The organism is Amycolatopsis thermalba (assembly GCF_023376025.1).
Classification (GTDB): domain Bacteria; phylum Actinomycetota; class Actinomycetes; order Mycobacteriales; family Pseudonocardiaceae; genus Amycolatopsis_E; species Amycolatopsis_E thermalba.
Map to the genome: position 1 here is coordinate 3,914,173 of NZ_CP091196.1, position 451,467 is coordinate 4,365,639.

Annotated in this window: 435 protein-coding genes, 1 tRNA gene and 17 pseudogenes (2 of these 453 cut by a window edge); 227 read left to right on the forward strand and 226 right to left on the reverse strand. The window is 72.4% G+C overall.

Going from position 1 to position 451,467, the window contains the following annotated elements; translation table 11 throughout:
* Window positions 1-728: the 3' portion of an oxygenase MpaB family protein gene (locus L1857_RS18840; protein ID WP_116114457.1), read on the forward strand. Its footprint begins 481 nt before the window's first position; only the last 728 of its 1,209 coding nucleotides appear in the window; the start codon falls outside the window, past its left edge; the stop codon is at window positions 726-728.
* Window positions 729-769: 41 nt separating this feature from the next.
* On the opposite strand, the gene L1857_RS18845 is transcribed toward L1857_RS18840, so the two are convergent.
* From L1857_RS18845 to L1857_RS18855, 3 genes are read right to left on the reverse strand one after another with little or no spacing between them, the layout of a single operon-like run.
* Entirely contained in the window at window positions 770-2,941 is a 2,172-nt protein-coding gene (locus L1857_RS18845) for a xanthine dehydrogenase family protein molybdopterin-binding subunit (RefSeq protein WP_249465779.1), read from the reverse strand.
* Window positions 2,941-3,900 (reverse strand): FAD binding domain-containing protein, encoded by a 960-nt coding sequence (locus L1857_RS18850; protein WP_094005458.1) that lies wholly within the window; start codon window positions 3,898-3,900, stop codon window positions 2,941-2,943. The genes L1857_RS18845 and L1857_RS18850 overlap by 1 nt, the downstream gene beginning before the upstream one ends.
* Entirely contained in the window at window positions 3,887-4,339 is a 453-nt protein-coding gene (locus L1857_RS18855; RefSeq protein ID WP_116114461.1) for a (2Fe-2S)-binding protein, read from the reverse strand. Before L1857_RS18855 ends, L1857_RS18850 begins: the two co-directional genes overlap by 14 nt.
* Before the next feature lie 163 nt (window positions 4,340-4,502).
* Here L1857_RS18855 and L1857_RS18860 point away from each other — a divergent pair, with 163 nt between their 5' ends.
* Both L1857_RS18860 and L1857_RS18865 read left to right on the forward strand, forming a co-directional pair.
* The gene (locus tag L1857_RS18860) at window positions 4,503-5,072 is read left to right on the forward strand and encodes a TetR/AcrR family transcriptional regulator (RefSeq protein WP_116114463.1); all 570 of its coding nucleotides are present in this window, start codon (window positions 4,503-4,505) and stop codon (window positions 5,070-5,072) included.
* A gap of 98 nt (window positions 5,073-5,170) precedes the next feature.
* Window positions 5,171-6,490, forward strand: a complete 1,320-nt coding sequence (locus L1857_RS18865; protein WP_116114465.1) for an outer membrane protein assembly factor BamB family protein — start codon at window positions 5,171-5,173, stop codon at window positions 6,488-6,490.
* Window positions 6,491-6,601: 111 nt separating this feature from the next.
* On the opposite strand, the gene L1857_RS18870 is transcribed toward L1857_RS18865, so the two are convergent.
* The 3 genes from L1857_RS18870 to L1857_RS35580 are packed head-to-tail and all read right to left on the reverse strand — an operon-like array spanning window position 6,602 to window position 8,548.
* On the reverse strand, window positions 6,602-6,991 hold the full coding sequence (locus L1857_RS18870; RefSeq protein ID WP_094005462.1) for a hypothetical protein: 390 nt from the start codon (window positions 6,989-6,991) through the stop codon (window positions 6,602-6,604).
* Window positions 6,992-6,998: 7 nt separating this feature from the next.
* Window positions 6,999-8,213, reverse strand: a complete 1,215-nt coding sequence (locus L1857_RS18875) for an MFS transporter (protein WP_346731897.1) — start codon at window positions 8,211-8,213, stop codon at window positions 6,999-7,001.
* Complete coding sequence (locus tag L1857_RS35580; protein WP_346731876.1) at window positions 8,189-8,548, reverse strand: MFS transporter; 360 nt, start codon at window positions 8,546-8,548, stop codon at window positions 8,189-8,191. Before L1857_RS35580 ends, L1857_RS18875 begins: the two co-directional genes overlap by 25 nt.
* Before the next feature lie 45 nt (window positions 8,549-8,593).
* Here L1857_RS35580 and L1857_RS18880 point away from each other — a divergent pair, with 45 nt between their 5' ends.
* Window positions 8,594-9,199, forward strand: a complete 606-nt coding sequence (locus L1857_RS18880) for a TetR/AcrR family transcriptional regulator (RefSeq protein WP_094005464.1) — start codon at window positions 8,594-8,596, stop codon at window positions 9,197-9,199.
* A 169-nt stretch (window positions 9,200-9,368) separates the two neighbouring features.
* On the opposite strand, the gene L1857_RS18885 is transcribed toward L1857_RS18880, so the two are convergent.
* The 3 genes from L1857_RS18885 to L1857_RS18895 form a co-directional block, all read right to left on the reverse strand.
* A complete protein-coding gene (locus tag L1857_RS18885; RefSeq protein ID WP_116114471.1) occupies window positions 9,369-10,865 on the reverse strand; it encodes a SulP family inorganic anion transporter in 1,497 nt (498 codons plus the stop codon).
* Between the two features lie 262 nt (window positions 10,866-11,127).
* Window positions 11,128-11,529 (reverse strand): MerR family transcriptional regulator, encoded by a 402-nt coding sequence (locus L1857_RS18890; RefSeq protein WP_205413399.1) that lies wholly within the window; start codon window positions 11,527-11,529, stop codon window positions 11,128-11,130.
* A gap of 310 nt (window positions 11,530-11,839) precedes the next feature.
* Window positions 11,840-12,604, reverse strand: coding sequence for a bestrophin-like domain (locus L1857_RS18895; protein ID WP_233157258.1), 765 nt, complete (start codon window positions 12,602-12,604; stop codon window positions 11,840-11,842).
* A 98-nt stretch (window positions 12,605-12,702) separates the two neighbouring features.
* Here L1857_RS18895 and L1857_RS18900 point away from each other — a divergent pair, with 98 nt between their 5' ends.
* From L1857_RS18900 to L1857_RS18915, 4 genes are all read left to right on the forward strand, one after another.
* Complete coding sequence (locus tag L1857_RS18900; RefSeq protein WP_249465782.1) at window positions 12,703-14,061, forward strand: hypothetical protein; 1,359 nt, start codon at window positions 12,703-12,705, stop codon at window positions 14,059-14,061.
* A 223-nt stretch (window positions 14,062-14,284) separates the two neighbouring features.
* The gene (locus tag L1857_RS18905) at window positions 14,285-14,593 is read left to right on the forward strand and encodes a hypothetical protein (RefSeq protein ID WP_233157259.1); all 309 of its coding nucleotides are present in this window, start codon (window positions 14,285-14,287) and stop codon (window positions 14,591-14,593) included.
* The gene (locus L1857_RS18910) at window positions 14,590-15,855 is read left to right on the forward strand and encodes a nucleotide sugar dehydrogenase (protein WP_249465784.1); all 1,266 of its coding nucleotides are present in this window, start codon (window positions 14,590-14,592) and stop codon (window positions 15,853-15,855) included. The genes L1857_RS18905 and L1857_RS18910 overlap by 4 nt, the downstream gene beginning before the upstream one ends.
* Window positions 15,856-15,959: 104 nt before the next feature.
* A complete protein-coding gene (locus L1857_RS18915) occupies window positions 15,960-16,484 on the forward strand; it encodes an EF-hand domain-containing protein (protein WP_094005489.1) in 525 nt (174 codons plus the stop codon).
* 42 nt (window positions 16,485-16,526) lie between these two features.
* Here the strand turns inward: L1857_RS18915 and L1857_RS18920 are convergent, their stop codons facing one another.
* The 6 genes from L1857_RS18920 to L1857_RS18945 are packed head-to-tail and all read right to left on the reverse strand — an operon-like array spanning window position 16,527 to window position 22,139.
* Entirely contained in the window at window positions 16,527-16,949 is a 423-nt protein-coding gene (locus L1857_RS18920) for a DUF6917 domain-containing protein (RefSeq protein ID WP_094005490.1), read from the reverse strand.
* Window positions 16,946-17,857 (reverse strand): Gfo/Idh/MocA family protein, encoded by a 912-nt coding sequence (locus L1857_RS18925; protein WP_116111688.1) that lies wholly within the window; start codon window positions 17,855-17,857, stop codon window positions 16,946-16,948. The genes L1857_RS18920 and L1857_RS18925 overlap by 4 nt, the downstream gene beginning before the upstream one ends.
* Complete coding sequence (locus L1857_RS18930) at window positions 17,857-18,930, reverse strand: Ldh family oxidoreductase (RefSeq protein WP_205413317.1); 1,074 nt, start codon at window positions 18,928-18,930, stop codon at window positions 17,857-17,859. The genes L1857_RS18925 and L1857_RS18930 overlap by 1 nt, the downstream gene beginning before the upstream one ends.
* Window positions 18,927-20,210, reverse strand: coding sequence for a M20/M25/M40 family metallo-hydrolase (locus L1857_RS18935; protein WP_249465789.1), 1,284 nt, complete (start codon window positions 20,208-20,210; stop codon window positions 18,927-18,929). The genes L1857_RS18930 and L1857_RS18935 overlap by 4 nt, the downstream gene beginning before the upstream one ends.
* The gene (locus L1857_RS18940) at window positions 20,207-21,097 is read right to left on the reverse strand and encodes a sugar phosphate isomerase/epimerase family protein (protein WP_249465792.1); all 891 of its coding nucleotides are present in this window, start codon (window positions 21,095-21,097) and stop codon (window positions 20,207-20,209) included. Before L1857_RS18940 ends, L1857_RS18935 begins: the two co-directional genes overlap by 4 nt.
* Entirely contained in the window at window positions 21,060-22,139 is a 1,080-nt protein-coding gene (locus L1857_RS18945) for a Gfo/Idh/MocA family oxidoreductase (RefSeq protein ID WP_162831135.1), read from the reverse strand. The genes L1857_RS18940 and L1857_RS18945 overlap by 38 nt, the downstream gene beginning before the upstream one ends.
* 244 nt (window positions 22,140-22,383) lie before the next feature.
* Here L1857_RS18945 and L1857_RS18950 point away from each other — a divergent pair, with 244 nt between their 5' ends.
* From L1857_RS18950 to L1857_RS19000, 11 genes are all read left to right on the forward strand, one after another.
* Entirely contained in the window at window positions 22,384-23,577 is a 1,194-nt protein-coding gene (locus tag L1857_RS18950) for a DegT/DnrJ/EryC1/StrS family aminotransferase (RefSeq protein WP_116111690.1), read from the forward strand.
* Complete coding sequence (locus L1857_RS18955; protein ID WP_116111711.1) at window positions 23,574-24,719, forward strand: DegT/DnrJ/EryC1/StrS family aminotransferase; 1,146 nt, start codon at window positions 23,574-23,576, stop codon at window positions 24,717-24,719. Before L1857_RS18950 ends, L1857_RS18955 begins: the two co-directional genes overlap by 4 nt.
* A gap of 26 nt (window positions 24,720-24,745) precedes the next feature.
* Window positions 24,746-25,417: a class I SAM-dependent methyltransferase gene (locus L1857_RS18960; RefSeq protein WP_233157261.1), complete on the forward strand. Its 672-nt coding sequence runs from the start codon at window positions 24,746-24,748 to the stop codon at window positions 25,415-25,417.
* A complete protein-coding gene (locus L1857_RS18965) occupies window positions 25,414-26,367 on the forward strand; it encodes a UbiA family prenyltransferase (protein ID WP_116111691.1) in 954 nt (317 codons plus the stop codon). The genes L1857_RS18960 and L1857_RS18965 overlap by 4 nt, the downstream gene beginning before the upstream one ends.
* Window positions 26,364-27,701 (forward strand): protoporphyrinogen/coproporphyrinogen oxidase, encoded by a 1,338-nt coding sequence (locus L1857_RS18970; RefSeq protein WP_094005496.1) that lies wholly within the window; start codon window positions 26,364-26,366, stop codon window positions 27,699-27,701. The genes L1857_RS18965 and L1857_RS18970 overlap by 4 nt, the downstream gene beginning before the upstream one ends.
* On the forward strand, window positions 27,698-29,293 hold the full coding sequence (locus tag L1857_RS18975; protein ID WP_249465794.1) for a class I adenylate-forming enzyme family protein: 1,596 nt from the start codon (window positions 27,698-27,700) through the stop codon (window positions 29,291-29,293). Before L1857_RS18970 ends, L1857_RS18975 begins: the two co-directional genes overlap by 4 nt.
* A gap of 34 nt (window positions 29,294-29,327) precedes the next feature.
* Window positions 29,328-30,146, forward strand: coding sequence for a class I SAM-dependent methyltransferase (locus L1857_RS18980; protein ID WP_116111693.1), 819 nt, complete (start codon window positions 29,328-29,330; stop codon window positions 30,144-30,146).
* The gene (locus L1857_RS18985) at window positions 30,143-31,819 is read left to right on the forward strand and encodes a CoA transferase (protein WP_240323285.1); all 1,677 of its coding nucleotides are present in this window, start codon (window positions 30,143-30,145) and stop codon (window positions 31,817-31,819) included. Before L1857_RS18980 ends, L1857_RS18985 begins: the two co-directional genes overlap by 4 nt.
* Window positions 31,816-33,381: a class I adenylate-forming enzyme family protein gene (locus tag L1857_RS18990; protein ID WP_205413319.1), complete on the forward strand. Its 1,566-nt coding sequence runs from the start codon at window positions 31,816-31,818 to the stop codon at window positions 33,379-33,381. Before L1857_RS18985 ends, L1857_RS18990 begins: the two co-directional genes overlap by 4 nt.
* Before the next feature lie 35 nt (window positions 33,382-33,416).
* Complete coding sequence (locus tag L1857_RS18995; protein ID WP_205413320.1) at window positions 33,417-34,985, forward strand: HD domain-containing phosphohydrolase; 1,569 nt, start codon at window positions 33,417-33,419, stop codon at window positions 34,983-34,985.
* A gap of 68 nt (window positions 34,986-35,053) precedes the next feature.
* The gene (locus L1857_RS19000; RefSeq protein ID WP_094005498.1) at window positions 35,054-35,419 is read left to right on the forward strand and encodes a DsrE family protein; all 366 of its coding nucleotides are present in this window, start codon (window positions 35,054-35,056) and stop codon (window positions 35,417-35,419) included.
* A 554-nt stretch (window positions 35,420-35,973) separates the two neighbouring features.
* Here the strand turns inward: L1857_RS19000 and L1857_RS19005 are convergent.
* The 3 genes and pseudogenes from L1857_RS19005 to L1857_RS19015 all read right to left on the reverse strand — a co-directional run bounded on the left by L1857_RS19005 (window position 35,974) and on the right by L1857_RS19015 (window position 38,589).
* On the reverse strand, window positions 35,974-36,111 hold the full coding sequence (locus tag L1857_RS19005; RefSeq protein ID WP_158224426.1) for a hypothetical protein: 138 nt from the start codon (window positions 36,109-36,111) through the stop codon (window positions 35,974-35,976).
* Window positions 36,112-36,251: 140 nt separating this feature from the next.
* On the reverse strand, window positions 36,252-37,304 hold the full coding sequence (locus L1857_RS19010) for a GIY-YIG nuclease family protein (protein WP_162831136.1): 1,053 nt from the start codon (window positions 37,302-37,304) through the stop codon (window positions 36,252-36,254).
* A gap of 124 nt (window positions 37,305-37,428) precedes the next feature.
* Window positions 37,429-38,589, reverse strand: a pseudogene (locus L1857_RS19015) (IS3 family transposase).
* Window positions 38,590-38,869: 280 nt separating this feature from the next.
* Here L1857_RS19015 and L1857_RS35585 point away from each other — a divergent pair.
* Window positions 38,870-39,475 carry a GntR family transcriptional regulator gene (locus L1857_RS35585; protein ID WP_116111695.1) on the forward strand — a complete coding sequence of 202 codons (606 nt, stop codon included), beginning with the start codon at window positions 38,870-38,872 and terminating at the stop codon, window positions 39,473-39,475.
* A gap of 68 nt (window positions 39,476-39,543) precedes the next feature.
* Here the strand turns inward: L1857_RS35585 and L1857_RS19025 are convergent, their stop codons facing one another.
* The 3 genes from L1857_RS19025 to L1857_RS19035 form a co-directional block, all read right to left on the reverse strand.
* Window positions 39,544-42,360 (reverse strand): alpha-L-rhamnosidase, encoded by a 2,817-nt coding sequence (locus L1857_RS19025; protein ID WP_116111696.1) that lies wholly within the window; start codon window positions 42,358-42,360, stop codon window positions 39,544-39,546.
* Window positions 42,357-43,640: an MFS transporter gene (locus L1857_RS19030; protein ID WP_094005512.1), complete on the reverse strand. Its 1,284-nt coding sequence runs from the start codon at window positions 43,638-43,640 to the stop codon at window positions 42,357-42,359. The genes L1857_RS19025 and L1857_RS19030 overlap by 4 nt, the downstream gene beginning before the upstream one ends.
* A 156-nt stretch (window positions 43,641-43,796) precedes the next feature.
* Entirely contained in the window at window positions 43,797-44,897 is a 1,101-nt protein-coding gene (locus tag L1857_RS19035; protein WP_198958228.1) for a LacI family DNA-binding transcriptional regulator, read from the reverse strand.
* A 305-nt stretch (window positions 44,898-45,202) separates the two neighbouring features.
* Between L1857_RS19035 and L1857_RS19040 the strand changes: the two genes are divergently transcribed.
* A complete protein-coding gene (locus L1857_RS19040) occupies window positions 45,203-47,254 on the forward strand; it encodes an alpha-L-rhamnosidase C-terminal domain-containing protein (protein WP_249465799.1) in 2,052 nt (683 codons plus the stop codon).
* Window positions 47,255-47,321: 67 nt separating this feature from the next.
* On the opposite strand, the gene eno is transcribed toward L1857_RS19040, so the two are convergent.
* The 4 genes from eno to L1857_RS19060 are packed head-to-tail and all read right to left on the reverse strand — an operon-like array spanning window position 47,322 to window position 51,494.
* Window positions 47,322-48,641, reverse strand: a complete 1,320-nt coding sequence (gene eno, locus L1857_RS19045; protein ID WP_094005513.1) for a phosphopyruvate hydratase — start codon at window positions 48,639-48,641, stop codon at window positions 47,322-47,324.
* On the reverse strand, window positions 48,638-49,582 hold the full coding sequence (locus L1857_RS19050; protein ID WP_094005514.1) for a phosphotransferase family protein: 945 nt from the start codon (window positions 49,580-49,582) through the stop codon (window positions 48,638-48,640). Before L1857_RS19050 ends, eno begins: the two co-directional genes overlap by 4 nt.
* Window positions 49,579-50,553 (reverse strand): C-terminal binding protein, encoded by a 975-nt coding sequence (locus L1857_RS19055; RefSeq protein WP_158224428.1) that lies wholly within the window; start codon window positions 50,551-50,553, stop codon window positions 49,579-49,581. The genes L1857_RS19050 and L1857_RS19055 overlap by 4 nt, the downstream gene beginning before the upstream one ends.
* The gene (locus L1857_RS19060; protein ID WP_094005516.1) at window positions 50,550-51,494 is read right to left on the reverse strand and encodes a fumarylacetoacetate hydrolase family protein; all 945 of its coding nucleotides are present in this window, start codon (window positions 51,492-51,494) and stop codon (window positions 50,550-50,552) included. The genes L1857_RS19055 and L1857_RS19060 overlap by 4 nt, the downstream gene beginning before the upstream one ends.
* Window positions 51,495-51,639: 145 nt before the next feature.
* Between L1857_RS19060 and L1857_RS19065 the strand changes: the two genes are divergently transcribed.
* The 7 genes from L1857_RS19065 to L1857_RS19095 all read left to right on the forward strand — a co-directional run bounded on the left by L1857_RS19065 (window position 51,640) and on the right by L1857_RS19095 (window position 58,933).
* Window positions 51,640-52,545 carry a LysR family transcriptional regulator gene (locus L1857_RS19065; protein WP_094005517.1) on the forward strand — a complete coding sequence of 302 codons (906 nt, stop codon included), beginning with the start codon at window positions 51,640-51,642 and terminating at the stop codon, window positions 52,543-52,545.
* Window positions 52,546-52,617: 72 nt separating this feature from the next.
* Window positions 52,618-53,583, forward strand: a complete 966-nt coding sequence (locus L1857_RS19070) for a fumarylacetoacetate hydrolase family protein (RefSeq protein ID WP_116111698.1) — start codon at window positions 52,618-52,620, stop codon at window positions 53,581-53,583.
* Entirely contained in the window at window positions 53,580-54,593 is a 1,014-nt protein-coding gene (locus tag L1857_RS19075) for an amidohydrolase family protein (RefSeq protein WP_249465802.1), read from the forward strand. Before L1857_RS19070 ends, L1857_RS19075 begins: the two co-directional genes overlap by 4 nt.
* Before the next feature lie 11 nt (window positions 54,594-54,604).
* Complete coding sequence (locus tag L1857_RS19080) at window positions 54,605-55,489, forward strand: MBL fold metallo-hydrolase (protein ID WP_094005520.1); 885 nt, start codon at window positions 54,605-54,607, stop codon at window positions 55,487-55,489.
* A gap of 31 nt (window positions 55,490-55,520) precedes the next feature.
* A complete protein-coding gene (locus L1857_RS19085) occupies window positions 55,521-56,552 on the forward strand; it encodes a VOC family protein (RefSeq protein WP_158224429.1) in 1,032 nt (343 codons plus the stop codon).
* Window positions 56,549-57,679: an FAD-dependent monooxygenase gene (locus L1857_RS19090; RefSeq protein ID WP_094005522.1), complete on the forward strand. Its 1,131-nt coding sequence runs from the start codon at window positions 56,549-56,551 to the stop codon at window positions 57,677-57,679. Before L1857_RS19085 ends, L1857_RS19090 begins: the two co-directional genes overlap by 4 nt.
* A 48-nt stretch (window positions 57,680-57,727) precedes the next feature.
* Window positions 57,728-58,933 carry an FAD-dependent oxidoreductase gene (locus tag L1857_RS19095; protein WP_094005523.1) on the forward strand — a complete coding sequence of 402 codons (1,206 nt, stop codon included), beginning with the start codon at window positions 57,728-57,730 and terminating at the stop codon, window positions 58,931-58,933.
* 27 nt (window positions 58,934-58,960) lie between these two features.
* On the opposite strand, the gene L1857_RS19100 is transcribed toward L1857_RS19095, so the two are convergent.
* Window positions 58,961-59,911, reverse strand: coding sequence for an MFS transporter (locus L1857_RS19100; protein WP_233157265.1), 951 nt, complete (start codon window positions 59,909-59,911; stop codon window positions 58,961-58,963).
* 47 nt (window positions 59,912-59,958) lie between these two features.
* Window positions 59,959-60,273, reverse strand: coding sequence for an MFS transporter (locus L1857_RS19105; protein WP_233157266.1), 315 nt, complete (start codon window positions 60,271-60,273; stop codon window positions 59,959-59,961).
* Between the two features lie 196 nt (window positions 60,274-60,469).
* On the opposite strand from L1857_RS19105, the pseudogene L1857_RS19110 reads away from it, so the two are divergent.
* From L1857_RS19110 to L1857_RS19155, 10 genes and pseudogenes are all read left to right on the forward strand, one after another.
* Window positions 60,470-61,643, forward strand: a pseudogene (locus tag L1857_RS19110) (thiolase family protein).
* A pseudogene (locus tag L1857_RS19115) lies at window positions 61,643-62,388 on the forward strand (SDR family oxidoreductase). Before L1857_RS19110 ends, L1857_RS19115 begins: the two co-directional pseudogenes overlap by 1 nt.
* 68 nt (window positions 62,389-62,456) lie before the next feature.
* On the forward strand, window positions 62,457-63,512 hold the full coding sequence (locus L1857_RS19120) for a beta-ketoacyl-[acyl-carrier-protein] synthase family protein (RefSeq protein WP_240323287.1): 1,056 nt from the start codon (window positions 62,457-62,459) through the stop codon (window positions 63,510-63,512).
* Entirely contained in the window at window positions 63,512-64,690 is a 1,179-nt protein-coding gene (locus tag L1857_RS19125) for a thiolase family protein (protein WP_116111701.1), read from the forward strand. The genes L1857_RS19120 and L1857_RS19125 overlap by 1 nt, the downstream gene beginning before the upstream one ends.
* Window positions 64,687-65,139: a Zn-ribbon domain-containing OB-fold protein gene (locus tag L1857_RS19130; protein ID WP_116111702.1), complete on the forward strand. Its 453-nt coding sequence runs from the start codon at window positions 64,687-64,689 to the stop codon at window positions 65,137-65,139. The genes L1857_RS19125 and L1857_RS19130 overlap by 4 nt, the downstream gene beginning before the upstream one ends.
* A 295-nt stretch (window positions 65,140-65,434) precedes the next feature.
* Window positions 65,435-65,827: pseudogene (locus L1857_RS35590) on the forward strand (LLM class flavin-dependent oxidoreductase); the annotation flags it as partial.
* Window positions 65,828-65,891: 64 nt separating this feature from the next.
* The gene (locus L1857_RS19140) at window positions 65,892-66,329 is read left to right on the forward strand and encodes an LLM class flavin-dependent oxidoreductase (RefSeq protein WP_162831138.1); all 438 of its coding nucleotides are present in this window, start codon (window positions 65,892-65,894) and stop codon (window positions 66,327-66,329) included.
* Window positions 66,330-66,471: 142 nt separating this feature from the next.
* Entirely contained in the window at window positions 66,472-67,365 is an 894-nt protein-coding gene (locus tag L1857_RS19145; protein ID WP_116111704.1) for an alpha/beta hydrolase, read from the forward strand.
* A gap of 133 nt (window positions 67,366-67,498) precedes the next feature.
* A pseudogene (locus L1857_RS19150) lies at window positions 67,499-68,706 on the forward strand (acyl-CoA dehydrogenase family protein).
* Window positions 68,703-68,927, forward strand: a pseudogene (locus L1857_RS19155) (acyl-CoA dehydrogenase family protein); the annotation flags it as partial. The pseudogenes L1857_RS19150 and L1857_RS19155, both read left to right, overlap by 4 nt.
* Before the next feature lie 63 nt (window positions 68,928-68,990).
* Here L1857_RS19155 and L1857_RS35595 read toward each other — a convergent pair.
* Window positions 68,991-69,179: pseudogene (locus L1857_RS35595) on the reverse strand (phosphotransferase); the annotation flags it as partial.
* A 67-nt stretch (window positions 69,180-69,246) separates the two neighbouring features.
* Window positions 69,247-70,446, reverse strand: coding sequence for an acyl-CoA dehydrogenase family protein (locus L1857_RS19165; RefSeq protein ID WP_116111705.1), 1,200 nt, complete (start codon window positions 70,444-70,446; stop codon window positions 69,247-69,249).
* Between the two features lie 115 nt (window positions 70,447-70,561).
* Between L1857_RS19165 and L1857_RS19170 the strand changes: the two genes are divergently transcribed.
* The 4 genes from L1857_RS19170 (at window position 70,562) to L1857_RS19185 (ending at window position 74,144) form a co-directional block, all read left to right on the forward strand.
* Complete coding sequence (locus tag L1857_RS19170; RefSeq protein WP_233157268.1) at window positions 70,562-71,134, forward strand: TetR/AcrR family transcriptional regulator; 573 nt, start codon at window positions 70,562-70,564, stop codon at window positions 71,132-71,134.
* Window positions 71,135-71,193: 59 nt separating this feature from the next.
* A complete protein-coding gene (locus tag L1857_RS19175) occupies window positions 71,194-71,610 on the forward strand; it encodes an ATP-binding protein (protein WP_162831139.1) in 417 nt (138 codons plus the stop codon).
* 316 nt (window positions 71,611-71,926) lie between these two features.
* On the forward strand, window positions 71,927-72,130 hold the full coding sequence (locus L1857_RS19180; protein ID WP_094005526.1) for a cold-shock protein: 204 nt from the start codon (window positions 71,927-71,929) through the stop codon (window positions 72,128-72,130).
* 802 nt (window positions 72,131-72,932) lie between these two features.
* Window positions 72,933-74,144: an IS256 family transposase gene (locus L1857_RS19185; protein ID WP_429728364.1), complete on the forward strand. Its 1,212-nt coding sequence runs from the start codon at window positions 72,933-72,935 to the stop codon at window positions 74,142-74,144.
* A 165-nt stretch (window positions 74,145-74,309) separates the two neighbouring features.
* Here L1857_RS19185 and L1857_RS19190 read toward each other — a convergent pair whose 3' ends face one another.
* Entirely contained in the window at window positions 74,310-74,639 is a 330-nt protein-coding gene (locus tag L1857_RS19190; protein WP_094005528.1) for a helix-turn-helix domain-containing protein, read from the reverse strand.
* A gap of 751 nt (window positions 74,640-75,390) precedes the next feature.
* Here L1857_RS19190 and L1857_RS19195 point away from each other — a divergent pair.
* On the forward strand, window positions 75,391-75,651 hold the full coding sequence (locus tag L1857_RS19195) for a hypothetical protein (RefSeq protein WP_094005529.1): 261 nt from the start codon (window positions 75,391-75,393) through the stop codon (window positions 75,649-75,651).
* Window positions 75,652-76,438: 787 nt separating this feature from the next.
* On the opposite strand, the gene L1857_RS19200 is transcribed toward L1857_RS19195, so the two are convergent.
* Complete coding sequence (locus L1857_RS19200) at window positions 76,439-76,714, reverse strand: hypothetical protein (protein ID WP_116114773.1); 276 nt, start codon at window positions 76,712-76,714, stop codon at window positions 76,439-76,441.
* 158 nt (window positions 76,715-76,872) lie between these two features.
* Entirely contained in the window at window positions 76,873-78,477 is a 1,605-nt protein-coding gene (locus L1857_RS19205) for an MFS transporter (protein ID WP_249465805.1), read from the reverse strand.
* A gap of 122 nt (window positions 78,478-78,599) precedes the next feature.
* On the opposite strand from L1857_RS19205, the gene L1857_RS19210 reads away from it, so the two are divergent.
* A complete protein-coding gene (locus L1857_RS19210) occupies window positions 78,600-79,262 on the forward strand; it encodes a TetR/AcrR family transcriptional regulator (RefSeq protein ID WP_094005531.1) in 663 nt (220 codons plus the stop codon).
* Window positions 79,263-79,321: 59 nt separating this feature from the next.
* Here the strand turns inward: L1857_RS19210 and L1857_RS19215 are convergent, their stop codons facing one another.
* Both L1857_RS19215 and L1857_RS19220 read right to left on the reverse strand, forming a co-directional pair.
* A complete protein-coding gene (locus L1857_RS19215; protein ID WP_116114771.1) occupies window positions 79,322-79,717 on the reverse strand; it encodes a VOC family protein in 396 nt (131 codons plus the stop codon).
* 177 nt (window positions 79,718-79,894) lie between these two features.
* Window positions 79,895-81,364, reverse strand: coding sequence for a SulP family inorganic anion transporter (locus tag L1857_RS19220; protein WP_240323436.1), 1,470 nt, complete (start codon window positions 81,362-81,364; stop codon window positions 79,895-79,897).
* Window positions 81,365-81,781: 417 nt separating this feature from the next.
* Here L1857_RS19220 and L1857_RS19225 point away from each other — a divergent pair, with 417 nt between their 5' ends.
* Together L1857_RS19225 and L1857_RS19230 are read left to right on the forward strand one after the other, a co-directional pair.
* Window positions 81,782-83,950 (forward strand): HelD family protein, encoded by a 2,169-nt coding sequence (locus L1857_RS19225; protein WP_240323435.1) that lies wholly within the window; start codon window positions 81,782-81,784, stop codon window positions 83,948-83,950.
* Window positions 83,951-84,139: 189 nt separating this feature from the next.
* Window positions 84,140-84,277: a hypothetical protein gene (locus tag L1857_RS19230; protein ID WP_162831254.1), complete on the forward strand. Its 138-nt coding sequence runs from the start codon at window positions 84,140-84,142 to the stop codon at window positions 84,275-84,277.
* A gap of 245 nt (window positions 84,278-84,522) precedes the next feature.
* Here L1857_RS19230 and L1857_RS35730 read toward each other — a convergent pair.
* Window positions 84,523-84,762 (reverse strand): annotated as a pseudogene (locus tag L1857_RS35730) (ADP-ribosylglycohydrolase family protein); the annotation flags it as partial.
* Between the two features lie 143 nt (window positions 84,763-84,905).
* The gene (locus tag L1857_RS19235) at window positions 84,906-85,526 is read right to left on the reverse strand and encodes a hypothetical protein (RefSeq protein ID WP_162831253.1); all 621 of its coding nucleotides are present in this window, start codon (window positions 85,524-85,526) and stop codon (window positions 84,906-84,908) included.
* Window positions 85,527-85,806: 280 nt separating this feature from the next.
* On the opposite strand from L1857_RS19235, the gene L1857_RS19240 reads away from it, so the two are divergent.
* A complete protein-coding gene (locus L1857_RS19240; RefSeq protein WP_116114766.1) occupies window positions 85,807-86,532 on the forward strand; it encodes a spermidine synthase family protein in 726 nt (241 codons plus the stop codon).
* 75 nt (window positions 86,533-86,607) lie between these two features.
* Here L1857_RS19240 and L1857_RS19245 read toward each other — a convergent pair whose 3' ends face one another.
* On the reverse strand, window positions 86,608-88,296 hold the full coding sequence (locus L1857_RS19245) for a ribonuclease J (RefSeq protein WP_205413414.1): 1,689 nt from the start codon (window positions 88,294-88,296) through the stop codon (window positions 86,608-86,610).
* A 393-nt stretch (window positions 88,297-88,689) separates the two neighbouring features.
* Between L1857_RS19245 and L1857_RS19250 the strand changes: the two genes are divergently transcribed.
* From L1857_RS19250 to L1857_RS19265, 4 genes are all read left to right on the forward strand, one after another.
* On the forward strand, window positions 88,690-89,097 hold the full coding sequence (locus L1857_RS19250; RefSeq protein ID WP_094005539.1) for a MerR family transcriptional regulator: 408 nt from the start codon (window positions 88,690-88,692) through the stop codon (window positions 89,095-89,097).
* The gene (locus L1857_RS19255; RefSeq protein WP_205413413.1) at window positions 89,052-89,777 is read left to right on the forward strand and encodes a phosphatase PAP2 family protein; all 726 of its coding nucleotides are present in this window, start codon (window positions 89,052-89,054) and stop codon (window positions 89,775-89,777) included. Before L1857_RS19250 ends, L1857_RS19255 begins: the two co-directional genes overlap by 46 nt.
* Window positions 89,774-90,520 (forward strand): hypothetical protein, encoded by a 747-nt coding sequence (locus tag L1857_RS19260; protein WP_094005540.1) that lies wholly within the window; start codon window positions 89,774-89,776, stop codon window positions 90,518-90,520. Before L1857_RS19255 ends, L1857_RS19260 begins: the two co-directional genes overlap by 4 nt.
* Window positions 90,521-90,677: 157 nt before the next feature.
* Window positions 90,678-92,291, forward strand: coding sequence for a peptide chain release factor 3 (locus tag L1857_RS19265; RefSeq protein WP_240323434.1), 1,614 nt, complete (start codon window positions 90,678-90,680; stop codon window positions 92,289-92,291).
* A gap of 24 nt (window positions 92,292-92,315) precedes the next feature.
* Here L1857_RS19265 and L1857_RS19270 read toward each other — a convergent pair whose 3' ends face one another.
* Window positions 92,316-92,717, reverse strand: a complete 402-nt coding sequence (locus tag L1857_RS19270) for a MerR family transcriptional regulator (RefSeq protein WP_167481601.1) — start codon at window positions 92,715-92,717, stop codon at window positions 92,316-92,318.
* Between the two features lie 257 nt (window positions 92,718-92,974).
* On the opposite strand from L1857_RS19270, the gene L1857_RS19275 reads away from it, so the two are divergent.
* Both L1857_RS19275 and L1857_RS19280 read left to right on the forward strand, forming a co-directional pair.
* The gene (locus L1857_RS19275) at window positions 92,975-94,408 is read left to right on the forward strand and encodes an MFS transporter (RefSeq protein WP_198958233.1); all 1,434 of its coding nucleotides are present in this window, start codon (window positions 92,975-92,977) and stop codon (window positions 94,406-94,408) included.
* Window positions 94,409-94,452: 44 nt separating this feature from the next.
* Complete coding sequence (locus L1857_RS19280) at window positions 94,453-94,647, forward strand: hypothetical protein (RefSeq protein ID WP_162831252.1); 195 nt, start codon at window positions 94,453-94,455, stop codon at window positions 94,645-94,647.
* Window positions 94,648-94,885: 238 nt separating this feature from the next.
* Here the strand turns inward: L1857_RS19280 and L1857_RS19285 are convergent, their stop codons facing one another.
* Window positions 94,886-96,076 carry an MFS transporter gene (locus tag L1857_RS19285; RefSeq protein ID WP_116114760.1) on the reverse strand — a complete coding sequence of 397 codons (1,191 nt, stop codon included), beginning with the start codon at window positions 96,074-96,076 and terminating at the stop codon, window positions 94,886-94,888.
* Window positions 96,077-96,182: 106 nt separating this feature from the next.
* Here L1857_RS19285 and L1857_RS19290 point away from each other — a divergent pair, with 106 nt between their 5' ends.
* Window positions 96,183-96,830, forward strand: a complete 648-nt coding sequence (locus tag L1857_RS19290) for a TetR/AcrR family transcriptional regulator (protein WP_094005545.1) — start codon at window positions 96,183-96,185, stop codon at window positions 96,828-96,830.
* A 178-nt stretch (window positions 96,831-97,008) separates the two neighbouring features.
* Here L1857_RS19290 and L1857_RS19295 read toward each other — a convergent pair whose 3' ends face one another.
* Together L1857_RS19295 and L1857_RS19300 are read right to left on the reverse strand one after the other, a co-directional pair.
* On the reverse strand, window positions 97,009-98,220 hold the full coding sequence (locus L1857_RS19295; protein ID WP_249467448.1) for an IS256 family transposase: 1,212 nt from the start codon (window positions 98,218-98,220) through the stop codon (window positions 97,009-97,011).
* Window positions 98,221-98,869: 649 nt separating this feature from the next.
* Entirely contained in the window at window positions 98,870-99,712 is an 843-nt protein-coding gene (locus L1857_RS19300; RefSeq protein ID WP_116115409.1) for a helix-turn-helix domain-containing GNAT family N-acetyltransferase, read from the reverse strand.
* A 102-nt stretch (window positions 99,713-99,814) separates the two neighbouring features.
* On the opposite strand from L1857_RS19300, the gene L1857_RS19305 reads away from it, so the two are divergent.
* From L1857_RS19305 to L1857_RS19315, 3 genes and pseudogenes are all read left to right on the forward strand, one after another.
* Window positions 99,815-101,146: an NAD(P)-binding domain-containing protein gene (locus L1857_RS19305; RefSeq protein ID WP_249465808.1), complete on the forward strand. Its 1,332-nt coding sequence runs from the start codon at window positions 99,815-99,817 to the stop codon at window positions 101,144-101,146.
* Window positions 101,143-102,342: an MFS transporter gene (locus L1857_RS19310; RefSeq protein WP_429727770.1), complete on the forward strand. Its 1,200-nt coding sequence runs from the start codon at window positions 101,143-101,145 to the stop codon at window positions 102,340-102,342. The genes L1857_RS19305 and L1857_RS19310 overlap by 4 nt, the downstream gene beginning before the upstream one ends.
* A 41-nt stretch (window positions 102,343-102,383) precedes the next feature.
* Window positions 102,384-103,427 (forward strand): annotated as a pseudogene (locus L1857_RS19315) (flavin-containing monooxygenase).
* 10 nt (window positions 103,428-103,437) lie between these two features.
* Here the strand turns inward: L1857_RS19315 and L1857_RS19320 are convergent.
* On the reverse strand, window positions 103,438-103,815 hold the full coding sequence (locus L1857_RS19320; RefSeq protein WP_094003122.1) for an STAS domain-containing protein: 378 nt from the start codon (window positions 103,813-103,815) through the stop codon (window positions 103,438-103,440).
* A 177-nt stretch (window positions 103,816-103,992) separates the two neighbouring features.
* Between L1857_RS19320 and L1857_RS19325 the strand changes: the two genes are divergently transcribed.
* On the forward strand, window positions 103,993-104,295 hold the full coding sequence (locus L1857_RS19325; protein ID WP_094003147.1) for an ArsR/SmtB family transcription factor: 303 nt from the start codon (window positions 103,993-103,995) through the stop codon (window positions 104,293-104,295).
* Window positions 104,296-104,302: 7 nt separating this feature from the next.
* Here the strand turns inward: L1857_RS19325 and L1857_RS19330 are convergent, their stop codons facing one another.
* From L1857_RS19330 to L1857_RS19340, 3 genes are all read right to left on the reverse strand, one after another.
* Complete coding sequence (locus L1857_RS19330) at window positions 104,303-104,707, reverse strand: arsenate reductase ArsC (protein ID WP_094003121.1); 405 nt, start codon at window positions 104,705-104,707, stop codon at window positions 104,303-104,305.
* A gap of 79 nt (window positions 104,708-104,786) precedes the next feature.
* Complete coding sequence (locus tag L1857_RS19335; RefSeq protein WP_094003120.1) at window positions 104,787-104,987, reverse strand: hypothetical protein; 201 nt, start codon at window positions 104,985-104,987, stop codon at window positions 104,787-104,789.
* 10 nt (window positions 104,988-104,997) lie between these two features.
* A complete protein-coding gene (locus L1857_RS19340; RefSeq protein WP_116115405.1) occupies window positions 104,998-105,642 on the reverse strand; it encodes an arsenate reductase ArsC in 645 nt (214 codons plus the stop codon).
* Window positions 105,643-105,767: 125 nt separating this feature from the next.
* Between L1857_RS19340 and L1857_RS19345 the strand changes: the two genes are divergently transcribed.
* A complete protein-coding gene (locus L1857_RS19345; RefSeq protein WP_094003118.1) occupies window positions 105,768-106,145 on the forward strand; it encodes an ArsR/SmtB family transcription factor in 378 nt (125 codons plus the stop codon).
* A gap of 13 nt (window positions 106,146-106,158) precedes the next feature.
* On the opposite strand, the gene L1857_RS19350 is transcribed toward L1857_RS19345, so the two are convergent.
* Window positions 106,159-107,115: an IS481 family transposase gene (locus tag L1857_RS19350; protein WP_249467451.1), complete on the reverse strand. Its 957-nt coding sequence runs from the start codon at window positions 107,113-107,115 to the stop codon at window positions 106,159-106,161.
* Between the two features lie 271 nt (window positions 107,116-107,386).
* Between L1857_RS19350 and L1857_RS19355 the strand changes: the two genes are divergently transcribed.
* From L1857_RS19355 to L1857_RS19415, 13 genes are all read left to right on the forward strand, one after another.
* Entirely contained in the window at window positions 107,387-108,355 is a 969-nt protein-coding gene (locus tag L1857_RS19355) for a PstS family phosphate ABC transporter substrate-binding protein (RefSeq protein ID WP_198958102.1), read from the forward strand.
* Window positions 108,355-109,329, forward strand: a complete 975-nt coding sequence (gene pstC / locus L1857_RS19360; protein ID WP_094003117.1) for a phosphate ABC transporter permease subunit PstC — start codon at window positions 108,355-108,357, stop codon at window positions 109,327-109,329. Before L1857_RS19355 ends, pstC begins: the two co-directional genes overlap by 1 nt.
* A complete protein-coding gene (gene pstA / locus L1857_RS19365) occupies window positions 109,329-110,222 on the forward strand; it encodes a phosphate ABC transporter permease PstA (RefSeq protein WP_116113417.1) in 894 nt (297 codons plus the stop codon). Before pstC ends, pstA begins: the two co-directional genes overlap by 1 nt.
* 28 nt (window positions 110,223-110,250) lie before the next feature.
* Entirely contained in the window at window positions 110,251-111,138 is an 888-nt protein-coding gene (gene pstB, locus L1857_RS19370; protein WP_094003115.1) for a phosphate ABC transporter ATP-binding protein PstB, read from the forward strand.
* Between the two features lie 9 nt (window positions 111,139-111,147).
* Complete coding sequence (locus L1857_RS19375) at window positions 111,148-111,966, forward strand: winged helix-turn-helix transcriptional regulator (RefSeq protein WP_094003114.1); 819 nt, start codon at window positions 111,148-111,150, stop codon at window positions 111,964-111,966.
* A gap of 13 nt (window positions 111,967-111,979) precedes the next feature.
* Window positions 111,980-112,402 carry an ArsR/SmtB family transcription factor gene (locus tag L1857_RS19380; protein WP_094003113.1) on the forward strand — a complete coding sequence of 141 codons (423 nt, stop codon included), beginning with the start codon at window positions 111,980-111,982 and terminating at the stop codon, window positions 112,400-112,402.
* Window positions 112,403-112,459: 57 nt separating this feature from the next.
* The gene (locus L1857_RS19385; protein WP_094003112.1) at window positions 112,460-112,759 is read left to right on the forward strand and encodes an ArsR/SmtB family transcription factor; all 300 of its coding nucleotides are present in this window, start codon (window positions 112,460-112,462) and stop codon (window positions 112,757-112,759) included.
* Window positions 112,756-113,841, forward strand: a complete 1,086-nt coding sequence (arsB, locus tag L1857_RS19390) for an ACR3 family arsenite efflux transporter (protein WP_094003111.1) — start codon at window positions 112,756-112,758, stop codon at window positions 113,839-113,841. The genes L1857_RS19385 and arsB overlap by 4 nt, the downstream gene beginning before the upstream one ends.
* Complete coding sequence (locus L1857_RS19395) at window positions 113,838-114,899, forward strand: ArsO family NAD(P)H-dependent flavin-containing monooxygenase (RefSeq protein ID WP_116113423.1); 1,062 nt, start codon at window positions 113,838-113,840, stop codon at window positions 114,897-114,899. The genes arsB and L1857_RS19395 overlap by 4 nt, the downstream gene beginning before the upstream one ends.
* Complete coding sequence (locus L1857_RS19400) at window positions 114,896-116,281, forward strand: FAD-dependent oxidoreductase (RefSeq protein WP_094003109.1); 1,386 nt, start codon at window positions 114,896-114,898, stop codon at window positions 116,279-116,281. The genes L1857_RS19395 and L1857_RS19400 overlap by 4 nt, the downstream gene beginning before the upstream one ends.
* A 223-nt stretch (window positions 116,282-116,504) precedes the next feature.
* Entirely contained in the window at window positions 116,505-118,517 is a 2,013-nt protein-coding gene (locus L1857_RS19405; RefSeq protein WP_198958101.1) for a PhoX family protein, read from the forward strand.
* Window positions 118,518-118,867: 350 nt separating this feature from the next.
* A complete protein-coding gene (locus L1857_RS19410) occupies window positions 118,868-119,530 on the forward strand; it encodes a hypothetical protein (RefSeq protein WP_116113426.1) in 663 nt (220 codons plus the stop codon).
* 22 nt (window positions 119,531-119,552) lie between these two features.
* Complete coding sequence (locus L1857_RS19415) at window positions 119,553-120,680, forward strand: helix-turn-helix domain-containing protein (RefSeq protein WP_205413366.1); 1,128 nt, start codon at window positions 119,553-119,555, stop codon at window positions 120,678-120,680.
* 313 nt (window positions 120,681-120,993) lie between these two features.
* Here the strand turns inward: L1857_RS19415 and L1857_RS19420 are convergent, their stop codons facing one another.
* The 3 genes from L1857_RS19420 to L1857_RS19430 form a co-directional block, all read right to left on the reverse strand.
* Window positions 120,994-121,998 (reverse strand): tyrosine-type recombinase/integrase, encoded by a 1,005-nt coding sequence (locus L1857_RS19420; protein WP_116113430.1) that lies wholly within the window; start codon window positions 121,996-121,998, stop codon window positions 120,994-120,996.
* The gene (locus tag L1857_RS19425) at window positions 121,995-122,465 is read right to left on the reverse strand and encodes an AbrB/MazE/SpoVT family DNA-binding domain-containing protein (RefSeq protein ID WP_240323365.1); all 471 of its coding nucleotides are present in this window, start codon (window positions 122,463-122,465) and stop codon (window positions 121,995-121,997) included. The genes L1857_RS19420 and L1857_RS19425 overlap by 4 nt, the downstream gene beginning before the upstream one ends.
* A gap of 108 nt (window positions 122,466-122,573) precedes the next feature.
* Window positions 122,574-122,657: transfer RNA gene (locus tag L1857_RS19430), tRNA-Leu, on the reverse strand.
* 179 nt (window positions 122,658-122,836) lie between these two features.
* Between L1857_RS19430 and L1857_RS19435 the strand changes: the two genes are divergently transcribed.
* The 4 genes from L1857_RS19435 to L1857_RS19450 are packed head-to-tail and all read left to right on the forward strand — an operon-like array spanning window position 122,837 to window position 125,110.
* Window positions 122,837-123,241: a YkvA family protein gene (locus L1857_RS19435; RefSeq protein ID WP_240323366.1), complete on the forward strand. Its 405-nt coding sequence runs from the start codon at window positions 122,837-122,839 to the stop codon at window positions 123,239-123,241.
* Between the two features lie 22 nt (window positions 123,242-123,263).
* Complete coding sequence (locus L1857_RS19440) at window positions 123,264-124,142, forward strand: DMT family transporter (protein ID WP_249467454.1); 879 nt, start codon at window positions 123,264-123,266, stop codon at window positions 124,140-124,142.
* 40 nt (window positions 124,143-124,182) lie between these two features.
* The gene (locus L1857_RS19445) at window positions 124,183-124,626 is read left to right on the forward strand and encodes a hypothetical protein (RefSeq protein ID WP_094003101.1); all 444 of its coding nucleotides are present in this window, start codon (window positions 124,183-124,185) and stop codon (window positions 124,624-124,626) included.
* Between the two features lies 1 nt (window position 124,627).
* A complete protein-coding gene (locus L1857_RS19450; protein WP_094003100.1) occupies window positions 124,628-125,110 on the forward strand; it encodes an MSMEG_6728 family protein in 483 nt (160 codons plus the stop codon).
* Here L1857_RS19450 and L1857_RS19455 read toward each other — a convergent pair.
* The 7 genes from L1857_RS19455 to crtI are packed head-to-tail and all read right to left on the reverse strand — an operon-like array spanning window position 125,062 to window position 131,428.
* The gene (locus tag L1857_RS19455; RefSeq protein ID WP_249465809.1) at window positions 125,062-126,075 is read right to left on the reverse strand and encodes a Rieske (2Fe-2S) protein; all 1,014 of its coding nucleotides are present in this window, start codon (window positions 126,073-126,075) and stop codon (window positions 125,062-125,064) included. The two genes, L1857_RS19450 and L1857_RS19455, sit on opposite strands and share 49 nt — an antisense overlap.
* 2 nt (window positions 126,076-126,077) lie before the next feature.
* Window positions 126,078-127,580 carry an FAD-dependent oxidoreductase gene (locus L1857_RS19460; RefSeq protein WP_249465811.1) on the reverse strand — a complete coding sequence of 501 codons (1,503 nt, stop codon included), beginning with the start codon at window positions 127,578-127,580 and terminating at the stop codon, window positions 126,078-126,080.
* Window positions 127,577-128,311: a class I SAM-dependent methyltransferase gene (locus L1857_RS19465; protein WP_094003097.1), complete on the reverse strand. Its 735-nt coding sequence runs from the start codon at window positions 128,309-128,311 to the stop codon at window positions 127,577-127,579. Before L1857_RS19465 ends, L1857_RS19460 begins: the two co-directional genes overlap by 4 nt.
* Window positions 128,308-128,628 (reverse strand): lycopene cyclase domain-containing protein, encoded by a 321-nt coding sequence (locus L1857_RS19470; protein WP_094003096.1) that lies wholly within the window; start codon window positions 128,626-128,628, stop codon window positions 128,308-128,310. Before L1857_RS19470 ends, L1857_RS19465 begins: the two co-directional genes overlap by 4 nt.
* Window positions 128,625-128,960, reverse strand: coding sequence for a lycopene cyclase domain-containing protein (locus tag L1857_RS19475; RefSeq protein WP_094003095.1), 336 nt, complete (start codon window positions 128,958-128,960; stop codon window positions 128,625-128,627). Before L1857_RS19475 ends, L1857_RS19470 begins: the two co-directional genes overlap by 4 nt.
* Window positions 128,961-129,923: a phytoene/squalene synthase family protein gene (locus L1857_RS19480; protein ID WP_249465813.1), complete on the reverse strand. Its 963-nt coding sequence runs from the start codon at window positions 129,921-129,923 to the stop codon at window positions 128,961-128,963. It abuts the gene before it with no gap.
* Window positions 129,920-131,428 carry a phytoene desaturase family protein gene (gene crtI, locus L1857_RS19485; protein ID WP_094003093.1) on the reverse strand — a complete coding sequence of 503 codons (1,509 nt, stop codon included), beginning with the start codon at window positions 131,426-131,428 and terminating at the stop codon, window positions 129,920-129,922. The genes L1857_RS19480 and crtI overlap by 4 nt, the downstream gene beginning before the upstream one ends.
* Before the next feature lie 137 nt (window positions 131,429-131,565).
* Between crtI and L1857_RS19490 the strand changes: the two genes are divergently transcribed.
* A complete protein-coding gene (locus L1857_RS19490) occupies window positions 131,566-132,345 on the forward strand; it encodes an isocitrate lyase/PEP mutase family protein (RefSeq protein WP_240323367.1) in 780 nt (259 codons plus the stop codon).
* Here the strand turns inward: L1857_RS19490 and L1857_RS19495 are convergent.
* Window positions 132,342-133,346: a glycoside hydrolase family 43 protein gene (locus tag L1857_RS19495; RefSeq protein ID WP_249465816.1), complete on the reverse strand. Its 1,005-nt coding sequence runs from the start codon at window positions 133,344-133,346 to the stop codon at window positions 132,342-132,344. The genes L1857_RS19490 and L1857_RS19495 overlap by 4 nt on opposite strands.
* A 73-nt stretch (window positions 133,347-133,419) precedes the next feature.
* On the opposite strand from L1857_RS19495, the gene L1857_RS19500 reads away from it, so the two are divergent.
* Complete coding sequence (locus L1857_RS19500) at window positions 133,420-134,331, forward strand: NAD(+)/NADH kinase (RefSeq protein ID WP_116113469.1); 912 nt, start codon at window positions 133,420-133,422, stop codon at window positions 134,329-134,331.
* A 7-nt stretch (window positions 134,332-134,338) separates the two neighbouring features.
* Here the strand turns inward: L1857_RS19500 and L1857_RS19505 are convergent, their stop codons facing one another.
* Together L1857_RS19505 and L1857_RS19510 are read right to left on the reverse strand one after the other, a co-directional pair.
* On the reverse strand, window positions 134,339-134,878 hold the full coding sequence (locus tag L1857_RS19505) for an Imm5 family immunity protein (protein ID WP_162831202.1): 540 nt from the start codon (window positions 134,876-134,878) through the stop codon (window positions 134,339-134,341).
* Window positions 134,859-139,289, reverse strand: a complete 4,431-nt coding sequence (locus L1857_RS19510) for a DUF6531 domain-containing protein (RefSeq protein WP_116113459.1) — start codon at window positions 139,287-139,289, stop codon at window positions 134,859-134,861. Before L1857_RS19510 ends, L1857_RS19505 begins: the two co-directional genes overlap by 20 nt.
* 181 nt (window positions 139,290-139,470) lie before the next feature.
* Here L1857_RS19510 and L1857_RS19515 point away from each other — a divergent pair, with 181 nt between their 5' ends.
* Together L1857_RS19515 and L1857_RS19520 are read left to right on the forward strand one after the other, a co-directional pair.
* Window positions 139,471-139,749: a hypothetical protein gene (locus L1857_RS19515; protein WP_240323368.1), complete on the forward strand. Its 279-nt coding sequence runs from the start codon at window positions 139,471-139,473 to the stop codon at window positions 139,747-139,749.
* The gene (locus L1857_RS19520; RefSeq protein WP_240323369.1) at window positions 139,746-140,054 is read left to right on the forward strand and encodes an HdeD family acid-resistance protein; all 309 of its coding nucleotides are present in this window, start codon (window positions 139,746-139,748) and stop codon (window positions 140,052-140,054) included. The genes L1857_RS19515 and L1857_RS19520 overlap by 4 nt, the downstream gene beginning before the upstream one ends.
* Before the next feature lie 50 nt (window positions 140,055-140,104).
* Here the strand turns inward: L1857_RS19520 and L1857_RS19525 are convergent, their stop codons facing one another.
* Entirely contained in the window at window positions 140,105-140,500 is a 396-nt protein-coding gene (locus L1857_RS19525) for a DUF5313 family protein (RefSeq protein ID WP_094003087.1), read from the reverse strand.
* 70 nt (window positions 140,501-140,570) lie between these two features.
* Between L1857_RS19525 and L1857_RS19530 the strand changes: the two genes are divergently transcribed.
* Window positions 140,571-141,023 carry a MarR family winged helix-turn-helix transcriptional regulator gene (locus tag L1857_RS19530; protein WP_094003086.1) on the forward strand — a complete coding sequence of 151 codons (453 nt, stop codon included), beginning with the start codon at window positions 140,571-140,573 and terminating at the stop codon, window positions 141,021-141,023.
* Between the two features lie 65 nt (window positions 141,024-141,088).
* Here L1857_RS19530 and L1857_RS19535 read toward each other — a convergent pair.
* Window positions 141,089-141,759, reverse strand: a pseudogene (locus L1857_RS19535) (alpha/beta hydrolase); the annotation flags it as partial.
* 198 nt (window positions 141,760-141,957) lie between these two features.
* On the opposite strand from L1857_RS19535, the gene L1857_RS19540 reads away from it, so the two are divergent.
* Window positions 141,958-143,610, forward strand: coding sequence for an amidohydrolase (locus L1857_RS19540; RefSeq protein ID WP_249465818.1), 1,653 nt, complete (start codon window positions 141,958-141,960; stop codon window positions 143,608-143,610).
* Window position 143,611: 1 nt separating this feature from the next.
* Here L1857_RS19540 and L1857_RS19545 read toward each other — a convergent pair.
* From L1857_RS19545 to L1857_RS19555, 3 genes and pseudogenes are all read right to left on the reverse strand, one after another.
* Window positions 143,612-144,710, reverse strand: a pseudogene (locus L1857_RS19545) (DUF1015 family protein).
* 22 nt (window positions 144,711-144,732) lie between these two features.
* Window positions 144,733-145,530, reverse strand: coding sequence for an alpha/beta fold hydrolase (locus L1857_RS19550; RefSeq protein ID WP_094003082.1), 798 nt, complete (start codon window positions 145,528-145,530; stop codon window positions 144,733-144,735).
* A 98-nt stretch (window positions 145,531-145,628) separates the two neighbouring features.
* Window positions 145,629-146,669 (reverse strand): AraC family transcriptional regulator, encoded by a 1,041-nt coding sequence (locus L1857_RS19555; RefSeq protein ID WP_249465821.1) that lies wholly within the window; start codon window positions 146,667-146,669, stop codon window positions 145,629-145,631.
* Between the two features lie 141 nt (window positions 146,670-146,810).
* Here L1857_RS19555 and L1857_RS19560 point away from each other — a divergent pair, with 141 nt between their 5' ends.
* The 6 genes and pseudogenes from L1857_RS19560 to L1857_RS19585 all read left to right on the forward strand — a co-directional run bounded on the left by L1857_RS19560 (window position 146,811) and on the right by L1857_RS19585 (window position 152,787).
* A complete protein-coding gene (locus tag L1857_RS19560; protein WP_094003080.1) occupies window positions 146,811-148,298 on the forward strand; it encodes a flavin-containing monooxygenase in 1,488 nt (495 codons plus the stop codon).
* Window positions 148,295-149,992: an FAD-dependent oxidoreductase gene (locus L1857_RS19565; protein WP_167481488.1), complete on the forward strand. Its 1,698-nt coding sequence runs from the start codon at window positions 148,295-148,297 to the stop codon at window positions 149,990-149,992. Before L1857_RS19560 ends, L1857_RS19565 begins: the two co-directional genes overlap by 4 nt.
* A gap of 291 nt (window positions 149,993-150,283) precedes the next feature.
* A pseudogene (locus L1857_RS19570) lies at window positions 150,284-150,598 on the forward strand (acetoacetate decarboxylase family protein); the annotation flags it as partial.
* Between the two features lie 92 nt (window positions 150,599-150,690).
* Window positions 150,691-151,131: a hypothetical protein gene (locus tag L1857_RS19575; RefSeq protein WP_249467551.1), complete on the forward strand. Its 441-nt coding sequence runs from the start codon at window positions 150,691-150,693 to the stop codon at window positions 151,129-151,131.
* Window positions 151,132-151,482: 351 nt separating this feature from the next.
* Window positions 151,483-151,791, forward strand: coding sequence for a hypothetical protein (locus tag L1857_RS19580; protein WP_167481490.1), 309 nt, complete (start codon window positions 151,483-151,485; stop codon window positions 151,789-151,791).
* 687 nt (window positions 151,792-152,478) lie between these two features.
* The gene (locus L1857_RS19585) at window positions 152,479-152,787 is read left to right on the forward strand and encodes a hypothetical protein (protein ID WP_167481489.1); all 309 of its coding nucleotides are present in this window, start codon (window positions 152,479-152,481) and stop codon (window positions 152,785-152,787) included.
* A 231-nt stretch (window positions 152,788-153,018) separates the two neighbouring features.
* Here L1857_RS19585 and L1857_RS19590 read toward each other — a convergent pair whose 3' ends face one another.
* The gene (locus L1857_RS19590) at window positions 153,019-155,793 is read right to left on the reverse strand and encodes a hypothetical protein (protein ID WP_249465823.1); all 2,775 of its coding nucleotides are present in this window, start codon (window positions 155,791-155,793) and stop codon (window positions 153,019-153,021) included.
* A 170-nt stretch (window positions 155,794-155,963) separates the two neighbouring features.
* On the opposite strand from L1857_RS19590, the gene L1857_RS19595 reads away from it, so the two are divergent.
* Window positions 155,964-159,107, forward strand: a complete 3,144-nt coding sequence (locus tag L1857_RS19595; protein WP_249465826.1) for an ATP-binding protein — start codon at window positions 155,964-155,966, stop codon at window positions 159,105-159,107.
* Between the two features lie 6 nt (window positions 159,108-159,113).
* On the opposite strand, the gene L1857_RS19600 is transcribed toward L1857_RS19595, so the two are convergent.
* From L1857_RS19600 to L1857_RS19610, 3 genes are read right to left on the reverse strand one after another with little or no spacing between them, the layout of a single operon-like run.
* Complete coding sequence (locus L1857_RS19600; protein ID WP_094003075.1) at window positions 159,114-159,959, reverse strand: ABC transporter permease; 846 nt, start codon at window positions 159,957-159,959, stop codon at window positions 159,114-159,116.
* The gene (locus tag L1857_RS19605; protein WP_094003074.1) at window positions 159,956-160,933 is read right to left on the reverse strand and encodes an ATP-binding cassette domain-containing protein; all 978 of its coding nucleotides are present in this window, start codon (window positions 160,931-160,933) and stop codon (window positions 159,956-159,958) included. The genes L1857_RS19600 and L1857_RS19605 overlap by 4 nt, the downstream gene beginning before the upstream one ends.
* 16 nt (window positions 160,934-160,949) lie before the next feature.
* Complete coding sequence (locus tag L1857_RS19610) at window positions 160,950-161,510, reverse strand: NADPH-dependent FMN reductase (RefSeq protein ID WP_094003073.1); 561 nt, start codon at window positions 161,508-161,510, stop codon at window positions 160,950-160,952.
* Window positions 161,511-161,748: 238 nt separating this feature from the next.
* On the opposite strand from L1857_RS19610, the gene L1857_RS19615 reads away from it, so the two are divergent.
* Both L1857_RS19615 and L1857_RS19620 read left to right on the forward strand, forming a co-directional pair.
* Window positions 161,749-163,302: an AMP-binding protein gene (locus L1857_RS19615; protein ID WP_116109322.1), complete on the forward strand. Its 1,554-nt coding sequence runs from the start codon at window positions 161,749-161,751 to the stop codon at window positions 163,300-163,302.
* 207 nt (window positions 163,303-163,509) lie between these two features.
* Window positions 163,510-164,157, forward strand: a complete 648-nt coding sequence (locus tag L1857_RS19620) for a response regulator (RefSeq protein WP_116109320.1) — start codon at window positions 163,510-163,512, stop codon at window positions 164,155-164,157.
* Window positions 164,158-164,176: 19 nt separating this feature from the next.
* On the opposite strand, the gene L1857_RS19625 is transcribed toward L1857_RS19620, so the two are convergent.
* Both L1857_RS19625 and L1857_RS19630 read right to left on the reverse strand, forming a co-directional pair.
* Complete coding sequence (locus tag L1857_RS19625; RefSeq protein WP_094003070.1) at window positions 164,177-165,010, reverse strand: aldo/keto reductase; 834 nt, start codon at window positions 165,008-165,010, stop codon at window positions 164,177-164,179.
* Between the two features lie 20 nt (window positions 165,011-165,030).
* Window positions 165,031-166,214: pseudogene (locus tag L1857_RS19630) on the reverse strand (MFS transporter).
* A gap of 158 nt (window positions 166,215-166,372) precedes the next feature.
* On the opposite strand from L1857_RS19630, the gene L1857_RS19635 reads away from it, so the two are divergent.
* The 3 genes from L1857_RS19635 to L1857_RS19645 all read left to right on the forward strand — a co-directional run bounded on the left by L1857_RS19635 (window position 166,373) and on the right by L1857_RS19645 (window position 168,043).
* A complete protein-coding gene (locus L1857_RS19635) occupies window positions 166,373-166,834 on the forward strand; it encodes a MarR family winged helix-turn-helix transcriptional regulator (RefSeq protein ID WP_094003068.1) in 462 nt (153 codons plus the stop codon).
* Window positions 166,835-167,369: 535 nt separating this feature from the next.
* Complete coding sequence (locus tag L1857_RS35735; RefSeq protein ID WP_429727771.1) at window positions 167,370-167,585, forward strand: hypothetical protein; 216 nt, start codon at window positions 167,370-167,372, stop codon at window positions 167,583-167,585.
* A 50-nt stretch (window positions 167,586-167,635) separates the two neighbouring features.
* A complete protein-coding gene (locus tag L1857_RS19645; protein WP_116109315.1) occupies window positions 167,636-168,043 on the forward strand; it encodes a VOC family protein in 408 nt (135 codons plus the stop codon).
* Window positions 168,044-168,263: 220 nt separating this feature from the next.
* Here L1857_RS19645 and L1857_RS19650 read toward each other — a convergent pair whose 3' ends face one another.
* Entirely contained in the window at window positions 168,264-168,845 is a 582-nt protein-coding gene (locus L1857_RS19650) for a helix-turn-helix domain-containing protein (RefSeq protein ID WP_116109312.1), read from the reverse strand.
* Window positions 168,846-168,970: 125 nt separating this feature from the next.
* Between L1857_RS19650 and glmS the strand changes: the two genes are divergently transcribed.
* From glmS to L1857_RS19665, 3 genes are read left to right on the forward strand one after another with little or no spacing between them, the layout of a single operon-like run.
* Entirely contained in the window at window positions 168,971-170,782 is a 1,812-nt protein-coding gene (glmS, locus tag L1857_RS19655) for a glutamine--fructose-6-phosphate transaminase (isomerizing) (RefSeq protein WP_249465830.1), read from the forward strand.
* 24 nt (window positions 170,783-170,806) lie between these two features.
* Entirely contained in the window at window positions 170,807-171,349 is a 543-nt protein-coding gene (locus L1857_RS19660) for a PadR family transcriptional regulator (RefSeq protein WP_240323031.1), read from the forward strand.
* Between the two features lie 2 nt (window positions 171,350-171,351).
* Window positions 171,352-171,969 carry a GyrI-like domain-containing protein gene (locus L1857_RS19665; RefSeq protein WP_116109308.1) on the forward strand — a complete coding sequence of 206 codons (618 nt, stop codon included), beginning with the start codon at window positions 171,352-171,354 and terminating at the stop codon, window positions 171,967-171,969.
* Window positions 171,970-172,135: 166 nt separating this feature from the next.
* Here L1857_RS19665 and L1857_RS19670 read toward each other — a convergent pair whose 3' ends face one another.
* Window positions 172,136-173,791, reverse strand: a complete 1,656-nt coding sequence (locus L1857_RS19670; RefSeq protein WP_249465832.1) for a DUF885 domain-containing protein — start codon at window positions 173,789-173,791, stop codon at window positions 172,136-172,138.
* Between the two features lie 59 nt (window positions 173,792-173,850).
* Here L1857_RS19670 and L1857_RS19675 point away from each other — a divergent pair, with 59 nt between their 5' ends.
* Entirely contained in the window at window positions 173,851-175,914 is a 2,064-nt protein-coding gene (locus L1857_RS19675; RefSeq protein ID WP_094003063.1) for an NAD(+) synthase, read from the forward strand.
* Here L1857_RS19675 and L1857_RS19680 read toward each other — a convergent pair.
* On the reverse strand, window positions 175,911-176,627 hold the full coding sequence (locus L1857_RS19680) for a CPBP family intramembrane glutamic endopeptidase (RefSeq protein WP_249465835.1): 717 nt from the start codon (window positions 176,625-176,627) through the stop codon (window positions 175,911-175,913). The two genes, L1857_RS19675 and L1857_RS19680, sit on opposite strands and share 4 nt — an antisense overlap.
* Window positions 176,628-176,895: 268 nt before the next feature.
* Here L1857_RS19680 and L1857_RS19685 point away from each other — a divergent pair, with 268 nt between their 5' ends.
* Together L1857_RS19685 and L1857_RS19690 are read left to right on the forward strand one after the other, a co-directional pair.
* Window positions 176,896-177,486 carry an Rv1733c family protein gene (locus tag L1857_RS19685; RefSeq protein ID WP_094003061.1) on the forward strand — a complete coding sequence of 197 codons (591 nt, stop codon included), beginning with the start codon at window positions 176,896-176,898 and terminating at the stop codon, window positions 177,484-177,486.
* Window positions 177,483-177,659 (forward strand): hypothetical protein, encoded by a 177-nt coding sequence (locus L1857_RS19690; protein WP_167481486.1) that lies wholly within the window; start codon window positions 177,483-177,485, stop codon window positions 177,657-177,659. Before L1857_RS19685 ends, L1857_RS19690 begins: the two co-directional genes overlap by 4 nt.
* Before the next feature lie 86 nt (window positions 177,660-177,745).
* On the opposite strand, the gene L1857_RS19695 is transcribed toward L1857_RS19690, so the two are convergent.
* Together L1857_RS19695 and L1857_RS19700 are read right to left on the reverse strand one after the other, a co-directional pair.
* Window positions 177,746-178,744: a zinc-binding alcohol dehydrogenase family protein gene (locus L1857_RS19695; protein ID WP_249465838.1), complete on the reverse strand. Its 999-nt coding sequence runs from the start codon at window positions 178,742-178,744 to the stop codon at window positions 177,746-177,748.
* A gap of 59 nt (window positions 178,745-178,803) precedes the next feature.
* Window positions 178,804-180,528, reverse strand: coding sequence for a GAF domain-containing sensor histidine kinase (locus tag L1857_RS19700; protein WP_198958098.1), 1,725 nt, complete (start codon window positions 180,526-180,528; stop codon window positions 178,804-178,806).
* Between the two features lie 134 nt (window positions 180,529-180,662).
* Here L1857_RS19700 and L1857_RS19705 point away from each other — a divergent pair, with 134 nt between their 5' ends.
* The 4 genes from L1857_RS19705 (at window position 180,663) to nrfD (ending at window position 186,240) form a co-directional block, all read left to right on the forward strand.
* Complete coding sequence (locus L1857_RS19705) at window positions 180,663-181,091, forward strand: DUF6098 family protein (protein ID WP_094003059.1); 429 nt, start codon at window positions 180,663-180,665, stop codon at window positions 181,089-181,091.
* Between the two features lie 66 nt (window positions 181,092-181,157).
* Window positions 181,158-184,412, forward strand: coding sequence for a formate dehydrogenase (fdh, locus tag L1857_RS19710; protein WP_094003058.1), 3,255 nt, complete (start codon window positions 181,158-181,160; stop codon window positions 184,410-184,412).
* Window positions 184,412-185,302, forward strand: a complete 891-nt coding sequence (locus L1857_RS19715) for a 4Fe-4S dicluster domain-containing protein (protein ID WP_094003057.1) — start codon at window positions 184,412-184,414, stop codon at window positions 185,300-185,302. Before fdh ends, L1857_RS19715 begins: the two co-directional genes overlap by 1 nt.
* Window positions 185,299-186,240 carry an NrfD/PsrC family molybdoenzyme membrane anchor subunit gene (nrfD, locus tag L1857_RS19720; protein ID WP_094003056.1) on the forward strand — a complete coding sequence of 314 codons (942 nt, stop codon included), beginning with the start codon at window positions 185,299-185,301 and terminating at the stop codon, window positions 186,238-186,240. Before L1857_RS19715 ends, nrfD begins: the two co-directional genes overlap by 4 nt.
* Here nrfD and L1857_RS19725 read toward each other — a convergent pair.
* A complete protein-coding gene (locus tag L1857_RS19725; RefSeq protein ID WP_249465840.1) occupies window positions 186,218-187,039 on the reverse strand; it encodes an MBL fold metallo-hydrolase in 822 nt (273 codons plus the stop codon). The two genes, nrfD and L1857_RS19725, sit on opposite strands and share 23 nt — an antisense overlap.
* 85 nt (window positions 187,040-187,124) lie before the next feature.
* Between L1857_RS19725 and L1857_RS19730 the strand changes: the two genes are divergently transcribed.
* Entirely contained in the window at window positions 187,125-187,742 is a 618-nt protein-coding gene (locus L1857_RS19730; protein WP_249465843.1) for a hypothetical protein, read from the forward strand.
* 51 nt (window positions 187,743-187,793) lie between these two features.
* Here L1857_RS19730 and L1857_RS19735 read toward each other — a convergent pair whose 3' ends face one another.
* A complete protein-coding gene (locus L1857_RS19735) occupies window positions 187,794-189,647 on the reverse strand; it encodes a glycoside hydrolase family 3 protein (RefSeq protein WP_116109287.1) in 1,854 nt (617 codons plus the stop codon).
* A 131-nt stretch (window positions 189,648-189,778) separates the two neighbouring features.
* Here L1857_RS19735 and L1857_RS19740 point away from each other — a divergent pair, with 131 nt between their 5' ends.
* Window positions 189,779-190,327 carry a hypothetical protein gene (locus L1857_RS19740; RefSeq protein WP_240323030.1) on the forward strand — a complete coding sequence of 183 codons (549 nt, stop codon included), beginning with the start codon at window positions 189,779-189,781 and terminating at the stop codon, window positions 190,325-190,327.
* On the opposite strand, the gene L1857_RS19745 is transcribed toward L1857_RS19740, so the two are convergent.
* Window positions 190,299-191,399, reverse strand: coding sequence for a CaiB/BaiF CoA transferase family protein (locus L1857_RS19745; RefSeq protein ID WP_249467456.1), 1,101 nt, complete (start codon window positions 191,397-191,399; stop codon window positions 190,299-190,301). The two genes, L1857_RS19740 and L1857_RS19745, sit on opposite strands and share 29 nt — an antisense overlap.
* A 153-nt stretch (window positions 191,400-191,552) precedes the next feature.
* Between L1857_RS19745 and L1857_RS19750 the strand changes: the two genes are divergently transcribed.
* Entirely contained in the window at window positions 191,553-192,230 is a 678-nt protein-coding gene (locus L1857_RS19750; RefSeq protein ID WP_094003050.1) for a hypothetical protein, read from the forward strand.
* A 68-nt stretch (window positions 192,231-192,298) separates the two neighbouring features.
* Here L1857_RS19750 and L1857_RS19755 read toward each other — a convergent pair whose 3' ends face one another.
* From L1857_RS19755 to L1857_RS19765, 3 genes are read right to left on the reverse strand one after another with little or no spacing between them, the layout of a single operon-like run.
* Complete coding sequence (locus tag L1857_RS19755; protein WP_094003049.1) at window positions 192,299-192,697, reverse strand: ChaB family protein; 399 nt, start codon at window positions 192,695-192,697, stop codon at window positions 192,299-192,301.
* Window positions 192,698-192,755: 58 nt separating this feature from the next.
* On the reverse strand, window positions 192,756-193,028 hold the full coding sequence (locus L1857_RS19760; RefSeq protein WP_094003048.1) for a hypothetical protein: 273 nt from the start codon (window positions 193,026-193,028) through the stop codon (window positions 192,756-192,758).
* 9 nt (window positions 193,029-193,037) lie between these two features.
* On the reverse strand, window positions 193,038-193,883 hold the full coding sequence (locus L1857_RS19765; RefSeq protein WP_094003047.1) for an SDR family oxidoreductase: 846 nt from the start codon (window positions 193,881-193,883) through the stop codon (window positions 193,038-193,040).
* Between the two features lie 95 nt (window positions 193,884-193,978).
* Here L1857_RS19765 and L1857_RS19770 point away from each other — a divergent pair, with 95 nt between their 5' ends.
* On the forward strand, window positions 193,979-195,049 hold the full coding sequence (locus L1857_RS19770; RefSeq protein WP_205413155.1) for an NAD-dependent epimerase/dehydratase family protein: 1,071 nt from the start codon (window positions 193,979-193,981) through the stop codon (window positions 195,047-195,049).
* Window positions 195,050-195,265: 216 nt separating this feature from the next.
* On the opposite strand, the pseudogene L1857_RS19775 reads toward L1857_RS19770, so the two are convergent.
* Window positions 195,266-195,403 (reverse strand): annotated as a pseudogene (locus L1857_RS19775) (aminoglycoside adenylyltransferase domain-containing protein); the annotation flags it as partial.
* 324 nt (window positions 195,404-195,727) lie between these two features.
* Between L1857_RS19775 and L1857_RS19780 the strand changes: the two are divergent.
* Window positions 195,728-197,038, forward strand: coding sequence for a M20/M25/M40 family metallo-hydrolase (locus L1857_RS19780; protein ID WP_094003046.1), 1,311 nt, complete (start codon window positions 195,728-195,730; stop codon window positions 197,036-197,038).
* Window positions 197,035-197,541 (forward strand): helix-hairpin-helix domain-containing protein, encoded by a 507-nt coding sequence (locus tag L1857_RS19785; protein WP_094003045.1) that lies wholly within the window; start codon window positions 197,035-197,037, stop codon window positions 197,539-197,541. Before L1857_RS19780 ends, L1857_RS19785 begins: the two co-directional genes overlap by 4 nt.
* Window positions 197,542-197,601: 60 nt before the next feature.
* Here L1857_RS19785 and L1857_RS19790 read toward each other — a convergent pair whose 3' ends face one another.
* The 3 genes from L1857_RS19790 to L1857_RS19800 all read right to left on the reverse strand — a co-directional run bounded on the left by L1857_RS19790 (window position 197,602) and on the right by L1857_RS19800 (window position 199,870).
* Window positions 197,602-197,823 (reverse strand): DUF5703 family protein, encoded by a 222-nt coding sequence (locus tag L1857_RS19790; RefSeq protein WP_094003044.1) that lies wholly within the window; start codon window positions 197,821-197,823, stop codon window positions 197,602-197,604.
* A complete protein-coding gene (locus tag L1857_RS19795) occupies window positions 197,820-198,827 on the reverse strand; it encodes a YncE family protein (RefSeq protein WP_116109279.1) in 1,008 nt (335 codons plus the stop codon). The genes L1857_RS19790 and L1857_RS19795 overlap by 4 nt, the downstream gene beginning before the upstream one ends.
* A gap of 80 nt (window positions 198,828-198,907) precedes the next feature.
* On the reverse strand, window positions 198,908-199,870 hold the full coding sequence (locus L1857_RS19800) for an aldo/keto reductase (protein ID WP_116109277.1): 963 nt from the start codon (window positions 199,868-199,870) through the stop codon (window positions 198,908-198,910).
* Between the two features lie 176 nt (window positions 199,871-200,046).
* On the opposite strand from L1857_RS19800, the gene L1857_RS19805 reads away from it, so the two are divergent.
* Genes L1857_RS19805 through L1857_RS19820 form a run of 4 tightly spaced genes read left to right on the forward strand, consistent with a single transcriptional unit; the run spans window position 200,047 to window position 204,355 of the window.
* Window positions 200,047-200,883: an undecaprenyl-diphosphate phosphatase gene (locus L1857_RS19805; protein ID WP_094003041.1), complete on the forward strand. Its 837-nt coding sequence runs from the start codon at window positions 200,047-200,049 to the stop codon at window positions 200,881-200,883.
* Between the two features lie 9 nt (window positions 200,884-200,892).
* Window positions 200,893-201,609: a histidine phosphatase family protein gene (locus L1857_RS19810; RefSeq protein WP_094003040.1), complete on the forward strand. Its 717-nt coding sequence runs from the start codon at window positions 200,893-200,895 to the stop codon at window positions 201,607-201,609.
* Window positions 201,606-203,654 (forward strand): M3 family metallopeptidase, encoded by a 2,049-nt coding sequence (locus L1857_RS19815; protein ID WP_249465846.1) that lies wholly within the window; start codon window positions 201,606-201,608, stop codon window positions 203,652-203,654. The genes L1857_RS19810 and L1857_RS19815 overlap by 4 nt, the downstream gene beginning before the upstream one ends.
* Window positions 203,651-204,355, forward strand: a complete 705-nt coding sequence (locus L1857_RS19820) for a class I SAM-dependent methyltransferase (protein WP_094003038.1) — start codon at window positions 203,651-203,653, stop codon at window positions 204,353-204,355. The genes L1857_RS19815 and L1857_RS19820 overlap by 4 nt, the downstream gene beginning before the upstream one ends.
* Window positions 204,356-204,410: 55 nt before the next feature.
* On the opposite strand, the gene L1857_RS19825 is transcribed toward L1857_RS19820, so the two are convergent.
* Window positions 204,411-205,529 (reverse strand): YbfB/YjiJ family MFS transporter, encoded by a 1,119-nt coding sequence (locus tag L1857_RS19825; RefSeq protein ID WP_116109271.1) that lies wholly within the window; start codon window positions 205,527-205,529, stop codon window positions 204,411-204,413.
* A 104-nt stretch (window positions 205,530-205,633) separates the two neighbouring features.
* On the opposite strand from L1857_RS19825, the gene L1857_RS19830 reads away from it, so the two are divergent.
* Window positions 205,634-207,067 carry an amidase gene (locus L1857_RS19830; protein ID WP_094003036.1) on the forward strand — a complete coding sequence of 478 codons (1,434 nt, stop codon included), beginning with the start codon at window positions 205,634-205,636 and terminating at the stop codon, window positions 207,065-207,067.
* A 4-nt stretch (window positions 207,068-207,071) separates the two neighbouring features.
* Here L1857_RS19830 and L1857_RS19835 read toward each other — a convergent pair whose 3' ends face one another.
* A complete protein-coding gene (locus tag L1857_RS19835; protein WP_094003035.1) occupies window positions 207,072-207,398 on the reverse strand; it encodes a YciI family protein in 327 nt (108 codons plus the stop codon).
* 30 nt (window positions 207,399-207,428) lie between these two features.
* Window positions 207,429-207,644, reverse strand: coding sequence for a hypothetical protein (locus L1857_RS19840; protein WP_205413154.1), 216 nt, complete (start codon window positions 207,642-207,644; stop codon window positions 207,429-207,431).
* A 59-nt stretch (window positions 207,645-207,703) separates the two neighbouring features.
* Here L1857_RS19840 and L1857_RS19845 point away from each other — a divergent pair, with 59 nt between their 5' ends.
* The 4 genes from L1857_RS19845 to L1857_RS19860 all read left to right on the forward strand — a co-directional run bounded on the left by L1857_RS19845 (window position 207,704) and on the right by L1857_RS19860 (window position 210,770).
* Window positions 207,704-208,114 (forward strand): MFS transporter, encoded by a 411-nt coding sequence (locus tag L1857_RS19845; protein ID WP_162830948.1) that lies wholly within the window; start codon window positions 207,704-207,706, stop codon window positions 208,112-208,114.
* A gap of 245 nt (window positions 208,115-208,359) precedes the next feature.
* Entirely contained in the window at window positions 208,360-208,839 is a 480-nt protein-coding gene (locus L1857_RS19850; protein WP_162830947.1) for a MarR family winged helix-turn-helix transcriptional regulator, read from the forward strand.
* A gap of 39 nt (window positions 208,840-208,878) precedes the next feature.
* A complete protein-coding gene (locus L1857_RS19855; protein WP_116109261.1) occupies window positions 208,879-209,835 on the forward strand; it encodes a zinc-binding dehydrogenase in 957 nt (318 codons plus the stop codon).
* Window positions 209,836-209,864: 29 nt separating this feature from the next.
* Window positions 209,865-210,770, forward strand: coding sequence for an NmrA family NAD(P)-binding protein (locus tag L1857_RS19860; protein ID WP_116109259.1), 906 nt, complete (start codon window positions 209,865-209,867; stop codon window positions 210,768-210,770).
* Between the two features lie 12 nt (window positions 210,771-210,782).
* Here L1857_RS19860 and L1857_RS19865 read toward each other — a convergent pair whose 3' ends face one another.
* Complete coding sequence (locus tag L1857_RS19865; RefSeq protein WP_116109256.1) at window positions 210,783-211,361, reverse strand: TetR/AcrR family transcriptional regulator; 579 nt, start codon at window positions 211,359-211,361, stop codon at window positions 210,783-210,785.
* A gap of 99 nt (window positions 211,362-211,460) precedes the next feature.
* Between L1857_RS19865 and L1857_RS19870 the strand changes: the two genes are divergently transcribed.
* On the forward strand, window positions 211,461-212,639 hold the full coding sequence (locus L1857_RS19870) for an MFS transporter (protein WP_198958096.1): 1,179 nt from the start codon (window positions 211,461-211,463) through the stop codon (window positions 212,637-212,639).
* A 55-nt stretch (window positions 212,640-212,694) separates the two neighbouring features.
* Here L1857_RS19870 and L1857_RS19875 read toward each other — a convergent pair whose 3' ends face one another.
* From L1857_RS19875 to L1857_RS19905, 7 genes are all read right to left on the reverse strand, one after another.
* Entirely contained in the window at window positions 212,695-213,684 is a 990-nt protein-coding gene (locus tag L1857_RS19875; RefSeq protein WP_094003029.1) for a malate dehydrogenase, read from the reverse strand.
* Complete coding sequence (locus tag L1857_RS19880) at window positions 213,681-215,843, reverse strand: FUSC family protein (protein WP_094003028.1); 2,163 nt, start codon at window positions 215,841-215,843, stop codon at window positions 213,681-213,683. Before L1857_RS19880 ends, L1857_RS19875 begins: the two co-directional genes overlap by 4 nt.
* On the reverse strand, window positions 215,840-218,932 hold the full coding sequence (locus L1857_RS19885) for a GH92 family glycosyl hydrolase (RefSeq protein ID WP_116109251.1): 3,093 nt from the start codon (window positions 218,930-218,932) through the stop codon (window positions 215,840-215,842). The genes L1857_RS19880 and L1857_RS19885 overlap by 4 nt, the downstream gene beginning before the upstream one ends.
* A gap of 131 nt (window positions 218,933-219,063) precedes the next feature.
* A complete protein-coding gene (locus L1857_RS19890) occupies window positions 219,064-222,879 on the reverse strand; it encodes a GH92 family glycosyl hydrolase (protein ID WP_116109249.1) in 3,816 nt (1,271 codons plus the stop codon).
* A gap of 117 nt (window positions 222,880-222,996) precedes the next feature.
* Window positions 222,997-223,560, reverse strand: a complete 564-nt coding sequence (locus L1857_RS19895; protein ID WP_094003025.1) for a DUF3558 family protein — start codon at window positions 223,558-223,560, stop codon at window positions 222,997-222,999.
* A 54-nt stretch (window positions 223,561-223,614) separates the two neighbouring features.
* Entirely contained in the window at window positions 223,615-224,904 is a 1,290-nt protein-coding gene (locus tag L1857_RS19900; protein ID WP_094003024.1) for a M20/M25/M40 family metallo-hydrolase, read from the reverse strand.
* Window positions 224,897-225,724, reverse strand: a complete 828-nt coding sequence (locus L1857_RS19905) for a M55 family metallopeptidase (protein ID WP_094003023.1) — start codon at window positions 225,722-225,724, stop codon at window positions 224,897-224,899. The genes L1857_RS19900 and L1857_RS19905 overlap by 8 nt, the downstream gene beginning before the upstream one ends.
* Before the next feature lie 140 nt (window positions 225,725-225,864).
* Between L1857_RS19905 and L1857_RS19910 the strand changes: the two genes are divergently transcribed.
* The 5 genes from L1857_RS19910 to mptB all read left to right on the forward strand — a co-directional run bounded on the left by L1857_RS19910 (window position 225,865) and on the right by mptB (window position 232,799).
* Entirely contained in the window at window positions 225,865-227,646 is a 1,782-nt protein-coding gene (locus L1857_RS19910; protein WP_094003022.1) for an ABC transporter substrate-binding protein, read from the forward strand.
* A gap of 2 nt (window positions 227,647-227,648) precedes the next feature.
* Window positions 227,649-228,665: an ABC transporter permease gene (locus L1857_RS19915; RefSeq protein ID WP_249465848.1), complete on the forward strand. Its 1,017-nt coding sequence runs from the start codon at window positions 227,649-227,651 to the stop codon at window positions 228,663-228,665.
* A complete protein-coding gene (locus L1857_RS19920; protein ID WP_094003020.1) occupies window positions 228,662-229,558 on the forward strand; it encodes an ABC transporter permease in 897 nt (298 codons plus the stop codon). The genes L1857_RS19915 and L1857_RS19920 overlap by 4 nt, the downstream gene beginning before the upstream one ends.
* The gene (nikE, locus tag L1857_RS19925; protein WP_249465850.1) at window positions 229,555-231,171 is read left to right on the forward strand and encodes a nickel ABC transporter ATP-binding protein NikE; all 1,617 of its coding nucleotides are present in this window, start codon (window positions 229,555-229,557) and stop codon (window positions 231,169-231,171) included. Before L1857_RS19920 ends, nikE begins: the two co-directional genes overlap by 4 nt.
* A gap of 74 nt (window positions 231,172-231,245) precedes the next feature.
* Entirely contained in the window at window positions 231,246-232,799 is a 1,554-nt protein-coding gene (gene mptB, locus L1857_RS19930) for a polyprenol phosphomannose-dependent alpha 1,6 mannosyltransferase MptB (RefSeq protein WP_249465853.1), read from the forward strand.
* 590 nt (window positions 232,800-233,389) lie between these two features.
* Here mptB and L1857_RS19935 read toward each other — a convergent pair.
* From L1857_RS19935 to L1857_RS19950, 4 genes are read right to left on the reverse strand one after another with little or no spacing between them, the layout of a single operon-like run.
* Window positions 233,390-233,752 carry a hypothetical protein gene (locus L1857_RS19935; RefSeq protein ID WP_143266126.1) on the reverse strand — a complete coding sequence of 121 codons (363 nt, stop codon included), beginning with the start codon at window positions 233,750-233,752 and terminating at the stop codon, window positions 233,390-233,392.
* A 16-nt stretch (window positions 233,753-233,768) separates the two neighbouring features.
* Window positions 233,769-234,197: a TIGR03668 family PPOX class F420-dependent oxidoreductase gene (locus L1857_RS19940; RefSeq protein WP_094003017.1), complete on the reverse strand. Its 429-nt coding sequence runs from the start codon at window positions 234,195-234,197 to the stop codon at window positions 233,769-233,771.
* Entirely contained in the window at window positions 234,187-235,044 is an 858-nt protein-coding gene (locus L1857_RS19945; protein WP_116109237.1) for a S66 peptidase family protein, read from the reverse strand. The genes L1857_RS19940 and L1857_RS19945 overlap by 11 nt, the downstream gene beginning before the upstream one ends.
* Window positions 235,041-236,963, reverse strand: a complete 1,923-nt coding sequence (locus tag L1857_RS19950) for a prolyl oligopeptidase family serine peptidase (protein ID WP_249465856.1) — start codon at window positions 236,961-236,963, stop codon at window positions 235,041-235,043. Before L1857_RS19950 ends, L1857_RS19945 begins: the two co-directional genes overlap by 4 nt.
* A gap of 76 nt (window positions 236,964-237,039) precedes the next feature.
* On the opposite strand from L1857_RS19950, the gene L1857_RS19955 reads away from it, so the two are divergent.
* From L1857_RS19955 to L1857_RS20005, 11 genes are all read left to right on the forward strand, one after another.
* On the forward strand, window positions 237,040-237,618 hold the full coding sequence (locus tag L1857_RS19955; protein WP_020417938.1) for a DUF3090 domain-containing protein: 579 nt from the start codon (window positions 237,040-237,042) through the stop codon (window positions 237,616-237,618).
* Window positions 237,619-237,620: 2 nt separating this feature from the next.
* Window positions 237,621-238,424, forward strand: coding sequence for an SCO1664 family protein (locus tag L1857_RS19960; protein ID WP_338024585.1), 804 nt, complete (start codon window positions 237,621-237,623; stop codon window positions 238,422-238,424).
* A 132-nt stretch (window positions 238,425-238,556) separates the two neighbouring features.
* Window positions 238,557-239,120 (forward strand): RNA polymerase sigma factor, encoded by a 564-nt coding sequence (locus tag L1857_RS19965; RefSeq protein WP_094003013.1) that lies wholly within the window; start codon window positions 238,557-238,559, stop codon window positions 239,118-239,120.
* Window positions 239,111-239,665 carry an Asp23/Gls24 family envelope stress response protein gene (locus L1857_RS19970; RefSeq protein WP_116109230.1) on the forward strand — a complete coding sequence of 185 codons (555 nt, stop codon included), beginning with the start codon at window positions 239,111-239,113 and terminating at the stop codon, window positions 239,663-239,665. The genes L1857_RS19965 and L1857_RS19970 overlap by 10 nt, the downstream gene beginning before the upstream one ends.
* A gap of 12 nt (window positions 239,666-239,677) precedes the next feature.
* Window positions 239,678-240,031, forward strand: coding sequence for an Asp23/Gls24 family envelope stress response protein (locus L1857_RS19975; protein WP_094003011.1), 354 nt, complete (start codon window positions 239,678-239,680; stop codon window positions 240,029-240,031).
* Entirely contained in the window at window positions 240,028-240,324 is a 297-nt protein-coding gene (locus tag L1857_RS19980; protein ID WP_094003010.1) for a hypothetical protein, read from the forward strand. The genes L1857_RS19975 and L1857_RS19980 overlap by 4 nt, the downstream gene beginning before the upstream one ends.
* 58 nt (window positions 240,325-240,382) lie before the next feature.
* A complete protein-coding gene (locus L1857_RS19985; RefSeq protein ID WP_116109228.1) occupies window positions 240,383-240,835 on the forward strand; it encodes an Asp23/Gls24 family envelope stress response protein in 453 nt (150 codons plus the stop codon).
* Window position 240,836: 1 nt separating this feature from the next.
* Window positions 240,837-241,013: a hypothetical protein gene (locus L1857_RS19990; protein WP_094003008.1), complete on the forward strand. Its 177-nt coding sequence runs from the start codon at window positions 240,837-240,839 to the stop codon at window positions 241,011-241,013.
* A gap of 4 nt (window positions 241,014-241,017) precedes the next feature.
* Complete coding sequence (locus L1857_RS19995; RefSeq protein ID WP_116109225.1) at window positions 241,018-241,389, forward strand: Asp23/Gls24 family envelope stress response protein; 372 nt, start codon at window positions 241,018-241,020, stop codon at window positions 241,387-241,389.
* Entirely contained in the window at window positions 241,386-241,916 is a 531-nt protein-coding gene (locus L1857_RS20000) for a DUF6286 domain-containing protein (protein WP_094003006.1), read from the forward strand. Before L1857_RS19995 ends, L1857_RS20000 begins: the two co-directional genes overlap by 4 nt.
* Window positions 241,913-242,485 (forward strand): alkaline shock response membrane anchor protein AmaP, encoded by a 573-nt coding sequence (locus tag L1857_RS20005; RefSeq protein ID WP_116109220.1) that lies wholly within the window; start codon window positions 241,913-241,915, stop codon window positions 242,483-242,485. The genes L1857_RS20000 and L1857_RS20005 overlap by 4 nt, the downstream gene beginning before the upstream one ends.
* On the opposite strand, the gene L1857_RS20010 is transcribed toward L1857_RS20005, so the two are convergent.
* On the reverse strand, window positions 242,482-242,862 hold the full coding sequence (locus L1857_RS20010; RefSeq protein WP_116109217.1) for a winged helix-turn-helix transcriptional regulator: 381 nt from the start codon (window positions 242,860-242,862) through the stop codon (window positions 242,482-242,484). The two genes, L1857_RS20005 and L1857_RS20010, sit on opposite strands and share 4 nt — an antisense overlap.
* Window positions 242,863-243,061: 199 nt before the next feature.
* Here L1857_RS20010 and L1857_RS20015 point away from each other — a divergent pair, with 199 nt between their 5' ends.
* The 4 genes from L1857_RS20015 to L1857_RS20030 all read left to right on the forward strand — a co-directional run bounded on the left by L1857_RS20015 (window position 243,062) and on the right by L1857_RS20030 (window position 247,224).
* On the forward strand, window positions 243,062-244,525 hold the full coding sequence (locus L1857_RS20015) for a DHA2 family efflux MFS transporter permease subunit (RefSeq protein WP_094003138.1): 1,464 nt from the start codon (window positions 243,062-243,064) through the stop codon (window positions 244,523-244,525).
* Window positions 244,506-245,315: a DUF3097 domain-containing protein gene (locus tag L1857_RS20020; RefSeq protein ID WP_094003003.1), complete on the forward strand. Its 810-nt coding sequence runs from the start codon at window positions 244,506-244,508 to the stop codon at window positions 245,313-245,315. Before L1857_RS20015 ends, L1857_RS20020 begins: the two co-directional genes overlap by 20 nt.
* A 75-nt stretch (window positions 245,316-245,390) precedes the next feature.
* A complete protein-coding gene (locus L1857_RS20025; RefSeq protein ID WP_094003002.1) occupies window positions 245,391-245,822 on the forward strand; it encodes an NfeD family protein in 432 nt (143 codons plus the stop codon).
* Window positions 245,823-245,850: 28 nt separating this feature from the next.
* Window positions 245,851-247,224 carry an SPFH domain-containing protein gene (locus L1857_RS20030; RefSeq protein WP_116109214.1) on the forward strand — a complete coding sequence of 458 codons (1,374 nt, stop codon included), beginning with the start codon at window positions 245,851-245,853 and terminating at the stop codon, window positions 247,222-247,224.
* On the opposite strand, the gene L1857_RS20035 is transcribed toward L1857_RS20030, so the two are convergent.
* Window positions 247,158-247,652 (reverse strand): helix-turn-helix domain-containing protein, encoded by a 495-nt coding sequence (locus tag L1857_RS20035; protein ID WP_205413153.1) that lies wholly within the window; start codon window positions 247,650-247,652, stop codon window positions 247,158-247,160. The two genes, L1857_RS20030 and L1857_RS20035, sit on opposite strands and share 67 nt — an antisense overlap.
* 109 nt (window positions 247,653-247,761) lie before the next feature.
* Between L1857_RS20035 and L1857_RS20040 the strand changes: the two genes are divergently transcribed.
* Window positions 247,762-248,019, forward strand: a complete 258-nt coding sequence (locus L1857_RS20040) for a hypothetical protein (protein ID WP_158224378.1) — start codon at window positions 247,762-247,764, stop codon at window positions 248,017-248,019.
* A 97-nt stretch (window positions 248,020-248,116) separates the two neighbouring features.
* On the opposite strand, the gene L1857_RS20045 is transcribed toward L1857_RS20040, so the two are convergent.
* Window positions 248,117-249,082, reverse strand: coding sequence for a helix-turn-helix domain-containing protein (locus L1857_RS20045; protein ID WP_094002999.1), 966 nt, complete (start codon window positions 249,080-249,082; stop codon window positions 248,117-248,119).
* Window positions 249,083-249,334: 252 nt separating this feature from the next.
* On the opposite strand from L1857_RS20045, the gene L1857_RS20050 reads away from it, so the two are divergent.
* The 3 genes from L1857_RS20050 to L1857_RS20060 are packed head-to-tail and all read left to right on the forward strand — an operon-like array spanning window position 249,335 to window position 250,768.
* Complete coding sequence (locus L1857_RS20050; RefSeq protein ID WP_249465859.1) at window positions 249,335-250,366, forward strand: MFS transporter; 1,032 nt, start codon at window positions 249,335-249,337, stop codon at window positions 250,364-250,366.
* The gene (locus L1857_RS20055) at window positions 250,363-250,518 is read left to right on the forward strand and encodes a hypothetical protein (protein ID WP_158224377.1); all 156 of its coding nucleotides are present in this window, start codon (window positions 250,363-250,365) and stop codon (window positions 250,516-250,518) included. The genes L1857_RS20050 and L1857_RS20055 overlap by 4 nt, the downstream gene beginning before the upstream one ends.
* Before the next feature lie 37 nt (window positions 250,519-250,555).
* On the forward strand, window positions 250,556-250,768 hold the full coding sequence (locus L1857_RS20060; protein ID WP_094002997.1) for a hypothetical protein: 213 nt from the start codon (window positions 250,556-250,558) through the stop codon (window positions 250,766-250,768).
* On the opposite strand, the gene L1857_RS20065 is transcribed toward L1857_RS20060, so the two are convergent.
* The 5 genes from L1857_RS20065 to L1857_RS20085 form a co-directional block, all read right to left on the reverse strand.
* Window positions 250,740-252,083 carry an MFS transporter gene (locus tag L1857_RS20065; protein WP_205413152.1) on the reverse strand — a complete coding sequence of 448 codons (1,344 nt, stop codon included), beginning with the start codon at window positions 252,081-252,083 and terminating at the stop codon, window positions 250,740-250,742. The genes L1857_RS20060 and L1857_RS20065 overlap by 29 nt on opposite strands.
* A gap of 123 nt (window positions 252,084-252,206) precedes the next feature.
* A complete protein-coding gene (locus L1857_RS20070) occupies window positions 252,207-252,965 on the reverse strand; it encodes an SGNH/GDSL hydrolase family protein (protein ID WP_249465861.1) in 759 nt (252 codons plus the stop codon).
* A gap of 10 nt (window positions 252,966-252,975) precedes the next feature.
* Window positions 252,976-253,878, reverse strand: a complete 903-nt coding sequence (locus L1857_RS20075; RefSeq protein WP_205413151.1) for an RNA polymerase sigma-70 factor — start codon at window positions 253,876-253,878, stop codon at window positions 252,976-252,978.
* Window positions 253,875-255,047, reverse strand: a complete 1,173-nt coding sequence (locus tag L1857_RS20080) for an NAD(P)/FAD-dependent oxidoreductase (protein ID WP_249465864.1) — start codon at window positions 255,045-255,047, stop codon at window positions 253,875-253,877. The genes L1857_RS20075 and L1857_RS20080 overlap by 4 nt, the downstream gene beginning before the upstream one ends.
* Before the next feature lie 87 nt (window positions 255,048-255,134).
* Window positions 255,135-255,647, reverse strand: coding sequence for a CGNR zinc finger domain-containing protein (locus tag L1857_RS20085; RefSeq protein WP_249465866.1), 513 nt, complete (start codon window positions 255,645-255,647; stop codon window positions 255,135-255,137).
* 25 nt (window positions 255,648-255,672) lie between these two features.
* Between L1857_RS20085 and L1857_RS20090 the strand changes: the two genes are divergently transcribed.
* Window positions 255,673-255,852: a hypothetical protein gene (locus tag L1857_RS20090; RefSeq protein ID WP_094002993.1), complete on the forward strand. Its 180-nt coding sequence runs from the start codon at window positions 255,673-255,675 to the stop codon at window positions 255,850-255,852.
* Window positions 255,849-256,685 carry a patatin-like phospholipase family protein gene (locus L1857_RS20095; protein WP_116109205.1) on the forward strand — a complete coding sequence of 279 codons (837 nt, stop codon included), beginning with the start codon at window positions 255,849-255,851 and terminating at the stop codon, window positions 256,683-256,685. Before L1857_RS20090 ends, L1857_RS20095 begins: the two co-directional genes overlap by 4 nt.
* A gap of 28 nt (window positions 256,686-256,713) precedes the next feature.
* Here the strand turns inward: L1857_RS20095 and L1857_RS20100 are convergent, their stop codons facing one another.
* The 5 genes from L1857_RS20100 to L1857_RS20120 all read right to left on the reverse strand — a co-directional run bounded on the left by L1857_RS20100 (window position 256,714) and on the right by L1857_RS20120 (window position 262,043).
* Window positions 256,714-257,598: an SMP-30/gluconolactonase/LRE family protein gene (locus L1857_RS20100; RefSeq protein ID WP_116109202.1), complete on the reverse strand. Its 885-nt coding sequence runs from the start codon at window positions 257,596-257,598 to the stop codon at window positions 256,714-256,716.
* Window positions 257,599-257,645: 47 nt separating this feature from the next.
* Entirely contained in the window at window positions 257,646-258,500 is an 855-nt protein-coding gene (locus L1857_RS20105) for an oxidoreductase (protein WP_249465869.1), read from the reverse strand.
* Window positions 258,501-258,577: 77 nt separating this feature from the next.
* Window positions 258,578-259,447 carry a helix-turn-helix transcriptional regulator gene (locus tag L1857_RS20110; RefSeq protein WP_116109197.1) on the reverse strand — a complete coding sequence of 290 codons (870 nt, stop codon included), beginning with the start codon at window positions 259,445-259,447 and terminating at the stop codon, window positions 258,578-258,580.
* Window positions 259,448-259,518: 71 nt separating this feature from the next.
* Complete coding sequence (locus L1857_RS20115; RefSeq protein WP_249465872.1) at window positions 259,519-260,619, reverse strand: tyrosine-type recombinase/integrase; 1,101 nt, start codon at window positions 260,617-260,619, stop codon at window positions 259,519-259,521.
* A gap of 14 nt (window positions 260,620-260,633) precedes the next feature.
* On the reverse strand, window positions 260,634-262,043 hold the full coding sequence (locus L1857_RS20120; protein ID WP_116109347.1) for an FAD-binding oxidoreductase: 1,410 nt from the start codon (window positions 262,041-262,043) through the stop codon (window positions 260,634-260,636).
* 338 nt (window positions 262,044-262,381) lie between these two features.
* Here L1857_RS20120 and L1857_RS20125 point away from each other — a divergent pair, with 338 nt between their 5' ends.
* Window positions 262,382-263,458 carry a coiled-coil domain-containing protein gene (locus L1857_RS20125; RefSeq protein WP_116109192.1) on the forward strand — a complete coding sequence of 359 codons (1,077 nt, stop codon included), beginning with the start codon at window positions 262,382-262,384 and terminating at the stop codon, window positions 263,456-263,458.
* Between the two features lie 339 nt (window positions 263,459-263,797).
* On the opposite strand, the gene L1857_RS20130 is transcribed toward L1857_RS20125, so the two are convergent.
* The 5 genes from L1857_RS20130 to L1857_RS20150 form a co-directional block, all read right to left on the reverse strand.
* The gene (locus L1857_RS20130) at window positions 263,798-264,715 is read right to left on the reverse strand and encodes an MBL fold metallo-hydrolase (protein ID WP_249465875.1); all 918 of its coding nucleotides are present in this window, start codon (window positions 264,713-264,715) and stop codon (window positions 263,798-263,800) included.
* Between the two features lie 20 nt (window positions 264,716-264,735).
* A complete protein-coding gene (locus tag L1857_RS20135; protein ID WP_116109189.1) occupies window positions 264,736-265,884 on the reverse strand; it encodes a pyridoxal phosphate-dependent aminotransferase in 1,149 nt (382 codons plus the stop codon).
* The gene (locus L1857_RS20140) at window positions 265,881-267,176 is read right to left on the reverse strand and encodes an MFS transporter (protein ID WP_116109187.1); all 1,296 of its coding nucleotides are present in this window, start codon (window positions 267,174-267,176) and stop codon (window positions 265,881-265,883) included. The genes L1857_RS20135 and L1857_RS20140 overlap by 4 nt, the downstream gene beginning before the upstream one ends.
* Window positions 267,177-267,195: 19 nt before the next feature.
* Window positions 267,196-267,585: an FAD-binding protein gene (locus tag L1857_RS20145; protein ID WP_116109184.1), complete on the reverse strand. Its 390-nt coding sequence runs from the start codon at window positions 267,583-267,585 to the stop codon at window positions 267,196-267,198.
* 81 nt (window positions 267,586-267,666) lie between these two features.
* Complete coding sequence (locus L1857_RS20150) at window positions 267,667-269,184, reverse strand: aldehyde dehydrogenase (protein ID WP_116109182.1); 1,518 nt, start codon at window positions 269,182-269,184, stop codon at window positions 267,667-267,669.
* A gap of 148 nt (window positions 269,185-269,332) precedes the next feature.
* On the opposite strand from L1857_RS20150, the gene L1857_RS20155 reads away from it, so the two are divergent.
* Complete coding sequence (locus L1857_RS20155) at window positions 269,333-269,974, forward strand: GntR family transcriptional regulator (RefSeq protein WP_158224376.1); 642 nt, start codon at window positions 269,333-269,335, stop codon at window positions 269,972-269,974.
* A 19-nt stretch (window positions 269,975-269,993) separates the two neighbouring features.
* On the opposite strand, the gene L1857_RS20160 is transcribed toward L1857_RS20155, so the two are convergent.
* The gene (locus L1857_RS20160) at window positions 269,994-270,479 is read right to left on the reverse strand and encodes a winged helix-turn-helix transcriptional regulator (RefSeq protein WP_116109176.1); all 486 of its coding nucleotides are present in this window, start codon (window positions 270,477-270,479) and stop codon (window positions 269,994-269,996) included.
* Window positions 270,480-270,511: 32 nt separating this feature from the next.
* Between L1857_RS20160 and L1857_RS35740 the strand changes: the two are divergent.
* The 4 genes and pseudogenes from L1857_RS35740 to L1857_RS20175 form a co-directional block, all read left to right on the forward strand.
* A pseudogene (locus tag L1857_RS35740) lies at window positions 270,512-270,652 on the forward strand (MFS transporter); the annotation flags it as partial.
* Window positions 270,653-270,755: 103 nt separating this feature from the next.
* Window positions 270,756-271,796, forward strand: a complete 1,041-nt coding sequence (locus tag L1857_RS20165) for an MFS transporter (protein WP_283258018.1) — start codon at window positions 270,756-270,758, stop codon at window positions 271,794-271,796.
* A gap of 74 nt (window positions 271,797-271,870) precedes the next feature.
* Window positions 271,871-272,101, forward strand: coding sequence for a hypothetical protein (locus tag L1857_RS20170; RefSeq protein WP_094002980.1), 231 nt, complete (start codon window positions 271,871-271,873; stop codon window positions 272,099-272,101).
* Window positions 272,102-272,133: 32 nt separating this feature from the next.
* Complete coding sequence (locus L1857_RS20175) at window positions 272,134-272,850, forward strand: trimeric intracellular cation channel family protein (RefSeq protein WP_094002979.1); 717 nt, start codon at window positions 272,134-272,136, stop codon at window positions 272,848-272,850.
* Here L1857_RS20175 and L1857_RS20180 read toward each other — a convergent pair.
* Window positions 272,835-273,419: an XRE family transcriptional regulator gene (locus L1857_RS20180; RefSeq protein ID WP_094002978.1), complete on the reverse strand. Its 585-nt coding sequence runs from the start codon at window positions 273,417-273,419 to the stop codon at window positions 272,835-272,837. The two genes, L1857_RS20175 and L1857_RS20180, sit on opposite strands and share 16 nt — an antisense overlap.
* Window positions 273,420-273,498: 79 nt before the next feature.
* Here L1857_RS20180 and L1857_RS20185 point away from each other — a divergent pair, with 79 nt between their 5' ends.
* Window positions 273,499-274,068 (forward strand): class I SAM-dependent methyltransferase, encoded by a 570-nt coding sequence (locus tag L1857_RS20185; RefSeq protein WP_094003132.1) that lies wholly within the window; start codon window positions 273,499-273,501, stop codon window positions 274,066-274,068.
* Here the strand turns inward: L1857_RS20185 and L1857_RS20190 are convergent.
* From L1857_RS20190 to L1857_RS20200, 3 genes are read right to left on the reverse strand one after another with little or no spacing between them, the layout of a single operon-like run.
* A complete protein-coding gene (locus tag L1857_RS20190; protein ID WP_094002977.1) occupies window positions 274,058-274,909 on the reverse strand; it encodes a dihydrodipicolinate synthase family protein in 852 nt (283 codons plus the stop codon). The genes L1857_RS20185 and L1857_RS20190 overlap by 11 nt on opposite strands.
* 11 nt (window positions 274,910-274,920) lie before the next feature.
* Window positions 274,921-275,631: a class I SAM-dependent methyltransferase gene (locus L1857_RS20195; RefSeq protein ID WP_116109173.1), complete on the reverse strand. Its 711-nt coding sequence runs from the start codon at window positions 275,629-275,631 to the stop codon at window positions 274,921-274,923.
* 53 nt (window positions 275,632-275,684) lie between these two features.
* Window positions 275,685-276,563 (reverse strand): LysR family transcriptional regulator, encoded by an 879-nt coding sequence (locus L1857_RS20200; protein ID WP_249465877.1) that lies wholly within the window; start codon window positions 276,561-276,563, stop codon window positions 275,685-275,687.
* Window positions 276,564-276,651: 88 nt separating this feature from the next.
* On the opposite strand from L1857_RS20200, the gene L1857_RS20205 reads away from it, so the two are divergent.
* The gene (locus L1857_RS20205; RefSeq protein ID WP_094002974.1) at window positions 276,652-277,008 is read left to right on the forward strand and encodes a YybH family protein; all 357 of its coding nucleotides are present in this window, start codon (window positions 276,652-276,654) and stop codon (window positions 277,006-277,008) included.
* 48 nt (window positions 277,009-277,056) lie between these two features.
* Here L1857_RS20205 and L1857_RS20210 read toward each other — a convergent pair whose 3' ends face one another.
* Window positions 277,057-277,983, reverse strand: a complete 927-nt coding sequence (locus L1857_RS20210) for a hypothetical protein (protein WP_116109168.1) — start codon at window positions 277,981-277,983, stop codon at window positions 277,057-277,059.
* 203 nt (window positions 277,984-278,186) lie between these two features.
* On the opposite strand from L1857_RS20210, the gene L1857_RS20215 reads away from it, so the two are divergent.
* Window positions 278,187-278,972, forward strand: a complete 786-nt coding sequence (locus L1857_RS20215) for a putative protein N(5)-glutamine methyltransferase (protein ID WP_249465879.1) — start codon at window positions 278,187-278,189, stop codon at window positions 278,970-278,972.
* Here the strand turns inward: L1857_RS20215 and L1857_RS20220 are convergent.
* Complete coding sequence (locus tag L1857_RS20220; protein WP_249465882.1) at window positions 278,958-279,638, reverse strand: FadR/GntR family transcriptional regulator; 681 nt, start codon at window positions 279,636-279,638, stop codon at window positions 278,958-278,960. The genes L1857_RS20215 and L1857_RS20220 overlap by 15 nt on opposite strands.
* An 86-nt stretch (window positions 279,639-279,724) precedes the next feature.
* Window positions 279,725-280,057: a hypothetical protein gene (locus L1857_RS20225; protein ID WP_094002970.1), complete on the reverse strand. Its 333-nt coding sequence runs from the start codon at window positions 280,055-280,057 to the stop codon at window positions 279,725-279,727.
* Between the two features lie 183 nt (window positions 280,058-280,240).
* Between L1857_RS20225 and L1857_RS20230 the strand changes: the two genes are divergently transcribed.
* On the forward strand, window positions 280,241-280,630 hold the full coding sequence (locus tag L1857_RS20230; protein WP_094002969.1) for a VOC family protein: 390 nt from the start codon (window positions 280,241-280,243) through the stop codon (window positions 280,628-280,630).
* On the opposite strand, the gene L1857_RS20235 is transcribed toward L1857_RS20230, so the two are convergent.
* A complete protein-coding gene (locus L1857_RS20235; protein WP_167481491.1) occupies window positions 280,596-281,171 on the reverse strand; it encodes an AAA family ATPase in 576 nt (191 codons plus the stop codon). The genes L1857_RS20230 and L1857_RS20235 overlap by 35 nt on opposite strands.
* A 23-nt stretch (window positions 281,172-281,194) precedes the next feature.
* Window positions 281,195-281,707, reverse strand: coding sequence for a CGNR zinc finger domain-containing protein (locus L1857_RS20240; RefSeq protein ID WP_116109160.1), 513 nt, complete (start codon window positions 281,705-281,707; stop codon window positions 281,195-281,197).
* Between the two features lie 62 nt (window positions 281,708-281,769).
* Between L1857_RS20240 and L1857_RS20245 the strand changes: the two genes are divergently transcribed.
* On the forward strand, window positions 281,770-282,510 hold the full coding sequence (locus L1857_RS20245) for a DUF6196 family protein (RefSeq protein WP_249465885.1): 741 nt from the start codon (window positions 281,770-281,772) through the stop codon (window positions 282,508-282,510).
* A 170-nt stretch (window positions 282,511-282,680) separates the two neighbouring features.
* On the opposite strand, the gene L1857_RS20250 is transcribed toward L1857_RS20245, so the two are convergent.
* Both L1857_RS20250 and L1857_RS20255 read right to left on the reverse strand, forming a co-directional pair.
* The gene (locus L1857_RS20250; protein WP_162830944.1) at window positions 282,681-282,860 is read right to left on the reverse strand and encodes a hypothetical protein; all 180 of its coding nucleotides are present in this window, start codon (window positions 282,858-282,860) and stop codon (window positions 282,681-282,683) included.
* Window positions 282,861-283,157: 297 nt separating this feature from the next.
* A complete protein-coding gene (locus L1857_RS20255) occupies window positions 283,158-283,721 on the reverse strand; it encodes a CGNR zinc finger domain-containing protein (RefSeq protein WP_116109154.1) in 564 nt (187 codons plus the stop codon).
* 81 nt (window positions 283,722-283,802) lie between these two features.
* Here L1857_RS20255 and L1857_RS20260 point away from each other — a divergent pair.
* Together L1857_RS20260 and L1857_RS20265 are read left to right on the forward strand one after the other, a co-directional pair.
* Window positions 283,803-284,962 (forward strand): annotated as a pseudogene (locus tag L1857_RS20260) (epoxide hydrolase family protein).
* A gap of 377 nt (window positions 284,963-285,339) precedes the next feature.
* Window positions 285,340-286,116, forward strand: a complete 777-nt coding sequence (locus L1857_RS20265) for a GNAT family N-acetyltransferase (RefSeq protein ID WP_249465888.1) — start codon at window positions 285,340-285,342, stop codon at window positions 286,114-286,116.
* A 21-nt stretch (window positions 286,117-286,137) separates the two neighbouring features.
* Here the strand turns inward: L1857_RS20265 and L1857_RS20270 are convergent, their stop codons facing one another.
* From L1857_RS20270 to L1857_RS20290, 5 genes are all read right to left on the reverse strand, one after another.
* Window positions 286,138-288,528: an ATP-binding cassette domain-containing protein gene (locus L1857_RS20270; RefSeq protein WP_116109152.1), complete on the reverse strand. Its 2,391-nt coding sequence runs from the start codon at window positions 288,526-288,528 to the stop codon at window positions 286,138-286,140.
* Window positions 288,529-288,582: 54 nt separating this feature from the next.
* Entirely contained in the window at window positions 288,583-288,990 is a 408-nt protein-coding gene (locus tag L1857_RS20275; RefSeq protein ID WP_116109342.1) for a VOC family protein, read from the reverse strand.
* 10 nt (window positions 288,991-289,000) lie between these two features.
* A complete protein-coding gene (locus L1857_RS20280; RefSeq protein ID WP_205413157.1) occupies window positions 289,001-289,399 on the reverse strand; it encodes a helix-turn-helix transcriptional regulator in 399 nt (132 codons plus the stop codon).
* A 109-nt stretch (window positions 289,400-289,508) separates the two neighbouring features.
* Window positions 289,509-289,718 (reverse strand): DUF4177 domain-containing protein, encoded by a 210-nt coding sequence (locus tag L1857_RS20285; protein WP_116109339.1) that lies wholly within the window; start codon window positions 289,716-289,718, stop codon window positions 289,509-289,511.
* Window positions 289,719-289,763: 45 nt separating this feature from the next.
* A complete protein-coding gene (locus L1857_RS20290) occupies window positions 289,764-290,135 on the reverse strand; it encodes a hypothetical protein (protein WP_198958094.1) in 372 nt (123 codons plus the stop codon).
* 48 nt (window positions 290,136-290,183) lie between these two features.
* Between L1857_RS20290 and L1857_RS20295 the strand changes: the two genes are divergently transcribed.
* Window positions 290,184-290,987, forward strand: coding sequence for a glycerophosphodiester phosphodiesterase family protein (locus tag L1857_RS20295; protein WP_429727773.1), 804 nt, complete (start codon window positions 290,184-290,186; stop codon window positions 290,985-290,987).
* Here L1857_RS20295 and L1857_RS20300 read toward each other — a convergent pair.
* The gene (locus L1857_RS20300) at window positions 290,984-291,655 is read right to left on the reverse strand and encodes a transglycosylase family protein (RefSeq protein ID WP_116109141.1); all 672 of its coding nucleotides are present in this window, start codon (window positions 291,653-291,655) and stop codon (window positions 290,984-290,986) included. The two genes, L1857_RS20295 and L1857_RS20300, sit on opposite strands and share 4 nt — an antisense overlap.
* A gap of 238 nt (window positions 291,656-291,893) precedes the next feature.
* Between L1857_RS20300 and L1857_RS20305 the strand changes: the two genes are divergently transcribed.
* Both L1857_RS20305 and L1857_RS20310 read left to right on the forward strand, forming a co-directional pair.
* A complete protein-coding gene (locus L1857_RS20305) occupies window positions 291,894-292,649 on the forward strand; it encodes a thymidine kinase (protein ID WP_094002958.1) in 756 nt (251 codons plus the stop codon).
* Window positions 292,650-292,877: 228 nt separating this feature from the next.
* Window positions 292,878-293,225, forward strand: a complete 348-nt coding sequence (locus tag L1857_RS20310) for an RNA polymerase-binding protein RbpA (RefSeq protein ID WP_017982421.1) — start codon at window positions 292,878-292,880, stop codon at window positions 293,223-293,225.
* Between the two features lie 333 nt (window positions 293,226-293,558).
* Here L1857_RS20310 and L1857_RS20315 read toward each other — a convergent pair whose 3' ends face one another.
* The 3 genes from L1857_RS20315 to L1857_RS20325 are packed head-to-tail and all read right to left on the reverse strand — an operon-like array spanning window position 293,559 to window position 297,564.
* The gene (locus tag L1857_RS20315; protein WP_116109136.1) at window positions 293,559-294,329 is read right to left on the reverse strand and encodes a polyprenol monophosphomannose synthase; all 771 of its coding nucleotides are present in this window, start codon (window positions 294,327-294,329) and stop codon (window positions 293,559-293,561) included.
* 27 nt (window positions 294,330-294,356) lie between these two features.
* The gene (gene lnt, locus L1857_RS20320; protein WP_116109134.1) at window positions 294,357-295,931 is read right to left on the reverse strand and encodes an apolipoprotein N-acyltransferase; all 1,575 of its coding nucleotides are present in this window, start codon (window positions 295,929-295,931) and stop codon (window positions 294,357-294,359) included.
* 22 nt (window positions 295,932-295,953) lie between these two features.
* The gene (locus L1857_RS20325; RefSeq protein ID WP_249465891.1) at window positions 295,954-297,564 is read right to left on the reverse strand and encodes an amidohydrolase; all 1,611 of its coding nucleotides are present in this window, start codon (window positions 297,562-297,564) and stop codon (window positions 295,954-295,956) included.
* 98 nt (window positions 297,565-297,662) lie between these two features.
* Here L1857_RS20325 and L1857_RS20330 point away from each other — a divergent pair, with 98 nt between their 5' ends.
* Window positions 297,663-299,033 carry a KamA family radical SAM protein gene (locus tag L1857_RS20330; protein ID WP_116109128.1) on the forward strand — a complete coding sequence of 457 codons (1,371 nt, stop codon included), beginning with the start codon at window positions 297,663-297,665 and terminating at the stop codon, window positions 299,031-299,033.
* Window positions 299,034-299,650: 617 nt separating this feature from the next.
* On the opposite strand, the gene L1857_RS20335 is transcribed toward L1857_RS20330, so the two are convergent.
* Together L1857_RS20335 and L1857_RS20340 are read right to left on the reverse strand one after the other, a co-directional pair.
* Window positions 299,651-299,980 carry a hypothetical protein gene (locus L1857_RS20335; protein ID WP_094002953.1) on the reverse strand — a complete coding sequence of 110 codons (330 nt, stop codon included), beginning with the start codon at window positions 299,978-299,980 and terminating at the stop codon, window positions 299,651-299,653.
* 39 nt (window positions 299,981-300,019) lie between these two features.
* Window positions 300,020-300,253: a biotin/lipoyl-containing protein gene (locus L1857_RS20340; protein WP_094002952.1), complete on the reverse strand. Its 234-nt coding sequence runs from the start codon at window positions 300,251-300,253 to the stop codon at window positions 300,020-300,022.
* 156 nt (window positions 300,254-300,409) lie between these two features.
* Here L1857_RS20340 and L1857_RS20345 point away from each other — a divergent pair, with 156 nt between their 5' ends.
* On the forward strand, window positions 300,410-301,486 hold the full coding sequence (locus L1857_RS20345) for a GDSL-type esterase/lipase family protein (RefSeq protein WP_205413149.1): 1,077 nt from the start codon (window positions 300,410-300,412) through the stop codon (window positions 301,484-301,486).
* On the opposite strand, the gene L1857_RS20350 is transcribed toward L1857_RS20345, so the two are convergent.
* Genes L1857_RS20350 through L1857_RS20365 form a run of 4 tightly spaced genes read right to left on the reverse strand, consistent with a single transcriptional unit; the run spans window position 301,483 to window position 303,622 of the window.
* A complete protein-coding gene (locus L1857_RS20350; protein ID WP_020417852.1) occupies window positions 301,483-301,782 on the reverse strand; it encodes a hypothetical protein in 300 nt (99 codons plus the stop codon). The genes L1857_RS20345 and L1857_RS20350 overlap by 4 nt on opposite strands.
* Complete coding sequence (locus tag L1857_RS20355; protein WP_094002951.1) at window positions 301,775-301,999, reverse strand: hypothetical protein; 225 nt, start codon at window positions 301,997-301,999, stop codon at window positions 301,775-301,777. Before L1857_RS20355 ends, L1857_RS20350 begins: the two co-directional genes overlap by 8 nt.
* A 31-nt stretch (window positions 302,000-302,030) precedes the next feature.
* Window positions 302,031-302,483 (reverse strand): Lrp/AsnC family transcriptional regulator, encoded by a 453-nt coding sequence (locus tag L1857_RS20360; RefSeq protein ID WP_017982434.1) that lies wholly within the window; start codon window positions 302,481-302,483, stop codon window positions 302,031-302,033.
* Entirely contained in the window at window positions 302,480-303,622 is a 1,143-nt protein-coding gene (locus tag L1857_RS20365; protein WP_094002950.1) for a M24 family metallopeptidase, read from the reverse strand. Before L1857_RS20365 ends, L1857_RS20360 begins: the two co-directional genes overlap by 4 nt.
* On the opposite strand from L1857_RS20365, the gene L1857_RS20370 reads away from it, so the two are divergent.
* On the forward strand, window positions 303,621-304,610 hold the full coding sequence (locus L1857_RS20370) for a 5'-3' exonuclease (protein ID WP_249465893.1): 990 nt from the start codon (window positions 303,621-303,623) through the stop codon (window positions 304,608-304,610). The genes L1857_RS20365 and L1857_RS20370 overlap by 2 nt on opposite strands.
* Window positions 304,611-304,941: 331 nt before the next feature.
* Here L1857_RS20370 and L1857_RS20375 read toward each other — a convergent pair whose 3' ends face one another.
* From L1857_RS20375 to L1857_RS20385, 3 genes are read right to left on the reverse strand one after another with little or no spacing between them, the layout of a single operon-like run.
* On the reverse strand, window positions 304,942-305,580 hold the full coding sequence (locus L1857_RS20375; protein ID WP_094002948.1) for a GOLPH3/VPS74 family protein: 639 nt from the start codon (window positions 305,578-305,580) through the stop codon (window positions 304,942-304,944).
* A complete protein-coding gene (locus L1857_RS20380) occupies window positions 305,567-305,782 on the reverse strand; it encodes a type II toxin-antitoxin system antitoxin (protein WP_094002947.1) in 216 nt (71 codons plus the stop codon). The genes L1857_RS20375 and L1857_RS20380 overlap by 14 nt, the downstream gene beginning before the upstream one ends.
* The gene (locus L1857_RS20385; protein WP_249465895.1) at window positions 305,783-306,676 is read right to left on the reverse strand and encodes an SPFH domain-containing protein; all 894 of its coding nucleotides are present in this window, start codon (window positions 306,674-306,676) and stop codon (window positions 305,783-305,785) included.
* A gap of 84 nt (window positions 306,677-306,760) precedes the next feature.
* Here L1857_RS20385 and L1857_RS20390 point away from each other — a divergent pair, with 84 nt between their 5' ends.
* Both L1857_RS20390 and L1857_RS20395 read left to right on the forward strand, forming a co-directional pair.
* Window positions 306,761-307,675 carry an ABC transporter ATP-binding protein gene (locus tag L1857_RS20390; RefSeq protein ID WP_162830942.1) on the forward strand — a complete coding sequence of 305 codons (915 nt, stop codon included), beginning with the start codon at window positions 306,761-306,763 and terminating at the stop codon, window positions 307,673-307,675.
* Window positions 307,672-308,865, forward strand: a complete 1,194-nt coding sequence (locus tag L1857_RS20395) for an ABC transporter permease (protein ID WP_249465898.1) — start codon at window positions 307,672-307,674, stop codon at window positions 308,863-308,865. Before L1857_RS20390 ends, L1857_RS20395 begins: the two co-directional genes overlap by 4 nt.
* A gap of 212 nt (window positions 308,866-309,077) precedes the next feature.
* Here the strand turns inward: L1857_RS20395 and L1857_RS20400 are convergent, their stop codons facing one another.
* Both L1857_RS20400 and L1857_RS20405 read right to left on the reverse strand, forming a co-directional pair.
* Window positions 309,078-309,863, reverse strand: coding sequence for an ABC transporter permease (locus tag L1857_RS20400; protein WP_116109119.1), 786 nt, complete (start codon window positions 309,861-309,863; stop codon window positions 309,078-309,080).
* Window positions 309,860-310,807, reverse strand: coding sequence for an ATP-binding cassette domain-containing protein (locus L1857_RS20405; RefSeq protein WP_275895875.1), 948 nt, complete (start codon window positions 310,805-310,807; stop codon window positions 309,860-309,862). The genes L1857_RS20400 and L1857_RS20405 overlap by 4 nt, the downstream gene beginning before the upstream one ends.
* Before the next feature lie 85 nt (window positions 310,808-310,892).
* Between L1857_RS20405 and L1857_RS20410 the strand changes: the two genes are divergently transcribed.
* The gene (locus tag L1857_RS20410) at window positions 310,893-311,648 is read left to right on the forward strand and encodes a TetR/AcrR family transcriptional regulator (protein ID WP_116109114.1); all 756 of its coding nucleotides are present in this window, start codon (window positions 310,893-310,895) and stop codon (window positions 311,646-311,648) included.
* Window positions 311,649-312,064: 416 nt separating this feature from the next.
* Here L1857_RS20410 and L1857_RS20415 read toward each other — a convergent pair whose 3' ends face one another.
* The 12 genes and pseudogenes from L1857_RS20415 to pafA all read right to left on the reverse strand — a co-directional run bounded on the left by L1857_RS20415 (window position 312,065) and on the right by pafA (window position 324,609).
* Window positions 312,065-313,267: a GNAT family N-acetyltransferase gene (locus tag L1857_RS20415; protein WP_249465901.1), complete on the reverse strand. Its 1,203-nt coding sequence runs from the start codon at window positions 313,265-313,267 to the stop codon at window positions 312,065-312,067.
* A 40-nt stretch (window positions 313,268-313,307) separates the two neighbouring features.
* Window positions 313,308-313,856 carry a DUF4333 domain-containing protein gene (locus L1857_RS20420; RefSeq protein WP_116109106.1) on the reverse strand — a complete coding sequence of 183 codons (549 nt, stop codon included), beginning with the start codon at window positions 313,854-313,856 and terminating at the stop codon, window positions 313,308-313,310.
* Between the two features lie 65 nt (window positions 313,857-313,921).
* Window positions 313,922-316,672 carry a DEAD/DEAH box helicase gene (locus tag L1857_RS20425; protein ID WP_116109104.1) on the reverse strand — a complete coding sequence of 917 codons (2,751 nt, stop codon included), beginning with the start codon at window positions 316,670-316,672 and terminating at the stop codon, window positions 313,922-313,924.
* Between the two features lie 46 nt (window positions 316,673-316,718).
* Window positions 316,719-317,576 (reverse strand): diacylglycerol/lipid kinase family protein, encoded by an 858-nt coding sequence (locus L1857_RS20430; protein WP_116109101.1) that lies wholly within the window; start codon window positions 317,574-317,576, stop codon window positions 316,719-316,721.
* 15 nt (window positions 317,577-317,591) lie between these two features.
* Window positions 317,592-318,533, reverse strand: a complete 942-nt coding sequence (gene tatC, locus L1857_RS20435; RefSeq protein WP_094002935.1) for a twin-arginine translocase subunit TatC — start codon at window positions 318,531-318,533, stop codon at window positions 317,592-317,594.
* Window positions 318,534-318,552: 19 nt separating this feature from the next.
* Window positions 318,553-318,879: a Sec-independent protein translocase subunit TatA gene (gene tatA, locus L1857_RS20440; protein WP_116109098.1), complete on the reverse strand. Its 327-nt coding sequence runs from the start codon at window positions 318,877-318,879 to the stop codon at window positions 318,553-318,555.
* A complete protein-coding gene (locus tag L1857_RS20445; protein ID WP_094002933.1) occupies window positions 318,879-319,124 on the reverse strand; it encodes a bacteriophage holin in 246 nt (81 codons plus the stop codon). Before L1857_RS20445 ends, tatA begins: the two co-directional genes overlap by 1 nt.
* A 9-nt stretch (window positions 319,125-319,133) precedes the next feature.
* On the reverse strand, window positions 319,134-320,114 hold the full coding sequence (locus L1857_RS20450) for a helix-turn-helix transcriptional regulator (protein WP_094002932.1): 981 nt from the start codon (window positions 320,112-320,114) through the stop codon (window positions 319,134-319,136).
* Window positions 320,111-321,115, reverse strand: coding sequence for a helix-turn-helix transcriptional regulator (locus L1857_RS20455; protein ID WP_249465904.1), 1,005 nt, complete (start codon window positions 321,113-321,115; stop codon window positions 320,111-320,113). Before L1857_RS20455 ends, L1857_RS20450 begins: the two co-directional genes overlap by 4 nt.
* Before the next feature lie 365 nt (window positions 321,116-321,480).
* Complete coding sequence (locus L1857_RS20460) at window positions 321,481-322,152, reverse strand: TetR/AcrR family transcriptional regulator (RefSeq protein ID WP_116109096.1); 672 nt, start codon at window positions 322,150-322,152, stop codon at window positions 321,481-321,483.
* Window positions 322,153-322,481: 329 nt separating this feature from the next.
* Window positions 322,482-323,254 (reverse strand): annotated as a pseudogene (locus L1857_RS20465) (DUF1684 domain-containing protein).
* Window positions 323,251-324,609 (reverse strand): Pup--protein ligase, encoded by a 1,359-nt coding sequence (gene pafA, locus L1857_RS20470; RefSeq protein WP_094002928.1) that lies wholly within the window; start codon window positions 324,607-324,609, stop codon window positions 323,251-323,253. The pseudogene L1857_RS20465 and the gene pafA overlap by 4 nt, the downstream one beginning before the upstream one ends.
* A gap of 181 nt (window positions 324,610-324,790) precedes the next feature.
* On the opposite strand from pafA, the gene L1857_RS20475 reads away from it, so the two are divergent.
* Window positions 324,791-325,585 carry a pentapeptide repeat-containing protein gene (locus L1857_RS20475; RefSeq protein WP_116109092.1) on the forward strand — a complete coding sequence of 265 codons (795 nt, stop codon included), beginning with the start codon at window positions 324,791-324,793 and terminating at the stop codon, window positions 325,583-325,585.
* 158 nt (window positions 325,586-325,743) lie between these two features.
* Here the strand turns inward: L1857_RS20475 and prcA are convergent, their stop codons facing one another.
* The 4 genes from prcA to dop form a co-directional block, all read right to left on the reverse strand.
* Entirely contained in the window at window positions 325,744-326,505 is a 762-nt protein-coding gene (gene prcA, locus L1857_RS20480) for a proteasome subunit alpha (RefSeq protein ID WP_116109091.1), read from the reverse strand.
* Window positions 326,506-326,560: 55 nt separating this feature from the next.
* A complete protein-coding gene (prcB, locus tag L1857_RS20485; protein ID WP_094002925.1) occupies window positions 326,561-327,415 on the reverse strand; it encodes a proteasome subunit beta in 855 nt (284 codons plus the stop codon).
* 121 nt (window positions 327,416-327,536) lie between these two features.
* Window positions 327,537-327,731 (reverse strand): ubiquitin-like protein Pup, encoded by a 195-nt coding sequence (locus L1857_RS20490; protein WP_017982463.1) that lies wholly within the window; start codon window positions 327,729-327,731, stop codon window positions 327,537-327,539.
* Between the two features lie 70 nt (window positions 327,732-327,801).
* Entirely contained in the window at window positions 327,802-329,304 is a 1,503-nt protein-coding gene (gene dop / locus L1857_RS20495) for a depupylase/deamidase Dop (RefSeq protein WP_094002924.1), read from the reverse strand.
* A gap of 90 nt (window positions 329,305-329,394) precedes the next feature.
* On the opposite strand from dop, the gene L1857_RS20500 reads away from it, so the two are divergent.
* Window positions 329,395-329,910 carry an NUDIX hydrolase gene (locus tag L1857_RS20500; protein WP_162830941.1) on the forward strand — a complete coding sequence of 172 codons (516 nt, stop codon included), beginning with the start codon at window positions 329,395-329,397 and terminating at the stop codon, window positions 329,908-329,910.
* 8 nt (window positions 329,911-329,918) lie between these two features.
* On the opposite strand, the gene L1857_RS20505 is transcribed toward L1857_RS20500, so the two are convergent.
* The 3 genes from L1857_RS20505 to L1857_RS20515 form a co-directional block, all read right to left on the reverse strand.
* Window positions 329,919-330,521 carry a hypothetical protein gene (locus L1857_RS20505; RefSeq protein ID WP_094002922.1) on the reverse strand — a complete coding sequence of 201 codons (603 nt, stop codon included), beginning with the start codon at window positions 330,519-330,521 and terminating at the stop codon, window positions 329,919-329,921.
* A gap of 66 nt (window positions 330,522-330,587) precedes the next feature.
* Window positions 330,588-331,418, reverse strand: coding sequence for an aldo/keto reductase (locus L1857_RS20510; RefSeq protein ID WP_116109084.1), 831 nt, complete (start codon window positions 331,416-331,418; stop codon window positions 330,588-330,590).
* Between the two features lie 184 nt (window positions 331,419-331,602).
* On the reverse strand, window positions 331,603-331,944 hold the full coding sequence (locus L1857_RS20515; protein WP_094002920.1) for a hypothetical protein: 342 nt from the start codon (window positions 331,942-331,944) through the stop codon (window positions 331,603-331,605).
* A gap of 81 nt (window positions 331,945-332,025) precedes the next feature.
* Between L1857_RS20515 and L1857_RS20520 the strand changes: the two genes are divergently transcribed.
* On the forward strand, window positions 332,026-332,355 hold the full coding sequence (locus L1857_RS20520; protein WP_116109081.1) for a hypothetical protein: 330 nt from the start codon (window positions 332,026-332,028) through the stop codon (window positions 332,353-332,355).
* Between the two features lie 11 nt (window positions 332,356-332,366).
* Here the strand turns inward: L1857_RS20520 and arc are convergent, their stop codons facing one another.
* Window positions 332,367-334,175, reverse strand: a complete 1,809-nt coding sequence (arc, locus tag L1857_RS20525) for a proteasome ATPase (RefSeq protein WP_094002919.1) — start codon at window positions 334,173-334,175, stop codon at window positions 332,367-332,369.
* Window positions 334,176-334,651: 476 nt separating this feature from the next.
* Here arc and L1857_RS20530 point away from each other — a divergent pair, with 476 nt between their 5' ends.
* A complete protein-coding gene (locus L1857_RS20530; protein WP_094002918.1) occupies window positions 334,652-335,401 on the forward strand; it encodes a hypothetical protein in 750 nt (249 codons plus the stop codon).
* 31 nt (window positions 335,402-335,432) lie between these two features.
* Entirely contained in the window at window positions 335,433-336,218 is a 786-nt protein-coding gene (locus L1857_RS20535) for a hypothetical protein (RefSeq protein ID WP_094002917.1), read from the forward strand.
* Window positions 336,219-336,228: 10 nt separating this feature from the next.
* On the opposite strand, the gene L1857_RS20540 is transcribed toward L1857_RS20535, so the two are convergent.
* Together L1857_RS20540 and L1857_RS20545 are read right to left on the reverse strand one after the other, a co-directional pair.
* A complete protein-coding gene (locus L1857_RS20540) occupies window positions 336,229-337,053 on the reverse strand; it encodes a tRNA (adenine-N1)-methyltransferase (RefSeq protein WP_094002916.1) in 825 nt (274 codons plus the stop codon).
* Between the two features lie 55 nt (window positions 337,054-337,108).
* Complete coding sequence (locus tag L1857_RS20545; protein ID WP_094002915.1) at window positions 337,109-338,266, reverse strand: M50 family metallopeptidase; 1,158 nt, start codon at window positions 338,264-338,266, stop codon at window positions 337,109-337,111.
* Window positions 338,267-338,362: 96 nt separating this feature from the next.
* Here L1857_RS20545 and L1857_RS20550 point away from each other — a divergent pair, with 96 nt between their 5' ends.
* The 5 genes from L1857_RS20550 to L1857_RS20570 all read left to right on the forward strand — a co-directional run bounded on the left by L1857_RS20550 (window position 338,363) and on the right by L1857_RS20570 (window position 343,179).
* Window positions 338,363-339,229: a RecB family exonuclease gene (locus tag L1857_RS20550; RefSeq protein WP_094002914.1), complete on the forward strand. Its 867-nt coding sequence runs from the start codon at window positions 338,363-338,365 to the stop codon at window positions 339,227-339,229.
* Window positions 339,230-339,246: 17 nt separating this feature from the next.
* Window positions 339,247-340,026, forward strand: a complete 780-nt coding sequence (locus L1857_RS20555) for a thioesterase family protein (protein WP_094002913.1) — start codon at window positions 339,247-339,249, stop codon at window positions 340,024-340,026.
* Between the two features lie 78 nt (window positions 340,027-340,104).
* Window positions 340,105-341,034, forward strand: coding sequence for a ParA family protein (locus tag L1857_RS20560; protein WP_094002912.1), 930 nt, complete (start codon window positions 340,105-340,107; stop codon window positions 341,032-341,034).
* A 352-nt stretch (window positions 341,035-341,386) separates the two neighbouring features.
* Window positions 341,387-342,577, forward strand: coding sequence for an MFS transporter (locus tag L1857_RS20565; protein ID WP_205413148.1), 1,191 nt, complete (start codon window positions 341,387-341,389; stop codon window positions 342,575-342,577).
* A 23-nt stretch (window positions 342,578-342,600) separates the two neighbouring features.
* Window positions 342,601-343,179 carry a TetR/AcrR family transcriptional regulator gene (locus L1857_RS20570; RefSeq protein ID WP_116109079.1) on the forward strand — a complete coding sequence of 193 codons (579 nt, stop codon included), beginning with the start codon at window positions 342,601-342,603 and terminating at the stop codon, window positions 343,177-343,179.
* A gap of 20 nt (window positions 343,180-343,199) precedes the next feature.
* Here the strand turns inward: L1857_RS20570 and L1857_RS20575 are convergent, their stop codons facing one another.
* On the reverse strand, window positions 343,200-344,411 hold the full coding sequence (locus tag L1857_RS20575) for an RNA polymerase sigma factor (protein WP_116109076.1): 1,212 nt from the start codon (window positions 344,409-344,411) through the stop codon (window positions 343,200-343,202).
* Window positions 344,408-344,779, reverse strand: a complete 372-nt coding sequence (locus tag L1857_RS20580; RefSeq protein WP_116109074.1) for a YciI family protein — start codon at window positions 344,777-344,779, stop codon at window positions 344,408-344,410. The genes L1857_RS20575 and L1857_RS20580 overlap by 4 nt, the downstream gene beginning before the upstream one ends.
* A gap of 102 nt (window positions 344,780-344,881) precedes the next feature.
* On the opposite strand from L1857_RS20580, the gene L1857_RS20585 reads away from it, so the two are divergent.
* Window positions 344,882-345,328 (forward strand): YybH family protein, encoded by a 447-nt coding sequence (locus tag L1857_RS20585; RefSeq protein ID WP_094002908.1) that lies wholly within the window; start codon window positions 344,882-344,884, stop codon window positions 345,326-345,328.
* Here the strand turns inward: L1857_RS20585 and L1857_RS20590 are convergent.
* From L1857_RS20590 to metH, 5 genes are all read right to left on the reverse strand, one after another.
* Window positions 345,325-346,263: an AEC family transporter gene (locus L1857_RS20590; RefSeq protein ID WP_094002907.1), complete on the reverse strand. Its 939-nt coding sequence runs from the start codon at window positions 346,261-346,263 to the stop codon at window positions 345,325-345,327. The genes L1857_RS20585 and L1857_RS20590 overlap by 4 nt on opposite strands.
* Window positions 346,260-347,105 carry an ATP phosphoribosyltransferase gene (gene hisG, locus L1857_RS20595; protein WP_094002906.1) on the reverse strand — a complete coding sequence of 282 codons (846 nt, stop codon included), beginning with the start codon at window positions 347,103-347,105 and terminating at the stop codon, window positions 346,260-346,262. Before hisG ends, L1857_RS20590 begins: the two co-directional genes overlap by 4 nt.
* Before the next feature lie 31 nt (window positions 347,106-347,136).
* The gene (locus L1857_RS20600; RefSeq protein ID WP_094002905.1) at window positions 347,137-347,400 is read right to left on the reverse strand and encodes a phosphoribosyl-ATP diphosphatase; all 264 of its coding nucleotides are present in this window, start codon (window positions 347,398-347,400) and stop codon (window positions 347,137-347,139) included.
* Between the two features lie 66 nt (window positions 347,401-347,466).
* The gene (locus tag L1857_RS20605) at window positions 347,467-348,129 is read right to left on the reverse strand and encodes an HAD family hydrolase (protein WP_283258019.1); all 663 of its coding nucleotides are present in this window, start codon (window positions 348,127-348,129) and stop codon (window positions 347,467-347,469) included.
* A gap of 16 nt (window positions 348,130-348,145) precedes the next feature.
* Entirely contained in the window at window positions 348,146-351,688 is a 3,543-nt protein-coding gene (gene metH / locus L1857_RS20610) for a methionine synthase (RefSeq protein ID WP_116109068.1), read from the reverse strand.
* Between the two features lie 50 nt (window positions 351,689-351,738).
* Between metH and L1857_RS20615 the strand changes: the two genes are divergently transcribed.
* The gene (locus tag L1857_RS20615; protein ID WP_094002902.1) at window positions 351,739-352,653 is read left to right on the forward strand and encodes a PAC2 family protein; all 915 of its coding nucleotides are present in this window, start codon (window positions 351,739-351,741) and stop codon (window positions 352,651-352,653) included.
* Entirely contained in the window at window positions 352,650-353,777 is a 1,128-nt protein-coding gene (locus tag L1857_RS20620; protein WP_249465907.1) for an MFS transporter, read from the forward strand. The genes L1857_RS20615 and L1857_RS20620 overlap by 4 nt, the downstream gene beginning before the upstream one ends.
* Here the strand turns inward: L1857_RS20620 and L1857_RS20625 are convergent.
* A complete protein-coding gene (locus L1857_RS20625) occupies window positions 353,760-354,584 on the reverse strand; it encodes a metallophosphoesterase family protein (RefSeq protein WP_094002900.1) in 825 nt (274 codons plus the stop codon). The genes L1857_RS20620 and L1857_RS20625 overlap by 18 nt on opposite strands.
* A 182-nt stretch (window positions 354,585-354,766) precedes the next feature.
* Between L1857_RS20625 and L1857_RS20630 the strand changes: the two genes are divergently transcribed.
* Entirely contained in the window at window positions 354,767-356,350 is a 1,584-nt protein-coding gene (locus L1857_RS20630; RefSeq protein WP_116109062.1) for an ABC-F family ATP-binding cassette domain-containing protein, read from the forward strand.
* Between the two features lie 15 nt (window positions 356,351-356,365).
* Here L1857_RS20630 and mshC read toward each other — a convergent pair whose 3' ends face one another.
* Genes mshC through L1857_RS20645 form a run of 3 tightly spaced genes read right to left on the reverse strand, consistent with a single transcriptional unit; the run spans window position 356,366 to window position 359,021 of the window.
* Window positions 356,366-357,604, reverse strand: coding sequence for a cysteine--1-D-myo-inosityl 2-amino-2-deoxy-alpha-D-glucopyranoside ligase (mshC, locus tag L1857_RS20635; RefSeq protein ID WP_116109060.1), 1,239 nt, complete (start codon window positions 357,602-357,604; stop codon window positions 356,366-356,368).
* A gap of 57 nt (window positions 357,605-357,661) precedes the next feature.
* Window positions 357,662-358,375, reverse strand: coding sequence for a GH25 family lysozyme (locus L1857_RS20640; RefSeq protein WP_249465914.1), 714 nt, complete (start codon window positions 358,373-358,375; stop codon window positions 357,662-357,664).
* A gap of 58 nt (window positions 358,376-358,433) precedes the next feature.
* Entirely contained in the window at window positions 358,434-359,021 is a 588-nt protein-coding gene (locus L1857_RS20645) for a TetR/AcrR family transcriptional regulator (RefSeq protein WP_094002897.1), read from the reverse strand.
* 74 nt (window positions 359,022-359,095) lie between these two features.
* Between L1857_RS20645 and L1857_RS20650 the strand changes: the two genes are divergently transcribed.
* Together L1857_RS20650 and L1857_RS20655 are read left to right on the forward strand one after the other, a co-directional pair.
* On the forward strand, window positions 359,096-360,418 hold the full coding sequence (locus tag L1857_RS20650; RefSeq protein WP_116109057.1) for a cytochrome P450: 1,323 nt from the start codon (window positions 359,096-359,098) through the stop codon (window positions 360,416-360,418).
* 48 nt (window positions 360,419-360,466) lie between these two features.
* A complete protein-coding gene (locus L1857_RS20655; RefSeq protein ID WP_116109054.1) occupies window positions 360,467-360,832 on the forward strand; it encodes a hypothetical protein in 366 nt (121 codons plus the stop codon).
* Between the two features lie 135 nt (window positions 360,833-360,967).
* Here the strand turns inward: L1857_RS20655 and L1857_RS20660 are convergent, their stop codons facing one another.
* Window positions 360,968-362,926, reverse strand: a complete 1,959-nt coding sequence (locus L1857_RS20660) for a VWA domain-containing protein (RefSeq protein ID WP_116109052.1) — start codon at window positions 362,924-362,926, stop codon at window positions 360,968-360,970.
* Window positions 362,923-364,320: an ATP-binding protein gene (locus L1857_RS20665; RefSeq protein ID WP_094002893.1), complete on the reverse strand. Its 1,398-nt coding sequence runs from the start codon at window positions 364,318-364,320 to the stop codon at window positions 362,923-362,925. The genes L1857_RS20660 and L1857_RS20665 overlap by 4 nt, the downstream gene beginning before the upstream one ends.
* Window positions 364,321-364,399: 79 nt before the next feature.
* Here L1857_RS20665 and L1857_RS20670 point away from each other — a divergent pair, with 79 nt between their 5' ends.
* From L1857_RS20670 to L1857_RS20680, 3 genes are all read left to right on the forward strand, one after another.
* Window positions 364,400-365,197: a hypothetical protein gene (locus L1857_RS20670; RefSeq protein ID WP_162830940.1), complete on the forward strand. Its 798-nt coding sequence runs from the start codon at window positions 364,400-364,402 to the stop codon at window positions 365,195-365,197.
* Window positions 365,198-365,263: 66 nt separating this feature from the next.
* Window positions 365,264-366,184: a hypothetical protein gene (locus L1857_RS20675; RefSeq protein ID WP_094002891.1), complete on the forward strand. Its 921-nt coding sequence runs from the start codon at window positions 365,264-365,266 to the stop codon at window positions 366,182-366,184.
* 65 nt (window positions 366,185-366,249) lie between these two features.
* Entirely contained in the window at window positions 366,250-366,573 is a 324-nt protein-coding gene (locus L1857_RS20680; RefSeq protein ID WP_094002890.1) for a hypothetical protein, read from the forward strand.
* A 3-nt stretch (window positions 366,574-366,576) separates the two neighbouring features.
* Here L1857_RS20680 and L1857_RS20685 read toward each other — a convergent pair whose 3' ends face one another.
* From L1857_RS20685 to fabG, 3 genes are read right to left on the reverse strand one after another with little or no spacing between them, the layout of a single operon-like run.
* A complete protein-coding gene (locus tag L1857_RS20685; RefSeq protein WP_116109047.1) occupies window positions 366,577-367,614 on the reverse strand; it encodes a ferrochelatase in 1,038 nt (345 codons plus the stop codon).
* Between the two features lie 45 nt (window positions 367,615-367,659).
* Window positions 367,660-368,427 (reverse strand): enoyl-ACP reductase FabI, encoded by a 768-nt coding sequence (gene fabI, locus L1857_RS20690; RefSeq protein WP_094002888.1) that lies wholly within the window; start codon window positions 368,425-368,427, stop codon window positions 367,660-367,662.
* Between the two features lie 36 nt (window positions 368,428-368,463).
* The gene (gene fabG / locus L1857_RS20695) at window positions 368,464-369,168 is read right to left on the reverse strand and encodes a beta-ketoacyl-ACP reductase (RefSeq protein WP_116109042.1); all 705 of its coding nucleotides are present in this window, start codon (window positions 369,166-369,168) and stop codon (window positions 368,464-368,466) included.
* A 218-nt stretch (window positions 369,169-369,386) separates the two neighbouring features.
* Here fabG and L1857_RS20700 point away from each other — a divergent pair, with 218 nt between their 5' ends.
* The 6 genes from L1857_RS20700 to L1857_RS20725 all read left to right on the forward strand — a co-directional run bounded on the left by L1857_RS20700 (window position 369,387) and on the right by L1857_RS20725 (window position 375,423).
* Complete coding sequence (locus L1857_RS20700) at window positions 369,387-370,697, forward strand: MFS transporter (protein WP_116109039.1); 1,311 nt, start codon at window positions 369,387-369,389, stop codon at window positions 370,695-370,697.
* Between the two features lie 10 nt (window positions 370,698-370,707).
* Window positions 370,708-371,364, forward strand: a complete 657-nt coding sequence (locus tag L1857_RS20705) for a response regulator transcription factor (protein ID WP_094003123.1) — start codon at window positions 370,708-370,710, stop codon at window positions 371,362-371,364.
* The gene (locus L1857_RS20710) at window positions 371,365-372,855 is read left to right on the forward strand and encodes a sensor histidine kinase (protein WP_116109037.1); all 1,491 of its coding nucleotides are present in this window, start codon (window positions 371,365-371,367) and stop codon (window positions 372,853-372,855) included.
* Window positions 372,856-373,393: 538 nt separating this feature from the next.
* Complete coding sequence (locus L1857_RS20715) at window positions 373,394-374,338, forward strand: TAXI family TRAP transporter solute-binding subunit (RefSeq protein WP_249465918.1); 945 nt, start codon at window positions 373,394-373,396, stop codon at window positions 374,336-374,338.
* Window positions 374,339-374,356: 18 nt separating this feature from the next.
* Window positions 374,357-374,773 (forward strand): acyl-CoA thioesterase, encoded by a 417-nt coding sequence (locus L1857_RS20720; RefSeq protein ID WP_094002883.1) that lies wholly within the window; start codon window positions 374,357-374,359, stop codon window positions 374,771-374,773.
* Window positions 374,770-375,423 carry a class I SAM-dependent DNA methyltransferase gene (locus tag L1857_RS20725; protein WP_116115392.1) on the forward strand — a complete coding sequence of 218 codons (654 nt, stop codon included), beginning with the start codon at window positions 374,770-374,772 and terminating at the stop codon, window positions 375,421-375,423. The genes L1857_RS20720 and L1857_RS20725 overlap by 4 nt, the downstream gene beginning before the upstream one ends.
* Here L1857_RS20725 and L1857_RS20730 read toward each other — a convergent pair.
* On the reverse strand, window positions 375,411-377,006 hold the full coding sequence (locus tag L1857_RS20730; protein ID WP_094002881.1) for an alkaline phosphatase D family protein: 1,596 nt from the start codon (window positions 377,004-377,006) through the stop codon (window positions 375,411-375,413). The genes L1857_RS20725 and L1857_RS20730 overlap by 13 nt on opposite strands.
* A gap of 109 nt (window positions 377,007-377,115) precedes the next feature.
* Here L1857_RS20730 and L1857_RS20735 point away from each other — a divergent pair, with 109 nt between their 5' ends.
* Window positions 377,116-377,580, forward strand: coding sequence for a tRNA (cytidine(34)-2'-O)-methyltransferase (locus L1857_RS20735; RefSeq protein ID WP_116115390.1), 465 nt, complete (start codon window positions 377,116-377,118; stop codon window positions 377,578-377,580).
* Here L1857_RS20735 and L1857_RS20740 read toward each other — a convergent pair.
* The 6 genes from L1857_RS20740 to mobA form a co-directional block, all read right to left on the reverse strand.
* A complete protein-coding gene (locus L1857_RS20740; protein ID WP_094002879.1) occupies window positions 377,577-377,978 on the reverse strand; it encodes a DUF2267 domain-containing protein in 402 nt (133 codons plus the stop codon). The two genes, L1857_RS20735 and L1857_RS20740, sit on opposite strands and share 4 nt — an antisense overlap.
* A 182-nt stretch (window positions 377,979-378,160) precedes the next feature.
* Complete coding sequence (locus tag L1857_RS20745; RefSeq protein ID WP_094002878.1) at window positions 378,161-379,141, reverse strand: VWA domain-containing protein; 981 nt, start codon at window positions 379,139-379,141, stop codon at window positions 378,161-378,163.
* Window positions 379,138-380,091: a DUF58 domain-containing protein gene (locus L1857_RS20750; protein WP_094002877.1), complete on the reverse strand. Its 954-nt coding sequence runs from the start codon at window positions 380,089-380,091 to the stop codon at window positions 379,138-379,140. The genes L1857_RS20745 and L1857_RS20750 overlap by 4 nt, the downstream gene beginning before the upstream one ends.
* On the reverse strand, window positions 380,091-381,161 hold the full coding sequence (locus tag L1857_RS20755) for an AAA family ATPase (RefSeq protein ID WP_094002876.1): 1,071 nt from the start codon (window positions 381,159-381,161) through the stop codon (window positions 380,091-380,093). The genes L1857_RS20750 and L1857_RS20755 overlap by 1 nt, the downstream gene beginning before the upstream one ends.
* A 507-nt stretch (window positions 381,162-381,668) precedes the next feature.
* Complete coding sequence (locus tag L1857_RS20765; protein ID WP_249467462.1) at window positions 381,669-382,448, reverse strand: transposase family protein; 780 nt, start codon at window positions 382,446-382,448, stop codon at window positions 381,669-381,671.
* A gap of 59 nt (window positions 382,449-382,507) precedes the next feature.
* Complete coding sequence (mobA, locus tag L1857_RS20770) at window positions 382,508-383,056, reverse strand: molybdenum cofactor guanylyltransferase (protein WP_249465926.1); 549 nt, start codon at window positions 383,054-383,056, stop codon at window positions 382,508-382,510.
* A gap of 78 nt (window positions 383,057-383,134) precedes the next feature.
* Here mobA and L1857_RS20775 point away from each other — a divergent pair, with 78 nt between their 5' ends.
* Complete coding sequence (locus L1857_RS20775) at window positions 383,135-383,998, forward strand: alpha/beta fold hydrolase (protein WP_094002873.1); 864 nt, start codon at window positions 383,135-383,137, stop codon at window positions 383,996-383,998.
* Here L1857_RS20775 and L1857_RS20780 read toward each other — a convergent pair.
* Window positions 383,967-385,292: an NlpC/P60 family protein gene (locus tag L1857_RS20780; RefSeq protein ID WP_162831561.1), complete on the reverse strand. Its 1,326-nt coding sequence runs from the start codon at window positions 385,290-385,292 to the stop codon at window positions 383,967-383,969. The two genes, L1857_RS20775 and L1857_RS20780, sit on opposite strands and share 32 nt — an antisense overlap.
* A 179-nt stretch (window positions 385,293-385,471) precedes the next feature.
* Between L1857_RS20780 and L1857_RS20785 the strand changes: the two genes are divergently transcribed.
* From L1857_RS20785 to L1857_RS20800, 4 genes are all read left to right on the forward strand, one after another.
* Entirely contained in the window at window positions 385,472-385,912 is a 441-nt protein-coding gene (locus L1857_RS20785; RefSeq protein WP_094002871.1) for a hypothetical protein, read from the forward strand.
* A gap of 2 nt (window positions 385,913-385,914) precedes the next feature.
* On the forward strand, window positions 385,915-387,288 hold the full coding sequence (locus L1857_RS20790; protein WP_249467465.1) for a flagellar basal body protein FliL: 1,374 nt from the start codon (window positions 385,915-385,917) through the stop codon (window positions 387,286-387,288).
* Between the two features lie 184 nt (window positions 387,289-387,472).
* Entirely contained in the window at window positions 387,473-390,286 is a 2,814-nt protein-coding gene (locus tag L1857_RS20795) for an aconitate hydratase (RefSeq protein WP_116114228.1), read from the forward strand.
* A gap of 232 nt (window positions 390,287-390,518) precedes the next feature.
* Complete coding sequence (locus L1857_RS20800) at window positions 390,519-391,955, forward strand: DHA2 family efflux MFS transporter permease subunit (RefSeq protein ID WP_249465932.1); 1,437 nt, start codon at window positions 390,519-390,521, stop codon at window positions 391,953-391,955.
* Here the strand turns inward: L1857_RS20800 and L1857_RS20805 are convergent.
* Both L1857_RS20805 and L1857_RS20810 read right to left on the reverse strand, forming a co-directional pair.
* Window positions 391,949-392,575, reverse strand: coding sequence for an MBL fold metallo-hydrolase (locus tag L1857_RS20805; RefSeq protein ID WP_094002867.1), 627 nt, complete (start codon window positions 392,573-392,575; stop codon window positions 391,949-391,951). The two genes, L1857_RS20800 and L1857_RS20805, sit on opposite strands and share 7 nt — an antisense overlap.
* The gene (locus L1857_RS20810; protein WP_094002866.1) at window positions 392,572-393,657 is read right to left on the reverse strand and encodes an S-(hydroxymethyl)mycothiol dehydrogenase; all 1,086 of its coding nucleotides are present in this window, start codon (window positions 393,655-393,657) and stop codon (window positions 392,572-392,574) included. The genes L1857_RS20805 and L1857_RS20810 overlap by 4 nt, the downstream gene beginning before the upstream one ends.
* A 127-nt stretch (window positions 393,658-393,784) precedes the next feature.
* On the opposite strand from L1857_RS20810, the gene L1857_RS20815 reads away from it, so the two are divergent.
* A complete protein-coding gene (locus L1857_RS20815; RefSeq protein ID WP_094002865.1) occupies window positions 393,785-395,023 on the forward strand; it encodes a helix-turn-helix transcriptional regulator in 1,239 nt (412 codons plus the stop codon).
* A 30-nt stretch (window positions 395,024-395,053) separates the two neighbouring features.
* Here L1857_RS20815 and L1857_RS20820 read toward each other — a convergent pair whose 3' ends face one another.
* Entirely contained in the window at window positions 395,054-395,701 is a 648-nt protein-coding gene (locus L1857_RS20820) for a GntR family transcriptional regulator (RefSeq protein WP_162830479.1), read from the reverse strand.
* 74 nt (window positions 395,702-395,775) lie between these two features.
* Between L1857_RS20820 and L1857_RS20825 the strand changes: the two genes are divergently transcribed.
* The 3 genes from L1857_RS20825 to L1857_RS20840 all read left to right on the forward strand — a co-directional run bounded on the left by L1857_RS20825 (window position 395,776) and on the right by L1857_RS20840 (window position 399,531).
* Window positions 395,776-396,810, forward strand: a complete 1,035-nt coding sequence (locus L1857_RS20825) for a YbhB/YbcL family Raf kinase inhibitor-like protein (RefSeq protein WP_094002826.1) — start codon at window positions 395,776-395,778, stop codon at window positions 396,808-396,810.
* Between the two features lie 100 nt (window positions 396,811-396,910).
* Window positions 396,911-398,569, forward strand: a complete 1,659-nt coding sequence (locus L1857_RS20830) for a hypothetical protein (protein WP_143266124.1) — start codon at window positions 396,911-396,913, stop codon at window positions 398,567-398,569.
* A 344-nt stretch (window positions 398,570-398,913) separates the two neighbouring features.
* Window positions 398,914-399,531 (forward strand): antibiotic biosynthesis monooxygenase, encoded by a 618-nt coding sequence (locus tag L1857_RS20840; RefSeq protein WP_198958082.1) that lies wholly within the window; start codon window positions 398,914-398,916, stop codon window positions 399,529-399,531.
* 43 nt (window positions 399,532-399,574) lie between these two features.
* Here L1857_RS20840 and L1857_RS20845 read toward each other — a convergent pair whose 3' ends face one another.
* The 10 genes from L1857_RS20845 to iolC are packed head-to-tail and all read right to left on the reverse strand — an operon-like array spanning window position 399,575 to window position 410,192.
* Entirely contained in the window at window positions 399,575-399,931 is a 357-nt protein-coding gene (locus L1857_RS20845; protein ID WP_094002823.1) for a universal stress protein, read from the reverse strand.
* Window positions 399,931-401,367 (reverse strand): sugar porter family MFS transporter, encoded by a 1,437-nt coding sequence (locus L1857_RS20850; protein WP_249465935.1) that lies wholly within the window; start codon window positions 401,365-401,367, stop codon window positions 399,931-399,933. The genes L1857_RS20845 and L1857_RS20850 overlap by 1 nt, the downstream gene beginning before the upstream one ends.
* A gap of 15 nt (window positions 401,368-401,382) precedes the next feature.
* Window positions 401,383-402,243, reverse strand: a complete 861-nt coding sequence (locus tag L1857_RS20855; protein WP_094002821.1) for a sugar phosphate isomerase/epimerase family protein — start codon at window positions 402,241-402,243, stop codon at window positions 401,383-401,385.
* Between the two features lies 1 nt (window position 402,244).
* Window positions 402,245-403,252, reverse strand: coding sequence for a Gfo/Idh/MocA family protein (locus L1857_RS20860; RefSeq protein WP_249465945.1), 1,008 nt, complete (start codon window positions 403,250-403,252; stop codon window positions 402,245-402,247).
* Complete coding sequence (locus L1857_RS20865) at window positions 403,249-404,196, reverse strand: TIM barrel protein (RefSeq protein WP_094002819.1); 948 nt, start codon at window positions 404,194-404,196, stop codon at window positions 403,249-403,251. Before L1857_RS20865 ends, L1857_RS20860 begins: the two co-directional genes overlap by 4 nt.
* A 7-nt stretch (window positions 404,197-404,203) precedes the next feature.
* Entirely contained in the window at window positions 404,204-405,697 is a 1,494-nt protein-coding gene (locus L1857_RS20870; RefSeq protein WP_116114241.1) for a CoA-acylating methylmalonate-semialdehyde dehydrogenase, read from the reverse strand.
* 8 nt (window positions 405,698-405,705) lie between these two features.
* Entirely contained in the window at window positions 405,706-407,562 is a 1,857-nt protein-coding gene (gene iolD, locus L1857_RS20875) for a 3D-(3,5/4)-trihydroxycyclohexane-1,2-dione acylhydrolase (decyclizing) (protein WP_249465951.1), read from the reverse strand.
* Window positions 407,559-408,386 carry a 5-deoxy-glucuronate isomerase gene (gene iolB / locus L1857_RS20880; RefSeq protein ID WP_094002816.1) on the reverse strand — a complete coding sequence of 276 codons (828 nt, stop codon included), beginning with the start codon at window positions 408,384-408,386 and terminating at the stop codon, window positions 407,559-407,561. Before iolB ends, iolD begins: the two co-directional genes overlap by 4 nt.
* On the reverse strand, window positions 408,383-409,252 hold the full coding sequence (locus L1857_RS20885; protein WP_094002815.1) for a Cgl0159 family (beta/alpha)8-fold protein: 870 nt from the start codon (window positions 409,250-409,252) through the stop codon (window positions 408,383-408,385). The genes iolB and L1857_RS20885 overlap by 4 nt, the downstream gene beginning before the upstream one ends.
* A complete protein-coding gene (iolC, locus tag L1857_RS20890; RefSeq protein WP_255407817.1) occupies window positions 409,245-410,192 on the reverse strand; it encodes a 5-dehydro-2-deoxygluconokinase in 948 nt (315 codons plus the stop codon). The genes L1857_RS20885 and iolC overlap by 8 nt, the downstream gene beginning before the upstream one ends.
* 118 nt (window positions 410,193-410,310) lie before the next feature.
* Here iolC and L1857_RS20895 point away from each other — a divergent pair, with 118 nt between their 5' ends.
* The 8 genes from L1857_RS20895 (at window position 410,311) to argG (ending at window position 420,283) form a co-directional block, all read left to right on the forward strand.
* Entirely contained in the window at window positions 410,311-411,351 is a 1,041-nt protein-coding gene (locus tag L1857_RS20895) for a LacI family DNA-binding transcriptional regulator (protein ID WP_240323405.1), read from the forward strand.
* Window positions 411,352-411,526: 175 nt separating this feature from the next.
* A complete protein-coding gene (locus L1857_RS20900; RefSeq protein WP_240323406.1) occupies window positions 411,527-412,798 on the forward strand; it encodes an SWIM zinc finger family protein in 1,272 nt (423 codons plus the stop codon).
* Window positions 412,795-414,204 (forward strand): DUF5691 domain-containing protein, encoded by a 1,410-nt coding sequence (locus tag L1857_RS20905; RefSeq protein ID WP_249465958.1) that lies wholly within the window; start codon window positions 412,795-412,797, stop codon window positions 414,202-414,204. Before L1857_RS20900 ends, L1857_RS20905 begins: the two co-directional genes overlap by 4 nt.
* A complete protein-coding gene (locus tag L1857_RS20910) occupies window positions 414,201-415,280 on the forward strand; it encodes an ATP-binding protein (protein WP_249465961.1) in 1,080 nt (359 codons plus the stop codon). Before L1857_RS20905 ends, L1857_RS20910 begins: the two co-directional genes overlap by 4 nt.
* On the forward strand, window positions 415,277-417,463 hold the full coding sequence (locus L1857_RS20915; RefSeq protein WP_249465969.1) for a DUF5682 family protein: 2,187 nt from the start codon (window positions 415,277-415,279) through the stop codon (window positions 417,461-417,463). The genes L1857_RS20910 and L1857_RS20915 overlap by 4 nt, the downstream gene beginning before the upstream one ends.
* Window positions 417,460-418,611, forward strand: a complete 1,152-nt coding sequence (locus tag L1857_RS20920) for a VWA domain-containing protein (RefSeq protein ID WP_249465978.1) — start codon at window positions 417,460-417,462, stop codon at window positions 418,609-418,611. Before L1857_RS20915 ends, L1857_RS20920 begins: the two co-directional genes overlap by 4 nt.
* Window positions 418,612-418,670: 59 nt before the next feature.
* A complete protein-coding gene (locus tag L1857_RS35420; RefSeq protein WP_275895884.1) occupies window positions 418,671-418,796 on the forward strand; it encodes a hypothetical protein in 126 nt (41 codons plus the stop codon).
* 29 nt (window positions 418,797-418,825) lie between these two features.
* Window positions 418,826-420,283 carry an argininosuccinate synthase gene (gene argG, locus L1857_RS20925; RefSeq protein ID WP_094002808.1) on the forward strand — a complete coding sequence of 486 codons (1,458 nt, stop codon included), beginning with the start codon at window positions 418,826-418,828 and terminating at the stop codon, window positions 420,281-420,283.
* Between the two features lie 42 nt (window positions 420,284-420,325).
* On the opposite strand, the gene L1857_RS20930 is transcribed toward argG, so the two are convergent.
* Window positions 420,326-421,543 (reverse strand): cytochrome P450 family protein, encoded by a 1,218-nt coding sequence (locus tag L1857_RS20930; RefSeq protein WP_162830963.1) that lies wholly within the window; start codon window positions 421,541-421,543, stop codon window positions 420,326-420,328.
* A 133-nt stretch (window positions 421,544-421,676) separates the two neighbouring features.
* On the opposite strand from L1857_RS20930, the gene L1857_RS20935 reads away from it, so the two are divergent.
* The 4 genes from L1857_RS20935 (at window position 421,677) to L1857_RS20950 (ending at window position 425,407) form a co-directional block, all read left to right on the forward strand.
* Window positions 421,677-422,285: a TetR/AcrR family transcriptional regulator gene (locus L1857_RS20935; RefSeq protein ID WP_233156992.1), complete on the forward strand. Its 609-nt coding sequence runs from the start codon at window positions 421,677-421,679 to the stop codon at window positions 422,283-422,285.
* Window positions 422,282-423,877, forward strand: a complete 1,596-nt coding sequence (locus L1857_RS20940; protein WP_116109627.1) for an MDR family MFS transporter — start codon at window positions 422,282-422,284, stop codon at window positions 423,875-423,877. Before L1857_RS20935 ends, L1857_RS20940 begins: the two co-directional genes overlap by 4 nt.
* Before the next feature lie 81 nt (window positions 423,878-423,958).
* On the forward strand, window positions 423,959-424,693 hold the full coding sequence (locus L1857_RS20945; RefSeq protein ID WP_116109628.1) for a GH12 family glycosyl hydrolase domain-containing protein: 735 nt from the start codon (window positions 423,959-423,961) through the stop codon (window positions 424,691-424,693).
* Between the two features lie 75 nt (window positions 424,694-424,768).
* Entirely contained in the window at window positions 424,769-425,407 is a 639-nt protein-coding gene (locus L1857_RS20950) for a class I SAM-dependent methyltransferase (RefSeq protein ID WP_275895885.1), read from the forward strand.
* Here the strand turns inward: L1857_RS20950 and L1857_RS20955 are convergent.
* Window positions 425,400-426,098 (reverse strand): GntR family transcriptional regulator, encoded by a 699-nt coding sequence (locus tag L1857_RS20955; protein ID WP_116109630.1) that lies wholly within the window; start codon window positions 426,096-426,098, stop codon window positions 425,400-425,402. The genes L1857_RS20950 and L1857_RS20955 overlap by 8 nt on opposite strands.
* Before the next feature lie 121 nt (window positions 426,099-426,219).
* Here L1857_RS20955 and L1857_RS20960 point away from each other — a divergent pair, with 121 nt between their 5' ends.
* The 3 genes from L1857_RS20960 to L1857_RS20970 are packed head-to-tail and all read left to right on the forward strand — an operon-like array spanning window position 426,220 to window position 429,004.
* A complete protein-coding gene (locus L1857_RS20960; RefSeq protein WP_116109631.1) occupies window positions 426,220-427,371 on the forward strand; it encodes an acyl-CoA dehydrogenase family protein in 1,152 nt (383 codons plus the stop codon).
* An 11-nt stretch (window positions 427,372-427,382) separates the two neighbouring features.
* Complete coding sequence (locus L1857_RS20965; protein ID WP_094002800.1) at window positions 427,383-428,201, forward strand: HTD2 family dehydratase; 819 nt, start codon at window positions 427,383-427,385, stop codon at window positions 428,199-428,201.
* Window positions 428,198-429,004: an HpcH/HpaI aldolase/citrate lyase family protein gene (locus L1857_RS20970; RefSeq protein ID WP_094002799.1), complete on the forward strand. Its 807-nt coding sequence runs from the start codon at window positions 428,198-428,200 to the stop codon at window positions 429,002-429,004. Before L1857_RS20965 ends, L1857_RS20970 begins: the two co-directional genes overlap by 4 nt.
* Before the next feature lie 30 nt (window positions 429,005-429,034).
* Here the strand turns inward: L1857_RS20970 and L1857_RS20975 are convergent, their stop codons facing one another.
* Window positions 429,035-431,248, reverse strand: a complete 2,214-nt coding sequence (locus tag L1857_RS20975) for a serine/threonine-protein kinase (RefSeq protein ID WP_249465984.1) — start codon at window positions 431,246-431,248, stop codon at window positions 429,035-429,037.
* Between the two features lie 174 nt (window positions 431,249-431,422).
* Between L1857_RS20975 and L1857_RS20980 the strand changes: the two genes are divergently transcribed.
* Both L1857_RS20980 and L1857_RS20985 read left to right on the forward strand, forming a co-directional pair.
* Entirely contained in the window at window positions 431,423-432,544 is a 1,122-nt protein-coding gene (locus L1857_RS20980) for an extracellular catalytic domain type 1 short-chain-length polyhydroxyalkanoate depolymerase (RefSeq protein WP_116109633.1), read from the forward strand.
* Window positions 432,545-432,567: 23 nt separating this feature from the next.
* Entirely contained in the window at window positions 432,568-433,362 is a 795-nt protein-coding gene (locus L1857_RS20985) for an IclR family transcriptional regulator (protein ID WP_094002796.1), read from the forward strand.
* Here the strand turns inward: L1857_RS20985 and L1857_RS20990 are convergent.
* Genes L1857_RS20990 through L1857_RS21000 form a run of 3 tightly spaced genes read right to left on the reverse strand, consistent with a single transcriptional unit; the run spans window position 433,328 to window position 436,848 of the window.
* Window positions 433,328-434,275 (reverse strand): beta/alpha barrel domain-containing protein, encoded by a 948-nt coding sequence (locus L1857_RS20990; RefSeq protein WP_116109634.1) that lies wholly within the window; start codon window positions 434,273-434,275, stop codon window positions 433,328-433,330. The genes L1857_RS20985 and L1857_RS20990 overlap by 35 nt on opposite strands.
* Window positions 434,268-435,473 (reverse strand): CaiB/BaiF CoA transferase family protein, encoded by a 1,206-nt coding sequence (locus L1857_RS20995; protein WP_094002794.1) that lies wholly within the window; start codon window positions 435,471-435,473, stop codon window positions 434,268-434,270. Before L1857_RS20995 ends, L1857_RS20990 begins: the two co-directional genes overlap by 8 nt.
* Before the next feature lie 16 nt (window positions 435,474-435,489).
* Entirely contained in the window at window positions 435,490-436,848 is a 1,359-nt protein-coding gene (locus L1857_RS21000; RefSeq protein ID WP_116109635.1) for a GntP family permease, read from the reverse strand.
* Window positions 436,849-437,003: 155 nt separating this feature from the next.
* Between L1857_RS21000 and L1857_RS21005 the strand changes: the two genes are divergently transcribed.
* Both L1857_RS21005 and L1857_RS21010 read left to right on the forward strand, forming a co-directional pair.
* Window positions 437,004-437,483 (forward strand): DUF2975 domain-containing protein, encoded by a 480-nt coding sequence (locus L1857_RS21005; RefSeq protein ID WP_116109636.1) that lies wholly within the window; start codon window positions 437,004-437,006, stop codon window positions 437,481-437,483.
* Complete coding sequence (locus L1857_RS21010; RefSeq protein ID WP_094002791.1) at window positions 437,483-437,737, forward strand: helix-turn-helix domain-containing protein; 255 nt, start codon at window positions 437,483-437,485, stop codon at window positions 437,735-437,737. The genes L1857_RS21005 and L1857_RS21010 overlap by 1 nt, the downstream gene beginning before the upstream one ends.
* A gap of 12 nt (window positions 437,738-437,749) precedes the next feature.
* Here the strand turns inward: L1857_RS21010 and L1857_RS21015 are convergent, their stop codons facing one another.
* The 5 genes from L1857_RS21015 to L1857_RS21035 form a co-directional block, all read right to left on the reverse strand.
* Window positions 437,750-438,967: an MFS transporter gene (locus tag L1857_RS21015; protein ID WP_116109637.1), complete on the reverse strand. Its 1,218-nt coding sequence runs from the start codon at window positions 438,965-438,967 to the stop codon at window positions 437,750-437,752.
* Window positions 438,968-439,090: 123 nt separating this feature from the next.
* Complete coding sequence (locus L1857_RS21020; protein WP_094002863.1) at window positions 439,091-439,756, reverse strand: DUF899 domain-containing protein; 666 nt, start codon at window positions 439,754-439,756, stop codon at window positions 439,091-439,093.
* A 28-nt stretch (window positions 439,757-439,784) separates the two neighbouring features.
* A complete protein-coding gene (locus tag L1857_RS21025; protein WP_094002789.1) occupies window positions 439,785-440,120 on the reverse strand; it encodes an ArsR/SmtB family transcription factor in 336 nt (111 codons plus the stop codon).
* Entirely contained in the window at window positions 440,110-440,541 is a 432-nt protein-coding gene (locus L1857_RS21030; protein ID WP_116109638.1) for an SRPBCC domain-containing protein, read from the reverse strand. The genes L1857_RS21025 and L1857_RS21030 overlap by 11 nt, the downstream gene beginning before the upstream one ends.
* Before the next feature lie 109 nt (window positions 440,542-440,650).
* Window positions 440,651-441,019 (reverse strand): DUF5997 family protein, encoded by a 369-nt coding sequence (locus tag L1857_RS21035; protein WP_094002862.1) that lies wholly within the window; start codon window positions 441,017-441,019, stop codon window positions 440,651-440,653.
* A 45-nt stretch (window positions 441,020-441,064) separates the two neighbouring features.
* On the opposite strand from L1857_RS21035, the gene L1857_RS21040 reads away from it, so the two are divergent.
* The 3 genes from L1857_RS21040 to L1857_RS21050 all read left to right on the forward strand — a co-directional run bounded on the left by L1857_RS21040 (window position 441,065) and on the right by L1857_RS21050 (window position 442,630).
* The gene (locus L1857_RS21040) at window positions 441,065-441,787 is read left to right on the forward strand and encodes a LysR substrate-binding domain-containing protein (protein ID WP_233156991.1); all 723 of its coding nucleotides are present in this window, start codon (window positions 441,065-441,067) and stop codon (window positions 441,785-441,787) included.
* Window positions 441,788-441,930: 143 nt separating this feature from the next.
* The gene (locus L1857_RS21045; RefSeq protein WP_094002861.1) at window positions 441,931-442,263 is read left to right on the forward strand and encodes a TfoX/Sxy family protein; all 333 of its coding nucleotides are present in this window, start codon (window positions 441,931-441,933) and stop codon (window positions 442,261-442,263) included.
* A 58-nt stretch (window positions 442,264-442,321) separates the two neighbouring features.
* Window positions 442,322-442,630, forward strand: coding sequence for a DUF1905 domain-containing protein (locus tag L1857_RS21050; RefSeq protein WP_116109640.1), 309 nt, complete (start codon window positions 442,322-442,324; stop codon window positions 442,628-442,630).
* On the opposite strand, the gene L1857_RS21055 is transcribed toward L1857_RS21050, so the two are convergent.
* On the reverse strand, window positions 442,614-443,618 hold the full coding sequence (locus L1857_RS21055) for a 2Fe-2S iron-sulfur cluster-binding protein (RefSeq protein WP_116109641.1): 1,005 nt from the start codon (window positions 443,616-443,618) through the stop codon (window positions 442,614-442,616). The two genes, L1857_RS21050 and L1857_RS21055, sit on opposite strands and share 17 nt — an antisense overlap.
* A gap of 1 nt (window position 443,619) precedes the next feature.
* The gene (locus tag L1857_RS21060; RefSeq protein ID WP_094002860.1) at window positions 443,620-444,843 is read right to left on the reverse strand and encodes a cytochrome P450; all 1,224 of its coding nucleotides are present in this window, start codon (window positions 444,841-444,843) and stop codon (window positions 443,620-443,622) included.
* 139 nt (window positions 444,844-444,982) lie between these two features.
* Between L1857_RS21060 and L1857_RS21065 the strand changes: the two genes are divergently transcribed.
* The gene (locus L1857_RS21065; RefSeq protein ID WP_094002784.1) at window positions 444,983-445,912 is read left to right on the forward strand and encodes an AraC family transcriptional regulator; all 930 of its coding nucleotides are present in this window, start codon (window positions 444,983-444,985) and stop codon (window positions 445,910-445,912) included.
* Between the two features lie 103 nt (window positions 445,913-446,015).
* On the opposite strand, the gene L1857_RS21070 is transcribed toward L1857_RS21065, so the two are convergent.
* A complete protein-coding gene (locus tag L1857_RS21070; RefSeq protein ID WP_116109642.1) occupies window positions 446,016-446,624 on the reverse strand; it encodes a class I SAM-dependent methyltransferase in 609 nt (202 codons plus the stop codon).
* Window positions 446,625-446,916: 292 nt separating this feature from the next.
* The gene (locus tag L1857_RS21075; protein WP_249465988.1) at window positions 446,917-447,834 is read right to left on the reverse strand and encodes a LysR family transcriptional regulator; all 918 of its coding nucleotides are present in this window, start codon (window positions 447,832-447,834) and stop codon (window positions 446,917-446,919) included.
* 71 nt (window positions 447,835-447,905) lie between these two features.
* Here L1857_RS21075 and L1857_RS21080 point away from each other — a divergent pair, with 71 nt between their 5' ends.
* Window positions 447,906-448,754, forward strand: a complete 849-nt coding sequence (locus L1857_RS21080; RefSeq protein WP_094002781.1) for an SDR family NAD(P)-dependent oxidoreductase — start codon at window positions 447,906-447,908, stop codon at window positions 448,752-448,754.
* On the opposite strand, the gene L1857_RS21085 is transcribed toward L1857_RS21080, so the two are convergent.
* Both L1857_RS21085 and L1857_RS21090 read right to left on the reverse strand, forming a co-directional pair.
* The gene (locus L1857_RS21085; RefSeq protein WP_094002859.1) at window positions 448,726-449,097 is read right to left on the reverse strand and encodes a DUF4267 domain-containing protein; all 372 of its coding nucleotides are present in this window, start codon (window positions 449,095-449,097) and stop codon (window positions 448,726-448,728) included. The two genes, L1857_RS21080 and L1857_RS21085, sit on opposite strands and share 29 nt — an antisense overlap.
* A 324-nt stretch (window positions 449,098-449,421) precedes the next feature.
* On the reverse strand, window positions 449,422-451,467 hold the 3' portion of the coding sequence (locus tag L1857_RS21090; protein ID WP_233156990.1) for an N-acetylmuramoyl-L-alanine amidase. Its footprint extends 27 nt past the window's final position; 2,046 of the gene's 2,073 nt are visible here — the last part of the coding sequence; the start codon falls outside the window, past its right edge; it ends in the stop codon at window positions 449,422-449,424.

Consider the following 451,467-nt stretch of genomic DNA (forward strand, 5'->3'; position numbering starts at 1 on the left):
AGACGTTCACCTTCGGCTACGACCTGAGCGATCTGAACGCGTTCGAGCCGTCCGGCCAGTTCGTGGTCACCGCCAACAAGACGCGCCTGGTGCACGCCGCGGTGCGGCACCTGCTGCCGCAGTCGCCGCACTGGACGGCGGTCGCCGACGAGCGGATCCCGATCAGCAACGGGGACATCCTGATCACCTTCCACAGCCTGGGCACCTTCGTGCACCGGAAGCTGATCGAGTGGAAGGTCCCGATGTCGGCCGCCGACGAGGAGGCGTTCCTGCACTCCTGGCAGGTCGCCATCCACCTGCTCGGCGTGCGCGCGGAGTTCATCCCGAAGACCTGGGCGGACGCCGACGCGCAGTCGGCGCAGGTGCTCACCCCGCTGCTCGCGCCGACGTTCGAGGGCCACGAGCTGGCCGAGGACCTGCTCGGCCTGACCGCGCAGGTCGACCTGGGCGTCACGCGCGGCTTCCTCAACGAGTTCGTGCGGTACGTGCTCAGCGACGAGATCGGCGACTGGCTCGGCCTGCGCCGCGACTACGCCGCCGCCGGCCTGATCCGCGCCGGGTGGCCGGCCTACATCGCGTTCCGGGAGGGGCTGCTGCCGGTCGCCCCGGCCGGGTTCTACATGTTCGACCAGTTCGTCCGCGCCCTGGCGATGCTGTTCCTCAACAACGGCAAGTCGCCGACGACCACCCCGATCACCATCCCCACCGGGAACCGGCCGGGTACCTGACACCGTCCCGCGGGGCGGTCCGGCCGCCCCGCGGGTGCCGGTCAGTCCAGCAGGTCCTCGATCCGGATCGGGATGTGGCGGACCCGGATGCCGGTGGCGTTGTGGATCGCGTTGGCGACCGCCGCCGCCACGCCGACGGTGCCGATCTCGCCGAGGCCCCGGGCGCCGAGGTCGTTGTGCAGCGTGTCCGGGTACTCGACGAAGTGCACGTCGATGCCGGGGATGTCGGCGTTGACGGGGATCAGGTAGCCCGCGAGATCGGCGTTGGCGAACCGGCCGCCGGTCTCCACCTCGAAGCCCTCGTGCAGCGCCGCCGACACGCCCCAGATCATGCCGCCCTGGAGCTGGCTGCGCGCCGCCCGCTCGTTGATGATCCGGCCGCCGTCGAAGACCCCGAGCATCCGCGACACCCGGGCCTCGCGCGTGAGGCGGTGCACCCGGGCCTCCACGAACTGCGCGCCGAACGAGCTGAACGAGTGCTTGGTCAGCTCCTCGCCGGGCGCCGACGAGCCGACCGCCGTCAGGCTCGGGCGGCCCGTCGCGCGCAGCACCTCGCCGAAGGTCATCGACCGGCCCGCGCCGTGGACGCGGCCGTCGGCGTAGGTGACCTCCTCACCCGCGAACGGGGCTCCCGGGGCCGAGGCCACCGCGAGCAGCTCGTCGATCACCTGGGCCGCGCCCGCCATGATCGCGGTGCCCGCGCTGGCGGTGGCGGTCGAGCCGCCGGACATGCCGCCGGGCGGCAGCGCCGAATCGCCGAGGCGGGGCGTGATCCGCCCGGGTGCGATGTCCAGCGATTCGGCGCCCACCAGCGACAGCACGGTCAGCAGCCCGGTTCCCGGGTCCGCCCCGCTGGTCTGGATGTCCGCGGTGTCGTCCGCGTTGAGGGTGACCCCGACCGACGCCGGGAACCGGAGCGCGGGGAACATCGCCACGGCCATCCCCATGCCGACGAGCCAGTCGCCGTCGGCGCGTCCCCGCGGCGCGCGCTCGGCCCAGCCGAACCGCTCCGCGCCGATGCGGAAGCACTCGTCCAGGTGCTTGCTCGACCACTGCAGGTCCCGGCCGGGCGGCGCGAGCGAGTTGTTCCGCAGCCGCAGCTCGATCGGGTCCATGCCGAGCGCGTCGGCCAGCTCGTCCATCGCGCTCTCCAGCGCGAACGACCCGGGCGCCTCGCCGGGCGCGCGCATGAACGTGGTCGGCGGGAGGTGCAGCGGCACGATCCGCTGGCTGATCGCCAGGTTCCGCGTCGCGTACCACTCGCGGGACGTGCCGTGCGAGGTCGGCTCGATGAACGACCGGGCGGAGTCCGTGCTGCACCACGAGTCGTGCCGCAGCGCGACGAGCGTGCCGTCCCGTTCGGCGCCCAGCGTGATCCGCTGCACCGTCGCCGCCCGGCCCGCCGTCGCCGTGAACACCTGCTCCCGCGTGAGCGCCGCCTTCACCGGCCTGCCGAGCGCGCGGGAGGCGGCGGCCGCCAGGAACGCCGGCGCCGAGGTGCGGCCCTTCCCGCCGAACGCGCCGCCCACGAAGGGGTTCACCGCCCGCACCGCCGACGGCTCCAGCCCCAGCGCCATGGCCAGTTCCACGGCCTGCAGATTGGCCGCCTGGTTTCCACTGTAGACGGTGAGCGTGCCGTCGGCCCACGCCGCGACGGCCGAGTGCGGCTCCATCGGGGTGTGGTGCTGGGCCGCCGTGCGGTAGGTCGCGTCGACGACCACCGGGCTGGCGGCGAGCGCCTCCTCGATCGAGGAGACGCCGTCCTCCAGCACGCTGAGCGTCGGTGGCGCGTCCACGTGCCCGGGCGCGGCCTCGACGGCCGTGTCCAGCCCGTCCTCCAGCGACGTCAGCGCGGGCAGCTCGCGGTAGCTGACCTCGACCAGCGCGGCGGCGTCCCGCGCCTGCTCGAACGTCTCCGCCACGACGAAGCCGATCGGCTGGCCGACGTAGGTGACTTCCTTGTCCTGCAGGGGAACCCACGTGTCCCCGAACATCGGTGTGGTCACGGGGTTCAGCGTCAGCGGGTCGAACGGCGAATACACCCCGAGCACGCCCGGGGCGCTCTTCGCCGCGGTGACGTCCATGCTCTCGATCTCGCCGTGCGCGATCGTGCTGACCACGACGTAGCCGTGGACCATGCCGGGGAGGTGGCGGTCCAGCGCGTACTCGGCGCCGCCGGTGACCTTCAGCGGCGCGTCCAGCCGTGCGGGCATCAGCGGCTCCCCTCGGTGACTTCGAGCAGGGCGCGGACGATCGTCCGCGGCAGCAACGTCAGCTTGAAAGCGTTCTCCGCCAGCGGTTTCGCGCCCTCGATGGCGAGTGCGGCCGCCGCCGTGAAGGACTCCTCGGTGGCGGGTTTCCCGCGCAGCGCCGCTTCGACGGCGGTGAGGCGCCACGGCACGGTGGCCACCCCGCCGGCCGCCACCCGGGCGTCGGCGACGAGCCCGTCCCGCACGTCCACGGCGACCGCGGCCGAGCACAGCGCGAACTCGTAGGACTGCCGGTCGCGCACCTTGACGTAGGCCGAGTGCGCGGCCCAGTCCAGCCGCGGCACGACGACCTCGGTGATCAGCTCACCGGGGCGCAGATCGTGCTCGTGCTGCGGGGTGTCGCCGGGGGTGCGGTAGAAGTCGGCGAGCGCGACGACGCGCTCGCCGCCGGGCCCGGCGAGCCGGATCCGGGCGTCGAGCGCGACGAGGGCGACCGCCACGTCGCTGGCGTGCGTGGCGACGCACGCCTCGCTCGTGCCGAGCACCGCGTGCATCCGGTTCGCGCCGGTGATCGCGGGGCAGCCGCTGCCCGGGTCGCGCCGGTTGCACGGGGTGGTCACGTCCCGGAAGTACGTGCACCGCGTGCGCTGCATCAGGTTGCCGCCGATGCTCGCCATGTTGCGCAGCTGCTGCGACGCGCTGAGCAGCAGGGCGCGCGAGATCACCGGATACACGCCGGGGTGCGCGGCGATGTCGGCCATCCGCTCCAGCGCGCCGATCCGCAGCCCGTCGCCGGTGTCGATGCCGCGCAGCGGGAGCCCGTTGATGTCCAGCACGTGCCGCGGGGTCAGGACGTCGAGCTTCATCAGGTCGACCAGCGTGGTGCCGCCGGCCAGGAACGTGCCGGACGAGCCCAGCGCGTCGGCGACGGTCGCCGGGGCGGTCAGCTCAAAGGGACGCATCGGCCCTCCTCGCCCGCTCCACGGCCGCGACGATGTTCGGGTAGGCCGAGCAGCGGCAGAGGTTGCCCGACATGAACTCGCGGACGTCCTCGACGTCCTGCTCGACGGCGGCCACCGCGGACATGATCTGCCCCGGCGTGCAGAACCCGCACTGCAGCGCGTCCTGCTCGGCGAAGGCCCGCTGCACGGGGTGCAGTTCGTCCCCTGTGCACAGTCCCTCCACCGTGGTGACCGGCTCGGTCACGGTGGCGGCGAGGGTGAGGCAGGACAGCACGGGCCGGCCGCCGACGTGCACCGTGCAGGCGCCGCACTGGCCGCGGTCACAGCCCTTCTTGGGGCCGGTGACGCCGAGCCGTTCGCGCAGCGCGTCCAGGAGCGTCACGCCGGGGCCGACGCTCAGGTGTGCGGGGTGGCCGTTCACTTCGAGTGAGATGTCCACTGATCTCTTCCCTGACAGCGTGGGGGAAATGGAACCGGATAAATATCCGCTAGCGCTGGAATCGACGGTATCGGATTACAATCCGCTTCGCAACGCACAGTACCCCCGGAGCTGCTCCAGGTGGCCGGGTTACGGTGGTCCGGCACCGGGCGAGGGAGGGACTATGACGACGGGTTCGGTCAGCCCGCGGCGTGCCGACACCCGGCGCAACCACGAGCGCATCCTCGCCGTCGCGGCGGAGACCCTCGCCGGGACGGGCGAGGTGTCGTTCAACGCGATCGCGAAACGGGCCGGGGTCGGCGTGGGCACCGTCTACCGGCATTTCCCCACGCCCGCGGACCTCATCCTGGCCGTGTACGAGCGCGAGGTGCGGCACCTGGTCGAGGTCGTGCCGGAGCTGCTGGAGCAGGCCGGCCCGGCCGGGGCGTTCCGCACCTGGACGACGGACCACCTGGCGCCCTACATGATGACCAAGCGCGGCCTGGCGAAGGCGCTGGCCGCGGCGACGGCGCAGCGCGGGACGCTGCCGGCCGGCGCCGTGCAGTCCATCCGCGACGCGATGGGCACCCTGCTCCGGGCCAACGTCGAGGCCGGCTCGGTGCGGCCGGACGTCGACACCGAAACCGTGATGCGCGGCCTGCTGGGCCTGCTCCACCTCGACCCGGACGGCGACTGGCAGCGCGAGAGCGCGGATCTGGTCGACCTCGTGTGGCGCGGAATCCGCGCGGACTGACGCGATTGTGTGAAACGTGACCCGCGTCGCGGCTCCGTTCGCTAAGGTTCACCGGCGGCTCGTGCCGAGCGGCGTCCTTGGGGGAGAGGTGCACACGAATGCGGCGAACACTGGTGGCGGTGACGTGCCTGGCGGCCGTGATCACGGTGAGCGGGTGCGGAGGGTCGGGCGACGATCCGGTGACGGGGCCGGCCACCTCGGCGTCGGCCGGGCGGGCGTCCACGTCCACGGCGCCCGAGGCCAAGACCGCTGACCCGCCCACGGCGTTCGACGCCGCCGCCGCGGTCGCCCTGCCCACCACCGCGCTGCGCGCCAACGCGGCCGGCTCGGTGGTGTCGACGTTCGCCGCTCTGCGCGACCGGACCGCCTACATCATCACCCCCACGGCCCTCACCGCGGTGGACGTGCTGACCGGGCAGCAGAAGTGGACCGTCCCGGTCGACGGCGAGCCCGGCGACCCGAACGGCCAGAGCGGGCCGTTCGTCAACCCCACCGGCCCGCGTCCCCCGGCGGTCACCGACGAGCTCGCCGTGGCCGCCGTGCCGGTCGTCATCCCGGAACGGGGCACCACTCCGGCCTCGATCGCGTTGTCGGTCGTCGCGGCGGAGGCGGAGTCGGGCACCAAGCGGTGGCAGGTGGACATCCCGGTGTCGAACAGCCCCTACGCCGACGCGCAGAACGCCGTCACGCAGGTCGTCGCCGTCACCCGCACCGCCGTGATCGCCAGTTACGGCAAGCAGGACGAGGACCACCTCACCGTCGCGCTCGACCCCGCCAGCGGGCGGATCCTGTGGGACCGCAAGGACTACCACGCCGGCAGCGTCCACGGCGACGTCCTCGTCGGCACCGACTACAACGTGCCGGAGAACTCCTCGATGACCCAGGCCACCGCGGTCGACGTGACCACCGGTCAGCAGAAGTGGGTGGGCGCCCGCGAGTCGAGCCAGCTCACGATGATCCCCGCCGATCCGTCGCTGGTCGTGGTCAACCGCACCGACTACGGGACCGGTCACCCGTTCCTGCTGTTCCTCGACCCCGCCACGGGCGCGGAGAAGGTCAAGCTGGAGGGCGAGCGCGGGTTCGGTTCCCGCGCCTACGGTGAGTGCCTCTACGACGAGCGCTCGGTTCTGCTGTGCCAGCAGGACGGCGTGCTCACCGGCTACGACGCGAAGACCGCGGCGAAGCTGTGGAGCCTGCCCGACCGGGCCGCCAACCGCGTCGCGCCGGGCAGCGTCACCACCGCCTGGCACGGCGCGGTCTACGGCACCACCGAGGGCGGGCAGCCCATCGTGCTGGACGCCGCGACGGGCCGGGACCGCTCCACCGAGCCCGGCGCCGTCCCGGTCCTGGTCAGCAAGTACGCCGGCATCGGCGTGGATGACAACGGCACCCCCGTGGCGTATCCGGTCAAGGGGTGAGCGCTCCGCCGGAAACGTTGTGACGGACAACGCCACCCGGGGATCGCGGCGCATGTCGGGGCCGAGCTTCCGAGGTCCATTCCGCGGGGTGGCCGGCGCACGCCCCCGGGATCAGTGGTCGTTGTACCACTGCGCGGTGCGCTGGTAGGCGTAGGGCGTTCCGGACTTGTGCAGGTAGACGCGGAAGTTGATGTAAGCCTTCTCCGGCAGGTTGTGCCCGGGCTCGCTGGCGTCCGCGAGGTCGCAGTTTCCGCTTCCGCCCGCGCTGAGGGTGTAGGAGCCGCCGTTCCAGTACACCTCGAGGCCCGCAGCCCAGCCGTCCGCCTCCTGGTCGCAGACGTAGACGTAGTCGCCGTGCTCGGTGAACCAGGCGACGCCACCGGGGTCGGCGTCGGCGGTCGTCACTTCGTGGTCGATGGCGGCGGCCTCCGGGGCGCCCACGAGCGCGCCGGTGAGGAGGCCGGCGGTGATGACCCCGGCGAGTTTGTGTGAGCGTTTCATCGCACCTTCATGGTTTCGCGTCCGTGCTGTCGGAGGAATGCTCGCAGGCACGGCCCGCAGGGGAGGGACGTTCCGCTGATGCCCGGGCCGCGGATGCGCCGCCGGCCGGGATACGCGGTGTGCGGTTCCGGTGCGGTTCCGGTACGGACTGCCCTCGCCGGGGGAGGGCGAGTGCGAGCGCGGCCACCACGACCAGGATCGCGGCGATGGCGAGGAACGCGCGCCCGTAGCCCGTGTCCGGGGTTCCGGTCAGGGTGACCAGCACCGCGAGTCCGAGCGCGCCCCCGAACTGCTTGGTGGTGTTCATCAGGCCGGACGCGGCTCCGGCGTGCGCCGGGTCGACGCCGGAGGTGACCGTGGTCGTGAGCGGCGTGTTGAGCAGCCCGCTGCCGACCGAGAACACGATGGCCGGCCCGAGGACACCGGCGGCGTAACCGCTTTCGGCGGTCATCCGGCTCTGCCACCAGAACCCCGCCGCGGCGATCAACGCCCCGGCGAAGACCAGCACCCGGGCGTCGACGTGACGCATCAGCCACGGCGTGACCCGCATCCCGACCGCGATCGTCACCAGCGTGTGGGGGAGGAAGCCCAGGCCGGTCTGCAGCGGGCTGTAGTGCAGGGACTCCTGCATGGACAACGTCAGGAAGTACCACATCGGGTTCAGGCAGGCACCCGCCAGCAGCATCGCCACGTTGCCCACCGGGATCGCCCGCGACCGGAACAACGACAGCGGGATCAGCGGCACCCGCGCGAACCGCGCTTCGACGACGACGAACACCAGGATCGCCACCGCCCCGGCGGCCAGGGCCGTGCTGGGCACCGGCGCACCCCACCCGTGGGTGCGGGCTTCCCCGATGCCGTAGGTCAGCGCCCCGAGCCCGGCCGTGGCGAGCACCGCGCCCGTGACGTCGAGGCGCTGCCCGGGCCCGCGGTCGCCGGCCGGCAGGAACCGGGCGGCCAGGAGGATCGCGACGGCGCCGAGCGGCACGTTGATCAGCAGAACCCACCGCCACGACAGGTATTCGGTCAGGACCCCGCCGACGAGGTTGCCCGCGGTGCCGCCCGCGAGCCCGACGGCCGTCCACGCGGCCAGGGCTCGTGTCCGCGCGGCGCCTTCGGGGAAAGTGGTGGTGAGAACGGTCAGCGTGGCCGGGGCGAGCACGGCCGCTCCCAGGCCCTGCGCCGCACGCGCGGCGATCAGCAGGGACGCGGAGTTCGCCAGACCGCCGGCGAGGCTGGCCCGGCGAACAGGGCGAGCCCGGCGACGAAGACCCGCCTGCGGCCGAAGACGTCCGCGAGCCGTCCGCCCAGCAGCAGGAACCCGGCGAACGTCAGCGTGTAGGCGTTGACCACCCACGGCAGGCCGGCCTCGCCGAAGCCGAGCGCCCGCTGCACCGAGGGCAGCGCGACGTTGATCACCGAAACGTCGAGCACCACCATGAACTGCGCCGCGCACACCAGCGCGAGCACGACCGCGCCCCCGGGCCGCATCGCCGTCCCGCCGCATGTTCCCGAACTCCGCACGCTCCGCTCGCCCCCGATCTGTCTGTGGTACATCCGTATCATATACGCTTGTACCACAACCGGGGAAGGGACGGTGGCATGCCGAAGACCGTGGACCACGCGCAGCGGCGGGCCCAGATCGCCGAGGCGCTGGTGCGGGTCGCGGCGCGGGAGGGCCTGCACGCGGTGACGATGCGGGCCGTGGCCGCCGAGGCCGGGATCTCGCTGCGCCTGGTGCAGTACTACTTCGCCACCAAGGCCCAGCTCATGCTCGGGGCGCTACGGCATCTGGAGCGGGAGAGCCACCAGCGGTGGGCGCACCGGCTGGCCGGGCTGCCCGAGCCGGTCCCGCCGCGGGAGTTCATCGAGGCGTTCCTCGTCGAGGCGCTGCCCACCGACGAGCGGAGCCGGGTGTTCCACCTGGTCGGCACCTCGTACGCGGTGCTGGCGATGACCGACCCCGAGCTCGCGCACGAACCGTTCATCGCCGGGGTGGACGAGCTGGACCGCCTGCTCACCGGCGCGCTGACGCGAGCCCAGGCGGACGGGCAGGTGCCCCCGGACGTCGACGTGGCCGCCGAAGTGGCCCGGCTGCTCGCGCTCAACCACGGGCTGGGCACCAGCGTGCTGATCGGCCAGCGCACCACGGAGGACGCTCGCTCCGTGCTGCGTTATCACCTGGACCAGCTGTTCGGCCGGTCCTAGGCCGTGTCCGAGGAAACCTTCGCCCGGGTGCGGACGTCGTGGATGAGGATGGCGGCGCGGTAGCCACCAGCTGCCGGAGCGCCACACCTCAGGCGCCCTCCGGGCGGGCGGTGGCCGGGCACGAACCGCAGCGGGTCGGCCCGCGACCGCGCGCCCGGCGACACCTGCTCTAGTGGCTGCCGGCGAGTTCGCCGGTCAGCTTGCCGTGCATGCGGGCGCTGTGCTCGTTCAGGCCGACGATCTCGACGGTCTTGCCGCGGGAGGCGTACTTGGTGGTGACGGCGTCGAGGGCGGCCACCGTGGAGGCGTCCCAGATGTGGGCGTCCGTGAGGTCGATGATCACGGTGTCCGGGTCGCCCGTGTAGTCGAACTGGTAGACGAGGTCGTTGCTGGAGGCGAAGAACAGTTCCCCGGTCACGGCGTAGACGACCTGGGTGCCGTCGGGATCGGTGGCCGCGGTGACCTCGACGAGGTGGGCGACCCGCCGGGCGAAGATGACCATCGCGGTGATCGAGCCGACGACCACGCCGATGGCGAGGTTGTCGGTGGCCACGACGACGGCGACGGTGACGACCATGACGGCGATCTCGCCGATGGGCATGCGTTTGAGGGTGGCCGGGGCGATCGAGTGCCAGTCGAAGGTGCCGACGGCGACCAGGACCATCACCGCGACCAGCGCCGCCATCGGGATCTCGGAGACCACCGGGCCGAACACCAGGCACAGGACCATCAGGAAGACCCCGGCCAGGAACGTGGACAGCCGGGTGCGGGCGCCGGCGGTCCTGACGTTGATCATGGTCTGGCCGATCATCGCGCAGCCGCCCATGCCGCCGAAGAAACCGGTCACGACGTTGGCGACGCCCTGCCCGATCGCCTCGCGGGTCTTGTTGGAGTGGGTGTCGGTGATGTCGTCGACCAGCTTCGCGGTCATCAGCGACTCCATCAGCCCGACCAGCGCGAACGCCAATGCGTACGGGGCGATGGTGCTGAGCGTGCCGAAACTGAACGGCACGTCAGGCAGGCCAGGGACCGGCAGCGACGACGGCAGCGCGCCCTTGTCGCCGACCGTGGGGACCGCGATCCCGGCGGCCACCGTCAGCACGGTGAGGGCCACAATGGACACCAGCGGCGCGGGGATCACCTTGGTGACCTTGGGGAACAGGATCATCAGCACGAGCCCGCCGGCGAACAACGGGTACACCGGCCACGGCACGTCGATCAGCTCCGGCACCTGGGCCAGGAAGATCAGGATCGCCAGCGCGTTGACGAAGCCGACCATGACGCTGCGCGGGACGAACCGCATCAGCCGGGCCACGCCGAGCGAGCCGAGCACGATCTGGAACAGCCCGCCGAGGATGACCGTGGCGATCAGGTAACCCAGCCCGTGCTCGCGGGCCAGTGGCGCGACCACGAGCGCGATCGCGCCGGTGGCCGCGGAGATCATCGCCGCGCGCCCGCCGACGACCGAGATGACCACGGCCATCGTGAACGAGGCGAACAGGCCGATGCTGGGATCGACCCCGGCGATGATGGAGAACGAGATCGCCTCCGGGATCAACGCCAGCGCCACCACCAGGCCGGCGAGGATCTCGGTGCGGGCGACCCGGGGCGACAGCCACGACGGGCGGGCGCCGCGCAGGCGCGCGAAGGACAACGCATTCGACACGTACGGACAACCAATGCTCGGGCGCGCACCGGGCGCGGCGACACGGACAGGACGACGGCGAGCGGGCACCCGGGCGGATGACTCGGACCGCGCCGGCCGCGGGCGTCGGTGACCCGGCCGGACCGCCGGCACACGCGCGGCGGCCGTCGGCAACTCTACCCTCACGTTAGACGACAGATGGGGCCGAGTGCGGGCGGGATCACGCCAGGCGGCGCTCGTCCCGCACGGAACCCGCCCGTACTCGACGGTGAGGGGTGCGCGGTCAGCGCGACCGGACCGGGGCGGAGCTCCGCCGTGCCGGCGCCTGGTCGAGGTGCGCCCGCAACAGCGCGGCGAACTCCTCGGCGACGCGGAGTTTCGCGCGCAGGTCCGCACACGCCTGCTCGGCGGTCCGGCTGAACTCGGCCAGCCGGGCGGCCGGGTCGGCGAGGTCCGGGCTGCCGGGAACGGGATCGAGGATGGCCAGCAGGTCGCGCATCTCCTCCAGCTGGAACCCCAGCGGTTTCATCCGCTTGATCAGCTGGAGCCGGTCCACATCCGGCTCGGTGTAGAGCCGGAACCCGCCCTGGCTGCGCGCGCTCGGCACGACCAGCCCGACTTCCTCGTAGTAGCGGATCGTGCGCAGGGACAGCCCGGTGCGCTCGGCCACCTCGCCGATCTGCATCTGCTCCCGCACGCCGGATCCCTCCTGGCCGTCCCGCCACACCGTCCGCCCACGATACCGGCACCTGACCGGAGCGCCGCCGGACGTGATCCGCCCGGCGAAGCCGGCGCCCATCGCGGGTCGCCGGTGAACCCGGCGGTGGCGTCGTGGGCGCCGAGGACCCACCTCCAGGAACTCCCGGCCCCGGGACCGCGATCCGGCTCGTCCGCACCACGCGTTCTCGACACTCGTGCTGCGCCTACGGCCCGGCCGTCACGTCCGGGCCCGCCGGGCGACGAAATGTTCCGGCCCGGGTCCACTGTGGACCGGATCAGCGCGGGTCCGGCAGCGTGGTCTGCACGGTGCGGAAGGAATCCGGCTCGCTGGCGAAGATGCCGTTCAGCGGGTCCTGCAGCTCGATCGACGCGATCACCGTGGCGACCAGCACCGCGGCGGTGACGGCCATGAGCGCGACGTGGTTCCGCCGCGCCCGCAACCCGATCAGCAACGGGAACGCGATCATGAGCACCGCGCCGACGATCGTCGCCGCCAGGAGGGTTTCGGTGAACGGGTCCTGGTCCGTCGCGGCGTCGACGCGTGCGCGGTGGTTGTCGTCGAGGACGCGGACGTCCTGGAGCGCGTTCTCGCGGGCGGTGCTCAGCTGGTCGGTGTCGGCGGGGAGCGCGGACACGCGCTGGCGCATCGTGCTGATCAGGTCCGCCACGGCACCGTCGTCGTGGCCGTCCGCCAGCCGCGCCCATTCGCCGTCGACGACCTCGTCGGCGTACCCGCGGACCAGGTCCTGCACGGCGATGCGCGCCGGGTCGGGCACCCCGTCCACCTGCCAGTAGAGATCGATCAGCGCGTCGGCCTCCGTCGCGGCCCGGTTGTCCAGGTCGTCGCCGTTCTCCCAGGCGAAGACCACGTAGAACGCGAGCACGACCAGGAAGAGCGCGTTGAAAAGGCCGCCGAGAAATGAAAGACCATCGGAATCGAATTCACCCGATGCGGCTGTCCTGGTGCGCCCGAGAACAATCGTCACCGCGACGATGAGCAGGGTGATGAGTACGATGATCAGTACCAAGTTGGTGATCACGCCTGGCGACTGTACGGGCGTCCATCCGGAACTTCCAGTTGACTCGTCGAAGGTTCCCCGAAAGAGCCGGTCGGACGGCTTCGCGGAGGGTGTGGAATATGAAATGTCGTTTCCTCGGGGTCGTGGCGCTCCTGCTGTGGGTCACGCTGCCGCCGGTGGCCCACGCCGCGCCGGCGGCCCCCTGGGCCGTGGTGTTCGACCAGCAGGTGGCCGGTGATTTCGTCACGGTGGGTAACACCGTCACCGTCTGCCCGCCGGATGCCGGCGCCGTCCTGTGCCGGGTCGCCGAAGGCGGGGCCGCCGTGGGGCCGCCCGGTCAGAACGACCGGTACCGGATGGTCTGGGCCGACGTCGACGGGCGGCCCGAGACGTACAACTCGTCGACCGCGCGGGTGCCGCTCCCGGCCGGGGCGCGGGTGCGCCACGCGGAGCTGACCTGGGCCGGCGTCCTGGGCGACGGCGCCGGGCCGTGCGCCCGCGGCACCCGCCCGCCGGGCAGCCCGCAGACCCAGCCGGTGACGCTGGCCGCCGCGGGCGCGGTGACGGTGCTGCGGCCCGGCCGGTTCACGATCCGCCGGGACGGGCCCCGGCCCGGCCTGGACCGCTGGTACAGCGCGCACGCCGACGTCACCGGCGCGCTGCGCGACCGGCCCGGCCCGCTCGACGTCACGCTCGGCAACATCTGGACCCCGCAGGGCGCCGGGTGCTTCGGCGGCTGGTCGCTGGTCGTGGTGTGGGAGGCGCCATCGGCGCCCCCGCGGCACGTCACGGTCTACCACGGCCATGACCGCATCCGGCCGCACCGCGGCGACTGCGTGCGGCTGCGGGAGGCCGATCCCGGCGCGCCGGTCATGCTCGGGATCACCGCCTTCGAAGGCGATCTCGGCCTCACCGGCGACGCGATCCTGTCCGGTGGCCGGGTGCTGCGGCCCCGGCCACCGGCCACGACGGCCAACGCGTTCGTCTCCGCCGCCGCGGGCGCCGTGAACCCGCGGCACCGCTCCAACATGGCGGTGGACGCCCAGGACCTGCCGGCCCATCCCGGCCCGGACGGCGAACCGCTGCGGCTCGGCCTGGTCACCCGGCACGACGACTTCCTGGTGGCGACCCTGGCGTTGTCCAGCGCAGGCGTGGCGACCGGCACGTCGGCGGCCGTGGCGCCGGCGCCCGCCCCGCTGGTCACCCCGGCCCCGCCGCCACCACCCCCGCCCGCGCCGCCGGAGGTGGCACCGGCAGCACCACCGGCACCACCGGCACCACCGCCGAGCGTGCCCGGCCCCCAGGCGGCGCCCGCCCCGCCGCCGCCCCGTCAGCCCGCGGTGGTGGCCACGCGGCGGGACAACACCGGTCCCCTCGCGGCACCGGCCCGCACCGCGGCGGTGATCGCGGTGCTGGGGGTGCTGGTCATGACCGTCACCGTCGGGGCGCTCTCCGGCGCGGTGCGGCCCCGGGGTTAGTCACACAGCGTGATCGACGGTGCGGGGTGGCGTGCCGCCCGGACCGCGCGCTCCCACCACCGGGAAAAGGCGATGGCGGTCGGTGAGTGACCGCGAGTGCCGCGGACCCGGTCGAACTGATCTGCTCACTCGTCCAGTGCCGACCCCCGGTCCGCGTCTTACGCCGCAGAAATTCGCTGGATACGCTCCACGGCGAAGGTTCCGCAATGGGAAAGGACAATTCATGCGTCGCATTGTCATGGCTGCCGCGGCAGTGGCGCTGGCTATTCCGGCGGTCATTTCCGGGGCCGGGACCGCGGCCGCGGCGACCGGCCGGGTCGTCGTTTTCGAAACCGAATTCCAGCAGCTCACCGTTTACGAGGACCCGAGCGGCTGTCACAAGCTGCCAGTGGCCTCGCACGTGCTGGTCAACCTGACCGACGCGACGGTGCGGACCTACGGTGATCCGCTGTGCCTGACGCCGAGCCTGATCGTGCAACCCGGATTCGGCACCCACGTGGCCCCGTTGACCGGTAGCTTCTCGGTCGAATGAGCCGGCGCGTGGACCTCGCCGTCGTCGGCGTCGGGTACACCGGCCTGCCGTTGCTGTGGCAGGCGCACACCGCGGGCCTGTCCACGGCCGGGTTCGACACCGACCCCGCCGTGGTGGCCCGGCTCAACGCGGGCCGTTCGCACGTGCCCGACGTATCGGACGCCGCCGTGCGCGCCCTGCGCGCCGCGGGCTTCCGGGCCTCGGCCGACCCGCGGATCCTCGCCGACGCGGACGTGGTGGTGATCTGCGTGCCCACCGGGCTGGACGGCGACGGCGGCCCCGACCTCGGCGCCGTCCGGGCGGCGGCCGGGACCGTCGCCGCCCGGCTGCGCCCCGGGATGCTCGTGGTGCTCGAATCGACCACCCGCCCCGGGACCACCGAGGAACTCGTCCGGCCGGTGCTCGAGCAGCGGAGCGGGCTCGTCGCCGGCGAGGACTTCCACCTCGGGTACTCCCCGGAGCGGGTGGATCCGGGCAACCCGCGCTTCGGCATCGGCAACACCCCGAAGATCGTCAGCGGCTGCACCCCGTTGTGCGCCAAGCACTGCGCCACGTTCTACGGCCGGTTCGTCGACGAGGTGGTGGTGGCGAAGGGCACGCGCGAGGCGGAACTGGCCAAGCTGCTGGAGAACACCTACCGCTACGTCAACATCGCGCTCGTCAACGAGTTCGCGCGGTACTGCGCGGGCATCGGGGTCGACGTGTGGGACGTGATCCACTGCGCCGGCACCAAACCGTTCGGGTTCGCGTCCTTCACGCCGGGGCCGGGCGTCGGCGGTCACTGCATCCCGGTCGACCCGGTCTACCTGGCCGAGCGGGCGGCGGCCGACGGGTTCACCTTCGGCGTGCTGGCGGCGGCGCAGCGGGCCAACCGCATGATGCCCGGCTACGTCGCGGACCGCGCGCGGGCCATGCTCGCCGAGCGCGGGGTGCCGGTGCGCGGGGCGCGCGTGCTGCTGCTGGGCGTCGCCTACAAACCGGACGTGCCCGACACCCGGGAGTCACCCGCGGCGCCGCTGGTGCGGCGGTTGCGGGACCACGGTGCCGTCGTGAGCTACCACGACCCGCTGGTGCCCGCCTACGCGGTGGACGGCGTAGGCGTGCCGCGCGCCCGGGACCTGCCCGGGGCGCTCGCGGCCGCGGACCTCGCGGTGCTCCTGCAGGACCACCGCGCCTACCGGCCCGCCATGCTCGCCCGGCACGCCCGGCTGTTGCTGGACACCAGGGGAAAGGTGGCCGGCGAGCGGGTCCGGCGGCTCTGAGCCGCCCGGGCCGACCCACACTCCGTCCGGTGTGGACCGGACGAGCGGTCACCGGCGCCCCGCCGGTGGCTGTCGCGAAAAACCGAGGAAGGAAGTGCATCGACATGGGCGCACCCGTGGTGGACAACAGGCTCAAACAACGATTCGACAAGTGGGACGCCAACTCCGACGGCGTGCTCGACCGCTCCGACTTCGAGCAGGAGGCCGAGCGCATCGCCCGCGCGTTCGGTTCCTCGACCGGCACCGGCGCGGGAAAGGCGCTGGCGGAGTCGTTCCGGGGGCTGCACGACTACCTGGTGCAGCAGTCGGGCTCGCAGCAGATCACCGAGCAGCAGTTCATGCAGGCGACCGAGAAGCTGATCTTCCAGGAGGGCGAGTCCGGGTTCAACCGGTTGATGCGTCCGGTCGTGCAGGCGATCGTCGGCCTGTGCGACAAGAACGCCGACGGCAAGATCAGCCGCGAGGAGTTCGCGGTGTGGCTCACCGCCGTGGGAGTGCCGGATTCCCAGGCCAAATCGGCGTTCGACCGGATCGACGCCGACCACAGCGGCGAGCTGTCCGCCGACGAACTGCTCGGCGCCGTGCGCAAGTTCCACTTCGGTGAGCTGGACGTCGCTCTGCTGGGCTGAGCGGCCGCGGACGGTCCGGCCGGGACCCGCGTCCCGGCCGGATCACGTGCCCGCCTCGCCGGAGCCGAAGCGCACCGGCAGCTCCGGGCGCAGTCCCAGCTCGGTCCCGGTCAGCGGGCTGGGCACGTGGATGAGGATGTTGTAGTGGTTGGGGAAGTGGCAGGAGTCGAAGCCGAGCACCCGGCCCACCAGCCGCTCGCCGATCCACACCGGGTCGTCCCGGTCGATCACGCCGCCGCAGGTGAGTTCGGCGAAGCCGAGGAAACCGACGCGGTCGATCCGGCTGCCGGGGGCCGTTTCCGTGTGGTCGGTCGTCACCAGCTCGTGCACCTCACCCTCGCGGACGCACCGCGCGGTGTGGGGTTCCAGCGACATGCCACGCTCGTCCCGGCGGTGGCGCAGCACCTTCACCAGCCTGCCCTGCACTGTCCTCTTCGGACCGTTCTCGTCCCGTGGATCGGTCATGGTGCCTCCTGGTACCGGTTCGCGCGGTGGTAGGTCTGCTCGACGAGCTCGAGCGCGGCCAGCCCGCCGTCGTCGCGGGAGCCGCCCGCCACCGCCGCGGTGAACGCGCCGAGGACCCCGGCGTACTCGTGCCACAGCGACTCCTTGAACCCCGGGTGCCCGGCCAGCATGTCGGCGCGCCGCACCGTGCCGTCGCGCAGCCGGACTTCGACGTCCTTCACCTCGCCGGGGTAGGACCAGTCCAGCTCGACCACGGCGGGAACACCGTCCCGGCTGCGCAGCTCGACGCGCGCCGCGCGGTCGATCCCGCGCGCGTCCCGCCGGATGCCGGCGCCGGTGACGGTGACCTCGCCGAGCAGGAGCCGGACCAGGTCGAAGGCGTTGGGCCCGTTGTCGGCGACGCAGCCCCCGCCGCAGCGGCGCGGATCGAGGTACCAGCGGTCCGCGCCGACGTGGTCCTCGATCCGCTCCCAGTAGCGGACTGTCAGCCCCGCCGCGGCCGGGCCGCCGGACAGCCCGGCCCGCAGCGCCGTCACCGCCGAGTTGTAGCGCCGGTGGAACGCGGTGAACAGGGGGACCCCGGTGGCGCGCGCCGCCCGGTGCAGGTCGCGGCCGTCGGCGAGCCGGTGGGCGAGCGGTTTCTCCACGCACACCGCGACACCGGCGGCCAGCGCGTCCCGGCACACCGGCGCGTGGGTGTCGTTCGGCGTGGTCACGACGACACCGTCCAGCCCGGCCTCGCGCAGCATCGCCCGGTGGTCCCGGTAGGTGCCCACCACACCCGCGTGCGGTTCGAGCGCGGCGGCGCGCAGGTCGCACACCGCGGCGAGGGTCACGTCGGGCCGCCGGCGCGCCGCGGCGAGGTAGAACTTGGAGATCACGCCGAGGCCGACCACGCCCAGCCGCATCAGCCGGTCACCGCCACCCGGCCGAACCCGAGCGCGGCGAGCTCGTCGTACACGGGACCGGGCAGGGGGACCCCCTCGCGGCGGCGGCGCCGCGCCCGCTCCGCCTCCGGCCAGCCGGGGTAGCGCACCGGCGCCGACGGGTCGGCGGGCGGACAGGCCAGCAGGGCGCCGAACAGCGACCGCGCCGTCTCGCCGAACCCGGTGTGCAGGGGAGCGACCGCCATCAGCAGGAAGCCGATGTCGTCGTCGCGTCCGGAGGGCCGGCCATCGCCCCGCAGCGCGGCGGGACCGGGGCCGAGCCCGGCCCCGGACACCGCGGCGGCCAGCAGCTCGACCACCAGGCCCAGGCCGAATCCCTTGTAGACACCCAGCTCGGGGGTGCCGCCGAGCCAGCGCAGGTGCGCCTCGCCACGGTCGAAGGCGGCCGGGTCGGTGACCTCGCGCCCGGAGTCGTCGGCGAGCCAGCCGGCCGGGACGGGCTCACCGGCGGCCGCCGCGAGCCGCACCCGGCCGGTCGGCACCACCGTCGTGCTCATGTCGAGCAGGAACGGGTGGTCCTCGACCGCGGGCGCGGCCACGGCGAGCGGGTTGGTGCCGAGCATCGCCACCGCGCCGCCCGGTGGCCGGGCGATGCGCTGCCCGCCGCAGTTGCTCGCCACGACGCCGACCATGCCGCGCGAAGCGGCGCGCAACGCGGCGAAACCGGCGCAGCCGAGGTGCGTGCCGCCCCGGACCGACACCAGGCCGACGCCGTACCGCCGTGCCCGCACGACCGCGAGGTCCATCGCTTCCGCGGCCGACCACAGGCCCAGCGCGCGGCAGGCGTCCAGCAGGACGCACGGGCCGGTGTCCCGCACCGCGCGCGGCTCCGCGGCCGGGTCGGCCCGCCCGTCGCGCAGCAGGGGCAGGTACAGCCGGGCGAGGTTGAACACGCCGTGCGAGCCGGCCCCGGTCAGGTCGCCGTGGCACAGGGCGTCGGCGGCGAGCGCGGCTCGCCGAGGCGGCACGCCGTGCGCGGTGAACTGCCCGGTGACGAAGGTGCGCAGGGCGGGGTAGGGGACGGTCACGGTCACGGGGTGGTCTCCTCGTCGGCGAAGCAGGTCAGCAGGCGGGCGACGGCACCGGCGAACCCGGCCAGATCGGCCAGCTCGGCGTATTCGCCGTCGGCGTGGGCGTGGTTGGCGTCCAGCGAGCCGGCGCCGAGCACGACGGTCGCGGCGCCGGGAACCCCGTCCATCCAGATGGCGTCGCAGGTGAACGCCGGATCCGCGGCGGGCCAGGGGGCCAGCCCGGCGGCCCGGCACAGGGCGGCGACCGCGGTCTCGTCCTGCGCCAGGCAGGGCAGCCGGCGCTTGTGCCAGACCAGGGTCGTGATCGCGGCGGCGTCCACGGCGGTCCGGGCCAGCGCGGGCAGCGCGGCGAACCGCGACCGGAACTCCGCCAGCCCGCCACGCACGGCCCGCTCCACGGCGCCCTCCAGCCGCCGTCCCGTGTGGACGGACGGATAACCGATGTTGAGCAGCAGCCGGCCCGTCCCGTAGACCCGGTTGTGCTGGTCACCGGTGTGCAACCCGGCCACGCACACCGCCGCCCCTGGCTCGCCCGCGACCGCACCCGCCAGGTGCTGGGCGAGGAAACCCAGCAGGACGGTGGCGTTGTGCCCGGCACCCGGCCGGTCGTCGATCGCGTCCAGGCCGGCGACGCGCAGCTCCGCGGTCATCGACGCCGTCGCGCGGCACAGGTAACGGGACCCGGTCGGCTCGCAGAAGACGTTGAGCCGCCCCACGTACCCCGCCTCCACCAGCGGGCGCGTACCGAAACAGCCCAGGGCGCCGCCCTCTTCGCCGGACACGGCCTGGACGAGCACCGCGACGTCGCGGCCGATGCGCGGGTCGGCGGCGCGCGCCGCCCGGATCCCGGCCAGCACGGCCACGGCCTGTCCCTTGGCGTCCACCGCGCCGCGGCCGGTGACCCGGTGGCCGTCGAAGGTCACCGGCGGTGCGCCGGCGACGGTGTCGAAGTGCACGTTGAACATGACGGTCGCGGACCGGGGCAGCGCGGGACCGAGCCGCAGGACCAGGTTCGGCTGGGTGGCCAGGAACTCCGCCGGACGACCGCGGACGGCCCGCGGCACGTCGTCGCGCCGCAGCACGGCCGGATCGGCGCTGCCGTGGTGCAGCACCCGGAACCCGGACTCCCGTGCGACGGCCGCGTAGACCCGCTGCGCCTCCCACAGCATCGGCTGCTCACCGGGCGCCTCCAGCGGGCTCACCGTGGGCAGCCGCAGCAGGGTCAGCAGCAGTTCGGTGTCCCGCGCGGTGAGCGGCGGCGCGGTGCTCGGCGCCGCCGTCACCCCGCCACCGCCCGCCGGGCCGGCTCGTGGACCAGCGCGTCGAGGCGGCGTCCCGCCTCGACGAAGCGGGCCACGCCGTCCGCGCCGGCGACGACCCGCCCCGCGTGCGGGGCCACCGCCAGGTGCGGTTCCAGCGACACCGCGCCGCGGTAGCCGTGGTCCAGCAGCAGGCGCAGGCAGTCGGCGACCCGCGCGTCGCCGTCGCCGGGCAGCGTGAACCGCGGCCCCTCCGGGGTGGCGACGCCGTCCTTGACGTGCACGTGGGCGACGTGGGGCACCAGCTCGGCGAGCATCGACAGCCCGTCGTAGCCGTGGGCGACGCCGTTGCCCGTGTCGAACAGCAGCCGCAGCGCGGGGTTGCCGACCGCGGCCAGCAGGTCGAGCGCGCGCTCGGCCGACTGCCCGGCCCAGCCGGAACAGTTCTCGTGCAGCAGCACGAAGCCGGCCCCGGCCGCGCGGTCGGTGAGCTGGCGGACGCGGTCGACGACGGTGGCGCGCCAGCGGGTTTCCGGCAGCCCGTCGTTGGGGTAGGACATGATCCGGATGGCGCGCACGGCGAGGATCGCACCGTGCCCGATCAGGGTGTCGAGTTCGGCCAGGTCGGTGGCGAACCCGGTGCTGACCGGGCGGGCCCAGCCGCCGATACGCGAATCGAGGCACACGACGTGGATCCCGGCGCGGTCCAGCTCGTCCCGGATCGAGCGCACCCGGTGGGCGTCCAGGGCGGCGACCGGGATGCCGTCGACGGTGCGCAGCTCCAGCGCCGTCCAGCCGAGGCGGCGCACGGCCGCCACCTGCCCGGCGATGTCCGGGGCGGCCTCGTCGCCGATGCCCGCCAGGCGCACCGGTTCAGACGGCGGTGTCGTGGCCTGCTGCCGAAGTGGCACAGTGTGTCTCCGTTCTGGGCATCTCGATCCGGGGATCCGGCGGGGGACCGGGCACGCCGCAGCGTTCCTTGGCTTCGGTGAGGATCCGGACGATCTCCGCGTGACGGCCGAGGTCCGCGCCCTTGGGAGGGGCGCCCAGCCCGGCGAAGTACCGGTAGGCCGCGCCGAGAAAGGCGGTCAGCGCGTCGTCGCGGAACACCTCCTGGGAGCGCCCGGCGCGCCCGCGCACGGTCAGCCGCGCGTGGGAGTCCTCGGCGCTGACCGGGTAGTGGCCGGTGACCGTCGCGTCGTCGAACCGCAGCGTGATGCTGCGCTGGCGGATCGGCGCGGTGAGATCGGAGGCCAGGTGGGTGCGCACCCCGCTGTCGTGGCGCAGCACCAGCTCCGCCGAGCCGAGCCAGGGCAGGCGCCTGCCGTCGCAGCGCGCCGCGGTGCAGGAGGCGCCGGTGAGCGAGGCCGGGCCGGCCAGGGACAGGGCCAGGCCGAGCCCGTGGGGCACCTCGACGTCGAAGGCGGTGTCGCCCGCCCCGGCGCGCAGTGACCGCTCGAGCCGGGGTTTGTGCTGGCGCAGGGTGATGGCGCGCAGCGGGCCGTGGTCGCCGGAGCGGATCAGGCGAGCCAACCGCGCGGTGAGGCGGGCGCTGTGCCAGTGCGCGACGACGACGGCGTCCATCCCGTGCCGGAGCACCGTGCCGGCGATGTCGTCGGCGTGCGCGCGGTGGCAGGCGAGTGGTTTTTCCAGCACCACCTTGGTGAAACCGGCCCGGGCCAGCCGCCGCACGACCGCCGGCCGTTCCCGCGGGGGCACGCAGACGTGGACGACGGTCCGCCGCGGGTCCAGGAGTTCCCCCGCGGCGGCGATGGACGGCACGGCGAGCACATCGTCCGTGTGCCGCGGAGGCGTGGCGGGGTCGAACACCACGATCGGTGCCGTGCCCAGCACTTCCGCGGCCCGCGCGTCCGCGCGGAGTTTGCGGACCACCGGCAGGTGCAGACCGCCGCCCGCGCGGCCGAAACCGACCACGAACGTGTGCAGTGCCATGGTTTTCCTCGTCTCGGAGGGACTTTCGCCGACCGTGGGTCTCCCGGCTCGGGCCGTCCACTGTGGCCGGAAGCCGATGCTGCTGCACGACCGGAATCCCGTCAACCGCGCGCCGGTCCTGTGGCTACATAGGGTGAAATGAACGCGGCCTTCGGGTTCAGGTCCTTCCGGTGCCCCACCCGCTCGGCTACGGTCGCCTTCGTTGGCAGCAAACGTGATCCGCCTGCCCGAGGGGACTGGCCGAATGCCGCATTCCAGATACGCTGAGTTATCGAAGACCGCTGGTACTCGAATTCCGTTCTTCTCCCAGGCCGGCACTTTCGACCGGCTGTGGCCCCGGATCAACCACAACATCGAGGCGGTCTTCGACAACGGCAAGTTCTCCCACGGCGCGAGCGTGGCAGCGCTCGAACGCGAGCTCGCCGGCTACACCGGCGCGCCGCACGTGATCGGCGTCAACAGCGGGACCGACGCGCTGGTGCTGCTGCTGCGGGCGGCCGGGCTGCGCCCCGGCGACCGGGTCGCCGTGCCCGCGATGTCGTTCGTCGCGACCGCGTCGGCCGTCGTGCTGGCCGGCGGGCGGCTGGTGTTCACCGACGTCGACCCGCGGACCTACGCGATGACCGGCGAATCCCTGGCCGCCGTGGCGGACCGGGACGTGCGGTTCGCGATGCCGGTGCACCTGTTCTGCCAGATGGCCGACATGGCCGCGATCACCGCCGTCGCCGCCCGCCACGGGCTCACCGTCGTCGAGGACAGCGCCGAAGCCATCGGCATGCGGCAGGGCGGGGTGCACGCGGGACTGCACGGCGCGGGCGGTGTGCTGTCCTTCTTCCCGAGCAAGACGCTGGGAGCGCTGGGGGACGCCGGCGCGGTGCTCACCGCCGACCCGGAGATCGCGCGGCGGACCGCGGCGCTGCGGCACCACGGCCGCGGCGGGCAGACTCTCGGCCACTTCCCGGGCATCGCCAACACCACCGAACTCAGCGGCGTCAACAGCAAGATGGACGACATCCAGGCGGCGGTGCTGCTGGCGAAGCTCACCCGGCTGGAGGCCGACATCGACCGGCGCGCGGAACTCGCCGCGGCCTACGCCGAACGCCTGGCGCACGTGCCCGGAATCCGCTGTCCCGAGGTGGTCCGGGACGGGCCCGGCGACGAGTCCGTGTACTACGTCTACCTCGTCGAGGCGCAACGGCGCGACGAACTGGCCGCCTTCCTCGCCGCGCGGGGCATCGGCACCGAGACCTACTACCCGCGTCCGCTGCACCTGCAGCCGTGCTTCGCCGAGCTCGGGCACCGGGAAGGCGACTTCCCGCACGCGGAGGCGGCCTGCCGCCGGGCCCTGGCCCTGCCCCTGTACCCGGACCTGCGCGTGGAGCAGGTCGAGCAGGTGTGCGCGGCGATCGGCGAGTTCTACGAGGGGCGGTGCGCATGACCGGCTACCGGGTGCCGTTCTTCGCCCCCGACCTGTTCGAGGCCGATCGCGCCGTGCTGCTGCGGCTGGTGCGCGAGATCGGGATCGCGCCGGAGCAGCGGTTCATCCTCGGCGAGCACACCGCCCGGCTGGAACGGCTGCTGCGCGCGGAACTCGGCTGCGCCGACGTGATCGCGTGCGGCAGCGGCACCTCGGCCCTGACGCTGATCCTGCACGCGATGGACATCGGGCCCGGCGACGAGGTCGTGGTGCCCGCCTTCGGCTGCGCCCCGCTGGCCGAGACCGTGGTCAACCTCGGCGCGACACCGGTGTTCGCCGACATCCGGCCGCACACCATGGTCGTCGACCCGGACGAGGCCGGCCGGCTCGTCACGCACCGGACGAAGGCGATCGTGCCCGCGCACATGTTCTCCGTCATGGCCGACATGCCGCGCCTGCGGGAGGTCGCCCGGGCGCACGGTGTCCGGCTGATCGAGGACTCGGCGGTGGCCCAGGGCGGGGTGCTGGCCGGCCGGCCCGCGGGCACCTGGGGTGACGCCGGCCTGTTCTCGTTCGTCCAGGTGAAGACGTTCGGGATGCCGGGGGAGGGCGGCGTCGTCGTCACCGGTGATCCCGGGCTCGGCCGGACGGTGCGGATGCTGCGCAACCACGGCCAGGACGGCACGAACCGCTTCCTGCACCACCGCATCGGGTACAACAGCCGCTTCGACGAGATCCAGGCCGCGTTCCAGCTGCACCGCTTCCCGGGACTGGCCGCCCGCCTCGACCGGCGGGCCGAGATCGCCGCGTACTACACCGGACGCTTCACCCCACTGGCTGAGCGCGGTGTCGTGCCCCCGCCGCCCGGCCGCGAGGGGCGCTGCTACTACGTCTACTGCCTGCTCGCCGAACGGCGCGACGAGCTCGCCGCCCACCTCGGCGAGCAGGGCATCCAGACCCACGTCTACTACCGGCGGCCCCTGCCGCACCAGCCGCCGTTCGCGCCGTTCGCCCCGCCCGGGGCGCGCTGGCCGCACGCCGAGCACGCGTGCGACCGCATCCTCGCGCTGCCGATCCACCCGAACCTCACCGACGAGCAGGTCACCGGCGTCGCCGACGCCGTGTGCGAGTTCGCGATGCCCCGCGCGGCCGCCGCCCGCTGAGCCCGACCCCGAAAGCGAGAACCCCGATGAGCGTTGTGCCCGCCCGCCCCCAGGACGGCACGTCCCTGACCGACGACGAGATCGGCGAGGAATGGCGCCGCCGCGCCGGCCGCGACGGGCTCGCCCGCGTCATGCGCGCCTCGCAGCCCGGCCACCTCAACGCCGAGGTCACCGCCGCCACGCGCGCGCTCGTCGGCGCCCTGCTCGACCGGGCGGCCGCCGAGCTCGGCCGCCCGCTGCGGCGCGGCCTGGAGGTCGGGTGCGGGGTCGGCAGGCTCACCCCGCACATCGCGGCGCGCACCGAGCACCTCACGGCGATCGACATGACCGCCGAAATGCTCGACGCGGCGCGGCGGAACTGCGCGGGACAGGACACAGTGGACTTCCGCAGGCAGCGGATCGAGGAGTTCCAGGCCCGTCCCGGCGAATTCGACGCGGCGGTGTGCGTGTGGGTACTCATGCACGTGCTGGATCCGGCGCGGCTCGCGGCCGCCTGCCAGGCCCTGGGCACGGCCGCCCGGTACGTCGTGCTGGTCGAGTACGAGCACGCCCGCGTCCCGGTGAGCCGGTGGTCCCGGCTGCGGCCGATGGAGGAGTACGTCGCGCTCATCCCCGGCGGGCGGCTGCGGTGCCGCGAGGAGCTGGACTACGGCGGCGACCTGTCCGCGGCCGCGCTGATCCGGACCGGTGCGCGATGACGGCCGACGCGGTGGTGCTCCGGCCGGAACCGAAGCTGCGCAGCTACGCCCGGCTGGCCAAGCTGGACGTCTTCGACTACTACCTGAGCGTGCCGCTGGTGCTGGCCGCGGTGTCGGCGCAGGCCGGGCGGCTGGACCTGGGCGTGCTGCCGATGCTGCTGGCCTTCGGCCTCGGCGAGGTCTGCGTGCTGGCCGCGCTGGTCGCGCTCGACGACCTCACCGGGTACCGCGACGGCAGCGACATCGCCAACTACGCACCCGACGCGCCGCTGCGGCGCAAGCTCCGCAAGCCCCTGGTGGCCGGCACCCTCACCGAACGGGAGGTCGCCGGATTCGCCACCGCCGCCGCGGCCGCGGGCGGTCTCTTGTGGACGGTGGCCGTCGCGCTGGCCCCGCACCGCCCGGTGTGGCTGGTCGTCGCGATCGCCGTGCTGTTCGTGATCTCGCTGCAGTACTCCTACGGGATCAAGCTCAGCTACCACGGGTTCCAGGAACTGTTCATCGCGGCGCTGGGCTGGGCGCTGGTGCTCGCCCCCTACGCGCTGGTCACCGGGGGAGCCTCCGCGTTCGTGGTGACGCAGGCGCTGCTGTTCGGCCTCGGCCCGCTGCTGTTCGGGGTGTACTCCAACACCAACGACATCGAGGGCGACCGGGGCATCGGCCGGCCCACCGTGGCGGCGCTGGTCTCGCCGACGGCCAACGCGGTGTTCATCGGCGCGCTGTCCGCCGCCGAGTTCGCCATCGTGCTGACCGCCACCGTCGCCGGGTTCGCCCCGTGGTGGTTCGTGCCGTTGATGCTGCCCGTGACCGTGCTGCGCGCCGCCCAGTGGTACACGGGCTTCCGCCGCGGCGACATCATGCGCGCCCGCCGGATGGGCTTCACCATCCACCGGGTGAGCACCGTGCTGCTGATCGCCGCCTCCGTGCTGCTCGTGGGGACCGCGGCGTGAGCGCCGACGTCGTGGTGGTGGGCGCCGGAATCGCCGGGCTCACCGTGGCGCACGAGCTCGCCACCACCGGAGCGGACGTGCGGGTCCTGGAGGCCGGGCACCGGGTGGGCGGCCGCATGGCCACCACCCGGCACGCCGGGTTCGTCATCGACGAAGGCGCGGAACAGATCTCCGCGCGCGGCTACCGGGCCACCTGGGAACTGCTGCGGCGCACCGGGTTCACCCCGGCGGAGGTGCCGGAGATCGGCCACGCGATCGGCGTGTGGCGCGACGGCCGCGCGCACCCCGGCGTGGCCGACCCGCGGGCCGTCGTGACCGGAGCCGGACTGTCCCGGCGCGCGCGGCTGGACCTGGCGCGCTTCCAGCTGGGCCTGGCCCGCGGGCGGGCGGCGTTCGATCCCGACCAGCCCGAGCGGACCCCGCTGGGCACCGCCACCGTGGCCGAGATGGCCGCCCGGTACCACCCGGATCTGCACGACCACCTGCTGGCGCCCGTCGCGTCCGCCTTCTTCGGCTGGGACACGCGCCGGTCGTGCGCCGCGCCGATGGTGGCGCTGATGAACGAGGTCGGGAGCGTCTCGTGCTGGCGCACCTACCGGGACGGCATGGACTCGCTGGCCCGTCGCCTCGCGGGAGGCGTGCCGGTCGAGACCGGGTGCGCCGTGCGCGAGGTGGCCGCCGACGGGCACCGCGCGCGCATCGTGACCGATCGCGGAGACCTGAGCGCGGCGTCCGTCGTCCTGTGCGTGCCCGCACCGGTCGCCGCGCCGCTGTATCCCACCGCCCCCGAGCCGGAGCGCGCGTTCCTGCGCGCCTGCACGTTCGCCCCGGTCCTGAAGGTCGCCTGCCTCCTCGACCGGCCGCTCGCACCCCGGTCACCGGTGCCGCTGTACGCGCTGCTCGCCGCGGCCGGCGAGGACGCCCTGCTCGCCGGGCTCGTCGTCGATCACGCGAAGCACCCCGGCCGCGTTCCGGCGGGACGCGGGCTGATCAGCCTGATCGCCGCCCCCGCCGCGGTCCCCGGTCTGCTGTCCGAACCGGACGCCGCGGTCGCCGGACGGCTCGTCGCGGCCGCCGAGCGCTACCTGCCCGGCATCACGGCGGCCACCACGACCACGCTCGTGCACCGCTTCCGGCACGGCCTGCCGGAAGCGCCCCCGGCGGCGCTGCGGCTGCGCGCGGCGTTCGCGGACCGGCCGGTCGGCCCGGTCGACTACGCCGGTGACTGGGTCCTGCTGCGGCCCAGCAGCGAGGGCGCCGTCCGGGCGGCCGCGCTCGCCTCCGCCCGGGTCCGGTCCCTGCTCGCCCGGAACCGGCGGGAGGCCCGGGTATGAAGCCCTACGACATGGGCGTGCTGTTCGACGAGTGCGCGGAGCACGCCATCCCCACCACCGTCCGGCTGGACCGCCCGTTCGACATCGCGCCGGAGGGCGGCACCAGCTACGACGTCCCCGCGCTCGCCGGACTGGTGCGCGAGGTGTCCGCCTGGTGGCACGCCGCCGGGGCGCGGCCGGGCGATCCGGTCGCGATCGTCAAGGACAACCACTGGGACTACGTCCTGCTGGCCTGCGGGGCGATCCGGCTCGGCGCGGTGCCCGCGCAGATCGCCGGCAACCTCGACGCCCCGTCGCTGGCGACCCTGCTGCACCGCCTGCGGCCGTCCGTGCTGCTCGCCGGTTCCGCCGTCCTGCAGCGCTGCGCCGAAGCCGGCGTCGACCTCCGCGGCCTGGCCCGGACGGTGCTCGCGCTCGGCGAACCGGTGCCCGGCGCCCGGTCCGCCGACGACGTGCGCGGCACGCCGCCCCCGCCGCCCCGGCGGCCCGAACCGGACGCCCCGCTGGTCGTCGTGCACACCTCCGGCACCACCGGGGTGCCCAAGCTGGTGGTGCACTCGACCCGGACCGTCATCGGCACCCTCGCCCGGTTCGAGGCCGTGCGGGTACCGGTGCTGGCGGCCCGCCGCGACGACGTGCTGGCCAACGCCGGCGCCTGGGCACACGGCCGGGCGTTCTGCTGGACGGCGAGCGTGTTCTGCCTCGGCCCCCGCTCGATCAGCATCCTCACCGGCGCCGACCCGGACACCGCCGACCCGGTGCTGCGGGCCGCGCCGCCGACGATCGTCGAGGCCACCCCGGCGAACTACCTGCGGCTGCGGCCGCTGCTGTCCCGGCTGGACAACGCGTTCCGGAACGTGCGGCTCTACCTGTCCACGTTCGACGCGATCCACCCGCCGACGGTCCGGGACTACCTGGCCGCGTCCGGACGGCGGACTCCACTGTGGATGCAGGGCTGGGGCCAGAGCGAGACCGGCCCGCTCACGTTCCGCTTCTTCACCCGCGGGTCGGTGCGGCAGCGCGGCGAGCGGCACCCGGGCACCCGCAACCTCGGCCACCCGGTGCCCGGGCGCACCCGGCTGCGGGTCGTCGATCCCGCGACCCTGCGCCCGGTACCGGCCGGCCGGCCCGGCCTGGTGCTGGCCGCCACGGCCGCCACCTGCCTCGGCTACGTCGGCGAGGACGACCGCTGGGCCGCCAAGCGCGACGGGCGGTGGTTCAACACCGGCGACATCGGGGTCCGGCGCCGGGACGGCAGCCTGCTCCTGCTGGACCGCGAGGTCGACCACGCCGGCGCGCTGAGCTGCCTGGAGATCGAGGACGTGGTGGCGGACCGGCTGCCGGAGGTCATCGAGTGCGTCGTCCTCACCACCCGCGGCCGGCCCCCGTTGCCGGTGGCCGTCACCGAGGACGGCGCGCTCGACCGCGCCGCGTGGGCCACCGCCGTGCGCGACCTGCCGCCGCTGCGCGAGCCGGTCGCGCTGCGCTGGGACGAGGTTCCCCGCACCGCCACCGGGAAGGTGCGCCGGTCCGCGCTCCTCGCCGAGCTGCAGGACGGCGCCACGCTGCCCGGCTCCGGCCGCTGGACCTGATCCGAACCGTGCACGTCTTCGTGAAGGGAGTGGGATGAGCACGCGCGCCGACACCCCGGCCGGCTACGTCTTCGCCGGCGCCGGGGCCACCGGGACCGACGATCCGCGCGCCCGGCAGCACCAGTGGCTGGCCGCCGCCTACGACCCGCTGACCACCCGGCGGCTCGCGGCCACCGGTGCCGGCCCCGGCTGGCGGTGCCTCGACGTGGGCGCGGGCGGCGGCAGCGTCTCCCGCTGGCTGGCCGCGCGGGTCGCCCCGTCCGGTGGCGTCGTCGCCACCGACCTCGACCCGGGGCACGTCGGCACCGCCGCGAACCTGGTCGTCCAGCGGCACGACGTCGTCACCGACCCGCTGCCGGAGGCCGCGTTCGACCTCGTGCACGCGCGGCTCGTCCTGCGGCACCTGCCACGGCGCGCCGCGGTGCTGGGCAAGCTGGCCCGGGCGCTGCGGCCGGGCGGGTGGCTGCAGATCGACGAGTTCGACACCGGCTACGGGCCCTGCCTGCTCGCGCCCGGCCCGGCGGCCCGGCGACGCTACGAGGAGTTCCGCGCCGCAGTCGCCACCGTGATGCGCGCGGCCGGCGCCGAGCCCGGCTACGGCGCCCAGGTCGCCGAGGAGATGCGCGCGGCCGGGCTCACCGGGATCGACGTGCACGCCGAGGTGACGGTGTGGCACGCCGGATCGCCGGGCCTGCGGCTGCTCCTGCACACCAGCCACCACCTCCACGAGCGGCTGGCCGCCGCCGGGCTGACCGGGGAACACCTCGCGGACGTGCGGCGGGTGATGACCGATCCCGGGTTCCGCGCGGTGTCGCCGGTGATGTACTCGGTCCACGGCAGGCGGGCGTCGTGACCGTCACGCGTGCCACGTCGCCCGCTCCGCCCGCCGCCACGGCCGTCCTGCTGCGGCTGCTGCGGCAGCTCGGCTGCGCCCCCACCGGGGTGACCGCGGACGTCACGTGGGCCGGGCCGGTCCGCCTGCCCCTCGTGGACGAGGCCGGGGTCCAGGCGGCGTGCGGGCTGATGCACATCCACGGCAGGCGCGACGGGCACCCGGTTCCGCTGGCGATGGACGTCGCCGCGTCGGTCGCCGGGATCCTCGCCGCGCACGGCGTGGTCGCCGCGCTCATCGCGCGGGCACGCGGGCTCCCGCTCACCGCGGTGCGCACCTCGGCGAGCCAGGCGGCCCTGCTGCTCGCCGCCCAGTACCTGGCCGCCGACAACGCCGCGGACGCCGTCCCCGTCCCCGGACCGGGCCTGCCCCCGCCGTTCGTGTCCGCCGACGGGGTGCGGTTCGAGATCGAAACCCTCGACGCCGAGCCGTGGCAGCGCTTCTGGCACCTCCTCGGCGCCGGACCGGAGGCGATCCGGCACGGCTGGCCGCCGTTCCAGCTGCGCTTCGGCACCGCGACCTGCCCGCTGCCCCCGGAGCTGCACGAGATCGCCACCGGCCGGCCGTTCGCCCGGGTGCTCGCCGCGGGCACCGCCAGCGGTGTGGTCGTGATGCGGGTCCGGGAAACGCCCGGCCTGGCGCCGGAGTCCGCGCCGTGGCGCTTCGAGCCGCTGGCCGGAACCTCCCGCCAGAGCTACCACCGGCCCCGGGAGCTGCCCCTGGAGGGCATCGTGGTCGTGGAGTCGGCCCGCCGCGTGCAGGGGCCGCTGGCCGGGCACCTGCTGCGGATGCTCGGCGCGGACGTGGTGCGCGTGGAACCCCCGGGCGGTGACCCGTTGCGCTGGCCGCCACCGCTCGCCGGCGACTGCTCCGCCCGCTTCCGCGCGATCAACGACGGCAAGCGGGTGGCCGAGGCGGACTTCACGACCGCGGCGGGCCGCGCGCGGCTGTGCGAACTCGTCGCGGGCGCCGACGTGTTCCTGCACAACTGGGCGCCGGGCAAGGCCCAGGCGCTCGGCCTCGACGCCGCGGACCTGAACCGCGTGCGCCCGGGGCTGGTGTACGCCGCGGCCGGCGGGTGGGGACCGGAGCCCGGCGCGGGCCCGAAGATCGCCACCGACTACGTGGTGCAGGCCCAGTCCGGGCTGGCGGCCGCGATCCGCCCCCAGGGCGAGCCACCGGCGCCCACGTTGCTCACCCTCGCCGACCTCCTCGGCGGGCTGGTGTGCGCGCTGGGCGTGCTCGGCGCGCTGCACACCCGGATCCGGACCGGGATCGGCAGCCGGACGGACAGCTCGCTGCTGTCGGCCACGGCCGCCCTGCCCCGGTCCCCGGTCCGTCCGGTGTGGACCGACCTGGACCGTCCACTGCGGACGGCCGACGGGTACCTGATGCTGTCCCGCGTCGCGCGGCCCGCGCTGGGTGCGGGGCAGGCGGTGCTCCGTGGGGCGCGGCAGCGCTCCACCGCGGAGGTCCTGCGGCAGCTCGCCGAGGCCGGGCTGCCCGCGGTGCCGGTGTGCACCGACCTGCGGCAGCTCGCGGCCGACTGGCGGTTCGAGCAGGCGCTGGAGATCACCGGGGACGCGGCGGGCGGGCGGATGGTGTCGGTGCGCCCGCCGTGGGAGTTCTGGTGAGGTGGGTCTCGCGGTCCGGTCTCGTCCTGACCGACCACGTGCCGGCGGCGCTGCGGCGGGAGTGGCGTGATCGCGGCTGGTGCCCCGGCCGCGACCTCGCCACCCTGTTCCGGGAACGGGCGCAGGCCCACCCGGACCAGGCCGCGGTGATCGACCCCGCGGGGACGGTGACGTACGCGGAGCTGGCCGCTGACGTGCGCGTCGTGTCGGCCGGCCTGCGGGCCGCGGGGCTCGGCGAGCGGGACGTGGTGGGGATCGCGCTGCCGGGCGGGGTGGACGCCGTGGTGGCCGAGCTGGCCGTGCTGACGATCGGCGCGGTCGCCCTGCCCGTCCCGGACCGGTCGGCCCGGACGCTGCGCAGCCTGCTCGGCCGCAGCCGTGCCGCGGGCCTGATCGGTGACGCCGCGGTCGCCGGGCCGGCGGGGCCGGTGCTGCTGACCATGACCGAGCTGCGCGCGGCCACGCCGGGGCGGGGCGAACCCGCCGCCGTGGATGCCGCGTGGCCGGCGCGGATCATGGTCTCGTCGGGGTCGGAGGCCGAGCCCAAGATGGTCGCCTACTCGCACGACGCGATCGCCGGCGGCCGGGCCCGGTACGTGCGCGCGCTGGCCGCCGGGCCGGAACCGGTGCGCAACTTCGTGCTCGCGCCGCTGGCGTCGTCGTTCGGCTCGGCCGGCGTTCCGGTGACGGTGGCCGCCCTGGGCGGCACCCTGCTGGTGCAGCCGCGGTTCGACGCGGGCCAGGCGCTGCGGATGATGGCCGAGCACCGGCCGACGCACGTGTTCGGCGTGCCCACCATGCTGCGGCGTCTGGCGGCGCACCCGGCCGCCACCGCGATGAGTGGGCTGCGTGCGCTGGTCGCCAGTGGTGACGTGCTGCCGGAGCCGGTCGCCCGCGCCTGCCGGGACCGGTTCGGGTGCCCGGTGATCACCGTCTACGGGTCCTCCGACGGGGTGAACTGCCATTCGGCCGCCGGCAACCGGCCCGATCCGGCGGTGTGCGCCATCCGGATCGCCGGGCCGGACGGGACCACGCGGCCGGCCGGTGAGGCGGGGGAGATCTGGGCGCTCGGGCCGATGACCCCGCTGTGCTACGTGGCCGCTCCGGACCTCGACGCCCGGTACCGCCGCCCCGGCGGCTGGGTACGCACCGGCGACCGCGGGGTGCTCGACGAGCAGGGCAGGCTCACGGTGCTCGGCCGCCTGCGGCGGGTGGTCAACCGGGGCGGGTACAAGATCAGCCCGGTGGAGGTCGAAGAGCTGGTGGCCGCGCACCCGGCCGTCGCCGAGGCGGCATGCGTCCCCATCCCGGACGACGACCTCGGCGAGCGCCTGTGCGCGTGCATCACCCCGAGGCCCGGCGCGCGGGCGCCGGACCTGGCCGAGCTGAGCGGCTACCTGCGGCAACGGCACGGCCTGGAGAGCCGCAAACTACCCGAAGCGCTGCTGGTGCTCCCGGAACTGCCGATGACCCCCACGGGCAAGGTGTGCCGCCGAACGCTGACCACCCACGCGGCGGCGCAGGCCGCGCCCTCGCAGCCGAGCACCGTGCGACGGAGCTGAGCCCGAACCGGCGGGCAGCGCTCTATCCTGCATACATGGAGGAGCGTGATCGCGATTCGGGGATCACGCTGGCCGAGTTGCTGGCGGCGTTCTCGCTCGCGACCGACCTGGGCCTGGGGCAGCCCATGGAGCACCTGCTGCGCGCGTGGCGCCTCGCCACGGGGCTGGCCGACCGCCTCGGCGTCGCGGGGGAGCGGCGCGACGAGCTGTTCTACGTCGCCATGCTGTCGTGGGTGGGCTGCGTCGCCGACGCACCGGAGGTCGCGGCGTCCTTCGGTGACGACATCGCTTTCCGGGCCGGGAGTTACGACGCCGACCTCGCCGGGCTGTCCGGGGCCGCGTTCTTCGCCCGCCACGCCGCCGCCGGCCAGGCCACGCCACGCCGGATCCGGGCCGTCGCCACGCTGATGCTCACCAACGGCAACCGGGTGGCGCGGGGGATCCAGTCGCACTGTCTGACCACGGCGGTGCTCGCGGAACGGCTCGGCCTCGGTCACGAGGTGGGCACCGCCCTGCGCCAGTTCTTCACCCGGTGGGACGGTCGCGGCGTCCCGGCTGGTGTGGGTGCCACCGACGTGTCCCCGCTGGTGCAGCTGTTCCAGTTGGCCGACGTGGCCGAGGTGCACCACCGGCATGGCGGCGTGGACGCCGCGGTCGGCGTGGCCCGGGCGCGCCGGGGTGGTCAGTTCGCGCCGGCCGTCGTCGACGCGTTCTGCGCGCACGCCGGCGAACTGCTGGACGGGCTCGGCGACACCGTGGACGTGCCGCGGGTGCTCGCGGCGGAGCCGGCGCTGTGCCGCCGGTTGTCCGAACGGGAACTCGACGCCGCGCTGGAGGGGCTGGCCGACTTCACCGATCTGCGCAGCGGCTGGCGAGCCGGCCATTCCCGCGGGGTCGGCGAACTGGCCGGCCGGGTGGCCGGCGTGATGGGGCTGCCGCCGCGGGACCTGACGGTCCTGCACCGGGCCGGTCTCGTCCACGACATCGGTCTGCACGGCGTGCCGGTGACCGTTCTCGGCAAGCCGGGGCCGCTGTCGGTCACCGAGTGGGAACGGATCCGGCTCAGCGCGTACTACACCGAACGCGTGCTGGCCCGGCCCGCGAAGCTGGGCAGGATCGGCGCGGTCGCGGCGCTCGCGCACGAGCGCCACGACGGCAGCGGGTACCACCGCGGAATCGGCGGTGCCGCGGTGCCGATGACCGGGCGGATCCTGGCCGCGGCCTGCGCGTACCGGGCCATGCTCGAGCCGCGCGCGCACCGTCCGGCCCTCCCGGCGAAGGCGGCTGCCGGCGTGCTCCGCAGCGAGGTCCGGGCCGGACGTCTCGACACCGACGCCGCCCACGCCGTGCTGACCGCGGCGGGTGTCGAAGGGCGTCAGGCCCGCCGCCCCGGGCCCGCGGGCCTGACACCGCGCGAGGTGGAGGTGCTCGTCCTGATCGCGCGGGGTGCCGCCACCGGCGACGTGGCCGCGCGCCTGGGGATCTCCCGCAAGACGGCGGGCACCCACATCGAGCGGATCTACGCCAAGACCGGGGCGTCCTCGCGGGCGACGGCGACCCTGTTCGCGCTGCGCAACGGCTTGCTCGACCCGCTCGATTTGTAGGGAGAACACCCGACGACACGGCGCCGGCCCCCTCCTACCGTGCCCTCATCCGACTCCGAGGAGGGGCCATGCCCAGCAAAGCCGTCATCAGCCTGAGCACCGGACTGGAAGATCCGGAAAAGGTCACCGTCGCGTTCCTGGTCGCCGTCGGCGCTGCCGAGACCGGCCGCGAGACGCTCATGTTCCTGGCGAAGGAGGCGGTCCGGCTCGCCGTGCCGAAAACCGCGACCGGCGTGGCCTGCGACGGCTGCCCACCGCTGGCCGACCTGGTCAAGCGGTACGAGACCGCGGGCGGGCGGTACTTCGTCTGCCCGATCTGCTTCAACGCCAAGCAGCTGGACCCCGACACGTTGATCGGCGGCGCCGAGCTCAACGGCACGGTCCCGATGTGGAACTGGATCGGTGACGAGCCGGCCACCACGTTCAGCTACTGAGCCACGGGCTCGTCCGCGTCCCCGGCGGGACCGGGCCGGCGTTCGGCTTGGCGCGGCGGTCAGCCGGGGGAATCAGCGCAGAAACCCGCCGGCGCTCGCGCCGTCGACTTGAGAGTGCTGACCACGATCAAGGCGGCACCCAACCCGTCGGAGAAGTACGGGAAACCGTCTGAGGCCGGCCTCCCTCACCTGGGAGCAACCGTCTCACCGCGCCGGCTGGGCCAGGTCGGGACGGCAGAACGGCGTGGGATCGGCGGTGCGCAGGGGACGAGCGAGGTGGCCGCGTGTGGTGCCGGCGGGTCTGCCACACGTGCCGCACGGCGACGGCGAGCAGCCGGACGATCACCGCGACGGACGCGAGCAGTGCGAGCGCGGCGGGCACGTCGGCGAGGCCGTGCACCCCGATAGTCGTCAGCAGTGCACGAAGGCAGGCGTGGCCCGCCAGCAAGTGTAGGCGAACAAGAGGTTCTGCGCCGGACCGGTGCGCAGATTCAGGAGAACCTGCTGAATGTGTGTCGCTGCCATCCATTCTGGGCTGGCTATGCTCCTGCCCTCTACCTCGCCGAGATCTGCAGCTCGAGCAGGGCGGCGCCGAGCATGACGTAGTAGGCGTCGACGATGGCATCGTCGCGTAGGGAAGCCGCTTGACCAGCTGGGGGCAGGAAGCGCGGCTCCACGTGGCCGACCGGCATGCGGTGCACGGGAGGTCAGGTCGCAGGGCAGCCTTGGCAATGCGCACGCGCCTGTGCGCGTGGGTGACGTCGGGTGTGGAGCCCGTTCGGCGCCCGCTCAGTGGATCGGCGTTGGTAGCGCGGGCGTGAGAGTTCCGCTTTCACGCGCCGTGTCGTGTGTTGCGGGTCGAACGATGCTGAGACTTCTTCTTCCGTTGAGCGCGTGGGCGTAATTGGGGCAACCAGCGCTCGGGCGTGATTGGGTCCATCGGAGCTGATTGGGCTGTCGGCCGTGGGGCCCATGCCCGTGGGGCTGGAAGCGCGATCGCGTGTTGTGATGCGGCGACCATCGCCGGGCTCGGTTCTCGCGTGAGGATGTTGAGAAGCAGAGGGTGCCCGTCCGTCGTCAGCTGAGGGGTCCAGCTCCGGTAAACGACCTGACAATAGGCCAATGCCTCAAACAGGACGCTCTTGCACTTCTCGACCACATTGCCGGAATCCGACAGCCATAGCACCCGGTCGCCTGGAGTGAGCCGCTCTCTGCCGAGCAGTAGCCCGTTGCTGACCTTCCGCTCGCGGTCCAGATGGGGGACGGGGTCCTGAGCGCCAAGCTCGTCTCCGATGCTGAACCCGGCGGTCTCGCCCTCGCGCGCGGCAGGAATGATCTCCAATTGGTCTCCGTTCGCGTGCGCTTGCCACACATCGACTGGCTGCCACCCGAAGCCGTGCGACGACGATAGGCCCGAGTGAGACAACAAGACGAAGATGTCTCCAGCTTCCAAGGCAAGGCTGATGCGCTGGGGGTCGCCGATCAGGTGCGGGCGGCTTGAGGCGCCCGTGCCCCATGCATCGATGCCGTCGATGTCGAGGACGCATTCCCGGACAGTCTCGATCGCCCGGTCGACGGGGACACGGAAGAATTCTCGCTTCGGGTTGACGCGTGCGTCAGCAAGGTATCTGTGGACGAGCTTTTCGAGAGCCCGCCATCGTGTGGTGAGCGCTCGGAACTCGACGGTGAAGGACAGCGGCACGCCAGGATGGCGTGACAAAGCCGCGGCGCGGTCCTCTGGCAGATCAGTGGTGAAACCGATCTTGACCAACCCAGGCATCGCGGGATTGGTCAAGACATACACGAACCCGACGTCGCTTCCTTCCATGCGCGTAGTCTGCCCGAAGGGGCTGACATTTTCTGACGGTTGCACGAGCAGTTCCACCGGATGCCTCATGCAGTAGGTTCCAGTTCGCACTTGGTCAACAGCGCACGCCGTGCCCAGGTTGAAGCGGCGATGCGGAGCCCGGGTCTGCCCAGACTTCGGTTGACACCGGGGCTGACTGTTTTCAGGCCGCTGTTGCGGGCGTGTAGATGGTCTCAAACTCGACTGGGGTGAGCTTGCCCAGGGCGCGTTGGCGGCGTTTGCGGTGGTACTTCGTCTCGATCCAGGACACGATCGCCAGCCGCAGTTCGTCGCGGGTGCGCCACCGGCAAGTGTCGAGGACATTCTTCTGCAGCAACGAAAAGAATGATTCCATCGCGGCGTTGTCACCACAGGCGCCGACACGGCCCATCGATCCGGCCAGCCCGTGACTGCGGAGCATTCGCCGGTAGGCGGCGGAGCGGAACTGGGCCCCTCGGTCGGAGTGGACCACGGTGCCGGCCGGGTAGCGTAGCGCGATCGCGTTGCGCAGCGCGCTGACGGCGAGTGAGGCCCGCATGTGCGTGTCTATGGAGTATCCGACGATTTTGTTGGAGTAGCAGTCCTTGATCGCACACAGATACAGTTTTCCCTCCCTGGTGGCATGTTCGGTGATGTCGGTCAGCCACAGCACATTCGGCGCGTCGGCGGTGAAGCTGCGGCGCACCAGGTCGTCGTGCACCGGCGGCCCGGCCTTGCGGCAGAGGGCCCTTCTTCCTGGCGTGCAGCGAGAAGATCTGTTGCATCGAGCAGATCCGCCACACCCGGTTCTCCGAGGCGGTGAACCCGCGCTGGGCGAGTTCGTCGGCGATGAACCGGTACCCGTCGGCCGGGTCATCGGCATGAATGTCGAGGGCGGCATTGATCAAATGGGCGTCATCCCAGTCCCGCTGCGAGACCGGATCGCGAAGCCACTGGTAGTAGGCCTGCCGGGAGATACCCAGCACCCTGCACGTCACCGCGACCGGCACTCGCACAGGGGCGCCGGCCGCGGCCAGTTCACGGACGAGCGGGAAGGCTATTTTCCCGGCAGATTGCCCTGCGCCAGATAGGCAGCCGCCTTGCGCAGCACCTCGTTCTCCTGCTCCAGCAGCCGGTTGCGTTTACGCAGTTCGCGCAGCTCAGCGGACTCCTCGCGGGTTACGCCGGGCCGGGTGCCGTCCTCGACGTCGGCGGCGCGCAGCCAGTTGGCCAGGCAGGACTCGGAGATCCCGAAATCCTTCGCGACCTGCTTCAACGGGGTCTCGCCGCGACGGGCCACGGCGACCACGTCGTCACGGAACTCGCGGGGATAGGGCTTGGGCACGATGACATCCTTCCAGGCGAGGCCGGAACCTCACAGGTGAGGTGTCAACCAGACCCTGAACAGACCCTGTTCGCGCATTGCACCGTCGTTTGGTGTGTAGCACCGCACCAAACCTGGAGGGAAGAATGATGTGGCGGTGGATTTCTCGTATTTGCCGTGGCGTGCCTTCCTCGGCGAGAAGCGTTCGGCCGCAGCATCGCCCTCGCCACGCGATGCCCGAGCGCGTGAAGGTTGCGCTCAACGAAGAAAACGGCTGGGTACGCGTGCACCGGAGTCGGCGATGACGGAAGATCGTCGAACTCCGCAATATCTCTATCGGACGGTTTTCGAGCAGTTCAAGGCCCGCATCGAATCCGGTGAACTCCCGCCGAACACACCGCTACCGGCCGAACGGCGCTTGGCGGCAGAACTTGGCGTCGCGCTCGGCACCCTTCGCCACGCGACTCAGCTCCTACGAGACGAGGGACTCGTCGTCACAGTGCCGTCGAAGGGGACCTTCATTCGTGACCCGGTGCAAGGGCTACCGGTGGTGCGGGGCCGTGAGAATGATCAGGTGAGAGGTCTTTGCCGCAGCGTTCGTAAGGCACCTGATCCTGGCGGAAACCTCGGTCCCTACGTCGGCGGGTTGGACCGGCACAGGTGCGCCTGGATTTCCCAGTTCCGCCCGGGGCTTCAACGCAATGGAACTGCCGACCGCGGTCTGGCGCTTGCGAAATACATGGCCGAGATCGCGCTCGCCAGTGCCCGCCGGTGGTACGAACGGGCGGCCGCGTCGTCGCCGCGATCTACCCGGGCGGCTGGAAGGCGCTTGGAGCGGCAGGGCGGAAGCAGGTACCACCTGCAGACACGCGTCCGCACCTCGCGAATCACGGGGGCGCCGGGTTGACACGCCGGCGTACTCGGCTTCTTCGTCCAGTTCGGTCGCTTGCGGAGGACTGGGGACGCTGGGAAGGGTCACGTGCGGGCGTCGTCCTCATCGGGCGGCGCCAGATCTTCTGCACGCTCCGGGACCGCTGAGGTGGTGGGCAGGCCGCGGAGCGCCTTGTCGACCGCGTCGAGGATATCCAGCGGGGCTTTGTTGAGCGGGTCGCGCAGGGAGCGGCCGGGCGTCCACCTCGTGGTGCGGCGGAAGGTGGCCGCGCGGTCGGGATCGAGGTCGCGGATCGCGCCGAGGACGGCCTGGTAGGCGCTGGGATCGTCGATCACCGTGGTCAGATCGCTGTCCAGGCTCAGGTCGTCACGTGCCGATGTCGCGCGAAGGTGGGGTTCAGCCCACTCGTGGATCCCACTGCCCACCTCATACTTCACCCCGGAGGGCAGGAGCACCTCGGCGCGGGTGTTGGGCGGTGCCTCGACGTGGAACCGCACCAGGTCTCCCTCTCGCCGCCAGCCGGCGGACGCCCGGCCGTACGGCGTGTCGTGCCAGGCGGCGGCGTCGTCGAGGGTGTCCAGCAGCACCGGTGCCACTCGGATGCGCCGGTAGGCGGGCTCGGCCGGGGCGAGGCCGGCGACGTGCTGGTGCAGCCAGTCCGCCACCGCGCCGAGGGCGTAGTGGTTGAACGAGGTCATCTGGCCGGGATTGATGGAGCCGTCTTCGAGCATCGAGTCCCAGCGTTCCCAGATCGTGGTGGCGCCCATGGTCACCGGGTAGAGCCACGACGGGCATTCGGTCGTGGTGAGCAGGCGCGAGGCCGCGTCGGCGTGCCCGGTGGCGGTGAGCGCGTCGCAGATGATCGGGGTGCCCACGAAGCCTGTCGAGATGTGGTAGCCGAACGCGCGGACCAGTTCGCGCAGCCGCCTGCCCAGTGCTGCCCGGCGCTCGTCGGTGACTAGGCCGAACACGATCGTCAGGGCGTAGGCGGTCGGCGCGTCGGACATCATTCGGCCGCTGGGCGTGACGTAGGCGTCGCGGAAGGCGGCGGCGATTCGCCGCGCCAGGTCGCCGTAGCGGTGGGCGTCGTCGTCGCGGCCCAGGAGCACGGCGGCGCGTGCCGTCAGGTCGGCGGAGCGGAAGTAGTAGGCGGTGGCGACGATCCCGGCGTCGGTCTTCGCCTGCCCGGGTAGGTCGGGCGGAGCATCGGGGTCGAGCCAGTCCCCGAACTGGATACCGCGCTCCCACAGCAGCGCACCGGCGCAGCGGTCGCTCACCGTGTCGACCCAGGCGGCCATGGCGGTGAAGCACGACTCCAGTGGCTCCCGGTCGCCGAAGCGTTCGTGCAGCACCGTCGGTACCACGGTGATCGCGTCGCCCCACGCGGCGACCGGTTCGGACAGGCCGGGGACCTGGGGGATCACCGCCGGCACGACCATGGGCACGACACCGTCCGCGGCGCGCTGCTCGGCGACGACATCCCGTAGCCACGATCGGAGGAAGGCGTCGCAGTCGTAGAGGAATGACGCGGTGGGAGCGAAGACCTGGATGTCGCCGGTCCAGCCGAGGCGTTCGTCGCGCTGGGGGCAGTCGGTGGGGATGGACACGAAGTTGCCCCGCATGCCCCAGACGACGTTGTCGTGGAACCGCTGCACCAGCGGGTGGTTCGTGGTGAACCAGCCGGTACGCCGCATGTCGGTGTGCATTACCGACGCCGTGACCGCGGACGGGTCGAACTCGCCCGGCCAGTTGCCGATTTCGACGTACCGGAACCCGTGGAACGTCCACTTCGGTTCCCAGGTCTCCACCTCGTCGCCGCGCAGCGTGTAGTGGTCGGTCGCGGCGGCGTTGCGCAGCGGGCGGGTGCCCAGTTCGCCGTGTTCGAGCACTTCGGCGTGCCGGAGCGTGACGGTGTGTCCGGCCGGCCCCGACACGGTGATCCGCACCCGGCCGACCAGGTTCTGTCCGAAGTCGACGATCGTCTTGCCGGACGGTGTGGTGCGGACCTGCTCGACGGCGCGGTGCTCGATCACCCGGACCGGCGGTGCGCACCGGGGTTCGGGTGTCACGTCCGGGACGTCGATCAGCGCGACCGGGCGCCACGAATCCGGTTTCCGTCGTGCGTCGTAGGTTTCGCCCTGGTACAGGCTCGCGGAGACGACCGGGCCACGCGCCCAGCGCCAGTGCTCGCCGGTGGTCACCGTGTCCGTCGTGCCGTCGGTGTACTCGATCACCAGCTGCGCTGCGGCGGCGGGCGGTCCTTGGTAGAACCGGCTCGCGGCGTCGCGGAAGCCGAACCGCTCGGTGTACCAGCCGCCGGCCAGCTCGATGCCGAGCTCGTTCACACCAGGCCGCAGGTGGGCGGTCACGTCGCTGACGTCGTAGGTGAGGCGCCACTGGTAGCTGGTCCAGCCCGGTTTCAGTTCCGCGTCGTCCACCCGTTGGCCGTTGAGCCGCGCGTCGTAGACGCCGAACGCCGTGGCGTACAACAGCGCCCGCCGCACGCCTTCCCGAAGGCGGAACGTTCCGCGCAGCAGGTGCGGATGTTCCGCACCAGAGCCGATGAACCTCGCTTCCCATTCGCCAGGAGCGAGGAATCCGGCGGTCACCGTGGTCGGCTCGCTCCATTTCGAGCGCGAGCCGTCCGTGCCGTGGACCCGGACCCGGAGGTGGGCCGTCTGCCGGGGGACCAGCGGCGCGAACGGCCACGGCACGAGCACGGACGCGTCGCCTTCCACGTACGCGGTGTGCCGGGTGCCGTCCGTGGTGAGTTCGAGGTCCGCCCCGGCCTGGACCCAGTCGCCGGCCGTGGTGGTCGTCGTCCACGACAGCGGGGGACAGGGGTCCGGGGCGAAGGGCTCACTGGTCAGGCCTATGCGGGGCGGGTTCGCGACCGTCATGAGCGGACCTCGTCGGCGAGCGGCGCCGGTTCGATCACGCCTGAGCCGCGAACCCGCCGGATGATCACTGCCCCGATGAAGCCGGACACCAGCGCGAAGAACGTCAGCAGGTAATACAAACCCGAGGGGCTCCAGGCGATCAGCGCCGGCGTGACCAGGGCGAAGGCCGCGGCGACGAACCGGGCCACCGCCATGGTCGCGCCCTGCACCGTGGCGCGGGCGTTGACCGGGAACGATTCCTGGGTCCAGATCTTGTACAGCGCCTCGCCGACGAACGGGAACCCGATGTTGTAGAGCACCAGGGCCGCGATCATCGCGGGCAGCACGACACCGCCGGTGACGGCGATGAGCAGCTGGCAGGACGCGAAGATGACCACGCCCGCGGCGAAGAACCTGCTGCGCCAGCGGGTGTCCGCGATCCGGGTGAACACCACGGTGCCGACGAGGCCGATGAGCGTGGTGCCGAAGGAGACGGCGGTGGCGACGGCCTGGGTGGTGCCGCCGACGGTGACCAGGAAGTAGGTCTTGAACGAGCCGAACGTGTTGGCCACCAGCGTGAAGAACAGGTAGAACAGCGCGGTGAGCGCGATCATGCCGAGGTAGGAGCGCTCTCGGACGAGTTCCTTGAGGGGCAACGCTTTCGCGGCATCGACGCCGGCCGCGGCGTGCCGGGCTTCGGCGTCGGCCTCCAGGTCGCGGAAGGGCGGGTAGAACGCGCGGAACGCGAACGTCGCGACCGCGAGCACGGCCAGCAGTCCGAAGATCAAGCGGATGCCGGTCAGCCCGAGCCCGGACACCGCGAAGCCCAGCGCGGTCGCGAGCACGACGCCGACCGTCCACATGACGTGGGTGAACGCGACAAGACGGCCCTGAGCGCCCTGCGGCGCCCGCTCGGACAGCACCGCGATCGAGGTCGGCAGGTCCGCCCCCGCCGCCACACCGATGACGATCACGCCGGCGACGAGCACGGTGGCGTTGGGCGCGACGGCCACCGCGACCGCGGCCGCGGCGTAGAGCAGGATCGTCATCGAGAACATCCGGCCGCGGCCGACCAGATCCGCCAGGCGGCCGCCAGTGAGCGCGCCGACGGCGATGAACAGCGTGAGCGCGGACCCGAGCACGCCCACGGTCCACACGTCCAGGTCGAACGCCTTCTTCCAGAGCGCCAGCCCGAGGCCGACAGAGATGATCGCGCCGGAGTCGAGCAGGGACGCCATTCCGGCGGCCACCGCGAGCAGCCAGTGCCTGCGGTCCAGGCGCGCCGATGTCGGGTCGGGCATGGGGTTCTCCTTCATCGTCGAAGAGAGGTAAAACGATTTACCTATGGTTATTGCGAGTCTTGCTAGAGGAGGTAACGAGGTTGGTGCCGGTGAGAGTAAAACGATTCAACACTCGGCGCAACCGCCGCCCGGCGGCGTGGCCGCTGAGCGGGAGGGTCAGTCGCCGCCCGTGGAGGCGCGGACCACCAGCTTGGGGGAGAAGTCGATCTGCCGCCGGTGCTCCGGGTCGGTGCCGGCTTCGAGGACCGTCATTTCCTCGAACAGCAGGTCCGCGACCGCGCGGCCGAGCTCGACGTGCGGCGTGCGGATCGTGCTCAGCGGAACGATCGTCGACTTCGCGAACTCGATGTCGTCGTAGCCCATGACCGCGATGTCGCCCGGCACGCTCACCCGCCGGCCGGCAACGAAGGCCTGGACGACCCCGATCGCCAGCAGGTCGTTGACGCAGAACAACGCGTCCGGCCGGTGCTCCGGTGAGCGGTCGGCGATGTCGTTCGCGCACGCGATTCCGGCGTCCACCGAGCGTTCGGGCACCGGGATGATCTCCAGCGTCGCGCCGGGGACGGACCCGACCACCGACAGGGCGCCGTTGAGCCGGTCGGCCACCTGGCGCAGTTCGAGCGACGAGGCGACGAAGCCGATCCGCCGGTGCCCCCGGTCGAGGAGGTGGCGCATGGCGAGGCGGCCGCCCTCCACGTGGTCGATCGACACCGACGCCTGTTCCGGCGACACCGCACGGCGGGCGCTGAGCACGCTGGCGATTCCGTGCGCGCGCATCTGCGCGAGTTCGTCCTCCACGTCGCCGACCGGAGCGATGATCACGCCGCTGACCTGCTGTTTGGCGAACAGCTGCAGGTAGGCGCGTTCGCGCTGCTGGGAGCCGGTGTCGTTGGCCATCAACAGGTACATTCCCCGCGCCGAGACCCGCTGCTCGATCGCCGCGGCGATCTCCGGGGTGGTCGCTCCCGCCAGTTCGAAGGCGATGTACCCGATCACCGGGCTGACGCCCATCCGCAGTGTGCGGGCCACGTCGTTGGGCACGAACCCGAGCCTGTCGACGGCCTGCTGGATGCGCTCGCGGGTGGCTTCGGAGAGCTTGCGTGGCTTGTGGAAGAAGTTCGACACGGACGCGGGGGACACGCCGGCCAGTTCGGCGACCTCGCGGATGGTCACCCTGTTCAGCCTGTCCTCCTCGGTCGATGTCGGCACGGTGTCGATCAGCCCATGGTAGTGCTGCGCCATCCAGGCGTTCCGCATGTCCGGTTCCGGACAAATCCTTGCACCGTGGCGGGGGCGGCCCCGTACCTTCCCGGTACTCCGAAACGAACATCCGCTCGAGGGAGAGAGGTAGGTCGGAGTTGAAACGATTTACTCCTAGATCCGCGCGAAGTGTGGCCGTTGGCGTGCTGACGGTCGCGACCATGGTCACCGCCACCGTGCCCGCTGCCGGTGCTCCGGTGCCGGACACAGTCTTCCAGTCGGCGTCCGCCAAGTGGCAGCAATACGTCCTGGGGCCGTCGTCCCCGCAGGTGCGTCCGGTCGCCGCCCAAGAGCGTGGGGACGTGCGCCACCCCCGGACCCTGGTCTCGGGGCACGGGCCCGCGACGACCCTGACCACCGCGGCCGGCGGCACCCCGGCGTCGGTCCTGCTCGACTTCGGTCGCGAGGTCGGCGGCGTGCCCAATCTCGACATCACCGCTGTCACCGGCAGCCCCACGATCACGATCGTGACGTCCGAGGCGCGCCAGTACATCCGGACACCCGCGTCGACCACGGTCGCGGCGGCCGTCCCGGCGGGAACGACCCGGGTGCCGCTGGCCTCGGCCGCCAACCTGGAGGCCGGGAACACCATCACCTTCGGCACCGGCGCGGACGCCGTCACGCGGACGATCACCGGTTTCGACCCCGCCGCCAAGACCGTCGACCTGGATTCCGGCCTGCCCCGCGACCTGGCGGCGGGCACCCCGGTGACGACTTCGCCCGGGGCGCCGAGCTCGGACGAGTCGCGGGGCCTGGCCGGTGTCGGTGGTCCGGACACCCTGCAGCCGACCGGGCCAGGCCGTCTCAACGGCGGCTTCCACGGCGGGTTCCGGTTCGCGCTGGTCACCGTGAGCTCGCCGGGCAGCGTGTCGTTGTCCTCGGCCGGGGTCGACTTCCAGGCCTACCGCGCCACCCCCGCCGACTACCGGGGCTGGTTCCTCTCCAGCGACGACCAGCTCAACCGGATGTGGTACTCCGGCGCGTACACGCTGCAGATGAACCTCAAGGCGCCCGGGCTCAACGGGCTGGCCGACGCCCGGATCTACGACGGCGCCAAGCGCGACCGCAGCATCTGGACCGGTGACCTGCTGGTGCAGGGGCCGACGGCGATCAGCACCCTCGGCGACGTCGGGGCGGACTACCTGCGCTCGTCGCTGGACGTGCTGCTGGCCAAGCAGCGCGCGGACGGGGCGTTCCCCGGCTCGCCGGACTTCGCCAAGCGCACCTCGCCCGAGGGCTCGCCGCTGTTCTACTCCAACAACTACTCGGGCTACGGTGCGCGGGCGTTCATCGACTACTACCGCTACACCGGCGACAAGGCCTACATCACCAGCGTCCTGCCGGCGCTGCGGCGGGAACTGGCTTACAACGACAGCTTCCGCACCGCCGACAACCTCGTGGTGTCCAACGACCGCGATTACTGGCAGGCCACCCAGACCGGCGAAGTGACCAAGTACAGCATCGACTACTACATCCTGCTGCGGGAGATGGCGTGGCTGGAGCGTGCCGTGGGGTCGGCCTCGGCCGCCGAGGGCTACGACGCCACGGCGGACGCCATCAAGACCGCCGTGATGACGAAGCTGTGGAACCCGCAGCTCGGCGCGTACCCGCAGAGCAGCACCAACCCCGGCGTGCTCGTCGGCGACGCCAACGCGCTGGCGCTGCAGTACGGGTTCGTGCCGGCCGGTCAGGAAGGGCGGGTGCTGGCCGCGATCAGGACACTGTGGACTCCCTACGGCGCGATCATGGGGCCGGGCCTGAAGGACCCGACCGGGCACACGATCGAACCGTTCGCCAACGGCATGGAGACCGCGGGCCGCTTCGCGGTCGGTGACACCGGGGGAGCGCTGGAGTTGATGCGCCGCACCTGGGGGCCGATGGTCGATCCGGCGAACCTGCTCTACACCGGGGCGTTCTGGGAGTTCAAGAACAGCGACGGCGGGGTCAACCGCGCCACAGCCAGCCTCGCCCACGGCTGGGCCGCCTCGCCGACCGTGCAGCTGACCGAGCAGGTCCTCGGCGTGGCACCGGTCGGGCCCGGCTACCAGAGCTGGCGGATCCAGCCGCGTCCGGCCGAGCTGAAGTGGAGCGCCGGCAGCGTGCCGACCGCGTTCGGTGACATCGAGGTCAGCTGGAGCTCCGAGCAGAAGGCGGGCCGGTTCGCCTTGACCGCGCGCACGCCGGCGGGCACCAGCGGCGTGATCGCGGTGCCGGTGACCCGCGGGGCGGACGTGTCGGTCAACGGCCGCACGGTATGGCGGGACGGCCGCGGCACGGCCTTGGGCGCGACCGAGTCCGGCGGGTACGTGCTGCTGACCGTGCCCGGCGGCGAGTACCGCGTCGCGGTGCGGTAACCCTTGCCTGGTGGCACCCCGGTCTGGCCGGGGTGCCACCAGCGCTGTGCGAACTCAACGACGCTCGTCAGGTGCGTCGTGCACCGTCAAGTGTGGTACGGGCGCTCGCGCGAAGCGCGGTGGCGCCGGCGTAGTCGGCGTCCTCGCCCAGTTCGGTTTCCAGGCGTAACAGGCGGTTCCACTTGGCGGTGCGTTCGGATCGGGTGATGGAGCCGACCTTGATCTGGCCGGTGCGCCAGCCCACGGCGAGGTCGGCCAGCCAGTTGTCCTCGGTTTCGCCGGAGCGTGCGGACAGCACGGTGGTGTAGCCGTTGTCCTGGGCGTGGCGGACGACGGCGCGGGCGGCGGTGAGTGTGCCGGTCTGGTTGGGCTTCACCAGCACGGCGTTGGCGACCTGGCCACGCACGCCGCGGTCGAGGCGGGCGAGATCGGTGACGAACAGGTCGTCGCCGAGGAGTTGGCGGCCGGCCAGGCGCTGGGTGGCGTCGCGCCAGCCCGTCCAGTCGTCCTCCGCGAGAGCGTCCTCGATGGACACGATGGGATAGTGGTCGCACCAGCCGGCCAGCTCATCGATCAACTCGTGGGCGGTGAGGTCGCGGTCCTCGGCGGCGAGCCGGTAGCGGTCGCCGGTGAAGAACTGGGTGGCGGCGACATCGATGGCGATCCCGATGTCGTCGCCGGGGCGCAGCCGGGCGCGTTCGATCCCGGCGGTCAGCAGGTCCAGCGCGGCCCGGTTGGTCGGCAGGACCGGACCGAGCCCGCCTTCGTCGGCCACGAGCGCGGGTGACGTGCCGCGAGCGGTGAGGACGTCGGCGGTGGCGGCCCGCACCCGCGAGCACCATTCGAGGGCTTCGGCGAACGAGCGCGCGCCGACGGGCACGGCGAGGAAGTCCTGGACGTCGATCGCGCGGCCGGCGTGGGCGCCGCCGGAGATGATGTTAACCATGGGCAGCGGCAGCAGGGGAGTGGCGTCGTCGTCGGCGACGGCGCGGTAGAGGGGCAGGCCGCGCGCGTCGGCCGCGGCGAGTGCGGTGGCGACCGAGACGGCGAGGATGGCGTTCGCGCCGAGCCGGCCGAGGTCGGTGGTGCCGTCCGCGCTGCGCAGCGCCTGGTCCACGCTGCTCTGGGCGGTGGCGTCCAGACCGCGTACGGCGCCGAAGAGCTCCCCGGACACGGCGCTGACCGCTCCGCGAACGCCCTGACCGCCGTACCGGATTCCGCCGTCGCGCAGCTCGCGGGCCTCGTGGCGACCGGTGGACGCACCGGAGGGGACGGTGGTCTCCCCACGTGCCCCGCCTTCCAGGCGCACCTCGCAGCCGACCGTCGGCTTGCCGCGGGAGTCGAGGGCCTCCCACGCCCGCACGGCGCTGATGGCGGTGTCACTCACGTCAGGTCCTTCCAGATGTCGGTCACCACGTCGGGCGGGTCGAGCAGGAGACGGCGGCCGAGCGCCCGCGCGCGATCCCGGGCTGTGGGCGCCAGGTAGTCCACGGGACTGGTGCCGTCGACCCGGCTGAGCACGAGGCAGCCGGTCTGGCGGATCAGCTGGTTCTCGTCGAGGGGCACTTCGAGCGCGTCCAGGAACTCGTGCGCGGCCGCGGCGCAGGCGGGGGCGGCCGTGGGCCGGTGCAGTGATTTGAGCAGCAGGTGGCCGACCGTCCAGGCGGGATCGAAGGTGGGGTCGCCGGCGTGGGCGACCTCCCAGTCGATGACCCACAGCTGGTGGCCATCGGGATCGACGAGCACGTTCTTCGGTGTGTAATCGCCGTGCACCAGGCAGGTCGTGGTCTCGGCCATCACCGACAGGGTGGTGTCGATCGGCCCGGCGAGGTCGGGGTGGCGGCGCCGGATGGCGCGGTGGAACGGGTCGACCCGCAGCTGGGTGAAGACGGTCCGGTCGGCGAAGTCGTGCAGCACGCCCGGCATCGCGGCTGTCTCCCGTTGCCAGCGGCCGAGCAGGTGCCCCAGCTCTCCGGCGACGGACGGTCGGACGGTGCCGGCGAGCAGTTCATCCTTCCAGGTGTGCCAGGTGCGGGGAGCGCGGCTGATGACCAGGTAGCCGTCGTCGAGGTCGAGCACGCGGGGGACCGCGCCGGGGGTGATGCGCCCGGCCAGCCGCAGGGCGCGGCCTTCGGTGGTGATGCGCGCGGGGTCGGCGGTCCAGGTCTGTGCGACCCGCAGCCGTCGCAGCGCGCGTTTGACGACGACGTCGACGCCGGGGCCGGTGGCGGCGAAGACGTCGTTGGACACCCCGCCGGTCAGGGGCCGCACGTCGAGGGTTTCGGTGCGGGTGGCGAGGCCGCGCCGCACCAGGTGTTCGGCGATCATCGCATCCTCAGGGCCGTGCTGGACAGGACTTCGGGGTTGACCACCGTGGCTGGGACGAGTCCGGTCAGGACGTCGGCGACGTTGGTGGCGGCGGTTCGGGCCAGGTCGGCCAGTGAGCCGTCGGAGTTGAACGCGACGTGCGGGGTGAGGACCACGTCGTCGCGGGTCCGGAGTGGATGGTGGGGCGGGAGGGGCTCGGGGTCGGTGACGTCCAGCGCGGCGGCGGCGATGACCCGGTCGCGCAACGCGGACACCAGGGCGTCGGTGTCGACGAGCGAGCCGCGTGCGGTGTTGACCAGCCACGCGGTGGGTTTCATCTTCGCCAGTTCGGCGGCGCCGATCATGCCTCGCGTCTGTGGGGTGGCCGGTACGTGCAGCGACACGATGTCGCTGGCGGCCAGCAGTTCCTCCAGCGACGCGGCCGGTTCGGTTCCCGGCACTGCTCGGTCGGTCCGGCTCCAGGTCAGGACCTGCAGGCCGACGGCCAGTGCCCGGGGGACGAGTGCGCGTCCGATGGTGCCGAGCCCAACGAGGCCGAGAACCTTGCCGCGCAGCCGGCTCGGCGTGCCGGTGCCGGTGACGTCCCAGCCGCCGTGGCCCAGCAGCCGGGTGTGCGGCACGAGCCGCCGCGCGAGGGCGAGGATGAGCAGCAGTGTGTGGTCGGCGACTTCGTCGGAGCAGTAGTCGGGCACGTTGCTGACCACCATGCCCAGCTCGGTGGCACGGGCGACGTCGATGTTGTCCACGCCGACGCCGTAACGGGCCACGGTGAGACAGCGCCGGGCCGCGTCGAGCACGTCGGCGGGGATCTTCGCGAAGCAGGTCAGGATCGCGTCCGCGCCGGTGGCCAGGCGGGCGATCTCCGCGGGATCGCCGCTTGCGTCGACGACCTCGGCGCCGGTCGCGGCGACGATCTGCGACTCGAGGTCGAGGGACGGCCACGGGTGGTCGGTGACGAGGACGCGCTTCACGGGCGCCGCCAGGGCAGGATCTCGTGGCGCGGCGGTCCCGGCACCACCCGGTTCCGCGTCCCGCCCAGCAGTTCCACGCTGGTCGTCACGACATCGCCGGGGCGCAGTGGTGGGAGGTGGTCGCGCCCGTGCCGGCCCCACAGCTCGGCCAGGCACCCGCCCTGGCAGGTTCCCGAGCCGAGCAGGTCGCCGGGGCGGATCCAGGTGCCCCGCGAGGCGTAGGTAGCCAGCGCGGCGAAGCTCCAGGCCATGTTGTCCAGCCGGTCCTGCCCGATCAGCTCGCCGTTGACCCGGACCTCCATCGCCAGGTCGTAGGAGGGTCCGGACCGCCGGTCCGCCAGCTCGTCGGCCGTCACGAACACGGCGCCGAGCGCGGTCGCGGTGTCCTTGCCCTTGGCCGGTCCCAGCCGCATCCGCATCTCGTGGAACTGCACGTCGCGGGCGGAGAAGTCGTTGAGGACGACGAACCCGGCGAGATGGTCCGCGGCGTCCTCGACGCCGAGGTCCCGGCCGGCAGCGCCGACCACCGCCGCGACTTCCAGTTCGAAGTCGAACAGCGCGCATCCGGGTGGGATTTCCACGTCGTCGTGCGGGCCGACGGTGGCGTAGGGGTTGGAGAAGTAGAACGCCGGGATTTCCCAGAACTCCGCCGGAATTTCGGCATCGGGGTCGAGCATCTTGACCACCCCCGCGGTGTGCTCGGGGAAGGTGGAGAAGTCGCGAACGGTCGGTGGGTCCAGCGGCGCCATCAGGTCCGCGCCAGCCCAGGGGGTGACACGCCTCCGGGTGCGCAGCGCGACCTCGCCCGCGGACCGCAGCCTGCCGTCGTGGGCCAGGAGTGCGGGCAGGTCGGGTTCGGTGTCCAGATCGATCAGGGCGTCCTCATCGTCGAGCACGGCGAGTCTGGGGCCCTGATCCGTCCGGTGCCGGGCGAATCTCATCACGCCTCCTTCGCGGATCTGCCGCGATGCTAGGGACGCCACCGGATCCGGCGGAAATGCAGAGCGTGGTTGGCAGGTATCGGCCCGGTGAATGGATCGTCGTTAGGATCGGTCGCGTGGCGACGGCGCAGGGAGGGTGACGCGAGTGAACCTGGGACAGGTGGACCTCAACCTCCTGGTGGTCCTCGACGCGCTGTTGCGCGAGCAGAACGTCACCCGTGCCGCCGAGCGTTTGCACATGTCGCAGCCGGCCACCAGTACCGCGCTGGCGCGGTTGCGCAAGGTGCTGGGGGACCCGTTGCTCGTCAAGCACGGGCGGTACCTGCAGCTGACCCCGCGGGCCGAGGCGCTGGTCGACCCGGTTCGCGACGTGCTGGCCACCATCGAGCAGAGCATCGTGAAGCCACCGGGGTTCGATCCGGCGCACGACCGCCGGACCTTCGGCGTGATCGCCAGCGACTACGTCGGCATGATGCTGATCCGGCCGCTGCTGGGCCGCATCGGCGGCCTCGCGCCGAACCTGAGCCTGGAACTGGCGCAGATCTCAGGTCACTTCCTGCGGCTGCTCGAACGCGACGAGATCGACCTGGCGATCCTGCCGGAGTCGCTGGCCGAGGGGGAGCGCCTCGGCGACTGCGCGAGCGTGCCGGTCCTGGCCGACCGGTTCGTGGGCGCGGTCTGGCGGGGACATCCCCTGGCGGGAGGGTCGCTGCCGGCGGCGGCGCTGGCCGAACACCCCTACCTCGCCTTCGCGCCACCTGACGGGTTCAGCCTGATCGAGGAGGATCTCGACAAGGCCGGGATCTCCCGCCGGGTGGAGGCCACGGCGATCAGCTTCGTCACGATGCCGTTCCTGCTCGCCGGCACCGGTCTGGTGACGATCATCCCGGAACGGCTCGGGCGCCAGGTCGCCGATGCCGCCGGGATCGTCCTGCTCGAGCCGGAGTTCGAGATCCGTGCGGTGCGGGAGTCGGCGTACTGGCACTCCCGCCGCAACAGCGACCCCGGGCACCGGTGGCTGCGGGAGCAACTGGTCGCCGTCGTCGGATAGCTGGTATCCACGCAAGGTATTTCCGCCCGGCCGCTCCTCGTCGTTAGCGTCGCTGTCCATGAGGCAGACGCGATGAAGCGATGGGTCAACGGGTACGCGCTCGGCACCTTCTCCGATGGCGTGGACACCTTCGCCGGGCTCGTGTCCGGGGACCGGGTGCGGCGCCTGGACACCGAGGAGTGGGCCAAGGAGAACGCCACCGTCCGGGGACTGCTGGAGGACTGGGCGCGCGTACGTCCCCGGCTGGCGGAACTCGCCCGGCCGCCGGGCGGGGTCCCCCTCGACGCGCTGACGGTGCTGGCGCCGGTGGAGCCGTGGCAGATCATCCAGGCAGGCGCCAACTACCGCGCCCACGTGGCCGAGATCGTCGTGTCCGGCCGCGACCCGGGCGACACCCGGAGCGAGGAGGAGCTGCGCCGGGACGCCGAGGAGATGATGGACGCCAAGGTGCGTACCGGCAGCCCGTTCTTCTTCACCGGCCTGCCGGCCGCGATCTGCGGGCCGGACGACGACGTGCTCCTGCCCGCCGAGTCCCGGCAGGTCGACTGGGAGGTCGAGCTCGCGGTCGTCATCGGCGCCACCGCGCGCCGCGTGCCGCGCGAGCGGGCGATGGACCACGTGGCCGGGTACACCGTCGTCAACGACATCAGCGCGCGGGACCTGCAGTTCCCGGCGGAGCACCGGCCACTGGGCGGGGACTGGCTACGCGCCAAGAACCGCCCCACGTTCCTGCCGCTGGGGCCGTTCATCGTGCCGGCCGATCTCGTGCCGGACTACCGTCGCCTGGAGCTGACGCTGGACCTCAACGGCGAGCGCAAGCAGGCCGACGTCGCCGCGAACCTGCTGTTCGACGTGGCGGCGTTGATCGTGGCCGCCTCGGCGGCGACGACGTTGTACCCCGGCGATCTGCTGCTCACCGGAAGCCCGGCGGGCAACGGTGGCGCGTGGCAGCGCTGGCTGCGGCCGGGTGATGTCCTGGAGGCGGCCATCTCGGGCATCGGAGCCCAGCACAATCGCTGCGTTGAGGAGCCACGATGAGCCGCGTCGTGGATGTGCACGCCCACGTCCTCGTCAGTGCGGCGGAAGCGCTGCTCGCGAATGAACCCGGACTGGCAGCCGAACGGGCCGCCGACGCCCGCGGCGCGGGTGCCGCGTCGGCCGCCGTCAACCGCGATCAGATGACGCGGCTGTTGCCCGCCCTGACCGATCCGGCCGCGCGCCTCGCCGCCATGGACGACGCCGGCGTCGACGTGCAGTTGGTGAGCCCGATGCCGCTGCACCACTACTGGGCCGGCCGCGACCTGGCAGTGAAGTTCAGCGCGCTCACCAACGAGGGGGTGCTCGAGCACTGCGCCGCCGCGCCCGACCGGCTGGTCGGGCTGGGCACGGTGCCGTTGCAGCATCCGGACCTCGCAGTGGAGGTGCTGGACCGGGCCGTGGCCGACGGCCTGCGCGGGGTGGAGGTCTCGACGCACGTGGCCGGCCGGGAACTGTCCGATGAGTCGCTGGCGGCCTTCTGGGCACGCGCGGAAGCGCTGGGAGCGGTCGTGTTCGTACACCCTTGGGGATGCACCCTCGGCGAGCGCCTGGCCACCGCGTACCTGTCCAACATCGTCGGGCAACCGGCCGAAACCACGATCGCGTTGTCCCGCATCGTCTTCTCGGGACTGCTGGACCGCCATCCCCGGTTGAAGATCCTCGCCGCCCACGGCGGCGGCTACCTGCCGGGCTACCTGGGCCGCGGCGACCACGCTTGGCGAGTCCGCCCGGAGTCGCGCACCTGCGCGCACCAGCCGAGCAGCTACCTGCGCCGCATGTGGTTCGACGCGCTCGTCTACACCCCGGACACGCTGCGCGCGCTGGTCACCGCCGTCGGGCCGGACCGCGTCCTGCTCGGCACCGACTACCCGTTCGACATGGGGATCACCGACCCGCTGGACCGGCTCACGCACGCCTGCCTGCCGCCCAAGGCCGCCGAGGCGATCCGGTCCGGCAACGCTCGCGCTCTCCTGGGGTCGCTCCCGGGGACCCAGGAGGTGCCGACGTGAGCGGCGGTCACATGGAGGAGATCTCGGACGGGATCTACGCCTTCGTCCAGCCCGATGGCAGCTGGATGATCAACAACACCGGATTTGTGGTCGGCCGCTCCGGAGTGGTCGCCATCGACGCCTGCGCGACCGAGCGCCGCACCCGCGCCGCGCTCGCCGCCATCGCCGGGCTGACCGACGCTCCGGTCCGGACACTGGTCAACACCCACCACCATCCCGATCACACGGCGGGCAACGGCCTGTTCCCCACCGCCACGATCGTCGCCCACGAGCAGGCCCGGCCCGAGATGCGGGTGCTGGGCCTGCCCGCGAACGACGGAATCTGGTCCGATGTGGACTACGGCGACCTGGAACTCGCGCTGCCGCAGCTGACCTTCACCGACCGGATCACGCTGTGGGCCGACGAGTTGCGGTGCGAGGTGATACATCCGGGCCGGACCGCGCACACCACCAACGACGTGGTCGTGTGGATCCCGGACCGGTCGGTGCTGTTCGCCGGCGACCTGCTGTTCAACGGCGGCACCCCGTTCGCGCTGTCCGGGTCGGTGCGCGGCACCATCGCCGTGCTCGAGGAGTTCGTGGCCCCGCTCGGCGCGCGCAGGATCGTGCCCGGCCACGGACCGGTCTGCGGTCCCGAGGTGATCGCCGAAGTCGTGGCCTACCTGCGTTTCGTGCTCGACGTCGCCGCGGAGGGACAGGCAGCCGGCCTGTCCCCGCTGGACCTGGCCCGGCAGACGGATCTGGGGCGCTTCGCGTCCTGGACCGACGCCGAACGCATCGTCGGCAACCTGCACCGCGCCTACGCCGAGGACACCGGCGGCGCGGTCGACTTCCACGCCGCGCTGCGGGCCATGGTCGCCTACAACGGCGGCCGGCCGCTGCGCTGCCGCGCTTGACCCCACCCCATCCATGAGCCGAGGAGGGCCCATGTCCGAAATCCTGTTGTCCCAGCTCGCGCACGTCGAGCTGATCAGTCCCAAGCCCGACGAGACGGTCCAGTGGATGAAGGAGGTCTTCGGCCTGGAGGAGACCACCCGCGAGGGCCAGTCGGTGTACCTGCGCGGCTGGGCGGAGTGGCTGCACTCCAGCCTCATCGTCACCGAGGGCCGCGAACCGGGCGTCGGCCGCATAGGGTGGCGCACCTACGGACCGGGTGACCCGGAGATCGTCGCCCAGCGCCTGGGCGGTACCGAGGAGGCCGTCGGCTGGGTCGACGACTGGACCGGTCACGGTGCCACCTACCAGTACCGCGCCCCGCACGGCCGGCAGTTGCACGAGGTGTTCTGGGAGGTCGACCGCTACCAGGCCCCGCCCGAGGAGCGCGACCCGGCCATCCCCAACCGGCCGCAGCGCTACTCCGGCCGTGGCATCGGCGCCCGCTACCTCGACCACGTCACCATGCCGACGGCGAACATGCGCGGGGACATCGAGTTCTACAAGCAGCTCGGCGCGCGCCACACCGCGCAGACCGAGGCCGAACCCGGGTTCTCCGTGTTCTCCACGCTGACCTGCAACGGCATCCGCTCGACCCACGACATGGCGCTCGTGCCCGATTTCAGCGGGGTGACCGGTCGCGCCCACCACATCGCCTTCCGCGTCGACCAGCGGCTCGACGTCGAACGCGCCGCGGAGGTCTTCCTGGCCAACGGCACCCCGATCGAGTTCGGCCCCGGCATCCACGGCATCGACGAGATCACCTACCTCTACGTGCGGGAGCCCGGCGGGTTCCGGATGGAGATCAACTCCGGTGGTTGGGTGAACACGATGCCCGACTGGGAGGCCACCACCTACCAGGCCGCGCGCGGTAACCCTGGGGCGAGCATCTACCGCAACGTCACGCCCCCGCCCGGCTTCCACGAGGCCTGGCCCGCCGCGGACGAAACGGCCGCCGCGCAGGAGAAGGAGGCCATGGCGCAGCGCCGCGAGTTCTTCGGTGCGGTGGAGACGAGCCGGCGATGAGCGCGATCGGCCGGGTCTTGGTGGTGGGGGCCGGTATCGGCGGGCTGTCGGCGTCGATCGCGCTGCGCCGCCACGGGGTCGAGGTCGACCTCATCGAGCGCAACCCGGCGTGGGACGTCTACGGCGTCGGGATCATCCAGCCGGGCAACGCGCTGCGGGCACTGGCCGAACTCGGCGTGGCCGAGGAGTGCGTCGCCCTGGGGCACCCCATCCTCGGTCAGCGCAGCTGGCTCGCCGACGGCGTGACCCCGTTGCACGACGACGCGTTCCCGGCGCTGCTGCCTGGGCTTCCCCCGGCGAACGGCATCACCCGGACCCGGTTCCACTCGATCCTCGTGCACGCGGTGCGCGAGTCGGGGGCGGAGGTCCGGACCGGTGTCGTCGTGACCGCTCTGCGGCAGCGGGAATCCGGCGTCGACGTGGAGTTCAGCGACGGGCACGAACGGTCCTACGACCTCCTCGTCGGCGCCGACGGGCTCTACTCGCAGATCCGCGACATGGTGTTCGGCACGCAATACCAGGCGAAGTTCACCGGCGAGGTGGGCTGGCGGATCAACCTGCCGCGCATCCCGGAACTCGACCGGCTGTCGATCTATCGCGGGTCGGCGGGATCGGCCGGGTTCTGCCCCCTAGGGCCGGACCTGATGTACATGCTGACCATCGAGAAGGCGCCCGCCGGGCGACCGGTCCGGCTGCCGCGGGAGGGGCTTGCCAGGGTGTACCGGGAGCGCCTGGCCGAGTACGGCGGCCCGATCGCCGAGCACCGCGAGCTGGTGACCAACGACGCGGACGTGGTGTACCGGCCGATCGACACGGTCCTGGTGCCGCCGCCCTGGTACCGCGGGCGGGTCCTGTTGATCGGCGACGCCGCGCACGGCACGTCCCCGCAGTGCGGGCAGGGTGGCGCGCAAGCCATCGAAGACGGCGTGGTCCTGGCCGAGGAAGTGGCCAGGGACATCCCCGCCGAGCAGGTTCTCGCCAACTTCATGGCCCGGCGGTTCGAGCGGTGCCGGACCATCGTGCAGGGCTCGGAGCAGATCGGCCGATGGGAGCAGGACCACTCGCTGGACATCGATCCCGACGCCGTTGCCTTCGAGGTGACGATGGCGGCGATGGCACCGCTGTAGCTGCGCCCACCGTCGTGGGTGGCGAGGAAACTCAACGAGGAGAAACACATGCCAAACCCGGTTGTCATCGTTGGCTGCGGACCCGCCGGCATGGCGAGCGCGCTCGCACTGAGCAAGGTCGGCATCGACGTCCGGCTGTACGAGCGCTACCCCGAGGCGCGTCCCGCGGGCAACATCCTGAACCTGTGGCCCCCGCCCATTCGCGCGCTGGCCGAGATGGGCGTGGACGTGGAAGACCTCGGCGCACCGTGCCGCAGCTCGTTCCGCAACGCCTACACCGGGCACGTGCGAGCCGAGGTGCGGCTGCCGCAGGACGTGCTCGCCGAGTACCACGGCGGGTTCATCGGCCTGCTCAGGCCCGTTCTCTTCGAACGGATGCTGGCCGCCATGCCGGACGGCGTCGTCCAGCCGAACCGGACGGTGACAGCGCTGCGCGACCACGGCGACGGCGTCGCGGTGACCTTCGCCGACGGCGAGGTGATCGAGACGCCCGTGTTGATCGGCGCCGACGGCATCGACTCGGTTGTCCGCAAGGCCTTGTGGGGCGACTCGCCCAAACGGCAACACCGGCTGCATGCGATCGGTGGCTTCACCTACGAGCTCCCGCCGACCGCCACCCCCGGCGAGAACCCGATCATGCACGGCAACTGGGTCCAGGGCAGCTACTCCTCGATCCGCGACTGCGGCCGCGATGGATACCAGTGGTGGATCGTCGAAGCCGCCGACCCCGACGCTCCGGCGCCCACCGACCTGCTCGCCCACGCGAAAACCATCACGGCCGAATTCCCCGCGTCCCTGCGCGACATCATCGCCGCGACGCCGCCCGGCAACCTGCAGCGCTGGATCATCCGCGACCGCAAGCCGCTCAAGCAGTGGTCGAAGGGCCGCATCACCCTCGCCGGCGACGCGGCACACCCGACCTCGCCCTACGCCGCCTACGGCGCCGGCATGGCCATCACCGACGCCTACGTCCTCGCCAAGAAGCTCAAGCACGTGGATCTCGGCGACACCGCGGCCGTCCGCGCTGCGCTCCTCGCCTACGAGCGGGGGCGCATCCGGCACACGACAGCCCAGGTCCAGCAGGCCTACGTGCTCGGGCAGGTGTTCCACCACATCCCCAGGGCACTCCGCCCCGTCCGCGATTTCGTGCTCGACCGGACACCGCTGCTGCAGAAGCAGGTGGGTGAACGCAGCCCGCGGGAGATCGTTCACCAGCTCACCGAGATGGGGTCCGAGTCGCTCGCGGAGGTGTGAGGAAGCCGGCGAGGAGCGTCCAAGCGTTCAGCGGGCGGGGCGGTAGCGGTCCTTCGTGGTCGCCACGGCGACGAGGCTGAGCACTCCGGCCGCGATGATGTACCCGCCGACCGCCCACAGTGAGCCGGTGCCTTCGAGCAGCGCGGAGGCGATCAGCGGGGCGAACCCGCCACCGACGACGGCGCCGAGCTGGTAGCCCGTCCAGGCGCCGGAGTAGCGGACACCGGTGCTGAACATCTCGCTGTAGAACGCCGCCATCGGACCGTACATGGCGCCCAGCGCCAGACCGGGGATCAGGAGCCCGATCAGGGTCGGCACGGTCTGCAGCGTCTCCAGCAGTGTCACGAACGGGATCACGGAGGCGATGCTCAGGACCGTCGCGGCGATGATGACCTTTTTCCGGCCGATCCGGTCAGACAGTGCGGCGAACAGGGGAATGCTGACGACGGTCACCGCGCTGGAGAGCAGGACGAGGATGAGGATCTCCGACTTGCTCATACCCCGGCCGGTCGTGTACGAGATCGAAAAGACGATCAGGATGTAGTAGTAGACCTGGATGAGCAGGATCATCCCGCCGGCCTGCAGGATTTCCTTGGGGTGCGTGCGCAGCGCGACGAGGAGCGGCGAGCGTCGCTTCTCCGGCGCACTCGTTTTCGCCGTCTGTTCCTCCTGGAGGCGCTGGAAATCGGCGGTCTCGGTGACTCGCAGCTGGATGATCAGGCCCGCGGCGATGACCACGGCGCTCAACAGGAACGGGATCCGCCAGCCCCACGAGGCGAACGCGGCCGGCGAGACCAGGTTGGCGACCACGAGGAACACCACATTGGACACGATCACCGCGAGCGAGGGACCGATGTGGGCGAAGCTGCCGTAGAAACCCCGGCGGTGGGCGGGCGCGCTCTCGGTCACCAGCAGGATGGCACCGCCGTACTGGCCACCGACCGCGACGCCCTGCAGCACCCGCAGGAGCACCAGCAACAGCGGTGAGGCGATCCCTATCGTCGCGTAGCCCGGCAGGAGCCCGATCAGGAACGTCGAGATCCCATCAGCATCATGGCGATCACCAGGAGGCGCTTCCGTCCGAGCCGGTCTCCGAAGTGGCCGAAGAGCAGACCGCCGACGGGCCGGAAGATGAACCCGACTCCGAAGGTCGCCATGGCGGCAAGGGTGCCGGCCGCGGCCCCGATGCCGGAGAAGAAGTGCGGCCCGAAGACCAGTGCGGCGGCGGTGCCGTAGATGTAGAAGTCGTACCACTCGAGAGTGCTGGCGGTGAGTGCCGCCGCGGCTACCTTGCGTACTTGCCGTCTCTCGACTCCGGTGCTGGTCGCTGCTGTGGACATGTCCGCCCTTTCGGTCCCGTGGTCTCGGTGGGGTGGGTAGACCATGCATCGGGGACGGACCGGGGGAATGTCGCATTTCGGGACAGTGCACTCGGTCTTGTAGCACCTTGCGACAACTCACGGGCTTCGTCTTCTCCTACGGTCAGGGCCACGGGAGAGCCCCTCACCGACCCTGACGAACGGGAGCAGTCGCCATATGAGGTCAGCAGTGATCGTCGACGTCGTGCGTACGGCGTCGGGCAAAGGCAAGCCCGGGGGCGCGTTGTCGAGCGCACCCCGTCAGCCTCCTCGCCGACACCCTGCGCGCGTTGCTCGCGCGCACGGACGTGGACCCGGCGAGCATCGACGACGTGATCGCGGGCTGCGTGTCCCAGGCGGGGGACCAGGCGCTGAACATCGCGCGAAACGCCGTCCTCGCGGCGGGGATTCCGGAGTCGGTCCCCGGCACGACCGTGGACCGGCAGTGTGGATCGAGCCAGCAGGCCGTGCACTTCGCGGCGCAGGGCGTGATGGCCGGGGCGTACGACATCGTCCTGGCGTGCGGTGTCGAGTCGATGAGCCGGGTGCCGATGGGGTACAGCTCGGTGGACCAGCACCCGACCGCGCCGCTCGCCGCCCGCTACCCCGAGGGCCTGATCGGGCAGGGCGTCTCGGCCGAGCTGATCTCGGCGAAGTGGAAGTTCGACCGGGAGACGCTCGACGCCTACTCGGCGCGGTCCCACCAGCGCGCGGCGCAGGTCACCGCTGAGGGCGGGTTCGCCCAGGAGATCGTGCCGATCGAGGTTGACGGCGGTGTGCACGACACCGACCAGACCCTGCGGGCGTCGACCACGGTGGAGAGCCTGGCCGGGCTGAAGCCGTCCTTCGTCGACGAGGAGCTGGGGCGGCGGTTCCCGGAGATCGAATGGCGCATCACGCCGGGCAACTCCTCCCCGCTGACCGACGCGGCCTCGGCCGTGCTGATCATGAGCGAGGAGCGCGCCGACCAGCTCGGGCTGCGGCCGCGTGCGCGGTTCCACGAATTCGCCGTGGCGGGAAGCGACCCGCTGTTCATGCTCACCGGGGTCATCCCCGCCACGCACAAGGTGCTGGCGCGGGCGGGGATGTCGATCGAGGACATCGATGCCTACGAGGTCAACGAAGCTTTTGCGCCGGTGCCGCTGGCCTGGCAGCACGAGCTGCAGGCGGATCCGGAGAAGCTCAACCCGCGCGGCGGGGCCATCGCACTCGGGCACGCGCTCGGCGCCTCGGGTGTCCGCCTGCTGGCCACGCTGGTCAACCACCTCGAGGCGACCGGTGGCCGCTACGGGTTGCAGACGATGTGCGAGGGCGGCGGGATGGCCAACGCGACGATCATCGAGAGGCTCTGATGGGTACGGGGAAGATCAACGCGGACTTCACCGGGGCCAGCGTCCTGGTGACCGGCGGCGCCCAGGGGATCGGCTTCGAGATCGCTCGTTACTTCGCCACCGCCGGTGCGAAGGTCTCGGTCCTCGACCGCGATTCGGCGCAGCTGAAGGCGGCCTGGGACGGCGTGGACAACGTGCGGCAGGCCGCCGTGGACGTCGCCGATGCCGACGCGGTCGTCGACGCCGTCGCCGGGATCGTGGACTGGGCGGGCGGGGTCGATGTCGCCGTGAACAACGCGGGCATCACGCGGGACGCCGCGTCTGGAAGCTGTCCGCCGAGCAGTGGCAGGCGGTGCTCGACGTGCACCTGGGCGGCACCTTCGCGGTCACTCGGGCGGTGATCCCGCACATGCGTGCCGCCGGTGCCGGCCGGATCATCAACGTGACCTCCTACACCGGCATGCACGGCAACGTCGGGCAGGCCAACTACGCGGCCGCCAAGGGCGGGATCATCGCCTTCACCAAGACGGTCGCCAAGGAGGTCGCGCGCTTCGGCATCACCGTCAACGCGATCTCGCCGAACGCGTCCACGTCGATGGTCGCGGCGATCCCGCCCGAGCGCCTCGCCGAGATGACGGCGTCGGTGCCGCTCGGCCGGTTCGCCGAACCGGCCGAGATGGCTCCGGCCGTGGCGTTCCTGGCTTCGGAGCAGGCTTCCTACGTGACAGGCGTCGTCCTGCCGGTCGATGGAGGGGTGGCGATGTGACACGGCTGAACCCCTCCGCAGCCGCCCAGGACCCGATCCCGGTCCTGGGGCTGGCCGCAACCCCCCTGGTGCCCGAATCTGACGCCGGCCTCGACGAGCTCGTCTTCGACGCCGTCTTCCAGGCGTTGCGGGAAGCCGGGATCCGCAAGCACGAACTCGGTTTGTCGGTCACCGCGTCACTGGACATCTACGACGGGCACAGCATCTCCAGCGGGCTGACCAACGCCGCCTCGGGTGGGTACCTCGCCCAGTCCTACCGCATCGAGGGCGACGCGGGGCAGGCGATCATCGCGGCGGCGCAGACGATCGCGGCGGGTGACGCCGATCTGGCGCTGGCCGTCGGGGTGCACAACCCGGAGGTGTCGGCGCCGGACCGGCGCGCGTTCCTGCAGCAGATCTCCAACCACGGGTTCGAGCCGCACTTCGACCGTCCGGTGGGGCTGTCGGCGGAAACGGTGCTGGGCCTGCACGCCGGCCGTGTGGTGGATTCGGGGGAGCTGACCGAGGAGCAGCTCGCCGAGATCGCCGCCGCCGCCATCACCCGCGGTTCGGCACGTGCTCATGCGGCTCGCCGATCCGCGGTGACCGCCAGCGAGGTCCTCGCATCCGCGCCGGTGAACGGCGTGTTGCGCGAACTGATGCTGCCTGCGGAGTCCACCGGGGCGGTCGCCGTGGTCCTCGGCTCGCTCGCGCGGGCGCGCCGGGCGCTACGCCCACGCGCTGTGCTGACCGGCTGGGGCCAGTCCACCCGCGACACCACGGCGAGCGGGCAGTGGTTGCACGATCCCGCGGTCGCCGCCCGGCGGGCGGCGCAGGAGGCCTACCAGCGCGCCGGGGTGACCGAGCCGGGCGAACAGGTGGGTGCGGTGGAGCTGACCGCCGCGACGCCGGCGTTGCTGGCCCCCACCCTGGACGCCCTCGGGCCGGCCAAGGGCGACGTCGAGGTGGCGCCCTCGGGCGGGGCCCTGAGCTCGTTCCCCGGCGTGGCCAACGGGGCGCTGCGGTTGCTCGAAGCGGTGTCCTGGGTGGAAGAGCGCGGCGGGCAGGCGGTCTCGCACTCGACCGACCTGCTCACCGGCACCGTCGCGGACACTGCGACCGTTCTCGTCGTGGAGGGAGTCTGATGGCCACACGGGCCCTGATCGCGGGCGCCGGGATCACCCCGGCGACTTCGCCGCGCAAACAGCGATCGTCATCCCTCGAGCTGGTCCAGGAAGCCGTCTGGGCCGCGCTAGAACACTCGGGCGCCGCCCCGTCCTCGCTCGACGGCATCGTGATCGGCAACATCGACGGGTTCGAGGGCACCGTCCTCGGGGCCAAGCACGTCGTCCGGCGGCTGGGGCTCGGAACCGAACTGCCGGTGTCGATCGTCAACACCGGCGGCACAACGGGCGGCAACCTCATGCAGATCGCCGCCCGGCAGGTGCGCTCGGGAGACCGGCAACGGGTGCTCTGCGTCGGCGGACCGACGTTCTTCGGCGCCGAGGACCTGCAGTCGGCGATCAACACGAACTCGCCCATGGTTGTCGAGCAGCCGCTGGGGATGGGTGCCTACCACATGGGGGCGTTCTACCCGAGCGCCTACGCCGAGCGGTTCGGCGCCACCGTCGAGGATTTCGCGGTTAGCGCCGTGCAGGACCACGAGCACGCCTCACGCAACCCCTACGCCCACCTGCGCAACACCCTGACCGTCGAGGACGTGGTCTCGGCGAAGCCGCTGTCGAGTCCGATGACGATGGCGATGGTGTGCCCGGTCTCGACCTCGGCCAACGCGCTGCTCGTCACGTCGGAGTCGGGGGCCGCGGGCCTGCGGCCGGTGCCCGTGCTCATCCGGGCGATGGCGACCAGCAGCGACCCCTACCTCGGTGGCGGCAAGAACGACTTCGCCGCGATGGAGAACCTCGCGATCCTCGCGCAGAAGGTCTACCAGCTGGCCGATGTGCGCAACCCGCGGGAGGAGATCGACGTCGTCGAGGTGTTCTCCCCGTACGCGCCGATGCAGCCGATGCAACTGGAGGCGCTCGGGTTCGCGCCGCCCGGCGGCGGGATCGATCTGATCCGCTCCGGTGCGACGCGGATCGACGGCGACCTTCCGGTCAACCTGTCTGGCGGGCCGCTGTGCACCAACGCCGGCGTTGCCGGCGAACTCGCCCCGTACGTCTACGTCGCCTTGCAGTTGATGGGCGACGCCCCGGAGGCGATGCAGGTACCCGGGGCCCGGAGGGGGCTCGCACACGGCACCGGCGGAACGTTCTTCCAGTTCGAGAACCTGGCCATCCTGGAGAGGCAGGAACGCGCATGACCATCACCACCCAGCGGGTCCACTGGGACCCCAACTACGACGTCCACCTCGGCGCCACCTGGGGCCGGTTCATGACCGGGCTGACCGAACGCAAGATCCTGGCCAACCGCTGCCCGGATTGCTCCCGGGTGTTCGTGCCCCCGCAGGCCTACTGCGAGTCGTTTTTCGTGCGCACCGGAGATTGGCTGGAACTGCCCCCGGAAGGGGTGGTGGAGGCGTTCCCGGTTGCCTGGCAGAGCTTCCGCGGCGGCCCGACGCCGCCGTACGCCATCGCCGGTATCCGGCTGGAGGGCGCGAGCACACTGCTGATGCACTACGTCCAGGGGCTCGATCTGTCCGACTCGAGTGGTGTGCGAGAGCAGCTGCCTCCGGGGACGCGCGTGCGAGCCGTGTGGGCCGAGGAGCGCACCGGCCAGATCCTCGACATCGCCCACTTCGAAAAGGCCTGACTCACCGCAGCTCCACGAAACCGGCCCGAGACGAACGTCTCGGGCCGGTTTCGCTGCGCTCTGAAGATAAAAGTTCGTCCCACCGGGACTGTAGCGGTTTGCGACAACTGCGCACCCGTCGCACTGCGACTCTGTTCCTGTGCACCGCTGCCGTGTCACAACGATCACACGGCCGGGTCGCCGGTGGAGCTCCCACCGCGACCGCACCCGCCGTGGCGGACCACGGTCGTATTTCTACCGGAGAAGCCGGCGAGCGTCGTCGGAAACGTGACGAGGAGGACACCTGAAGGTTCATATGACCAACCTGATCCAGAACTACAACAACGCGCGGTCGGACTACGACGTCTTCAAGGACCAGATCGAGCTGTCCGTGCGTGCCGACCAGGACGGCTACTACAGCATCGGGTGCGTCGAGCACCACTTCGACCCCGGTTGCTCGATGTGCCCGGACAACACCCAGTTCCTCTCCTACCTCGCCGGCCGCACCAAGAACGCGAAACTGCACACCACCGCGGTGATCCTGCCGTGGAACGATCCGCTTCGCGTCGTGGAGAAGATCGCGCTGCTGGACAACCTGTCCGACGGACGCGCGCTCTTCGGCATGGGACGCGGTCTCGCCCGGCGTGAGTACGAGGGCTTCGGCCTCGAGATGGGCGAGTCGCGCGAGCGGTTCGACGAGGCTGCCGAGATGGTCATGCGGTCTCGAGGACGGCTTCGTCGAAAACGACGGCAAGTACTACCCGCAGGCCAAGGTGCCGATCCACCCGCGTCCATTGGGGAGCTTCAAGGGCCGCACGACCATGGTCGCGATGAGCCCCGACTCGGCGGTGGTCGCCGGCAAGCTGGGGCTGCCCATGATGGCGTTCATCCAGGGGCCGCTGGAGACCATGCACATGCCGATGATCGAGGAGTACCGCAAGACCTACCGCGACACCCACGGTGGTGAGGCCCCGCCGCCGCTGATGATCGACCTGACCTACTGCCACCGCGACTCCGCCGAGGCCCTGCGCGTCGCCTACCAGGCCTGCGTGAGCTACTACCTGGCCTGCCTGGAGCACTACGAGTTCGGCGGGCGGCACTTCGAGCACACCAAGGGCTACCGTCTGCGGCGCCGACGTCAACGCGCGGATCTGGGGCACTCCCGACGAGCAGATCGCCAAGCACGAGGAGCGCAAGGCCGTCGTCGGTGAGTACGAGGTCATTTCGGTGTTCCAGTACGGCGGGCTGTGCGGCGAGACCGCCGCGGAGGGTTGCGAGCTGGTCACCCGCGAGGTCAAGCCGGCGCTCGAAAAAGATGTGACCGATCAACGACGATCGAACAGGAGAGATTTCATGGCGAGTTCCGAGGTGGGTCGCGCCCGCACGTTGCTGGCGCACCTGGTCTCGGAGCCAGAGGCCACAATGGACGACTACCGCAGGCTCTACGACGAGGTTTTGGCCAACTTCGAACTGCCAGGGGATGCCGAGGTCGAGGAGGTCGACGCCGGCGGCGCGGCCGCCATCTGGGTGAGCGCGCCGGGCACGGCCCGCGACCAGGTGGTCGTCCTGGTGCACGGCGGTGGCTGGTGCATGGGCAACGCCAAGGGCTACCGGGAGTTCGGGTACCGGATCTCCGCGTCGGCCGACGCCCGCGTGCTGGTCGTCGACTACCGCCTGGCGCCGGAGAACCCGTTCCCGGCGCCGGTGGATGACGTCGTCGCCGCTTACCGGTGGGCGCGCGAGCAGGAGGGCGTGCGGCGGGTGGCTCTCGTGGGCGACTCGGCCGGTGGCGGACTCGTGGTCTCGGCCCTGGTCAAGCTGCGCGACGATGGCGGCCCGCTGCCGAATGCGGCGGTCGTGTGCTCGCCGCTGGTGGACCTGGCGGGCGAGGGAGCCTCGCTCACCGACCGGGCCCACCTCGACCCGTTGCCGGCCAAGACACTGGTCGAAGCCATGGGCGGCGCGTACCGGGGCGGGGTGGACCCCAAGAACCCGCTCGCCTCACCGCTGTACGCCGACCTGAGCGGGCTCCCCCCGCTCCGGGTGCTCGTCGGCACCGACGAGGGTCTGCACGACGATTCGGTGCGGTTGGTGGACAAGGTCCGCGCGGCCGGCGGGGAAGCGGAGCTGGAGATCGGCGAAGGCCTGGTGCACATCTGGCCGATCTTCAACTTCCTGCCCGAGGCGCAGGCGTCCACCGAACGGATCGGCGAGTTCCTGCGCAAGCGGTTCGCCAACCCGGCTTGATCGGTTCGTTTCCGGCGTCCGCCACGTTGTCGCGCATTGCGACATCCGGGGCGGACGCCGTTTCCGTAGCGTCATACCGGACGCGGTGCCCGACGCACCGCGGGTACGGCACCTCACACGAGAAGGGCGACCGGTGAGAACCACAACCGCGACGACCCCCGGCCTGGACGCGAACGGTGTCGCGTCCCGGGTACGCGAGTTCCTGTCCGGCCACGATCCGGCGATCACGGACCGGCTGGAGTTCCTCCGCGCCCGGTTCGACGCCGGCCTGGCATGGGTGCACTACCCGGAAGGCCTCGGCGGTCTCGGCGCCGATCCGGCTCTCCAGCAGGACGTGGACACGATCTTCGCGGAGGCCGGTGCGCCTGGCAACCGGCCACACCTCAACATCATCGGTCTCGGCATGGCCGCTCCGACGATCCTGCGGTTCGGGACACCCGAACAGCAGCGACGGTGGCTGCGCCCGTTGTGGACGGGCGAGGAGATCTGGCGTCAGCTCTTCAGCGAGCCCGGCGCCGGATCGGACCTGGCGAACGTCGCCACCAGCGCCAAGCGGGACGGGGACGACTGGGTGGTGAACGGGCAGAAGGTGTGGACCTCGCTGGCCCACGAAGCAGCCTGGGCGATCCTGGTCGCCCGCACTGATCCCGGTCAGCCGAAGCACCGTGGACTGACGTTTTTCGTGTGCGACATGCACGCGCCGGGCGTCGATGTGCGGCCCTTGCGGCGGATCACGGGGGAGAGCGAGTTCAACGAGGTCTACCTCGACGGCGTCCGGATCCCGGACGAGCAACGGCTGGGCGAGGTCGGCCAGGGCTGGGCGGTCACCCAGAACACGTTGATGAACAGCGGGTCACGATCGGGGCGGGCACCATCCCGCGGGAGAGCGGCGCGATCGGTGAACTGCTGCGCGTCTGGCGGGAGCGCCCGGACGTGCGCACGCCGGGTGCGTTCGACCAGGTGACCCGGTTCTGGGTGGAGGCCGAGGTGGCCCGTCTGACCGCCGAACGGTTGCGGCAGCAACAGGCTGCGGGAATGCCGGGCCCGGAGGGGTCCGGCGCGAAGCTCACCTACGCCCGTCTCAACCAGCAGATCTCGTCGCTGGAGCTGGATCTGCTCGGCGCGGAGGGATCGCGCTACACCGATTACACGACGCGGCGGCCGGTGCTCGTCTCACCTGCCGAGAGTCCCGCCGGGTGGCGGTTCCTCCGGGCGAAGGGCAACTCGATCGAGGGTGGCACCTCGGAGATCATGCGCAACATCATCGCCGAACGTGTGCTCGGACTGCCTGCCGAACCGAGAGTGGACAAGGACACCGCGTGGAAGGACCTGCCGCGATGACCGATGCGACACCGCGTACCGGTAACCTGCTGTACTCCGAGATCGAGGAGGACCTGCGGGCGAGCGTGCGTGCTCTGCTGGAGAAACGCAGTCCGTGGGACGCGGTGCTGGCGAGGACCGAATCCGCCGAGACCACGGACCGTGAGCTGTGGACCCTGCTCGCCGGCGAGATCGGGTGCGCCGCGCTCGCCGTGCCCGAGGCGGCCGGCGGTGCCGGCGCGAGCTGGCGCGAGACCGACGCCGTCGACGTGCTCCACCACCGAGAACGGCACTCCGAGCACGTCGGCATCGGCGAGTGCGACGGCGCGCGCCACCGGCACGCCGGAGTCCCGCAGCGCGGCCACCACCCGGTACTCGCGGCCCATGTCGTGCGCCGAGGGCGTGAGCCCGCCCAGCGGCGGACGGCGCAGCACCCAGCGCGTGCGCCCGTCGGTGAGCAGGTAGGTCAGGTTCGACCGGCCGCCCTGCAGCATCTCGGCGGACAGGCTCCCGGCGAAGCCCGGCACGTTGCGGGCGAAGAACTCGTCGAGCGCGGGGAGGTCAAGACCGTCCACTCTGGATCCTCTCGTGCCTGCGCAGCACCCGGCGCGCGATGGCCCAGCGGTGGGTCTCCGACGGCCCGTCGTAGATGCGGAACGGCCGGACCTCGCGCAGGAACCGGCCGAGCAGCAGGTCGCCGGAGACGCCGAGGGAACCGCAGATCTGGATGGACCGGTCGACGACGCGCCAGATCGCCTCGGCGCAGAAGGTCTTGGCGATCGAGGTGGACTGCGACGCGTGCTCGCCCTGGTCCAGCTCCCAGCAGGCACGCAGCAGCAGCCCACGCGAGGCCGCGATGTCGATCTCGTTGTCGGCGATCATCTGCTGCACCATGCCCAGGTCGCCGAGGCGGGAGCCGAACAGCCGCCGCTCCGCCGCGCGTGCCACCGCGATGTCCTGGGCGCGCCGGGCGATGCCCAGCCAGCGCATGCAGTGCGTCATCCGCGCCGGGCCGAGCCGGACCTGCGCGTAGCGGAAGCCCTGGTCGACCTCGCCGAGCACCGCCTCGTCGGGCACCACGCAGTCGTCGAACTCCAGCTCGATGTGCCCGCCGTAGAGGCTCTCGTCCAGGGTCTCGATGTGCCTGGCCACCCGCAGTCCCGGGTTGTCCTCGTCGACCAGGAACATCGTCGCGCCGCCCGCGTCGCCAGGCTCGCCGGAGGTGCGGGCCATGCAGATCGTGAACCCGGCCCCCTCGGCCCCGGTGATGAACCACTTGCGGCCGTTGATGCGCCAGCCGCCGTCCACCCGCTCCGCCCGGGTCGTCAGCGCCGCCGGATCGGACCCCGCGCCGGGCGCCGGCTCGGTCATCGCGAAGCAGGACCGGACCTCCCCGCTCGCGAGGGGGCGCAGGTAGCGCTCCTTCTGCTCGGAGGTCGCGATGGCCTCCAGCATGTGCATGTTGCCCTCGTCGGGCGCGGCGATGTTCAACGCGAGCGGGCCCAGCAGCGAGTATCCGGCCTCCTCGAACACCGCGGCCCGCCCGCGCATGTCCAGCCCGTGCCCGCCGAACTCGGCGCCCACGTGCGGGGTGAACACCCCCGCCTCCTTCGCCGCACGCTGCAGCCGCACGCGCACGTCGTCGGAGGGCACGACGCCGTCGTGCTCCTCCTCGACCGGAATCACGTGCTCGCGCACGAACTCCGCGGTGCGCCGCGCCAGTTCGGCGACGTCCGGCCCCTGTGCGAGGTCGACAGCCATGGCACCTCCACTCGGCTAATGACCATTAGCCGAAACTATAGGCCCTGCCCGGTTGGCAGGAAGGTGCGTCGGCTCACTCGGCTATGATTTGTTAGCCCGGCGGAGGGAGGTGCCCGTGGACCGGCTCGGTGACATCCGAGACGCCGCACTCGAGCTGTTCACCCGCAAGGGCTTCGAGGCCACGACGATGAGCGACATCGGCGCGGCGGTCGGCATGCGCGCCCCCAGCCTGTACAAGCACGTCGCCTCCAAACAAGACCTGCTTGCGCGGATCATGGTCGCGACGATGGAGAACCTGCTCGCCGCGCACCGGACGGCCGTGGCGAACGTGACCGACCCGGTCGAGCGGCTGCGGCGGGCGACCGAGGCCCACGTCCGCTACCACGCGCGGCACCGGCTCGAAGCGTTCGTGGGCACCCGGGAGATCCGCGGCCTGACCGAACCGCACCGCAGCCGCGTCCTCGACCTGCGCGCCGAGTACGAGGCGTGCTTCCGGGCGGTCGTGCAGGCCGGGGTCGACGCCGGGGTCTTCCGGGTCGACTCGGTGCGCCTGGCCTCCTACGCGATCCTCGACCTCGGCATGGGCGTCGCGGTCTGGTACCGCGCCGACGGCGAGCACCCGGAGGACGCCGTGGTGTGGCAGTACAGCGAATTCGCACTCCGCCTGGTCGGAGCCCATCGGCCCTGACCCGCCTCGCCGAAGACCTTGTGGGTGAATACCTCGCCTCCTTCGGGGGTATAGCGTGCATGCCCCAGGACGTCGGAGAAGACCGGTCCCGGGACCTGCGTGCGCGCCGACCGGCCCGGGCGGCTGAGGTGCCCGGCCTGCGCCACGCCGTGCGCCGCTGGGCCGACGTCCACGGGGTGCCACCGCAGCTCACCGCCGATGTCGAGCTCGCTGTCCATGAGGCACTGGCCAACGCCATCGAGCACGCCTACCCCGAAGGCGCTACCGGCATCGTCGCGCTGCACGCCCGCCAGGACGATGGCGCCCTGCAGATCACGGTCACCGACCATGGCCAGTGGCAACCGCCGGCTGCCGGGCCTGGCCCCGACGGGGGCCGCGGCCTGGCCCTCATCGATGCGCTCGCCGACCACGCCAGCATCACCGGCACCGAGCACGGCACCACCGTCACCCTCGCCTGCGGGCTCACCGCACGCTAGTTGCGCAGACCTTCCGTGCCTGCTCGCCGTGTCGCCCCGCGCCGTTGGCAGGGAGATTGGCGCCGCCGGGCACCAGCCGCCGGTCGTCCACCAGATCTCTTGCGTGACCCTGCGGGATGGTGCCCACTCCAGGCGTGTAAGGTCATTGGTGGTCGTTGTAATTCTTGGGTTCGTGTTTGTGCACGCTCGCAGGATGTTGATGCGGGCGAGCTTCTTTCTTCGGTTGTAGCTGGAGTAAGCCGCCGTCTGAGATCCCCCGGCCCGGGTCTTCGCAGAGTGCGGTGGCCCGTCATCCCAGCTCCCAGAAGGAGAAGACATGACCAACGGAACCGTGAAGTGGTTCAACTCGGAAAAGGGCTTCGGCTTCATTGCCCCCGCCGATGGCAGCCCGGACGTGTTTGTGCACTACTCGGCGATCGAAGGCGGCGGCTTCCGCTCCCTCGAGGAGGCCCAGGCGGTGTCCTACGAGGTCAGCCAGGGCGCCAAGGGCCCGCAGGCCGACCTGGTGCGCCTGGTCTGAGCACCTGCTGTTCTTCTTTCCAGTGGCTCCCCCACCCGCTCCGGGTGGGGGAGCCACTGGCTTGTGATCGCACGTCACCGACTTGATGGTCCGGCCTCGCGTTATCCGGCGCCTCCAGCCCCCGTCAAGCCGAGGCGCCATCAGCTCGACCGGCGGAACCAGCACCGCCTTGTCTGTCATGCTCAGCGCCGCGGCCCAGGCTCACCAGCCCGAAGCCCCCAGATGAGTGGTGGTAGCTGCTCGTCCCGAACGTGACCAGCTACCGCTTCCGCACGGTGGCACCCGTGGCCGTCGCAATCGCCGCTGTGGCCGTCGTGTCGGGCTGCAAGCCCCTGGCTCAGCCCGCCGCCACCGGCCAAGACGACGGCGCCGGAGGCGGCGGGTGGGCTCCCGGCCGGTGATCCGAACGCGGCAATGCCCGCGTCGGGCAGCTGCACCGTCGGCTCCCGTGACGGCCAGCCGCTGCCCGACCCGCCCTGCGCACCGGGCGCCATCAACTCCGACGTCACCCAGGATTGCATCGACGACACGATCTGCAAGTCCGGCTGGACCAAGACAGTGCGACCCTCACCGTCGAAAACCAACCGGATGAAAGCCGTCTCCGCCCGCACCTCACGACCCGCCGCCCGCGAGATCTGGATCGAGGTCGACGACGGGGGGACTGTTTCAAGATCGGTGTTTCTGGCCCGACACGCCGGGCTGAGGTCCGGCGGGATGGGCACTGTGAGTGATGACATCTGGGGCTGTGACTCCACGTAAGAGTGAGAAGCGGTTGTCACCGGAGCAGGCCGCTGCGGTGGCGATGGTGGCCGAGGCCCGGCAGCGGGGGCTGGAGCTGACCGGCCCGAACGGGCTGTTGAAGCTGTTCACCAAGAACGTGTTGGAAACCGCGCTGAATGAGGAGATGACCGAGCACCTCGGACATGAGAAGCATCGTGCCGAGCCGGGGCGTGATTCGGCGAATGTGCGTAACGGGACCCGGAAGAAGACGGTGCTCTCGGACGCGGCCGGCGAGGTGGAGATCGAGGTTCCGCGGGATCGGGAATCCACGTTCGAGCCGCAGATTGTGAAGAAGCGGCAACGTCGGCTCACCGATGTGGACGAGATCGTGCTGTCCCTGTATGCGAAGGGGATGACCACCGGTGAAATCTCGGCGCATTTCGCCGAGATCTACGGCGCCTCGGTGAGCAAGGAAACGATCTCCCGCATCACCGACAAGGTCGTGGCGGAGATGCAGGACTGGGCCAGCCGTCCGCTCGACGTCGTCTACGCCGCGGTGTTCATCGACGCGATCGTGGTCAAGGTCCGCGACAGCCAGGTGGCCAACCGGCCTTTCTACGCCGCCATCGGTGTCACCGTGGACGGCCGTAAGGACGTGCTCGGCCTGTGGGCGGGCAGCGGCGGCGAGGGCGCCAAGTTCTGGATGAGCGTCCTGGTCGATCTGAAAAACCGCGGCGTGAAGGACGTGTTCTTCCTCGTCTGCGACGGTTTGAAAGGCTTGCCCGAGGTGGTGGAACAAGTCTGGCCGGCCGCGATCGTGCAAACCTGCATCATCCACCTCATCCGCAATTCGTTCCGGCTCACCTCCCGGAAATACACCGACGCGCTCAAACGGGACCTCAAAGCCATGTACGAGGCCCCCAACGCGACAGCGGCGGAAGTGGCGTTGCAGGAACTGGACGACAAATGGTCTGCGCAGTATCCGGCGCTGGTCCGACTGTGGCGCAACGCCTGGACCGAGTTCGTGCCGTTCCTCGATTACGACGTCGAGATCCGAAAAATGATCTGCTCGACCAACGCGATCGAATCGCTCAATGCCCGCTACCGGCGGGCGGTGCGAGCCCGCGGCCACTTCCCAACCGAGCAGGCCGCCCTGAAGTGCCTGTACCTTGTGACCCGCAGCCTGGACCCCACCGGCACAGGCCGCGCCCGATGGACGATGCGCTGGAAACCCGTACTCAACGCCTTCGCCATCACCTTCGGTGACCGCTGGCCGGCCGCCGAAACCTACTAACCGAACCGCCAGAAACACCGATCACGGGATAGACCCACGACGGGGCCTCGCAGCCCCCCGGTGACGTGGAACCTGCACCTCCGTCGCGATTGCGAGGACGGGGGTTCGCGCTCTCGCCCACATCTTCAAGGAAGGGCGCTACCAGGGGGGCTGTCCAACCGCGGGTCAGTCGAGGGTCTGGGGTTGGTTGAGGCGCTGGGCCTCGTGGAGCTGGTCTTCGAGGGCGATGATGCGGCATGCGGCTTCGATGGGGATGCCCTGGTCGACCAGTTCCCGGGCACGCGCGGCCAGGCGTAGCTGGTGCCGGGAGTAGCGGCGGTGTCCGCCGGCGGAGCGTTGCGGGGTGATCAGGCCGGCCTCGTCGAGGCTGCGCAAGAAGCCTTGGGTGGTGCCGAGCATCTCGGCGGCGCGGCCCATCGTGTAGCCGGGGTAGTGCTCGTCGTCGAGCTTGTCGGCCCCGCCGGGCGTGGCCGAGTCTGGTTGGTCAGGAATCATTCGACCTCCACGTCACAAAGGACCCCGGGCGCCGTGCACGGCACCCGGGGTACTTCAGGGGTTCGGTTTCACCATTGTCGACCGGCGTGACCGCCGGCGTCCTGCACCCGCGTCCGGCGGAAAGCCGAACCTCGCGGGGATCGCTCATTCGTGACCGAGCACCACCTCCGAACTCGATGGGACTGCGGTACCCGCGCGGCACTACCCAGCCGCTGCGGGCGATCCAATGATGTTCCCGTTCCCTTCCTTCCGGTGTTGCCCACTTACTGAGTACTGCGACTGCTACTTCACTTGCTGCGAACGTCACGGCTGGGACCCCTTCCACTGATCGGTCCCAGCACGCTGACGCCGCTGGTCACTGCCCGGAGCACCGTTCACTGATCGGCTCCGGCCACCTGACCGGTCCCGCAACTGCATGTGCAAAGCAACTGCTGCTCACCACGGGGCGCACAGACGCTGCCTGCGCCTTGTCGCGATCACCCCGGGACCGGTACTACCTGATCAAACCTCTTCACAACCCGGCCCCGGGGCACTGCTCCTGACCACCAGCCGGAACCCTGTTCCTTGATCGGCTCCGTGCTGCCTGGCCCTCGTGTCTCACTTCGCGGGTAGTTACGTTCTCTCCCACGCTTGCTTGACGTTGTCTCTCTCGGTGCGAGGAGAACATTACACACGCCTGCGGTTGAATGTCTACTCCGGTCAGCATAGATTTTCAGACGCGAGTCAGATGCAAGGAAGAGGGCACCCGACCATGAGCGACGAGGTCACACAGGAGCCGCTCGAGGAGCGATACGGCCTGGTCGGGCTACACGACGTGGACGAGTACGCCGAAGCCCTGACACGACTGCTCGAGCAGGGGCGGCGGGAGCGGTGCGTAGCGTTGCTGTCGGAGGCCGAGGCCTATGCCGCGGCGGAACTGCTCGGCCAGTTCGCGCAGCTCGATCCACCGGCCCCGTTGAACCGGCTGGCCGCGTCCCTGGCCAGCCGCCTCTACAGCCGCCTCGGCGCCTGACCACCCGGCATGACCTACCCCGTTCGCCCTGCCCGTGTCCCGCGTCCGCGCGCACCACTCCCGGGCGGCGCTCACGGGCATCGCTCCGGAGATCAGCGCACCCGGTCAGGAGTGCGCGGGACCCCGATCGTGTCGGAGGCATCGAGGAGAATCGAGCGATGCCCCTGCGCACGTGTTCGTCGACGAGACCAAGGAGAACGGCTGCCTCGTCACCGCGGCCGCTCAGCTGCCCGGCAACCTGGCCACCGCTCGCCAGGTCATGCCTCGCCAGTGGCGGATCCACTTCACCAAGCAAGGGCGACGCGCGGCGCAAGCAGATCCTCGACGCGATCGGCGAACTCGACCCGGTGGTCACGATCTACGACGCCTCTCACCACCACCGCCGCCGCCGGTGTCATCGACGCGCCACCCCGAGGTGTTGCACAAGGCAAGCAGGGCACTGGCATGAACGCCCGCTGCCGAACTCAGACTGCCGCCCTGGATACAGCCGTGTCGCGCGACGGGGAGCGCTGTGGGGAGCAAGCTGGGAGCAGTACTGTGCGCTGAACCGGCCGGAACGACATCCAACGGACCTGAACAACCCGCGCTGACCTGCGGGAGTCTCATTTCTGCAGGTCAGCGCGGCTACGCGAACATAGTTCACACCGAAGAGGTCACTGGTTCGATCCCAGTATCGCCCACTCGCTATTTCAGCTGTTCAGACGGCCTGTCGACGACCATCGTCGGCAGGCCGTCGGCGTTTGCGGGTAGCAGGGTGTCCTGACCCACTTCCGCGAATCCGAAGTGGTCACGCCGCATCCGCCTCCTGACCGGCGTGTGCGTCCCACGTCCATCCGCCGTCCAGCTCCCAGCGGCGCTGCAGCGCAGCCAGCATCGACTCCACTATGACGTCAGTCACGTGGGAGTAGAGCAGATACATCCGGGCCCGGCGGCGGGAGTCCGCTTGCGCGAAACGACCCGCGACCAGCGCGAACATGTCGTCGAACCCGGCCCGCCAGCGGGCGAGACGATCATCAACTACGGTCCACGACGCGGCCACCGCGTCTTCTTCGAGATCCAACACACCTTGAAGTTTGATCACGCCGTGGCCGCCCCCATGATCACGACACGCCCACCAAGATCACACACTGCTGCTGTCGTATCAACCATTTTGCGTCCAGCTCGGCCCGGTTGGGGGATGGTGGTCTCGAACGTCGCGATCCCAGTGGCCATGCCTTCGTCCTAGCCGGTGATCACGCCAGGGCGGAGCGGGGGCAGCTGACCGAGTCCGGGCTGTTCGACGAGCCGGAGCTGACCACGCTGCTGCGCCCTCGACCGTCCCTGGTGCCGGCGGAGAATGCGTCGCTGTCGCCCGCCGGGATGCGGCGGGTGCTCGTGATCTTGTGCGTGGCCGAGGTCATGTCGCGGCGTCCTCGGTTCTCGGCTTGCTGGCGGCCCTGGTCGTCCGCTGTCGGGGAGGGTGAGCGCGACCACGGCGACGGCCACCAGGATCGCCGCGATGGTCAGGAATGCGCGTCCGTAGGCCGCGGCGGGTGCGGGCGGGGTGTCGAGGTGGTTGCCGGTGATGGTGACCAGTACGGCGAGGCCGAGGGCGCCGCCGAACTGTTTGGTGGTGTTCATCAGTCCGGAGGCGGCGCCGGCGTCCTTGGCGTCGATGCCGGAGGTGACGGTGGTGGTGATCGGGGTGTTGAGCAGCGCGCTGCCGGTCGAGAACACGATCGCCGGTCCGAGGATTCCGGACAGATAGCCGCTGTCGGCGGTGCTCCGGCTCTGCCACCAAAACCCGGCTGCGGCGATCACTGCTCCGGCGACGATGAGCGCCCGGTTGTCGAGGCGGCGCATCAGCCAGGGTGTGACGCGCACGCCGATGACGATCGCGACGAGCGTGTGCGGGAGGAAGCCCAGGCCGGTCTGCACGGGGCTGTAGTGCAGGGTCGTTTGCATGTACAGGGTCAGGAAGTACCACATCGGGTTCAGGCAGGCACCGGCCAGCACCATGGCCACGTTGCCCGCCGAGATCGCGCGCGATCGGAACAGGCGTAGCGGGATCAACGGCGCACGGGCGAAGCGGGCCTCGACCACGATGAACAACGCCACGGCGGCGGCGCCACCGGTGAGGGCGGTGATCGTGGACGGTGCGGCCCAGCCGTCGTCGTTGGCATGGGCGATGCCGTAAGTCAGCGCCGCGAGTCCGCCGGTGGCCAGCATCGCGCCCGCGACGTCGAGACGGCCCCGTCGCCCGGCTTCGTCGTCCGGGGTCAGCGAGCGGGCGGTCAGGAGGATGGCGATGGCGCCGATCGGGACGTTGATCAGCAGAATCGAGCGCCAGGACAGGAATTCGGTGAGTACTCCGCCGATCAGGTTGCCTGCCGTGCCGCCGGCTATTCCGACGGCGGTCCAGATGGCCAGGGCTCGCGCCCGCGCGGCACCTTCGGCGAAGGTCGTGGTGAGCACCGTGAGGGTGGCCGGGGCGAGGACCGCCGCGCCCACGCCCTGCACAGCGCGCGCGACGATGAGCAGGGGTGCGGAGTTCGCCAGCCCGCCGGCCAGGCTGGCGCCGGAGAACAGGACCAGCCCGAGGACGAAGACCCGCTTCCGGCCGAACAGATCCGCGAACCGGCCGCCGAGCAGAAGGAAGCCGGCGAAGGTCAACGCGTAGGCGTTGATCACCCATTGCAGGCCCGAGTCGTCGAACCCCAGTGCTCGCTGGATCGACGGCAGCGCGACGTTGACGACCGAAATGTCGAGCACCACCATGAACTGCGCCGCACAGGCCAGCGCCAGCACGGCCCGCTGCCGGCCCCCTGGGTGTCGTCCGCTCGGCATTCCGGCTGCCGGATCGCGATCCGGCGCCTCCCGTGTCCCCAACCGGTCACCTCCAGCGAACCCTTATCTGATACGCCTGTACCCTATACAGTTGTACCAAAAGCGGGGCGGGGAGGTGCCGAGTGCCGAGGACGGTGGACCATGCCGAGCGCCGTGCCCAGATCGCGGAGGCCTTGGTGCGGGTCGCCGGGCGGGACGGTCTGCATGCGGTGACGATGCGGGCGGTCGCGACCGAGGCGGGGATCTCGCTGCGGCTGGTGCAGTACTACTTCGAGACCAAGGCTCAGCTGATGCTGGGGGCGCTGCGGCATCTGGAGCGGCAAAGCCACCAGCGGTGGGCGCAACGCCTGTCCGATCTGCCGGACCCGGTGTCGCCGCGCGAGTTCATCGAGGCGTTCCTCGCCGAAGCCCTGCCCACCGACGAGCGGAGTCGCGTGTTCCACTTGGTCGGCACGTCGTACGCGGTACTGGCGATGACCGACCCCGAACTCGCCGGGGAACCGTTCGTCGCCGGGGTGAACGACCTCGAACGACAACTCACCGAGGCGTTGGCGCGCGCCGCGTCGGACGGTCAGCTGGTGCCGGGTGCGGATGTCGCCACCGAGGTGGCGCACCTGCTGGCGCTCAACCACGGCCTCGGCACCAGTGTCCTGATCGGACAACGCACGGTCGGGGGAGCCGAAGCCGTGCTGTGCCGTCACCTCGACCGGCTGTTCCGGGCCGATCCGGAACCGGCACGCACCGCGCCTCGCGGGCACCGACCGAAATCGTCCCCAGCGCGGTGATGCAGTGTTCCGGGGGTGCGGGCCGCGCGGGGAGGGGCCCCGGCGCAGCCCACGGGCCCTCAGGTGAGGCTGGGGTGGCCCTCGTAGCGGGCGGAAAGCGCTTCCAGGTGGTGACCGGACGGGTCGTCGAAGTAGACGCCCCGCCCGCCGTGGTTGGTGTTGATCTCACCCGGCTGCAGCATGCGCGGACCGGCCCAGTACGTGACACCCCGCGCGTGGATGCGGTCCATGATCCGGTCGAAGGTGTCGTCGTCGACCTGAAACGCGTAGTGCTGGCCGGGGAAGTCGATGGGCGGCTCGGCGAAGTCGAGCACCCGGCCGTCGGACAGGTACACGGCCAGGAAGAACCCTGATTCCTGCGGCTCGGGAAGACCGAAGATATCGGTGAAGAACCGCGCGGACTCGTACTTGTCCTTGGCGGCGATGATCGTGTGGTCGAAACGCACGTCGGTCATGCGTGTGCACTCCTTCCTCCGTTGACGATGCGCTGGTTCGTGTCAGGAGGAATGGCGGGCCGCGGGCCCGCCATGCGATCAAGGAGCTGCCGGGAACCCATCTCGCTCACGACTCAAAGCCGACCCGGCAGTCACGCCACCGATGTTGGCAACACCGGCGGCGTGATCCCACCGCTGTCAGTGGCTGCCGGTGAGTTCCCCGGAGAGCTTGCCGTGCATGCGGGCGCTGTGCTTGTTCAAACCGACGATCTCCACGGTCTTGCCGCGGGAGGCGTACTTGGTGGTGATGGCGTCGAGGGCGGCGACGGTGGAGGCGTCCCAGATGTGGGCGTCCGTGAGGTCGATGATCACGGTGTCCGGGTCGCCCGTGTAGTCGAACTGGTAGACGAGGTCGTTGCTGGAGGCGAAGAACAGCTCGCCGGTGACGGCGTAGACGACCTGGGTGCCGTCGGGATCGGTGGCCGCGGTGACCTCGACGAGGTGGGCGACCCGGCGGGCGAAGATGACCATCGCGGTGATCGAGCCGATGACCACGCCGATGGCGAGGTTGTCGGTGGCCACGACGACGGCGACGGTGACGACCATGACGGTGATCTCGCCGATGGGCATGCGTTTGAGGGTGGCCGGGGCGATCGAGTGCCAGTCGAAGGTGCCGACGGCGACCAGGACCATCACCGCGACCAGCGCGGCCATCGGGATCTGGGAGACGACCGGGCCGAAGGCCAGGCACAGGACCATCAGGAAGACCCCGGCCAGGAACGTGGACAGCCGGGTGCGGGCGCCGGCGGTCTTGACGTTGATCATGGTCTGGCCGATCATTGCGCAGCCGCCCATGCCGCCGAAGAAGCCGGTGACGACGTTGGCGATGCCCTGCCCGATCGCCTCGCGGGTCTTGTTGGAGTGGGTGTCGGTGATGTCGTCGACCAGCTTCGCGGTCATCAGCGACTCCATCAGCGCGACCAGCGCGAACGCCAGCGCGTAGGGGGCGATGGTGCTGAGCGTGTCGACACTGAACGGCACGTCAGGCAGGCCCGGGACCGGCAGCGAGGAGGGCAGGGCGCCCTTGTCGCCGACCGTGGGGACGGCGATTCCGGCGGCCACGGTCAGCACGGTGAGGGCCACGATGGACACCAGGGGCGCGGGGATCACCTTGGTGAGCTTGGGGAACAGGATCATGACTGCGAGCCCGCCGGCGAACAGCGGGTACACCGGCCACGGCACGTCGATCAGCTCGGGGACCTGCGCGAGGAAGATCAGGATGGCCAGCGCGTTGACGAAGCCGACCATGACGCTGCGCGGGACGAACCGCATCAGCCGGGCCACGCCGAGCGAGCCGAGCACGATCTGGAACAGCCCGCCGAGGATGACCGCGGCGATCAGGTAGCCCAGGCCGTGTTCCCGGGCGAGCGGGGCGACCACCAGAGCGACGGCTCCGGTGGCGGCGGAGATCATCGCCGCGCGCCCGCCGACGACCGAGATGACCACGGCCATGGTGAACGACGCGAACAGGCCCACGCTGGGATCGACCCCGGCGATGATGGAGAACGAGATCGCCTCCGGGATCAACGCCAGCGCCACCACCAGCCCGCCCAGTACCTCGATGCGGGCGACCTTGGGCGACAACCACGACGGGCGAACGCCACGCATACGCGCAGGGATCGGCGACAAGAGATTCGACAAGAGAAAACAACCTGACATGCTCGGGCGCCCGTCGGGCGCGAAAACATTCCCGCACCACTGTGGCGCGGCGTGAAGAAACTGCCGGGGGACTGGCGCGGATACCGTCGCCGGTCCGGAAGACTTCATTGACGGACGCGGACTAGCTCGACTGGGTCACGGCACCTGCTCGGTAGGCACGGGAAGCTCCTCGGCTCGATAACGGAGTCGGGGGCTTCGGTGACCCCGGCGGTCCGGTGACGCGATCGCCACCGTCGTCGGCAACTCTCACCTCACGTTAGACGAGAGATCGACGCCTGTCGCGGCGCCCAAGTTCAAATGAGGGCGGAATCACGCACCCACGTCGCGCTCGCCTCTCGCTGCCCGGCCCTGGTACTCTACTCTAACGTGACAGTAGGTTTTGTGTGGGCGACCGACCCGGAGACGGCATTGACGGACGTGCAGTCACGCGACGAGGAGCAGGAGCGCCGGTATCTGGCCGAGGCGGTGCGTCTGCTGACCACGGAGCTGGAGCGGCTGAACGCGTCGATCGACAAGTCGGTCAGCACCGTGGACGAGCACAAGCGGTACATGTGGGACAACCTGCGTGACATGGACTTCGCCGAGAAGGCGAACTTTCGCGAGTCGGTGAACCTGTCCGTCACCCTCGGCGAACACGCGATGCGGACGAGGAAACGCATCGAGCGTCTGCTGGAGTCTCCCTACTTCGCGCGCGTCGACTTCCGCCGTCACGCCGAACGGGACGCCGGCGCCCACTACATCGGCGTGCACAGCCTCTCGGATCCCGAGTCCCAGGAGATCGTGATTCACGACTGGCGGGCACCCGTGGCCGGCCTCTACTACGACTTCGAGGCGGGGGAGGCGCACTTCGAGGCGCCCGAGGGCACTGTGCGCGGCGCGATCACCGGCAAGCGCCAGTACAAGATCTCCGGCGGGCACCTGGAGTACATGTTCGACAGCTCGCTGAGCATCGGCGACGACGTCCTGCAGCGGGAGCTGAGCCGGTCCGCCGACGACAAGATGCGCAACATCGTCGCGACCATCCAGCGGGAACAGAACGCGGTGATCCGCAACGAGACCGCGCAGGTGCTGATCCTGCAAGGGGTGGCGGGCTCCGGAAAGACGTCGATCGCCCTGCACCGGGTGGCGTTCCTGCTCTACCGCTTCAAGGACACCCTCTCCTCGGACAACGTGATGATCCTCTCTCCCAACAAGGTGTTCGGTGACTACATCGCCAACGTGCTTCCCGAGCTGGGTGAGGAGCAGATCGCCGAGATCGACTTCGACAAGATCGCCGGCAGGTTTCTCGCGAAGGTCACCGGCTACGAGACCTTCAGCGAACAGGTCGTCGACCTCCTCGACCGGGTCGACGAGGCGGCGGCGGAGCGCATGCGCTACAAGGCGATGCCCGAGTTCGTCACCCGCCTCGACGAGTGGATCTCTTCCCGGACCCGGGAGGGGTTCACCCCGGCGGAGATCGAACAGAAGCGCCACCGCCTCTCCGTCGACTGGGTCGCGGACACCTTCGCCGAACTACGCGACCTTCCGATCTTCACACGGCTCGACGGCGTGGCCGGCCGCGCCGTGCACCTGCTCAAACAGCAGGTGACAGACCGCGGTGCCAAGTGGACCGCTGCCGACACCGGCAGCGTCCGCAAGCAGGTCCGCGCCATGTTCGCCGACAAGGACGCCTTCGCGCTCTACAAGGCGTTCTACGCGGCCCACCCGGACCGTCGGCGATTGTTCAAGCCACTCGGCCGGAAGAAGATCGAGTACGCCGACGTGTTCCCGCTGGTCTACACGATGATCAAGACGGCCCGGCAGGAGAGCTACCGCCACATCCGTCACCTGCTGGTCGACGAGATGCAGGACTACGCGCCCATCCAGTACGCCGTGGTGCGCGAGCTGTTCTCCTGCAAGATGACGATCCTGGGTGATAGGAACCAGTCGGTGAACCCGTTCAGCTCCTCGTCGCTGTCGACGATCCGCAGCATCTTCCCCGAGGCCGACTGCCTGGAGCTGTGCAAGAGCTACCGCTCCACGACCGAGATCACCGACTTCGCCCAGCGCATCTCCCGCAACGACAAGCTCGTCCCGATCGAGCGGCACGGACGACCACCCCAGGTCATCGCCTGCGCGAACCAGCAGGACCAGGAGGCGCAGATCCTGGCCCTGGTCAGGCAGCACAGTCACAGCGACCACCGCTCCCTCGGCATCATCTGCAAAACCGTCGCCCAGGCGAAGACACTCCACCACGCCCTGTCGCAAGCCGGTGCCGAACTGGCCCTGCTCGACTACGACAGCACAGCGTTCGCCGGTGGCATCGTCATCACCTCGGCACACATCGCCAAGGGACTGGAGTTCGACACGGTGATCGTCCCGCAGGTGGACGAGGAGAACTACGCCAACGAGATGGACAAGAGCATGCTCTACATCGCCTGCACCAGGGCCATGCACGAGCTCCACCTCACCCACACCGGACCTGTCTCGCGCTTCCTGGAGTTCGCGAAGCCCGACGGGGGCCTCTCCGCGATCCCCCGGCAGCCGCGGGGATGAGCTGACCCGGCAGGCGGGACACGCCAGCGGGCCGTGTCGATCAGCCGACGGAACCAGCCGACGGGAAGTGGGAGATGAGCACCGAAGGCGTGGCCGGCTCGCCGACAGCGCCGGTCACGGTGCCGGAATTCTGTGTCCACGTGGAAGACGCTTTCGTCGCGGACCGACCGGGCGTGCCGGACTTGCTCAATGCTGCGCCGGCCGGCCGGCCGGGCGCGGCCCGCGGTGTTCGCCGCGCTGAACCGGCTTCCGGACAGGCGGTTCGAGTCACTGATGGATCTGCTGTCGGAACTGCCGGACCTGTCGTTCGACTGCGATGCGCAGTGACCGCCTCTGATATGGCAGGCGCCGGTATCCCCTGACGTGCCCGGTGAACCGGACCGGCTCAGCTGAGGCGGTCGGCCAGGACCTGGAGTCGTCCGGCCACGGTCAACCGCCGCAGCCACCCGGGGCAGGGCGGAGGCGCCGGAGCGCACCACCTGCGCGAGGTCCTGCAGGAATGCCGGCACGCCAGGGGCGTGCCGGGTCGCTGCGCAGGGCCAGGTAGGCCGCGGCGGCCTGGCATGTTGTCCGTGTTCGTGGGCGTGGGTGACCGCGGCGCTGCGCCGGGCGAGTTCGGCGGTGTGGTGCAGGCTCGTGCCGGCCAGTGCGACCGGCGCGACCCGCATGGCGGCGCCGTTGCCGGTTGATCCGGCCCCGTGGTGAAAGGCACGAGTGGCCGCAAACCAGGGGACACCGGCGTTGATCAGCCCGAAAACCTTCGGTGTGCCGGGGCCGTGACCGCGCCAGGACTCGGCCCGCCAGGCCTGGGCGAGTTTCGCGGGCGAGCAGGTCCTCGCTCAGCACCGCGGTGTCGCGGTGTCCGGCGAGGACGGGAACGAGTTCGATGTCGGCGGTGTGGGCGAGCGCGGTGGGTGCCGGCTCCTCGGCGACGAGGCCTACGGGGCCGGCGCTGTCACGGCCCTGGACCGGGGCGCCGAAGGCGTCCCGAGTCCGAGCCCCAGGAGTAGTCCGCGCGTTCGGTCGCGGGTGATGGGCTGGGCGGCGATGGGCATGGGGTGCAGCCGGTCTCGGGTCGGGCCACCGGCTCGGCGTGGAGCCGGTACAGCGGCGGGTGGGCCAGGTCGATGCGGTACGTCCCCGGTGCCACGGTCCGGGTGATGCCGTCCAGGACCGCCGCAGTGGGCGCCGGCGCCCGGACGACTCGCGGTCCGCCGCAGAGTTCGACCGTCGCGCCCTCGCCGTCAGTCACCCCGAGCAGCACACCGCTACCCGAGGGGCGAGCGAACACGTCGACCAGGACCGGGTGCTCGGTGTCTGCGACGTCGCGTAGCTGCAGGCCGCGCAGGACGACCTCCTGTCGCGCGTCCGGGCCGGTCAGGATCAATGCGAGTTCCGGCCGCAACCACAAGTGCAGGGAACCCGGCGAAACATACCGGCGGTCCGGAGACACGATCGGTGCGTGGCAGCGCACGGCGAGGTGTTGCGCGGCCGCGACGACGGTGTGGTGGGTGGCCAAGACGAGGCTCACCCGGCCGGTCGATGCACGGGCGGACGGGCCGTCGAGCACGACCACACCGGCGCGGGTCGCGGGACTGCCCCGGTCGGAGCCGCTGACCATGACGACAGGTCTCCGGTGTCCGAGGCCAGCGGGCTGAGACTCCCCGCGGAGGGATCGGCGCCGCGCAGCAGGGCGCGAAAGACGTTCACCAGCCCCCGTTGAGCGGATCGAGCCGGTCGCCCATGGTCTCTGGCTGCGCCCCGGCCACCGCCACGTCCATGACCCTTAACCTACTCTCACGTGACGGTAGGGCCTACTGTGTGGATGTTCGCGGCGATGGACCTGAGGGGTTTCGATGAGCAGGCGTTTCGAGGAGCTCGACTGGCGTTCGACCCCCTTGGGCGAGCTCGTTCTGCGCCGGCGCTGGGACGCGACGGTGGCGCGGGAGGTGCTGGAGATCAAGCTCGACGACGAGTTCCTGATGTCGAGCCTGTTCACCGTCGCCGAAACGGAGCTGGCTCGCCGGGTGCTGGCTGAAGCACCCGGCGCGAACGTGGATGTCGTGGTCGGTGGCCTCGGTCTCGGCTACACCGCGCAGGCGGTGCTGGCCGACCCGCGGGTGCGGTCGCTGTCGGTGGTGGAGGCCCTGGGCGTGGTGGCCGAGTGGCACGAGAACGGGTTGATACCGACCGAGCCGGCGTTGACGTCGGATCGGCGGTGCCGGCTCGTGCACGGCGACCTCTTCGCGATGCTCCGGTCGCCGGACGGACTCGACCCGGCCGCGCCTGGGCGGCGGTTCCACGCCATCGCGGTGGACATCGACCACTCTCCGCGTCACGTGCTGCATCCCAGCCATCGGGAGTTCTACGAACCGGCGGGAGCGCAGCGCCTGGCCGGGCACCTCCGTCCCGGTGGCGTCTTCGGCCTGTGGTCGAACGACCCGCCCGACGACGAATTCCTTTCGGCCCTGGACTCGGCATTCGCGCAGGCGCGGGCCGAGGTCGTCACGTTCGCCAACCCGTTGCAGGACAGGCAGGCAACCGCCACCATCTACATCGCGACGGAGCCGCGGCAATCCTGACCCCGGCCCACCCGGCCGCTGTGATGCCCACAGCCCACCGTGAACGTGGGTCGCCTGGACGAGGCGTCCGCCGGCTCAGGCGTCGATCAGGACGGGGATGACGACCGGCCGGCGGTGCAGCGTCTTGCGTGCCCAGGATTCCGTGGCCCGCACGATCCGGCGTTCGAGCTCGTCGGTGGCGGTGACGGCGCGTTCGGCCGCACCGGCGAGGGCCTTCTCCAGAACCGGGGCCAGGGAGTCGAACGCCGACTCGTCGGGTGCGAACCCGCGGGCGATGAAGCCGGGCGTCTCGGCGAGCAAGCCGGTGTCGGGATCGATGAGCGCGATCACGGTCAGCACGCCGTCCTGGGCGAGGGCGCGCCGTTCGGCCAGGGAATCCTCCGTCAGCACGCCGACGGTGTGGCCGTCGACGTAGATTTCGCGCACCGGGACGGTGCCGGTGATCGTGGCGCGCCCGTCGTGCAGATCGACGACTTCGCCATTGCCTGCGATGAGAACACGATCACGCGCGACACCGGTGCTGACCGCCAGATCGGCGTTCGCCTTGAGGTGTCGCGCTTCACCGTGGACCGGCACGACGTTGGACGGCTGGACGATGTTGTAGCAGTAGACCAGTTCGCCGGCGCTGGCGTGCCCGGACACGTGCACCTTGGCGTTGCCTTTGTGCACGACGTTCGCACCGCGTGCGGTCAGTCCGTTGATGATCCGGTAGATGGCGTTCTCGTTGCCGGGGATGAGGGAACTGGCCAGCAGTACGGTGTCCCCGTCACCGACGTCGATGTCGTGACGGCCCGTGGCCATGCGGGCAAGCGCGGCCATCGGCTCGCCCTGCGATCCGGTGCAGACCAGGGTCACCTTGTCGTCCGGCAGGCGATCCAGCGCCCGCGCGTCGACGATCAGACCGTCCGGTGCGGTGAGGTAGCCCAGCTGCAGCGCCAGACCCATGTTGCGGACCATGGACCGGCCGACGAAGGCCACCTTCCGGCCGTGAGCGTGAGCGGCGTCGAGGACCTGCTGGATGCGGTGCACATGGCTGGCGAAACTGGAGACGATCACCCGGCGCGGCGCGGTGCGGAACACGGCCTCGATAGCCGGAGTCAGTTCCCGCTCGGAGGTGGTGAACCCGGGGACGTCGGCGTTGGTGGAGTCCACCAGGAACAAATCGACGCCCTCCTCGCCGAGGCGGGCGAAGCCGCGCAGGTCGGTGATGCGCTCGTCCAGCGGAAACTGGTCCATCTTGAAGTCGCCGGTGTGCAGCACCAGGCCGGCCCGGGTGCGCACAGCGACGGCGAGACCGTCCGGGATGGAGTGGTTGACCGCGAGGAATTCCAGTGCGAAGGGACCGCGGTCGAGCCGTTCTCCTTCCCGGACTTCGATCAAGGTCGGGGTGATGCGGTGCTCGGCGAGCTTGGCGGACAGAAAGCTCAAGGTCAGCCGGGAACCGATGACCGGGACGTCGGGCCGCTCGGCCAGCAGGTACGGCACCGCACCGAGGTGATCTTCGTGCCCGTGCGTGAGCACGATCGCCGTGATGTCGGAGAGCCGGTCACGGAACGCGGTCCAGTCCGGCAGGATCACGTCCACCCCGGGCTGGTGCTCCTCGGGGAAGAGGACCCCGCAGTCGACGACCAGCAGGGCGCCCTGATGCTCGAACACGGTCATGTTCCGGCCGATCTCGCCCAGTCCGCCCAAGGCGACGATGCGTAGTGCATCGTCGGGAAGTGAGGGCGGGCGGGTCATCGCGGACCGGGCTGGAGAGTTCATACTCTCACGTTACGTGAGAGTATGAAACCCGGCTTCGTTGGCTCTGTCAAAAGGGGTCTCAGTCGTCGAGCGGGACATCGGGCACGAAGGCTCACAGGTCGCAGACGTGTCCGAACGTGCGCGAGGGGGCCGGTTCAGCAGTTGCACCACCTCGTCGCGGCGTTCGTGCTCTGTGGCGGCGATGATCTCTTGATGTTGGCCACGCCATGCACAGTACCCTCACGTTAGAGTAGAGTCGCGGAGACGGTCGGCACCTTCGTTTCCACTGCCCCCGACAGTGGCCGCGGTCGCGCTCACCCCTCCCCCCGGCGCGACGTGCCGACCGTCGCCACTGTCACACCCGGTGGCGCCGGTGAACCGTGGTTACGGAACGAGGTTGACGTGAGCGGACACATGCAGATCGGCGAGGTGGCCGAGCGCTGCGGGCTGTCCTTGCGCACGATCCGGCATTACGAGGAGGTCGGGCTCGTCCGGCCGGACACCCGCAGCCGGGGTGGGTTCCGGCTCTACACCGCAGCGGATCTTCGGCGCCTGCGCCTCATCCGGCAGATGAAGGTGCTCGGTTTCCGGCTCGATGAGATGCGTGACCTGCTGTCCTTGCTCATACCGGACGCGACTGATGCTCCGGCGGGGCAGGCCACCGAGGAGGAACGGCTCGATGTGCTGCGGGACTTCAGCCGCACCGCTGACCACCGGTGTGACGAACTGCGCGCCCGCCTGGACGCCGCGCACGACTTCCTGGCGACCCTGCATGAGTGCCGGACGCGCTTGACCGCCGCGACGACGAAGGTCGACGGTTGAGCGGCCCGGGTAGGTTCGCCGGACTGGACGTGCCGGCCATCAGCGTGCTGTGGTACCGCGCAATCACCGGGTTCGCCCTGGACATGCCCGACTGGCTGCGTCAGTTCGCCGCGATCGCAACGGACGCGGTGGTGATCGTGTTCGCGGTCGGCATGCTGGGTGTGTGGTGGCGGACCCGCCGCGGCGACCCGCGAGCACTCGCCGTTGCCGTGCTCGGTCCCGCAGGCGTTGCGGTGGCCTACCTGGTCGGTGAAGCCCTCAACTCCGTGGTGCGCGAGCAGCGACCGTGTGCCGCGCTCATCCAGGCGACGATCGTCGGGTGTCCGCCGCCCGGCGATTGGTCGTTTCCCGGCAATCACTCGGTGGTCGCCGGCGCCGCGGGGGTCGCCGTGGTTCTCGTCTGCCGTGCAGCGGTCTTCTGGGTGGTTCCCGTCGCAGTTCTGGCCGCGTTGTCGCGTGTGGTCGTCGGTGTGCACTACCCGCACGACGTGGCTGCGGGCTTGGCGCTCGGTGGGGTCGTCACGCTCCTGGTCGTCCTGCCGCTTCGGCGGCCCGTGGCTCGGTTGATCGGCCGCCGGTGTTCACGACCGCGCCGGCGAGGATTCGGCACACCGGTAGGACGCGGACCCGAGCCATCGAGTTCGCCCGCGGAGGGCCGCTCCCGGGCCGGTTTCCGATGACCATCCGGCTGCACAGCGCCTGGTTCGACGCCGGCCGCAGTCGCCAGGTACGGCTGCGCTCCCTCAGGCGCACGGTGTCCTATCTCCTGGGCGCGGAGGCTGAGCATCGCCTGTGGCCGGAGAACATCGGTACGGGACGCGTCGCCGTCGTCCGCGACTTCGACCACGACAGCCGCCAGATCCGGAATGCCGTGCGCGCCGGTGCGGACGTCCGCGGCTGGTCACTGCTCGAGCTGCCTGTCATACCGGGCTTCGGGCAGATCCCGGTCGCCGCCGACATTCGGGTGGTGGTCCCCGGACACGAGTCCCTGACGGCAGCCGCTCGGCGATGCGCGGCCTTCTGGCGGTGCGGCGTGCTCGCCCCGGCGACGGCCGGCACGCTGGCCAGCCCGGCGAGCCTGGTTCTGCACCCTGCCCCGGCAGTCGCCCTCTCGTCGTCGCACGACTGGTACGACCACGCGGCCGAGCGCTGGGCCCTGCGTGGCGAACTGGCTTTCCGTTGCGGCACCGGGCAGTGGGAGCGGGCCGAGGACGTCCTGGTGCATCCGCACGATGAGGGAGTACTGATGGGCTGGCGGGGCTGGGATCGGCACTTGGTCCCTGAGCCGGTGACCATCCGGATCGAGCGGGCCGCCGGTGGCACGCTCGACGGCCACGCGCAGACGTTCCCCTCCGGGGAGTACCTGTGCGTGCCCCAGCGGGACCGGTTCCACCAGGTGTTCTGGCCCGGCGTGCAGACGTGAGTCCGCAGCGCGGGAACCGGTGGGGTGACGAATCACCCCACCGGCGAATGCTCCCGTCATGAGCAGACCCGATCCTACTGTACCCTCACGTGAGGGTAGACTTAGGGCTGTCAGTCAGTGGAGCGATCGGGCCGGTACCGGCCGGCAGGAGTTGCGTGTGACGGCAAGCAGTACAACCCAGGTCCAGCGGGTGGAGATTCTCGCCGAAGCCGGGCGTCGCCGGACCTTCGCGGTCATCAGCCATCCCGACGCGGGCAAGTCCACGCTCACCGAGGCGCTGGCGCTGCATGCGCACGTCATCTCCGAGGCGGGTGCGGTGCACGGCAAGGCGGGGCGGCGCGGGGTGACTTCGGACTGGATGGAGATGGAGCGCACGCGCGGAATCTCCATCACGTCCGCCGCCTTGCAGTTCGCCTACGGCGACACGGTGATCAACCTGCTGGACACCCCTGGCCACGCGGACTTCTCCGAGGACACCTACCGGGTCCTGTCCGCGGTGGACTCCGCGGTCATGCTGCTGGACGCAGCCAAGGGGCTGGAGCCGCAGACGCTGAAACTGTTCGACGTCTGCCGTTACCGGGGTATCCCGGTGATCACCTTCATCAACAAGTGGGACCGGCCCGGGCGGGAAGCGCTGGAGCTGTGCGACGAACTGACCCAGCGGATCGGACTGCAGCCGATGCCGTTGACCTGGCCGGTCGGGGTTGCCGGCCACTTGCGTGGCGTACTCGACGTCCCCAGCGGCGACTTCATCCGCTACCAGCACACCGCGGGCGGGGCGACTGTCGCCCCCGAGGAGCGTCTCACCCCCCAGCAGGCCGCCGCCGATCTCGGGGACGAGTGGGCCCAGGCGGTGGAGGAGGCCGAACTGCTGCGGGCGTCCGGCGGCGAGTTCGAGGTGGCCCGGTTCTTCGACGCCACGGCGACCCCGGTGCTGTTCGGCGCGGCGGTCCGCAACTTCGGCGTCCGCCACCTGCTCGACCTGCTGGTCGAACTCGCACCCCGGCCCACCCCGCGTACCGACACCGACGGTGCGACGCGAGCCCTGGATTCCCCGTTCTCGGCGTTCGTGTTCAAGGTGCAGACCGGCATGGACCCGGCGCACCGCGACCAGGTGGCGTTCGCCCGGGTGTGCTCCGGCGTGTTCGAACGGGGGATGGTCGTCACCAACGCCTCCACCGGGAAGCCGTTCGCCACCAAGTACGTCCAGCAGGTGTTCGGGCAGCAACGGTCCACGCTCGACACCGCCTTCCCCGGCGACGTCATCGGCCTGGTGAACGCCACCGCCCTGCGCGTGGGCGACACCCTCTACACCGGCAAGCCGCCGGTGCGGTTTCCCGGGCTGCCCAGTTTCGCGCCCGCGCACTTCGCGGTCGCCCGGCCCGCCGATCTCGGCCGCGCGAAACAGTTCCGCAAGGGTGTCGAACAACTCGGCGCGGAAGGCGTGGTCCAGGTGCTGCGCTCGGACCGGCGCGGGGACGCCGCGCCGGTGCTCGCCGCGGTCGGGCCGATGCAGTTCGAGGTCGCCGCACACCGGATGGCGACCGAGTTCACCTCGCCCATCCGGCTGGAACCGTTGCCGTACCACGCCGTCCGGCGACTCGCCGATCCCGCTCAGCGGTCCATCGTCGACGCCGGGCGCCGCAGCGAGGTTCTCACCCGCCTGGACGGCGCCGAACTGGCTCTGTTCGCCGAAGAGATGGACCTGCGGATCCTGCTGCGCGCCCATCCCGGACTGGTGCTCGAATCCTTGGTCGCCGAGGGCGGCTGAGCGGGTGGCCCCAGGGGCGGCGGGTCAGCGTCGCGGCTGCACACCGGTGGGGTGCTGACGGCGCGCGGCCGTGATGTGCGTGCGCAGCAGCGATGCGAACTCCTCGGCGATGACCAGTTTCGCGCGCAGGTCCTCGCACGCCTTCGTGGCGGTTTCGCTGAACTCCGCCAGCCGCGCGGCCGGGTCGGCGATCTCCGGGCCGTCCGGCGTCGGGTCGAGGATGGCCAGCAGATCGCGCATCTCCTCCAGCTGGAACCCCAGTGGCTTCATCCGCTTGATCAGCTGCAACCGGTCGATGTCGGGCTCGGTGTAGAGCCGGAACCCGCCCTGGCTGCGGGCGCTGGGCACGACCAGCCCGACTTCCTCGTAGTAGCGGATCGTGCGCAGGGACAGCCCGGTGCGCTCGGCCACCTCACCGATCTGCATCTGCTCGCCCACGCCCGGGTCCTTCCTGCAGGCTCGTCACGCCAACGCACCGTCCACCCGGCGCTGACGCCGCCAACGATACCCTCACGTGACAGTATCGACGTCGCTGACGATCGTCCGGATGGCGCGACGCGGCGGCGAGACCTCCATCACGACCCCCGCGCCACTACCTCCTGGTCGCGATAAACTGATCACAGTACTGGGCTCGCATCGACCCTGTGCGCGATCTTGTCCTTCGGACGCCCCGCTCGCCGGGTGTGCAGTCGCCGTCCACTCAGGCGGATCGATCGCCTGGCCCGTCCCGCGACATACATGCTCACCTGACCGAGATTCGCGCCTCCGTGGCGGGGCGCATCGCGGCTCGGGCACGCCGACCCGCCCAGCCGCCGTGCCCCGACACACGGAAAGGATTTTCGACCTTGTCTTCCGGCGCAACTGCCCCGAGACCACCCCTGGCTTCCGGCGCAACGGGACGTGCGCACCTGCCACGGGTGATCGCGGCGGCGTCGGTTGCACTGGCGCTCACCGCTCCCGGGCAAACCGCGGCGGTGTCGGTGTTCGTCGATCCGATCATCCACGACCTCGGTGTGTCCCGCTCCGCGGTGTCGACCGCGTACCTGATCGGGTCGCTGTCCGGGGCGTTCGTCATGCCCTTCCTCGGCCGCCTGATCGACCGCTTCGGCCCCAGCCGCATCATGGCCGGCATCGCGCTGTGTTTCGGTGCCATTCTCATCGCGTCGACCGCGGCGAGCGAGATCACCGGGCTGACCGCCGCGTTCATCGGCATCCGGGTCGGCGGTCAGGGCGCTCTGAACCTGGTCGCCACCACCACCGTCGCGATCTACGTCCACCGCCGCCGCGGCTTCGCCATCGGCGTCGCCTCGGCGATCGGTACCGCCGGGATCTCGCTCACGCCGATGCTGCTGGAACGGCTGGTCTCGGACTGGGGCTGGCGCCACGTCTGGATCGCCGAAGGCGTGGCGGTGTGGTTGCTCGTCGTTCCCGCCGCGCTCCTGTTGCTGCCGCGCCGGCCACCCGCGCGCACGCCCGATGATGAAGCTGAAACCGCGCCCGGCAGCTCCCTGCCGCCGGTGGACTGGACACTCGCACAGGCGATGCGCACCGGGATGTTCTGGGTCGTCACCGCCGGTGTCGGGACCTGCGCGCTGGTCGCCACCGGGCTGAACTTCCACCAGCAGTCCCTGCTCGGCGAACGCGGCCTCACCGCCACCGAAGCCGCCGCGACCTTCCTGCCTCAGACCATCGCCGGCCTCATCGCCACCTTCGGTCTGGGCTGGCTCGCCGACCGCTTCTCCGACCGCCTTCTGATCATCACCACGATGGCCACTCTCGCGTTGGCCACCGCCGGTGCCGGCTGGCTCACGCCGGGATTCACCGCCGTGCTCTACGGCCTGGCACTGGGCGCCTGCGGCAACGGCATCCGCACCCTGGAAGCGGTCGCCTTCCCCCGCTGCTTCGGACTGCGCCACCTCGGGGCGATCCGCGGAGTCGTGCACTCGGTCACCGTCGGCGCCTCCGCCTTCGGGCCCCTGCTCCTCGCGCTCGGCCGCGACCACGCCACCACCTACCGGCCCATCCTGCTCGTCATGACCGCGCTTCCACTGGCCGTCACCGTGGCCGGCGCCATGGTGCGCACGCCGCCACCGGCGCCCCCGTCACGCGAGGCCTGACCCGAGGCTTTCACCCTCAGTTCTGGGCGACGGCGGTGTTCTGGATGGCGCAGATCCACCATTGTTCATCCTTTTTGGACAAGACCCAGGTTCCGACGTTCGTGCGCGCGCCGTGCTCGGTGGTCACCGGCTGCCGGACGAACGCGATCGCAACGCCCGGCGCGGGGAAGGTGATGCGGTCGATCTCGTACCACGTGCGGATGCCCTCGGCGTGGTGGTACAGCCGTTCCTTGTGGTAGGCGTGGATGTCTTCCCAGCTGGTGAAGCATACACCGTTGACTGCGGTGAAGACGATGTCCGCGGTGAACCGGGCCCGAACTTCACGGCGTCGTGCTCTGCGAACGCGGCCATCAATTCGGCCGAGATTTCCGTGATCGCGGAGACGTCCTGCTCATCGCCGGGATTTTCCTGGGCAAGTGGGGGAGTCGTTCTCGTTGTCCTTCCGTTGATCGCATGCGGTCACGGCACTGCTAAGACCTATACCTTTGCCGAACTCGAGTCGTTCGCCGGCACCCTCGTCGCCAGCAAGAGCAGCAACACGAGGCCGGCCAGGCACGCCGCGGCGAGGAACCCGGTGGTGATCGTGGTCGCGCCGATCAACGGCCCCAACAACAGCGGCGAGAGGAACTGGCCGGCGAACGAACCCGTCGCCGACAGCGCGACCGTCTGTCCCCTCAGCTCCGGCGGTGCCGCCTCCCCGACGAGCACGGTCAGCGCGGGAAACGCCAGCCCGTTGCCCAGTCCGAACAGCACGGGCGCCACTGCGATCACAGCCGGGGCATCCGTGACCCCGAGGATGACGAACGTGCCCACCCACAACGCCGCCGACACCCGCAACAGGACGTCATAACCCAGCCGGGCACGGGTGCGCGCGTACACCAGCCCGACCACGCTCATCGCAGCGGACGAACCGACGGTGAACATCGACACCAGGAATGGCTCGGTGACGCCGACCTGCGCCAGGCGCTGCGGCAGGAACACCGCCAGTGCATACATCAGCAGGGCGGTTGTGACCATGAGCGCGTACAACCCGAGCAACGCCGGGCGAGCGCGTAGCAGCGCGAGCATCCCGCCATGCGGCCCGCGTTCGGCGGGCTTCGGGTGGGAGTTCGGCAGTGCCACCATGGTCGCGAGGCCCAGCGGAATGCCGACCAGGTAGACCGCGAACGCGGCGTGCCAGGAGATGCCGCCGACCGCGCCGGCCAGCAACGGCCAGGCCAGCCCGCCCAGACTGGTGGTGGCGGAGCGCCAGCCCATCACCCGATCCCGCAGGGCGCCGCGGTAAAGCCCCAGCAGCGCGACCGTGGTGCCGCTGAACACCGTCGCCGCACCAACCCCGAACACCAGGCGGCTCGCGATCAACACGGGATAGGAGGTGATGAACAGCCCCGCGCCTCCGGCGAGCCCGTAGAGAACCAACCCGCCGGCCAGGACCGGGCGCACGCCGAGACGGTCGATCAGCCAGCCCACCAGCGGGCTGGAGACCGCGATCGCCAAACCGTGCGCCGTGATGATCAGGCCCGCGGCCGTACCGCTCACGCCGAGGTCGCTGCGGATCACCTCCAGCACCGGCACGATCGTCGACCCGGCCATCACCCCCAACGTCGACCCGAAGAGCAACACCACCAGCGCTGCTGGGTTCCGTACGGCCGGCGCGGGCGTCGTCATCAGCTCACCTCCCCGACAAAAGCAACTCAGTTGCAGAGTAGACCGAGTTGCATAAAAGAACCAGTAGGGTTTGCGCCTCAGGTGTGCTCAGCTAGGCTGACCAGCGATGACCACACAGAACGACCGCACCTTGCCGCTGCGCGAGCGCAAGAAGTTGCGCACCCGGAAGACACTGGCCGAGACCGCGCTGCGGCTGTTCCTGGACAACGGCTTCGACGCGGTCACCGTGGACGACCTGGTCGCGCAGGCGGAAGTTTCCAAGCGCACCTTCTACGCCAACTACACGTCCAAGGAGGACGTCGCGCTCGCCGCCGAACTCGACCTCTGGAAGGTCTACGTCGAGGAAGTCCGGACCCGCGACCTTCAGGGGCCGGTCCTCGCCGCGCTCCGCGAAGCACTCACCGCCGTCCTGGCTGACCTCGGCGATGACTGGGCCCGGTGGTTCCTGCCCACCCGTGGGCTCGCGGCCCGGACACCCGCGCTGCGCGATCACAGCGTCCTGCTGTCCATGCAGACCCAGGAAACTCTCGTCGACGTCCTCGAAGCCAAACTCGGCATCGACAGCCGCGACGACGTCCGGCTCCGGCTCCTCGGCGAATTCGCCCTTAGCGCCTGGCGGTGCGGCGCCAAGAACTGGATCCGCGGCCTCCGCGGCGAACGCAACCCCCGTGGTGGTGATATCGGCACCCTCATCGACCGCGTCGACGAAGCCTTCAACGCCATCCCCGACAGCCTTACCCTCACGGCCTCCTGAGCGCGACTCAACCCGCCACCCGCACGCGCTTGCTGCCGTTCCGGTCGCCCCCCGGGCCACCCTGGTGCGGGGCATCGACACTGGCGCGAGTTTGAAATTGTGGCTCTACTCGCACTCCGCCGGGGGAGTGGGCCTGTTGTCCGGGTCTATCCCGTGATCGGTGTTTCTGGCGGTTCGGTTAGTAGGTTTCGGCGGCCGGCCAGCGGTCACCGAAGGTGATGGCGAAGGCGTTGAGTACGGGTTTCCAGCGCATCGTCCATCGGGCGCGGCCTGTGCCGGTGGGGTCCAGGCTGCGGGTCACAAGGTACAGGCACTTCAGGGCGGCCTGCTCGGTTGGGAGGTGGCCGCGGGCTCGCACCGCCCGCCGGTAGCGGGCGTTGAGCGATTCGATCGCGTTGGTCGAGCAGATCATTTTTCGGATCTCGACGTCGTAATCGAGGAACGGCACGAACTCGGCCCAGGCGTTGCGCCACAGTCGGACCAGCGCCGGATACTGCGCAGACCATTTGTCGTCCAGTTCCTGCAACGCCACTTCCGCCGCTGTCGCGTTGGGGGCCTCGTACATGGCTTTGAGGTCCCGTTTGAGCGCGTCGGTGTATTTCCGCGAGGTGAGCCGGAACGAATTGCGGATGAGGTGGATGATGCAGGTTTGCACGATCGCGGCCGGCCAGACTTGTTCCACCACCTCGGGCAAGCCTTTCAAACCGTCGCAGACGAGGAAGAACACGTCCTTCACGCCGCGGTTTTTCAGATCGACCAGGACGCTCATCCAGAACTTGGCGCCCTCGCCGCCGCTGCCCGGCCACAGGCCGAGCACGTCCTTACGGCCGTCCACGGTGACACCGATGGCGGCGTAGAAAGGCCGGTTGGCCACCTGGCTGTCGCGGACCTTGACCACGATCGCGTCGATGAACACCGCGGCGTAGACGACGTCGAGCGGACGGCTGGCCCAGTCCTGCATCTCCGCCACGACCTTGTCGGTGATGCGGGAGATCGTTTCCTTGCTCACCGAGGCGCCGTAGATCTCGGCGAAATGCGCCGAGATTTCACCGGTGGTCATCCCCTTCGCATACAGGGACAGCACGATCTCGTCCACATCGGTGAGCCGACGTTGCCGCTTCTTCACAATCTGCGGCTCGAACGTGGATTCCCGATCCCGCGGAACCTCGATCTCCACCTCGCCGGCCGCGTCCGAGAGCACCGTCTTCTTCCGGGTCCCGTTACGCACATTCGCCGAATCACGCCCCGGCTCGGCACGATGCTTCTCATGTCCGAGGTGCTCGGTCATCTCCTCATTCAGCGCGGTTTCCAACACGTTCTTGGTGAACAGCTTCAACAGCCCGTTCGGGCCGGTCAGCTCCAGCCCCCGCTGCCGGGCCTCGGCCACCATCGCCACCGCAGCGGCCTGCTCCGGCGACAACCGCTTCTCACTCTTACGTGGAGTCACAGCCCCAGATGTCATCACTCACAGTGCCCATCCCGCCGGACCTCAGCCCGGCGTGTCGGGCCAGAAACACCGATCTTGAAACAGTCCCTGTTGTCCCGGTGCCCGAGCAAGTCAGTGCGCTTCCAACTCCGCGGCTCGGACGCACTGGGTTGCCCTGCTTGGGAGAGTTGCACGGAGCAGGTGGCAGGACTCGCCGGATGGTGCCGTCGGCGGTGACCACGAGCTGACTGGAAGGTATGCGGGCGTACGTAGGGCTTTTGGCAACTGTGCCAGCATCTTGCTGACTGCATCGCACAGCGCACGGGTCCCCGAGGACATGATCCTCGCCGTGCTGATTGTCGGCCGCAGTGCGCTGTTCGGGACCCGGCGGTGTCGGCTGAGCGGGCTCTGGTGATGCTCGGTGGCCGCCACGCCGTGCGCGCTGGCGATTCCCATGATCTCGGCCGCTTGTGTCGCTCACTGTCAACGCCGCTGCTGGACGTGCGCTGCGCAGCGGCCCGCGAAATCATGGCATCCCGAGCGGGGAGCATGCCAGGCGCGATCGTTAACCTCGCCACGCAGCGTTTGCCTGTCCTGGTGGACATCCAGTTCATCAGTTGATGTTGTTGCGGCGTTCGAGGAGGACGGTGTCGTGCCAGGTGCCGTTGCGTTGGGCGATGCGTTCGCGGATGCCGATGGTGCGGTAGCCGGCGGAGTGGTGCAGGGCGAGGCTGGCGCGGTTTTCGGTGAAGATGGAGGTTTGCAGGGTCCAGTAGCCGGCTTCGTCGAGTGCGATGACTTGCTGGCGGATGAGGGCTTTGCCGATGCCGCGGCCGCGGTGGCCGTCGGCGACGTAGATCGAGGTTTCGGCGACGCCGGCGTAGCAGTCGCGAGTGGACACCGGGGTGGCGGCCGCCCAGCCGACCACTTCGCCGTCGAGTTCGGCGACCCACCGCTGGTCCGGGAGCCATGTCGCGTCGAGGGTGGCGCGGCTGGGGACGGTGGTCTCGAAGGTGGCGAGCCCGGTGCCCATGCCTTCGCCGTAGATGCGGCGGACGGCGGCCCAGTCCTCGTCGCGCAAGGCCCGCACGGTGACGTCGGCGGGGACGTCTTCGGGGCAGCAGGGACGCGGCGCGAGCAGGCCCATCACGGCGTCGGCGGCGTGCGGGAGGCCGGCGCAGCAGGCCGCGTTGACGGTGACGATGGTGGCGGTGCCTTCCTTGCGGACCTGCACGAACCCGACGTCGGCGAGTTTGCGCACGTGGTGTGAGCAGGTGGACTGGCTGATGCCGAGCAGGCCGGTCAGGGCGCCGACGGTGATGCCGCGGGGTGCGGTGGCCACGGCGTGCAGCAGCCGCACCCGGGTGGGCTCGGCCAGGCAGGCGAACCAGTCGGCGTAGGTGGCGGCTTCCCCGTCGGGCAGGACCTGGGCCTGGGGCGCGGCAGTCGTGGTCATGTCCCCGAGTGTATCGATTCCAATCGATGGTTGCCTCGATCGATGACAGTCGATACAGTCTGAGGCCAAGTCAATCGAGCTGGATCGATGGAAGGAGCCGGGATGAGTGAGCTGCCCGTCGTGGTGGTGGGGGCTGGGCCGATCGGGCTCGCGGCGGCCGCCGAGGTGCTGGAGCGGGGTTTGGAGCCGGTGGTGCTGGAGCGCGGGTCGCGGGCGGGGGCGTCGGTGGCGCAGTGGAACCACGTGCGGTTGTTCTCCCAGTGGTCGGAGCTGGTGGACCCGGCGGCAGGCCGGCTGCTGGAGGCCACCGGGTGGGAACGCCCCGCGGCCGAGGACTACCCGACGGGGCAGGAGTGGGTGGCGTGTTACCTCGCCCCGTTGGCCGCCGCCTTCGGTGAGCGCGTCCGGTTCGGCACCGAGGTGGTGGGTGTCGCGCGCCGTGGCCGGGACCGCGTGGTCGACCACGGGCGGGACACCGAGCCGCTGACGGTGCACGTCCGGCACGCCGACGGCCGCGAGGAGCTGATCACCGCGCGGGCCGTGATCGACGCCTCGGGCACGTGGACCAACCCGAACCCACTGGGTGGCGACGGTCTCTCGGCGCTGGGCGAGCGGGCGGCGGCGGACCGGATCACCTACCGGGTGCCCGACCTCGGCGACCCGGTGGTCCGGGAACGGTTCGCCGGCAGGCACGTCGCGGTCGCGGGCAGCGGGCACTCCGCGTTGACGGCGCTGGTCGCGCTCACCGCCGTGGAGGGGACGCGGGTGAGCTGGATCCTGCGCCGCGGCTCGGTGGGCGCCACCTTCGGCGGCGGCGAGGCCGACCAGCTGCCCGCCCGCGGCGCGCTCGGGCTGCGGGCCAAGGAGGCCGTGGACGCCGGGCTGGTGCAGGTCGTGTCCGGGTTCCGCACCGAGGCCGTGGCGCGCGACGAGCAGGGCCGCCTGGTGCTGCGCTCGGGCGACGGGCGCACCGTCGAGGCGGTGGACGAGGTCGTGGTGGTGACCGGCTTCCGCCCGGAGTTGTCCTGGCTGTCGGAGCTGCGGCTGGAGCTGGACGCCACGCTGCAGGCGCCGGTCGCGCTCGCGCCGCTGATCGACCCGAACGTGCACTCGTGCGGCACCGTCTACCCGCACGGCGCGAAGGAACTCGCGCACCCGGAGCCGAACGTGTACCTGGCCGGGATGAAGAGCTACGGCCGCGCCCCCACGTTCCTCGCCATGACCGGCTACGAGCAGGTCCGCTCCATCGCCGCCGCACTGGCCGGGGACCACGAGGCCGCTGGGCGGGTGGAGCTGGTCCTGGCCGAGACCGGCGTCTGCGGCGGGGCCGGCTTGTTCGACGAGCCCGCTGCGGACGCCTCTTCGGGCGGGTGCTGCGGTGGTTCGGCCGACCCGGAGCTGATCTCGCTGTCCGCCCCCTCGACGGACCGGTGACGGTTGATGCCTGCGCGCAGCCCGGCTCGCTGTCGAAGGCCGGGCTGCGCCGCGTCATGGTGACCTTGTGCGTCACCGAGATCACCAGCTGGGGCGTGCTGTACTACGCCTTCCCCGTGCTGGCCACCGACATCGCGAAGGCCACCGGGTGGTCACCGACGTGGATCACGGCCGGTTTCTCCGCGGGGCAGCTGGTCGCGGCCCTTGCCGGCATTCCGGTGGGGCGGTGGCTGGACCGGTACGGGCCGCGGTGGCTGATGACCGGTGGCTCGATCCTCGCGGTGCCCGCGGTGGTGGCGATCGCAACTGCGCAGAACCTCGCCTGGTTCATCGCGGCGTGGCTGCTCGCCGGGGTGGCGATGGGCGCGACGCTGTACCCGCCGGCATTCGCCGCGCTGACCCGCTGGTACGGGCCGCGCCGGGTAGGCGCGCTGACCGTGCTCACCCTGGCGGCCGGCCTCGCGTCGACGGTGTTCGCCCCGCTGACCGCCGCGCTGGCCTCCCACCTGGACTGGCGGCAGACCTACCTCGTCCTCGCCGCCATCCTGGCGGTGATCACCATTCCGGGCCACGCGTGGGGGTTGCGGGGGCACTGGCCCGATCCCGAGCCGCACGAGGGCCCCGCGCACGCCGATCCCGGACGTATCGCGCGGAGCCGTGCGTTCGTGGCGCTGGTGGTGGCCTTGAGCTTGTCGGCGTTCGCCGCGTTCGCGGTGGTGATCAACCTGGTGCCGTTGCTCACCGAACGTGGGCTGAGTCCCGGTGCCGCCGCGGTCGCGCTCGGTCTCGGCGGGGCCGGGCAGGTGCTGGGCCGCCTCGGCTACACCACCTTCACCCGGCACACCAGCGTCCGGGTCCGCACCGCGATCATCCTCACCGCGGTGGCGGCCACGACCGGTGTGCTGGGTCTGCTGACCACCGCGCCCGCACTCGTTATCGCCGCGGTGGTCGCGAGCATGGCTCGTGGTGTGTTCACCCTCTTGCAGGCCACGGCCATCACCGACCGCTGGGGAGCGGTCCACTATGGACGCCTCACCGGGTTGTTGTCGGCGCCGCTGACGATCACGATGTCGCTCGCGCCGTGGGCGGGCGCCGCAATCGCCGACGGGCTTGGCGGCTACTCGCACACCTTCCTCGTGCTGGCCCTGGTCGCCGTCGCGGCAGTGGTGGCCTCCCTGGTCAGCGTCCCCCGGTAGCCGATCTTCTGAACTCGTCGTATTGAAAGGGTTTCTTTGTCATGCCTGATGCCATTGTGATCGGCGGCGGTCAAGCCGGTCTCGCGTCCGTCCGCGTCCTCAAAGCCCGCGGGCTGGAGCCGGTCCTGCTGGAGGCCGGCGACGAGCCGGTCGGATCGTGGCCGCACTACTACGACAGCCTGCACCTGTTCTCCCCGGCTCGCTACAGCTCGCTTCCCGGGATGGCGTTCCCCGGCGACCCGGACCACTATCCGCACCGCGACGAGGTGATCGACTACCTCCGCCGCTACGCCGCGGCCCTGCAGGCCGACATCCGCACCGGCCACCGGGTCACCGCCGTGACCCGGCCCGACGGCGAGTTTCTGGTGTCGACCGAGGCGGGTTAAGAATTCTCCGCGCCGACGGTCATCGCCGCCACCGGCGCCTTCACCTCCCCGTATCGGCCCGCGTTACCCGGGCTCGACCGGTTCACCGGCACCGTCCTGCACTCCAGCGACTACCGCGAGCCCAGCCCCTTCGCCGGGCAGCGCATCGTGGTGGTGGGCGCGGCCAACTCCGCCGTCCAGATCGCCGTCGACCTCGCGCCGCACGCCCGCGTCACCCTCGCCACCCGCCACCCGATCCGCTACGCCCCCCGGAAACCGCTCGGGCGGGACGTGCACTTCTGGCTCACCGTCACCGGATTCGACGCCCTGCCCATCGGCCCCTGGCTGCGCACCAAACCGGGCATGCCCGTCCAGGACGCGGGCGGCTACCGCGCCGCGATCGACGCCGGCGCACCAGACCAGCGCCGGATGTTCACCGCCATCGACGGCGACACCGTGACCTGGCCCGACGGCACCCGCGAACGGGTCGACACCATCCTCCTGGCGACCGGGTTCCGCCCCGGACTGTCCTACCTGGACAAGCTCGGCGCCCTCGACCCGGCCGGGATGCCCAAGCAGCACCACGGCCTGTCCACCACCCACCCCGGGCTCGGGTTCGTCGGGCTGGAATGGCAGCGCAGCTTCTCCTCGGCCACCATCCGCGGCGTCGGCCGCGACGCCGCTCACCTCGCCCGGCGGCTGCTCAAGCGCCGAGGGTAGGACGGCGAGGTCAGAAACCGGCGCCCTCGGCGGCTGCCGAGTCGAAGCGGGCGACGGCGTCGCGGACGGTGATCGTGGTGGGCAGGACGCCGATCAGCCCGGCGCGTTCGAGTAGTCGCTGAATCAGGCCCCCGAACCCCGCGAGCACCAGGCTCCCACCCCTCTCCTCGGCGGTGCGGCCGAGTACGAGGAAGACGTCGGCACCCGAGGAATCGCAGAACGTGACCCGGGACAGGTCGAGGACCAGGTAGTGGTGTCCGGTGTCGAGCAGGGCCATGCCTTGGTCGATCAACGCGGGGACCGTCGACCGGTCGAGTTCACCGGCCATGCGCAGGATGGAGCAGCCGGCCGACGCGTGTTCGACGGCGATCTCGATCGTACGGCTCATGCCGACGCTCCCCCGGGTACGCCGCGCGTCGTCAAGGCTCACATTGTGAGTATGGCGGTGACGAGCAGTGGGGGTGCGATCGAGACAACCTTGCCTCACTGAATCGATCACCGTCAAAATAGCGAGGTGTCGAACCAGGAGCTGTTGCTGAACCACCTCGTGGCCTGTTGCCCGCCGATGAGCCAGACGCCGCTGTCGGCGGAGCAGGCGGAGGCGCTGGCGCGCGGGTTCAAGGCGGTGGCCGACCCGGTCCGGTTACGGCTGTTGTCGCTGATCGCCTCGCACGCCGAGGGGGAGGCGTGCGTGTGCGATCTGACCGAGGGGTTCGAGCTGACCGGCCCGACGATCTCGCATCACTTGAAGGTGCTGCGGGAAGCGGGTTTGATCACGGGCGAGCGGCGCGGCACCTGGATCTACTACCGCGCCGTGCCCGCGGCGATGGCGCAGCTCTCGGCCGCGCTCGCGCCGGCCGAGAGCTGACGGGCTCTTACCTGTCGAGCAGTTCGGCCAGCAGGGCGCGCACGCGGCGGTCGATGTCGTCGCGGACCGGGCGGACCTCCTCGACGGGCTTGCCGGCCGGGTCGTCGAGCTGCCAGTCCAGGTAGCGCTTGCCGGGGAAGACCGGGCAGGTGTCGCCGCAGCCCATGGTGATGACCACGTCGGAGGCTTCGACGTCCTCGGTGGTGAGCTTGCTGGGCACCTCGGCGGTGATGTCCAGGCCCCACTCGGCCAGTGCCTGCGCGGCCGCCGGGTTGACCTTCTCGCCCGGTTCCGAACCGGCGGAACGCACGGCGACGCGGCCCAGGGCGTAGTGCTGCAGCAGCGCGGCGGCCATCTGGGACCGGCCGGCGTTGTGCACGCAGACGAACAGGACCTCGGGAATGTCGGTCACCGGATGCTCCTTGAGGATCGGCAGAGGTGCTTGGTTCGATAATGCCCGATCCAGGTGAACATCCGGTGACCGGTTCCGCTCAGGAGGACACGGCGTAGTACGCGGTCGAGATGACGAGCGTGACGCCGAAAGCCAGGCAGGCCCAGCCCGCCGCGACCGCTGCCTGTTCCCAGGCGCGGGCCCGCGACCTCCACAGGTCGGCGAGCTTGAGCAAGCCGAAGGTGAACAACGCGAGCGCCGCCATGACGCCGGCGAGCGTTCCGAGGAACTGTCCGGGCATCGGCTGCGGCTCAGGCTTCGCCGAGCAGTTCCGGGAGCAGGTCGCGGACGCGCCGGTCGATCTCGTCCCGGATGGGCCGGATCTCTTCGATCGGTTTGCCGACCGGGTCGTCGATCTGCCAGTCGAGGTACCGCTTACCCGGATACACCGGGCAGGCGTCCCCGCAGCCCATGGTCACCACGATGTCGGCGGCGCGCACGACCTCGTCGGTCAGCGGCTTCGGATAGGCGCAGGTCAGCGGCACCCCGAGTTCGGCCAGCGCATCGACGATCTGCCGGGGGATGTGGTCTCGCGGCTGCGACCCGGCCGAGCGCACCGCGACCTTGCCGGAGGCGTGGTGGTCGAGCAGGGCCGCCGCCATCTGGGACCGGCCGATGTTGTGCACGCAGATGAACAGCACCTGCGGCACGGCGACCCGCGCGAGACCGAGCGTGTGACCGTGGTCGGTGAGGCGCTCCTTGGCGAAACGCGCCGTCAGGGTCGCCAGGTGGGTCGTCACGCTGGCCTGGGCGCGGAGGAGGGTGTGGGTCTCGTCGACGTAGCGGCGGACCGTCTCCGGGCTGAAGACGCCGTGGAAGGTGTCGGACAGTTCCTCGACGATCCGGTCGAGTTGAACGTGCAGATCATGCTGGGGTAGGCCGCTGGCGCGCGTCATGGTGGTGCCCCTCCGGGTACGATCCATCCTGGATCGAGTTTTGTCGAAACAAGCACAGCAGGGCAGCGAGATCGCTGTCAACCCTTGGATCGACATTGGTCAATCCATGACCTAGCCTTTACCTCATGACGAAGCTCGCCAGCCTCGATCTGGTGAACGACCACCGTCGCGGGCGCGGCGGCGAGCGCTGCGTGCCCGATGCTGTCGCCGCGATGTCCGAGGCCGCGGCGGGCGATGTCGCCGCGGTGTTCAAGGCGCTGTCGAGCCCCGCGCGCCTGCACCTGCTGACGCTCCTGGCGGGCGGCGAGCAGGTCTGCGTCTGCGACCTGGCCAAGCGCACCGCGCTGTCACAGTCCACTGTGAGCCATCATCTGGGCATCCTGAGCCGGGCCGGCCTCGTGCGTGGAGAACGCCGCGGCACGTGGGTCTGGTACGAACTGCTGCCGGATCGCCTGGACGAGGCGCGCGCGCTCCTGCTGCCCCGGGTCTCGCTCGACGCCTAGCTGTATCCGGCCGTTAGGTTGGTAGCCGGCTGATGGGCGGTCGTCCTCCGAGTGCGCTGTGGCGGCGTTCAGTGTTGTAGTGCTCGATCCAGGCTGCAAGTGCTGCTGCTCGTGCCTCGTTGCTGGTGAAGGCGTGCCGGTAGGCCCACTCGGCCTGGAGGGTGCGGTTGAGGCGCTCGACTTTCCCGTTCTGCCAGGGGCAGTGGGGCCGGATGAACTTGTGTGTTGCGCCGAGTGCTGCGACCGCGGCGGCCATGTCGCGTGATCGTCGGTAGCTGAGGTGGTTGTCGGTGATCACGCGCTCGATACGGGAGATCCCGTGATCGGCGAAGTAGGCGGCGGCACGCAGTAGGAACGCCGCGCAGGTCGAGCCCTTCTCGTCGGGCAGGATCTCGGAGTAGGCCAGGCGGGAGTGGTCGTCGACGAGTGAGTGGACGTAGTCGTAGCCGATGCCGCGAGCACGGACCTGTTCACTGCGGCCGTGGACACGCCAGCCACCGCCGTCGGGGATCTTGCCGAGCTTCTTGACGTCCATGTGGACCAGCTCGCCCGGTCGTTCGCGTTCGTAACGGACGCCGGTTGCGCGGGAGGCGCGAATGACGTCGCCGGTGATCGGGTCGCACTCGGCCAGGTAGGGCACCTCGTGGCGGCGCAGGATCCGCGACACGGTGCGGGGCGGGAGTCCGAGCTCGAGGCCGATCCAGTCCTGTCCGCGGCGTTCGCGGTGACGTAGGTCTAACACCCGCTGCTCGACCTCGTCGGGCGTGCGGTTGGGGCTCGTGTGTGGGCGTGAGGAGCGGGTGACCAGGCCAGACTCGCCTTCGGCGGCGTAGCGGTCGATCCAGGTCTTCACACACTTGCGGGACACGCCCATCGCTTCGGCGATGTGGGCCTGTTTCCAGCCGGCCGGGTGGCGTTGAACGATCAGTCGCCGACCGTGAACCGTCAGCCGGGCACTACCGTGGAACACGAGAACCTCCGGATCGGAGTGGGCCTTAGACAAGCCACATCCCAACCGGAGGTTCTCCTTTACTCAGCCAGACACGCCGCTACCAACGTCCTGACCGGATACACCTAGCGCGAGACCGCTGGAACGACATTTTTCGATTCGAGGCCCCGCCTTCACTCTTCGTTCACCCTTCGTTTAGAACGAAATTATTCGATGCAGGGGCCTCGCGACCGCGGGGCGGACGGATCCTCCCGGCGCGTGTGCCGGGGACCCTTAGCAGGAGGCACACCAAGTGACCATCCGCCAGTTCAAGCGGGCACGGGCTGCGGCCGTCGTGATGGCAGCCGGGCTCACCCTGGCCGCGTGCGGTGGCAGCGGAGACGACGGCGCGGCCACGGGCGAGGCGGTGTCCGGGCCGGTCGTGATCGACGGATCGAGCACGGTGGAGCCGTTGTCCTCGGCCGCGGCCGAGCTGTTCATGGGCGAGAACCCGGACACCAACGTCACCGTCGGGACCTCCGGCACCGGTGGGGGCTTCAAGAAGTTCTGCGCGGGCGAGACCGACATCTCCGACGCCTCCCGTCCGATCAAGGACTCGGAGAAGGCGGAATGCGCGGCGAAGAACATCGCCTTCAGTGAGCTGCTGGTCGCCAACGACGCCTTGAGTGTGGTGATCAACAAGGACAACACGTGGGCCGAATGCCTGACCGTGGATCAGCTGAAGAAGATCTGGGAGCCGGGCTCGACGGTCAAGAACTGGAACGAGGTGGACCCCTCGTTCCCGAACGAGCCGCTGCAGCTGTTCGGCGCCGGTTCGGACTCGGGCACCTTCGACTACTTCACCGAGGCGATCAACGGCAAGGAAGGTGACAGCCGCACCGATTACAACCCGACCGAGGACGACAACGTCACGGTGCAGGGCGTGTCGGCGACCAAGGGGGCGCTGGGCTACTTCGGCTTCTCCTACCTGGAGGCCAACGCCGACAAGGTCAAGGCCGTCAAGGTCGACGGTGGCAACGGGTGCGTCGCACCGTCGGTGCAGACCGCGCAGGACGGGACCTACAAGCCGCTGTCGCGCCCGCTGTTCATCTACGTCTCCGACGCCGGGCTGAAGAAGCCGCAGGTGCTCAAGTTCGCCGAGTTCTACCTGGAGAAGAACACCGAGATCGTCCAGGCGGCCAAGTTCATCCCGCTGACGCAGGCGCAGGTGACCACAGCGCAGTCCGAGCTGCAGGCACTCAAGACCAAGGCCGGCGCCTGATGGTCGCTGGACCGGTCACGGCGGGCTCCCCGGGTGCGGGGAGCCCGCCTTCGGGCGGCCGCCCGGTCGACCTTCGCCGCAAGCGGAGCCGAATCGGGGAACGGCTCATCCTGGCGGGGCTGGCCGGCTCGGCGCTGGTGTCGGTGGCGGTGACGGCCGGGATCGCGGTCGCGTTGCTGGCCCCACTGGTCACCTTCTTCAGCCACGTCGGGTTCGGCGAGTTCCTGACCGGCACGAGCTGGACGGCCGGGTTCGGTGACAAGGCCGCGTGGGACGACAAGAACTGGGGCGTGCTGCCGCTGGTGCTGGGCACGGCGAGCACGACGCTGATCGCACTGGTGGTGGCGGTCCCGCTCGGGCTCGGTGCGGCGATCTACCTGTCGGAGTACGCCAACCCGCGCACCCGCAAGGTGCTCAAACCGGTGCTGGAAATCCTGGCCGGCGTGCCGACCGTGGTCTACGGCGTGTTCGCGCTGACCATCCTGACCCCGGTGCTGCAGGACGTCGTCGGCGCCGCCATCTTCAACAACCTCTCCCCGGGCCTGGTGATGGGCTTCATGATCGTGCCGACCGTCGCGTCGCTGTCGGAGGACGCGATGTCGGCGGTGCCGGGCTCGCTGCGAGAGGGGTCCTACGCGCTGGGGGCCAACCGGATGAAGACCACGCTGCGGGTGGTGTTCCCGGCCGCGCTGTCCGGCATCGTCGCCGCGATCGTGCTCGGCATCTCCCGGGCGGTCGGGGAAACGATGATCGTGGCGATCGCCGCGGGCAACCAGCCGCAGTTCACCCTCAACCCGCTGGTCGGCGCGCAGACGATGACCGGGTTCATCGCGCAGGTCGCCAGCGGGGACGCCCCGCAGGGCAGTCCGGTGTACTACTCGCTGTTCGCGGTGGGCGCGCTGCTGTTCCTCATCACACTGGTGATCAACATGATCAGCATCGCGCTGGTCCGTAAGTACAGGCAGGCCTACTGATGACGTTGCTGGAGTACGACAGCGCCGCCACGCTCACCGGCCGCCGCCGGTTCGACGTCCGCTCCGCGGTGTTCGCGGGCCTGCTGTGGGCCTGCCTGGCGATCGCGTGCCTGTTCCTGTGCACGGTGCTGGTCGTGATCATCTCCGAAGGGCTGGCCCGGTTCGACGGCAACCTGATCGGCAACCAGCCCTCGAAGCTGCGGCCGGCGACCTCCGGTGTGCAGTCGGCGATCTTCGGCACGCTGTGGGTGATGGCCGGCACCATCGTGCTCGCGCTGCCGCTGGGCGTCGCCGCGGCGATCTACCTGGAGGAGTACGCCGACAACACCAAGTGGTGGAACCGGCTCATCGAGCTCAACATCCAGAACCTGGTCGCGGTGCCCACGGTGATCTACGGCATCCTCACCCTGGCCTTCGTGGTGCGCGGACCGTTGTCGGTCGGCGCGGTCGCGCTGGCCGGTTCGGTGGCGCTGGCGCTGCTGATCCTGCCGGTCATCATCATCACCACCCGGGAGGCGCTGCGCGCCGTGCCCCGCGAGATCCGGGACGCCTCGCTCGCGCTCGGTGCGACGCAGTGGCAGACCACCTGGCGGCAGGTGCTGCCCGCGTCGGTGTCGGGCATCGCCACCGGGTCGATCCTGGCGCTCTCGCGCGCCATCGGCGAGGCCGCGCCCTTGATCCTGGTCGGCGCGACGGTCTTCGTCACCGTCAACCCCGACGGCATCTTCGACCGCTACACCGTGCTGCCGGTGCAGATCTTCAACCTGGTGTCGCTGCCCGCCATCGAGTTCCAGCACCTGGCCTGGTCGACGATCCTGCTGCTGATCCTCGTCCTGCTCGCCATGAACGGGCTGGCGATCTGGCTGCGCAACCGGTTCCAGCGACGCTGGTGACCCCCTCGACCACAAGGAAGACCCGAGCATGACCCGAACACGAGTGGAGCAGACCGGCGTGAACCCCGACGGACAGGGCAGGAGACTGCTCGATGAGATCTCCCAGCACAAGGCACCGGAGATTCCCGACAGCGAGCCCGACGGTGTGATCACCACCCGCGGTCTCGGCGTGAGCTACGGCGATTTCCTCGCCGTCGGCGAGGTCGACCTCGACTTCGGCAGCAAGGAGATCACCGCGCTGATCGGCCCCTCGGGCTGCGGCAAGTCGACGGTGCTGCGCTGCCTGAACCGGATGAACGACCTCATCCCCGGAGCGAAGGTGCACGGCCGGGTGTCCTACCACGGCGTCGACATGTACGACTCCGCGGTCGACGTGATCGAACTGCGCCGCCGGATCGGCATGGTGTTCCAGAAGCCCAATCCGTTCCCGAAATCGATCTACGACAACGTGGCCTACGGGCCCCGGGTCACCGGGATGAAGCCGGCGAGCATGGACGAGGTCGTGGAACGCGCCCTGCGCGGGGCGGCCCTGTGGGACGAGGTGAAGGACAAGCTCAAGCAGAACGCCGCCGGCCTGTCCGGCGGTCAGCAGCAACGGCTGTGCATCGCCCGCGCGATCGCCACCCAGCCCGAGGTGATCCTCATGGACGAGCCCTGCTCGGCGCTGGACCCGATCGCCACCGCCAAGATCGAAGACCTGATGGACGAGCTGGCCCAGACCTACACGATCATCATCGTCACGCACAACATGCAGCAGGCCGCGCGCGTGTCCCAGCGCACCGCGTTCTTCACCGCCGAGGTCGACGACCGGGGCAACCGGATCGGGCAGCTGGTCGAGTTCAACACCACCGAGCGGATCTTCTCCAACCCCGACGACCCCCGCACCGAGGCCTACATCACCGGCCGCTTCGGCTGAGGACGGCAGATGTCGGGGATGCTGACCCAAGGCTGGGAATCGGACAACTCCCAGTTCCACGCCCGCCGGCGGGCCTGCCTGTCGGCCGGCGGCAGGCGCGCCGGCCGCCTCGCCGTGCTCCTGGTCGAACGCGACACCGACCTGGTCCGCGAGCTGCTGGACGCCCTGGCCGGGCAACCGGTCGAGGTCAAAGCCTGCGCGGACCCGGCCGAGGCGCTTCTGCAGGTCGGGCGGACCTGCCCGGACGTGGTGGTCGTGGGCCCCGGCGGCGGCCGGCTGGACGCCGCCGAGTTCCTCACCATCCTGCGCGCCGACGACCCCGACCTGCCCGTCGTCGCGGCCGCCGGACCCGGATCCGGCGACTTCGCCGTCCGCGCCACCGAGCTCGGCGCCACCGCGGTCGTCCCGCGGCCCTACCGGCCGCGGGAGCTGCTGCGGCTGCTGCGCTCGTTCGCGCCCCGCCCGGACCAGGTCGACCTGCGCCCGCTGCCCATCGACCTGGGCCGGCTCCGGGTGGACGGGGCCGTCCCGCAGTTCTGGCTGGACGGCCGGACCGTCCCGCTGCCGCCGATGGAGTTCCTGCTCCTGCGCTACTTCGCCGAACGGGTGGGCGCCGTGCTCACCCGCAAAGAGCTGCTCCAGGCGGTGTGGGGTGATCGCGGCGCCGCGACCCACAGCAACACGCTGTCGGTGCACGTCCTGCGGCTGCGCAAACGCCTCGGCGACGACGAGGCCGACCCGCAGTGGATCAAGGTCGTCCGCGGCCTGGGATACCGGTTCACCGTGCCCGGCTCCGAGCCACGTTCACCGGACGTTCATCCCCGTTGATGATGATGACATCATGGCGGTGGGTGAGGTGCGCACGGAGCACAGGAACGGGGTGGTACCGCTGGCCGGCCTGCCGCTGCCTTCGTCGAAGGCGCAGTCCTTCCGCGGGGACGACGCGGCCGCGGCGGCTGCGTTGTTCAAGGCGCTCGGTGACCCGGTCCGGGTCCAGCTGCTCTCCCTCGTCCGCCAGGCGCCGACCGGCGAGGCGTGCTTCTGCGATCTCGCCGACGAGTTCGACATGCCGCAGTCCTCGCTGTCGCACCACCTCAAGATCCTGGTCAAGGCCGGCATCCTCAGCCGGGAACGCCGGGGCACCTGGAGCTGGTACCGCATCGTGCACGAACCCCTGGAACTCATGGACCAGCTCCTGCGACCCGGCGGCCCCCTGCGCGACCAACCCGGTGCCGACGACGAGGACCCCACCCGCTGCGACTGACCGCTCGCCCACCACGCGAGCACGGATCAGTCGGCACTGATGTATCATTCTTGACTGATGTCACTCGATACTGATGCGTTGCGGGTGCTGGCCGACCCGTTGCGGGCCCGGATCCTGGAACTCCTGGCCGACGAGGCGCTGTGCACGTGCCACCTCGTCGATGCCACCGGCGCCAGGCAGACCAACATCTCGAACCACCTGCGCCAGTTGCGTGAGGCGGGACTGGTCGAGGCCGAACCGGCCGGCCGGTTCACCTACTACCGGCTCCGCGCGGACGCGGTCCAGCGCGCCGCGGATTCCCTGGCCGCGCTCGCCGAGCGTGCCCGACACCAGACCGAGGCCAGGAGGCCCTGTTGAGCCAGACGACCGAGACGACGCCCGCCGCCGACGAGGCCGTCCTGCACCGGCTGTCCTTCCTGGACCGGTTCCTGCCGGTCTGGATCGGCGCCGCGATGATCGCCGGTGTGCTGCTGGGCAAGTTCATCCCCGGCCTGCAGCGGGTGCTGGACGCGGTCAAGGTCGGCGACGTGTCGCTGCCCATCGCACTGGGCCTGCTGCTGATGATGTACCCGGTGCTGGCCAAGGTGCGCTACGACCGGCTGGACACCGTCACCCGCGACCGGCGCACCATGGTGGCCTCGCTGGTGCTGAACTGGCTGATCGGGCCCGCGCTGATGTTCGCGCTGGCCTGGCTGCTGCTGCCGGACCTGCCCGAGTACCGCACCGGACTGATCATCGTCGGCCTCGCCCGCTGCATCGCCATGGTCATCATCTGGAACGACCTCGCCTGCGGTGACCGGGAGGCCGCGGCCGTGCTCGTCGCGCTCAACTCGGTGTTCCAAGTGATCATGTTCGGCGTGCTCGGCTGGTTCTACCTGGAGATCCTGCCCGGCTGGCTCGGCCTGGACACCGCCGCGCTCGACGTCGACGCCTGGACCATCGCCAAGAGCGTCCTGATCTTCCTCGGCATCCCGCTGCTGGCCGGTTACCTGTCCCGGCGGCTCGGTGAGAAGGCCAAGGGGCGCACCTGGTACGAGACGAAGTACCTGCCCAAGGTCGGCCCGATCGCGCTGTACGGCCTGCTGTTCACCATCGTCGTGCTCTTCGCCCTGCAGGGCGACACGATCACCTCGCGCCCGCTGGACGTCGCCCGGATCGCCCTGCCGCTGCTGGTCTACTTCGCGGTCATGTGGGCCGGGTCCTACGCCCTGGGCAAGGCCATCGGCCTGAACTACGCCCGCACGACCACCCTGGCCTTCACCGCGGCGGGCAACAACTTCGAGCTCGCCATCGCGGTGGCGATCGGCGTGTTCGGCGTGACCTCCGGGCAGGCGCTGGCCGGGGTCGTCGGCCCGCTCATCGAGGTCCCGGTGCTGGTCGCACTGGTCTACGTCAGCCTCTGGCTCCGCAAACGCTGGGCCGCGCGCACCGCGGCGTGAACCACACCCAGGTCGTCGTGATCGGCGGCGGTCAGGCCGGCTCGGCGGCGGGCTACTACCTGCGCCGGGCCGGCCTGGGCTTCGTCATCCTCGACAGCCAGCCGGGCCCGGGCGGGGCCTGGCGCCACGGCTGGGACTCGCTGCGGCTGTTCTCCCCGGCCCAGCACAGCTCCCTGCCTGGATGGCCGATGCCCCCGTTTCCCGGCCAGAGCTATCCGACGGCCGAGCACGTCGTGACCTACCTGCGCGCCTACCAGCAGCGCTACGACCTGCCCGTCCACCGTCCGGTCCGCGTGCACGGCGTGCACCCCCACCCGGGCGGTCTGCGGGTCGACACCGACGCCGGAACGTGGATCGCCGGAGCGGTCATCAGCGCGACCGGCACCTGGGACCGCCCCTTCATCCCGGCGGTGCCCGGCCGGGACGTGTTCGCCGGCAAGCAACTGCACACCGCCGACTACACCTCGCCGGAGACCTTCCGCGGCCAACGGGTCGTCGTGGTCGGCGGCGGCAACTCCGGCGCCCAGATCGCCGCCGACCTCACCGGCGTGGCCGAGGTCATCTGGGTGACCCGCCGGCCCCCGCGCTACCTCCCCGACGACATCGACGGACGCGCCCTGTTCGACATCGCCACCCGCCGCAAACAGGCGCTCGACACCGGGCGCGCCGACACCGGCGGCGTCGGCGGCCTCGGTGACATCGTCGCCGTGCCCCCGGTCCGCGCCGCGCGCGACGCCGGCGCGCTCTCCGCGTTCCCGATGTTCGCCCGCCTCGGCGAGACCGGCCCGGTCTGGCAGGGCGGCACCCGCCGCAGCGCTGACGCCGTCATCTGGTGCACCGGATTCCGGCCCGCACTCGCCCACCTCGTACCACTGCGGCTGCGCACCCAGCACGGCCACACCCCCACCACGGGCACCCGCGCCGTCGCCGAGCCCCGGCTGCACCTGCTCGGCTACGGCGACTGGACCGGCCCCGCCTCCGCCACCCTGATCGGCGTCGGCCCCACCGCCCGCGCCGCCGTCGCCGACATCAACGACCTCCTGGAGGAACACCTGTGACCCGCCTGCTCGTGATCGGCGGCAGCGACGCCGGAATCAGCGCCGGCCTGCGCGCCCACGAACTCGACCCGGCGATCCGGCCACTGCTCGTGGTGGCCGACGCCTACCCGAACTTCTCCATCTGCGGCATCCCCTACCACGTCTCCGGGGAGGTCGGCGACTGGCGAACTCTGGCCCACCGCACCCGCGACGACCTCGGCAACGCCGGCCTCGACCTCATGCTCGACACCCGGGCGCTGGCGATCGACCCGGTCGAGCGGATCGTCACGGTCCGCACGGAGCGCGGGAACACCGAGCGCCTCGACTACGACCAGCTGGTCATCGGCACCGGCGCCGTCCCCGTGCGCCCGCCGATCGACGGGCTCGCCGACCTCGGCCCGGCCGAGGGCGTGCACCTCCTGCACACCATGGACGACACATTCGCCCTCACCTCCACACTGGACGGCGGGGCGACCTCGGCGGTCATCGTCGGCGCCGGTTACATCGGCCTGGAAATGGCGGAGGCCCTGCGCACCCGCGGCCTCGACGTCACCCTGGTTGAGCAGCTGCCCCAGGTGCTGTCCACAGTAGACACGACTCTGGGCGATCTGGTCGCCGCGGAACTGGACACCCACGGCGTCACCGTGCACACCGGCACCACGGTCCAGCGCGTCGAACGCCACGGCACGGGCCTGCGGGTGCGCGGCAGCAACGGCTTCGACCGCAACACCGACCTGGTCCTGGTCGTGGTCGGGGTCCGGCCCGACACCGCCCTGGCCGAGACCGCGGGCATCGCCCTCGGTGCCCGCGGGGCGTTCGCGGTGGACCGCGGCATGCGCACCAGCGTGGACGGTATCTTCGCCGCCGGCGACTGCGTGCACACCTACCACCGCGTCCTCGACAGCGACACCTACCTGCCGCTCGGCACGACCGCGCACAAGCAGGGCCGCGTCGCCGGGGAGAACGCGCTCGGCGGCCACCGCACCTTCGCCGGGTCGCTGGGCACGCAGGTGCTCAAGGTCTTCGACCTCGCCATCGCCCGGACCGGGCTGCGCGAGCACGAGGCAGCGGCCGCCGGCTTCCAGCCCGCCACCGTCGACCTCTCCGCCGACGACCACAAAGCGTATTACCCAGGCGCCCGGCCCATCCGGTTGCGCATCACCGGTGATGGCCGCACCGGCAAACTCCTCGGCGCCCAGATGACCGGCCACCTCGACTCGGCCGTGCACAAGCGCATCGACACCTTCGCCACGGCGCTCTACCACGGCATGACCGTCGCGGAAGTCGAAGACCTCGACCTGTCCTACACACCACCGCTGGGCAGTCCCTTCGACGCGATCCAGGTCGCCACCCAAGCCTGGACCCGGCAGCAGCGGCCCGCCACCGCTCCGGCGCGGACGTAGCCGCACGCGACGGCGCGGCAGCGTTCGCCTGGAGTTCATCTCCTGGTCGCCGGGATTGCCCGATCACCGCCTAACGTCCTGGATCGAGATCCACCGATCTAGTCAGGGTGGATCTCGTTCCCGAATGGACTGCTTTGGAGGTTCCGTGGCGCCCCGATCCGAACCCGGGCACAGAACAGTGCCGTTGCCCCTGCTGGCCTCCCACGAGGGTGGCCGGGCTGCCATGACGTGCCGCTACCGCTGTGGCGACGCCTGCTTCCACCCGGCGCCGAACACCTCGGACAACCCCTACCTCGGCGACGTCATCACCGGCGCGCTGTCGCGCCGCTCGATGCTGCGCGCCGGCGCGGTGATGACCCTGGCCGCCGGGGCCGTCGCCGGGACGGCCGCGCTGACCGGCACCGCATCCGCCGCCGCGACCACGGCGGGCAAGCCCGGGCCGGGCGCCGTGCCGCCGGGATTGCGCTTCGAGCCGGTGGCGCCCAACACCGCCGACGCGGTGACCATCCCGCCGGGATACGAGCAGGAGGTGGTCATCCGCTGGGGCGACCCGGTGCTGGCCGGCGCCCCGCAGTTCTCCCCGGCCGGGCAGAGCGCTACCGCGCAGGCCCGCCAGTTCGGCTACAACTGCGACTACCTGGCGCTGCTGGACCTGCCCGGAGAGCGCGACCGCAAGATCCTGGTCGCCAACCACGAGTACACCGACGAGGTCCTGATGTTCGCCGGATACAACGCGGCGAACCCCACCCGCGCGCAGGTCGAGATCGCCTGGGCCGCGCACGGCATGTCCGTGGTCGCACTCGAGGAGAACCGCCGGAACGGCCGCCTGTCCCCGGTGCGGGGGCACCGGCTCAACCGGCGCGTCACGGCGACCACGCCGATCGAGTTCACCGGCCCGGCCGCGGGCAGCGCGCTGCTGAAGACCTCGGCGGACCCGGCCGGCAGGACGGTCCTGGGCACGCTGAACAACTGCGGCGGCGGGATGACGCCGTGGGGCACCGTGCTCTCCGGCGAGGAGAACTTCAACCAGTACTTCGGCAACGCCGACCTGAACACCGACCCCACCGCCAAGGCCCGCCTCGCGCGCTACGGCCTGCGCGGCCTGGCCAGCGAACGCAAATGGGAACGCTTCGACAAGCGGTTCGACGTGTCCCAGGAACCCAACGAGGTCAACCGGCACGGCTGGATCGTCGAGATCGACCCCTTCGACCCGGCCGCCAAGCCGCGCAAGCTCACTGCGCTGGGCCGGTTCAAGCACGAGGCGGCCGAACCGCGCCTGACCCGCGATGGTCGCGTCGTGCTCTACATGGGCGACGACGAACGGTTCGACTACTTCTACAAGTACGTCTCCAAGAACCGGTTCAAGAAGGGCAACAGCCAGAGCGCCCGGCGGCACAACCGCACGCTGCTGGACGAGGGCACACTCTACGTCGCCAAGTTCACCGGCGACAGCCCCACCGGCGAGATCGACGGGTCCGGGAAACTGCCCTCCGACGGCGAGTTCGACGGCACCGGACAGTGGATCCCGCTCGCCAGCGGCACCCGGTCCTTCGTCGACGGCATGACCGCCGAGGAGGTCTACGTCTACACCCGGCTCGCCGCCGACAAGGCCGGGGCGACCAAGATGGACCGGCCCGAGGACGTCGAACCCCATCCCCGCACCGGGACCGTCTACGTCGCCCTGACCAACAACTCCGACCGCGGCGCCGCAGGCAAGGCCGGCCCCGACGAGGCCAACCCCCGCACCGGCAACCGGCACGGCCAGGTCATGGAAGTCATCGAGTCCGGCAACGACGCCGCCGCAACCAGCTTCCGCTGGCGACTGTTCCTGGTCTGCGGCGACCCGGCCGACCCGGGCACCTACTTCGCCGGGTTCCCCAAGGACCAGGTCAGCCCGATCTCCTGCCCCGACAACGTCGCCTTCGACCCGCACGGCAACCTCTGGATCGCCACCGACGGCAACGCGCTGAAATCCAACGACGGCCTCTTCGGCGTCGCCATCGACGGACCCAACCGCGGACAGGTCAAGCAGTTCCTCACCGTCCCGATCGGCGCGGAGACCTGCGGCCCCATCATCGAAGAACGGCGTGTCCTCGTCGCCGTGCAACACCCGGGCGAACTCGACGGCGCCAGTGTCGAACAACCGCGCTCGACCTGGCCCGACGGCCCCGGCCACCTGGTCCGCCCATCGGTCATCAGCGTGCACCGCACCGACGGCGGCCGCATCGGCGCCTGACGCGGCAGGACCTCCGGCCCTTGATCGGCCGGCGGACAGGGTTGGACTCAGTCAGGGAACCTCCAGCCCGCTCGGGGCGGCTCCGCACACGAGAGCCGCCCCGAGTCCCTCGGGCGGCACGAGCGTGGGCAGGGGACCAATCGAGGCCGCGGTCATTACCAGGACCTCGCAGGCGGTTTGCCTCCCCGATGTCCCTGCTGTCGTGGTCTGGCGCAGCTCGCACCCCGGTTTCCGGTGTCCGGCGCGGGGCCTCGCGCTGGCGCCCCACTCAGGGCGACTCGCCGTGGTCGGCAATAAACGCGACCTCATTTGAGGTCTGGTCTATAGTCGCCTTGAGTGAAGGAGGCAGCTTGACTCATGCGCACGCCCTGCCTGACCCCGGCGACCTCGATGGATGGCTGACTTGGGCAGCACAGCAGCTGGAGCCCCTCGATCTCACGGTGGACCTGTTGCATCGGGTCGCGGAGAACGGGCAGCGTAAGAGGGACGGGACCAGCCCGCTGGCGCCGGCCCAGACGCCTGGCCAGGACCAGTGGAGCGAGGCTGTGATCAGCTTCCGAGAGCAGACCGGCTGGGACAAGGATGAGACCGGCGGCCTTTCCAAGACCTGGCATCCCTCGCGCGGCTTCTACGTGGTGGTGCGGGCCGGCGACGACAGCACCGGACTGTTTGGCACCTGTCCTACGCCCAAGACGGGTCTGCGTACGGTGCTGCGCGATCTCATCGACGAGGTGCCTCGCACGGTCCCGCTGTTCGAGGTCACAGGGGCAGGGCGGCACATTCCGTCGTCAACTGAGCCGCCCGCGCTGTGGTTGTTCATGTTCTCGTTCCGTGACGGCGTCGTCTACTCGGAACTGTCCAGGCCCGCGGAGCGGGTGGAGGACAAGATCACGAAGTATCATCAGCGGATCCCGCTGCCCCCGCTGCCGTACACGTACGCCGATACTAGTGTGATCATCACCCCCGACGATGATCTGGACGCAGGGCCGGACATCGACGTCCAACCGATCTAGTGCAGAGGAGCGGAGTTCTCACGTGTCCGTCTCACCGTCACGTCTCATCCTGGCGCGCAAGTTGCGCGGACTGACGCTGGCAGAGCTTGGGCGTATGACGGACTTGAGCCCGCAGACGATCAACCGCTGGGAGAAGGGCCACCAGGACCCGACACCGGAGAGTCTCGACCGCCTGGCCGAGGTTCTCCGCCTTCCCGTCGAGTTCTTCATGCAAGCGGAGGTCAGCCCGATTCCGGTTGCAGCTGTGAGTTTCCGTGCACTCACCAAGACCCCGGCGTTCCGGCGCGACGCCGTGCTCGCGGCAGGGGAGATTGCCAGGGAGATCGCCGGCTGGATCGCCGAGCGATACCGGCTTCCCGCGGTCGATGTTCCTTCGCTCAACCTGCCGCAGGACGCGACTCTGCACGACATCGAGACGATTGCACTCCGTGTCCGAAGCCAATGGAACCTTGACCAGCGTCCGATACCGAACATGGTCCATCTGCTCGAAGCACACGGCGTCCGAGTGTTCTCACTGGTGCAGGAAGTCCGCGACGTCGACGCGTTCTCTCTGTACATCGAGAACGAGCCGTTCATCTTCATCGACACCGGCAAGACCGCAGAACGACAGCGCTTCGACGCGGCACATGAACTCGGGCACCTGGTCATGCATCAAGGCCGAGAACGAGCACAAGGCCGCGAAGCCGAGCGTCAAGCCGACCGGTTCGCCGCCGCGTTCCTGATGCCCAGAGCGGACGTCCTCGCGCACAACCTGCGCAACGCCAGCCCCGATCAGCTCATCCGGGCGAGTCGCAGGTGGCGTGTGTCGGCGATGGCGCTCACCCACCGCCTCAGCGAACTCGGTCTGCTTACCGAGTGGGGTTATCGGAGCGCATGCGTCGAACTGGCCAAGCGCGGATACCGCCGGAGCGAACCTGGCAGCGACCTCCTGCCCGAGTCATCACAGATCTTGGAGAAGGTGCTCGCGCACCTTCGCGCGAACGGCTCAGGCGTGACCGCGATCGTCGACAATCTCAAGCTCACCTACGACGAGTTCAATCGGCACGTCTTCGGATTGGCTAGAACAGTGAGCCCGGGAAGTGGTGGAAGGCCGGCCAATGCCGGTCCTTCGCGTAGAGACCATCTCCGCCTGGTGTCTATCAACCCCTGACTGCGCAGGCCGAACGCTGGCGACCGCGGCTACCGAGGTACTGGCGTGGGCAGCTCGGGAGATCCGAGGGCGCGTGCCGGATGGCCTATTGCGCCTCGACTGCGGTTCGTCGACGTCGAGAGCCCGTCGACGCTCGAACTAGTTCGGGGAGCACCGTGGGGAGCAAACCGGGAGCAGGACTGTGCGCTGAACCGGCCGGAACGCGCCTCAACGGTCCTGAACGAACCGCGCTGACCTGCAGGAGTCATGTTTTCGCAGGTCAGCGCGGTATCGCGGACATAGTTCACGCCCAAGGGCCACGGCGCGCGTGGCTCTAGGCGAGTGAGTGTGGCTCTCCAGTGAGGGTCGCCAGCGCGGCGGCGACTTCTTGGATGCTGGCTCGGACGTAGGTGGTTGTGGTTCCGGCGTCGTTGTTGTGGTCGGTGTGCCCGGCATAGGCGCGGGCGATGGCGTAGCCGAAGTTGCGTTCGACCCAGGTGAGGGTGGTGTGGCGGAGCCAGTGGGTGGAGATTTGCTGGGTGGCGACCCAGGGGAGGTGGTTGCCGAGCCGGGTCCAGAGGTGGTCGTAGCGTCTGGTGGTGATCGGCCGGCCGTCGGCGTAGCGAAGGAGTTGTCCGTCCCGTGGGGCGTGACGTTGGTCGGCGTGCTGTTGGAGGTGGGTCATCAGGGTTGGCGACACCGGCTGCCAGCGCACGGTTTCGCCTTTCTCGCGGAGGAAGACGAGGCATTGGTCGCGGTCGAGGTCTTGGGGGCGAAGGGCAAGTGCGCCGCCGCGGCGGCAGGCGGTTTCGGTGTGCAGGCGCAGGATCAGGCTGTCGAGGGCGGGGTCGTTACCGGTGGTGGCGGCGACGTGGTTGATCTCGGCCAGCCGGGTGTCGGCGACGGCGCGGCGGGTGGAGGGCAGGCGGCGGGGTTTGGCGACCTTCGTGGCCGGATTGTCGGCCGGGTCGATGAGGCCGTCGTCTTCGGCGTGCCGGTACAGGCAGCGCAGGGCGGCGATGAGATGTTCGCCAGCGCTGCGCCCGCCGCGGGCGTTGCGGCGGGGTACGGCGTTGGTCTTCACGTGTTCGACCAGCTGCTTGATCTCTGATGGGGTGGGATCGTCGAGACGGCGGTGTCCCCAGTGGGTGTCGATGCGGTTCCAGTAGGAGCCGTAGACCCGGCGGGTGCCGTCGGTGACCGCGCCCGAGACGATCGGGATGTACTCGTGGAAGGTAGGCACGGGTGGCCGACTTGCCGGGGCACTGAGGAGGTCCTCGGGGGACAGCCCCATTCGGGCTAGCAGCAGACGCGCGGCGTCCAAATCGGCCGTCGTCATGCGGGATCACCGTCCAGCACTTCGGTGTGGCGATGGGCGAGGAGGTCGTCGAGCGCTGCGGGCGGGTGGACGATGAGCAGGCCCCGCTTGGAGTCGGTGACCAGGAGGACGCGGTCGCCGGGAACCAGGCCACAGCGGTGGCGAACGGTGGCGGGCAGCCGAAGGTGCCCCTGCTTCGTCACGCCGAACACGCCGTGGTCGTCGCGGCGAACGAGAAGGAGGCCGTGAGCTTCCCGGATGTCCAAGCGGTCGCCGGGTGCCCAAGACAGCGCCGTCAGCACCGTTCGATCGGCTACGCGGCCCCGGCAGTCCACCGCCGCCATCCCGTACACGACGTCGCTCGTGCGAGGTGCCGCCATTGCGGGGAGTGGCAGCGTTCGACGGGCGGTCCTGATGCCGACAGCGGCATGACCGTCGCGCGGAGAAGGAGTAGCCGGGATGACCGGCTTGATCACGGCGCCGGTCACGAGGACCACCGCCAGGAGACACACAGACGCGGCCTACATGCCGCAGTCAGGTGGTGGATTGCACTGAAGCACTGGTACGCCAGATGTGGCAGATCTGCCACGAAAGTGTGTCCGAGGGGGGACTTGAACCCCCACGCCCTTTACGGGCACTAGCACCTCAAGCTAGCGCGTCTGCCATTCCGCCACTCGGACTTGCTCTTTTCTTGTGCGCACCAGAGTAGCCCATCCGGACAGGCCGGGTGACAAGGGGGTGGGTGACTGCGCGTGATCAACAGTGCGCTATAAGCGCGGCCGGTCACGCTGGGTGAGCCAGTAGGCTGACCGGGCGGGACACGAGAAGGAGCAGGTCGGTGCCGGGGTGGCTCACGGGCGTGCTGATCGCCGGCGGGATTGTCCTCGCCTCGTGGGGGCTTCTCCTCCTGCTCGCTCAGCTGCTGCCACCGGGGCTGGTCCGCGATCTGGCCCGCTTCCTGCCCGACTGCGTGACCACCGCCAGACGGCTCCGGAAGGATCCCCGCGTGCCGCTCGGCGCCAAGCTCGCCGTGGTCTTCGCGGGGTTGTGGGTGCTCTCGCCCATCGACCTGATTCCCGAATTCCTGCCGGTCATCGGGCCGCTCGACGACGTCGTCGTCGTGGTGCTCGCCCTGCGGTACGCGGCGCGGCGGGTGCCCGCCGAAGTCCTCGAAGCCGCCTGGCCCGGCAACCCCCTGCTGCTCGACCGGCTCGTCGGGCGCCGTGGCGGAAAATCGCCGGACACCGACATCTCCGGCGCATAACCTCCGGGCCGTGGATCTCAGCATGGACCGCCGCGCGATGGTCGCGGCGCTCACCACCGTCGTCCTGTGGGCGTCGGCTTTCGTGGCCATCCGCGGGGCGGGGGAGTACTTCGCGCCGGGCGCGCTGGCGCTCGGCCGGCTCGCCGCCGGCACGCTCACCCTCCTCGTCTTCCTGGTCATCCGCCGCGAGGGGCTGCCCCGCCGCGAGGCGTGGCCGGGCATCGCCGGGGCGGGGGTGCTCTGGTTCGGCGCCTACATGGTCGTCCTGAACTGGGGTGAGCAGCTCGTCGACGCGGGCACGGCGGCGATGCTGGTCAACGTCGGCCCCATCCTGATCGCCCTGCTCGGCGGCTGGCTGCTGCGCGAGGGCTTCCCCGGCCGGCTGCTCGCGGGCCTGGCCGTGTCCTTCGCCGGCGCCGTCGTCGTCGGGCTGTCGATGTCCGGCCGCGGGCACGCGCCGGTGCTCGGGGTGGTGCTGTGCCTGCTCGCCGCCATCACCTACGCGGGTGGCGTGGTGAGCCAGAAGCCCGCCCTGAAGCACGCGTCGGCCCTGCAGGTGACCACGTTCGGCTGCCTCATCGGCACCGTCGTCTGCCTGCCGTTCACCGGGCAGCTCCTCGACGGCCTCGCGACCGCCCCCGCCGGGGCCACCCTGAGCATGCTCTACCTCGGCGTCTTCCCGACCGCACTGGCGTTCACCACCTGGGCGTACGCGCTGGCGCGCACCACCGCCGGGAAGATGGGCTCGACCACCTACGCCGTCCCCGCGGTCGTGGTGCTGATGGCGTGGGCCGTGCTGGGCGAGGTGCCGGGCTGGCTGTCGCTGGCCGGCGGCGTGCTCTGCCTGGCCGGGGTGGCGGTGTCGCGCACGCGCCGGAAACGCGAACCCGTGCTCACGTAGCAACGGTTGTGAAACGGTTCGCGGTGGGTATCCGTCCACCATGACTGACGCCCGTCTCGACGACGACCACCCCGAGGCCGACCGGTACGACCGCGCGACCGTCGAGGCGGTCGGCAAGCTCACGGAGGCACTGGAGACCCTGGAGGTCGCCCGCGGGCACCTCTACCAGTTCCACCGCATGACCGGCACCACCGACTTCGCCGTCGGCGAGGCCGTGGAGCTGCTGCGCAAGGCCGGCCACGACGAGCTGGCCGACCGCATCGCCCGCGAGCTGGTGGGCCGCAACGTGCTGCCGGGGCGGTGGACGTTCCAGGTGGTCGAGGACTTCGACGACACCTACTACCAGCCGTTCCGCGCGTTCGAACGGCAGGCGCGGGAGCTGACCGGCGGGCGGCGGCACCTGTTCGAGGCCGAGCTGAAGCGGGAACGGCGCACGCGGGGGGTGTCCGGGCACGAGGCGACCCCGGACGAGCGGGTGGGCTGACGTGCAGACGTTCCTGCCCTACCCCGGGTTCGCCGACACCGCGCGGGTGCTCGACGCGCGCCGCCTGGGCAAGCAGCGCGTCGAGACGCTGCAGGTGCTGCGGGCGCTGACGGTGCCGGGCTACGGGTGGCGGCACCACCCGGCGGCGAAGATGTGGACGGGCTACGAGGAGGCGCTCACCCGCTACGGCCTGGAGGTGTGCCGGGTGTGGTGCGCGGCCGGGCGCAGCGACACGTGCGCCACCAAACTGACCGGCGACCTGGCGCGCGCGGTCGGCGTCACCGAGCCGCGGGACGAGCAGGCGTTGCGGGAGGCGGGGGAGATGCCGCCGTGGCTGGGCGACCCGGAGTTCCACCGCAGCCACCAGTCGGCGCTGCTGCACAAGGATCCGGAGCACTACCGGCGGTTCTTCGACGGCGTGCCGGACGATCTGCCCTACGTGTGGCCGGCCTCGGACCGGCCGTCGCGGCTGGTCCATTCCTGAGCGCGGAGCCGGTAGCGGCGCTCGGCGTAGGCGAGGTCGTCCTTCCACAGCCGGGCGGCGGCGTGACGCATCAGGGGCCGCAGCGCGGGGGCGGCGGCGCGCGCGACCCGGAAGCCGGGGCGCTCCGAGGCGGCCACCACGGCTTCGATCACCGCGGTCCGCGGGCGGCCGTCCCGGCCGGGGCCCAGCGGCGTGGCATGGGTTTCCACCACGCTGCCGGCGCCCTCGCCGCCGGTGATGCGCATGACGATCGTCCGGGGCCCGGGGCAGGTGAACTCGGCTTCGACCGGGACCCCGAGCGTCGGGGTGACGCGGAAGGTCACCGCCACCACGAAGCGGTCGTCGGCGTCGGCCACGTCGACCTCGCCCGGCGCCGAGAGAACCCTCAGGCGCGTGAACGAGTAGGGGTGGAACCACGAGCCGTGCCACGGGTCGAGCCGGTTGGCGATGATGTCCCGCGGCTCGCACACCCCGTCCAGGCGCGCCACCGAGTCCACCCCGCCGGACGGCCGGGCCGGGACGACCGGTGACGGCAAGGGTTCCTCACCGCCGAGGTGGTCCAGCCGCACCCACGCCAGCATCCCGTCGTCGAAGGCGGGGCGGCACGACCGCTCGTCCAGGCGCAGGCCGTGCCACCGGCACCGCAGGCCGCCGTCGTCGACCCGGCCCAGCGCCATCGGGGCGCCCAGGTGCGGGCACACTCCGGGCCCGACCAGCAGTTTCCCGGTCCGGTCCCGCCACGCGACCAGCTCGGTCCCGGCCACCGAGAACCCGTACGGCCGGTCGGCGCGCACGTCCCGGCTGGCGGCGAACACGTACCAGTTCCCCGACGGCCGCGCCTCGGCCCGCTTGAGCGCGGCCTCGATCAGCGACGGCTTCGCCTCCCGGTAGGTGGGCTCCTGCCGGGCCCACGGCGTGCGCGGGATCGGTTGCAGCGGCCAGTTCCGGGGCCAGCGCGGTGCCATCCTCACCCTCCTAGCGCGGCCAGGGCCCGCAGCGGCGCGAACCGCCCGCGGACCGGCACGGTGGTCAGTTCGTGCCCGGCCAGCCCCCACCGCGCGAGCAGGCAGTTCGCGGCGTGCCAGCCGGTCGCGGCCGCGCGTTCCATCAGCGCGACCGGGAGATCGATGCGGATCCCGTCGCCGGCCAGCACGACCCCGTCGAACGGGGTGCGCACGCGGGGGCGGCGGGCGAAGTCGCCGACGCCGAACAGCGGGCAGTCGCGCCGCCACTGGACCAGTTCCCCGGCGACCGGCGCCCCCGCGGTCTCCGGGTAGAGCTGGTGCAGCCGGTCCACCAGCTGTTTGCGCAGCACCGTGACCTCGCCGGTGCAGGCGTAGGCGTGCAGCTCCACGACGGACCCGCAGTGCCGGGCCGCCCACGAAGCGGCCTCACGCTCGTAGCGGTCCAGGACGCTGATGTTGTCCAGCGGATCGAGCCCGCCGGTGGCGAGGAAGGCGGGCCGGTCCGGCGCGACCGGGCGGTCCAGCCACAGCCGGTGCACCAGGAACGGCGGCGCGGTCCGCAGCCCGAGCACGCGCGACCGCCACTCCTCGTCGGCCAGATCGGGTGAGGCCGACACGATCGACCGCAGCCCGGCGACGTCGGTGGCGAGCACGACCCCGTCGGCCGCGGCACCGTCGACCGCCCACCGCGCGCCGTCCCGCGTGACCCCGGCGGCCTCGGTGCCGGTGCGGAACCGCACGCCCAGCCGCACCAGGTACTCCCGCAGCGGCTCCCACAGCGCCGTGTCGAAGGCGGAGTCCGGCACGTCGAACACGAGCCCTTCGGACGAGCCGAGGAAGTACAGGTGGAACATCGTCGCCAGCTCGGCGGCCGACATCTCCGACGGCGGCGCGAAGAAGCTGCGGGAGAACACCTCGAACGCCAGGTGCCGCGCGGCGGGCGGGAAGTTGACGCGCTCCAGGAACGTCGCCGCGTCCACCTCGTCGAGCCGCTCGTAGGTGCCCGGCACGGACACCGCGGCCAGCGGCGCGGCGGCACGGGCGTTGAGCCGGAACAGGTCCCCCAGGCGGAAGGTGGGGCTGCGCAGTGCGAAGGCGAGCGCGTTCCACGGCGGTGTGCGCGGCAGGCCGCGGAAGGTGTCCCGGCGGCCCGCGGCGTCGACGAGCGGGTAGTCGGCGACCGGTCGCAGCCGCGTCAGGCCGGGGTCGGCGCGCCGCAGCAGCGCCCGCAGGTTGTAGTACTGGCGGAAGAACGCGTGAAAACCCCGGCTCATCGACACGGTGCTGCCGTCGGCGAGCCGGTCGGTCCAGGCCGACACGCGCCCGCCCAGCTCGTTCTCCCGCTCGACGACGGTGACGGCGACGCCGCGCTCGGCCAGCCCGGTGGCCGCGGTGAGCCCGGCGATCCCGCCGCCCACCACGACCACCGACGGCCGGTGCGGCAGGGCGCGGGCGTCCGCCGCGCCGGCGGGGGCGCGGTGCCGGACGGCGCGGCGGTCGGTCACGCGGTCTCCTCGGGGTTGGTGGCCAGGAAGGTGTGCACGACGCCGCGCTGCCAGCCGGTCATCGTCTCGCTGTGCACGGCGGTGAACCCGGCGCCGGCGAGCCGCTGCCGGAACCGCGCGGCGCCGTCGAAGGACGAGACGCTGCGCCACAGGTGCCGGTACAGCGTGGCGTCGCCGGTCGCCAGCCGCCCGGCGGGGATGATGATGCTCCAGCACACCGCGTGCCACATCAGACGGGCGGCGAGCGAATCCCGCACCGAGTACTCGTGCGCGGCGAACGTCCCGCCGGGTCTGAGCAGGGCCCGCAACGCGCGCAGCTGCCCGTCCGGGTCGGCGAGGTTGCGGATCAGGTACGCGGCGAAGATCGCGTCGAACGGCCCGGTGATCCCGGCCGGCGCCAGCTCTTCGACCGGAGTGTGGACGAAGTGGACGGTGGCGGGCCAGGACTTCCGCCGCGCCTGGGCGAGCATCTCCGCGGAGGCGTCGAAGGCGACGATCTCGGCGTGCGGCGCGACCGCCAGCAGCGCGGCGGTGGAGGCTCCGGTGCCGCAGCCCGCGTCGAGCAGCCGCAGCCCGCGGCCGCCGCCGGGCAGGCGCATCCGGCGGGCCGACAACCGCAGGTGCGCGTGGTAACCGGGGTTCGCGCCGACCAGCCGGTCGTAGGCGGCGGCGCCGGTGTCGAACGCGCCGGGCACCTCGTGCCGGGCCAGGCCGGTGCGGTCCACGCTCATGCCCGCTCCTGCCTGGCGGTGCGCCGCTCCCACCGCAGCAGCACGGCGGTGACCAGCGCGAACCCGAACAGGAAGTCCTCGACGGGGATGTCCCACGGGAACCGCAGACCGCTGGTGTGCTCCGGCGCGTAGAGCACGATCGGCGCGCTCAGCTTGGTGAGCCAGCCGTCGACCGGGATCTGGAAGCCGACCACGATCGCCATCGAGATCCAGTAGGCGGGCTTGCGGAACAGCCCGGTGCGCAGGTACGCCAGCTCCCACACGCACACCACGATGACCGCGAGCACCGCGGGCAGCGTGTACCCCAGCCCGGTCACCGGCGCACCTTCCGCAGCGTGCGCAACCGGCCGAGCATCGCCTGCACGCACCCGTAGGTCAGCACGCCGCACACCGGGATGACCAGGAAGAACAGCACTTCCTCCAGCGGGACGGCGAACGGCAGCCGCACCCCGGTGACGTAGGCCGGGTTGTACCACCACACGTCGCGGGCGATCGCGATGGCGTCCCAGATCAGGAACACCAGCGCCACCGGCAGCACCGCGCGTGCCAGGACGGCCGGGCGCCGGTAGACGCGGGCGCCCAGGAACTCCAGCGGCAGGGTGATGAGCAGGCACCCGGCCAGGACGAGCAGGTACTGGTAACGGTCCATTCACGCCCACCTTTCCGTCGCGGCCGCGGTCAGGTCGGCCGCGCGCCGTCCCCGCCGCGCCCACATCGCCCGCGCCAGCCCGGTGACCGCCAGCCGCACCCGCCGGGCGCGGCCGACCCGGGCGCGGTGGGCGAACACGGCGAAGCCGGCTGCTTCGATCCGGTCCAGGATCTCCGAGTACAGCACCAGCGCGGTCGCGATGCACGGCCGGGACACCGGGTGCAGCCGGTCGATGCCCGCGCGGGCGTAGGCGTAGATCTCCCGGGTGGCGGCGTGCTGGGCGGCCAGCGCCGCCCGCACCTTCGGGTCGGTGCGCCCGTGCCGGCGGCACCACAGCAGCAGGTCGCGGTCGACGCCGAACGCGGCGAGCTCGTCGGCGGGCAGGTAGACGCGGCCGCGGTCGAGGTCCTCGGCGACGTCGCGCAGGAAGTTGGTCAGCTGGAACGCCTTGCCCAGCGCCGCCGCGTACGGCGCGGCTTCCCCGGGCTCGCCCACGGTCCCCAGCACGGGCAGCATCTGCAGCCCGATGACCTCGGCCGACCCGTACACGTACTTCTCCAGCGCGGCGCGGTCGGCGTAGCCGGTGACGGTGAGGTCCATCCGCATCGAGTCCAGGAACGCGGTGAACAGGTCGCGCCGGATGCCGTAGCGCGCCGCGGTGTCCACCACGGCCGCCAGGATCGGGTCGTCGCTGTGGCCGCTGTCCAGCCCGGCGAACAGCGCCGTGGAAAGCGCTTCCAGCCGGGCGGCCGGATCGCTGCCCGGGGCGGCGGTGTCGACGATGTCGTCGGCGAAGCGGGCGAACCCGTACAGCGCGTGCACGGCCGGGCGCTGCGCCTTGGTGAGCAGCCGGGTGGCCAGGTAGTAGGTGCGGCCGTGCTCGGCGTTGAGGCGGCGGCAGCGGACGTAGGCCGCGCGCAGGCGCGGTTCGGTGATCCCGGCGGCGTCCAGGGCCCCGGTCATCGCGCCGCCACCGGGACGGCGCCGGCCGCGGGCACGCGGGCGCCGGTGATGCGGTCGGCGGCCAGGCGCCCGGACACCAGCGCGGTCGGCACGCCCACCCCGGGCGCGGTGCTGCCGCCGGCCAGCACGACGTTCTCGGTGCCCCGCACCAGGTTGCGCGGCCGGAACGGACCGGTCTGCGCGACGGTGTGCGCGAGCGCGAACGGTGTCCCGGCGATCATGCCCTGCCGGGCCCAGTCGGCCGGGGTGACGACGTGCCGGGCTTCGATGCTGCCGCCCAGACCGGGCAGCAGCCGGTCGGCGACGTGCCCGAGGACCTCGTCGGCGTAGGCGTCGCCGACGCGGTCCCAGTCCACCGGGCCGCGCCGCAGGTTGGGCGCGGGCGCGAGCACGTAGAGCAGGTCGCGCCCGTCCGGGGCGAGCGCGGGGTCGGTGGCCGTCGGCCGGGTCACCAGCAGGGAGGGGTCGGTCATCAGCCGTCCTTGCGTGATCAGCTCGGAGAACGTCCGCCGCCACGCCGCGCCGAACAGGATGGTGTGGTGCGCGGTGTCGCACCGCTGCCGCGTGCCGACGTGCACGACGACCGCGGACGGGGCGGGCCGCAGCGGTACCGGCCGGCGCGGGGTCCGGCCGAGCAGCGCGTAGGCGGCCGGCAGTTCGGTGGTGAGCACGACGGCGTCGGCGGGCAGGCTGCCGCCGGTGGTCTCCACCGCGGTCACCCGCGTGCCGGACCGCGCCAGCGCCGTGACCTCCGTGCCGTAGCGGAACTCCACCCCGGCGTCCGCGGCGGCCGCGGCCAGGGCGTCGGGCAGGGCGCGCAGTCCGCCGCGCGGGAAGAACACCCCGGCGACGGTGTCCATGTAGGCGATCACCGCGTACACGGCCAGCGCGTGCTGGGGCGACTGCCCGGCGTAGAGCGACTGGAAGGAGAACACCCGGCGCAGCCGCTCGTCGCGCAGGAAGCGGCCGATCTTGCGGTCCAGCGGCCCGAACGCGCCCATCGCGACCAGCCGGGCCAGGTGCGGGGTGACCAGGGCCAGCGGCGAGTCGAAGTTGGCGGCGACGAACCGGTCGAACTCGGTGCGGTAGAGCCGGGTGAGCCACTCGCGCAGGCGCCGGTAGCCGTCCGCTTCGGACGGTCCGGCGAACGCGCGTACCGCCTCGGTCATGGCCTCGGGGTCGCTGTGCACGTCGAGGCTGCTGCCGTCGGCGAAGCGGGCGCGGTAGGCGGGCGTGACCGGGACGAGGTCCAGGCGGCCGGCGAGGCTGTCGCCGACGGCCGCGAGGGTCTCGTCGACGAGATCGGGCATGGTCAGCACCGTGGGGCCGGTGTCGATGCGGTAGCCGCCCAGGTCCAGGCGCCCGGTCCGGCCGCCGGGCACCGGCTCGCGCTCCACCACGGTGACCTGCCGCCCCCGCCCGGCCAGGTGCAGCGCCGCCGCCAGCCCGGACAGCCCGGCCCCCACCACGACGATCCGCTCCGCCGGGCCCGTCACGGTCCGCATCCAGCCACCCCTCACTCGACCACCCACAGAGCTAGAACGTTGCACGAACGTTGCGCCGTTGTCCACTCGGCGAGCCGCCACCCTGCGGACTAGCGTAGGTGACGGAGGCCGGGCCGACCGGATGCGAGGAGGACGCGGTGGGAGACCTGCTGGGCCGCGGCCCGGAGCCGCGGAAGCGGTTGCGGGAGCTGCTCGCGGCACCGGGACCACTGGTGGCGCCCGGCGCCTACGACGCGCTGACGGCCCGCCTGATCGAGCAGGCCGGGTTCGGCGTGGTCTACATGACCGGGTTCGGCACCACCGCGTCGCTGATCGGGCGGCCCGACGTCGGCCTGCTGACCGGCACGGAGATGATCGACAACGCCCGGCGGATCGTGGCCGCGGTGGACGTGCCGGTGATCGCCGACGCCGACACCGGCTACGGCAACGCCCTCAACGTGATCCGCACCGTGCAGGCCTACGAGCAGGCCGGGGTGGCCGGCATCCACCTGGAGGACCAGGTCAGCCCGAAGAAGTGCGGGCACCTCAGCGGCAAGGCCGTCATCGCCCGCGAGGAGATGGTGGGCAAGCTGCGGGCGGCCGTGGCGGCCCGGCGGGACCCGGACTTCGTGCTGATCGCGCGCACCGACGCCGCCGCCGTGCACGGGCTCGCCGACGCGATCGGCCGGGCCCGCGCCTACGCCGCGGCCGGGGCGGACCTGCTGTTCGTGGAGCTGGGGTTCGCGCTCGTGCTGTACCCGATCGGCACGCTCCTCGCGGCGACCGCCGGGGTCCGGGCCCTGCTGGAGACCGTGCGCGCGGACGGCACACCCGCGGCCGCGCTGCCGGGCCTGCCCTCGTTCGGCGAGTTCACCGGCCTCGTCGGGCTGCCCGAGGTGTCCGATCTGGAACGGCGGTTCGGCGGCGAGTCCGGTTAGGACACCTGCGGCACGCCCTTGACGAACTCCAGGTTCAGGTTGAACAGGCCGCGCTCGGCGCGCTGGCCGTTCAGCCAGCCGTGGAAGAACACGCGGCCGCCGGCGACGTCCGCCCCGCCCGGGCCCTCGGTGGCGCGGCCGATCGACTCGGTGGTCAGCAGCGGCCGGCCGGCCTTGGTGTACGGGCCGGTCAGCGCGGACGCGGTGGCGTAGCGGGTCTGGTAGGTGGTGTTGCGGAAGTCGTCGGCGGAGTAGAACAACACGAACCGGCCGCCGCGCTGGGTGATCACCGGCGCCTCGACGACGCCGTTCTCCTCCGGGCGGTCCGCGCGCAGGATCTCGGTGCGGGGACCGTCGGTCGCGGTGCCGTCCTGGGTCATCTTCTGCACGAAGATCGCCGAGGTGCCGCCGCCGGGGCGCTCGCCCTTGTAGAGCAGGTAGCGGGTGCCGTCGCGGGCCTGGAAGGTCTGCGGGTCGATGTCGCCCTGGTCGCCGGGGTCGCAGATCAGCGGCCCGTCCCCGGTCGGCTGGTAGGGGCCGGCCACCGAGTTCGCCACGGCGGTGCCGATGCAGCGGTGCCGGTCCCGTGTGGACACCGCCGCGTAGTACATGAGGAAGGTGCCGTCGGCGCGGCGGGTGACGTCCGGCGCCCAGTAGCCGCCCTTCGGGTCCGCCCAGGGCGGGTCGGCGGCGAGCGCGTCGCCGGCGACCCGCCACGGCCCGTCGGCGTCCGCGGCGGCGGCGACCGGGATGCGGCCGGACGGGCCGGTGGTGGCGAAGGCGTGGTAGCCGGAGCCGATCTTGAGCACGTCGGGGTCCGGGAAGTCCTGGTTCAGCAGCACGCGCGGGGCGGGCGCGGCCTGCGCCACGGCACCCGGCAGCAGGGCCGAGGCGAGCAGGATTCCCAGGCAGGTCAACGCTCTCGCGGCCGCCGGGCGCCGTCGCGGGCGGGGCGGGTCGCCGGGTTCGCGGGCCTGGGTGATCGTGCCTGCCGTGTCCACGGGCCAGGAGGTACCCGTGGGGCGGCGGGACCAATCTCCTCCCTTCGGGCCGCGTATCGTGCCCGGTGTGGTGATGACGGGGGAGTCGCGGACACTGGGCCTGGTGATCCACCCGACCAGGACGGTGGAGTCGTCGGTGCGGACGGTCACCGAGCACGCGTGGACGCGCGGGGTCGAGGTGATCGTGCGGGAGGCGGACGCCGCCCGGGTGCCCGGCATCCCGGCGGTGTCCGAAGCGGACTTCGTGGCGCGCGTGGGCGCGGTGCTCAGCCTCGGCGGGGACGGCACGATGCTCGGCGCGATGCGGCTGGTGATGGCGCGGCCGGTGCCGGTGCTCGGTGTCAACCACGGGCACCTGGGGTTCCTGGTGGAGATCGCGCCGGAGCAGCTGCCGGACGCGCTGGACCGGCTGGTGCGCGGCGAGTACACGATCGAACCGCACAGCTGCCTGGTGGCGTCCGTGGGCGGGGCGGCGCTGGCGGGGTTCAACGACGTGGTGCTGGCGCGCACCGGGCGGGCGGGCGCGGTGTCGGTGGATCTGGTGGTCAACGGCCGCCAGTACGGCTACTACAAGTGCGACGCGCTGATCCTGGCCACGCCGACCGGATCGACGGCGTACAACTACGCGGCGGGCGGGCCGGTGCTCTCGCCCTCGGCCGAGGCGATCGCGGTGACCCCGGTGGCGCCGATGGCCGGCATCAGCCGCACGATCGTGCTCGGCCCGCAGGACGAGATCCTGCTGCACGTCGCGTCCGGCAGCGCGCCGGTGGGGGTGGAGGTCGACGGCACGGCGGCGGGTTCGCTGGGGCCGGACGAGGTGCTGACGACGTCGCTGCGCCCGGAGGCCGCGCAGGTGGTCCGCCTGGCGGCGGGTGAGCACGCGAGCCGCAGCCGCGTGAAGCTGAGCCTGCTCGACCTGCCGCTGCGGCCGGACCAGCTGCTGGAGCTGATCCCGGAGCACCTGCGCCGCCGCCTGGAGCCCTGAGCGCCGGTCAGGCCCCCGCGGCCCGGGGGACGGCCTCGAGCAGGTACCAGCGCCAGAACTCGCGCCGGGCCACGGGATCACTGCCGTCCAGCCAGACCGGACCGCCCGCGGCCGCGGAGGCGGCGTAGAAGCACGGCGACCAGTCGTCGGGATCGAGGTCGATCTCCCCGTCGACGTCACCGGGCTCGCCGGGCCTGCCGAACACCAGGTTGCGCGCCACGGCCCAGGCCGCGAGCCCGGCGGACACCGCGGTCCCGCCGCGCAGCGACAGGTTGTCCAGGTGGGTGTGCACGTCCCGGACGGCCTGCTTCAGGCTGCCGTCCGCGGGCCCGGACCGGGCGGCGCCGAGCAGGCGCCTCGGCCGGTCGTCGCCGGGGAACGCCGCGTCCCAGATCGGCTGGACCCGCTCCGCGCACAGCAGTTCCAGCCTCGGCAACGCCTCGCCCAGCCCGGCGTGGAGGGCGCGCCGGTCGGCGTAGGGCAGCTCGCCGTCGGCGGGCAGCGCGTCGGCGAGGCGCGCCAGGGTGTCAGTGTCGAGGTTTGGCACTCGTCGTCCCGTCGGTGTGGAAGGTGAAATCGTGGTGCGGGTCGCTGACATGCTGGGCGATCCCGCGGTGCTGCGCAAGGGCGCGGAAGAACCCCTGGCAGTCGTCGCACATCGTGGAGGACACCCGGATCGGCGCGTCCGGGTCGAGGTAGGCCGCTTGGCGTTCGGCGTGCATCGCGAAGTAGCGGCCGAACACGCCCTGGTCCCGGCCGTTCGGCTCGGCGACCAGGGGGTGGCCGATCTGCTGGTGGAACTGCCGCATCTGGTTGAACGTGGGGCGGGTGAAGTGCGGTTCGTGCCTGCCCCAGCCGCTCAGCGTGTTGACGCGGTCGGTGAAGGCGATCGTCTTGTGCGAGTCGTCGTACCCGTGCAGCCCGAGCGGGTCCAGCCAGGTCAGCGGGTTCCGGACGTAGGAGTGGATGCCCAGCCCGCCGAGCAGGTGCAGCGGATCCGGGCTGTGGTAGCAGCCGGTGTCCGGGTCGTAGTAGCGGTGCAGGTTGTAGTGCAGGCCGGTTTCCGGATCGTGGTACTGGCCGGGGAACCGCAGCGGGGTGGCGGGCCCGTCGCCGCCGCCCCAGAGCGGGGTGCGGGTCTGCGGCGCGACCGTGCCGCCGGGATCGACCAGCTCGGCCGGCGTGCCGATCAGGTCGGTGACGATGGCGTAGAAGCGGCTGTCCACCCACTCCTGGGGCGCGTCCGCGGCCGCGGCCCGCTCCACCTGGGTCAGCGGGCGCCAGCTCTCGGGGTGCCAGTCCCACGTCGTCGCGCGGGCCGGGCCGTCCCCGGTGGTGACCTGTTCGGCCAGGCGCTCGCCGTCCCAGCTGAAGACGGTGCGCTCGAGCACGCTCTCGCCGTCGGCGGCCAGGCGTTCCTTCGCGATCCGCCGCCCGAACGGGTCGTAGGAGTAGCGCCACCGGACGCCGTCCGGGGTGACGACCACGGCGAGCCTGCTTTCGGCGTCCCACTCGTAGCGCCACGTCCGCTCCCGCCCGGACAGCGTCCGCCGTCTCCGCAGCACGACGCGCCCCTCGGCGTCGTACTCGAGGTGCAGGCCGCCGGCCCGGTCCAGCCGGGTGCCGCGGTAGGCCCGCGGCCCGGCGGAGTCCTGGCCGTCGCCGGGGGAGGCGGCGAAGGTGATGTTGCCGGCGGGGTCGTAGGAGTAGCGCTCGATGCCGCCCGGCGCCCGCACCTCGGTGACCCGGCCCAGCGCGTCCAGCGAGTACTGGCGCGGGCCGGTCAGCTGGTCGACGATCGCGGTGACCCCGCCGTCGGCGCGGTAGGTGAAGGCCCGTCGTTGCGTGACCCGCGGGCCCCTTCCGCCGCCCGCCGCGGTGAGCACCTGGGTGTGCAGCCGGTGGGTCTCGGTCCAGGTCTGGCTGAGGGTCGCCGCTCCGCAGCGCCGCTCGGTCTCCCGCCCGGCCGCGTCGTGCGCGAAGGTGATCGTGCTGCCCGCCGTCTCCAGGGCCAGCGGGCGGCCCGCCGGGTCGTAGCGCCACGTCGTCCGCCCGCCCGAGGGCGTCGTGCGGCGCACGCGCCGGCCGAGCGCGTCGTAGACCGAGGACACCACCCGCCCGTTGCACGTTTCGGCGAGGACGCGTCCGGCGGCGTCGTAGGAGACGGTCACCTCGGCCGCGGAGTTCGCCGCCCGCACGATGCGCCCGGCCCGGTCGTAGGCGAACGTGGTGACCTCGTCGCCGGCGACCTGTTCGACGACGTCGCCGCGTGCGTCGTAGGTGTAGCGGATCGTCTCGCCCGCCGCGTTGACCCGTTCGATCACCCGGCCGGCGGCGTCGTGCCGGTAGGTCAGGACGCGGCCGTTGAAGTCGGTCTCCCGGACCAGGTTTCCCGCCGGGTCGTACTCGTAGCGCCATTCCAGGCCCTGCTGGTTGACCACCGCCACCGGGCGCAGCTCCGTGTCGTAGCGGATCTCCACGCGCGCGCCGTCCGCGGTGGTCTCCGCGGACTTGAGGTCGAAGTGCGTGTGCTCGATCCGCGTCACCGCGCCGGTGAGGTCGGCGTGCTCGACCGTGTCGCCCTCGCCGTCGTAGGTCATCCGCTCGATCGAGCCGTCGGGCAGGGACCGCCACGCGGGCCTGCCTTCCACGGTCCACCCGAACCGCGTCACCCCGCCCAGCGGGTCGGTGGTGCTGACGACCCGGCCGAACCCGTCGTAGGTGTGCCGCGTGGTGGCGCCCACCTCGTCGATGACGGTCACCGGGAGGCCGGCCGCGTTGGTCTCGAACCGCCGGGTGTGTCCCAGTGCGTCGGTGACGGCCAGCAGGTGGCCGCGATCGTCGTGGGTGTAGGTGGTGGTGGCGCCGGTGGGACCGGTGCTGCTGACCGGGTTCCCCCGTTCGTCGTAGGTCCAGCGCCAGATCGCGCCCGCGGCGTCGATCACGGCCACGGGCTGGTGCAGGGAGTTGTACTCGGCGCGCATCCGGCCCCCGCCGGGTTGCACCGCCTCGACCAGGTCGCCGGCGTCGTCGGTGACGTAACGCGTGGTCGCGCCGGTGGTGTCGGTTTCGGCGAGCAGCCGTCCGCGGTCGTCCCACTCGCTGGTGGTGGTGCCACCGAGCGGGTCGACGCGGCGGACGACCTGGCCGCGGGCGTCGTAGTGGAAGGTCGTGGTGTGGCCGAGGGAGTCGGTGTGGCGGGTGACGAGGCGGGCGTCGTCGTAGGCGAAGGTGCTGTCGAGCATGCCGTCGGCCCCGGTGCCGCGCACGCAACGGCCGGCCTCGTCGTAGGTGAACTCGTACCAGGTTCCCCGGCGGTCCTCCCACCGGGTCATCCGGCTCTGCTCGTCGTAGGCGAACCGCATGGCCAGGCCGGAGGAGTTGATCACGGCGGCGAGGTTGCCGTCCTCGTCGTGGTCGTAGCGCGTCACCGGGACGTCGGACCCGTCGGCGCCGGCGGCGAGCATCGTCAGCGCGACGACGCGTCCCGCCTCGGTGGTGACGCCCACCCGGTAGCCGCCGGAGTGCCGCAGCTCGACGGGGGCGCCCGTCTCGTCGTACCGGAACTCCACGGTGTTGCCGTTGCGGTCGGACATCGCGGACAGCGGCATGGTCCCGGGCGAGCGCGGGTCGGCCACGGCGAAGCTGAGTACGCGGCCGGTTTCGGGGTCGGTGATGGTGTACCCGTCGCGCTGGCTGCCCGCCAGGACGTGCCGCGGGCCTTCCGACGGCAACCGGGCGAGGCCGTCGTCGCCGCGCGGGTAGACGAGCAGCTTCCCGTCCGCGGCGGCGAACACCACCCCGGCGGCGTCGACCTCGATCCGCTGGTCCAGTGTGGACGCCCAGGACCGGCCGAACCACCGGCCGGAGCGGTAGTCCGACAGGTGGATGCGCTCCAGCCGCAGCGGCAGGACCCCGGGGAGGTCGAGGTCGGTCTGGGTCAGCAGGACCTCGCCGGTGACCATGTCCACCGGGTCGCCCAGTGCCCGGCCGATCTTCTCCTTCGCGCTGACGGCGAGCTCGCGGATCCGGTCCTTGGCGTTGCTCACCGTCGTGCGCAGCGAACCGGGGGTGCCGCCGGGAGCGTCCGGGCTCGCCGGGGTGTCCGGAGTGGACGGAGCGGACGGAGTGCCGTCGAGGCCGGGCGTGGACACCCCGTCCGCGCCCGGCCTCGACGGTGTCGTCGGGCCGTCGCCCCCGGACTTCCGGCCCAGCGCCGCGAGCTTCCCGATGATCTCGCCCAGCTTGTCGATGATCCGGCGGATCTTCGGCGCGGCGTTGCCCACGGTCTTGACCAGCTTGCGGATCAGGTCGCTGATCCGGGTGATGGCGCTGCTGATCGCCGTGGTCGCCTGCGCCGCGATGAGCGGGGTCGCGAACCCCAGGGTGCACACGGCCTCCAGCGCCCACGTGATCAGCTTGCCGACCAGTTCCGCGACCAGGTCGCGGACGATCTCGCGCACCATCGCCACGACCTGGCCCATGATCATGACCCCGGTGGAGATCCCGTCCGCCAGGGTGGCCGCGCCCGCGATGGCATCGGTCTGCGCGGCCACGTTGGTGCGGTAGGCGTCCCCGCCCTCGCCCGTCCACCCGGCGGTGCCGGTGTTCGCCTCGCGGGTCAGGTCCTGCGCGATCGCGGTCACCTCGGCCGCGACGTTGGCCCAGGTGTCGGAGAAGGACTGGATCACCGGTGGATCACCGGCGAGCCAGTCCAGTGCTTCCTTGAGCGGCCGGACGTGTTCGATCAGCCAGGACACCCCGTACTGCGCGAGCGTGCCGAGCGGGTCGATCACCATCGACAGGACTTCCAGGCCGACCCCGAGCGCGCCCAGCCCGCCCTCGACCCAGGAGCCGTCCTTGACCCCGTTGGCCAGGTCGGTCGCCGACTCGGCGATGCCGATCCCCGTCACCGCCGTCGTCTGCGACTGGGCCTGCGCCACCAGCGGATTCGACACGTGCCACCCCCATGACTCGTTCGCCGTTCGACGCAATCAGCGGGTGCGGCGTTCCACAAGCCGCCGAACGACGCAACCGGTGATCAATCCCGGATTCCGTTGGTATCCCGGGGAGTTCGCGAAGTGCGGCCGGTGCCGGCGGCGCTTACCGTGATCCGGGAATCGCGGGAAGGGAGCGGGCATGGCCGCCGATCAGCCCTACGGGGCGTTCCGGGTGATCTCCGGTGCCGGGGTGGGCCGCGAGCTGCGGCGGGTGACCGGGCGGTGGTGGATGGTCGCCCTGCTCGGCGCCGCCACCGCGGTGCTCGGGGTGCTCCTGCTGGTGAACCTGGCCGTCGCGGTGGGGACGCTGGCCGTGATCGTCGCGATCGCGTTGCTGTTCGAGGGCATCGACGAGATCCTCACCGCACGCGCTGGCCGTCCTACCTGCTCGGCGCCGTCTGGATCGCGGTCGGGGTGATCGCGCTCGCCTGGCCGGGGATCACCCTGCTCACGCTGGCGGTGGTGGTCGGCATCGGGTTCGTGGTGGCCGGTGCCGGGCAGATCGCGGCGGCCCTGGCGTGGCGGCGGCGCCTGCCGATGTGGGGCCTGTGGCTCGGCCTGGGCGTGGTCACGCTGCTGATCGGCGTGGTGGCCCTGGTCTGGCCGGACCTGACGATCCTCACGCTCGCGATCTGGCTCGGCATCGCCCTGGTGCTGCGCGGCGCCGGCGCGCTCTGGTTCGGCCTGCAGCTGCGCCGCGCCCACCGGGCGATCGAGGTCTAGACCGCGAGCGAGCCGGCCGGCTCGCCGCGGCGCGGTACGGGCGCTACCGCTCACTCCGGTGAGCGGTAGCGCGCGATGTAGCGCTCCTTGACCTCGCGCTCGGCCTCGTCCCTCGCCGCGGCGCGGGTCCGGCGTCCGGTGCCGTACGGGTAGCCGTGCTTGCGGAGCCGGTTCTCGCCGCTTTCCTCGGCGTAGACCAGCGAGTAGAAGAACCCGACGAGCCCCGCCATGAGCACCAGGCTCAGCCGCAGCGTGAGCGGGCCCGGCAGCAGCAACCAGACCAGCATCAGCGGCAGGAGCAGCACCGAGGCCCGGGCCGCGTGCCGCCACAGCCAGGTCTTGGCGGTCACGTCGTGCAGGACCCAGGAGCGGTGCGCCTCCGGGAGGCGGCCGCCGAGGGCGTACCACAGCCACTGGAGGGGATGGGGGCGTCGGCGCTCGGTCACGCCTTCGACAGTACCCTGAAAGTTAATGCGTTAAATATCAGTGCACTGCGACGGGAGTAGGCTGGGCCACATGACCGCGATCGACCTGGGCGAGGACCCGCTGGCGCTGGACCGGCAGGTGTGCTTCGCCCTGTCCGTGGCCTCCCGCAGCGTCATCGGGATCTACCGGCCGCTGCTCAAGCCCTACGGCCTCACGCACCCGCAGTACCTGGTGCTGCTCGCGCTGTGGGACCGCGCGCCGCGGTCGGTGAAGGACCTGTCCGAGACCCTGCGCCAGGAACCCGCCACGCTGTCGCCCCTGCTCAAGCGACTGGAGGCGCTGGGCTACCTGACGCGGGAACGCAACCGCTCCGACGAGCGGGCGCTGACGGTCGACCTGACCGAGTCCGGCCGCGCCCTGCGCGCCGAAGCCGAGAAGATCCCGTACCGGGTGGTGGAGACGCTCGGGATGGAGGTCGCCGAGCTGGAGCAGCTGCACGCCGCGCTGGCACGGGTCATCGCGGCGACCGACCGGAGCGGCTGAGCGCCTGCTCCGCGCCAGTGGCGAAGCCGGCACCCGGCCTGGCGGGGCGGCTGCCCCGTCGGGGATCAGTCCCGCAGGGCCTGCTTCAGCACCGCGACCGCCTGGTCGATCGCGGCTTCCGCGGCGTTGGTCCCGCGCAGCGCGTTGAGCATTACGAAGTCGTGGATGACGCTCTTCGCATACGCCTCGCCCTCGTCGCGGAGCACGTCGGCCTCGGCGGTGATCACCAGCGCCGGCGGCAGGCCGGCCAGCTCGTCCAGGCTCGCCCGCAGCGGTGAGGCGGTGATCTCCGCGCGGGGCCGGGTCCCCACGTCGTGCCGTCGCGGGCGAGGAAGTAGCCGGTGGCGAACTGCCGGTAGGAGCCGGTGTCGAAACTCGCGTCGGTGACCGGGTAGAACAGCACCTGCCGGCGGAAGGTCACGTCGCCGCGCTGCTTGGCCAGGATCGTCACGGCCGCGGTCGTGTTCCCACCCCCCGAGTCACCGGCGATCGCCAGGCGGCTCGCGTCCAGGTCGTGCTCCGCGCCGTGCGCCACGATCCACCGGGCCGCCGCGTAGTTCTGCTCGAGCGCGACCGGGTGGCGCGCCTCGGGGGAGCGGTCGTAGTCCGGGAAGACAACCGCCGCGCCGGGGCCGGCGGCGATCTCGCGGATCAGCCGGTCGTGGGTGTGCGCGTTGCCGAACACCCAGCCCGCCCCGTGGATGTAGAGGACCGGCAGCGTGCCGGTGGCCTCGGCGAAGGCCTGCGCGGCGGGTTCCAGGCCGGAGACGCGATGGGCCTGCCTGTGGACGATCTCGAGGAGCTGCGGTCGACGCCTACCGCGAGGCCCGGACCTGCGTATAACGACCTATACGGCTCGGCGCTGGTGCGTGCGATCCGGCGGCCCGGCCCCCTAGTCTGCGGGGGAAGGGCTGCCGAACCGAGAGGATTCCCCGTGCTCGACCTGCTGGTGCGCAACGTCCGTGCGCTGACCGTGTCCGACGAGCGTCCCCGCGCGCACACCGTGGGCGTGCTGCACGGGCGGATCGTCGGGGTCGACGAGGAGGTCGCGGGGCTGCCCGCGCGGACCGTGGTCGACGGGGACGGCGCGGTGCTCACGCCGGGGTTCGCCGACGCGCACAACCACATGGTCTGGTACGGCCTGTCGCTGGCCGAGATCGACCTGTCCGTGTGCCGGACGCTGGACGAGCTGTACGACACGGTCGCCGCCCGGGCCGCCGAGCTGCCCGCCGACGCGTGGGTGATCGGCTCGAAGTACGACGACTTCGTGCTGGGCGGGCACCCGGACCGCGCCGCGCTGGACCGCGCCGGCGGCGGGCGGCCGGTGTGGCTCAAGCACCGCTCCGCCCACATGTGCACGGTCAGCTCGGCGATCCTCGCCCAGGCCGGGGTGCTCGACGGGTCGGCGCGCGTGCCGGAGGGCGGCGTCGTGGCCCGCGACGACGACGGCGCGCCGACCGGGCTGCTCGCCGAGCAGGCCCAGCAGCTGGTGGACGCCCTGGTCAAGCCGTATCCGGTGGAGGAGCTGGCGGCCGCGATCGAGCGCGCCGCGAAGGTGTACGTCACCGAGGGGCTGACCGCGGTGACCGAGGCCGGGATCGGCGGCGGCTGGATCGGGCACAGCCCGGCCGAGGCGTCGGCCTACCACCTGGCGCGGGAGCGCGGGGCGCTGCCGTTGCGGGTCGAGCTGATGCCGGCCAGCGAGGTGCTGCACCCGCTCGGCGGCAACCCCGCCGACACCGGATCGGTCGGCGTGGACCTGGGGCTGCGCAGCGGGTTCGGCGACGAGTTCCTGCGGCTGGGGCCGATGAAGATCTTCACCGACGGCGCGCTGAGCAGCCGCACCGCCGCCCTGACCGAACCGTTCTGCTCGCACGGCGGCCTCGGGGTGCTGCAGGACGATCCGAAGGTGCTGCGGGAGGCGATCATCGCCGCGCACCGCAGCGGCTGGCGGGTGGCCGCGCACGCCATCGGCGACCGGGCGATCGACCTGACGCTGGACGCGTTCGAGGAGGCGCAGCGGGTGCTGCCGCGCCCGGACGTGCGCCACCGCATCGAGCACGCCGCGATGGTGCGCCCGGACCAGCTGCCGCGGCTGGTCGCGCTCGGCGTGGTCCCGGTGCCGCAGGCGCGGTTCCTGTACGAGATCGGCGACACGATGGCCGAGGCGCTCGGGCCGGCGCGGGTGCCGTGGCTGTACCGGCACCAGTCCTTTGTGGACGCCGGGTTGCGGGTGCCGGGCAGCTCCGACCGGCCCTGCGTCGGGGTGGGCGCGCCGCTGGCCGGCCTGCGGTCCATGGTCGAGCGGACCACCAGCGCCGGGGTCGTGCTGAGCCCGGACGAGCGGGTGGACGCCACCGAAGCGTTGCGTTCCTGCACCGCGCACCCGGCGTGGGCCTCGCACCAGGAACACGAACGCGGCCGGCTCGCCGCGGGGCTGCGCGCGGACATGGTGCTGCTGGACGACGACCCGACGACGGTGCCCAGCGCGCGGATCAGCGAGATCGGCGTGCTGGCGACCTTCGTGGGCGGCCGGTGCGTGCACGGCGCCGGGTCGCTGCGGGCGGACGGGCCGGTGCCGGTCTGAGTCACGCCTCCAGCGCGGCCAGCAGCAGGCCGCTGCGCGGTTTCGGGGTGAAGTACGTGCTCTTGCGCGGCATCCGGCGGCCCTGGGCGTGTGCGGCGAGCACTTCGGACAGCGGGACGGCCGCCAGACGCAGTACGGCGTCCGTCCCCGGTCCGGGAGCGTGCCCGCCGGGTAGCGCGTGCACGTGCGGGCCCTCCGGGTCCAGGCCGAGCGCCCGCGCCAGCAGCAGGTTCTCCACCACGGCGTGGACGGGCCCGCCTGGCAGTCCGACCACCAGCGCGCCGCCGCGGGCGGTGACCGCGACCGTGCCCGGGGCCGGAGCGTCCACTTCGGACACCTCGCGGACCGCCAGGCCCGCGGCGCGCCACGCGGACGCCAGATCGGGCGCCGTCAGGCCGGTGCCGCTGATCGTGCGGTGGATCGCGCCGATGCGCAGGTCCGGTCCCGCCGTCACCAGCGCCAGAAGCGGGGTGCCCGGCGACCCGGTGGTTGCCGTCGGCCACCAGCAGCGGAGCGGCGCGCACCGCGTCGAGCAGCCGGTCCTGCTCGGCGCCGGGACCCGTCAGCCACAACCGGTGCGAGCGGCCGGCGCGGTCGGTCACGTCCACGGCGGGGTTCCCGCGCATCGCGCCGAGCGCGGCGGACGTGAGGCCCGCGCCGGAGACCGGCACCAGCATCGCCGCGCTGGTCGCGCAGCCCAGCGCTCGCAGGGCGGCGGCGCGTTCCGCGACCACACCGGCGTAGACCTCCTCGCCGTGCCGGATCCGCGCCCCGACCGCCGACGGATCGACCAGGCACAGCACCCCCGCCGCGGTCCCGTCGCGCCCGGCGATCCGGTAGGGCGCCACGACGTCGCGCACCGGCCGGTAGTCCCGCTCCCGCAACCGGTCCAGCATCGCCCGCGCCGCGGGCAGCGCTTCCCGCAGCGTGGTGCCGCCCGGCCTGCGGTGCGGGTGTTGCACCGCCAGCAGCGAATCACCCGGCGCGGCGGTCAGCGCCGCCGTGATCTCGCCGGGGTCGGCGAACTCGTCGGTGTCCGGACCCGTCACCGGCCCGTCCAGGACCCACCCCGTGCCGATCGCGCGTGCCCATTCCGTCATGCCCCGATCCTGCCGGACCGGCTCAGCTCGCCCGCGACAGCTCCGCGGTGTCCCCGGCCCGCGCCCAGCGCGCCAGGCGCGGCGCGGCGGCGACGTAGAAGTCCGGGTCCAGGCCCATCCCGGTGTGCGTGCTGCGGACCTCGACGCACTCGGCGTAGGGGTCCTGGCACAGCTGCCACGGCGCGATCGTGTCCGCGCGCGAGTACACCGCCAGCGCGGGCACTTCCGGCGGCAGGGGAGCGGCCAGCGACTTCATGTTCTCGTCGTAGCACGAGCCGGTGAAGCAGTCCGGGTCCATCAGGCCGGGAACGCCCAAAGTGGACAGACGGGCGAGGAGGCGGGCCACGCGCACCACCTTCGGGTGCGCGCCGAGCGGATCGAGCACCGGGCTGCCCAGCATCACCAGTCCGCGCACCAGATCCGGCCGGCGGATCGCGGCCAGCCGCGCCAGCCAGCCGCCGCGGCTCTGCCCGATGAGGACGACGCGGCCGCCGGTGTCCTCGGCGTGCCGCTCCAGCCGCGCCTCGATCCGGTCGACCAGCTCCGTGGTGCACCCGACGTTGAGACCGATCCGTGACCCGGACGGCCGGTAGCCACGCGCTTTCAGCCACGCGCCGGCCAGGGTCAGGCTGCGATCGCCGAAACCGAAACCGGGCACCAGCACCACGCCCAGCCCGGCGCCCTCGTCCGGATCCTCCGGCCGCCAGATCGGATGACGCAGTAGTCGCGGGATGTCCAGCAGCGCCAGCAACAGGTGCTCGCGGGTCGCCGTGCGGATCGTTTCGCCCGCTTCGCGCGCGGGCTGGAGCAGCGTCAACATGTGCGGCCTCCTCGCAGCTGAAGAGACCCTTGATCTACCCCGGAATCGCGTGGTTGACACCTGACAGCCGTGTCGCACCGTCGAAACCGGACGAAAAGTCAGGCCCGTTTCCCGGCCCGCAGGTACCGCGCCGGGGTGGTGCCGGTCCAGCGGCGGAACGCGTAGATGAAACTGGACGCCTCCGCGTACCCCAGCCGCAGCGCCACGTCCTCCACGGACAGCGCGCCGGTCGCGAGCATCTCCTCGGCCAGCGCCTGCCGGACCTCGTCGAGCAGACCGCGGAAACTGGTGCCCGCGTCCTCCAGCCGCCGCCGCAGCGTGCGCGTGCTGATGTTCAGCTCCCGCGCCACGTCTTCCATCGCGAGCGTGCCGCCGACGCGGATCAGCTTGTCCCGCACCTGGTGCGCGATGCCGGAGCGGGCCCGGCGGCGGCTGACCAGCTCGCGGCACTGCGCCTCGCACAACGCGACGGTGTGCGCGCTGGCCTGCGGCAGCGGCTGCCCCAGGGACGCGGCGTCGATGGCGACGTGGTGCGCGGGCGCGCCGAACGCCGGACGGAACCCGAACACCTCCGCGTAGCGGGCCGGATCGGGTGGCGCGGGAAAGCGGAACTGCAGGCGCCGGACGTGCAGACCACCGGGCAGCAGGTCGTGCATCACCGTGTGGATGGCAGTGATGTCGCGCTCCAGCAGGAACCGGCGCACGTCGTGCGGCAGGCCGTCGTCCCGCAGCTCGAACCGCAGCTCGTCGTCGGCCAGCTCGACCACCGGGAGGCAGAAGATGAAGCTGAGGTCGAGGTAGCGCAGGGCGAAGGTGATCGCGTCCCGCAGGGTCGGGCTGCTGATGCAGGCGAACCCGAACACGCCGAACGTGGTGACCCGGTACCGCACCCCGGCCTCCAGCCCCAGGCCCGGCGGGTCGCCGAGTTCCCGGACGAGGTTGCGCGCGACCGTCAGCTCCTGGTGGGCGTCGACCTGCGCCGCCGGGTCGTCCAGGCGCGACGGCGGCAGCCCGGTGCCGCGCAGCAGGGCGTCGCGGGGCACCCCGCGCTCGGCCCCGAACCGCACGAGCAGCGCGACGCTGGCGACCCCGCGCGGGAAGTCCCAGTCACGGACGGCGACCGGCAGGAGCTGAGCCATGGCCGGAAGTATGGATTCCGCCGGTCGGCGGTACGCGGGCGGGGGTGGCCGAAAATCTCGGTTTTCTGGCCGGTGGTCTCTGTGGGGAAGTGACCGCGAGCACTTACTGTGGAGTAGCCCCACTCACCGCCGAGGAGCAGCATGGCACGCAGCACCGCACCCCGACCGCCGTCCGTCCTGATCATCGGCGCCGGTTTCGGCGGCCTGGCCGTCGCGACCGAACTGGTCCGCGCGGGTTTCGGTGACTTCACGATCCTGGAGCGAGCGGACGAGATCGGCGGGGTGTGGCGGGAGAACACCTACCCCGGCGCCGGCTGCGACATCCCGTCGCCGCTGTACTCCTTCTCCCACCGGCCCAACCCCGACTGGCCGATGCGGTTCTCCCTGCAGGCCGACATCAAGACCTACCTCGAGGACGTCGCCCGCGAGTACGGGGTGACCGGCCGGATCCGGTTCGGCACCGGCGTGGCCGGGGCCGAGTTCGACGAGAGCACCGGCCGGTGGCGGGTGCGCACCGAGGCCGGCGAGGTGCTCGAGGCCGACGTCCTGGTGCCCGCGGTGGGGCAGCTGTCCCGCCCGGCGCTGCCCGACATCGCCGGCCGCGAGTCCTTCCGCGGACCGGCCTTCCACTCCGCGGCCTGGGACCACCAGGCCGACCTCGCCGGCAAGCGGGTGGCCGTGATCGGCACCGGCGCGAGCGCGATCCAGTTCGTGCCCCGGCTGCAGCGGATCGCGGGGCACGTCACGGTGTTCCAGCGCTCGGCGCCGTGGATCGTGCCCAAGAACGACGTGGCGTACCGGCGGTGGCACCGCGCGCTGTTCCGCCGCCTGCCGGTCACCCAGAAGATCGAGCGGTTCCGCATCTGGCTGATCTGCGAGTTCCTCTCGCTCGGGCTCGTCGATCTCCCGCTGGTGCGCCGGTACCTGGAACGGCTGGCGAACCGGCACCGCGAGAGCCAGGTGCCGGACCCGGAGCTGCGCGCCAAGCTCACCCCGGACTACGACCCCGGGTGCAAGCGCGCGTTGTTCTCCAACGACTACTACCCGGCCCTGACCCGGCCGAACGTGTCGGTGGAGACGGAGAAGATCGTCGAGATCGTGCCCGAGGGCGTGCGCACCGCCGACGGCGTGGTGCACGAGGCGGACGCCCTGATCTACGGCACCGGGTTCCGCGCCACCGACTTCCTGGCGCCGATGACGGTGCGCGGCCGCGGCGGCGCGGACCTGGCCGGCACCTGGCGCGACGGCGCGTGGGCCTACCTCGGTATGACGGTGCCGGGGTTTCCGAATCTCTTCCTGGTCTACGGCCCGAACACCAACCTGGGTGGCAACTCGATCGTCGCCATGCTCGAATCGCAGGCCCGCTACATCGTGCAGGCGGTGCGGGCGCTGGCGGGCAGGCCGGGGGTGGCGCTCGACGTCAAGCCCGAGGTCGCCGCCCGCTTCGACACCGTGCTGCAGCGCAAGCTCGGCCGGTCGGTGTGGACCCGTTGCTCCAGCTGGTACCGCAACGAGGCGGGCCGGATCGTCAACAACTGGCCCGGCACGGTCACCCAGTACCGGTTGCGGACCCGGGCCCTGGATCTGGGCGACTACCGCGCGATCACGGCGGGAGGGGGCGGCGCATGACCGGCGAGCTGGACTACGACGTGGTGGTGATCGGCTCGGGTTTCGGGGGCAGCGTGAGCGCGCTGCGCCTGACGGAGAAGGGCTACCGGGTCGGGGTGCTGGAGGCGGGCCGCCGGTTCGCCGACGACGAGTTCGCCAAGACCTCGTGGCGCCTGCGGAAGTACCTGTGGGCGCCCGCGCTGGGCTGCTTCGGCATCCAGCGGCTGACCCTGCTGCGGGACACGTTCGTCCTCAGCGGCAGCGGAGTCGGCGGCGGGTCGCTGGTCTACGCCAACACGCTGTACGAGCCGCCGCGGCCGTTCTACGAGGACGCGCAGTGGGCGCACATCACCGACTGGCGCGCCGAGCTGGCGCCCTACTACGACCAGGCCAAGCGGATGCTCGGGGTCACCGAGTACCCGGGCACCACGCGCGCCGACCGGGTGCTGCGCGAGGTGGCCGAGGACATGGGCATCGGGCACACGGTCCGGCCGACGCCGGTCGGGGTGCTGTTCGCGACCGGTGGCCGCAAGCCCGGGCAGGAGGTGCCGGACCCGTTCTTCGGCGGCGCCGGCCCGGCCCGGCGCGCCTGCACGCACTGCGGATCGTGCATGACCGGCTGCCGGCACGGCGCGAAGAACACGCTGGTCAAGAACTACCTGCACCTAGCCGAGCGGGCGGGGGCGCGGGTGCACCCGCTGACGACGGTGGTGGACGTTCGCCCGCGGCCCGGCGGCGGCTACCGGGTGACGACGGTCCGGACCGGCTCGCGCGGGCGGCGCCGGACGTTCACGTGCGAGCAGGTCGTGTTCGCCGCGTCGGCGCTGGGCACGCAACGGCTGCTGCACCGGCTGCGCGACCGCGGCTCGCTGCCGCGGATCTCGCGGCGGCTGGGGTACCTGTCGCGGACCAACTCCGAGGCGATCCTGGCCGTGCGATCCCGTGACAGGGACGCCGACTACACCGACGGGGTGGCGATCACGTCGTCGATGCACCCGGACGAGGTCACGCACGTGGAGCCGGTGCGGTACGGCAAGGGCAGCAACCTGATGAGCCTGCTCGCCACCGTGCTGGTGGACGGCGCGGACGGGCGGCGGCGGTGGGTGCTGGGCCTGCGGGAGCTCGTCCGGCACCGGCGCGAGCTGCCGCGCCTGCTGAACCCGCGGCGGTGGTCGGAGCAGATGGTGGGGCTGCTGGTGATGCAGAGCCTGGACAACTCGGTCACCACGTACACGCGGCGGGGCCTGTTCGGCCGCCGGATGACGACGCGCCAGGGTGACGGTGCCCCGAACCCGACGTGGATCCCGGCCGGGCACGAGGTCGCGCGGCGGGTGGCGGCCAAGATCGACGGGGTGCCGCAGGGCGCCTGGACCGACTTCGCGAACATCCCGCTGACCGGGCACTTCATCGGAGGCTGCGCGATCGGCGACTCCCCGGAGACCGGGGTGGTGGACGCCTACCAGCGGCTGTACGGCCACCCGGGCCTGCACGTGGTGGACGGTTCGGCGATCTCGGCGAACCTGGGAGTGAACCCGTCCCTGACGATCACCGCCCAGGCCGAACGGGCGATGGCGCTGTGGCCGAACAAGGGCGAGCCCGATCCGCGCCCGCCGCTGGGCGCCCCGTACGCCCGGCTGACCCCGGTGGCGCCGAAGAACCCGGTGGTGCCCGAGGCCGCGCCCGGCGCCCTGAGGCTGCCGGTAACACCGGTTTGAGCCGGTGCGTGCTTCCGCCTCTCCAGGGCGCCGGGCGTGCCGCTCGCATGCCGGGCATACCGTCCCGCCACCCGGGCGTGTCATCCCACTCCCCAGGCGGGTGCCCGCTCGCCCCGCGTGCCGCCCGCACTCCGGGCGTGCCGCCCCCTCCGGGCGTGCCGCCCCCTCCGGGCGGGGGTGCCCCGCACTCCAGGCGTCCCCCCGGCAGTCCGGGCGGAGTGCGCGCGCGGGTCCCGTCCGCGCGGGAGCCGCGTCCGTCCCGTCGTCCCGATCCGATGTGAGGTCCGCCCGATGTCCGAATCGATCGACTACCCGCCCGAGCCGTGGGACCTGCGCGGCCACCTGCACGTCTCCGCGTGGGCGGTGCCCGTCCGGGAACTGCCGGAGCTGCCACCGGGTGTGCGGCCACTGGTGGTGGCCGGGCGGGCGCTCGTGCTCGCCGCGTGGGTCGACTACCGGCCGCCCGGTGTGCTGTCCTACCGGGAGCTGATGGTCACCGTGGTGGTGCGCGGCGGGCTCACCGTGACGATCCCGCACATCTGGGTGGACAGCCCGGCCTCGCTGGCCGGTGGTCGCGCCCTGTGGCACATCCCGAAGGAACTGGCGGAGTTCACGCTCACCGACGGACCGGAGTTCACGGCGGAGGCGCGTGTGGGTGGGGACGCGGCGGCGGGGAGGCGCCTGCCGGTGGAGACCCGGTGGCTCGGCCGGAGTCCGCCGGGGCGGCGCGTGCTGATGCGGAGGGCCCTGCCGGTGGGGACCTGCTCGCCGGGCCGGAGGCGAGCGGGGAGACCCCGGCCGGCGGGGAACCGGTGGCCGGGCGGCCGAGCGCGGAAGCCGGCGCTGGTGGAGATCCGGAGGCCGCCGGGGCGGCGCCTGCCCGTGGGGATCTGCTTGCCGCGGCGGGGTTTCGGGCTCGGCGCGTGTTGCCGGTGCGGGTGCCGCTGGCGTTTTCCGTCCTGCAGCGCGGGCCCAGGCGCAGCGGGGTGCGCGTGGCCGCCCGGCTCGGGGTGGCCCGCTCGGTGTGGTGCGTCGGCGCGGGTGGGCCGCTTGCGTTTCTGGCCGGGCGTCGTCCGCTGGTCAGTCTGGTCGCGCGGGACTTCCGGATGCGGTTCGGCGGTGATCGCGCGAACCCGTGACACGCCGGGACGTCACACTACCGAGCTATTTGTCCGCCGAGAGCTTGCCTACGTACTGTGTCCGGTAATCCACCGGATCGAGGGGTTTAGACGCCGTACAACCGCGCACCTTCCGGCATCGTCACGCACCGTGAGAACTTCCGGGTAAGAAATGACCGGATAATCGCAGCGCATGACCCCCATCGGCCCGGGCGAGGTTTCCCGGGAGGGCAAACGTCGTTCGTCCGGGTGATGGGGTGGTGTCCGCTGAATTGCTGCGGCCCGGCCTTATCGGCTGCTATCGTCTGCCGTGCTCGTGACGGAGGTTTTCGTCGCGGCGGAACTGTAATCGAGTCGATGGGGAATAAAAAGGTGCTCAAGAAGTCCGCAATTGTCGCCGCTGCTGCGGCCGGTTTCATGATGATCGGTTCCCCGGCCTTCGCCACCCAGGGCGGAGGGTGGGACGACGGCGGCGACACCGGCCAGCTGGGCCTGGTCAACGTCGACGACGTTCTCAACGACAACAACATCGGCGTCTGTGACAACAACGTCAACGTTCTCGCCGTGCAGGTGGAGGACACCCTGAACGGCTTCGGCGTCTCCGTGCCGATCCTGTCCGGCGCGACCCACACCGAGGGTGGCGACACCTCGGACGTCTGCATCGCCGAGGCCGAGAACTGAGCCTGAATCCCACTGGGTTCAGGGTCGTCACGACCCCGGGCCGGCCACCTGTCCCGGTGCGGTCTGACTGCACTCCGGATGGCCCGGGACGGTTTTCTGGGTGAGAGCTGGCCGGTGCCGGTGTGAAACGGGTGCGGACGGGAACTACTGGTACTAGTTCCCGTCCGCACCCGGTCTTCTTCGGGTAGATAACGACGAACACCCGTGTCCGATTCGGATGCGGGTGTTTTGTCGTGCCCGCGATTCTACCGGTCTCCGGGTTGCCGCGCACGTCCGTCGCGTGGTGCGCCACAACCCGGTCCGGACCCACCTTCCGGCGCTCCAGGCCGAGGTGGACGGCCGTGAGATCACGCTACCGGGCTAATTTCCCGGTTCTCCCGAGTTACGGCTCGTATCCACTGCTCTACCGTATCGGGGGGTTTAGACGACGTACAACCGGCCGCCACAGCGGATGCTCACTCACAGTGAAAACGTCTCCGGCGGATGCAACCCGATAATCGCAGCGCATGCCACATGTGGGTCCCCGCGACGGTTTTCCGGGAGGTCAATCGTCGTTCGTCCGGGTGATGGCGAAGTCGCGCCGGATTTGCTTTCGACGCGTCGCCCCGGCTGATAATGTCTGCCGTGCTCGCGACGGAGGTTTTCGTCGCGGCGGAACTGTAAACCGAGTTGATGGGGATTGAAAAGGTGCTCAAGAAGTCCGCAATTGTTGCCGCTGCTGCGGCCGGTTTCATGATGATCGGTTCCCCGGCCTTCGCCACCCAGGGCGGAGGGTGGGACGACGGCGGCGACACCGGCCAGCTGGGTCTGGTCAACGTCGACGACGTGCTGAACGACAACAACGTCGGCGTCTGCGACAACAACGTCAACGTGCTCGCCGTGCAGGTCGAGGAGACCCTGAACGACTGGGGCCTCTCGGTGCCGATCGTCTCCGGCGTGACCGGCACGGAGGGTGGCGACAGCCCCGACGTGTGCGTCGCCGAGGCCGACAACTGAGACTGAACCACGCTCGGTTCAACCCGGTCCGGCCGCCTGTTCCGCTCGGTGCGACCGCACTCCGGATGGCCCGGGACGGATTCCGGCTGAGAGCCGGCCGGTGTGGAGCGGGTGCGGACGGGAACTACTGGTACTAGTTCCCGTCCGCGCCCGGTCCTTCCTCAAGCGGCAACACCAGAACACCCGTATCCGGATTCGGATACGGGTGTTTCGTCGTGCGCTGTTCCGGTTTCAGGCCGGCTGTGGCGCGATTCCGTCGGGCGCGCCCGTGCCCTCCGGCACCTCCGGCAGATCGGCCGCCGCCGGCTCGTGGCTGACCACGTACCGGCCGAGCTGGCGCCCCAGTTCGAGGTAGGCCCCGAACTTGCTGTCGTCGAAGAACTGGTCGCCCGTGCCGTCCCGGGGGAACTCCGGGTGGTGCGCGGCGTAGGACAGCAGCTCGTACGGCAGGTCCCGCCACAGCAGCGCCTTCGCCACGATCAGCCGTCCCACACCGGCCTGCCCGCTCTCGGCCGGGTAGTGGATCGTCCCGGTGATCACCGGGCTGTCCGACAACCTGCTGTTCAGGGCGCTCAGCGGGTGCTCGGGTTCGAGCGGTTCGCCGCCGCCGGGCTCGGCCCGCCACGGGTCGTCGAGCCGCACCCGCACGCCGAGTTCCTGCGTGGCCAGGGCGAGCGCGGACGCCAGCCCGCTCGCCGACGGCGGGGAGTCCGCGCCGGCGTCGATGCAGTAGATCGTCGTGCAGCGGCGGCGGAACAGCTCGACCAGCCCCAGGTTGTCGTAGTGCCCGCCGTCGGTCACGTGCAGCAGCCGGTCGGCGTGCGAGTGGATGCCCAGCACCTCGCGCAGCAGGTAGGGCAGGCGACGGGCGTGCGGCAGCGGCGGATAGGCCCACGCGGCGCGGTCGGTGCGCGGCGGGCAGCGCAGCAGCACGTCCGGGTTGGGCAGCCAGGTGCCCAGCCGCGCGCCGGAGAGCGCGAGCAGGATCTGGTACCAGCGCGAGGCGCGGCCCATCGACGACGCGAACGCCGCGCCGCTGATCGCGACCGCGCCCTGCACGGTGAGGTCGCGCTGGAACCGGCCGGGCACCGATTCCTGCAGGTGCGCGGTCTCGATCCAGCCGACGTCCGGGCCGCCGACCCAGCCGCTGCTCATCGTGTACGAGACCGCGTTGAGTCCGGGGGAGGTGCGGCCCTCGCCGGTCAGGTTCGCCGCGGCCGCGAACACCACGCGCGGGAAGCCCGCCGCGCGGCCGTAGGTCGCCAGCGAACTGCGTTCGGTGCTGGGATAGGGCGCGGCGACGACCTGCCCGTCTCCGCGGCGCACCCGGCGCACGGCGAAGGTGCAGGCCAGCCGTTCCCGGTAGAACGGGTGCAGGCTCAGCGAGGTCTCGTCGATCAGCCCGCCGAGCACGACCAGCACGACCACCAGGCCCAGCGCGGCCCACAGCAGGTCCGGCTCGCCCAGCGGCGTGATCACCGCGGCGAACAGCAGCAGCCAGGCCAGGGCGAGGACGGTGGTGGTGACGATCACCAGCAGCCGCTGGGTGAGGCTGGTCGGCAGGGTCGCGGTGAGCGCGTCGAGCGAGTCCCGGGCCTGGGTCACGACCTTGCGGTTGCGCCACCCGATGGTCGCCAGGGTGGACACGTAGGTCAGCAGCAGCGCGACGAACGGGCTGCCCAGGGCGATCGTGGGCGGGGTCAGGGTGAGCAGGCGGTCGGCCAGCCACGCCAGCGCGGGCAGGCCGAGCACGAGCAGCGCGATGAGGGCGGCCAGCAGTGCGAGCCGGCTGGACAGGCGCCGTGCGATCTGACGCAGCAGCAGCCTGGCCGGCGGGATCCAGCGGGCCACCAGGGAGACCGCCGCGGCGAGCACCAGCGTCAGGCCGAGCGAGAGCAGCGCGCCCGGCCGGGGCGCGGGGTAGCCGCCGTCGGCGGGGAACACCGTCAGCGGGACCTGCCGGTACAGCCAGCCGGTCACCACGCCCAGCACCACCGCCGGGGCGAACACGAGGAACAGCGACAGCAGCAGCCCCCGGGCCAGCACCCCCAGCGCGGTGAGCAGTTCGGCCGGGGTGTTGGCCAGGTAGCTGACGTGCCGCCGGACGTGGTCCTCCTCAGCGCTGCCCGGGCCGAACGCGGTCTCCGGGGTCGCGACCGGTTCGCCGGGCGGGGCCTGCTTCGGGTCGGTGGCCGTGGTGAGGGCCTGGACGAGGGCGCCCGCGGTGTAGCCGCCGCCGGACACCGACACCAGGTACTGGGCGCCGAGCAGCCGTTGCCGCAACGGCTGCAGCGCGCCGAGCGCGACGCTGGCCGAGCGGATCCCGCCACCGGACAGGCAGAACCCGGTGCCGCCGGTGGGTTCGCCCGGGGGCAGGCGGAAGCCGTTGCGCCAGCGGGTGCTCGCGGTCGCCTCGCCTGCGTCGCAGGCGCCGTCGGGGTCGTCGGGTTTCAGCGCGGCGGAGCACACGCCGCCGGGCACGTCGCGGTGCACCGGACGGACGCACCGGATGAGGGTGAGCGCGATGCCGTAGAGGGCGAGCAGGAGCGCCGGGAGCAGGCCGGCGAACTTGGTGACCGCGGCCGCGGTGGCGAAGTCCAGCAGGACCGGGTCCGGATCACGGGTGGCGGCCAGCAGGAGCGCGTTCTCGACGACGTCGGAGACGACCGCGACCAGCCCGGCGATGCGCGCGAAGCGGGCGATTTCGTGCGTCGCGGTGTGCGGCTGGGAGACCCACAGCGCGGCGGTGGTGCCGAGCGCGATCGCGAGCCCGTAGCCGGCGACGAGCGCGAAGTCCCACCACAGGGTGGCCGCGGTGCCGGGCGGGAACGGCAGTGGCTGCGCGCGCCCGCCGAGCTGGCGCCCCACGATCCCGGTGTCCTGGGCGAAGGCCAGGTACACCCCGGCCCCGGCACCGCCCAGCACCAGGGCGGCGACGGCGGTCAGCCCCGCCCTGCCCCGCCCCGGGACCTCGCCCGCCCTGGGCAGCAGCTCACGCCAGCGCATCCTCGCCTCCCCAGCGGATCCGCAAGTATTGCGTGGAGTGTGGTGGCGGTGGCTCCCGGTGTAAAGGCGGCGCGGATGAACAGCCCGGAACCGTTATGCGCGCGGTGGTGGGCCGGGGGTGAGGGAAACCGGCGGACAATACGGACACCGGCGCGCTAGCGTCAGGGGCGATGGACACCCACCTCGAACCCGCGCTGATCGGCCGCGATCACCCGGTGAGCCTGCTGCGCGCCGAGATCGGGCGGGCGGTGGACAGCCACGGCGGGCTCGTGCTGGTCACCGGCGAGCCCGGGATCGGCAAGACCACCCTGATCACCGGCGCGGCGGACGAGGCGCGCCGGCGCGGGGCGCTCGTCCTCGGCGGCGCCTGCTGGGACTCCGGCAGCGCGCCCGGTTACTGGCCGTGGGTCCAGGTGCTGCGCGGGCTCCGCCGCGCCGCCACCGCCGGCGAGTGGGCCGCGATCGAGCGGGAGGCCGGGGGCGGGCTGGCCGTGCTGCTCGGCGAGGCGGACCCGCGGGAGACGCCCGACGGGTTCCGCCTCTACGACGCCGTCACCAGCGCCCTGGTCACCGCCTCGCACAGCCGCCCGGTCGTCGTCGCCCTGGACGATCTGCACTGGGCCGACACCGCCTCGCTCAAGCTGCTCGAGTTCGCCGCCGGGCACACCTGGTTCGAGCGGCTGCTGCTGCTCGGCACCTACCGCGACGCCGAGGTCGAGGTGGCCGACCACCCGCTGCGCCCGCTGCTGTCCTCGCTGGTCGCCAAGGCCCGCACGATCACGCTCACCGGCCTGGAACCGGAGGAGGTCGGCCACCTGATCGCCCGGACGGTGGGCGAAACCCCGGGCGCGGACGTCGTGGCCGAGGTGCACCGCCGCACCGGCGGCAACCCGTTCTTCGTCGAGCAGGCCGCGCGGCTGTGGCACGGCGGCGGATCGGTCACGGCGATCGCGCCGGGCGTGCGGGACGCGGTGCGCCGCCGCCTGTCGCTGCTGCCCGACCCGGTCGTCGCGCTGCTGACCACCGCCGCGGTGCTCGGCCAGCAGTTCCACCGCCAGGTGCTGGCCGCGGTCGCCGCGATGCCCGCCGCGCCCGCCGACCGGCTGCTCGACCAGGCGGTCGCCGCGCGGCTGGTCACCGTGCGGGGCGGGGGCCGGTTCGCTTTCGCCCACGACCTGGTGCGCGAGACGCTCTACGACTCCCTCGGCGAGGACGAGGTCCGCGAACGCCACGCCGCGGTGGTCACCGCGCTGGCGGGCAACCCCGCCCTGGCCGAGCGGATCCTCCCGGCCGAAGCCGCCCGGCACGCCTACCTCGCCGGCCCGCTGGTGCCGCCGTCGCGCGCGGTGGGCCTGCTCGTCGCCGCCGGACGGGCCGCCTCCGGCCGGATGGCGTTCGAGGAGGCGATCGGGCACTTCCGGCGCGCGGCCGGGATCGCCGACGAGCCGCGGCGTCGCGTGCTCGTGCTGCTGGAGCTCGGCGGCGAGCTGCACCACTCCGACGAGACCGCCGAGGGCTGGGCGGTGTTCGAGGAGGCCACCGCGCTGGCCCGGGCGCTGGGTGACGCGGAGCTGCTGGGCCGCGTCGCCCTGACGGCCTACCGCTGGGGCGAGGACGCGGAGCGCGCGGACCTCAAGGCCGGGCTGATCGCCGAGGCGCACCGCGCGCTGATCGGGCCGGGTGAGACGGAGCGCCCGCTGGAGGACCGGGCGCGGGAGGTGATCGTCCAGCTGGGCATGCTGGCCCGCGAGGACGGCGACGACGAGGCGCTCGGTTTCAGCCTGTCCACGCTGCACGACTCGATCTGGGGCCTGGGCACCGCCGCCGAGCGCGAGGCGCTGATGGCGGAGCTGGCCGAGGTCGCCCACCGCAGCGGCGACACCGAGACCGAGCAGTACGCCACGTCGCTGCGCTGGGTCGCGCTGGTGGAGCTGGGCGATCCGCGGTACTTCGACCAGATGCGGGCGTTCGTCGCGCTCGCCGAGCAGGGCGACTCGCGGCGGATGCAGTTCGGCGCGCGGATCGACCAGAGCATCCTGGCCGCCTTCCAGGGCCGCTTCGCCGACGCCGAGGCCCTGTTCGACTCCGTGGTCACGGCGGAGGAACAGGTGCGGCACAGCCATTTCCTGCCGATGCTGCGCCACCACCGGTGGTCGTTGCTGCTGCAGCAGGGCCGGTTCGACGAGCTCGCCGGGTTCCACGCCTCGCTCGGCCCGGGCGACTACCCGTATCCGGGCCTGCTGGAGGCCACCACCGCGGCGCAGCGCGGCGACGCGGCCCAGGCGGCGAAGTACCTGGCCGGGCTGGGGGAGCGGCCGCCGTTCCCGCGCGCGTACCTGCCGATGTTCCTGCGGCTGCAGGCGCAGACCGCGGCCGCCACCGGCGACGCCGTGATGGCCGCGCGGGCCCGGGAGGCACTGCTGCCCTACGACGGGCAGTGGCTGGTGTCGGTGTTCGGGTTCGAGATCAGCGGGCCGGTCACGTTGTGGCTGGGCAGGCTGGCCGCCGCGGAACGCCACTGGGACGAGGCGCTGGACCGCTACCACGCGGCCGAGCGGTCCGCCGAGGCGATGCGGGCCCGGCCGTGGGTGGTCGAAGCGCGGCTGGCCCGGGCCACCTTGCTGCTGGACCGGGCCGCGCCGGGTGACGACACCGAGGCCGCCGCGCTGCTGGACGCGCTCGCCGCCGAGGCGGCCGAGCTGGGCCTGCGGCACGTGCCCGAACGCGTGCGGCGCCTGCGTGCCCGCGGCGAGCGGCCCGCCGCGACCGGCGAGTTCCGCTTCACCGGCACGACCTGGACGCTCGCGCTGGCCGGCCGCACGCTGCACCTGCCGGACGCGAAGGGCCTGCGGGACCTGCACTTCCTGCTCAGCCACCCGGGCACCGACGTGCCGGCGGTGCGGCTGCTCGACCCGGCCGGCGGCGAGGTCGTGGTGGCCGCGCGCCGCCTGGGCGGGGACGAGGTCCTCGACGACACGGCGAAGGCGGCCTACCGGCGCCGTCTCGCCGTCCTGGACGACGAGATCGACGCGGCGGCCGCCCGCGGCGACGACGACAAGGCCGCCCGGCTCGACACCGAGCGGGCGGCCCTGCTGGCGGAACTGCGCGCCGCCGCCGGTCTCGGCGGGCGCACCCGGCGCCTCGGGGACGAGGCCGAGCGCGCCCGCAAGACCGTCACCGCCCGGATCCGCGACACGCTGCGCCGGCTGGACGGTCGCCACCCCCAGCTCGCCGAGCATCTGCGGGCGACCGTCTCCACCGGCGCGAGCTGCCGCTACGACCCGGGCGAGCCCGGCATCACCTGGCGGCTGTAGCCCGGCTCACTTGCGGTTGTAGAGCCGCATCGTGAGCGTCCCGAACACCGCGAGCAGCGCGCCGCTGGCGATGAACGTCCAGGTGATGTCACTGCCGTCCGGCGCGCCCATCATCAGGCTGCGGACCGCGTCGGACAGGATCGTCACCGGGTTGACGTTGACGAACGCCTGCAGCCAGCCGGGCATGGTGGCCGGGTCGACGAACACACTGGACAGGAACGTCAGCGGGAACAGCACCATCATGCTCACGCTCATCACCGACTTCTCGGTGCGCAGCATCAGCCCGAACATCGTCCAGATCCAGGAGAACGCGAACGAGAACACGATCAGCAGGCCGACCCCGGCGAGCACGCCGCCGACGCCGCCGGCCGGGCGGAACCCGAGGATCAGCCCGACGGCGAGGATGACCGCCGAGGCCATGCTGTAGCGGGCCATGTCCCCGAGCAGCGCGCCCACCAGCGCCGCCGGCCGCCAGATCGGCAGCGTCCGGAACCGGTCGAACACGCCCTTCTCGATGTCGATGTTCACGCCCAGCCCGGTGTACATCGTGATCATCACGACGCTCATCACCAGGATCCCGGGCAGCAGGAACTGCAGGTACTGGGTGGTCGACCCGGCCAGCGCGCCGCCGAACAGGTAGGTGAACATCAGCGTCATCATGATCGGGAACGCGGTGACGTCGAACAGCTGCTCGGGCACGTGCTTGATCTTGAGCATCGCCCGCCAGCCGAACGTCAGCGACGCCGACAGCGCGCTGGGGCGCGGCGGTTGCTCGCCGGCGTCCAGCACGGCGTGCAGGCTTTCGGCGGCCGGGGTGTAGGCCGGGGCCGGGTCGGTCGTGGTGGCGGTCATGCCGCTGCCTCCTGTTCCGCGGGGTGGTCGGTCAGGGCCAGGAACACCTCGTCGAGGCTGGGCTGGCCGAGGGAGAAGTCGTCGACGGTGATGCCGGCCTGCGCCAGGTCGGACAGCGCGCGGGCGGCGTGCTCGGCGGCGCCCAGGCCGGACTCGCCGCCGCCGATCCGCGCGGTCAGCGACACCGGGTCGCCGCCGAGTTCCACGGTGGACGCCAGCGCGCGGGCCATGACCCGCTGGGCCTCGCCGCGCTGGGCGGCGTCGCGCAGGCGGACGTGGATCGAGCCCGCGCCCACCGAGGCCTTCAGCTCGCCGGGGGTGCCCTCGGCGATGACCTTGCCGTGGTCGATGACCGCGATGCGGTTGGCGAGGTGGTCGGCCTCGTCGAGGTACTGGGTGGTCAGCAGGACGGTGGTGCCCTGCGCGACGATGATCCGCACGATGTCCCACACCTGGTTGCGGCTGCGCGGGTCCAGGCCGGTGGTCGGCTCGTCCAGGAACAGCACGTCCGGGGTGCGCAGGATGCTCGCCGCGATGTCGATGCGGCGCCGCATGCCGCCGGAGTAGTTCTTCACCTGCCTGCCGCCCGCGTCGGTCAGCCCGAACGCCTCCAGCAGCTGGTCGGCGCGGCGGCGGGCGGCCGGTTTGCGGTGGCCGAGCAGGCGGCCCAGCAGCACGAGGTTCTCGATGCCGGTCAGGTCCTCGTCGATGGAGGCGTACTGGCCGGTGAGGCTCACCCGCTGCCGCACCGCGTCGGCTTCGCGCAGCACGTCGTGGCCGAACACGCGGGCCTGCCCGCCGTCGGGCCGCAGCAGGGTGGCCAGCATCCGCACCGCGGTGGTCTTGCCCGCGCCGTTGGGTCCGAGCACGCCGTACACGGTGCCGGCGGGCACGGCCAGATCCACGCCGTCCACGGCGCGGGTCTTGCCGAACACCTTGACCAGCCCGGACGTTTCGATCGCCAGATCGCTCATGGTCCTTCCTTCCTTGTCACGCCACGTAGGGGCGGGCCCGGCGGGCGGCGCGCAGCGCGTGGCCCCACCAGACGAGCTGGTCGAGCATCGGGCCGACCGCGTGGCGGACGGCCTCGTCACGCGGGCCGCCGTCGGGCCCGGTGTCGAAGAGGTTGAAGCTGACGGTGTTGCGCAGGGTCACGGTGTGCAGCTCGGTGAAGACCACGCGCAGCTGCTCCACCGCGTACAGGCCGGCGCAGCGGCACCCGTAGGACACGAACGCCACCGGTTTGGCCTGCCATTCGTCGTAGGCGTAGTCGATCGCCTGCTTCAGGGAGGCCGGGAAGCTGCGGTTGTACTCCGGGGTCACGACGACGAACGCGTCGGCGCGGTCGATCTCGGTGGTGAACGCCGTCATCGCCGGGGTCGCCCGGGCCGGGTAGCGGGCGGGGAAGTCGAACTCCGCCAGGTCCACCACCGCCAGGTCGAGGTCGCCGCGCTCGCCGGCCTGGCGGGCGAACCACTGCCCGACCCGCTGACCGGCCCGGCCCTCCCGGGTGCTCCCGATCAGGGTCAGGACCCTCAGGACGTCCTCCATCGTGGCCTCCTCCCGTTCTCGACCGGGAGGCGCTAGATCGCCCGCTGGATCCGATCTAGCGGGCGGGACCGCGGAACCGGACCGGGCCTCGCGGCTGCCAGGTCCCGGTGAAGACGGCGAGCCGTGCCTCGGTGAGCCGGACGGGCATCGGCACGCTGCGTCCCGCTCGTCAGGGACCGGTGCGACCGCGGATTCCGAAGGCAGCGGAAACGATCTCGCGGCGGATACGCTCGCTCGTGTGACGGAGCTGTCCTTCGAGCCGCTGTCGCCGGTCTCGTTCCTGGACCGGGCCGAGGCGGCGCACGGTGACCGGATCGGCGTGGTCGACGGGGAGCGGCGGTTCACCTACGCCGAGCTGGCCGACCGGTGCCGGCGGCTGGCCGGGGTGCTCGCGCCGCTCGCGCGGGGCGGGCCGGTCGCCGTGCTCGCCCCGAACACGCACGTGCTGTTGGAGGCCCACTTCGGCGTGCCGTGGGCCGCGGTGCCGCTGGTCGCGCTCAACACGCGCCTGTCCGCCGGGGAGATCGCCGGGATCCTGGCGCACTGCGAGGCCGCGGTGCTGGTGCACGACCCGGTGTTCGACGAGCTCGTCACCGAGGTGCTCACCCGGCTCGGCCGGCCGGTCGAGGTCGTCCGGGCGGGGGAGGACTACGAGCGGCGGCTGGCCGGCGCCACGCCCCGGGCCGAGGCGCCGCGGGACGAACGCGGGCTGTTGTCGATCAACTACACCTCGGGCACGACCGGTCGCCCGAAAGGCGTGATGTACCACCATCGGGGCGCCTACCTGCAGGCACTGGCGATGGTCGGGCACACCGGCCTGTCCCCGTCCGCGGTGCACCTGTGGACGCTGCCGATGTTCCACTGCAACGGCTGGTGCTTCCCGTGGGCGGTGACCGCGGCCGCGGGCACGCACGTGTGCCTGCCCAAGGTCGAGCCCGCGCGGGTGTGGCGGCTGATCCGCGACGAGGGGGTCACGCACCTCAACGGCGCCCCGACCGTGCTGTCCATGCTCGCCTACGCGCCGGAGGCGGCGCCGGTCGCGCACCCGGTGCGCGTCGCCACCGGGGGTGCCCCGCCGAGCCCGGCGATCCTGCGCCGCATGGGCGAGCTCGGGTTCGACGTCACGCACCTGTACGGACTGACCGAGACGTTCGGGCCGGTCATGATCTGCGACTGGCGCCCGGAGTGGAACGCGCTCGACGCGGCCGCGCAGGCCCGGCTCAAGGCGCGTCAGGGGGTGGGCAACCTGGTGTCCTGCCGGGCGCGGGTCGTCGCGGAGGACGGTTCGGACGTGCCCGCCGACGGCGCCACCACGGGCGAGATCGCGGTGCGTGGCAACAACGTCATGCTCGGCTACCACCGCGATCCGGAGGCCACCCGGCTGGCCGCGCCGGACGGCTGGTTCCGCACCGGCGACCTGGGCGTGATGCACCCGGACGGCTACGTCGAGCTGCGGGACCGCGGCAAGGACGTGATCATCTCCGGCGGCGAGAACATCGCCAGCGTCGAGGTCGAACAGGCGATCGCCGACCACCCGGCCGTGCTGGAGGTCGCCGTGATCGCCGCGCCGGACGACCACTGGGGCGAGGTGCCGGTGGCCTACGTCACGCTGCGGGACGGGGCGTCGGCGACCGCCGGGGACATCACCGAGTTCGTCCGGGGCAGGCTCGCCCGGTTCAAGGCACCCAGGCGGGTGGTGTTCGGCCCGCTGCCCAAGACCTCCACCGGCAAGATCCGGAAGTACGCGCTGCGTGAGCAGGAGTGGGCCGGTCACGAACGACGTATCCGATGAGTAACGGCCCGGGTTAGCGGTCCACCCGCCGGGGTAGCCGATGAGCAACGAACACTAGGCAGGGGTGGGGCACGAATGTTGTGGCTGATGTTGCTGATACCGATCGTGATCCTGGTCTTCACCGTGAGCCTGCAGAAGTTCGAGGCCGTGATGCTGGAGACCGATCCGCTGCGGGACCGCCGCCGCTACCGGTGAGGACGTGAGGCGATGACCACGGTGTTCCTGGTCGACGACCACGAGGTGGTCCGGCGCGGTGTCGGCGACCTCGTGGACGCCGACCCGGAGCTGACCGTGGTGGGCGAGGCCGCGACGGTGACCGAGGCGCTGGCCCGGATCCCGGCGGTCCGGCCGGACGTGGCGGTGCTGGACCTGCGGCTGCCCGACGGCAGCGGCATCGAGCTGTGCCGGGAGCTGCGGTCCCGGATGCCGGGGCTGCACTGCCTGATCCTCACGTCCTACACCGACGAGCAGGCCATGCTGGACGCGATCCTCGCCGGTGCCGGCGGGTACGTCGTGAAGGACGTGCGGGGCATGGAACTGGTGTCCGCGGTGCGCCAGGTCGGGGCCGGGAAGTCGCTGCTGGACAACCGGGCCGCCTCGGCGCTGATGTCCCGCATCCGGGACGAGGCCGCCCCGGCGGGCGCGGTGGCCCGGCTGTCGGAGCAGGAACGCAAGCTGCTCGACCTGATCGGCGAGGGGCTGACCAACCGCGAGATCGCCGAGCGCATGTTCCTGGCCGAGAAGACCGTGAAGAACTACGTGTCGCGGTTGCTGCACAAGCTCGGGATGCAGCGCCGCACCCAGGCGGCCGTGCTGGCCACCAGCCTGCGCCGGGACCTGCCGGGCCGCCGGTAGCGGCGGCCCGGCGCGGGACTCAGCGCACGTTGAAGGTGTCCGGGTCCGGCCCGGTCCGCAGGCCCTTCTCCAGCTTCGCCAGCTCGGCGAGGTCGCTCTCGTCGAGCTCGAAGCCGAACACGTCGAGGTTCTCCTTGATCCGGGACGGCGTGACCGACTTCGGGATCACGACGTTGCCCAGCTGCAGGTGCCAGCGCAGCACGATCTGCGCCGGGGTGCGGCCGTGCTTGTCCGCCAGCGCGGTGATCGTCTGCTCGCCGAGCAGCTCGCCACCCTTGGCCAGCGGGCTCCACGCCTCGGTCACGATGCCGTGCCGGGCGTGGTAGTCGCGCAGCTCGGCCTGCTGCAGGTAGGGGTGCAGCTCGATCTGGTTGACCGCGGGCACGATCCGGCTCTCCTGCGCCAGCCGGTCCAGGTGGTGCGGCTGGAAGTTGGACACGCCGATCGCGCGGATGCGGCTGTCGGAGTAGAGCGCCTCGAACGCGCGCCAGCTGTCGGCGTACCGGTCGGCCTCGGGGACCGGCCAGTGGATCAGGTACAGGTCCAGGTACTCCAGGCCCAGATCGGCCATGCTCTTGTCGAACGCGCGCAGCGTTTCGTCGTAGCCCTGGTCGGCGTTCCACAGCTTGGTGGTGACGAACAGCTCCTCGCGCGCGATGCCGGACTGGGCCAGCGCCTTGCCGACCGCGGCCTCGTTGGCGTAGGCGGTCGCGGTGTCGATGCTGCGGTAGCCGGCCTCCAGTGCCGCGGTGACCGCCTGGGTGGTCTCGTCGGCGGGGACCTGGAAGACCCCGTAGCCCACCTGCGGCATGTGCACGCCGTTGTTCAGTTCGACCGTGGGAATGGCGGTCATGTCTTTCCTTTCGCTGTCGTTCATCGGTGGACGGCCGGGATCTCCGGCTGCGTCCGGGTGGCCGGGCGCCGGTCGAGCGCGCCGGAGACCAGCGCGACGCCGAGCCCGGCGGCGGCCAGCACCGCGCCGATCCAGTTCGGGGCGGTGTAGCCGAGGCCGTGGCCGATCGCGAGCCCGCCCAGCCAGGCGCCGCCCGCGTTGCCGAGGTTGAAGGCCGCGATGTTCGCGGCCGACGCCAGTGCCGGCGCGTCCCCGGCCTTGGCCATGACGCGGGCCTGCAGCGGCGGCACGGTCGCGAAGCCGGCGGCGCCGAACAACGCGATCGTGACCGCGGCGGGTAGCTGCGCGTGCGCGGTGAAGACGAACGCGACGAGCACCACGGCCAGCGCGGCCAGGATGACGTACAGGCTCGGCATCAGCGCGCGGTCGGCGGCCTTGCCCCGAGCAGGTTGCCCACCACCAGGCCCCCGCCAAACAGCACGAGGAGCCAGGTCACCGCGCCGGGGGAGAAGCCGGCGACGTCGGTCATCATCGGGGCGATGTAGGTGAAGGAGGCGAACACCCCGCCGAAGCCGAGCGCGGTCATCGCCAGCACGAGCCACACCTGCGGCCGCCGGAACACGGCGACCTCGCTGCGCAGGGTCTGGCCCTCGGTGACGGGCTGACGGGGCACGAGCGCGACGACGCCCACCAGGGCGATCACGCCGAGGCCGGCCACCGCCCAGAACGTCGAGCGCCAGCCGAACTGCTGGCCCAGCGCGGTGCCGCCGGGCACGCCGAGCACGTTGGCGACGGTCAGGCCGGTGAACATGATCGCGATGGCGCTCGCCTGGCGGGACTTCGGCACGAGCGAGGCGGCGACGACCGAGCCGACGCCGAAGAACGCGCCGTGCGAGAGGGCGGCGACCACGCGGCCGGTCATGAGCAGACCGTATCCGGGGGCGATCGCGGAGACGACGTTGCCCGCGATGAACAACACCATCAGGCCGGTCAGGACGGTCTTGCGCGGCACTTTCGAGCCGAGCGCGGTGAGCAGGGGCGCGCCGACCACGACGCCGAGGGCGTAACCGGAGATCAGGAGCCCGGCCGTGGGTACCGAGACGCCGAGGTCGGTGGCGACCTCGGGCAGCAGGCCCATGATCACGAACTCCGTCGTGCCGATGCCGAAGGCGGCGATGGCCAGCGCGATGAGGGCGACAGGCATGTGATTCCTCGAGTCTTGGAGAGCTTCCGTCAACTACCCGCGCGGAGACGTTACCGGCTTTGGCAATAGTTGCACACGCGGGTTATTGCCAACGGCGGCTACACTAGCAGGCAAGGACTCAGCGGGTAGGCTGGGAAGCCCGGCGGAAGAGGTGAAACGTGTCACTGCCCGACGACGCGGTCGAAGCCCGCGCACACGGCTGGCGGACCCTGGCGGCGCTGCACGCGCGGATCGAGGACCGGCTGGAGCGCGCGCTGCAGCGGGAGCACGAGCTGTCCGTGAGCGAGTACACGGTGCTGGAGGTGCTGTCCCGCCAGGACGGCTTCCACCTGCGCATGAACCAGCTCTCCAGCGCGGTGGTGCTGAGCCAGTCCGCGACGACGCGCCTGGTGAGCCGGCTGGAGGACCGGGGGCTGCTGCAGCGGTACCTGTGCCCGACCGACCGGCGGGGGATCTACACCGAGGTGACGGCCGCGGGGCGCGAGCTGCTGGACGCCGCGCGCCCGACGCACGACCGCGCGCTGACGGAGGCCCTGGCGGCGGCGGAGGAGCTGCCGGAGCTGGCGCCGCTGGTGACCGCGTTGCAGGGGCTGGAGGTCCCGGCGCCCGCGCGCGCCTGACCGGTTGCGCGATCCCACGCTCAGCCGCGCGAGTCCCACGCTACGGCGCGCGAGTCCCACGCTCCGGTGCGCGAGTGCCACGTTCGGGCGCGTGAGTGCCACGTTCGGGCGCGTGAGTGCCACGTTCGGCGAGGCGGGTGCCACCGTCCGGCGGGCGAATCCCCGTTCGCGGGGCGAGCCCGCCGCTCCGAGGCGTGAGGCGCGCCGTCGGGCGCGGTGTGCCGCGCGCTGCAGGTGCTCGGCCTCGCCCCGGCCGAGAAGGCCGACACCCGCCCCGCGCCGGCCGACCCGTCGCTGCGGGGCCGCTGACCGGCACCCCGGAATGCCCGGCTCCGGCGTTGTGGAGCGAATCCCCGGCGCGGCCTGAGCCGGGGCGCAAGGTTTGCGTGACGTGGGAAGGGCGCTGGTGCGGTCCGGGGCCCGAAGTGAAGGTGGGTCCCGCCACCCCACGTCAGCGAACGGGGACCGTCATGACCATCACCACGCGGCCGGCCTGTGCCACTCCGACGACCGCATCCAGAAGGGCGACGCGCAGATGCGCTTCCCGTGGTCGGCGGCCACGAGGGCGCCGGGGTGGTCGAGGCCGTCGGCGCGGACGTGGCTGTGCTCGGACTACGCGCGCCTGATCACCGGCTGCGACCTCGTGGTCGACGGCGGCGCCCGGGCGAAGAACTTCGCCTGCCACCCGGCCCCGGCGGGGGAGCTGGCCGGCCCGGCGCCGCTGATCCCGCTGGAGCCGGATCGGGGATGAGCGCAAGATAGGAGAAGCGCGCCCGGGCGATCCGGTCATAGGGTGCGGTCATGACGAAACAGATGATCTTCGTGAACCTGCCCGTGTCCGACCTGGACCGGGCCAAGAAGTTCTGGACCGACCTGGGCTACGAGTTCAACCCGCAGTTCACCGACGAGAACGCGGCCTGCCTGGTGTTCAGCGACGCGATCTACGTGATGCTGCTGAGAAACGAGTTCTTCGGCACCTTCACCGACAAGCAGATCATCGACACCGCCAAGTCCACCGAGGTGCTGCTCGCCCTGTCGGCGGAGAGCCGGGAGGCGGTCGACGCGCTGGTGGACAAGGCGGTCGCGGCCGGGGGCCGGGAGACCCGCGACCCGATGGACTACGGGCAGATGTACCAGCGCGTCTTCGAGGACCCGGACGGGCACAACTGGGAGATCATGTGGATGGACCCGGCCGCCGTGCGGGGCTGACCCCGGGCGTATAACGACCTATACGGCGCGGCGTTGAACGATCCTGCGTTGCTCCACGCCGCGCCGGGCGGAAGGGAACCCCGCGGCCCGCTAGGGCGTGTCCTCAAAGCGGTCGAATCGGGTGGCGGTGCAGCGCCACTGTTTGACCTGGTTGAAGCTGCGTCGTCTGACAGGACCAGCAGAATCCCCCAACCCACCCGCGATCCTCGCCGGACACTGCCTAGGCCTCGCCTTTCGGGCGGGCCCGGACGTGCACCCGCTCGCCCTGCGGGCCGAACAGGCTGAGGATCTCGGCCGGCTCCGGGCCGGGGTTGCCGAACCAGTGCGGGGTCCGCGTGTCGAACTCCGCCGCCTCCCCGGGGGTGAGGAGCACGTCGTGCGTGCCGAGCGCCAGCCGCAGCCGGCCGGAGAGCACGTACAGCCATTCGTAACCCTCGTGCACCTTCTGGTCCGGTTCGCGCGAGGGCTTGCCGGGCGGGTAGATCATCTTGAACGCCTGCAGCCCGCCCGGCCGCCGGGTCAGCGGCAGGATCGTCACCCCGGACCGCACCACCGGCTTGGCGTGCACCCGCGGATCCCCGGTGTCCGGCGCGCCGACCAGCTCGTCGAGGGTCACCTGGTGGACCCGCGCCAGCGGCAGCAGCAGCTCCAGCGTCGGCCGCCGACCGCCGGACTCCAGCCGGGACAGCGTGCTCACCGAGATCCCGGTCGCCTCCGCCAGCTGGGCCAGCGTGACCCGGCGCTGCCTGCGCAGCGCCCGCAGCCGCGGCCCGACCGCGCCGAAGACCTCCCCGTCGCTCATCCCGCCATCCTGCCGCAGCGGAAAACGGACCCGGGCACGACGCGCCCGCGCCGGGAACCCCGGTAACGGTGGTCGCCGCACCGGCGACTCCGACAGCATCGCCCCCGCGGAAGGGAAGGCGCGCCATGTGCGGAATCGTGGGGTACCTGGGCCGGCGGCCCGCGTTGCCGATCCTGCTGGAGGGCCTGCGGCGGCTGGAGTACCGCGGCTACGACTCCGCCGGCGTCGCGCTCGCCCGCGACGGCAGGCTGCTGGTGCGCAAGGCCGCGGTGCGCGTCGCGGAACTGACCCGGCTCACCGCGAACCTGGCCGGCAGCACCACCGGCATCGCCCACACCCGCTGGGCCACCCACGGCCCCGCGACGGCCACCAACGCCCACCCGCACACCGACACGGGACGGCGGATCGCGGTGGTGCACAACGGGATCATCGAGAACGCCACCGAGCTGCGCGCGACGCTGAGCGCGTGCGGGGTGCGGCTGGTGTCCGACACCGACAGCGAGGTCCTCGCCCACCTGATCGCCGCCGCGGCCGCGCGCGGCGGCACGCTCACCGAGGCGGTGCGCGCCGCGCTGGCCGACGTCGAGGGCACCTACGGCCTGCTGGTGCTCGACGCCGAGCGGCCGGACGTCCTGGTCGCCGCCCGGCACGGCAGCCCGCTCGTGCTCGGCCTGGGCGACCGCGAGATGTTCGTGGCCTCCGACCTGGCCGCGCTCGTCCGGCACACCCAGCAGGTCATCTACCTCGAGGACGGCGAGCTGGCCACGATCCGCGCCGACGGCTACGTGACCTCCAGCGGCGCCGACCGGCCACCCACGGTGGTGGAGGACGCGCCCGGCGACTACGAGCTGGGCGGGTACCCCGACTTCATGGCCAAGGAGATCGCCGAGCAGCCCGAGGCCGCCCAGCGGGTGCTGCGCGGGCGGCTCGACGAGCGGCTGGGCACCGCGCGGCTGGACGGGCTGCGGCTCACCGCGCGGGAGCTGCGCGGCATCCGCCGGGTGAAGTTCCTCGGCTGCGGATCGGCCTACTACGCCGGGCAGATCGGCGCCGGCCTCGTCGAGGAGCTGGCCCGCGTGCCCGCCGACGCCGAACCGGCCGCCGAGTTCCGCTACCGCAACCCGGTCGTCGACCCGGACTGCCTCTACATCGCGGTCAGCCAGTCCGGCGAGACCGCCGACACCCTCGCCACGGTGGAGGAGCTGCGGCGCAAGGGCGGGCACGTGGCCGGTGCGGTCAACGTGGTCGGGTCGGCGATCGCGCGGGAGTGCGACAGCGGGGTGTTCCTGCACGCCGGGCCGGAGATCTCGGTGGCCTCGACGAAGGCGTTCACGAACATGACGCTGACGTTCGCGTTGCTGGCGCTGACGCTGGGCCGGGTCCGGGACCTGTCGCCGGCCGAGGGCAGGCGGATCGCGCGCGCCCTGGCGGAGCTGCCGGAGCGGATCGGGCAGGTGCTCGCGGAGTCCGACCGGATCGCGTCGCTGGCCGGCCGGTTCGCCGACGCCGAGCACGTGTTCTTCCTCGGCCGGGTGCGTGGCTGGCCGGTCGCGCGGGAGGGCGCCCAGAAGCTCAAGGAGATCTCCTACGTGCACGCCGAGGCCTGCCAGTCCTCGGAACTCGAGCACGGTCCGCTCGCGCTGGTCGATCCCGCCCTGCCGAGCGTCGTGCTGATCCCGGACGACGAGCTGGCCGCGAAGAACCTCGGCACGATCGAGCAGATCCGGGCGCGCGGTGGCCCGGTCGTCGCGGTCACCACCACCGGACTGGCGGTGCCGGGCGCCGAGGAGGTGGTCCGGGTTCCCTCCGCCGGACCGGAGCTCGACCCCGTTCTGCTGACGATCCCGCTGCAGCTGCTGGCCTACCACACCGCGCGCAAGCTCGGCCGCGACATCGACAGGCCACGCAACCTCGCGAAGAGCGTCATGGTGGAGTAGTTGTTCTAGTGCTAGAGTAACTGCGTGGCGCCTGCACTGACCCCGGCCGAGCTGACCCTGCTCGGCCTCCTCGTGGAGAAACCCCGGCACGGCTACGAGCTGGACGAGGTCATCACCGCGCGCGGCATGCGGGAGTGGACCGAGATCGGGTTCAGCTCGATCTACTACCTCCTGGGCCGGCTCCGCGACCGCGGGCTGATCACCGAGGTCGCGACCGGCGGCACCGGACGGGCCAGGGCGCGCAAGGTGTTCGGGGCGACCGACCGGGGGCGGGAGGTGTGCGCGGCGGAGGCGGAAGCGGCCATCGCGCGGCCGCGGCCGGTGTTCCCGCCGGTCCTGGTCGGCCTGGCCAGCCAGCCGCTCATCCCGCCGGACCGGCTGCGCGAGGCACTGGCCGCCCGCGCCGCCGCGCTGGACGAACGCGTGGAGGCCGTCCGCCGTGCCGCCGAGGCCCAGCCGGACGCGCCCGCGTTCGTGCGGGCGATCTTCGACTTTTCGCTGCACCAGCTCGCCGCCGAGCAGCGGTGGCTGAGCGGCTACCGCGCCACCCTGGAAGGGGACCGCTGACCATGCCCGCCTACGACCCGAAACGGGCGCTGAAAACGCTCTACGCGCCGAAGAACACCGACTGGGCTCTCGTCGACGTGCCCGCGCAGCGGTTCGTCGCCATCGACGGCAGCGGCGACCCCAACACGTCCACGGAGTACGCGCGGGCCGTCGAGGCGCTCTACGCGGTGGCCTACACGATCAAGTTCGCCGTCCGCCGCGCCGGGGGCGAGGACTTCGTCGTGGGCCCGCTGGAGGGGCTGTGGTGGGCCGAGGACTACGGCGTCTTCACGCGGCGGGAGAAGGACTCCTGGCACTGGACGATGCTGATCGGCCAGCCGCCGTGGGTGGACGAGCAGCTGGCCGGCGAGGCGCGGCAGGCCGCGCTGGCGAAGAAGAAGCTGCCCGCGATCGCCGGGGTCCGCTTCCACACGCTGCACGAGGGACGCTGCGCCCAGGTGCTGCACGTCGGTCCGTACGACGCGGAAGGCCCGGTGCTGGCGCGGTTGGGCGACTACCTGGCCGCGCAGGGGTTGCGGCATTCCGGCCTGCACCACGAGATCTACCTCGGCGACCCGCGCCGGGCCGCTCCGGACAAGCTCCGCACGGTCCTGCGCCAGCCCGTCGAACCCCTCGGCTGAGGGAGCCGCCAGGCCGAGGCCTTCGAACGCGACCCGTCCGGCGCCGTAGGCCGCGCGGACGCCGGGCGCCCGGCGCTGGAGCGGTGCTGGCGGCGTGGCGGGCCGTCCCGCCCCGCGACCCGGCCGGGCGCAGCGCGGAACTGGCCGCCCACCGCCGCCGGGCCGGTCAGAGCGCGGCCAGTTCCGGTTCCAAGTCATCCAGCCCGAGCGTCCCCACCGACAGCGCCGCCATGTGCCACGCCTTCAGCTCGAACGCCGGGTTGCGTGCCCGGGCCGCCGCGCGGCCGGCCAGCCACGCGCGCTCGCCCAGCTTGTAGCTGATCGCCTGGCCCGGGACGCCCAGGTAGCGCACGATCTCGCTGTCCAGGAACGCCGATTCGCGCGTGGTGTGGGCGCCGAAGAACGCCCGGCCGGTCTCCGCGGTCCAGCGCAGGCCCGCCCCGAGCCCGGCCTCCTCCGGCACCGGCAGCCCCAGGTGCATGCCGATGTCCACGATCACCCGGATCACCCGCATCATCTGCGAATCGAGATACCCCAGGCGGGCGGCCGGGTCGTCGAGGTAGCCCAGCTCGTCCATCAGCCGCTCCGCGTAGAGCGCCCAGCCCTCGGTGGTCGCGCTCACCGCACCGGCGCTGGTCTGGAACAGCGACAACCGGCCGGACAGCGTGGTCCAGTGGCCGAACTGCAGGTGGTGTCCCGGTACGGACTCGTGGTACCAGGTGCTGATCAACGTCCACAGTGGAAACCGCGTCTGGCCCAGCGTCGGCAGCCAGGTGCGGCCGGGCCGGGAGAAGTCCCGTGCGGGACGCGTGTAGTACGGCGCCGCCGCGCTGCCGGGCGGGGCCAGGCGCGTCTCCAGCACCCGCACCGGCGGCGCCAGGTCGAAGTGCGTGCCGTCGAGGTCGTCCATCGCCCGCTCGGTCAGCTCCGCCAGCCAGCCGCGGACCTCCTCCGCACCCTCCACGGCCGGGCCCTCGCGGTCCAGGTACGCCATGGCCTCCAGCACCGGGGCGCCGGGCAGCACGCGGCCGGCCTCCTCGCGCACCTGCGCGGCCAGGGCGCGGTACTCCGCCCACGCCCACTCGGTGATCTCGGCCAGGTCGAGGTGCGCGCCGGTCCACTGGCGGGCGTGCAGCAGGTACCGGTCCTCACCGACGCCGTCCGGCGTCCCGGCGGCGTGCGGCAGGTACTCGCCGGCCAGGAAGTCACGCAGCCCGGTCAGCGCGTCCTGCGCGGCGGCGCCGGCCCGGTCCAGATCGGCGCGCAGCGCGGGCGGCACGTCTGCCGCCGCGGTGAAGCCGGTGAACCAGTCCTCCCACGCGTCGAGCTGGGCGATCGCCGTTGCGGCCTGCCGGGGCGCGGCGAGCAGGCCGCGCCGCACACCCTCGCGCAGCGACGAGACGTACCCGGCCAGGGCACCGGGCACCCGCATCATCCGGCGGGCGATCACCGCCCAGTCCTCGGCGGTGGCCGTGGGCATCATCAGGAACGTGTTCCGCAGGCTCTGCAACGGGCCGAGGATGTTGCGGACCATCCGCAGGTGCTCACCGGCGGCGCTGAGCGCCAGCCCGGTCTCCAGCCGCTCCCGCAGCAGCCGCGCGCAGCGGCGCTCGTCGTCGCCCGACGGCTCCAGGCCGTGCAGCCGGGTCAGCGTCGCGGCCGCCAGCTCGTCCCGCTCCCGCTGGCCGTCGGGGGAGAGGTCGGTGAGCCGGTCCTCCCCGGGCGCGACGCCCAGCATGGTGCCCAGCTGGGGGTCGGCGGCGCACAGCCGCGCCACGTGGGAGTCCGCGAGATCACGTACGGCGGTGGTGGGGTCGGGCATCGTCGGAGTCTAGATCTAGGCTCGAAGGTGCACGGCACGCACGCGGAAACGGGGACAGTGTGACATCAGCGCAGGCCCACGACTTCACCTCGCTCTACCGGCACGGGTTCGTGCGGGTGGCCTCCGCGGTCCCGGAGGTCCGGGTCGCGGATCCGGAGTTCAACTGCGACGCCCATCTGGCGCTGGCCCGCCGCGCGGCCGGGGACGGCGTCGCCATCACTTTGTTCCCCGAGCTGGGCTTCTCCGCCTACACGGCGGACGACCTGTTCCACCAGAACGCGCTGCAGGGCGCGGTGGACGACGCCGTGGCGCGGTTCGTGCAGGAGTCGGCGGACCTGCCGGGCGTGTTCGCGATCGGCGCGCCGCAGCGGTTCGAGGGGCGGCTGTTCAACTGCGGCATCGTGGTGCACCGCGGCCGGGTGCTGGGCGTGGTGCCCAAGAGCTACCTGCCGGGCTACCGCGAGTTCTACGAGAAGCGGCAGTTCGTGGCGGCCCGGGACGCGGTGTCGGAGCGGGTGCGGGTGGCCGGGCAGGACGCGCCGATCGGCAGCGATCTGCTGTTCGCCGCGCCGAACGTGCCGGGCCTGGTGTTCCACGTCGAGGTCTGCGAGGACGGCTGGGTGCCGGTGACGCCGAGCGGGTTCGGCGCGCTGGCCGGGGCGACGGTGCTGCTGAACCTGTCGGCGAGCAACATCGTCATCGGCAAGGCCGGCTACCGGCGCGAGCTGTGCACCAACCATTCGGCCCGCTACATCGCCGCCTACCTGTACTCCGCGGCCGGGCCGGGCGAGTCCACCACGGACCTGGCGTGGGACGGGCAGGCGGTGATCGCGGAGAACGGGTCGCTGCTGGCCGAGGGCGAGCGGTTCGAGTCGAACCAGCTGGTGACCGCCGACGTCGACCTGGAGCGGCTGGCCGCCGACCGGCTGCGCATGACCAGCTTCAACGACAACGCGCACGACCACCGGGAGCGGCTCAAGTCCTTCCGGCGCGTGGACTTCGAGCTGGAGCTGCCGCCGGGGCCGGTGCGGTTGCGGCGGGAGATCCAGCGGTTCCCCTACGTGCCGGCGAACACCGCGGACCGCAACGAGCGCTGCCGCGAGGTCCACCACATCCAGGTGCAGGGGCTGACGCAGCGGCTCGCGGCGACCGGCATCGAGAAGGTCGTCATCGGCGTGTCCGGTGGCCTCGACTCGACCCAGGCGCTGATCATCGCCGCGCAGAGCATGGACAAGCTCGGGCTGCCGCGGGAGAACGTGCTGGCCTACACGATGCCCGGGTTCGCGACCAGCACCCACACGCTGACCAACGCGCACAAGCTGATGAAGGCGCTGGGCACGTCCGCGCACGAGATCGACATCCGGCCCTCGGCGAAGCAGATGCTGGCCGACATCGGGCACCCGGCCGCCGACGGTTCGCCGGTGTACGACGTGACGTTCGAGAACGTGCAGGCGGGGGAGCGGACCTCGCACCTGTTCCGGCTGGCCAACCACCACAACGCGCTCGTGGTCGGCACCGGTGACCTGAGCGAGCAGGCGCTGGGCTGGGCGACCTACGGGGTGGGCGACCAGATGTCGCACTACAACGTCAACGCCTCGGTGCCCAAGACGCTGATCCGGTACCTGATCGCGTGGGAGGTGGCGACCGAGCAGCTGGGCGAGGGCGCCGACGAGGTGCTGCGGTCGATCCTGGCCACGGAGATCTCGCCGGAGCTGGTGCCGGGGGAGGGCCCGGACTCCGGCCCGGCGCAGAGCTCGGAGGCGAAGGTCGGGCCGTACGAGCTGCAGGACTTCCACCTGTACTACCTGCTGCGGTTCGGCTACCGGCCCAGCCGCATCGCCTACCTGGCGCAGCACGCGTGGGGCGACGTGCACGCCGGGCGGTGGCCGGACCTGGTGCCGGAGTCCGAGCGCAACAGCTACGACCTGCCGACGATCAAGAAGTGGTTGCGCGAGTTCCTGTGGCGGTTCATCCAGACCAGCCAGTTCAAGCGCTCCGCGATGCCCAACGCGCCGAAGGTCGGGTCCGGCGGTTCGCTGTCCCCGCGCGGCGACTGGCGCGCCCCGAGCGACGCGAGCGCGCGGGCGTGGCTCGACGAGCTGGAGGCGAACGTTCCCGGCTAGCCGGCGCGCCCGGCGAACCAGGCCAGGACGAGCCCGCCGGAGTTGAGCGCCAGGTGCACCAGCGCGGGGGCGAGCACGCCGCGGCCGGTGTAGCGGAGCGCGCAGAGGACGACCCCGGCGACCGCGGCGCCGAGCATCGCCAGCGCGGACAGCACCGGCAGGGGCAGCGCGCCCACGGCCGCGTCGACGCCGGCGTTGCGCCGCAGGGCCAGCGACGGCAGCAGGTGCCACAGCCCGAACAACGCGGACGCGCCCAGGACGGGCCGCCAGCGCCAGCGTTCGCCGCCGCCCAGGAGCGCGGGCAGCACGCCGCGGAAGGCGACCTCTTCGAGGAGCACGGTGCCCAGCGGGATGCGCACCAGCGCCAGCCACACCAGCTCGGCGGGTGGGTGCTGCCCGACCCGGCCGTCCTGGAACAGCGGCCGCAGCGCGGGCACGGCGAGCGCGACGCCGAACCCGGCCGCGACGACCAGGCAGCCGAGCCCACCGGCGATCGCCGGGCGGCGCCAGTGCCGCAGGCCCATCTCGGCGAAGCGGCGGCCGGTCAGCCGCGCGAGTCCGATGAGGACAGCGGCCGTCACCACCCCGCAGAGCGGATAGGCCCAGCCGGGCAGCACGCGGTTCGCGAGCGTGGTGGCCGCGGCCAGGACCGCGATGGCGCCGAGAACGGCGGCCCGGCCGGACAGTCTGGGGGCGGTGCCGATCTCGCGCATCCACCCCAGTGTGCGGGAGGGCGTGGCCGGGGCCACTTGCTCGGTGCGGGGCGGTTGGTCCGTGGAGCGTCCGGGCTCGGGACACCAGCGGCTCCTGGCGCCGCTCGCTCCCGCTCCCGCACGCGCCCCGGGTATCCGGCTTCGTACCAGGGGAACAACGCCCCTTTACCTGCGGCCGTTCGGGGGTCACCCTTGAGCTGGGTGGTGGAAGGACTCGGGAGATGTGCGGCGGAGCCGGGGCGGTGCGTGCGGGCCGGGAGGCGGGCCGATGATGACCGCTGCCGAATCGTGGCCCGTCCGGCTCTGGCGGCTGCTCCACCCGGGCGGCCCGCTGGTGCGCCCGTGGGACCGCTGGGAGGCCCGCCTCACCGTGCTGGCGATCCTGCTGGCGGTGGTCGCCGTGCCGGTGGCCGGGGTGCTCGTCTCCGACGTCTACGCCCGCCACGCCGATCTGGCCCGGGCGCAGCAGGCCGACCGGACCCAGGTGACCGCGCTGGTGCTGGCCGACGCCGGCACGTTCGTGGCCGGCGGGCCCGCCGTGCAGGTGGCGGAGGTCCCGGCCCGGTGGCGGCTGCCGGACGGCACCGACCGCACGGGACCGGTCACCGTCCCGGCCGGCACCGACCAGGGAGCCCGGGTGCCGATCTGGGTGGACGGCGCGGGGGAGCCGGTGCCGCCGCCGCTGTCGACGTTCAACGCGATGAGCATCGCGCTCAGCATCGGCCTGCTCGCGTGGCTCGGCGTGGTGCTGGTGCTGACGCTCGTCGTGCTCGCGGTGCACGTCGCGCTAGACCGGGTCCGCGCGGCCGCGTGGGAGCGCGAATGGGAATCGCTCGGCCAGGGAAGGAGTGGACGATGAACGACCTGGAGAGCCGGCGCGCCGCCCGGGAGGCGCGGGTGACCGCGGCGTCCCGCACGGGCCGGCACACGACCGAGGAGATGGCGGAGGCGGCGATGCGGCGCTACTTCGCCGAGAAAGCCTTCCAGGAGCGCGTCGAGCAGGAACGACGGCAGCACCAGAAGACTGTATAACGACCTATACGGCGCGGGTTCTGTAAAAATCCGCGCCGGAGGTCACCCTACTGTCCTTCCTCCGATTTTCTGGCAAGGACGGGGCATCAGGGGACCAGCACCGCGGCGCCGGTGACGCGGCCGGCCGCCAGGTCGGCCAGCGCCTGGTCGGCCTGGTCGAGGGCGTAGGCGGTGGTGACGATCCGCAGGTGGTGCTCGCCGGCGAAGCCGAGGAACTCCCGCGCGTCGCGGCGCGTGTTGGCGGTGACGCTGCGCAGGGTGCGTTCCTGGAAGAGGTGGTCCTGGTAGGTCAGCGGCGGGATGCCGGTCAGGTGGATGCCGGCGACGGCGAGGGTGCCGCCGCGGTCCAGCGCCGCCAGCGCGGCGGGCACGAGGTCGCCGGTGGGAGCGAACAGGATGGCCGCGTCGAGGGGTTCCGGCGGCGGGTCCTCGGTGGCGCCGGCGGAGGTCGCGCCGAGGTCGAGGGCCAGTTGCCGGGCCTGGGCGCTGCGGGTCATGACGTGCACGGTGGCCCCTTCGGCGAGCGCGACCTGGGTGGCCAGGTGGGCGCTGGCGCCGAAGCCGTAGACGCCGAGGCGGCCGCCGCGGGGCAGGTCGGCGCGGCGCAGGGCGCGGTATCCGATGATGCCGGCGCACAGCAGCGGGGCGAGCTCGGTGGCCGAGTAGCCGCCGGGGAGCCGGTGGGCGTAGGCGGCGGGGACGGTGGTGAAGCGGGCGTAGCCGCCGTCGGCGTCCCAGCCGGTGTAGCGGGAGTCCGGGCAGAGGTTCTCGGCGCCGCGGCGGCAGTAGGCGCACGCGCCGCAGGTGCCGCGGAGCCAGGCGGCGCCGACCCGGTCGCCGGCCGCGAAGCCGGTGACGTGCGTGCCGAGGGCCGCGACCTCGCCGACGACCTCGTGCCCGGGCACCACCCCGGCACGGTGCACCGGCAGATCCCCCTCGACGACGTGCAGATCGGTGCGGCACACCCCGCACGCGAGCACGCGCAGCAGCAGCTCGCCGTCGCCGACGTCGGGGACCGCCTCGTTGCGGAGTTCGAACTCGCGGGTGCCGGGAGGCCCGGGGCGGACCACTCGCCAGGCGTGCATGATCCCAGCCTTACCGGCCCCGAGACGGCCGGTAAGGGCCGAAGGACCCTGGGCGCCGCCTAGGTGACCGGGGCGGACCAGGTCAGCCGGGTGCCGCCGCTGTCCAGGGCGGTCACCGTGCACCGCCCGCCGGCCTGGGTGGCGCGTTCGGTGAGGTTGCGCAGCCCGCTGCGGGCCACCTTCCCGGGGATGCCGGTGCCGTTGTCGACGACGTCGATGACCAGGTCGTCGTCGACCGAGACGGTGATCGCCAGGGTGCTCGCGCGGGCGTGGCGCACCGCGTTGGACAGGGCCTCCCGCAGCACGGCCTCGGCGTGTTCGGCCAGATCGCTGCCGACGACGCCGATCGGGCCGGACATGCGGACCGTGGTGCGCAGGCCGGTGTCGCCGGTGACCTCGGCGATGATCTCGTTGAGCCGCTTGCGCAGCTGGGTGGTGCCCTGCAGGCCGCCGTGCAGGTCGAAGATCGCGGTGCGGATCTCGGCGACGATGTTCTGCACGTCGTCGATCATGTCGGCCAGCCGCCGCTGGATCTCCGGGTTGCGCGTGCGCATGTGGGTGCTCTGCAGCGCCAGCCCATGGGCGAACAGCCGCTGGATGACGTGGTCGTGCAGGTCGCGGGCGATGCGGTCGCGGTCGGAGACGACCTTGAGCTCGTTGAGGGAACGCTGGTCCTCGGCCAGTTGCAGGGCGAGCGCGGCCTGGTCGGCGAACGCGGCGGCCAGCGGCAGCTGGGTGCTGTCGAACGGGTCCTGCCCGGCCTTGCGCAGGGTGACGAGCACGCCGGAGACGTAGTCGCGGGACGCGCGCAGCGGCAGGACCAGGGCGGGCCCGAACTCGTGGCTCAGGTCGAAGGTGAGGTTCTCCACGCGGCGGGGCTGGGCGTCGGTGTAGGCCGCGCCGCAGCTGGAGCCCCGGAGGGGGATCTCGCGGCCGATCAGCGGGTCGGAGTCGAGACCCGCCGACACGGTGACCGTCAGGTGGGTGACGTCGGCGGGTGGCACGTCGGGGTCGTCGGGCTGGGCGATGAACGCGTAGTCGGCGCCGGCGAGGGCGAGCGCGCGGTTGGCGATCAGGGAGAGCACGTCGGTGGGGTCGGCGGCGGCGAGCAGTTCGGCGCGGATCTCGCTGGTGGCTTCCTGCCAGCGCTGCCGCAGCTGGGCTTCCTCGTAGAGGCGGGCGTTTTCCACGGCGATGCCGGCCGCGGCGGCCAGTGCCTGCACGACGACTTCGTCGTCCTCGGTGAACGGCTGGCCGTTGTTCTTTTCGGTGAGGTAGAGGTTTCCGAAGACGTCGTTGCGCACCCGCACCGGAACGCCGAGGAAGGTGCGCATGGGTGGGTGGTGCGGCGGGAAACCGTAGGAGGCGAGGTGCTGGGACAGATCGTCGAGGCGAATCGGTTTCGGTTGCTGGATGAGCAGGCCGAGCAGGCCGTGCCCGGTGGGCAGTTCGCCGATCTCGCGGCGGGTGGCCTCGTCGATGCCTTCGTAGACGAACTCGGCGAGTCCCTCGCGGTCCTGGTTGAGCACACCCAGTGCGCCGTAACGGCAATCGACGAGGTTGATGGCGGCGTGCACGATCCGCCGCAGGGTCGCGTCGAGCTCGAGACCGCCGGCGACCGCGAGCATCGCCTCGAGCAGCCCGTCCATCTGGTCGCGGGACTGCAGCAGTTGCTCGATGCGGTCCTGCACTTCCCGGAGCAGTTCGCGCAATCGCAGCTGGGACAGCGTTTCGCGTAACCCGGCGACGGGTTGGGCCTCGTCGAAGTCGTCGGTCCCGGGCATACCAGCCAGACTCGCATGTCACCTCGGCGAACACCAGTCAAAACCCACCGTCGACAAGGGGCGTAACGGCAGGCGGTGATGACCCGCTACGCCGGGGACGGTTAACCGGAGCCGTGGCGGGGCATGTGTGCGGTATGGCGGTTGAAGACTCGTTGCCCACCCTGCGCCGGCTGGCGGACCTGGCGGAGCTGCTGATCCCCGGCGCCGTGGTGTACGTGCGGTACTCGCCGGGGCCGGAGGCCGACGCGGAGCACCCGAGCACCGATCACGAGAGCGGGCTGGAGATGCCCGGGGTGTCGGTGAACCCGCTGAACGCGCCGGGCTGGTGGTCGTTGCCGGTGGAGGACTGGCTGGCGCGGCGGATCGTGCAGTACGCGCACCAGCAGGCGGAGGGTGCGCGGCCGTGGGTGCTGACCGGCAAGGAGGTCGACTTCGGGCCGGACAACGAGCCGTTGCTGGTGGACGTCGAGCCGATCGCGTGGATCTCGGACGAGCTGGTGCGGGAGGCGCACGAGCGGTACCACTCCCGGTTGGACGCGGGGCGGGCGACGCACGAAGATTGATCGCGCGGGGTTTGCCCGCCGCGTGCGCCGGGAACGCGGGGCTGGAGAACGGGCCGGAGGTGAGCGATGGGCGTGGGTGACTGGTTGCGGTCGTGGCCCGTCTACCGGCAGCTGACCGGCGCCGACCGGCTGGGCCGGGGCAGCGCGGCGCAGTCCGCGCGGTCGCGCTCCCTGATGCCCCGCACCGCCGAGGCGGACCGGGTGGTCAACTCGGTGTGCCCGTACTGCGCGGTGGGGTGCGCCCAGAAGGTGTACGTCAAGGATGAGCGGGTCGTGCAGATCGAGGGCGATCCCGGCTCGCCGATCTCGCGCGGCCGGCTGTGCCCGAAGGGGTCGGCCAGCAAGCAGCTGGTGACCGGCCCGCAGCGGCTGGACAAGGTGCTCTACCGCGCGCCGTACGCCACGGAGTGGCGGGAGCTGGATCTGCCGGCGGCGATGGACATGGTGGCCGAGCGGGTGCTGGACGCGCGGCGGCGGGGCTGGCAGGACCACGACGAGCACGGCCGTCCGCTGCGCCGCACGATGGGGCTGGCGAGCCTGGGCGGCGCGACGCTGGACAACGAAGAGAACTTCCTGATCAAGAAGCTGTTCACGGCGCTGGGCGCGATCCAGATCGAGAACCAGGCCCGTATTTGACACTCCGCCACGGTTCCCGGTCTGGGAGCCTCCTTCGGTCGCGGTGGCGCGACGGACTACCAGCAGGATCTCGTCAACTCCGACTGCGTGATCATCATGGGCTCGAACATGGCCGAGGCCCATCCGGTCGGGTTCCAGTGGGTGGTGGAGGCCAAGGCGCGTGGCGCGAAGGTGTTCCACATCGACCCGCGGTTCACGCGGACGAGCGCGCTGGCGGACCGGCACGTGCCGTTGCGGGCGGGGTCGGACATCGCGTTCCTGGGCGGGGTGATCAACCACATCCTGTCCCACGGGCTGGAGTTCCGGGAGTACGTGCGGGCGTACACGAACGCGTCGTTCCTGGTGCGGGAGGACTTCGCCGACACCGAGGACCTGGACGGGTTGTTCAGCGGGTACGACCCGGAGACGGGTTCCTACGATCCGGCGAGCTGGCACTACGAGAGCGCGCGGCCGCGGGAGGGCGGGGGTGCGCGGGCGAAGGAGCAGTCGGCGCCGGACCAGCACGGGTCGGGCGGGCCGCCGCTGGAGGGCGGGGCGGACGAGATCGCCGCGGATCCGTCGCTGGAGCACCCGCGGTGCGTGTTCCAGGTGCTCAAGCGGCATTTCGCGCGGTACACGCCGGAGATGGTGGAGCGGACCTGCGGGGTGCCCCGGGAGCTGTTCGACGAGGTGTGCCGGGCGTGGACGGAGAACTCGGGCCGGGAGCGGACGGCGGCGCTGGTGTACAGCGTGGGCTGGACGCAGCATTCGATGGGGGCGCAGTACATCCGGGCGGGGTCGATCATCCAGTTGCTGCTGGGCAACATCGGCCGCCCGGGTGGCGGGGTGTTCGCGTTGCGGGGTCACGCTTCGATCCAGGGGTCGACGGACATCCCGACGTTGTTCAACCTGCTGCCCGGCTACCTGCCGATGCCGGACACCTCGCACGAGAGCATCGCGGACTACCTGCGCCTGGTGCGGGGTGACCGGCAGAAGGGGTTCTGGCGCAACGCCGACGCCTACCTGGTGTCGCTGCTGAAGGAGTACTGGGGCGAGCACGCCACCGCGGAGAACGACTGGTGTTTCGGCTACCTGCCGCGGATCAACGGTGACCACGGCACCTACCGCACGGTCATGGACATGATCGACGGGAAGGTCTTCGGCTACTTCCTGCTGGGGCAGAACCCGGCGGTGGGCTCGGCGCACGGGCGGTTGCAGCGGCTGGGCATGGCGAACCTGGACTGGCTGGTGGTGCGGGACCTGGCGATGATCGAGAGCGCCACGTTCTGGAAGGACTCGCCGGAGATCGAGACCGGGGAGATCGCGCCGGAGCGGTGCCGCACCGAGGTGTTCTTCTTCCCGGCGGCCTCGCACGTGGAGAAGTCGGGCACGTTCACCCAGACGCAGCGGATGCTGCAGTGGCGGGACAAGGCCGTCGAGCCGAGGGGCGACCAGCGCAGCGAGCTGTGGTTCTTCTACCACCTGGGCCGGATCCTGAAGGAGAAGCTGGCCGGCTCCGCCGACGAGCGGGACCGGCCCCTGCTGGACCTGTGGTGGGACTACCGGATGGAGCACGGCGACGAGCCCTCCGGGGAGGACGTGCTGCGGCGCATCAACGGAGTGAACCTGGAGACCGGGCGCGCGCTGAACGGCTACCTGGAGCTGAAGGCCGACGGCAGCACGGCGTGCGGGTGCTGGATCTACAGTGGGGTCTACGCCGGCGAAGTGAACCAGGCGGCGCGGCGGAAACCGCACGACGAGCAGGGGCCGTACGAGTCGGAGTGGGGCTGGACGTGGCCGCTGAACCGGCGCGTGCTCTACAACCGCGCCTCGGCCGATCCGCGGGGCCGCCCGTGGAGCGAACGCAAGAAGCTCGTGTGGTGGGACGCCGGCAAGGGCGAGTGGACCGGGCACGACGTGCCGGACTTCGAGAAGACCAAGCCGCCGGACTACCGGCCCGAGCCGGGCGCCGTCGGCCCGGAGGCGCTGCACGGGGACGACCCGTTCATCATGCAGGCTGACGGCAAGGCGTGGTTGTTCGCGCCGAACGGGGTGCTGGACGGGCCGCTGCCCACGCACTACGAGCCGCACGAGTCGCCGGTGCGCAACCCGCTGTACGGGCAGCAGGGCAACCCGGCGCGCAAGGTGTATCCGCGGGTGGACAACCCGTCCAACCCGTCGCCGCCGGAGCCGCACGGCGAGGTGTTCCCGTACGTGTTCACCGCCGCGCGGCTGACCGAGCACCACACGGCGGGCGGGATGAGCCGTCAGCTGCCCTACCTGGCGGAGCTGCAGCCGGCGTTGTTCGTCGAGGTGTCGCCGGAACTGGCCGCCGAGCGCGGGCTGGCGCACCTGGACTGGGCGCACGTGGTGACCAGCAGGGCGGCGGTGGACGCGCGGGTGTTCGTGACCGAGCGGATGCGGCCGTTGCGGATCGAGGACCGGGTGGTGCACCAGATCTGGATGCCCTACCACTGGGGGCAGACCGGCCTGGTGGACGGGGACGTGGTCAACGACCTGCTCGGCGTGGTGCTCGATCCGAACGTGTTCATCCAGGAGAGCAAGGTCGCCACCTGCGACATCCGGCCGGGCCGCCGCCCCCGGGGCCCGGATCTACTGGCCTACCTGCAGGAGTACCGCGCGCGGGCGGGGATCACCGTGGCGACCGGCACCCACCTGGACACGGCGCGGGGAGCGGAGGGGTGATGGGCAACAGCTTCTACGGTCCGCTCGACGATCCGGCGGGCGACGCCGGCCACCTCGAGCACCCGCCGCGGATGGGGTTCTTCACCGACACCTCGGTGTGCATCGGCTGCAAGGCGTGCGAGGTGGCGTGCAAGGAGTGGAACGGGGTGCCCGACGACGGGTTCGACCTGCTCGGCATGTCGTTCGACAACACCGGGATGCTCGGGGCGAACTCGTGGCGGCACGTGGCGTTCGTCGAGCAGCCGGAGCCGCCGTCGGTGGACCTCGGGATGCCGTCGTTCGACCTGCCCGGCGCGGGCGGCGGCGCGGAGAGCCGGACGGACTTCCGGTGGCTGATGAGCTCGGACGTGTGCAAGCACTGCACGCACGCCGGTTGCCTGGACGTGTGCCCGACCGGCGCGTTGTTCCGCACCGAGTTCGGTTCGGTGGTGGTGCAGCCGGACATCTGCAACGGGTGCGGCTACTGCGTGTCCGGCTGCCCGTACGGGGTGATCGACCGGCGCGAGGACGACGGCCGGGCGTGGAAGTGCACGTTGTGCTACGACCGGCTGCGCGACGGGCTGGAACCGGCGTGCGCGAAGGCGTGCCCGACCGATTCGATCCAGTTCGGGCGGCTGGACGAGCTGCGGGAGCGGGCCGCGCGCCGGGTGGACGCGTTGCACGAGGCCGGGGTGCCGCAGGCGCGGTTGTACGGGGAGAGCCCGGACGACGGCGTGGGCGGCGACGGCGCGTTCTTCCTGCTGCTGGACGAGCCCGAGGTGTACGGCCTGCCGCCGGATCCGGTGGTGCCCACGCGGGACGCGGGGTCGATGTGGAAGTACGCGGGCATGGCCGCGTCGGCGTTCGTGGCCGCCGCGGTGTCGGTCTTCTTCGGACGGGGCAGGGGATGAGGGAGCAGGTCGCGGTGCCCAGGGCCGAGTTCCGGTCCTACTACGGGCGGCCGGTGCTCAAGCCGCCGGTGTGGGAGTGGAAGATCCCGGCCTACCTGTTCACCGGCGGGTTGTCGGCCGGGTCGGCGATGCTCGGCGCGGGCGCCGACCTGACCGGCCGTCCGGTGCTGCGCAGGGCGAGCCGGGCCGGGGCGCTGGGGGCGCTCGCGGCGTCGATGTACCTGCTGGTGGCGGATCTGGGGCGGCCGGAGCGGTTCCTGCACATGCTGCGGGTGGCCAAGCCCAGCTCGCCGATGAGCGTGGGCACCTGGATCCTCGTCGCCTACGGGCCGGGCGCGGGCGTGGCGGGGGTGGCCGAGCTGGTGCCGCGGCGGTGGCAGCGCACGCTGCCCGGGCGGTTGGTGCGGTGGGCGGCGCGGCCGGCGGGGTTGTCGGCGGCGGCGATCGCGCCCGGGGTGGCCTCCTACACGGCGGTGCTGTTGTCGCAGACGGCGGTGCCGGCCTGGCGGGAGGCGCACCGGCAGCTGCCGTTCGTGTTCACCGGTTCGGCCGCGGCCAGCGGCGCCGGGCTGGGCATGGTGTGCGCGCCCGTGTCGGAGGCGGGGCCGGCGCGGCGGCTGGCGGTGCTCGGCGCGGCGGCGGAGCTGGTCGCGTCGAAGGTGATCGACCAGCGGCTCGGGCTGGTCTCGCAGGCCTACACCACCGGGAAGGCGCACCGGCTGCGGAAGTGGTCGGAGTACCTGACGCTGGGCGGCGCGGTGGGTGCGCTGGCGGGCCGCCGCAGCCGGGCGGTGCAGGTGGTGTCGGGGCTGGCTCTGCTGGCGGGCAGCGCGGTGCAGCGGTTCGGGGTGTTCGAGGCCGGGGTGGCGTCCACGAAGGACCCGCGGTACGTGGTGGTGCCGCAGCGGGAGCGGATCAGCCGGGCGAGCGGGCGCTGAGCAGGTTCGCCAGGGAGAAGCTCTCGCCGCGGGCGAGCAGGCACACGTCGGTGGCCGGGTGGCGGCGGGCGGCCTCGGCGAGGAAGTTCGACACCGGCGAGGTGAACTTGCCGTAGTCGTCGAAGTGCACCGGTACCACGTGGGTGGGGTTCATCAGCTCCAGTATCCGCCCGCCCTGCCGGTCGTCCAGGGTGACCAGCACGCCGAGCACGCGGGTGCCGCCCAGGTGCAGCACGGCCACGTCGATCTCCGGGTAGCGGCGGCGGATCCCGGCCAGCTCGTCGTGGACGATCGTGTCGCCGCTGACGTAGATGCGCAGCGTGGCGGCGCCGGGGTGCGGGGTGTACTCCCAGATGCTGCCCATGACCGGCGGCAGGATCCGGTTGAGCGGGCCGCGGGCGTGCCGGGCGGGGACGGCGGTGACGGAGAGCCGGGCGTCGCCGTCGCGGAAGGTGTCGTGGTGCCAGGTGGGCAGGGCGACGGTGGCCCGGAAGCCGCGTTTGGCCAGGCGCCGGGCGGCGTGTTCGGTGGTCAGGATCGGCACGTCGGCGGGCAGGTCCCGGCGGGCGACCCGGTCGAAGTGGTCGCCGTGCAGGTGCGACAGCACGACTCCGTCCAGCGGCGGCAGGTCGGCGACCTGCGCGGCCGGTTCGGTGCGGCGCCGGGAGACCAGGCCCTGGCCGAAGTAGGACCACTGGCCGCGGTGCAGGAAGTTCGGGTCGGTCAGCACCGTGAACGGCCCCAGCCGGACCAGGGTGGTGGCGGTGCCGATGAAGGTGAGCGAGTCGGCGGGGAACATTCGTCGGCCCCTTCCCGGTCGGTGTCCGGGTACGGCTACCCATCGGAGGACGGATGATTCGCCCGTGGCTGGGTAGCCGCCAGGTATGGCACCTCCCGTCGTGCGACCCGTGTTCGGCGCGCTGGCCCGGTGGCGGCGGGCGCGCGTGTTCCACCCGCGCGGAATCCTGCTGCGGGGCACGCTCGAGACGCTGGCACCGGACGAGCTGCCGCTGCCGCCCGGTGGCCCGGTCGTGGCGCGGCTGTCCAAAGGGGCCGGTCTGCCCGGCCGGATGCCCGACATCCTCGGCCTGGCGTTGCGCATCCCGACCGACGACGGCCCGTGGGACCTCACCCTGGCCAGCGCGAGCGCGCGGGTGCTGCTGCGCCCGGCGCGCGGGTGGCGGCGGGCGCGGTTCAGCAGTGTCGTGCCCTACCGGGTGGCGCGCGGGCTGCGGTGGATCCTCGCGTCGGTGGACGGGCCGGACGGCGCCTCGCTGGACGCGGTGGCGGCCGGGCCGGTGACGGTGACGTGCTGCGTCGCCAAGCTCACCGGCCCGGCCACCCCGGTGGCGCGGATCGTGCTGGACAACCCCCTGGGTGACGGCGAGCGCCCCAGCTTCGACCCGATGCTGCACAGCCCACCCGGCGCCCGCCTCTACCCGGACTGGCTGTCGCGCCTGCGGGAGCCCGCGTACCAGGGCAGCCGCGCGGGCCGCCGCTGACCGGCGCGCGTGACCGCCCGGGCCCTCAAGGCCGTGCTTCCCCGGGCGTGGTCAGCCCCGGCCGTAGCGGAGGCCGAACCCGTAGCGGAACAGCGGGTCCTGCCCGTCGCCGAGGTTGATCGGCTGCTGCGCTGCGCTGCGCATCCACGTCACCGGCAGCTTGCCGGTCGGGTTGTAGTCGCCGAACAGCACGTCGGCGACCCCGCCGCCTTCGGTGCCCGGCAGCCACGACGCCAGCAGCGCGTCCCAGCCGGGCAGCTCCGCCGCGATGTCCAGCGGCCGGCCGGACACCAGCACGACCACCACCGGCACCCCGGAGTCCTTCAGCCGCTGCAGGGTCGCCAGGTCCTCGGCGTCCAGGCCCAGGCCGGCCGGCCGGTCGCCCATGAACTCCGCGTACGGCGTCTCGCCGACCACCGCGACCGCGACGTCGTAGCTGCCGTCGATGCCGGCGCCGCCCCGGTCGTAGGTCACCGTGCCGGCGCGCGCCTTGTCGCGGATGCCTTGCAGGATCGTGGTTCCCGGTGTGATGGGGCCACTGGAACCCTGCCAGGTGATCGTCCACCCGCCGCTCTGGTTGCCGATGTCGTCGGCGTTCTTGCCGGCCACGAAAATCTTCTGGCCGCCGCGGTCCAGCGGCAGCACCCCGCCGTCGTTCTTGAGCAGCACCTGCGACTCCCGCACCGCCTGGCGGGCCAGGGCCCGGTGCGCCGGGCTGCCGACCGTCGAGGTGTAGTGGCGGTCGGTGAAGGGCCGCTCGAACAGGCCGAGCTGGAACTTCTTGGTCAGGATGCGGCGGTTGGCGTCGTCGACGCGGCTCATCGGCACCCGGCCCGCCTGCACCTCGGCGCGCAGCGTGTCGATGAACTTCACGTAGTCGTAGGGCACCATCACCATGTCCACGCCCGCGTTGATCGCGGCGCGGACCTCCTCGGCGGTGAAGCCCTCCTGGCCGTCGATCTTGTCGATGCCCTGCCAGTCCGACACGACGAACCCGGTGAAGCCCAGCTCGCCCTTGAGCACGTCGGTGACGAGGTAGCGGTTGGCGTGCATCTTCACGCCGTTCCAGCTGCTGTAGGAGATCATCACCGACCCGACCCCGCGCTGTACCGCGGCCCGGAACGGCGGCAGGTGGATGGCGCGCAGCTGCTGCTCGGTCAGCTCGGTGTTGCCCTGGTCGACGCCGCCGGTGGTGCCGCCGTCGCCGACGTAGTGCTTGGCCGTGGCCAGGATCGAATCGCGGCCGGACAGGGACCGGCCCTGCAGGCCGTCGATGATCGTGGACATCGACGAGACCAGTTCCGGGGTCTCGCCGAAGGACTCGTAGGTGCGGCCCCAGCGGTCGTTGCGGGCCACGCACAGGCAGGGCGCGAAGTCCCAGTCCACGCCGGTGCCCGAGACCTCCTCGGCCACCGCGTCGCCGATGCGGCCCACCAGATGCGGGTCGCGGGTGGCGCCCAGGCCGATGTTGTGCGGGAAGATCGTCGCGCCGTGGACGTTGTTGTGGCCGTGCACGGCGTCCACGCCGTAGATGATCGGGATGCGCAGGGGAGCGGTCAGCGCGGCGCGCTGGAACCCGTCGTACATGTCGGCCCAGGACTGCGCGGTGTTCGGGGTGGGCACGGAACCGCCGCCGGACAGCAGCGACCCGAGCCGGTGGGTGGCGATGTCGGCGGGGTCGGCGATGGCGCTGCGCTCGGCCTGGGTCATCTGGCCGAGCTTGTCGTCCAGGCTCATGCGGGACATCAGGTCGGTCACCCGCACCGCGACGGGCTTGCCCGGGTCGAGGTAGGCGGGTCCGCGCTGGAGGGGCGCCGCCGACACCGAGGTCGCACCGGAGGTGAGTGCGACGGTGGCGGCGAGCGCGGTGAACAGGGATCTCCGGCGAACAGATCGGGGTCTCATCCGTGGTCCTCCTTGACACATGGATTTGTTGCCGCGGGCAACTTAATGGCCCGGGTGTAACCTAGCCCACACTCCGGCGAGAGGTCCAGACCTCTGTCCGGCCTACGACTTCCGTCGGTAGGTTGGACGGCATGGCAAGGCCGAACAGCACCGTCGTCGTGCTCGCCGGCTCCGGCAGCGAGAAGGTCCTCGCCGGGCTCGACGGGCTGGCCAACGTCCGCGTGGCGTCCTCCGGAGAGGCGGCCGCGCTCGTGGGGCAGACCCACGCCGCGTACGTGGTGCACGACCGGGATCCGCTCGCCGGGGTCGCCGACGCCTGGGCCCGGTTCTTCGACCGGCAGGCACCACCCGGCACCCTGGAGGTCGCGATCGAGACCGCGGTGGCCGACCTGCGCCGGGGCGCCACGCTGCTGCCCGACTACTACCTCGTCCTCGACCCGGAATCCCTGCCCGCCACGGGGAAGCACTGGTGGCTGGGCGTGCTCGCGGGCGCCGCGCCCAGCCGGGTCGTCCCGGCCGGCCGACGGTGCCCGCCGTGCGGGAAGCGCTCTCCCGGCTGCCGTCCGGCCGGTGGTGGCCCGACGACGTCGAGACCTGGCTACGCGACCTGGTCCGCGTGGTGCCGGACCAGGTGGGGCTGCCGCGGCCGGCTCAGGCCTGAACGCCCCAGTCGCGGATGACCTCCGCGGTGTCCGCGCCCGGCGTGGCCGGCGGCGCCGGCTCCGCGTTGGCCGTGCGGGAGAAGCGCGGGGCGGGCGCGGCCTGCGTCCCGCCGTTGATGTCCCGCACCGAGCCGCGCGCGGCCAGGTGCTCGTTCTCCGCCGCCTCGGCGAAGGACAGCACCGGCGTCACGCACGCGTCCGTGCCGGCGAACACCGCCGTCCATTCGTCGCGGGTGCGGGAGGCGATGACCTCGGTGAACCGCTCCCGCAGCTTCGGCCAGCCGCCGCGGTCGCCCTGCGCGGGCAGGTCCGCACCGTCCAGGCCCAGCCCCTTGAGCAGCTCGGCGTAGAACTGGGGCTCCAGCGCCCCGACCGCGATGTACCGGCCGTCGGCGCACCGGTAGGTGTCGTAGTAGGGGCAGCCGGTGTCGAGCAGGTTCGTGCCCGGCTCGTCGGCCCACGCGCCCTGCGCCCGCAGCGCCCACACCATCTGCAGCAGCACGCTCGCGCCGTCGACCATCGCCGCGTCCACCACCTGGCCGCGCCCGGAACCCGCGCGCTCGACCAGCGCCGCCAGCACCCCGGTGACCAGGAACATCGAGCCGCCACCGAAATCGCCGACCAGGTTCAGCGGCGGGATCGGCTTGCCGGCGGTGTCACGCACCGCGTGCAGCGCGCCGGTGAGGGAGATGTAGTTGATGTCGTGACCGGCCCGCGGCGCCATCGGGCCGTCCTGGCCCCAGCCGGTCATGCGGCCGTAGACCAGGCGCGGGTTGCGGGCCAGGCAGTCCTCCGGCCCGACGCCGAGCCGCTCGGCCACCCCCGGCCGGAAGCCCTCCAGCAGCACGTCGGCCTTGTCGATCAGCTGCTGCACCAGCCGCTTGCCCTCGGGGGTCTTCAGGTCGGCCGCGATCGAACGGCGGCCGCGCAGCACGTGGTCCCGCGCCTGCGGCGGCAGCACCTGCAGGCCACCGGAGGGCCGCTCCACGCGCACCACGTCCGCACCGAGGTCGGCGAGGATCATCGCCGCGTGCGGTCCCGGGCCGATGCCCGCCAGTTCCAGCACCTTGATCCCGGCCAGCGGCCCCATCGGCGCTCCCCACTCGTCGTCGTGCAGTGCCCCGGATTGTGCCAGGCGCGCCGGGCGGGCGGGTGTGGCGCACATTCCACCGCCACCCGGAACCAGGCGCATCATGGAGGCAGGGCGCTCGCGCCGGGCGCCGCCGTGGTGAGGGAGCAGCCGATGCCCTACCAAGACCTGGGAGCGTTCATCTGGCCCATCATGGTGCTGATCTGGGTGCTGGCCGCGTCCTACTCCCGCGCGGCGATGCACCAGCGCTGGCAGGCCCGCGCGCACCCCGCGCCGTCCCGGCCACCCGGACGGCCCGTCGACGCCCCCGACGCCGCCGAGTCGCTGCGCGCCCTGTGGGACGCCGCGCGTGACCGGTACGCCCGGATCGCGGGGGAGTACGGCGACTACGAATCCGACCCGAAGCAGGTCCTGCGGCGGCCCGCGCTCGCCGATCCGGCGGTGCCCTCGACCAGCCGGTTCATCGACGCCTTCCACGAGGCCATGGCGCTGCACACCGAGAGCTACCCGCCCACCGAGGTGGCCCGCAAGTACGTCGCGGCCACCGAGAACGCGGAACAGGCGTGGCGGGCGGCCTGCGAGGCGGCCGACAAGCTGCGCGCCTCGCGGTTCACCACCGACGAGCGGGCGCTGATCAACCAGGGCATCAAGCTGCTCGAACTGGCCGAGGGCGCGGCAACCCCGGCCGAGCAGGAAGCCGCCTTCGCCGCGGCCCGCCAGGTGCTCACCAAGCTCGAACGCAGCGCCGGCACCCGTCTCGACTGGCGGGTCCCCCGCCCGGCCCGCCAGACGATCGACCGGCACGGGCGCCCGCCACTGCCCCCGGCCTGAGCGCGGCCGGGCATGACGAAGGGCCCGGCCGGAGCCGGGCCCTTCCTCAACCAGTACCTGCCGGACCGCTACCGGCGAGCCTTCGCGGTCTCCCGGTCGTTGGCCTTCTGGATCGCCTTGACCAGTTCGTTCTTGTTCATCGACGAGCGGCCCTTGATGTCGAGCTTCTTCGCCACGTCGTACAGGTGCTGCTTGCTGGCCGAGGCGTCCACCCCGCCGGCGGTCTTCGCCGGCTTGCGGCCGGCGCCCCGCGCGGCTTGCTTGTCCGACGGGCCCTTGCGGCCCTTCTCCTCCCAGTGGTCGCCGACCTTCTCGAACGAGTGCTTCAGCGACGCGTACGCCGTCTGGTGCGCGCGCCGGCCCTCGCCGTAGGTCTCCACCGCCGAATCGTGGGTCTTCACCCACGTGTCCTGCGCCTTCTTCGACGACCGCTTCAGCGTGCTGGGCAGGGCCTCACGTCCAGGCATCGGAGCACCTCCTGTCGCCTCTCGTGCCTGGCCGACGGTTTCCCGGGACGCCCGTACGTCAAACTTCGCCGTCCTCGACCCGCAACGCCTGCTGCTCGGCGCCCCCGGCCGGCCGGCGGCGGCCCTGGTCCTCACCGATCTCGGTGCCCTCGGCGTCGATCAGCTCGTTGGACCGGTCGGGCGCCGACACCTGCTCGGCCGCGGCCTCCGAATCCGGTTCGACCGCCCGGTCCGGATCGGTCACCCGCCAGGTCACCGGGTCCTCCAGCGGCTCCGGCTCGGCGTCCAGCTCCAGGTTCTCCTGCTGCTCCGACACTGGCTCCTGCGGCATGGTCCCTCCTCAGCCCGGCAGCGTCTCGCCGCCGAGCGCGGCGAGCACCTCACCGGTGTAGTACGACGACAGCTGGCCGGACGCGAAGAACACGAACGACGGCGCCAGCTCGTCCGGCTGCGCCGCCCGCCCCATCGGCACCTGCTGCCCGAACTTTTCCACGTGCTCGCCCGACATCGTCGCCGGGATCAGCGGCGTCCACACCGGACCCGGCGCGACCGCGTTGATCCGCACGCCCCGGCCGGCCAGCGCCTGCGCCATCGCGTAGGTCCAGGCGATCACCGCGCCCTTGGTGGCCGAGTAGTCGATCAGGGACTTGTTGCCGCGCAACCCGTTCACCGACGCGGTGTTGATGATCGACGAGCCCTCGCCCAGGTGCGGCAGCGCCGCGTGCGTCACCCGGAAGTAGCTGTGGATGTTCACGTCGAAGGTGCGCATCCACTGCTCGTCGGTCAGATCCTCGGGCGAATCCAGCTCCTGCTGCGTGGCCACGTTGTTGACCAGCACGTCCAGCCCGCCGAACTCGCGCACGGTCTCGTCCACGATCGTGCGGCACCGCTCCCGCTCCCCGAGGTCGCCGGGCAGCAACAGGCAGCGCCGGCCCTCCTTGCGCACCAGCTCCGCGGTCTCCTCCGCGTCGGAATGCTCCTCCAGGTAGGCGATCGCCACGTCGGCGCCCTCCTTGGCGAACGCGATCGCGACCGCCCGCCCGATGCCGGAGTCCCCGCCGGTCACCAGCGCGCGCTTGTCGCGCAGCAATCCGCGCCCGGTGTAGCCGGCCATCCGGTCCCGCGGCGCGGGCTCCATCTCGTGCGTCACGCCCGGCGGTTCCTGCTGCTGGGGTGGCTGTCCCATGCGCACTCCTTCCTCATCTGCCCCGAGGTGTCCCCGATCCCGGCCGCACCAAACGCGACGGTTGACGCCCCGGCCCGCCGGGTATCCGCGTGCGCATGAACTCGCCAGTGAGCAAGGGCCTGCGCGTCGTGGTCACCGGCGCCAGCGGCAACGTGGGCACCAGCACCGTCCAGGCGCTCAGCCGCGACCCGGCGGTGGCGTCGATCCTCGGCGTGGTCCGCCGCGAACCCGAGTGGAGCGTGCCGAAGCTGCGGTGGCGCACCGCCGACCTGGCCGAGGACCAGATCGCCCACCTGGTGCGCGACGCCGACGTGGTCGTCCACCTGGCGTGGCTGTTCCAGCCGACCCACGACCCGGCGCTGACCTGGCGCGCCAACGTGCTCGGCGCGATCCGCGTGTTCGAGGCCGCCGCCCGGGAGCACGTGCCCGCCCTGGTGTACTCCTCGTCGGTCGGCGCCTACTCGCCCGGCCCGAAGGACCGCCCGGTCACCGAGACCTGGCCCACCCACGGCTGGCCCGCGGCCGCCTACCCGCGCGAGAAGTCCTACCTGGAGCGCTACCTGGACGGGTTCGAGAAAACCAATCCCGGCGTGCGGGTCGTGCGGCTGCGCCCGGCGTTCGTCTTCAAACGCGAAGCCGCCTCCGAGCAGCGCCGCCTGTTCGCCGGCCCGTTCCTGCCCGGCAGCCTGGCCCGGCCGTCGCTGATCCCGGTCATCCCGGACGTTGCCGGCCTGCGGGTGCAGGCCGTGCACTCCGCCGACATCGGCGAAGCGTTCCGCCTGGCGGCGCTCACCGACGTGCGCGGCGCGTTCAACATCGCCGCCGACCCGGTCATCGACGCCAACGCACTGGCCCGCCTGCTGGGCGCCCGCACCGTGCCCGTGCCCACGTGGACGCTGCGGGCGGCGGTGTCCGCCGGCTGGTACGCCCACCTGCTGCCGGCCTCACCCGGCCTGCTCGACACCGTCCTGCGGCTGCCGATCATGGACACCACTCGCGCCCGCGAGGAACTCGGCTGGATCCCGCGCCACGACGGCCTCGAGGCGATCGGCGAGTTCCTGGCCGGTCTGCGTGCCGGCGCGGGCATGAACACCCCGCCGCTGGCCGCCGACTCCGCGGCAGGCCGCATCGGCGAGATCGGCACCGGGATCGGCTCCCGGCCCTGACTCAGGCCCGCAGCCGGCCGATGTGGGCGAGGACCTCGTCCACGTGCGGCCGCACCCGCGCCCGCAGGTCGGGAGTCCAGCTTTCGTCCGCGTAGTGGCGGGTGTGGTACAGATCGCGGGCGTGCGCCAGCACGGGGCGGTGTGCCGGCGGGAGACGGCGAGGGCCCAGTCCGCGGCGGCCTCCTTGGACTTGATCTCGCCGGTGGACAGTGTCGCCCAGACGCGGGCGAAGGTCAGCACGACGTTGCGGGTGTCGTCGTCCAGTTCGGCGAGCAGCTCCGGGATGCCCGCGACGCTCGCCCGGACCTGGTCACCGGCCAGGACCATCGTGAGCACCACGGCCAGGTCCGCCATCGGGCCGGGCCGGGGAGGCCCGCTCGCTTCCAGGTCGTCCCGCAGCCACTCGCCGTAGAGGAAGTCGCCGGACGGCGGGAACCGCCAGGGACGGATCTCGGACTGGACGACGACGGTGAGTTCGACCGGCCGGGCTGCGGTGGCCGGAGCGGAGATCTCCAGCAAGCCCTCCAGCAGCGCCCGCCGCTGCCGCTGGTCCAGGCTCCGGCGCACACCGGAACCGTGGAGGTAGACGCCGAGCAGCGCCGCGCCGGTGACGTCGCGGACGAGCCCGACGGCCCGCTCCAGCTGATCTCGCACCCGCGTGATGATAGGAATGGCGGCGTGAGCATCGAGATCGCGGCCGACGAAGCCGTCACGCTGACCAGCGAGCTGATCCGCATCGACACCACCAACACCGGCGACCCGGACACGCTGGTGGGGGAGAAGGCGGCAGCGGAGTTCGTCGCGGAGAAGCTCACCGAGGTCGGCTACGAGATCGACTACGTCGAGTCCGGCGGCCGCAACCGGCACAACGTGATCACCCGCCTCGCCGGCGCCGACCCCAGCCGCGGGGCGCTGCTCGTGCACGGCCACCTCGACGTCGTCCCCGCCGACGCCTCCGAGTGGTCGGTCCACCCGTTCTCCGGCGCCGTCCAGGACGGCTACGTGTGGGGCCGCGGCGCCGTCGACATGAAGGACATGCTCGGCATCATGCTGGCCCTGGCCCGCCACTACAAGCGCGAGAACATCGTGCCGCCGCGCGACATCATCTTCGCCTTCCTCGCCGACGAGGAGGCCGGCGGCAAGTTCGGCGCCCAGTGGCTGGTGGAAAACCGCCGCGACCTGTTCGAGGGCGCCACCGAGGCGATCAGCGAGGTCGGCGGCTTCTCCATCAACCTCAAGGACGACGTGCGCACCTACGTGGTGGAGACCGCGGAGAAGGGCATCCGGTGGATGAAGCTGCGCGTGCGCGGCACCGCCGGCCACGGCTCCATGATCCACCGCGACAACGCCGTCACCAAGCTGTCGGCCGCGGTCGCGCGGCTCGGTCAGCACCGGTTCCCGCTCGTGCTCACCGACTCGGTGCGCGAGTTCCTCGCCGGCGTCACCGAGATCACCGGCTGGGACTTCCCCGAGGACGACATCGACGGCGCCGTGGCCAAGCTCGGCAACATCTCCCGCATGATCGGCGCGACCCTGCGCGACACCGCCAACCCGACCATGCTCACCGCCGGCTACAAGTCCAACGTCATCCCCTCGGTCGCCGAGGCCGCCGTGGACTGCCGCATCCTGCCCGGCCGGATGGAGGCCTTCGACCGCGAGCTGGACGAGATCCTCGGCCCGGACATCGAGAAGGAGTGGATGGAGCTGCCCCCGGTCGAGACCACGTTCGACGGCGCGCTCGTGGACGCCATGACCGCCTCCATCACCGCCGAGGACCCCGGCGCGAAGGTGCTGCCCTACATGCTCTCCGGCGGCACCGACGCCAAGTCGTTCCAGACGCTGGGCATCCGCAACTTCGGGTTCGTCCCCCTGCAACTGCCCGCCGACCTGGACTTCTCCGGGCTGTTCCACGGCGTGGACGAGCGGGTGCCGGTGGACGCGCTCAAGTTCGGCACCCGCGTGCTGGACCGGTTCTTCCGCGCGTCATGACCACCGCGGCGCAGTTGCGCAAGACGGCGGGATCCCTCCCGGAGGCGGTGGCCGACGGCGGCGCCTTCACCGTGGGCGGCGTGGTGTTCGCGGCGCTCGCGGACAAGCAGGCGGAACTGCGGCTGCCCGCCGCGGAGGTGGCCGAGGTGCTCGCCGCGCACCCCTCCGCCACCCGCGTGCGCGGCGGGGTGCGGGTGCCACTGGCCGACATCAACGGGCAGCAGCTCAACCACTGGGTCCGGCGCGCCTGGCTCGCCCACGCGCCCGAACCGCTGGCCGCGCGGGCGCGGGCCGCCGAGTCCGCGGAGCCCGGGACCGGTGACCTGCCCCGCGCCATCGGCCGCCCCGCCACCCGCGCGCTGGCCGACGCCGGGATCACCACACTCGACCAGGTCGCCGCCCTGACGGAGGCCGAGCTGCTCGCCCTGCACGGCATGGGCCCCAAAGCGATGCGCATCCTCCGCGAGGCGCTCGCCGAGACGGGCCGCTCGCTCGCCGGCTGACGCGGGGCGGGCAGCGCCAACGCCGCCACGCCCCCGCGGAGGCGGCGCCACGCCGCTCGGTCAGATCAGGACCTCGGGCAGCGCGGTGGCCGGCTGGCGCTTGCGGCGCAGCCACACGCGCCGGGTGCCGTCGGAGTAGAGCCGGACCGTCGACAGCTCCCACCCGCCGTACTCGGCGTTGATGGACAGCTGCGTGGCCGCGGCCCGCCGGGAGACGCCGGGTGGCAACTGCAACCGGCGGTACTCCCAGTCCTCGTCGACCACCGCCTCCGGGTGCTTCATGGCTGGATCACCTGGACCCCTTCTCCCGCCGCGGAGCCGACGACCACCCGCCCGCTCCGCTCCTCGACGGTAACCGAATTCGGCTGCCGGACCGCCGGGAAACGGTACTTCTCGACCGGTTCGCCGCCGCGCACGTCGAACCCGACGACCTCGTTGCGCTCGGTGAGCGTCACCCACGCCAGCGCGCGCTGCGCGTCGTAGGCGAGGCCGTACGCCCCGCCGGGCACCGGGTACCGCTGCCGCAGCAACAGCGGGCCGGTGGAGAACGCCAGGAGGGCACCGGCGCGGGTGTCGACCACGAGCACCCGGCCGAAGGAGTCCGCGACCGCGTGCGTGGCGCCGTCCCCGGCGCGCAGGCCCTCGGCGATCGTGCCGCCGTCGACGTCCACCGCGAACACGGCGGTGCGCAGCTCGTCCAGCACGACGGTGTGCCCGCCGGCCCGCAGCACGTCGTCGGCGCTGTAGAGCTGGCCCTGGATGGTCTTGGTCAGCTGCCCGCCGGTGAACACGTCCACGGCCTTGCGGTCCCGCACCGCGACCAGCGTCCGGTCGCCGTCGACGACCGCGCCGGCCGGCTGCCCCGCCACCGCGAGCGTGCTCACCTCGCCCCCGGGCAGCGCGATCCGCGCGACCTGCCCGGCCGCGGGCAGCGTGGCCAGTAGCACCCCGCCGGACACGCGCAGCTGCTCGACGCGCCCGGCCACCGGCACCCGCACCGGCGCGGCCGCCGGATCGGCGGACCGGTACAGCAGCACGGCGTCCGGAACGGCCACGGCGAGTGTCCCGGTGGCCGGGTCGGCGGCCAGCGCGGTGACCTCGGCGGAGGGGATCACCGTGCCCGCCGGGGCGGCCGCAGGCGGGGGCGACACCGGCGCGGTCGCCGCGACCGGGTTGGCCACGACCTGCAGGGTGTCGGTGGATTCGGTGGACTGCGACGAGCACCCGTTCAGCACCAGGGCGCAGACCAGCGCGACACCGGTCCCGACGGTGGCGGAGGAGCGCACAAGACCTCCGGATCGCATTCCTCTGTTGCCTCCAGCATCCCCTGAAAACCCCGCCGCGTCACGTGCCATCCACCTCACGGTCACTTCGTGCCCCGCTCGGGGTAACCGAACTCGACGGCGCTGACGTCGTCCAGCGCCGAGGAGATCGCGACCGGCAGCGCGATCTCCTCCGCCGCCAGCGACCCGGTGAGCTGCCCGGTGTCGCGCGCCCCGACCACCGGCGCCACCACACCCGGCCGGTCCCGCACCCACGCCAGCGCCACCACCAGCGGAGACACCCCCAGCCCGTCGGCCGCGGTGGCGACCGCCTCCACGATCCGCGCCGCCCGTTCGGTGCGGTGCTGCTCGACGTAGCCGGCGTACTCGGCCGACGCGCCCCGCGAGTCGGCCGGCGTGCCGTGCCGGTATTTGCCGGTCAGCACCCCGCGGCCCAGCGGCGCCCACGGCAGCACGCCGAGCCCGTGGTAGCGGGCCGCCGGCACCAGCTCCCGTTCCACACCGCGCTCCACCAGCGAGTACTCGGCCTGGCTGGCGACCAGCCCGGCGGGCCGGGCCGCCGCGGCCGAGGCCAGCTGCCAGCCTGAGTAGTTGCACACCCCGGTGTAGCGGACCTTGCCGGAGGTCACCGCGTGGTCCAGTGCCGAGAGGGTTTCCTCCAGCGGCACCGAGTCGTCCCAGGCGTGCAGCTGCCACAGGTCCAGGTGGTCCACGCCGAGCCGCCGCAGCGACCCCTCCAGCGCGGACAGCAGCGCGCCGCGGGAGGCGCCACCGCCGAACGGCCCGTCGGTGCGGCGGGCGACGGCCTTGGTCGCCACGACGATCTCGTCGCGCGGCACCAGGTCGCCCAGCAGCCCGCCGAGGATCCGCTCGCTCTCGCCGCCGGAGTAGATGTCGGCGGTGTCGACGAGCGTCCCGCCCGCCTCGACGAACGCGACGAGCTGGCTGGCCGCCTCGTCGGCGTCCGTCTCCGCGCCCCAGGACATCGTGCCGAGCGCCATCCGGGAGACCCGCAACCCCGACCTGCCGAGCTGTCGCTTCTGCATACACAGAGGGTAACTGCGGCGCGGAGCGCCACCGTTGAGGGTGGCGGCGGGCGACGGGAGGGCGTAACGACAGTACCGTAAACAACTTGACGAAGGCGGCTCATCGAGTGACGCGGGCCGCCGATAGCCTCTCCCACCGTGCGAACGCGACTGATTTTCCCGAAGGCCCGGTGAGCATGGGCTGGTTCGAAGCACTCGTCCTCGGCCTGGTGCAGGGCCTGACCGAGTTCCTCCCGATTTCCTCCAGCGCCCACCTGCGCATCACCGCCGCGCTCGCCGGCTGGGACGACCCCGGGGCGGCGTTCACCGCGGTCACCCAGATCGGCACCGAGCTGGCGGTCATCCTCTACTTCTCGAAGAAGATCGGCCGCGTCCTGGCCGCCTGGTGGCGCTCGCTCTACCAGCGGGAGGCGCGTCACGACCCGGACGCCCGGCTGGGCTGGCTGATCATCGTCGGGTCGCTGCCGATCGCGGTGCTGGGCCTGCTGTTCCAGGACGCCATCGACAGCGCCTTCCGCGACCTGCGGCTCACCGCGACGACCCTGATCGGGTTCGGCATCCTGCTGCTCATCGCCGACCGGGTCGGCCGCCAGTACCGGACGCTGGACCACCTGACCGTCCCGCACGGCCTGGGTTACGGCTTCGCCCAGGCGATGGCGCTGATCCCGGGCGTGTCCCGCTCCGGCGGCACCGTCACCGCGGGCCTGTTCCTCGGCTACACCCGCGCCGACGCCACCGAGTACGCGTTCCTGCTGGCTGTGCCCGCGGTGTTCGCCTCCGGCCTGTACAAGCTCACCGACATCGGCGGCGAGCACAGCCCGCAGTGGGGGCCGACGATCCTCGCGACCCTGGTCGCCTTCGGCGTCGGCTACGTGGTGATCGCCTGGCTGATGAACTTCATCAAGACCAAGAGCTACGTGCCGTTCGTGATCTACCGGCTCGCGCTCGGCGCGCTGCTGATCGTGCTGGTCGCCACCGGCGTCCTTGATCCGGACGCGGGGCCCGCCCTGTAGGTTGGCGGCGTGGCTACCGTGATCCTGCTCCGGCACGGCCGCTCGACCGCGAACGGGTCGGGCGTGCTGGCCGGGCGGACCCCCAAGGTCGGGCTCGACGACACCGGCCGCGCGCAGGCGCGGGCGCTCGTCGAGCGGCTGGCCGGCGTGCCGCTGGCCGAGGTCGTGTGCTCGCCGCTGCTGCGCTGCAAGAACACCGTGGCCCCGCTCGTCGCCGAGCGGGGCCTCACCCGCACCGTCGACCCGCGGCTGTCCGAAGTGGACTACGGCGAGTGGACCGGCCGCGAGCTGAAGACCCTGGTCAAGGAACCGCTGTGGCGGGTCGTGCAGGCCCACCCCTCGGCCGCGGTGTTCCCCGGCGGCGAGGGGCTGGCCGGCATGCAGGCCCGCGCGGTCACCGCGGTGCGCGAGCACGACGCGCGGATCAGCGCCGAGCACGGCGACCACGCCGTCTGGCTGCTGTGCAGCCACGGCGACGTGCTCAAGTCCATCCTGGCCGACGCGCTGGGCCAGCACCTGGACGCGTTCCAGCGGATCGTGGTCGACCCGGCGTCGATCTCCGTCGTCCGCTACACCGAGGTGCGCCCGTTCGTGATGCGCGTCAACGACCACAGCTCCGATCTGGCCGGGGTGGTGCCGCCCGCACCGAAGCGCGGTAGGAAGAAGAAGACGTCCTCCGACGCGGAGGTCGGAGGGTCGACAGGACAGAAGGGCCGCGCTGGATGACACCGGACAACCCGTTCTCGCAGGCGAGTGACCTGCCCTACGGTCTGCCCCCGTTCGACCGGATCGCCGACGAGCACTTCGGCCCGGCGTTCGAGGCGGGACTGGCCGAGCACGCCGCCGAGATCGAGGCCATCGCCACCAACCCGGAACCGGCGACCTTCGAGAACACCATCGTGGCCCTGGACACCTCCGGCCGCTTGCTGCAGCGCGTGTCGTCGGTGTTCTTCAACCTCACCTCCTCCGACACCAACCCGGCGCGGCAGGAGCTGCAGGCCGAGGTCGCGCCGAAGCTGGCCGCGCACTCCGACGCCATCCACCTGAATCCGGCGCTGTTCGCCCGCGTGCGCGACCTCTACGAGCGGCGCGACCAGCTGGGCCTGGACGAGGAGTCGGCCTGGCTGCTGGAGCGCACCTACACCGACTTCCAGCGCGCCGGCGCCGGGCTCGACGAGAGCCAGCAGGCCCGGTTGCGGGTGCTCAACGAGGAACTGTCCACGTTGTCCACCCGGTTCCAGGAGAACCTGCTGCGCGACACCAACGACCTCGCCGTGCTGGTCGAGGACGTGGCGGAGCTGGCCGGGCTGTCCGAGGGCACGATCGCCGCGGCCGGTGAGGCGGCCGCGTCCCGGGGCGAGGCGGGCAAGTACCTGCTCACCTTGAACCTGCCCACCTCGCAGCCGCTGCTGGCGTCGCTGGCGAACCGGGCGCTGCGGGAGCGGCTGTTCACCGCGTCCATCTCCCGCGGCAACCGCGGCAACGACAACGACAACACCGCGGTGCTGGCCCGGGTCGTGCAACTGCGCGCCGAACGGGCCGCGCTGCTCGGCCACCCCAGCCACGCGGCGTACGTGATCTCCGACGAGACCGCCCGCACCGCCGAGGCCGCCGTCGGGCTGCTGGAGCGCCTCGCGCCGGTCGCGGTCGCCAATGCCCGCCGCGACGCCGAGGAGCTGCAGGCCTACCTGGAGCAGGACCACCCCGGCGCCACGCTGCAGCCGTGGGACTGGGCCTTCTACGCCGAACGCGTCCGGAAGGCGAAGTTCGACCTGGACGACGCCACGCTGCGCCCGTATTTCGAGCTGGACCGCGTGGTGCGCGACGGTGTCCTGTTCGCCGCGAGCAAGCTGTACGGGCTGAGCTTCACCGAACGCCACGACCTGCCCGTCTACCACCCGGACGTGCGGGTGTTCGAGGTCTTCGACGCCGACGGCAGCCCGCTGGGCCTGTTCCTGGGCGACTACTACACGCGCGACTCCAAGCGCGGCGGCGCCTGGATGAACACCTTCACCGACCAGTCGCACCTGCTGGGGGAGCGGCCGGTGGTGGTGAACAACCTCAACATCGCCAAGCCGCCGGCGGGTGAGCCGACGCTGCTCACGTTCGACGAGGTCACCACGCTGTTCCACGAGTTCGGGCACGCGCTGCACGCGCTGGTCTCCGACGTGCGCTACCCGAAGTTCTCCGGCACCAGCGTGCCGCGCGACTTCGTGGAGTACCCGTCGCAGGTCAACGAGATGTGGATGCTGTGGCCGGAGGTGCTGCCCAACTACGCCAAGCACCACGAAACCGGCGAGCCGCTGCCGCAGCGCCTGGTGGAGCGGTTGGCGGAGTCGGCCCAGCACGGGCAGCCCTTCGCCACCACCGAGTACCTGGCCGCGTCGCTGCTGGACCAGGCCTGGCACGGGCTGGGCACCGAGGACGCGGTCGGCGACGTCGCCGCGTTCGAGGCCGCGGCCCTGGAGAAGGCCGGGGTGGCGGTGCCGGCGATCCCGCCGCGCTACCGCAGCACCTACTTCGCGCACGTGTTCAGCGGCGGCTACTCGGCCGGGTACTACTCCTACATCTGGAGCGAGGTGCTCGACGCCGACACCGTGGAGTGGTTCCGCGAGAACGGCGGCCTGACCCGCGCCAACGGCGACCACTTCCGCCGCACGCTGCTCTCCCGTGGCGGCGCCGGTGACCCGATGGCCTTCTTCCGCGCCTTCCGCGGCCGCGACCCGGAGATCGCGCCGCTGCTGGCGCGGCGCGGGCTGACCGGCGCGTGAGCGTCGGCCCCGAGCCGCAGTACGAGGCGTTCGCCGACGAGTTCCTCGACCACGCCCGCGACGGGTTCTACAACGCCCACCTGGACCGGCCCGCGTGCCGGGACCTGCTGGGCGAGGTGGACGGGCTGACGGTGCTGGACGCCGCCTGCGGTCCGGGGCTCTACGCCGCGGACCTGGTGGAGCGCGGCGCCCGGGTGATCGGCGCGGACATCAGCCCGCGCATGGTCGAGCTGGCCCGGCGTCGCGTGCCCGGCGGTGAGTTCCGGGTGCACGACCTCGCCCGGCCGCTGGACTGGCTGCCGGACGCGTCGGTGGACCGGGTGCTGTTCGCGCTGGCCGTGGAGTACCTCGACGACCGGGTCGCGGTGCTGCGGGAGCTGCGTCGCGTGCTGCGGCCGGAGGGTGCGCTGGTGCTGTCCCGCCAGCACCCCTTCGGCGACTGGCTCCGGCACGGCGGCAACTACTTCGAGCCGCGCGTGATCGAGGAGGTGTGGAGCCGGGGCTGGCGGGTCCGCTACTGGCTCAACCCGCTGGAGCAGACCTGCGAGGAACTGCACGAGGCCGGCTTCCTGATCGAACGGCTGCTCGAGCCCCGGCCCCCGGCCGAGGCGGCCACCGTGGACCCCGACCGCTACGCGCGGCTGACCCGCGAGCCGACCGGCTTCCTGGCGATCCGCGCGGTGCCGGACCCACGCGCCTGACAACCGGCCCCGCGCAGCGCGACGTGTCGGCGACACGAGGTCCGCGACTGCCGCGTCACCGTGGGCCGCGCCGGGGAGCCGGGATCAGGGCGACCAGTGCCCCGGCGGCGCACAGCACGGCTGTCCACGCCACGGTCGCGGCCGGGGACGTGTGGTCGGCCACCACACCGGCCAGCCACGGGCCCGCGGTCTGCCCGGCCGCGAACACGGTGGTGAACGCGCCGAGGGTGGCGGTCCAGTCGGCGGGCGGGGTGTGGTCCCTGATCAGCGCGGTGACCGCGGCCGGCACCCCGATGAACGTGGCCCCGTAGACGATCGCGGAGGTCAGCACGACCGGCAGCGCGGGGGAGACCAGCGCCAGCGCGGAGCCCGCGGCGAGCACCGCGAGCAGGGTGGCCAGCCCGCGGCCGCCGCGCCACAGCGCGGACGCCACCACCACCGCCAGGCCCAGCACCGTCCACACCAGACTCACCTGCCAGACCGCGGCGCCGTGCGCGGCGAGGACGGCGGACAGGAACGTGATGTAGGTGATGTAGCCCAGGGCGAACAGCAGGTAGGCCACCGCGGTGGGCCACAACGGCTTCATCCGGGCGCGCCCGGTGCTCGTGGCCGGGGCGCCGACGTCCACTGCGGCCGCGGACCAGCTCACCAGCGCGGCGACCGCGGCCGCGGCGCCGAGCCCGAGCCAGGCCAGGCGCCAGTGCGGCCCCAGGGCGGGGATCACCGCTCCACTGAGGACGATGCCGAGCCCGCTGCCGGCGAAGTAGACGGTGCTGGGCGTCCCGGACGACGCGCGGACGGCGATCCGCGACGCGAGCACACCCCCGACGATGAACACCACCGCGCCCGTCACCCCGGCCACGGCGCGCACGACCAGCAGCACCACGAAGTTCCCGCTGACCGCGGTGGCCGCCAGCGCCAGCGCGGTCAGCACCATGCCCCAGCGGAACGCGGCCGCCGCGCCCACCCGCCGGGCGACGGTGGCGGTGACCAGCGCGCCGAGGAGGTAGCCGAGCCCGTTGGCGGTGCTCATCACCCCGGCGTCGGCGAGGCTCCACCCCAGATCGCGCCCCATCGCCGGGACGACGAGCCCGTAGGCGAAGCGCGCGAACCCCAGGGCCGAGGCGGTGCCGAGCGACAGCCGCGCGGCCTGCCACACCGGATCGCCAGGCATCCCACCACTATCCCCGACGGGATCGACGTCGCGCAGCAGGCCCCGAATCCGTTGTGCAAATCGGGATTTTATGGCCTGTTCGGAAGGCGGATACGGTCGGATTCATGGAATGGAACTACCGGTCGGCCGAAGAGCTCACGACCGCGATGCGTGCCGGCGAAGTGACCTCGGTGGAGCTGACCGACGAGGCGATCGCCCGGATCGAGCGCGACGACGAGGTGATCAACGCGATCTGCGTACCGGACTTCGACCGCGCCCGGGCCGCCGCACACCGTGCCGACCAGGCCCGCGCCCACGGCGAAGACCGGCCGCTGCTCGGGGTTCCGGTGACCGTCAAGGAGTCCTACGACATCGCCGGGCTGCCCACCACCTGGGGCATGCCGCCGCACCGGGACTACGTGCCGGCCGCGGACGCGGTGCAGGTGTCGCGGCTCAAGGCCGCGGGCGCGGTGGTGCTCGGCAAGACCAACGTGCCGCTGGGGCTGCAGGACATCCAGAGCTTCAACGAGATCTACGGCACCACCACCAACCCGTGGGATTCCGCGCGCACTTCGGGCGGATCCTCCGGCGGGTCGGCGGCGGCCCTGGCGTCCGGGTTCGGCGCGCTGTCCCTCGGCTCCGACATCGCCGGCTCGCTGCGCACCCCCGCGCATTTCTGCGGCGTCTACGCCCACAAGCCGACCGTCGGGCTGGCGGCCAGCCGCGGCATGGTCCCGCCGTCCGAACCGGCCCTGCCCGCCGAGCTCGACCTCGCCGTCGTCGGCCCGATGGCGCGCACCGCACGCGACCTCGCGCTCCTGCTCGACGTCATGGCCGGGCCGGATCCGCTGACGCTCGGCGTGGCGTACCGGCTGGCACTGCCGCCTGCCCGTCACGAGCGGCTGGGCGATTTCCGGGTCCTGGTCCTCGACGAGCACCCGCTCCTCCCGACCGGGTCCGCCGTGCGGGCGGGCGTGCACCGGGTGGCCGCCGCGCTCGCCGACGCCGGCGCCCGCGTCGAGTGGCACAGCCCGCTGCTGCCCGACCTGACCGAAGCCGCCACGCTCTACATGCAGTTGCTGATTTCCGGCGCTGTCGCGCGCTTTCCCCTCGGCTCGCTGCAACTCCCCGCCGCCGATGATCAGAGCCTGAACGCCGTGCGGCTGCGGGCCATGGCGTTCAGCCACCGCAACTGGATCGAGGCGAACACCGGCCGCGAACTCCACCGCCACGGCTGGCGGCAGCTGTTCACCGAGTTCGACGCCGTGGCGTGCCCGATCACGCCGACACCGGCGTTCCCGCACGACCACACCCCCAACCCGATGGCACGGCGCATCGACATCGACGGCGCCGAGTACCCGTACTTCGACCAGCTCGTGTGGGCCGGCCTGGCCACCATGCCCGGCCTGCCCGCCACCGCCGTGCCCGCGGGCCGGTCGCCCGAGGGTCTGCCGGTCGGCGTGCAGCTCATCGGTCCGATGTTCGAGGACCGCACCCCGCTGCGGCTGGCCGAACTGCTCGAGCGGGAGATCGGCGGCTTCCAGGCACCACCGAGGTAGGGCGTCACGCCCGCAGCGGCCACACCTCGACCACGCCGTGCGCGACCGCGCACGGCGTGCCGGCCACCATGCGCGCCGCCTCCTCGACCGAGTCCGCCTCGATGATCGCGAAACCCGCCACCGGCAGGTCCGACCGCAGGTAGGGGCCCGGCGTCACCTGCGCTCCGGCCGCGTCGTGGTTGCGCACCTGCACCGGCTGGCCCGCGATCCCCATCTCGACGCCGCCGGCGCGCAGCCGGGAGTCATGCTCGTGCGCGGCGGCGCGCACCGCCTCGTCGGTCCGCTCGTAGCCGGCGCTGTCGCCGTAGCCGATCGTGATGAATTTCCCCATCCGTCCGGTATAGACCCGCCGTGCCTGCTGTCACACCTCGGGTTCCCGGGGCAGGGCGTGGGTAGGTCGTGCCGGTCGTGCGCGGGGCCGCAGCGCCTCGGGGCGGGCGCGGTGGTAGTCGAACAGCCGCTCGGCGGAGGCGGGCAGGTCCCCCTCGCCGGGCGGAACGGCCCAGGCCAGCTCGGCCATCAGATGGTCCGGCCACTGCTGGAGCTGTTCGCCCGCGACCTGGGGTGCCGGCGGCATCAGCGGGGATCGCGGCGACCTGCGCTCAGTTCGGCTACGCCGCAGGGATCTCCCTGCTGGTGCCGCTGGCGCGGCGTGCGATGGTGGTGGCCGATGTCCAGATCGGGCTGATGACCGGCATCATCGGCTCCCGCGTCGTCGGCGGGCTTGTCGGGCCGGCACTGGGCTGGCCCGCGGTCTACCTGCTGACCGCCCTGGCGGGCCTGGCCACGGTGTGGCTGCTGCCGCGCGAGGCCGCCCGCAGCGGCCGGATCGGCTACGGGCAACTGCTGGCCTTGCTGCCGCGGCTGCTGCGCCAGTCCCGCCTGCTGCACGGGGCTACAACACCACCTGGACCACCCTGGCGCGGGCCTGACCGTTGCCGACGGTGTGCGCCTCGTGCGGGGTCAGGCCCCAGGAAGGGGTCGAAGCCGGGCACGACCGAGGCGATGAAGGCGCGGATGGCGGCGCGGCCGACGAGGGGCAGCTGACTGACCGGGTCGTGGCAGACGCCGTCGGCCGCGAAGGCGCCGGCCCAGGCGTCGCGGACCGGGAGGCGGCGAGGAACACATCACCGCGGCGGGCATCGCGGGGAAGGTCATAACGACCTCTCCAGGCCCAGCTCACTCACTGACCTCCCCAACGGCGCGGGCCCGGTTGTATGCGCTTGCATGAATCGGCACCCCGTGGCATAGTTGGTTTTGCCCAACCAACCATTCGAGGAACGGGGTCGAGGATGGCAGACGCCGGCGAAGACGGCCCGTCGCGCGCGCCACGGCACGGTGTCGACGACGTGGCGGCGGCCCTGGCCACCGTGGGCAACTGGATGTTCTCCCCGGCCACCCGGCGCCGGATCATGGCGTCCTCCGGCCTGGGGCTGTCGCTGGGGGACTACACCCTGCTGGCCCAGATCTCGGTGCACGCGCCGGTGCGCCTGTCGGTCCTGGCGGAGCTGATGGAGGTGGACAAGTCCACGCTGTCGCCGCCGGCGAAACGCCTCGAGCAACGCGGATTCATCGAACGCCGCCCCGACCCGGCCGATGCCCGGGCGCAGCTGGTGAGCGTCACGCGGGCCGGCAAGCTCGCCATCGGCAAGCTCTGGAAGGCCCGCGCGGCCGCCGTCGCCGAGCTGCTCGCGGACTGGGACACCGCCGACGTCGAGCAACTGGCCACCAGCCTCGGCGCGCTCAGCGACGCGATCAAGAACGCCCGCTGACGCCCGCCCGTCAACTCCCGCACCACGAAACGAGGACACATGCGTGCCGTTGTGCTGCACGAATTCGGGCCACCGGCCCACCTGCGGGTCACGGACGTGCCCGCCCCGACGCCCGCGGCGGGCGAGGTCGCGGTGCGGGTGGCCGCGGCCGGCGTCCAGTTCCTGGAGACGCAGATCCGCGCCGGAACGATGCGCGGCGCGCTCGGCGGCGCGCCCCTGCCGGTCATCCTCGGCAAGGAGGTCGCCGGACTGGTCACCGAGGTCGGACCCGGCGGCGACCCCGCCCTGATCGGCACGCGGGTCCTGGCCAGCACCACCGGCCTGGGCGGCTACGCGGAGACCGCCGTGGTCCCCGCCGCCACCCTCGTCCCGGTCGCCGAGGACCTCGGCCTGCCCGAGGCGCTCGCCCTCTACCGGTACGGCGTCACGGCCCAGGGCCTGATCCGGGCGGCCCGCGTGACCGCCGGTGACCGCGTCCTGGTGCTGGCGGCCGCCGGTGCCGTGGGCACCGTCCTGGTCCAGTTGCTGAAGCGGGCCGGGGCGACGGTCGTCGCGGCGGCCGGCAGCGAGCACAAGCTCGCCCTGCTCCGGGAACTGGGCGCCGGCCACGTCGTGGACTACACGCGTCCCGGCTGGACGGACGAGGCCCGCGCGGACGGCCCGATGGACGTGGTGTTCGACCACGTCGGCGGCGCGCTCGGCCGCGCAGCGTTCGAGCTGCTCACCCCGGGCAGCGGACGCCAGGTCACGTTCGGCTTCTCCAGCGGCACGCCGCTGGACGTCCGGCCCGGCGAACTGGTCGGCCGCGGCCTGACCGTGACCGGCTTCAGCGCGGGCTTCCTCTGGAACCGGCCCGCTCTCGCCCGCGAGCTGGCCACCGAGGTCCTGGACCTGGCCGTGGCCGGACAGCTCACCCCCGTGATCGGCCAGCGCTTCCCCCTGGACCGGGCCGCCGAAGCGCGCGCCACCGTCGGCAAGACCCTGCTCATTCCCTGACCCACCAAGAAAAGAAGGAGTTCCACACCATGTCCGATTCCCCCACGATCTTCGTCGCCGGCGCCACCGGACTGCTCGGCGGCCGGATCGTCCGGGCCCTCCTCGACCAGGGCGCCGCCGTGCGGGCCCTGGTGCGGCCCGGCACCAGCGACGAGAAGAAGAGCGCCCTGACCACCCCGGCCACCGGCCGGCTGCAGCTGGTCGAGGGCGACCTCACCGATCCGGCCGAGCGGCTCGCCGAAGCCGTCGGCGACGCCACGACGGTGATCTCCGCCGTCCAGGGCGGCCCCGAGGTGATCGTGGACGGCCAGGCCAACCTCCTGCGCGCCGCGGAGAAGGCCGGCGCCCGGCGGTTCGTCCCGTCCGACTTCGCCATCGACCTCACCAAGCTCGACGACGGCGACAACTTCATGATCGGCTGGCGCCGTCAGGCCGCCGCCGCGCGCACCACCAGCCTCGACGTGATCTCGGTGCTCAACGGCGCCTTCTACGAGGTGATGACCGGCTTCATGGGGCTCGTCGACTGGGAGCGCGGCACCGTGTCCCACTGGGGCGACCCCGACCAGCCGCTCGACCTGACCTCGGTGCCCGACACCGCCGCCTACACCGCGGCCGCCGCCCTCGACCCGGCCGCCACCGGCACCCTGCGCTTCGCCGGTGAGGTCCTCTCGATGCGCCAGTTCCACGACGCGCTCCAGCGCGGCTCCGGCCGCACCCTGGAGCTGCGGCACCTGGGCAGCGCCGACGACCTGCGTGCGGAGATCGCCCGCCGGGCCGCGGCCACCGAGAACCCGTTCGAGTACGTGGCGCTGCAGTACCAGTGGTGCATGGTCACCGGCAAGGCCAAGTTCGACCACCTGGACAACGCCCGGTACCCGCAGGTCACGCCGCAATCGCTGACCGACTTCGTGCGCGCCACCGCACCCGCGGCCTGACGCGGCGCCCGGTCACCCGAGGGAGCCGATCGCGAAGTCGATCGTCCGGGCCAGCCGCCGCGGGTCGTGCGCGGCGCGCTCCCGGACCCGCAGGCCCAGCACGATGGTGAACAGCAGCTCCACGGCCCCCTCGACGTCGAGGTCCGCGGGCAGTTCACCGTCCCGGCAGCCGCGGCGCAACACGGCCGCGATGGCCTCCCGGGTGACCTCGAACGCCGCCTCGGTGCGCTGACGCACCTCCGGGTCCGCCGTGCCCAGCTCGGTCGTGGTGTTGACCACGAAACACCCGAGCCCGGCGTGCTCTCCGGCGCCGGTGGCCAGCCACAGCAGCCAATCCCGCAGCACCTCCCGGACCGGGCCGGCGCGATCGAGCCGGGCCTGCGCCTCCGCCGAATCCGTCGCGCGGTAGTGGTCGAGCGCGCGCAGGAACAACGCGTGCTTGTCGCCGAAGGTGCGGTAGAGGCTGCTGGAGGTCAGCTCCAGTTCGCCGTTGAGGTCCCGGACCGAGGTGGCGTGGTAGCCCAGGCGCCGGAACAGTCCGGCGGCCCGCGCGACCACCTCCTGCTCGTCGAACTCCCGTGGCCGTGGCACGTCCCACAGCCTACCAGGATTGTGGAGCGATCGTTCCCGTACTAGCGTACGCCGTCATACGGGAGCGATCGCTCCCAAACTGGAGGGAGATCGGCAGTGGTGACAACGGAACCGCCGCGCACCCGGGAGCGCGGCCGGTGGCTCGCCGTCGTCGTGGTGGCGTTCGGGACGTTCCTGCTGGTGACCGCGGAGCAGCTCCCGGTCGGGCTGCTGACCCGGGTCGGCTCGGACCTCTCGGTCTCCGCCGGCACCGCGGGCCTGATGGTGACCGTGACCAGCGTCGTCGCCGGGCTGGCCGCCCCGGTGGTCCCGGTCCTCGTGGGCAGTCTGGACCGGCGGTGGTTGCTGGCCGGGCTGATGGGCCTGATGACCCTGGCCAACGTGATCTCCGCGCTCGCGCCGGGCTTCGCGGTGCTCATCGCCTCCCGCGCGCTGACCGGGGTCGCGATCGGCGGGTTCTGGGCCGTGGCCGGCGGCCTGGCCGTCCGCCTGGTGCCCGCCGAGCGCGTACCGCGCGCCACGGCCGTCATCTTCGGCGGCGTCGGGGCCGCCAACGTGTTCGGCGTGCCGATCGGCGCGGTCCTCGGCGACCTCGCCGGATGGCGCGCCGCGTTCGCCACGCTCGGGGCGCTCGCGCTGGCCGTGCTGATCGCCCTGTTCGCGTTGCTGCCGCCGCTGGCCGCGACCCAGCCGGTCCGTCCCCGCGACCTGGCCGCGCAGCTGCGGGACCGGGGCGTGCGCGTGGGAATCCTGGCGACCGCCCTGATCGTGAGCGGGCACTTCGCCGCGTACACGTTCGTCGGCCCGGTCCTGCGGGACCACTCCGGCGTCCCCGGAACCCTCGTCGGGCCGCTGCTGTTCGGGTTCGGCCTGGCCGGCATCGCCGGGAACTTCCTCACCGGCGCGGCACTGGCCCGCCGCCTGAACCGGACCGTGCTGGTGATCACCGGCGCCCTGGCGGTGACGGTGCTGCTGTTCCCGCTCGCCGGCCGGTCACCGGCGGGCGGCATCGCGCTGCTGGTCGCGTGGGGGCTGGCCTACGGCGGGGTGTCGGTGAGCTTGCAAACCTGGATGATCAAGGCCGCGCCGCGCGCGGTGGAAGCCGCCTCGGCCCTGTGGGTGGCGGTGTTCAACCTGGCGATCGGCCTCGGCGCGCTGATCGGCGGCGTGATCGTCGACGCGCTCACCCTCGGCGGCGTGCTGGTGCCGGCCGGAGCCTGCTTCCTCCTGGCCGGGCTCGCCGTGTGGACGGTCCGCCGGGCCCCGCACCTGCGGTGACACGACCGGAGGGCCGGCTCCCCGCCCGGGGAACCGGCCCTCCGCCGACCACGACTCAGATCAGGCCGAGCTTCTTCACGGCCTCGCGCTCCTCGGCCAGCTCCGCGACCGAGGCGTCGATGCGGGTGCGGGAGAACTCGTTGATCTCCAGGCCCTGCACGATCTCGTACTTGCCGTCCTTGCAGACGACCGGGAAGGACGAGATCAGGCCCTCCGGCACGCCGTAGGACCCGTCGGACGGGACGGCCATCGACGTCCAGTCGCCCTCGCGGGTGCCGTTGACCCAGTTGTAGATGTGGTCGATGGCGGCGTTGGCGGCCGACGCGGCCGAGGACGCGCCCCGCGCCTCGATGATCTCCGCGCCACGCTTGGCCACCCGCGGGATGAACTCCTCGGCCAGCCACTTCTCGTCGTTCACGGCCTCGGCGGCGTTCTTGCCGGCCACCTCGGCGTGGAAGATGTCCGGGTACTGGCTGGCGGAGTGGTTGCCCCAGATCGTGAGCTTGCGGATCTCGCTCACCGGCGCGTTCAGCTTCTTCGCCAGCTGGGCGACCGCGCGGTTGTGGTCCAGGCGGGTCATGGCGGTGAACCGCTCGGCCGGGACGTCGGGCGCGTGCGACTGCGCGATCAGCGCGTTGGTGTTGGCCGGGTTGCCGACCACCAGCACGCGGACGTCGTCGGCGGCGCCGGCGTTGATCGCCTCACCCTGCGGCTTGAAGATGCCGCCGTTGGCCTCCAGCAGGTCGGCCCGCTCCATGCCCTTGGTGCGCGGACGCGCGCCCACCAGCAGGGCGATGTTGGTGCCCGCGAAGGCCTGCTTCGCGTCGTCGAAGATGTCCGTGCCCGCGAGCAGCGGGAACGCGCCGTCCTCCAGCTCGAGCGCCGTGCCCTCGGCCGCCTTGACCGCCTGCGGGATCTCCAGCAGCCGCAGCTTCACCGGCGTGTCCGGGCCGAGCAGCTGACCGGACGCGATGCGGAACAGCAGCGCGTAGCCGATCTGGCCGGCGGCGCCGGTGACGGTGACGTTCACGGGGGCTTGGGTCATTGCGTACTCCTGCGGACGGAATCTTGGCTTGTGCTGGTGACCCTATCGCCCTCTGCCTGCGCTGACGCGGTGCGTCGCCTCACGTTCTGCTGAACCGATCGAGCCGGCTCCGCCACCGGCACCTCGAACGCCCTGCCCAGCGCGATGATGCCGGCCTCCAGACGGCCCAGGCTGGTGAGCACGGAGCGTGCCGGTGCGTTGTCCGTCTCCCGCGTCTCCGGCGTGGCGGTGTTGCGCACCAGTCTGCCCCGCTCGTCCCCGTCGAGCGCGTCGCGCAGCACGTCGATGTTGCGGCTGATCCGCTCGACGACCGCGCTCAGCCGGTCGTCCGCGGGCAGCAGGCCCGGTTCGGACCGGGCCGCGATCTGCCGCGCCCGGAACGCCAGCCGCTCCAGGGTGCTCATCACGTACCAGCCGTAGTCACGGCGGCTGGCGAGGCTGATCGGGTGCGTCAGCGGCTCGATCGTGGTGCGCACCTTCTCCACCGAGCGGTCCAGCTCCCGGGAGAGTTCGATCACGTTCACGTTCTCCCGGCCGGACAGCAGCGCCTCGGCGCTGGACAGGAACTCGCACAGGTCCACCAGCGCGGCGTCGATGTCGGACACCATGACCGTGCGGGTGCGCACCGGCACCACCAGGATCGCCGCGATCAGCCCGGCCGCCGCGCCGATCGCGGTCTCCGCGACCCGCACCCACAGCACCTCGATGCTGAACGTGCCGAGCAGGCTGTAGAGCAGGCCCAGCATGCAGGTGATGAAGAACGCCATCAGCAGCTGCGACACCCGCGCCACGTAGACCAGGCAGAACACGCACACCAGGATCAGCACGACCGTCGCGATCGTGTTGCCGGTGACCAGCAGCGCCAGCAGCATCCCGCCGAAGATCCCGCCCAGCGTGCCGGTGACCCGGCGGAACCCCTTCACGAACGTCGCACCCGCGGTCGAGGTGTTGAGGAAGACCACGAACACCGTCAGCACCGCCCAGTACCAGCGGGCGTCGGAGATCAGCTCGCCACCCAGCACCGCCAGGCCGCCGCCGACCATCGCCTGGATCGCGCTGCGGGTGCGGTTGTCGTAGGCGAAGACCTTCCCCGGCTCCTCCTCGGTGTCCTCCCCGGGCAGCTCGGTCTCGGCCGAGTAGTCCTTCTCCGCCACGCGCTGGGCGTTGACGTCGGCCAGCGCCAGCTCCGCGATCGCGCGGCGCACCTCGTCACCGGGCTCGGTGCGCTCGGCGAGCCGGCTGCCGGCCACCAGCATCTTGCTGAACTCCTCGGTGTCACTGATCACCGGCAGCTCGCGCGGGTCGCGCTCGATCAGCGAGTCCAGCCGCAGCAGGCTCGCGATCAGGTCGTCGCGGACCGCCTCGGGCAGCCCGTCCTCCTCGGCGGTGCGGCGCACGGTGATCGCCAGCCACTGGCAGGCCAGCTCGACGGCCAGCAGCCGGCGGCGCAGCAGCTGCGTGCCGGTCTCGTCGAACAGGTCCCCGATGGTGTCCTCGATCATCAGGACCGCCTCGTGCAGGCGGGTGTCGGCCTTGCGCAGCTGGTTGATCCGCCACTCGCTGCCGCCGCTGGCCAGGCACGCGGCCGCGGCGCGCAACACCGCGCTGATCCGGGCCCGGAACGCGCGGCGCGCCCGCAGCAGCTCACCCTCCGGCCGCCGCCGCAGCACCGCGAACCGCATCACCGCGTTCGCGGCCAGCCCGATCGCCAGCGCCAGGATGTACTCGGGCAGCTGACGCGGGTGGATCGCGAGGAACATCGCGAAGAAGAACATGAAGAACGACAGCGCACCCATCGCGGTGCCGCGCGGCGCGAACCGCTGCGCGTAGACCGCGACGAAGATCAGCAGCACGAACAGCACGCTGTCCAGCGGGGGAGCGGTGGCGCCGAACGCGGCGACGGTGAGCGAGGCGGACCCGCACACCAGGACCAGCGCCAGCGTGATCGCCTGGTCCTTCGGCGTCTTGTCGTTGACCGAGAACGCCGAGTTCATCGCCGCGATGCAGGCCACCATCATCGTCGGGATCGGGCGGCCGAGCAGGAGCAGCACCAGGATCGACAGCACGATCCCGCCCACCGCGATCCCGGCCAGCCGCAACCGCACCAGCCCCGGATCGGCGGCCACCAGCCGGTCCTGGGCCACCTTCCACACCCTCATGCGCGGCTCCCGAGCAGTTCCCATTCGGTCAGCGCGGTCCGCCGCCCGGTCGCCGCGGTGACCCGCAGCCGGTAGGCACGGTACGTCCCGGGTTCGGCGACCGAGAACGGCCGGGTCTGCCGCCGCCACCGGAACCGTTCCCCGCGCCGCTCGTCCAGCCGCACCCACGACACCCCGTCGGTGGTGCCCTCCAGGACCCAGTCCCGCGGATCACCGCCGCGCGCGGCCGAGGTCAGGGTGTAGAGCGGCACGCGCGCCGGTTCCCGGACCGTGCACTCGATCACCGGGGTGCGCGAGCGGAACGTCACCTGCGTGGCCGTGGTGTCGGCGAACAGCTCGGTCACGTCGGTGCCGTCGTCGCAGGTGCCGGAGCCGGTCACGTCGGTCATCGGCTGCTCGTCCAGCGACGGCGGCGGGTCACCCCAGTCCGTGGGCGTGTCGCTCAGGTCGAACTCCAGGCGCTCGGCGGCGACCAGTTCGGCGTGGGACAGCCACGTCGAGTGGTGCGGTTCGCCGTCGATCGTCACGTCCCGCACGTACGTCCCGCCGCCGGGGGCACTGATCGTGAGCGTCCGCCCGTTCTCCAGCCGCAGGGCCGCCTTCTCGAACAGCGGCGCGGTCAGCACGTAACCCGGGTTGCCCGGCGCCAGCGGGTAGAGGCCGAGCGCGGCCAGGACGTACCAGGCGGACATCTCGCCGTTGTCCTCGTCGCCGGGGTAGCCCTGGCCGATCTCGCTGCCCAGGTAGCAGCGGGTCAGCATCTCGCGCACGATCGCCTGCGTCTTCGCCGCGGCCCCGGCGTGGGTGTACATCCACGGGATGTGGTGGCTGGGCTGGTTGGAGTGCCCGTACTGGCCGAGCCGGACATCGCGCGCCTCGGTCATCTCGTGGATGATCCCGCCGTAGGATCCCGGCACCCGCCCGGTCTCCGGTGCCGTGAAGAACGTGTCCAGTGTGGACTCCAGCGCGGCGCGGCCGCCGAGCAGCTCCGCCAGGCCGGCGCCGTCGTGCGGCACCGAAAACGCCGTGTTCCAGCCGTTGGTCTCGGTGTAGTCGAAACCCCACCGGGCCGGGTCGTAGTGCTCCGGCGCCCAGCGCCACCGGCCGTCCCGGTGCCGGCCCTGGAAGAAGCCGGTGTGCGGGTCGAAGTGGTGGACGTACTGCGCGGCCCGCTGCCGGAAGTAGCGGGCGTCGTCGGCGTGCCCCAGCGCCGCGGCCAGCGCGGCGAGGCCGAAGTCGTTCAGGCAGCCCTCCAGCGCCCAGGACAGGCCCTCGTGCGTGGTCAGCGGCGTGAACCCGAGGAAGATCGACTCGCGCAGGCCCTGCCGCCCGACGCTGCGGCCGGGCGGGCTGACAGTGGCGTTGCGCAGCGCGGCGTCGTAGGCCGCGTGCACGTCGAAGCCCCGCACGCCGCGCAGGTACGCGTCGGCGAAGGCCACGTCGGAGCTGGTGCCGGTCATCAGGTTGGCGTAGCCGGGGGAGGACCAGCGCGAGATCCAGCCGCCCTCCCGGAACTGCTGCACGAACCCCTCGATCAACTCCCCGCAGCGCCGCGGCGCCAGCAGCGCGAGCGCGGGCCACACCGTGCGGTAGGTGTCCCAGAAGCCGTGGTTGACCGACATCGGCCCGTCCACCACCTTCGCCCCGGTCCGGGTGCGGGTGCTCGGCCACCACCGGCGCCGCACCGGGCTGGCGTGCCGCACCCCGCGCGGGGTGTGCTCGTGCGCCGAGTTCGGGTACAGGAACAGCCGGTACAGGCCGGAGTAGAAGGTGGTCAGCTGGTCCGGGGTGCCGTCGATCTCGACGCGGCCGAGCACGTCCTGCCACGCCGCCCGCGCCCGCTCCCGGACCTGCTCGAACGTGGTGCCGGCCGGGATCTCCTGCTCCAGGTTGCGGCGGGCCTGCGCCAGGCTGATCAGCGAGGTCGCGATCCGCAGCTCGACCCGGGGCGCGTCGAAGGACAGGTACCCGGTGTTGGGCCAGCGCACCCGGCGCCCACCGGTCGCGGGCCGGTCGAAGGTGCCGTAGACGAACATCCGCCGCGCGCCCACGGACAGGCGGCTGCGGGCCCAGGTGTGCCCGGTGACCACCCCGCGTGCCGGGTCCAGGCGCAGGCCGCCGCGGCGGTTGACGTTGTCGAACAGCACCCAGCCGCCCTCGCCGGGGAAGGCGAACCGGACCAGCGCGGCGTGGTCGGTGGGCGCGAGGTCGACGGTGATTCCGTTGTCGAAGCGCACCCCGTAGTGGTGCGGCCGGTCGGTCTCGTGGTCGTGCGAGAACGCCAGCGCCCGGGCCTTGCGGTCCGCGGTCACCGGACCGATTCCCGGCAGGAATTGAAACGGGTGCCGGTCGCCCATCCACGGGCTCGGCTGGTGGCTGACCGCGAAAGCCTGCAGCTCAGGGCGGTTGTCCGCGTTGTTGCGCCGGTGGTACTCGTACAGCCACGCCGTCGACGAGGCGTCGGTGACCGGGGTCCAGAAGTTGAACCCGTGCGGCACGGCGGCGGCCGGGAAGGTGTTGCCGCGGGAGAACTCGTTGCTGGAGTGGGTGCCGCGGGTGGTGCGCACCCAGTCCACCGGGTCCCGCGGTTGCTGGGGTGGCACGTCGGCGATGCGGACGTCGTCGATCCATCCGGACACCGGCTCGCCGGGCGGGGGTTCGACGGTCAGCAGGATCGCCCGTGCCCGGCGGCCGGCGCCGTCGCCCAGGTCGTGGCGCACCAGGTTCCACTGGTCGAGGTAGAGCGTCTTGGACTCACCGGCCGCGCGCGCCGACCCGCCGATCACCGTGCCGTCGTCGAGTTCCACGGCCAGCGCCACGAAGGTGCTGCGCCAGGACGGGCCGGCGTCGGACTCCGGGAACACCACATAGGACAGTGCCGTGCCCGGCCCGAGCTCGGCGTCCACTTCGAACAGCACCTGACGTGCCGGTCCGCCCGCGGTGTAGCGGGCGGCGCGCAGCCCGGTGAACCCGGCGCCGGCCTTGGCCGCCGGCGCGCGGTCCGGGCCCGCGCCGACGGTGACGACGGCACCGGCGCGGGGCGGCGGATCCCCGGCCTCGAACGAGGAGAAGAAGTGGGTCCGGCTCACCTGGCCTACCGTAACCGCCCGGGCCGATCACTTCCCGCCGAGCGGCGCCGCCCCGACCCCCTGCGCGCCAGCTGCGCCGCCGGTGCGCCGCAGCCGCCAGCGTGCGCCCGCCACGCGGCCGGGCACAGCGGTCACTTCGCGCCGAGCAGTTCCACCTCCGACAACCCTGCCGCGCCGCCCGTGCTGCCCGTGATCCGCAGCCGGTAATGCGCGTACGCGCCGGGCGTGGCGATCTTGAACGCGCGCGTCTGCTGCCGCCAGGTGAAGCTTTCCCCGGACCGGGTGTCCAGCGGCGTCCAGCTCCGCCCGTCGGCCGAGCCTTCCAGCACCCAGCCGCTCGGGTCGCCGCCGTCCTTGGCCGAGGTGAGCGTGTAGAACGTCGCGGTCACCGGGCCGGGGACCGGGCAGTCCACCGTCTCCAGCGGCCGGGCCTGGGTGGCGGAGGTGTTGTCGAACAGCGGCCCGCCGGGTGTGGTGAGGTCCGCGGGCGGCCGCGGGACCTGGTCGCCCTCGGTGAGCGACGGCGGCACCTCCCCGGCACCCCAGCGCGACGGGCTCGGGCCCATCGCGAAGTCCAGCGTGCCGCCCTTGGCCAGCACGTCGTGCGGCAGCGCGGTCGACGTCCACGCCCGGCCGTTGACCCGCAGCCCCTGCACGTAGACGTTGCGGGCGCTGTTCCTCGGCGCGTTGATCACCAGGTCCCGGCCGCCCGCCAGGTGCACGGTCGCCTTGGTGAACAGCGGCGACCCGACCGCGTAGGACGGGCTGCCCATCCGCAGCGGGTAGAACCCGAGCGCGCTGAACACGTACCAGGCCGACATCTCGCCGTTGTCCTCGTCCCCGGCGTAGCCCTGCCCGATCTCGCTGCCCAGATACAGCCGGGACAGCGCTTCCCGCACCCGGGCCTGCGTCTGCCACGGCTGCCCGGCGAAGTCGTACATGTAGGCGATGTGGTGGGAGGGCTGGTTGGAGTGGCCGTACTGGCCCATCCGCACGTCCCGCGCCTCCCGCATCTCGTGGATCGGCCCGCCGTACGCGCCGGGGAACCGGGCGGTCTCCGGGGTGCTGAAGAACTCGTCCAGCTTCTCGGCGAGCCCGTCGCGGCCGCCGTAGAGGTTGGCCAGTCCCTGCCCGTCCTGCGGCACCGTGAACGCCATGTTCCAGCCGTTGGTCTCGGTGTAGTCGTAGCCCCACACCCGCGGGTCGTACTGGCCGGCCGGGACCCGGAACGTGCCGTCGGCGGCGCGGCCCTGGAAGAACCCGGCCGCCGGGTCGAACATGTGCACGTAGTTCTGCGCCCGGCCGCGGAAGTACTCGGCGTTCTCGGCGTACTCGCGGCGGCGCGGGTCGTCCGGCGCGGCCTCCTCGGCCAGCTTCTGCGCCATCATCGCGATGCCGAAGTCGTTGAGGTAGCCCTCGATCGCCCACGACATGCCCTCACCGGTCGAGGTCGGCGTGTACCCGAGGAAGATCGACTGCTCCAGGCCCTTCCGGCCGACGTTCTCGTTCGGCGGCGCCACCGTGGCGTTGCGGATCGCCGCGTCGTAGGCCGCCTGGACGTCGAAGTTCCGCACGCCCTTGAGGTAGGCGTCGGCGAAGGCCACGTCGGAACTGGTGCCGGTCATCAGGTTCGCGTAGCCGGGGGAGGACCACCGGGCGATCCACCCGGCGTCGCGGTACTGCTGCACGAACCCGTCGATCATCCGCCCGGCCATGTCCGGGGTCAGCAGCGCGTAGGCGGGCCAGGTGGTGCGGTAGGTGTCCCAGAACCCGTTGTTGACGTAGATCTCGCCGTCGACGACCGTCGCCCCGGTCCGCGTCGGCGTGTCCGGCCCGGCCTTCGGCGCGACCGGGCTGGCGTAGGCGTGGCGCGGGGCGCGGGTGGTGCCGACGTTCTCGAACCCGGAGTTCGGGTAGAGGAACAGCCGGTACAGGTTCGAGTACAGGGTGGTCAGCTGGTCGCGCGTGGCGCCCTCCACCTCGATCACCCCCAGCTTGCGGTCCCAGGCGGCCTGCGCGGCGGAGCGGACCGTGTCGAACGCCGTACCCGCCGGGATCTCCTGTTCGAGGTTGCGTTTCGCCTGGTCGACGCTGATCAGCGAGGTCGCGATCCGCATCCCGACCACCCCGCCGCGACCCGGGGCGAACTTCAGGTAACCGCGGACGTGGTCGCGGCCCTCGCCGGGCAGCATCGACCCGCCGGTGACCGGGCGGTCGAAGACCGCGTAGACGAACATGCGGCCGGCGCCGGCGGAGTTGCCGCTGCGCGTGTCGGTGAACCCGGACAGCGTGCCGGTGGCCGGGTCGAGGGTGAGGCCGCCCGCGTCGCTGACGTTGTCGAAGATCAGGTTCCCGTCGGCGCCGGGGAAGGTGAACCGGAACATCGCCGCGTGGTCGGCCGGCGTGATCTCGGCCTTGACCCCGTTGTCGAACGTGACGCCGTAGTAGTGCGGTTTGGCCGTCTCGTTGGCGTGGTCGAACGGCAGCGCCCGCGCGGCCCGGTTGCCGTCCGGCACCCCGGCGGCGGCCGAGGGCATCACCTGGAAGGTCTGCCGGTCACCCATCCACGGGCTCGGCTGGTGCGACAGCGACAGCGCCTGCAGCGCGGGCCGGTTCTGCGCGTTGTTGCCCTCCTGGTAGCGGTAGAGCCAGTTCAGCGACCCGGCGTCGGTGACCGGGGTCCAGAAGTTGAAGCCGTGCGGGACCGCGGTGGCGGGGAAGTTGTTGCCGCGCGAGAACGTGCCGTTGGCGTTGGTGCCGCGGGTGGTGAGCACGTGGTCGGACAGGCGGGTGACGCGGGCTTGCGGCGCGGCCGGGCCGAGCGTGATGTCGTCGAACCAGCCGTTGAACGAGCCGGGACCGTCCGGGTTGTCGTAGGCGACGAGGATGCGCGCGACGGTCTTGCCGCGGGCGACCGTGCCGATCGCGGAGCGCACCAGGTTCCACTGGTTGGCGTAGAGCGACTTGGCCGCACCCTGCCCGCGCGGGCTGAGCGGGAACCCGTACTGGTCCACCGCCCCGAGGCCGGACAGGTAGGTGCCGTCGGTGAAGGCCAGGTCGACCGCGACGTGCGTGCTCGGGTACTTCAGGTCGTCCCCGGTCAGCTCGGGAAACACCGTGTACGACAGCTCGGTGTCGGCGCGCACCGGGATCCGCACGTCGAACACCTTGTTGTAGGAGTAGCCGTGCCGCGCGGTCTGGGTGCCGCCGTAGTGGAAGGCACGCAACCCGGTGAACCCGGCGCGCGGTTTGCTGGTGTAGCCGCCGGGCGGGCCACTGTCCGGATAGGACCGCATGGTGGGCAGCGGCGGCGGGGCCGGCTGGTCGTCGGCCAGCAGCAGCTCGGCGAGCTGCACGATGTCCGCGCCGTTGTTCGCGGTGACGTCCAGCCGGTAGAAGCGGTGGGTGGCGGTGGCCGCGAGGCGGAACTCCCTGGCCTGCAACCGCTCGCCGAAGGTCTGCCCGCGCTGGCTGTCCACAGTGGTCCAGGTGACGCCGTCGTCGGAGCCCCGCAGCGTCCAGTCGTGCGGGTCGCGTTCCGGGGCGTCGTTGGCCGAGGTCAGGCCGTAGCGGGTGATGGCGACCGGCTCGGCGAACTCGGCCTGCACCCAGCCGGTGGGGGCGAACGCGAGCCACTTCGACTCCGGCCTGCCGTCGAGCACGTTCACCGCGACCTCCCCGGCGCCGGTGTTCTCCGCGCTCGCGGTCGCGCCGGTGGCCTTGCCGCGCACGTCACCGGGGATGGCCGAGCCGTTCGCGCCGTTGACCCCGGAGGCCAGCGGGCGCCCGTCCCGGCCGGTCTCGACGGTGTCCACCCAGTCCGGCTCGGGCTGCCCGGCTTCGAACGACGACGCGAACCGCGCCGGCGGCTGCGCGGCCGCGGGCGGCGCGGCGACCAGACCGGTCATCAGCAGGGCGACGGCCAGCACACGCGTGGTTCGGACCATGTCAGGCAGCGAAACGCGCAGGTCGGGGGCGCGTCAAGCGGGCGCGCCAAACCTGACCCAAACCGGACAGGGTCGGGTGAATCCCCTACCGCGATCAGCGGACGAGGTTTATCCCGCTCACTCCAGGTGGGTCAGGGCGGCGGCGACCACCGACGCCGCGGCGGGACAGGCGCCCTCCTGCGGCGCCCCGGGCTCCGGGATGCCCGTGGCGCTGATCAGGTGATCGACACCGCCCACCGCGACGAAGACGAAACAGATGCGCTGGAACTCCGCCTGCACCGCCTGCCGCTGCCCGACCGGCACCTGGGAGGTGCGCCCGCCCTCGGTCATCGTCTGGGCGTAGGACAGCGGCACGTCCGGGTGCAGGCTGACGTTCTGGTCCCCGACCAGCCAGTGGCAGGCGGTCCCGTACTGGGTGGCTTCCTCCCGGCCCGGGCCGGTGATGCCGAGCGCGGCGAGGTCGCGCTCGTCGAGCGCGCGGCACGGCTGCCGCGCCAGTTCCGCCAGCGGGTACTTGCCCAGCTGCGCCGTCGTGGTGGTGGGCGCTGTCGTGGTGGTGGGCGCTGTGCTGGTGGCGGGCGGCACCAGCGGCGAGCCGGAGCCGCCGCCGGAACACCCGGCGGCGAGCAGGCCCACCGCGAGCACGAGTCCGGCACGGGTGTGGAGATCGAACCGCGGCATGCCGTCACGGTAGGGGCCCGCCGCCCCGGCCGGGAACGCCGCGGCAGGAAGCGGTCAGCAGTGCGTCAGGAAGTGCTGCAGGACCCGCTTGCCGAAGTGCAGCCCCTCCAGCGGCACCCGCTCGTCCACCCCGTGGGCCATCGCCCGGTACGGGAAGCCCTCGGGCAGCCACAGCGGCGCGAAGCCGTAGCAGGCGATGCCCAGCGGGCTGAACGCCTTGGCGTCGGTGCCGCCGCCCATGCAGTACGGCACCACCACCGCCTCCGGGTCCTGCGACCGCAGCGCGTCGGCCATCGCGGTGAACCACGGGGAGTCCACCGGCGCCTGCACGGCCGGCTGGTGCGCCACGAACTCGCGCGTGATGTCCGGCCCGAGCAGCTCGTCGATCTCCTCCAGCAACTGCTTCTCGGTCCCCGGCAGCGTCCGCGTGTCGATCTGGGCCTGAGCCAGGCTCGGGATCACGTTCACCTTGTAGCCGGCGTCCAGCATCGTGGGCGTGGTGCTGTTGCGGATGGTCGGCTCCACCAGCCTCGCCGCCGGGCCCAGCCGCGCCATCGTGCCCTCCACATCGGACAGATCGACCTCGACGCCGAGCGCCTGCCCGGTGCGGACCAGGAACGCCTCCACCGTCGGGGTCAGCGTGACCGGCCACTCGTGCGCCGCGATCCGCTGCAGCGCGCCGACCAGCCGGACCACGGCGTTCTCCCGGTTGGGCCGGGAGGCGTGCCCGGCCCGGCCCCGCGCGGTCAGCCGCATGTGGGCGGTGCCGCGCTCGGCCGTGCCGACCGGGTAGAGCCGTTTGACCGAGCCGTCCGCCGCGGGCACGTGGTAGGTGTAGCCGCCGGACTCGCTGATCGCGGCCACGCACCCGTCGAACAGCTCGCGGTGCTCGGCCGCCAGCCAGTGCGCCCCGTACTCGCCGCGGTCCTCCTCGTCGGCGACGAACGCCAGCACCAGGTCCCGCCGCGGCCGCAGCCCGTCCGCGACCGCGGTCAGCACCATCGCGATGAAGTCCTTCATGTCCACCGCGCCCCGGCCCCACAGGAACCCGTCCCGGACCTCCCCGGCGAACGGCGGCACCGTCCAGTCCGCGGCGTCGGCAGGCACCACGTCCAGGTGCCCCTGCACGAGCAGCGCGGGCAGCGACGGGTCGGCGCCCGGGAGGCGGGCGACCACGTTCGTGCGCCGCGGCGCGGACTCCAGCACCACCGGTTCCAGCCCCGCACCGGCGAGCACACCCGCGACGAACTCCGCCGCGTCCCGCTCGCCCTCGGCATCGCCGTGGCCGCGGTTGGTGGTGTCGAACCGCAGCAGCTGCGCGCACAGACTTTCGACGTTAGCCATACTTCCCCTGCACCGCGCCCGCGGCGATCGCCGTGACCACCTTGAACGCCTTCATCGCGTCGGTCATCGTGGCCGCGTCGAAGCCGACCCGGCGCACGCCGGTCTGCTCGACGGTCGGCACCACCGCGGCGGCCTGCGCCAGGTGGCTCGCGTCGAACTCGACCTCGATGCGGTGCGCGGCGGCCGTGCCCGGTGTCCGCACCGCACGCTCCATGCTCGCCCGTGCGGCCGCGCTCAGCATCTCGGCGGTGCGCGACGGGGGAAGGCAGATCGCGGCGTAGCGGCTCACGCACTCCTTGACGGCGACCAGCTCGGCACCCGGCGCGTAGTCCGCCGCGTCCTCGCAGGTTTTGTCGTCGCCGGACACCAGCAGCACCGGCACCCCGTGCTCGGCGGCCAGCGCGGCGTTGAGGCGGCCCTCGCTGGCCGGCACCCCGTCCAGCCACACCCCGGTGATCTGGTTCTCCAGGTAGGTGTGCGACAGCACCCCGTCCGCCCCGGCCCCGGCGTGGTAGCCGAGGAACACCACCCCGTCCACGCCGGACTCGATGCCCTGCATCATCGACAGCGGCTTGTGCCGCCCGGTGAGCATGCGGGCCCGCTCGTCGAGGTCCTCCAGCAGCAGGTTCCGCTGCGACGAGTGCGCCTCGTTGACCAGCACGCCGGTCGCGCCGCCCGCGCACACGCCGCGGATCACCGCGTTCACGTCCCCGGTGAACAGCCGCCGGAACCGCTGCCACTGCTCGGTGCCCGGGACGACGTCGTCGGTCCAGGTGACGCCGGTGGCGCCCTCCATGTCCGCCGAGATCATGATCCGCATGGTCCAGACCTTACGTCACGGCTCGGCAACACCACCCGTGAGTCGTTGACTCGGCGTGCTTGGAAGTGGTTACTTTCCGGTTCCACAATCAGCCAGAGAGGTGGGGACCTGTGGGGATGCGTTTCCCGAGACGAACGCGCGTGGGTGCGGCGGTGGCCGCCGCGGCGCTGGTGACCGGCCCGTTCGTGCCGGCCGCCCACGCGCAGCAGCAGGGCGGCACGGTGCTGCGCGTGGCGCTGGTGCAGGAGATCGACCACCTGAACCCGTTCCTCGCCTCGTTCGCCTCCAGCACGATGGTCGGCCGCATGACCTGGGAGTTCCTCACGCTGCCCTCGGCCGAGGACAACACCCCCGCGCCGGGCCTGGCCGAGTCCTGGTCCACCTCGCCGGACAAGCTGACCTGGACCTACCGGATCCGCGACGGCGTCAAGTGGTCCGACGGCAAGCCGGTCACCGCGCGGGACGCGGCCTACACGTTCACCCGGATCATGACCGACGAGAACGCGCAGGAGGCCAACGGCACCTACGTCGAGAACTTCGAGTCGGTCACCGCCCCCGACGACCGCACGCTGGTCATCAGGACCAAGACCCCGCAGGCCAGCATGACCGCGCTGGACGTGCCGATCGTGCCCGAGCACATCTGGGCGAACCAGGCGAACATGACCGACCCGGCCACCGACTCGGTGCCCGTGGTCGGGGTCGGCGACGGCCCGTTCCTGATCACCGAGTACCGGCCGAACGAGCTGGTCCGGCTCAAGGCCAACCCGGACTACTGGCGCGGCCGCGCCAAGATCGACGAGCTGCAGTTCATCAGCTACAAGAACTCCGAGGCCGCGGTCAACGCGCTGCGCAACGACGAGGTCGACTTCGTCAACCGGCTCACCTCGACCCAGTTCGACACGCTGAAGAACGCCGAGGACATCACCACCAACCAGGCGACCGGCCGCCGCTACCGCGAGCTGATCATCAACCACGGCGCCCAGACCCTGTCCCGCCAGCCGATCGGCGACGGCAACCCCGTCCTCAAGGACGTGCGGGTGCGGCAGGCCATCGCCCGCGCCCTGGACCCGCAGACCCTGGTGGACAAGGTGCTCGGCGGCTACGGCCAGCCCGGCGGCGGCATCGTGCCCGCCTCCTTCCCGGCCTACCACTGGGAGCCCTCGCCGGGCGAGCGCTACACCTTCGACCCGGCGGCCGCCAACGCCCAGCTCGACCAGGCCGGCTACCCGCGCGGCGCCGACGGCACCCGCATCGGCCCGGACGGCAAGCCGATCGAGCTGCGGCTGCTCGGCCGCGCCAGCGAGGACTTCGCCCAGCGCGCCTCCGACTACGTGGTCAGCTGGCTCGGCGCCATCGGCATCAAGGCCACCAAGCAGCTGGTCTCCGACAACGAGGTCGACGAGCGCACCAACGACGGCAACTACGACCTGGCCTTCTCCGGCTGGGGCACCAGCCCCGACCCGGACTACATCCTGTCCAAGCAGACCTGCGCCGCCCTGCCCGCCGTGGCCGGCAGCAGCAGTAGCACCGCGTTCTTCTGCGACCCCGAGTTCGACCGCCTCTACGCCGCCGAAAGCACCGAGTTCGACCCGGCCAAGCGTGCCGACCTGGTCAAGCAGGCCCAGGCCCGCTACTACAACCAGGTGCCCAGCATCGTGCTGGACTACGACAACGTGCTCGAGGCCTACCGGTCGGACAACTTCGCGAGCTTCACCAAGCAGCCCGCCGGCACCGGCCAGATCATGGAGCAGAGCGGCTACTGGGGCTTCTACGGCGCGACCCCGGCCGAAGGCGGCTCGTCCGCCGCCGGTGGCCTGTCCGCCGGCGCCTGGATCGCCATCGGCGCCGGGGTGGTGATCGTGCTCGCCATCGCGGGCACCGCCGCCGGGCGGCGCCGCAAGTCCGCCGACGACCAGGAGTAGGCGTGACGAACGCGGTCTCCACCGCCGCGGCGGAGCTCGACGAGCCCCGCCGCGGCACGGGCACGGCCCGGTTCCTGCTCGGCAAGCTCGGCGGCGCGATCGGCAGCCTGCTGCTCGTGGTCGCGCTGGGCTTCCTGCTGTTCCGGATGATCCCCGGCGACCCGGTCACCACCCTGACCCGGGACCGGCCGACCAGCCCGGACCAGCTGGCGCAGCTGCGGGAGCGGCTCGGCGTGAACAAACCGCTGTACCAGCAGTTCCTGGACCACCTGGGCGGGCTGCTGCGCGGCGACCTGGGCACCTCCTACGGCTACAACCGGCCGGTGAGCGCGCTGATCGGGGAGCGGATCGGCCCGACCCTGCTGCTCGTCGGCACCGCCACCGTGCTGGCCGTCGCGCTCGGGCTGTGGCTGGGCGTGCGGGCGGCGTGGCGGCGCGGCAGCCTGTTCGACCGCACCCACACCGGCATCGCGCTGACCCTGTGGTCGATGCCCCAGTTCTGGCTGGGCCTGCTGCTGCTCATCGCCACGCAGGGCGTGTTCCCCAGCGGCGGCATGCGTTCCCCGGACACCTCGCCGGAGTTCTTCCCGCAGCTGCTCGACGTCGCCCACCACCTCGCGCTGCCGTGCGTCACGCTGCTCGCGGTGATCTACGCCCAGTACATGCTGGTGATGCGCTCGTCGCTGCTGGGCGAGATGAACGCCGAATACCTCACCACCGCCCGCGCCAAGGGCCTGCGCGAGGACCTGGTGCGCCGCCGCCACGCGGTGCCCAACGCGCTGCTGCCCACGGTGACGCTGGTGTTCCTGCAGTTCGGCCTGGTGGTGTCCGGCACCGTCACGGTCGAGACGGTGTTCTCCTGGCCCGGGCTGGGACTGCTCACCTACGAGGCGCTGCGGGTGCCGGACCTGCCGCTGCTGCAAGGAGTCTTCGTGGTCATGGCCGGCTCGGTCATCGTGATGAACCTGATCGCCGAGGTGCTCTACCGCGTGCTCGACCCCCGGGTGCGTGCCCAGTGACCGCCCCGGCCGCGATCGCCTGGCAGCGCCGCCGTGCCGCGGCCGCCGCCGTGTGGCGCGAGTTCGCCGCCGACCGCGGCGGCCTGGCCGGCCTCGGCGTGCTCGTGCTGGTGGTGCTGCTGGCCGTGCTGGCGCCGGTGATCACCGACCCGGCCGGGCTGGACGTGGTCAACGCCGCCGGAAAGCCCTTGCAGCCGCCCAGCGGCGAGTTCCCGCTCGGCACCGACATCGACGGCCGCTCGGTCCTGCTGCTCACCCTGTGGGGCGCGCGGGTGTCGCTGCTGGTCGGGTTCGCCGCGACGATCCTGTCGGTGCTGATCGGCACGATCGTCGGCATCGCCGCCGCCCACTTCGGCGGCTGGGTCTCCGGCCTGCTGATGCGGTTCACCGACTTCTTCCTGGTGCTGCCCTCGCTGGTGCTGGCGATCGCGCTGTCCACCGTGCTGCCGCACGGCGTGCCGACGATCATCGTCGCGGTCGGCGTCACCTCCTGGCCCACCACGGCCCGGCTGGTGCGCGCGCAGACCCTGACCATCGAGTCCCGCCCCTACATCGAGCGGGCCCGCGCCCTGGGCGGCGGGCACCTGCACGTCATCGGCAAGCACGTGCTGCCCGGGGTGCTGCCGCTGGTGCTGGCCAACACCACCCTCGTGGTGGGCAACTCGATCATCGCCGAGTCCACGCTGTCCTTCCTCGGCCTCGGCGACCCCACCGCGCCGTCGTGGGGCCAGATGCTGCAACGCGCCCTGTCCTCGGGCGCGGTCACCGGCGGAGCGTGGTGGTACCTGATCCCGCCCGGCCTGGCGATCGTGGTGATCGTGCTGTCGTTCACCCTCGCCGGCCGCGCGCTGGAGACGGTGCTCAACCCGCGGCTGAAGGGGGAACACGCGTGAGCCTGCTGGAGATCAAGGACCTGCGCGTCTCCTACCGCGACGTCGACGCGGTGCGCGGTGTGAACCTGACGCTCGCGCCGGGGGAGACCCTCGGCGTGGCCGGGGAGTCCGGTTCGGGCAAGTCCACGGTCGCGATGAGCGTGCTGCGGCTGCTGCCCAGATCCGCGCGCGTCACCGGCGAGATCCTGCTCGACGGCGAGGACGTCACCACCATGCGCTGGGGACACCTGCGCGCGGTGCGCTGGGCCAAGGCGTCGGTGGTGTTCCAGGGCGCCATGCACGCGCTCAACCCGGTCCGCACTATCGGCGACCAGATCGCCGAGCCGATCCGGCTGCACGACCCGTCCGCGGCCGACGTGGACGCGCGGGTCGCGGAACTGCTCGAATCGGTGGACCTGCCCCCGTCCCGCGCCGGGGCGTATCCACACGAGCTGTCCGGCGGGCAGAAGCAGCGCGTGATGATCGCGATGGCCCTGGCCTGCCGCCCGCGCCTGATCATCGCCGACGAGCCGACCACCGCGCTCGACGTGATCGTGCAGGCCCAGGTGCTCGACCTGCTGAGCCGCCTGGTCGCCGAGCACGGCCTCGGGCTGGTCATGATCAGCCACGACCTGTCCGTGCTCGCCGCGACCTGCTCGCGCATCGCCGTGATGTACCGCGGCGAGATCGTCGAAGAAGGCCCGTCGCAGGAGGTGATGCGCACGCCGGAGCACGAGCACACCCGCGCGCTGGCGGCCGCGTTCCCCACCGTCGGCGACCCGGCCGCCCGGTTCGCGCCCGCGACCACCGCGCCGCTGCCGCCGGAACCGGACACCCCGCCCCCGCCGGACGTGCTGCTGGCCGCGGAGAACCTGCGGGTCACCTTCCGCGACCGCCGCGGTGCCCGCATCGACGCCGTCGCCGGGGTGGACCTGCAGGTGCGGCGCAACGAGATCGTCGCGCTGGTCGGCCAGTCCGGCTCCGGCAAGACGACCCTGGCCCGCACGCTGCTGGGGTTGCAGAAGCCCACCTCGGGCGTGGTCCGCTACGACGGTTCGCCCGTGCCCGCCTCGGGCGCCGCGCTCAAGGCCTACCGGCGGCACGTCCAGCTCGTGCTGCAGGACCCGGCCAGCGCGCTGAACCCGCGCCACACCGTCTACGAGGCGGTCGCCGAGGGACCGCGCATCCACCGCCTGCCCGGCGACGAGCGGCAGATCGTGACCGAGGCCCTGGAGGCCGCGGAACTGCGCCCGGCCGCGCACTTCCTGCACCGGCTGCCGCACGAGCTGTCCGGCGGGCAGCGGCAGCGCGTGGTGATCGCCGGCGCGCTCGCGCTACGGCCCGGGGTGCTCGTCGCCGACGAGCCGGTCGCGTCGCTGGACGCCTCGGTGCGCGGCGAGATCCTCGGGCTGCTGCTGCGGCTGCGGCGCGAACTCGGCCTGGCCGGGCTGGTCATCACCCACGACCTCGGGCTGGCGTGGAACATCGCCGACCGCGTGGCCGTGATGTACCGGGGCGAGCTGGTCGAGGTCGGCACCGTGGAGGAGGTCCTGCTCGACCCGAAGCACCAGTACACGCGCTCCCTGCTCGCGGCGCTGCCCGGCGGCACGACACGCGAGTCCTTACCGTCCTGAATGCCCGCAAGTCAAGGAAATGACGTTCCCGGCGGGAACCCGCAGGGGAACGGTGTGTAATCTCCGTGGACGAAATGGCGACCACCACTGACCCCGCTCCCGGGGCGCCCGCGCGGGCGCACCCGGCCGCGCGCGTGCGCGTGCCCTCGCGGTTCCCGTACCGCACGATCGCGATGGGCACCCTCGGCAGTCTCCTGCTCCTCATCGGCGCGCTCGGGGCCGGCGGCATCCTGATCCGCGACCCCGTCCTCGGGCACGGCCCGCTGTCCTGGGTCCGCTACGGGCACGGGCAGATGCTCGCCAACGCGGTGCTCTACGGCGGGTTCGCGCTCGTGGTGTGGGCGTGGGTCCGGCTGGGCCGCTACATGCTCGCCGGGCGCATCGGCAGCAGGCCGATCCTCGTCGCCGCCGCGTGCTGGATGGCGCCGCTGCTGATCTCGCCGCCGCTGTTCACCCGCGACGTGTTCTCCTACCTCGGGCAGGGCGCCCAGCTGCTGCACGGGCTCGACCCGTACGCGCACGGCCCGGCCGAGCTCGAGGTGCTGCGCGACGTCGTGCAGAACGTGCACCCGGTCTGGCAGACCACCCCGGCGCCCTACGGCCCGCTGTTCCTGCTGATCGCCAAGGGTGTCGTGGCGCTGACCGGCGACAACGTGATCGCCGGGGTCATCGTGACCCGCCTGGTGCTGCTGATCGGGCTGGCGATGATGCTGTGGGCGCTGCCGCGGCTGGTGCGTCACCTCGGCGGCAAGCTGCCGATCACCGTGTGGCTCGCGGTCGCCAGCCCGATGACCGTCATCCACCTCGTCGGCGGCCCGCACAACGACCTGCTGATGCTCGGCTTCCTCACCATCGGCGTGCTCGCCGCGCTGGAACGGAAGCACGCGGTCGCGATCGTGCTGGTCACCATCGGCATGCTGATCAAGCCGACCGCGGCGGTCGCGCTGCCGTTCCTGGTGTGGGTGTGGGCCAACCACCTGCCGCACCCCAGCCGGGTCCGCAACTTCTTCCAGGCCGGCGCGATCTCGGTCGGCCTGTTCGGGATCGTGTTCGTGGCCGGCACCTGGGTGTCGCTCGGCTCGTTCAACCTCGGCTGGGTCACCGGCCTGCAGGCGCCGACGCTGGTGACGAACTGGCTGAACTTCCCGACCGGGCTGGGGCAGCTGGCGCACACGCTGGTGAACGTGGTGATCACCGTGCCGGAGTCGCCGTTCGTGACGGTGGCGCGCGCGCTGGCGATGCTGACGCTGGCGGCGTTCATGGTGCAGCAGTGGTGGAAGGCCCGGAACGGCGGCAACGAGGCGATCTTCCGGATGGCGATGGCGCTGCTGGCCACCGCGATCCTCGCCCCGCCGACCCTGCCCTGGTACCTGACCTGGGGCTTCGTGATCGCCTCGGCGTTCCCGTGGCGGCGCAGGCACCTGGCGATCGTGGTCGCCGTGGCGTCGTTCCTGGTGCTGGCCTACTACCCGACGGGCGAGCAGGCCCTGTACGACTGGTGGTTCGTCGTGGTGGTCCTGGCGCTGTCGGTCTACGCGGCGGCGTCCCTGCTGCGCCCCGACCCGCTCGGCCTGGTCGGCGCGTGGCGCCGCCAGCCCGAGGTGCCGGACTTCGTCGCGAAGGGCTAGTGCCCGAGTTCGCCGGTGAGCGACATCGTGCCGCCGCCGTCGGAGGCGGCGCTCGACGCCTTCGCCGGGAGGAGAGCCGCGCCGAGCGGCCCCGCGGATCGCTGAAATTCTCACGATGCCGCCCATCGCGTCCCACCATCGAGCGGGTCAACCTCGCGGGGCACCACCCCGGGCCGAGTCGGACAAAGGTTATGTCCAGGTGATGGGCGTCGAAGGCGGGTGGGCGGTCGCCGCGGAATCCGTGGCGGTTGCGGTGCTCGATCTGGTCCGCGGGGTCGGGAGTGACCGCGCGGATGGCCCAGCGGCGCAGGTGGTTGCGGATGGTGCGGGAGTAGGCCTATCGCCGCACACTCGGTCGGGCTGGGTGCGGGGTCAGCCGCCGCCCAGCCGGTGGATCTTGGTGGCGGGCCACCACGGGAGCAGCCGGTGGCATGGTCAGCCGGCTCGATCCCGGATTTCGGGTAGTTCGAATCCAGCCCCGTGGTGGCGGGGATGGTGGTGGCGCGCATCCGGAAACGGCCGCCGGGCCTACCCGTCCGCGCCGGCGGAAAGTCCTCGATCAACGCTCACCGGTCATCCGACAGCACGCCCTAGTGCCCGAGTTCGCCGGTGAGCGACATCGTGCCGCCGCCGTCGGAGGCGGCGCTCGCGCTGCTCGTCAGCGGCTGCCCGTCGACCTCGATCGAGGCGGACAGGTCGTGCTCGCCCGCCGGCTGGATCAGCAGCTCCAGCTGCTGGGTCCCCTCGGCGGGCAGCGTGAAGGTCTTCGTCCACGGCGGGGTGATGCCGTCCTCCTGCACGGAGGTCTTCCCGTCGGCCTTGTACTTGATCCACGCGATCTGCCCGGTGCCGGTCACCTCGTAGACGATGGTGTGCGGCGTCTCCGGCTCGCTGGAGCAGGCCGCCGCCAGCACGAACACCGGCACCATCGCGGCCGCGCGCAAGGTTCTCATGCGCCGATCGTAGGGATCAGGTCACCGCGCCGGGGCCGGATTGGCCGGTTCCTGCCCAGCCGCTCCACCGCGTCACCCGGGTGATCACCACCGGGCCCTCCGGCGGCCGCTCCGCGTACTGCGGGTACTTCGCCACCAGCAGCGGCACCGGCCCGGGCTCCTCGACCGTCGCCGTGCCGTCGGCCCGCGCCCACCACAGCCGGGTCCAGTCCTCGTCGTACTCATCGGCGAGGAAGCTCACCGCGGGGTTGGCCGCGATGTTGGCCAGCCGCCGCAACGCGTGCGTCGACTTCGGCTTGTGGTCGACCGCGAACACGATCTCGTCCCCGGACACCGCGAACGTCACCGGCACCAGGTGCGGCAGCCCGTCCGCGGACACCGTCGCCAGCCGCGCCACCCGCGCCGCCGCGAAGCGCGCCCGCGCCTCCGCCGCATCAAGCCGCACCCGTCACCACCCGCAGCCCGGCCGTGTCCAGCACCGCCGAGACCCCGAGCGGCACGGTGAGCGACCCCTCGACGTGCCCGAACGGCACGCCCGCCAGCACCGGCACCCCCAGCGGCGCCAGCCGGTCCAGCATCAGCGCCCGCACATCCGCCGGATCACCACACCGCGTCCAGGTGCCCAGCACGATCCCGGCCACCCCGGCGAACCAGCCGGACCGCAGCAACTGGGTGAGCATCCGGTCCAGCCGGTACACCGGCTCGCTCACGTCCTCCAGCACCACGATCCCACCCGACGCGCCGCCCTGCTCCGGCGTGCCCACGCCGGCGGCGAGCAGGCTCAGGTTCCCGCCGGTCAACCGGCCCCGGGCGGTGCCCGGCACCAGCGCCTCGGTCCCGGGCAGCGTCACCGGTCCCGGCTCCAGCAACGCCCGCCGCAGGTGCTCGCCACCCGCCTCGTCCCAGTAGTCACCCGCGGGCATCGGCGAGAACAGCGTCGGCAGCCCCAGGTGCTCGTGGATCGCCGCGTGCAGGGCCGTCACGTCACTGGACCCGGCGAACACCGTCGGCCCGGCACCGCGCAGCGCGGGCCAGTCGAGCAGGTCCAGCATCCGCTGGGTGCCGTACCCGCCGCGCGCGGCGAGCACCACGTCCACCTCGGGGTCCAGCCACGCCTCGGTGAACAGCTTCGCCCGCGCCGCGTCGGTGTCGGCCAGGTACCGGAAGGGCCGGGACCCCGGCGTGACCAGGTTGTGCACGCGCAGTCCCCACGAGCCGAGCACCGCCAGCGCCCGCTCCAGCCGCTCCGGGGCGACCGGCCCGGCGGGCGCGACCAGGGCGACGGTCGTCACGAGCGCAGCTCCAGTTCCGGCATCCCGGGCGTGGGGAAGCCGAACACCTGCCCGTAGAAGGACAGCTCGGCCTCCAGCGCGGCGATCATCGTCTCCGCCTTGCGGAACCCGTGCTGCTCGCCCTCGAACGTCAGGTAGGCGTGCGGGATGCCGCTGCCGGCGAGCGCGGCCACGAACCGGTCGGCCTGCTCGGGCGGGCAGATCTGGTCCTCCAGCCCCTGCAGTAGCAGCACCGGCCCGGCCAGGCGGTCGGCGTGCCGCAGTGGGGACCGCTCGACGTAGCGTTCCCGGGTCTCCGGCAGCGGCCCGACCAGGCCGAGCACGTAGCGGGACTCGAAGTCGTGGGTCTCGCCGCCGTCGCCGGTCCACCCGGCCAGGTCGAGGATCGGGTACTTGATCGTCGCCGCCCGGTAGGTGGTCACGCTCGTCATCGACGCCGCCGAGGTGTAGCCGCCCGCGCTGCCGCCGCGCACCGCGAGCCGCGCCGGATCGGCGGTGCCCTCGGCCGCCAGTGCTTCGGCGACGGCGGCGCAGTCCCGCACGTCGACCACGCCCCACTGTTCGCGCAGCCGTTCCCGGTAGGCGCGGCCGTAGCCGACCGAGCCGCCGTAGTTGACCGCGACGATCCCGATGCCGCGGCTGGTGAAGTAGGCGAAGTCCAGGTCGAGGTCGCCGGACACGCGGCCGGTGGGCCCGCCGTGGACGTGTACCAGGTAGGGCGGGCGTTCGCCGCCGGGGCCGGTGAAGCCGGGGTTGGTGGGCGGGTAGACGTAGGCCGGGATCGGCACACCGTCCGGGCTCAGGAACGTCCGCTCCCGCGGCACCGGCAGGTACTCCGCCGGCGGCAGCGGGTGGGTGGGCGCGGTCAGCTCGGTCACCGTGCCGCTGCCCAGGTCCACGTGCACGACGGCGCTCTCGTGGCGCGGTCCGGCGGCGATGCCCGCGACCCCGTTCCCGTGCCGGGCCAGCGTGGCCGTCCAGCTGGTCAGGTGCTCCGCGACCGGCGTGACCGTCCCGGCGTGCTCGTCGAGCACGGCCAGCCGCCCCGAGTCGAGCACCGCGTGACGGCCGCCGCCCAGCGGCACGAACCAGTTCGCCCCGATCTTCCACAGCGGCCCGCCCAGCTCGCGCTCGCCCGGGGCGAGCGCCACCGTCGTGCCGTCGAGCCCGATCCGGTGCAGGTTCCACCAGCCGTCCGGGTCCATCAGCGCGAGCAGCGTGCCCGCGTCCGCCCACTCCACCTGGCAGACCGACACGCCCGGCCCGCCGGCGAGGACCCGGTGCGGGCCGAACCCGCCGGGCCGCACCTCGGCCACGCACAGCTGCGTGGAGTCCCACGGCATGTCCGGGTGGTCCCAGCCCAGCCACACCGCGTGCCGCCCGTCCGGGGACAGCTGCGGCGCGGTCAGGAAGTGGTGGCTGGCCCCTAGTGACACGACCTCGCCGCCGGACAGCGACACCAGATCGCGGCGGATGTCGGTGCGCCGCGGCCCGGTGCTCGTCTCCCGCACCGCCCACACCGCACCGTCCGGGCCGGGACGCAGATCGCCGAACCGGACACCCTGCGGCATGTGCGGCTCCGGTGTGACCGGAACCACCTCGCCGCTGTCCAGGTCGCGCGCGTGGACCCGCTGGTCGTCCCAGTGGGTGAAGAACAGCGTCCGGCCGATCACCAGCCACGGCCGCCCGCCGTACTCGTGCACCCGGTTCCGCGCGTTCCACGGCGCGGGCAGCATCTCCTCCGCGCCGTCCTGACCAGCGCGGACCAGCGTCAGCCTGCCGCTCTCGGCGGGGCGGGCCTCGGCCCACCAGACGGTGCCGCCGACGACGTCGAGCCACTGCGCGCCACCGCCCGCGGCGGCGACGTCGGCGGCGGAGATGGGGGAGGTCCAGGTGCCGTACGGCGCGGTTTCAGCCACCGCCGCACTCTAACTAAGATGCAAGCGGGGGCGGCGGATGCCGATCATGAAACAGTGGCATAGGGTCGGGGGTGCCATGGCTCGTGTAATCCACGTCTTCCGCCAGCCCGACCGGTTCGTCGCAGGGACCGTCGGGGAACCGGGCGACCGCACTTTCTACCTGCAGGCCACCGAGGACGTCCGCACGGTGAGCGTGACGATCGAGAAGCAGCAGGTGCAGGTGCTCGCCGAACGCCTGTCCTCGCTGCTGGAGGAGATCGTCGCGCGCTTCGGCGCCGAGGTGCCCGAGACCGTGCCCGACGACCTCGTCGACGTCGATCCGCTCGAGGTGCCGGTCGAGGAGGAGTTCCGGGTCGGCACGATGGGCCTGGGCTGGGACGCCGAAACCAGCGCGGTCGTGATCGAGCTGCTCGCGATGACGGAGGGCGAGGTCGACGAGACCGTCGTGCTCGACGACACCGAGGAGGGCCCGGACGCGGTGCGCGTGTTCCTCAGCCCGGCCGCGGCGCGGGCGTTCGCCGAGCGCGCCGACCGGGTGGTGCGGGCCGGACGCAAGCCGTGCCCGCTGTGCGGCGAGCCGCTGGACCCGGAGGGCCACATCTGCCCGCGGCAGAACGGCTACCGGCGCAACACCGACCTGGCCGACGAGAGCTAGACGTGGCCCCACCGGTCGGCCCCGCCGATCCTCACGCCAGGGAGTTGCTGACCCGCGGCCGCCTGACCGTCGAAGGCCGCCTGGTCGACGCCTCCAACGTCACCCTGTTCTGCTCGGTGGAGCTGGACGGCCTCGCCGCGCAGGCGGTGTACAAGCCGGTGTCCGGGGAGCGGCCGCTGTGGGACTTCCCGGACGGCACGCTGGCCGGCCGCGAGGTCGCCACCGCCCTGCTGTCCGAGGCGGCCGGGCTGGGCAGGGTGCCGCCGACCGTGCTGCGCGACGGGCCGTTCGGCGAGGGCATGGTGCAGCTGTGGGTGGAGACCGGCGACGAGGAGCTGATCGACGTCCGGTCCCCGAAGGACGTGCCGGACGACTGGCGCATCGTGCTGCACGCCCACGACCGGTCCGGGGAGCCCGCGGTGCTCGCGCACGCCGACCACCCGGGCATGCGGGACCTGGCGGTGCTGGACATCATCGCCAACAACACCGACCGCAAGGGCGGCCACGTCCTGGTCGGCACGGACGGCACCGTGTACGGCGTCGACCACGGCATCTGCCTGCACGCCGAGCCCAAGCTGCGCACGGTGCTGTGGGGCTGGGTGGGCGACCCGCTGCCCGGCGAGACCCTGGACAAGCTGCGCGCCCTCCCGGAGAAGATCCGCGGCGACCTGGGCGAGCAGCTCGCGCCGCACCTGACGAAGCTGGAGATCAGCGCGATCGCCGAACGCGCCGAGATGCTCGTGGCGACCGGCGTGTTCCCCGAACCCGGCGACGACTGGCGCGCCATCCCCTGGCCGCTGTTCTGACCGCAGCCACCAATCCGGTGACCGCCCTCACCCGAATTCGTGACGGGCCGGTGCGTGAGCTTCCGCCCTGCCCGGTGTCTGGGCTACTGAAGCGAGTGTGAACCCGGGGAGGCTGTGCATGGGCGGGACGCGGTGACGGCCGGGACCCACCTCGGCGAGGTCCTGGACGACCCGACGCTGGTCGCGCGGGCGCGCGACGGTGACGTGCGCGCCTACGAGGAGCTGGTGCGCCGCTACCAGGGCCGCATGTACCGGCTGGCGCTGCGGATGCTGGGCAGCGCCGGGGACGCCGAGGACGTGGTGCAGGAGGTGTTCCTGACCGTGTGGCGGCGGCTGGAGCAGCTCGCCGACGACCGGGCGTTCGTCGGCTGGCTCTACCGGTCGGTCACGAACCGGTGCCTCAACGTCATCCGCGCCCGCCGTCCGGTCACCGACGTCGACCCGGACGACACCGAGACCCGCCGCGGCGACGCCCGGCCCGAGCGCGCCGCCGAGGTGAGCGCCCAGATGGCCGCCCTGACCACCGCGCTGGCCGGGCTGACGCCGGAGCAGCGGGCCTGCTGGCTGCTGCGCGAGGTGCACGGCCGGTCCTACGAGGAGATCGCGGAGGCCGTGTCGACCTCGCCCACCGCGGTCCGCGGGCGCATCGCGCGAGCCCGTGCGCAACTGGCGGAGGTGATGCAGCCATGGCGCTAGACCAGACCACCCACGACCTGCCCTGCGGCCGGTCGCTGGAGGACGTGTGGGACCGCCTCGACGCGGTCACCGACCACGACCTGACCTGCCCGCACTGCTCGACCGCGCGCGGCAGCCTGCTCGCCCTGCGGGAGGCGACCCGCGAGCTGGCGGCGGAGGAGACCGAGCCCTCGCGGGACCTGACCGAGCGGATCATGTCCGCGGTCCGCGCCGACGTGCGGCGCCACCGCGGCATGGTGCCGCTGTCCGCGCCGGAGCCCGGCACGCTCGAGGTGAGCGAGCAGGCGGTCGCGGCCGTGCTGCGGTTCGCCGCCGACGAGATGGACGGCGTCCGCGCCCGCCGCTGCCGGGTCACCACGGCCGGGCTGGACGCCGACGGGCGGACGCGGATCGAGGCCGAGCTGACGATCGCCATCGCCTACCGCGACGACCTCGCCGACGTGCTGACGCGGCTGCGGGACCGGGTCGGCGCCGCGTGCTCGTCCGGGATCGGGGTGCGGCTGGTGCGGCTGGATCTGACGGTCGACGACTTCTACGACCGGTGAGAGGGGGAACTGGTGCACGTCGAGTGGATCGTCGAGGACGCTGTGGTGGCGTCGGTGGCCGCGCACGCCGCGCGGTCGGTGCCGGGCGTGGCCCGGCTGGAGCCGGGTGTGGCGGGGCTGGTGCGCGGCTGGGGCCGCACCCGGTGGCAGCAGGTCAAGGGGCTCACGCCGGCGCCCGCGGACGGGGTGAGCGTCCGGCGCGCCGGGGACGACGTCGAGGTGTGGGTGGGCATCGCCACCCGCGCCGGGGCGCAGGCGGCCGCGGTCGCCAGGGCGGTGCAGCGCGAGGTGCGCGCCCGGCTGACCAGGGACACCGGGGTGCGGCCCGGTCAGGTGTCGGTGACCGTGCTGGACATCGAACGATGACCCCGCGCGCCGAGCGGGTCGAGGCGATCCTGACCGCGTTGTCCGAAGTGGACGGCCTGCGCCCGGCCGCGCCGGCGGTGCGGCCGGTGGCGTCGTGGAACCCGGCCGCGCTGGCGGTCGACCTGACCCCGGAACTCGTGCGGGTGCGCCTGGTCGCCACCGCGCTGCCGCTGCCGCCGCGGCTGCGGCTGGCCGGGGACGCGGTGGCGAAGGCCCTGGTGGGAAGTGCGTACGCGGACGCGGACATCCGGCTCGTGGTGACCGATGTGGACGGATCCGCGTTCGGCGCGTGACGTTGCCGTCGCAGCGGTGTCGGAGAAGTGGGAACACCAACCGGAAAGGGGACGAACGATGAGCAGTGGAACCGAGGAGAAGGCCACCGCGGTGCGCAAGGCGCCGGAGAGCTCGCTGGTGACCAGCCAGGGCACCACCACGATCGCGAGCACGGTGGTGCAGAAGATCGCCGGGCTGGCGGCGCGGGAGATCCCGGGCGTGTACGACCTGGGCGGCGGCGCGGCGCGGGCGTTCAACGCGCTGCGCGAGCGCATCCCGGGCGCCAGCGGCAGCGTCGGCCAGGGCGTGTCGGTCGAGGTCGGGGAGAAGCAGGCCGCGGTGGACCTGCAGATCGTGGTCGAGTACGGGGTGTCCATCGCCGACCTGGCGCAGGCGGTGCGGGCCAACGCGATCGGCGCGATCGAGCAGATGACCGGCCTGGAGGTCGTCGAGGTCAACATCACCGTCAACGACGTCCACCTGCCCGGCGACGACGAGCCGGGCGACGGCGCGGCCGCGCGGGTGCAGTGACATGAACGCCACGATCGCCGGTCTGCTGACCGGGCTCGTGCTCGGCCTGGCGGCCGCGTTCGGCGGGTTCGGGGCGTTCCTGATCGTCGCCGTGCTGGGCGGGCTGGGCCTGCTGGCGGGCCGGGTGCTGGACGGCAAGCTCGACCTGTCCCAGTTGACCGGCCGCGAGCGGAGGTGAGCCGGTGACCGTCGAAGCGCCGGAGCGGCGCGGCACCACGGTCGTGGCCGACCGGGCGGTGCAGCGCATCGCCGAGCAGGTGATCAGCGGGATGGAGGGCGTGGGCGGGTCCGCCCGCCGGGTGCTCGGGGTCGCCCTGGGCACCGGCGATCCGGAGCAGCCGGCCAACGTCACCGCGCGGGTGCGGGACGGCCGGGTCAGCCTGGCCGTGGAACTCTCGGTCGGCTACCCGGCCCCGATCGCCCGCACCACGCGGGCGGCGCGGGAACGGCTGGTCCGGAAGGTCGGCGAGCTGACCGGGCTGGTCGTGGAGCGGGTGGACATCACGGTGACCGCCCTGCACAGCGACCGGTCGCGGGAGAGGAGCGTGGCATGATCCGCCGGTCCCGGCGCAGCCTCGCGGCCACGCTGGTGGCACTGGCCGGGCTGATCGCGTGTGCGCTGGTGGCGACCAGCGCGGTGCAGCTCCTGCTGGGTGAGCGGCCGGTGCTGGACTACGACGCCGTCGCCGCCCGGCTGCACGCCACCCGCTGGGAAGCGCTTCCCGTGGCGATCGGCGGGGGCGTGCTGGCCGCGGTGGGACTGGTGGTGCTGCTGGCGGCGGTGCTGCCCGGCCGCGCGCTCGTGCTGCCCCTGTCGGGGGGAGGCAGCGCGCCCGTCAAGGCCGGCGCGAGCCGCCGCAGCATCACCGGCAGCCTGCGCTCGGCGGCCGAGTCGGCCGACGGGGTGGAGGCGGCGAAGGTGCGGCTGAGGTGGCGCAGCGTCACCGCGAAGGTGCGTGGCAGCCGGCTGGCCGCGGACGACGTGGCCACCCAGGTGCGGCGGGCGATGGAGGACCAGCTGGACCGCATCGCCCCGGCCCGGCGGCCGCGGGTGAAGGTGCGCGTGAGGAGCACGGCATGACCAGCCTGAACCGTCCCGCCCGGCTCAACCGGGCCCTGCTCGCGCTGACCGGGCTCGTCCTGCTCGCCGCGGGCGGGTTCGCCCTGGCCACCTCGCTCGGCTGGCTGCGGCTGCTCGGCCGCGACCAGCCGCTGGTGCCGGGCGACGACCGGCCCGCGACGTGGGTGCTGTACGTGACCGTGGTCGTCGCGGTGGTGCTGGGGCTGCTGTTCCTGCGGTGGCTGGCCGCGCAGGTGATGCGCCGCCCGAAGACGCAGACCTGGCGGCTGGAGGACGATCCGGCCCGTGGCGTCACGAAGCTGGCGGCGGACGCGGCGGTCGCGCCGTTCGAGTCGGAGATCGCGGCGTACCCGCAGGTGCGCTCGGCGGACGCGACGCTGTCCGGCACGCCGGACCGGCCCACGCTGCTGGTGACGGTGACCGCCGAGCCGGGCACGGACCTGACGGCACTGCGGGAGCACATCGTCACCGACGGCGTGGCGCGGTTGCGGCAGGCGCTGGACCTGACGGAGCTGCCGACGGTGATCGAGTTCCGCATCGCCGCCGAGGCGGCCGCGCGGGTGATCTAGGCGATCGCCGCGGGTTGCTGGGCGTCGTAGGCGTGGCGGGCCGCGGCGATCTCGACCCGGTACTTCTCCGCCCACGACGTCAGGCTGAGCAGCGTCTGATGCAGCTCGCGCGCCATGTCGGTGAGCGTGTACTCCACGCGCGGCGGCACCGTGGGGTACACGGTGCGCACCAGCAGCCCGTCGCGCTCCAGCTTGCGCAGCGTCAGCGTCAGCATGCGGCGGCTGATGCCCTCCACCTCGCGCTCCAGCTCGGTGAAGCGGACCGGGCCGTGCGCGGCGGTGACCAGGATGCCGATCGCCCACTTGCCGGCGACGTGATCGAGGACCTCGACGATCGGGCACGCCTCGGTGACCGGGGAAGCGGTGTCAGCAGCCATACCCCGATGGTTCCACGTCCGCCCCTCGGTTACCACCCGTTCTCCATGGGGATCGTGACCCGCATCACAGCACCACCGGCGGGACCAGGAGTGGTACATCGGTGTTCCTCTGGCACAGGGAACTGCCTTCTTCCGGCCACGGTTACGGGCTCACATGATGGCCCCAGTAACAAATCGTGCCCCTTTGGAGGTCAAGGCCATGTCCCTCGATCAGCCCGCAGGACGGTCGCGGTGGCTCGCGCTCGCCGTGCTGTCCGCGCAGACGCTGATGATCGTGCTCGACCAGACGATCGTGAACGTCGCCCTGCCCGCCATCCGCGACGACCTCGGCTTCACGCCGTCGAACCTGTCCTGGGTCATCAACGCCTACCTGATCCCCTTCGGCGGGCTGCTGCTGCTCGCCGGGCGCCTCGGTGACCTGGCCGGCCGCCGCCGCGTCTTCCTCGCCGGGATGGTCGTGTTCACGCTGGCCTCGCTGCTGGCCGGGCTCGCCTGGAACCCGGAAACCCTGATGGCCGCGCGGTTCCTGCAGGGCGCCGGCGGCGCCGCCTCGACCGCGGTCGCGCTGGGCATGGTCGTCCGGCTGTTCCCGGAACCGGCGGAACGCGCGAAGGCGCTGGGCACGTTCAGCTTCGTGCAGGCCGCGGGCGGCTCGATCGGCAGCATCGCCGGCGGTGTGCTCACCCAGGCGCTGAGCTGGCACTGGATCTTCCTGATCAACCTGCCGATCGGCCTGGTCGCCGGTGCGGTCGCGGTGCGGGTACTGGAGAACGACCGCGGCCTCGGGCTGCGCGCCGGCGCCGACTGGCTGGGCGCCGCGCTGGTGACCGCCGCGCTGATGCTCGGCGTCTACACCATCGTCGAGGTGGAGTCCCACGGCTGGGCCTCGGCGCACACGCTCGGCTTCGGCGCCCTGTCGCTGGTGCTGCTGGCCGCGTTCGGCGTCCGCCAGGCCCGCACCCGGGACCCGCTGCTGCCGCTGCGGATCTTCGCCTCGCGTGGCCTGTCCGGCGCGAACCTGACGATGGCGCTGCTGGTGTCGGCGATGTTCGGGTTCCAGTTCCTGGTCGTGCTCTACATGCGGCAGGTGCTGGGCCTGAGCGCGCAGGCGACCGGGCTGGCGATGGTCCCGATCGCGGGATCGATCGCGGTGGTGTCGCTGGTGGTCTCGCCGCGGCTGTCCACCCGCTTCGGCGACTACAAGGTGCTGCTGGCCGGGCTGGCGCTGATCGGCGCCGGGCTCGCCTGGCTGGCCCGGGTGCCCGCCGACGGCGGCTACGCCACCGACGTGCTCGGGCCGACCGTGGCGATGGGCGTCGGGTTCGGCCTGGCCATGCCCGCGCTGATGGGACTGGGCATGCGCGACGCCGCCGCCGAGGACACCGGCCTGGCCTCCGGCCTGTTCAACACCACACAGCAGGTGGCGGGCGCGCTGGGGCTGTCGGTGCTGGCGGTGCTCGCCGCGACCCGCACCGAGTCGCTGACCGGGGTGCGCCCGGAGGAGGCGCTCACCTCCGGCTACCACCTCGCCTTCTGGGTGGGCACCGGTCTCGTGGCGGCCGCCTTCGCCGCGGCCGCGCTGATGCTGCGCCCCGGCGTGGCGGCGCGACGAACCGGTGAATCCGGCGCTACCGTCGCGGATCGTGCGCTCCCACAGCTATGACGACATCCTCGCCGGCCCGCGCAGACGCAAGATCCCCGAGGTCGTGGCGGAGCGCGGGCTGGTGGTCGAGGAACCGGGAAGCGGTTTCTGCGGCGCGGTGGTCCGGTTCGAGCACGGGAACGTGGTGCTGGAGGACCGCCACGGCCGCCACCGCGTGTTCCCCCTGGCACCCGCCGGGTTCCTGCTCGAAGGCAAGCCGGTGACGCTGGTACGGCCGAAGGCCGCGCCGCCGTCACCGGCTTCGGCGCGTTCGGCGTCGGGGTCGGTGAAGGTGCGGGGGCTGCGGGCCCGCACCGCGCGCGACTCGCGCATCTGGGTCGAGGGCAAGCACGACGCCGAACTCGTGGAACGCGTGTGGGGGCACGACCTGCGCGTCGAGGGCGTCGTCGTGGAGCCGCTGGACGGCGTGGACGTGCTGGCCGAAGCGATCGAGGAGTTCGGCACCGGTCCCGGGCGGCGGCTGGGTGTCCTGGTCGACCACCTGGTGCCGGGCAGCAAGGAATCCCGCCTGGTGAACGCGATCCGCGACCAGCACGTGCTGGTCACCGGCCACCCCTACGTCGACGTGTGGCAGGCGGTGAAGCCGTCCGCGGTCGGCATCCGCCAGTGGCCCTCGGTGCCGCGCGGCACGCCGTGGAAGGAGGGCGTGTGCGCGGCGCTGGGCTGGGGCGAGACCTACGAGGGCTGGCAGCGCGTGCTGGCCGCGGTGAGCAGCTACCGCGACCTGGAGACGCCGCTGATCGGCGCCGTCGAGCGGCTGATCGACTTCGTGACCGACCCGGAAGGCTGAATCCGGCAGGTCACACCGAGATCACTTCGGGTCGTCCGCTGGTCGCGAGCGGTCACTTTCTGCCACGATGGGCGCATGACACCGGCGCTCGTCTGGCTGATCGTCGCCATCGTCCTGATGGCCGCCGAAGTGCTGTCCGGCGACTTCTTCCTGCTGATGCTCGGCCTCGGCGCGTTGTTCGGGGCCGGCGCGGCCCTGATCACCGGCAACATCGTCATCGACGCGGTCGTGTTCGCGGTCGCGTCCGGGGCGCTGATCCTCCTGGCCCGGCCCGCGCTCAAGCGCCGGTTCCTGACCGGGACGGGTCACCGCACCAACACCGAGGCCCTGATCGGCGCCAGGGCCGTGGTCGTGTCCGTTGTGGACGGCGACTCCGGGCGTGTCAAGCTGGCCGGCGACGTGTGGTCCGCACGGTCCGTCGCCGACGGTCAGCGAATCGAACCCGGCACGACCGTGACCGTGGTAGAGATAGCGGGCGCCACGGCCGTGGTGGCGCCCGAGCCGTAACCACAACCCACATACCGGGAGAGCGATCTTGGGAACCGCAGCGATCATTGTTGTCGCGGTCATCGCCCTGTTCGTGATCGTGACGATCGCGAAGGCGATCATGGTGGTCCCGCAGGCCCAGGCCGCGGTGATCGAGCGGCTGGGCAGATTCAAGTCGGTCGCCTCGCCCGGCCTGAACTTCCTGGTGCCGTTCCTGGACAAGGTGCGGGCCCGCATCGACCTGCGCGAGCAGGTCGTGTCGTTCCCGCCGCAGCCGGTGATCACCGAGGACAACCTGACGGTGTCGATCGACACGGTCGTCTACTTCCAGGTGACCGACGCGCGCGCCGCGGTGTACGAGATCTCCAACTACATCGTCGGTGTCGAGCAGCTGACCACCACGACGCTGCGCAACGTGGTCGGCGGCATGACGCTGGAGCAGGCGCTGACCTCCCGCGACCAGATCAACAACCAGCTGCGTGGCGTGCTCGACGACGCCACCGGCCGGTGGGGCATCCGGGTGGCGCGGGTCGAGCTGAAGGCGATCGACCCGCCGCCGTCCATCCAGGACTCGATGGAGAAGCAGATGCGCGCCGACCGGGAGAAGCGCGCGATGATCCTCAACGCCGAAGGTCAGCGGGAAGCGCAGATCAAGACCGCGGAGGGGCAGAAGCAGTCGCAGATCCTCGCGGCGGAGGGCGCCAAGCAGGCCACGATCATGGCGGCCGAGGCGGAGCGGCAGTCGCGGATCCTGCGGGCGCAGGGTGAACGCGCGGCCCGGTACCTGCAGGCGCAGGGCCAGGCCAAGGCGATCGAGAAGGTGTTCGCGGCGGTGAAGGCGGGCAAGCCGACGCCGGAGGTGCTGGCTTACCAGTACCTGCAGACGCTGCCGCAGATGGCGCAGGGCGACGCGAACAAGGTGTGGCTGGTGCCCAGCGACTACGGCAACGCGCTGCAGCAGTTCGCCCGCGCGTTCGCCAAGCAGGACGCCGACGGCGTGTTCCGGTACGAGCCGGCCGAGAACGACGGCGCCGAGCCGCCCACCCTGGACGACGAGGAGGTCGCCAGCTGGTTCGACACCTCCACGGACCCGCGGATCGCCGAGGCGGTGCGCGAGGCTGAGGCGGTGGCGCGCCAGGAGGTGCCCGGGCCGCTGTCGCACCAGCCGCAGCCGCCGGCTCCGCAGGCGACCAGCGCGCTGCGCGGCACCCCGGTGACCGAGGAGGCGCAGGAGGCCCCGGCGGCCGAACCGCCCGTCCAGCCGGAACCGCCCGCGCTGTCCCCGCCGACGACGCCGCAGTTCCCCGCGGCCGGCGGACAGCAGGGCCAGCTGCCGACCCGCAGCCCGGGCCAGCACTACGGCACCCCGCCACGGCCCCCGTACCCGCCGCAGCAGCCGCCACCCGCGGCGCCGCAGCAGTAGGCGCTTTCCGAGGGGCCGCACCGGATCCGGTGCGGCCCCTTTCGCTTCTCGGTCGCGGCCGGGGTGCGCATCCCCACCAGGACGGCGGGCACGGACAGGGAACCGATGAGCTGGCGGGTGCTGTGGCAGGCCCGCGCGGGTGCCGCCGTGCGCGGGCGAGCCGGGGCGGGCCGGGCGAGGTTGTGCAGGTAGTCCCGCTGGTCGTCGGTCAGTTCCAGCGCCCTGGCCAGCGGCTCGAGGACCGCCTCCGACGCCTGGTGGCTCTGCCCTTGTTCCAGTCGCGTGTAGCAGGTGACGCTCACGCCCGCGAGCTGGGCCAGTTCCTCCCGGCGGAGCCCGGGAACGCGCCGCGCCCCGTACGAGGCGATCCCGACGTCTGTGGGACCGGCGGGGTCGCGCTCTTCGGCCTGCAGATCGCCGCGGCGCACGGTGCCGAGGTCATCGTCGTCTCCGGCGACGACGCCAAGCTCGCCCGCGCCGAGGACCTGGGCGCCACCCACGGGGTCAACCGGCTCATCCGGGGACTGGGTGGAGGCCGTGTACGAACTCACCCGGGATCGCGGAGCCGACCACATCCTGGAGACCGTCGGCTGCCACCACCTCGCCCGCTCGATCGAGGCAGCCGCGGTCGGCGGGCACATTTCCCTGATCGCCATCCTGGACGGCTACGAGATCTCCGGCCCGTCGCCCACCTGGGGCGCAAGAAGCTGCGCATCGACGGCCTGCAGGCCGGGTATCGGCGGGCGCTGGAGGGCCTCGTCCGCGCGGCCGATCACCTCGCGCTCCGCCCCGTGATCGCGGCCGAGTACGCCCTGTCCGATCTCCCGTCCGCGCTCGCCCACCTCGACCGCGGCGCCTTCGGCGAGGTCGAGGTCCGCACCGCCTGATCCGCCTACCCGGCTGCGGCCGACGGCGTGCGGAACGCCTCCCGGTAGGCGCTGGGCGTCGTGCCGATCGTGCGCGTGAAGTGGCGTCGCAGGGTGGCCGCGGTGCCCGTGCCGACCCGCGCGGCGATGTGCTCCAGCGGCGCGTCGGTGTCCTCCAGGAGGCGTTGCGCCTGCCGGATCCGTTCCAGGTGCAGCCAGTGCAGCGGCGTCAGGCCGGTCGTCGCGCGGAACAGCCGCGTCAGGTGGCGGGGGCTGACGTGGAACCGCGCGGCGAGGGTCGCCACCGTGATCGGCTGGTGGAGGTTCGCGCGCGCCCAGTCCAGCAGCGTGCCCAGGCCGTGCCCGTCCGCGGCGGGCACCGGCGTCTCGATGTACTGGGCCTGGCCGCCCTGCCGGTGCGGGGGAGCGACCAGCCGCCGCGCGACCGCGTTGGCCACCTCGGACCCGAGGTCGCAGCGCAGCATGTGCAGGCACAGGTCGAGCCCGGCGGCCTTGCCCGCCGACGTCAGGATCTGCCCGTTGTCGACGTAGAGCACGTCGGCCACGACCTCGACCGCGGGAAACTCGCGCGCCAGGCGCCCGGCGTGCAACCAGTGCGTGGTGGCCCGCAGCCCGTCGAGCAGGCCGGCCTCGGCGAGCGTGAACGCCCCCGTGCAGATCGACGCGATCCGCGCGCCGTTGCGGTGCGCCTCCCGCAGCAGCGACGCCAGCGCGGGCGACGACGGGGCGGAGGAGTCCTGCAGCGGCGGCACGATCACGGTGTCGAGATCCACCAGGCCCTCCAGCGGGGCGGTGCCGGACCCGCTGACCTGGAGCCAGCCGTCACCGACGTGCGCCCCGGACTCGGCGCACACCACGAACTCGTACCACGGATCGTGCACCTCCGGTCGCGGCGTGCCGAAGACCGAACACGGCGCCCCCAGCTCGAACAGCGAGGTGCCCTCGACGACCACGACGCCCACCCTGGTCATGTCCCAAACTGTACGGCACGTGTCGTTCGGGACGCTCGTGCGCGGACGGCGGCTCGGAAACGATCACCGGCATGACGAAATCCACCACCGCGGCGACCCCGCGTTCCACCGCCGCTCCCGGCGCGGGCGGCCGGGCCTGGCTGGTGGCCGCCTTCGCGATGACGGCCGTCGGCTGGGGCGCCAACCAGTTCGCGCCGCTGCTGTCGCTCTACGAGACCCCGCGGCGGGGTCAGCACCGCCCAGGCGCAGGGCATGTTCGTGCTCTACGCGGTCGGGCTGGTGCCGGGCCTGCTGTTCGGCGGGCCGCTGTCGGACCGGCGCGGGCGGCGGCACATGATGCTCTGGGCACTGGCGCTGTCGGCGGCCGCCAGCGTCGTGCTCGCGGCCGGCGCCTGGTCCACCGCGGTGCTGTACCCGGGCCGGCTGATCGCCGGGGTGGCCAGTGGCGCGGCGTTCAGCTGCGGCACCGCCTGGCTCGGTGAGCTCAGCGCGGGCGCCGCCGGGCGGGTTCCCCGCCGCGCCGCGGTCGCGATGACCTCGGGGTTCGGTCTCGGGCCGCTGGCCGCCGGGCTGCTCGCCCAGTACGCGCCGGCGCCGCTGGTGGCGGTGTACGTGCCGCACATCCTGCTCGCGGTGGCCGCGCTGGTCCTGGCCTGGCGGACTCCGCCGGGCGTCCCCGCGGCTGCCGGCGCGGCGGGCGCGCGGCGCGGCACGCCCGCGTGGCGGCACCGCCGGTTCCTGCTGGTCGTCCTGCCGGTGGCGCCGTGGGTGTTCCTCACGGCCGCGGTCGCGCTGGCCACGCTGCCCGGCAGCGTCGGCGACCTGCTGGGCGATCACGTCATGCTCTTCAGCGGGCTGGTCACGCCGTTGCCCGCGCTGGCCGGTGTGCTGGTCCAGCCGCTCGCCCGCCGTCTGCACGACCGGTCGCGCCTGCTGACCCTCTCCTCGCTCGCCGTGGTGGTGGCCGGTCTGCTGATCGGCGCGGCCGCCGTGGGCACGTCGTCGATCGCGCTCGTCGTGGCCGGCGCGCTGGTGCTCGGCGCCGCCTACGGCGCGCTGATGGTCAGCGGCCTGACCGAGATCCAGCGGCTCGCCGAGCCCGAGCACCTCGGCCGCACGGTCGCGATCTACCAGGCGGCGACCTACGTGGGGTACCTCAGCCCGTTCTTCATCGCGCTGCTGGCCCGGGTCGTCGCGCTGCCGCACATCCTGATCGCCCTGGCCGTGCTCGCGGCGTTGACGGCGCTCTGGACCGGGGCGATCACCCGCACGGAGCCCCGATGACCCCGCCGCCACCCGCCGAGGGGCTGCCCACGCACCTGGGGATCGAACTCGTCGGCGCCTCCGCCGGCCGCACCACCCAGGTGTGGGACGCGACCGTCACGGCCGGCGGCGCCGGCGCCCGGTCGCCCATTTCCGCTGCACCCAGCTGCTGATGACGACGGCGCGGCGGGCGGATGCGACCCTGGACCCATGAACGAAGAGCCCGGGCCCGCCACGCAGCGGCGCCGCCTCTTGTGGGGTTCCGTGCTGGCGACCGTCGTGGCACTGGCGATCCTCGTGCCCGGTCTGATCGGCGCGCTGGGGGCGCGGTCGAACTGGCTGCCCTACGGGATCGCCCTCGCGGTGCTGGCCGCGATCGGCTGGTACCAGTGGCTCAGCGGCGGTAGACCGCGTCGTCGGTGATGTCGGCCCGGGAGCGGTCCTTCAGCAGCGCCACGCAGACGATCGTGACCACCGCCGAGAGCACGACGTAGGCCGCGATCGAGTACGGCGTGCCGGTGGCGTGCAGCAGCCAGGTCGCCAGCAGCGGCGCCGGGCCGCCCGCGAACACCGACGCCAGCTGGTAGCCCAGCCCGGCCCCGCCGTAGCGCAGGTGCGTCGGGAAGCTCTCGCCGATCAGCGCGGCCTGCGGACCGTACTGCATGGCGTGCGGGATCATCGACACCACGATCGCGACGAAGATCAGTACCTCGCCGCCGTTCTTCAGCACCGCGAAGTACGGGAACGCCAGCACCCCGGTCAGCACCGCCCCGGTCAGGTACACCCGTTTGCGGCCGAACCGGTCCGACAGCTGGGAGAACCACAGGATCAGCGCCAGCTCCATCGCCGCGCCGAGCAGGACGGCGTTGAGCACGAACGTCTTCGAGTAGCCGTGCTCGGCGACCACGTACACCAGGACGTAGCTGGTGTAGAGGTAGAACGGCATCTGCTCGGAGAACCGCAGCCCGGCCGAGAGCAGGATCTCCCGCCAGTGGTGTTTCACCGCGTCGGCCACCGGGCTGCGGGAGGTCCGCCGCTGCGCCACGACCTGGGCGAACATCGGGGTCTCCAGGATGCGCAGCCGGATCAGCAGCCCGACGGCGACGAGCAGCAGGCTGGCCAGGAACGGCAGCCGCCAGCCCCACGAGTCGAACGCCTCCTCCGACAGCACCGCGGACAGCAGGGTCATGCCGCCGGTGCCGAGCACGAGCCCGACCGGCACCCCGATCTGCGCGAAACTGCCCAGCAGCCCGCGTTTGCGCTGGTCGCCCCATTCCATGGCGAGCAGCACCGAGCCGCTCCACTCGCCGCCGATCGCGATGCCCTGGATCAGCCGCAGCGTCACCAGGATCAGCGGCGCCGCGACCCCGATGGTCGCCGCGCCGGGCAGCACGCCGACCACCCCGGAGGCGATGCCCATCATCAGCAGCGTGACCACGAGCGTGGTCTTGCGGCCGATCCGGTCGCCCCAGTACCCGAAGATCGCCGCGCCGATCGGCCGTGCCGCGAAGCCGACCGCGTAGGTGGCGAAGGACTGCATCGCCCCGGCGTAGCTCGACGAAGCGGGGAAGAACAGCTGCGGGAAGATCAGCGCCGCGGCCGTGTTGTAGAGGAAGAAGTCGTACCACTCGATGGTGGTGCCGATCGCGCTGGCGAAGGCCGCGCGCCGCACCTGGGTGGACTTCTGGCTGGTCTGCGCCTGGAGAACGGTGTCCGCTTCGTCGCGTCCGAGAACCATGCCGCCGAGCCTCCTGTGATCGGCTTCACTTCCCGGTGAACGATCCCTCACAGGAGTGACGATGTCCAGATCCGGAGGGCGAATCACCACCCGTTGTCCGGTTCCGGCAGGGTTCCCCGCGGCTCACTCCACGGGCAGCAGCACCGGCCGTTTCGCGGAGAGGGTGTCGCCGGAGGACTCGCCCCGCAGGCGGCGCCCGATCCACGGCAGCACGTGCTCGCGGCCCCAGCGCAGGTTCTCCGCGCGCTGCCGCCGCCGGTCGACCAGCTCGCGCGGCCCGAGCGCGGCGGGGGAGAGCCCGTGCGGGCGGCCGAGCACGTCCAGCACGGCGATCGCGACCTCGGCGTGGCCGAGCGCGTTGAGGTGCAGCCGGTCGGCCGACCACAGGCGCCGGTCCCGCAGCTGCCGCATGCCCCACATGTCCACCACGAGCGCGCCGTGCCGGGCGGCGATCACGCGGGTGTGCTCGTTGTAGATCGCGGTGCGGCCGCGCAGCTTGCGGAACACCGGGTCCTCGGCGCCGTCGACCCCGGTGAACAGCAGCACGGTCGCGCCGGTCTTGGCGAGCTGCTCGACGGCGTTCTCGAACCGCGCGGCCAGCGCGTCGATGCCGGCCTTGGGACGCAGCAGGTCGTTGCCGCCGGCGTAGATCGAGACCAGGTCGGGCCGTAGCGCGAGGGCCGGTTCGAGCTGCTCGGCGAGGACCTGGTCGAGCAGCCGCCCCCGGATCGCGAGGTTGGCGTAGCGGAACTCGGGGTCGGCGGCCGCCATCTGCTCGGCCACCCGGTCGGCCCAGCCCCGCACGCCGTTCGGGCGGGCGGGGTCTTCGTCGCCGACGCCCTCGGTGAAGGAGTCGCCGAGGGCCACGAAACGCTTGTACATGCTCAGCACTTTAGGCGACCGGTCCGGGCACCCCGAGAGCACGCGCGACGGCGCCGAGTTTGTCCGGGTTGGCCACGTTGTGCAGGCTGGTGATGCGGCCGTCGGCGTCGAAGTCGAAGGTGACGGTGGCGATCACCCGGTCCGGGCCGCGGAAGACCAGTCCCGGGCCGCCGTTGATCCCGGTCAGCTCCGCGACCATGTCCGCGGGCGCGACGCCCTGGTAGGTGACGGTCCCGATGGCGGCGAACCAGGCAGCCACCGTCTCGGCGCCGGCCACCGGGCGCAGGGCCTGGCGGACCTTGCCGCCGCCGTCCGTCCACAGCGTGACGTCCGGGGACAGCAGGTCCATCAGGGTGTTGACGTCACCCCCGGTCGCGGCGGCGAGGAACCGCTCGGTGACCTCCCGCTGCTTCCCGCGATCGGCCGGGAACCTCGGCCTGCGGGCCCGCACGTGCTCGCGGGCCCGGTGCGCGGCCTGCCGCACCGCCGCTTCCGTGCGGTCCACGGCTTCGGCGATCTCGGCGTGGCTGAACCCGAAGACGTCCTTGAGCACGAACACCGCGCGCTCCAGCGGACTCAGCGTCTCCAGCACCACCAGCATCGCCATGGACACCGATTCCGCGCCCGTGACGGCATCCGCGCCGTCGCCGGTGGTGAGAATCGGTTCCGGCAGCCACGGACCCACGTAGGTCTCCCGCTGGTGCTGGGCCGACCGCAGCCGTTCCAGCGCCAGGTTGGACACGATCCGCGCCAGGTAGGCCTTCGGGTCGGCCACCTGGGAACGGTCGGCGGCGGACCACTTCAGCCACGCGTCCTGCACCGCGTCCTCGGCGTCGGCGGCGCTGCCGAGGATCCGGTAGGCCACCGCGAACAGCAGCTTGCGGTGCTGCTGGAACGCCTCGGGCCCGGTCACCGGGCGATCCGGGTGAAGCGGCCGCCGCGCGGCCAGAACGCGCCCGAGGCGGGCATCTTCTTCATGCGCAGGTAGGTCGGCCAGGGCGAGGCGGTCACCGTCTCTTTGTACCGGGTGGCCAGGCGGCCGGTCAGGCAGATCCGCCGCGGGCTGTCGTCGGGGTGGGTGAACTGCACGACCGCGTCGTGGCGGCCCAGGCTGACCGGCGTGTGGTAGTAGCCGAAGCGGAACGGCTTGGGCTCCTTGCCGTTGCGCGCGCGGACGATCAACACCGCGGCGTGCACGCCGGTCGGCATGCCGCTCTGGCAGGTGCCGTGCAGGACGCCGTGGCCTTGCCGGATCGCGGCCGCGTCGCCCACCGCGTAGACATCGGGGTGCGAGACCGAGCGCAGCATGGGGTCCGTGACGACGCGGCCGCGGTCGTCGACGGTCAGGCCGGCGGCGGCCACGAGTGGTGCGGCGCGGGTGCCGCTGGTCCACAGGACCACGTCCGCGGGGACGGGCTCGCCGCCGGCCAGTTCGACCGCGTCCGGGAGCACCTTGGCCACCTCGGTGCCGCTGCGCGCCTCGACGCCCAGCCGCTCGAGCGCGGCCCGGAGGTGTGCCCTGGCCCGGGTGTTCAGTGCCGCGCCCGGCTCGCCCCGGCCCAGCAGCACGACCCGCAGCGCGGGGTACTGCTCGGCGATCTCCGCGGCCGACTCGACGCCGGTGAGCCCGTTGCCCGCCACTACGACCGTGCCCTGTTCCAGGCGCGCCAGCCGGCCGGCCAGCACCTCGGCGTCCTCCGGGCTGTTCAGGGTGTGCGCGTGCTCCTCGACGCCCGGCACGGTGACGGTGTCGGCCACGCCGCCGAGGGCGTACACCAGCGTGTCGTAATGCAGCACCCGGTCGTCGTCGACGCGCACGGTCCTGGTGTCCGGGTCGAGCGCGGTGACCCAGCCCCGCACGAACCGCGCGCCCGTGCCGTCCAGGAGCCGGGGGATGCTCAGCTCGGCGACCGGCTGCCCGGTCGCGGTCAGGTGCAGCCGCAGCCGCTCGGTGAACATCTCGTGCGCGTTCACCAGCGTCACCCCGACGTCGTCGCGGCCCTTCGTGCGTGCCGCGAGCTGGATCGCCGCGGCCGTGCCCGCGTACCCCGCGCCCAGCACCAGAACCTTGTGGGTGGTCATCGTTGTCGCCTCCTCATCGGCTGTTGACGACCACGAGATGGGAGGAGCCGGCCCGTTCGTGACATGGCGCGGTGTGACGCGCGGCACCTACGTGGCGCGAGCCCGGTGTTCGGCGACGTGGACGCGGGTCGCGCAGCGGGTGGAGCAGAACCGGCGGCGGCCGTTGCGCGAGGTGTCCACGAAGACGATCTCGCAGCCGTCGCGCGCGCAGGCGCCGATCCGCCCGGCGTCCTCGACCAGCAGGTGGGCCAGCCCGCCCGCGGTGAAGGCCCGGATCCGGCGGGTCAGGGTGTCGTCCTCGGCGGCGTAGTGCAAGTGGGCGGGCAGGCCGTCGTGGCGGGAGATGAACGGGCGGCACGCGGTCTCCGCGAGCAGCTCGTTGACCAGGTCGATCCGCCGGTCCGGGTCCGGTTCGGCGAACACCGCCCGCAGCCGCCGGCCCCACGCCTGCGCCGCGGCGGCTTCGGCGGCGGTGAGCCGGGTCAGCGACATGCCCGCGGCGCGCATCATCCGCAGCAGCTCGGCGGCCGTGGCGCCGGGCATGTTCACCAGGCCGGCGGCGACCTGCGCGGCCGGGCCGCCGTAAGGGTTGAAGTGCACTGACCCATTACAGCACGCTGGGGCCATGACCGACGAACGTTGTCCCCGCTGCCAGTGGCCGCTGTCCGAGCTGCTTCGCGGCGGGTCGAGCCATCCCGTCTCGGACGGCCGCCTCGACTACCGCCGCTGCGTGTGCGGGACCTGGCTGCTGCTCGTCAACGGCGCACTCGCCGGCGCCACGCGGGGGCCTAGGATCGAGGCATGACGCGTGCGCTCGTACTCGGCGGTGGCGGGGTGGCCGGAATTGCCTGGGAAACCGGGCTGTTGCACGGTTTGTCGGAGTCCGGAGTGGACATCCTGGGCGCGGACCGGTTCATCGGCACCTCCGCCGGTTCGACGGTGGCGGCCCAGATCACGAGCGGCACCGCACTGGCGGAGCTGTTCCGGCGGCAGGTCGATCCGGCGCTGCAGACGCCGGAGATCGCCGCGAACGTCGACGCCGAGGCCATCGCGGAGATGTTCGGCGCGGCGGTGAGCGCGGCGACCGACGCCCGGGACGCGCGGCGGCGGATCGGCGAGCTGGCGCTGGCGACGCAGACCGTGCCGGAGTCCGAGCGGCTGAAGGTGATCGAGGCGCGCCTGCCCGTGCACGAGTGGCCCGCGGTGCCGCTGCGGATCGTCGCGGTGGAGGCCACGACCGGCGACGAGCGGGTGTTCACCGTGGAGTCCGGGGTGTCGCTCGTGGACGCGGTCGCGGCCAGCTGTGCGGTGCCGGGCACCTGGCCGCCGGTGACGATCGGCGGCCGCCGCTACATCGACGGCGGGGTGCGCTCGATGGAGAACGCCGACCTGGCCGCGGGCTGCGACCGGGTGCTGGTGCTGCGGGTCACCGAGGTGCCGGGCAACACCGACCTCGACGACCAGGTCGCCGCACTGCGACGGGACGGCGCCGAGGTGCTGGTCATCGCCCCCGACGCGACGGCGATCGAGGCGATCGGCCCCAACCTGCTGGACCCGTCGGTCCGCGAGGCGGCCGCACGCGCCGGGTACGACCAGGCCGTGCGCGCGGCCGCCGAGGTCGCGGCTCTCTGGGAGTAGCGGAGTTCCGCGGCCCCGGCGGCAGCGCTCAGGGGCGGCCGGCGCGCGGCACGCCGACCCGGAAGGCGAGCAGGCTCGCCTCGCGGGCGTCCTTGCGGGCGTGCTCGTTGAAGTCCGGCGCCGCGCACGCGAACAGCGTCCGGCCATCGGCGCCGCCGAGCATGCAGGCGAACACCCCGGTTCCCGGCTGGATCTCGTCGGTGATCTCCCCGCCCTCGCGGACCCGCAGCAACCGGCCGCCGATGCCGTCGGCCACCCACAGGGCGCCTTCGGCGTCCAGGCAGCACCCGTCCGGCGCGACGGCGATCTCGGGAAGCGCTTTCTCCAGCTCCCGCTCGGTGAGCGGCTCCCCGAACTGCGCCCACACGCGCCGGTTGGTGAGCGACCCGTCGGCGGCGATGTCGAACGCGGTGACCCGGTTGCCGAAGGTCTCGTCGACCAGCAGCACGCCGTCGTCGGTGATGACGCTGCCGTTGGGGAACCACAGGTCCTCCGCCACGACCGTCACGGTGCCGTCCGGGTCGACGCGCAGCAGGTTCGCCGGAGCCACCGCGGCGCCGTTCATCAGGTCGAACCCGAAGTTGCCGACGTAGGCGCGGCCCTGGGCGTCGACGACCATGTCGTTGGGATGCCCCGTGACGTACGCGGACAGGTCGGCGTGGGTGACGAGACTGCCGTCGGGTTCCCGGCGCAGCAGCCGCGCGTCGCGCATCGACACCACGAGCAGGCGGCCGTCGGGCAGCCAGCCCAAGCCGGAGGGCTGCTGCGGAACCTCGGCCTCGACCCGCAGGTCACCGCCGTCCTCCAGGCTGGAGTACACGCGGTGGGTGTAGAAATCGGCGAACCAGATGCGTCCCTCGTGCCAGCGCGGGCATTCGAGGTAGGAGAAGCCGTCCAGAACTTCATTGGTCACAGTGGACAGTCAGGCACGCCGCGCCCGGCGGTGTCAAGGCGGGTCCGTCAGGAGGAGACGGTGGCTCCGCCATCGGGGCGATCGGTGGACAGGGTGAGCTCCTGCCAGGTGTCGATGTCCTCCTGGACCCGCTTGCGCCCGGCCGTGACCAGGCGCAGCGCGTCCGAGCCGAGCAGCAGGTGCACGGGTGGCGTGTCGGAGTCGAGCACGGTGAGGATGGCCTGCCCGGCGCGGTCGGGATCGCCGATCCCCTGGCCGGCCAGCGTCTGCCGGCGGGCGCGGATCGGATCGAACAGCTCGTCGTAGTCGGGGATGCTGCGGGGCGCGCGGACCAGTGACCGGCCCGCCCAGTCGGTCGCGAACGCGCCGGGGGCCACCGCGGTCACCCGCACCCCGAACTGCGCGACCTCTTGCGCGAGTCCCTCGGTGATGCCTTCCATCGCGTGCTTGCTGCCCTCGTAGAACGACAGGCCGGGGAACGTGGTCATCCCGCCCATCGAGGTGATCACGAAGATGTGACCGCCCCGCCGCTGGCGCATCCCGGGCAGCACGGCCTTCATGGTCGCCACCGTGCCGAACACGTTGACCTCGAACTGGCGGCGCAGATCGGCCATCGAGGACTCCTCGAAGGTGCCCTCGACGCCGTAGCCGGCGTTGGCCACGAGCACCTCGATCGGCCCCAGCGCGTCCTCGGCGGCACGCACGGTCGGTTCGATCCGGTCCGCGTCGGTCAGGTCGAGGATGAAGGCGCGGGCGCGGTCGGCGTCCAGGGCTTGGAAGGCCGCCGCGTCCTGCTCGGTGCGCACCGTGCCGGCCACCCGGTGCCCGGCCGCCAGCGCCCGCCGGGCGATCGCCAGTCCGAGCCCGGTGCTGACACCGGTGACCAGGAACGTCTTGCTCATCAGGGGTTTTCCTTTCCGTGACGGCCGTCGAGGCCGTGATCGAGCGCCGCGCGCGGGCGATGTCGGCTCCGCGCCGGTCAGGAGCCGGCGTCGGCGCTGTGGGGTGCCGCGGCCGCAGGCTCGCTTCCCCAGCTGGCGAGCAGCCGCAGGCGCTCCTCACTGGGGGAGCCGGGCGGGGCGGAGTAGACCAGCATCGACAGGGCCGGGTCGGCCACCGGGGTGAAGATCTCGAAGTGCAGTTCGAGGTCACCGACCAGGTGGTGGTGGATCCGTTTCCGGCCGGCGCTGCGTTCGTGGACGCGGTGCTCGGACCACCAGCCCGGGAACTCCGGTGACCGCACCATCAGCTCGCCGATCAGGTTGGTGATCCGCTGGTTGCGGGGCTGGGCCGCGGCGGCCAGCCGCAGCACGTGGACGTAGTCGCGGGCCACCTGCTCCCAGTCGCGCCACACCGCGCGCGCCCGCGGGTCCAGCAGCGTCCAGCGGACCATGTTGCGTTCCCGGCGCGGCAGTGCGGCGATGTCGGGGAAAACCAGTGCCCACAGCGCGTTCCCGGCGACGATCTCGAGGTTGTCGTCGCGGACGTAGGCCGGGCACAGGTGCATCGACTCCAGCACCTGGCGCATCGCCGGCCGCACTCGCGTCGAGCGCTCGCCGCGGTCCGGCTTCCGGGCCGCGGTGCCGGCGAGGGTGAACAGGTGCCGCCGCTCGACGTCGTCCAGCCGCAGGGCGTCGGACAGGGCGTGCAGCACCTGCTCGGAGGGCTGTCCGGCGCGGCCCTGTTCGAGCCGGGTGTAGTACTCGGCGCTCACCCCGGCCAACCGGGCGACCTCGCCGCGCCGCAGGCCGGTGACCCGGCGGCCGGGCTCGACCGGGAGCCCGATCTCCTCCGGGGTGAGCCCGGCGCGGCGGGCGCGGAGGAAGTCGCCGAGTTCCTTGTTGACCATGCCTCCAGTCTGACCTCGCCGTGGTCGCCCGCCAACGGGATAGGTGGCCCTGCGAGGGCCACCCAGGGGTGTCAGGCGTCGCGGACCAGCCGCAGGTGGCGCGGCTCGTCCCGGGTTTCCGGGGTGGTGCCGCTGGTGAGGTCGGCCAGCATCTGGGTGGTCTGGCGGCGGCGGCTGCGGCGGACGTAGATCAGGGTGGTGGCGACGCTTTCGTGGCCGGCGAGGTCGGCCAGGTCCTCCACGGAGACGCCCTGTTCGTAGCCGAGGGTCAGGACGGTGTGCCGCAGGGAATGCGGGACGACGTCGTCGGGCTGGTCCAGGCCGGCGCCGCGGGCCGCGTCGCGCAGGAGGTTGCCGAGGTCGCGGGAGGTCAGGGGCGTGCCGGTGCGGGTGGCGAACAACCAGCCGGACAGCTCGGCGACGGGCTTGCCTTTGCGGGCGGCGCGGGCGGCGAGGTAGTTGCCCAGGGCGACGTCGGCCAGGCCGAGGATGTCGGCGGTCTTGCGGTGGCCGCCCTTGTTGACGTAACGCAGGATCCGGTGGCCGCGGTCGACGCCGAGGTCACCGTCCGGGCCGCAGCGGGCGTGCAGGATCGCGCCGGACCGCACGGCGGTGGTGGCCATGATCTCCAGGATGGCGAGGTTGCGCAGCGCGGCCTCGGTGCCGGCGGTCTCGGCGCGGCCGCGGGCGTGGCCGAGCAGGGCCAGGAGTTCGCCGTGGGTGAGGGCGCGGGTCTGGGATTCCTGGTCGCGCTTGTGGCGAGGGACCAGGCGCGCCGGGTTGTCGTCGTGGACGCGGTTGTTGATCAGCTCGGTGTACCAGGAGCTGACGGCGGCCAGGCGGGCGTTGTGGGTGACCGGGCTGCCGGGGTCGAGCAGGGCGATCCAGTCCTTGACGTCGGCCAGGCGCGCGGCCAGCGGGTCGACGCGGTGCCAGTCGCAATAGGACAGCCACAGGCCCAGACCGCGCCAGTAGGAGCGGCGGGTCTGGTGGCTCTTCATCTCCAGCAGCCACGAGCGGGTGACCCCGCGCGGGCCCCGGGCGCCGGCGGGGTCGTCCGGCAAGGCCGGGAGCCCGGCCACCGCGTCCTCGACCAGGCGCCGCAGGGCGGGCTTGTCGGGGGCGCGAGCGGGCATCGGCCGGGGCTCGTACGGGGCGAGGTCGACGGTCATCACCGCCGATCATGTCACGACGGCGCGCTGTCGGCCGGTGGGATGTTGACGTTGCGGTGGAAGACGTTGCGCGGGTCGTACCGCAGCTTGATGTCGCGGAGCCGCTGGTACTTCGCGGGCCCGTAGGCTGCCTGGACCCGGTCCTGCCCGGTGTCGTCCATCGCGTTGACGTAGGTGCCGACGTGCGGGGCGTACGGGCGCAGCGCCTCCGCGCACGAGCGCACCCAGGCCGTCTCGGCCGGCAACGTCTCCAGGGTCTGCGTCGCCGCGATCATGAAGGCGCAGTACCGGGGTGAGCGGCCGCCGCTGAAGGCCGTGGCGTCGTCGGGCACCGCCGAGTAGGCGCCGTCGAGCCGGTAGAACAGCACGATCGACATCGGCGAGGTGCGCCGCGGCACCTGCTCGACGACCGCCTGGATCACCTCGTCGGACAGTTCCTCCAGGTACAGGCTCTTGTCGTAGTAGTACAGGCCCCAGGCGTTGGCCTCGTCGATGAGCTGCTGCAGTTCCACGTAGGGCATCGGGGTCACGAACTCGAACGCGGGCGGCAGCGCCTGCCGGATCCTGGCGAGCACGTCGGCGTGGGTGCCCGGGTCGCCGAACCCCGTCACGAGAAGCGCGTAGCCGGGTGTGAAGTGGTACTGCTCGGGGACGAACGGAGCGGGCGGCGCGTTGAGGGCGCCGATCACCACGCTGAGGTCGAGCGGCAGCGTGGGCACCAGCTCGCGCGCCAGCCGCAGCACTTCTGGTCCCTGGTCGAGTTCCCAGAACACGAGCGCGTACTGCACCAGGGGGCCGGCCTCGTGCAGCCGGAACTCGAACTCGGTGACCACGCCGAAGTTCCCGCCGCCGCCGCGGAGGGCCCAGAACAGGTCCGGGTGGTCGGTCGCCGAGGCGCGCAGGATCCGGCCGTCCGCCGTGACGACCTCGGCGGAGACCAGGTTGTCGATGCTGAGCCCGGCCTTGCGGGTGAACCAGCCCATCCCGCCGCCGAGGACCAGCCCGCCGATGCCGGTGTGGCTGACCATGCCGGCGGGCACCGCGAGGCCGTGTGCCTGGGTGGCGGCGTCCAGGTCGCCCAGCAGGGCGCCGCCGCCCGCGCGGGCGAGCTTCGCGTCCGGGTCGACGGTGACGTGGTTGAGGGCGCTGAGGTCGATGACCACGCCGCCGTCGACTGTGGAGTTGCCCGAGGGGCTGTGCGCGCCGCCGCGGACGGCGATCTCCAGGTCGTGGTCACCGGCGAACCGGATCGCCGCGGCGACGTCGGCGGCGGAGGCGCAGCGGGCGATCATCGCCGGTCTCCGGTCGTTGGCGGCGTTCCACACCTTCCGGGCTTCGTCGTACCCGGAGTCCTCCGGGCCGAACACCGGGCCGTTGAGCAGTGCCCGCAGGTCCGCCACTCCGCCGCCGACCGTCTGGGTCATGGTCATCACCTTCGTCCGGAATGCTTTCCGTGAAGTCGCACTCGATCTGCGGGGGGTTACACCGGCCGGGTGAGCTCGGTAGGCCTTCCGGACGTGCAGTCGCGGGGTCCCCGGGCTACCGGGTCGTTTCGTCACGGTGACGACCTCCCAGTTTTCGCCCTCCAGGACAGCCGGATCTCTCATCCGCGATAACCGTGATTATCGTGGACTCTTGTTTGTTCGACTTTATTAAATCTAACTGCCTGTTTAGGTTCTTCAACTCGAACTGATACGCTGCGGTTATGGAGGAAGCACCCCCACCACCGCCGCGCAGGGATGCGTCGGGGAGTCGTGAGCCCGTGTCCGATCCGGGGCTGTGCCGGTACTGCCGGCGGCACCCCCGCAAACAGCCGGGCCCGCGGGGCGGGCGCCCGGGGGAGTACTGCACGACGGTGTGGGCGGTCGACGAGCGCGGCCGCGAGGTGACGTGCGCGCGGCTGGACGAGGCCGACCAGATCTCGTTCGCCGCCTACGGACCGGCGATGCCGGGGCTGGACGTGGCGGCGGTGGGCCGGGACGTGAGCCGGGCGCTGGCGGAGATCACGCCGCTGCAGCGAACCCTGACCGCGTTGGACGAGCGGCTCGGCGCGGAGGTGGCGGAGGCCCGCGCCCGGGTCGCGGAAGCCGAGGCCGCCGCCGCGGATGCGGAGGCGCGCGCTTCAGCGGCCGAGACCTCCGCGGCGGCCGCGGAGGTGGTCGCCGCGGAGGCCGCCGAGCGGGCCGAAGCCGCCGAGGCGCGGGCGCGGGAGGCGGAGGAGCGCGCCGCGAGCGAGCGAACCCAGGCCCAGCGCGCGATCGCCGACCGGCTCACCGCCGAGGGCGAGATCCGCCAGCTGCGCGAACGCCTGGACCAGGTCGAGACCGAGCAGCGGCAGGCCGCCGAGACCGCCGCCGCCCGCATCGAGGAACTCGCCGCCGCGGCCGCCGCCCGCGCCACCGAGGCCGAGGCCGCACACACCCGCGCCCGGCAGCTGGAAACCGACCTGCGCGACCTGGCGACTCAGCACCACGAGGACCTCGAGCAGTTGCGCGCCCGGCACGACCAGGCCCTGGCCGAGGAACGCGAGAAGCACCGTCAGGCCCGCGACGAGCACGACCAGCGGATCACCGCACTGCGCGAGCAGCACGAGACGGCGTTGGCCGCCGCCCGCGACCGGATCACCGAGCTGGTCACCACCGCCGCGCGGGCCGAGGCCGCCGCCACCGAGGCGCGGACGGCCGCCCGGACCTCGGAGGCCGCCGCGGCGCGGCTCGGCGCGCTGCGGGAGGGGGTGCTCACGGCCCTGGCCGAGCCGGCGGCTGATCTTTCTGCCCGGCTCCGCGCACTGCTCGCCGGCACCGCGGCGCCCGTGGGGGGCGAGGGCCACGAGGGGTGACCCCACCGGTGCCTGCTGGACGGCGGCGTGCCTGCCCCGGATCGAGCCCAAGCCGCTCCGGGCATTCAAGGCCGCGTGCGCTCGGACCAGTTCAGCGGGACTCGGCGGGCGGTGGCCATCAGGGGTGACTCCCACCGGCGCCCGCTCCAGATCGAGGCAGCCGACTCTGTTCGAGAGTGCCCAAGCCGCTCCGGCCTCCAAGCCCGCAGGCGCCAGGACCAGCTCCACCCGATCCGGTGGCCGGTGGGGCCATCAGAGGTGAACCCACCGGCGCCCGCCCAGAGCGAGCGCACCCGGCTCGGGATCCGGGCGTCCGAGCCCGCGGGTGCCAGGACCAGGTCAGCGCGCTTCCGTGACCACCGGTTGCCAGGCGCGCCGGCCGCCCTCGTCCTGGCGCACCCGCCCGAACGCGACATCGGCGAAGTGGATTCCGAAACCGTACGTTCCAGGCGTCGCCAGGCGGTCGACGAGGGCGCGCCGGTGGCGGGCGGTCGTCTCGGGATCCACGTCGACCGGCGGCGACCACTCCGGGTGCCCGATTTGCAGCGGCGAGTGGAACAGATCCCCGAACGCGATCACCGTCTCCTCGCCGGCCGTGATCTCGTAGGCGGCGTGACCGGGTGTGTGGCCGGGCGTGGCGAGGAGCCGGACGCCGGGGAACACCTCGTCACCGTCGTCGGCCAGGTCCAGCCGCGGTTCCAGCGCCACCACCGTCTCCGGGAACGGCGCCTCCCGCCGCGAACAGCCGTGGTCCCATTCGGCCTTCGTCAGCACCGCTCGGGCGTGCGCGAACGGCGGCACCCCGGTGTCCGGTGCCGGCGCGGCGACCCAGCCGATGTGGTCGCGGTGCATGTGCGTGATCGCCACGGTGTCGACGTCGGCCGGGGCCCGGCCGAGCGCGGCGAGGCTGTCGAGCAGCCGGCCACCGCAGGCCGCCCCCGTTCGCGGCTGCGCGGGGTCGGCGGCCACCTCACGCGGCCCGAAACCGGTGTCGATCAGCAGGGCGCGGCCGTCGCGTTCGACGAGCAGACCGCCCGCGCCCACCCGCAGGAAGCCCTCGTCGTCGAGGTATTCCCGGTGGCGGTCCCAGAAATCCGGGCCGCTGTCGGCAAACCACACCCGCGGGTTGAGCTGGATCCACCCGTCGGCGACGTAGCTGAGCCTGACGCCCCCCAGCACGGCGGTCCGCACGCGCGACGGCGTGCGCAGCCGGAGGGGGTCGAGGCCGGCGACATCAGCGAGAGAATTCACATGCACCTCCGGAACAGTAACAACGATCATGCGGCCGCGAAGGCCGCGAGCCGGTCGAGCGCCTCGTCCAGCACGGGGATGTCCACCGCGTAGCTGAGGCGCACGTGGTCCGGCGCGCCGAAGCCCGTGCCCGGCACCAGGCCGACCCCGGTCTCGGTCAGCAGAGCGCTGCAGAACTCGTCCGCCGTACGTCCGGCGAGCAGCGCCGAGACGTCCGGGAACAGGTAGAAGGCCCCGGTCGGCAACGGGCACCGCACGCCGTCGATCGCGGTCAGCCTCCGGTGGGCGAGGTCGCGGCGGTACCGGTAGGACCTGATCGCGTCCCACGGCACGTCGTCCATCGCGCCCAGCGCCGCGTACTGCGCGACCACGGACACGTTCGAGGTCGCCTGGCCCTGCAACCGCCGGATGAGCCGGGCGATCTCCGGCGGCGCCGCCGTGTAACCGACGCGCCAGCCGGTCATCGCGCAGCTCTTCGACACCCCGTTCACCACCACCGTCCGGGCCTGCAGCTCCGGCCCGAGCGAGGCGATGCTGGGCACTCCACCGTCCCCGTAGTGGAAGTATTCGTAGATCAGGTCCTCCACGACGAACAAGTCGTGCCGCAGGACCACCTCGGCGAGGGCCGCCAGCTCCGCCCGGCTGTAGGTCGCGCCGGTCGGGTTGCCGGGGCTGTTGAGCACCACCGCTTTCGTCCGCGGCGTGACTGCCGCCGCCAGCTGCTCCGCGGTCAGTTTGGCCGCGGTGGGCACGATCACCGGCCGGGCGCCGGTGACCCGGACCTGCTCCGGGTAGGTCACCCAGTACGGCGCGGGCACCACGACCTCGTCCCCGTCCTCGCACAGCGCCAGGAACGCGTTGAACAGGGCGTGCTTCGCGCCGTTGGCGACCACGACGTCGTCGGGTGTGTACTCCAGTGCGTTGTCCTCGGCGAGCTTGCGCCGGATGCGCTCCCGCAGTTCGGGGATCCCGGCGACGTCGGTGTAGCGGTTGCGCCCGTCGGCGATCGCCTTCGCCGCGTACTCCCGGGCCCGGTCGGGCATCGGGAAATCGGGCTCACCGACCGAGAGGTTGAGCACCTCCTCCCCGGCGGTGCGGCGAGCGGTGAGCTGGGCGTTGAGCGAGAGTGTCGGCGAGGGGCGGATCGAGTCCGCCCGGGACGACAGGCGCTTCACGTCAGGGGCCTGCCCTTGGTTTCGGGGGTGAGGAGGGTGGTGATCAGTCCGATCGCGACCAGCACGACGAGGTAGCCGGAGAACACCCACTCCAGCTGGTGCGCGTGCAGCCAGGTCAGCACGTAGGGTGCGGTACCGCCGAAGACGGCGACCATCAGCGAGTACGGCACGCCGACGCCGGAGGCGCGGACCTCGGTGGGGAACAGCTCGGCGAAGTAGGCCGGCATGATGCCGACGAACGCGCCGAGGAAGAACAGCGCCACTCCCATGAGGACGCCGAGCCGGATCGCGGAGTCGTCGATCAGGGTCATCAGCGGAAACGACAGCACCAGGAACGCGACACCGTAGGCGATGAAGATCGGTTTGCGGCCGAAGCGATCGGACAGCCATCCCCACAGCGGCAACGTGATCATGAAGAACACGTTCGCCGCCACCGTGGCCCACAGTCCCGCCGTCGCGTCGACGCCCTTGGCGCTGATGGCGAACCCCGACACACCGACTGCCCAGATGTAGTAGACGACGGTGACACCGGCGGTCAGACCCAGGATCCGGGCCAGGCTCCTCTTGTTGCGGGCCAGCGCACGCACCAGCTCGCGCGTGCTGCGTGGTGTGGCGCCCTCGGTGTAGGCGTCGGTTTCCTTGAGGGTGCGCCGCAGGTACAGGCCGACGAAACCGAGGACACCGCCGATGAGGAACGGCACGCGCCAGGCCCAGTCCCGCAGGGCCTGCTCACCGAACACGCTCGATCCCGCCGCGCCGATGAGCGAGGCGAGCACGATCCCGGCGGTGACCGAGATGTAGAGGCTGGTCGACCACAGTCCGCGGCGCGCGGCGGGCGCGATCTCGGCGACGTAGGTGTAGGAGGCGGCGATCTCGCCGCCGTGGGCCAGGCCCTGCAGCAGCCGGGCGAGCAGCAGGATCACCGCCGCGCCGACGCCGATGGCCGCGTGGGTGGGCGCGATCCCGATGATGAGGCTGCCCACCGCCATGGTGACCATCGACGTGGTCAGCGAAAACCGCCGTCCGCGGCGGTCGGCGAGCCAGCCGAAGAGGAATCCGCCGAGCGGGCGCATCAGGAACCCGACCGCGAACACGGCCAGGGTGGACAGCAGTGCGCTCGTGGCGTCGCCACCGACGAAGAACTGCTTGGCGAAGAACGGGGCGAAGATGGCGTAGACGCTCCAGTCGTACCACTCAAGCGTGTTGCCGATGCCGGCGCCGAGCAGGGTGCGGAACGTGCCGGGTGCGGTGCCAGCCTTCGAAGTGGCTGGCACCGAGATGGGAGCCGTCATGGGCCCTCCTCCGGACGGGTCAGGCCGTGGCGGCCGCGCGGCCGGCCACCCGCCCGAACACCATGCCGCGCAGCACGGATGTGCCGCCGGGATATTTGTCGTGGTAGATGCCGGTGCATTCGCCCGCCGCGTACAGGCCGGGAATGGGCGTGCCCCGCTCGCCGACGACGCGGGCGTCCGCGTCGGTCGCCAGGCCGCCGAAGGTGAACACGATCGCGCACGCCACGGGATAGGCCAGCAGCGGCGCCTCGTCGATGGTCAGCGCCCAGTTGCTCTTGGGTGGGGTGAGGCCCGCGGTGTGCTTGCCGTCCGGCCGCCGCCAGTCGAAGGGACCGTCCACAACGGACGCGTTGTACGCGGCGACGGTCTCGGCGAGCCGGTCCGCGGGCAGTTCCAGTGCGGCGGCCAGTTCGCCGAGCGCGCCGGCGGTGACCGGTTTGCGGCACCGGGTCCGGCGACGATGCCGATGTCGTCATGCTCTTCTCCTGTGTCAGGCGCGCGGGTTGAAGGGGTCCTTGACGCCCTGGCCGGTGTCCACCCAGACGCTCTTCTCCTCGGTGTACTCGCGCAGCGCGTCGGCGCCGTTCTCGCGGCCGAGGCCGCTCTGCTTGTAGCCGCCGAACGGGGCGGCGTAGGAGGTCTTGCGGTAGTTGTTGATCCACACCGTGCCCGCGCGCAGGCGGCCCGCGACGCGGTGCGCGCGCTGCACGTTGCCGGTCCACACGCCCGCGGCGAGGCCGAACTGGGTGTCGTTGGCGATGCGCACGGCCTCGTCCTCGTCGGTGAACCGGATGAGGGCGGCGATCGGGCCGAACACCTCTTCCTGCGCGATCCGCATTTCGTTGGTGACGTCGGCGAACACGGTCGGGCGGAGGAACAACCCGTCGGGAAGGCCCTCGACCCGCGCCGGGCCGCCGCCGGCCACGAGCCGGGCGCCGTCGTCCTTGGCGACGTCGATGTAGGACAGGACCTTGTCGTACTGGGCGCGGGAGGCGATGGTGCCCATCTCGCTGGCCGGGTCCTGCGGGTCGCCCACCCGGATCGCCTCGGCGCGGCGCGCCAACTCCTCGGCGACGCGGTCGTAGACGCTGTCCTGCGCCAGGATGCGCGATCCCGCCATGCAGGTCTGGCCGCTGGCGCCGAAGATCCCGGCGACCAGGCCGTTGAGCGCGCTGTCGAGGTCGGCGTCGTCGAAGACGATGTTGGGTGACTTGCCGCCCAGCTCCAGCGACACGCGCTTGAGCGTCTTGCCGGCCTGGGACGCGATGGCCTGTCCGGTGGCGGTCGAGCCGGTGAACGCGATCTTGTCCACGCCGGGGTGCCCGGTCAGCGTGGTGCCCGACGGGTGCCCCAGGCCGGTGACGACGTTGAACACGCCCGGGGGCAGACCGGCCTCGGCGGCGAGCTCGGCGAAGCGGATGGCCGACACCGGGGTGACCTCGGACGGTTTGGCGATCACGGTGTTGCCCGCGGCCAGCGCCGGGCCGAGCTTCCACACCAGCAGCAGCAACGGCGAGTTCCACGGCGTGATGGCGGCGACCACGCCGAGCGGCTCGCGCACCGTGTAGTTGATCATCTGCCGCACGTGCAGCGGGTTGGTGCTGCCGGTCGGCATCTGCGCCAGGCCGGCGTAGTAGTTGAAGTACTCGGGCATCAGCTTGGCCTGGCCGGCCATCTCGCGGATCAGCTTGCCGTTCTCGTTGACCTGCAGCTGGGCGATCTCCTCGGCGTTGTCCGCGATCGCCTCGCCGAACCGGATGAGGAACTTCGCCCGGTCGGCCGCGCGCCAGGCGGGCCAGTCGCCGTCGTCGAAGGCGCGGCGCGCGCTGTCCACCGCGGCGTCGACGTCCTTGGCCGAGGCGTCGGGCACCTGGGCCCACACGCGGCCGGTCGCCGGGTTGACGACGTCGAGGTACTCGCCGTCGATCGGGGCGATCTGCTGGTTGCCGATGAACAGGCCGTAGCGGGTGACACCTTCGGCGGAGGTGTCCGGCGATGACGGGGGCATGGATGCGCCTTTCTGGTCGTCTTCGGGTGACCAGGACGCTAGATGATTGTCCCACAATCGGTCAAATACAAGTCTATGACCTGCTTCTTTGGTCACAGTAGATCGGAAGAGTTTGACCTACAATCGGGCAATCGTTAGGCTGGCGGGCGTGAAGGTGGTCCATGCCGCGGCGCCGGTCCGCACCCAGGCGGTCGAGGCCATCCGCGCCGACATCGTCAGTGGTGTGCTCAAACCCGGGCAGCGGCTGGTCGAACGCGAGCTGTGCGAACGGCTCGACGTCTCGCGCAACACCATCCGCGAGGCCTGCCGCCAGCTGGAGGCCGAGGGGTTCCTGGTCATCCCGCCGCACAAGGGCCCGACCGTCGCGCAGCTGAGCGACGACGAGGCCAGGGCGATCTACGAGGTGCGTGAGGCGCTCGAGTGCTTCGCCGTGCGGCTGTTCGTGGAACGGGCCGACGACGACGTGATGACCCGCCTGCGTGAGGCGTTCGCGAAGGTCAAGGCGGCGCACGAGTCCGGCCGGGTGACCCGCATGCTCAGCACGAAGAACAAGTTCTACGACGTGCTGTACTCGGGCGCGGGCAATGACGTGCTGCACGCCCAGGCGCGGCTGTTGCACGGCCGCCTGGCGCAGCTGCGTGCGCGGTCCCTGGCCCACCAGGGGCGTCCGCGGTCCAGCATCGCCGAGATCGAAGAGGTCGTGGAGCGCATCGCGGCGCGGGACGCCGATGGGGCGAGCGCCCTGTGGCGTGACCACATCCGCAACGCGGCGGCGACGGCGTTGTCCTAGCCGGCGCCGAGCCGGCGGATCAGCTGCCCGGCCGGGGCCGCCGCCAGGCGGGGTTGAGCCGGACGCCCAGTTGGTCCAGCTCGACCGGGTGCCCCTCGTCGGTGCGCAGGCCGACCCGGGCCGGGGCCCCGGTGTCGTGGTCGACGTAGAGCAGCGGGGGCCCGCCGTCCTGGAGGTACTTGTCCGCCCACTGCATCAGGCCGAGCACGACCGGGAGCAGGTCGCGGCCCATGTCGGTGAGCACGTATTCGTCGCGCGTGCGGCCGCCCACGTCCCGGTAGGGCTGCTTGTGGAGCAGGCCGGCCTCGGTGAGGTGCCGCAGCTGCCGGGCCGCGGCCGTCTCGGTGATCCCGACCCGGGAGGCGAAGGCACTGAACCGGGTGGTGCCGTAGAACGCCTCGCGCAGGATCAGCAGCGCCGACTTCGTGCCGACGATCTCCAGGGCCTTGACCAGCGAACAGTGGTCGGTCTTCCACGAGCTGAGGTCCGCGAGCGGACCTTCCATCACGGCGGGCTCGCTCGGCCGCGTTCACGGCCATGCTCGATGTCTTCGTGGTCAACGTGGCCTTCACCGACATCGGCGCGAGCTTCGACGGCTCGTCGCCGGCGGACCTGAGCTGGGTGCTCAACGGCTACACGATCGTCTACGCGGCGCTGCTGATCCCGGCCGGGCGGCTGGCGGACCGGCACGGCCGCAAGGCGGGTTTCCTCGTCGGGCTCACCGTCTTCACCCTCGCCAGCGTGGGCTGCGCCCGGGCTCTGGTGGCTGGTCGCGTTCCGGGTGCTGCAGGCCCCCGGGGCCACGGTGCTGACGCCGACCAGCCTCGGGCTCCTGCTCACCGCCCTGCCCGCCGAGCGGCGCGCGGGCGCGGTGAAGATCTGGGCGACCACCAGCTCGTTCGCCGCCGCGCTCGGCCCGGTCGCCGGCGGGGCGCTGGTCGAGCTGTCCTGGCACTGGGTGTTCCTGATCAACCTGCCGGTCGGTGTGGTGGCCTTCGCCGGGGCGCTGCGGCTGGTGCCCGAGTCCCGCGACGACTCGATCACCCGGCTGCCCGACCCGCTCGGCGCCGTCGTGCTCGCGGTCGCGCTCGGGCTGGTGAAGGGCGACGAGTGGGGCTGGGCCGGGGCGGCGACGCTGGCCGCGTTCGGCGCCGGGGTGCTCGGCATCGCGTTCCTGGTCGCGCGCGTGCTGCGGCATCCGGCGCCGGTCGTGGATCCGGCCCTGTTCCGGGTGCCGGCCTTCGCCTGGGCGAACGTCACGGTGCTGGTGTTCTGCACGGCGTTCGGGGCGCTGTTCCCCAGCGTCGTGCTGTGGCTGGAGAACGTCGCCGGGTACAGCGCCATCGCCACCGGTGTCGCGATCCTGCCGGGGCCGCTGATGGTCCCGATCTTCGCCGTCGTCGGCCAGCGGCTGGTCCGGTACCTGTCGGTGGGCCGGCTCGTGGCCGTGGGCAACCTGGTGTTCTGCGTGGGCGCGGTGATGCTGGCGTGCAACGCCTCCGCGCAGGCGCGGTTCGGGACGGACATCCTGCCCGGCTGGATCGTGACCGGCATCGGCATCGGGCTCGCGCTGCCCAGCATGCTCGCCGCCGCGACGGCGGGCCTCCCACCCGCCCGGGCGGCGACCGGCAGCGCCGTGGTCAACACCGGCCGCCAGCTCGGGTACGTGCTCGGGGTGGCCGTCCTGGTCGCCGCGCTCGGCACGCTCGACGCCGGGTCGGGCGCGGGCTTCCGGGCGGCGTGGTGGTTCATCGCCGGTGCCACGGCCCTCGGTGCCGTCACCGCGCTCGGTCTCACGCCCCGCGCATCCGCCGGGAAGTGAGGGGCCGGCTGCGCATCCTCGTCGGACCCCGCGGGTACCGTCCACGCAGGAGCACGACGCGTGGAGGAGCCACGGTGAAGGCGAAGGACCAGCTCAGCCTGTTCGAGGCGCTCCCGTGGTTCGTGCCGGACGTGCCGGCCCCGTTCGCCGACGAGCGGCGGGCCCACCTGTTCGCCGACGAGCAGCCCTACCTGGGCTACCGGATCGCGCGGTGTGGTGAGCGGCGGCGCATCTGGACGGCGATCGAGCACGTGCCCGGAGGCGAGCGGGTGCCGCGCTGCGCGGAGTGCCTCGCCGTGTCCTGATCGTCCGTCCACTGCGGACTAGGGTGCCCGGTATGGCGGGTGGAACGGCGGTCGAGGCGATCAACCACGTCACGCGTTACCTCGATCTGGCCGGCGTGTTCGCCTGCGCGATCCTCGGCGGCGCGATCGCGCGGAGCGAGCGGCTGGACCTGTTCGGGTTCCTGGTGGTGGGCAGCGTGTCCGGGCTCGGCGGCGGGGTCATCCGGGACACGCTGCTGCAGCACGGCACGCCGGTCGCGCTGACCGACTACGCCTACCTGCCGACCGCGCTGGCCGGTGCGCTGCTGTCGTTCGTGATCTCGATCAGCGAGAGCGCGTGGGACAAGCTGTTCACGGCTCTGGACGCGGCGGTGATCGGGTTCTGGGCGGTCACCGGGGCGCAGAAGACGCTGGCCGCCGGGCTGGGCTGGCTGCCGGCGATCCTGCTGGGCACGGCCACCGCGGTCGGGGGCGGCGCGCTGCGGGACATCATGCTGCGGCGCGTGCCCGCGGTGTTCGGCGGCAACGCGCTCTACGGCACGGTCGCCGCGGCCGTCGCGGCCACGATGGTGATCTGCCACTACCTGGGCGCCCCGCTGGTGGGTGTCGTGGCCGGGGTGGTCGGGGCGTTGTCGTTCCGGCTGGCGGCCGTGAAGTTCGGGTGGAACCTGCCCAACGGGCTGGAGTGGCAGCCGCACTCCCGCCTGGCGAGCAAGTGGCGCAGCCGCCGGGTGCGGCGCAACCCGCCGGAGGGTCAGGAGGGCCGGTAGCGGGCCCGGATGTGGAAGCGTTCGCCCTGCGGGCCGAGGATGCTCAGGAACTCGACCGGGCCGGTGTCGGCGTTGCCGAACCAGTGCGGCAGGTGGGTGTCGAACTCGGCGACCTCGCCGGCGGACAGGACGAGGTCCTGGTCGCCGAGGACGAGCCGGAGCCGTCCGTCGAGGACGTAGAGCCAGTGGTAGCCCTCGTGCGAGCGCGGATCGGGGTCGAGCCCGGACGGCCCGGCCGGGAGGATCTGTTTGAAGGCCTGCAGCCCGCCGGGTTTGCGGGTGAGCGGGATGACGGTCATGCCGTGGTGGGTCCGGGGCCGCGGGTAGACGCGCGGGTCGCCGGTGGCGGGCGCGCCGACGAGGTCGTCGAGCGGCACCTGGTGGGCCTTGGCCAGCGGCAGCAGCAGTTTCAGGCTCGGGGCGCGCTGCCCGGATTCCAGGCGGGACAGGGTGCTGACCGGGATGCCGGTGGCCTCCGACAGGGCGGTCAGGGTGGTGCCGCGGCGCCGGCGCAGCTCACGCAGCCGCGGGCCGACGGCGCCGAGCACGGCGTCGAACTCCTCGCTCATCTCTCCACTGTGCCCGCGGCTTTGCCGATTCCGCAAAGAACTTTGTCAGCCGGCGGGCGTGCGGGGCACCGTGGTGGTCATGGACTGGGACGAGATGTACCGCAGCCGCGAGCGGGTGTTCAGCGGCGAACCCAACGAGGTGCTGGTCGCCGAAGCCGCCGGACTGGCGCCGGGGCAGGCGCTGGACGCGGGCTGCGGGGAAGGGGCCGACGCGTTGTGGCTGGCGCGGCGGGGCTGGCACGTCACCGCGGTCGACGCCTCCCGCGTCGCGCTGGAACGGGCGGCCGCGGCGGACGACACCGGGCGCGTGGCGTGGATGCACGCCGACCTGACGGCCATGGCGCCACCCGCGGGCTGCTTCGACCTGGTGTCGGCGCACTACGTCCCGCTGCCCAAGGCCGACCCCGGCGTGCTGCGCGGACTGCTCGCCGCGGTCGCGCCCGGGGGCACGTTGCTGGTGACCAGTCACGATCCCGCCGAGCTGACCGCGCGCGAGGGGTTCGACCCGGCCGACTACTACCACCCGGCCGACATCGCCGCGCTGCTCGCCGCGGAGTGGACCGTGCTGGTCGACGAGATCCGGCCGCGCGCCACACCCGGCCGGTACACGCGGGACACCGTCCTGCGGGCGCGGCGGGCTACAGGCTGAGCGCCGCCAGCGTGGCGATGACCTCCTCCCGCGCCGGGCCGTCGAGTTCGCGCAGCGGGCGGGGCAGGACGCGATCGCCGGTCAGGCCGAGGTGGGTGGCCGCGGCGGCGAGGACGCGGATGCCGCCGTGGCGGGCGAACAGGTCCCACAGCGGTCGCAGGCGCTCCGACTCGGCGGGATCGCGCATGATCGCCTGGGCGGCGTCCGGGAACGTGCCGGCGAGGGCCGAGTACCAGGCGTCGCAGCCGGCGGCGAGTCCGGCGGCGGCGAACGGGTCGCCGCTGATCCCGATCGTGACGGTGTCCGGGATGCGGGCGCGCAGGGCGTCCACCCGGGCCTTGGCGCCGGCGGGCACGCCGGGGATCTTGATGGAGCCCACGCCGGGCAGTCCGGCGATGCGGCCGTGCAGCTCGTCGCTGAACTGGAAGTGCGTGGTGCGCGGGTTGTCGTAGACGCACAGCGGGACCGACAGTTCGCGGGTGACGTCTTCGTAGAGGCCGAACACCTCGTCGTCGGTGAGGGGCTGGTAGCTGACCGGGGCGAGCAGCACCGCGGCCGCGCCGGCGTTCTGGGCGTCCTCGGCCAGCGCGAGGACCTCGCTCGTGGTCAGCGCGCCGATGCCGACCATCACCGGGGTGCCCGCCGCCGCGCCGACGGCGATCTTGGCCGCCTCGGCGCGCTGGTCGCGGGTCAGGTAGGCGTAGGAGCCGGTGGAGCCGAGCGCGCCGATCGAGTCGACCCCGGCCGCGGCGAGGCGCTCGACCAGCCGGGCGTAGGCGGCGGTGTCGAGGCCGGTGCCGGTGATCGGGGTGAGCGGGAAGGCGGACAGGCCGGTGAACATGGAGGTTCCTCTCAGGGGCGGGTGGCGGTGAAGATCGCGTGGCCGGCGTGCAGCCAGACCACGTCGGCGTCGGCGAACCCGGCGTCGGCGAGCCAGGTCAGGTGCTCGGCGACCGAGGAGGGCGTGTCGAGCGGGTCGGGGCCGGGCAGGCGGTAGTAGTTCCACTCCGCGCGCTCGAACGCCCGGGCGGCTTCGTCGCCGCCCGCGTCGCGCACGGCGCGGTCCCAGTGCTCGGCGGCCACCGCGCGGGCCCGGGCGCCCGCGGGTTCGACCAGGTCGGCCATGACGAACACCCCGCCGGGCACGAGCATGCCGTGCAGGTCGCGGTAGAGCTCGCGCTTGCCGGCGCCGTCGAGGTGGTGCACGGCGAGCGAGGTCATCACGCCACCGAACGCGCCGCGCCGCCAGTCCCGGTCGTGGATGTCCGCCCGCACCCGTTCCCACCGGCCCGGGAACGGCGCGAGGCGGGCAGCCGCCTTGTCCAGCATCTCGGGTGAGCCGTCGAGCAGGATGACGCGGGCCCGGGTGTCGCGGCGCAAGTACTCCGCGGAGAGCAGGCCCTCACCGCAGCACAGGTCGAGCACGCGCGGTTCCGGGATGCCGGCGAGGAGGTCGCAGACGACCGCGATCTGCTCGCGCCGGTGCGGCACGAACGCGTCGCCGTGGGTGGTGAAGAGCTCGGTGTCGCTCGGCCGCCAGGCGGCGGGCTGCTCGGCGGGCATGGTCCTCACCCTAGCCAGCCCGGGCGAATCCTTTTCCGGCATCGGGCGGGTACTCAGCGCAGTGCGGCGCGGGCGCGGCCGAGGAACACCCGCGCCGCCGGGCTCACCGGGCCCGCCGCCCGCCAGGCGAGGACCAGGCAGCCGCGCAGCGGGGGATCGGTGATCGTGATCGCGTGCAGGTCGGGCCGGGTCGTGGCCACCGACTCCGGCAGGATCGCCACGCCCAGCCCGCGCGCGGCGAGGTCGGCCAGCACCGCGGGGTGCCCGGCCTCGAACCCGATCCGCGGGGTGAGGCCCCGCGCGGCGCAGGCCTCGTCGAGGCGGGCGCGCAGGCCGGTGCCGGCGGGCAGGCTGATCAGCGGCCGGTCCCGCAGGTGCGCCAGCGGGACCTCGGCTCGGCCGGCCCACTCGTCGTCCAGGCCGACCGCCGCGGTGATGGCCTGCTCGGTGAGGACCAGGACGTCCAGGCCGGGTGGTCGTTCGTCGGTGGCGAGGCTGACGATCCCCGCGTCCAGGCGCCCGCCGCGGATGTCCTCGGCCAGCTGCTCGGAGCGGCCTTCGACGAGCGTGATCTCCACACCGGGGTGCTCGTCGTGGAATGCGGCCAGCAGGCCGGGCACGTCGAAGCTGTGCGAGGTGACCATCCCGAAGGCGATCTTGCCCCGGACCAGGCCGCGGAACTCGTCGGCGACCAGCCGCGCCCCGGCGACGGCGGTCAGCGCCGCGCGGGCGTAGGGCAGGACCGCGGCGCCGACCTCGGTGAGCCGGACCGTGCGGCCGGAGCGGTCCAGCAGCTCGTGCCCCAGCTCCCGCTCCAGGCGCCGGACCTGCGCCGACACGCCGGGCTGGGCCACGTGCACGCGTTCGGCGGCGCGGGTGAAGTTGCCCTCCTCGGCGACCGTCACGAAGTACTCGAGCTGCCGCAGTTCCATAACCGCTGATTCTAGTAGCGAGACCTACCAGCTCTTGGACTTCTGGCTCGTGCGGCGAGAGGCTGGGTGGAGAGGAAGGGAGCGAAACATGATCGACAAGGCCCGGAGGCCGGAGGATCTGGCCGTGATGTTCGTGGAGCGCGCCAACGCGCGGGACGCGAAGGCGCTGGCCGAGCTGTACGCCGAGGACGCGGTGCTGGCGTTCCCGCCCGGCTCGCAGACGGTCGGCCGCGACGCGATCCGGGAGGTGCTGGAGCGCCTGGTGGAGCAGGGCGGTGAGTTCCAGGTCGAGGAACCGATGCCGACCGTCTACTACGGCGACCTGGCGCTGTGCTCGACCAAGCCGGCCGACGACACCGGGGGACGGGTGCAGGTCGCGCGGCGGCAGCCGGACGGCACCTGGCTGCGGATCATCGACCGGCCGGAGATCCGCCGCCCGGCGTGAGGTCGTCCGCACCGCGGCCTCGGCCGGCTGGCAGGCTCACCCGCCGGATCACACGGAAGTGCTCGCGGGGACCCGGCCGGTCGGCCGCTCGGCGATGATCTCCCGGATGCCGTGGCTGTCCACCCGCAGGAGGGTGGGCACCAGGTCGCCGCTCGTGTCGGGCGAGGTGCGCACCCACTCGGTGAGCTCCGGAGCCCAGCCGGAGCTCACACCGGCGACGTAGATGTGGTCCGGGCTGACCAGCGCCGCCAGCAGCTGGTCCTCGCCGACGTGCGCGCCGATAGTCTCGGCGAAGTCGTCCATCACGACCGCGGACGCGGCGCACAGGCTGTTGTCGCCGCGCTCCAGGATGACCAGGGGGCCCTTGTCCGGGTCCGGGGCGACCTTGACGATGAGCCCGCGCCGGAGGTTGCCGACCGCTTCGTCGATCAGCTCGTGGAACTCGTCCTCGCTCAAGGCATCGGCTTGGTTCCTCAGCAGGTGGGACATGCCGACCCGGCCCTCGGGCGTGGCGGTCGCCCTGGCGAAGCCGAGGTGCAGCCGGTCGTCCACCAGCGGCAGCGAGTAGTAGAGCTTCAGCGGACCGTCGTAGGTGTGGAGGATGGGCAGCCATTCCCCCTCGGATTCGGCCCGCACGAACGCGTCGCGCAGGCTCTCGAGCTGCACCTTCGTGTTCTCCTCGCGGGCGGCTTCGAAGGCTGTGTCCCAGTCGCCGTCGGCGGGGCGGTCGAAGTCGTGCGTGATCTCGGCACCGCGAAACGTCGCGGCGAGGAAGATCCGGTCCACCCGCGAGGGCTGCCAGACGCTGTGCACGCGGGTGATGTCGGGCGGCTGGACCTGCCGCTCCCGCTGGACTTGGCGCCAGGCCTGCCGGATGGCGTCCTCGGCCTGGGCCGGCGCCGCTGCCCGCAACAGATCGTCCTCGTCGCCGTTCACCTGGAAAACGACGACGTTCAGGCGCGCATTCTCGTCCACGCGCGATGATCTTACTCAGACGCGCCGACCGTTCCGTGCCGGCGCGAGAGCGGCCGCGGTGCTGTACCCCGCCGCCTCCGCTAGGGTGATCACCACGACCGACCGAGGAGGTGAGACCCGTTTCCGTTCCGCCAACCCGGGTGCTCGCCTCCGGCGACGAGTGAGCCGCGAGCGCCCGTTTCCCCCGTGAAAGGCGCTCTTTCGTGTCCGTCGATTCCGAAACCGTCGTCGCCGGCCGCCTGCGCGCCGCCGGCTGCGTCTTCGCCGAAGACGAGGCCCGGCTGCTGCTGGCCGCCGCGGCCACCCCGGCCGAGCTGGAGACCCTGACCGCCCGCCGGATCGCCGGCGAACCGCTCGAACAGGTCCTCGGCTGGGCCGGGTTCCGCGGCCTGCGCATCCACGTCGAACCGGGCGTGTTCGTGCCCCGGCGGCGCACCGAGCTGCTGGTCGAGGAGGCGGTCCGGCTCGCCCCGGCGCGTCCGGTGGCCGTCGACCTGTGCTGCGGCTCCGGCGCGCTGGGCGCCGCGCTGGCCGCGGAACTCGACCTCGCCGAGCTGTACGCCGCCGACCTCGACCCGGCCGCGGTGCGGTGCGCGCGCCGGAACGTGCCCGGTGCGGTGTTCGCAGGCGACCTGTACGCCGCGCTGCCGGACGGGCTGCGCGGGCGGGTGGACCTGCTGGTCGTGAACGTGCCGTACGTACCCACCGAAGCTGTCGCGCTGATGCCGCCGGAAGCACGCCTGCACGAACCCCAGCTGGCACTCGACGGCGGCGCCGACGGCCTGGACATCGCCCGCCGCGTCATAGCCGGTGCCCCGGCCTGGCTCGCGCCGGGCGGGCACCTCCTGATCGAAACGAGCGAACGCCAGGCGCCGGCACTGGTCCGCGCCGCCACCGGCGCCGGACTGGTCCCGCGTGTGGCGACCTCCGACGAGCTGGACGCCACGGCGCTCGTGGCCCGCCGGGGGCGGGGGCTAGGCGGGAGCTGAGCGGAGGCCGCGGAGCACGGGTTCGAGGTTGGCGACCGTGGCGGCGACGGCCGCGTCCGCGTCGCCGCGTTCGAGGGCGTCCAGGAGGTCGGCGTGGGCGGCGGAGGAGTCCGGCAGCTGCGTCTCGTGGCGAACCAGGTCGGTCAGGATCTCGCGCAGCACCGGCTCCGCGGCCGTGAACAGGCTGAGCAACAGCGCGTTGCCGGACAGCTCCACCACGCCGCGGTGGAAGGCGAGATCGGCGTCGACGAACACCGCCGGGTCCGCGCCACGCTCGTCCTGCCGTTTCCGCAGGCCGGCGCGCAGACGCTCGACGTCCTCGGGCCGGACCCGCCGTGCGGCGAGCCGCGCCGCCTCGACCTCGAGCGCACGGCGGACCTCGTACACCTCGAGCACCCGCGCGCGCCGCACCAGCCGCCGCACGTCGCCGGTGTCGGCCGTCCCGGCGGCGACGAACGTGCCGGAGCCGTGCCGGACGTCCAGGAGCCCGTCCTGGACCAGCAGGCGAACCGCCTCCCGCACCGACGAGCGCCCGACCCCGAACTCCGCGGCGAGCTGGACCTCGTTGGGCAGCCGGTCGCCGGGCCGCCAGTCACCGCGCCGGAGCCGCTGCCGCAGCAGGCTCGCGACCTGGGGCACGACCGGTCCACGGCGCAGCTCCGTCATGGGCGCACGGTAGCACTGCAGACGTCTGAGGACTCACGTGCGGAGCAGCAGCCCGGTCCTCCTGCGGCCACGGCAGATCCGGCAGGTCAGGGCCGGGGGAGATGCGTGCTGTGCGCGTCGAACGCGCAGCGCAGTTGCCGTTCGGTCAGCAGGAACAGGAACGGCCGCCCGGCGCAGCGCGCGCACACGGTCGCGCAGGCCACGTCGTAGCCGTCGGGGCGGCTGAACACCGACGTGGCCACCCGCAGGTCCTCCGTCGAGCCGCAGCCGTCGCAGGTGGGCGCGATGGGGCAGTCGCTGTGGTCGGTGAGGGACTCGCGGGGCGGGTCGAACGCGAGGTTGTCCAGGTCGTCCGCGTCCTCCCAGGCCGGGTGCTGGTCGAGGAGCCGCCGCCAGCGGCTCTGCAGCTTGGTCGCCATCGCACGGTCCTTTCGTCGCTCCGGCCTCCCATGCTCGGCCGCCGCGAAGCCCACGGCGGCGTTGACACACGACCGGGCCACCAGAACGACCTGACCGGGTGACAGCGGGACCAAATCCTCTGGCCGCGTCCCCGTGGCCGGGCCTAGCGTCGGTGACCCATCGAGCCATGGCAGGAGACGGCGATGAGCGGCAGGATCGTCCACTTCGAAATCCCGTTCGACGACGGCGAACGCGCGCGCGGCTTCTACCGCGAGGCGTTCGGCTGGAACGTCACCGAGATGCCGGACATGAACTACACCAGCGTGGCCACCGGCCCGACCTCCGAGCAGGGCATGCCGAGCGAACCCGGCTTCATCAACGGCGGCATGTTCGCGCGCGAGGAGTCGGCCCCGAAGAGCCCGGTGATCACCATCGACGTGGCGAGCATCGACGAGACGCTGGGGAAGGTCGAGCAGCTCGGCGGCGCCAAACTGGTGGGCCGCACCGAGATCCCGGGCATGGGGTGCTACGCGTACTTCACCGACACCGAGGGCAACGTCATCGGCCTGTGGGAGAACCTGCCGCAGAGCTGACGCGCGCCTCGGTCCAGGCGCGGGCGAGGATTTCCTCGCCCGCGCCGGCGGGGGACTGGTCCGAGGAGTCGAGCCACAGTCCGAGGCGGGGCGTGTCACGCCGGAGCACCGCGTCGAGCTGGGTGATCGCCCAGTCGTCGTAGGCGGTCTTGCCGCGCCCCTCCTCGCGGGCGGCGATGGCTTCGGGCCGCGGCGCGAGCACGACCACCAGCAGGGGCCGCCGCCGGATCAGCTCGACCATCTCGCCGAGGTGTTCCCCGAGAACGACGTCCTGCGCGACGACCGTGAACCCGGCGTCGAAGTAGGCGTCGCAGGTGGCCGCGGTGAGGCGGTGACGCAGGCGGAGCTGCCGGACCGCCGCTTCGGCGGAGGGGTCCGGGCTCATGTCGGCGCGCCCGTTGACGATCATCCGGCGGAACCCGTCACCACGCACGTGCACCGACCGGGGAAGCCGCTCGGCGAGCATCTGCGCGACGGTGGACTTGCCGGCCGCCTGGATCCCGGTGAGCAGGACGATCGCCGGCTCGGACGGCAGGGACACGAGAACCTCCGGAACAGGGCAGCTCAACGGCTGCGGCGTGCGTGGGCGGCGACGCGGGCGCGGTTGCCGCAGACTTTGCTGTCGCACCAGCGGCGGTCGGCGCGGGCGGAGACGAAGACCTTGTGACAGCCACCGCCCTGGCATCGCCGCAGGTGCGCGATCTGCGGGCCGAGCAGGAAGTCCACCACCGCGCGGCCGAGCACCTGCGGGACGGCCTCCGGTCCGGCGTCGTCCACCGCGACACCGCCGGCCGCGGGCCGCACGCGGAACTCCGCGCGGGCGAGCCCGGGTGCGGTGGCGAACGCCAGTTCTCCGGCCGGCGGTGCTTCGCCGGCCGCGAGGTGGTGCAGAACGACCTGTGTGGCGTCCCGTCGCGCGAGAACCTCCGGCAGCGCGTCCGGCGGCATCGCGGCTACGCACGCGGCCAGGGCGGGCCAGGGCCGGGCCCACGCCCGGAACCGCTCGACGGTCGCGATCCGGTCCCGCCCGGGCGAGGACCGGGTGTTGGCGAAGGCCAGTGCCAGGGGTTCGGTCATCGACGACACCGTACCAAACTAATGGGTTGACTCATTAGTTCGGCTCGTGCGAGCCTCTGGTCATGGTGACGATCTCCCGGGAAACGGGCGCCCAGACCGAAGCCCGGCTGCGCCGGGTGTTCCGCGCGAGCACGATCGACTGGCTGCCCGGGGCCTGGTCCTTCGTCGAAGGTGCGGATGCCGTCCGCCGTGCGGACGCGATCGCGCTCGTCCGCGACGAAGGCCGCCCCAGCGCCCTGTGCCCGGCCGCCGGAGCTGGTGAGCGGTTCGCGGTGTTCCGCGTCGTGCTCCCGAAGGGCGCCGACGACAGCGGGTTCGTGGGCTGGCTGTCCTCTCGCGTCAAGGCCTCGACCGGGAGCGGCTTGTTCGTGATCTGCGGGCAGAACAGCGAGCGCGGCGGGATCTTCGACTACTACGGGGTTCCCGAGGCCGCGGCCGGGCCCGTCCGGGACCTGCTCGACCGCCTGTCCGGCACCGGTTTCCTGGACGGCGTCGTGCTGCGCACCGTCGCGACGGCGGAGAGCTCGGCGCTCGGCCCCGGGACCGTCTTCTGCTTCGACCAGAACGGCGAGGCGATCACCGCGCGCTACGGCGGCGGCGGGATCGCCGACGGCTGGCTGGCCGGCACCCTCGACGGCGCCCGGGCCCGCTTCCACTACCTGCAGATCCAGACCGACGGGACCGTCGACAGCGGCCACTCGGAGGGCGAGGTGACCCGGTTGCCCGACGGACGGTGGCGCCTCACCGAGCACTTCACCTGGGCGACCCGCGAAGGTGGGGGAACCAACCGGCTCGAGGAGTAGCCCCCGGCCTCCTCGAGGATCGCCAGGTGCCGGGACAGGTTCCCGGCACCTGGCGAGGGTCCGGCGCAGGTATCCGAAGTCCACCTGCCCGGCCTCGGCGGCGATCGTGAGGATGCCGAGCCGGTGCCGCTGGTGCACGGTCTCGTCCAGGCCCGCCGCGGGGTGCTCGCTCACGCGCGCGCCCGCCGCTCGTGCCACGCCGCGACCGCGCCGCCCGCGAGCAGGACCAGCCCCGCGACGAGGCCGAAGACCATCGCGGCGGCGGTGGTGACGCCGCGCGCGGTCCGGCTATCGAGCTTCGAGCGGAGCGACAGGGCTCCGCCGACTGCGAGGTTCGCCGAACCACACACCCGCGACGACGAACAGCGGCGGGCGGGCGGCGGTCCCCAGCGGCGCGAGCACGCCGAACAGGATCAGCGGCGGGACGTAGGCGTGCCGGTCCGCCCGGGCCCGCGCCCGGAGCCGCGCCATCTCGTCGAGCAGGTTGGCCGGGGGAGGGGACCGAGCAGACGGATTTCCCCTGATCAACGGACGGGCACGGTGACCCGACCACGGGCGAAACCGGGCGCATGAGCCGCCCCGGCCGGTCGTCTGGGAATCCTGGACCGGGCAGAACGGGCGGCCGCGCTTGCGCCCGCCGGGTACGCCTAGGAGCTTTTGCGATGGGCGGCGTTGAAGCGCGCCTTCTTCTGGCGATTCCCGCACGTGTTCATGTCACACCACTTGCGGGTGCGGCTCTGGCTGGTGTCGAAGAAGGCAGCCCGGCAGGTCGCCGATGCGCACAAGGCCAGCCTGCCGTCCCGTTCGCCGGCGATGATGCTGATCGCGTCGGCGGCGATCACGCCCAGGGCGTCTTCCACGCGGGTTGCCGAGCTGAGTTGCCATCGCCGCTTGCCCTCGGGCGTCAGGACAGCCGCGGCCCTGCCCTGAGCGCTGCGGTCGTTGATGACTCGGACAGCGGACGCGGGGAGAGGGTCGTGGAGCGCGGCCGCTGTCGCGGCGGCGTGAATCGATTCCCGTAGTTCCCGGGCGAGTTCGAGCTGGGCTGTGGTGCAGGACTCCACGGCGAGGCCGCTCACCGCCAGCCAATCGACGAGTCGTTGCGGGACGGGAATGCGCTCCACCGGCTTGCCGTGCCGCTCCGACAGAGTTCCCGTGAAGCTGGTCGCCAGCACGGGGCCGAGGCGGAAGTCAGGGAACCCAGCCGGCATGGAACCACCTTAGCAGGTTGCCCCCGGCACGAAGACCTGTTAGAACCGTCTTAGCCGGTTCCACGACGCTGAGGAGGTCTCATGCCCGAGGTAGAAGCATTCGAAGCCCACGCACCCGACGCCGACCTCGACGATCTGCGCGCGCGACTGGCCGCCGCGCGGCTGCCGGAGGCCGAGACGGTCTACCGGGCCGCGCCCGATCCGCGGCGGTGGGACCAGGGCGTTCCGCTCGCCGACCTCACCGAGCTCGTGGGCTACTGGCGCACCGGGTACGACTGGCGGTCGTTCGAAGCGCGGCTCAACCGGATCGGCCAGTTCCGCACGACGATCGACGATGTGGGAATCCATTTCCTGCACCGCCGATCCGCGCGGGCGGATGCCACTCCGCTGATCGTGACGCACGGCTGGCCGGGCAGCGTTGCCGAGTTCATCGACGTGGCGGACGAGCTGGCGGATCCGGAAGACGCGGACGCGCCGGCGTTCCACGTCGTGGTGCCCTCGCTGCCGGGGTTCGGTTACAGCGACAAGCCGGCCACCACGGGGTGGGCACCGAAAAGATCGCGGCCGCCTGGGCGGAGCTGATGGGACGGCTCGGCTACCGCGAGTTCCTGGCCCACGGCGGCGACTGGGGAGGCGTGATCACCACGATCCTCGGTGGCCGGTTCCCGGAGCACGTTCTCGGCATCCACACCACGACCGCGCAGGCGCCGCCCGGGCTGACAGCCGACGGGCTGACGGCGGTCGAGCGCGCGTGGACCGAGGAAACCCACCATTTCTGGCACCACCACGCGGCGTACGCGAAGCAGCAGGCGACCCGGCCGCAGACGATCGGCTACTCGCTCGTCGACTCACCGGTCGGGCTCCTTGCCTGGATCCTGGACAAGTTCGCCGAATGGTCGGACACCGAAGACAGCCCGTTCGAAACGATTTCCCGGGACCGCGTGCTCGACAACGTCACCCTGTATTGGCTGACGTGGTCCGGCGCGTCATCGGCGCGCATCTACTACGAAAGCCACAACTCGCTGGACCCCGACCTGCGGGTCGACGTCCCGTCCGCGATCACGGTGTATCCCCGCGACATCGAGAAGTACCCGCGCCCCTGGGCGCAGCAGCGGTTCCGCCAGATCGTCCGATGGAGGGCACCCGAAACCGGGGGACACTTCCCATCGCTGGAGATGCCCGGGTATTTCGTCAAGGACCTGCGAGAGGGTCTCGCGGCAGTGCTGGCCGCTCAGCGCTGAACCCCGATCCAGCGGTGTAGCCGTGGAGTGCTTCCCATCGGATGTCGTGGGCGGCCGGCCAGAGGTCTGCCACCCAGATTCGTCCGCGATGAGCACTCACCAGAGCACTCAAATTCCGCCTGCGCCGCAGCGTGTTGAGGGTGGTGAGTGTGGGGCGACGCCCGCCTCTGATGCAGCTACTTGACATAATGTGCATTATCGGCGACCGCGACAACGTCGGAAAGAGGGGCACAGCGCGGTGAGGTTCGGGTTCGGTGGCGAGGTCGGACAGCAAAGCGGCCGGACTCGACCGTGATGTCCCATTGCGGCGGCGGCTCCCCGCCAAGTGGGTGGTAATCCGCTTGGCGAGCCCTCTCGCCCGTGCTGGGATGCGCCCGATGGATGCTTCTGAAGTACTCGCTCTCTTCGACCGTCAGATGCGGCGGGATGCCCTCCCGGACGCACCCGGCGCCGGGATCGAGCGGGTCGGCAAGGTGGTGCGGCAGGTCGGCGTTAAGGGCGGCTGGAGCGCAGTCGTCTGGTCCGGCCTGGACGCGGCCACGGCGCGGTCGGCGATCGCCGAGCAGGTGCAGTTCTTCGCTGAGCTTGGCCGCGAGTTCGAGTGGAAGCACTACTCGCACGACCAGCCGGACAATCTCGGCGAGCTGCTGCTGGCGGCCGGGTTCGAGGCTGGGTCCGGAGAGGCCCTGATGATTGCCCGGATCGCCGACTTGCCCGATGGCGGCGGACTGCCCGAGGGTGTCCGGCTGCATCCGGTGACCACGCCAGCCGACGTGGAGCTCATGCTGTCCGCGCACGAGGAAGCGTTCGAGACGACCGCGGACTGGCTACGGCCGAGCCTGCTCGACATGCTGGCCGAGAGCCCGGGGACCGTCAGCATGGTCGTCGCGATGGCCGGCGACGTGCCGGTCGGCGGGGCGCGGCTGGAACTGCACCCGGGCACTGAGTTCGCCAGCCTCTGGGGCGGTGGCACCGTACCCGCCTGGCGCGGCCGCGGGATCTACCGGGCGTTGGTTGCACACCGCGTCGAGGTCGCCGCCCAGCACGGCTACCGCTATGTGCAGGTGGACGCCTCCGACGAGAGCCGGCCGATCCTCCACCGGCTCGGCTTTACCGCTCTGGGCACCACGACCCCGTACGTCTACAAGCCGTAACCGGCACCGGCTCCCCCGCGCTCAGGAACCCACGTACTCGGCCAGGTGCTCACCGGTCAGCGTGGATCGCTTGCTGACCAGCTCCGCCGGCGTGCCCTCGAACACGATCGAGCCGCCGTCGTGGCCCGCGCCGGGGCCCAGGTCGATGATCCAGTCCGCGTGGGCCATCACGGCCTGGTGGTGTTCGATCACGATGACCGACTTGCCGGCGTCCACGAGCCGGTCCAGCAGGGCCAGCAGCTGCTCGACGTCGGCCAGGTGCAGGCCCGTCGTCGGCTCGTCGAGGACGTACACGCCGCCCTTCTCCCCCATGTGGGTGGCCAGCTTGAGCCGCTGCCGCTCCCCACCGGACAGCGTCGTCAGCGGTTGCCCCAGCGTCAGGTACCCGAGCCCGACGTCGGCCAGGTGGGTGAGGATCTTGTGGGCCGCCGGCACCTTCGACTCGCCGTCCGCGAAGAACGGGAGCGCCTCGGCCACCGGCATCGCGAGCACCTCGCTGATGTCGCGCCCGCCCAGCTTGTACTCCAGCACCTCGGCCTGGAACCGCTTGCCCTCGCACTCCTCGCAGGTGGTGGCCACGCCGGCCATCATCGCGAGGTCGGTGTAGATCACGCCGGCACCGTTGCAGGCCGGGCACGCGCCCTCGGAGTTCGCGCTGAACAGCGCGGGCTTGACGCCGTTGGCCTTGGCGAACGCCTTGCGGATCGGCTCCAGCAGCCCGGTGTAGGTGGCCGGGTTGCTGCGCCGCGACCCCTTGATCGCGCCCTGGTCGACCGTCACGACCCCGTCCCGGCCGGACACCGAGCCGTGGATCAGCGAACTCTTCCCCGACCCGGCCACGCCGGTCACGACGACCAGCACGCCGAGCGGGATGTCCACGTCCACGTCGCGCAGGTTGTGCTTGTTCGCGCCGCGGACCTCCAGCTTGCCGGACGGCTCACGCACCGACGGCTTGAGCGCGGCCCGGTCGTCCAGGTGCCGCCCGGTGAGCGTGCCGCTGGCCCGCAGCCCCTCGACGGTGCCTTCGAACACCACTTCCCCGCCCTCGGTGCCGGCGCGCGGGCCGAGGTCGACGACGTGGTCGGCGATCGCGATCGCCTCCGGCTTGTGCTCGACCACCAGCACCGTGTTGCCCTTGTCGCGCAGCTGCAGCAGCAGGTTGTTCATGCGCTGGATGTCGTGCGGGTGCAGCCCGATGGTCGGCTCGTCGAAGACGTAGGTGACGTCGGTGAGCGAGGACCCGAGGTGGCGGATCATCTTGGTGCGCTGCGCCTCGCCGCCGGAGAGGGTGCCGGAGGGCCGGTCGAGGCTGAGGTAGCCGAGCCCGATCTCGACGAACGAGTCCAGGGTGTGCCGCAGGGATTCCAGCAGGGGCGCCACGGACGGCTCGTCCAGGCCCTTGACCCACTCGGCGAGGTCGCTGATCTGCATGGCGCACGCGTCGGCGATGCTGAGGCCGTCGATCTTCGACGACCGGGCCTGCGCGGACAGGCGGGTGCCGTCGCACTCCGGGCAGGTGGCGAAGGTGACGGCGCGCTCGACGAACGCGCGGATGTGCGGCTGCAGCGCTTCGGCGTCCTTGGACAGCATCGACTTCTGGATCTTCGGGATCAGGCCCTCGTAGGTGAGGTTGATGCCGTCGACCTTGATCTTCGTCGGTTCCTTGTAGAGCAGGTCGTTGAGTTCGCGCTTGGTGTACTTGCGGATGGGCTTGTCCGGGTCGAAGAAGCCGCAGCCGCTGAAGATGCGGCCGTACCAGCCGTCCATGCTGTAGCCGGGGATGGTCAGCGCGCCCTCGTTGAGGGACTTGCTGTCGTCGTAGAGCTGGGTGAGGTCGATGTCGGAGACCCGGCCCATGCCCTCGCAGCGCAGGCACATGCCGCCGGTGACGTTGAAGCTGCGGCGCTCCTTCACGGTCCGCCCGGCGCGTTCCACGGTGACCGCGCCCGCGCCGCTGATCGAGGCGACGTTGAAGGAGAACGCCTGGGGCGAGCCGATGTGCGGCTTGCCAAGACGGCTGAACAGGATGCGCAGCATCGCGTTGGCGTCGGTGGCGGTGCCCACGGTGGAGCGCGGGTTGGCGCCCATCCGCTCCTGGTCGACGATGATCGCGGTGGTGAGCCCGTCGAGCACGTCGACCTCGGGTCTGGACAGCGTCGGCATGAAGCCCTGCACGAAGGCGCTGTAGGTCTCGTTGATGAGCCGCTGCGATTCGGCGGCGATCGTGCCGAACACCAGGGAGCTCTTGCCCGAGCCGGACACACCGGTGAACACGGTCAGCCGGCGCTTGGGCAGCTCGACGCTGACGTCCTTGAGGTTGTTCTCGCGCGCGCCGTGCACCCGGATGCGGTCGTGGCTGTCGGCGGCGTGCGTGGCAGGCCCCTGCGTGTTCTTCCGGGCGGCCTTGGTCATGGGGTCTCCTGGGAGGGTGGGGCGTGGCCGGCGGTCGCCGGCCACGCGATGGGGTCAGCTCAGCTGCTGGATGCGGACCATGTTGCCCGCGGGGTCGCGGAAGGCGCAGTCGCGCACGCCGTAGGGCTGGTCGACCGGCTCCTGGACGACCTCGGCGTCGCGGGCCTGCAGGCGTTCGAAGACGCCGTCGAGGTCCTTGGTGGCGAGGTTGATGCTGGCGAAGGTGCCCTTGGCCATCATCTCGGAGATGGCGTTGCGCTCGTCGTCGGTGATGCCGGGGGTGGCCTCCGGCGGGTACAGCACGATGGAGACGTCCTGGCCGGGCGGGCCCACGGTGATCCAGTGCATGCCGTTGAAGCCGACGTCGTTGCGGACCTCGAAGCCGAGGACGTCGCGGTAGAAGGCGACGGCGGCGTCCCGGTCGTTGTGCGGGAGGTAGGTGGCGTGAATGCTGATGTCCATGGCGGCCACACTATTTCCGGGCCGCCGGCGGCGCTTCTCGATTCCTGACCGGTCTGGTGACCTGCTTGGCGATGCACGCGGGCATGCCCAGCGTCGCGTCGGCGGCCTGGGCGCGGTAGGCGCTGGGTGGCATGCCGACCAGTTCGGTGAAGCGGGTGCTGAAGGTGCCCAGTGACGAGCAGCCGACGGCGAAGCAGACCTCGGTGACGCTCAGGTCGCCCCGGCGCAGCAGCGCCATCGCGCGTTCGATGCGCCGGGTCATGAGGTAGGAGTAGGGCGATTCGCCGTAGGCGCGCTTGAACTCCCGGCTGAGGTGCCCGGCCGAGACGTTCACGCCGCGGGCGAGCGCCTCGACGTCCAGCGGCTGCGCGTACTCCCGGTCGATCCGGTCCTTGACACGGCGCAGCATCGCGAGGTCGCGGAGGCGCTGGGCCTCGCCGGTACTCCTGGTCACCTGCGGAATCGTGCCATACCGGGCGCCGCCGCGGAGGCGGAATCGGCGCACCGGCCGTCGCGGTTCAGCTCACGGGCCGTTCGAAGGTCACCAGGATGCCCTCGACACCACCCGGCCCGAGACGGCCCTTCACGTCCGCCGTGGTGATGGCCTTGAGGCGCCAGCCCTGGGCGGCCTGGTCGTTGAGCACCTTCTCCAGCCGGGCGCCGGACATCTTGCCGCCGATGAGCTTCTCGCGCAGCTCGACCACCTTGTACTCGTACCGCTCCGCCATGCCGACGATCATCCCGGCCCGCGGCGGTGGTGTCGACCCGGTGGGTCAGCGCAGCCGTTCCAGGTCGCGGGCCGTTTCGGCGAGTTCGCGGGCCATGCGGCGCAGCTCACCGGCGTCGGCGCCGTCGTCGGCAGCGGTGACGACGTCCTCGGCGGCGCAGCGCAGCTGGAACAGGCGGTCCTGCAGCGCGGTCAGCTCGGTGTCGGACAGCACGACGGCGTCTTCGGGCAGCCCGGTGCGCTGGACCGCGACCCGGCGTTCGTAGGCGCGTTGCCGGCAGGACTGCCCGCAGTACCGTCGCCGGCGGCCGGTGCTGCCCTGTTCGATCGGCCTGCCGCACCATCCGCAGTGCAGGACGGCGCCCGCCCGCCGCCGGCGTGGGGCCACCGCCTCGATCTGGTCCACCTGTCCGCTCACGCAGCAGACCCTAACCGGCCACTCCGCACTCATGCCTCGGCCACGCCGATGCCGCACACTGGTCGGGTGCAGATCAACCACCCGTACCTGAGCGGCACCCTGCCCCGCGCGTTCGCCCACCGCGGCTGGCACCTGGACGAGCTGGACGGGCTGGAGAACTCGCTTCCCGCGTTCCAGCGCGCGGCCGCCGAGGGCTACGCCTACGTCGAGACCGACGTGCACGCCACGGCCGACGGTGTGGTCGTGGTCCACCACGACGCGCTGCTGGACCGCACGACCGACGCGCACGGCCCGATCGCGAAGCAGACGTGGAAGGCCGTGCGGCAGGCCAAGATCGGCGGCCGCACACCGGTGCCGCGCCTGGAGGACGTGCTGGAGGAACTCCCCCAGACCCGGTTCAACATCGACATCAAGAGCGGCCGGGCGGTCGTGCCGTTCGTGAAGACGATCGAGCGGATGGGCGCGTTCGACCGGGTCGCGGCGGCCGCGTTCTCCGACACCCGGCTGGCCGCGATCCGCAAGCTGGCGGGGCCGAAGCTGATCACGTCGATGGGGCCGCGGTCGGCGGCCGTGCTGTGGGCCAGCGGGTGGCTGCCGTGGGCGCGGCTGGGCTTCCTGTGCCGGGGCGAGATGGCGCAGGTGCCCTCCCGGCAGGGCGCGATGACGGTGATCGACCGCGGGTTCGTGCGCAGCGCCGAGCGGGCCGGCGCCGAGGTGCACGCCTGGACGATCAACAACCGCGCCCACATGGAGCGGCTGCTGGACCTGGGTGTGCACGGCATCGTCACCGACCGGCCGGACGTGCTGCGCGAGGTGCTCACCGAGCGCGGCGCCTGGCCACCGGCGACCTAGCGCGGCGGCTTGCCCTCCCACGCCGCGTTCCACGTCTTGGGGCCCAGGCGCCCGGAGTCGTTGATGCCGTTGGCGCGTTGCAGGTCCAGGACGGCGTCGCGGGTCTTGTCGTAGTAGCAGCCGGTGCCGGTGAAGCCGTAGCCGAAGGCGTTCATCCGCAGCTGGAAGGTCTTGAGGGCGTCGGCGCAGTCGCCGTAGGCGTAGACGACTCCGGGCCAGGCGGGTTTGGTCACCGGCGCCGGGGCGGGGACTCCGCCGCCGCCGATGTAGGCGCTCTCGGCGTAGCTGGGGACGCGTTTGCTGCGGGCGTCCTTGTCGTTGCGCAGCCCGAGCATGCCGGCGCACTCCCAGGGCTGCCAGCCGCGCATGCGGTAGAGGTAGAGCGCCCGGTAGTCCTGCTCGGCGGGGGTGGCGAGGTCGGGGCGGCCCTTGCCGCCGACGCTGCGCCAGGTGGGCAGGTCGAACTGGTAGGCGCCGTAGTAGCCGTTGCCGGTGTTGACCGAGTAGCGGTTGCTGGACTCGCACATGCGCAGCTTCAGCCAGGTCGCCGCGCTCGGGTCGGCCGCCGCGGACGGGGCGGTGACCACCTGGACCCCCAGGGCGAGCAGCACCGCGAGCACGAGCCCGGCGCTCGCGCGGGCCGGGGGTCTCCACCGGGGCTTTCTCATGCGGCCACCGTAAGTTTGGACATCAGGAACCACAACTGTCACAACAAGCCCATCAGCATCACCGGCACCACCCGCCGGCCGGCCCCCGCCTCGCGCGCGGACCTGCGAACACCCCGGAAAACCGGACAAAGTGCTCCCCTTAGCGCCACTCCCCTGTCATCGGCACCCGGAGGCGGCGGCTCCGCTGTTTTCACCCGATCAAGGGAGCCGTCGGCGGGGCTGGATAGGGTCGTCGGTCGTGACCACCCCTGTCGACTCCGATCCCGACCCGACCGACGCCCTGTCCCCGCTGCCCTCGCGCAACGGCTCGGGCGTGCCGGCGCGGGGCAGGCTGCGGTTCTGCTACGGACCGATGGACTGCGGCAAGTCCACGCTGGCGCTGCAAATCGACCACAACCACGCGCGGCAGGGCCGGCGCGGGATGCTGCTGGTGCGGCACGACCGCTCGGGCGAGCCGCGGATCAGCAGCCGGATCGGGATCACGCGCGGGGCGACCGAGGTGGGCGCGGACACCGACCTGCGGCAGCTGGTCCGCCGCGAGTGGGTCGCCGGGCGGCACCTGGACTACCTGATCGTGGACGAGGCGCAGTTCCTGTCCGCCGAGCAGGTCGAGCAGCTGGCCGAGCTGGCCGACGAGGTGTCCCTGGACGTGTACTGCTTCGGCATCGCCACCGACTTCCGCGGCCGGCTCTTCCCGGGCGCGCGGCGGCTGTTCGAGCTGGCCGACGAGCTGCAGCCGGTGCAGGTGGAGGTGCTGTGCTGGTGCGGCGCGCCGGGGCGGTTCAACGCCCGGGTGGCTGACGGGGAGGTCCTCCGGGAGGGGGACACGGTGGTGGTCGCCGACACCGTTCCGGGGGTAGTTGAAAACACAAGTTCACCACACTGGGAGACGGAAGTGGCTACGTTGCGTTATCAAGTATTATGCCGCCGCCACTTCCGGCTCGGCGACCTCGGGCCCGCGACACCACGGCACGGTCAGCTACGACTGACCTGAACGGATCAGCCGCTCCCCCGCACGGGGGAATATGCCGAGAAGAGCACCACATCCGCGTCACGTCGCGCGCCGAATCACCTCTCAACAGAGGAAGCTGTTGCCGAGGGGTGACGCAGCTCATCGTGAGTAACGACATGGTGCGGTGGGAATTCCCAGTTGCCAGTAGCCGTTGCATAGGGTGAGCATCACCCTGGCTCTAGACCCGGAGCCGACTGAAAGGACGTCATCATGGCCGACCGTGTTCTCCGTGGAAGCCGGCTGGGAGCGGTCAGCTACGAGACCGACCGCAATCACGATCTGGCCCCGCGCCGGACGGTGCGTTACGCGTGTCCGAAGAACCACGAGTTCGAGGTGCCCTTCTCCGACGACGCCGAGATCCCCTCGGTGTGGGAGTGCCGCCTGCACGGCAGCGAGTCCGAGATCGTCGATGGCGCGCAGCCCGAGCAGAAGAAGGTCAAGCCGCCGCGCACGCACTGGGACATGCTGCTCGAGCGGCGGAGCATTCCCGAGCTCGAGGAACTGCTGAACGAGCGTCTCGCTGAGCTGAAGGGACGGCGTACGTCCAAGTCGGCGTAGCGCTCCTGCCTCTCCCACCACACCGAAGGCCCCCGTGTCCTCCCGCCACGGGGGCCTTCGCCTGTGCCGGCCCCGGTGGGTCCAGCCCCACCGGGGTGTGGGCCTGGACCGGTACTGCCGGGCACGGCGGCCCGCATAGCGTCGCCGGAACGACGAACGAGACAGTGCACAAGTGCCTGGTGATCTACGGCGTGATGAGTGGCGTCGTGCCGGCGACGGTGGCCGTCCTGCCGGTCGCGATCGTCGCGGTCGATCTGATCCCGGGTGTCTGCCCGGTCTGGTACGCCGCGATGCAGGGTGCGTCGGCGGTGCCGCTGATCGCGGTCGCCGTCCTCAGCCGAAGCGGCGCAGCAGCGTCCGCACCTGCTCGGCCCGGTGGCGAGCGCCCCACAGACCGACCCGCAGCAGGGCCTCGCGGATGATGGCGCCGCTCATCTTCGACTGGCCGATCTCGCGCTCGGTGAAGGTGATCGGCACCTCGACCACGTCGAACCCGGTGCGGACGGTGCGCCACGCGAGGTCGATCTGGAAGCAGTAGCCGCGCGAGGCGATCTCCTCCAGCGGCAGCTTCTCCAGCACCTCCCGCCGGTAGGCGCGGAACCCGGCGGTCACGTCCTTGATCCGCACGCCGAGCGCGAGCCGCGAGTAGAGGTTGGCCGCGCGGGAGAGCAGTTCGCGGTGCTTGGGCCAGTTCACCAGGCTGCCGCCGGGCACGTACCGCGAGCCGAGCACCAGGTCGGCGTCGCCGAGGGCGTCGAGCATCCGGGGCAGGTCCTCGGGGGCGTGCGAGCCGTCGGCGTCCATCTCGACGATCGTGCAGTAGTCGCGTTCCAGGCCCCACCGGAACCCGGCCACGTAGGCGGCGCCGAGGCCGGCCTTCTCGGTGCGGTGCAGCACGTGGACGCGGTCGTCACCGGCGGCGATCTTGTCGGCGAGCTCGCCGGTGCCGTCCGGGCTGCCGTCGTCGACGACCAGCGCGTGCACGGCGGGCAGCGCCCGGTGCAGCCGCTCCAGGACGACCGGCAGGTTGTCCCGCTCGTTGTAGGTCGGGATCACCACCAGCACCGGATCGATCGGTCGCGTCGGCCGTGGCGCGTGCGCCATCCCCTTGTTCCTCCCCCGCGGAGAACCTCACTCCGCCCTGGTCGCCGTCGTGCTCGTGACCCGGGTGCGGAAGCGGAGCACGAGCCCGGCCAGGATGGCGGCGATCGCCGCTGCGACCAGCCCGTACTCCGTCGAGGCCCCGAGTCGATCCGACAGCGTAGCCTGTGTGCGCAGCGGCACCTCCCCGACCAGGGAGGCGGCGGTGAACTGGCTGGTCGACTGCGTCACGGTGCCGTCCGGCTCGACCAGGGCGCTGACCCCGCTGGTGGCCGACACCACGACCGCGCGGCCGTGCTCGACGGCCCGCAGCCGCGCCATCGCCAGCTGCTGGTAGGTCATCTCGCTGTGCCCGTACCAGGCGTTGTTGGTGGGCAGCACGATCAGCTGGGCGCCGTCGTTGACCGCGTCGCGGGAGACGTAGTCGTAGGCGATCTCGTAGCAGATCGGCACGGCCACCCTGGTCCCGGCGATGTCGAGCACCGCGGGCGCGGTCCCGGCCCGCATGTCGCTGGTGTCGTCGACGAACGGGGTGAACCAGCGCGCGATCGACCGCGCGGGGACGAACTCGGCGAAGGGCACCAGCTCCTGCTTGCTGTAGCTCTCGCCGCGGCCGGTGACCGGGTCCCACACGAACTCGATGTTCTGGGTGCGCTGCCCGGGTTCGCGGTAGCGGGCGCCGATCAGGGTGGGGATGCCGAGGTCGCGCACCACCTGGTCGAGCACGGGGTCGGTGGTGGTGAGGTCGGTGGCGGTCTCCGGCCACACGATCAGGTCCGGCGCGGGCACGGCGCCGGAGCGGATGCGCGCGGCCAGCACTTCGCTCTGGGCGAGGTGGTTGGCGCGCAGGGCCGGTGACTCGTTGATCAGGTCGATGCCGACGTCGGGCGCGTTGCCCTGCACGGTGGCGACGGTGCGGGTACCGGCCTGCGCGCCGGTGCCGATCGTGGGCCACAACGCCAGCCCGGCGATCACCGGGACCACGGTGGCGATCACGGGCAGCCGCGCGGCGCGCCAGTCGCGGCGGGCGGCGTGCGCGAGCAGCGCGGCGAGGCCGAAGCCGGTCACCACGACGGCGAACCCGGTCAGTGGCGCGCCGCCGATCGCGGCGAGCGGGGTGAAGGCGCCCTCGGGCTGGCTGAACGCGACCCGGCCCCACGGGAACCCGCCGAAGGGCCACCAGCTGCGCGGGGTCTCGCTGGCGATGATCACCGCCGCCATCCACACCGGCGCGCCGGGCAGCCGAGCGGCGACGGTGCACAGGGCGGCCGCGAGCCCGAGGTAGGCGGCCAGGGCGGCGGACAGCCCGGCCCAGGGCGCCGGGCCGAACCCGCGGCCGAGGAAGTCCTGCAGCCAGAACAGCAGCGGCAGGTACAGGCCGAGCCCGAACACGAAGCCGTAGCCCAGGCCACCCCAGAACCGCCGTCCCCGCAGCACCAGGCCGAGCCCGGCGAACCCGAGCGGCGCGAGCCACCACAGGTCGCGGGGCGCGAAGGCGAGGTAGAAGACGAACCCGGACGCCGCGGCGAGCGCCAGGCGCAGCAGCCACGGCCGCCAGGCCCGCTTCTTCCGGGGAGGTGCCGACGGTCCGGCGGATTCGGCCACAGGTGCTGCCACGTGCTGAACTCTAGGCCGCGGAGGTGAACGCGTCGTAGAGAACCTCGCCCGCGCGGACGGTGCGCAGGCAGGCCGGCAGCGGCGCGTCCGGGTCGAGCGGCGGCAGCGCGGGCACGCGGGAGCGCGGGTCGGTGGACCAGCGCTGGACCCGGGAGTCGGGTGCGGCGACGACGAGGTCGGCGGCGTCCCAGACGGCGTAGTGCGCGGGGGCGCCGGGGACCAGGCTGCCGGTGAGGCCGTCGGTGTCGCCGGCCGCGCGGTGGCCGCCGCGGGTGTGGGCGGTGAAGGCGGCGCGGGCGGACAGTCCGGAGCCGGGTGTGCGGTGGTGGATGGCGGCACGCACGCTCTCCCACGGCTGCAGCGGGGTGACCGGGCAGTCGGAGCCGAAGGCGAGCAGGACCCCTTCGGCGGCGAGCATCGCGAACGGGTTCATGCCCGCGGCCCGCCCGGCGCCCAGCCGCCGGGCGTACATGCCCTCCGGGCCGCCCCACAGCGCGTCGAACTGGGGCTGCATGGAGCCGGTGACGCCCCACCCGGCCAGGGCCTTCGCTTGCTCGGCGTCGATCATCTCCAGGTGTTCCAGCCGGTGGTGGCCGCCGGCCAGGGCCCGCTGGCCGACGGTCTTCTCGGCGAGCTGGAAGCCGCGGACGACCTCGGCCACCCCGGCGTCGCCGATGACGTGGAAGCCGGCCTGCAGCCCGGCTTCGGTGCACGCGATCAGGTGGGCGGCGATGGCGTCGGCGTCGAGGTAGCGGGCGCCGGTGGAGGAGGGTTCGTCGAGGTAGGGCTCGTGCAGCGCGGCGGTGCGGGAACCCAGGGCGCCGTCGACGAACAGGTCCCCGGCGAGGCCGCGCGCGCCGAGGCGGCGGGCGGTGCCGGCGGCTTCGAGTTCGCCCCAGTAGCCGACGACCTCGGGGTGGCCGGGTTCGGCGGCCAGGGCGAGGAGGTCGGCGAGGTCGTCCTCGCCGGAGATGTCGGGCCCGGCGCACTCGTGGACGCTGACGATGCCGCGGGCCGCGGCCAGCCGGAGGAACGCTTCCTGGGCGCGGCGTCGCTGCTCGCGGGTGAGCGCGGCGCGCACCGCGCCGCGGACGTGGTGGTGCGCGTCGCGGGTCAGGGGTCCCTCGGCGGACCAGCCGGCGGCGTCGCGGGCGGTGGGGGCGAGTCCGACCAGCGCAGTGGACACCAGCGCGGAGTGGACGTCGACGCGGCTGAGGTAGACGGGCACGCCGCCGGCGGCCTCGTCGATCTCGGCGCGGCTGGGCAGCCGGGGCGTGGTCCAGGTGGTTTCGTCCCAGCCGTGGGCGATGAGGACCTCGCCGGGGCGGGCGGCGGCGCGGATCGCGGCCAGCAGCCCGGCGGCGTCGGTGATCCCGCCGAGGTCCACCCCGGCCAGGTGGAGGCCGGTGGCGGTGGCGTGCACGTGGGCGTCGACGAAGCCGGGGGCGACGAACGCGCCGTCGAGGTCTTCCACGCGGGCGTCCGGGTGGAGGGCGCGGCCGGGGCCGTCCTGGCCGATCCAGACGATCGTGCCGTCCTTGACGGCCATCGCGGTGGCGTCGGGGTTGCTGGGCGAATGGATCCGCCCGCCCAGCAGGAGCGTGGTGCTGTCGTCGGTCACGGTGTCGAGTGTGCACGATGGGTCGCGACGAAAGCATTTACGTCGTATTGTCACTTTCACCGGAAGTTTTGACGCCACAGCGCCGACGAGGAGCAGAGTTGACTGCGATCCAGGAAGTCTCCCCCGCCGACACCACCGATGTCGCCGACCAGCCCTACGCCTACCGCCGCACCGAGCTGACCGAACCGGACTGGCGCCGGTTCCCCGGGTGGCGCGAGGTGACCGAGGCGCAGTGGCGGGACGCCCAGTGGCAGCGGGTGCACTGCGTGCGCAACATCAAGCAGCTGCGGGCGGTGCTGGGCGACCTCGTCGCGGACCGCTTCTACGACGACCTGGCCGCCGACCAGCGCGAGCTGGCGACGATGTCCATGCTGGTGCCGCCGCAGATGCTCAACACCATGTCGGTCGAGTCGACCGAGGCGTTCTACGCCGATCCGATCCGCCGCTACATGCTGCCGGTGCGCAGCGACCGCGACCCGGAGTGGCCCAGCCACCCGCACTCGGCGCGCGACTCGCTCCACGAGGCCGAGATGTGGGTGGTGGAGGGCCTGACCCACCGCTACCCCACCAAGGTGCTGGCCGAGCTGATCTCGACCTGCCCCCAGTACTGCGGCCACTGCACCCGGATGGACCTGGTGGGCAACTCGACCGAGCAGGTGGTCAAGCACAAGCTGGACCTCAAGCCGGCAGACCGCCAGGACGCGATGATCGGCTACCTGCGCCGCACCCCCGGGGTGCGGGACGTGGTGGTCTCCGGCGGGGACGTGGCGAACGTGCCGTGGCACCAGCTGGAGTCGTTCCTGATGCGGCTGCTGGACATCGAGACGGTGCGCGACATCCGGCTGGCGACCAAGGCGCTGGCCGGGATGCCGCAGCACTGGCTGCAGCCCAAGATCGTCGAGGGGCTGGAGCGGGTGGCCGGCACCGCGCGGCGGCGCGGGGTGAACCTGGCGATCCACACACACGTCAACCACGTCCAATCGGTGACGCCGCTGGTGGCCGAGGCGGCGCGGACCGCGCTGGAGGTCGGGGTGCGGGACGTGCGCAACCAGGGGGTGCTGATGCGCGGGGTGAACGCGACCCCGGCGGCGCTGCTCGATCTGTGCTTCGCGCTGCAGGGTGAGGCGAACATCCTGCCGTACTACTTCTACCTGTGCGACATGATCCCCAACGCCGAGCACTGGCGGCTGGCGGTGTGGGAGGCGCAGGACCTGCAGCACGCGATCATGGGCTACCTGCCGGGATACGCGACGCCCCGCATCGTGTGCGACGTGCCCTACGTCGGGAAGCGGTGGGTGCACCAGGTCGCCGAGTACGACCGGGAGCGCGGCATCTCCTACTGGACGAAGAACTACCGCACCGGAATCGAACACGCCGACCCCGAGGCGCTGCGCCGCCGCTACCCGTTCTACGACCCGATCTCCACGCTGCCCGAGCAGGGCCGCACCTGGTGGGCGGCGCAGGGCTGAGACGGACAGGCCGCGGCGATCCCGGCCCCGCGGGAGGCAGTCCACGAACGTGGTTGCCGGGTAGGCGACGAACGCGGCGTGCAGGATCCCTCCGGGCAGGCGGGTCGCGGCCAGTGAGCCGACGACGGCGCCGAGCGCGCGGACGCGATCAGCGGCCACACGCGGTCCCGGCGCACACGGCCGGCGCGGGCCTGGGCGACGGTGGCGGCCAGGGAGTTCACCACCATCACCGGTCGAAAGCGGCGAGGGTGCCTGGACCGTGCCCCCGGGGCCGCCGGTCCTCATCCCGCCGCGGAGGCCGCACCAGGTCCTGATACGTCAGCACCCGCAGCCTCTACCTCGAACCCGCCGCCGTGCCGGGGTTTCCCGCCCGGTGCCGGGTCGTCGCGGTTTTCCCACTGCTGCGGGGAACTGTTGTTCGGCACCGTCGGCATCGAGCCGGAGTACCGCGGCTGCGCGCCCCTGAGGGGAATTCCAGCGGCGGTGCCAGCGGGCCTGCGTCCTGCACGCGATCCGGCTCCTCGCGACCGGCGCGACCGTGACGGCGGTCGCCTCGGCGCTCGGTTACGACACGCCGGCCGCGCGCACGGTGATGGTCCGCCGCGAGACCGGGTTCCTCACACGTGCCGCAGCGCCTGGTTGAGCAGGTTGCCGCTGTGGTCGAGGCAGTCGTGGCAGATCACGGCGCCGGTTTGGGCACAGCGCATGCGCGGCAGGCCGCGGGTGAAGCCGAGGAAGGTGCGCCGGTCCGTGCGGTCGCAGAATTCGCACGGCGCTCCCCCGGCCCGGACCCGGTCCAGCTCCGTGCCACCCCGGCTGGTGCGCGGGCGGCCGTCGCGGACGAGGCCGAGCCCGGTTTCCACGCAGCGGGCGCAGATCGGCCCGGACGGACCGGGCACGCGGCGCTCACCGGCCGCCGGCGGGGTGTCGCAGAACCTGCACCGCATCGTCGGAGTCTTCCCCGCCGGCCGGGGCGGGAAACCCGCTCACTCCACGCGCGCGATCAACGCGCCCTGCACCAGCGCGTCGCCCTCCTTCGCCAGCAGCCGCACGACCCCGGCCGCGGGCGCGGAGATCTCCACGTCGGCCTTGTCCAAGGCGACCTCGGCGAGCAGATCGCCCTCGGCGACGCGTTCGCCGTCGTGGACGAACCACGTCGCCACCACGCCCTCGGCGTCGGGATCGGACTCCGACAGCAGCGGGAACAGCACGTCGGTCACGGCGCGACCACCTCCTGCCCGGAACGTCCAGGATGTGCCGCGCCACGCGGTTCTGGCAAGCGCGTCACCCGTCCTGAACCCCGGGGCGGGCGGCGCGAATGATCATGGGCACCGGGCTCACAAGGGCTTTGGCCCGGCTTCTCTAAACTGCCACCGGTGCGACGGTTTCGGTGGTGGATCGGCGGGGGCGTCCTGCTCTTCGTCCTGGTGCTGGTGGGGATGTTCGCGTTCACCGGGCCGAGCGCGCCACCCGGGCCCGTCGACCGCCCCGGCCCGCCCGGCACCGGCCCGCTGACGATCGTGTCGATGGGCGACAGCACCCTGTCCGGGGAAGGCGCCGGCGACTACACGCCGGACACCAACGGCACCAACGGCGACTGGTGCCACCGCTCCCCCAACGCGACGGTGGAGAAGACCGACATCCCGGGGATCGTGGAGAAGGTCAACCTCGCCTGCTCCGGCGCGCCCGCCGCGCAGGTCGGGCTCGGCGACACCCGGCAGTGGACCGAGCCCTCGCAGGCCGGGCAGCTGGCGGAGCTGGTGAAGACCCACCGGGTCGCGGCGATCGTGGTGGCCGTGGGCGCCAACGACGACCCGCACTTCTCCCAGCTGATCTCGCAGTGCTTCCAGGCGTGGTTCGTCTCCGGCAACGCGCCCTGCCGCACCGCGATCGCCCCGACCTGGCAGCAACGGGTGGACGCGATGGTGCCGAAGGTGGTCGCGGCGCTGGGCGACATCAAGACGGTCCTCGCCCGGGCCGGGTACCAGCCCGGGGACTACCAGCTGGTGCTGCAGTCCTACGCGGCGCCGATCGGCCCGGGGATCCCGGCGAACCTGCAGAACCTCAACGGGTGCCCGTTCCGCACCGAGGACCTGCGCTGGGTGGTCGAGGAGGGCGTGCCGGTGCTCTCGCGCGGCCTGGCTTCGGCGGCGGCGCAGGCCGGGGTCCGGTTCCTGGACCTCTCCCGCGCCGGGCTCGGCCACGAGGCGTGCAGCGGCGGCGCCGACCCCTCCACGGAGTGGTTCAGCCGGCTGACGCTGCAGCTCAACGACCTGGCCGACGCCGACAGGGCGAGCCATGCCATTCAGGAATCGTTCCACCCCAACGCCAACGGGCACGCCCAGTTCGGCCGCTGCCTGACCGAGTTTCTGGCGACCGACGCCCCGGCGGCGGCGTGCCTGAAGGGACAGGACGGCAACCTCCACCCGGCCGCGACGGTCACCGCCGGTTAGAGGTCGAGGGCGGCGCGCAGGGCGATGTCGACCTGCTCCTGCGTCTGCTGGTCGATCTCGGCGATGCGTTCGACGAGCCACCCGCGGTAGAGGCGGGTCAGGAACAGCGTCGAGATCCAGAACCGGCTGTCCAGGGCGACGCCGAGGATGTCCTGCGGGTCCTCCTCCAGCAGTTCGGTGCCGATGAGCCACGGCCGTTCGGACTCGTTGACGCCGTCGGAGGACAGCAGCAGCACCGTGCGTTCCCGGGACGGCTGGGTGGGCGGCTTGTACGCCCAGATCTCGCCTTTACGCACCCAGGTCCTTCTCCGCCGCGGCCAGTTCCGCCTCGTCGGCTGCCGCCAGTGCCTCCGCGTCGGGCCGGGCCGGGGCCCGGTAGCCGGTGCGGACCGCCTCCCGCCGGGCGGCGCGGGACAACCACGCCGACAGGGAGATCCCGTGCGCCTTCGCCGCGCGCTCGGCGTACTCGATGGCCGCCGTGTCCAGCGAGAGCGTGACCTTACGAGTTGCCATACCTTTTATCGTACCCTTCGCCCGGTGGTTGTCACACCGTCGGCGGACGGCCCTCGAACGGAGTGGACAGCACCACCGTCGTCCGGGTGGACACCTTCGCCGCCTCGCGGATCCGGCGCAGCAGGTCCTCCAGGTCCCGCGGCGAGGCCACGCGCACCAGCAGGATGTAGGACTCGTCGCCGGCCACCGAGTAACACGACTCGATCTCGCGGATGTGCTCGATGCGCTGCGGGTAGTCGTCCGGCGCGGCCGGGTCGTTCGGCGTCAGCGAGATCAGCGCGGTCAGCGGCAGCCCGATCTGCTCGCTGTCCAGCCGCGCCACGTACCCCTGGATCACGCCGCGCTGCTCCAGCCGCCGCACGCGCTGGTGCACCGCCGACACCGACAGCCCCACCCGCTCGGCCAGGTCGGTGAAGGAGCAGCGGCCGTCGCCGGCCAGCTCCCGCGCGATCGCCTGGTCCAGCGGCTCCAGCGGCCCGCTCACGAGTCGAGCACGACGAGCTCGTGCGGGCGCTGGTTGAGTGCTTCGGCCCCGTCGGCGGTGACCACCACGATGTCCTCGATGCGGGCGCCCCACCGGCCCGGCCGGTAGATGCCCGGCTCGACGCTGAACGCCATGCCCGGCTCCAGGACCAGGTCGTTGCCCTCGACGATGTAGGGCTCCTCGTGCACGTCGAGGCCGATGCCGTGCCCGGTGCGGTGGATGAAGAACTCCCCGTACCCGGCGCCGGCGATGATCCGGCGCGCCGCGGCGTCGACCGACTGCGCGGCCACGCCGGGCCGCACCGCCTCGACTGCCGCCCGCTGCGCGCGCTGCAGGACCGCGTAGGTCTCGGCCACGTCGGCGTCGCGCGGCTCGCCGATCGCGTAGGTGCGGGTGGAGTCGGAGTTGTAGCCCTCGGGGATCGGGCCGCCGATGTCGACCACCACCACGTCGCCGCGCTCGACGACCCGGCCGGACACGTCGTGGTGCGGGCTGGCGCCGTTGGGGCCGGAGCCGACGATCACGAAGTCGGCGTGCAGGTGGCCCTCCTCGACGATCGCGACGGCGATGTCGGCGCCCACCTCGGCCTCGGTGCGGCCGGGACGCAGCCACTCGGCGACGCGGGCGTGCACGCGGTCGATCGCGGCGCCGGCGCGGCGCAGCGCGTCGATCTCGGCGGCGTCCTTGCGCATCCGCAGCTCGCGGATCACCGGGCCGGCCAGCGTCTGCTCAGCCGTGCCGAGCGCGGCGCGGAAGGCGAGCACGTGCAGGGCGATCAGCCCGTCGCTGACCGCGACCCGGCCGGGCTTGCCGAGCCGGTCGGCGACCATCCGGTAGGGGTCCTCACCGTCGACCCAGGTGACCACCTCGACGCCGAGTTCCTCGGTGGGCACCGCCGCGTAACCGGGAGCCTCCAGCTTCGGCACGACCAGCGCCGGGGTGCCCTCGGCGGGCACCACGAGGGTCGTCAGCCGCTCGAAGGAGCCGCCGGCCTCGCCGATCAGGTACCGCAGGTCCGAGCCCGGCGCGATGAGCAGGGCGTCGGTGCCGGCGTCGGCGGTGGCCGCGCGGGCCCGCTCGAGCCGGGCGCGCAGGGTTTCCGGGGCCAGTGCTGGGATCTCGGGTGCACGGGAGGACATGCACGCAGCGTATCTGGCCCGGGCCCGGACCGCGTCTGGCAGGCTGTGCTCCGTGACACTTGCCCTGCTGGACTCCGCGAGCCTGTACTTCCGCTCGTTCTACGCGCTGCCCGAGTCGATGACCGCGCCGGACGGCACGCCGGTCAACGCGGTGCGCGGGTTCACCGACACGCTGGCCCGGATCGTCACCGACCGGCGGCCCTCGCGGCTGGTGGCGTGCCTGGACGCGGACTGGCGGCCGAAGTTCCGCACCGACCTGCTGCCCAGTTACAAGGCGCACCGGGTGGCCGACGCCGTCGCGAACGAGGAGGAGGTGCCGGACACCCTGACCCCGCAGGTGCCGATCATCCTCGAGGTGCTGGAGGCGTTCGGGTTCGCCACCGCGGAGGCGGCCGGGTACGAGGCTGACGACGTGATCGGCGCGCTGACCGCCCGGGAGAAGGACGATCCGGTCGAGGTGATCACCGGGGACCGGGACCTGTTCCAGCTGGTGCGCACCGAGCCGACCCCGGCGTCGGTGATCTACGTGGGCAAGGGCTGGGCCAAGGCGGAGGTGCTGGGCCCGGCGGAGATCGCCGAGCGCTACGGCGTGCCGGTCGACGGGGCCGGCGCCGCCTACGCCGAGATGGCCGTGCTGCGCGGCGACCCGTCCGACGGGTTGCCGGGTGTCGCCGGGATCGGCGAGAAGACCGCGGCGAAGCTGATCACGCAGTTCGGCTCGCTCGACGGGCTGATCGCCGCGGCCGCCGAGGGCAGCAAGGACGTGCCGCCGAAGACGCGGGCGAAGCTCGCCGAGGCCGAGGAGTACCTGCGGGTCGCGCCGACCGTGGTCCGGGTGGCCGCGGACGCGCCGGTGTCGGTGTCGGGCTCCGACGCGGTGCCGGCGTCCCCGGCCGATCCGGACCGGGTGCTCGAGCTGGCGCAGCGGTGGAACCTGGGCAGCTCGGCGACACGCCTGGTCAAGGCCCTCACCGCGAACGTCCGCTGACCCGGCCCCGGCGGGCAGGAGGTGGCGGCCGCACGCGGCCTGGACCGGACCGCACGCTCGCGACCACGGACCTGGGCTTCCGAACGCGGAACTCACGCTCCCGAGCGTGGAACTCACGCTCCCGAGCGTGGAACTCACGCTCCTGAGCGTGGAACTCGCAGCCAAAGGCGGCGCCGCCCGGCCGGGCGGCGCAGGCACGCTCCTACTGCGCGCGCCGTGCTGCAGCCGACGAAGGCCACCCTCCCCGGGCCCAGCGTGAAACTCGCGGCCCTGAACGCAGAACTCACGCTTCCGAGCGTGGGACTCGCGCGCCCGAGCGTGGGACTCGCGGTCAGCTGCCGGAGGAGGCTGCTGCTCGCTGAGCCTGGAGCGTCTTGCGCAGTGCCTTCACCACCGGCTCGACCGGGCGGCCCAGCTCGGCCAGCCGTGCCTTGTACTGGCGCCGTTCCCCGCGGCTGAAGACCGTGCGCAGCTCGGCGGTGCCGGCCAGGGCGCAGAGCGCGCCCAGCCGCGGGTCCACCCGGGCGGCCGGCTGCCCGCCGCGCACCGCGCGCCGCACCTCCTCGGCCAGCCGCTTGGCCTCGGCCGGCCGGCGCAGCGTGATCCGGTGCACCGGGAACAGGCCGAGCACGCGCCGCGAGTCCACCTTGATCACCCGCTCGGCCGCCAGGTGCTCGCGCACCAGGGGCAGGATGCGGCTGGCGCGGCGGGACACCCAGCGCCGCCACGAGCGGGGCGGGCTGTCGGTGATCTCCAGCAGGACCAGTTCGAGCACCGGGTCCAGCCCGGGCGCGGGACTGGCCGGGGCCGCCTTGCCGCCGTGGTCGGCGAGGTAGCCGCCGAGCACCAGGTCGGCCAGCGCCGCGGCCCGCAGGGCGTAGCCCAGTTCGGACCGCGACACCAGGCGCTGTTTGGTCGTGTCGTAGGCCAGCAGGAAGAGCCGCGCGGCCAGCGAGTCAGGCGTGTCCATCCTCGTCCCCCTTCTTCGGGCGCCCCCGGGGGCGCATGCGGCCCACCTCGCGGGGCAGCCGCCCGGCGTCCGCGAGGGCCTTGCGCAGCAGGAACTCGATCTGCGCGTTGGTGCTGCGCAGCTCTTCACCCGCCCAGCGCGCCAGCGCGTCGTGCACGGCCGGGTCGAGCCGCAGCAGGATCTTCTTCCGTTCGGCCGGCATCTACTGGTACAGCGTCCCGGTGTTGACGACCGGCTGCGCGTCGCGGTCGCCGACGAGCACCACGAGCAGGTTGCTCACCATCGTGGCCTTGCGTTCCTCGTCCAGCTCGACGACGTCGTGCCGGGCCAGCCGGTCCAGCGCCATCTCCACCATGCCGACCGCGCCTTCCACGATGCGCTGGCGCGCGGCCACCACGGCCCCGGCCTGCTGGCGCCGCAGCATCGCCTGGGCGATCTCCGGGGCGTAGGCCAGGTGGGTGATGCGGGATTCGATGATCTTCACCCCGGCCGAGGCGACGCGGGTGGCGATCTCCGCCGACAGCTTCTCGGTGATCTCGTCGCCGTTGTCCCGCAGCGACAGCCGGGTGGTGTCGGCGTTGTCGTAGGGGTAGGCGTTGGCGATGTGCCGGACCGCGGTCTCGCTCTGGATGGCGACGAACTCGACGAAGTCGTCGACCTCGAACACGGCCTGCGCGGTGTCGGCGACCTGCCACACGACCACCGCCGCGATCTCGATCGGGTTGCCGTCGGCCTCGTTGACCTTGGCGACCCCGGTCTCGTGGTTGCGGATGCGGGTGGAGACCTTGCGCCGCTGGGTGAACGGGTTGACCCACTGCAGCCCGGCGGTGCGCAGCGTGCCGACGTAGCGGCCCAGCAGCTGCACCACGCGCGCCTCGCCCGGCGCGACCGGGGTCAGCCCGCCGGCCAGCACGATCCCGGCGAGCACGGCGACCACTCCGCCGGCGATCATCGCCGCCGAGCCGCCGCTGGTGGCCAGCAGCGCCACCCCGCCGGCCGCCAGGACCACCGCGACGCCCAGCATCACGAACCCGTTGACCGCACGCACCAGGCGTTCCCGCGTCCGCGGCGCCGGCATGTCCACGACCGTTTCCATGGGGACTCCCCTCACTCCCTTGCCTCGATGGCTCGAATGTAGCATAGTGATATCACTTTTTCAGCTGCACGGAAGGGGGACGACGTGGCGGACAGGCAACTGGAGATCGACGGCCTGACGAAGCGGTACGGGGAACGGACGGCGTTGTCGGACATGACGTTCGACGTGCGCGCCGGTGAGCTGTTCGGGTTCGTGGGCAGCAACGGCGCGGGCAAGACCACGACGATGCGGATCGTGCTGGGGGTCCTGGCGGCCGACGACGGCCAGGTGCGCTGGGACGGCGCGCCGGTGACGCTGGAGACCCGGCGGCACATCGGTTACATGCCCGAGGAGCGCGGGCTCTACCCGAAGATGAAGGTCGGTGAGCAGCTGGTCTACCTGGCGCGGCTGCACGGGATGCCGGCCGCGGCGGCGCGCCGGTCGGTGGAGACCTGGACCGAGCGGCTGGGGGTGGCCGCCCGCCGCGACGACGAGGTGCAGAAGCTCAGCCTGGGCAACCAGCAGCGCGTCCAGCTGGCCGCGGCGCTGGTGCACGACCCGGCGATCCTGGTGCTCGACGAGCCGTTCTCCGGGCTGGACCCGGTCGCGGTCGACGTGATGAGCCAGGTGCTGCGGGAGAAGGCCGCCGAGGGGGTGCCGGTGGTGTTCTCCAGCCACCAGCTGGACCTGGTGGAGCGGTTGTGCGACCGGATCGGCATCGTGCGGGACGGCCGGATGGTCGCCTGCGGCACGGTGGCCGAGCTGCAGGCCGGTTCGGTGGTGCGGCTGCTGGTCGACGCGCCGGCCGCGCCGCCCGGGTGGGCCGACGGGCTGCCCGGGGTGACGGTGCTGGGCCAGTCGGACGGCCGCACCGAGCTGGAGCTGGCCGAGGGCGCCGACGACCAGGCCGTGCTGCGCGCGGCGCTGGCGAGCGGGCCGGTGCACGAGTTCGCGCGGCGGCGGCAGTCGCTGACCGAGCTGTTCCGGGACGTCGTCACGACCGAGGAGGTGGCGGCGTGAACCAGGGTGGCTGGGCGGGTGTCTCGCTCATCGCGTCGCGGGAGATCGGCATCCGGTTGCGGTCGAAGGCCTACCGGCTGAGCACGCTGGCGCTGCTGGTGGTGATCGTCGGGTTCACCGTGGTGCTGAAGCTGATCGGCGGTGGTGGCGCGGACGCCACGGTGGGCGTGACCGGGCCGGCGTCGGCGCTGGCCGCGCCGCTGCAGGCCGCCGGGCAGGCGGTCGGCGAGGCCGTCGACGTGCGGACGGTGCCCGACGAGGCCGCGGGCCGCGCCCAGGTCGGTGACGGCGATCTGGACGCGCTGCTGGTCGGTGACGGCTCGCGCGTGCAGGTCGTGGTGAAGAAGGACCTCGACGGCAACCTGCGCACCGCGCTCAACGTGCTGGCCGGCCAGCTGGCCCTCAACCAGCAGATCACCGGCCTGGGGGGTGATCCGGCGCAGGTGAACGCGGCGGTCGCCGGTGCCGGGGTGGACGTGCGGCCGATGGAACAGCCCTACCCCTACAACGGGCAGCAGCTGGTGCTGGGGATCATCGCCGGGGTGCTGATCTACCTGTCGCTGCTGCTCAACGGGCAGTCGGTGGCGCAGGGCGTGGTCGAGGAGAAGACCAGCCGGGTGGTCGAGCTGCTGCTGGCGACGGTGCGGCCGTGGCAGCTGATGACCGGCAAGGTGCTGGGCATCGGCGCGGTGGGGCTGATCCAGATGGTGGTGATCGGGGTGGTCGGGATCGTCGCCGGGCTGGCCACCGGGGTGCTGACGATCTCGGTGTCGGCCGCGGCGGGCACGGTGGTGTGGCTGATCGTGTGGTACCTGCTCGGGTTCCTGATGTACTCGATCGTGTTCGCCGGGCTGGGCGCGCTGGTGTCCCGGCAGGAGGACGTGGGTGGCGCGATCACGCCGGCGTTGTTCTTCGTCATCGCCGGGTACGTCGTGGGGATCTCGGTGCTGCCGAACGATCCGGGCAGCGGGCTGGTCGCGATCCTGTCGGTGATCCCAGTGTTCGCGCCGACGCTGATGCCGATGCGGCTGGCGATGGGCGGGGTGGCGCCGTGGGAGGCGATCCTGTCGGTCGGGCTGGTCGTGGCGCTGATCCCGGTGCTGGTGTGGCTGTCGGCGCGGATCTACCGCAACGCCGTGCTGCGCACCGGCGCGAAGGTCGGTTTCCGGGAGGCGCTGCGCGCGGCGTAGGAGCGCAAGAACGGAGAAGACCGGCGGCCCGGTCGTCTCCTAGGGTCGGAAGCCAGCCGGCCCCGCCTGGGGCGGGGCCGGCCTTCCACCACGAGGGGGTCCCGTTGAACCTGCCGAAGATCGTGTCGCGCGAGGAATGGTTGGGACGGCGGGAGCGAGGAGCCCAAGGGCCGCGCCGCCGCGGTGCGGGCGGCGCGGCCCGGCTTCCCGGCCTAGCGGCTCAGCCGCCGGTAGCGGCGCACCGACAGCGGCAGGAACACCGCGATCAGCGCCACCGGCCACAGCACGGCCAGCAGCAGGGCGTGCTCGGCGAACCAGCCGCCGCTGTGCCAGCCCGGGTTGCCGAACAGTTCCCGCACCGCGGCCGCGGTGGCCGACAGCGGGTTGGCGTCGGCCACCGCGCCGAGCCAGCCGGGCATCGTGCCGGGTGAGACGAACACGTTGGACAGGAAACCCAGCGGCCACACCAGGATCTGCAGCGCGACCACGCTCTCCGGGCCTTTCGCGACCAGCCCGAGGTAGAGCCCCAGCCACAGGATCCCGAACCGCAGCAGCACCAGCAGCCCGAACGCGGCCAGGGCCGCCCCGAGGCCGTGGTGCCAGCGCCACCCGGTCAGCCACCCGAACCCGGCCAGCACCACCAGACCGGCCACCGAGTTGAGCAGGTCGGCCACCGCGCGCCCGGCCACCGGGGCGGACGCGGCCATCGGCAGGGAGCGGAACCGGTCGGTGGAGCCACGCGCCACGTCGGTGGCGATCGCGGTGTAGGTGGATTCGATGCCGAACACCATGGCCAGCGCGAACATGCCGGGCACCAGGAACTCGCGGTAGTCCCCCGGCGCGGCCATCGCGCCGCCGAACAGGTATCCGAACATCACCAGGGTCAGGACCGGGAACAGCAGCCCGACGATCACCGGCGCGGGCTGGCGCGCCCAGTGCGCCAGCTCCCGCCGGGTCATGGTCCAGCCGTCGGCGATCGTCCACCGCAGGGTGGTCATGCCGGCACCTCCTCGCGTGCGGTCAGCTTCAGGAACACTTCGTCCAGCGTGGGGCGGCGCAGGGTGAGGTCGGCGATGCCGATCCCGGCCTCGTCGTAGGCGGCGGCGAGCCCGGTCAGGCCGCGCACCCGGTCGGACACCGGCACGCTCAGGCCACCCTCGCTCAGGTCGGCTTCCGCCCCGGTGACGCGGCTCGCCAGCGCCGCCGCGGCGGGCAGATCGGCGGCGTCCCGCAGCACGACCTCGACCCGGTCGCCGCCCAGCCGGGACTTCAGCTCGGCCGGGGTGCCCTCGTCGACGATCCCGCCGCGGTCGAGCACGGCGATGCGCCCGGCGAGCTGGTCGGCCTCGTCCAGGTACTGCGTGGTGAGCAGGACCGTGGTGCCGTCGGCGACCAGCTCCCGCACCGCGGCCCACACCTCGCTGCGGCCACGCGGGTCCAGGCCGGTGGTCGGCTCGTCGAGGAACAGCACCTCGGGCGAGCGCAGCAGCCCGGCGGCGAGGTCGAGCCGCCGCCGCATGCCGCCGGAGTACTGCTTCACCGGCTTGTCCCCCGCCTCGGCCAGCCCCATCCGGGCCAGCAGCTCCCCGGCCCGCTGCCGCGCCCGGCGTGCGCCGAGGTGGTAGAGCCGGCCGAACATCTCCAGGTTCTGCCGCCCGGACAGCACCTCGTCCACCGCGGCGTGCTGCCCGACCAGCCCGATCCGGTAGCGGACCTGCGCGGCCTGGCGCCGGGCGTCGAACCCGGCGACCAGGACCTTCCCGGCGTCGGGCCGCAGCAGCGTGGCCAGGATGCGCACGCAGGTGGTCTTGCCCGCGCCGTTGGGGCCGAGCAGGCCGAACACGGTCCCGGCCGGCACCGTCAGGTCCAGGTCCGCGAGCACGGTCTTGTCGCCGTAGCGCTTGCGCAGCCCCTCGGCCACGACGGCGTTTTCGGTGGTCAACACCCGCCTCCTTCAACTCCGTATGCTGTACGGACAAACTATCGTACGCCGTACGGAGTTCGTTACCGGCAGAATGGCTCCCGAGATGACCGAGTTCAGCGCGAGCGGCGATCCGAAACGCAGCCTCGAGCTCCTGTGGGGTCTGCAGGAGCCGCCGTCGAGGGGCCCGAAGGCCAGGTTCACCGTCGAGGAGGTCACCCGGGTCGCGATCGAACTCGCCGATGCCGCGGGCCTGGCGGCGCTGTCGATGCGCAAGGTCGCCGAGGAACTGGGCGTCGGCACGATGTCGCTCTACACCTACGTGCCCGGCAAGGCCGAGCTGCTGGACCTGATGGTCGACGCGGTGGTGGCCGAGACCGCGCGCCCGGAGGACGTGCCGGGCGGCTGGCGGGGCCGGCTGGAGCAGGTCGCGCGCGAGAACGCGGCGGTGTACCGGCGGCATCCGTGGCTGCTGCAGGTCGCCACGGCCCGTCCGCCGATGGGCCCGAACGTGATCGCCAAGTACGACTACGAGTTGCGCGCGCTGGAGGGCACCGGGCTCACCGACGTCGAGATGGACCAGGTGCTGGCGCTGGTGCTGGGGTTCGTGCACACCGCCATGCGCGGGGTGATCGAGACCGAGCAGGCGGCGCGGCGCAGCGGCCAGAACGACGTCCAGTGGTGGGAGTCCTACGCGCCGCTGCTGGAGCGGATCTTCGACCCGGAGCGGTTCCCGGTGGCCGCCCGGGTGGGCTCCGCCGCCGGCGAGGCCTACCAGGCACCGGCCGATCCGCACGCGTTCGAGTTCGGCCTGGCGCGCATCCTGGACGGCGTCGAGGCGCTCATCGCGTCGCGGAGCTGATTCTGGCCGCTACCGCATCACCCCCGGCCGGGCCGGGGCCACCACCGCGGCCGCGGACCTGCGCACCGGCCCGGAGACGCTGGCGCACGTCCTCGGTGCGGAACAGCACGAAACCATCGTCCCCGCGCGGTCCACTGTGGACGGCGACCTGGTGTTCGCCGATCAGGCGGTGCCGATCAGCCGCACGTCACCACCGGAAGGGGCGTCGGCGCGGACCCTGCGCGCCGGTGACGCGCAGGGTCCGGCCGCGGCTGGCGATGCCGTAGCCGAAGCGGCCGTAGATGGTGCGGCCGCGGAAACCGTTTTCCCGCCGGCGAAGGCGCCGAACCGGCGCTCGGCGGGGAAGGAAGCCGGTCACGGCTCGGAACCGGGAGACCGCGTCGCGCACCGTACCGATCACCCCCAGGACAGGCTGGTCAGAAGTGGGTACCACACCACGCGGGAACGGATGTGGCGAACAGCCGGTCGGCCCGCAACAGCACCGCCGGGTCCGCCGGCTGGATCCGCCCGGCGGCGGCCAGCAGCGAGGGCCGCCACGCGCCGAGGTAGATCATGGCCAGCGCGTCCACCCCGAGCCGCAGATCCGCCGCCGCGCCGGTGCGGCGGACGCCGTCCGGCGACACCTGGTAGCGCCCGGAGTTGGTCTCCAGCACCGGGTCGACCACCTCCAGCACGACCGGCTCACCGGCGTACTCGCGCGCGCCGAGCGCGGCCGGCACGTCCACCAGCCGCAGCCACAGCTCGTCCCCGCCGCCGGTGTCCTGCACCGCGCGGAGGTCGGTGAACAGCAGCTCGGCCGGCTCGTCCACCGGGCGTTCCTCGGCGCGCAGCGTGTCGACGAGGTCGACGCCCAGCAGGTAGCGCCACAGCCCGTTGAACGCCTCACCGGTCGCGGTGTGCAGGCTGAGGACCTCCAGCACCGCGGGGTCGTTCCAGTTCTTGCGCTCGACGGTGTAGACGACGTAGCCGTCCGGGCCGTTCGGGCCGTGGTGCACGGCCGTCACGACCGGGCTGGTCGCTTCGCGGGCGTGCCGTTCCCAGCCGGGCCACCAGTACGGCGGGCGGGTCATCATGCCGGGGCGGGTGTGCGGCAGGGACGCGTACAGCTCGGGCAGCCGCTCCAGCGCGGTGTCCAGCGGCCACAGCTCGACCTGCCCGGCGGCCGGGACGTCCGCGCGGAGCACGGCGCGGCGCCGGTCGATCCGGTAGCTGCGGCTGCGTGTGGTGACGCCGTAGCCGAAGCGGTTGTAGATGACGCCTTCGCTGGCGCGCAGCGCGGCGAAGGGCAGGCCGCGCGAGGCGATGTCGGTGAGCTGGGCGCGCATGAGCTCGGTGAGGATCCCGCGGCGGGTCCGGTCGGGCCGGACGCCGACGCCGGTGACCGCGGCGACCCCGGCGCGGGCGCCGCCGGGCAGGGTGATCTCGGCGTCGAACGAGCGGACGGTGCCGATCAGCTCGGTGTCGAAGGCGCCCAGGGTGCGGCCGGGCTGCAGCATGCGTTCGGTGAACCGCCGCCACGTCTCGTCGGTCGCGGGGACGTGGTGGAGGGTGAGACGGAACAGGTCGGCGGCGGTGCGGTGCTCGTCGGGTCGCAACGTGCGCACGGTGTAGTCACTCACCACGCGATCGTTGCCGACGGCACGGCCGCACGCCAGCCAATTACCGGGGGTAGGCCACCTCGTAGTTGGCGGCGTCGTCCTTGATCGTCACGGTGACGGTCTTGCCCTGGCCGTTGACCACCGCGGCGCAGTCGAACGTGGCCCCCGACCTGACCTCCTGATCGGCCGGGCACTGCACGTCGCTGACGTCGGTGAGCTGGTAGTTGCCGGTGAGGATCTGCTTGACGCCGTCCTGCACGGCGCTCTGGCTCAGCACGGTGGTCTTGAGGAACCCGGGCGCCAGGAACGCGGTGACGCAGAACGCCGCCACCACGACGACCAGCGCGCCGAGCCCGATCAGCAGGCCCTTGGCGCCCTTCTTCTTCGGCTGCTGCCCGTAGGCGCCTTGCGCGGGGTACTGCTGCGCTGCCGGGTACTGCTGGGCGCCGTACTGCGGCGGCGGGTACTGCTGCCCGTACTGAGGCTGCTGCGGCTGGGGCTGCTGGGGCTGGGGATACCCCGGCGCCTGCCCGTACTGGGGTTGCTGCTGTCCGTAGCCGGGCTGCTGGCTCCACTGCTGGGGCCCGGTGCCGCCGTGGGGCGTGCTCATGCTGCGTGCCTCCGCTGATCGTCCCTCGCTCAGCGCGATCCAACCACAACGCTGGGTGGGGCGCGCTACTCGGCGCCCGCCGCCACGACCCCGCGCCGCAGCGCCTTGACCGCCTGGGCGGCCGCGTCACCGACCGGGTCGGCCCGCCCGAGCACCGTCTTGATCTGGTCGAGCAGGTCGACGACCTGGCGGGACCAGCGCACGAAGTCCCCGGCGGACAGTTCCTGCCCGTTGGCGTCGGCGGCGGTGAGCACCTTTTCGAGTGACTCGCCGCGCGCCCACCGGTACACCGGCCAGGCGAACCCGGCGTCGGGTTCGCGGGTGCGGTCCAGGCGGTGGCGCCGCTCGTCCTCGGCGAGGTCGGTCCAGATCTTGGCGGTCTCCTGCCACGCCTTGGGCACGCCGCCGGCGGGCAGCCGCGGCTCGCCGGGCGAGTCGCGGCGGGCTTCGAACACCAGGGTGGACACGACCGCGGCCAGCTCGGGCGGGGTCAGGCCCTCCCACACGCCGTGGCGGATGCATTCGGCGGCGAGCAGGTCGGACTCGCTGTAGAGGCGGGCCAGGCGGGCGCCGTGCTCGGTGACGCGGTCTTCGTCCTCGGCGAGGTAGCCGCGTTCGGCCAGCAGCGCCCGGATGCGGTCGAACGCGCGCGCCAGCGAGTGGGTGGTGGCGGCGACGCGGCGTTCCAGCTGCTCGGTTTCGGCGGCCAGCCGGTGGTAGCGCTCGACCCAGCGGATGTTGGCCTCGCGTTCGGCCAGCCCGTGGCAGGGGTGGGCGCGCAGGGCGCGGCGCAGCGCGGCCAGCTCACCGTCCTCGTTGGCGCCGGACCGCCGCTTCTGGCGGCCGGGCAGGGAGATCCCGGAGTCGCGCAGGTGGGAGGCGATGTCCCGGCGGGTCTTGGGTGAGCGCAGCTCGACGTGCCGGGGCAGCTTGATCCGGCCCAGCGGCTCCACGGGCGCGGAGAAGTCGGACAGCGACAGCGGCCCGGACCACCGGTCCTCGGTCACCACGACCGGGCGCGGCTCGCGCACCGGGTCCAGACCGGGGTCGATCACCACCGCGAGCCCGGCGCGGCGCCCGGCGGGGACGGCGATGACGTCGCCCTTGCGCAGCTTCTCCAGCGAGACCGCGGTGTCGGCGCGGCGGGCGGCGGTGTTCTGCCGCGCCAGCGCCTTCTCCCGGTCGGAGATCTTCTTGCGCAGCCCGGCGTAGTCGAGCATCGCGTCGAAGTCGCCGGTGACGGCCTCGGCGTAGCCCTTGAGCGCCTCGCGGTTCTTCTCGATGCGCCGGGACAGGCCCACCACGGACCGGTCGGCCTGGAACTGGGCGAAGGACTGCTCCAGCAGCTCACGGGCCTGTTCGTGGCCGAGCTGGGCGACCAGGTTGATCGCCATGTTGTAGCCGGGCCGGAACGACGACCGCAGCGGGTAGGTGCGGGTCGAGGCGAGCCCGGCGACGGCCTTGGGGTCCACGCCCGGCTGCCACACCACGACCGCGTGGCCCTCGACGTCGATGCCGCGGCGCCCGGCGCGGCCGGTGAGCTGGGTGTACTCGCCCGGGGTCAGGTCGACGTGGGCCTCGCCGTTGTACTTGACCAGCCGTTCGAGCACGACGGTGCGGGCGGGCATGTTGATGCCCAGCGCCAGCGTCTCGGTGGCGAACACGACCTTGACCAGGCCGCGCACGAACAGTTCCTCGACGGTCTCCTTGAACGCGGGCAGCAGCCCGGCGTGGTGCCCGGCGATGCCGTTCTCCAGCGCCTCGCGCCACTCCCAGTACCCGAGCACGCCCAGGTCGCCCTCGGGCAGGTCCTTGGTGCGCGTGTCGACGATGCGGCGCACCTCGGCGGCCTCCTCCGGGGTGTTCAGCCGCAGCCCGGAGCGGACCACCTGGCCCACGGCGGCGTCGCAGCCGGCGCGGGAGAAGATGAACACGATCGCCGGCAGCAGCCCGGCGGCGTCCAAGCGGGTGATCATGTCCACCCTCGACGGCGGCCGGAACCGGGGGCCGCGCGAGTACTGGCGGCCGCCGCGGCCCCGGCGCAGCGCCGCCGGGGCGTGCATGCGCCCGACCTCCTCGACGCGCCGCAGCAGCCCCGGGTTGATCCGCAGCTCACCGGCGGAGCCGTCGTCGGCGAACAGGTCGAGCAGCCGGTTGCCGACCATCATGTGCTGCCACAGCGGCACGGGCCGGTGCTCGTCGACCACCACGGTGGTGTCGCCGCGGACGGTGACCAGCCATTCGCCGAACTCCTCGGCGTTGCTGACGGTGGCGGACAGGCCGACGACCCGCACGTACTCGGGCAGGTGCAGGATGACCTCTTCCCACACCGCGCCGCGGAACCGGTCGGCGAGGTAGTGGATCTCGTCCATCACCACGTAGCCGAGGTCGTCGATGGCCGAGGAGCCCGCGTAGAGCATGTTGCGCAGGACCTCGGTGGTCATCACCACGATCTGGGCGTTGCCGTTGATCGCGGTGTCGCCGGTGAGCAGGCCGACGGTGTCGGCGCCGTAGCGCTGCACGAGGTCGCCGTACTTCTGGTTGGACAGCGCCTTGATGGGCGTGGTGTAGAAGCACTTGCGGCCCTCGGCGAGCGCGAGGTGCACGGCGAACTCGCCGACCACGGTCTTGCCGGCGCCGGTGGGCGCGCACACGAGCACGCCGTGGCCGTCCTCCAGGGCGCGGCAGCCGCGGATCTGGAAGTCGTCGAACCCGAAGTCCGCCTCGTCGGCGAAGCGGGTCAGCTGGGGGTACTGGGCGCGGCGCTTGGAAGCCTGGTAGGCCTCGGCCGGCGACACGGAAGGGCGAGGGGCCACCTCGTCAGGGTGTCACATGCGGTGTCCGGGACGCATGCGGTGGGTGTCACCCCAGGATGGTGAGCGCGCCGCGGTGGCAACGGGCGGTGACCGCGCCGCCGGGCAGCATCTCGCCGTCGGCGCAGAGGGGCCAGCCGGTGGTCTCGATGCGCACCTCGCGGGCGCGCAGGGTGCGCACGGCCGGGTGGCGCAGGTGCCGTCCGTGGCGCAGGCCGGGCAGGATCCGCAGCAGGTCGGCGCGGGTGGCGCGGCCGACGACGGTGATGTCGAAGAGCCCGTCGGCGGGGTCGGCGTGCGGGCAGATCCGCATGCCGGCGCCGTAGAACGGGGTGTTGCCGATGGCGACGAGGGTGGCGTCGAGGTCGAGGCGCCCGGTGTCGGTGGTGAGGGTGACCGGGCGGGCCCGGAACGCGGCGAGCTCGGCCAGGACGGCGACGTCGTAGCGGTGCGGGCCGGACGGCCACCGCAGGCGGGTGGCGCGGGCGTTGACGGCGGCGTCGAACCCGGTGCACAGGACGGTGGCGAACCAGGTGCCGCCGGCGTGGCCGAGGTCGACGGCGCGGTGGCGCCGCTCCCGCAGCGCGGTCACGACGGCGTCGGCCGCGGCCAGCGGGTCGAGGGGGACGCCGAGCCCGCGGGCGAGGTCGTTGCCGGTGCCGGCCGGGACGAGCCCGAGCGGGGTGCCGGTGGCGGCGCAGTACTGGACGGCGTGGTGCACGGCCCCGTCGCCGCCGAGGACGACCAGCGCGTCGAGCCCGTCCGGCAGATCCCCCGGGGCCGTGGTGCCGAGCAGGTCCAGGCGGTCCACCCCGGCACGCAGCCGGGCGGCCACGGTGCCGGCGATCCTGGCCGCCGCACCGCGGCCGGTGTCGGGGTGGACGGCCAGGGCCGCGCGGATACCCATGGTGGGGCGGACCGGCTAGGTCACGTCCTCGGTCTTCGGCTTGGCCGGGGTGTCGTCGATGCTGCTCGGGGTGTAGTCGAACGGCGCGGCCTCGTTGTCGTCCAGGCCCGCCCACTCCTCGCTCTCGCTGCCCCGGTACTTGCGCTTGTCGTGCACGCGCGCGATCTGGATGGCCAGCTCGGCGAGCACGGTCAGCGCGCCGGCCAGGGCGATCATCGAGAACGGGTCCGACCCGGGCGTGGCGAACGCGGCGAAGACGAACACCGCCATGATGATCCCGCGGCGCCACCTCTTGAGCTGGGCGTACTTGAGCACGCCCACGAAGTTCAGCATCACCAGCAGCAGCGGCAGTTCGAAGCTGACCCCGAAGATGATCAGCAGCGACAGCACGAACGAGATGTACTTGTCGCCGGTGAGGCCGGTGATGAAGAAGTCGTTGCCGAAGCCCATCAGCAGCTGCAGGGCGTGCGGGATGAGCAGGTAGGCCAGGACGGCGCCACCGGCGAACAGCACGCTCGCGAAGCCGACGAAGGTGAGCGCGTACTTGCGCTCCTTGGTGTACAGGCCGGGGGCGATGAACGCCCACAGCTGGTACAGCCACAGCGGTGAGGTCAGCACCGCGCCCCCGGCGAGACCGACCTTCAGCTGGATCATGAACGCCTCGAACGGCACCGTCTGCAGCAGGTAGCAGCCTTCGGTGCTGCCGAGCCGCCGGTCGGCCGGGATGGCGCAGTACGGGTCGTTGATGATCGACCCGAGCGACGGGACCGGACCCATCCTGGTGTTGAACCAGATGAAGCCGAAGATCCCGCCGGCGAGCACGGCGAGCAGGGCCCAGCCCAGGCGGCGCCGGAACTCGTAGATGTGCTCGATGAGCGTCATCGTGCCGTCGGGGTTGAGCCGGCGGCTGCGCTTGCGCCGCCGGTCCCTCCGGCTCTTGGGGGCGGAGTCCGCCACGACAGGCTCCGTCCTCGCCTCAGCTGGCGTGCTTGTGAGCCTGGTCGGCCTTCTCCGCCGCCTGCTGCCGCTTCAGCTCGTCGAGCTGCTTCTGCAGCTGCGCGACCTGGTCGTCGGCCGGGGAGGCCGCGGAGGCGGTGGTGGCAGTGGTGTCGGAGGCCGTGATCTGCTTCTTCTCGGGCTCCTCGGCCTTGCCGTCCTCACGGAGGTCCTTGGTCTCGGCCTTGAAGATCTTCATGGACTTGCCGATGGACCGCGCGGCATCCGGCAGGCGCTTCGCGCCGAACAGCAGGATCACGACGAGCACCAAGACGATCAAGTGCCACGGCTGCATCGCGTTGAACATCAGTGGCCTCCTTCCTTGCTTGTGACCAACTCTACTTGCTCAGGGGCGGGACGCCGCCGTTGTTCGAGCGCGACGCGCAGACCGGCCGACCGGGCCTTCAACAGACCGGTGCGATCGGTGACACTCGCCGTAACCATGCTCGATGCCTTCCGGAACCGGCGCAAGACCCCGAATGTCCGGATCAGGACAACAATCAGCGCCAGGAGGCCCACGGCGGCGAGCAGAATGCTCGGCAGGTACGACACGGCGTCACCCTACTGGCCCAAGGTGGCCGGGAGGTGACGTGCCCTTTCCAGTGCGGCGGCGGCCCGGCTACGGACAGCCTCAGCCAGCTCGGGCGGGCTTTCCACGCGCGCGTCGCCGCCGAGGCCGAGCACCAGCCGCACCATCCAGGACTCGTCGCCGTAGCGCATCCGCACCCGCAGCCTGCCGCCGTCGAGCTCGGCCAGCTCCTCGCACGGGTAGTACTCGGCGACCCAGCGCGCGTCCGGTTCCAGCACCAGCCGCGCCTCGGGCTGGCCGGGCCGGGCCCGGAACACGCCGTCGGAGATGTCGGTGGGCCGCGCTGTCGGCGGCGGGGCGGCGCGCTCGTCGAGGACCTCGACCTCGTCGATGCGGTCCAGGCGGAACAGCCGCACGCCCTCGGCGCGGCGGCACCAGGCCTCCAGGTAGCCGACGGCCTGCACGATCAGCAGCCGCATCGGGTCGACCGTGCGCTCGGTGATCTGGTCGCGGGAGGCGGTGTAGTAGCGGATGCGCAGCGCCCGCCCGGCGCGCAGCGCGTTCTGCACCACGCGGCGGGTGGCGGCGGTCTTCTCGCCCTCCCGCACGGCCAGCCCGACCACGACGCCGGAGGGCTGGGCCTGCCCGGCGGCGGCCTCGATCTTGGCGATGGCGCGGTGCACCGCGTCGGTGTCGACCACGCCGGGGGTCTCGGCGACCGCGCGCAGCGCGACCAGCAGCGCGGTGGCTTCCCCGCCGGTCAGGCGCAGCGGCCGGTTCATGCCGGCGTCGAAGGTGACCGTGACCGTGTCGCCCTCGAAGGACAGGTCGATCAGGTCACCCGGCCCGTAGCCGGGCAGCCCGCACATCCACAGCAGTTCCAGGTCGCGGCGCAGCTGCTTCGCGGTGACGCCGAAGTCGCGGGCGGCGTCCTCGATGCGGATGCCGGGGCGCGCGAGCAGGTAGGGCACGAGCGCCAGCAGCCGGGGCATCCGGTTGGTCGATCCGCTCATCGCCGCACCTCGTGGTGCAGGTCGTGGTGCAGTTCGGGGTGCAGCACCGACTCCAGGCGGCCGCGGACCGCCTTGGCCAGCACGTCCGGCTCGAGGACCAGCACGTCGGGGCCGTGCCCGGCGATCCAGTCGGCGGCGCTTTCCGGGAAGGACAGGTCGATCTCGGCGAGGTCGCCCTCGATGCCGTCGACAGTGAGCCGCCCGGTCAGGCGGGCGCGGCGGCGCACACCGGCCGCGCGCTGGTCGGCGATCCACAGCTTGGCGGTGGTGACGGGCGCGGGGTCGGGGTCGGTGGTGCCGGCGATCAGCTCCAGCAGGTTGACGTTGTCCGGCCGCTGCACCTCGCCCGGGCGCCCGGCGGTGCGCACGTCGCCGACGATGCGGGAGAGCCGGAAGCAACGTGGGGCGCCGCGGTCGCGATCGTGGCCCACGACGTACCAGCGGGCGCGCCAGGACACCACGCCCCACGGTTCCAGGGTGCGGGTGAGCCGTTCCGCCGAGCCGGAGCGGCGGTAGGAGAACTGGACGGCCTGGCGGGCCTGCACGGCGGCGACCAGCGGGGTGAAGGCCGGTTCGGCGCGGACGCGGGACTCCACGACCGGCGGCTCGGTGTGGTCGAGGTCGACCCCGGCGGCGCGCAGTTTGACCAGGGCGCCCTGGGCCTGGCCGGTCATCTCGGGCGAGTCCCAGAGCCGGACGGCGAGCCCGACGGCGGCGGCCTCGTCCGGGGCCAGCTCGATCTCGCCCAGCTCGTAGTCCCGCCGGGCGATGCGGTAGCCCTCGGCCGGGTCGAAGGCCGAGTTGCGGCCGGTCTCCAGCGGGATCCCCAGTTCACGCAGCTCGGTCTTGTCCCGTTCGAACATGCGGGAGAAGGCCTCGTCGCTCGCGGCGTCGGCGTATCCGGGCACGATCCCGCGAATCCGGTCAGCGGTGAGGTACTGCCGGGTCGACAGCAGAGCGAGCACCAGATTGACCAGGCGCTCGGCGCGGGCGGTGGACACCCGACCACAGTAGCTCGCACTGGTGATCGAGTCGCCGAGGTCCACCCCGGCGCGCCCGGGAAGTCCACGAGATACCCACCCACACCCCCGCGAGACGCGATTTTCAGCCGCGTAGGCCGCTCAATGAGCTCGTTGCGGCCCCCGGTCGCGAAGCCGATCCGTGATCGCTACCTGATTCACTACTTGAGTGCCTGCTGGTGGGTGAATCAGCGCTCCCAGGCGCGGTGACGTGGTGCTCCACTACGCCAAGGGCGCTACGTGGGACCGCCTTGATCGACCGTCTCCGCGGTAAGCCCTGCTCGGCTTTCACCAGGCGTACTTCCGCTGGCGTCGAGCGAACAAATTCCGACGCCGGTGACGGAGTCTCAGCCCTGGACGGCGCGACGCAGCTCCTCGCGCATCCGCTCCGTCAGCGCGGCCCCGCCCAGGCCCTCCGCGATGATCTCGATCGTGCGCTCCAGCGCCAGCTCCCGGGCCTCCCGCGGGGCGGCGGACAGCGGGCCGTCCAGGTGCAGCATCGCCAGGCCGTGCACCGACGCCCACGCCGCGAACTCGGCCATCGGGCGGCGCTGCGGTGGCAGGTACCCGGACGCGGCCAGGTCGTCGATCGCCTCGATCAGCTTGCCGAACGGGCCGGACTCCGCGACGGCCGGCATCGGCGGGAGACCGCCGGCGAACGCGGTGCGGAACAGCCCGGGCTCGGCGAGGGCGAACGCGAAGTACCCCCGCCCGATCGCGGCCAGCCGGCTCAGGCCCCGTTCGGCCGGATCGCCGACCGGGTCCAGGCGGTCCAGCGCCTCGTTCACCGACGCGGTCAGCAGCTCCATCGCGCGCGTCTTGACCGCCTCCAGCAGCTCCTCGTGCCCGGCGAAGTGCCGGTAGGCGGCGGTCGGCGTGACCCCGACCGCGCGCGCGGCGGCCCGGATCGTCACCGACGAAGGGCCACCGGCCTGGGCGAGTTCCGCGGCGGAGCGGATCAGGGCGTTGCGCAGATCGCCGTGGTGGTAGCCGCTTCGCACGGGCGCCGAGGAGCTCACGGCTCGATGTTGACACCCGTACACATCAGGTGGCAAGTGCACTGCCGAGGGGATCCCGTGTTCGCTCGGCTCGGACTCCAGCCGCGCCCACGCCCCTCGCCGGGCAGCAACTTCGGCGGCAAGGACGACCTCCGGTTCTTCCTCGGCTTCACCCCGCTGCCGCTGGGCACCAGCACGCTGCTGTGCTGCATCGCGTTCGGACTGTCCACGGTCTCGGCCCGCGCGACCCTGGTACGCGGCCTGCTGCCGCCCGCCGGCCTGCGGCCGCTACGCCGCCTGCACGAGCACGTCGGCGTCAGCAAGACCGCGGGACCACCCGCCGCGGTGCGTCAACGGCGCTCCCACGGGATCTGCTCGCCCGCCTCCACCGGGAACGGCAACCGGTTCTCCCGTGGGGCAGCGGGCACGTCGCGAGGTCGATGAACGCGCACGGCAGGTTCACCGCCCGGTTGAAGTCCAGCTCCACCCGGCCCCCGGCATCCGGCGCGCCGACCGACAGGCTGCGGTTCGCCGCGTACGTCGTCACGCCCGAGGTCGCGTCCGTGAACAGCACCGAGAACGCCGCGCCGCCCTTGCCGTTGAACGCGGTCAGCGCGAACTCCTCGCCCCGGTACGCGAAGCGCAGCACACCCGGCGACGAGTACACATGCGACAGTCCTTCCACGACCGCCCCGACCGTCACCGCCCGCGGTTCGTCGAACGGCTCGAACCGGCCGGGCAGCACCCACGCCGGGTCCGGTTCGTAGGCCGGCACGCCGCGGAACGCGGCCCGCACCGGCGCCGCCGGGTCCCGCAACCGCAGCAGGTACCCGCTGCGCCGCGCCACCTCCACGACCCGGTCACCGGCCTTGACCATCTCGCCCGGCCCGCTGTTGACCAGCTCGAACCGCGCCGTGCCGGACACGCCGAACTCCTCGTCCGGCTCCACCACCACGACCGCGGCCTCGCCGTCGACACGCCACGCGCCGGGGATGCCGTCGAACCGCCGCGGCTCCGGCGTCAGCCAGTGCCGCGCCGTGATGCTCAGCCACCCGTGCGGCTCCGCCAGCACCCGCTCCCGCTCGGCGTGCCAGGCCCGCCACTGCTCCGCGAACGCGTTCACAGCGAGCTGATCAGCCGGTCGACGCGCTCGTCCACCGCGCGGAACGGGTCCTTGCACAACACGGTCCGCTGCGCCTGGTCGTTGAGCTTGAGGTGCACCCAGTCGACCGTGAAGTCCCGCCCGGCGGCCTGCGCGGCGGCGATGAAATCGCCCCGCAGCTTCGCCCGCGTGGTCTGCGGCGGCGTGTCCTTGGCCAGCTCGATCTCCCCGTCGTCGGTGATCCGCCGCACCAGGCCCTTGCGCTGCAGCAGGTCGAACAAGCCCCGCCCGCGCCGGATGTCGTGGTAGGCCAGGTCCAGCTGCGCCACCCGCGGGCTGGACAGGTCCAGGTTGTGCTTGGCCCGGTACCGCTCCACCAGCCGGTGCTTGATCGCCCAGTCGATCTCGGTGTCGATCTTGCCGAAGTCCTGCTGCTCCACCGCGTCCAGCGCGCGGCCCCACAGCTCCACCACCCGCTGCGCGGTCGGGCCCGAGTCGTTGGCCTGCACGTGCTGCACCGCGCGCCCGTAGTACTCGCGCTGGATGTCCAGCGCCGAGGCCTCCCGCCCGCCGGCCAGCCGCACCGGGCGCCGCCCGGTCAGGTCGTGGCTGATCTCGCGGATCGCCCGGATCGGGTTGTCCAGCGTGAAGTCCCGGAACTGCACACCCTGCTCGATCATCTCCAGCACCAGGTTCGCCGTGCCGATCTTCAGCAGCGTCGTCGGCTCGGCCATGTTCGAGTCGCCCACGATGACGTGCAGCCGCCGGTACCGCTCGGCGTCGGCGTGCGGCTCGTCGCGGGTGTTGATGATCGGCCGCGACCGGGTCGTGGCGCTGGAGACGCCCTCCCAGATGTGCTCGGCCCGCTGCGACAGGCAGTACACCGCGCCCCGCGGCGTCTGCAGCACCTTGCCGGCGCCGCAGATCAGCTGACGGGTCACCAGGAACGGCAGCAGCACGTCGGCGATCCGGGAAAACTCGCCCGCGCGCGTCACCAGGTAGTTCTCGTGACAGCCGTAGGAGTTGCCCGCCGAGTCGGTGTTGTTCTTGAACAGGAAGATGTCCCCGCCGATGCCCTCGTCGGCCAGCCGCCGCTCGGCGTCGACCAGCAGGTCCTCGAGGATCCGCTCGCCGGCCTTGTCGTGCGTGACGAGCTGCACCAGGTCGTCGCACTCGGCCGTGGCGTACTCGGGGTGCGAGCCCACGTCCAGGTAGAGCCGGGAGCCGTTGGACAGGAAGACGTTGGACGAGCGCCCCCACGACACGACCCGCCGGAACAGGTAGCGCGCCACCTCATCGGGCGAGAGCCGGCGCTGCCCGTGGAACGTGCAGGTGACGCCGAACTCGGTCTCGATGCCAAAAATCCGCCGCTGCATCTCTCAATGCTAGGCGCTTTCGGCCCTGTCGCGGTGCGCCGTTCGGGCGGCGACACGCCGGGTGATCGTCGCACCACGTGCCGGACCACCGCGGACGAGGCCGTTACCAGGGGTTTCCCACGTTGTGGCCCGGGCCACCCGATAGGGTCGAACCGGACTGCGACAGGGGTGATCCGAAACCGTGACCGGCGACGCGCTGCGAGCCGACTGCGCCAGCTGCTTCGGCCTGTGCTGCGTGGCCCTGCCCTTCGCCGCCTCGGCGGACTTCGCGGTGGACAAGGACGCGGGCACACCGTGCCACAACCTCCTCGACGACTACCGCTGCGGCATCCACTCCCGGCTGCGGGAGAAGGGCTTCACCGGCTGCACCGTCTTCGACTGCTTCGGCGCCGGGCAGCGCATCTCCCAGGACACCTTCGGCGGCCGCGACTGGCGCACCGCACCCGAGACCCGGCAGCCGATGTTCGCCGCGTTCCCGGTGATGCGGCAGCTGCACGAGCTGCTGTTCTACCTCACCGAGGCGCTCGGCCTGCCCGCCGCGCGCCCAGTGCACGACGAGCTGCGGGCGGCGCTGGCGGAGACCGAGCGGATGGCCCGCGGCGGCCCGGCCGAGCTGGTGGAGCTCGACGTGGCCGGCCACCGGGAGAAGGTGAGCGGCCTGCTGCTGCGGGCGAGCGAACTGGTCCGCGGCAAGCGCGGCAAGAACCGCCGCGGAGCCGACCTGATCGGCGCCAAGCTGCGCGAAGCCGACCTCAGGGCCGCCAACCTGCGCGGCGCGTACCTCATCGGAGCCGACCTCCAGCACGCCGACCTGCGCCAGGCGGATGTCATCGGAGCGGACTTCCGCGGGGCGAACCTCGCGGGCGCCGACCTGACCGGCAGCCTGTTCCTCACGCAGGCCCAGGTGACCGCCGCCCACGGCGACAGCGCGACGCGCCTGCCGGACGGGCTCACGCGGCCGGCCCACTGGGCCTGATCCCGGCGCCGATACCCGGGGGCGCCCTGCGCGCGAGCCGGTGAGACACCAAGCAGCCGCTCCCCGCGCGACCCCTGCCCACCGGCCAGGCGAGGGCACCGAGCCCCGGGCATGCGAAAGGGCCCCCGGACCGAAGTCCGAGGACCCCTCGCCAGAACTCAACTCGCCGGCGGGGTCTCGCCGTCTTTCGGGCTCTCCGGCGCCGTCTCGCCGGTCTCGGCCGACTCGGCCGGCTGCTCCGGCAGCAACGCGTCCAGCGCGGCGCCCTGGATGCGCCGGAACTTGCGGCCCGGCCGCTCGCGGTCCAGCACCGCCACCTCCAGCTTCAGCGGCGCGCTGTCCCCGTTGTTGCTCACCGCCCGCAGCGCGTCCAGCGCCACCTTCAGCGCGTCCCGCAGCTCCAGGCCGTCCTCGTAGATCTCCTTCAGCTTGTTCGCCACCGGCTCCGTCTGGCCACCCGTCACCACGTACCGCGGCTCGTCGAAGATCGAGCCGTCGTAGGTCAGCCGGAACAGCTGGTCCTCCTCCGGCGCCGACCCCACCTCGGCCACGCACAGCTCCACCTCGTACGGCTTGAGCTGCTCGGTGAAGATGCTGCCCAGCGTCGCCGCGTAGGCGTTGGCCAGCGCCCGCGCCGTCACGTCCCGGCGGTCGTACTGGTAGCCCTTCAGGTCCGCGTGCCGGATACCGGCCACCCGCAGGTTCTCGTACTCGCTGTACCGGCCGACCGCGGCGAACCCGATCCGGTCGTAGATCTCGGAGATCTTGTGCAGCGTCGTCGACGGGTTCTCGGCCACGAACAGCACGCCGCTGCGGTACTTCAGCACGACCACACTCCGGCCGCGCGCGATGCCCTTGCGCGCGAGCTCCGAGCGCTCGCGCATCAACTGCTCAGGAGAGGCGTACAGCGGCAGCGTCACGGTCAGGCTCCAAGAATGCTCGAAGGAAGGGGAAGTTCAGCCACGGGCGCGGCGATCACGTGCGGCCGCGGGTGGCCTGCTCGGCCCGCCCCGCGACGACCGCCTCCGCCACCGCGGCGGCCTGCTCGTCCGGCAGCCGCACCGCGCCGCGCTCGGCGGTGATCGTCACCAGCGTCGGGAAGACCCGGCGCACCAGGTCCGGCCCACCGGTCGCGCTGTCGTCGTCGGCCGCGTCGTACAGCGACTCCACCGCCGTGCGCACCGCGGTCTCCTCGTCGGCGTCCGGGTCGTACAGCTTCTTCAGCGCCGACCTCGCGAACAGCGACCCCGACCCGATCGCGTGGTAGCCCGCGCGCTCCTCGTACCGGCCACCGGTCACGTCGTAGGACACGATCCGCCCGGCGCGCTTCGGGTCGTCGGCCTCGATGTCGTAGCCGACGAACAACGGCAGCGCCGCCAGACCCGCCATCGCCACGTCCAGGTTGCCCTTGACCATCGTGGCGAGCTTGTTCGTCTTGCCGTCCAGCGACAGCGGAACGCCCTCGATCTTCTCGTAGTGCGCCAGCTCGACCGCGTACAGCCGCACCAGCTCCAGCGCGATCCCGGCGCTGCCCGCGATGCCCACCGCGGAGTAGGCGTCGACGACGTGCACCTTCTCCATGTCCCGGGACGCGATCAGGTTGCCCGAGGTCGCCCGGCGGTCACCGGCGACCAGCACGCCACCGGCGAACGTCACGGCCACGATCGTGGTGCCGTGCGGCGCGTCCACCGGACCGGCGCCCGGCAGCTGCCGGCGGCCCGGCAGCAGGTCAGGCGCCTGCATGCGGAGGAACTCGGCGAACGACGACGTCGTGCTCGAGAAGAAGGCAGCGGGCAGCGCGGAGCCCGTGGGGCCCGAGGTGTGTTCCATACGTGCTCGTGGTTCCCATCGACGAAGTGTGACGCTCCCGCGGGCTCCGAGCCCGCGGAAGCGCGACAACCGGCACTACAAGCTACTCAGTGCGACCACCCTAATGGCCGCCGGTGAGCGGTTACTCGCCGCCCTTTTGCACGTAGGCACGCACGAAGTCCTCGGCGTTCTCCTCGAGCACGTCGTCGATCTCGTCCAGGATCGTGTCGACGTCCTCACCCAGCTTCTCGCGGCGTTCCTGGCCGGCCGGGGCACCACCCTCGACCTCGTCGTCGGAGCCGCCGCCACCGTGCTTCTCGATCTTCTCCTGAGCCATCTCGCCTCCCGGTGAGTCCTGTCCCTAGCCTACCCAGAGACCACGACAATCGGTGGTTTTCCCGCTGCGGTCAGTCCGAACCCGTCAGCGCCTCGACCAGTTCCTCCGCCGTCTCCGACTCGTCCAGCAACCGTCCGACGTGCGCCTTCGTGCCCCGCAGCGGCTCCAGCGTCGGGATGCGGACCAGCGACTCCTTGCCCACGTCGAAGATCACCGAGTCCCACGACGCGGCCGCGATCGACGTCGCGTACTTCTCCAGCGCCCGCCCGCGGAAGTACGCCCGCGTGTCCTCCGGCGGGTTCGTGATCGCCGCCTGCACCTCCTCCTCGGTGACCAGCCGCTTCATCGAGCCCCGCGCCACCAGCCGGTTGTACAGGCCCTTCTGCAGCCGCACGTCGGAGTACTGCAGGTCCACCAGGTGCAGCCGCGGCGCGGCCCACCCCAGGTTGTCCCGCTGCCGGTAGCCCTCCAACAGCCGCAGCTTCGCCGGCCAGTCCAGCCGGTCCGCGCACTCCGCCGGGTCCCGGGCCAGCGCGTCCAGGATCTCGCCCCAGACCCGCAGCACCTCCTTGGACACCTGGTCGCCGCCGGTGCGCTCCAGGTGCGCCGCGGCCAGCTCGTGGTAGGCGAACTGCAGGTCCAGCCCGGTGTACTTGCGCCCGTTGGCCAGCGACACCTTCGTCTTCAGCGTCGGATCGTGGCTGATCTGGTGCACCGCGCGCACCGGCTCGTCCAGCTTCAGGTCGTCGAACCGCTGACCGGCCTCGATCATGTCCAGCACCAGCGCCGTGGTGCCCAGCTTGAGGTAGGTCGAGTACTCGGCCATGTTCGCGTCGCCGATGATGACGTGCAGCCGCCGGTACTTGTCCGCGTCGGCGTGCGGCTCGTCGCGGGTGTTGATGATCCCCCGCTTCAGCGTGGTCTCCAGGCCGACCTCGACCTCGATGTAGTCCGACCGCTGCGACAGCTGGAAACCCGCCTCCTCGCCCTGCGGCCCGATGCCCACCCGGCCCGAGCCGGTGACCACCTGCCGCGACACGAAGAACGGCGTCAGCCCGGAGATCACCGACGTGAACGGCGTCGACCGCGCCATCAGGTAGTTCTCGTGGGTGCCGTAGCTGGCGCCCTTGCCGTCGACGTTGTTCTTGTACAGCTGCAACGGCGGCTGCCCGGGCACGGTGGCCGCCCGCATCGCGGCCTCCTCCATCACCCGCTCCCCCGCCTTGTCCCAGATGACCCCGTCCCGCGGGTTGGTCACCTCGGGCGCGGAGTACTCCGGGTGCGCGTGGTCGACGTAGAGCCGGGCGCCGTTGGTCAGGATGACGTTGGCCGCGCCGAGGTCCTCCACGTCCGGGTCGTGCCCCGGACCGCCCGGGCCAGCCAGGTCGAAGCCCCGGGCGTCGCGCAGCGGCGACTCGACCTCGTAGTCCCACCGCGCCCGCCGCGCCCGCGGGATGTCCGCCGCCGCCGCGTAGGCCAGCACGACCTGCGTCGAGGTCAGTACCGGATTCGCCGTCGCGTCGCCCGGCACGGCGATGCCGTACTCGACTTCGGTTCCCATGATCCGCCGCATGTCCCAAGCCTACGGGTCCCGGGCGGCCACGGTGAGCGGGCCACCGGTTGCGACCAGGTAAAGCACCCGGATCTGCGATGCTGGCTGCCGATGGTGAACAGCGATGGGGAAATGGTCGCCCACTACGACGCCGCGGGCGCGGTCGTGGGCCGGGTGCGGCGCGCCGACATGCGCGAACAGGGCCTCTGGCACGCCGCGACGCTGGTCCTGGTCCGCTCCGGCGACGGCTCCCGCGTCTACGTGCACCGGCGGTCACCGGACAAGGACGTGTTCCCGGGCCTCTACGACTGCTGGGCGGGCGGGGTGGTCGCCGCGGACGAGACGCCCGCCGAGGGCGCGGAACGGGAACTGGCCGAGGAACTGGGCGTGCGCGGCGTGCCCCTGCGACCGCTGTTCACGTTCACGTTCGAGCAGCCACCGTTGCGCTGCCACTACTTCGCCTACGAGGTGCGCTGGGACGGTCCCGTCGTTCACCAGCCGGAGGAAATCGTCTCCGGCGCCTGGATGCCCCTGGACGAGCTGCGGGCCTGGGCGCGGGACCCGGAAAGCCCTTTCGTGCCCGACGGCAGGCACGCGACCCGCGAGTGGTTCCGCCGCCAGGGGTAGCGCTTTCCTCAGCTGGCGGGCAGCTTCTCCGCGGCCAGCGCGGCCAGGCCCTTCACCGCGTCCGCGGCCCGGGTCTGCGTGCTCGCCGTGACCTGGAGACCGGACAGCACGTGCCCGCCCGCCAGCAGCACCGTGCAGGTGGTGCCGTCGCACCAGGCGCGCGCGGCCTCCGCGCCGGCGGGACGGGTGACCGTCAGCGGCTGGCCGTCGCAGTCGACCTGCGCCAGCACCTCGGCCGCGGTGCGGTCCAGGTAGCCGGTGACCTGCTGCGTCAGCGCGGAACCACTGGTGTAGAGCCAGGTCGAGCCACGCGGGTCACCCGCGGGCACGGCGTCGAAGCAGGATCCGTTGGCGGCGCGGGCGGCGGCCTCCCGCACACCCTCGTTCGCCAGGTCGCTCTTGGTGAGCACCGCCGCCGCCACGTCCTCGGCGATGTGGTTCACCGGGCTGTTCACCGCCGCCTGGCCGACCGAGACGCTGGACGAGGTCGCCGGCGTCGTCGCGGACGGCGTCGCCGCGCCCGCCGGCTTGTCGTAGTAGGTCTCCAGGTCGTTGGGGCGATCCGCGCACCCGGTCAGCCCGGTCAGCACGACCGCGGCCAGGACCACCATCCCTCCATGACGCACGGTGACGTTCCCTTCAGTCTGCGTTGTGGGCGCTGAGATTAGTCCAAGCCTTCACTGCCATTGCAGCGAGGATCGCCGATCCCAGTACCGTTCCGGCGGCTCGGCCAGCGCCCGCAGTCCCGCGAGTTCGACCCGTGGCAGGTCGACGCCGTTCGCCGCCAGGTTCGCGGTCAGCTGCGGCACGCTGGCGGGACCGACGAGGACGGTGTCCGCCCACGGCTGGGCCAGAACCGCCGCGACCGCGATGGCGTCCGCGCCGACTCCGAAGCGTTGCGCCAGACGGGTGATCGCGGGCGGCGGGTTCACCACGAGCCTGCCGTTGGCGAGGGTTTCCTTGACCAGCACCAGGTTCCCGGCGGCGTGTGCCTCGCCGAGCGCCGGTCCCGCCGACGGTTCGAGCAGGTTCCAGGTGGACTGCACGGCGGAGAACACCGGGCGCCCGGCCACTTCCAGCTCGAACGCCCGCCGGATCACCTCGGCCTGCCTCGGCCCGGAGGTGGAGAACCCGACACGCACGCCGTCGTCGCTGAGCGCCGCGAGCGCCCGTTGCAGCGCCTCGTCGGTGAACAGCGGGCTGTCCACGGTGAGCGAGTGCACCTGGTAGAGGTTGATGGCGTTGCCCAGCAGGGAGCGGCTTTCGGTCCACTGGCGGGAGAACACGCCGGCGGAGTGCTCCTTCACCTCGTGCATCGTGGCGTCCATGCGCCAGCCGCCGACGTAGGTGTAGCCCCATTTGCTGGACACCGTCAGGTCGCGGTGACCGCGTTCGGCCAGCCAGCCGGCGAGGAACTCCTCGGCGCGGCCGTAGGAACGCGCGACGTCGACCCAGCGGACACCGGCCGCGTACGCCGCGTCGAGCACCGCGAACGTGGCCTCGCGCATGGCGCGCACGTCCCGCCGGACCGGGAGCTCACTGCTTCTGCCCAGGTTGATGTAGGCGGGCCGCCCGAGGGCCGCCAGGCCGAGTCCGATGCGCAGGGGACTGTCCTTTCCGTGCGGGTTTTCCAGCGTGTATCGGCGTGCTGGCCACCGGTGGTTTTCGCCGAAAGCCGCGCCGTATAGGGCGTTATACGCCTGATGCTCGTTGACGGAGGATGTCCAGCCACTGCTCGGAGTTCAGCGCCTGCCGGTGCAGCTTCTCCAGCCGCGCCGCCGGCGCCCGCACGTAGCCCTTGCCGAAGACCGGCGCGATCTGCCGCAGGCTCGCTCCCTCCTCCCGGGCCGCCAGCAGCACCCAGTCCGAGGCGTCGGCACAGGCCGCCGACGCACGCCGCAACTCCCCCAGCAGCCGGATCAGCTCCGCGGGCGGGACGGCGTGCGCGCGGACCGCCTGCGCGGTCTCCTCGAGCCAGGCCAGGACGTCGGCTTCGGTGATCGGGGCGCGGATCTCGGCGGCGGGCTCGGTCATGGCGCGCAGTATAGGTCGTTATACGGCCATCGCGGGGCGACACGCCGGGCAACCGAAACCGCCGGGAAGCGTCCTCACCCCGTGTCCGACAAGATCGTCCGCGGGGTTCGTGGCGTGGTGACCGCGCTCGCGGTGACGCTGGCGCTGCTTCCGGTGCACGGGGCCGCCCTGCTGATGCTGCTGTTCGCGGTGGGGCGGTACGACTCCAGCGGGCAGGGCGGGCCGTTCCGCAGCTGCACGGCCGATTCGGTGTCGTGCGCGGGGCCGGACGTGCCCGTGGTGATCGGCTGCGCGCTGGCCGTCCTCGGCGGATTGCTGCTCGCCGGCTGGGCGGGGCGGCGCGCGGGGCGGCCCCGAAGCCACTCACACGGCGGAGGCCGCCGACCCGGGCGGATCGGCGGCCTCCCCTGACGTGCCTGCGGTTACAGGTACTGGCCGGTGTTCGTGGCCGTGTCGATGACGCGACCGGACTCCTGGTTCTTGCCGGTGACGAGCGTGCGGATGTAGACGATCCGCTCGCCCTTCTTGCCCGAGATGCGGGCCCAGTCGTCCGGGTTGGTGGTGTTGGGCAGGTCCTCGTTCTCCGCGAACTCGTCGACGATCGCGTCGAGCAGGTGCTGCACCCGCAGACCGGGCTGCTTGGTCTCCAGCACCGACTTGATCGCCGCCTTCTTCGCCCGGTCCACGATGTTCTGGATCATCGCGCCCGAGTTGAAGTCGCGGAAGTACAGGACCTCCTTGTCCCCGTTGGCGTAGGTGACCTCGAGGAACCGGTTCTCGTCCGTCTCCTCGTACATCCGCTCGACGGTGTTCTGGATCATCGCCTCGATCGTGGCCTGCGCGTCCCCGCCGAACTCGGCGAGGTCGTCGGCGTGGATCGGCAGCCCCGGCGTCAGGTACTTGGAGAAGATGTCCTTCGCACCCTCGGCGTCCGGCCGCTCGATCTTGATCTTCACGTCCAGCCGGCCCGGGCGCAGGATCGCCGGGTCGATCATGTCCTCGCGGTTGGAGGCGCCGATGACGATGACGTTCTCCAGCCCCTCGACACCGTCGATCTCGGCCAGCAGCTGCGGCACGATCGTGGTCTCCACGTCCGAGGAGACGCCACTGCCGCGGGTGCGGAAGATCGACTCCATCTCGTCGAAGAACACGATCACGGGCGTGCCGTCGGAGGCCTTCTCGCGGGCCCGCTGGAAGATCAGGCGGATGCTCCGCTCGGTCTCCCCGACGAACTTGTTGAGCAGCTCCGGGCCCTTGATGTTGAGGAAGTACGACTTGGCGTCCTTCGAGTCGCCGTCGCCGCGGGCCTCGGCCACCTTCTTGGCCAGCGAGTTGGCGACCGCCTTCGCGATCAGCGTCTTACCGCACCCGGGCGGGCCGTAGAGCAGGACGCCCTTGGGCGGCCGCAGCTCGTACTCCCGGTAGAGGTCGGCGTGCAGGAACGGCAGCTCCACGGCGTCGCGGATCTGCTCGATCTGCCTGCCCAGGCCACCGATGTCCTCGTAGCGGACGTCCGGGACCTCCTCCAGCACGAGGTCCTCGACCTCGGCCTTGGGGACCCGCTCGTAGGCGTAGCCCGCCTTCGAGTCCACCAGCAGCGAGTCGCCCGGCTTGAGCGTCTGCGCGGCCAGCGGGTCGGACAGCCAGACCACCCGCTCCTCGTCGGCGTGACCGACGACGAGCGCGCGGGCGCTGCCGCCCTCGGTCGCCGGCGTCAGGACCTCACGCAGCGAGCAGACCTCGCCGGTGAGCTCGAAGTCGCCCGCCTCGACGACGGTCAGCGCCTCGTTCAAGCGGAGAGCCTGACCGCGCTGGAGGGACTCCACCTCCACCGCCGGGGACACCGACACCCGCATCTTGCGGCCGGCGGTGAACACGTCGACGGTGTTGTCCTCGTACGCGGTGACGAACACGCCGTACCCGCTGGGGGGCTGGGCGAGCCGGTCGACCTCTTCGCGCAGCGCGAGGAGCTGCCCCCGCGCCTCGCGGAGGGTCTCCACGAGCTTGTTGTTCCGCTCCGTGAGCTGGGCGACTCGTTCCGACGCCTCGGCGAGACGCTGCTCCAGCACGCGGTTCTGACGGGGTGATTCGGTTAGTTTGCGCCGCAGCAGGGCTACTTCCTCTTCCAGGAAGCGGACCTGCCGCGCCTGCTCGTCCGGCGTCGTTCCAGCTCCACTGATCTCTGAAGGGTCGGCGTCCTCGTGCCGACCTCCGGGAAGGTCGTGTTGCATGTCGGCACCTCCTCGGAGTGCTTTTAACCCACGGTACCGGCGATCACCGACATGAAAAGCCCTTTCCGCATCACAGGATCGGCGCGTCGCATCACGAAGCCGGACGGAACCGTTACACGAGGGTCCTGCCCAGCGGTCGGCGAACCGCTCGGAAAACTACGGACAGTATCCACCCGGCCACGGACAGCGGCCATCCGGGCGGTGAGCGATTCACTCATGTCACGACCACCCAACCAAGGCTTTACAGGACGTTCACCGGGCGTCTTCCCCTTCTCCTCCTCCTTCAAACCCGGGTGATTTTCGCGTCGCCACACCGGATCGCCGGCCGCCGCAGCGGACGGCCAAGATCGAGTTGCCGGACATCGGCGCTACGATCGCTCGCGTTACACCCCGGATTCGCGCCGGGGGAAACCGGATGCCGCTTCGGCGCGTCGAAGGCAGGCAGACACCCGACGTGAACGAGGAGACGTCCGTCCATGACCTACCCGCCGCACGGCCCGGGCCAGCCGGGTCCCCACGGGCCGCAGGGCCCCTACGGGCAGCCCGGGCCGTACGGGCAGCAGCCCGGACAGCCCCAGGGCGGGCCGCCGCCCGGCTACCCGCAGGGGGCGCCGCGGACGCCTCCGCCCGGGTTCCCGGGCGCGACGCAGCAGTTCGCCGCGCCGGGCGGGTCCGGCGGGCCGGGCGGTGAGCCGCCGAAGAAGAAGACCGGCCTGATCGCCGGCATCGCGGCGGCCGCGGTCGTGGTCGCCGCGGTGGCCGTCACCCTGGTGGTCACGCTCGGCGGCGACGACGAGAAGGACACCGGCAACACCGTCGCCGCCGCCGGCTCCTCCTCCAGCGCGAGCCCCACGGCGCGCGCGAACTCCTCGACCGCGACCGCGCCGTCGTCCCGGCGCTCGTCCTCGTCCGCGACCACCGGCGCCGGGGGTGGCGCCGCGGGCGGCCCGGACAGCGTGGCCCAGCAGGTCGTGGACGCCATGAACGCCCGCAGCGCCAGCCGGTACGCCGCGCTGACCTGCGGCGGCGCCACCGACAGCGAGGTCTCCTCGCTGCAGTCCCAGTGGGACGCGGCCAGCGAGCTGCAGGCCAGCATCTCCGGCCCGGCCGAGGTCACCGGCGACACCGCGAAGGTGCCGGTCAATCTCCGTTACAACGGTGACCGGCAGGATGCGAAGATGCCGCTCAAACGGCAGGGTTCGAACTGGTGCGTCGACGAGTCCTGAGCCAACCGATCCACGAAGGGGTAACCCGATCATGACCTACCCGCCGCAACAGCCCGGGCCCTACGGGCAGCAAGGCCCCCACGGCCAGCCGGGCCGGCCGGGCCCCTACGGGCAGCAGCCGGGCGGCGGCTACCCCCAGCAGCAGCCCGGATATCCGCAGGGCGGGCCGCAGCAGCCCGGTCACCCACAGGGGCAGCCGGGCTACCCGCAGACCCCGCCGCCCGGCTTCCCCGGCGCGCCGCAGCAGTTCGGCCAGGACCCCTACGCCGACCCGTACGCCGGGCAGCAGTACCCGGGCGGGCCGGGCGGTGAGCCGCCGAAGAAGAAGACCGGCCTGATCGTCGGCATCGCGATCGCCGCGGTGATCGTCATCGCCGGTGCCGCGTTCCTGATCTGGTTCCTCACCAAGGACGACGGCGGCGACGGCAACAGCGCCGCGCCCAGCACGAGCGCGACCGCTCCCCCGGCCTCCAGTGAGGCTCCGTCCAGCAGCTCGCGCACCCCGACGTCCACGCCCGAGGGCACCGCGGCGCCGGGCGGGAAGTCCACCCCGGAGGAGACCGCGCAGGCGATCGCCACCGCGTACAGCACCGGGGACAAGGAGACCATCCAGTCGATGGTGTGCGCGAGCCGGCCGCAGTCGGTGCCGGACATCCCGCCCGGCATCACCGTCACGGTCACCGGCAGCCCGGACGTCGTGGGCGACACCGCCTACGTGCCGGTGCACGCGGTCGGCCCGGGCGGCACCAACGACTTCGAGCTCGGCCTCGCCAACGAGGGCGGCGTGTGGTGCTACCTGGGCGACCGCACGAACTGACGCGGAAACCTCAGCCGCGGCTCGGCCTGCGCTGCGGCCGCGGCGGGGTCACCCCGTCGGCCAGCCGTCGCGTGGTGAGCAGGAAGGCGGTGTGCCCGACCATCCGGTGTTCCGGGCGCACCGCCAGGCCCACCACGTGCCAGGGCCGCACGAGGCTCTCCCACGACTCGGGCTCGGTCCAGCCCTGCATCTCCCGCAGCGCCTCGGTGACCCGGGACAGCTGGGTCACCGTCGCCACGTAGACGACCAGCACCCCGCCCGGCACCAGGCTGCGGTGGACGGTGTCCAGCACCTCCCACGGCGCCAGCATGTCCAGGATCACCCGGTCGACCTCGCCCTCGTGGCTGGCGAGGTCGTCGACCTTCAGCGTCCAGTTCGCCGGCCGCTCCCGGAAGAACCGCTCGACGTTCTTGACCGCGTGCTCGGCGTGGTCCTCGCGCACCTCGTAGGACAGCACGCTGCCCTCCGGGCCCACCGCCCGCAGCAGCGAGCAGGTCAGCGCGCCGGACCCGGCGCCGGCCTCCAGCACCCGCGCGCCCGGGAAGATGTCGCCCCACATCACGATCTGCGCCGCGTCCTTGGGGTAGATCACCTGCGCGCCGCGCGGCATGGACAGCACGTAGTCGGCCAGCCGCGGCCGCAGCGCCAGGTAGGCGGTGCCACCGACGGAGGTGATCACCGAGCCCTCCGGCTTGCCGATCAGGTCGTCGTGCCGCAGCGCGCCGCGGTGGGTGTGGTACTCCTCCCCCTCGGCGAGCACCAGCGTGTAGTTGCGTCCCTTCGGATCGGTCAGACGGACCCTGTCACCCGGGCGGAACGGCCCGCTCACCTGCACTGTGGAACTCCTCGAAACTCGCGAACGCAGCGCTCGATCTTCCCAGACCGGCTCGTCAGCGGACGCGGCGGGCCGACAGGGCCGAGCGCAGGTCCTCGCGGCGCAGCACCCCGGCCGGGCGGCCCTCGTCGTCGACCACGAGGAACTGCCACGCGGCGGTCTCGCGGACGCGCTCGGCGATCTCCTCCCCCGGCTCCGAGGCGAGCAGCACGGTCTCGGCGCGGATCGGCTCGGCGGCCAGCTCCGCCGGGGCCTGCGGCGAGGTCTCCGCGAGCCGCTCGGCGGCGCCTTCGTCGAGCAGGCCGGCCGCGACGCCGTCCGCGCGCACCAGCACCACTCCCCGGCCCGCCGCGGCCGCCAGCGCGTCCGACACCGGGCTCTCCGCGGGCAGCTGCAGCACCGGCCGGGTCAGCTCGGTCACCGCCAGCCCCTCCGGCCAGCCCCGGTTGGCTTCGGCGGTCAGCTCCGATCCGGCGCCCATCGCGACGAACCACGCCGTGACCACGCACACGCCCAGTCGCAGCCAGCGGTCCTCGCTGCCGGAGACCATGCCGAGCATCGCCCACACCAGCAGCCCGGCGGCGACGATCCCGCCGCCCACGACGGCCGCGCGGGTGCCGCTGGCCCGCCGCCCGGTGAGGGCCCACACCCCGGCGCGCAGGAGGCGCCCGCCGTCCAGCGGGAGGCCGGGCAGCAGGTTGAACACGCCGACCGCGAGGTTGGCCACCGCGCACTCGGCGACCAGCAGCCACACCGCGCCGTCCGGCGGCACCGCGAACAGCAGCAGGCCGCCGAACGCCGCGAGCAGGACCGACACGACCGGCCCGGCGGCCGCGATCAGCCCCTCCTGACCGGGTTCGCGCGGGGTACGGGCCACTTCGGACAGTCCGCCGAGCAGGAACAGCCGCAGCCGCCGCACCGGGATGCCCATCCGCAGCGCCACCACGCAGTGGCCCAGCTCGTGGGCCAGCACGGACAGCCCGAGCAGCACCGCGAACGCCGCGGCCAGCGCCCACGACGTGGCCGCGGTGGCGCCGGGCAGGAGCCGGTCGACGAGCGGCTGGTAGAGCACGACCACCACGAGCGAGCCGATCCACCAGGAGGGGGCGAGCAGCACCGGCACGTCCTGGACCCGGAACAGCAGCAGGCCGCCGTCGGCGGTGGTCAGCACCCGCCTCGGCTGGTTCCTCCCGTGCTCGCCGGTCGCGGCCATGCCCGTCAGGGTAGAGCGTGGGGTGTCAGGCGGCGGTGACCCGCGGGTGCGCGCGGCGTCGCGATCTTGTCGGACCCCTCGTTTAGGGTGCGGGGTATGGCTCAGACGGCGACCACGGAACCCCAGCTCGGCGTGCGCCGCCCCGCGCTGTCCCCTTCGCGGGCCAGCGACTTCAAGCAGTGCCCGTTGCTCTACCGCTTCCGGGCGGTCGACCGGCTGCCGGAGGTGCCGACGAAGGCGCAGCTGCGCGGCACGCTCGTGCACTCGGTGCTGGAGCGGCTGTTCGCGCTGCCCAAGACCGACCGCGAACCGGACCGCGCCCGCGAGCTGCTCGCGCCCACCTGGAGCGAGCTGTCGGCCGACAACCCCGAGTGGGCCGCGCTGTTCGACGGCGAGGACGTGCAGGGCTGGCTGGAGTCGGCGACGAAGCTGCTGGACAGCTACTTCCAGCTGGAGGACCCGCGCCGGTTCGACCCGGAGGCGTGCGAGCTCCACGTCGAGCTGGAGCTGGAGTCGGGGGTCCGGCTGCGCGGGTACGTCGACCGGCTGGACGTCGCGCCCACCGGCGAGATCCGGGTGGTGGACTACAAGACCGGCGCCGCGCCCCGCGAGATCGGCGAGGCCAAGGCGATGTTCCAGATGAAGTTCTACGCCGTGGTGCTGTGGCGGCTGCGCGGCGTCGTGCCGCGCCAGCTCAAGCTGATGTACCTGACCGACGGGCAGTCGCTGGCCTACGCGCCGGACGAGGCCGAGCTGCGCCGGTTCGAACGCACGCTGGAGGCGATCTGGCAGGCGATCCTCAAGGCGGGCAAGACCGGCGACTTCCGGCCCAGCCCGAGCCGGCTGTGCGACTGGTGCGCGCACCAGTCGCTGTGCCCGTCCTTCGGCGGCACGCCACCGGAGTACCCGGGCTGGCCGGAGCCGGACCCGGGTGTGGAAACGGCCCTGGATCGAGCGGACTGAGGATCAGGCGGACGGAGATGACGGAGAACGCTTTCTACCTGCCGCTGGGCGGCGACCGCTACCAGCCGACCGAGCACACGGCCGGACCGTGGACCCCGGAGGCGCAGCACTTCGGGCCGCCCTCGGCGCTGCTCGCCCGCGCGCTGGAGGGCCTGACCACCGACCGGCCGGGGCTGCTGGCGCGGGTGACCGTGGAGATCCTCGGCCCGGCGCCGCTGACCGAGCTGTCGCTGCGGTCCTGGGTGGAGCGGCCGGGACGGTCGGTCGAGCTGCTCGGCGCCGAGCTGCACGACGGCACGCGGGCGGTGGCCCGGGCGTCGGCGTGGCGGATCGCCGAGGCCGACACGACGGCGGTGGCCACCGAGGAGCCGGCGCCACCACCGCCGGCGGACTGCCGTCCGGCGACCTGGCCGGACACCTGGGGCCGTGGCGGGTACCTGGGCGCGATGGAGTGGCGGATCATCGCCGGCTCGCCCGCGGAGCCGGGCCCGGCGTGGGTGTGGGGCAGGCAGCGGGTCGAGCTGGTGGCCGGGGAGAAGCCGACGCCGTTGCAGCGGCTGTTCGCGGTCGCCGACACCGGCAACGGCGCGTCGAACTTCCTCGACCCGGCGAAGTGGTGGTTCATCAACAGCGAGCTGACCGTGCACCTGCGGCGCGCGCCGGCGGGCGAGTGGACGGCCCTGGACGCCCGCACGCTGGTGGGCCCGACCGGGGTGGGCACGGCCACCAGCACGCTGTCCGACGTCCAGGGCCAGGTGGGCCAGGCCGCGCAGGCGCTGATGGTGCGGACACGCTGACGGGCGTGACCGTCCCCCGCCGGCCGCACGAGATCCACTACTCTGCGGCCAGGGATCGACTGACCTGGGAGCGCTCGAGTGCAGATCACTTCGGTGGTCAACCAGAAGGGCGGCGTCGGCAAGACGGCGCTGAGCGTCGGGGCCGCCGCGGCGCTGGCCGAACGCGGCCGCCGGGTGCTGCTCATCGACCTCGACCCGCAGGGTCACGCGACCACGGAGATGCTGGGCCTGGACGAGGTGCCCGCGCAGGCGCCGAGCCTGGCCAAGGCGCTGACCAAGATGTGGAAGGGGCCGGTCGAGGAGCTGATCGTGCCGCACCGGCGCAGCAACATCGGCCCGGGCGGCGCGTTCGACGTCATCCCGACCTCGCCCGGCATGTTCGACCTGGTGCGCAGGCTGGACCAGTTCCGGGTGCCGGGGTGGCAGCTGGCGCGGGTCGTGCAGTTCGCCAACTACGACCACGTCATCATCGACTGCCCGCCGGCGCTGGACGTGCTGACCAACAACGCCCTCGCCGCGACGCACGGCATCCTGGTGCCGGTGCAGCCGGACCGCACCAGCATCCGGGCGCTGCGCCTGCTCAACGACCAGCTGTACTACGTGCAGACCGCGCTGAACCGCCCGCCCATCCCCTACTTCGGGGTGGTGCCGGGCCTGTACCGGCGGCCGATGTCCGGGTACGCGGTGGCGGCGCTGGAGGAGCTCAAGCAGTTCGGCTACCCGCTGCTGGCGCACGTGCCGCTCGGGGTGGTGATGAACGAGGCGGCCGCGCACGGCATGCCGGTCACCACGTTCGCCCCGGAGACCACGCAGGCGGTGGCGTTCCGGGAGATCGCGGCGGTGCTGGACGGCCACCTTGCCCGCCAGCAGCCCTCGCCCCCGATCCCGGCCGAGGACGACTTCGTGTTCGAGGACTTCATCACCCAGGTGGCGCACGCCCGCAACGAGAACGACAACGGCGCGCGGAAGCGGCTGTACGACCTGATGCCCAAGCGACCCCGCGAGTAGCGGCTTCGGAAAACGCTTTCTCGCACGCCGCATGCGCCGCGGCGTGCGGATGATCATGCCCGCCGCGAAGCGGCAGGAGCGAGGTGCGGGGCCAAGTTCCGGATGAGGTCCAGGCCGCGGTGCCCTGGCGGCCCCGGCCGGCACCGCTGACCGAAAACCCCTGACCGAAAACCCTGACCGGCCGCGCCGGAAAGCGCTTCCCGCACACACTGCGTGTCCCCGAACGGCGTGACGATGATCATGCCCGCCGTGACGCGGTAACCCCACCCCCGGCTCGACACCGGCCCGAGCGAGGTGACACGCTGGCGCCAGTTTTAGATCAATTGAACCAAAACTCCGGAAAGGCCCGCGCATGCCCACCACGTCCCACACCCGGGCAGACAGCCGGGCGATGCCGCTCGCGGTCTCCGTCCTCGGCCTCGCCATCTTCTGCCTCCACACGACCGAGGTGATGGTGGCCGGGCTGCTCCCGTCGCTCTCGGCCGGCCTCGGCGTCTCGACCACCGCGGCGGGCAACCTGGTCACCGTCTTCGCGCTGGGCATGGTGTTCGGCGGCCCGGCGCTGACGCTGGCGCTCATGAGGGCGCCCCGCAAGCCGGCAATGATCATGATGCTGGTGCTGTTCCTCGCGGGACAGACCCTCGGCGCCCTCGCCGGCGCCTACTGGGTCATGGTGCTCGCCCGCGTCCTCACGGCGCTGGCCACCGCGGCGTTCTTCGGGCTCGCCGCGTCCGTGTGCGCCGGCCTGGTGCCGCCGGACCGGGTGGGCCGCGCACTGGCCGTCGTCTTCGGCGGCTTCATGGTGGCCAACGTGTTCGGCCTGCCCCTGGCGACCTTCATCGACCAGCTGATGGGCTGGCGGGCCGCCTTCTGGACCGTGGACGTCCTGGTCGCCCTGTGCCTCGTCCTGGTCCTGGTCACCGTCCGCAGCCCCGCGGCCCCGGGCCGGCCGGACCTCCGCGCGGAGCTGTCGGTCTTCCGCAGCGGACGGCTCTGGGGCGCCTTCACCACCAACGCCCTGCTGATCGGCGGGGTGTTCGCCACCTTCGCCTACCTGTCCCCCGTGCTGACCGAGGTGGCCGGCTTCGGCGCGGCCGTCGTCCCGCTGCTGTTCGTCCTGTACGGCGTGGGCACCGTCATCGGCAACGTCGTCCTCGGGCGCCTGGCCGACGCGCACACCATGCGCACCCTCTGGCTCGGCGGCGTGGTCCTGGCGGTGCTGCTGGGCCTGTACGCGCTCGTCGCGAGCAACCAGGCACTCACCCTCGTCGCCCTGTTCCTGCTGGGCTTCACCGGGCTGCCGCTGAACCCGGCGATGGCCTCGCGCGTCATGCGGCTGTCCAACAGCGGCGCGCTGGTCAACACCATGAACACCGCGACGATCTGCGCCGGCGTCACCCTCGGCACCTGGCTGGCCGGCCTCGGCATCGACGCCTTCGGCTACCACGCCCCGATGTGGGTCGGCGCGCTGCTCGCGGCCGGCGCGCTGGCCACCCTGCTCGTCGCGCGGATCGCGGACCGGCGGCCGTTTTGGCGCGCCTGATCCACCACGAATAGGTTGGCGGCATGGGCAGGCCCAGGAAGTTCGACGAGACGCACGCTCTCACCGCCGTCATGCACACGTTCTGGCGGCGGGGGTACGAGGCCACCTCGACCCGCGATCTCGCCGAGTCCACCGGCATGGGCCTGTCCAGCCTGTCCAACGCCTTCGGCGACAAGCGGCAGATGTACCTGCGCGCGCTGCGCCGCTACTTCGAAACCAACACCGCCGTGCAGACCGAACTCCTGGCACAGCCCGAACCGGTCAAGGACCGGCTGCGGAACCTCATGGTGCAGGCGATCGACCTCGACCTCGCGGACCCGCCCTCCCCCGGCTGCCTGATCATCAACGCCTCGATCGAGATGGCCGGCACCGACCCGGAGGTGGCGCAGGAGGTGCGGCGGCACTTCACCACCGTCGAACGGGCGGTCCGCGCCGCGCTCGACGAAGGGCAGCGCAGCGGGGAGATCAGCCGCGACCAGAGCGCCGCCGCCCTGACCCACCACGTGCTGAGCAGCTACTACGGCCTCCGGGTGCTCGGCCGTGTGCAGCCGGACCGCGCTGCCCTCCTGGACGTGGTGGAGACGATGCTGGCCAAGCTCTGAGAGCCGCGCCGTATAGGTCGTTATACGGATCGGGCGGCGCAGGCGCGGGCCCGCGCCTCCAGGTACCGCCGCTCCGGGACGTTCAGCGTGCGTACCGCCGCGCGGCGGTACGCCGGCTCCGCCGACGCCGGATCGCCCGCCCGCTCCAGCAGGTGCGCGCGCACCGCGTCCACCCGGTGGTGCCCGGCCAGCGCGGGGTCCTGCTCCGCCGCGGCCAGCTCCCGCAACCCGGCCCGCGGACCGTCCACTTCGGCCACCGCGACGACCCGGTTCAGCGTGACCATCGGCCCGGGCGCCACGGCCGCGAGCAGCTCGTACAGCCCGGCGATCTCGCGCCAGTCGGTGTCCCCGGCCCGCTCGGCCTGCCCGTGCACCGCGGCGATGGCGGCCTGCAGCTGGTACGGCCCGGCCGGTGCGGTGGTCAGCGCCCGCGTGACGAGTTCGATGCCCTCGCCGATCATCGCGCGGTCCCAGCGCGACCGGTTCTGCTCGGCGAGCGGGACCAGCGCGCCGTCCGGTCCGGTGCGGGCGGCGCGGCGGGCGTCGGTCAGCAGCATCAGGGCGAGCAGGCCCGTCACCTCCCCCTCATCGGGCAGCCGGGCGTGCAGCTGCCGGGTCAGGCGGATCGCCTCGGCCGTCAGGTCCACGCGCTGCAGCGACTCCCCCGAACTCGCCGTGTGGCCCTCGGTGAAGATCAGGTACAGCACGTTCAGCACGGCCGCCAGCCGCGGCCCGTACTCCTCCCGCGACGGCGGGCGGAACCGGGCGCCGCCGGCCTTGATGCGTTGCTTGGCGCGGCTGATGCGTTGCGCGATGGTCGATTCCGGCACCAGGTAGGCGCGGGCGATCTCGGCGGTGGTGAGCCCGCCGACCGCGCGCAGCGCCAGCGCCACCTGCGACGCCGGGGTCAGCGACGGGTGGCAGCACAGCATGAGCAGCGTGAGCGTGTCGTCCACCGCGGGCACCGGCGCGGGGTCCGGTGGCGTCGTCATCGCGACGTGCTCCTCGCGGCGGCGGCGGGCCGTCTCCGCGCGCCACAGCTCGATCCGCCGCCGGGACGCGGTGGTGATCAGCCAGCCCTTCGGGTTCGCCGGCATCCCCTGCGCCGGCCACTGCGTCGCGGCCGCGAGCAGCGCCTCCTGCACCGCGTCCTCGCAGAGGTCGAAGTCGCCGTAGCGGCGCACCAGCGCGGCGAGCACCTGCGGCGCCAGCTCGCGCAGCAGCTCGGTCACGGCAGGAAGACGCTCAGGTCCTGCGTCGGGCGCACCTCGACCAGGCCCAGCGCCGCCTCCGGGATCCGCGCCGCCCACTCCACGGCCCGGTCGAGGCCGTCGCAGTCCAGCACGTAGAACCCCGCCAGCTGCTCCTTGACCTCGGCGAACGGCCCGTCGCCCGCGATCACCTGGCCGTCGCGGACCAGGACCCGCTTGCCGGTCTCCGGCGGCGCGAGCGAGGACGACGTCACCAGCTCCCCCGACTCGGCGAGGTCGCGGTCGAGCGCCTCGTACGCCTTCAGGCCCTGCCCTTTCTCGTCGTCGGCCAGCTTCTCCCACACCGCCTGCGAGGCGGCGTTGCGGTAGATCAGCACCAGGAACTTCATCGGCCCTCCCCGAGAAAAGAAATCCGGTCGCCGGGGATGTCGAGACCGGCACCTCGGCTTCGACGTCCCCCGTGCAAGCACACCTTAGTGGGAGGACCAGCGATGACCAGCACCATCGACCAGCAGAACGAGATCCGCGCGCTGATCGCGGACCAGGCGGCCGCGATCCGGGCCGGGGACGCCGAAGCGGTGGTCGCCCGGTACGCGCCGGACATCGTCGCGTTCACGCTCGCGCCGCCGCTGCTGCACGGCCCGGCCGAAACCCGGGATCCGGAGACCCTGCGCGGCTGGTTCGCCGGGTTCTCCGGCCCCGTCGACTACGAGGTTCGCGACCTGCACGTCACCGTGGGCGGCGACGTCGCCTACGCGCACAGCCTGAACCGGCTCACCGCCGTCCCGGCCGGTCAGCCGGAGCCGTTCACCCTGTGGTTCCGGTCGACGGTGTGCCTCCGCCGCGAGGGCGACCGGTGGCTCATCACGCACCAGCACCAGTCCACGCCGTTCCACATGGACGGCACCTTCGCCGCGGCCCTGGACCTGCAGCCCTAGAGGAACTCGCCGACCAGCCAGGACACCAGGGACAGCGACCCCATCGACACCAGGGTCGACACGAGCACGCAGTCGCGCACGAACCGGCTGTCCAGGGCGTACTGGCTGGTCGCGATGAAGATGTTCTGCGCGGTGGGCAGCCCGGCGCACACGGTCACGATCATCAGCACCGGGTGCGGCAGGCCGAGCAGCAGCCCGATGCCGAGGGTGATGGCGGGCTGGGCGACCAGCTTCAGCCCGACCACCGTCGCCATCTCGGCGCGCCGCGTCCCCACCGGCTCGCGGGAGCCACCGGAGGTCAGCGACATGCCCAGCACCAGCAGGGCGGTGCCCACCCCGGCCGAGGCGATCAGGTGCAGCGGCTGCGCCACCAGCTGCGGCAGGTGGAGCCCGCTCGCCCGGAACAGGATCCCGGTCAGCGACGCGGCGATCACCGGGGTGCGCACCGGCAGCATCAGCAGCGTCCGCCACCGCGAGCGGCCCGGCTCCCGCGAGTCGGTCTCCAGCAGCGCCAGCAGGGCGGGCATCAGCACCAGCGTCTGCAGCAGGATCACCACGATGATGAACGCGGAGTCCCCGAACAGCTGCAGCAGCACCGGGATGCCGAGGTTGCCGGCGTTGGCGTAGCAGGAGGCCATCCCGCTGACCGCCCACTCCGACAGCTTGCGCCGGAACACCCACTTGCCGAGCGCGAACCCGATCGCGCCCACCACGACGGTACCGAGCAGGAACGCGACCACACCCGGGTTGAGCAGGGCGGTCAGCGGCGTGTCCTGCATCGTGGTGAACAGGACCGCGGGCATCGCCACCACGAAGACGTACTTCGTCAGCGCCGCCTCGGCGCCCTCGCCCAGCACGCGGAACCGGCCGAGCAGGTATCCCAGTCCGGTCAGTGCCCAGATCGGCGCGAACGCCGGCAGGACACCGCCGGTCAAAGCCGGCAGGAGCGGATGTCGGAGGCGAGGACCGCCTTCGCGCCCACCTCGGCGAGCTCGTCCATGATCTGGTTGACCTTCTTGCGCGGCACCATCGCCCGCACCGCAACCCAGTCCGGGTCGGCCAGCGGCGCGACCGTCGGCGACTCCAGGCCCGGCGTGATCGCGACCGCCCGGTCCAGCAGCGTCCGCGGGCAGTCGTAGTCGAGCATCATGTACTGCTGCGCGAACACCACGCCCTGCAGGCGCGCGGTCAGCTGCGCCTTCGCCTTGGCCGCGTCGCTGCCGGCGCGCTGCACCAGCACCGCCTCGGACACGCAGATCGGGTCGCCGAACGCGACCAGGTTGTGCTGCCGCAGGGTCCGGCCGGAGCCGACCACGTCGGCGATCGCGTCGGCGACGCCGAGCTGGATCGAGATCTCCACCGCGCCGTCGAGCCGGATCACCTCGGCCTCGACCCCCTGGCGGGCCAGGTCGTCGCGCACCAGCCGCGGGTAGGAGGTGGCCAGCCGCTTGCCGTGCAGGTCGGCCGGCTTCCAGTCCTGCCCGGCCGGGGCCGCGTAGCGGAAGGTGGAGCCGCCGAAGCCCAGCGCCAGCACCTCCTCGACCGGGGCGCCGGAGTCCAGGGCCAGGTCGCGGCCGGTGATGCCCAGGTCCAGCTCGCCCGAGCCGACGTAGATCGGGATGTCCTTGGGGCGCAGGAAGAAGAACTCGACCTCGTTGTTCGGGTCGAGCACGGTCAGGTCGCGCTGCTCATGCCGCTGGCGGTAACCGGCCTCGCCGAGCATCTCCGACGCCGGCCCGGCCAGCGCTCCCTTGTTCGGCACCGCAACCCGCAGCATGCCCTCACTCCTCGATCGTTCTCCGGTCCCGCTACAGGTAGCGGTACACGTCCTCGGTGGTCAGCCCGCGACCGAGCATCAGCACCTGAACCCGGTACAGCAGCTGGGAGATCTCCTCGGCCAGCCGGTCGTCGGACTCGTGCTCGGCGGCGATCCAGACCTCACCGGCCTCCTCGAGCACCTTCTTGCCCTGGGCGTGCACGCCGGCGTCCAGCGCCTCGACCGTGCCCGATCCCTCGGGCCGGGTGCGGGCCCGGTCGGTGAGCTCGGCGAACAGCTCGTCGAAGGTCTTCACGGTCTGTAGATCCTTCCATCCGGCCCGCACCGCATCCGATCCGGGCCGCCGCTGCTGACGGCGGCGTCACACCAGGGCGCGCAGCGCGTCCGCGTCGACGCCGGTGAGCGAGGTGCGGAACACCCGCCGCGGCCCCGGTGCGACGGTCACGTCGTTGGGCACGACCAGCACGACGCACCCCGCGGCGGCGGCCGACTCGGTGCCCGGCGGGGAGTCCTCGACGGCCACGCAGCGTGCCGGGTCCACCCCGAGCAGCCGCGCCGCGCGCAGGTACGGCTCCGGGTGCGGCTTGTTCAGCCCGTCCACCTCGTCCCCGCAGACGGTGACGTCGAAGAACTCCCGCCCGATCGTGTCCAGCGCCAGCTCGGTCAGCGACCGCTCGGTGGAGGTGACCAGCGCCGACGGGATCCCGGCGCGGCGCACCGCGGTCAGCGCCTCGCGGGCGCCCGGCCGCCAGGGCAGCTCGTCGGCGAACAGGTTCGCGGTCCGGTCGCGGATCCACGCGCCGGTGTCCGCGATCGCCGCGGCGGCCGGCTCGTGCCCGGTCACGGCCAGCAGGTAGCCCGCGGTGGCGTCCATGTTGGACCCGACGAGCGTGAGCCGCTGTTCGGTGGTGAGCGTGCCGCCCAGCCACTCGGCGCACTCGTACAACGCCACGTCCCACAGCTTCTCCGAGTCGACGAGCGTGCCGTCCATGTCCCAGAGCACGGCAGCCAGGCCGTCCGTCAAGTGGTTCTCCCTCTGCTCAGGTGTTGAAGTACTTGGCCTCGGGGTGGTGGGCCACGATCGCGTCGGTGGACTGCTCGGGGTGCAGCTGGAACTCCTCGGACAGCTTCACGCCGATGCGCTCGGCGTCGAGCAGCTCCACGATCGTCGCGCGGTCCTCCAGGTTCGGGCAGGCGCCGTAGCCGAAGGAGAAACGGGCGCCGCGGTAGCCCAGCTTGAAGAAGTCCTCCAGCTCGCGCGGGTCCTCGTCGGCGACCGCCCGGCCGCTGGTGAAGTGCAGCTCCTGCCGGACGCGGCGGTGCCAGTACTCGGCCAGCGCCTCGGTCAGCTGCACGCCCAGCCCGTGCACCTCCAGGTAGTCGCGGTAGGCGTCGTTCGCGAACAGCTCGTTGGCGTAGTCGGCGATCGGCTGGCCCATGGTGACCAGGGTCAGCGGCAGCACGTCCACCTCGCCGGTGGAGCGGGGCCGGAAGAAGTCGGCCAGGCACAGGTAGCGGTCGCGGGTCTGGCGCGGGAAGGTGAACCGGGCCCGCTCGGGCGCGTCGGCGTGCGCCTCGGTCAGCACCACCAGGTCGTTGCCCTCGGCGACGGCCGGGAAGTAGCCGTACACGACGGCGGCGTGCTGCAGCACCCCGTCGGTGGCCAGCCGGTCCAGCCAGTACCGCAGCCGCGGGCGGCCCTCGGTCTCCACCAGCTGCTCGTAGCTGGGCCCCTGCCCGCCGCGGGCGCCACGCAGGCCCCACTGGCCGAGGAAGGTGGCCCGCTCGTCGAGCAGGGCGGCGTACTCGGCGACCGGGATGCCCTTCACCACGCGGGTGCCCCAGAACGGCGGCACGGGCACGGGCACATCGGTCGCGACATCGGAACGGGCGGGAATCGGGGCCTCCGGCTCTCGGGCGGACTTGCGGGCTTCGGCGATGCGCAGGGACCGCTCGCGGCGGGCCTTGCGCTCCGCTCTCTTCGCCGCCTCCTCCGCGCTGATCTCCGGCGCCCGCCCGTGCTTGGCGGCCATGATCGTGTCCATCAGCCGCAGGCCCTCGAACGCGTCCCGCGCGTAGCGGACGTCGCCGTGGTACAGCTCGGCCAGGTCGTTCTCCACGTAGGTGCGGGTCAGGGCCGCGCCGCCGAGCAGGACCGGCCAGCGCTGGGCGACCCCGCGGGAGTTCATCTCCTCCAGGTTCTCCTTCATGATCACCGTGGACTTGACCAGCAGCCCGGACATGCCGATCGCGTCCGCGCCGTGCTCGTCGGCGGCCTCCAGGATCGCGTTCACGGGCTGCTTGATACCCAGGTTGATCACGTCGTACCCGTTGTTGGACAGGATGATGTCCACCAGGTTCTTGCCGATGTCGTGCACGTCGCCCTTGACCGTGGCGAGCACGATCCGGCCCTTGCCCGAGGAATCCGTTTTGTCCATGTGTGGTTCGAGGTAGGCCACCGCGGTCTTCATCACCTCCGCGGACTGCAGCACGAACGGCAGCTGCATCTGGCCGGACCCGAACAGCTCGCCGACGGTCTTCATGCCGGACAGCAGGGTGTCGTTGACGATGTCCAGCGCCGGCTTCTCCGCCAGGGCCGCGTCGAGATCGGCCTCCAGCCCGGTGCGCTCGCCGTCGACGATGCGCCGTTCCAGCCGCTCGAACAGCGGCAGCGCGGCCAGCTCCTCGGCGCGGGAGGCGCGGCTGGAGGCGGCCGACACGCCCTCGAACAACGACATCAGCTTCTGCAGCGGGTCGTAGCCGTCGCGGCGCCGGTCGTAGACCAGGTCGAGCGCGACCACGCGCTGCTCGTCCGGGATCCGCGCCATCGGCAGGATCTTCGAGGCGTGCACGATCGCGGTGGTCAGCCCGGCCTCGACGCACTCGTGCAGGAACACCGAGTTGAGCACCTGGCGCGCGGCCGCGTTCAGTCCGAAGGAGACGTTGGAGATGCCCAGCGTCGTCTGCACCTCCGGGTAGCGGCGCTTGAGCTCGCGGATGGCCTCGATGGTCTCCAGCGCGTCGCGGCGGGTCTCCTCCTGCCCGGTGGTGATCGGGAAGGTCAGGCAGTCGACGATGATGTCGCTGACCCGCATGCCCCAGTTGGTGACCAGGTCCTCGATCGTGCGGGTGGCGACGCGGACCTTCCACTCGGCGGTGCGGGCCTGGCCCTCCTCGTCGATGCACATCACCACGACCGCGGCGCCGTGCTCGGACACCAGCCGCATGATCTTGGTGAAGCGCGAGTCCGGGCCGTCGCCGTCCTCGTAGTTGACGCTGTTGACCACGCACCGGCCGCCCAGCCGCTCCAGCCCCGCCTGCAGCACCGCCGGTTCGGTGGAGTCGAGCATGATCGGCAGCGTGGACGCGGTCGCCAGCCGCCCGGCCAGCTCGGCCATGTCGGCGGCGCCGTCCCGGCCCACGTAGTCCACGCACAGGTCCAGCAGGTGCGCGCCGTCGCGGGTCTGCTCGCGCGCGATCTCCACGCAGTCCTCGTAGCGGCCGTCGAGCATGGCCTCGCGGAACTTCTTGGAGCCGTTGGCGTTGGTGCGCTCCCCCACCATCAGCACCGAGGCGTCCTGCTCGAACGGCACCGCCTGGTACAGCGAGGACACGCCCGGCTCGTGCCGCGGGCGGCGGGGCGCGCGCTCGGCGTCGCGCACCGCCTCGGCCAGCTGCCGGATGTGCTCGCCGGTGGTGCCGCAGCAGCCGCCCACCAGGCCCACGCCGAACTCGCGCACGAACCCGGACAGCGCCTCGGCCAGACCCTCGGGCGAGAGCGGGTACACCGCGCCGTCCGGTCCCAGCTCGGGCAGGCCCGCGTTGGGCATCACCGACAGCGGCACCCGCGCCGACTTCGACAGCGTGCGCAGGTGCTCGCTCATCTCCGCCGGCCCGGTCGCGCAGTTCAGCCCGATCACGTCGATGCCCAGCGGCTCCAGCGCGGCCAGCGCGGCGGCGACCTCGGTGCCCAGCAGCATCGTGCCGGTCGTCTCCACCGTGATGGACGCGATCACCGGCACCTCGCGGCCGGCGGCCCGCATCGCCCGGCGTGCGCCCAGGATCGCGGCCTTGGTCTGCAGCAGGTCCTGCGAGGTCTCGACCAGCACCGCGTCGACCCCGCCGTGCAGCAGACCGGTGACCTGCTCGGCGTAGGCGTCCCGCAGCCGCGCGTAGGGGGCGTGGCCCAGGGTGGGCAGCTTGGTGCCCGGGCCGACCGAGCCCAGCACGAACCGCGGCCGGTCGGCCGTGGCGTAGGAGTCGGCGGTCTCCCGCGCCAGCCGCGCCCCGGCCTCGGCCAGCTCGGTGATGCGGTCGGCGATCCCGTACTCCCCCAGGTTCGCCAGGTTCGCGCCGAAGGTGTTCGTCTCCACCGCGTCCGCGCCGGCCTCCAGGTAGGTGCGGTGGATGCCCCGCACCACGTCCGGGCGCGTCACGTTCAGGATCTCGTTGCAGCCCTCCAGGCCGGCGAAGTCGTCCAGGGACAACTCGTGCGCCTGCAGCGCGGTGCCCATCGCGCCGTCCGCCACGACCACACGGGCGGCGAGGGCGTCCAGCAGCGGTGACGAGAAACGATCGGACATGACACCAGGCTACGGTCTCGTCACCGCCCGGCGGGTCGTAGGCTGGGTGGGTGAGTGACCCAGCCGACGCGATCCCGCAGCCCGAGCAGTCCGTCCCCGGGGGCGCCACGTCCCGGGAACGGGTCATGGTCGTCGCCTTCGAAGGCTGGAACGACGCAGGTGACGCGGCCAGCACCGCCCTGGAGCACCTCCAGCTCAGCTGGGACGCCAAGCCCCTCGCGGAGCTGGAGCCGGACGACTACTACGACTTCCAGGTCAGCCGCCCGACGGTGCGGATGGTGGACGGCGTCACCCGGCGGGTGGAATGGCCGACCACGCGCCTGTCCATCTGCCACCCGCCCGGCTACGACCAGGACATCGTGCTGGTGACCGGCCCGGAACCGAACATGCGGTGGCGCGCCTTCTGCCGCGAGCTGCTCGGCCACATCGAGGAGCTGGGCGTGTCCACCGTGGTCACGCTCGGCGCCCTGCTGGCCGACACCGCCCACACCCGCCCGGTCCCGGTCACCGGCACCGCCTACGACCCGGAGGCCGCGGCGCGGTTCGGGCTGGAACGCAGCCGCTACCAGGGCCCCACCGGCATCGTCGGGATCCTGCAGGACGCGTGCGTGCAGGCGGGCATCCCGGCGATCTCCATCTGGGCCGCGGTGCCGCACTACGTGTCGCACCCGCCCTCGCCGAAGGCGACGCTGGCGCTGCTGCACAAGCTCGAAGACGTCCTGGACGTCGAGGTGCCGCTGGGCGCGCTGCCCGAGCAGGCCGAGGAGTGGCAGCAGACGGTCAGCGAGATGGCCGAGGAGGACGAGGAGATCGCCGAGTACGTCCGCTCGCTGGAGGAGCGCGGCGACGCCGAAACGGCGATCACCCTGGAGGAGTCCAGCGGCGAGAAGATCGCCGCCGAGTTCGAGCGCTACCTGCGCCGGCGCCGTCCGGGCGCGGAGGGGCCGGGACCGGCAGGCCGGTGAGCGGGCGGCCCGCCCGCGTCGCCCTCTACGTCGGTGGCCTCCTCGGCCCGTTCGGGGGCGGGGTGGTGTCGTCGATGCTGCCCGAGCTGTCGGCGAGCTTCGGCGTGTCGCCCGCGACCGCGGCGTCCTCGCTGACCGCGTACCTGCTGCCGTTCGCGCTGGTGATGCTCGTGTCCGGCACCTACGGCGCGCGGTGGGGGCCGGTCCGCACGATCCGGATCGCCTACGCCGGTTACGTCCTGGCGGCGGCGCTGGCCGCGCTGGTGCCGTGGTTCTGGCTGTTCCAGGTCACCCGCGGGCTGCAGGGCGTGGCCAACGCGTTCACCACCCCGCTGCTGCTGACCAAGCTCGCGGCGATCACCCCGGCGGACCGGCTCGGCCGCGCGCTCGGCGCGTTCGGCGCGATGCAGGCGCTCGGGCAGACCTCGGCGCCCCTGGTCGGCGGGCTGGCCGCGGAGGGCGACTGGCGGTGGGCGTTCGCCGGGATCGCGGTGGTCGCGCTGGTGCTGGCGGCGAGCCCGCTGCCGCCGGACCACTCAGCGGCCGAGCCGGGATCGCGGCTGCGGGACGCGTTCCGGCCGGTCGTGCTGTGGGCCGGGGGCGTGGTGTTCCTGGCCTGGGCGTGCCTGGCCGGGTTGCCGTTCCTGGTGGCGTTCCGGATCGACGACCTGTTCGCCCTCACCCCGGGTGTGCGCGGGCTGGTGCTGACCGCGTACGGGATCGCCGGGTTCGTCGCCGCTCGGCTGGTCGGCGCCGCGTCGGACCGGTTCGGGCCGCGGGTGGCGCTGGCCGCCGGGCTGCTGCTCGGCGCGGCCGCGATGGCCTCGATCGGGCTGTTCCCGTCGCTGCCCGCGGTGACGATCGCGTGGGCCGTCGGCGGGGTGTGCGGCCAGCTGGTGCTGGTCGGGATCAACGCGACGGTGCTCGGCGGGGCGGGCGGCGGGCGCAGCGGCGCGATCTCGGTGGTCACCGCGCTGCGGTTCCTCGGGATGTCCGCCTCCCCCGCCGTGTTCACCGGGCTCTACCACGCCAGCCCGGCGCTGAGTTTCCTCGTCGCGGCCGGGGTGCTGGTGGTGACGGTGCCGCTGCTGGCGCTGCGGCCGCGGTCAGAGGATGCGGCGTAGCGGGATCGGGCCGCGGGCGCGCTTGCGCCACTCGCGCGGGTAGCCGAGCGAGACCTCCTCGAAGCGGACGCCGTCGGCCCACGTGGTGCGCGGGATGTGCAGGTGCCCGAACACCGCGACCTCGGCGCGGTAGCGCAGGTGCCAGTCCTCGGTGCGGGTGGTGCCGCACCACAACGCGAACTCCGGCCAGCGCAGGGGCGCGGTCGGGTGGCGGTGCAGCGGCCAGTGCGACAGGAGGACCGTGCCGTGGCCGGCGGGGATGGCGTCCAGGCGCTGCTCGCTGACCTTGAGCCGGTGGGCGCACCAGTCCTGGCGGGTGGGGTGCGGGTCGGGGTGCAGGTAGAACTCGTCGGTGCACACCACGTTCGCCTCGCGGGCCTGGCCGAGCGCCTCGGCCAGGGACACGTCCTCGGCCTGCGGGGTGCGCCAGCTGTAGTCGTAGAGCAGGAACAGCGGGGCGATGGTGAGCGGCCGGCCGGCGTGGGGCCAGACCAGGTACTCGTCCTCGGGGGTGCGGACGCCGAGCTCGCGGCAGCGCTGCACGAGGTGCCGGTAGCGGGCCTCGCCGCGCAGATCGTTGCCGTCCCGGGGGACGGTCCACAGCTCGTGGTTGCCCGGAACCCACACCACCTCGGCGAAGCGCTGCTTGAGGGTGTCCAGGGTGGTGGTGATCGCCTCGATCCTCTCGGCCACGTCGCCGGCCACCAGCAGCCAGTCCTCCGGCGAGTCCGGCCGGATTTCGTCGATCAGCGGCGCGTTGCCGTTGTGGGTGACGTGGAGGTCGCTGGTGGCGTAGAGGTGGGGCACGGCTCCACCGTAGTCATGCGCCGCACCGGCCCTCCCGGTCGGCAAGATCCGGCTGCGAGAAAAAGAGTTGACCGCCCGCGCTAGCCTGGAAGCGCCATGAAGAACTGACATCCCGTCCGACCCGCGTCCGCGGCCAGCCGGCCCGGCGGGTTCCGCCGTCACACTCCGGCCGGTGATGTCCCATGTCTTTGCGCGTTCACGAACTCTCCTTCTCCTACGGCGACCGCGTCGTCTTCGACCGCTTCGACTTCGCCGCCGACCCGGGCCACCGCGTCGGCCTGGTCGGCGAGAACGGCGCCGGCAAGTCCACGCTGCTGAAGCTCCTCGCGGGCCTCGAACGCCCGCACGGCGGCACCGTCCACACCGGACCGGACGTGGGCTTCCTCCACCAGGAACTGCCCTACCCAGCCGGCACCCCGGTGTCCGCGGTCGTCGAGGACGCCCTCGCCGACATCCGCCGCGCGACCCGGCGCCTGGAGCGGCTCACCGAAGCCGTCGCCGACGACCCGTCCGAGGCCACCCTCGCCGAGTACGGCGCGGCGCTGGAGTGGGCCCAGGCGCACGACCTCTGGGACGCCGACCGGCGCGCCGCGATCGTCCTGGACGGCCTCGGGCTGGGCGGAACCGAGCGGCCCGTCGGCGAGCTGTCCGGCGGCCAGCGGTCCCGGCTCGGGCTCGCCGCGCTGCTCATCCGGCAGCCGGCCACGCTGCTGCTGGACGAGCCGACCAACCACCTGGACGACCCGGCGATGGAGTTCCTGGAACGCCACCTCACCGGGCTGTCCGGCACGGTGGTGCTCGCCTCGCACGACCGGGTCTTCCTGGACGCGGTGTGCACGGCGATCGTCGACCTCGACCCGGCGCTGGGCGGGCCGGTGCGCTACGGCGGCGCCTACCGCGACTACCTGGCGCACAAGCGCATCGAACGCGCCCGCTGGGAGCAGCGCTACGCCGGGGAGCAGGCGGAACTGAAGCGGCTGGCCGAATCGGTCACGGTCACCGCGCGCGCCGTCGCCCACGACCGGCCGCCCCGGGACAACGCGAAGATGCTGTACGACTTCAAGACCGGCCGGGTGCAGAAGCAGATTTCCCGGCGGGTCCGCAACGCGCAGCAGCGGCTCGACGAGCTGGCCGCCAACCAGGTGCGCAAACCCCCGCCGCCGCTGCGGTTCGCGGGCGCGCTCACCGCCCCGCCGGGTGAGGACGAGCTGATCCTCTCCGCCCGCGGCATCCGCGTGCCGGGACGGCTGGAGCTGGCCGAGCTGGACGTCACGGCGTCGGCGCGGCTGCTGGTCACCGGCGGCAACGGCGCCGGCAAGTCCACGCTGCTCAGCGTGCTCGCCGGCGGTCTGGCCCCGCACGCCGTGCGGCGCCGGGCGGGCCTGCGGACCGGGATGCTCGCGCAGGACGTCACCCTGCCCGACCCGGCGAAGACCCCGCGGCGGCTCTACGCCGAGGCGGCCGGCCCGGACTCCCCCGAGCTGACCAACCTGGGCCTGATCGCGCCGTGGGACCTCGACCGCCCGGCCGGGGTGCTGTCGGTCGGGCAGCGGCGGCGGCTCGCGCTGGCGATCCTCATCGCCCGGCCCCCGGACCTGCTGCTGCTCGACGAGCCGACCAACCACATCTCGCTCACGCTCGCCGAGGAGCTGTTCGACGCGCTCGGGTCCGCGCCCGGCGCGGTCGTCCTCGCCAGCCACGACCGGTGGCTGCGCCGGGAGTGGGACGGTGCGACCCTGCGGCTGCACCAGGGCCGCACCGTATAGGTCGTTATACGCCGATCAGAGTTCGACGCCCAGCAGCGCGTCGACGGCGACGCGGATCAGGGCGGGCGCGCCCGTGTCGCGCCCGCCCTGCCGCAGCGCCTCGTCGGCCCACGCGTCGACCGCGCGCATCGCGTTGATCGTGTCCAGGTCGTCGGCGAGGTGGTCCCGCAGGCGGGCGATCGTGTCGTCCGCCTCCGGCCCGGACGGCAGCGCCGCGGCCTCGCGCCAGCGGGCCAGCCGCTGCTGGGCGGTGGTGAGCAGGTCGTCGGTCCACGAGCGGTCGCTGCGGTAGTGGCCGGCGAACAGCGCCAGCCGGATCGCGTTGGGGTCGACCCCGTCGGCCCGCAGCCGCGACACGAACACGAGGTTGCCGCGCGACTTGGACATCTTCTCGCCGTTCAGGCCGATCATGCCGCCGTGCACGTAGTGCCGGGCGAACGGGTGCTCACCGGACAGCGCCTCGGCGTGGGCGGCGCTGTACTCGTGGTGCGGGAAGATCAGGTCCGAGCCGCCGCCCTGCACGTCGAAGCCCATGCCGAGCCGGTTGACCGCGATCGCGCTGCACTCGATGTGCCAGCCGGGGCGGCCGGGGCCGAGCTCGGACTCCCAGGACGGCTCACCCGGCCGGGCGGCGCGCCAGAGCAGCGCGTCGAGCGGGTCGCGCTTGCCGGGGCGGTCCGGGTCGCCGCCGCGCTCGGCGAAGAACTTCGCCATGGTCTCGCCGTCGTAGTTCGACTCGTAGCCGAACCGGCCGGTGGCCGAGCGGTCGAAGTAGACGTCCGGGTACTCCGGGTCGTCGGCCCGGTAGGCCGCGCCGTGCGCCAGCAGCTTCGAGATGACCTCGACGATCTCCGGGATGCTCTCCACCGCGCCGACGAACTGCTTCGGCGGCAGCACCCGCAGCGCCTCCATGTCCTCGCGGAACAGGGCGGTCTCCCGCAGGCCGAGCACCACCCAGTCGTCCTGGTCCCGCTCGGCGCGCTCCAGCAGCGGGTCGTCGATGTCGGTCACGTTCTGCACGTAGTGCACCGTGTGACCGCTGTCCCGCCACACCCGGTTGACCAGGTCGAACGCGAGGTAGGTCGCCGCGTGACCGAGGTGCGTGGCGTCGTACGGGGTGATGCCGCAGACGTACATGCGCGCGGTCTTGCCCGGGGCGGTGGGGCGCACCTGCCCGGTGGCGGTGTCGAACAACCGGAGAGGGCGGGGCGTGCCCGGCACGTAGGGCAGCGGCACCGAGGACCAAGTCTTCATACCCCAACCCTAGGTGGCGCCGCGGTGAACCGTCCCGCCCGGTGGGAACGTTTCGCGTCACGAAGCGGTCAGTGACCGCAGTTCGCCGAGCGTGCCGAAGAACGTGTCCTGGTCGCCGGGCAGCGGGCCGGTCACCGCGGACTGCCAGAACTTCGCCGTCCAGCCGCCGGGCACCTCGCCCATCGTCGTGTCGTAGCGGGCCAGCCAGAGGAGGTGGTCGGCGGCGAAGGCGGCGCTGTTCCCGGTGCACGCCGTCCACCAGCGGGCCGTCGTGTAGATGATCGGCGTGTGCCCGGTGCGCCGCTTCAGCTCGGTGCTGAAGTCGCGGATCCACGCGACCATGTCCGCGGGCGGCCTCCCGTAACAGGCGGGAATGCCCGGCGTGTCCTCCAGGTCCAGCGCCGGCGGCAGGGTCATGCCGTCGGCGAACCACTTGCCGTCGTGCGTGTGCAGGTAGGCGGCCTGCTCGGCGCCGCCGGTCTGGTCCGGGCGCGCGTAGTGGTAGGCCGACCGGTACAGCCCGGCGGCCTTCGCGCCGCGGAACTGGGCCAGGAAGTTCGGGTTGGCGTACCCGGCGCCCGCGGTGTCCTTGACGAACACGAACCGCGCGCCGGCCGCCTTCGCCGCGGCGAAGTCCGGCACGCCCTGCGAGGCGCTGATGTCGAACCCGGCCAGGGGCGCCGCGGGCTGCGCGGACGCCACCGCCGGCGCGAACCCGGCCACCAGGGCCGTCACCACCGCCACCACCCGGAAGATCGTTTTCGTAGCCACGCCCGGACCGTAGATCCACTTCCGGGTCATCGCGCGGCGCGTGACCGCATCGGGTGAGTCAGGCGCCCGGGAACGAGGCGGCCCACATCGCCTCCAGGCCGGCCGTCAGCTGCTCCGACGTCGGCGCCCCCTCCGGGTCGAGCAGCCATTGCACCGCCAGCCCGTCGCAGATGGCGATCACGAAGCTGGCCACCGCCTGGCACCGCGGGTCGTCGGGCCGGGAGCCGTCGGCCAGGGACCGGGCGACCAGCTCGGCGACCTTGGCCCGGCACCGGCGGTAGTGCCCGGCGAACTGCTCCCGCAGCGACTCCGTCCGCTCCGCCTGCGCCAGCGCCTCGACGTAGGACAGCAGCAGCGCCCGGCTGGCCGGCAGGCTGTCCAGCATGGCCGCCCACGCGCGCCGCCCGCGCTCGATCGGCGGGACCGCCGGTTCGGCCATCGCGATCGAGGCCAGCTTGTCGGTCCACTCCTCGAACACCTCGCCGATCGCGGCGTTGAGCAGGCCCGCCTTGGACCCGAAGTGGTACCCGATCGAGTGCAGGTTGGTGTCCGAGGCCGCGACCAGGTCCCGCGCCGTGATGTGCGCGTACCCCTTCTCCTCCAGCAGCCGCCGCGCGGCGGCGAGCAGCTCTTCCCGGTGTCCCACACCCGGCACCCTAGCTGGACACCCGGATTACACGTGCGTATAAATGAGGCACCGGTCACGTCGAGGAGGTCGCGATGAGCGTCGAAACCCCGTCCCGCACGAGCGCGCTCCCGCTGCCGCCGGGGCCGAAGCTCCCGGCGGGCGTGCAGACGGTGCTCTTCGGCAACTTCCGGCACGTGCTGATGCCCCTGCTGCGGCGCCGCTACGGCGACCTCATCCGGCTCAACCTCTACCCCGAGCGCCACGTCGTGCAGCTGGCGAACCCCGACCACATCAGGGCCGTGTTCAGCGGTCCGGCCGACGTCTTCCACGCCGGCGAGGGCAACGTCATCCTCAAGCCGCTGATGGGCCCGCACTCGGTGCTGCTCACCGACGAGGACGTGCACCTGCGCGCCCGCAAACTGCTGATGCCCGCCTTCCACGGCGCGGCGCTGCGCGGGTACCGGGACATGATCACCGAGCTCGCCGAGGCCGAGGTCGCGACCTGGACGCCGGGCCGGGTGTTCCGCTCGCACGAGCGCATGCAGGCGCTGACGCTGGAGATCATCCTGCGCGTGGTGTTCGGCGTCGCCGAGGGGCCGCGGCTGGACGAGCTGCGCGAGCTGCTCACCCGCATCGTCGACATCGGTGTGCTGGAGCTGTTCGGCTGGCACAACGCCAAGCTGCGCCGGGTCGGCCCGTGGCGGCGGTACAGCCTGGCCCAGGACCGGGTGGACGAGCTGCTCTACGCCGAGATCGCCGACCGCCGCAAGGCCGGCGACCTCGACGGCCGCGGTGATGTGCTGTCCCGCCTGCTGACCGTGCCCGCCGAGGACGACCGGCTCTCCGACGCCGAGCTGCGCGACCAGCTGATCACCCTGCTGCTGGCCGGGCACGAGACCACCGCGACGGCCCTGGCCTGGTCGTTCCACGAGCTGGCGCGCGACCCGGCGCGGCAGCGGCGCGCGATCGAGGCCGCCGACGCCGGGGACGAGAAGTACCTGGAGGCGGTGGCGAAGGAGGCGATGCGGCAGCACCCGGTGATCTCCGAGGTCGCCCGGCGGCTGACGCGGGACATCGAGATCGGCGGCTACCGGATCCCCGCGGGCCACACGGTGATGCCGTCGATCGCCCTGGTCCAGGGGGATCCGGCGCACCACGACGACCCGGCGGCGTTCCGGCCGGAGCGGTTCCTCGGCGGCGGCCCGGCGAGCGGCACGTGGTTCCCGTTCGGCGGCGGCGTGCGGCGCTGCCTGGGCGCCGGGTTCTCCCTGCTGGAGGCGACGATCGTGCTGCGGGCGGTGCTCACCCGGTTCGCGCTGGAGCCGGACCGCGCCCGCGGCGAGCACGCCAGGCCCCGGCACATCACGATGGTGCCCGGCCGCGGCGCCCGGATCGCGGTCGTCCCCCGGCGCTGAGCGCGGCTACCCTGGGCGGGTCCGTCCGTACTCACAGAGCAGGTTTCCTTGAGCGCCACGATCCCAAGCGAGACCGTCCCGGCGAACCTCACGCGGATCGCCGCGGCGGGCGAGGACGCGCCGGGCGTCCTGTGGCGGCTGCGCGAGGAGGGCCGCCAGCTCGACGCGAACCTCGTGCACCTGCCGGCGGGCGAGCGGATCGGCACCCACACCGAGCCCGACCTCGACGTGCTGCTGGTGGTGGTCACCGGCACCGGGACGGTGACCACCGGGGAGGACGCGGTGGACGCCGGCCCCGGCTCGCTGGTGTGGCTGGCACACGGCCAGGCGCGCGCCGTCGAGGCGGGCCCCGGCGGCCTGTCCTACCTCACCGTGCACCGCCGCCGCCCGGGCCTGCGGATCGGGCTCCGCTGACACCGGCGGGGCGCCGGACGCGGAACTCACCGCCGTGAGCGCGGAACTCGCGCGCACGAGCGTGGGACTCGCGCGCACGAGCGTGGGACTCGCGCGCACGAGCGTGGGACTCGCACGGCCGGCGGCGCGCGTCACCTAGCGGCGCCGGGTGCGGAGGTAGTCGCTGATCACCGCCGCGCCCAGGCCGTCCGCCTCGGGTGCCACCACCCGGCCGCCGGACCGCCGCGCGATCAGGTCCACGAACGCCGCCAGCCGCGGGTCGTCGCCGAGGCGGAACACCGACACCGACGCCCCCATCTTCGCCAGCCGGTCCACTTCGGACAGCGTCTTGACCAGCGTCCGCGGCTGGGGCGGGTAGTCGAACTCCGCGGTGCCGTCCGCTTCCAGGTGCGCGGTCGGCTCGCCGTCGGTCACCATCAGCACCACCGGCTGCGCGTCCGGGTGCCGCCGCAGGTGCCGTCCGGCCAGCAGCAGCGCGTGGTGCGCGTTGGTGCCCTGCTCCCACACGCCCTCCAGCCCGACCAGCTCCGGCAGCTCCACCGACGTCGCGTACCGGCCGAACGTGATCAGCTGCAACGCGTCGTTGCGGAAGCGCGTGGAGATCAGCTGGTGCAGCGCCAGCGCGGTGCGCTTCATCGGCAGCCAGCGCCCCTCCGACACCATCGACCACGACGTGTCCACGCACAGCGCCACCGCCGCCCGCGACCGCAGCTCGGTCTCCACGACCTCCACATCGGACACGTCCAGCCGCACGCGGCCGCCGCCCGTGGACGCGGTCCGCAGCACGGCGTTGCGCACCGTGCGGGAAACCTCCCACGGTTCCCGGTCGCCGAACTGCCACGGCCGGCTCGCCCCGGTCGGCTCCCCCGCCGCCCCGGCCGACTCGGTCTGCCGCTCGCCGGTCTTGCCGCGCAGCGAGTGCACGATGTCCGACAGCGCCGTCTCCCCCAGGCGCCGCAACGCCTTCGGGGTCAGCCGCAGCGAGCCGTCCGGCGCCCGCTCGAACAGTCCCTGAGACCGCAGCTCACGCTCCAGTTCGGACAGTCGCCGCGCGTCCACCCCGGCGTCCGGCCCGAGCTGGCGTTCCAGCGCCTCCAGGTCGATGTCCTCCAGCCGGGCGCCCGGATAGGACTGGGCCAGCTGCTCCGCCAGGGCGTCCAGCTCCGCCAGGTCCTGCATGGCCTGCGCGCCCTCGCCCAGCCCCAGCGGGTCCTGGCCGCGGAATCGCGCCGAGGAGGTCCAGTCCTCCCCCGGCCGCATCGCCTGCAACCGGGCGTCCAGGCCGGCCAGCTGCTGCCCGATGCGCGGGTCGCCGAACGCCTGCCGCGCCAGCTCGGCCAGCTCCGCCCGCTGCTCGGCCGACATCGAGTTCAGCATCCGCTGCGCCGCGGCGGCCCGCGCGGCGAGCGCGTCGATCAGCTCGTCGACGTCGCGCGGGTTCTCCGGGAAGAACTCGCCGTGGCGGCGCATGAACTCGGCGAACCGCTCGTCGATGTCGTCCACGCCACGGGCGTGGGCGTCGAGCAGCGCGTTCAGGTCCGACAGCATCTGGTGGACGCGCTCGACGTCCTCCGGGCTGGTGCTCTGCAACGCCTGCTTCATGCCCGCGAAACGGGCGTCGAGCATCTCGCGGCCGAGCAGGTCACGGATCTGGTCGTACTTCTCGCGGCCCTCCTCCGAACGCCACGGGTAGTCCGACAGCTCACGCACCGCGGCCGCGGTGCCCGGCGGCAGCGCGTCGAGCTGGGCCTCGGCGAAGCGGGCGTCGTCGGACGGGTCGGGGAACAGCGCCCGCTTCTCGGCATCCAGCGCCTCGTCGAGCAGGCGCCGCACCTCTTGCAGGGTGCCGTCGAGCCGGTGCCGCCGCTGGATCTCGGCACGGCGCTGCCACACCCGGCGGGTCATCTCGTCCAGCCCGCGCGTGTTGCGGGTGCCGCGGCGCAGCAGCTCCTCCAGCGCCGACCGCGGCGAGGCGCCGTCCATGACCTCGCGGCCGATCTCGTCCAGCGCCTCGCGCAGGTCGATGGGCGGGGCGAGCGGGTCGGGGCCCTCGTGCCACGGGCCGTAGGACCAGCCCTGCGGTGCGGTGCTCACGGCCCGTACACCGTGGTCGCGTCGTCGGAGTCCTTCGCCAGCTGCCGCGCCAGGTAGAGCGACTCCAGGGCCAGCTCGACGGCCGCGGCGATGCGGCCCGGCTCGTCGGTGGCGGACACCCCGGCCCGCTCGGCGACCTCGTGCAGCACCGGCAGCTCGGGCAGCGCGGCGAGCAGGTCCGCGCCCGGCACGCGCTCGCCGGTGGCGACCAGGTGCCCGTTGGACACGGCCTCGACCAGCGGGCGCAGGTTGAGCCCGCCGAAGCGCTCGCGGGCGGTCTCGGCGACCGCGCGGCGCAGCAGGTGCACCAGGTGCTCGGTCTCGCGGCCCTCCTCGCCCGGCTCGAACTCGATCTTGCCGCGCAGCACGGCCGGCACCGCCTCCAGGTCGACCGGGCGCGCCACGGCCGGGTGCTCGCCGGTCAGCGCGGCCCGGCGCAACGCGGCCGCCGCGACGGTTTCCGCCGCGGCCACGGCGAACCGGGCCGACACGCCGGAGCGCTGGTCGACCACGGTGGATTCGCGCAGGTTGCGCACGAACCGGGCCAGCACCTCCAGCAGCGGCTCGCCGACCTCCGCGACCAGGTTCGCCTCCTGCCGGACCACGTCCACCTCGGCGGCCACGGTCAGCGGGTAGTGCGTGCGGATCTCGGCGCCGAAGCGGTCCTTGAGCGGGGTGATGATCCGCCCGCGGTTGGTGTAGTCCTCCGGGTTGGCGGTGGCGACGAGCAGCACGTCCAGCGGCAGCCGCAGCGTGTAGCCGCGGATCTGGATGTCGCGTTCCTCCATCACGTTGAGCAGCGCGACCTGGATGCGCTCGGCGAGGTCGGGCAGCTCGTTGATGGCCACGATGCCGCGGTGCGCGCGCGGCACGAGTCCGAAGTGGATGGTCTCCGGATCGCCCAGGCTGCGGCCCTCGGCCACCTTCACCGGGTCGACGTCGCCGATCAGGTCGCCGACCGAGGTGTCCGGGGTGGCCAGCTTCTCGGTGTAGCGCGCCTCGCGGTGCAGCCAGGTCACCGGCAGGTCGTCGCCCAGTTCGGCGGCGCGGCGCCGCGAGGCCGGGGTGATCGGGTCCAGCGGGTGCTCGGCCAGCTCGGAGCCCTCGATCACCGGGGTCCACTCGTCGAGCAGCCCGGCCAGGGTGCGCAGCAGGCGCGTCTTGCCCTGGCCGCGCTCGCCGAGCAGCACGACGTCGTGGCCGGCCAGCAGGGCGCGTTCGAACTGGGGCAGCACGGTCCGGTCGAACCCGACGATGCCCGGCCACGGGTTCCGGCCCTCGCGCAGCGCGGCGAGGAGGTTGTCGTGGATCTCGGTCTTGATGCTGCGCGGCAGGTGCCCGGCGGCGCGCAGCTCTCCCGCTGTGCGCGGGAGGTTCTCGGGTACGGGTGTCACGACTACGACGCTACGCACGTCCCGCGGTGTCGTCGACGTGGAGCAACTCCAGCGGCCGGGTGCCGTATTCTGGGTCGCCGTGTGCTGTCCCAGTGCGACCCTCACCGTGTGGGCCTCGGCGTGGCTGTCCGGAGCCGCGGCGTCCGACGACGTCCTCGACGCGCTCCTGGCGTGGGGCGAGGCGCACGAGGTGGTGGCCGCCGACGCCGAAGCGGCGGTGACGCTCGACCTCCCGCTCACCGGTGACTTCCCCGGCACGCCCGTCCAGCTGCTCGCCGCGTTGCGCGCGCACGGCGCCGGGCCCGCCCGGCTGGTGCTGCCCGCGCCCGGCGACCCGCGTGGCCTCGGCGGCGGCGGGCCGTTCACCGAGGCCGCGATGCGCGCCGGGGAGGCGGTGCTGCTGCCCGACCTCGGGTTCGGCCTGGTGCCGGTGCCGATCGCGGAGGGGCTGGTGCGCTGGTCGGTCCACCGGGCCGCGGTGCCGCTGAGCCCGGACTACGTCGGGCTGAGCGAGGCCGAGCACGGGCTGACCGACGCGATCCGGGATTCGGCGGGCGCGCTGCAGGCGCTGGACGTGGCGCGGGACCGGCCGGGGGTGCGGGCGGAGCTGGCGGCGAAGCTGCGGGCGCGGCCGCGCCTGGACTGGCCCGCCGGGACGCCGGGCCGGGCGCTGCGGGTGCTGCAGCGGGCCGACGAGGTGGGCGCCATCCTGGCGATCGCGGAGATCGACGAGCCGGGCGGCGCGCTGTCGTCGTCCGCGGCCGTGCGCCGCGCCGACGCCCTGCGCCCGCTGAGCACGGCGGTCCGCACGGCCCGCTACGCGGCGATCAACGAAGCCGTCCGGCAACTCACCGAACAGGGTGACCGGCAGCCCTGATCGGCGGCTTGACACCGGCGTGTTTCCTTGATCCACACATCGTCGTAGTGGCAGGAGACAGCTTCCGTGGATCTGGGTGACCCCACCACCAACCCCATCTCGTTCACGCTCGGACCGGCGGACGAGTTCTTCACCGAGCCGGTCGGCGCGCGGGACGAGGACGGCTTCCGGCGGGCCTGGCGGCGCATCGTGGCCGAGCACGGCGCCGACGCCGGGCGGGTCACCCGGATCGCCGCCTACTGGGAGCCCTCGGCGGCGGACCGGGAGTTCCTCGACACAACCTTCGCCGATGCCGGGCTGCAGTTCCTCTTCGAACGGCCGGAGCCGGCCGGCTGGGACAGCGCGCTGGAGAAGGCGCAGCAGGTGCTCGACGAGGTCCTGCGCGCCGAGGAGGCCGGGGAACTGGCGGAGGAAGCCCGCCGCGCCCGCGAGAAGCAGGCGAACGGTGAGCTGCTGCCGGTGCTGCGCAGCGGATCGCTCGGCGGCAGCGACGTCGTGCGGCAAACCATGCCGTGGCTGCCGGTGGCCGGGCGCGACCTGTTCGCCACGTTCGCCTACACCGCGCTGACGCCGCGCGGCACGGTCGGGATGCGGCACGTGCTGAACGACCACCTCGACGGCGCGGGCGGCTTCACCGAGGTCGTCACCACAGCGCTGGCCTCGGTGCGGTCCGGCCTGGTCCTGGAGGAGGCGGTCACCGAAACCGGGCGGCTGCTCCGCGTGCACCGCCCGGACGGGTTCGGCGCCGCGGGTGCGGTCATGCTGCCCGACTTCCACGAGCGGATGTCCGGCATCCACGGCTGGGACGAGCTGACGGTGGCCATCCTCTGCCCCGACGAGGCGTGGATCACGCAGTCCGGCACCCCCGACGCCGAGCGGCTCGCGCGGGAGGTGCGGGCGGCCGGGCAGCAGGCGCCCGAGCTGCGCCCCGCGCTGCTGACGGTCACCGCGACGGCGATCGACCTCGTCACCGAAGGCGGGTCGTGACGCGCGGGCGGGCGCGCTCCGTGGTTTGATCTCCCGCGTCGTTTCGTGATGTACGGGGGAACTTCGTGGACTACGTGGACCCGGCCCGCAACCTGATCTCGTTCACCACCGGCACGGGCGCGGTCTTCGCGGAGTCCGCGCCCGCGCAGGCCGTCGACGCCTTCCGCCAGGCCTGGGAGCGCGTCGCCGCGGACCACGGCGTGGACGCGGACCAGGTGATCCGCATCGAGGCCTACTGGCAGCCCGCGCAGTGGGACGAGCGCTACCTCGGGCGGACCTTCGGCGACGTGGAGCTGGAGTACGTCTTCCCCCGGCCCGATCCGGGCGGCTGGCACACCGCGCTGGACCGGGCCCGGGAAGTCCTCGACGAGGTGGCCGCCGCCGACTGAGCGTCAGGCGCGAACGGGCCGCTTCACCGGCTCGCAGCACCCCACCGCGCACGGCACGCCGTTGACCGTGCACCCGGCGAGCGGGAAGTCCGACAGCTTCCGCACCGGCGCTCCCGCCAGGTGCTCGCGCACCAGCTCCACCACCAGCTCCGCGAACCGCGGGTCCCCGTTCGGCGTCGCCACGCGGGCGAACCCCATGCCGTGCTCGGCGGCGCGCTCGGCGGCCTCGTTGTCCAGGTCCCAGATCACCTCGAGGTGGTCGGAGACGAACCCGACCGGGCACACCACGACACCCTGGACACCGGCGGCGTGCAGCGCGTCGAGGTGGTCGACGATGTCCGGCTCCAGCCACGCCACCTGCGGCGGCCCCGACCGCGACTGCCACACCACGTCGTACTCGGCGACCCCGGCCTGCGCGGCGACCAGCCGCGCGGCCTCGTGGATCTGCCGCGAGTACCGGCGGCCACCCTCCTCCGGCGGCCCGGCGGCCCGGTCCGCGCTCTCCGGGACCGAGTGCGCGGTGAACACCACCCGCGCGCCGGGCACCTGCTCCAGACCGGCCCGCAGCGCGTCGGCGAACGCGCCGACGAACAGCGGGTGGTCGAAGAAGTGCCGCAGCTTCACCAGTTCCGGCGCGCCCGCGCCGACGGCGGCGCGGGCCCGTTCGATGTCCTCGTCGTACTGGCGGCACGCCGAGTAGCCGCCGTAGGCGCTGGTCGGGAACACCAGCGCGCGGCGCACCCCGTCGGCCGTCATCCGGGCGACGGTGTCCTCCACCATCGGCTGCCAGTTGCGGTTGCCGAAGTACACCGGCAGGTCGACGCCCTGCGCGGCCAGCTCCTTCTCCACCGCGGCGATCGCCTCGCGGTTGAGCCGGTTGATCGGCGACACGCCACCGAAGTGCTGGTAGTGCTCGGCGACCTCGAGGAGGCGCTCGCGCGGCACCCCCCGCCCCCGGGTCACGTTCTCCAGGAACGGCATGACGTCGTCCGGTCCCTCCGGACCGCCGAAGGACAGCCACAGCAGCGCGTCGTAACTCACGGTAGACGATTCTGCCGCTGTGGCCGCCTTCACGCTGGATCGGCCCTACTGTCCGAGGGCGTGCACCCCGCCGTCGACCATGATCATCGAGCCGGTGGTGGCCGGCAGCCAGTCCGACAGCACGGCGCAGATGGTCTTCGCGACCGGCGTCGGGTCCTCGGCGTCCCAGCCCAGCGGGGCGCGGTCGCCCCAGCCGCCCTCCAGCTCACCGAAGCCCGGGATGGACTTGGCGGCCATGGTCTTGACCGGGCCGGCCGCCACCAGGTTCACCCGGATGCCCTGCGGCCCCAGGTCGCGCGCCAGGTAGCGGTTGACCGACTCCAGCGCCGCCTTCGCCACGCCCATCCAGTTGTAGGCCGGCCACGCCACGCGGGCGTCGAAGTCCATGCCCACCACCGAGGAACCCCGGGACAGCAGCGGCAGCAGCGCCTTGGTCAGCGACATGAACGAGTACGCCGAGACCTCGACGGCGACCGACACGTCCTCCTTGGGGGCGTCCAGGAACGGCGCGCCCAGGCAGGACTGCGGCGCGAAGCCGATCGAGTGCAGCACCCCGTCCAGCCCGTCGACGTGCTCGCGCACGCGGTCGGCCAGGGTGTCCAGGTGCTCGGTGTTCTGCACGTCGAGCTCGATCACCGGCGCCTCCCGCGGCAGGCGCTTGGCGATGCGCTCCACCAGCGAGAGCCGGCCGAAGCCGGTGAGCACGACCTGCGCGCCCTGCTCCTGCGCGGCCTTCGCCGCGTGGAACGCGATCGAGCCGTCGGTGATCACGCCGGTGATCAGCAGTCGCTTACCTTCGAGAAGTCCGGCCACGCCTGTCCTTTCGGTGTGAAGTTCGGGAGGAAGAAGTCAGTGCCCCATGCCGAGGCCGCCGTCGACCGGCAGCACGGCACCGTTGATGTAGCCCGCCTCGTCGGAGGCCAGGAAGCGCACCGCGGCGGCGATGTCCGCGGTCTCGCCGTAACGCCCCGCCGGGATCTGGTTCAGCGCCGCGGTGCGCTGGTCCTCGGTGAGCGCGTCGGTCATGTCGGTGACGATGAACCCGGGCGCCACCACGTTCGCGGTGATGTTGCGCGAGCCCAGCTCGCGGGCCAGCGACCGCGCCATGCCGACCAGGCCCGCCTTGCTCGCCGCGTAGTTGACCTGCCCGGCGCCGCCGGAGAGCCCCACCACCGACGCGATGAAGATGAACCGGCCCCACTTGCCGCGCAGCATGCCGCGCGAGGCGCGCTTGGCGACCCGGTAGGCGCCGGTGAGGTTCGCGTCGACGACCCGGGTGAACTGGTCCTCGCTCATCCGCATGAGCAGCGTGTCGTCGGTGATGCCGGCGTTGGAGACGACCACCTCGACCGGGCCCTGGTGCTCCTCGACCTGCTTGAACGCCGCGTCGACCTGCTCGCTGTCGGTGACGTCGGCCTGCACGCCGAACAGCCCTTCCGGCGCGCCGGACCCGCGGTGCGTCACCGCCACCTGGTGCCCGGCCTCGGCGAGGCCCCGGGCGATGGCCAGGCCGATGCCGCGGTTGCCGCCGGTGACCAGTACGGACCGTCCCACGTGACACTCCTCGTTCGATTCCCGCAGTTGCCCGGTGAGGTTATCCGGCCGCCGGAGAGCGGGGCAGCACCGCCCGGCCGCCTACGCGGAAGTAACCCGGTGAGCCCGGTCACGAGGACCTTCGTCCTAAGGAACTGTTAGCTCTCGGCGCACTCCCTTGTCCGCGGCGGCCCCGGCCACCGAACGTGGTCGGCGGTCATGAGACAAGGGAGTTTTCGATGACGTCAACCATCGACGCCGGCGAGGACCGGCGCGCCGGCCGCCGCGTGGTGAGCAACATCCTCCGCGGCTCGGTCGGCAACCTGATCGAGTGGTACGACTGGTACGCCTACACCGCGTTCAGCGTCTACTTCGCCGCCACGTTCTTCCCGAAGGGCGACTCGACCGCGCAGCTGCTCAACACCGCGGGCGTGTTCGCCGTCGGGTTCCTCATGCGGCCGCTCGGCGGCTGGCTGCTCGGGCGCTACGCCGACCGGTTCGGGCGGCGCTCGGCGCTGACCCTGTCGGTGAGCCTGATGGCCGCGGGCTCGCTGCTCATCGCGCTGACCCCGGGGTACGGCTCGATCGGGATCGCCGCGCCGCTGCTGCTGGTGCTGGCGCGGCTGCTGCAGGGCATCTCGGTCGGCGGCGAGTACTCGACCTCGGCGACCTACATGTCGGAGGTCGCCACCCGCGGCAAGCGCGGCTACTACTCCAGCTACCAGTACGTCACGCTGATCGCCGGCCAGCTGGTCGCGCTGGCGGTGCAGATCGTGCTGCAGCAGGTGCTCACCACCGAGCAGCTGCACAGCTGGGGCTGGCGGATCGCGTTCGGCATCGGCGCGGTCGGCGCGGTGATCGTGTTCTGGCTGCGGCGCGGCATGGACGAGTCGGCCGACTTCGAGGCGTCCAAGGCGAAGCGGGACAGCGCCGCGCACGGCACGCTCAAGGCGCTGGCCAAGCACCCGAAGGAGGTCGCCCTCGTGGTCGGCCTGACCATGGGCGGCACGCTGTTCTTCTACACCTACACGACCTACCTGCAGAAGTTCATGGTCAACACCAGCGGCATCAGCAAGCCGGACGCGGCGTGGATCAACTTCTTCGCGCTCGTGGTGTTCGTGGTGCTGCAGCCGCTCTACGGCGCGCTGTCGGACCGGGTGGGCCGCCGGCCGCTGCTGATCGGGTTCGGCGTGCTGGGCACGCTGGTCACCGTGCCGTCGCTGACGCTGCTGGCGCACACGCGCAACCCGGTGTTCGCGTTCGTGCTGATGGTGGTGCCGCTGGCGATCAGCGCGCTCTACACCTCGATCAGCGCGGTGGTGAAGGCCGAGCTGTTCCCGACCAACATCCGCGCGCTGGGCGTCGGGCTGCCCTACTCGGTCGCGGTCGCGGTGTTCGGCGGCACCGCCGAGTACGTCGCGCTGTGGTTCAAGCAGGCCGGGCACGAGTCGCTGTTCTTCTGGTACGTCACCGCGGTCGTGTTCATCTCGCTGGTCATCTACGTCCGGATGCGCGACACCAGCAAGGAGTCGGCGATGGACGCCTCCTAAGGTGTGGTCCGTGCGCGTGTTGCTGGTGGAGGACGACGACGGGGTGGCCGGCGCCCTCGTCGACTCCCTCGGCGCGCACGGCCACCAGCCCACCCGGGTGCGGCGCGGCGAGGACGCGCTGCTCGCCCACCGGGACGCCGACCTGGCGCTGCTCGACCTCGGCCTGCCCGACCTGGACGGCCTGGAGGTGCTGCGCAAGCTGCGGGCGGTGAGCGCGCTGCCGGTCATCGTGCTCACCGCCCGGGGCGACGAACGATCGGTGGTCCGGGGCCTGCGGCTCGGGGCCGACGACTACCTGGTCAAGCCGGTGCGGCTGAGCGAGCTGCTGGCCCGCATCGAGGCGGTGACCCGGCGCGCCGCGGCCGCGCGGCCGGAACCGCAGGTGGTCGTGGTCGGCGACATCGAGGTGGACCTGGGCGCGCGGCGGGTGGTGGTCGGCGGCGCGGAGGTCGAGCTGACCGCGAAGGAGTTCGCCGTGCTGGCGGCCCTGGCCCGGCGGGCGGGCACCGCGGTGAGCCGGCAGCAGCTGATGGACGAGGTGTGGGGCGACGCGTACGTGGCCGTGTCGCGGTCGCTGGACGTGCACCTGACGCAGCTGCGCGCGAAGCTGCGGCGGCCGGAGCTGCTGACGACGATCCGCGGGTTCGGCTACCGGCTGGGCGCGTAGGTGCGCACCCGCGTCCTGGCCGTGCTGCTGGCCTTCGTCGTGCTCGCGACCGCCGGGTTCGCGCTGCCGCTGCTCAGCGTGACGGCGACCGAGCGCACGCAGCAGCTGCTGCTCGCCCGGACCGCCGACGTGGACCGGTTCGCGGCGCTGGCCGACCAGGCGGTGGCCGCGGGGGACGCGTCGGCGCTGCTGGCCGAGGTGACCCGGTACACCGAGCTGTACGGCGAGGGGATCGTCGTGGTCACCGCCCGGCGCGCCCCGGTGGCGGAGACCGGTGGCCTGGCCGCGGCGGATCCGGCGGTGGCGGAGCTGATCGACGCGGCGCTGCGGAACCAGCCGAGCCAGCCGGCGGCGACCGTGCGGCCGTGGTCGCGGACGCCGGTGCTGCTGGCCCGCCCGGCGGGCACCGGCACGAAGGTCTCGGGGGCGGTGGTGCTGCGGGCGTCGGTGACGAGGGCCGCCGACGACGTGCGGCGCAGCTGGTTCGCGGTGCTGGCCGGGGCGGCGCTGGTGACGCTGGCCGGGGCGGGGCTCGCGCTGGGTGCGACGCGGTGGGTGCTGGGCCCGATGCGGCGGCTGGACCGGGCGGTGGGGGATCTGACCGCGGGGTTGCGGCCGGTGCACGCGGACCTGGCCGGACCGCCCGAGCTGCGGCAGCTGACGGCGGGGTTCAACCGGATGTCGGACGCGGTCACGGCGGCGCTGGACCAGCAGCGGCGGCTGGTCGCCGACACCTCGCACCAGATGCGCAACCCGATGACGGCGCTGCGGTTGCGGGTCGACGCGCTCGGGCCGTCGTTGCCCGCGTCGGCCGCGCGCACCTACGAGGGCGCGGTCGCGGAGCTGGACCGTCTGGAGGCTCTGCTGGACGACCTGCTGACCCTGGCGGCGGCCGAGCACCGGGCCGGCGAGCTGGCCGTGTCCGGCGACAGCGCTTCCTGCGACGCGGCGGCCGTGGCGGAGGCGCAGGTGCACCTGTGGCAACCGGCCGCCGAGCGCGCCGGGGTGAGGCTGCGCTTCACCGGGGAGCCGCCGCGTACGGCAGAGGCACAGAGGCAACCCGCCGGGATGACGCCGCACCTCACCAGGGAGCCACTGCACGCGGCAGAGGCACAGAGGGCCACCGGGGAGCCGCCGCGTGCGGCGGCGACGGAGGCGGAGCTGGCGCAGGTGCTGGACGTGCTGCTGGACAACGCGCTGAAGTACGCGCCGGGCGCGGAGGTCTCGGTCTCGTGCGGCGTGGAGGGTGCGTGGGCGGTGGTGTCGGTGGCGGATGCCGGGCCCGGGCTGTCCGCGGAGGAGCTGGCGCAGGCGCAGGCGAGGTTCTGGCGCGCCGACCGGCACCGGGGCCTCCCGGGAACCGGACTGGGCCTGGCGATCGCCGAGCGCCTGACCGCCGGCCGGGGCGGACGGATCGAGCTGCGCGCGGCGGACCCGCACGGCCTGGTGGTGCGGGTGCTGCTGCCACGCGCGGAGGCGGACGGATCATGACGACGGCCGCCCTCCCCCGCGACTGCACCCCGCGGCCCACGCCGGGCGCCGAGCCCTGTCGCGAGCGCGGCACACTGCGACCCACCCGCCGCGCCGAGCGCCAGCGCCCGCCCCACGGCGCGCTGCCACTCACCACCCTCACCGAGCTCCACCGCCGCGGCGGTGCTCTGCCGCGCCCCCGCATCCAGGCCCACCGCCATCGCCACGGCGGGCTGCCACCGACCACGCTCGCCACGCCCCACCGTGACCGCGGCACGCTGCGACCCACTCGCCCCGCCGAGCGCCAGCGCCCGCGCCACGGCGGGCCAGCACCCACCGACCGCTCCCAGCCCCAGAACCCGCCCCACGGCGCGCTGCCACTCACCACCCTCGCCGAGCTCCACCGCCGCCGCGGTACCCTGCCGCGCCCCCGCACCCAGGCCCACCGCCATCGCCACGGCGGGCTGCCACCGACCACCCTCACCGAGCCTCGCCGCGACCTGCCCATCCCCCTCCCCCGCCACCACACCTCACCACTCGCCACGCCGGGGGTGCTGCCGTGACCACCCGCCGCAGCCTTCTCCGTGCCGGGGTCGCCGTCGTGGTGGCCGGGGCCGCTCTCCGCTCCGGTGCGCCGCCTCGGGCGGGTGGGCCCGTGGGGCGCCTCCGGATCGCCACGGGGGAGGAAGCCGGCTTCTACCTCGCGTTCGGGCAGCTCCTCGCCGCCGAGGTGAACGCCGCTTACCCCCGCCTGCACACCGTCGCGCTGCCGACCGAAGCCAGCGTCGCCAACCTGGAGATGCTCGACGCCGGCACGGCCGAACTCGCCCTCAGCCTCGGCGACATCGCGGGCGCCGCCACCACCGGGAATCCCCCGTTCGGCCGCCGCATCGAGCTGCGCGCGCTGGGCCGGGTCTACGAGAACTACCTGCAGCTCGCCGTCCGCGCCGGCTCCCCCATCACCTCCGTGGCCGGCCTCGCCGGGCGCACCGTCTCCCTCAGCGCACCCCGCTCCGGCGCCGCCGTGCTGGGTGACCGGCTCTTCGCCGCGGCCGGCGTCCCCATCGTCGCCCGGCACCTGCCGATGCTCGACGCCGGCGACGCACTCAAGACCGGCCGGATCGACGCGATGCTCGTCTCCGGCGGGGTCCCGCTGCCGGTGCTGTCCACACTGGACAGCGAGATCGGCATTCGCCTGCTGCCGCTGGCGCCCTACCTGCCGGCGTTGCGCGGCCCGGGCCAGGAAGCGGTGCGCGTGCCCGCCGGGGCCTACCGCTCCCCCGAGGTCGATACCATCGGCGTGGCGAGCCTGCTCGTGTGCCGCCCGGACCTGCCCGCCGACATCGCCGCCGCGATCACCCGCGTCCTGGTCCAGCGGGCGAGCCGCCTGGTGCCCGCGCAGGCCGTGGCGACCCAGTTCCTCGATGTACGTTCGCTGATCGGAACCGGTACCGTTCCCCTGCACCCCGGAGCCGTGGCGACCTACCGCGCGCTGCACGGCTGAGCGAGGAAGGAGCACCCGGTGACCCAGTCCCGCCCGCCGGTGGTGGCGATGCCGCTGCGCGTCCGCTTCCACGAGTGCGATCCGCAGGGAATCGTCTTCAACGCGCACTACCTGGCCTGGTTCGACATGGCCTCGTTCGAGTTCTTCAAGGCGCTCTTCGGCTCCTACGACGCGCTGCGCGAACGCCACGTCGACTGCGTGGTGGCCGAGTCGAACCTGCGCTACCGCGCGCCGAGCCGGTTCGACGAGGAGCTGGTCGTCGAGGTCGTGATCGACCACCTCGGCACGACCTCGATGATCCTGGCGTTCACCGTCCGCCGCGGCGACGACCTCGTCGCCACCGGCACCAACCGCTACGTGTTCGTCGACTCGCGCACCATGACCAAGGCCGCGCCTCCGGAGGACGTGCGCGCCAAGCTGCAGGCGCACACGTGACCGAACCCGGCTACCTCGGCGACACCCGCGCCGCCTACGACGTCATCGCCGGCGAGTTCGCCGAGTGGATCCGCGACGAACTGGCCACCAAGCCGCTCGACCGGGCGGTGCTCGCCGCGTTCGCCGAGCTGGCCGCCGGGCCGGTGGCCGACGTCGGCTGCGGGTCCGGCCGCATCACCGCCCACCTGCGGAGCCTCGGGGTGGACGCCTTCGGCATCGACCTGTCCCCGGAGATGATCGCCGTGGCGCGGCGCACCCACCCGGGCGTCCGGTTCGAGGTCGGCTCGATGACCGCGCTCGACCTGCCCGCGGGCAGCCTCGGCGGGCTGGTCGCCTGGTACTCGGTCATCCACGTCCCGCCCGCGGACCTGCCCGCGGTGCTGGCCGGGTTCCGCCGGGTCCTCGCCCCCGGCGGCTGGCTGCAGCTGGCTTTCGACGTCGGCGACGAACCCGTGCACCGCGACGAGGTCGGCGGGCACCGGGTGAGCCTGGACTTCCACCCGCGCCGCGTGGACCGGGTGGCCGCGCTGCTCACCGAAGCCGGGTTCGAGGTGCGCGCCCGGCTCGAGCGCGCACCCGACGACGCGGGGCCGTTCCCGGAAACGGCCCCTCAGGCGTTCGTCCTGGCCCGGCGGCCTCAGGCTTCCTGAACGCCGGGCCGGCGGTCCTCCACCACGAAGCTGGCGCGCGTGCTGATCGGCGCGCCCGGCTTCGTCACGTACGGCACCACCCGGAAGTCGCTGCGCCAGCGCTGCCGGTTGACGTTGACCCGCACGTAGCCGCGCTGGGCGTTGAAGAACTTCAGGTGCGGGTTGGCCGCCAGGAAGTTCTGCCCCTCGGTCGTCATGTCCGCGCCGTCGGCGCCGCTGGTGATCGAGGTGCCGACGAACTCGCTGCCCACCGTCGGCGAGCCCGGGTCGGCGTAGTCGCGCTTGAGGTCCCACGCGTAGTTCTGGTGCCGGTCACCGGTGATCACCACCAGGTTGCGCACGTCCCGGTCCTGCGCGGCGGCCAGCACCTTGTTGCGCTCGGCGACGTAGCCGTCCCACGGGTCGAGGAACACGTCCACCGGCGCGCCCGGGTCGCGGTCGGTCTGGCCCATCGGCGCCTGGTTGCCCAGCACCTGCCAGCGCGCCCGGGACTCCCGGAAGCCCTTGATCAGCCAGTCCCGCTGCGCCGGCCCGAGCAGGGTGCGCTCCGGGTCGAGCCGGTCGGTGCAGGTGGCCGAGGCGCCGTCGCCGCACGGCTGGTCGTCGCGGTACTGGCGGGTGTCCAGCATGGTGATCTCGGCCAGCTGTCCGTAGGACAGGCGCCGGTGCAGCCGCACGTTCGGGCCGGCGGGCATCTGCGTGTGCCGGTAGGGCAGGTTCTCGTAGTTGGCCTGGAACGCCTGCGCGCGCCGCTGCCGGAACACGGCCGGGTCCTGGTCGGGCTCGGTGTCGGCCTGGGAGATGTCGCCGGCCCAGTTGTTCTCGACCTCGTGGTCGTCGATGGTGTGGATCCACGGGAAGCGCGCGTGCGCGGCCTGCAGCGGCGCCTCCGCCTTGTACAGCGCGTACTGCAGCCGGTAGCGGGCCAGGTCGAAGGTCTCGGTCTTGAACTTGTCCTCGACCGTGACGCCGCGCTTGTTGCTGCCCACCCCGTACTCGTACAGGTAGTCGCCCAGGTGCACGACGAAGTCCAGGTCCTCGGCGGCCATGTGCTCGTAGGCGGTGAAGTAGCCGTCCTGCCAGGCCTGGCACGAGGCGAAGGCGAAGTTCAGCTCACGCGGCGAGGACCACAGCGCCGGGGCGGTGCGGGTGCGGCCGACCATCGAGATCTCGCCGCCGACGCGGAACCGGTAGAAGTACTCGTGGTCGGGCGCCAGGCCGGAGATCTCCGGGTGCACCGAGTGGCCCAGCTCGGGCGTGGCGATGGCGCTGCCGCGCCGCACCACCGCGCGGAACCGTTCGTCGTGGGCGACCTCGTACTCCACGCGCACCGGGGTGGCGGGCATGCCGCCGGCGCCGTCGGCGGCGAAGGGGTCCGGCGCGAGCCGGGTCCACAGCACGACCCCGTCGGGCGCCGGGTCGCCGGAGGCGACGCCGAGGGTGAACGGGTTGGTGCCCTTGACGGGGCTGGCGTAGGCATTCGCCGCCGTCCAGGCGCCGGTGCCGAGCAGCACCGCCGCGGCTCCCGCCCCGCTGAAGCCAAGGAACCGGCGGCGGGACAGGTGATTCGGGCGCACGACCATGTGGGGGTCCTCCTGTGGTGGGATGGGGAGCATCAGGATGCTCATGGCCGAACATGGCTGTCAGCATCCGGACGGGCGAACCACAGGTGAACGGAAACGATCAACTCCGATGTTCCGCATTCTCTTCTACCGGCCGGAGATCCCGCCCAACACGGGCAACGCGATCCGGCTCGCGGCCAACTCGGGCTGCCAGCTGCACCTCGTCGAGCCGCTGGGCTTCCGGTTCGAGGACAAGCACCTGCGCCGCGCCGGGCTGGACTACCACGACCTGGCCGACGTGCACGTGCACCCGGACCTGGACAGCGCGTGGCGGGCGCTGCTGCCGGCGAAGGTGTACGCGTTCAGCGCGAACGCCACCCGCTGGTACACCGACGTGGCGTACCAGCCGGGCGACGTGCTGATGTTCGGGCCCGAATCGTCCGGGTTGCCGCCCGAGGTGCGGGACGCCCCGGAGGTCACCGACCGCGTGCGCGTGCCGATGCGGCCGGGGGTGCGTTCGCTCAACCTCGCCAACACCGCGGCGATCGCGGTGTTCGAGGCGTGGCGGCAGCAGGGTTTCGCCGACGGGGTCTAACGGTGCTCGTCGGCCGGGGCGGTGGAGAGCAGGTCGTCGCGGTAGTCGGCGGGCAGCTGCTGGACGAGGTCGTCGAACTCGCCCTGGCTCACGCCCGCCTTGAGCGCCGCGACGACGGCCCGGGCGTGCTCGCGGGCGCCGTCCTGCGTGCAGCCGCGGCCTTCGGCGTCCATGACGCGCCGGTAGAACTCCTCCACCCCGAACGTGGCCCCCTCGCCGGTCTCGGGCAGCGCCTCCTTGATGCCGGCGGGCAGCTGCCCGGCCAGGTCGCCCGGCTCGCCGCCGGCCAGCCGCTGCCCCAGCACGGTCAGCGTGGCGCGGGTGGCGGCCGCGGCGTGCTCGGCGTCGGCCAGCCCCGCGATCCGGCGCACGGCGGCGACGATCTCGTGTTCCTTCATCACACCTCCCGGTGAACTCGTCCTCGGGAGGGCGCATACCCGGCCGTCACGGGCCTGACACGTCACCGGCCTGCGGCGGCGCCACCACCTCCAGTCCCCACGCCGCGGGAACGCGCTGATCGTCAGCCACGCGAACCGCGCGTTCGGTGTGTAGCCCGGTGCGGCGTCCCCGGACCGCGCGGCTACGGCAGGCGCTGCCCCACGAACAGCGACGTGCCCGCCGCGGCGACCAGGGCCAGCGTGCCGAGCAGGACCCACGGGCGGCTGGCGTCGGCCTCCTTCATCTCGTAGCCGATCTGCTCGCCGAGGTCGGCGTAGACCTCTTTGAGCTGCTCGGCCGAGCCGGCCTGGTAGAACTGCCCGTCGGACAGGCGCGCGACCTCCTGCAGCGACCCGTCGTCGACGTCCACCGGCACCTCGCGGCCGTCGATCTCGACCGTGCCGTGGCTGGTGCCGAACGAGATCGTGGAGATCGGCACCTGCTGCTTGCGCGCCTCCTGCGCGGCGGTGAACGCCCCGCGCGGCGCGTACAGGTCGTCCGGCACGGTCTGCTTGCCGTCGCTCATCAGCACGATCCGCGCCGGTGGCGGGCCGTCCGCGCCGCCGACCACCGCCGAGAACCCCTGGATCGATTGCAGCGCCGCGTAGATGCCCTCCCCGGTGGCGGTCGACTGGGCCAGCTTGAGGTTGTCGATCGCGCCGACCACGCTCTGCCGCTGCGTCGTCGGCGCCACCAGGACGGTCGCGGTGCCGGCGAAGGACACCAGTCCCAGGTTGATGCCGGGGGTGAGGCCCTGCGCGAACTGGATCGCCGCCTCCTGGGCGGCCTTGATGCGCGAGGGTCTGACGTCGGTGGCCTCCATCGACAACGACACGTCCACGACGAGCATCACGGTGGCCCGGTTGCGCGGCACCTTCTGCTCGGCGGTCGGCCCGGCCAGGCCGACGGTGAGCAGCAGCAGCGACACGATGATCAGCGCCGCGGGCACGTGCCGCGGCCAGCCCTGCGAGCGCGGGGCGATGCGGTCGAGCAGTTCCAGGTTGGAGAACCGCATGGTGCGCCGCCGCCGGGCGCGCTGCGCGAGCACGTAGCCGACGGCGACCGCGGCGACCACGAACAGCAGCAGGAACCACCAGGGCGCGCTGAATCCGGAGAGGCTCATGCGGCGCCTCCGCTCCACCGCCGCTTGCGGGCCACCACGAACCGGACGGTGTCGGCGATCCAGTCGGAATCCGTGCGCAGCACCAGGTGCGCCGCGCCGGCCTGCCGCAACGCCCGCGCCACCTGGTCGCGGTGCGCCTGCGCGGCGGCGGCGAACTCGCGGCGCAGCAGGGCCGAGGCCCGCACCTCGCGTTGCTTGCCGGTCTCCGGGTCGGCGAGCACGATCGTGCCCACCTCGGGCAGGTCGACGTCGCGGGGGTCGATCACCTCGATGCCGATCAGGTCGTGCCGCGCGGACAGCGCCCGCAGCGGCCGCTGCCACTCGGTGCCGCCGAGGAAGTCGGACACCACGACGACGAGCCCGCGGCGGCGCGGCGGGCGGCGCAGCTGCTCGATCATGGCGGCGAGGTCGCCGCGGGTGCCTTCGGCCGCGCGCGGCATCTCGGCGATCTTGCGCAGCAGGTTCCGGGCGTGCGCGCGGCCGCCCCGGGCGGGCACCCGCTCGGTCGTGGCGCCGTTGGAGAACACCGCGCCGAGCCGGTTGCCCCCGCCGCCGGTCAGGTGCACGATCGCGGCGACCGCGCACACCACCAGGTCGCGCTTCTCCGACAGCGCGGTGCCGAAGTCCAGGCTCGCGGACAGGTCGGCGGCGACCCAGGTCTCCAGCTCGCGATCGGCGACCGTCTCGCGGATGTGCGGTTCGGTGGTGCGGGCGGTGACGGCCCAGTCCATGCGGCGCACGTCGTCGCCCGGCTGGTAGGGCCGCGCCTCGCCCGGCTCCGAGCCGGGGCCCGGCACGAGGCCGAGGTGATTGCCCTGCAGCAGGCCGTCGAGCCGCCGGCGCACCTCGAGTTCGAGCATGCGCAGCCCGGCGTCGAGCCGTTCACCGCGGAGCACGGGCGGCGCCCACGCGGGCCGGGCGCCACCGTCGCCGGTGTGTCCCCTGGCCACTACCGCCCCGGGGTCCCGTTCGGCAGCGGCTGGGCCGGTCCGCCTTGCGGCCGGGCGGAGACCTGCGGCAGCGGCACGGTCTGCAGCACGCGGGTGATGATGTGGTCCAGCGGCACGGCGTCGGCGAGCGCGTCGTAGGACAGCACGAGCCGGTGCCGCAGCACGTCGGGCACGACGTCGACGACGTCCTGGGGCAGCACGTAGTCGCGGCCGCGGACGAGCGCGAGCGCGCGGGCCGCGGCGATGATGCCGAGGCTGGCGCGCGGCGAGGCGCCGTAGGACACCCAGCCGGCGACGTCGGTGAGGCCGTGCTCGGCCGGGGTGCGGGTGGCCAGCACCAGGCGCACGACGTAGTCGACGAGCGAGTGGTGCACGAACACCTTCGCGGCGACCTCCTGCAGCCGGACCAGCTCGGCCGGGCTGAGGACCTCGTGCGGTTCCGGGGGCGTGACGCCCATCCGGTAGATGATCTCGCGCTCCTCCTCGGCGGAGGGGTAGTCGACGATGATCTTGAACAGGAACCGGTCGCGCTGCGCTTCGGGCAGCGGGTAGACGCCCTCGTTCTCGATCGGGTTCTGGGTGGCGAGGACGAGGAACGGGTCGGGCATCGGGAAGGTCTTGCCGCCGATGGAGACGTGCCGCTCGGCCATCACCTCGAGCATCGCGGACTGCACCTTGGCGGGCGCGCGGTTGATCTCGTCGGCGAGCACGAAGTTGGCGACCACCGGGCCGAGCTCGACGTCGAACTTCTCGCTGCCCTGCCGGTAGATGCGGGTGCCGAGGATGTCGGCGGGCACCAGGTCGGGCGTGAACTGCACCCGGGAGAACGACCCGCCGACGACCCGGGCGAGGGTTTCCACCGCGAGGGTCTTGGCCACGCCCGGCACGCCCTCCAGGAGCAGGTGCCCCTTGGCCAGCAGGCCCACGAGGAGCCGCTCGACGAGCCTGTCCTGCCCGACGATCACCCGCTTGACCTCGAACACGGTGCGCTCCAGCAGCTGCGCGTCCCGCGCGGGGGTCGCGGACTGCTGTTGCCCGTTCGCGCCCTCCGGGTAGCGGGGCTCGGTCACGGTTCCCTCCTCGCTCACGTTCGGCCTCTCGCGCTGCGACCGTACTAGCCGGCCGGGCACGGGAAGTCGCCACGGTAGCCAAGCAGCTCAGCGGTGTGACGACTGTGAGCTCGCCCCGGCGCTCGCGCCCGGCCGCGTCATTGCCAGCTGTAGGGATCGTGGACGTTGCCGACGGTGCGGCCGGCGCGTCGGGGTGATCAAGGCGAAGACTCCGTGTGGGGGGCGGCGGTTGCTGGTTGAGCGTGTCGCGGCAGGGCAGCCGGTGGCACAGGTGGCGATGGGCGTGTCACGCGCGAGCGGGCAACAGTGGCTGCGCCGGTTTCCGGAGGAAGGCCGCATCCTGGCGCGTTGTCGAATGCCGGAGTGGGCGTGGCTCACGGCCGCGGCGGCGATCAGCACAAGGCCACCCGCCGCGCACCCCGCCCTCACCCGCGTCAACCTCGCGAAGCACCACGGCTAAGGGCTGTCTCGTAGCTGGTGTTGTGGTTGGTGGGGCTAGTGGTTGGGTCAGGCTGTGAGGATGATGTTGTGGAGGTTCGCGATTCCGGAGACGGTGTCGGCGAGCGTGCTTGCGGCGCGGCGGTAGTCTCGCAGGATTTTGAAGTTCTTTATCCGGGAAAGGACATGTTCGACGCGGGCGCGGACCTTGCGGTGGACGGTGTTGAGATGTTCCTTCCAGTGCGGGAGGTCGCTGCCGTCGCGGGGTTTGCGGTAGGGCATGACGACCTCGGGGTTTCCTTGGTAGCCGCCATCGGCAATGATCGGCCGGTCGGCGAGTTGCTCGGCGATGCCGGAGTCGCGGTAGGCAGTGCAGTCGTTGCGGCTGCCTGGTTGCGGGTCGCCGGTGGCGATCACCAGCCGGGTCTCGGGGTCGATCGCGACCTGCACGTTGGTGGAGTACCGGTAGTTCTTCGACGGCGTGGCCAGCCGGTGATCGCGGGTCGGGACGAGGGTGCGGTCCACGATCGCGACCGCATCGATCCGGCGTTTGCGGACCGGGGCCAGCGCCAGCAGCGGTCCGACCGTGTCGATCACCCGATGAGCCGCGGAATGCGACACGCCGAACAGCGGCCCGATCTGGCGCATCGTCAGGTTCGTCCGCCAGTAGGTCGCCACCAGCAGAACGCGGTCGGCCAGCGGCAACGCCCACTGTCGGCCTGGTCGGCCGTCCGCGATTCCGTCCCCGCCTCGCTTGGAGACCAGCCGCACGAGCGTGCGGAACTGGGCCGGCTCCAGCCCGGTGAACGGGCCAATCCACTCCGGCCGCGACGCTGTGATCACCCGCACCACAGCATCATGATCAACTACCGGATCAGCTAGCCCGGCACCGGGCTACGAGACATCCCTTAGCCCTTGAGGCGGTCGAGGTCCTGCGGCGTGTCGACGTCGGCGCACTCCCCCGGCGCGGCGGGCACTTCGACGATCCTCAGGTGGCCGAGGACGCGGCGCAGCGCGGTCCCGCCCGGTTCGGCGGGCAGGGCGGCGCGCAGGCTCGCGGTGCGCCACACGCCGATGAGCCACTGCCGGCGCCCGGCGTCGTCGGTCAGGATCGCGCCGTCGGCGTCCCCGAGCGCGGCCGTGAGCCGCTCCGTCGTGGACGGCGTGACCCCGGCCAGATCCCCGGCGAGCACCGCCACCCGGCTCGTGGTGACGTGCCGGAGCCCGGCGGCGAGCGCGGCGGCCGGCCCGCCCCCCGGCGGATCCTCGCGGGCCCAGCGCACCCCGGCGACCCCGTCCCGCGCCGGCCCCACCACGACGACCGGGTCGGCCCCGCCCACCGCGGCGATCACCCGGTGCAGCAAGGGTTTCCCGCCGACCACCAGCATCGGCTTGTCCACACCGGACAGACGGCGAGCGGAACCCCCCGCGAGCACGACGGCGGCCAGGTCGCTCATCAGCCCAGCCTATCCCGGCACCCAAAGACTCCGCATAATTACCTATCTTCCCTCTGGGAGGGCTGTTAAGGTACCGATATGACCGTGATCTACAAGTCCGACACCGGCAAGCGGGAGATCCTCCGCCGCTACGAGCAGGCCCTCGCCGCCTGGCCCGTCCCCGCGGAGCGCCGGCACGTCCCGACCCGCGAGGGCGACACCTTCGTCCTCACCTGCGGCCCCGAAACGGCCCCGCCGCTCGTGCTGCTGCACGGCTCGGGCTCCAACGCGGCGATGTGGGCCGCCGACGTCCCGGTGTGGGCGAAGCACTTCCGCGTCCACGCCGTCGACCTGATCGGCGAACCGGGCCTGTCCGCGCCCGCGCGCCCGCCGCTGGGCTCCCCCGCCTACGCGGCCTGGCTCGACGGCGTCCTGGACCACCTGAACCTGGACCGCGTGGCCATCGCCGGGGCCTCCCTGGGCGGGTGGCTGGCCCTGGACTACGCGACGCGGCGGCCCGAGCGGGTCGAGCGGCTCGCCTTGCTGTGCCCGGGCGGCGTCGGGCGGCAGAAGATCGGATTCCTGCTCAAAGCCCTGTTCTACAAGCCGTTCGGGCAGTGGGGCACCCGCCGGTCGATCAAGGCGGTCGCCGGAGTCGACCCGCGCGAAAACCCCGAGGTCGCCGACTACCTCACGCTGATGTTCACGCACTTCCTTCCCCGCCGGGACCGGCTGCCGGTGTTCGGTGACGCGGCCCTGCGGAAGCTGACCATGCCGGTGCTGGTGATCGTCGGCGGACGCGACGCGATGTTCGACTCCCGCGACACCGCGCGGCGGATCGAGCGCGCCGTGCCGCACGCGACCGTCACCCTGCTGCCCGAGGTCGCGCACTCGATCCTCGGACAGACCCGGCCGGTGCTGGACTTCCTGACTAGCCGACCAGACGGGTCGCGAACGGCATGATGTCGCCGTAGCGCACCCGGGTGACCCGCACGGTCAGCCCGGACTGCGGCGCCTCGATCATCATCCCGTTGCCGAGGTACAGCGCCACGTGGTGGATGCCGCTGCGGCCCCAGAACAGCATGTCCCCGCGCCGCATCTGCGCCAGCGGCACGCGCCGCCCGGACGTGTACTGGTAGCCGCTGTAGTGCGGCAGCGACTTCACCCCGGCGAAGGCGTAGATCATCAGCCCGGAGCAGTCGAACCCGACCTTGCGGTAGTCGCCGTAGGCGTCGGCCACGCCGCCGTCCCGGATGCCGCGCGTGGGGCCGTAGGCGTTGCCGCCGCCCCACGCGTAAGGCATCCCGAGCTGCGACATGGCCCGCGCGATCACCCGCTCGATGACCTGCGACGACGACCCGGACACGGCCGGCGCCGGGGCCGGACGGCCACCCCCGCCCGACGACGCGGACGAGGAGGACGACGACGACGCGTTCGCCGCGGCCAGCGCCGCCTGCCGCGCCTGCTCCTCGTCCTCGCGCTGCTTCTGCGCGAGCCAGTCCTCGTAACGCTGCCGCTGCCCCTGCAGCCCGCTGACCCGCTGCTGCGCCTGGTACAGCTGCTGCTCGACCGTCGTCTTCTGCGCGACCAGCTGCGCGTTCTGCGCGGCCTGGCTCTGCTGGGCCTGCACGGCCGCGGCCTGCGCGGAGTCGGCGGTGATCTTGGCCTGCGCGGCCTGGTCCTGCGCCTGCTGGGCCAGCTGCAGGGCCTGGCGGGCGGCGGCGTCCTTGTTGGACTTGTCGGTCTGCGCCTGCTGCATCATCTCCAGCGCGTTGAGCTGGCTGCCGCTGACGGCTTCCAGCAGCTGCGCGCGGGACAGGAGGTCCTTCGGGCTGGAGGCGCCCAGGTAGGCCGAGATCGACCCCATGGTGCTGCCCTGCTGGTAGCTGCTGGAGATGAACGCGTCGAGATTCGCCCGCGCCGCGTCGATCTGGGCCTGGGCGGCGTCGGCCTCGCGTTTGGCCGCGTCGGCGTCGCGCTGCGCCTGATCGGCGGCCTCCTGCGCGGCCTGCAGGTCGACCAGCGCTTTGTTGGCCTCCTCCATGCGCAGCTCGACCGTGCTCTGCAGCTCGGCGAGCCGCGACTCGGCCTCGGCGAGCTGGTTGGTCAGCTGCCCGACCTCGCCGGCCTTGGCGTTCGCGTCCTGCCGGCTCGCGCTGATCTCGGAGTCGCTCGGGTTGGGCGGCGGCGGGGGCACGGCGGTGGCCGGCCCGGTCGCGACCGACACGGCCACGAGCGCCAGTGCGCCGATCCCCATCCAGCGGCGCGCCCTCCGGCCCTGGTCACCCACGCCCTCGACTCCCTCCACGCACACGTCCCCACTGCACCCGAGACTGTGCCACCCGAGTCACTCGCAGACCAGGTGTCACACACTGCACAGCGACAACTTTCACCCCAACCGGGGATCCTCCGGACGTTCCGGTGCGTCCGAGGTGCGTGCAGAGATCGCGGATTGGCCCCGCCGTCGCCGCGCTGGGCCTGGTCCTGGTGGTGGCGGGCACGTTCCTGCCCTGGTTCCGGTCCGGGTCGGTGAGCCGGAGCAGCTACGCGGCGGCCGGGCTGGCCGACCGGCTGGCGCTGCTCGACGACCCGCTCGCCGGCACGGGGCTGCGCGCGTGGGTGGCGGTTCCGGCGCTGGCGGCGGTGTGCCTGGTGCTGCTGGTCTGCGGTCTGGCGCGCACGGGCGCAACGTTGACGGCGATCCTGGCGATTACCGGGGGAACCGTCGCGCTGATCGCCACCGTCCAAGCGGGCGGAACCACGGGCGTGGTCTCCGTCTCCCTGGCCGGGCCGGTGACCACGCTGGGCGGATCCGCCCTCGCGCTGGCCGGCGCGGTCGGCACCTTCATCACGGCGAGAGCAGGTAGGACACGGTGAGCATGCCTCCCCAGGACGGTCAGTGGCCGTACCAGCAGAACCAGTACCCCCAGCAGCCGTACGGGCAGCAGCCCCCGTACCCACAGCAGCAGTACCCACAGCAGCAGTACCCGCAGCAGCCGTACACGCAGCCCTTCCAGCAGCTGCCGCCGCAGCAGCCGCCGAAGAAGGGCCGCCGCGGGCTGATCATCGGGCTGGTGGTCGCGCTGGTCGTGCTGCTCGGCGGCGGCGGGACGTGGTTCGCGCTGTCGCAGCGCGATTCGGTCGCCGCCGGTGCGGCCACCCCCACCGAGGCGGCGCGCAACCTCGCGACCGCGCTGAGCGGCAACGACGTGGTCGGCATGGTCGGCGCCCTCGCGCCGGCCGAGGCGAAGCTGCTCACCGAGCCGATCGGGCAGACCACCGACGAACTCAAGCGGCTGGGCATCCTCAAGCCGGACGCGAACCCGCAGGCCCTGACCGGCATGCAGGTCAAGGCCGAGAACCTGACCTTCGACGAGGCCGCGGCCGAGCAGGTCAACGACCACCTGACGATCACCAAGCTCACCGGCGGCACGATCACGGTGACCGCGGACCCGTCGAAGCTGCCGCTGTCGGACCGGCTGATGGAGCAGATGCCCGCCGGCGAGGGCCCGCAGACCGAGACGATCGACATCGCCGAGGAGGTCGCCGACTCCGGTGAGCCGGTCCGCATCGCGACCGTGAAGGTCGACGGCGAGTGGTACCCGAGCCTGCTCTACACGATGGCCGACTACGCGCTGCGGGACGAGAACGAGCCGTGGCCGACCACCTCCATCCCGGCGCGCGGCGCGAACAGCCCGAACGAGGCCGTCAAGCAGCTCGTGCAGGCCGCGCTGGACGCCGACGTCACGCGCGTCATCGAGCTGCTGCCGCCGGACGAGATGGCCGTCCTGCACGACGCCGGCCCCGCGCTCGTCGCGGCCGCGGCCGAGGACGCCGAGCCCAGCGGCGCGAAGCTGCTCGACCTGCGGACCGAGACCTCCGCGGTGCCCGGCGGCACCCGCGCCACCGTGACCCACGTGCAGATCGAGAGCCCCGCCGGCGAGACCTACACGGTGACGAAGAAGGGCGACTGCTACGAGGCCACCGGCGAGGGCCGCACCGAGGAGCTGTGCGCCGACTTCGTCACCGACAACATCGAGAGCGAGATCGGCTCGTCGGTGCCCGAGGAGGTCACGCAGGTGCTGCGGCACCTGTCCAGCGGCATCCTGGGCCAGGGTCTCGGCGTGGTCACCACCGAGGTCGCCGGCCAGCACTACGTCAGCCCGCTGCGCACGTTCAACGAGCTGGGCCTGACCGTGCTGCGCAGCCTGCAGCCGGAGGACATCGACGCGCTGCTGCGCCTGGCGGAGTAGCGCGAAGGAGATCACACCGCCGCCTGGGCGGGTCGCGTTGAAGTCAAAAAAGGACAAGCGTACTGTTTGGGGCGTGGGAGCCTGCGCCGTCCCCGCGTCTGCGGACGCGAGCCGCGTGCGCCAGACTCGCGACAGACAGACCCGAACCGAACTGACGGCGACGACCCTGCCCAGGGAGTTAGACGTGACCGCACCAGCCAGCAAGGACAGCTTCGGCGCCCGTGACACCTTGAAGGTGGGTGACGCCTCCTACGAGGTGTTCCGCCTGGACAAGGTGTCCGGGTCCGAAAAGCTGCCCTACAGCCTGAAGATCCTGCTCGAAAACCTCCTGCGCACCGAGGACGGCGCGAACATCACCGCCGACCACATCCGCGCGCTGGGCAACTGGGACCCGGCCGCCGATCCGTCGATCGAGATCCAGTTCACCCCGGCCCGCGTGATCATGCAGGACTTCACCGGTGTCCCCTGCGTGGTCGACCTGGCCACCATGCGCGAGGCCGTCACCGACCTCGGCGGCGACCCGGACAAGGTGAACCCGCTCGCCCCGGCCGAGCTGGTCATCGACCACTCGGTGATCATCGACGTGTTCGGCCGCGCGGACGCGTTCGAGCGCAACGTCGAGATCGAGTACGAGCGCAACCGCGAGCGCTACCAGTTCCTGCGCTGGGGCCAGGGCGCCTTCGACGAGTTCAAGGTCGTCCCGCCGGGCACCGGCATCGTGCACCAGGTCAACATCGAGCACCTGGCCCGCACGGTGATGGCCCGGGGCGGCCAGGCCTACCCCGACTCGTGCGTGGGCACCGACTCGCACACCACCATGGTCAACGGCCTGGGCGTGCTGGGCTGGGGCGTCGGCGGCATCGAGGCCGAGGCCGCGATGCTGGGCCAGCCGGTGTCGATGCTGATCCCGCGCGTGGTCGGCTTCAAGCTGACCGGCGAGATCCCGGCCGGCGTGACCGCGACCGACGTGGTGCTGACGATCACCGAGATGCTGCGCCGCCACGGCGTGGTCGGCAAGTTCGTCGAGTTCTACGGCGAGTCGGTCGCGCAGGTACCGCTGGCGAACCGCGCCACCATCGGCAACATGAGCCCGGAGTTCGGCTCGACCGCGGCGATCTTCCCGATCGACGACGAGACGATCCGCTACCTCAAGCTCACCGGCCGCTCGGCCGAGCAGGTCGCGCTGGTCGAGGCCTACGCCAAGGAGCAGGGCCTGTGGCACGACCCGAGCCGCGAGGCGTCCTACTCCGAGTACCTGGAGCTGGACCTGTCGACGGTGGTGCCGTCGATCGCCGGCCCGAAGCGCCCGCAGGACCGCATCGAGCTGACCGACGCCAAGTCCGCGTTCCGCAAGTCGGTGCACGACTACGTCGAGGAGCAGCACCCGACTCCGCACACCAAGGTCGACGAGAAGGTCGAGGAGTCGTTCCCGGCCAGTGACGCGCCGAGCCTGTCCTTCGCCGACGAAGAGGCCGCGCCGGTCGTGGCCTCCGCCGCCAACGGCGCCTCGGGCCGCCCGTCCAAGCCGGTCACGGTGCGTTCGGAAGAGCGTGGCGAGTTCGTGCTGGACCACGGCGCCGTGGTGATCGCCTCGATCACCTCGTGCACCAACACCTCCAACCCGTCGGTGATGCTGGGCGCCGCCCTGCTGGCCCGCAACGCGGTGGAGAAGGGCCTGTCGGTCAAGCCGTGGGTCAAGACGTCGATGGCGCCGGGCTCGCAGGTCGTCACCGACTACTACGAGAAGGCCGGCCTGTGGCCGTACCTGGAGAAGCTGGGCTACCACCTGGTCGGCTACGGCTGCACCACCTGCATCGGCAACTCCGGCCCGCTGCCCGAGGAGATCTCGGCCGCGGTGCAGGAGAACGACCTGACGGTCGTGTCGGTGCTGTCCGGCAACCGGAACTTCGAGGGCCGCATCAACCCGGACGTCAAGATGAACTACCTGGCGTCCCCGCCGCTGGTCATCGCCTACGCGCTGGCCGGCACGATGGACTTCGACTTCGAGGAGCAGCCGCTCGGGCAGGACTCGGACGGCAACGACGTGTTCCTGCGCGACATCTGGCCGTCGCCGCAGGAGATCCAGCAGACCATCGACTCGGCGATCACGCAGGAGATGTTCACCAAGGACTACGCCGACGTGTTCGACGGCGGGGAGCGCTGGAAGTCGCTGCCCACCCCGGAGGGCAAGACCTTCGCCTGGGACCCGGAGTCGACCTACGTGCGCAAGCCCCCGTACTTCGAGGGCATGCAGGCCGACCCGGAGCCGGTCACGGACATGACGGGCGCCCGCGTGCTGGCGAAGCTGGGCGACTCGGTGACCACCGACCACATCTCCCCCGCCGGTGCCATCAAGGCGGACTCGCCGGCCGGGAAGTACCTGGCCGAGCACGGGGTGGACCGCAAGGACTTCAACTCCTACGGCTCCCGGCGCGGGAACCACGAGGTGATGATCCGCGGCACCTTCGCCAACATCCGGCTGCGCAACCAGCTGCTGGACGACGTGCAGGGCGGCTACACCCGCGACTTCACGCAGGAGGGCGGCCCGCAGGCGTTCATCTACGACGCCGCGCAGAACTACGCCGAGGCCGGCATCCCGCTGGTCGTGCTCGGCGGCAAGGAGTACGGCTCGGGGTCGTCGCGGGACTGGGCCGCCAAGGGCACCCGGCTGCTCGGCGTGCGCGCCGTGATCGCCGAGTCGTTCGAGCGGATCCACCGGTCCAACCTGATCGGCATGGGGGTCATCCCGCTGCAGTTCCCGGCGGGCGAGTCGGCCTCGTCGCTGGGGCTGGACGGCACCGAGACGTTCGACTTCGAGGGCATCACGAAGCTCAACGAGGGCGAGACGCCGCGGACGGTCAAGGTGACCGCGACGAAGCAGGACGGCACCAAGGTGGAGTTCGACGCCGTGGTCCGGATCGACACCCCGGGTGAGGCGGACTACTACCGCAACGGCGGCATCCTGCAGTACGTGCTGCGCAAGATGACCCGCGCCTGACGGTTCGCCGGCGAGAAGCGCCGCGAGTCCCCTGTGGACTCGCGGCGTTTTTTCGTCGTGCCCGGCTCCGCCGGACGGGCCGGCGGCGCTGCGGAATGCGGTGGACGTGTGGTGCGTTCGCACCGTATAAGTGGTTCGGCTGTGTTCGCCCGCCCTGCTGGGGGATGGGGTGCGGCCGTTCCGGCGGCGCCGACGCCGCGACCCCGACCACTCGTTCCTGTGAGGTGCATCCATGGCCGCCCCCGCGACCACTCCGACCGACGCCGTCCACGAGGCGCCGCCGCGGTCCGGGCTGCTCATCGGTGTCCTGGTCGTCTCCGCGTTCGTGATGATCCTGAACGAGACGATCCTCAGCGTCGCGCTGCGTGACCTCACCGCCGACCTCGCCGTCTCCACCACCACGGTGCAGTGGCTGACCAGCGGGTTCCTGCTGACCATGGCGGTGGTCATCCCGACCACCGGGTTCCTGCTCGAACGGTTCACCCCGCGCCAGGTGTTCCTCGCGTCGCTGACCCTGTTCAGCGTGGGCACCGCGATCAGCGGCCTGGCGCCGGGCTTCGGCATGCTGCTGGCCGGGCGCGTGGTGCAGGCGTGCGGCACCGCCGTGATGCTGCCGCTGCTGATGACGTCGGTGATGCGCCTGGTGCCGCCGCACAAGCGCGGCGCGACCATGGGCACGATCACCATCGTGATCGCCGTGGCCCCGGCCATCGGGCCCACCATCGGCGGCGCGGTGCTGGCGTCGCTGGGCTGGCGCTGGATGTTCTGGATCGTGCTGCCGCTGGCGCTGGCCGCACTGGCGATCGGCGCGGGCTGGTTCCGCCTGGACAGCGCCACCCGCAAGGTGCCGCTGGACATCCCGTCGGTGCTGCTGTCCGCCCTCGGGTTCGGCGGCGTGCTCTACGGCCTGGCCGGCATCGGCGAGGGCGGCGGGCACGCCCCGGTGCCGCCGTGGCTCACGATCGCCGTCGGGCTCGCCCTGCTCGCCGTGTTCACCTGGCGGCAGACCCGGCTGCAGCGCGCGGACCGGGCGCTGCTGGACCTGCGGCCGTTCACCCACCGCAGCTTCGTCGTGGCGCTGGTGCTGGCCGCGCTGCTGTTCGTGTGCCTGCTCGGGGTCGCCTCGATCATGCTGCCGCTGTACCTGCAGACCGTGCTGCACACCAGCACGTTCGTCAGCGGGCTGGCGGTGCTGCCCGGCGGCCTGACGCTCGGCCTGCTCGGCCGCCCGGTCGGGGCGCTGTTCGACCGGTTCGGCGCCCGGCCGCTGGTGATCCCCGGCGCGGCGGCGCTGGCGGTGTCGATGTGGCTGTTCGTGCTGCTCGGGCCGGGGTCGCCGCTGGCCGCGGTGATCGTCATCCACGTGCTGCTGATGGCGGGCCTCGGCTTCATGATGACCCCGCTGATGACCGAGGCGCTGGGTGTGCTGCCGGACCACCTGTACTCGCACGGCAGCGCGATCCTGGCGACCGTGCAGCAGGTCGCGGGCGCGTTCGGCACCGCGGTGTTCGTCAGCGTGGCCACGCTCGGCAGCGCCGACCCGGCCGGCACGCCCGACGCCACCGGCCTGCGCACGGCGTTCCTGGTGGCCGGTGTCGTCGGGGTGCTCGCCCTGGTGACCGCGTTGTTCGTCCGCAGGCCCACCCCGGCGGAGCCCGTGGCTCAGTAGCCGCGGGCGATCCACTCCGCCAGGTGCGGGGCTTCGGCGCCGATGGTGGTGCCGTCGCCGTGGCCGGTGTGCACGCGGGTGTCCTCGGGCAGGCTGAACAGCCGCTCCCGGATCGAGCCGATGATCGTCGGGAAGTCGGAGAACGAGCGGCCCGTGGCGCCCGGCCCGCCGGCGAACAGGGTGTCGCCGGTGAACAGCGCCTTCGCCTCGGGCAGGTGCAGGCACACCGAACCGGGCGAGTGGCCCGGCGTGTGGAGCAGCTCGATCTCGGTGCCGGCGACGGCGACGCGCTGACCGTCGTCGGCCTTCCAGAACGCCTGCCCGGCGTGGGTCATGTCCCACAGCTGCTGGTCGGCCGGGTGCAGGATCACCGGCGCGTACAGCTGCTCGCCCAGCTGCGGGGCGAAGGTGACGTGGTCGTTGTGGCCGTGGGTGCAGATCACCGCGACCACCTTGCGCCCGGCCACGGCCTCCACGATCGGCTTGTCGTCGTGGGCGGCGTCGACCACCACCACCTCGTGGTCGTCGCCGATCAGCCAGACGTTGTTGTCGACCTCCCAGCTGCCGCCGTCGAGTTCGAAGACGCCGGAGGTGACGACCCGGTCGATGCGGAAGCTCACCAGACCACCACCGAGCGCAGCACTTCACCGGCGTGCATCGTGTGGAAGGCCTTCTCGACGTCGTCCAGCGCGATGCGCTCGGTGACGAACCTGTCCAGCGGCAGCCTGCCCTGCAGGTACAGGTCGATCAGCACCGGGAAGTCGCGCTCGGGCAGGCAGTCGCCGTACCAGGACGACTTCAGCGCGCCGCCGCGGGAGAAGAAGTCGAGCAGCGGCATCTCCAGCCGCATGTCCGGGGTCGGCACGCCGACCAGCACCACCGTGCCCGCGAGGTCGCGCGCGTAGAAGGCCTGCTTCCAGGTTTCCGGGCGGCCCACCGCGTCGATGACGACGTCGGCGCCGAACCCGCCGGTCAGGGCCTGGACCGCCTCGACGACGTCGGCGTCGGTGGCGTTGACCGTGTGCGTGGCGCCCAGTTCGACCGCCCAGTCGAGCTTCTTCGCGTCCCGGTCCACCGCGATGATCTTGCTGGCCCCGGCCAGGCGGGCCCCGGCGATGGCGGCGTCGCCGACGCCGCCGCAGCCGATGACCGCGACGGAGTCGCCGCGGCTCACCGCGCCGGTGTTGACCGCCGCGCCCAGGCCGGCCATGACGCCGCAGCCGAGCAGCCCGGCGACCGCGGGGTCGGCGGCGGGGTCGACCTTGGTGCACTGCCCCGCGTGCACGAGCGTCTTGTCCGCGAACGCGCCGATGCCCAGCGCCGGGGTCAGCTCGGTGCCGTCGGTCAGCGTCATCTTCTGGGTGGCGTTGAAGGTGCTGAAGCAGTACTGCGGGCGGCCGCGCTTGCAGGCGCGGCACTGGCCGCACACGGCGCGCCAGTTGAGGACGACGTAGTCGCCCGGCTGGACGGAGTCGACGCCCTCGCCGACGCTTTCGACGGTGCCGGCGGCCTCGTGGCCGAGCAGGAACGGGAACTCGTCGTTGATGCCGCCCTCGCGGTAGGTCAGGTCGGTGTGGCACACCCCGCACGCGGCGATCGCGACCACGACCTCACCGGGGCCGGGATCGGGGATCACGATGTCGGTGAGCTCGACCGGAGCTCCCTTCGAGCGGGCGATCACGCCGCGGACCGTCTGTGGCATCGGCTGTTCCTTTCGGTGGAGAAGCATGCGCGGTGACGCATACCGTTGGCGACGGTAACCCCGATGAGCGCCGGCGCGACCTGGCCGTCGGACCAGTAAAACCTCGACCTCCGGCTAGAGTGGCCGGATGGATGCCGTGTCGGGTCTGGTGGCGCTGCGGGAGGTCGTGGACGGGCCGTTGCACGAGATCGCCCGGCGCCTGTCGCGGTTGCTGTCCGAGCGGTGGCCGCACACCGCGCTGGTCATCTTCACCCGGGAGTGCACCGGGCGGCCGCGGAAGGTGGCCGGTGCGACGGAGATGATCAACAAGGTCACCATCGGCGAGCTGGAGGCGCTGAAGGCGGCGGTCGAGCCCGGCCGTCCGGTGAGCACGACCGCGTCGATCGCGGGCGCGGCGCGGACGGTGTGGGTGGTGCGCGATCCGGCCGGCACGCTGCTGGTGCTGGTCCCCCGCGCGGCGCGGCGGCGGCTGCCCGAGCCGGAGCTGCTGGCCGCGATCTTCGGCCTGGTGGTGACGTCGATCAGCCAGCAGGTCGCCCAGGCCAGCCCGGACTACCTGGCCGAGTCGCGCGCGGCCTCCAGCGAGCGGGAGCGGACGATCGCCGAGCTGGCGGCCGCGCACGAGGCGGCGCTGGTGACGATCCTGACCACGCTGCGGTCCAGCGCGCTGGACGACGGCCGTGCCCGGCTGGCGGCGGCGGACTCGGCGTCGGCGGCGCTGCTGGCGTTGCGGTCGGCGCAGAAGTCGGAGCAGGCGCTGTCCGAGGAGCCGGCGCCGGAGGCGTTCGCCCGGCTGCGGGAGGACATCCGGCGGATGCTGCGCCACCACGAGGCGCCGATCGAGTTCGTCGCCCCGGCCGGCGGGTCGCTGCCGGGCGAGATCGCCTACGCCGCCCGGGCGATGACGCGGACCGCGGTGCTGGCGTTCACCGCCCAGCCCGGGCTGGCGCGGCTGCGGATCGCCTGGTCCGGCGACGGTTCGGGGCTGGTGGTCGACGTGCGGGACCAGGGGTCCGGGGAGCTGGACGCCGAGGGGCTGCGCCGCGGCCTGCAGGGCCGGGCGCGCACGCTGGGCGCCACGGTGGACATCGACGCCGCCCCGGGCTGGGGAAGCCGCGTCACGATCTCGCTGCCGCTCGCCCCGCCGGCCGAGTCCTCGGGCGAGACGCGGCTGACGAACCTCAACCGCCGCGAGCGGGAGGTGCTGACGCTGCTCGCGCAGGGCAAACGCAACAAGGCGATCGCGGCGGAGCTGGGCGTCACCGAGAGCACGGTGAAGTTCCACGTCACCGGGGTGCTGCAGAAGCTGGAGGTGAGCTCCCGCGGCGAGGCGGCGGCGCTGGCGCTGAGCGCGGGCTTGAAGTAACGCCCGCCGCGCCCGCGAGGGAGGGGTTCCTCAGCCTCCCCTGGCCGAGTCGTGGAGCGCGGCCGCGGTCAGGGTGAGGTGCTGCACCAGCGCCTCGGCCGCGGCGTCCGCGTCACGGGCGAGCGCGGTCTCCTCCAGCCGGCGGTGTTCGTCGCCGCCGTCGCGGCCGGGGGTGCGCCTCGCCGCCCACCGCCGGGCCAGTTCGCTCGCGGTCCACATCCGGTCGAACGTCTCCAGCAGCACGGGATTGCCGCATCCCTCCAGCAGGGTCCGGTGGAAGACCCGGTGGGCTTCGGACCATTCCTCGCTGTAGTACTCGCCGTCGCCCGGCAGGTACGCCGGGGTGCGGGCGAGACGGTGGTGAGCGGCACGCACGCGGGCTTCCCAGTCGACGTCGCCGCGCTCGATGGACAGGCGCAGCACGACCGGTTCGACGGTCCGGCGGGCCTCGGCGATCTCCTGCCACCGCCGGTCGGAGAAGGCCGGGACGGCGAAACCCCGGTTGGGCAGCCGGTCGGCGAGACCGTCGCCGACGACCCGCACGAGCGCCTCGCGCACGACGGCCAGGCTCACGCCCTGCTCGGCGGCCAGCTCGTGCGGTTTGAGGGCCGCCCCGGGGGTGTAGTCGCCACGCATGATCGCCTCCCGCAGGCGGACGTACACCTGCTCGGACAGCATCTGCTTCCCCGCGCTCATGGACCGACTATAGATGACCGAGCTAATAATCGATTATTTGCGCTATCATCGATCACATGGCAACCGATGCGATCACCAACGACCCCTTCGCCCGCCTGCCCGGGGCAGCCTCCTTCACCGTCACCAGCACCACCGTCGCCGACGGCGCCGCCTGGCCACCCGCGCAGCTCTCCGCCGACCTCCCCGGCGGCCAGGACATCTCCCCGCAGCTGTCCTGGAGCGGCGCCCCCGAAGGCACCAAGAGCTACGCCGTCACCGTCTACGACCCCGACGCCCCCACCGGGTCCGGGTTCTGGCACTGGGCGGTCGCCGACATCCCGGCGGCGGTGACCGAGCTGCCCGAGGGGGCCGGGGACGACACCGGTCAGGGCTTGCCCGCGGGCGCGTTCCAGCTGCCCAACGACGCCCGGGTGGCCCGCTTCCTCGGCGCGGCCCCGCCCGCCGGGCACGGACCGCACCGCTACTTCGTCGTGGTGCACGCCCTCGACGTGGAGTCCGTCGGCGTCCCGGCCGACGCCACCCCGGCCCTGCTCGGCTTCGTGATGTCCTCGCACGTCCTCGGCCGCGCGGTCCTGGTCGCCACGGCGGAAACACCGCCGCCGGGCGGCACCACCGAGCGGATCGAGGTGTCCCGGCTCGTTCCCGCCCCCGCCGGCGCCGTCTTCGCGGTCCTGACCGACCCGAAGGGCCACGTGGACATCGACGCGTCGGGAATGCTCATGGACGCCGAAGGCGAACCGGTCCGGCGGGCCGGCGACCGGTTCGTGGTCCACATGGACCGGGACGCGCTCGGGGACGTCCCGCTGGGCAAGTACGACGTCGAGGTCGTCATCACCGCGTTCGTCCCGGACGAGGAGATCGCCTGGACCGTCGAGGGGCCGCAGCCGCCGCACGCGCGCCACGTCTACGGCTACCGGCTGGAGCCGGCCGAGGGCGGCACCCTCGTCACGTCGTACTACGACTGGTCGCAGGTCGGCGAGGAGTGGCGGCGGCGCGTCACCTTCCCGGTCGTCTCCGCGGCCGCGCTCAAGGCCACCCTCGGGATCCTCGAGCGCACGCTCCGCCGGAGGAAGGAGCGCCCGGCGACCTGAGCCGGGCACCGTCCGCAGTGGACATAGGCGGAAAACACGCACGGCCGCTGCGTCCGGTGCGTACAGTCCTCGGCAACGGCGTGACCGGAGGGGGCGGCGGATGCGTGCGATGCTGGGGGCGGCGCTGCTGGCCGTGACGCTGCTGACGGCGTGCCAGGACGACGAACCGGGTCCGAAGGAGTCGTCCGCCCCGACCCCGGCCGGCACGGACGAGACATCGGCGCCGCGGTTCGCGCCGCGGGTGTGGCTCGCCGAGGACGAGCGGTTCACCCCGATGTCGGCGACCGCGTTCATCCGCCAGTCGGTGCTGCGGTACGAGCACGACGACTGCGTGGACCCCGAACCGGTGGCCGATCCGGTCGACCCCGGCAAGCTCCGGACGAGCGACTACCGGCACCGCAAGGACGCCGATCCCGGTGTCCCGTCCCCGGCCAAGCCGGTCTTCCCCTGCGTCCGCCACTCGGGCGCGGAGGTTTCGCCGGACGCCGACGGCGGGTTCTACCTCGACGCGCCGGACGGCATCCAGCCCGACGACGCTCCCCCGCCGATGTACTGGGAACACCACCGCGCCGACGACACGCGCTCCGCCTTCGTGTACTGGTTCTTCTACGGCCGCAACGAACTCCGGCCCGCGGGCACCCCGGCCGGCAACACGCACGAGGGCGACTGGGAACGCGTGGCCGTCCAGTTGCGGCACGGCGAGCCGGTCGCGGTGACCTTCTTCGGCCACGGCGCCGACCCGTGCTCGGTGCCCTGGGCGGAGCTGGACCACGAGGACGGCCACCCGGTCGTGTACTCGGCCAGGGGATCGCACGCGTCGTACCCGTCGAAGGGCTGGCACGTCTCCGGCGCCACCTTCGACTGGACGTCGCAGGGCGATCTGTGGAACACGCAGCCCCGCGCGCTGGATGCCGAGCCGTGGTACGGCTACCGCGGCGCGTGGGGCGCCCAGTCGCTCGTGCCCGGGTTCTCCGGGCCGGCCGGCCCCTACCCGGGACGGCAGCTGGCCGACGTGTTCACCGACCGCCGCTGCGCGGTCCCCGCCCGGCTGCCGGACGGGTTCGCGGGGACCTGGGAAACCCGCGACCCGGTCGAGCAGTCCCCGGCGACGCGCCCGTACCACATGCGGGTGGTCCTGGACGGCGAGTCGAACGCGGTCGAATACCGCACGACCTGGACGGACCCCGATCCGCACCTGGCCTGCAGCGGGGTCCTCCAGCTGACCGACGCGACCGGGCAGTGGCTCGAGCTGCGCGAACGGATCCTCGAGAAGGAGGCCGGCAACTGCGTCACCGAGGGCACGGTGACGCTCCACCGGGACGGCGAGTCGCTGAAGATGACCTACACCGGCGGTGGCGTGACGGGGTCGGCCACGCTGTACCGCAAGCAGGACCGACCGCCCTCGCCACCCGCCCCGGCCGCACCCGACGGCATCCGGCGCTTCGAGGAGTTCCTGCACGCGCTGGGCCGGGAGGACATCGCGGTGGTCTGCGAGATCGCCGCCCCGGCCGCGAAGAAGGCCGAGGACCAGGGCTTCGGGCCGTGCGAGCAGACCTTCCGGATCACCTTCGAGATGATCTCGCCGGCGCAGAAGCGAGCCCTGCGCACCGCGACGGTCGACCGGGCGGCCGTCACCGAAACCACCGGCCGGATCGAGGTCCCGGCCACCGCGGTGCGCGCGGACACGCCCTTCACGGAGAACGACCTCGGCGACTACACCCTGCAGTACCTCGACGGCCAGTGGTACATCGTGGACTAGGGAGTGCCCGGTCACCGATTGAGGCTGCCGCTGCCGGATGGCATCCAGGTGGCTCGGACCGGGCCGGGCCGTCCGCGGTGCCGGCCCGAGATGGTCGTCACGGACAAGGCCCATTCGCATCCCTCGACCCGGCAGGCGATGCGGGACCGGCGAGTCCGATCCACCAGCCCTGAACGGGAGGACCAGATCGCCCGTCGCGCGGCGAAAGGTTCCCGCGCCACAGCAGGATCACTCACCGGGAGGCTCCGCAGCCACGGTTGCGCCCGCCCGGACAGCGGCGCAAGGTGGAGGGCTACCGGCGGCGCCGCCGGGACGCCGCCTCGATCGGAGAGGGGGTGGGAGGCGTGTTCGCGCGTTCCACCACAGTGCAAGCTCACCAGGACACCATCGACGCGGGCATCGCCCACCTGCGCGACGAGGTCATGCCGGAGCTGATGGCCATGCCCGGTTGTGTCGGCCTGTCGATGCTCGTCGACCGGGACTCCGGGCGCTGTATCGCCACCAGCTCGTGGGAGTCGCGGGAGGCGATGCGCGACAGCGCGGACCGGGTGCGCCCGCTGCGCGACCACGCCGCGGAGGTGATGGGCGGCAACCGCGCCCAGGTCGACGAGTGGGAGATCACGGTGCTGCACCGCACCCGCCCCGCACCCGAGGGCGCCTGCTGCCGCGTCACCTGGACCCGGTTCGACGAGCTCGAGCGCGCCATCGACACCTACCGCATCGGCCTGCTGCCCGAGCTGGAGCGCCTCGACGGGTTCTGCAGCGCCAGCCTGATGATCGACCGCGAGGCCGGCATCGCCGTGTCCTCGGTGACCTACGACAGCCACGAGAACATGGCGAGCACCCGCAACCGGGCCGACGCCCTGCGCTCGCGCGGCGCCGAGGAAGCCGGCGTGGAGATCCTGGAGGTGGCCGAGTTCGAACTGGCCCTGGCGCACCTGCGCGTCCCCGAAATGGCCTGACGGCCGCACCGGCCGGGGCACACCCGCCCCGGCCGGTGCTCCCTCACGCGGGCACCTTCACCGCCAGGACCGGCACGTCCGCGTTGAGCAGCAGGAACTGGGCGAGGCTGCCCAGCACGAGCTTGCCCACCGGGCTGCGCCGCTTCATGCCGATCACCAGCAGCTCCACCTCGTCGCGGTGGCGCTCCAGCAGGCCGAGCACGTGCTGCCCCACCTCGACGTCCGGCTCCCGGTCGAGCACGGTCGTCGCCACGTCGGCGGGCACGTGCGAGACCTCCAGCGGCGCCAGCCGCAGGTTGGCGGCCAGCAGACCGGTCCCGCGCCGCCGGGCCTCGGCGACCGCGGCGTCCAGCGCCAGCGTGCCCTCGTCCGAATCGCTCACCGCGACCAGCACCGCCATCAGACCGTCACCGTCCCCGTGTAGCGGGTGCGCAGTTCCTTCTCCAGCGTCTCCAGCGACCGGCCGCGGGTTTCCGGCACGAACCTCGCCACGAACGTGATCGCCCCGACGCCGAGCGCGGCGAACAGGAAGAACGCGCCCGAGATGTGGATGGCCTCCACCAGCAGCGGGAACAGCAGCCCGACCGCGAAGTTGGTCAGCCACAACACCAGCGCGCACAGCCCGAACCCGAACCCGCGCAGCTTGAGCGGGAAGATCTCGGACAGCATCAGCCACGTCACCGGCGAGATCGAGCCCTGCTGGAACGCCAGGAACGTCACCGTCAGGGACAGCACGACGAACGCGCGCCCGATCCCCTCCGGCAGCAGCAGCGAGAACAGCCCGATCAGCAGCAGCGCGGAGGTGGTGCCGATCTGCCCGGCGATCAGCATCGGCCTGCGGTCGACCCGCCCCAGCAGCCAGATCCCGGCGAAGGTGGCCAGCACCGAGATCACGCCGTTGGCGATGTTCGCGGTCAGCGCGCCGTTGGCGGAGAACCCGGCGTCGGTGAGGATCTGCGTGCCGTAGTACATGATCGAGTTGACGCCGGTGATCTGCTGGACGATCGCGATGCCGACCCCGGTCAGCACGAGCCGCCGGATCCACGGGGTCGCCAGGTCCGACCAGCCGCCGGTCTTGGCCTGCCGGTCCTCCAGCGCCAGCTGGCGCACCTCGGCCAGCTCGGCCTCCGCGCGCCGCCCCGACCGGACCTCCTTGAGCACCGCCAGCGCGTCGCCGAACCGTTCCCGCGAGGCCAGCCACCGCGGGCTCTCCGGCATGACCAGCATCCCGAACCACAGCACCACCGCCGGCAGCGTGGCCAGCACCAGCATCCACCGCCACACCCCGCCGCTCTCGCCGAAGGCGTTGCCGATGATCGCGTTGAAGGTGAACGCGAGCAGCTGACCGGTGACGATCATCAGCTCGTTCTGGGTGACCAGCCGGCCGCGCCGCTCGGCGGGCGAGACCTCGGCGAGGTAGGTCGGCACGGTCACCGACGCGCCGCCGACGGCCAGGCCGAGCACGAACCGCGAGAGCACCATGACCGTGGTGTCCGGCGCGAACGTGCAGCCCAGGGTGCCGACGAGGAAGATCACCGCCAGCGCCAGGATGGTGCGGCGGCGGCCGCGGCGGTCGGACAACCGCCCGCCCAGCACCGCGCCGAGCGCCGCGCCCAGCAGCAGCGAGCTCGTCACCAGGCCCTCGGTCAGCGGGGTGAGCCCGAGGTCGGCCTGCATGTAGGGCAGGGCGCCGTTGATCACGCCCGTGTCGTACCCGAACAGCAGACCGCCGAAGGTGGCGATCACCGTGACCAGGCGCAGCCGCCGCTTGTGCGGCCCCGGCTGGTCCGCGGGGAGGGTCTGCCCGGATGGTGCGTCGTCTTTGACGTGTGACATGAGGGGTGTCTTCCTCTAGGCGGCCAGTTCCTTGGTAACGCGTTCGAGCATGAAAGCGGAGGATTCGACGGCGCGTTCCTCCCAGGCGAAGACGCACACCGTGGCGACCCCGTCGAAGCCGAGTTCGCGCAGCGTGCCGAAGAAGGCGTCCCAGTCCACCTCACCCTGGCCGATGTCCAGGTGCTGGTGGACGCGCGCCGGGGTGCCCGGCGGGTTGAGGATGTAGCGCAGACCGGAGGACGCCTTGTGGTTGAAGGTGTCCGCGATGTGCACGTGCTGCAGCTTGTCGCCCGCGTAGCGCATCATCGCGGCGATGTCGCCCGCGCCGTCGGAGAGGTGGAACGTGTGCGGGGCGCAGTACAGGTAGTTCACCCACGGCTCGTTGATGGCGCGCACCAGGTCCACCGCGGGGTCGTTCAGCTCGCAGAAGTCGTCCGGGTGCGCCTCGAGGTTGAGGGCGATGCCTTCGCGTTCGAAGACCGGCAGCAGCTCCTCCATCGACCGCCAGAACGCGGCCTCGCTCTCCGCGGCCTGCTCCGGGCGGCCGTTGAACTCGGAGTTCATCAGCGGGCAGCCCAGCTCGGCGGTCACTTCGATCATCCGCTTCCAGTACCGGACCGCGGCCTGCCGCTCGGTCTCGTCGGGGCTGGACCACTTGTACAGCGGCAGCACGCTGGCCAGCCGCACACCGGTCTCGGCCAGCACGCGCTTCAGCTCGGCGACCTTGTCGTCGTCGGCGCGCGGGTGCAGGAAGAACGGCATGAAGTCGGCGCGCGGGGACAGTTCGAGGTACTCGTAGCCGATGTCGGCGACCGTGCGGACCATCTCGCGCATCGGCAGGTCGCGCAGCATGTAGGGGTCGAGTGCGATCTTCACGTCAGCTCCCGTAGAGGTCAGGGCGGTCCTTGAGGCGCACGGACACCACCCGCCCGGTTTCCAGCGCCTCGGTGCCGGCGTCGGTGGCCACCGCCGCGGCGTAGCCGTCCCACGCGCTGGGGCCGGCGAGCCTGCCGTCGTCGATCGAGGCGATCCATTCCACGAACTCGCGGTCGAACGCGGCGCCGAAGCGGTCCTTCCAGTCCTGCAGCACGCCGGTGCGCTGCACGGCGGCGGTCTTGACGAGCACGTCCGCCGGATCGGGCAGCCGCACCGTGCCGGACTCGCACACGGTCTCGCACTGGATGTCGTAGCCGAACTGGCAGTTCACGAACACCTCCAGGTCGACCCGCACCCCGCTGGCGGTCTCGAACAGCATGAACTGCGGGTCCACCAGGTGCTCGAACCGGTTGGCGGTGCGGCGCGGGCGGATCACCTGCGCCGAGACGATCTCCTCCCCCAGCAGCCAGCGGATCGTGTCGATCTCGTGCACCGCGGTGTCCTGCACGGCCATCGCCGAGTGGTAGGCCTCGGGCACGGTGGGGTTGCGGTGCGCGCAGTGCATCATCAGCGGGTGGCCCAGGCCGCCGGAGTCGAGGACCTCCTTCATCGCGCGGTAGCCGGCGTCGTAGCGGCGCATGAACCCGACCTGCACCAGCCGCCGCCCGAAGGACTGCTCGGCCTCGATGACGCGCAGGCAGTCCTCGGCGGTGGTGGCCAGCGGCTTCTCGCAGAACACGTACTTGCCGGCCGCGATCGCGGCCAGCACGTACTCCGCGTGCGTGGGCCCCCAGCTGGTCACCACGACCGCGTCGACCAGCGGGTCGGCGATGACGTCCTGGCCGGTGGGCAGGGCGCGGGCGCCGATGCCGGAGGCGACCTCGGCGGCGCGGGCGCCGTCGACGTCGGTCACCGCGACCACCTCGGCACCGGTGACCACGTCGGTCAGGCGCCGGATGTGGTCCTGGCCGATCATGCCGGTGCCGATCACTCCGATGTGGATGGTCATGCGCGCTCCCCTCCCGGGCGGCGGGTGCCGGAGAGGCCGCACGAGTTCAGGTACTCGCGGGTGCGCACGGCGATGGGCAGGGGCACGTCCGGGGCGCACGGGTAGAGGTCCTGCTCGACGATCACGAAGATCTCGGCGTCCAGTCCGGACAGCGCGTCGATCACCTCGGCCGGGTTGGGCACGCCGGCCGGCGGTTCGACGCACACGCCGAGCTTGACCGCCTCACCGAAGGACAGGTTCTCGGCCCGCACCCGGTCGAGCACCGCCGGGTCCATCTGCTTGATGTGGACGTAGCCGATGCGCTCGCCGAAGCGGCGGATCAGGTCGACCGCGTCGCCGCCGCCGTAGGCGACGTGCCCGGTGTCCAGGCACAGGTTGGCGTAGCGGGGGTCGCTCTCGTTGAGGTAACGCTCGATCTCCTGCTGGGTCTGGATGTGGCTGTCGGCGTGCGGGTGCAGCACGAGCCGCACGTCGTACTCCTCCAGCAGGATCCGGCCCAGTTCGCCGGCGCGGCGGCCGAAGGAGGCCCACTGCTCGGCGGTCAGCTCGGGCGATTCGGTGTAGGCACCGGTCTTCTCGTCGCGGTACATCGGCGGGATGTAGACGAGGTGGTGCGCGCCCGCGGCGGCGGTCAGCTCGGCGACCCGGCGGGTGGTGGCGAGCATGTCGTCCCACTGGCCGGGGCGGTGCAGGGCGCCGAAGGTGGTGCCGCCGGAGACCTTCAGGCCGCGCTCCCCCAGCTCGTCGGCCAGCTGCCGCGGGTCGGTGGGCAGGTAGCCGAACGGGCCCAGCTCCAGCCATGCGTAGCCGGCCTGGACGAGTTCGTCGAGGAACCGGGTGTGCGGGACCTGCTGCTCGTCCTGGGGAAACCAGACGCCCCACGAGTCGGGGGCGGAGCCGAGGCAGAGGTTGCCGATCACGGTGCGCGTCGTCGCGGTGGTCATGGTGCTCCTAGCTGGAGGTGGGGAAGTCGAACCCGGCGGTGAACTTGCCGGTGTGCGGCCAGCGGCTGGTGACGACCTTGGCGCGGGTGTAGAACCGGACGCCTTCCGGGCCGTGGATGGGACTGTCGCCGATGAGCGAGTCCTTCCAGCCGCCGAAGGAGTAGTAGGACATCGGGACCGGGATGGGCACGTTGACGCCGATCATGCCGACCTTGACCTCGCGCTGGAACCGGCGGGCGGCCTCGCCGCTGCCGGTGAAGATCGCGGTGCCGTTGCCGTAGGGGTTGGCGTTGATCAACGCGATGGCCTCGTCGATGGTGTCCACCCGCACGATCGCCAGGACCGGGCCGAAGATCTCCTCGCGGTAGGCGTCCATCTCGGTGGTGACGTGGTCCAGCAGCGACGGCCCGACGAAGAAGCCGTCCTCGTGACCGTCCACGATGAGGCCGCGGCCGTCGACGACGACGGTGGCGCCCTGCTCGGCACCGCTGGTGACGGCGCCGATGACGCGTTCGCGGGCGGCCTGGGTGACGACCGGGCCCATGTCGTTGCCGGCGTCCGAGCCCGGGCCGACCTTGACCTCGTTCGCCTTGCGTTCGAGGATCTCCACCAGCTCGTCGCCGGCCTCGCCGACGGCGACCCCGACGGAGATCGCCATGCACCGCTGGCCGGCGGAGCCGAACGCGGCCGCGGTGAGGTGGTTGGCGGCGAACTCCAGGTCGGCGTCGGGCAGCACGACGGCGTGGTTCTTCGCCCCGCCGAGGGCCTGGACGCGCTTGCCGGAGGCGGTGGCCCGCTCGTGCACGTACTTGGCGATCGGGGTGGAGCCGACGAACGACACCGCCGCGACGTCGGGGTGATCGAGGATCGCGTCCACCGCGACCTTGTCGCCGTGCACCACGTTGAACACGCCCTCGGGCAGCCCGGCTCGCGCGTACAGTTCGGCGACGAAGTTGGACGCCGACGGGTCGCGCTCGCTGGGCTTGAGCACGAAGGTGTTGCCGGTGGCGATCGCGATCGGGTGCATCCACAGCGGCACCATGATCGGGAAGTTGAACGGCGTGATGCCGGCGACCACCCCGAGCGGCTGGCGGAAGCTGTGCACGTCGACGTCGCGGGAGACCTGGTCGGAGAACCCGCCCTTGAGCGCGTCGGCGATGCCGCACGCGTACTCCACGACCTCGCGGCCACGGACGATCTCACCGCGCGCGTCGTCGATGACCTTGCCGTGCTCGGCGGAGATGATCCGCGCCAGCTCGTCCTCGTGGCGCACGAGCAGCTCGCGGAAGGCGAACATGACCCGGACGCGCTGGGTGAGCGAGGAGTTGCCCCACGACTCGAAGGCCTTGCCCGCGGCCGCGGCCGCGGTGTCCACGTCGGACGGTCCGGCGAGCAGCACCTCGGCCTGCTGCTGCCCGGTGGCCGGGTCGTAGACGGGGGCGGTGCGGGTGGAGCCGGCGCGGGCGGGCGCGCCGCCGATCCAGTGTTCGATGGTGTTCACGCTGTTCCTCACAGGTAGTGGCGCTGTGCTCGTTTGGTGGCGGAGTAGGTTTCGTAGGCCTTGCGGGTCGAGTCGAGTTCGGAGACCTCGCTGACCGGCACGTCCCACCACGCCGATCCGGGCGGGTTGGGGCCGTACAGGTCGGTCTCCACGTGCACGACGGTGGTCGTGCGGTTCGCCTTCGCCCGGGCGATCGCCGCCCGGAACTCGTCCACCGTGGACGCCCGCAGGACCGTGGCGCCGAGGCTTTCCGCGTTGGCCGCCAGGTCGACCGGCAGCACGCCGCCTTCCAGCAGGCCGGTGTCGCCGCTGCGGTACCGGTACCGCGTGCCGAACCGCTGGGAGCCCAGGGTTTCCGACAGGGAGCCGATGGAGGCGAAGCCGTGGTTCTGCACCAGGACGATGATCACCTTGAGGCCCTCGGAGACCATGGTGACGATCTCCTGCGCCATCATCAGGTAGGAGCCGTCGCCGACCAGGACGACGACCTCCCGGTCCGGTGCGGCCATCTTCGTGCCGATCCCGGCCGCCACCTCGTAGCCCATACAGGAGAAGGCGTATTCGACGTTATACGCCTTCGGGTCGCGAGCGCGCCAGAGCATCTGCAGGTCGCCGGGCATGGAGCCGGCCGCGTTGATCACCACGTCCCGGTCGTCCAGGGCGGCGTTGAGGGCGCCGAGGATCTCGGTCTGCGCGGGCAGCGGCTGGTGGCCGACGGTGAAGCAGGCGTCGGCCGTGCGGTTCCAGTCGTCGGCGAGCATCCGGGCGCGGGCGCGGTAGGCCTCGCCGACCTGCCAGCCGCCGAGCGCCTGGCGCAGTCCTGCGATGCCGAGCTTGGCGTCGGCCAGCAGCATCTCCGCCGAATGCTTGGCGGCGTCGAGGCGGGCCACGTTCAGGTTCACGAACTCCACGTCCGGGTTGCCGAACACGGTGTGGCTGGCGGTGGTGAAGTCGGAGTAGCGGGTGCCGATGCCCAGCACCACATCCGCCTCCGCGGCCAGCGCGTTCGCGGCGGTGGTGCCGGTGGACCCGATCCCGCCGACCGCGCACGGGTGGTCCCACGGGACCGCGCCCTTCCCCGCGTGCGTGTCGGCCACCGGGATGCCGGTGGCCTCGGCGAACGCGCGGAGTTCCGGCTCGGCTTGCGAGTACACCACTCCCCCGCCGGCCACGATCAACGGCGCCTTCGCTCCACGCAGCAACCCGGCGGCACGGGCCAGGGCGCCGGGTTCGGGCAGGGGGCGGCCGATGTGCCAGACGCGGCGGCGGAAGAACTCCTCCGGCCAGTCGAACGCCTCGGCCTGCACGTCCTGCGGCAGGCACAGGGTCACCGCCCCGGTCTCCACGGGGTCGGTGAGCACCCGCATCGCCGCGAGCGCGGCCGGGATGAGCTGCTCGGGGCGGGTGATGCGGTCGAAGTACTTCGACACCGGCCGGAACGCGTCGTTGACCGTCACGTCCCCGCCGCGGGTGTCCTCCAGCTGCTGCAACGCCGGATCCGGGGACCGGGTGGCGAACATGTCGGACGGCAGCAGCAGCACGGGCAGCCGGTTGGTGGTCGCCAGGGCCGCGCCGGTGATCATGTTCGTCGAGCCCGGGCCGGTCGACGCCGTGCAGGCGAAGGTCTGCAGCCGGTTGCGCATCTTGGCGAACGCCGCCGCCGCGTGCACCTGGCCCTGCTCGTTGCGGGCCAGGTAGTAGGGCATCTCGTCGGCGTACTGCAGCAGCGCCTGCCCGATGCCGGCGACGTTGCCGTGCCCGAAGATGCCCCAGGTGCCGGGGATCAGGCGCTGCTCGACGCCGTCGCGCTCGGAGTACTGGTTCGCGAGGAACTTCACGAGCGCCTGCGCGGTGGTGAGTCTCATGGCGTGCTCCCGAAGGGAAGGCGCGGGTCGGTGTCCTGGGACTCCCAGGTCTGGCGCACCCAGCCGTGGGCGGGGTCGTCGCAGATCAGCCAGGCGCGGTCCGGGCCCGGCCCGGCCATCACGTTGAGGTAGTAGAGGTCGTAGCCGGGCGCGGCCATCGACGGGCCGTGCCAGCCGTGCGGGATCAGCACCACGTCCCCGCTGCGGACCTCGGCCAGCACGTCGGAGGAGCCGTACACGCGCTGGTAGCCCATGCCGCCGCCGGAGACCTCGAAGTAGTAGATCTCCTCCAGCACGCTTTCGCCGTCGCGGGCTTCGTCGTGCTTGTGCGGCGGGTAGGACGACCAGTTCCCGCCCGGCGTCAGCACCTCGCACACCAGCAGCCGGCCGGCGTCGAAGGTGTGCGGCAGGCAGTAGTTGTTGACCTGGCGGGAGCAGTTGCCCGCGCCCCGCAGTTCCACCGGGGTCGCGCTCGCCGGCTGGTACCGCGCCGGCAAGCGGCGGCCGGTCTTCGCGGCCGGCAACGCGAACCGGCCGGTGCCGGCAATCGTGGCCTCCGCATCCCGCGGCAGGTAGGCGAAATCGGTGACCGAGTCGAACACCCCGGCGCGGCCGGCGAGAGCGAACTCCTCACCGTCCACGGTGACCGTGCAGCTGCCGGACAGCGGCAACACGAGTGTCTCGAAGTCGCCGGTGCGGACGGTTTCGGTGCCGTCCAGGTCCAGCACCCGCAGTCCGGAGTGGACCCAGCCGGCCGACTCCGGGGTGACCACCACGTCGAACGGTCCCCCGGCGGTGCTGCCCGCCTCGCGATGGAGCTTCACAGCAGCCCCACCGCCGTGTCCACTGCCTTGGCGACATCGCCGTCGTGCGGGTACAGCAGCGACCGCCCCACCACGAGCCCCTGCACGGTCGGCAGCGCGAGCGCCTGCTGCCAGGACGCGAACGCCGCGTCCGGGTCCTCGACCTCGCCGCCCAGCAGCACGGCGGGCAGCGTCGAGGACGCCATCACCCGCTCCATGTCCGCGACCACCGGCAGCTTCAGCCAGGTGCAGGCCGAGGTGCGGCCCAGCCCGGAGGCGATGGTGATGGACCTGATGACGGCCTCCGGGGAGAGGTCGTTGCGCAGCTTCCCGTCCACCCATTCGGACAGGAACGGCTCGACCATCGCGATCAGCTTCCGTTCGGCCAGCTCGTTGACCGCCCGCGCGGTGTTCTCCAGGACGCCCGGGGTGGCCGGGTCGGTCAGGCAGATCCGGGTCAGCGTCTTGCCGCCGTCGAAGCGCATCCGCTCGATCGACTCGGCGTCGCAGCAGGCGAACCGGTCGTCGATCTCGAAGGCCGACCCGGCCAGGCCGGTGCGGTTCATCGAGCCGATCACCGTCTTGCCGTCCAGCACGCCCAGCAGCAACAGGTCGTCGAGGATGTCCGCGGTCGCCAGCACCCCGGTGACCCCCGGCCGTTCCAGCGCCAGGCAGAGGCGGTCCAGCAGCTCACCCCGGTCGGCCATCGCCAGCGGGTCCCCGCCGACGGCGTTCGCACCCCGGGCGGGGTGGTCCGCGGCGATGATCATCGTCCGGCCCTTGTCGTTGAACGGCGACTTGGCCCGCACCCGGTTCGCCGCCGCCTCGGCGATCGCCTCCGGGTCGTGCACCCGCTTCGCGACGATCCGCCGCACCGTCTCAGACACCCTGTGTTCCTCCCAGCTTGCGCAGTACCTGGTCTTCGGTCGGCATCGCGTCCGAACAGGACAGTTCACCGGCCACGTGCGCCCCGGCGGCGTTGGCGAAGCGCATGACCCGCGCGGTGTCCCAGCCGGACAGCAGCCCGTGGCACAGGGCCCCGCCGAACGCGTCCCCCGCGCCGAGGCCGTTGACCACCCGCACCGGCACCGGCGGGACCTCGACCTCGCCGTCGTCGTCCACCGCGAGGACACCCTTCGGGCCCTGCTTGACGACCGCCAGCGAAACCCCCTTGTCCCGCAACGCCTTCGCCGCTTCCCGTGGCTCCCGGGTGCCGACCGCGGTGTCGCACTCGTCGAGGTTGCCGACGGCGACGGTGACGTGGTCCAGGGCCTTGCCCACCCACTCGCGGGCCTGTTCCCGGGACTCCCAGAACATCGGGCGGTAGTCCAGGTCCAAGATCGTGATCCCGCGGCGGGCCCGGGCCTCCAGCGCGGCCAGGGTCGCGGAGCGGCTGGGTTCCTGCGACAGGCCGGTGACGGTGACCCAGAAGATCTTCGCGGCGCGGATCGCGCCGAAGTCCAGATCCTCCGGCGCGAGGTCGAGGTCGGGGGCCTTCGGGAAACGGTAGAAGTAGAGCGGGAAGTCGTCCGGCGGGAAGATCTCGCAGAAGGTCACCGGGGTCGGCAGGTGCCCGGACGTGCCGACGAAGCGGTCGTCCACGCCGTAGCCGGCCAGTGCCCGGTGGAGGAACCGGCCGAACGGGTCGGCGCCGGTCTTGGTGACGACCGCCGTCCGGCGCCCGTACCGGGCGGCGGCGACGGCGACGTTGGTCGCGCTGCCACCGAGGTACTTGCCGAACGAGGTGACGTCCTCCAGGCCGGTACCCGTCTGCAGTGGATAGATGTCCACGCCGATGCGGCCCATGGTGACGACGTCGAAGGTCACCCGGACACCTCCTTGTGTGTGGCCTGCGGGGAGCGGTTAGCGCGCTCTATTAGCGCGCTCTAGTACCCGGTACTATGGAGACAGCCGAGAGTCGTGTCAAGAGCCGCGGAGGAAGTGGATGAGCGCAGAGGCCGGGGACGAGCCCGGCAAGCCGAGGCGCGGGCGGCGCCCGACCATGGGGGATGTGGCCCAGCGGGTCGGGGTGTCGCGGGCGCTGGTGTCGCTGGTGTTCCGCAACGAGCGGGGGCCGAGCGAGGAGACCCGGCAGCGGGTGTTCGCCGCGGCGCGCGAGCTGGGTTACCGGCCGGACAGCGCCGCGCAGATGCTCGCGAGGTCCCGCAGCAAGGTGCTCGGCGTGATGTTCACGGCGCGCAACCCCTTCCACAACGACCTGATCGAGGGCGTCTACCCGGTGGCCGAGGAGCTGGGCTACGACATCCTGCTGTCGGCGACCGCGCCCAGCCGGGCCGAGCAGGCCGCGGTCGAGGCGCTGCTCAGCCACCGGTGCGAGGGACTGGTGCTGCTCGGCCCGAACCTGGAGCCGGGGTACGTGCGGGAGCTCGCCACGCGCATCCCGACCGCGGTGGTGGGCCGCCGGTTCAGCGGGGCCGAGGTGGACGCGGTGCACGCGGCGGAAGCCCAGGGGGTCCGCCAGATCATCGACTACCTGGTGGAGCTGGGGCACAAGTCGATCGCGCACATCGACGGCGGCGACGGGCCCGGTTCGGCCGAGCGGCGCCGCGCCTACAAGGCCGCGCTGCGGCGGCACGGGCTGGCCGAGCACATCTCGGTGCTGCCCGGCGACCAGACGGAGGAGTCCGGCGCGGCGGCGGCGCGCGCCCTGCTGGCCGACCGGGAGTCGATGCCGACCGCGGTGTTCGCCGGCAACGACCGGTGCGCGGTGGGGTTCCTGGACACCGTGTGGCGGGCCGGGCTGGAGGTGCCGGGCGACATCTCGGTGGTGGGTTTCGACGACAGCCCGCTGGCGCAGCTGTCGCACATCGACCTGACGACGGTGGCGCAGGCGCCGGAGCGGCAGGCCGAACTGGCGGTCCGCGCGGTGGTCTCCCGCCTCGACGACCCCGCGCGGGAGCCCGCGCACCTGGTGATCCAGCCGAAGCTGGTGGTCCGCGGCACGACGGGCAGCCCGCGCGCTTGACCCGCAGCTCCCGCCGAGGGGAGGTCACACTGGCACGGGGCCCCGACAGGCGCGCCGGCCCGCTGGCTCGCGCCTGATCCGTGCCCGGCCGAACCCGGCCAGGCACTCCCCACCGGGGGTGGGCACCCGGTGAACCAGCAGGCCGCGGCCCCGCCACGGCGGATAGGCTGGCCGCGTGGGTGCGCGGTGGACGGTGGCTCGGGTGCTGGCGCTGGCCCCGGACGCCGGCTCCGCGCGCGCCGCCCGCGGGCTGGCCCATCCGCGCACCTGGTCGGACCTCGGCAGCACCAGCTCACTCGTCTGGGGCAAGTGCCAGGGCAGCGCCCGCGCCCCCTACCAGGTGACCGTCGACCTCACCGAGCCCTCCTTCCGCTGCACCTGCCCGAGCCGCAAGTTCCCCTGCAAGCACGGCCTGGCACTGCTGCTCATGTGGGCCGCCGGCGACGGATCCGTCGCCGAGGACACCGGACCGGCCGACTGGGTCGCCCCGGCCACGCCCCGCAAGGAACCCACCAAACCCGACCCCGAAGCGCAGGCCAGACGGCTCGCCGAGCGGGAGTCGCTCATGTCGGCCGGCCTCGACGACTTCGAGCTGTGGCTGCACGACCTCGTCCGCCAGGGCCTGGCCACCGCCCGCCGCCAGCCGCCCGGCTTCTGGGACACCGCCGCCGCCCGCCTGGTCGACGCCCAGCTGCCCGGCCTCGCCGACCGGGTTCGCACCGCCGGGGCCGACATCCACGCCCGCGCCGACTGGGCCCAGCACCTGCTCGGCGAGCTCGGCCGCTGGTACCTCGCGGTCCGCGCGTGGCGGCGCCGGGCCGAACTGGACGAAGCCGCGCTCGGCGACCTGCGCACGGTCCTGGGCTGGGCCCGCCGCCGCGACGAGATCGGCGACCGCGTCACCGACCGGTGGTGGGTCGTCGGCCTGAGCCAGGAGGAGGACGAGCGCCTGCTGTCCCAGCGCACCTGGCTCCACGGCGAGCGCACCGGCGAGACCGTGGTGCTGCTCGACTTCGCCGCCGCCGGTCAGGCGCTCAAGGTCGCGCACGTGCTGGGGTCCGTCGTGGACGGCGAGATCGCCCGCTACCCCGGCGGCTCGCCCCGCCGCGCCCTGCTCACCGGCGACGAGCACAAGATCACCCCCGGCTCCGGCCTCCCCCACGCCACCGACGTCCGCACCGCCCTCGCGCAGGCCGCCCGATGGCTGGCCGGAAACCCGTGGCTGCGCCGCATTCCGCTCGCCCTGGCCGGGATGACCGTGGTCCCCGGCGAACCGCCGCTGCTCGTCGACGCGAGCGGCACCGCGCTGACCCTGGCCCCGGACACCGACGTGTGGCAGCTGCTCGCCCTGACCGGCGGCCACCCGGCCCCGGTGTTCGGCGAGTGGATCGACGAGCGCCTGCACCCGCTGAGCGTGCAGGCCGGCGACCGGCTGGTGGCGCTGTGACCGCCTGGGACGACCTCCTCGGCACGGCGCTGGTCGGCACCGGCCGCCGCCCCTTCGACCTCGCCGCCTCCGGCATCCGCGGCGCCGGCAACGTCACGGCCGGCACCCCCGAGGCCGCCGTCCTGGCCGCGGCGGCGCTGGCCGCCGGCTACCGGCGCGCCGGCTGGACCCCGCCCACCTGGCGCGGCACCCGAGCCGGACCCGCCGCCCCCGACGACCGTCCCGAGTGCACCCCGGCCGCCGCCCAGCTGCTGGAACTGCTGCTCACCCGCGCCATCCGCCTGGAAGCCGGCACCGAACCGCTCACCACCGACTGGCTCACCGCCGCCCGCGACGCCGGACGCCGCCCGCCCCACCGGCTGCTGCCCGAGCTGCTCCGCTTCGGCACGACCACCGCCACCGCCCGCGGCCTCGTCCGGGAGGTCATCGGCCCGCGCGGCGCCTGGCTGGCCGGGCACAACCCGGCGTGGAGCTGGGCGGCCACCGTCCCGCCCGGCGAGGTGGCCGAGCGGTTCGCCACCGGCACCCGCGCCGAGCGGGTGGCGCTGCTGACCGATCTGCGCGCCACCGAACCCGCCCGCGCCCGCGACCTGGTCGGGGAAACCTGGGCCGCCGAACCGGCCGCCACCCGCGCCGCGTTCCTGGACACCCTGCGCACCGGCCTGTCCGGCGACGACGAACCCCTGCTCGAACGCGCTCTCGACGACCGCGCCGCCACCGTCCGCGCGGCCGCCACCGCCCTGCTCGACCACCTGCCCGGCTCGGCCCGCGCCCGCCGCATGGCCGCGCGCGCCCAGGCGCTCCACCAGCGGGGCGGCGCCTTCGACCTGCCCGGCGAACCCGACGAGGCGGCCCGCCGCGACGGCGTCACCGGCCACCGCGAACCCGGCCTGGGCCGCGCCGCGTCCCGGCTGATCCAGATCCTCGCCGCCACCCCACTGTCCACCTGGGACACCCGCTGGATCGCCGCGGCGGACCACGACGTCCTCCTCGGCTGGACGAAGGCCGCGCTGCGCCAGCGCGACCAGGACTGGCTCACCGCGCTCGCCCGCCACCAGCCCACCCCGGAGCTGATCGCCGCGCTCACCCCGGAGGTGGCCGCCGAGATCCTGGGCGGCCGGCAGAAACTCGACGCCCGCTTCGGCGCGCTGCTCGCCGCCGCGCCCGGGCCGTGGCCGGCGGCGTTCTCCACCGAGATCGTCGGGCGGCTGCGCACCGGCAAGGCCGACGCCGTCCTGCGGCTGGCCGCCCGCGCCATGGCCGAGCACCTGCACCCCGCGGCGCTCGCCGCCGTCGAGAACTGGCTCTTGAGCCTCGGCACCGACCGCAACCCCGCCGCGCGCACCCTGCGCGGCATCGCCCACGCGCTCACCATCCGAGCGACCATCCTGCAGGAGTTCACATGACGGATGTGCTGAGAGCACACGCCGAGCAGCAGCACGCCGGCGAGCTGGCCGCGCTCGCCGCCGCCGACGACCGGCCCCGGCCGCCCAACTGGAAGCTGTCGCCGTGGGCGGTCGCCACCTACGTCCTGGGCGGACAAGCCCCGGACGGCACGCCGATCACGCCGAAGTACCTCGGGGCGCGGCGGCTCGTCGAGGTCGCGATCGCCACGCTCGCCACCGACCGCGCGCTGCTCCTGCTGGGCGTGCCCGGCACGGCGAAGACGTGGCTGTCCGAGCACCTGGCCGCGGCGATCTCCGGCGACTCGACGCAGCTCGTGCAGGGCACGTCCGGCACCGCGGAGGAGGCGATCCGCTACGGCTGGAACTACGCGCGCCTGCTCGCCGAGGGCCCCTCGCCCAAGGCGCTGGTCGCCAGCCCGGTGCTGCGCGCGATGGAGACCGGCGGCATCGCGCGGATCGAAGAGCTGACCCGCATCCCCTCCGACGTGCAGGACGCGCTGATCACGATCCTCAGCGAGAAGACCCTGCCGATCCCGGAGCTGGACAGCGAGGTGCAGGCGCTGGCCGGGTTCAACGTGATCGCCACCGCCAACGACCGCGACCGCGGCGTGAACGACCTGTCCGCCGCGCTCAAGCGCCGCTTCAACGTCGTGGTGCTGCCGCTGCCGGAGGACGCCGAGTCCGAAGTGGAGATCGTCCGCCTGCGCGTCGAGCAGCTGGGCCGGTCGCTCCAGCTGCCGGCCGGGGCGGAGACCGTGGACGAGATCCGCCGCGTGGTCACGGTGTTCCGCGAGCTCCGCGACGGGGTCACCACCGACGGCCGCACCAGGATCAAGTCGCCGTCGGGCACGCTGTCCACGGCCGAGGCGATCTCGGTGATGACCAACGGGATCGCGCTGGCCACGCACTTCGGCGACGGCGTGGTGCGCGCCGACGACGTGGCGGCCGGGCTGCACGGCGCGGTCGTGAAGGACCCGGTGCAGGACCGGATCGTGTGGCAGGAGTACCTGGAGACCGTGGTCCGCGAGCGCAAGCCGTGGTCCGACCTCTACCGCGCGTGCCGGGAACTGGTGTGACCGTCCACGTCCTCGGCATCCGCCACCACGGGCCGGGTTCGGCCCGCGCGGTGGCCGACGCCCTGGGCCGGCTCGATCCGGAGGTCGTGCTGATCGAGGGGCCGCCGGAGCTGGACGCGGTCGCCCCGCTCGCCGCCGCGGCGGGCATGCGGCCGCCGGTCGCCGGGCTGGTGTACGCGGCCGACAAGCCCGCCACCGCCGCGTTCTACCCGATGGCGGTCTTCTCCCCGGAGTGGGTGGCGCTGCGGTGGGCGCTGGAGCACGGCCGGCAGGTGCGGTTCCTCGACCTGCCCGCGAACGTCGCGCTGGCGCTGGAGGACGCCGACGACCCGGCCGCCGAACCGCCGGTCGACCCGATCGCGACGCTGGCCGCGGCCGCCGGGTACGACGACCCGGAACGGTGGTGGGAGGACGCGGTCGAGCTGCGCTACCACGGGCTGGAGGTGTTCGACGCGCTGCTCGACGCCATGCGCGCGCTGCGTGAAGGGCACGTGCCGGACCTGCGCACGCAACGGCGCGAGGCCGCGATGCGGCGGGTGCTGCGCGGCGTCATCCGCGCCGGCGCCGGGACCATCGCGGTGGTGTGCGGGGCCTGGCACGCGCCGGTGCTGGTGCCGCCGGAGTTCCCGTCGCAGGCCGCCGACAACCGGCTGCTCAAGGGCCTGCGCACCACGAAGGTCGCCGCGACCTGGGTACCGTGGACGTCGTCGCGGCTGGCCCTGGCCAGCGGCTACGGCGCCGGCATCGCCTCCCCCGGCTGGTACCACCACCTGTTCACCACCGCCCGGGACGAGGCGGTGCGCCGGTGGCTGGTGCGGGTGGCGCACCTGCTGCGCCGCGAGCAGCACGACGTGTCCCCGGCCGCGGTGATCGAAGCCGTCCGGCTCGCCGACGCGCTCGCCGTGCTGCGCAACCGGCCCCACCCCGGGCTGCCCGAGGTGCTGGAGGCGTGCCAGTCCGTCCTGTGTGGAGGGTCGGACGTCCCGATGCGGCTGGTCGCCCGCGAGCTGCTGGTCGGCGACATCCTCGGCCGCGTGCCCGCCGAGACGCCCATGGTGCCGCTGGCGAAGGACCTGGAAGCGACCCGGAAACGGTTGCGGCTCAAGCAGAGCGCGGCCGAGCAGCCGCTGGAACTGGACCTGCGCACGCCCACGCACCTGGAACGCAGCAAGCTGCTGCACCGGCTCCTGCTGCTCGGCGTGCGGTGGGGCGAGCCGGCGGAGACCACCCGGACGAAAGGCACGTTCCGCGAATCCTGGGTGCTCCAGTGGCGGCCGGAGCTGGCGGTGGCGCTGATCGAGGCGAGCGGGCACGGCACCACGATCGAATCCGCGGCGACGGCCGTGGTGGCGCAGCGCACCGCCGGGGCCGACATCGCGGAGCTCAGCGCGCTGGTCGAGGACACCCTGACCGCGGACCTGCCGGACGCGCTGGCCGGGGCGCTCGCCGCGCTCGACGAGCGGGCGGCGCGCCAGCACGACACCACCCGGCTGATGGCGGCGGTCGAGCCGATGGCGCGCGTCCGCCGCTACGGCAACGTGCGCCGCGCCGACACCGAGCTGGTGCAGCGGGTGCTGACCGGGGTGGTCACGCGCATCGCGGTCGGGCTGCCCGCCGCGTGCGCGGGTCTCGACGACGAGGCCGGGCGTGAGGTGCGGCAGCTGCTCGACAGCGTGCAGCGCGGGATCGGGCTGCTCGACCAGCGGGAGCTGCGGGAGGTCTGGTACGGCGCGCTGCGGACGGTCGCCGACCGGCTCGGCGTGCCCGGGGTGATCGCCGGCCGCGCGGTGCGGCTGCTGCTGGACGCCGGGCTGCTCGATGTGTCCGACGCCGGTGACCGGCTGTCCCGGCAGCTGTCGCTGGCCGCGGACGCCACCCAGGCCGCGGGGTGGCTGGAGGGGTTCCTGTCCGGGGAGGCGGCGCTGATGGTGCACGAGCCGGAGCTGCTGGAGATCGTCGACCGGTGGGCCACCGGGGTGAGCGAGGACGTGTTCGACCACCTGCTGCCGTTGCTGCGCCGGACGTTCGCCGAGTTCACCGCGCCGGAGCGGCGGGAGATCGGGTTGCGGGTGAAACGCCTCGACCGCGGCGACGGCGCGTCCGGGGTGCGGGCGGCGGACGAAACGCTGGACCACGAGCGGGCCGCCCTGGTGGTGCCGCGGATCCTGGAGCTGCTGGGATGACCGATCGGTTGCGGCGGTGGCGGATGATGCTCGGCGGGCAGGACGCCGACGGCACCGGCGTGTCGCTGTCCGGTGTGGACACCCGGCGGGACGCGACGCTGGAGGCGTTGTACGACAAGGAGAAGGACCGCCGGGGCGGGCTCGGCGGGTCGTCGCCGCGGGTGGCGCGGTGGCTGGGCGACATCCGCGGCTACTTCCCCAGCTCGGTGGTGCAGGTGATGCAGCGCGACGCCATGGAACGGCTCGGGCTGCGGCAGTTGCTGCTGGAGCCGGAGATGCTGGAGTCGGTGCAGCCCGACGTGCACCTGGTGGGCACGCTGCTGTCGCTCAACCGGGCCATCCCGGAGCGGTCGCGGGACACCGCGCGGGCGGTGGTGCGCAAGGTGGTCGAGGACCTGGAGAAGCGGCTGGCGCAGCCGACGCGGCAGGCGGTGAGCGGGGCGCTGCACCGCGCCAACCGCACGAGCCGGCCGCGGCACGGCGACATCGACTGGAACCGCACGATCCTGGCCAACCTGAAGCACTACCAGCCCGAGCAGCGCACCGTGGTGCCGGAGCGGCTGGTCGGGTTCGGGCGGCGGCTGCCGAGCGTGAGCAGGCAGATCGTGCTGTGCCTGGACCAGAGCGGGTCGATGGCGGCGTCGGTGGTGTACGCGAGCGTGTTCGGGGCGGTGCTGGCGTCGATCCGGTCGCTGCGGACGCGGGTCGTCGCGTTCGACACCGCGGTGGCGGATCTGACCGAGTCGGTGGCCGACCCGGTGGAGCTGCTGTTCGGCGTCCAGCTGGGCGGCGGCACCGACATCAACGCGGCGCTGGCGTACTGCCAGACCCGGATCGACGCCCCGCGGGACACGGTGCTGGTGCTGATCAGCGACCTCTTCGAGGGCGGCAACGAAGAGGAGATGCTGCAGCGCGCGCAGGCGCTCCAGGCGGACGGCGTGCTGGTGGTGTGCCTGCTCGCCCTGAGCGACGACGGAGCACCCGCCTACGACCACGACACCGCGGCCGCGCTGGCGGCGCTCGGGATCCCCGCGTTCGCGTGCACGCCGGAGAAGTTCCCGGACCTGATGGCGGCGGCGATCCAGCGGCAGGACGTGGCCGCCTGGGCGGCGGCGAACGATATCCCGACCGCCGCGGGCGAGGACTAGCGCGTTCCGCCCGCGGCAGCCGTTCTTCGTGAGACGATGCCGCGGCGAAGGAGGAGGGCGTGGACGAGCAGCGCATCAGCAACGACCTGAGCGGCGCGGCACCGGGCTTCGCCGGCCGGCTGGCCCGGGACCTCCTCCGCCGGCTGATCCGCGTGGCCGGGAACACCCCCGCCCCCTTTGCATGACCATGCATCGCCATGCATATACTGTCCTCGTGTCCAAGGTGCTCACCTCTCTGCCTGTCGGTGAACGTGTCGGGATCGCCTTTTCCGGGGGCCTCGACACGTCCGTAGCGGTCGCGTGGATGCGCGAGAAGGGGGCGGTCCCCTGCGCCTACACGGCCGACATCGGGCAGTACGACGAGCCCGACATCGCCTCCGTGCCGGGCCGGGCCAAGACCTACGGCGCGGAGATCGCGCGGCTGGTCGACTGCCGGGAGGCGCTCGTCGAGGAGGGGCTGGCCGCCCTGGCCTGCGGCGCCTTCCACATCCGCTCCGGCGGCCGCGTCTACTTCAACACCACCCCGCTGGGCCGCGCGGTCACCGGCACGCTGCTGGTGCGCGCGATGCTCGAGGACGACGTCCAGATCTGGGGCGACGGCTCCACCTTCAAGGGCAACGACATCGAGCGCTTCTACCGGTACGGCCTGCTCGCCAACCCGGCCCTGCGCATCTACAAGCCGTGGCTGGACGCCGACTTCGTCACCGAACTGGGCGGCCGCACCGAGATGTCGGAGTGGCTGACCGCCCGGAACCTGCCCTACCGCGCCAGCACCGAGAAGGCCTACTCGACCGACGCGAACATCTGGGGCGCCACCCACGAGGCCAAGGCCCTGGAGCACCTCGACGCCGGCATCGAGCTGGTCGAGCCGATCATGGGCGTCCGCTTCTGGGACCCCGAGGTCGAGATCCCCGCCGAGGACGTCACCATCGCCTTCGAGCAGGGCCGCCCGGTGCGGATCAACGGCAAGGAGTTCGCCTCCGCCGTGGACCTGGTGCTGGAGGCCAACGCGATCGGCGGCCGGCACGGGCTGGGCATGTCCGACCAGATCGAGAACCGGATCATCGAGGCCAAGTCGCGCGGCATCTACGAGGCCCCGGGCATGGCGCTGCTGCACGCCGCCTACGAGCGGCTGCTCAACGCGATCCACAACGAGGACACGGTCGCCAGCTACCACAACGAGGGCCGCCGCCTGGGCCGCCTCATGTACGAGGGCCGCTGGCTGGACCCGCAGTCGCTCATGCTGCGCGAGTCGCTGCAGCGCTGGGTCGGCACGGCCGTCACCGGCGAGGTCACGCTGCGGCTGCGGCGCGGCGAGGACTACTCGATCCTCGACACCGCCGGCCCGTCGTTCAGCTACCACCCGGACAAGCTGTCGATGGAGCGGACCGAGGACGCCGCGTTCGGCCCGGTGGACCGCATCGGCCAGCTGACCATGCGCAACCTGGACATCGCCGACTCCCGCTCGCGCCTGGAGCAGTACGCGGGCCTGGGCATGGTCGGCACCGGCGGCACCCAGCAGCCCGGGCTGGTCGGCGCCGCCCAGGCCGCCTCGACTGGCCTGATCGGCGCCATGACCGAGGGCGGCGGCGAGGTGATCGCCTCACGCGGCGCCAGCGCCGAGGACGTCGAGCTGCTCGACCACGCGGCGCTGGAAGCCGGCAACGACTGACGGCCGCGGACGGGGGGGCGAGTCGCCTCGCCCCCCGTCCGGTCAGCCCGGCAGGCCGAGGTTCACCGGGATCGACAGCGGGCCGATCGTGAAGAACGACGGCGAGTACGGGATGTCGTCCGGATCGACGGCCAGGCTCAGATCGGGCAGCCGCCGGTACAGCGCGGCCAGCGCCAGCCTGCTCTCCAGGCGCGCCAGCGGCGCGCCGATGCAGTACCGCGGGCCGTGGCCGAACCCCAGGTTCGCGCCCTGCTCGCGGCTGATGTCGAACTCCCCGGCCGTCTCGCCGTACACCTCCGGGTCGAGCCCGCACGCCTGGTAGACCACCCCGACCGCGTTGCCCTTGGGGATGTCGACGCCCGCGACGGTCACGTCCGCGAGGGTGAAGCGGAAGCTGGTCATCATCACCGAATGCCGGTACCGGATCGTCTCCTCGACGACGTCGGCCCAGCGCTGTTCGCGCTTCGCCAGTTCCAGCTGGCCCGGGTGCTGCGACAGCGCGATGACGGCGTTGCCGAGGAGGTGCACGGTGGTCTCGTGCCCGGCGATGAGCATCAGCCACAGCACCCCGACGAGCTCGTCGGTGGTCAGCTCGTCGCCTTCGTCGCGGGCCTGGACCAGGCTGGTGGTCAGGTCGTCGCCGGGCTCGGCCTTCTTCCGCTCCACCAGTTCCCGCAGGTAGGCCATGAGGGCTTTCTGCGTCGCGAACGCCTCAACGGCAGGGGTCGTGTGGGCCAGCAGCGTGGCGGTCCACTTCCGCAACCGCATCCGCTCCGGCCCGGGCACGCCGAACAGCTCGCAGATCACCGACATCGGCAGCACCTCGGTGAAGGCCGGCACCAGGTCGACCCCGTCACCCGCGGCCACGACCCCGTCCAGCAGCTCGTCGACGAGCTGCTGGATACGCGGCTCCAGGTCGAGCACCCGCGCCGGGGTGAACGCCTTGCCGACCAGGCCGCGCAACCGCCGGTGGTCGGCACCGTCCTTGGTCGACAGGTGGTCGCCCTGGACGATGCTGCGCAGCGGCCAGTCCGCCGGAATGGACCCGTCGTGCAGCGCGGGCCAGTGCTTCGGATCGCGCGCGAACGTCCTGTTGTCCCCGGCGAGGATCTCCCGGACCGCGTTGTGGGTGAGCGCGAGGTAGGCGGGCACGCCGCCGGGGAACTCCGCGCGGACCACCGGGGCGATCTCGCGGAGACGGAGGCAGGTGTCGAGCGGTCGTTCGTCGGCGGCGGGAAACGCGGGAAGGCCAGCGGTCATGGCATGAGCCCTTTCGGCACCGTGCGCCCGTGTTCGGGCGCGGTACGTCAACTGAACCCGGACCACGCAATCCGCCATTCGGGAAGACCCGCCTTTGCACTCCCACCGTGAGAGTGCAACAATGCACTATGACATGAATAGTGCACCTACCGGCCGCTCCGAGCGGATGGCCGCCACCGCCGCCCGGGTGACCACCGTGGCGCGCCGGCTCACCGCCGAGCGGGGCCTCACCGGCTTCACCGTCGAGGAGGTGTGCGAGCGCGCCGGCATCTCGCGCCGCACCTTCTTCAACTACTTCGCCACCAAGGACGACGCCGTCCTGGGCCGGTCCGCGCACCGCGACGACGAGGACCTCGTGGCCGCCTTCCTCGACGGCACCGCCCCCCTGCTCGACGACCTCGCCCGGCTGACGGCGCAGCGCTGGGCACGCGCCGACATGACGGTCGAGAACTGCCGCGAGGTGCAGGCCGCCGTCGAACGGGAACCCCGGCTGCTCGCCAAGTTCCTCGAGCAGCTCCTGCGCGACGAACAGTCCGATGTGGAGCTGGTCGAACGGCGGGAAGGCCTGCCGCGCGGCGACGTGCGCGCCGCGACCGCCGTGCAGGTCGTCGGCGCCCTGGCCGGCGCCGCCGTCCGCGAATTCGTGTCCGAGGGCAGCACCACGCCCTTCGCCGACCTCCTCACGCGCCGGCTGGACGCCGCGCGCACCCTCCTGTCCCCCGACCCCGAACGGACGTCATGACGACCACCGCGCCCGCCCCGCTGCTGCTGACGCAGAGACGGATCTGGATCATCTTCAGCGCCCTCATCGCGGGCATGCTGCTGTCCAGCCTCGACCAGACGATCGTGGCGACCGCGATGCCGACGATCGTGGGCGACCTCGGCGGCGTCGAGCACCAGGTGTGGATCACCACCACCTACCTGCTCGCCACCACGATCGTCATGCCGATCTACGGCAAGTTCGGCGACGTCCTGGGCCGGCGGCGGCTGTTCCTCGTCGCGATCGCGTTGTTCACCCTCGCCTCCGTCGGCTGCGCGTTCGCCACCGACTTCTGGGTGTTCGTGGTGTTCCGCGCGCTGCAGGGCTTCGGCGGCGGCGGGCTGATGATCCTGTCCCAGGCGATCATCGCCGACATCGTGCCCGCCAACGAGCGCGGCAAGTACCTCGGCCCGCTCGGCGCCGTCTTCGGGTTGTCCGCCGTCGGCGGCCCGCTGCTCGGCGGGTTCTTCGTCGACCACCTCACCTGGCAGTGGGCGTTCTACATCAACATCCCGGTCGGCGTGGCGGCGTTCGTCATCGCGCTGGTCGCGCTGACGCTGCCGAGCAAGAAGGCGACCCAGCCGATCGACCTGGCCGGTGTGGTGTTCCTGTCGCTGGCCACCACGTGCCTGATCTTCTTCACCGACTTCGGGGGCGACTCCGACCACGGCTGGGCGGCGCTGGAGACCTGGGCGTGGGGCCTGGGGCTGCTCGTGTCGGCGGTGGCGTTCGTCGTGGCGGAAAAACGCGCCGCGGACCCGATCATCCCGCTGAGCCTGTTCCGCAACGGCATCTTCGTCAACGCCACCGCGATCGGGCTGGCGCTGGGCCTGGGCATGTTCGCCGCGATCGGGTTCGTGCCGACGTTCCTGCAGATGTCGTCGGGCACCTCGGCGGCCGCGTCCGGCCTGCTGCTCCTGCCGATGATGGCCGGCCTGATCGGCACCTCGATCGTCTCCGGGTCGGCGATCACCAAGACCGGGCGCTACCGGATCTACCCGATCCTCGGCACCGTCCTCACCGCCGTGGCGATGGTCCTGATGACCACGCTCGCCGCGGACACGCCGATCTGGCTGATCTGCGGGTACCTGTTCGTGTTCGGCGCCGGGCTCGGGCTGATCATGCAGGTGGTCGTGCTGGTGGTGCAGAACGCGGTGCCCGCCGCGATGATCGGCACCGCGACGAGCACGAACAACTACTTCCGCGAGGTCGGCGCGGCGCTGGGCACGGCCGTGTTCGGCACGATCTTCACCACACGCCTGACGGAGAACCTCAACGGCGTGTTCACCGCGGCCGGCGCCTCGGCCGCGGACGCCTCGGCCACCACGGCGACCCTCGACCCGGCCGCGCTGAACCAGCTCCCCGAGCCGGTGCGCGACGGGGTGGTCACCGCCTACGCCGACGCGCTCGCCCCGGTGTTCTGGTACCTGCTGCCGTTCATCGGGATCGCGTTCGCGTTGTCGCTGGTGCTCAAGCAGATCCCGCTGTCGGACGTGGCCGGCCTGGTGGCCCGCGGCGAGGCCATCGGCGGCGAGGAGGCCGAACGCCTGGAGGCCGAACACCGTCGCGGGTGACATGGCGGCGATCTCACCGTCATCCGTGCTACTTTCCGACCGTCGGCTGGGGGACCACCCGACAGGTTGGGGAAGACGCACATGACACGCACGAGGCCGGCGGTGCTGCTCGCCGCTTCCCTGCTCCTGCTGACCACCACCGCCGGCACCACGGTCTCCGCCGCCAGCACGACCTGCGCCGACCCGGTGTTCACCACCAGCGACCCGAACGGCGGCTGGTCCGTCGGCGGCTACTACGTGCACAACAACATGTGGAACCAGGCCGAGGCCGGTCCGCAGACCCTCTACGCCTGCTCCCACGACGACTGGTACGTGGAGTCCACCCAGCCCGGCACGACGTCGGTGAAGACGTACCCGAACGTGCACAAGGACATCAACGACCTCGACGGCGCACCGCTGTCGGACTACTCGACCATCACCTCCACCTTCGCCGGGCGCGGGCCCGGCACCGGGATCTACAACGTCGCCTACGACATCTGGCTCAACGGCGTCGGCCAGGGGCCGGGCGTGACGGAGCTGATGGTGTGGACGGAGAACCACCACCAGGTGCCCGCCGGGGACGTGGTCACCACCTACACCGCGGGCGGCGTGACCTACGACGTGTGGCACGACGACGGCTACCTCGCGTTCGTCGCGCGATCGACCCAGTTCTCCGGCAGCATCGACATCAAGGCGATGATCGACTGGGCGGTGGGCCGGGGGTACGTCCCACCGGACCCGACGGTGAACCAGATCGGCTACGGCATCGAGTTCTGCTCCACCAACGGCGCCCCGGCCCGCTTCACCGTGACCGGCTTCTCCGTGACGATGACCTGATCTCGCTCTGCCTGCGGCGACTACGGCCGCATCGCGTGGCTGACCGTCCCGCTCGCGGAAACGCTGTGCGCCGCGGTGGATCCGCGGCCCGGTGCGCGCGTGCTGGACGTCGCCACCGGAACCGGGCACGTCGCGCTCGCGGCGGCGCGGCGGTTCTGCCGGGTCACCGCCATCGACTACGTGCCCGCCCTGCTCGAGGTCGCCCGGCGGCGCGCGGAGGCGGAGGGGCTGGAGGTGCGCTTCCGCGAAGCCGACGCCGAAGCCCTCCCCTGCGCCGACGGCGAGTACGACGTCGTCCTGTCCGCCATCGGCGTCATGTTCACCGCCGACCACCAGCGCGCCGCCGGCGAACTGGTCCGGGTCTGCCGTCCGGGCGGCACCATCGGCCTGGCCGGCTGGACCCCGTCCGGGTCCATCGGCGCACTGCTCGCGATCGTCGGCCGGCACGCGCCGCCACCGGCCGGCGCCCTGCCGCCCACCCGGTGGGGCACCGAGGAGACCGTGCGCGAGCTGCTGGGCGACCGGGTCACGGACTTCTTCCTCACCCACTACGGCCCGACGCACCTGGCCGCGCAACGCCTCACCCAGGAGGGGCGGGACGCGTTCCGCGCCGACCTCGTCACCCTCGCGCAGGACAACAACCTCGCCACCGACGGCACCTTCGCCGGCGACTGGGAGTACCTGGTCGCCGTCGCCACGAGAACCGTCAGCTGAGCACTTCGCGCCGGCGCAGGTGGTCCACCAGCTGGCCGCCGACGTGCTCGATGTGCGCCGACATCGCCCGGCGGGCTCCCTCCGGATCGCGGGCGCGCAGGGCCTGGAAGATCGCGCTGTGGTCGTGGGCCGAGGCCGACGACCACCCCTCGATCGAGGCGTAGTAGCCCAGCGGCACGTAGTTCACGGTGACGCCGAGCAGGACGGCCAGCCGCGCCGAGTCCGACGCCTTGTTGATGGTGCGGTGGATCCGGTAGTTGAGCGTCTCGACGAGCTCGAAGTCGCCGTCCCGCTCGGCCTGCTCCAGCTTGGCCTGGGTCTCCTCGAGCAGATCCAGCTCGTCGTCGCGCAGCTCGGTGGCGGCGCGCGCGGCGAGCTCGCCCGCGATGAACGCCTGCACCCGGAACAGGTCGCTGACGTCCCGCGTGGTCAGCGGCACCACCCGGTACCCGCGCCGCGGCTCCCACCGCACCGACCCCTCGCTGCCCAGCAGCATCAGCGCTTCCCGCACCGGGGTGGGGCTGACCCCCAGCTCCTCGGCCAGCCGTTCGGTCCGGATGTACTCGCCGGCGCGGAACTGGCCGACCATGATGCCCTCACGGATGTAGGCGGCGACCTTCTCGCTGAGCTGCTGCTTGTCGCCGAACGACGTGCGCCGCGGGCTGCTCCCGCGGCCCTGCGCTGCACCCATGCCCCCGCCTCCGTGCCGGAAAACTGGCCACATCCTATCCCCGGGAACAGATTCTATAGAATAGCGTCCGCTGCGGCAGGTGAGCGGTAGTGACCACGACGCAACCCAGGAAGGACACCGGATGGACGGCCTGACCGAGGACGAGGCCGCGATCGTCGCGGCGGTCGGCGAGTGGGTCGGCCGCGAGGTGCGGCCCGTGGTGCGGGAACTGGAGCACGCCGGCACCTATCCGGAGAAGCTCATCGATCAGATGAAGCAGATGGGCATCTTCGGGCTGGCGATCCCCGAGCCGTGGGGCGGGGCGGCGGTGTCGGCGCCGTGCTACGCCGCGGTCACCGAAGAGCTGGCGCGCGGCTGGATGAGCCTGGCCGGCGCGATGGGCGGCCACACGGTGGTCGCCAAGCTGCTGATGGACCACGGCACGGCCGAGCAGCAGGACCGCTACCTGCCGCGGATGGCGACCGGCGAGCTGCGCGCCACCATGGCGCTGACCGAGCCCGGTGGCGGCTCGGACCTGCAGGCCCTGCGCACGACCGCGCGCCGGGACGGCGCGGAGTACGTGGTCAACGGGTCCAAGACGTGGATCACCAACGCCCGCCGCTCCGGCCTGGTCGCGCTGCTGTGCAAGACCGACCCGGAGGCCGACCCGCCGCACACCGGGATCAGCGTGCTGCTCGTCGAGAAGGGCCCCGGCTTCCACGTGTCCCGGGACCTGCCGAAACTGGGCTACAAGGGCGTGGAGAGCTGCGAGCTCGCGTTCGACGACATGCGGGTGCCCGCCTCGGCGGTGCTGGGCGGTGTGCCGGGACGGGGGTTCGCGCAGATGATGCGCGGGCTGGAGATCGGGCGCATCCAGGTCGCCTCCCGTGCCCTGGGCGTGGCCCGCGCCGCGCTGGAGGATTCGCTGCGCTACGCCCAGCAGCGGGAGTCGTTCGGCAAACCGATCTGGCAGCACCAGTCGATCGGGAACTACCTGGCCGACATGGCGACGAAGCTGGAGGCGGCGCGTCAGCTGGTGCACCACGCCGCCCGCCGCTACGACTCCGGCCGGCGCGCCGACCTGGAATGCGGCATGGCCAAGCTCTTCGCCTCCGAAACGGCGATGGAGATCGCGCTGAACGCGGTGCGCATCCACGGCGGCTACGGCTACTCCACCGAATTCGACGTCGAACGCTACTTCCGCGACGCGCCCCTGATGATCGTCGGGGAAGGCACCAACGAGATCCAGCGCACCGTGATCGCCCGTCAGCTCGTCAACCGGAACCGGATCTGAGCAGGAAGGTCATGTCGGAGATCGTCGAGCGCACCGAGGTGCTGCTGCCGGAGCCCGCGCGGGCGCTGGGCGCGCTGCTGGACGTGCCGGTGCCGGACCTCGACCGCGGCGAGGGCCTGCCGCTGTTGTGGCACTGGCTGTACCTGCTGGAACGCCCCGCCCAGGCCGATCTGGGCCCGGACGGGCACCCGGTCCGCAACTGCGTCCCGGCGCCGCCGGGTCCCGGCCGCCGCCGCATGTGGGCCGGTGGCCGCGTCCGGACCCGCGGGGCACTGCGGTGCGGGGAGCCGGCGACGCGGCGCACCCGGGTGCTGTCGGTGCGGGACAAGCAGGGCCGGTCCGGGCCGTTGACGTTCGTGGTGGTCGAGCACCGGATCTCCCAGGGCGGCCGGATCGTGGTCGACGAGCAGCAGGACATCGTGTACCGGCCGGCCACGTCGGGTGGCCTGCCCGCCGCGGACAGCGAGACGATCGTGCCGGCCGGGCCGGGCGAACGGGCGATCGAGGTGTCCCCCACCCTGTTGTTCCGGTTCTCGGCGCTGACCTACAACGCCCACCGGATCCACTACGACCGCGACTACGCCCGCGACGTCGAGGGCTACCCCGGCCTGCTCACCCACGGCCCCCTGCAGGCTCTCGCGATGGCCGAAGCCGCCCGCGCCACCGGCCGCGGCGGCGATCTGGAGTTCGGCTACCGGCTGGTGTCGCCGCTGTTCGACCACCAGGGCCTGATCGCCGGTGCGGTCACCGAGCAGGACCAGACCACCACCGCGGTGCGGGACGTGCACGGGCGTCAGACCGCGACCGGAGCCGTGCGGAGCGCGCGATGACCGATCCGCTCGCCGGCGCCCGCAGCTTCCTGTTCGTGCCGGGACACCGGCCGGACCGGTTCGCCAAGGCCGCGGCCTCCGGGTGCGACCTGGTCGTGCTGGACCTCGAGGACGCGGTCGGCCCGGACCGCAAGGCCGACGCCCGTGAGCACGTCCGGTCCTGGCTGGACGACGGGCAACGGGCGGTGGTGCGGATCAACGCGCCCGGCACCCCGTGGTCCGGCGACGACCTGTCCGCCGTCGCGGGCCGGGCCGCCGCGGTGATGGTGCCCAAGGCCGAGGACCGGGCGGTGCTCGACGCGATCGCACGCAGGTCCGGCGCCGCGCTGATCCCGCTGATCGAGACCGCGCTGGGTGTCGCGAGCGCGGTCGAGGTGTGCCGGGCCGATGCGGTGGTGCGGCCCGCGTTCGGCAGCATCGACCTCGCGGCCCAGCTCGGGGTCGACCCCGCCTCGCACGCGGCGCTGCAGCACGCGCGTTCCGCGGTGGTCCTCGCCGCCGCCGCGGCCGGATGCGGCGCGCCGGTCGACGGGGTCACGACGGTCCTGGACGCCGACACCGTGCTGCGGGACGATCTCGCCCACGCGGCCGAGCTGGGGTTCACCGGCAAGCTGTGCATCCACCCCCGCCAGGTGCCGCTCGTCAACGACGCCTTCACGCCCTCGGCGGCGGAGGTCCGGTGGGCCGAGGAGGTGCTGGCCTCGGCCACCGACGGGTCGGTCGGTGTCCACGACGGCCGGATGGTGGACCGGCCGGTGATCCTGCGCGCGCGGGCCATCCTCGCGCGCGGGACGGCTCGGTGACCGCGCCCGCGGACGGGCCCGCCCGGCGGCTCAGTGCGGCCGGGTGAGGTCCCCGGCGCGGAAGGTCTTCACCGTGCGGCTGACCGGCCCGTCGAGCGCGTCCTTGGCCGCGCGCGGGTAGACCCACCGCAGCGTGGCCGTCGAGCCGGGGCCGACGAAACCGCGTTCGTAGAAGATGCGGCCGTCGCCGCGGTAGCCGGAGATCGTGTACAGCTCGCCTTCCACGCGCTGGGCCGTGACCTGCCCGCCTTCGGCGCGGATGTCCTCCGCCGCCCCGGCCAGGACGTCCGCGGTGGAGTGGCCGGCGGTGTTGTTGGCTCCCCACACGGTCATCGTCGCCCCGAGGCTCGGGTCGGTGAACTCCATGCCGTCGCCACCGGGCGGCGTGTAGGGCTGCCGCTGGTAGCCCTCGGGCACCAGCGCGGTGAACCCGAAGCGGGCGTTGGTGTAGGTGCCGTCGTCCGCGGCCGGGAAGGACGACGGGACACCGGCGCCGCGGCCGAGCATCGCGAGCAGCTCCGGCCGCAGCAGGTCCGTGATCTCCGCGTACGGGAGCGTGATCGTCTCCTGGCCGGCGGCGGTGGTACAGCCGAGTTCGGAGTACAGCACCAGGAAATCCACGCCGGCATGCGTGAACACGAGGTCCGCGGCCGGTACGTGGTCGCCGCCGCGGGGCGTGTCCGCGGTGTCGATCGACGCGGGCGCACCCGGCCCGCTGACGCTGACCCGGCGGCAGAACCCCTGCGCCGAGCGCGCCACCAGCCGTTCGGTCAGCGTGGCCATGCCCTGCGCGGTCAGCACGTCCTCGCGGAAGACGTCCCGCGGTCCGAGGACCCGCCCGGTGGCCAGGTCGACGGTGACGCTCTCCGGGAACCGCCAGCTGGTGTGGGACAGGAAATCCGAGTCGAGCGCGTGGTCGTAGCGCACGGACAGCAGCCGGTCGGTGCGCAGGGCGACGACCGCGGTGGTCCGCACGCCCACGGTTTCGCCGCGGCTGAGGAAGTCGGGCAGGATGTCCGGGCGGGACAGTCCCTCCCGCAGCGAGCGCAGGCGTTCGTCGGCCGGCGACCGCAGCGCGGCGTTGATCCGCTCCTGCACGGCGGCGTCGGGGTGCCCGGTCACCCGCGGGTACTGCAGGTCGTAGGTGATCGGCAGCGCGGGGTCGGTGCCGGCCGTGGTCTCGATGTCCACGCTCAGGGCGGCCTGCCGCGGCGGATCGTCGAACTGCTGGTAGACCAGGAATCCGCCGACGGCGAGCACCGCGGTCACCAGAACACCGATGACCACCTTGCCGATGGTCGTGGCCGCGATCCCCGCTCCGGCCGGCGCGGCGGCCGTCAGCGGGGCGGCCGCGGTTCCGGCGGTCGCGAGCAGCGCGAGCGGGGTGAGGGCCGTCAGGGCGGCGACGGGTGCGGCGAGCCGCTTCCACCCGCGGCTTTCCCAGTCCGGGCCGTAGGCGACGCGCGCGGTGGCTTCGAGTTCGGCCACGAACGCGTCGGCGGTGACCGGGCGCTGCCGGGGGTCCTTGGCCATGCCGCGCGCGATGAGCGCCCGCAGCGGCTCGGGCACCGCGGCCAGCGGCACCGGCGCGGACTGGTGCAGCGCGCGCAACCGCTCGGTGGTGTCCGCCTCGAACGGCCGGTGCCCGGTGACGCACTGGAAGAACACGCAGGTGGCGGCGTAGACGTCGGTGGCGGGCAGTCCCGGCAGCCCCGCCCACTGTTCCGGGGCCATATAGGAGGGCGACCCGGCGGCGAGCCCGGCCTGTCCGTCCAATGTGGCCAGTCCGAAGTCCACGAGCTTGGACTCCCCCGCCTGCGACACCAGGACGTTGCCCGGCTTGTAGTCGCGGTGCACGACGCCGACGGCGTGCGCGGCCGCCAGCCCCAGCAGGGAGCCCTTGAGGATGGCCAAAGCCGATTCGGGCGCCAGGGTCTTCTCGGCGGCCAGCAGCACGCGCAGCGAGACCCCGGGAACGGCCTCCATGACCAGCGCGGCGCCCTCCGGGCGTTCGACGAACTCGTGCAGCCGCGCGACGTGCGGGCTGCGCACGCCGTGCAGCAGATGGGCCTCGCGGCGGAACCCGTCCAGGATTCCCGGGTCGGCCAGGAACTCCGCGTGCAGGTACTTGATCGCGACGAGCTGCCCGGAGGTCTCGTGCTTGGCCAGGACGACGTGGCCGAAGCCGCCGGTGCCGAGCACCTCCAGCTCGGTGTAGCCGGGCACCCGCCACCGATGGTCCATGATCCGGTATCAGAGCACGAACGAACCGGTCGCGCCACCGAAACCGCGGTATTCGCGGTGGTGACGGGCACCATGACCGGCTCGCCGATTGTGTTGCCCGGCAACGCGGTCCCGCGACGGCGTGGTTCTTACCATCAGCGGCACCGGAACCGACCTCGACGTGGAGGTGTGCCGATGCGCCGCGCGCTGACCGCCCTGCTGACGCTCGTCCTGGCCTTGCTGGGCCTCGCACCGCCGGCGCAGGCCGCCGGGCCGGCGGAGGTGACCGGCTTCGGCTCGAACCCGGGCAACCTGCGCATGTTCCGCTACGCCCCCGACGGGCTGCCCGCCGGCCGCCCGGTCGTCGTGGCGCTGCACGGCTGCACCCAGAACGCGGCCGGCTACGCCACCGGCACCGGCTGGATGAAACTGGCCGACCAGTGGCGGATCTCGGTGGTGTTCCCGCAGCAGAGTTCCGCCAACAACGCCAGCAGCTGCTTCAACTGGTTCGAACCGGCCGACACCCGCCGCGGCTCGGGTGAGGCGTTGTCGATCAAGCAGATGGTCGACCGCACGAAGGCCGACCTCGGTGCCTCGTCGGCCTACGTCACCGGGCTGTCCGCCGGGGGCGCGATGACCGCGGTCATGCTCGCCACCTACCCGGACGTGTTCGCCGGCGGCGGTATCGTCGCCGGGCTGCCGTACGGGTGCGCGACCTCCGCCGTCACCGCGTTCAGCTGCATGAACCCGGGGACCGACCAGGCCCCGGCGCAGTGGGGCGACAAGGTGCGCGCCGCGGCCGACCACTCCGGCACGCACCCGCGGGTGTCGATCTGGCACGGCACCGCCGACACGACCGTCGCCCCGCGCAACGCCACCGAACTCGTCGAGCAGTGGACCAACCTGGCGGGCACCGACCAGACGCCGGAGGTGAGCGACACGGTCGCGGGCTATCCGCACCGGATCTACGGCGGCGCGGTCGAGTACTTCCAGATCACCGGGATGGGCCACGGTCAGCCGATCGACCCGGGCACGCAGGCCACGCAGTGCGGCACCGCCGGCGCCTACCTCCTCGACGTGAACCTCTGCTCGGCCTACCACCTGGGCCGTTTCTGGGGCATCGCCGACGACACCGGCGCCCCACCGGCCGGCCACACCGACACCGCGGTCGGCACCGCCACCGACCACTACGTCGCCGGGCGGGTGGACGTCACCGGGTACAACGCGCTCGGCGCCCGCTACGGCTACACCGCGCCGATCACCCTGTACCTGTGCGGCACGAACTGGACCGACCGGCCCGATTGCACGCCGGTCTGATGCTGGTGCCGTATTTTCGGCGTATGGGCACCGCGGACGAGCGCAGGGCGGACGGCGAGGGCGGTCCGCGTCCGCTGCTCGTGCTGGGCAAGATCGTCGACATCCTGGACGCGTTCACCCTGCACCAGCCCTCGCTCACGCTGCGGGAGCTGCAGCAGAAGACGGGGCTGCCGCAGTCGACGGTGCAGCGGCTGGTGACGAACCTGGTCGCGCACGGTTTCCTCGACCGCGCCGGGGACGGGTTCCGGCTCGGGGTGCGGATGGCCTACTGGGGCGCGGCGGCGGGCAAGGACCTCGACGTGCTGTCGGTGGTGAACCCGGTGCTGAAGGACCTGCGCGACGCGACCGGCGAGACGGCGTGCTTCTTCCGCGCGGAGGGGCACCACCGGGTGTGCATCGCGGTCGCGCAGACGCGGCACGCGCTGCGGCGGGAGATGTCGGTCGGCAAGATCGCGCCGATCACGGTCGGGTCGCCGGGGCGCGTGCTGCTGGCGTGGTCGCCGGGGCTGGCCGAGGAGGTGCTGCGGGAGGACCTGCCCCAGCTGACCGAGAGCACGGTGACCGACCGGGACGAGCTGCGGCGCCTGATCAAGCAGACCGCGGCCGACGGCTACGCGATCACGGTCGGCGAGCGCGTGGACGGCGCCTCGGGCCTGGCCGCGCCGGTGTTCGACTCGGCGGCCGACCTGGTCGGCGCGCTGGTGGTGAGCGGCCCGACGATGCGCATGCCGTACGAGAAGTGCCTGGACTGGGTGGACGTGCTGGTCGAACACGCGGAACGGATCACCCGCGCGCTGGGCGGCCGCCACCCGGGCTGAGCCGCTCGCCGATCGCCCACGGGAACGCCGTCGCGCTCGTGCGGGCCCCCTGCGCGGCCCGCGACCGGTTCGGCTCCCCCAGCTCGTCCAGCAGATCGCCGGACAACCGCACGATCCGCGCGAACGACGACGGCGTGAGCCACGGCGGCCGCACCGCGAAGAGCAGGTCCTCAGTGGACGCGTTCCCACTGGCGCCGGGCGCGAAGGGGCACCCGCCGAGCCCGCCCAGCGCACCATCCACTTCGGACGCCCCGGCCGCGATGGCGGCCAGCGTGTTCGCCACCCCCAGGCCCCACGTGTCGTGCCCGTGGTAGACGATGCGGCGCGGCGGCGTCTCCGCCGCCACCCGGGCGACCAGGCTGGTCACCTGCGCGGGCACGGCCTGTCCCAGGGTGTCGCACAGCACGATGTCCCCGGCGCCCTGGGCCCGCGGGTCGCGCGCGATCGCCAGCACCCGATCCTCCGGCACCGCGCCGTCGAACGGGCAGGTGAACGACGTGGCGATGCACAGCTGGATACGGCCACCGGCGGCGGCCGCCGCCGACGCCGCACGGGGCATCGCCGCGAGACTGTCCTCAGTGGAGCGTCCGAGGTTGGCGCGGTTGTGCGCATCGGATGCGGACAGGCAGTACTGGAAGTTCACCGCACCGGCCTCCCCGGCGCGTTCGACGTGCCGCGGCGTGGCGACCCACACCCAGCAGCGCGCCAGCTCTCCGGGTTCCAGCAACCGGATCACGTCGAGCGTGTCGGCCAGCGGCGGCACCAGGTCCGGGCGCGCCATCGAACCGATCTCGATGCTGGGCACCCCGGCGGCCAGCAGCTCCCGGATCACCGCGACCTTGCGTGCGGTCGGCAGCGGTTTCCCGGTCAGCTGCAGGCCGTCCCGCAACGTCACGTCCCGCAGATCAGTCATTCCCGGCCTCCTTCCGGCCCAGCAGGCGCAGGATCTCCGCGGTGTGCTCGCCGAGCTCCGGCCCCGGGGTGCGCAGCGGCAGCGACTCGGTGCCGATCACCGGCACGACCCCGGGGAACCCGATCGGCACCTCCTCCCCCGTGCCCGGGTCGACGGGCAGCGGCTGGATCATCGCCCGGGCGCGGTACTGCTCGTCGGCGCAGATGTCGGCGGCCGTGTAGATCGGGCCGGCCGGCACCCCGGCCTCGTCGAGGACCTTCAGCACCTCGTCCCGGTCGCGGCCGCGGGTCCACTCCCCGATCGCCTCGTCCAGCTCGTCGCGCCGCGCCCAGCGGCCCGCGTTGTCCGCCAGCCCAGGGTCGCCGGCGAGGTCGGGGCGGCCGATGGCGAGCATGCAACGGCGGAAGATCGAGTCGCCGTTGCCCGCGATCACCACGCTGGTGCCGTCGCCGCACTCGTAGGCGTTGCTGGGCGCGATGCCCTCCATCCGCCCGCCCACGCGCTGCCGCTCGACCCCGTAGGCGAGGTGGTCCGGCACGAGCGACTCCATCATCGAGAACACCGCCTCGTGCAGCGCGACGTCGACCACCCGCTCACGCAGCGGCCGCCGTTTCGGCAGCACGGCGCGCTCGTACAGCTCGACCATCACCCCGAACGCGGCGTACAGCCCGGCGATCGAGTCCCCGATGGACACCCCGACCCGCGACGGCGGCCGGTCGGCCTCCCCCACCAGGTTGCGCAGTCCGCCCATCGCCTCGGCCACCGCGGCGAACCCGGGCCGGCCGGCCAGCGGCCCGGTCTGGCCGAACGCCGAGATGCGCGCGAGCACGACGTCCGGGTTGGCCCGTTCCAGCTCGGCCGGTCCCAGGCCCCACTTCTCCAGCGTGCCGGGGCGGAAGTTCTCGATCACCACGTCGCACCGGCGCACGAGGCCGAGCACGATGTCCCGCCCCGCCGCGGTCCGCAGGTCGACCGCGATGGACTTCTTGTTGCGGTTGACGGTGTGGAACAGCATGGACACCGTGCCCGCGTAGAGCCGCCAGCCGCGCAGCTCGTCGCCGCGGCCGGGCCGCTCGACCTTGATCACCTCGGCGCCCAGGTCGGCCAGCAGCCGCGCGGCGGTCGGCCCGGCGATGTAGTTGCCCAGCTCCAGGACGCGGATCCCGCGCAGCGGCAGGTGTGCGTGTTCGGTGTCCATCGGAACCTTTCCGTGTCTAGAGGACGAGGTTGAGGGCCAGGATCGGGCCCAGCGCCACCACGGAGGCGACCGAGACGCCGACCGAGACGGTCTTCAGCGCGCCGCGCGTCGTCTGCCCGAGCAGCGATTGCAGCAGCCAGAACGTGTTGCTGGTCAGGTGGACCATGAACAGCGATCCGGCGCCCGCGGCCAGCGCGATGAGGACCGGGTCCAGCCCGAGGGACGGGGCGATCGGGGCGAGCAGGCCGGCCGAGGTGATCGCGGAGATCGTCACCGACCCGACCGCGATGTGCAGGACCGCGGCCATCAGCCACACGAGCAGCAGCGGGGCCCAGGTGTTGGCGGAGAAGTACTTGCCGAGGATGTCGCCGAGCCCGGCCGCGGCCAGCACCGCGGCCAGGCATCCGCCGACGCCGTTGAGCAGCAGGATCTGCCCGCTGTCGCGCAGGCCCGAGCCGAGCGCGGACTCCACCGCGGGCTGGCCCATGTACCGCCGCCCGATCAGGCAGGTGCCGACCAGCCCGAGCAGCAGCGCCACCACCGGGCTGGACAGGAACGCCACGACCGGGTTCGACCACGCCAGCATCTCGGCCACCGCGCCGGTGGCGATCAGCACGAGCGCGCCGAGCAGCGGGCTGAACACCACCGGCAGGGCGGGCGGCTTGCGCAGGTCGAGCGCGGCCACGGTGCCCGGGCCGCCCCGCGGCGCTTCCGGTGCCACGGCTTCGTCGGCCATCTCGTCCTTGGCCGGGTCCCACCAGCCGCGGGCGAAGAGCACCGACATGATCGCGATCGCGATCGTCACCGTCGGGATGATCACGACGAGACCGAAGAGCAGGTACTTGCCCAGCGGCACGTGCAGCAGGCCGGCCAGGGCCAGCGCGCCGACGCCGGGAACGGTGAACACGATGCCGCACTCCAGCGCGATCGCCAGCGCCGTGGCCATGCGCGCGACCCCGCGCGGCCCGAGCCGCTTGCCGATGCCCCTGGCCAGCGGACCGGAGATCACCAGCAGCACGTCGAGGAAGATCGACTGCAGGACAGTGGCGATGGTCAGGGCCATCGCGTACGGGATCCGGCGCGGGCCGAACACCGTCAGCAGCTTGTCCACCAGGCGTTCGATGGCCCGCAGATCGCGCAGGATGGCGCCGATGAGCACGCCGAACGCGATGAGCAGGCCGATCTCGGCCATCACGTCACCGAAGCCGGTGGTGATCTCCTCCACGGTCTTGCCGACGCCGAGCCCGGTGGACAGCCCCAGGTAGCAGGAGCCGAGCACCAGCGCGATGACCGGGTTGAGCCGGAAGCGGACGATCAACACCACGATGGCCGCGACCGTGACCCCGGTGTTGATCAGTGTTGCCGTGTCTGACATGCGGTTGTCCCGTCGCTCGTGCCACGTTGCACTGTTCGCCACAATATGAACATGAACCCACCATGTGGGTCAATAGTGCGTGAGTGAGTAACCGACGTGCCACCAGTCGACAGAAACCAATTGATTTTCAATAGATATCGAGCGATACTCGGTGCATGTTCGCTGAACGCTGGGTCGTCCCCCTCCTCCGGATCCTCCTCGTGGCGCTGTTCGGGATCCTCGTGCTGCTCCAGGTGATGTCGCTGCCCGGGCAGTTCGCGCACATGGCGCGGGAGAACCCCGATCTCGCCCACCTCCGGTGGCCGGCCACCGCCGTCACGGTGTTCTGGGTGCTGTGCGTCCAGGTGGTGATCGTGGCGATGTGGCGGCTGCTGACGATGGTGCGGAAGGACCGCATCTTCAGCGCGGGGTCGATGCGGTGGGTCAACGTGATCGTCGGGGCGATCGCCGCCGGGTGGCTCGCGCTCGTGGCGGTGTTCCTGTACGTCGGCTTCCGCGCCGACGACCCCGGCCTCCCGCTGCTGCTGTTCCTGATGGTGGTCGGGGTCGCCGTGGCGGGCCTGCTGATGGTCGTGATGCGCGCGCTGCTGCGGCAGGCCACCACGCTGCGGACCGACATGGAAGCGGTGATCTGATGCCGATCGTCGTGCGCATCGACGTCCAGCTCGCCAAGCGCAAGATGAGCGTCGGCGAGTTCGCCGAGCGGGTCGGCATCACCCCGGCGAACGTCGCGGTGCTGAAGAACGGCCGCGCGAAGGCCGTGCGCTTCTCCACGCTGGAGGCCATGTGCCGGGTGCTCGGCTGCCAGCCGGGCGACCTGCTGGAGTGGGTCGCCGACGACGACGCCGACGCGGAGACCGCGGACCAGGCGGGCACCCTCAGCCCGTGACACCGCCGTCGATCATGCCGGGCTGGAGCGGGATCGCGCGCCCCCCGCCGCGATGGCCACCACACCGGCAGCCGCGGTGAGCCCGCCGCACACCATGACGGCCGAGGCGGAACTCCGGTCCACGACGAAACCACCGGCGAGGGCGCCGAGAGCGATCGTGGCCTGGAAGGACGCGGTGAACAGGACCGAGGCCGCTTCCGCCGCGCGGGGTGCCGCCAGGGCGAACCACGTGTGCGAGGCGACCGGAACGGCCCCGTACGCCAGGCCCCACGCGACCAGGAGCGCCACCGCGCCCGCGAGCGAGGTCCCGGCGAGCGGGAGCAGCGTGGTCGCGGCCGCCAGCAGCCCCGCGCTCACTCCGAAGACCACGCGTGGATACCGCGGGAGGCCGGCACCGGCGAGGAAGTTGCCGGCGATCCCGGCCGTGCCGTAGATCAGGAGCACGACCGTGATGGCCGCCGGGGACGCCTCCGTCACCTGCTCGAGGAACGGCCGCACGTAGGTGTAGGCGCCGAAGTGCGCCAGGACCACGAGGACCGTCACCAGCAGGGCCGCGCGGGTGCCCGGGCGGCCGAGCACGGCGGTCAGCACGCCCCGGCTGGTCGCCCGGAGCGGCGGCAGCGGGGGCAGGACCACGGCCAGTGCCGCGAGCACCGCGCCGGAGAGGACCGCCAGGACGACGAAGGCGGTGCGCCAGCCGGAGAGGTCGCCGAGGAAGGTTCCCGCCGGGACGCCCAGCACCGAACCGAGGGGCACCGCCGAGAAGATCACCGCGGTGGCCCGCGCCGCGGACCGGGGCGGGACGAGGCGTTCGGCGAGCCCGGACGCGATCGCCCAGAACCCGCCGATGGTGACCCCGACGAGGACCCGCGACACCAGCACGGCCCAGTAGCCGGGCGCGGCGGCCGCGACGACGTTCGCCACCGTCAGCACCGCGAGGAAGGCGCACAGCATCCGCCGGCGGTCCAGGCGCGCGGTCACGACGGTGATGACCGGGGCGGCGATCGCGGCCAGGATTCCCGGCATGGTCATCATCAGGCCGGTGGTGCCGTCCGAGACGGCGAACGCGGCGCCGATCGGCGTCAGCAGGCCGATCGGCAGGATCTCGGTGGTGACGATGACGAAGATTCCCATCGTCACCGACAGGACGGCGACGCGGCCCCGCCACGCCGGAAGCGGGTGAACGCCGGTGCCGCCGCGTCCGGCGTCGTGTGTGGTGGCTGCCGCCATGACTCCTCGCCCGGTTGGTGGTCGATCATCCGGGCACCAGTCCAGCAGCCGGGGCGCGGGCGGTCTGGCAGGTTTCCGACCCCACCGTCGGGAGCGCCGGCCGCTCCTGCCCGCGCGACCGGATCAGGCCGGGTAGTCGTCGTGCCAGTGCCACCACTCGTAGGGCGGCGTGCGCGGGTAGCCCTCGGGTGAGTCCTCCCAGGTCTCCTGCCGTCCGAGCGCGGTGATGTCGAGGTAGCTCCAGGTGCCGCCCATCGCCTCGTCGCCGCGGTTGTTGACGAAGTAGGTGCGGAACACGCGGTCGCCGTCGCGGATGAAGGCGTTGGTGCCGTGGTACTCGGCCACCCCGAAGTCGCTGTCGAAGTCGTCCAGGATGGTGTACCAGGGCATCGTCCAGCCCATCCGCGCCTTGACCCGCTCGATGTCCGGTTGCGGCGCGCGCGAGGCGAACACCAGCGTGGTGTCGCGGGCGTTGAGGTGGGCGGGGTGCGCGACCTGGTCGGCCACCATCGAGCAGCCGACGCACGCGTGGCCGGGCCAGCCGTGCACGCCGGGTTCGAGGAACGCCCGGTAGACGATCAGCTGGCGGCGGCCGTCGAACAGGCCGAGCAGGGTCGTGGGGCCGTCCGGCCCGTCGAACCGGTACTCCCGGTCCACCTCGGTCCACGGCATGCGGCGGCGCGCGGCGGCCATCGCGTCCTTGGCGCGGGTCAGCTCCTTTTCCTTCACCAGGAGCTCCCGCCACGCGGCCTCCCACTCCGGCCGCGAGACGATCGGGGGTGTCCTCATCGGATTCTCCACCTTCCACATCGGACGATCATGCGGTACCTCCCAGGTGATCGCGCAGTTTCCCCAGCCGGTCGTCCCAGTCGCGGGCCAGTGCGGCGAGGAACTGTTGCGCCACCTGCATCGGCGCCGGCCGGAGGTGGTAGCGGACGCGGCGCCGCTCCCCCGGCTCGGCGGTCACGAGACCGGCGTCGGCGAGCAGGGCCAGGTGCTTGGCGACGCCCTGCCGGGTGATCGGCAGCCGGCCGGCGAGGTCGGTGGCCGTGGCCGGCCCCCGCGCGGCCAGCTCGGCGAGGATCGCCCGCCGCGTCGGATCGGCCAGCGCGGCGAAGACCTGCTCGGCGACGGCCTCGGCGTCACGCCGCATCGAGGTAGGCGGCCAGCTCGCCCAGTTCACGGGCCCAGCCTCGGTTGTTGCCGTCGAACGCTTCGCGGTGCGCGCCACCGGGCAGCTGGGCGAAGCCGGTCTCCACGACGGTCAGCCGCGTGCCGCGCCCGGCCGGTTCCAGGGTGAACTCGACGTAGGTCCGGCGCGGGTCGTCCTCGGGCAGGCCGTAGATCCGCCAGGTGAAGCCGAACACGCGCGGCTCCTCGACCCGCTCGATGCGCAGGTCCTGGCGGGACCCGTCGTCCCACTTCAGCTCCGCCGCGCCGCCCGGCCGCAGGTCGATCGACGCCTTCTGGCCGAACCACGTGCCCAGCCCCTCGGCGGTGGTCAGCGCGGCCCACACCGTCTCCGGCGGGTGGCCGAGCTCGACGACCCGCTCGATGCGATCCGGAAATGCCATGACGCCTCCTGTTGCAACTCGTTGGTTGCCACACTATGGCAACCGAACGGTTGCGTCAACGGGCGCGAAAAAAGCCGGCCTCCCGTATCGGGGAGACCGGCCGCGGCGCCTACTTCTGCTTCTTCAGCCGCGCTGCCTCCTTGCGCACCTCGGCCTGGGTGGCGCGCTCGTGCTGCAGCCACTCGGGGTTCTCGGCCTTCAGCGCGTCGATCTGCTCGGTGGTGAGCGGCTCGGTGATCCCGGCCCGGGCCAGCCCGCCGATGGACACGCCCAGCTTCGCCGCGACCACCGGCCGCGGGTGCGGGCCGTTGCGGCGCAGTTCGCGCAGCCACTCCGGCGGGTCGGCCTGCAGGGCGTTCAGCTCGTCGCGCGAGACGACACCCTCCTGGAACTCCGCGGGGGTGGCTTCCAGGTACACGCCCAGCTTCTTGGCCGCCGTCGCGGGCTTCATCGTCTGGGGAGTCTTCTGCGACGTCATGCGGTCCAGGGTAACGACCGCGGTCACGGCCGGTAACCTGGCGTGGTGACAGAGCCGACCTCCTTCACCCTCGGGTACGTCCCGGGGGTGACGCCCGGCAAGTGGGTGCGGATCTGGCAGGAGCGGACGCCGGACATCCCGCTGGACCTGGTGCAGGTCACCGCCGCGGAGGCGGCGGACCGGGTGCGCGACCGGGCGGTGGACGCGGTGCTGCTGCGCCTGCCGACCGACCGGAGCGGCCTGCACGCCATCCCGCTCTACACCGAGACGACGGTCGTCGTCGTGCCGAAGGACCACCTGGTGGCCGCCGCGGACGACGTCACCGGCGAGGACCTGGCCGACGAGCTGGTGCTGCACCCGCTCGACGACACCCTCGGCTGGGAGCACCCGCCGGGCCGGCCCGCGCTGGAGCGCCCCGCGACGACGGCCGACGCGATCCAGCTCGTCGCGGCCGGCGTGGGTGTCCTGGTGGTGCCGCAGTCGCTCGCCCGGCTGCACCACCGGCGCGACCTGACGTACCGGCCGCTGACCGACGCCCCGCAGTCGCGCGTCGCGCTCTCCTGGCTCGAAGACGAGACGACCGACCTGATGGAGCAGTTCATCGGCATCGTGCGCGGCCGGACCGTCAACAGCACGCGCGGCCGGCCACCCATGCCGAAACAACCCAAGGCGAAGCGCCCCGCGGAGGAGCGCAAGCCCGCGCCGCGCCGGAACCAGCCGCGGGGCGCGGCGAAAGGCGGCCGGCGCGGCAAGCCCCGCCGCCGCTGACCCGCGGCGCGTCGACCCGCGCTGAGCGGACGCCGGAACGCCCGTCCCGGGGCGATCTGCCGCCGCGACCGAAGCCCGGCCGTGCGGTTCTCCCGCGTGCCGCACATCCGGCGGCCACGGGGGCGCACCGGCCATACTCGGGCATGGCTTACGACCACGAACTCGCCGACCGGGTCCGGGATCTGCTGTCCGGCGCGGACGGCATGAGCGAGAAGCGGATGTTCGGCGGGCTGGGGTTCCTCGTCCACGGCAACATGGCCCTCGCCGCGGCCTCCGGCGGTGGGCTGCTCGTGCGGGTCGAGCCGGACGACGGTGAGCGGCTCCTCGGCGGGGACGTGCAGCCGATGGTGATGCGCGGGCGCGAGATGCGCGGCTGGCTGCGCGTCGGCCCCGCCGCCGTCCGGACTCCCGAGCAGCTCGGCGAATGGGTCGAACGGGGCGTGTCCTACGCCCGGGCCCTGCCCGCGAAGGCCTGAGCGATCGCCCGCGCGCCGCGGCCCCGAAACTGTCGGTGCCCCGTGGCAGTCTGACCGCGTGAACATCGCTTTCGACGCCGAACTGTGGGTGTGGGACGTGCGGCGCGCCGACACCTGGACGTTCGTGAGCCTGCCCGCCGGCGCCTCCGACGAGATCAGCGACCTCACCGAAGGCAGCCGGCAGGGCTTCGGATCGGTGCGGGTGCGCGTCCGCGTCGGCGCGACCACCTGGACGACCTCGGTCTTCCCGGACAAGGCGCGCGGCTGCTACGTGCTGCCGGTCAAGCGCGCCGTCCGGGAAGCCGAGGGCCTCCAGCCGGGCGACACCACGGCCGTCACCCTGGAACCCCTCACGAGGCCGGCGTGAACTTCTCCCGGTGGATCCGCCTCGGCGACATCCGGCGCCGCTTGAAGGCCTTCACACCCGCCTCCACCATCGCCGGCGGGCCGCACAGCCACCCCGACCAGCCGCGCCCGCTCGGCACGTCCTCGACGAACGCGTCGGTCGGGAACCCGCCGCGGTACGCCGGATCCGGCTCGTCCGACAGCACCGGCACGAACCGGAAACCCGGGTGCCGCCCGGCGATCTCGGCGAACCGGCCGAGGTCGTACAGGTCCGCCGCGCCCCGCACGCCGTGGTACAGCAGCACCTCCCGCTCCGGGTGCCGCGCCAGCGCGGTGCGGGCGATGCCGACCAGCGGGGCCAGCCCGGTGCCGCCCCCGATGAGCACCATCGGGCCGCCGTCGTCCTCCTCCGCCGGTGGCAGGTGGAAGTCGCCGAGCGGGCCGGTCGCCTCCACCCGGTCCCCGGCGGCGAGCCCGCCGAAGAGCCAGCCGTCGGTGGCGATCCCGCCGGGCACGCGCCGGACGTGCAGCTCCAGCACCTTGTCCTCGTCGGCCGTGTTGGCCAGCGAGTACTGCCGCCGCGCACCGGAGCCCGGCACGACCAGCTCGACGTACTGCCCGGCCTCGAACGCGAGCGGCTCGGACAGGCCCAGCAGCACCCGGCGGGTGTCCCGCGCGATGTCGGCGACCTCCAGCACGGTGGCCGTCAGGTCGCGCAGCGGGTGCGTGGCGCGCCCGGCGTCGGCGGCGCTGCTGACCTCCGTGTCGGCGAGCGGCCGGGCCTGGCAGGCCAGCGCCAGGCCCGCGGCGCGCTCCTCGGGGCTGAGGGTGTCCTCCGGCGCGGCGCCGTGGTCGACCTCGCCGGTGAGCACCTTGAGCTTGCACGTGCCGCAGGTGCCCTGGTTGCACGAGTTGGGCATCCACACCCCGCCGCGCAGGAACGCCTCGAGCAGGGTCTGGCCGGGGGCGCACTCGACCCGCCTGCCGCCGACGCTGACCGCGAACGTCACCTCAGACCTCCCAGGTGACGTGCAGCGAGGTCGGGCCGCGGAAGCCCCAGCCCCAGAACTCCACGCCCTCGCGGGTGTCGCGCTCCAGGTTCGGGATGGCCTCGAACAGCTCCTCCAGCGCGATGCGCATGACGTGGTTGGCGAAGTAGATGCCCGCGCACGCGTGGTTGCCGGCGCCGAAGGCCAGGTGCGGCAGCGGCGGGCGGTGCAGGTCGTACCGCGAAGGGGCCTCGTACTTGCCGGTGTCGTGGTTGGCCGAGCCGTAGGACAGCATCACCGGCGTCCCGGCGGGCAGGTCGACCCCGGCGACGGTCACCGGTTTGGTGGAGATGCGGGCGGTGGCCGACCAGATCGGCGAGGTCCACCGCAGCCCCTCCGAGATCGCCCGCGGGATCAGCGCCGGGTCGTCGACGACCTCTTCCAGCTGCTCGGGCCTGCTGAACAGACCGACCAAAGTGGACGCCATGCCGTGGCCGGGTTCCTGCATCGCGCCGAGCAGGTAGACGTAGATCGTGGGGTAGATGTACTCGCGGTCGCGGGTCTGGCCGGGCGGCATGCCGTCGTGCAGCCAGTGCGAGATGGCGCTGTCGTCGGGGTGCTCGATCCACCGGTCGATCAGCGGGTCGACCACGGCGCGGATCTCGGCCTTGGCCTGGTCGCCCTCGGCGAAGCCCTCGGGGTTGGCGAACTCGCCGTTCTCGTCGACGGCGGCGTTGGTGAACGAGCGGCTCAGCTTGGCGAACCACTCGCGCAGCTTGTCGGAGTCCACGTCCTGCAGGCCGAGCAAGTCGCCGAGCGAGCGGACGCTGACCGGCTCGCAGTACTGCGCGACCAGTTCGGCGTGCCCGTCGTTTTCGAACCGCTCGAGGTAGCGGCGCGCGATGGGCCGCACCAGGTCGTCGATCCAGCGGTCCACCTCGGCGGGCTGCAGGGCGGGCTCGACCATGGAGCGCAGGTCGGCGTGGATGTCGCCGTTGACGCCGATGATCGCCGGGTGCCCGAAGGTGCGGCCGCCGGCCGGGGTGATGACGGCCTCGAAGTCCGGGCTGGTGGCGACCTCGCGGCAGACCTCGGCGGTCGAGGCGACGTAGGAGCCCAGCACGGGCACGAAGGCGAGCGGAGCTTCCGCCCGCAGCCGCTCGTACACCTCGTACGGGTTGCGCTCGAGCTGCGTCATGGTGACCTCGTCGAGCCAGGCGAGGTCGGGCCGTTCGGTCGTCGTCATCGCGGTGTCCTCCCACATCGTCGTCCGGGATGACACGGGAGGCTAGGCAGCGCTGACCCGCGCGGCGACACGCTTCGCGCGGTGACGGCACGGATCGCGCGGCCGGTTCGTGACGTGCGTCTCTGGTAGCCTCCTGCGCATGCCCGCACGGCGTAGTGCGCCGCCCCGGGACTGGCACCAGGCCTCCCGGAAGGTGGCGGAGGCTTATTTCCCGCACGAGCTGCGGCCGCTCGGCGGTGGCCGCGACCCGCGCCTGACGCTGCGCACGCTGGACCTGGGCCCGGTGCTGGTGGGCCATGTCGGGTGGGGCGCCGACGTGCGGATCGGGTGTGAGTACCCGGGCGCGTACGAGGTCAACATGCCGCTGACCGGGCACCTGGAAAGCCGTGGCAGGCACGGGCCGGTGGTGTCGGTGGCCGGGCAGGCGACGGTGTTCCGCGCCGACACGCCGTCGCTGATCAGCCACTGGGACGCGACCTGCACGGTGCTGGGCGTGAAGTTCGACAGCGCGTGGCTGGACCGCGAGGCCGAGCGGGTGCTGGGCGGTGACCGGGTGACGCTGCGTGGTGAGCTGCCCGACCAGCTCGAACTGGGCGCCGGGCAGGGCCGCGCTTGGCGTCAGCTGGTGGGCGGCCTGGCGGCGAACCTGCACGAGCCCGGGATGCTCGGGGAGGTGGTGCGGGAGCAGCTGGCGGGTGCGCTGGCGGCGAGTTTCCTGCTGGCCGGGTGCCCCGAGGCGGGCGCGGGCCCGGTGCCGCGCCCGCGGGCGATCAACCGCGTGCTGGACCGGCTGCGCGACGACCCGGGACGAGCCTGGACGGCGGGCGACATGGCGGAGGTGGCGGGCACCAGCGTCCGGCGGCTGCAGGAGGGGTTCCGGCAGTGGGTGGGCTGCAGCCCGACCGAGTACCTGCTGGGAATCCGCCTGCAACGCGCCGACGCGGACCTGGCTTCGTCGGGGTGCACGGTCAGCGAGGTGGCGGCCCGCTGGGGCTTCTCGAGCGCCAGCCGTTTCGCGGCCGCCTACCGGCGGCGGTACGGGGTGCCTCCGGCGCAGGCGCGCCGCTGAGCGGCTTCTGCGGTGCCGGGCCGTTCGGCCGGCCGAGCACACCACCTGACTCCCCCACTACCGGCGCGTCCCCGGTGCCGGGTGGTCACGCGCCCCGGAGCGGTCACCCCTTCGCGGTGGCCAGGACCAGGTAGCGGTCCGCGCCGTCGTCGATGGTGTCGAGGCGCCAGCCGGCCGCGGTGAGGGCGGCGCGGATGTTCGGCTCGGCGCGCAGGTCCTCCGGGGTCAGCTCCCGGCCCTGCCGCCGCGCGAGTGCCGCGCGCCCGACCGGATGGAACAACGCGAGGCGCCCACCCGGCCGGCAGACCCGGGCCAGCTCCCGCAACCCGGCCACCGGATCGGCCAGGTGCGACACGAGCCCCGCGGCGAACACCGCGTCCAGCACCCCGGACCGCAACGGAAGGTGCACCGCGTCCCCGAGCACCAGCGCCGCAAGGCGATGGCGCCCGCGCACGGTGGCCTCGGCGAGCATCTCGGGCGTCACATCGACCCCGATGACCGTCCCTTCCGGACCGACTGCGTCCCGCAACTCCGGCAGCGCGCGCCCCGTGCCGCAAGCGATGTCGGCCACCGCCCCACCCACCGGCGGGCCCAGCTCGGCGACGGCACGCCGGTAGCGCGGCCCGTCGTCGGGGAACTTCAGCTCCCAGGCCGCCGCCCGCGGCCCGAAGAAGGCCCGCGTCGCAGCGAGATCGGTGGATGGCACGCTCATGGGAGCAGCCTAGGCGTTCCGCCCCCAACCAGGCACACGCAGCGACGACCGCACCGCGGACACCACTCGCACCGAGCCGGGAAAGCGGCGGCCGCCCACCACTGCAGCGGACCTCACGACCGGCCCGCACCTCCGCCACCGGCCCAGCACCACGCACAGCCAGCACAACGGCCGCAACCACCCACACCGGCGAGCGGCCGGCTCACGACAGCCCACGCACCCCCACTCCGCTCCCCACCGGCCGGCACCGCGCAACGCCAGCGGCAACCGGCCTCACGCCAGCCCGCCCACCTCACGACAGCGCCGGCGCCTCCACTGCCGCCAGGCGCAGCGCCTCCGCCACCCGCGCCACCGCCTGGGGCAGTGCGCCGGGCAGCCGCGCGAGCATCAGCCGCCGTTGTTCGGACGGGCCGCCGTGCACCGGGAGGATCCGCACGCCCGCCGGCGCCACCGCGGCGAGCGACGCGGGCGCCGTCGTGATGCCGCAGCCCGCGGCGACCAGGTTCAGCTTCGCCAGCCAGTCGCGCGCCGTGTGGGCGATCTCGGGCCGCTCGTCGAGGCCCGGCCACACCCCCATCACCTTGTCGCCGCCCGCGCCCGCGATCCACCGCTGGCCGTGCAGATCCGCGATGTCCACGAAGTCGCCGCGCGCCAGCGGATGCGTGGCGGGCACGGCGACGCACAGTCCGCGTTCGGCGAGCGTCCGCAGTTCCAGCGCCGGCGTTTCGCTGTCCGGCGGCCGGAACGGCGGCGCGGCCGCGATCAGCGCCAGGTCCAGCGTTCCGGCACGCAACGCGCGTACCAGCGCCGGGGTACTACCCTCGCGGGTCACCACGGTGATCGCCGGGTGGGTCTCGCGCAACGCGACCAGCGCCTGCGGCACCAGTCCGGCCCCGGCGCTGGCGAACCAGCCGAACCGCACCGTGCTGTGCTCGTCGGGCAGGCCGGCCAGCTCCCGCGCGGTGGCGTCGATCTGGTCGACGACGCTCGCCGCGCGGCGCACCACCACCCGGCCGGCGGGAGTCAGCCGCACGCCGTCGTGCCGCCGTTCCAGCAGCGGCGCCCCGGCGGCGCGTTCGAGCGACGCGATCTGCCGGGACACCGCGGACTGCGTGTAGCCCAGCGCGGCCGCGGCGGCGGTCAGCGTGCCCCGCTCGGCCACCTCCCGGAAAACCCGCAGCGCGGTGAGGGAGGCATCGGTGAAGGCCATGATGAACAGGAATACCCCAGGTGCGGAACTTTCGCTACCCGGATGGCTCCGGGGTTCCTAACGTCGGAGGCATGAACAGAGTCGCAGTTGTCACCGGCGCCACCCAGGGTCTCGGCCTCGCACTGGTCGAAGGTCTCGCGCAGCGTCTGTCCACAGGGGACACCGTGTACCTGACCGGGCGTGACCACGAGCGGATCCAGCAGGCGGTGGAGGCGATGCCCGCCGGTGGTGCCCACGTCCGCGGCGAGGTCTTCGACGTGGGCGACCCGGAAGCCGCCGCCCGGTTCGCCGATCTGGTCCGGGAGCGGCACGGTGGCGTCGACATCGTCTTCGGCAACGCCGTCATGCGCGTCGGCCCGGACGACGACCCGCGCGCGATCATCGACACCTACACCGAGGTCAACAACTTCGGCACCACGCGGCTGTTGCGGGCGTTCGCGCCGCTGGTGCGCGACGACGGCAGCCTCATCGTGGTGGCCAGCTCGCTGGGCACGCTGAAGCAGCTCGCGCCGGTGCTGCACCACCACTTCGACGGCCTGACCGCGCTCGACGAGGTGGACGAGCAGGTCGCCGCGTGGCGGGACGCGGTCAAGGACGGCAGCGCCCGCTCCGGCGCCTGGCCGGGTTTCGTGAACATCCCGTCCAAGATCGCCCAGGTCGCGGCCGTGCGCGCCCTCGCCTCGCAGCGCCGGGACGGCGACCTGACGCGCGGGATCCTGCTGGCGGCGGTGTGCCCGGGGATGATCAACACCCCGACCTCCGCGCTGTGGTGGGACGTCAGCGACGCGCCGACGCCCGCCACGGCCGCGATTGCCCTGCTGGACCTCGTGCTCGAGCCCGGGAAGCCCGAGCACTACGGCGAGCTGGTGCGGTTCGGGCAGGTCGTGCCGTTCACACCAGGAACAGCAGCACGGCGCTGAGCAGGATGACGACGGCGGTCGCGAAGTGGACGCCGAACGCGACCGCCTTGGGCCCGCCATTGCGCAGCACGACGACCGTGTCACCGAACGGGAGCAGCGCGACGACCAGCATGAACCAGGCCTCGGCGTGCGGTCCGGCGAAGGCCAGCAGGGCCAGGCCGACGAGGCCGTAGCCACCGTCGCGCAGCCCCTTGATCGTCAGGTAGGCCGGGTCGCCGCCGGTCCGGGCGGGGACGCCGTAGCCGGCCGCGGCGGCGCGGGGCGTGAACAGGAACCGCGCGCCGATGAACACGAGCAGCAGGTTGAGCAGGATGGCGAGCCCGTAGGCGACCGGGGTGAGCATCTTCATCTCCTTGCTAGCGTTGCTAGGTACGTAATCGACACTAGCGTGTCGGCGACAGAAGCGCTAGCACTGCTAGATAGGTGGGAGATGTGATCCGTTCGGCGCCCCGGGCGCGGAGCGGGAGCGGTTGAATCAGGCGGCCGGATGAGCCGCTGCGGCCGCGGACCGGAGCGGCCGAGTCGCGTGCGGAGGCAGGGGCGAGCAGCTTGATGGGCTCGGACGGCGCGGGTAAGAGCCGCCGCGAGGCAGCGGCGGCTCTTACCGATCAGCGACCGGCGCAGGCCAAGCGACCGCCCCACTGACCGCCAGAGCCCATCCCCCGGCTCAGTACCGGTACGCCACCGCCTTGCCGGTGGCGAACGAGAAGACGATGTAGCCGCCCTGGAAGTCGTTCCGGCGGCCGCCCGCCACGGCGTACTCGTCGCTCGTCGGGTAGCCCAGCCAGGACTTCTCCCAGCCCAGCGACGCCCAGTGGGAGCGGATCGCGCCGTAGATGGCGTGCGCGCCCGTGCCCGGCGACCAGTACACCGACCCGCCGCCGCTGCCGTTGAAGTGGTTGTACCGTCCCACCCCGTCCGGCGTCACCAGCTCGTTCGTCGTCGGGTAGCCGAGCGGGCCCGCCTCCCAGCCCAGCGCGCTCCACCGCGCCCGGATCGCGCCGTAGATCGCCCGCGCGCCGGTGCCCGGCGTCCAGTAGATCGACCCGCCGCCGCTGCCGGTGAAGTGGTTGTACCGGCCCACCCCGTCCGGCGTGCCCCGCTCGTCGGTCGCCGGGTAGGCCAGCGGGCCCGCCTCCCAGCCCAGCGCCGACCAGGTGTCGCGGATCGCGCCCTGGATCGCCTGCGCGCCGGTGCCCGAGGTCCAGTAGATCGACGCGTTCCCGGTGAAGTGGTTGTACCGCCCCACCCCGTCCGGCGTGACCCTCTGATCGGTGCGCGGGTACCCGAGCCCGGTCTCCCAGCCGCGCGCGGCCCACTTGTCGCGGATCGGCCCGTGGATGCCGCGCGCGCCGGTGTCCGGGGTGAAGTAGATCGAGGCGTTCTCGCTGAAGTGGTTGTAGCGGCCCACCCCGTCGGGCGTGCCCCGCTCGTCCGTCGTCGGGTACCCGAACAGCGACTGCCCGCCCAGCGCGGTGAACGTGCCGTGGATGGCGCCGTGCACCCAGTAGGCGCCCAGGTCGGACCGCCACGCGATGGTCGACCCGCCACCGCCGAACGTCGTCGCCCGGCCACCGCCCGGCCAGTCCGTCTCGACCGCGTACACCGGGCCCGCCGCGGCCGTCCCGACCGCCACCCACTTCTGGTGCACCGCGCCGGACCGCCAGTCGCCGGCCAGTTCGGTGGCGCGCGTGCGCAGGGCAGGCAGCTGCGCGTAGCCGGAGTTGCCGGGGCACTCGGTGGCGCCCACGTCCCGGTGCCCGAACACGGTCGGCAGCGTCACCTCGGTGCCCGCCGGGTACTTCGACGTGCCGCCGCCCCGGCTGACCAGCGTGGTCGAACCGGACGGGTCGGTGTAGCCGTTGCCGAGCTTCCACGCGGTCATCCGCGCCACCGCGTCCAGCGTCGCCTCGCTCGGCGCGACCGTGCTGTGCGTGCCGAGCATCGCGATGCCGAACGTGGACGTGTTGAACCCGCCCGCGTGCGCGCCGATCGTGGGCAGGTTCAGCCCGCCCGCGCGGCCCTCGAACACGGTGCCGCACTTGTCGACCAGGGCGTTGTAGCCGATGTCGCCCCAGCCGTTGGTGACCGCGTGGTAGTAGTAGATGCCCCGCACCAGCGACGCCGACTCCTCGCAGGTGTAGTCGTTGCTGTTGTCGGTGTGGTGCAGCGTCACGGCCTTGACGGTGGGCGCGTACTCCGGCGTCCAGGTCATCAGCGATTCGTCGGCGCCCCACTGCGCCCGCGTCACCACGGCCGGCATCGACGGCACCCCCGACGCCTGCGCCACCGTCGCATCCGCCGGGGAGGTCCCGGGATCGACCAGCACGGCGGACAGCTCGCCGGTCACCGGCACGCCGCCGCGTTCGGCGCGCACCTGCAGCCGGTCGGCCGGGCCGGTCCAGATCGGCTCGGTCGTGGACGGCGCCGCCACCCCGTCGCGGCCCGAGTCCTGCCGGTCCACGGCGCGCCAGTCGCTCCACGCGCCGCGCTGCGACCGCCACCGCACCGACACCTTCTCCGGCGCCGCGCCCCGCCAGCTCAGCCCGGCCAGCGAAAACCCTTCCCGCGCCGCGACCTCCCGCGCGCCCGGCGCCACCTCGGGCGCGTTCGCGAGCGCCACGGTGGACGCCTTCGGCTCGACCGGCCCCGCCCCGGGCTGCGCCGCGGCGGGCGCGGACACCACGACCGCGACGGCCGCGACGACGGACAA

Coding starts and splice junctions, on each gene's coding strand:
- L1857_RS18845 (WP_249465779.1), bottom strand. CDS start 2,941: ATGCCCGCACGGCTGGACGCGCCGCTGAAGGTCACCGGCGGCGCCGAG.
- L1857_RS18850 (WP_094005458.1), bottom strand. CDS start 3,900: ATGCGTCCCTTTGAGCTGACCGCCCCGGCGACCGTCGCCGACGCGCTG.
- L1857_RS18860 (WP_116114463.1), top strand. CDS start 4,503: ATGACGACGGGTTCGGTCAGCCCGCGGCGTGCCGACACCCGGCGCAAC.
- L1857_RS18865 (WP_116114465.1), top strand. CDS start 5,171: ATGCGGCGAACACTGGTGGCGGTGACGTGCCTGGCGGCCGTGATCACG.
- L1857_RS18870 (WP_094005462.1), bottom strand. CDS start 6,991: ATGAAACGCTCACACAAACTCGCCGGGGTCATCACCGCCGGCCTCCTC.
- L1857_RS35580 (WP_346731876.1), bottom strand. CDS start 8,548: ATGTACCACAGACAGATCGGGGGCGAGCGGAGCGTGCGGAGTTCGGGA.
- L1857_RS18880 (WP_094005464.1), top strand. CDS start 8,594: ATGCCGAAGACCGTGGACCACGCGCAGCGGCGGGCCCAGATCGCCGAG.
- L1857_RS18890 (WP_205413399.1), bottom strand. CDS start 11,529: ATGCAGATCGGCGAGGTGGCCGAGCGCACCGGGCTGTCCCTGCGCACG.
- L1857_RS18900 (WP_249465782.1), top strand. CDS start 12,703: ATGAAATGTCGTTTCCTCGGGGTCGTGGCGCTCCTGCTGTGGGTCACG.
- L1857_RS18905 (WP_233157259.1), top strand. CDS start 14,285: ATGCGTCGCATTGTCATGGCTGCCGCGGCAGTGGCGCTGGCTATTCCG.
- L1857_RS18910 (WP_249465784.1), top strand. CDS start 14,590: ATGAGCCGGCGCGTGGACCTCGCCGTCGTCGGCGTCGGGTACACCGGC.
- L1857_RS18915 (WP_094005489.1), top strand. CDS start 15,960: ATGGGCGCACCCGTGGTGGACAACAGGCTCAAACAACGATTCGACAAG.
- L1857_RS18920 (WP_094005490.1), bottom strand. CDS start 16,949: ATGACCGATCCACGGGACGAGAACGGTCCGAAGAGGACAGTGCAGGGC.
- L1857_RS18925 (WP_116111688.1), bottom strand. CDS start 17,857: ATGCGGCTGGGCGTGGTCGGCCTCGGCGTGATCTCCAAGTTCTACCTC.
- L1857_RS18945 (WP_162831135.1), bottom strand. CDS start 22,139: ATGGCACTGCACACGTTCGTGGTCGGTTTCGGCCGCGCGGGCGGCGGT.
- L1857_RS18950 (WP_116111690.1), top strand. CDS start 22,384: ATGCCGCATTCCAGATACGCTGAGTTATCGAAGACCGCTGGTACTCGA.
- L1857_RS18955 (WP_116111711.1), top strand. CDS start 23,574: ATGACCGGCTACCGGGTGCCGTTCTTCGCCCCCGACCTGTTCGAGGCC.
- L1857_RS18960 (WP_233157261.1), top strand. CDS start 24,746: ATGAGCGTTGTGCCCGCCCGCCCCCAGGACGGCACGTCCCTGACCGAC.
- L1857_RS18965 (WP_116111691.1), top strand. CDS start 25,414: ATGACGGCCGACGCGGTGGTGCTCCGGCCGGAACCGAAGCTGCGCAGC.
- L1857_RS18975 (WP_249465794.1), top strand. CDS start 27,698: ATGAAGCCCTACGACATGGGCGTGCTGTTCGACGAGTGCGCGGAGCAC.
- L1857_RS18980 (WP_116111693.1), top strand. CDS start 29,328: ATGAGCACGCGCGCCGACACCCCGGCCGGCTACGTCTTCGCCGGCGCC.
- L1857_RS18995 (WP_205413320.1), top strand. CDS start 33,417: ATGGAGGAGCGTGATCGCGATTCGGGGATCACGCTGGCCGAGTTGCTG.
- L1857_RS19000 (WP_094005498.1), top strand. CDS start 35,054: ATGCCCAGCAAAGCCGTCATCAGCCTGAGCACCGGACTGGAAGATCCG.
- L1857_RS19005 (WP_158224426.1), bottom strand. CDS start 36,111: ATGCCGGTCGGCCACGTGGAGCCGCGCTTCCTGCCCCCAGCTGGTCAA.
- L1857_RS35585 (WP_116111695.1), top strand. CDS start 38,870: ATGACGGAAGATCGTCGAACTCCGCAATATCTCTATCGGACGGTTTTC.
- L1857_RS19025 (WP_116111696.1), bottom strand. CDS start 42,360: ATGACGGTCGCGAACCCGCCCCGCATAGGCCTGACCAGTGAGCCCTTC.
- L1857_RS19030 (WP_094005512.1), bottom strand. CDS start 43,640: ATGCCCGACCCGACATCGGCGCGCCTGGACCGCAGGCACTGGCTGCTC.
- L1857_RS19035 (WP_198958228.1), bottom strand. CDS start 44,897: ATGCGGAACGCCTGGATGGCGCAGCACTACCATGGGCTGATCGACACC.
- L1857_RS19050 (WP_094005514.1), bottom strand. CDS start 49,582: ATGATCGCCGAACACCTGGTGCGGCGCGGCCTCGCCACCCGCACCGAA.
- L1857_RS19060 (WP_094005516.1), bottom strand. CDS start 51,494: ATGAGATTCGCCCGGCACCGGACGGATCAGGGCCCCAGACTCGCCGTG.
- L1857_RS19070 (WP_116111698.1), top strand. CDS start 52,618: ATGAAGCGATGGGTCAACGGGTACGCGCTCGGCACCTTCTCCGATGGC.
- L1857_RS19075 (WP_249465802.1), top strand. CDS start 53,580: ATGAGCCGCGTCGTGGATGTGCACGCCCACGTCCTCGTCAGTGCGGCG.
- L1857_RS19080 (WP_094005520.1), top strand. CDS start 54,605: ATGGAGGAGATCTCGGACGGGATCTACGCCTTCGTCCAGCCCGATGGC.
- L1857_RS19085 (WP_158224429.1), top strand. CDS start 55,521: ATGTCCGAAATCCTGTTGTCCCAGCTCGCGCACGTCGAGCTGATCAGT.
- L1857_RS19090 (WP_094005522.1), top strand. CDS start 56,549: ATGAGCGCGATCGGCCGGGTCTTGGTGGTGGGGGCCGGTATCGGCGGG.
- L1857_RS19095 (WP_094005523.1), top strand. CDS start 57,728: ATGCCAAACCCGGTTGTCATCGTTGGCTGCGGACCCGCCGGCATGGCG.
- L1857_RS19105 (WP_233157266.1), bottom strand. CDS start 60,273: ATGTCCACAGCAGCGACCAGCACCGGAGTCGAGAGACGGCAAGTACGC.
- L1857_RS19125 (WP_116111701.1), top strand. CDS start 63,512: ATGGCCACACGGGCCCTGATCGCGGGCGCCGGGATCACCCCGGCGACT.
- L1857_RS19130 (WP_116111702.1), top strand. CDS start 64,687: ATGACCATCACCACCCAGCGGGTCCACTGGGACCCCAACTACGACGTC.
- L1857_RS19145 (WP_116111704.1), top strand. CDS start 66,472: ATGGCGAGTTCCGAGGTGGGTCGCGCCCGCACGTTGCTGGCGCACCTG.
- L1857_RS19165 (WP_116111705.1), bottom strand. CDS start 70,446: ATGGCTGTCGACCTCGCACAGGGGCCGGACGTCGCCGAACTGGCGCGG.
- L1857_RS19175 (WP_162831139.1), top strand. CDS start 71,194: ATGCCCCAGGACGTCGGAGAAGACCGGTCCCGGGACCTGCGTGCGCGC.
- L1857_RS19180 (WP_094005526.1), top strand. CDS start 71,927: ATGACCAACGGAACCGTGAAGTGGTTCAACTCGGAAAAGGGCTTCGGC.
- L1857_RS19185 (WP_429728364.1), top strand. CDS start 72,933: ATGGTGGCCGAGGCCCGGCAGCGGGGGCTGGAGCTGACCGGCCCGAAC.
- L1857_RS19190 (WP_094005528.1), bottom strand. CDS start 74,639: ATGATTCCTGACCAACCAGACTCGGCCACGCCCGGCGGGGCCGACAAG.
- L1857_RS19195 (WP_094005529.1), top strand. CDS start 75,391: ATGAGCGACGAGGTCACACAGGAGCCGCTCGAGGAGCGATACGGCCTG.
- L1857_RS19205 (WP_249465805.1), bottom strand. CDS start 78,477: ATGCCGAGCGGACGACACCCAGGGGGCCGGCAGCGGGCCGTGCTGGCG.
- L1857_RS19215 (WP_116114771.1), bottom strand. CDS start 79,717: ATGACCGACGTGCGTTTCGACCACACGATCATCGCCGCCAAGGACAAG.
- L1857_RS19220 (WP_240323436.1), bottom strand. CDS start 81,364: ATGCGTGGCGTTCGCCCGTCGTGGTTGTCGCCCAAGGTCGCCCGCATC.
- L1857_RS19230 (WP_162831254.1), top strand. CDS start 84,140: ATGCTGCGCCGGCCGGCCGGCCGGGCGCGGCCCGCGGTGTTCGCCGCG.
- L1857_RS19240 (WP_116114766.1), top strand. CDS start 85,807: ATGAGCAGGCGTTTCGAGGAGCTCGACTGGCGTTCGACCCCCTTGGGC.
- L1857_RS19245 (WP_205413414.1), bottom strand. CDS start 88,296: ATGAACTCTCCAGCCCGGTCCGCGATGACCCGCCCGCCCTCACTTCCC.
- L1857_RS19250 (WP_094005539.1), top strand. CDS start 88,690: ATGCAGATCGGCGAGGTGGCCGAGCGCTGCGGGCTGTCCTTGCGCACG.
- L1857_RS19260 (WP_094005540.1), top strand. CDS start 89,774: ATGACCATCCGGCTGCACAGCGCCTGGTTCGACGCCGGCCGCAGTCGC.
- L1857_RS19270 (WP_167481601.1), bottom strand. CDS start 92,717: ATGCAGATCGGTGAGGTGGCCGAGCGCACCGGGCTGTCCCTGCGCACG.
- L1857_RS19280 (WP_162831252.1), top strand. CDS start 94,453: ATGGCGCAGATCCACCATTGTTCATCCTTTTTGGACAAGACCCAGGTT.
- L1857_RS19285 (WP_116114760.1), bottom strand. CDS start 96,076: ATGACGACGCCCGCGCCGGCCGTACGGAACCCAGCAGCGCTGGTGGTG.
- L1857_RS19290 (WP_094005545.1), top strand. CDS start 96,183: ATGACCACACAGAACGACCGCACCTTGCCGCTGCGCGAGCGCAAGAAG.
- L1857_RS19295 (WP_249467448.1), bottom strand. CDS start 98,220: ATGGTGGCCGAGGCCCGGCAGCGGGGGCTGGAGCTGACCGGCCCGAAC.
- L1857_RS19300 (WP_116115409.1), bottom strand. CDS start 99,712: ATGACCACGACTGCCGCGCCCCAGGCCCAGGTCCTGCCCGACGGGGAA.
- L1857_RS19305 (WP_249465808.1), top strand. CDS start 99,815: ATGAGTGAGCTGCCCGTCGTGGTGGTGGGGGCTGGGCCGATCGGGCTC.
- L1857_RS19320 (WP_094003122.1), bottom strand. CDS start 103,815: ATGAGCCGTACGATCGAGATCGCCGTCGAACACGCGTCGGCCGGCTGC.
- L1857_RS19325 (WP_094003147.1), top strand. CDS start 103,993: ATGAGCCAGACGCCGCTGTCGGCGGAGCAGGCGGAGGCGCTGGCGCGC.
- L1857_RS19335 (WP_094003120.1), bottom strand. CDS start 104,987: ATGCCCGGACAGTTCCTCGGAACGCTCGCCGGCGTCATGGCGGCGCTC.
- L1857_RS19340 (WP_116115405.1), bottom strand. CDS start 105,642: ATGACGCGCGCCAGCGGCCTACCCCAGCATGATCTGCACGTTCAACTC.
- L1857_RS19345 (WP_094003118.1), top strand. CDS start 105,768: ATGACGAAGCTCGCCAGCCTCGATCTGGTGAACGACCACCGTCGCGGG.
- pstC (WP_094003117.1), top strand. CDS start 108,355: ATGGTCGCTGGACCGGTCACGGCGGGCTCCCCGGGTGCGGGGAGCCCG.
- pstA (WP_116113417.1), top strand. CDS start 109,329: ATGACGTTGCTGGAGTACGACAGCGCCGCCACGCTCACCGGCCGCCGC.
- pstB (WP_094003115.1), top strand. CDS start 110,251: ATGACCCGAACACGAGTGGAGCAGACCGGCGTGAACCCCGACGGACAG.
- L1857_RS19375 (WP_094003114.1), top strand. CDS start 111,148: ATGTCGGGGATGCTGACCCAAGGCTGGGAATCGGACAACTCCCAGTTC.
- L1857_RS19380 (WP_094003113.1), top strand. CDS start 111,980: ATGGCGGTGGGTGAGGTGCGCACGGAGCACAGGAACGGGGTGGTACCG.
- L1857_RS19385 (WP_094003112.1), top strand. CDS start 112,460: ATGTCACTCGATACTGATGCGTTGCGGGTGCTGGCCGACCCGTTGCGG.
- L1857_RS19405 (WP_198958101.1), top strand. CDS start 116,505: ATGACGTGCCGCTACCGCTGTGGCGACGCCTGCTTCCACCCGGCGCCG.
- L1857_RS19420 (WP_116113430.1), bottom strand. CDS start 121,998: ATGACGACGGCCGATTTGGACGCCGCGCGTCTGCTGCTAGCCCGAATG.
- L1857_RS19440 (WP_249467454.1), top strand. CDS start 123,264: ATGGACCGCCGCGCGATGGTCGCGGCGCTCACCACCGTCGTCCTGTGG.
- L1857_RS19445 (WP_094003101.1), top strand. CDS start 124,183: ATGACTGACGCCCGTCTCGACGACGACCACCCCGAGGCCGACCGGTAC.
- L1857_RS19455 (WP_249465809.1), bottom strand. CDS start 126,075: ATGGCACCGCGCTGGCCCCGGAACTGGCCGCTGCAACCGATCCCGCGC.
- L1857_RS19465 (WP_094003097.1), bottom strand. CDS start 128,311: ATGAGCGTGGACCGCACCGGCCTGGCCCGGCACGAGGTGCCCGGCGCG.
- L1857_RS19475 (WP_094003095.1), bottom strand. CDS start 128,960: ATGGACCGTTACCAGTACCTGCTCGTCCTGGCCGGGTGCCTGCTCATC.
- L1857_RS19480 (WP_249465813.1), bottom strand. CDS start 129,923: ATGACCGGGGCCCTGGACGCCGCCGGGATCACCGAACCGCGCCTGCGC.
- crtI (WP_094003093.1), bottom strand. CDS start 131,428: ATGCGGACCGTGACGGGCCCGGCGGAGCGGATCGTCGTGGTGGGGGCC.
- L1857_RS19500 (WP_116113469.1), top strand. CDS start 133,420: ATGACGGGGGAGTCGCGGACACTGGGCCTGGTGATCCACCCGACCAGG.
- L1857_RS19515 (WP_240323368.1), top strand. CDS start 139,471: ATGGCCGCCGATCAGCCCTACGGGGCGTTCCGGGTGATCTCCGGTGCC.
- L1857_RS19530 (WP_094003086.1), top strand. CDS start 140,571: ATGACCGCGATCGACCTGGGCGAGGACCCGCTGGCGCTGGACCGGCAG.
- L1857_RS19550 (WP_094003082.1), bottom strand. CDS start 145,530: ATGTTGACGCTGCTCCAGCCCGCGCGCGAAGCGGGCGAAACGATCCGC.
- L1857_RS19555 (WP_249465821.1), bottom strand. CDS start 146,669: ATGGCTCAGCTCCTGCCGGTCGCCGTCCGTGACTGGGACTTCCCGCGC.
- L1857_RS19560 (WP_094003080.1), top strand. CDS start 146,811: ATGGCACGCAGCACCGCACCCCGACCGCCGTCCGTCCTGATCATCGGC.
- L1857_RS19565 (WP_167481488.1), top strand. CDS start 148,295: ATGACCGGCGAGCTGGACTACGACGTGGTGGTGATCGGCTCGGGTTTC.
- L1857_RS19590 (WP_249465823.1), bottom strand. CDS start 155,793: ATGCGCTGGCGTGAGCTGCTGCCCAGGGCGGGCGAGGTCCCGGGGCGG.
- L1857_RS19595 (WP_249465826.1), top strand. CDS start 155,964: ATGGACACCCACCTCGAACCCGCGCTGATCGGCCGCGATCACCCGGTG.
- L1857_RS19600 (WP_094003075.1), bottom strand. CDS start 159,959: ATGACCGCCACCACGACCGACCCGGCCCCGGCCTACACCCCGGCCGCC.
- L1857_RS19605 (WP_094003074.1), bottom strand. CDS start 160,933: ATGAGCGATCTGGCGATCGAAACGTCCGGGCTGGTCAAGGTGTTCGGC.
- L1857_RS19610 (WP_094003073.1), bottom strand. CDS start 161,510: ATGGAGGACGTCCTGAGGGTCCTGACCCTGATCGGGAGCACCCGGGAG.
- L1857_RS19620 (WP_116109320.1), top strand. CDS start 163,510: ATGACCACGGTGTTCCTGGTCGACGACCACGAGGTGGTCCGGCGCGGT.
- L1857_RS19625 (WP_094003070.1), bottom strand. CDS start 165,010: ATGACCGCCATTCCCACGGTCGAACTGAACAACGGCGTGCACATGCCG.
- L1857_RS35735 (WP_429727771.1), top strand. CDS start 167,370: ATGCGCTTCCCGTGGTCGGCGGCCACGAGGGCGCCGGGGTGGTCGAGG.
- L1857_RS19645 (WP_116109315.1), top strand. CDS start 167,636: ATGACGAAACAGATGATCTTCGTGAACCTGCCCGTGTCCGACCTGGAC.
- L1857_RS19650 (WP_116109312.1), bottom strand. CDS start 168,845: ATGAGCGACGGGGAGGTCTTCGGCGCGGTCGGGCCGCGGCTGCGGGCG.
- glmS (WP_249465830.1), top strand. CDS start 168,971: ATGTGCGGAATCGTGGGGTACCTGGGCCGGCGGCCCGCGTTGCCGATC.
- L1857_RS19665 (WP_116109308.1), top strand. CDS start 171,352: ATGCCCGCCTACGACCCGAAACGGGCGCTGAAAACGCTCTACGCGCCG.
- L1857_RS19670 (WP_249465832.1), bottom strand. CDS start 173,791: ATGCCCGACCCCACCACCGCCGTACGTGATCTCGCGGACTCCCACGTG.
- L1857_RS19680 (WP_249465835.1), bottom strand. CDS start 176,627: ATGCGCGAGATCGGCACCGCCCCCAGACTGTCCGGCCGGGCCGCCGTT.
- L1857_RS19685 (WP_094003061.1), top strand. CDS start 176,896: ATGATGACCGCTGCCGAATCGTGGCCCGTCCGGCTCTGGCGGCTGCTC.
- L1857_RS19690 (WP_167481486.1), top strand. CDS start 177,483: ATGAACGACCTGGAGAGCCGGCGCGCCGCCCGGGAGGCGCGGGTGACC.
- L1857_RS19695 (WP_249465838.1), bottom strand. CDS start 178,744: ATGCACGCCTGGCGAGTGGTCCGCCCCGGGCCTCCCGGCACCCGCGAG.
- L1857_RS19700 (WP_198958098.1), bottom strand. CDS start 180,528: ATGCCCGGGACCGACGACTTCGACGAGGCCCAACCCGTCGCCGGGTTA.
- L1857_RS19705 (WP_094003059.1), top strand. CDS start 180,663: ATGGCGGTTGAAGACTCGTTGCCCACCCTGCGCCGGCTGGCGGACCTG.
- L1857_RS19715 (WP_094003057.1), top strand. CDS start 184,412: ATGGGCAACAGCTTCTACGGTCCGCTCGACGATCCGGCGGGCGACGCC.
- nrfD (WP_094003056.1), top strand. CDS start 185,299: ATGAGGGAGCAGGTCGCGGTGCCCAGGGCCGAGTTCCGGTCCTACTAC.
- L1857_RS19725 (WP_249465840.1), bottom strand. CDS start 187,039: ATGTTCCCCGCCGACTCGCTCACCTTCATCGGCACCGCCACCACCCTG.
- L1857_RS19730 (WP_249465843.1), top strand. CDS start 187,125: ATGGCACCTCCCGTCGTGCGACCCGTGTTCGGCGCGCTGGCCCGGTGG.
- L1857_RS19735 (WP_116109287.1), bottom strand. CDS start 189,647: ATGAGACCCCGATCTGTTCGCCGGAGATCCCTGTTCACCGCGCTCGCC.
- L1857_RS19740 (WP_240323030.1), top strand. CDS start 189,779: ATGGCAAGGCCGAACAGCACCGTCGTCGTGCTCGCCGGCTCCGGCAGC.
- L1857_RS19745 (WP_249467456.1), bottom strand. CDS start 191,399: ATGGGGCCGCTGGCCGGGATCAAGGTGCTGGAACTGGCGGGCATCGGC.
- L1857_RS19750 (WP_094003050.1), top strand. CDS start 191,553: ATGCCCTACCAAGACCTGGGAGCGTTCATCTGGCCCATCATGGTGCTG.
- L1857_RS19755 (WP_094003049.1), bottom strand. CDS start 192,697: ATGCCTGGACGTGAGGCCCTGCCCAGCACGCTGAAGCGGTCGTCGAAG.
- L1857_RS19760 (WP_094003048.1), bottom strand. CDS start 193,028: ATGCCGCAGGAGCCAGTGTCGGAGCAGCAGGAGAACCTGGAGCTGGAC.
- L1857_RS19765 (WP_094003047.1), bottom strand. CDS start 193,883: ATGGGACAGCCACCCCAGCAGCAGGAACCGCCGGGCGTGACGCACGAG.
- L1857_RS19770 (WP_205413155.1), top strand. CDS start 193,979: ATGAACTCGCCAGTGAGCAAGGGCCTGCGCGTCGTGGTCACCGGCGCC.
- L1857_RS19785 (WP_094003045.1), top strand. CDS start 197,035: ATGACCACCGCGGCGCAGTTGCGCAAGACGGCGGGATCCCTCCCGGAG.
- L1857_RS19790 (WP_094003044.1), bottom strand. CDS start 197,823: ATGAAGCACCCGGAGGCGGTGGTCGACGAGGACTGGGAGTACCGCCGG.
- L1857_RS19800 (WP_116109277.1), bottom strand. CDS start 199,870: ATGCAGAAGCGACAGCTCGGCAGGTCGGGGTTGCGGGTCTCCCGGATG.
- L1857_RS19805 (WP_094003041.1), top strand. CDS start 200,047: ATGGGCTGGTTCGAAGCACTCGTCCTCGGCCTGGTGCAGGGCCTGACC.
- L1857_RS19815 (WP_249465846.1), top strand. CDS start 201,606: ATGACACCGGACAACCCGTTCTCGCAGGCGAGTGACCTGCCCTACGGT.
- L1857_RS19825 (WP_116109271.1), bottom strand. CDS start 205,529: ATGCCTGGCGATCCGGTGTGGCAGGCCGCGCGGCTGTCGCTCGGCACC.
- L1857_RS19830 (WP_094003036.1), top strand. CDS start 205,634: ATGGAATGGAACTACCGGTCGGCCGAAGAGCTCACGACCGCGATGCGT.
- L1857_RS19835 (WP_094003035.1), bottom strand. CDS start 207,398: ATGGGGAAATTCATCACGATCGGCTACGGCGACAGCGCCGGCTACGAG.
- L1857_RS19840 (WP_205413154.1), bottom strand. CDS start 207,644: ATGCCGCCGGCACCCCAGGTCGCGGGCGAACAGCTCCAGCAGTGGCCG.
- L1857_RS19850 (WP_162830947.1), top strand. CDS start 208,360: ATGGCAGACGCCGGCGAAGACGGCCCGTCGCGCGCGCCACGGCACGGT.
- L1857_RS19855 (WP_116109261.1), top strand. CDS start 208,879: ATGCGTGCCGTTGTGCTGCACGAATTCGGGCCACCGGCCCACCTGCGG.
- L1857_RS19860 (WP_116109259.1), top strand. CDS start 209,865: ATGTCCGATTCCCCCACGATCTTCGTCGCCGGCGCCACCGGACTGCTC.
- L1857_RS19875 (WP_094003029.1), bottom strand. CDS start 213,684: ATGACCCAAGCCCCCGTGAACGTCACCGTCACCGGCGCCGCCGGCCAG.
- L1857_RS19880 (WP_094003028.1), bottom strand. CDS start 215,843: ATGAGGGTGTGGAAGGTGGCCCAGGACCGGCTGGTGGCCGCCGATCCG.
- L1857_RS19890 (WP_116109249.1), bottom strand. CDS start 222,879: ATGGTCCGAACCACGCGTGTGCTGGCCGTCGCCCTGCTGATGACCGGT.
- L1857_RS19895 (WP_094003025.1), bottom strand. CDS start 223,560: ATGCCGCGGTTCGATCTCCACACCCGTGCCGGACTCGTGCTCGCGGTG.
- L1857_RS19900 (WP_094003024.1), bottom strand. CDS start 224,904: ATGGCTAACGTCGAAAGTCTGTGCGCGCAGCTGCTGCGGTTCGACACC.
- L1857_RS19905 (WP_094003023.1), bottom strand. CDS start 225,724: ATGCGGATCATGATCTCGGCGGACATGGAGGGCGCCACCGGCGTCACC.
- mptB (WP_249465853.1), top strand. CDS start 231,246: ATGGCGACCACCACTGACCCCGCTCCCGGGGCGCCCGCGCGGGCGCAC.
- L1857_RS19935 (WP_143266126.1), bottom strand. CDS start 233,752: ATGAGAACCTTGCGCGCGGCCGCGATGGTGCCGGTGTTCGTGCTGGCG.
- L1857_RS19955 (WP_020417938.1), top strand. CDS start 237,040: ATGGCTCGTGTAATCCACGTCTTCCGCCAGCCCGACCGGTTCGTCGCA.
- L1857_RS19970 (WP_116109230.1), top strand. CDS start 239,111: ATGGCGCTAGACCAGACCACCCACGACCTGCCCTGCGGCCGGTCGCTG.
- L1857_RS19980 (WP_094003010.1), top strand. CDS start 240,028: ATGACCCCGCGCGCCGAGCGGGTCGAGGCGATCCTGACCGCGTTGTCC.
- L1857_RS19985 (WP_116109228.1), top strand. CDS start 240,383: ATGAGCAGTGGAACCGAGGAGAAGGCCACCGCGGTGCGCAAGGCGCCG.
- L1857_RS19990 (WP_094003008.1), top strand. CDS start 240,837: ATGAACGCCACGATCGCCGGTCTGCTGACCGGGCTCGTGCTCGGCCTG.
- L1857_RS20000 (WP_094003006.1), top strand. CDS start 241,386: ATGATCCGCCGGTCCCGGCGCAGCCTCGCGGCCACGCTGGTGGCACTG.
- L1857_RS20005 (WP_116109220.1), top strand. CDS start 241,913: ATGACCAGCCTGAACCGTCCCGCCCGGCTCAACCGGGCCCTGCTCGCG.
- L1857_RS20010 (WP_116109217.1), bottom strand. CDS start 242,862: ATGGCTGCTGACACCGCTTCCCCGGTCACCGAGGCGTGCCCGATCGTC.
- L1857_RS20015 (WP_094003138.1), top strand. CDS start 243,062: ATGTCCCTCGATCAGCCCGCAGGACGGTCGCGGTGGCTCGCGCTCGCC.
- L1857_RS20025 (WP_094003002.1), top strand. CDS start 245,391: ATGACACCGGCGCTCGTCTGGCTGATCGTCGCCATCGTCCTGATGGCC.
- L1857_RS20045 (WP_094002999.1), bottom strand. CDS start 249,082: ATGACCAGGGTGGGCGTCGTGGTCGTCGAGGGCACCTCGCTGTTCGAG.
- L1857_RS20050 (WP_249465859.1), top strand. CDS start 249,335: ATGTTCGTGCTCTACGCGGTCGGGCTGGTGCCGGGCCTGCTGTTCGGC.
- L1857_RS20055 (WP_158224377.1), top strand. CDS start 250,363: ATGACCCCGCCGCCACCCGCCGAGGGGCTGCCCACGCACCTGGGGATC.
- L1857_RS20060 (WP_094002997.1), top strand. CDS start 250,556: ATGAACGAAGAGCCCGGGCCCGCCACGCAGCGGCGCCGCCTCTTGTGG.
- L1857_RS20065 (WP_205413152.1), bottom strand. CDS start 252,083: ATGGTTCTCGGACGCGACGAAGCGGACACCGTTCTCCAGGCGCAGACC.
- L1857_RS20070 (WP_249465861.1), bottom strand. CDS start 252,965: ATGTACAAGCGTTTCGTGGCCCTCGGCGACTCCTTCACCGAGGGCGTC.
- L1857_RS20080 (WP_249465864.1), bottom strand. CDS start 255,047: ATGACCACCCACAAGGTTCTGGTGCTGGGCGCGGGGTACGCGGGCACG.
- L1857_RS20090 (WP_094002993.1), top strand. CDS start 255,673: ATGACCGACGAACGTTGTCCCCGCTGCCAGTGGCCGCTGTCCGAGCTG.
- L1857_RS20095 (WP_116109205.1), top strand. CDS start 255,849: ATGACGCGTGCGCTCGTACTCGGCGGTGGCGGGGTGGCCGGAATTGCC.
- L1857_RS20105 (WP_249465869.1), bottom strand. CDS start 258,500: ATGAGCAAGACGTTCCTGGTCACCGGTGTCAGCACCGGGCTCGGACTG.
- L1857_RS20110 (WP_116109197.1), bottom strand. CDS start 259,447: ATGGTCAACAAGGAACTCGGCGACTTCCTCCGCGCCCGCCGCGCCGGG.
- L1857_RS20115 (WP_249465872.1), bottom strand. CDS start 260,619: ATGACCGTCGACCTCGCCCCGTACGAGCCCCGGCCGATGCCCGCTCGC.
- L1857_RS20120 (WP_116109347.1), bottom strand. CDS start 262,043: ATGACCCAGACGGTCGGCGGCGGAGTGGCGGACCTGCGGGCACTGCTC.
- L1857_RS20140 (WP_116109187.1), bottom strand. CDS start 267,176: ATGACGGCTCCCATCTCGGTGCCAGCCACTTCGAAGGCTGGCACCGCA.
- L1857_RS20150 (WP_116109182.1), bottom strand. CDS start 269,184: ATGCCCCCGTCATCGCCGGACACCTCCGCCGAAGGTGTCACCCGCTAC.
- L1857_RS20160 (WP_116109176.1), bottom strand. CDS start 270,479: ATGGAAGGTCCGCTCGCGGACCTCAGCTCGTGGAAGACCGACCACTGT.
- L1857_RS20175 (WP_094002979.1), top strand. CDS start 272,134: ATGGCGGGTGGAACGGCGGTCGAGGCGATCAACCACGTCACGCGTTAC.
- L1857_RS20180 (WP_094002978.1), bottom strand. CDS start 273,419: ATGAGCGAGGAGTTCGACGCCGTGCTCGGCGCCGTCGGCCCGCGGCTG.
- L1857_RS20185 (WP_094003132.1), top strand. CDS start 273,499: ATGGACTGGGACGAGATGTACCGCAGCCGCGAGCGGGTGTTCAGCGGC.
- L1857_RS20190 (WP_094002977.1), bottom strand. CDS start 274,909: ATGTTCACCGGCCTGTCCGCCTTCCCGCTCACCCCGATCACCGGCACC.
- L1857_RS20195 (WP_116109173.1), bottom strand. CDS start 275,631: ATGCCCGCCGAGCAGCCCGCCGCCTGGCGGCCGAGCGACACCGAGCTC.
- L1857_RS20200 (WP_249465877.1), bottom strand. CDS start 276,563: ATGGAACTGCGGCAGCTCGAGTACTTCGTGACGGTCGCCGAGGAGGGC.
- L1857_RS20205 (WP_094002974.1), top strand. CDS start 276,652: ATGATCGACAAGGCCCGGAGGCCGGAGGATCTGGCCGTGATGTTCGTG.
- L1857_RS20220 (WP_249465882.1), bottom strand. CDS start 279,638: ATGACGGAGCTGCGCCGTGGACCGGTCGTGCCCCAGGTCGCGAGCCTG.
- L1857_RS20225 (WP_094002970.1), bottom strand. CDS start 280,057: ATGGCGACCAAGCTGCAGAGCCGCTGGCGGCGGCTCCTCGACCAGCAC.
- L1857_RS20230 (WP_094002969.1), top strand. CDS start 280,241: ATGAGCGGCAGGATCGTCCACTTCGAAATCCCGTTCGACGACGGCGAA.
- L1857_RS20240 (WP_116109160.1), bottom strand. CDS start 281,707: ATGACCGAACCCCTGGCACTGGCCTTCGCCAACACCCGGTCCTCGCCC.
- L1857_RS20245 (WP_249465885.1), top strand. CDS start 281,770: ATGGTGACGATCTCCCGGGAAACGGGCGCCCAGACCGAAGCCCGGCTG.
- L1857_RS20255 (WP_116109154.1), bottom strand. CDS start 283,721: ATGCCGGCTGGGTTCCCTGACTTCCGCCTCGGCCCCGTGCTGGCGACC.
- L1857_RS20265 (WP_249465888.1), top strand. CDS start 285,340: ATGGATGCTTCTGAAGTACTCGCTCTCTTCGACCGTCAGATGCGGCGG.
- L1857_RS20270 (WP_116109152.1), bottom strand. CDS start 288,528: ATGACCAAGGCCGCCCGGAAGAACACGCAGGGGCCTGCCACGCACGCC.
- L1857_RS20275 (WP_116109342.1), bottom strand. CDS start 288,990: ATGGACATCAGCATTCACGCCACCTACCTCCCGCACAACGACCGGGAC.
- L1857_RS20280 (WP_205413157.1), bottom strand. CDS start 289,399: ATGCTGCGCCGTGTCAAGGACCGGATCGACCGGGAGTACGCGCAGCCG.
- L1857_RS20285 (WP_116109339.1), bottom strand. CDS start 289,718: ATGGCGGAGCGGTACGAGTACAAGGTGGTCGAGCTGCGCGAGAAGCTC.
- L1857_RS20295 (WP_429727773.1), top strand. CDS start 290,184: ATGCCGCACACTGGTCGGGTGCAGATCAACCACCCGTACCTGAGCGGC.
- L1857_RS20300 (WP_116109141.1), bottom strand. CDS start 291,655: ATGAGAAAGCCCCGGTGGAGACCCCCGGCCCGCGCGAGCGCCGGGCTC.
- L1857_RS20310 (WP_017982421.1), top strand. CDS start 292,878: ATGGCCGACCGTGTTCTCCGTGGAAGCCGGCTGGGAGCGGTCAGCTAC.
- L1857_RS20315 (WP_116109136.1), bottom strand. CDS start 294,329: ATGGCGCACGCGCCACGGCCGACGCGACCGATCGATCCGGTGCTGGTG.
- L1857_RS20335 (WP_094002953.1), bottom strand. CDS start 299,980: ATGCGGTGCAGGTTCTGCGACACCCCGCCGGCGGCCGGTGAGCGCCGC.
- L1857_RS20355 (WP_094002951.1), bottom strand. CDS start 301,999: ATGGCAACTCGTAAGGTCACGCTCTCGCTGGACACGGCGGCCATCGAG.
- L1857_RS20370 (WP_249465893.1), top strand. CDS start 303,621: ATGCACGCAGCGTATCTGGCCCGGGCCCGGACCGCGTCTGGCAGGCTG.
- L1857_RS20365 (WP_094002950.1), bottom strand. CDS start 303,622: ATGTCCTCCCGTGCACCCGAGATCCCAGCACTGGCCCCGGAAACCCTG.
- L1857_RS20375 (WP_094002948.1), bottom strand. CDS start 305,580: ATGGACACGCCTGACTCGCTGGCCGCGCGGCTCTTCCTGCTGGCCTAC.
- L1857_RS20380 (WP_094002947.1), bottom strand. CDS start 305,782: ATGCCGGCCGAACGGAAGAAGATCCTGCTGCGGCTCGACCCGGCCGTG.
- L1857_RS20385 (WP_249465895.1), bottom strand. CDS start 306,676: ATGGAAACGGTCGTGGACATGCCGGCGCCGCGGACGCGGGAACGCCTG.
- L1857_RS20400 (WP_116109119.1), bottom strand. CDS start 309,863: ATGACCACCCTGCGGTGGACGATCGCCGACGGCTGGACCATGACCCGG.
- L1857_RS20410 (WP_116109114.1), top strand. CDS start 310,893: ATGACCGAGTTCAGCGCGAGCGGCGATCCGAAACGCAGCCTCGAGCTC.
- L1857_RS20420 (WP_116109106.1), bottom strand. CDS start 313,856: ATGAGCACGCCCCACGGCGGCACCGGGCCCCAGCAGTGGAGCCAGCAG.
- L1857_RS20430 (WP_116109101.1), bottom strand. CDS start 317,576: ATGGGTATCCGCGCGGCCCTGGCCGTCCACCCCGACACCGGCCGCGGT.
- tatA (WP_116109098.1), bottom strand. CDS start 318,879: ATGTTCAACGCGATGCAGCCGTGGCACTTGATCGTCTTGGTGCTCGTC.
- L1857_RS20450 (WP_094002932.1), bottom strand. CDS start 320,114: ATGAGCGGATCGACCAACCGGATGCCCCGGCTGCTGGCGCTCGTGCCC.
- pafA (WP_094002928.1), bottom strand. CDS start 324,609: ATGCAGCGGCGGATTTTTGGCATCGAGACCGAGTTCGGCGTCACCTGC.
- prcB (WP_094002925.1), bottom strand. CDS start 327,415: ATGGAACACACCTCGGGCCCCACGGGCTCCGCGCTGCCCGCTGCCTTC.
- L1857_RS20490 (WP_017982463.1), bottom strand. CDS start 327,731: ATGGCTCAGGAGAAGATCGAGAAGCACGGTGGCGGCGGCTCCGACGAC.
- dop (WP_094002924.1), bottom strand. CDS start 329,304: ATGCGGCGGATCATGGGAACCGAAGTCGAGTACGGCATCGCCGTGCCG.
- L1857_RS20500 (WP_162830941.1), top strand. CDS start 329,395: ATGGTGAACAGCGATGGGGAAATGGTCGCCCACTACGACGCCGCGGGC.
- L1857_RS20505 (WP_094002922.1), bottom strand. CDS start 330,521: ATGGTGGTCCTGGCCGCGGTCGTGCTGACCGGGCTGACCGGGTGCGCG.
- L1857_RS20510 (WP_116109084.1), bottom strand. CDS start 331,418: ATGCGCGAGGCCACGTTCGCGGTGCTCGACGCGGCGTACGCGGCCGGT.
- L1857_RS20515 (WP_094002920.1), bottom strand. CDS start 331,944: ATGACCGAGCCCGCCGCCGAGATCCGCGCCCCGATCACCGAAGCCGAC.
- arc (WP_094002919.1), bottom strand. CDS start 334,175: ATGCAACACGACCTTCCCGGAGGTCGGCACGAGGACGCCGACCCTTCA.
- L1857_RS20530 (WP_094002918.1), top strand. CDS start 334,652: ATGACCTACCCGCCGCACGGCCCGGGCCAGCCGGGTCCCCACGGGCCG.
- L1857_RS20535 (WP_094002917.1), top strand. CDS start 335,433: ATGACCTACCCGCCGCAACAGCCCGGGCCCTACGGGCAGCAAGGCCCC.
- L1857_RS20545 (WP_094002915.1), bottom strand. CDS start 338,266: ATGGCCGCGACCGGCGAGCACGGGAGGAACCAGCCGAGGCGGGTGCTG.
- L1857_RS20550 (WP_094002914.1), top strand. CDS start 338,363: ATGGCTCAGACGGCGACCACGGAACCCCAGCTCGGCGTGCGCCGCCCC.
- L1857_RS20555 (WP_094002913.1), top strand. CDS start 339,247: ATGACGGAGAACGCTTTCTACCTGCCGCTGGGCGGCGACCGCTACCAG.
- L1857_RS20565 (WP_205413148.1), top strand. CDS start 341,387: ATGCCCACCACGTCCCACACCCGGGCAGACAGCCGGGCGATGCCGCTC.
- L1857_RS20570 (WP_116109079.1), top strand. CDS start 342,601: ATGGGCAGGCCCAGGAAGTTCGACGAGACGCACGCTCTCACCGCCGTC.
- L1857_RS20580 (WP_116109074.1), bottom strand. CDS start 344,779: ATGAAGTTCCTGGTGCTGATCTACCGCAACGCCGCCTCGCAGGCGGTG.
- L1857_RS20585 (WP_094002908.1), top strand. CDS start 344,882: ATGACCAGCACCATCGACCAGCAGAACGAGATCCGCGCGCTGATCGCG.
- hisG (WP_094002906.1), bottom strand. CDS start 347,105: ATGCTGCGGGTTGCGGTGCCGAACAAGGGAGCGCTGGCCGGGCCGGCG.
- metH (WP_116109068.1), bottom strand. CDS start 351,688: ATGTCCGATCGTTTCTCGTCACCGCTGCTGGACGCCCTCGCCGCCCGT.
- L1857_RS20630 (WP_116109062.1), top strand. CDS start 354,767: ATGTCTTTGCGCGTTCACGAACTCTCCTTCTCCTACGGCGACCGCGTC.
- mshC (WP_116109060.1), bottom strand. CDS start 357,604: ATGAAGACTTGGTCCTCGGTGCCGCTGCCCTACGTGCCGGGCACGCCC.
- L1857_RS20650 (WP_116109057.1), top strand. CDS start 359,096: ATGAGCGTCGAAACCCCGTCCCGCACGAGCGCGCTCCCGCTGCCGCCG.
- L1857_RS20700 (WP_116109039.1), top strand. CDS start 369,387: ATGACGTCAACCATCGACGCCGGCGAGGACCGGCGCGCCGGCCGCCGC.
- L1857_RS20730 (WP_094002881.1), bottom strand. CDS start 377,006: ATGGTCGTGCGCCCGAATCACCTGTCCCGCCGCCGGTTCCTTGGCTTC.
- L1857_RS20735 (WP_116115390.1), top strand. CDS start 377,116: ATGTTCCGCATTCTCTTCTACCGGCCGGAGATCCCGCCCAACACGGGC.
- L1857_RS20740 (WP_094002879.1), bottom strand. CDS start 377,978: ATGAAGGAACACGAGATCGTCGCCGCCGTGCGCCGGATCGCGGGGCTG.
- L1857_RS20745 (WP_094002878.1), bottom strand. CDS start 379,141: ATGAGCCTCTCCGGATTCAGCGCGCCCTGGTGGTTCCTGCTGCTGTTC.
- mobA (WP_249465926.1), bottom strand. CDS start 383,056: ATGAGCGACCTGGCCGCCGTCGTGCTCGCGGGGGGTTCCGCTCGCCGT.
- L1857_RS20775 (WP_094002873.1), top strand. CDS start 383,135: ATGACCGTGATCTACAAGTCCGACACCGGCAAGCGGGAGATCCTCCGC.
- L1857_RS20780 (WP_162831561.1), bottom strand. CDS start 385,292: ATGGGGATCGGCGCACTGGCGCTCGTGGCCGTGTCGGTCGCGACCGGG.
- L1857_RS20790 (WP_249467465.1), top strand. CDS start 385,915: ATGCCTCCCCAGGACGGTCAGTGGCCGTACCAGCAGAACCAGTACCCC.
- L1857_RS20800 (WP_249465932.1), top strand. CDS start 390,519: ATGGCCGCCCCCGCGACCACTCCGACCGACGCCGTCCACGAGGCGCCG.
- L1857_RS20810 (WP_094002866.1), bottom strand. CDS start 393,657: ATGCCACAGACGGTCCGCGGCGTGATCGCCCGCTCGAAGGGAGCTCCG.
- L1857_RS20815 (WP_094002865.1), top strand. CDS start 393,785: ATGGATGCCGTGTCGGGTCTGGTGGCGCTGCGGGAGGTCGTGGACGGG.
- L1857_RS20820 (WP_162830479.1), bottom strand. CDS start 395,701: ATGCTGTCCGAGCAGGTGTACGTCCGCCTGCGGGAGGCGATCATGCGT.
- L1857_RS20825 (WP_094002826.1), top strand. CDS start 395,776: ATGGCAACCGATGCGATCACCAACGACCCCTTCGCCCGCCTGCCCGGG.
- L1857_RS20830 (WP_143266124.1), top strand. CDS start 396,911: ATGCGTGCGATGCTGGGGGCGGCGCTGCTGGCCGTGACGCTGCTGACG.
- L1857_RS20845 (WP_094002823.1), bottom strand. CDS start 399,931: ATGGCGGTGCTGGTCGCGGTGAGCGATTCGGACGAGGGCACGCTGGCG.
- L1857_RS20850 (WP_249465935.1), bottom strand. CDS start 401,367: ATGTCACACGTCAAAGACGACGCACCATCCGGGCAGACCCTCCCCGCG.
- L1857_RS20860 (WP_249465945.1), bottom strand. CDS start 403,252: ATGACCATCCACATCGGAGTGATCGGCACCGGCATGATCGGCCAGGAC.
- L1857_RS20865 (WP_094002819.1), bottom strand. CDS start 404,196: ATGACCACCGCGACGACGCGCACCGTGATCGGCAACCTCTGCCTCGGC.
- iolD (WP_249465951.1), bottom strand. CDS start 407,562: ATGAGACTCACCACCGCGCAGGCGCTCGTGAAGTTCCTCGCGAACCAG.
- L1857_RS20895 (WP_240323405.1), top strand. CDS start 410,311: ATGAGCGCAGAGGCCGGGGACGAGCCCGGCAAGCCGAGGCGCGGGCGG.
- L1857_RS20910 (WP_249465961.1), top strand. CDS start 414,201: ATGACGGATGTGCTGAGAGCACACGCCGAGCAGCAGCACGCCGGCGAG.
- L1857_RS20920 (WP_249465978.1), top strand. CDS start 417,460: ATGACCGATCGGTTGCGGCGGTGGCGGATGATGCTCGGCGGGCAGGAC.
- L1857_RS20930 (WP_162830963.1), bottom strand. CDS start 421,543: ATGACCGCTGGCCTTCCCGCGTTTCCCGCCGCCGACGAACGACCGCTC.
- L1857_RS20935 (WP_233156992.1), top strand. CDS start 421,677: ATGAATAGTGCACCTACCGGCCGCTCCGAGCGGATGGCCGCCACCGCC.
- L1857_RS20940 (WP_116109627.1), top strand. CDS start 422,282: ATGACGACCACCGCGCCCGCCCCGCTGCTGCTGACGCAGAGACGGATC.
- L1857_RS20945 (WP_116109628.1), top strand. CDS start 423,959: ATGACACGCACGAGGCCGGCGGTGCTGCTCGCCGCTTCCCTGCTCCTG.
- L1857_RS20955 (WP_116109630.1), bottom strand. CDS start 426,098: ATGGGTGCAGCGCAGGGCCGCGGGAGCAGCCCGCGGCGCACGTCGTTC.
- L1857_RS20960 (WP_116109631.1), top strand. CDS start 426,220: ATGGACGGCCTGACCGAGGACGAGGCCGCGATCGTCGCGGCGGTCGGC.
- L1857_RS20965 (WP_094002800.1), top strand. CDS start 427,383: ATGTCGGAGATCGTCGAGCGCACCGAGGTGCTGCTGCCGGAGCCCGCG.
- L1857_RS20970 (WP_094002799.1), top strand. CDS start 428,198: ATGACCGATCCGCTCGCCGGCGCCCGCAGCTTCCTGTTCGTGCCGGGA.
- L1857_RS20975 (WP_249465984.1), bottom strand. CDS start 431,248: ATGGACCATCGGTGGCGGGTGCCCGGCTACACCGAGCTGGAGGTGCTC.
- L1857_RS20980 (WP_116109633.1), top strand. CDS start 431,423: ATGCGCCGCGCGCTGACCGCCCTGCTGACGCTCGTCCTGGCCTTGCTG.
- L1857_RS20985 (WP_094002796.1), top strand. CDS start 432,568: ATGGGCACCGCGGACGAGCGCAGGGCGGACGGCGAGGGCGGTCCGCGT.
- L1857_RS20990 (WP_116109634.1), bottom strand. CDS start 434,275: ATGACTGATCTGCGGGACGTGACGTTGCGGGACGGCCTGCAGCTGACC.
- L1857_RS20995 (WP_094002794.1), bottom strand. CDS start 435,473: ATGGACACCGAACACGCACACCTGCCGCTGCGCGGGATCCGCGTCCTG.
- L1857_RS21000 (WP_116109635.1), bottom strand. CDS start 436,848: ATGTCAGACACGGCAACACTGATCAACACCGGGGTCACGGTCGCGGCC.
- L1857_RS21005 (WP_116109636.1), top strand. CDS start 437,004: ATGTTCGCTGAACGCTGGGTCGTCCCCCTCCTCCGGATCCTCCTCGTG.
- L1857_RS21010 (WP_094002791.1), top strand. CDS start 437,483: ATGCCGATCGTCGTGCGCATCGACGTCCAGCTCGCCAAGCGCAAGATG.
- L1857_RS21015 (WP_116109637.1), bottom strand. CDS start 438,967: ATGGCGGCAGCCACCACACACGACGCCGGACGCGGCGGCACCGGCGTT.
- L1857_RS21020 (WP_094002863.1), bottom strand. CDS start 439,756: ATGAGGACACCCCCGATCGTCTCGCGGCCGGAGTGGGAGGCCGCGTGG.
- L1857_RS21025 (WP_094002789.1), bottom strand. CDS start 440,120: ATGCGGCGTGACGCCGAGGCCGTCGCCGAGCAGGTCTTCGCCGCGCTG.
- L1857_RS21030 (WP_116109638.1), bottom strand. CDS start 440,541: ATGGCATTTCCGGATCGCATCGAGCGGGTCGTCGAGCTCGGCCACCCG.
- L1857_RS21035 (WP_094002862.1), bottom strand. CDS start 441,019: ATGACGTCGCAGAAGACTCCCCAGACGATGAAGCCCGCGACGGCGGCC.
- L1857_RS21045 (WP_094002861.1), top strand. CDS start 441,931: ATGGCTTACGACCACGAACTCGCCGACCGGGTCCGGGATCTGCTGTCC.
- L1857_RS21060 (WP_094002860.1), bottom strand. CDS start 444,843: ATGACGACGACCGAACGGCCCGACCTCGCCTGGCTCGACGAGGTCACC.
- L1857_RS21065 (WP_094002784.1), top strand. CDS start 444,983: ATGCCCGCACGGCGTAGTGCGCCGCCCCGGGACTGGCACCAGGCCTCC.
- L1857_RS21070 (WP_116109642.1), bottom strand. CDS start 446,624: ATGAGCGTGCCATCCACCGATCTCGCTGCGACGCGGGCCTTCTTCGGG.
- L1857_RS21075 (WP_249465988.1), bottom strand. CDS start 447,834: ATGGCCTTCACCGATGCCTCCCTCACCGCGCTGCGGGTTTTCCGGGAG.
- L1857_RS21080 (WP_094002781.1), top strand. CDS start 447,906: ATGAACAGAGTCGCAGTTGTCACCGGCGCCACCCAGGGTCTCGGCCTC.
- L1857_RS21085 (WP_094002859.1), bottom strand. CDS start 449,097: ATGCTCACCCCGGTCGCCTACGGGCTCGCCATCCTGCTCAACCTGCTG.